General features: G+C 75.0%; 381 protein-coding genes, 12 tRNA genes, 3 rRNA genes, 1 other RNA gene, 34 pseudogenes and 1 riboswitch. Of the genes and pseudogenes, 180 read left to right on the forward strand and 251 right to left on the reverse strand.

The annotated features are described in order from the left end of the window. Positions 1-758: 758 nt before the first annotated feature. The 3 genes and pseudogenes from AC1VL8_RS15755 to pknB all read left to right on the forward strand — a co-directional run. A pseudogene (locus tag AC1VL8_RS15755) lies at positions 759-827 on the forward strand (hypothetical protein); the annotation flags it as partial. 139 nt (positions 828-966) lie between these two features. Further along, the gene (locus AC1VL8_RS15760) at positions 967-1,101 is read left to right on the forward strand and encodes a hypothetical protein (protein WP_483076268.1); all 135 of its coding nucleotides are present in this window, start codon (positions 967-969) and stop codon (positions 1,099-1,101) included. A 48-nt stretch (positions 1,102-1,149) separates the two neighbouring features. After that, the gene (gene pknB, locus AC1VL8_RS15765; protein WP_483075816.1) at positions 1,150-3,138 is read left to right on the forward strand and encodes a Stk1 family PASTA domain-containing Ser/Thr kinase; all 1,989 of its coding nucleotides are present in this window, start codon (positions 1,150-1,152) and stop codon (positions 3,136-3,138) included. A gap of 75 nt (positions 3,139-3,213) precedes the next feature. Here pknB and AC1VL8_RS15770 read toward each other — a convergent pair. From AC1VL8_RS15770 to AC1VL8_RS15780, 3 genes and pseudogenes are all read right to left on the reverse strand, one after another. After that, positions 3,214-4,565 (reverse strand): annotated as a pseudogene (locus AC1VL8_RS15770) (class II 3-deoxy-7-phosphoheptulonate synthase). After that, positions 4,565-5,785, reverse strand: a complete 1,221-nt coding sequence (locus AC1VL8_RS15775; RefSeq protein ID WP_389229791.1) for a pyrophosphate--fructose-6-phosphate 1-phosphotransferase — start codon at positions 5,783-5,785, stop codon at positions 4,565-4,567. The pseudogene AC1VL8_RS15770 and the gene AC1VL8_RS15775 overlap by 1 nt, the downstream one beginning before the upstream one ends. A gap of 137 nt (positions 5,786-5,922) precedes the next feature. Then, positions 5,923-6,714, reverse strand: coding sequence for a lysophospholipid acyltransferase family protein (locus AC1VL8_RS15780; protein WP_389229794.1), 792 nt, complete (start codon positions 6,712-6,714; stop codon positions 5,923-5,925). A 107-nt stretch (positions 6,715-6,821) separates the two neighbouring features. On the opposite strand from AC1VL8_RS15780, the gene AC1VL8_RS15785 reads away from it, so the two are divergent. Next, a complete protein-coding gene (locus tag AC1VL8_RS15785; protein WP_483075817.1) occupies positions 6,822-7,469 on the forward strand; it encodes a hypothetical protein in 648 nt (215 codons plus the stop codon). A gap of 68 nt (positions 7,470-7,537) precedes the next feature. On the opposite strand, the gene AC1VL8_RS15790 is transcribed toward AC1VL8_RS15785, so the two are convergent. Then, positions 7,538-8,482, reverse strand: a complete 945-nt coding sequence (locus tag AC1VL8_RS15790; protein WP_389229798.1) for an ROK family glucokinase — start codon at positions 8,480-8,482, stop codon at positions 7,538-7,540. Positions 8,483-8,749: 267 nt separating this feature from the next. Between AC1VL8_RS15790 and AC1VL8_RS15795 the strand changes: the two genes are divergently transcribed. After that, on the forward strand, positions 8,750-10,561 hold the full coding sequence (locus AC1VL8_RS15795) for an AMP-dependent synthetase/ligase (RefSeq protein WP_483075818.1): 1,812 nt from the start codon (positions 8,750-8,752) through the stop codon (positions 10,559-10,561). 33 nt (positions 10,562-10,594) lie between these two features. On the opposite strand, the gene AC1VL8_RS15800 is transcribed toward AC1VL8_RS15795, so the two are convergent. Continuing rightward, on the reverse strand, positions 10,595-11,926 hold the full coding sequence (locus tag AC1VL8_RS15800; protein WP_483075819.1) for an NYN domain-containing protein: 1,332 nt from the start codon (positions 11,924-11,926) through the stop codon (positions 10,595-10,597). Between the two features lie 88 nt (positions 11,927-12,014). Here AC1VL8_RS15800 and AC1VL8_RS15805 point away from each other — a divergent pair, with 88 nt between their 5' ends. Next, positions 12,015-13,925: a DEDD exonuclease domain-containing protein gene (locus tag AC1VL8_RS15805; protein WP_483075820.1), complete on the forward strand. Its 1,911-nt coding sequence runs from the start codon at positions 12,015-12,017 to the stop codon at positions 13,923-13,925. A gap of 7 nt (positions 13,926-13,932) precedes the next feature. After that, positions 13,933-14,214 (forward strand): Lrp/AsnC family transcriptional regulator, encoded by a 282-nt coding sequence (locus AC1VL8_RS15810; protein WP_389229809.1) that lies wholly within the window; start codon positions 13,933-13,935, stop codon positions 14,212-14,214. A 255-nt stretch (positions 14,215-14,469) separates the two neighbouring features. On the opposite strand, the gene trpD is transcribed toward AC1VL8_RS15810, so the two are convergent. Further along, complete coding sequence (gene trpD / locus AC1VL8_RS15815) at positions 14,470-15,522, reverse strand: anthranilate phosphoribosyltransferase (protein WP_483075821.1); 1,053 nt, start codon at positions 15,520-15,522, stop codon at positions 14,470-14,472. After that, positions 15,519-15,968, reverse strand: coding sequence for a response regulator (locus tag AC1VL8_RS15820; RefSeq protein ID WP_389229815.1), 450 nt, complete (start codon positions 15,966-15,968; stop codon positions 15,519-15,521). The genes trpD and AC1VL8_RS15820 overlap by 4 nt, the downstream gene beginning before the upstream one ends. A 229-nt stretch (positions 15,969-16,197) precedes the next feature. Here AC1VL8_RS15820 and ctaE point away from each other — a divergent pair. From ctaE to AC1VL8_RS15885, 13 genes and pseudogenes are all read left to right on the forward strand, one after another. Then, a pseudogene (ctaE, locus tag AC1VL8_RS15825) lies at positions 16,198-16,837 on the forward strand (aa3-type cytochrome oxidase subunit III). A 67-nt stretch (positions 16,838-16,904) separates the two neighbouring features. Next, positions 16,905-17,708, forward strand: a complete 804-nt coding sequence (qcrC, locus tag AC1VL8_RS15830; RefSeq protein WP_389229821.1) for a cytochrome bc1 complex diheme cytochrome c subunit — start codon at positions 16,905-16,907, stop codon at positions 17,706-17,708. Next, positions 17,705-18,730, forward strand: a complete 1,026-nt coding sequence (qcrA, locus tag AC1VL8_RS15835; protein WP_389229824.1) for a cytochrome bc1 complex Rieske iron-sulfur subunit — start codon at positions 17,705-17,707, stop codon at positions 18,728-18,730. Before qcrC ends, qcrA begins: the two co-directional genes overlap by 4 nt. Continuing rightward, positions 18,727-20,388: pseudogene (gene qcrB / locus AC1VL8_RS15840) on the forward strand (cytochrome bc1 complex cytochrome b subunit); the annotation flags it as partial. The gene qcrA and the pseudogene qcrB, both read left to right, overlap by 4 nt. A 393-nt stretch (positions 20,389-20,781) precedes the next feature. Continuing rightward, positions 20,782-21,412: pseudogene (locus tag AC1VL8_RS15845) on the forward strand (superoxide dismutase). Between the two features lie 264 nt (positions 21,413-21,676). Next, positions 21,677-21,982, forward strand: a complete 306-nt coding sequence (locus AC1VL8_RS15850) for a hypothetical protein (protein WP_483075822.1) — start codon at positions 21,677-21,679, stop codon at positions 21,980-21,982. Between the two features lie 53 nt (positions 21,983-22,035). After that, positions 22,036-22,614, forward strand: a complete 579-nt coding sequence (locus AC1VL8_RS15855; protein WP_483075823.1) for a hypothetical protein — start codon at positions 22,036-22,038, stop codon at positions 22,612-22,614. Beyond that, complete coding sequence (locus AC1VL8_RS15860) at positions 22,614-22,745, forward strand: hypothetical protein (RefSeq protein ID WP_483075824.1); 132 nt, start codon at positions 22,614-22,616, stop codon at positions 22,743-22,745. The genes AC1VL8_RS15855 and AC1VL8_RS15860 overlap by 1 nt, the downstream gene beginning before the upstream one ends. A gap of 263 nt (positions 22,746-23,008) precedes the next feature. After that, entirely contained in the window at positions 23,009-23,323 is a 315-nt protein-coding gene (locus AC1VL8_RS15865; RefSeq protein ID WP_483075825.1) for a lactococcin 972 family bacteriocin, read from the forward strand. 74 nt (positions 23,324-23,397) lie between these two features. After that, positions 23,398-23,982 carry a hypothetical protein gene (locus AC1VL8_RS15870; protein ID WP_483075826.1) on the forward strand — a complete coding sequence of 195 codons (585 nt, stop codon included), beginning with the start codon at positions 23,398-23,400 and terminating at the stop codon, positions 23,980-23,982. Further along, positions 23,982-25,028, forward strand: coding sequence for a hypothetical protein (locus tag AC1VL8_RS15875; RefSeq protein ID WP_483075827.1), 1,047 nt, complete (start codon positions 23,982-23,984; stop codon positions 25,026-25,028). Before AC1VL8_RS15870 ends, AC1VL8_RS15875 begins: the two co-directional genes overlap by 1 nt. Before the next feature lie 9 nt (positions 25,029-25,037). Further along, positions 25,038-25,652, forward strand: coding sequence for an ATP-binding cassette domain-containing protein (locus tag AC1VL8_RS15880; RefSeq protein ID WP_483075828.1), 615 nt, complete (start codon positions 25,038-25,040; stop codon positions 25,650-25,652). Further along, positions 25,649-26,716: a hypothetical protein gene (locus tag AC1VL8_RS15885; protein ID WP_483075829.1), complete on the forward strand. Its 1,068-nt coding sequence runs from the start codon at positions 25,649-25,651 to the stop codon at positions 26,714-26,716. The genes AC1VL8_RS15880 and AC1VL8_RS15885 overlap by 4 nt, the downstream gene beginning before the upstream one ends. A 79-nt stretch (positions 26,717-26,795) precedes the next feature. On the opposite strand, the gene AC1VL8_RS15890 is transcribed toward AC1VL8_RS15885, so the two are convergent. From AC1VL8_RS15890 to ctaC, 3 genes are all read right to left on the reverse strand, one after another. Next, on the reverse strand, positions 26,796-27,194 hold the full coding sequence (locus AC1VL8_RS15890) for a cytochrome c oxidase subunit 4 (protein ID WP_389230536.1): 399 nt from the start codon (positions 27,192-27,194) through the stop codon (positions 26,796-26,798). 71 nt (positions 27,195-27,265) lie between these two features. Further along, a complete protein-coding gene (ctaD, locus tag AC1VL8_RS15895; RefSeq protein ID WP_389229847.1) occupies positions 27,266-29,092 on the reverse strand; it encodes an aa3-type cytochrome oxidase subunit I in 1,827 nt (608 codons plus the stop codon). Beyond that, positions 29,092-29,949 (reverse strand): aa3-type cytochrome oxidase subunit II, encoded by an 858-nt coding sequence (ctaC, locus tag AC1VL8_RS15900; RefSeq protein WP_389229850.1) that lies wholly within the window; start codon positions 29,947-29,949, stop codon positions 29,092-29,094. The genes ctaD and ctaC overlap by 1 nt, the downstream gene beginning before the upstream one ends. A 281-nt stretch (positions 29,950-30,230) precedes the next feature. On the opposite strand from ctaC, the gene AC1VL8_RS15905 reads away from it, so the two are divergent. Beyond that, the gene (locus tag AC1VL8_RS15905) at positions 30,231-31,430 is read left to right on the forward strand and encodes a cysteine desulfurase family protein (RefSeq protein ID WP_483075830.1); all 1,200 of its coding nucleotides are present in this window, start codon (positions 30,231-30,233) and stop codon (positions 31,428-31,430) included. A 221-nt stretch (positions 31,431-31,651) separates the two neighbouring features. On the opposite strand, the gene erpA is transcribed toward AC1VL8_RS15905, so the two are convergent. Beyond that, positions 31,652-32,002: an iron-sulfur cluster insertion protein ErpA gene (erpA, locus tag AC1VL8_RS15910; RefSeq protein WP_389229856.1), complete on the reverse strand. Its 351-nt coding sequence runs from the start codon at positions 32,000-32,002 to the stop codon at positions 31,652-31,654. Between the two features lie 176 nt (positions 32,003-32,178). Next, positions 32,179-33,474, reverse strand: a complete 1,296-nt coding sequence (locus AC1VL8_RS15915; protein WP_483075831.1) for a glycerate kinase — start codon at positions 33,472-33,474, stop codon at positions 32,179-32,181. 74 nt (positions 33,475-33,548) lie between these two features. Between AC1VL8_RS15915 and nadA the strand changes: the two genes are divergently transcribed. Both nadA and AC1VL8_RS15925 read left to right on the forward strand, forming a co-directional pair. Continuing rightward, the gene (gene nadA, locus AC1VL8_RS15920; RefSeq protein WP_483075832.1) at positions 33,549-34,763 is read left to right on the forward strand and encodes a quinolinate synthase NadA; all 1,215 of its coding nucleotides are present in this window, start codon (positions 33,549-33,551) and stop codon (positions 34,761-34,763) included. A 34-nt stretch (positions 34,764-34,797) separates the two neighbouring features. Next, positions 34,798-35,379 (forward strand): DJ-1/PfpI family protein, encoded by a 582-nt coding sequence (locus AC1VL8_RS15925; RefSeq protein WP_389229864.1) that lies wholly within the window; start codon positions 34,798-34,800, stop codon positions 35,377-35,379. Positions 35,380-35,477: 98 nt separating this feature from the next. On the opposite strand, the gene AC1VL8_RS15930 is transcribed toward AC1VL8_RS15925, so the two are convergent. Continuing rightward, complete coding sequence (locus tag AC1VL8_RS15930; protein ID WP_483075833.1) at positions 35,478-36,884, reverse strand: M20/M25/M40 family metallo-hydrolase; 1,407 nt, start codon at positions 36,882-36,884, stop codon at positions 35,478-35,480. A gap of 32 nt (positions 36,885-36,916) precedes the next feature. Here AC1VL8_RS15930 and AC1VL8_RS15935 point away from each other — a divergent pair, with 32 nt between their 5' ends. Together AC1VL8_RS15935 and AC1VL8_RS15940 are read left to right on the forward strand one after the other, a co-directional pair. After that, positions 36,917-37,531, forward strand: a complete 615-nt coding sequence (locus AC1VL8_RS15935) for a DUF3043 domain-containing protein (RefSeq protein WP_389229869.1) — start codon at positions 36,917-36,919, stop codon at positions 37,529-37,531. Positions 37,532-37,562: 31 nt separating this feature from the next. Continuing rightward, complete coding sequence (locus tag AC1VL8_RS15940; RefSeq protein ID WP_483075834.1) at positions 37,563-38,573, forward strand: aldo/keto reductase family protein; 1,011 nt, start codon at positions 37,563-37,565, stop codon at positions 38,571-38,573. An 87-nt stretch (positions 38,574-38,660) separates the two neighbouring features. Here AC1VL8_RS15940 and AC1VL8_RS15945 read toward each other — a convergent pair whose 3' ends face one another. The 5 genes from AC1VL8_RS15945 to yczE form a co-directional block, all read right to left on the reverse strand. Further along, a complete protein-coding gene (locus tag AC1VL8_RS15945) occupies positions 38,661-39,164 on the reverse strand; it encodes an LppA family lipoprotein (RefSeq protein ID WP_483075835.1) in 504 nt (167 codons plus the stop codon). A gap of 59 nt (positions 39,165-39,223) precedes the next feature. Further along, complete coding sequence (locus AC1VL8_RS15950) at positions 39,224-39,790, reverse strand: LppA family lipoprotein (RefSeq protein WP_483075836.1); 567 nt, start codon at positions 39,788-39,790, stop codon at positions 39,224-39,226. Further along, a complete protein-coding gene (locus tag AC1VL8_RS15955; protein WP_483075837.1) occupies positions 39,787-40,701 on the reverse strand; it encodes an alpha/beta hydrolase in 915 nt (304 codons plus the stop codon). The genes AC1VL8_RS15950 and AC1VL8_RS15955 overlap by 4 nt, the downstream gene beginning before the upstream one ends. Before the next feature lie 145 nt (positions 40,702-40,846). Then, entirely contained in the window at positions 40,847-41,413 is a 567-nt protein-coding gene (locus tag AC1VL8_RS15960) for an LppA family lipoprotein (RefSeq protein ID WP_483075838.1), read from the reverse strand. A gap of 113 nt (positions 41,414-41,526) precedes the next feature. Next, entirely contained in the window at positions 41,527-42,204 is a 678-nt protein-coding gene (yczE, locus tag AC1VL8_RS15965; protein WP_483075839.1) for a membrane protein YczE, read from the reverse strand. A gap of 61 nt (positions 42,205-42,265) precedes the next feature. Here yczE and yczR point away from each other — a divergent pair, with 61 nt between their 5' ends. Beyond that, complete coding sequence (gene yczR / locus AC1VL8_RS15970) at positions 42,266-43,768, forward strand: MocR-like transcription factor YczR (protein ID WP_483075840.1); 1,503 nt, start codon at positions 42,266-42,268, stop codon at positions 43,766-43,768. A gap of 6 nt (positions 43,769-43,774) precedes the next feature. Here the strand turns inward: yczR and AC1VL8_RS15975 are convergent, their stop codons facing one another. Genes AC1VL8_RS15975 through AC1VL8_RS15990 form a run of 4 tightly spaced genes read right to left on the reverse strand, consistent with a single transcriptional unit; the run spans position 43,775 to position 45,876 of the window. After that, complete coding sequence (locus tag AC1VL8_RS15975) at positions 43,775-44,017, reverse strand: hypothetical protein (RefSeq protein ID WP_483075841.1); 243 nt, start codon at positions 44,015-44,017, stop codon at positions 43,775-43,777. Beyond that, positions 44,017-45,084 carry a quinone-dependent dihydroorotate dehydrogenase gene (locus AC1VL8_RS15980; protein ID WP_483075842.1) on the reverse strand — a complete coding sequence of 356 codons (1,068 nt, stop codon included), beginning with the start codon at positions 45,082-45,084 and terminating at the stop codon, positions 44,017-44,019. The genes AC1VL8_RS15975 and AC1VL8_RS15980 overlap by 1 nt, the downstream gene beginning before the upstream one ends. A 10-nt stretch (positions 45,085-45,094) precedes the next feature. Then, on the reverse strand, positions 45,095-45,520 hold the full coding sequence (locus tag AC1VL8_RS15985) for a hypothetical protein (protein ID WP_483075843.1): 426 nt from the start codon (positions 45,518-45,520) through the stop codon (positions 45,095-45,097). Beyond that, on the reverse strand, positions 45,520-45,876 hold the full coding sequence (locus AC1VL8_RS15990; protein ID WP_389229904.1) for a hypothetical protein: 357 nt from the start codon (positions 45,874-45,876) through the stop codon (positions 45,520-45,522). The genes AC1VL8_RS15985 and AC1VL8_RS15990 overlap by 1 nt, the downstream gene beginning before the upstream one ends. Before the next feature lie 40 nt (positions 45,877-45,916). Here AC1VL8_RS15990 and AC1VL8_RS15995 point away from each other — a divergent pair, with 40 nt between their 5' ends. Then, positions 45,917-47,410, forward strand: coding sequence for a leucyl aminopeptidase (locus AC1VL8_RS15995; protein ID WP_483075844.1), 1,494 nt, complete (start codon positions 45,917-45,919; stop codon positions 47,408-47,410). 126 nt (positions 47,411-47,536) lie between these two features. On the opposite strand, the gene AC1VL8_RS16000 is transcribed toward AC1VL8_RS15995, so the two are convergent. Further along, on the reverse strand, positions 47,537-47,923 hold the full coding sequence (locus tag AC1VL8_RS16000; protein WP_389229910.1) for an oxidoreductase: 387 nt from the start codon (positions 47,921-47,923) through the stop codon (positions 47,537-47,539). 216 nt (positions 47,924-48,139) lie between these two features. Between AC1VL8_RS16000 and lpdA the strand changes: the two genes are divergently transcribed. The 3 genes from lpdA (at position 48,140) to AC1VL8_RS16015 (ending at position 53,484) form a co-directional block, all read left to right on the forward strand. Continuing rightward, positions 48,140-49,525, forward strand: a complete 1,386-nt coding sequence (gene lpdA, locus AC1VL8_RS16005; RefSeq protein ID WP_483075845.1) for a dihydrolipoyl dehydrogenase — start codon at positions 48,140-48,142, stop codon at positions 49,523-49,525. A gap of 32 nt (positions 49,526-49,557) precedes the next feature. Next, positions 49,558-51,309 carry a 2-oxoglutarate dehydrogenase, E2 component, dihydrolipoamide succinyltransferase gene (sucB, locus tag AC1VL8_RS16010; protein ID WP_483075846.1) on the forward strand — a complete coding sequence of 584 codons (1,752 nt, stop codon included), beginning with the start codon at positions 49,558-49,560 and terminating at the stop codon, positions 51,307-51,309. A 201-nt stretch (positions 51,310-51,510) separates the two neighbouring features. Next, positions 51,511-53,484 carry a glucoamylase family protein gene (locus AC1VL8_RS16015; protein WP_483075847.1) on the forward strand — a complete coding sequence of 658 codons (1,974 nt, stop codon included), beginning with the start codon at positions 51,511-51,513 and terminating at the stop codon, positions 53,482-53,484. Between the two features lie 73 nt (positions 53,485-53,557). Here the strand turns inward: AC1VL8_RS16015 and AC1VL8_RS16020 are convergent, their stop codons facing one another. Beyond that, positions 53,558-54,619: a LacI family DNA-binding transcriptional regulator gene (locus AC1VL8_RS16020; RefSeq protein ID WP_483075848.1), complete on the reverse strand. Its 1,062-nt coding sequence runs from the start codon at positions 54,617-54,619 to the stop codon at positions 53,558-53,560. A gap of 97 nt (positions 54,620-54,716) precedes the next feature. Between AC1VL8_RS16020 and AC1VL8_RS16025 the strand changes: the two genes are divergently transcribed. Next, entirely contained in the window at positions 54,717-55,604 is an 888-nt protein-coding gene (locus tag AC1VL8_RS16025; RefSeq protein ID WP_483075849.1) for a TIGR01777 family oxidoreductase, read from the forward strand. Between the two features lie 198 nt (positions 55,605-55,802). Here the strand turns inward: AC1VL8_RS16025 and AC1VL8_RS16030 are convergent, their stop codons facing one another. Then, a complete protein-coding gene (locus tag AC1VL8_RS16030) occupies positions 55,803-56,837 on the reverse strand; it encodes a Gfo/Idh/MocA family protein (RefSeq protein WP_483075850.1) in 1,035 nt (344 codons plus the stop codon). Between the two features lie 27 nt (positions 56,838-56,864). Continuing rightward, complete coding sequence (locus tag AC1VL8_RS16035) at positions 56,865-59,231, reverse strand: MMPL family transporter (protein WP_483075851.1); 2,367 nt, start codon at positions 59,229-59,231, stop codon at positions 56,865-56,867. A gap of 100 nt (positions 59,232-59,331) precedes the next feature. Here AC1VL8_RS16035 and AC1VL8_RS16040 point away from each other — a divergent pair, with 100 nt between their 5' ends. Next, positions 59,332-59,826 (forward strand): MarR family winged helix-turn-helix transcriptional regulator, encoded by a 495-nt coding sequence (locus tag AC1VL8_RS16040; RefSeq protein ID WP_483075852.1) that lies wholly within the window; start codon positions 59,332-59,334, stop codon positions 59,824-59,826. A 43-nt stretch (positions 59,827-59,869) separates the two neighbouring features. Here the strand turns inward: AC1VL8_RS16040 and AC1VL8_RS16045 are convergent, their stop codons facing one another. Continuing rightward, positions 59,870-60,379: a flavodoxin domain-containing protein gene (locus AC1VL8_RS16045; RefSeq protein ID WP_483075853.1), complete on the reverse strand. Its 510-nt coding sequence runs from the start codon at positions 60,377-60,379 to the stop codon at positions 59,870-59,872. 171 nt (positions 60,380-60,550) lie between these two features. Between AC1VL8_RS16045 and AC1VL8_RS16050 the strand changes: the two genes are divergently transcribed. Continuing rightward, positions 60,551-61,270: a DUF4191 domain-containing protein gene (locus tag AC1VL8_RS16050; protein ID WP_389229940.1), complete on the forward strand. Its 720-nt coding sequence runs from the start codon at positions 60,551-60,553 to the stop codon at positions 61,268-61,270. Positions 61,271-61,356: 86 nt separating this feature from the next. Here AC1VL8_RS16050 and AC1VL8_RS16055 read toward each other — a convergent pair whose 3' ends face one another. Further along, the gene (locus AC1VL8_RS16055; RefSeq protein WP_483075854.1) at positions 61,357-61,848 is read right to left on the reverse strand and encodes an RDD family protein; all 492 of its coding nucleotides are present in this window, start codon (positions 61,846-61,848) and stop codon (positions 61,357-61,359) included. 172 nt (positions 61,849-62,020) lie between these two features. On the opposite strand from AC1VL8_RS16055, the gene glnA (AC1VL8_RS16060) reads away from it, so the two are divergent. Next, positions 62,021-63,445: a type I glutamate--ammonia ligase gene (glnA, locus tag AC1VL8_RS16060; protein ID WP_389229946.1), complete on the forward strand. Its 1,425-nt coding sequence runs from the start codon at positions 62,021-62,023 to the stop codon at positions 63,443-63,445. A 71-nt stretch (positions 63,446-63,516) separates the two neighbouring features. Here the strand turns inward: glnA (AC1VL8_RS16060) and AC1VL8_RS16065 are convergent, their stop codons facing one another. Then, positions 63,517-64,365, reverse strand: a complete 849-nt coding sequence (locus tag AC1VL8_RS16065; RefSeq protein WP_483075855.1) for a universal stress protein — start codon at positions 64,363-64,365, stop codon at positions 63,517-63,519. Positions 64,366-64,564: 199 nt separating this feature from the next. After that, positions 64,565-66,145 carry a GAF domain-containing protein gene (locus AC1VL8_RS16070; protein WP_483075856.1) on the reverse strand — a complete coding sequence of 527 codons (1,581 nt, stop codon included), beginning with the start codon at positions 66,143-66,145 and terminating at the stop codon, positions 64,565-64,567. A 71-nt stretch (positions 66,146-66,216) separates the two neighbouring features. Between AC1VL8_RS16070 and AC1VL8_RS16075 the strand changes: the two genes are divergently transcribed. The 4 genes from AC1VL8_RS16075 to AC1VL8_RS16090 all read left to right on the forward strand — a co-directional run bounded on the left by AC1VL8_RS16075 (position 66,217) and on the right by AC1VL8_RS16090 (position 69,427). Then, the gene (locus tag AC1VL8_RS16075; RefSeq protein ID WP_389229955.1) at positions 66,217-66,873 is read left to right on the forward strand and encodes a response regulator; all 657 of its coding nucleotides are present in this window, start codon (positions 66,217-66,219) and stop codon (positions 66,871-66,873) included. A 146-nt stretch (positions 66,874-67,019) separates the two neighbouring features. Then, positions 67,020-67,304 carry a dsRBD fold-containing protein gene (locus AC1VL8_RS16080; RefSeq protein ID WP_389229958.1) on the forward strand — a complete coding sequence of 95 codons (285 nt, stop codon included), beginning with the start codon at positions 67,020-67,022 and terminating at the stop codon, positions 67,302-67,304. 101 nt (positions 67,305-67,405) lie between these two features. Then, complete coding sequence (locus AC1VL8_RS16085; RefSeq protein WP_483075857.1) at positions 67,406-67,963, forward strand: flavodoxin family protein; 558 nt, start codon at positions 67,406-67,408, stop codon at positions 67,961-67,963. Between the two features lie 60 nt (positions 67,964-68,023). After that, positions 68,024-69,427 carry a DNA polymerase IV gene (locus AC1VL8_RS16090; protein ID WP_483075858.1) on the forward strand — a complete coding sequence of 468 codons (1,404 nt, stop codon included), beginning with the start codon at positions 68,024-68,026 and terminating at the stop codon, positions 69,425-69,427. Positions 69,428-69,500: 73 nt separating this feature from the next. Here AC1VL8_RS16090 and AC1VL8_RS16095 read toward each other — a convergent pair whose 3' ends face one another. Together AC1VL8_RS16095 and AC1VL8_RS16100 are read right to left on the reverse strand one after the other, a co-directional pair. Next, complete coding sequence (locus tag AC1VL8_RS16095) at positions 69,501-69,704, reverse strand: hypothetical protein (protein WP_483075859.1); 204 nt, start codon at positions 69,702-69,704, stop codon at positions 69,501-69,503. 133 nt (positions 69,705-69,837) lie between these two features. Beyond that, positions 69,838-70,965, reverse strand: a complete 1,128-nt coding sequence (locus tag AC1VL8_RS16100; protein WP_483075860.1) for a glycerate kinase — start codon at positions 70,963-70,965, stop codon at positions 69,838-69,840. Between the two features lie 131 nt (positions 70,966-71,096). Between AC1VL8_RS16100 and AC1VL8_RS16105 the strand changes: the two genes are divergently transcribed. Next, positions 71,097-72,086, forward strand: coding sequence for an NADP-dependent oxidoreductase (locus tag AC1VL8_RS16105; RefSeq protein WP_483075861.1), 990 nt, complete (start codon positions 71,097-71,099; stop codon positions 72,084-72,086). Positions 72,087-72,102: 16 nt separating this feature from the next. Here AC1VL8_RS16105 and AC1VL8_RS16110 read toward each other — a convergent pair whose 3' ends face one another. Next, on the reverse strand, positions 72,103-72,708 hold the full coding sequence (locus AC1VL8_RS16110) for a TetR/AcrR family transcriptional regulator (RefSeq protein WP_483075862.1): 606 nt from the start codon (positions 72,706-72,708) through the stop codon (positions 72,103-72,105). 115 nt (positions 72,709-72,823) lie between these two features. Between AC1VL8_RS16110 and AC1VL8_RS16115 the strand changes: the two genes are divergently transcribed. Together AC1VL8_RS16115 and AC1VL8_RS16120 are read left to right on the forward strand one after the other, a co-directional pair. Further along, positions 72,824-73,537, forward strand: coding sequence for an SDR family oxidoreductase (locus AC1VL8_RS16115; RefSeq protein ID WP_483075863.1), 714 nt, complete (start codon positions 72,824-72,826; stop codon positions 73,535-73,537). Between the two features lie 203 nt (positions 73,538-73,740). Continuing rightward, entirely contained in the window at positions 73,741-74,130 is a 390-nt protein-coding gene (locus AC1VL8_RS16120) for a hypothetical protein (protein ID WP_483075864.1), read from the forward strand. 3 nt (positions 74,131-74,133) lie between these two features. Here AC1VL8_RS16120 and AC1VL8_RS16125 read toward each other — a convergent pair whose 3' ends face one another. Continuing rightward, positions 74,134-74,541 carry a PPOX class F420-dependent oxidoreductase gene (locus tag AC1VL8_RS16125; protein WP_389229992.1) on the reverse strand — a complete coding sequence of 136 codons (408 nt, stop codon included), beginning with the start codon at positions 74,539-74,541 and terminating at the stop codon, positions 74,134-74,136. Positions 74,542-74,595: 54 nt separating this feature from the next. Next, on the reverse strand, positions 74,596-75,693 hold the full coding sequence (locus AC1VL8_RS16130) for a DNA glycosylase AlkZ-like family protein (RefSeq protein WP_483075865.1): 1,098 nt from the start codon (positions 75,691-75,693) through the stop codon (positions 74,596-74,598). A gap of 73 nt (positions 75,694-75,766) precedes the next feature. Here AC1VL8_RS16130 and AC1VL8_RS16135 point away from each other — a divergent pair, with 73 nt between their 5' ends. Together AC1VL8_RS16135 and AC1VL8_RS16140 are read left to right on the forward strand one after the other, a co-directional pair. Next, the gene (locus AC1VL8_RS16135; protein ID WP_483075866.1) at positions 75,767-76,876 is read left to right on the forward strand and encodes an alkene reductase; all 1,110 of its coding nucleotides are present in this window, start codon (positions 75,767-75,769) and stop codon (positions 76,874-76,876) included. A 103-nt stretch (positions 76,877-76,979) separates the two neighbouring features. Beyond that, the gene (locus AC1VL8_RS16140; protein ID WP_483075867.1) at positions 76,980-77,477 is read left to right on the forward strand and encodes a DUF1269 domain-containing protein; all 498 of its coding nucleotides are present in this window, start codon (positions 76,980-76,982) and stop codon (positions 77,475-77,477) included. A 22-nt stretch (positions 77,478-77,499) separates the two neighbouring features. On the opposite strand, the gene AC1VL8_RS16145 is transcribed toward AC1VL8_RS16140, so the two are convergent. Genes AC1VL8_RS16145 through AC1VL8_RS16155 form a run of 3 tightly spaced genes read right to left on the reverse strand, consistent with a single transcriptional unit; the run spans position 77,500 to position 80,384 of the window. Next, a complete protein-coding gene (locus AC1VL8_RS16145; protein WP_483075868.1) occupies positions 77,500-79,296 on the reverse strand; it encodes a LuxR C-terminal-related transcriptional regulator in 1,797 nt (598 codons plus the stop codon). Next, positions 79,293-80,123 carry a hypothetical protein gene (locus AC1VL8_RS16150; protein WP_483075869.1) on the reverse strand — a complete coding sequence of 277 codons (831 nt, stop codon included), beginning with the start codon at positions 80,121-80,123 and terminating at the stop codon, positions 79,293-79,295. The genes AC1VL8_RS16145 and AC1VL8_RS16150 overlap by 4 nt, the downstream gene beginning before the upstream one ends. Before the next feature lie 3 nt (positions 80,124-80,126). Then, positions 80,127-80,384: a hypothetical protein gene (locus AC1VL8_RS16155; RefSeq protein ID WP_483075870.1), complete on the reverse strand. Its 258-nt coding sequence runs from the start codon at positions 80,382-80,384 to the stop codon at positions 80,127-80,129. Between the two features lie 373 nt (positions 80,385-80,757). Between AC1VL8_RS16155 and AC1VL8_RS16160 the strand changes: the two genes are divergently transcribed. The 6 genes from AC1VL8_RS16160 (at position 80,758) to solA (ending at position 87,594) form a co-directional block, all read left to right on the forward strand. Further along, positions 80,758-82,071: a sensor histidine kinase gene (locus tag AC1VL8_RS16160; RefSeq protein WP_483075871.1), complete on the forward strand. Its 1,314-nt coding sequence runs from the start codon at positions 80,758-80,760 to the stop codon at positions 82,069-82,071. After that, positions 82,071-82,742: a response regulator gene (locus AC1VL8_RS16165; RefSeq protein WP_483075872.1), complete on the forward strand. Its 672-nt coding sequence runs from the start codon at positions 82,071-82,073 to the stop codon at positions 82,740-82,742. The genes AC1VL8_RS16160 and AC1VL8_RS16165 overlap by 1 nt, the downstream gene beginning before the upstream one ends. Positions 82,743-82,797: 55 nt before the next feature. After that, on the forward strand, positions 82,798-83,130 hold the full coding sequence (locus AC1VL8_RS16170; RefSeq protein ID WP_483075873.1) for a helix-turn-helix domain-containing protein: 333 nt from the start codon (positions 82,798-82,800) through the stop codon (positions 83,128-83,130). Continuing rightward, positions 83,120-84,451: a type II toxin-antitoxin system HipA family toxin gene (locus AC1VL8_RS16175; protein ID WP_483075874.1), complete on the forward strand. Its 1,332-nt coding sequence runs from the start codon at positions 83,120-83,122 to the stop codon at positions 84,449-84,451. Before AC1VL8_RS16170 ends, AC1VL8_RS16175 begins: the two co-directional genes overlap by 11 nt. Then, the gene (locus AC1VL8_RS16180; protein WP_483075875.1) at positions 84,448-86,256 is read left to right on the forward strand and encodes an alpha/beta hydrolase; all 1,809 of its coding nucleotides are present in this window, start codon (positions 84,448-84,450) and stop codon (positions 86,254-86,256) included. Before AC1VL8_RS16175 ends, AC1VL8_RS16180 begins: the two co-directional genes overlap by 4 nt. 159 nt (positions 86,257-86,415) lie before the next feature. Then, on the forward strand, positions 86,416-87,594 hold the full coding sequence (gene solA / locus AC1VL8_RS16185; RefSeq protein WP_483075876.1) for an N-methyl-L-tryptophan oxidase: 1,179 nt from the start codon (positions 86,416-86,418) through the stop codon (positions 87,592-87,594). 27 nt (positions 87,595-87,621) lie between these two features. On the opposite strand, the gene AC1VL8_RS16190 is transcribed toward solA, so the two are convergent. After that, a complete protein-coding gene (locus AC1VL8_RS16190; protein ID WP_483075877.1) occupies positions 87,622-88,188 on the reverse strand; it encodes a dihydrofolate reductase family protein in 567 nt (188 codons plus the stop codon). Between the two features lie 34 nt (positions 88,189-88,222). Then, complete coding sequence (locus AC1VL8_RS16195; RefSeq protein WP_483075878.1) at positions 88,223-89,578, reverse strand: NAD(P)/FAD-dependent oxidoreductase; 1,356 nt, start codon at positions 89,576-89,578, stop codon at positions 88,223-88,225. Positions 89,579-89,732: 154 nt separating this feature from the next. Here AC1VL8_RS16195 and AC1VL8_RS16200 point away from each other — a divergent pair, with 154 nt between their 5' ends. Further along, a complete protein-coding gene (locus AC1VL8_RS16200) occupies positions 89,733-92,075 on the forward strand; it encodes a putative bifunctional diguanylate cyclase/phosphodiesterase (RefSeq protein WP_483075879.1) in 2,343 nt (780 codons plus the stop codon). 31 nt (positions 92,076-92,106) lie between these two features. On the opposite strand, the gene AC1VL8_RS16205 is transcribed toward AC1VL8_RS16200, so the two are convergent. The 3 genes from AC1VL8_RS16205 to AC1VL8_RS16215 form a co-directional block, all read right to left on the reverse strand. Further along, positions 92,107-94,659 carry a SpoIIE family protein phosphatase gene (locus AC1VL8_RS16205; protein WP_483075880.1) on the reverse strand — a complete coding sequence of 851 codons (2,553 nt, stop codon included), beginning with the start codon at positions 94,657-94,659 and terminating at the stop codon, positions 92,107-92,109. A gap of 68 nt (positions 94,660-94,727) precedes the next feature. Beyond that, on the reverse strand, positions 94,728-96,059 hold the full coding sequence (locus AC1VL8_RS16210) for an oligosaccharide MFS transporter (RefSeq protein WP_483075881.1): 1,332 nt from the start codon (positions 96,057-96,059) through the stop codon (positions 94,728-94,730). After that, positions 96,056-97,075, reverse strand: a complete 1,020-nt coding sequence (locus AC1VL8_RS16215; RefSeq protein ID WP_483075882.1) for a glycoside hydrolase family 43 protein — start codon at positions 97,073-97,075, stop codon at positions 96,056-96,058. Before AC1VL8_RS16215 ends, AC1VL8_RS16210 begins: the two co-directional genes overlap by 4 nt. Positions 97,076-97,323: 248 nt before the next feature. On the opposite strand from AC1VL8_RS16215, the gene AC1VL8_RS16220 reads away from it, so the two are divergent. Next, positions 97,324-98,496 (forward strand): AI-2E family transporter, encoded by a 1,173-nt coding sequence (locus AC1VL8_RS16220; RefSeq protein WP_483075883.1) that lies wholly within the window; start codon positions 97,324-97,326, stop codon positions 98,494-98,496. Between the two features lie 195 nt (positions 98,497-98,691). Here the strand turns inward: AC1VL8_RS16220 and AC1VL8_RS16225 are convergent, their stop codons facing one another. Further along, positions 98,692-101,754, reverse strand: coding sequence for a bifunctional [glutamine synthetase] adenylyltransferase/[glutamine synthetase]-adenylyl-L-tyrosine phosphorylase (locus AC1VL8_RS16225; RefSeq protein WP_483075884.1), 3,063 nt, complete (start codon positions 101,752-101,754; stop codon positions 98,692-98,694). A 4-nt stretch (positions 101,755-101,758) separates the two neighbouring features. Beyond that, positions 101,759-103,096, reverse strand: a complete 1,338-nt coding sequence (gene glnA / locus AC1VL8_RS16230) for a type I glutamate--ammonia ligase (protein ID WP_389230053.1) — start codon at positions 103,094-103,096, stop codon at positions 101,759-101,761. Between the two features lie 95 nt (positions 103,097-103,191). Here glnA (AC1VL8_RS16230) and AC1VL8_RS16235 point away from each other — a divergent pair, with 95 nt between their 5' ends. The 4 genes from AC1VL8_RS16235 (at position 103,192) to AC1VL8_RS16250 (ending at position 107,780) form a co-directional block, all read left to right on the forward strand. Continuing rightward, entirely contained in the window at positions 103,192-104,931 is a 1,740-nt protein-coding gene (locus tag AC1VL8_RS16235) for an NAD+ synthase (protein WP_389230056.1), read from the forward strand. Further along, positions 104,931-105,770, forward strand: coding sequence for a 3-methyl-2-oxobutanoate hydroxymethyltransferase (gene panB, locus AC1VL8_RS16240; protein WP_483075885.1), 840 nt, complete (start codon positions 104,931-104,933; stop codon positions 105,768-105,770). Before AC1VL8_RS16235 ends, panB begins: the two co-directional genes overlap by 1 nt. A gap of 74 nt (positions 105,771-105,844) precedes the next feature. Continuing rightward, on the forward strand, positions 105,845-106,876 hold the full coding sequence (locus AC1VL8_RS16245; protein WP_483075886.1) for an endonuclease/exonuclease/phosphatase family protein: 1,032 nt from the start codon (positions 105,845-105,847) through the stop codon (positions 106,874-106,876). 124 nt (positions 106,877-107,000) lie between these two features. Next, a complete protein-coding gene (locus AC1VL8_RS16250; protein WP_389230065.1) occupies positions 107,001-107,780 on the forward strand; it encodes a M15 family metallopeptidase in 780 nt (259 codons plus the stop codon). Between the two features lie 12 nt (positions 107,781-107,792). Here AC1VL8_RS16250 and AC1VL8_RS16255 read toward each other — a convergent pair whose 3' ends face one another. Beyond that, positions 107,793-107,969 carry an SPOR domain-containing protein gene (locus AC1VL8_RS16255; RefSeq protein ID WP_389230068.1) on the reverse strand — a complete coding sequence of 59 codons (177 nt, stop codon included), beginning with the start codon at positions 107,967-107,969 and terminating at the stop codon, positions 107,793-107,795. Between the two features lie 71 nt (positions 107,970-108,040). Between AC1VL8_RS16255 and map the strand changes: the two genes are divergently transcribed. The 4 genes and pseudogenes from map to AC1VL8_RS16275 all read left to right on the forward strand — a co-directional run bounded on the left by map (position 108,041) and on the right by AC1VL8_RS16275 (position 110,401). Next, positions 108,041-108,913 (forward strand): type I methionyl aminopeptidase, encoded by an 873-nt coding sequence (gene map / locus AC1VL8_RS16260; protein WP_389230071.1) that lies wholly within the window; start codon positions 108,041-108,043, stop codon positions 108,911-108,913. Then, positions 108,910-109,707: a polyphosphate--glucose phosphotransferase gene (gene ppgK, locus AC1VL8_RS16265; protein WP_389230074.1), complete on the forward strand. Its 798-nt coding sequence runs from the start codon at positions 108,910-108,912 to the stop codon at positions 109,705-109,707. The genes map and ppgK overlap by 4 nt, the downstream gene beginning before the upstream one ends. 44 nt (positions 109,708-109,751) lie before the next feature. Further along, positions 109,752-110,147 carry a VOC family protein gene (locus AC1VL8_RS16270; protein WP_389230077.1) on the forward strand — a complete coding sequence of 132 codons (396 nt, stop codon included), beginning with the start codon at positions 109,752-109,754 and terminating at the stop codon, positions 110,145-110,147. Between the two features lie 79 nt (positions 110,148-110,226). Continuing rightward, a pseudogene (locus AC1VL8_RS16275) lies at positions 110,227-110,401 on the forward strand (CsbD family protein). 84 nt (positions 110,402-110,485) lie between these two features. On the opposite strand, the gene AC1VL8_RS16280 reads toward AC1VL8_RS16275, so the two are convergent. The 7 genes from AC1VL8_RS16280 to AC1VL8_RS16310 form a co-directional block, all read right to left on the reverse strand. Further along, positions 110,486-110,809, reverse strand: coding sequence for a hypothetical protein (locus AC1VL8_RS16280; protein ID WP_389230083.1), 324 nt, complete (start codon positions 110,807-110,809; stop codon positions 110,486-110,488). 105 nt (positions 110,810-110,914) lie between these two features. Continuing rightward, entirely contained in the window at positions 110,915-111,577 is a 663-nt protein-coding gene (locus AC1VL8_RS16285) for a cation efflux transmembrane domain-containing protein (RefSeq protein WP_483075887.1), read from the reverse strand. Continuing rightward, on the reverse strand, positions 111,574-111,903 hold the full coding sequence (locus AC1VL8_RS16290) for an ArsR/SmtB family transcription factor (protein WP_389230089.1): 330 nt from the start codon (positions 111,901-111,903) through the stop codon (positions 111,574-111,576). Before AC1VL8_RS16290 ends, AC1VL8_RS16285 begins: the two co-directional genes overlap by 4 nt. Before the next feature lie 44 nt (positions 111,904-111,947). After that, positions 111,948-112,430 (reverse strand): GNAT family N-acetyltransferase, encoded by a 483-nt coding sequence (locus tag AC1VL8_RS16295; RefSeq protein ID WP_483075888.1) that lies wholly within the window; start codon positions 112,428-112,430, stop codon positions 111,948-111,950. Positions 112,431-112,505: 75 nt separating this feature from the next. Next, positions 112,506-113,015, reverse strand: coding sequence for an ASCH domain-containing protein (locus tag AC1VL8_RS16300; RefSeq protein ID WP_483075889.1), 510 nt, complete (start codon positions 113,013-113,015; stop codon positions 112,506-112,508). Between the two features lie 92 nt (positions 113,016-113,107). Beyond that, an RNA gene (gene rnpB, locus AC1VL8_RS16305) (RNase P RNA component class A) lies at positions 113,108-113,493 on the reverse strand. Positions 113,494-113,554: 61 nt separating this feature from the next. Continuing rightward, entirely contained in the window at positions 113,555-114,403 is an 849-nt protein-coding gene (locus tag AC1VL8_RS16310) for a hypothetical protein (RefSeq protein WP_483075890.1), read from the reverse strand. A gap of 59 nt (positions 114,404-114,462) precedes the next feature. On the opposite strand from AC1VL8_RS16310, the gene AC1VL8_RS16315 reads away from it, so the two are divergent. Both AC1VL8_RS16315 and AC1VL8_RS16320 read left to right on the forward strand, forming a co-directional pair. Beyond that, positions 114,463-115,248: a YaaA family protein gene (locus tag AC1VL8_RS16315; protein WP_389230105.1), complete on the forward strand. Its 786-nt coding sequence runs from the start codon at positions 114,463-114,465 to the stop codon at positions 115,246-115,248. Between the two features lie 106 nt (positions 115,249-115,354). After that, positions 115,355-117,178 (forward strand): threonine/serine exporter family protein, encoded by a 1,824-nt coding sequence (locus tag AC1VL8_RS16320; protein WP_483075891.1) that lies wholly within the window; start codon positions 115,355-115,357, stop codon positions 117,176-117,178. Between the two features lie 54 nt (positions 117,179-117,232). Here AC1VL8_RS16320 and AC1VL8_RS16325 read toward each other — a convergent pair whose 3' ends face one another. Genes AC1VL8_RS16325 through AC1VL8_RS16340 form a run of 4 tightly spaced genes read right to left on the reverse strand, consistent with a single transcriptional unit; the run spans position 117,233 to position 121,005 of the window. Then, a complete protein-coding gene (locus AC1VL8_RS16325; protein WP_483075892.1) occupies positions 117,233-117,970 on the reverse strand; it encodes a histidine phosphatase family protein in 738 nt (245 codons plus the stop codon). Beyond that, the gene (locus tag AC1VL8_RS16330; protein WP_483075893.1) at positions 117,970-118,710 is read right to left on the reverse strand and encodes a zinc ribbon domain-containing protein; all 741 of its coding nucleotides are present in this window, start codon (positions 118,708-118,710) and stop codon (positions 117,970-117,972) included. The genes AC1VL8_RS16325 and AC1VL8_RS16330 overlap by 1 nt, the downstream gene beginning before the upstream one ends. Further along, positions 118,707-119,930: a Nif3-like dinuclear metal center hexameric protein gene (locus AC1VL8_RS16335; RefSeq protein ID WP_483075894.1), complete on the reverse strand. Its 1,224-nt coding sequence runs from the start codon at positions 119,928-119,930 to the stop codon at positions 118,707-118,709. The genes AC1VL8_RS16330 and AC1VL8_RS16335 overlap by 4 nt, the downstream gene beginning before the upstream one ends. 25 nt (positions 119,931-119,955) lie before the next feature. Further along, positions 119,956-121,005: a zinc-dependent alcohol dehydrogenase family protein gene (locus AC1VL8_RS16340; protein WP_483075895.1), complete on the reverse strand. Its 1,050-nt coding sequence runs from the start codon at positions 121,003-121,005 to the stop codon at positions 119,956-119,958. A gap of 55 nt (positions 121,006-121,060) precedes the next feature. Here AC1VL8_RS16340 and AC1VL8_RS16345 point away from each other — a divergent pair, with 55 nt between their 5' ends. Continuing rightward, entirely contained in the window at positions 121,061-121,756 is a 696-nt protein-coding gene (locus tag AC1VL8_RS16345; protein ID WP_483075896.1) for an SOS response-associated peptidase, read from the forward strand. A gap of 183 nt (positions 121,757-121,939) precedes the next feature. On the opposite strand, the gene AC1VL8_RS16350 is transcribed toward AC1VL8_RS16345, so the two are convergent. Together AC1VL8_RS16350 and AC1VL8_RS16355 are read right to left on the reverse strand one after the other, a co-directional pair. Then, complete coding sequence (locus AC1VL8_RS16350) at positions 121,940-122,779, reverse strand: siderophore-interacting protein (protein ID WP_483075897.1); 840 nt, start codon at positions 122,777-122,779, stop codon at positions 121,940-121,942. Positions 122,780-122,838: 59 nt separating this feature from the next. Next, entirely contained in the window at positions 122,839-123,942 is a 1,104-nt protein-coding gene (locus AC1VL8_RS16355; RefSeq protein WP_483075898.1) for a fatty acid desaturase family protein, read from the reverse strand. 237 nt (positions 123,943-124,179) lie between these two features. Between AC1VL8_RS16355 and AC1VL8_RS16360 the strand changes: the two genes are divergently transcribed. Then, the gene (locus tag AC1VL8_RS16360) at positions 124,180-124,383 is read left to right on the forward strand and encodes a cold-shock protein (protein ID WP_213283010.1); all 204 of its coding nucleotides are present in this window, start codon (positions 124,180-124,182) and stop codon (positions 124,381-124,383) included. Positions 124,384-124,470: 87 nt separating this feature from the next. Here AC1VL8_RS16360 and AC1VL8_RS16365 read toward each other — a convergent pair whose 3' ends face one another. Beyond that, entirely contained in the window at positions 124,471-125,484 is a 1,014-nt protein-coding gene (locus tag AC1VL8_RS16365) for a fatty acid desaturase family protein (RefSeq protein WP_483075899.1), read from the reverse strand. Positions 125,485-125,886: 402 nt separating this feature from the next. Here AC1VL8_RS16365 and AC1VL8_RS16370 point away from each other — a divergent pair, with 402 nt between their 5' ends. Continuing rightward, complete coding sequence (locus AC1VL8_RS16370; RefSeq protein WP_483075900.1) at positions 125,887-127,587, forward strand: putative PEP-binding protein; 1,701 nt, start codon at positions 125,887-125,889, stop codon at positions 127,585-127,587. 34 nt (positions 127,588-127,621) lie between these two features. Then, entirely contained in the window at positions 127,622-128,470 is an 849-nt protein-coding gene (locus tag AC1VL8_RS16375) for an HAD hydrolase family protein (protein WP_483075901.1), read from the forward strand. A 10-nt stretch (positions 128,471-128,480) separates the two neighbouring features. Here the strand turns inward: AC1VL8_RS16375 and AC1VL8_RS16380 are convergent, their stop codons facing one another. Beyond that, positions 128,481-129,749, reverse strand: coding sequence for a chloride channel protein (locus AC1VL8_RS16380; RefSeq protein WP_483075902.1), 1,269 nt, complete (start codon positions 129,747-129,749; stop codon positions 128,481-128,483). A 12-nt stretch (positions 129,750-129,761) separates the two neighbouring features. Continuing rightward, the gene (locus AC1VL8_RS16385) at positions 129,762-130,139 is read right to left on the reverse strand and encodes a PLDc N-terminal domain-containing protein (RefSeq protein ID WP_483075903.1); all 378 of its coding nucleotides are present in this window, start codon (positions 130,137-130,139) and stop codon (positions 129,762-129,764) included. A 162-nt stretch (positions 130,140-130,301) separates the two neighbouring features. Here AC1VL8_RS16385 and AC1VL8_RS16390 point away from each other — a divergent pair, with 162 nt between their 5' ends. The 3 genes from AC1VL8_RS16390 (at position 130,302) to AC1VL8_RS16400 (ending at position 132,932) form a co-directional block, all read left to right on the forward strand. Continuing rightward, positions 130,302-130,913, forward strand: coding sequence for a hypothetical protein (locus tag AC1VL8_RS16390; protein WP_483075904.1), 612 nt, complete (start codon positions 130,302-130,304; stop codon positions 130,911-130,913). Between the two features lie 82 nt (positions 130,914-130,995). Continuing rightward, positions 130,996-131,673 (forward strand): response regulator transcription factor, encoded by a 678-nt coding sequence (locus AC1VL8_RS16395; RefSeq protein ID WP_483075905.1) that lies wholly within the window; start codon positions 130,996-130,998, stop codon positions 131,671-131,673. Then, positions 131,670-132,932: a sensor histidine kinase gene (locus tag AC1VL8_RS16400; RefSeq protein WP_483075906.1), complete on the forward strand. Its 1,263-nt coding sequence runs from the start codon at positions 131,670-131,672 to the stop codon at positions 132,930-132,932. The genes AC1VL8_RS16395 and AC1VL8_RS16400 overlap by 4 nt, the downstream gene beginning before the upstream one ends. On the opposite strand, the gene AC1VL8_RS16405 is transcribed toward AC1VL8_RS16400, so the two are convergent. The 3 genes from AC1VL8_RS16405 to AC1VL8_RS16415 are packed head-to-tail and all read right to left on the reverse strand — an operon-like array spanning position 132,877 to position 135,575. Next, complete coding sequence (locus AC1VL8_RS16405) at positions 132,877-133,656, reverse strand: FAD:protein FMN transferase (protein WP_483075907.1); 780 nt, start codon at positions 133,654-133,656, stop codon at positions 132,877-132,879. The genes AC1VL8_RS16400 and AC1VL8_RS16405 overlap by 56 nt on opposite strands. A gap of 3 nt (positions 133,657-133,659) precedes the next feature. Further along, entirely contained in the window at positions 133,660-134,181 is a 522-nt protein-coding gene (locus AC1VL8_RS16410) for an FMN-binding protein (protein WP_483075908.1), read from the reverse strand. Next, positions 134,178-135,575 (reverse strand): ferredoxin reductase family protein, encoded by a 1,398-nt coding sequence (locus tag AC1VL8_RS16415; protein ID WP_483075909.1) that lies wholly within the window; start codon positions 135,573-135,575, stop codon positions 134,178-134,180. The genes AC1VL8_RS16410 and AC1VL8_RS16415 overlap by 4 nt, the downstream gene beginning before the upstream one ends. Before the next feature lie 188 nt (positions 135,576-135,763). On the opposite strand from AC1VL8_RS16415, the gene AC1VL8_RS16420 reads away from it, so the two are divergent. Further along, positions 135,764-136,306 (forward strand): hypothetical protein, encoded by a 543-nt coding sequence (locus tag AC1VL8_RS16420; RefSeq protein WP_483075910.1) that lies wholly within the window; start codon positions 135,764-135,766, stop codon positions 136,304-136,306. 23 nt (positions 136,307-136,329) lie between these two features. Here the strand turns inward: AC1VL8_RS16420 and AC1VL8_RS16425 are convergent. Continuing rightward, positions 136,330-136,406: transfer RNA gene (locus AC1VL8_RS16425), tRNA-Val, on the reverse strand. A 109-nt stretch (positions 136,407-136,515) separates the two neighbouring features. On the opposite strand from AC1VL8_RS16425, the gene AC1VL8_RS16430 reads away from it, so the two are divergent. Beyond that, complete coding sequence (locus tag AC1VL8_RS16430) at positions 136,516-137,802, forward strand: hypothetical protein (RefSeq protein ID WP_483075911.1); 1,287 nt, start codon at positions 136,516-136,518, stop codon at positions 137,800-137,802. Positions 137,803-137,815: 13 nt separating this feature from the next. Here AC1VL8_RS16430 and AC1VL8_RS16435 read toward each other — a convergent pair whose 3' ends face one another. Together AC1VL8_RS16435 and AC1VL8_RS16440 are read right to left on the reverse strand one after the other, a co-directional pair. Beyond that, entirely contained in the window at positions 137,816-138,328 is a 513-nt protein-coding gene (locus AC1VL8_RS16435; RefSeq protein ID WP_483075912.1) for a redoxin domain-containing protein, read from the reverse strand. A gap of 4 nt (positions 138,329-138,332) precedes the next feature. Beyond that, positions 138,333-138,752: a DUF3052 domain-containing protein gene (locus AC1VL8_RS16440; RefSeq protein WP_389230160.1), complete on the reverse strand. Its 420-nt coding sequence runs from the start codon at positions 138,750-138,752 to the stop codon at positions 138,333-138,335. A gap of 361 nt (positions 138,753-139,113) precedes the next feature. On the opposite strand from AC1VL8_RS16440, the pseudogene aceE reads away from it, so the two are divergent. Continuing rightward, positions 139,114-141,860, forward strand: a pseudogene (gene aceE / locus AC1VL8_RS16445) (pyruvate dehydrogenase (acetyl-transferring), homodimeric type). A gap of 214 nt (positions 141,861-142,074) precedes the next feature. Here aceE and AC1VL8_RS16450 read toward each other — a convergent pair. Continuing rightward, positions 142,075-142,755, reverse strand: coding sequence for a hypothetical protein (locus AC1VL8_RS16450; protein ID WP_389230165.1), 681 nt, complete (start codon positions 142,753-142,755; stop codon positions 142,075-142,077). A 113-nt stretch (positions 142,756-142,868) separates the two neighbouring features. On the opposite strand from AC1VL8_RS16450, the pseudogene AC1VL8_RS16455 reads away from it, so the two are divergent. The 5 genes and pseudogenes from AC1VL8_RS16455 (at position 142,869) to AC1VL8_RS16475 (ending at position 148,055) form a co-directional block, all read left to right on the forward strand. Then, positions 142,869-144,211, forward strand: a pseudogene (locus AC1VL8_RS16455) (PucR family transcriptional regulator). A 122-nt stretch (positions 144,212-144,333) separates the two neighbouring features. Further along, positions 144,334-145,318: pseudogene (locus AC1VL8_RS16460) on the forward strand (ACP S-malonyltransferase). Further along, on the forward strand, positions 145,315-146,319 hold the full coding sequence (locus AC1VL8_RS16465) for a beta-ketoacyl-ACP synthase III (protein WP_483075913.1): 1,005 nt from the start codon (positions 145,315-145,317) through the stop codon (positions 146,317-146,319). Before AC1VL8_RS16460 ends, AC1VL8_RS16465 begins: the two are co-directional and overlap by 4 nt. An 88-nt stretch (positions 146,320-146,407) precedes the next feature. Beyond that, positions 146,408-146,656 carry an acyl carrier protein gene (locus tag AC1VL8_RS16470; RefSeq protein ID WP_122148979.1) on the forward strand — a complete coding sequence of 83 codons (249 nt, stop codon included), beginning with the start codon at positions 146,408-146,410 and terminating at the stop codon, positions 146,654-146,656. Positions 146,657-146,816: 160 nt separating this feature from the next. Beyond that, complete coding sequence (locus tag AC1VL8_RS16475) at positions 146,817-148,055, forward strand: beta-ketoacyl-[acyl-carrier-protein] synthase family protein (protein WP_483075914.1); 1,239 nt, start codon at positions 146,817-146,819, stop codon at positions 148,053-148,055. Between the two features lie 57 nt (positions 148,056-148,112). Here AC1VL8_RS16475 and AC1VL8_RS16480 read toward each other — a convergent pair whose 3' ends face one another. The 4 genes from AC1VL8_RS16480 to AC1VL8_RS16495 all read right to left on the reverse strand — a co-directional run bounded on the left by AC1VL8_RS16480 (position 148,113) and on the right by AC1VL8_RS16495 (position 152,493). Then, positions 148,113-149,006 (reverse strand): carbohydrate ABC transporter permease, encoded by an 894-nt coding sequence (locus AC1VL8_RS16480; protein ID WP_483075915.1) that lies wholly within the window; start codon positions 149,004-149,006, stop codon positions 148,113-148,115. After that, positions 149,003-149,944, reverse strand: a complete 942-nt coding sequence (locus tag AC1VL8_RS16485) for a carbohydrate ABC transporter permease (protein WP_483075916.1) — start codon at positions 149,942-149,944, stop codon at positions 149,003-149,005. Before AC1VL8_RS16485 ends, AC1VL8_RS16480 begins: the two co-directional genes overlap by 4 nt. Then, positions 149,941-151,272, reverse strand: a complete 1,332-nt coding sequence (locus AC1VL8_RS16490; RefSeq protein WP_483075917.1) for an ABC transporter substrate-binding protein — start codon at positions 151,270-151,272, stop codon at positions 149,941-149,943. The genes AC1VL8_RS16485 and AC1VL8_RS16490 overlap by 4 nt, the downstream gene beginning before the upstream one ends. Before the next feature lie 93 nt (positions 151,273-151,365). Beyond that, complete coding sequence (locus AC1VL8_RS16495; RefSeq protein WP_483075918.1) at positions 151,366-152,493, reverse strand: glycoside hydrolase family 36 protein; 1,128 nt, start codon at positions 152,491-152,493, stop codon at positions 151,366-151,368. 433 nt (positions 152,494-152,926) lie between these two features. On the opposite strand from AC1VL8_RS16495, the gene AC1VL8_RS16500 reads away from it, so the two are divergent. Next, positions 152,927-153,607, forward strand: coding sequence for a hypothetical protein (locus AC1VL8_RS16500; RefSeq protein ID WP_483075919.1), 681 nt, complete (start codon positions 152,927-152,929; stop codon positions 153,605-153,607). Positions 153,608-153,643: 36 nt separating this feature from the next. Here AC1VL8_RS16500 and AC1VL8_RS16505 read toward each other — a convergent pair whose 3' ends face one another. The 8 genes and pseudogenes from AC1VL8_RS16505 to AC1VL8_RS16540 all read right to left on the reverse strand — a co-directional run. After that, the gene (locus AC1VL8_RS16505; RefSeq protein WP_483075920.1) at positions 153,644-154,672 is read right to left on the reverse strand and encodes a LacI family DNA-binding transcriptional regulator; all 1,029 of its coding nucleotides are present in this window, start codon (positions 154,670-154,672) and stop codon (positions 153,644-153,646) included. Positions 154,673-154,703: 31 nt separating this feature from the next. Beyond that, the gene (locus tag AC1VL8_RS16510) at positions 154,704-157,712 is read right to left on the reverse strand and encodes a carbohydrate-binding protein (protein WP_483075921.1); all 3,009 of its coding nucleotides are present in this window, start codon (positions 157,710-157,712) and stop codon (positions 154,704-154,706) included. A 202-nt stretch (positions 157,713-157,914) separates the two neighbouring features. Then, positions 157,915-159,423: an FAD-dependent oxidoreductase gene (locus AC1VL8_RS16515; RefSeq protein WP_483075922.1), complete on the reverse strand. Its 1,509-nt coding sequence runs from the start codon at positions 159,421-159,423 to the stop codon at positions 157,915-157,917. Next, positions 159,420-160,307 carry an FAD:protein FMN transferase gene (locus AC1VL8_RS16520; protein ID WP_483075923.1) on the reverse strand — a complete coding sequence of 296 codons (888 nt, stop codon included), beginning with the start codon at positions 160,305-160,307 and terminating at the stop codon, positions 159,420-159,422. Before AC1VL8_RS16520 ends, AC1VL8_RS16515 begins: the two co-directional genes overlap by 4 nt. Then, a complete protein-coding gene (locus tag AC1VL8_RS16525; protein WP_389230187.1) occupies positions 160,294-160,797 on the reverse strand; it encodes an FMN-binding protein in 504 nt (167 codons plus the stop codon). The genes AC1VL8_RS16520 and AC1VL8_RS16525 overlap by 14 nt, the downstream gene beginning before the upstream one ends. A 139-nt stretch (positions 160,798-160,936) precedes the next feature. After that, positions 160,937-161,434: a DUF3145 domain-containing protein gene (locus tag AC1VL8_RS16530; RefSeq protein ID WP_389230190.1), complete on the reverse strand. Its 498-nt coding sequence runs from the start codon at positions 161,432-161,434 to the stop codon at positions 160,937-160,939. Between the two features lie 176 nt (positions 161,435-161,610). Next, a complete protein-coding gene (gene def, locus AC1VL8_RS16535; RefSeq protein WP_389230193.1) occupies positions 161,611-162,096 on the reverse strand; it encodes a peptide deformylase in 486 nt (161 codons plus the stop codon). Positions 162,097-162,759: 663 nt separating this feature from the next. Further along, a pseudogene (locus AC1VL8_RS16540) lies at positions 162,760-163,977 on the reverse strand (bifunctional transcriptional activator/DNA repair enzyme AdaA); the annotation flags it as partial. 66 nt (positions 163,978-164,043) lie between these two features. Between AC1VL8_RS16540 and AC1VL8_RS16545 the strand changes: the two are divergent. The 3 genes from AC1VL8_RS16545 to AC1VL8_RS16555 are packed head-to-tail and all read left to right on the forward strand — an operon-like array spanning position 164,044 to position 167,699. Next, positions 164,044-164,832 carry an ATP-binding cassette domain-containing protein gene (locus AC1VL8_RS16545; RefSeq protein ID WP_483075924.1) on the forward strand — a complete coding sequence of 263 codons (789 nt, stop codon included), beginning with the start codon at positions 164,044-164,046 and terminating at the stop codon, positions 164,830-164,832. A 57-nt stretch (positions 164,833-164,889) separates the two neighbouring features. Continuing rightward, positions 164,890-167,052 carry a YhgE/Pip family protein gene (locus tag AC1VL8_RS16550; protein ID WP_483075925.1) on the forward strand — a complete coding sequence of 721 codons (2,163 nt, stop codon included), beginning with the start codon at positions 164,890-164,892 and terminating at the stop codon, positions 167,050-167,052. Between the two features lie 32 nt (positions 167,053-167,084). Further along, entirely contained in the window at positions 167,085-167,699 is a 615-nt protein-coding gene (locus AC1VL8_RS16555) for a TetR/AcrR family transcriptional regulator (protein WP_483075926.1), read from the forward strand. A 396-nt stretch (positions 167,700-168,095) separates the two neighbouring features. Here the strand turns inward: AC1VL8_RS16555 and AC1VL8_RS16560 are convergent, their stop codons facing one another. From AC1VL8_RS16560 to AC1VL8_RS16590, 7 genes and pseudogenes are all read right to left on the reverse strand, one after another. Further along, positions 168,096-168,320 carry a BldC family transcriptional regulator gene (locus AC1VL8_RS16560; protein ID WP_389230207.1) on the reverse strand — a complete coding sequence of 75 codons (225 nt, stop codon included), beginning with the start codon at positions 168,318-168,320 and terminating at the stop codon, positions 168,096-168,098. 13 nt (positions 168,321-168,333) lie between these two features. After that, positions 168,334-168,408, reverse strand: a riboswitch (cyclic di-GMP riboswitch). A gap of 83 nt (positions 168,409-168,491) precedes the next feature. Then, positions 168,492-169,224, reverse strand: a pseudogene (locus AC1VL8_RS16565) (response regulator). Next, entirely contained in the window at positions 169,221-171,782 is a 2,562-nt protein-coding gene (locus AC1VL8_RS16570; RefSeq protein WP_483076269.1) for an ATP-binding protein, read from the reverse strand. Before AC1VL8_RS16570 ends, AC1VL8_RS16565 begins: the two are co-directional and overlap by 4 nt. Before the next feature lie 1,658 nt (positions 171,783-173,440). Then, a complete protein-coding gene (locus AC1VL8_RS16575; protein WP_483075927.1) occupies positions 173,441-174,577 on the reverse strand; it encodes a hypothetical protein in 1,137 nt (378 codons plus the stop codon). Positions 174,578-174,709: 132 nt separating this feature from the next. After that, on the reverse strand, positions 174,710-175,798 hold the full coding sequence (locus AC1VL8_RS16580) for a hypothetical protein (protein WP_483075928.1): 1,089 nt from the start codon (positions 175,796-175,798) through the stop codon (positions 174,710-174,712). A gap of 112 nt (positions 175,799-175,910) precedes the next feature. Next, a complete protein-coding gene (locus AC1VL8_RS16585; RefSeq protein ID WP_483075929.1) occupies positions 175,911-176,567 on the reverse strand; it encodes a hypothetical protein in 657 nt (218 codons plus the stop codon). 65 nt (positions 176,568-176,632) lie between these two features. Continuing rightward, positions 176,633-177,664 (reverse strand): LacI family DNA-binding transcriptional regulator, encoded by a 1,032-nt coding sequence (locus AC1VL8_RS16590; RefSeq protein ID WP_483075930.1) that lies wholly within the window; start codon positions 177,662-177,664, stop codon positions 176,633-176,635. A 327-nt stretch (positions 177,665-177,991) separates the two neighbouring features. On the opposite strand from AC1VL8_RS16590, the pseudogene uxaC reads away from it, so the two are divergent. The 4 genes and pseudogenes from uxaC to AC1VL8_RS16610 all read left to right on the forward strand — a co-directional run bounded on the left by uxaC (position 177,992) and on the right by AC1VL8_RS16610 (position 183,973). Then, a pseudogene (gene uxaC / locus AC1VL8_RS16595) lies at positions 177,992-179,408 on the forward strand (glucuronate isomerase). Positions 179,409-179,442: 34 nt separating this feature from the next. Continuing rightward, on the forward strand, positions 179,443-180,888 hold the full coding sequence (locus AC1VL8_RS16600; RefSeq protein ID WP_483075931.1) for a glycoside-pentoside-hexuronide (GPH):cation symporter: 1,446 nt from the start codon (positions 179,443-179,445) through the stop codon (positions 180,886-180,888). Positions 180,889-180,902: 14 nt separating this feature from the next. Then, positions 180,903-182,471: a UxaA family hydrolase gene (locus AC1VL8_RS16605; RefSeq protein ID WP_483075932.1), complete on the forward strand. Its 1,569-nt coding sequence runs from the start codon at positions 180,903-180,905 to the stop codon at positions 182,469-182,471. A gap of 44 nt (positions 182,472-182,515) precedes the next feature. Continuing rightward, positions 182,516-183,973 (forward strand): tagaturonate reductase, encoded by a 1,458-nt coding sequence (locus AC1VL8_RS16610; protein WP_483075933.1) that lies wholly within the window; start codon positions 182,516-182,518, stop codon positions 183,971-183,973. A 66-nt stretch (positions 183,974-184,039) separates the two neighbouring features. Here the strand turns inward: AC1VL8_RS16610 and AC1VL8_RS16615 are convergent, their stop codons facing one another. From AC1VL8_RS16615 to AC1VL8_RS16625, 3 genes are all read right to left on the reverse strand, one after another. Next, positions 184,040-184,621, reverse strand: coding sequence for a hypothetical protein (locus AC1VL8_RS16615; RefSeq protein WP_483075934.1), 582 nt, complete (start codon positions 184,619-184,621; stop codon positions 184,040-184,042). A 312-nt stretch (positions 184,622-184,933) separates the two neighbouring features. Next, positions 184,934-185,006 (reverse strand) — tRNA-Asn (locus tag AC1VL8_RS16620). Positions 185,007-185,092: 86 nt separating this feature from the next. Continuing rightward, a complete protein-coding gene (locus tag AC1VL8_RS16625; RefSeq protein ID WP_483075935.1) occupies positions 185,093-185,602 on the reverse strand; it encodes a hypothetical protein in 510 nt (169 codons plus the stop codon). A 55-nt stretch (positions 185,603-185,657) separates the two neighbouring features. Here AC1VL8_RS16625 and AC1VL8_RS16630 point away from each other — a divergent pair. From AC1VL8_RS16630 to AC1VL8_RS16640, 3 genes are all read left to right on the forward strand, one after another. After that, positions 185,658-185,731: transfer RNA gene (locus AC1VL8_RS16630), tRNA-Ile, on the forward strand. A gap of 240 nt (positions 185,732-185,971) precedes the next feature. Continuing rightward, complete coding sequence (locus tag AC1VL8_RS16635) at positions 185,972-187,492, forward strand: peptide MFS transporter (RefSeq protein ID WP_389230252.1); 1,521 nt, start codon at positions 185,972-185,974, stop codon at positions 187,490-187,492. 110 nt (positions 187,493-187,602) lie between these two features. Beyond that, positions 187,603-188,400, forward strand: a complete 798-nt coding sequence (locus AC1VL8_RS16640) for a transglutaminase-like domain-containing protein (protein WP_483075936.1) — start codon at positions 187,603-187,605, stop codon at positions 188,398-188,400. Between the two features lie 99 nt (positions 188,401-188,499). Here the strand turns inward: AC1VL8_RS16640 and AC1VL8_RS16645 are convergent, their stop codons facing one another. The 10 genes from AC1VL8_RS16645 to AC1VL8_RS16690 all read right to left on the reverse strand — a co-directional run bounded on the left by AC1VL8_RS16645 (position 188,500) and on the right by AC1VL8_RS16690 (position 197,900). Next, positions 188,500-189,270 carry an SDR family oxidoreductase gene (locus AC1VL8_RS16645; protein WP_483075937.1) on the reverse strand — a complete coding sequence of 257 codons (771 nt, stop codon included), beginning with the start codon at positions 189,268-189,270 and terminating at the stop codon, positions 188,500-188,502. A gap of 107 nt (positions 189,271-189,377) precedes the next feature. Further along, positions 189,378-190,694, reverse strand: a complete 1,317-nt coding sequence (locus AC1VL8_RS16650; RefSeq protein WP_483075938.1) for an aminotransferase class III-fold pyridoxal phosphate-dependent enzyme — start codon at positions 190,692-190,694, stop codon at positions 189,378-189,380. 91 nt (positions 190,695-190,785) lie between these two features. After that, the gene (locus AC1VL8_RS16655) at positions 190,786-191,463 is read right to left on the reverse strand and encodes an ABC transporter substrate-binding protein (RefSeq protein ID WP_483075939.1); all 678 of its coding nucleotides are present in this window, start codon (positions 191,461-191,463) and stop codon (positions 190,786-190,788) included. After that, positions 191,442-191,942, reverse strand: coding sequence for an ABC transporter substrate-binding protein (locus tag AC1VL8_RS16660; protein ID WP_483075940.1), 501 nt, complete (start codon positions 191,940-191,942; stop codon positions 191,442-191,444). Before AC1VL8_RS16660 ends, AC1VL8_RS16655 begins: the two co-directional genes overlap by 22 nt. A gap of 122 nt (positions 191,943-192,064) precedes the next feature. After that, complete coding sequence (locus tag AC1VL8_RS16665) at positions 192,065-192,835, reverse strand: ABC transporter permease (protein WP_483075941.1); 771 nt, start codon at positions 192,833-192,835, stop codon at positions 192,065-192,067. Beyond that, a complete protein-coding gene (locus tag AC1VL8_RS16670) occupies positions 192,832-193,662 on the reverse strand; it encodes an ABC transporter ATP-binding protein (protein WP_483075942.1) in 831 nt (276 codons plus the stop codon). The genes AC1VL8_RS16665 and AC1VL8_RS16670 overlap by 4 nt, the downstream gene beginning before the upstream one ends. Then, a complete protein-coding gene (locus AC1VL8_RS16675) occupies positions 193,659-194,543 on the reverse strand; it encodes an ABC transporter permease (protein WP_483075943.1) in 885 nt (294 codons plus the stop codon). The genes AC1VL8_RS16670 and AC1VL8_RS16675 overlap by 4 nt, the downstream gene beginning before the upstream one ends. After that, the gene (locus AC1VL8_RS16680) at positions 194,540-195,571 is read right to left on the reverse strand and encodes a TIGR03842 family LLM class F420-dependent oxidoreductase (protein WP_483075944.1); all 1,032 of its coding nucleotides are present in this window, start codon (positions 195,569-195,571) and stop codon (positions 194,540-194,542) included. The genes AC1VL8_RS16675 and AC1VL8_RS16680 overlap by 4 nt, the downstream gene beginning before the upstream one ends. Positions 195,572-195,603: 32 nt before the next feature. Then, a complete protein-coding gene (gene hydA, locus AC1VL8_RS16685) occupies positions 195,604-197,055 on the reverse strand; it encodes a dihydropyrimidinase (RefSeq protein WP_483075945.1) in 1,452 nt (483 codons plus the stop codon). Beyond that, positions 197,052-197,900 carry a nitrilase-related carbon-nitrogen hydrolase gene (locus AC1VL8_RS16690; protein ID WP_147796250.1) on the reverse strand — a complete coding sequence of 283 codons (849 nt, stop codon included), beginning with the start codon at positions 197,898-197,900 and terminating at the stop codon, positions 197,052-197,054. The genes hydA and AC1VL8_RS16690 overlap by 4 nt, the downstream gene beginning before the upstream one ends. A gap of 198 nt (positions 197,901-198,098) precedes the next feature. On the opposite strand from AC1VL8_RS16690, the gene AC1VL8_RS16695 reads away from it, so the two are divergent. The 5 genes from AC1VL8_RS16695 to cofD all read left to right on the forward strand — a co-directional run bounded on the left by AC1VL8_RS16695 (position 198,099) and on the right by cofD (position 204,113). Continuing rightward, positions 198,099-199,502 (forward strand): aminotransferase-like domain-containing protein, encoded by a 1,404-nt coding sequence (locus AC1VL8_RS16695; protein WP_483075946.1) that lies wholly within the window; start codon positions 198,099-198,101, stop codon positions 199,500-199,502. A gap of 640 nt (positions 199,503-200,142) precedes the next feature. Then, a complete protein-coding gene (locus tag AC1VL8_RS16700; RefSeq protein WP_483075947.1) occupies positions 200,143-201,219 on the forward strand; it encodes a putative F420-0 ABC transporter substrate-binding protein in 1,077 nt (358 codons plus the stop codon). Between the two features lie 10 nt (positions 201,220-201,229). Further along, positions 201,230-202,312 carry a putative F420-0 ABC transporter permease subunit gene (locus AC1VL8_RS16705; RefSeq protein WP_483075948.1) on the forward strand — a complete coding sequence of 361 codons (1,083 nt, stop codon included), beginning with the start codon at positions 201,230-201,232 and terminating at the stop codon, positions 202,310-202,312. Beyond that, positions 202,303-203,103 carry a putative F420-0 ABC transporter ATP-binding protein gene (locus AC1VL8_RS16710; protein WP_483075949.1) on the forward strand — a complete coding sequence of 267 codons (801 nt, stop codon included), beginning with the start codon at positions 202,303-202,305 and terminating at the stop codon, positions 203,101-203,103. The genes AC1VL8_RS16705 and AC1VL8_RS16710 overlap by 10 nt, the downstream gene beginning before the upstream one ends. Beyond that, a complete protein-coding gene (gene cofD / locus AC1VL8_RS16715; protein ID WP_483075950.1) occupies positions 203,100-204,113 on the forward strand; it encodes a 2-phospho-L-lactate transferase in 1,014 nt (337 codons plus the stop codon). The genes AC1VL8_RS16710 and cofD overlap by 4 nt, the downstream gene beginning before the upstream one ends. A gap of 32 nt (positions 204,114-204,145) precedes the next feature. Here cofD and cofC read toward each other — a convergent pair whose 3' ends face one another. Beyond that, a complete protein-coding gene (gene cofC, locus AC1VL8_RS16720; RefSeq protein WP_483075951.1) occupies positions 204,146-204,820 on the reverse strand; it encodes a 2-phospho-L-lactate guanylyltransferase in 675 nt (224 codons plus the stop codon). Positions 204,821-204,863: 43 nt separating this feature from the next. After that, positions 204,864-205,247 carry an iron chaperone gene (locus AC1VL8_RS16725; protein WP_483075952.1) on the reverse strand — a complete coding sequence of 128 codons (384 nt, stop codon included), beginning with the start codon at positions 205,245-205,247 and terminating at the stop codon, positions 204,864-204,866. Positions 205,248-205,424: 177 nt separating this feature from the next. Between AC1VL8_RS16725 and AC1VL8_RS16730 the strand changes: the two genes are divergently transcribed. Continuing rightward, positions 205,425-205,613, forward strand: a complete 189-nt coding sequence (locus AC1VL8_RS16730; protein ID WP_483075953.1) for a hypothetical protein — start codon at positions 205,425-205,427, stop codon at positions 205,611-205,613. 67 nt (positions 205,614-205,680) lie between these two features. Here the strand turns inward: AC1VL8_RS16730 and AC1VL8_RS16735 are convergent, their stop codons facing one another. Beyond that, positions 205,681-206,064, reverse strand: coding sequence for a type II toxin-antitoxin system death-on-curing family toxin (locus AC1VL8_RS16735; protein WP_483075954.1), 384 nt, complete (start codon positions 206,062-206,064; stop codon positions 205,681-205,683). Beyond that, on the reverse strand, positions 206,061-206,267 hold the full coding sequence (locus AC1VL8_RS16740) for a FitA-like ribbon-helix-helix domain-containing protein (RefSeq protein WP_483075955.1): 207 nt from the start codon (positions 206,265-206,267) through the stop codon (positions 206,061-206,063). Before AC1VL8_RS16740 ends, AC1VL8_RS16735 begins: the two co-directional genes overlap by 4 nt. Before the next feature lie 142 nt (positions 206,268-206,409). On the opposite strand from AC1VL8_RS16740, the gene AC1VL8_RS16745 reads away from it, so the two are divergent. Then, positions 206,410-206,982, forward strand: coding sequence for an HhH-GPD-type base excision DNA repair protein (locus AC1VL8_RS16745; RefSeq protein ID WP_483075956.1), 573 nt, complete (start codon positions 206,410-206,412; stop codon positions 206,980-206,982). A 52-nt stretch (positions 206,983-207,034) separates the two neighbouring features. Further along, entirely contained in the window at positions 207,035-207,415 is a 381-nt protein-coding gene (locus AC1VL8_RS16750) for a YbjQ family protein (RefSeq protein ID WP_483075957.1), read from the forward strand. A 61-nt stretch (positions 207,416-207,476) separates the two neighbouring features. Here AC1VL8_RS16750 and AC1VL8_RS16755 read toward each other — a convergent pair whose 3' ends face one another. The 5 genes from AC1VL8_RS16755 to AC1VL8_RS16775 form a co-directional block, all read right to left on the reverse strand. After that, positions 207,477-207,869 (reverse strand): hypothetical protein, encoded by a 393-nt coding sequence (locus AC1VL8_RS16755; RefSeq protein ID WP_483075958.1) that lies wholly within the window; start codon positions 207,867-207,869, stop codon positions 207,477-207,479. 100 nt (positions 207,870-207,969) lie between these two features. Continuing rightward, positions 207,970-208,773, reverse strand: coding sequence for a coenzyme F420-0:L-glutamate ligase (locus AC1VL8_RS16760; RefSeq protein WP_389230317.1), 804 nt, complete (start codon positions 208,771-208,773; stop codon positions 207,970-207,972). Positions 208,774-208,775: 2 nt separating this feature from the next. After that, complete coding sequence (locus AC1VL8_RS16765) at positions 208,776-209,795, reverse strand: TIGR03557 family F420-dependent LLM class oxidoreductase (RefSeq protein ID WP_483075959.1); 1,020 nt, start codon at positions 209,793-209,795, stop codon at positions 208,776-208,778. A gap of 104 nt (positions 209,796-209,899) precedes the next feature. Continuing rightward, positions 209,900-210,277 (reverse strand): hypothetical protein, encoded by a 378-nt coding sequence (locus AC1VL8_RS16770; RefSeq protein WP_483075960.1) that lies wholly within the window; start codon positions 210,275-210,277, stop codon positions 209,900-209,902. Positions 210,278-210,331: 54 nt separating this feature from the next. Then, positions 210,332-211,177, reverse strand: coding sequence for a LysR family transcriptional regulator (locus AC1VL8_RS16775; RefSeq protein WP_389230326.1), 846 nt, complete (start codon positions 211,175-211,177; stop codon positions 210,332-210,334). Between the two features lie 191 nt (positions 211,178-211,368). On the opposite strand from AC1VL8_RS16775, the gene AC1VL8_RS16780 reads away from it, so the two are divergent. Both AC1VL8_RS16780 and AC1VL8_RS16785 read left to right on the forward strand, forming a co-directional pair. Next, entirely contained in the window at positions 211,369-212,826 is a 1,458-nt protein-coding gene (locus tag AC1VL8_RS16780; RefSeq protein ID WP_483075961.1) for an MFS transporter, read from the forward strand. Between the two features lie 101 nt (positions 212,827-212,927). Next, entirely contained in the window at positions 212,928-213,692 is a 765-nt protein-coding gene (locus AC1VL8_RS16785) for a 4'-phosphopantetheinyl transferase family protein (protein WP_483075962.1), read from the forward strand. A 63-nt stretch (positions 213,693-213,755) separates the two neighbouring features. Here AC1VL8_RS16785 and AC1VL8_RS16790 read toward each other — a convergent pair whose 3' ends face one another. Both AC1VL8_RS16790 and AC1VL8_RS16795 read right to left on the reverse strand, forming a co-directional pair. Then, entirely contained in the window at positions 213,756-215,063 is a 1,308-nt protein-coding gene (locus tag AC1VL8_RS16790; protein ID WP_483075963.1) for a M1 family metallopeptidase, read from the reverse strand. Beyond that, positions 215,060-218,921 (reverse strand): annotated as a pseudogene (locus AC1VL8_RS16795) (Pls/PosA family non-ribosomal peptide synthetase). Before AC1VL8_RS16795 ends, AC1VL8_RS16790 begins: the two are co-directional and overlap by 4 nt. A gap of 195 nt (positions 218,922-219,116) precedes the next feature. On the opposite strand from AC1VL8_RS16795, the gene valS reads away from it, so the two are divergent. The 9 genes and pseudogenes from valS to efeB all read left to right on the forward strand — a co-directional run bounded on the left by valS (position 219,117) and on the right by efeB (position 230,709). Beyond that, the gene (gene valS, locus AC1VL8_RS16800; RefSeq protein WP_483075964.1) at positions 219,117-221,825 is read left to right on the forward strand and encodes a valine--tRNA ligase; all 2,709 of its coding nucleotides are present in this window, start codon (positions 219,117-219,119) and stop codon (positions 221,823-221,825) included. Positions 221,826-222,111: 286 nt separating this feature from the next. After that, complete coding sequence (locus tag AC1VL8_RS16805; RefSeq protein ID WP_483075965.1) at positions 222,112-222,942, forward strand: transporter substrate-binding domain-containing protein; 831 nt, start codon at positions 222,112-222,114, stop codon at positions 222,940-222,942. A gap of 1 nt (position 222,943) precedes the next feature. After that, complete coding sequence (locus AC1VL8_RS16810) at positions 222,944-223,786, forward strand: amino acid ABC transporter permease (RefSeq protein ID WP_483075966.1); 843 nt, start codon at positions 222,944-222,946, stop codon at positions 223,784-223,786. Beyond that, the gene (locus AC1VL8_RS16815) at positions 223,783-224,574 is read left to right on the forward strand and encodes an amino acid ABC transporter ATP-binding protein (protein ID WP_483075967.1); all 792 of its coding nucleotides are present in this window, start codon (positions 223,783-223,785) and stop codon (positions 224,572-224,574) included. Before AC1VL8_RS16810 ends, AC1VL8_RS16815 begins: the two co-directional genes overlap by 4 nt. 96 nt (positions 224,575-224,670) lie before the next feature. Continuing rightward, positions 224,671-226,486 (forward strand): annotated as a pseudogene (locus AC1VL8_RS16820) (AMP-dependent synthetase/ligase). 126 nt (positions 226,487-226,612) lie between these two features. Continuing rightward, a complete protein-coding gene (locus AC1VL8_RS16825) occupies positions 226,613-226,969 on the forward strand; it encodes a TM2 domain-containing protein (RefSeq protein ID WP_483075968.1) in 357 nt (118 codons plus the stop codon). A gap of 192 nt (positions 226,970-227,161) precedes the next feature. Then, positions 227,162-228,034 (forward strand): iron uptake transporter permease EfeU, encoded by an 873-nt coding sequence (efeU, locus tag AC1VL8_RS16830; RefSeq protein WP_483075969.1) that lies wholly within the window; start codon positions 227,162-227,164, stop codon positions 228,032-228,034. A 118-nt stretch (positions 228,035-228,152) separates the two neighbouring features. Then, positions 228,153-229,364, forward strand: a complete 1,212-nt coding sequence (gene efeO / locus AC1VL8_RS16835) for an iron uptake system protein EfeO (protein ID WP_483075970.1) — start codon at positions 228,153-228,155, stop codon at positions 229,362-229,364. Continuing rightward, a complete protein-coding gene (gene efeB / locus AC1VL8_RS16840) occupies positions 229,354-230,709 on the forward strand; it encodes an iron uptake transporter deferrochelatase/peroxidase subunit (RefSeq protein ID WP_483075971.1) in 1,356 nt (451 codons plus the stop codon). Before efeO ends, efeB begins: the two co-directional genes overlap by 11 nt. A gap of 155 nt (positions 230,710-230,864) precedes the next feature. Here efeB and AC1VL8_RS16845 read toward each other — a convergent pair whose 3' ends face one another. From AC1VL8_RS16845 to AC1VL8_RS16880, 8 genes are all read right to left on the reverse strand, one after another. Continuing rightward, a complete protein-coding gene (locus AC1VL8_RS16845; protein WP_389230370.1) occupies positions 230,865-232,067 on the reverse strand; it encodes a baeRF2 domain-containing protein in 1,203 nt (400 codons plus the stop codon). Between the two features lie 155 nt (positions 232,068-232,222). Beyond that, a complete protein-coding gene (locus AC1VL8_RS16850; RefSeq protein WP_389230373.1) occupies positions 232,223-232,555 on the reverse strand; it encodes a chorismate mutase in 333 nt (110 codons plus the stop codon). Beyond that, complete coding sequence (gene clpX, locus AC1VL8_RS16855; protein WP_389230376.1) at positions 232,552-233,838, reverse strand: ATP-dependent Clp protease ATP-binding subunit ClpX; 1,287 nt, start codon at positions 233,836-233,838, stop codon at positions 232,552-232,554. The genes AC1VL8_RS16850 and clpX overlap by 4 nt, the downstream gene beginning before the upstream one ends. Positions 233,839-234,091: 253 nt before the next feature. Next, entirely contained in the window at positions 234,092-234,793 is a 702-nt protein-coding gene (locus AC1VL8_RS16860) for an ATP-dependent Clp protease proteolytic subunit (protein WP_389230378.1), read from the reverse strand. A 40-nt stretch (positions 234,794-234,833) separates the two neighbouring features. Next, complete coding sequence (locus tag AC1VL8_RS16865; protein ID WP_454051656.1) at positions 234,834-235,454, reverse strand: ATP-dependent Clp protease proteolytic subunit; 621 nt, start codon at positions 235,452-235,454, stop codon at positions 234,834-234,836. A 207-nt stretch (positions 235,455-235,661) separates the two neighbouring features. After that, complete coding sequence (gene tig / locus AC1VL8_RS16870) at positions 235,662-237,023, reverse strand: trigger factor (protein ID WP_483075972.1); 1,362 nt, start codon at positions 237,021-237,023, stop codon at positions 235,662-235,664. A 147-nt stretch (positions 237,024-237,170) separates the two neighbouring features. Further along, entirely contained in the window at positions 237,171-239,207 is a 2,037-nt protein-coding gene (locus AC1VL8_RS16875; RefSeq protein ID WP_483075973.1) for a DNA/RNA non-specific endonuclease, read from the reverse strand. A gap of 95 nt (positions 239,208-239,302) precedes the next feature. After that, the gene (locus tag AC1VL8_RS16880) at positions 239,303-239,743 is read right to left on the reverse strand and encodes a DoxX family protein (protein ID WP_483075974.1); all 441 of its coding nucleotides are present in this window, start codon (positions 239,741-239,743) and stop codon (positions 239,303-239,305) included. A gap of 95 nt (positions 239,744-239,838) precedes the next feature. On the opposite strand from AC1VL8_RS16880, the gene AC1VL8_RS16885 reads away from it, so the two are divergent. After that, entirely contained in the window at positions 239,839-240,591 is a 753-nt protein-coding gene (locus tag AC1VL8_RS16885; protein ID WP_483075975.1) for an ABC transporter permease, read from the forward strand. Between the two features lie 46 nt (positions 240,592-240,637). Here AC1VL8_RS16885 and AC1VL8_RS16890 read toward each other — a convergent pair. Next, a tRNA-Pro gene (locus AC1VL8_RS16890) sits at positions 240,638-240,711 on the reverse strand. 84 nt (positions 240,712-240,795) lie between these two features. Between AC1VL8_RS16890 and AC1VL8_RS16895 the strand changes: the two genes are divergently transcribed. After that, a tRNA-Gly gene (locus tag AC1VL8_RS16895) sits at positions 240,796-240,866 on the forward strand. Positions 240,867-240,912: 46 nt separating this feature from the next. On the opposite strand, the gene AC1VL8_RS16900 is transcribed toward AC1VL8_RS16895, so the two are convergent. Then, positions 240,913-242,061 (reverse strand): TIGR03862 family flavoprotein, encoded by a 1,149-nt coding sequence (locus AC1VL8_RS16900; RefSeq protein WP_483075976.1) that lies wholly within the window; start codon positions 242,059-242,061, stop codon positions 240,913-240,915. A gap of 1 nt (position 242,062) precedes the next feature. Further along, a pseudogene (locus AC1VL8_RS16905) lies at positions 242,063-242,149 on the reverse strand (hypothetical protein); the annotation flags it as partial. A 53-nt stretch (positions 242,150-242,202) separates the two neighbouring features. Here AC1VL8_RS16905 and AC1VL8_RS16910 point away from each other — a divergent pair. From AC1VL8_RS16910 to AC1VL8_RS16920, 3 genes and pseudogenes are all read left to right on the forward strand, one after another. Then, on the forward strand, positions 242,203-242,919 hold the full coding sequence (locus AC1VL8_RS16910; RefSeq protein ID WP_483075977.1) for an MSMEG_4193 family putative phosphomutase: 717 nt from the start codon (positions 242,203-242,205) through the stop codon (positions 242,917-242,919). A gap of 9 nt (positions 242,920-242,928) precedes the next feature. Continuing rightward, entirely contained in the window at positions 242,929-243,486 is a 558-nt protein-coding gene (locus AC1VL8_RS16915; protein WP_389230395.1) for a DUF3090 family protein, read from the forward strand. Continuing rightward, positions 243,483-244,249, forward strand: a pseudogene (locus AC1VL8_RS16920) (SCO1664 family protein). Before AC1VL8_RS16915 ends, AC1VL8_RS16920 begins: the two are co-directional and overlap by 4 nt. Here AC1VL8_RS16920 and AC1VL8_RS16925 read toward each other — a convergent pair. Then, positions 244,246-245,232 (reverse strand): alpha/beta hydrolase, encoded by a 987-nt coding sequence (locus AC1VL8_RS16925; RefSeq protein WP_389230401.1) that lies wholly within the window; start codon positions 245,230-245,232, stop codon positions 244,246-244,248. The pseudogene AC1VL8_RS16920 and the gene AC1VL8_RS16925 sit on opposite strands and share 4 nt — an antisense overlap. A 354-nt stretch (positions 245,233-245,586) precedes the next feature. On the opposite strand from AC1VL8_RS16925, the gene cysK reads away from it, so the two are divergent. Continuing rightward, positions 245,587-246,522 carry a cysteine synthase A gene (gene cysK / locus AC1VL8_RS16930; protein WP_483075978.1) on the forward strand — a complete coding sequence of 312 codons (936 nt, stop codon included), beginning with the start codon at positions 245,587-245,589 and terminating at the stop codon, positions 246,520-246,522. Between the two features lie 5 nt (positions 246,523-246,527). Then, a complete protein-coding gene (epsC, locus tag AC1VL8_RS16935) occupies positions 246,528-247,229 on the forward strand; it encodes a serine O-acetyltransferase EpsC (protein WP_483075979.1) in 702 nt (233 codons plus the stop codon). Here epsC and AC1VL8_RS16940 read toward each other — a convergent pair. Beyond that, a complete protein-coding gene (locus AC1VL8_RS16940; protein WP_389230410.1) occupies positions 247,226-247,678 on the reverse strand; it encodes a methylglyoxal synthase in 453 nt (150 codons plus the stop codon). The genes epsC and AC1VL8_RS16940 overlap by 4 nt on opposite strands. A gap of 155 nt (positions 247,679-247,833) precedes the next feature. Between AC1VL8_RS16940 and AC1VL8_RS16945 the strand changes: the two genes are divergently transcribed. The 8 genes from AC1VL8_RS16945 to AC1VL8_RS16980 all read left to right on the forward strand — a co-directional run bounded on the left by AC1VL8_RS16945 (position 247,834) and on the right by AC1VL8_RS16980 (position 257,827). Beyond that, positions 247,834-248,883, forward strand: coding sequence for an LLM class F420-dependent oxidoreductase (locus tag AC1VL8_RS16945; RefSeq protein ID WP_483075980.1), 1,050 nt, complete (start codon positions 247,834-247,836; stop codon positions 248,881-248,883). Positions 248,884-248,929: 46 nt separating this feature from the next. Further along, positions 248,930-250,120, forward strand: a complete 1,191-nt coding sequence (locus AC1VL8_RS16950; protein ID WP_483075981.1) for a benzoate/H(+) symporter BenE family transporter — start codon at positions 248,930-248,932, stop codon at positions 250,118-250,120. 875 nt (positions 250,121-250,995) lie between these two features. Continuing rightward, complete coding sequence (locus AC1VL8_RS16955; protein WP_483075982.1) at positions 250,996-251,823, forward strand: ABC transporter ATP-binding protein; 828 nt, start codon at positions 250,996-250,998, stop codon at positions 251,821-251,823. 45 nt (positions 251,824-251,868) lie between these two features. Beyond that, the gene (locus AC1VL8_RS16960) at positions 251,869-252,951 is read left to right on the forward strand and encodes an aliphatic sulfonate ABC transporter substrate-binding protein (RefSeq protein WP_483075983.1); all 1,083 of its coding nucleotides are present in this window, start codon (positions 251,869-251,871) and stop codon (positions 252,949-252,951) included. A 28-nt stretch (positions 252,952-252,979) separates the two neighbouring features. Beyond that, positions 252,980-253,864 (forward strand): ABC transporter permease, encoded by an 885-nt coding sequence (locus tag AC1VL8_RS16965; RefSeq protein ID WP_483075984.1) that lies wholly within the window; start codon positions 252,980-252,982, stop codon positions 253,862-253,864. Beyond that, a complete protein-coding gene (gene acs / locus AC1VL8_RS16970; protein ID WP_483075985.1) occupies positions 253,861-255,948 on the forward strand; it encodes an acetate--CoA ligase in 2,088 nt (695 codons plus the stop codon). The genes AC1VL8_RS16965 and acs overlap by 4 nt, the downstream gene beginning before the upstream one ends. Continuing rightward, the gene (locus AC1VL8_RS16975; protein ID WP_389230432.1) at positions 255,945-257,339 is read left to right on the forward strand and encodes an O-acetylhomoserine aminocarboxypropyltransferase/cysteine synthase family protein; all 1,395 of its coding nucleotides are present in this window, start codon (positions 255,945-255,947) and stop codon (positions 257,337-257,339) included. Before acs ends, AC1VL8_RS16975 begins: the two co-directional genes overlap by 4 nt. Continuing rightward, complete coding sequence (locus AC1VL8_RS16980) at positions 257,336-257,827, forward strand: CoA-binding protein (protein WP_483075986.1); 492 nt, start codon at positions 257,336-257,338, stop codon at positions 257,825-257,827. Before AC1VL8_RS16975 ends, AC1VL8_RS16980 begins: the two co-directional genes overlap by 4 nt. Here AC1VL8_RS16980 and AC1VL8_RS16985 read toward each other — a convergent pair. After that, the gene (locus tag AC1VL8_RS16985) at positions 257,802-258,440 is read right to left on the reverse strand and encodes a TetR/AcrR family transcriptional regulator (RefSeq protein ID WP_483075987.1); all 639 of its coding nucleotides are present in this window, start codon (positions 258,438-258,440) and stop codon (positions 257,802-257,804) included. The genes AC1VL8_RS16980 and AC1VL8_RS16985 overlap by 26 nt on opposite strands. 136 nt (positions 258,441-258,576) lie before the next feature. Between AC1VL8_RS16985 and AC1VL8_RS16990 the strand changes: the two genes are divergently transcribed. Next, on the forward strand, positions 258,577-260,076 hold the full coding sequence (locus tag AC1VL8_RS16990; RefSeq protein WP_483075988.1) for an MFS transporter: 1,500 nt from the start codon (positions 258,577-258,579) through the stop codon (positions 260,074-260,076). A 188-nt stretch (positions 260,077-260,264) separates the two neighbouring features. Here AC1VL8_RS16990 and AC1VL8_RS16995 read toward each other — a convergent pair whose 3' ends face one another. Then, positions 260,265-260,594 (reverse strand): MGMT family protein, encoded by a 330-nt coding sequence (locus AC1VL8_RS16995; RefSeq protein WP_483075989.1) that lies wholly within the window; start codon positions 260,592-260,594, stop codon positions 260,265-260,267. Positions 260,595-260,602: 8 nt separating this feature from the next. After that, positions 260,603-261,700, reverse strand: a complete 1,098-nt coding sequence (locus AC1VL8_RS17000) for a PP2C family protein-serine/threonine phosphatase (protein ID WP_483075990.1) — start codon at positions 261,698-261,700, stop codon at positions 260,603-260,605. 119 nt (positions 261,701-261,819) lie between these two features. On the opposite strand from AC1VL8_RS17000, the gene AC1VL8_RS17005 reads away from it, so the two are divergent. Continuing rightward, positions 261,820-263,091, forward strand: a complete 1,272-nt coding sequence (locus AC1VL8_RS17005; protein WP_483075991.1) for a GNAT family N-acetyltransferase — start codon at positions 261,820-261,822, stop codon at positions 263,089-263,091. A 28-nt stretch (positions 263,092-263,119) separates the two neighbouring features. On the opposite strand, the gene AC1VL8_RS17010 is transcribed toward AC1VL8_RS17005, so the two are convergent. Next, on the reverse strand, positions 263,120-263,572 hold the full coding sequence (locus tag AC1VL8_RS17010) for a ribose-5-phosphate isomerase (protein WP_389230453.1): 453 nt from the start codon (positions 263,570-263,572) through the stop codon (positions 263,120-263,122). Between the two features lie 106 nt (positions 263,573-263,678). On the opposite strand from AC1VL8_RS17010, the gene AC1VL8_RS17015 reads away from it, so the two are divergent. Then, complete coding sequence (locus AC1VL8_RS17015; RefSeq protein WP_483075992.1) at positions 263,679-265,670, forward strand: M13 family metallopeptidase; 1,992 nt, start codon at positions 263,679-263,681, stop codon at positions 265,668-265,670. Between the two features lie 742 nt (positions 265,671-266,412). On the opposite strand, the gene rrf is transcribed toward AC1VL8_RS17015, so the two are convergent. From rrf to AC1VL8_RS17040, 5 genes are all read right to left on the reverse strand, one after another. After that, positions 266,413-266,529: ribosomal RNA gene (gene rrf, locus AC1VL8_RS17020) — 5S ribosomal RNA — on the reverse strand. Between the two features lie 101 nt (positions 266,530-266,630). Beyond that, positions 266,631-269,741 (reverse strand): 23S ribosomal RNA (locus AC1VL8_RS17025). A 386-nt stretch (positions 269,742-270,127) separates the two neighbouring features. Continuing rightward, positions 270,128-271,648: ribosomal RNA gene (locus tag AC1VL8_RS17030) — 16S ribosomal RNA — on the reverse strand. Together the 16S, 23S and 5S rRNA genes form the textbook arrangement of a ribosomal RNA operon. A 683-nt stretch (positions 271,649-272,331) precedes the next feature. Then, a complete protein-coding gene (locus tag AC1VL8_RS17035) occupies positions 272,332-272,889 on the reverse strand; it encodes a hypothetical protein (protein WP_483075993.1) in 558 nt (185 codons plus the stop codon). Between the two features lie 77 nt (positions 272,890-272,966). Beyond that, positions 272,967-273,593 (reverse strand): mycothiol-dependent nitroreductase Rv2466c family protein, encoded by a 627-nt coding sequence (locus tag AC1VL8_RS17040; protein ID WP_389235497.1) that lies wholly within the window; start codon positions 273,591-273,593, stop codon positions 272,967-272,969. A 247-nt stretch (positions 273,594-273,840) separates the two neighbouring features. Here AC1VL8_RS17040 and pepN point away from each other — a divergent pair. Continuing rightward, positions 273,841-276,472: pseudogene (gene pepN / locus AC1VL8_RS17045) on the forward strand (aminopeptidase N). Positions 276,473-276,562: 90 nt separating this feature from the next. Here pepN and AC1VL8_RS17050 read toward each other — a convergent pair. Beyond that, on the reverse strand, positions 276,563-277,150 hold the full coding sequence (locus AC1VL8_RS17050; protein ID WP_483075994.1) for a P-loop NTPase family protein: 588 nt from the start codon (positions 277,148-277,150) through the stop codon (positions 276,563-276,565). Further along, positions 277,151-279,307 carry a 4-alpha-glucanotransferase gene (gene malQ / locus AC1VL8_RS17055; RefSeq protein ID WP_483075995.1) on the reverse strand — a complete coding sequence of 719 codons (2,157 nt, stop codon included), beginning with the start codon at positions 279,305-279,307 and terminating at the stop codon, positions 277,151-277,153. It lies immediately after the preceding gene. 191 nt (positions 279,308-279,498) lie between these two features. Here malQ and AC1VL8_RS17060 point away from each other — a divergent pair, with 191 nt between their 5' ends. Further along, positions 279,499-281,739: a prolyl oligopeptidase family serine peptidase gene (locus tag AC1VL8_RS17060; protein WP_483075996.1), complete on the forward strand. Its 2,241-nt coding sequence runs from the start codon at positions 279,499-279,501 to the stop codon at positions 281,737-281,739. A gap of 85 nt (positions 281,740-281,824) precedes the next feature. Continuing rightward, positions 281,825-282,835: a mechanosensitive ion channel family protein gene (locus AC1VL8_RS17065; protein WP_483075997.1), complete on the forward strand. Its 1,011-nt coding sequence runs from the start codon at positions 281,825-281,827 to the stop codon at positions 282,833-282,835. A 116-nt stretch (positions 282,836-282,951) separates the two neighbouring features. Here the strand turns inward: AC1VL8_RS17065 and AC1VL8_RS17070 are convergent, their stop codons facing one another. Next, positions 282,952-283,182 (reverse strand): PTS sugar transporter subunit IIB, encoded by a 231-nt coding sequence (locus AC1VL8_RS17070; protein ID WP_389235479.1) that lies wholly within the window; start codon positions 283,180-283,182, stop codon positions 282,952-282,954. A 137-nt stretch (positions 283,183-283,319) separates the two neighbouring features. Between AC1VL8_RS17070 and AC1VL8_RS17075 the strand changes: the two genes are divergently transcribed. The 3 genes from AC1VL8_RS17075 (at position 283,320) to AC1VL8_RS17085 (ending at position 285,847) form a co-directional block, all read left to right on the forward strand. After that, on the forward strand, positions 283,320-283,856 hold the full coding sequence (locus tag AC1VL8_RS17075; RefSeq protein WP_483075998.1) for a globin: 537 nt from the start codon (positions 283,320-283,322) through the stop codon (positions 283,854-283,856). 25 nt (positions 283,857-283,881) lie between these two features. Beyond that, positions 283,882-284,784, forward strand: coding sequence for an acyl-CoA thioesterase (locus tag AC1VL8_RS17080; protein WP_483075999.1), 903 nt, complete (start codon positions 283,882-283,884; stop codon positions 284,782-284,784). Positions 284,785-284,857: 73 nt separating this feature from the next. Beyond that, a complete protein-coding gene (locus AC1VL8_RS17085) occupies positions 284,858-285,847 on the forward strand; it encodes a DNA topoisomerase IB (protein WP_483076000.1) in 990 nt (329 codons plus the stop codon). Between the two features lie 10 nt (positions 285,848-285,857). Here AC1VL8_RS17085 and AC1VL8_RS17090 read toward each other — a convergent pair whose 3' ends face one another. Continuing rightward, positions 285,858-286,526, reverse strand: coding sequence for an O-methyltransferase (locus AC1VL8_RS17090; protein ID WP_483076001.1), 669 nt, complete (start codon positions 286,524-286,526; stop codon positions 285,858-285,860). Between the two features lie 10 nt (positions 286,527-286,536). On the opposite strand from AC1VL8_RS17090, the gene AC1VL8_RS17095 reads away from it, so the two are divergent. Beyond that, the gene (locus AC1VL8_RS17095; RefSeq protein ID WP_389235539.1) at positions 286,537-288,297 is read left to right on the forward strand and encodes an SDR family oxidoreductase; all 1,761 of its coding nucleotides are present in this window, start codon (positions 286,537-286,539) and stop codon (positions 288,295-288,297) included. Positions 288,298-288,304: 7 nt separating this feature from the next. On the opposite strand, the gene AC1VL8_RS17100 is transcribed toward AC1VL8_RS17095, so the two are convergent. The 7 genes and pseudogenes from AC1VL8_RS17100 to AC1VL8_RS17130 all read right to left on the reverse strand — a co-directional run bounded on the left by AC1VL8_RS17100 (position 288,305) and on the right by AC1VL8_RS17130 (position 298,432). Then, positions 288,305-288,841: an acyl-CoA thioesterase gene (locus AC1VL8_RS17100; protein WP_483076002.1), complete on the reverse strand. Its 537-nt coding sequence runs from the start codon at positions 288,839-288,841 to the stop codon at positions 288,305-288,307. Further along, positions 288,838-290,478 (reverse strand): GTPase, encoded by a 1,641-nt coding sequence (locus tag AC1VL8_RS17105; RefSeq protein WP_483076003.1) that lies wholly within the window; start codon positions 290,476-290,478, stop codon positions 288,838-288,840. The genes AC1VL8_RS17100 and AC1VL8_RS17105 overlap by 4 nt, the downstream gene beginning before the upstream one ends. After that, a pseudogene (locus AC1VL8_RS17110) lies at positions 290,475-292,441 on the reverse strand (dynamin family protein). The gene AC1VL8_RS17105 and the pseudogene AC1VL8_RS17110 overlap by 4 nt, the downstream one beginning before the upstream one ends. Positions 292,442-292,615: 174 nt before the next feature. Next, entirely contained in the window at positions 292,616-294,298 is a 1,683-nt protein-coding gene (ettA, locus tag AC1VL8_RS17115) for an energy-dependent translational throttle protein EttA (RefSeq protein WP_389235452.1), read from the reverse strand. Positions 294,299-294,517: 219 nt separating this feature from the next. Next, on the reverse strand, positions 294,518-295,036 hold the full coding sequence (locus AC1VL8_RS17120) for a single-stranded DNA-binding protein (RefSeq protein ID WP_483076004.1): 519 nt from the start codon (positions 295,034-295,036) through the stop codon (positions 294,518-294,520). Positions 295,037-295,190: 154 nt separating this feature from the next. Then, the gene (locus AC1VL8_RS17125) at positions 295,191-296,738 is read right to left on the reverse strand and encodes a GTPase (RefSeq protein ID WP_483076005.1); all 1,548 of its coding nucleotides are present in this window, start codon (positions 296,736-296,738) and stop codon (positions 295,191-295,193) included. Next, positions 296,735-298,432 (reverse strand): dynamin family protein, encoded by a 1,698-nt coding sequence (locus tag AC1VL8_RS17130; RefSeq protein WP_483076006.1) that lies wholly within the window; start codon positions 298,430-298,432, stop codon positions 296,735-296,737. The genes AC1VL8_RS17125 and AC1VL8_RS17130 overlap by 4 nt, the downstream gene beginning before the upstream one ends. 132 nt (positions 298,433-298,564) lie before the next feature. Between AC1VL8_RS17130 and AC1VL8_RS17135 the strand changes: the two genes are divergently transcribed. After that, positions 298,565-298,637: transfer RNA gene (locus AC1VL8_RS17135), tRNA-Arg, on the forward strand. A gap of 105 nt (positions 298,638-298,742) precedes the next feature. Here AC1VL8_RS17135 and AC1VL8_RS17140 read toward each other — a convergent pair. The 7 genes and pseudogenes from AC1VL8_RS17140 to AC1VL8_RS17170 all read right to left on the reverse strand — a co-directional run bounded on the left by AC1VL8_RS17140 (position 298,743) and on the right by AC1VL8_RS17170 (position 309,853). Beyond that, positions 298,743-301,910 carry a DEAD/DEAH box helicase gene (locus tag AC1VL8_RS17140; RefSeq protein ID WP_483076007.1) on the reverse strand — a complete coding sequence of 1,056 codons (3,168 nt, stop codon included), beginning with the start codon at positions 301,908-301,910 and terminating at the stop codon, positions 298,743-298,745. A 226-nt stretch (positions 301,911-302,136) separates the two neighbouring features. Continuing rightward, a pseudogene (locus tag AC1VL8_RS17145) lies at positions 302,137-304,459 on the reverse strand (exo-beta-d-1,3/1,6-glucosidase). Continuing rightward, on the reverse strand, positions 304,459-305,433 hold the full coding sequence (locus tag AC1VL8_RS17150; protein WP_483076008.1) for an ABC transporter permease: 975 nt from the start codon (positions 305,431-305,433) through the stop codon (positions 304,459-304,461). Before AC1VL8_RS17150 ends, AC1VL8_RS17145 begins: the two are co-directional and overlap by 1 nt. 3 nt (positions 305,434-305,436) lie before the next feature. Then, on the reverse strand, positions 305,437-306,504 hold the full coding sequence (locus AC1VL8_RS17155) for an ABC transporter permease (RefSeq protein WP_483076009.1): 1,068 nt from the start codon (positions 306,502-306,504) through the stop codon (positions 305,437-305,439). Further along, positions 306,501-307,301 carry an ABC transporter ATP-binding protein gene (locus AC1VL8_RS17160; RefSeq protein ID WP_483076010.1) on the reverse strand — a complete coding sequence of 267 codons (801 nt, stop codon included), beginning with the start codon at positions 307,299-307,301 and terminating at the stop codon, positions 306,501-306,503. Before AC1VL8_RS17160 ends, AC1VL8_RS17155 begins: the two co-directional genes overlap by 4 nt. Further along, positions 307,298-308,117, reverse strand: a pseudogene (locus AC1VL8_RS17165) (ABC transporter ATP-binding protein). The gene AC1VL8_RS17160 and the pseudogene AC1VL8_RS17165 overlap by 4 nt, the downstream one beginning before the upstream one ends. 59 nt (positions 308,118-308,176) lie before the next feature. Next, positions 308,177-309,853, reverse strand: coding sequence for an ABC transporter substrate-binding protein (locus AC1VL8_RS17170; protein WP_483076011.1), 1,677 nt, complete (start codon positions 309,851-309,853; stop codon positions 308,177-308,179). Positions 309,854-310,072: 219 nt separating this feature from the next. On the opposite strand from AC1VL8_RS17170, the gene AC1VL8_RS17175 reads away from it, so the two are divergent. Beyond that, positions 310,073-310,717, forward strand: a complete 645-nt coding sequence (locus tag AC1VL8_RS17175) for a TetR/AcrR family transcriptional regulator (RefSeq protein ID WP_389235422.1) — start codon at positions 310,073-310,075, stop codon at positions 310,715-310,717. A gap of 51 nt (positions 310,718-310,768) precedes the next feature. Beyond that, entirely contained in the window at positions 310,769-311,170 is a 402-nt protein-coding gene (locus AC1VL8_RS17180; protein ID WP_389235419.1) for a PGPGW domain-containing protein, read from the forward strand. 1 nt (position 311,171) lies between these two features. Here AC1VL8_RS17180 and AC1VL8_RS17185 read toward each other — a convergent pair whose 3' ends face one another. Then, positions 311,172-311,702, reverse strand: a complete 531-nt coding sequence (locus AC1VL8_RS17185; protein ID WP_389235416.1) for a MarR family winged helix-turn-helix transcriptional regulator — start codon at positions 311,700-311,702, stop codon at positions 311,172-311,174. Between the two features lie 98 nt (positions 311,703-311,800). Here AC1VL8_RS17185 and AC1VL8_RS17190 point away from each other — a divergent pair, with 98 nt between their 5' ends. The 5 genes from AC1VL8_RS17190 to AC1VL8_RS17210 all read left to right on the forward strand — a co-directional run bounded on the left by AC1VL8_RS17190 (position 311,801) and on the right by AC1VL8_RS17210 (position 314,369). Next, complete coding sequence (locus tag AC1VL8_RS17190) at positions 311,801-312,418, forward strand: NADPH-dependent F420 reductase (RefSeq protein WP_483076012.1); 618 nt, start codon at positions 311,801-311,803, stop codon at positions 312,416-312,418. A 2-nt stretch (positions 312,419-312,420) separates the two neighbouring features. Next, the gene (locus AC1VL8_RS17195; RefSeq protein ID WP_483076013.1) at positions 312,421-313,047 is read left to right on the forward strand and encodes an alpha/beta hydrolase; all 627 of its coding nucleotides are present in this window, start codon (positions 312,421-312,423) and stop codon (positions 313,045-313,047) included. 221 nt (positions 313,048-313,268) lie between these two features. Further along, on the forward strand, positions 313,269-313,472 hold the full coding sequence (locus tag AC1VL8_RS17200; RefSeq protein WP_483076014.1) for a hypothetical protein: 204 nt from the start codon (positions 313,269-313,271) through the stop codon (positions 313,470-313,472). A 103-nt stretch (positions 313,473-313,575) separates the two neighbouring features. Then, a complete protein-coding gene (orn, locus tag AC1VL8_RS17205) occupies positions 313,576-314,238 on the forward strand; it encodes an oligoribonuclease (protein WP_483076015.1) in 663 nt (220 codons plus the stop codon). 55 nt (positions 314,239-314,293) lie between these two features. Further along, positions 314,294-314,369: transfer RNA gene (locus AC1VL8_RS17210), tRNA-His, on the forward strand. A gap of 51 nt (positions 314,370-314,420) precedes the next feature. Here the strand turns inward: AC1VL8_RS17210 and AC1VL8_RS17215 are convergent. From AC1VL8_RS17215 to AC1VL8_RS17225, 3 genes are all read right to left on the reverse strand, one after another. Continuing rightward, positions 314,421-315,080: a hypothetical protein gene (locus tag AC1VL8_RS17215; protein ID WP_483076016.1), complete on the reverse strand. Its 660-nt coding sequence runs from the start codon at positions 315,078-315,080 to the stop codon at positions 314,421-314,423. A gap of 124 nt (positions 315,081-315,204) precedes the next feature. Then, entirely contained in the window at positions 315,205-316,122 is a 918-nt protein-coding gene (locus tag AC1VL8_RS17220; protein ID WP_483076017.1) for an ATP-grasp domain-containing protein, read from the reverse strand. Between the two features lie 10 nt (positions 316,123-316,132). Beyond that, positions 316,133-317,245 carry an ABC transporter ATP-binding protein gene (locus tag AC1VL8_RS17225; RefSeq protein ID WP_483076018.1) on the reverse strand — a complete coding sequence of 371 codons (1,113 nt, stop codon included), beginning with the start codon at positions 317,243-317,245 and terminating at the stop codon, positions 316,133-316,135. An 88-nt stretch (positions 317,246-317,333) separates the two neighbouring features. Between AC1VL8_RS17225 and AC1VL8_RS17230 the strand changes: the two genes are divergently transcribed. From AC1VL8_RS17230 to AC1VL8_RS17240, 3 genes are all read left to right on the forward strand, one after another. Next, complete coding sequence (locus AC1VL8_RS17230) at positions 317,334-318,020, forward strand: ABC transporter permease (protein ID WP_389235392.1); 687 nt, start codon at positions 317,334-317,336, stop codon at positions 318,018-318,020. Positions 318,021-318,212: 192 nt separating this feature from the next. Beyond that, complete coding sequence (locus tag AC1VL8_RS17235; protein WP_483076270.1) at positions 318,213-318,773, forward strand: ABC transporter permease subunit; 561 nt, start codon at positions 318,213-318,215, stop codon at positions 318,771-318,773. 208 nt (positions 318,774-318,981) lie between these two features. Further along, entirely contained in the window at positions 318,982-319,989 is a 1,008-nt protein-coding gene (locus AC1VL8_RS17240) for a glycine betaine ABC transporter substrate-binding protein (RefSeq protein ID WP_389235386.1), read from the forward strand. 60 nt (positions 319,990-320,049) lie between these two features. Here the strand turns inward: AC1VL8_RS17240 and AC1VL8_RS17245 are convergent, their stop codons facing one another. Then, entirely contained in the window at positions 320,050-321,543 is a 1,494-nt protein-coding gene (locus tag AC1VL8_RS17245; RefSeq protein ID WP_483076019.1) for a dihydrolipoyl dehydrogenase family protein, read from the reverse strand. Between the two features lie 229 nt (positions 321,544-321,772). Between AC1VL8_RS17245 and AC1VL8_RS17250 the strand changes: the two genes are divergently transcribed. Then, positions 321,773-321,988 (forward strand): hypothetical protein, encoded by a 216-nt coding sequence (locus tag AC1VL8_RS17250; protein ID WP_389235380.1) that lies wholly within the window; start codon positions 321,773-321,775, stop codon positions 321,986-321,988. Between the two features lie 138 nt (positions 321,989-322,126). On the opposite strand, the pseudogene AC1VL8_RS17255 reads toward AC1VL8_RS17250, so the two are convergent. Further along, positions 322,127-323,733: pseudogene (locus AC1VL8_RS17255) on the reverse strand (methyl-accepting chemotaxis protein). Positions 323,734-323,899: 166 nt separating this feature from the next. Here AC1VL8_RS17255 and AC1VL8_RS17260 point away from each other — a divergent pair. After that, the gene (locus AC1VL8_RS17260; protein WP_483076020.1) at positions 323,900-325,396 is read left to right on the forward strand and encodes an outer membrane protein assembly factor BamB family protein; all 1,497 of its coding nucleotides are present in this window, start codon (positions 323,900-323,902) and stop codon (positions 325,394-325,396) included. An 81-nt stretch (positions 325,397-325,477) separates the two neighbouring features. Here the strand turns inward: AC1VL8_RS17260 and AC1VL8_RS17265 are convergent. From AC1VL8_RS17265 to AC1VL8_RS17280, 4 genes are all read right to left on the reverse strand, one after another. Then, a tRNA-Lys gene (locus tag AC1VL8_RS17265) sits at positions 325,478-325,553 on the reverse strand. A 141-nt stretch (positions 325,554-325,694) separates the two neighbouring features. Further along, positions 325,695-325,770 (reverse strand) — tRNA-Lys (locus AC1VL8_RS17270). 100 nt (positions 325,771-325,870) lie between these two features. Next, a complete protein-coding gene (locus AC1VL8_RS17275; RefSeq protein WP_483076021.1) occupies positions 325,871-326,179 on the reverse strand; it encodes a hypothetical protein in 309 nt (102 codons plus the stop codon). A gap of 89 nt (positions 326,180-326,268) precedes the next feature. After that, positions 326,269-326,565, reverse strand: coding sequence for a GroES family chaperonin (locus AC1VL8_RS17280; RefSeq protein ID WP_389235536.1), 297 nt, complete (start codon positions 326,563-326,565; stop codon positions 326,269-326,271). A 166-nt stretch (positions 326,566-326,731) separates the two neighbouring features. On the opposite strand from AC1VL8_RS17280, the gene bcp reads away from it, so the two are divergent. The 3 genes from bcp (at position 326,732) to AC1VL8_RS17295 (ending at position 329,152) form a co-directional block, all read left to right on the forward strand. Beyond that, a complete protein-coding gene (gene bcp / locus AC1VL8_RS17285) occupies positions 326,732-327,199 on the forward strand; it encodes a thioredoxin-dependent thiol peroxidase (RefSeq protein ID WP_483076022.1) in 468 nt (155 codons plus the stop codon). Between the two features lie 43 nt (positions 327,200-327,242). Further along, positions 327,243-327,325 (forward strand) — tRNA-Leu (locus tag AC1VL8_RS17290). A gap of 177 nt (positions 327,326-327,502) precedes the next feature. Beyond that, complete coding sequence (locus AC1VL8_RS17295) at positions 327,503-329,152, forward strand: methyl-accepting chemotaxis protein (RefSeq protein WP_483076023.1); 1,650 nt, start codon at positions 327,503-327,505, stop codon at positions 329,150-329,152. A gap of 108 nt (positions 329,153-329,260) precedes the next feature. Here the strand turns inward: AC1VL8_RS17295 and trxA are convergent, their stop codons facing one another. After that, complete coding sequence (trxA, locus tag AC1VL8_RS17300) at positions 329,261-329,635, reverse strand: thioredoxin (protein WP_483076024.1); 375 nt, start codon at positions 329,633-329,635, stop codon at positions 329,261-329,263. A 125-nt stretch (positions 329,636-329,760) separates the two neighbouring features. Here trxA and AC1VL8_RS17305 point away from each other — a divergent pair, with 125 nt between their 5' ends. After that, on the forward strand, positions 329,761-330,315 hold the full coding sequence (locus AC1VL8_RS17305) for an NUDIX hydrolase family protein (protein WP_389235362.1): 555 nt from the start codon (positions 329,761-329,763) through the stop codon (positions 330,313-330,315). Between the two features lie 139 nt (positions 330,316-330,454). Continuing rightward, positions 330,455-330,994 (forward strand): Pr6Pr family membrane protein, encoded by a 540-nt coding sequence (locus tag AC1VL8_RS17310; protein WP_483076271.1) that lies wholly within the window; start codon positions 330,455-330,457, stop codon positions 330,992-330,994. Here AC1VL8_RS17310 and AC1VL8_RS17315 read toward each other — a convergent pair. The 7 genes and pseudogenes from AC1VL8_RS17315 to clpS form a co-directional block, all read right to left on the reverse strand. Beyond that, a pseudogene (locus AC1VL8_RS17315) lies at positions 330,991-332,599 on the reverse strand (ABC-F family ATP-binding cassette domain-containing protein). The gene AC1VL8_RS17310 and the pseudogene AC1VL8_RS17315 overlap by 4 nt on opposite strands. Before the next feature lie 25 nt (positions 332,600-332,624). Beyond that, positions 332,625-333,245: an RdgB/HAM1 family non-canonical purine NTP pyrophosphatase gene (rdgB, locus tag AC1VL8_RS17320; RefSeq protein ID WP_483076025.1), complete on the reverse strand. Its 621-nt coding sequence runs from the start codon at positions 333,243-333,245 to the stop codon at positions 332,625-332,627. Then, the gene (rph, locus tag AC1VL8_RS17325) at positions 333,242-334,066 is read right to left on the reverse strand and encodes a ribonuclease PH (protein WP_483076026.1); all 825 of its coding nucleotides are present in this window, start codon (positions 334,064-334,066) and stop codon (positions 333,242-333,244) included. The genes rdgB and rph overlap by 4 nt, the downstream gene beginning before the upstream one ends. 97 nt (positions 334,067-334,163) lie before the next feature. Further along, positions 334,164-334,967, reverse strand: a complete 804-nt coding sequence (locus AC1VL8_RS17330) for an MBL fold metallo-hydrolase (RefSeq protein ID WP_483076027.1) — start codon at positions 334,965-334,967, stop codon at positions 334,164-334,166. A 328-nt stretch (positions 334,968-335,295) separates the two neighbouring features. Continuing rightward, the gene (gene murI / locus AC1VL8_RS17335; RefSeq protein ID WP_389235347.1) at positions 335,296-336,111 is read right to left on the reverse strand and encodes a glutamate racemase; all 816 of its coding nucleotides are present in this window, start codon (positions 336,109-336,111) and stop codon (positions 335,296-335,298) included. A 10-nt stretch (positions 336,112-336,121) separates the two neighbouring features. Continuing rightward, positions 336,122-336,775, reverse strand: coding sequence for a DUF2017 family protein (locus AC1VL8_RS17340; protein ID WP_483076028.1), 654 nt, complete (start codon positions 336,773-336,775; stop codon positions 336,122-336,124). After that, the gene (gene clpS / locus AC1VL8_RS17345) at positions 336,776-337,063 is read right to left on the reverse strand and encodes an ATP-dependent Clp protease adapter ClpS (RefSeq protein ID WP_389235341.1); all 288 of its coding nucleotides are present in this window, start codon (positions 337,061-337,063) and stop codon (positions 336,776-336,778) included. Between the two features lie 57 nt (positions 337,064-337,120). Here clpS and AC1VL8_RS17350 point away from each other — a divergent pair, with 57 nt between their 5' ends. Further along, entirely contained in the window at positions 337,121-338,446 is a 1,326-nt protein-coding gene (locus AC1VL8_RS17350; RefSeq protein WP_483076029.1) for a nicotinate phosphoribosyltransferase, read from the forward strand. Between the two features lie 85 nt (positions 338,447-338,531). Here the strand turns inward: AC1VL8_RS17350 and AC1VL8_RS17355 are convergent, their stop codons facing one another. From AC1VL8_RS17355 to AC1VL8_RS17405, 11 genes are all read right to left on the reverse strand, one after another. After that, positions 338,532-338,753 (reverse strand): hypothetical protein, encoded by a 222-nt coding sequence (locus tag AC1VL8_RS17355; protein WP_483076286.1) that lies wholly within the window; start codon positions 338,751-338,753, stop codon positions 338,532-338,534. Between the two features lie 130 nt (positions 338,754-338,883). Continuing rightward, entirely contained in the window at positions 338,884-340,689 is a 1,806-nt protein-coding gene (locus AC1VL8_RS17360; RefSeq protein WP_483076030.1) for a DEAD/DEAH box helicase, read from the reverse strand. Then, complete coding sequence (locus AC1VL8_RS17365; protein WP_389235329.1) at positions 340,686-341,066, reverse strand: DUF3039 domain-containing protein; 381 nt, start codon at positions 341,064-341,066, stop codon at positions 340,686-340,688. Before AC1VL8_RS17365 ends, AC1VL8_RS17360 begins: the two co-directional genes overlap by 4 nt. A 119-nt stretch (positions 341,067-341,185) precedes the next feature. Continuing rightward, a complete protein-coding gene (locus AC1VL8_RS17370) occupies positions 341,186-342,067 on the reverse strand; it encodes a type IV toxin-antitoxin system AbiEi family antitoxin domain-containing protein (RefSeq protein WP_483076031.1) in 882 nt (293 codons plus the stop codon). Positions 342,068-342,279: 212 nt separating this feature from the next. Continuing rightward, positions 342,280-343,074 carry a glucosamine-6-phosphate deaminase gene (gene nagB / locus AC1VL8_RS17375; protein WP_483076032.1) on the reverse strand — a complete coding sequence of 265 codons (795 nt, stop codon included), beginning with the start codon at positions 343,072-343,074 and terminating at the stop codon, positions 342,280-342,282. Beyond that, positions 343,074-343,214 carry a hypothetical protein gene (locus tag AC1VL8_RS17380; RefSeq protein ID WP_483076033.1) on the reverse strand — a complete coding sequence of 47 codons (141 nt, stop codon included), beginning with the start codon at positions 343,212-343,214 and terminating at the stop codon, positions 343,074-343,076. Before AC1VL8_RS17380 ends, nagB begins: the two co-directional genes overlap by 1 nt. A 16-nt stretch (positions 343,215-343,230) precedes the next feature. After that, the gene (locus tag AC1VL8_RS17385) at positions 343,231-344,058 is read right to left on the reverse strand and encodes an ROK family protein (protein WP_483076034.1); all 828 of its coding nucleotides are present in this window, start codon (positions 344,056-344,058) and stop codon (positions 343,231-343,233) included. 1 nt (position 344,059) lies between these two features. After that, positions 344,060-344,932, reverse strand: a complete 873-nt coding sequence (locus AC1VL8_RS17390) for a carbohydrate ABC transporter permease (protein WP_389235527.1) — start codon at positions 344,930-344,932, stop codon at positions 344,060-344,062. A 68-nt stretch (positions 344,933-345,000) separates the two neighbouring features. After that, positions 345,001-345,945 (reverse strand): carbohydrate ABC transporter permease, encoded by a 945-nt coding sequence (locus AC1VL8_RS17395; protein WP_483076035.1) that lies wholly within the window; start codon positions 345,943-345,945, stop codon positions 345,001-345,003. A 72-nt stretch (positions 345,946-346,017) separates the two neighbouring features. Further along, the gene (locus tag AC1VL8_RS17400; RefSeq protein WP_389235314.1) at positions 346,018-347,313 is read right to left on the reverse strand and encodes an extracellular solute-binding protein; all 1,296 of its coding nucleotides are present in this window, start codon (positions 347,311-347,313) and stop codon (positions 346,018-346,020) included. A gap of 104 nt (positions 347,314-347,417) precedes the next feature. Further along, positions 347,418-348,599 carry an ROK family transcriptional regulator gene (locus AC1VL8_RS17405; protein WP_483076036.1) on the reverse strand — a complete coding sequence of 394 codons (1,182 nt, stop codon included), beginning with the start codon at positions 348,597-348,599 and terminating at the stop codon, positions 347,418-347,420. Positions 348,600-348,730: 131 nt separating this feature from the next. Here AC1VL8_RS17405 and AC1VL8_RS17410 point away from each other — a divergent pair, with 131 nt between their 5' ends. Next, complete coding sequence (locus tag AC1VL8_RS17410; RefSeq protein WP_483076038.1) at positions 348,731-349,765, forward strand: LLM class flavin-dependent oxidoreductase; 1,035 nt, start codon at positions 348,731-348,733, stop codon at positions 349,763-349,765. Between the two features lie 87 nt (positions 349,766-349,852). Here the strand turns inward: AC1VL8_RS17410 and AC1VL8_RS17415 are convergent, their stop codons facing one another. Next, on the reverse strand, positions 349,853-350,797 hold the full coding sequence (locus AC1VL8_RS17415; protein ID WP_483076039.1) for a PfkB family carbohydrate kinase: 945 nt from the start codon (positions 350,795-350,797) through the stop codon (positions 349,853-349,855). 122 nt (positions 350,798-350,919) lie between these two features. On the opposite strand from AC1VL8_RS17415, the gene pgi reads away from it, so the two are divergent. Next, positions 350,920-352,605 carry a glucose-6-phosphate isomerase gene (pgi, locus tag AC1VL8_RS17420; protein WP_483076040.1) on the forward strand — a complete coding sequence of 562 codons (1,686 nt, stop codon included), beginning with the start codon at positions 350,920-350,922 and terminating at the stop codon, positions 352,603-352,605. A 68-nt stretch (positions 352,606-352,673) separates the two neighbouring features. On the opposite strand, the gene AC1VL8_RS17425 is transcribed toward pgi, so the two are convergent. The 6 genes and pseudogenes from AC1VL8_RS17425 to AC1VL8_RS17450 form a co-directional block, all read right to left on the reverse strand. Beyond that, on the reverse strand, positions 352,674-354,611 hold the full coding sequence (locus AC1VL8_RS17425; protein WP_483076041.1) for a sodium-translocating pyrophosphatase: 1,938 nt from the start codon (positions 354,609-354,611) through the stop codon (positions 352,674-352,676). A gap of 61 nt (positions 354,612-354,672) precedes the next feature. Further along, a pseudogene (locus AC1VL8_RS17430) lies at positions 354,673-355,035 on the reverse strand (sodium/proton-translocating pyrophosphatase); the annotation flags it as partial. A gap of 436 nt (positions 355,036-355,471) precedes the next feature. Next, positions 355,472-356,239, reverse strand: coding sequence for a 16S rRNA (uracil(1498)-N(3))-methyltransferase (locus AC1VL8_RS17435; RefSeq protein WP_483076042.1), 768 nt, complete (start codon positions 356,237-356,239; stop codon positions 355,472-355,474). Positions 356,240-356,242: 3 nt separating this feature from the next. Beyond that, entirely contained in the window at positions 356,243-357,373 is a 1,131-nt protein-coding gene (dnaJ, locus tag AC1VL8_RS17440; RefSeq protein WP_389235291.1) for a molecular chaperone DnaJ, read from the reverse strand. An 89-nt stretch (positions 357,374-357,462) separates the two neighbouring features. Next, entirely contained in the window at positions 357,463-358,497 is a 1,035-nt protein-coding gene (gene hrcA, locus AC1VL8_RS17445; protein WP_389235524.1) for a heat-inducible transcriptional repressor HrcA, read from the reverse strand. Positions 358,498-358,579: 82 nt separating this feature from the next. Then, positions 358,580-360,082: an MFS transporter gene (locus tag AC1VL8_RS17450; protein WP_483076043.1), complete on the reverse strand. Its 1,503-nt coding sequence runs from the start codon at positions 360,080-360,082 to the stop codon at positions 358,580-358,582. Positions 360,083-360,131: 49 nt separating this feature from the next. On the opposite strand from AC1VL8_RS17450, the gene AC1VL8_RS17455 reads away from it, so the two are divergent. After that, the gene (locus tag AC1VL8_RS17455; protein WP_483076044.1) at positions 360,132-360,983 is read left to right on the forward strand and encodes a DUF3097 domain-containing protein; all 852 of its coding nucleotides are present in this window, start codon (positions 360,132-360,134) and stop codon (positions 360,981-360,983) included. A 22-nt stretch (positions 360,984-361,005) separates the two neighbouring features. Here the strand turns inward: AC1VL8_RS17455 and AC1VL8_RS17460 are convergent, their stop codons facing one another. Continuing rightward, a complete protein-coding gene (locus AC1VL8_RS17460; RefSeq protein ID WP_483076045.1) occupies positions 361,006-361,884 on the reverse strand; it encodes a hypothetical protein in 879 nt (292 codons plus the stop codon). Positions 361,885-362,046: 162 nt separating this feature from the next. Between AC1VL8_RS17460 and AC1VL8_RS17465 the strand changes: the two genes are divergently transcribed. After that, positions 362,047-362,418 (forward strand): DUF4870 domain-containing protein, encoded by a 372-nt coding sequence (locus tag AC1VL8_RS17465; protein WP_483076046.1) that lies wholly within the window; start codon positions 362,047-362,049, stop codon positions 362,416-362,418. Between the two features lie 81 nt (positions 362,419-362,499). On the opposite strand, the gene hemW is transcribed toward AC1VL8_RS17465, so the two are convergent. The 5 genes from hemW to AC1VL8_RS17490 all read right to left on the reverse strand — a co-directional run bounded on the left by hemW (position 362,500) and on the right by AC1VL8_RS17490 (position 369,045). After that, positions 362,500-363,738 carry a radical SAM family heme chaperone HemW gene (hemW, locus tag AC1VL8_RS17470; RefSeq protein WP_483076047.1) on the reverse strand — a complete coding sequence of 413 codons (1,239 nt, stop codon included), beginning with the start codon at positions 363,736-363,738 and terminating at the stop codon, positions 362,500-362,502. Then, entirely contained in the window at positions 363,735-365,618 is a 1,884-nt protein-coding gene (lepA, locus tag AC1VL8_RS17475; RefSeq protein WP_483076048.1) for a translation elongation factor 4, read from the reverse strand. The genes hemW and lepA overlap by 4 nt, the downstream gene beginning before the upstream one ends. Before the next feature lie 72 nt (positions 365,619-365,690). Continuing rightward, positions 365,691-366,536 carry a transglutaminase family protein gene (locus AC1VL8_RS17480; protein ID WP_483076049.1) on the reverse strand — a complete coding sequence of 282 codons (846 nt, stop codon included), beginning with the start codon at positions 366,534-366,536 and terminating at the stop codon, positions 365,691-365,693. Continuing rightward, entirely contained in the window at positions 366,536-367,462 is a 927-nt protein-coding gene (locus tag AC1VL8_RS17485; RefSeq protein WP_389235267.1) for an alpha-E domain-containing protein, read from the reverse strand. Before AC1VL8_RS17485 ends, AC1VL8_RS17480 begins: the two co-directional genes overlap by 1 nt. Further along, entirely contained in the window at positions 367,456-369,045 is a 1,590-nt protein-coding gene (locus tag AC1VL8_RS17490; RefSeq protein WP_483076050.1) for a circularly permuted type 2 ATP-grasp protein, read from the reverse strand. The genes AC1VL8_RS17485 and AC1VL8_RS17490 overlap by 7 nt, the downstream gene beginning before the upstream one ends. A gap of 346 nt (positions 369,046-369,391) precedes the next feature. Between AC1VL8_RS17490 and rpsT the strand changes: the two are divergent. Continuing rightward, positions 369,392-369,653, forward strand: a pseudogene (rpsT, locus tag AC1VL8_RS17495) (30S ribosomal protein S20). 282 nt (positions 369,654-369,935) lie between these two features. On the opposite strand, the gene AC1VL8_RS17500 reads toward rpsT, so the two are convergent. Further along, on the reverse strand, positions 369,936-371,267 hold the full coding sequence (locus AC1VL8_RS17500) for a helix-turn-helix domain-containing protein (protein WP_483076051.1): 1,332 nt from the start codon (positions 371,265-371,267) through the stop codon (positions 369,936-369,938). Positions 371,268-371,398: 131 nt separating this feature from the next. Then, entirely contained in the window at positions 371,399-371,536 is a 138-nt protein-coding gene (locus AC1VL8_RS17505) for a hypothetical protein (RefSeq protein WP_389235255.1), read from the reverse strand. Between the two features lie 288 nt (positions 371,537-371,824). Here AC1VL8_RS17505 and AC1VL8_RS17510 point away from each other — a divergent pair, with 288 nt between their 5' ends. Then, positions 371,825-372,499 carry an EAL domain-containing protein gene (locus AC1VL8_RS17510; RefSeq protein ID WP_483076052.1) on the forward strand — a complete coding sequence of 225 codons (675 nt, stop codon included), beginning with the start codon at positions 371,825-371,827 and terminating at the stop codon, positions 372,497-372,499. Between the two features lie 206 nt (positions 372,500-372,705). Here the strand turns inward: AC1VL8_RS17510 and holA are convergent. The 7 genes and pseudogenes from holA to AC1VL8_RS17545 form a co-directional block, all read right to left on the reverse strand. Beyond that, positions 372,706-373,672: pseudogene (gene holA / locus AC1VL8_RS17515) on the reverse strand (DNA polymerase III subunit delta). A gap of 73 nt (positions 373,673-373,745) precedes the next feature. Next, the gene (locus AC1VL8_RS17520) at positions 373,746-375,506 is read right to left on the reverse strand and encodes a ComEC/Rec2 family competence protein (protein WP_483076053.1); all 1,761 of its coding nucleotides are present in this window, start codon (positions 375,504-375,506) and stop codon (positions 373,746-373,748) included. A gap of 60 nt (positions 375,507-375,566) precedes the next feature. Next, on the reverse strand, positions 375,567-376,379 hold the full coding sequence (locus AC1VL8_RS17525) for a ComEA family DNA-binding protein (protein ID WP_483076054.1): 813 nt from the start codon (positions 376,377-376,379) through the stop codon (positions 375,567-375,569). 130 nt (positions 376,380-376,509) lie between these two features. Further along, entirely contained in the window at positions 376,510-377,634 is a 1,125-nt protein-coding gene (locus AC1VL8_RS17530; RefSeq protein WP_483076055.1) for a DegV family protein, read from the reverse strand. Positions 377,635-377,636: 2 nt separating this feature from the next. Continuing rightward, positions 377,637-380,531, reverse strand: a complete 2,895-nt coding sequence (leuS, locus tag AC1VL8_RS17535) for a leucine--tRNA ligase (RefSeq protein WP_483076272.1) — start codon at positions 380,529-380,531, stop codon at positions 377,637-377,639. 154 nt (positions 380,532-380,685) lie between these two features. Further along, entirely contained in the window at positions 380,686-381,924 is a 1,239-nt protein-coding gene (locus AC1VL8_RS17540; protein WP_483076056.1) for an MFS transporter, read from the reverse strand. Positions 381,925-382,057: 133 nt separating this feature from the next. Further along, entirely contained in the window at positions 382,058-382,816 is a 759-nt protein-coding gene (locus AC1VL8_RS17545; RefSeq protein WP_483076057.1) for a metal-dependent transcriptional regulator, read from the reverse strand. A gap of 313 nt (positions 382,817-383,129) precedes the next feature. Here AC1VL8_RS17545 and AC1VL8_RS17550 point away from each other — a divergent pair. After that, positions 383,130-384,732, forward strand: a pseudogene (locus AC1VL8_RS17550) (alpha/beta hydrolase). Positions 384,733-384,854: 122 nt separating this feature from the next. Here AC1VL8_RS17550 and AC1VL8_RS17555 read toward each other — a convergent pair. Continuing rightward, positions 384,855-385,625, reverse strand: a complete 771-nt coding sequence (locus tag AC1VL8_RS17555; protein ID WP_483076058.1) for an LLM class F420-dependent oxidoreductase — start codon at positions 385,623-385,625, stop codon at positions 384,855-384,857. 100 nt (positions 385,626-385,725) lie between these two features. On the opposite strand from AC1VL8_RS17555, the gene AC1VL8_RS17560 reads away from it, so the two are divergent. The 3 genes from AC1VL8_RS17560 to AC1VL8_RS17570 all read left to right on the forward strand — a co-directional run bounded on the left by AC1VL8_RS17560 (position 385,726) and on the right by AC1VL8_RS17570 (position 388,903). Then, a complete protein-coding gene (locus AC1VL8_RS17560; RefSeq protein WP_483076059.1) occupies positions 385,726-386,778 on the forward strand; it encodes a hydroxymethylglutaryl-CoA reductase in 1,053 nt (350 codons plus the stop codon). Between the two features lie 229 nt (positions 386,779-387,007). Next, positions 387,008-388,207, forward strand: a complete 1,200-nt coding sequence (locus AC1VL8_RS17565; RefSeq protein ID WP_483076060.1) for a hydroxymethylglutaryl-CoA synthase — start codon at positions 387,008-387,010, stop codon at positions 388,205-388,207. Between the two features lie 69 nt (positions 388,208-388,276). After that, positions 388,277-388,903 carry a hypothetical protein gene (locus tag AC1VL8_RS17570; RefSeq protein ID WP_483076061.1) on the forward strand — a complete coding sequence of 209 codons (627 nt, stop codon included), beginning with the start codon at positions 388,277-388,279 and terminating at the stop codon, positions 388,901-388,903. Here the strand turns inward: AC1VL8_RS17570 and AC1VL8_RS17575 are convergent. Continuing rightward, a complete protein-coding gene (locus AC1VL8_RS17575) occupies positions 388,890-390,656 on the reverse strand; it encodes a hypothetical protein (protein ID WP_483076062.1) in 1,767 nt (588 codons plus the stop codon). The two genes, AC1VL8_RS17570 and AC1VL8_RS17575, sit on opposite strands and share 14 nt — an antisense overlap. 124 nt (positions 390,657-390,780) lie before the next feature. Between AC1VL8_RS17575 and AC1VL8_RS17580 the strand changes: the two genes are divergently transcribed. Continuing rightward, a complete protein-coding gene (locus AC1VL8_RS17580) occupies positions 390,781-391,812 on the forward strand; it encodes a glutathione S-transferase family protein (protein WP_483076063.1) in 1,032 nt (343 codons plus the stop codon). A gap of 103 nt (positions 391,813-391,915) precedes the next feature. Here AC1VL8_RS17580 and AC1VL8_RS17585 read toward each other — a convergent pair whose 3' ends face one another. The 5 genes from AC1VL8_RS17585 to AC1VL8_RS17605 form a co-directional block, all read right to left on the reverse strand. Then, complete coding sequence (locus tag AC1VL8_RS17585; protein WP_389235215.1) at positions 391,916-392,824, reverse strand: VOC family protein; 909 nt, start codon at positions 392,822-392,824, stop codon at positions 391,916-391,918. A gap of 81 nt (positions 392,825-392,905) precedes the next feature. Further along, positions 392,906-393,544: a CYTH domain-containing protein gene (locus tag AC1VL8_RS17590; protein WP_483076064.1), complete on the reverse strand. Its 639-nt coding sequence runs from the start codon at positions 393,542-393,544 to the stop codon at positions 392,906-392,908. A 111-nt stretch (positions 393,545-393,655) separates the two neighbouring features. Continuing rightward, positions 393,656-394,264, reverse strand: a complete 609-nt coding sequence (locus tag AC1VL8_RS17595) for a GNAT family N-acetyltransferase (RefSeq protein ID WP_483076065.1) — start codon at positions 394,262-394,264, stop codon at positions 393,656-393,658. Between the two features lie 29 nt (positions 394,265-394,293). Next, positions 394,294-394,773 (reverse strand): NUDIX hydrolase, encoded by a 480-nt coding sequence (locus AC1VL8_RS17600; RefSeq protein WP_483076066.1) that lies wholly within the window; start codon positions 394,771-394,773, stop codon positions 394,294-394,296. A gap of 45 nt (positions 394,774-394,818) precedes the next feature. Beyond that, positions 394,819-395,664 carry an NAD-dependent epimerase/dehydratase family protein gene (locus tag AC1VL8_RS17605; RefSeq protein ID WP_483076067.1) on the reverse strand — a complete coding sequence of 282 codons (846 nt, stop codon included), beginning with the start codon at positions 395,662-395,664 and terminating at the stop codon, positions 394,819-394,821. Between the two features lie 113 nt (positions 395,665-395,777). Here AC1VL8_RS17605 and AC1VL8_RS17610 point away from each other — a divergent pair, with 113 nt between their 5' ends. Then, a complete protein-coding gene (locus AC1VL8_RS17610) occupies positions 395,778-396,407 on the forward strand; it encodes a transcriptional regulator (protein WP_483076068.1) in 630 nt (209 codons plus the stop codon). 13 nt (positions 396,408-396,420) lie between these two features. Here the strand turns inward: AC1VL8_RS17610 and AC1VL8_RS17615 are convergent, their stop codons facing one another. After that, a complete protein-coding gene (locus AC1VL8_RS17615) occupies positions 396,421-396,789 on the reverse strand; it encodes a hypothetical protein (protein WP_483076069.1) in 369 nt (122 codons plus the stop codon). Positions 396,790-397,387: 598 nt separating this feature from the next. On the opposite strand from AC1VL8_RS17615, the gene AC1VL8_RS17620 reads away from it, so the two are divergent. Further along, positions 397,388-398,326, forward strand: a complete 939-nt coding sequence (locus AC1VL8_RS17620) for a ribokinase (RefSeq protein WP_483076070.1) — start codon at positions 397,388-397,390, stop codon at positions 398,324-398,326. Between the two features lie 78 nt (positions 398,327-398,404). Here AC1VL8_RS17620 and AC1VL8_RS17625 read toward each other — a convergent pair. The 12 genes and pseudogenes from AC1VL8_RS17625 to AC1VL8_RS17680 all read right to left on the reverse strand — a co-directional run bounded on the left by AC1VL8_RS17625 (position 398,405) and on the right by AC1VL8_RS17680 (position 410,913). Then, positions 398,405-398,477: transfer RNA gene (locus AC1VL8_RS17625), tRNA-Ala, on the reverse strand. Positions 398,478-398,564: 87 nt separating this feature from the next. Further along, entirely contained in the window at positions 398,565-399,260 is a 696-nt protein-coding gene (locus tag AC1VL8_RS17630; RefSeq protein WP_483076071.1) for a histidine phosphatase family protein, read from the reverse strand. Continuing rightward, positions 399,257-399,646, reverse strand: a complete 390-nt coding sequence (rsfS, locus tag AC1VL8_RS17635) for a ribosome silencing factor (RefSeq protein ID WP_389235188.1) — start codon at positions 399,644-399,646, stop codon at positions 399,257-399,259. Before rsfS ends, AC1VL8_RS17630 begins: the two co-directional genes overlap by 4 nt. Before the next feature lie 37 nt (positions 399,647-399,683). After that, a complete protein-coding gene (locus AC1VL8_RS17640) occupies positions 399,684-401,150 on the reverse strand; it encodes a hypothetical protein (RefSeq protein ID WP_483076072.1) in 1,467 nt (488 codons plus the stop codon). Next, positions 401,147-401,749 (reverse strand): nicotinate-nucleotide adenylyltransferase, encoded by a 603-nt coding sequence (gene nadD / locus AC1VL8_RS17645; protein WP_389235179.1) that lies wholly within the window; start codon positions 401,747-401,749, stop codon positions 401,147-401,149. The genes AC1VL8_RS17640 and nadD overlap by 4 nt, the downstream gene beginning before the upstream one ends. A gap of 25 nt (positions 401,750-401,774) precedes the next feature. After that, complete coding sequence (locus AC1VL8_RS17650) at positions 401,775-401,930, reverse strand: hypothetical protein (RefSeq protein WP_389235176.1); 156 nt, start codon at positions 401,928-401,930, stop codon at positions 401,775-401,777. A gap of 69 nt (positions 401,931-401,999) precedes the next feature. Next, a complete protein-coding gene (locus AC1VL8_RS17655; protein ID WP_483076073.1) occupies positions 402,000-403,400 on the reverse strand; it encodes a glutamate-5-semialdehyde dehydrogenase in 1,401 nt (466 codons plus the stop codon). An 82-nt stretch (positions 403,401-403,482) separates the two neighbouring features. Beyond that, positions 403,483-404,623, reverse strand: a pseudogene (proB, locus tag AC1VL8_RS17660) (glutamate 5-kinase). Positions 404,624-404,739: 116 nt separating this feature from the next. After that, complete coding sequence (obgE, locus tag AC1VL8_RS17665) at positions 404,740-406,251, reverse strand: GTPase ObgE (protein WP_483076074.1); 1,512 nt, start codon at positions 406,249-406,251, stop codon at positions 404,740-404,742. 174 nt (positions 406,252-406,425) lie between these two features. Continuing rightward, positions 406,426-406,683 carry a 50S ribosomal protein L27 gene (rpmA, locus tag AC1VL8_RS17670; protein ID WP_389235164.1) on the reverse strand — a complete coding sequence of 86 codons (258 nt, stop codon included), beginning with the start codon at positions 406,681-406,683 and terminating at the stop codon, positions 406,426-406,428. 63 nt (positions 406,684-406,746) lie between these two features. Beyond that, entirely contained in the window at positions 406,747-407,055 is a 309-nt protein-coding gene (gene rplU / locus AC1VL8_RS17675) for a 50S ribosomal protein L21 (protein WP_389235515.1), read from the reverse strand. 276 nt (positions 407,056-407,331) lie between these two features. Continuing rightward, on the reverse strand, positions 407,332-410,913 hold the full coding sequence (locus AC1VL8_RS17680; protein WP_483076075.1) for an Rne/Rng family ribonuclease: 3,582 nt from the start codon (positions 410,911-410,913) through the stop codon (positions 407,332-407,334). Positions 410,914-411,360: 447 nt separating this feature from the next. On the opposite strand from AC1VL8_RS17680, the gene AC1VL8_RS17685 reads away from it, so the two are divergent. Genes AC1VL8_RS17685 through AC1VL8_RS17705 form a run of 5 tightly spaced genes read left to right on the forward strand, consistent with a single transcriptional unit; the run spans position 411,361 to position 419,394 of the window. Continuing rightward, positions 411,361-412,845: a cytochrome ubiquinol oxidase subunit I gene (locus AC1VL8_RS17685; RefSeq protein ID WP_483076076.1), complete on the forward strand. Its 1,485-nt coding sequence runs from the start codon at positions 411,361-411,363 to the stop codon at positions 412,843-412,845. A gap of 10 nt (positions 412,846-412,855) precedes the next feature. Further along, positions 412,856-413,902 (forward strand): cytochrome d ubiquinol oxidase subunit II, encoded by a 1,047-nt coding sequence (cydB, locus tag AC1VL8_RS17690; RefSeq protein ID WP_483076077.1) that lies wholly within the window; start codon positions 412,856-412,858, stop codon positions 413,900-413,902. A 16-nt stretch (positions 413,903-413,918) separates the two neighbouring features. After that, a complete protein-coding gene (cydD, locus tag AC1VL8_RS17695) occupies positions 413,919-415,628 on the forward strand; it encodes a thiol reductant ABC exporter subunit CydD (protein WP_483076078.1) in 1,710 nt (569 codons plus the stop codon). Continuing rightward, on the forward strand, positions 415,625-417,586 hold the full coding sequence (gene cydC, locus AC1VL8_RS17700) for a thiol reductant ABC exporter subunit CydC (protein WP_483076079.1): 1,962 nt from the start codon (positions 415,625-415,627) through the stop codon (positions 417,584-417,586). Before cydD ends, cydC begins: the two co-directional genes overlap by 4 nt. Further along, positions 417,571-419,394 (forward strand): GAF domain-containing sensor histidine kinase, encoded by a 1,824-nt coding sequence (locus AC1VL8_RS17705; protein WP_483076080.1) that lies wholly within the window; start codon positions 417,571-417,573, stop codon positions 419,392-419,394. The genes cydC and AC1VL8_RS17705 overlap by 16 nt, the downstream gene beginning before the upstream one ends. Before the next feature lie 195 nt (positions 419,395-419,589). On the opposite strand, the pseudogene AC1VL8_RS17710 reads toward AC1VL8_RS17705, so the two are convergent. After that, positions 419,590-420,220, reverse strand: a pseudogene (locus AC1VL8_RS17710) (response regulator). Positions 420,221-420,387: 167 nt separating this feature from the next. Between AC1VL8_RS17710 and AC1VL8_RS17715 the strand changes: the two are divergent. Next, positions 420,388-421,335, forward strand: a complete 948-nt coding sequence (locus AC1VL8_RS17715) for a phosphoglycerate dehydrogenase (RefSeq protein WP_483076081.1) — start codon at positions 420,388-420,390, stop codon at positions 421,333-421,335. Between the two features lie 28 nt (positions 421,336-421,363). Here the strand turns inward: AC1VL8_RS17715 and mutM are convergent, their stop codons facing one another. From mutM to AC1VL8_RS17775, 12 genes and pseudogenes are all read right to left on the reverse strand, one after another. Continuing rightward, positions 421,364-422,287 carry a bifunctional DNA-formamidopyrimidine glycosylase/DNA-(apurinic or apyrimidinic site) lyase gene (mutM, locus tag AC1VL8_RS17720; RefSeq protein ID WP_483076082.1) on the reverse strand — a complete coding sequence of 308 codons (924 nt, stop codon included), beginning with the start codon at positions 422,285-422,287 and terminating at the stop codon, positions 421,364-421,366. Between the two features lie 13 nt (positions 422,288-422,300). Further along, positions 422,301-422,957, reverse strand: a complete 657-nt coding sequence (rnc, locus tag AC1VL8_RS17725) for a ribonuclease III (RefSeq protein WP_483076083.1) — start codon at positions 422,955-422,957, stop codon at positions 422,301-422,303. 132 nt (positions 422,958-423,089) lie between these two features. Next, entirely contained in the window at positions 423,090-423,284 is a 195-nt protein-coding gene (gene rpmF / locus AC1VL8_RS17730; protein WP_389235135.1) for a 50S ribosomal protein L32, read from the reverse strand. Positions 423,285-423,288: 4 nt separating this feature from the next. Then, positions 423,289-423,786: pseudogene (locus AC1VL8_RS17735) on the reverse strand (YceD family protein); the annotation flags it as partial. A gap of 186 nt (positions 423,787-423,972) precedes the next feature. Continuing rightward, positions 423,973-424,458: a hypothetical protein gene (locus tag AC1VL8_RS17740; RefSeq protein ID WP_389235129.1), complete on the reverse strand. Its 486-nt coding sequence runs from the start codon at positions 424,456-424,458 to the stop codon at positions 423,973-423,975. Further along, positions 424,455-424,961, reverse strand: a complete 507-nt coding sequence (coaD, locus tag AC1VL8_RS17745) for a pantetheine-phosphate adenylyltransferase (RefSeq protein WP_483076084.1) — start codon at positions 424,959-424,961, stop codon at positions 424,455-424,457. The genes AC1VL8_RS17740 and coaD overlap by 4 nt, the downstream gene beginning before the upstream one ends. Before the next feature lie 10 nt (positions 424,962-424,971). Beyond that, positions 424,972-425,634, reverse strand: coding sequence for a 16S rRNA (guanine(966)-N(2))-methyltransferase RsmD (gene rsmD, locus AC1VL8_RS17750; protein WP_483076085.1), 663 nt, complete (start codon positions 425,632-425,634; stop codon positions 424,972-424,974). After that, on the reverse strand, positions 425,631-427,325 hold the full coding sequence (locus tag AC1VL8_RS17755) for a DUF6297 family protein (RefSeq protein WP_483076086.1): 1,695 nt from the start codon (positions 427,323-427,325) through the stop codon (positions 425,631-425,633). The genes rsmD and AC1VL8_RS17755 overlap by 4 nt, the downstream gene beginning before the upstream one ends. Beyond that, entirely contained in the window at positions 427,322-428,014 is a 693-nt protein-coding gene (locus AC1VL8_RS17760; RefSeq protein ID WP_483076087.1) for an ABC transporter ATP-binding protein, read from the reverse strand. Before AC1VL8_RS17760 ends, AC1VL8_RS17755 begins: the two co-directional genes overlap by 4 nt. Positions 428,015-428,102: 88 nt before the next feature. Next, positions 428,103-430,361, reverse strand: a complete 2,259-nt coding sequence (locus tag AC1VL8_RS17765) for an ATP-dependent DNA helicase RecG (protein WP_483076088.1) — start codon at positions 430,359-430,361, stop codon at positions 428,103-428,105. After that, entirely contained in the window at positions 430,358-431,731 is a 1,374-nt protein-coding gene (locus AC1VL8_RS17770; RefSeq protein WP_483076089.1) for a hypothetical protein, read from the reverse strand. The genes AC1VL8_RS17765 and AC1VL8_RS17770 overlap by 4 nt, the downstream gene beginning before the upstream one ends. Further along, on the reverse strand, positions 431,728-431,988 hold the full coding sequence (locus AC1VL8_RS17775) for a DAK2 domain-containing protein (protein WP_483076090.1): 261 nt from the start codon (positions 431,986-431,988) through the stop codon (positions 431,728-431,730). The genes AC1VL8_RS17770 and AC1VL8_RS17775 overlap by 4 nt, the downstream gene beginning before the upstream one ends. Before the next feature lie 389 nt (positions 431,989-432,377). On the opposite strand from AC1VL8_RS17775, the pseudogene rpmB reads away from it, so the two are divergent. The 4 genes and pseudogenes from rpmB to AC1VL8_RS17795 all read left to right on the forward strand — a co-directional run bounded on the left by rpmB (position 432,378) and on the right by AC1VL8_RS17795 (position 437,090). Then, positions 432,378-432,568, forward strand: a pseudogene (rpmB, locus tag AC1VL8_RS17780) (50S ribosomal protein L28). Between the two features lie 96 nt (positions 432,569-432,664). Continuing rightward, entirely contained in the window at positions 432,665-433,183 is a 519-nt protein-coding gene (locus AC1VL8_RS17785) for a GNAT family N-acetyltransferase (RefSeq protein ID WP_483076091.1), read from the forward strand. Positions 433,184-433,351: 168 nt separating this feature from the next. Then, entirely contained in the window at positions 433,352-435,802 is a 2,451-nt protein-coding gene (locus AC1VL8_RS17790) for a glycosyl hydrolase family 18 protein (protein ID WP_483076092.1), read from the forward strand. Then, positions 435,792-437,090 carry an Ig-like domain-containing protein gene (locus AC1VL8_RS17795; protein WP_483076273.1) on the forward strand — a complete coding sequence of 433 codons (1,299 nt, stop codon included), beginning with the start codon at positions 435,792-435,794 and terminating at the stop codon, positions 437,088-437,090. The genes AC1VL8_RS17790 and AC1VL8_RS17795 overlap by 11 nt, the downstream gene beginning before the upstream one ends. Before the next feature lie 65 nt (positions 437,091-437,155). On the opposite strand, the gene AC1VL8_RS17800 is transcribed toward AC1VL8_RS17795, so the two are convergent. Then, positions 437,156-438,151, reverse strand: a complete 996-nt coding sequence (locus AC1VL8_RS17800) for a thiamine-phosphate kinase (RefSeq protein WP_483076093.1) — start codon at positions 438,149-438,151, stop codon at positions 437,156-437,158. Positions 438,152-438,192: 41 nt separating this feature from the next. Here AC1VL8_RS17800 and AC1VL8_RS17805 point away from each other — a divergent pair, with 41 nt between their 5' ends. After that, positions 438,193-438,729: a DUF3515 family protein gene (locus AC1VL8_RS17805; protein WP_483076094.1), complete on the forward strand. Its 537-nt coding sequence runs from the start codon at positions 438,193-438,195 to the stop codon at positions 438,727-438,729. Between the two features lie 25 nt (positions 438,730-438,754). Here the strand turns inward: AC1VL8_RS17805 and AC1VL8_RS17810 are convergent, their stop codons facing one another. Continuing rightward, a complete protein-coding gene (locus tag AC1VL8_RS17810; RefSeq protein ID WP_483076095.1) occupies positions 438,755-439,900 on the reverse strand; it encodes a D-alanine--D-alanine ligase family protein in 1,146 nt (381 codons plus the stop codon). A 70-nt stretch (positions 439,901-439,970) separates the two neighbouring features. On the opposite strand from AC1VL8_RS17810, the pseudogene AC1VL8_RS17815 reads away from it, so the two are divergent. Continuing rightward, positions 439,971-441,144 (forward strand): annotated as a pseudogene (locus AC1VL8_RS17815) (trans-sulfuration enzyme family protein). A gap of 33 nt (positions 441,145-441,177) precedes the next feature. On the opposite strand, the pseudogene AC1VL8_RS17820 reads toward AC1VL8_RS17815, so the two are convergent. Together AC1VL8_RS17820 and AC1VL8_RS17825 are read right to left on the reverse strand one after the other, a co-directional pair. Then, a pseudogene (locus tag AC1VL8_RS17820) lies at positions 441,178-442,180 on the reverse strand (NAD(P)H-dependent glycerol-3-phosphate dehydrogenase). Further along, positions 442,177-442,950 carry a lysophospholipid acyltransferase family protein gene (locus AC1VL8_RS17825; RefSeq protein ID WP_483076096.1) on the reverse strand — a complete coding sequence of 258 codons (774 nt, stop codon included), beginning with the start codon at positions 442,948-442,950 and terminating at the stop codon, positions 442,177-442,179. Before AC1VL8_RS17825 ends, AC1VL8_RS17820 begins: the two are co-directional and overlap by 4 nt. Before the next feature lie 189 nt (positions 442,951-443,139). Here AC1VL8_RS17825 and AC1VL8_RS17830 point away from each other — a divergent pair, with 189 nt between their 5' ends. The 3 genes from AC1VL8_RS17830 to AC1VL8_RS17840 all read left to right on the forward strand — a co-directional run bounded on the left by AC1VL8_RS17830 (position 443,140) and on the right by AC1VL8_RS17840 (position 445,282). Next, positions 443,140-444,150 (forward strand): ANTAR domain-containing protein, encoded by a 1,011-nt coding sequence (locus AC1VL8_RS17830; protein ID WP_483076097.1) that lies wholly within the window; start codon positions 443,140-443,142, stop codon positions 444,148-444,150. 98 nt (positions 444,151-444,248) lie between these two features. After that, positions 444,249-444,419, forward strand: a complete 171-nt coding sequence (locus tag AC1VL8_RS17835) for a hypothetical protein (RefSeq protein ID WP_483076098.1) — start codon at positions 444,249-444,251, stop codon at positions 444,417-444,419. 2 nt (positions 444,420-444,421) lie between these two features. Continuing rightward, positions 444,422-445,282 (forward strand): ANTAR domain-containing protein, encoded by an 861-nt coding sequence (locus tag AC1VL8_RS17840; protein WP_483076099.1) that lies wholly within the window; start codon positions 444,422-444,424, stop codon positions 445,280-445,282. A 51-nt stretch (positions 445,283-445,333) separates the two neighbouring features. Here the strand turns inward: AC1VL8_RS17840 and AC1VL8_RS17845 are convergent, their stop codons facing one another. The 7 genes and pseudogenes from AC1VL8_RS17845 to AC1VL8_RS17875 form a co-directional block, all read right to left on the reverse strand. Continuing rightward, on the reverse strand, positions 445,334-446,320 hold the full coding sequence (locus AC1VL8_RS17845) for a LacI family DNA-binding transcriptional regulator (protein ID WP_483076100.1): 987 nt from the start codon (positions 446,318-446,320) through the stop codon (positions 445,334-445,336). Positions 446,321-446,330: 10 nt separating this feature from the next. Continuing rightward, positions 446,331-446,729 (reverse strand): family 43 glycosylhydrolase, encoded by a 399-nt coding sequence (locus AC1VL8_RS17850; RefSeq protein ID WP_483076101.1) that lies wholly within the window; start codon positions 446,727-446,729, stop codon positions 446,331-446,333. Between the two features lie 145 nt (positions 446,730-446,874). Further along, positions 446,875-447,357: pseudogene (locus AC1VL8_RS17855) on the reverse strand (family 43 glycosylhydrolase); the annotation flags it as partial. Continuing rightward, entirely contained in the window at positions 447,354-448,187 is an 834-nt protein-coding gene (locus AC1VL8_RS17860) for a carbohydrate ABC transporter permease (protein ID WP_389235071.1), read from the reverse strand. The gene AC1VL8_RS17860 and the pseudogene AC1VL8_RS17855, both read right to left, overlap by 4 nt. Next, positions 448,184-449,134, reverse strand: a complete 951-nt coding sequence (locus tag AC1VL8_RS17865) for a carbohydrate ABC transporter permease (protein WP_483076102.1) — start codon at positions 449,132-449,134, stop codon at positions 448,184-448,186. The genes AC1VL8_RS17860 and AC1VL8_RS17865 overlap by 4 nt, the downstream gene beginning before the upstream one ends. Then, positions 449,131-450,465 carry an extracellular solute-binding protein gene (locus tag AC1VL8_RS17870; protein ID WP_483076103.1) on the reverse strand — a complete coding sequence of 445 codons (1,335 nt, stop codon included), beginning with the start codon at positions 450,463-450,465 and terminating at the stop codon, positions 449,131-449,133. The genes AC1VL8_RS17865 and AC1VL8_RS17870 overlap by 4 nt, the downstream gene beginning before the upstream one ends. 174 nt (positions 450,466-450,639) lie before the next feature. Beyond that, positions 450,640-452,175, reverse strand: coding sequence for an MFS transporter (locus AC1VL8_RS17875; RefSeq protein ID WP_483076104.1), 1,536 nt, complete (start codon positions 452,173-452,175; stop codon positions 450,640-450,642). A 67-nt stretch (positions 452,176-452,242) separates the two neighbouring features. Between AC1VL8_RS17875 and AC1VL8_RS17880 the strand changes: the two genes are divergently transcribed. Continuing rightward, positions 452,243-452,701 carry a MarR family winged helix-turn-helix transcriptional regulator gene (locus AC1VL8_RS17880; protein ID WP_483076105.1) on the forward strand — a complete coding sequence of 153 codons (459 nt, stop codon included), beginning with the start codon at positions 452,243-452,245 and terminating at the stop codon, positions 452,699-452,701. A gap of 6 nt (positions 452,702-452,707) precedes the next feature. On the opposite strand, the gene murA is transcribed toward AC1VL8_RS17880, so the two are convergent. The 3 genes and pseudogenes from murA to leuC all read right to left on the reverse strand — a co-directional run bounded on the left by murA (position 452,708) and on the right by leuC (position 456,344). Beyond that, on the reverse strand, positions 452,708-454,024 hold the full coding sequence (gene murA, locus AC1VL8_RS17885; RefSeq protein ID WP_483076106.1) for a UDP-N-acetylglucosamine 1-carboxyvinyltransferase: 1,317 nt from the start codon (positions 454,022-454,024) through the stop codon (positions 452,708-452,710). 153 nt (positions 454,025-454,177) lie between these two features. After that, complete coding sequence (gene leuD, locus AC1VL8_RS17890) at positions 454,178-454,843, reverse strand: 3-isopropylmalate dehydratase small subunit (protein ID WP_483076107.1); 666 nt, start codon at positions 454,841-454,843, stop codon at positions 454,178-454,180. 48 nt (positions 454,844-454,891) lie between these two features. Next, a pseudogene (gene leuC / locus AC1VL8_RS17895) lies at positions 454,892-456,344 on the reverse strand (3-isopropylmalate dehydratase large subunit). 97 nt (positions 456,345-456,441) lie between these two features. On the opposite strand from leuC, the gene AC1VL8_RS17900 reads away from it, so the two are divergent. Beyond that, entirely contained in the window at positions 456,442-457,161 is a 720-nt protein-coding gene (locus tag AC1VL8_RS17900; protein ID WP_389235047.1) for an IclR family transcriptional regulator, read from the forward strand. Positions 457,162-457,302: 141 nt separating this feature from the next. Here AC1VL8_RS17900 and AC1VL8_RS17905 read toward each other — a convergent pair. Then, positions 457,303-457,375, reverse strand: a tRNA-Glu gene (locus AC1VL8_RS17905). Positions 457,376-457,462 lie beyond the last annotated feature (87 nt).

Genomic DNA, 457,462 nt, shown 5'->3' on the forward strand with positions numbered 1-457,462 from the left:
GCACCACCGCCCCGGCCGCAGCAACCCCGGCGGCGTCAGGTGGCAGCCACACCGTGGCCTCCGGCGAGACCGTGTCGGCCATCGCGAAGCGCTACGGCAGAACCGTCGCCGCCGTCACCGCCGCCAACGGGCTCGACGCCCGCGCGTTCATCCGCGTCGGCCAGACCCTGACCATCCCCGGCGCCGGCGCCGCGCCCGCCGCCGCCACGCCCGCCGCACCCGCCCCCGCGGCAGGCGGCAGCCACACCGTCGCCTCCGGCGAGACCGTCTCCGCCATCGCGAAGCGCTACGGCACCACCGTCGCCGCCGTCACCGCCGCCAACGGGCTCGACGCCCGCGCGTTCATCCGCGTCGGCCAGACCCTGACCATCCCCGGCGCCGGCGCCGCGCCCGCCGCCGCCACGCCCGCCGCACCCGCCCCCGCGGCAGGCGGCAGCCACACCGTCGCCTCCGGCGAGACCGTCTCCGCCATCGCGAAGCGCTACGGCACCACCGTCGCCGCCGTCACCGCCGCGAACGGGCTCGACGCCCGCGCGTTCATCCGCGTCGGCCAGACCCTGACCGTCCCCGGCGCCGCCGCACCCGCGACCGCCGCGCCGGCTCCCGCCGGCACGACCCTGGTCGGCAACACGTTCCTCGGCCGGACCTACGCGCCGAGCGTCGTCGCGTCGGCCAACGCCAACAAGGCGACGCTGCTGGCGATGGGCGTCCCGTCGAAGGCGGACATGCAGGCGAAGGTGGCCGCGACCGCCCGGGCGATGGGCGTCGACCCCGCGCTGGCCCAGGCGATCGCGTTCCAGGAGTCGGGGTTCAACCACACGTCGGTGTCCCCCGCCAACGCCATCGGCACCATGCAGGTCATCCCCTCGTCCGGCGAGTGGGCCTCGGCAGCTCGTGGGCCGCGACCTCAACCTGATCGACCCGGACGACAACGTCGTGGCGGGCGTCGCCATCCTGCGCCAGCTGGTGAAGTCCTCCCCCGACCTGCCGACGGCCATCGCGTCGTACTACCAGGGCTCGGGCTCCGTGAAGCGGAACGGCATGTTCAGCGACACGCGCCGCTACGTGGCCAACATCCAGACCCACATGGCGCGCTACTGACACGGCGCCTCCCCGGTCCGCGCACCCGGCGCCCGTAGACTGCGGCCCGTGGGAGCAACCGTCACCGATCCGCTCGTCGGCCAGCTGGTCGACGGGCGGTACGAGGTCGTGCAGCGCATCGCGCGCGGCGGCATGGCCACGGTGTACCTCGCCGTCGACCGACGGCTCGACCGCGAGGTCGCCATCAAGGTCATGCACCCGCACCTCGCGGAGGGCGCGGCCGGCGCCGACTTCATCGCCCGGTTCCGCCGCGAGGCGCGTGCCGCCGCACGCCTGACCCACCCCGGCCTCGTCGGCGTGTACGACCAGGGCGTCGACGGCGAGACCTCGTACCTCACGATGGAGTACGTCGACGGCGTGAACCTGCGCCGGCACCTCGCCGAGCGCGGGTCCCTCACGGTGGGCGAGACGCTGGCCGTCGCCGAGCAGGTGCTGGACGCGCTCGCCGCCGCTCACCGCGCGGGGCTCGTGCACCGCGACGTGAAGCCCGAGAACGTGCTGATGGCGTCGGACGGCCGGATCAAGGTCGCGGACTTCGGGCTCGCGCGCGCGGTCACCGAGGTCACCTCCACCACCACGGGCACGGTGTTCGGCACCGTCGCGTACCTGGCCCCCGAGCTGGTCGTCCGCGGCGAGAGCGACGCGCGCACCGACGTGTACGCCGCCGGCGTCCTGGTCTACGAGATGCTCACGGGCACGCAGCCGTTCACCGGCGAGACCCCGATCCAGATCGCGTTCCAGCACGTGAACTCGGACGTCCCCGCGCCGTCCGAGGCCGCGGGCTGGCTGCCGGTGGAGGTCGACGAGCTCGTCGGCGCGCTCGCCTCCCGCGAGCCCGACGACCGCCCGGCGGACGCCGCGGCCGCGCTCGCGCTGCTGCGGCGGACCCGGACCGCGCTGGACGACGAGACCCTGGCCCGTCGTGTCGACGTCCCCCCGTCGGTCGCGCTCCCCCAGGCGACCGACCCCGACGAGACCTCCGGGTCCGACGGCGTCGACGACTCCGGCGCGCTGGACGACGCCGGTGACGCCACGACCCGCATCGACGCACCGGGACGCACCGTCGCGCTGCAGATCGGCGCCGTCGCCACGAACGGCGCCGCCCCCGGCGGGACGGCCGCTCCACGGCGCCGCCGGCTCGCCTGGGTCGTGGCCGCCGTCGTGCTCGTCGCGCTGCTGGGCGGCGGCGCCTGGTGGTTCCAGACCGCCGGGCCCGGCGCCTACACGACCGTGCCCGCCGTGACGTCGCTCACCGAGGAGCAGGCGGTCGCGCGCCTCGACGACGCCGGGCTCGAGGCGGCCACCGTCGAGGAGTTCCACGACACCGTGCCCGCCGGCGACGTGTTCGCGGCCGACCCCGGGGACGGCGACCGGGTCCGCAAGGACGGCACGGTCACGCTGTCGGTCTCGCGGGGGCCGGACCTCGTGACGATGCCCGCGGACGTCGTCGGCCAGCTCCAGGCCGATGCCGAGGCGCTGCTCACCGCCGCGGACCTCGCGGTCGACTACGTGGAGGGCGACTTCTGGGACGACGCCGCCGCGGTCGGCCAGGTGCTCGCGACCACCGACGCGGACGGCAACCCGGTCGAGGCGGGCGCGAGCGTGCGCCGCGGGTCCACGATCTACCTCACGCTGTCCGACGGGCCCGCGCCCGTGACCGTCGTGTCCGTGGTCGGCGCGTCGCTGACCGAGGCGAAGGCGCAGCTCGAGGACCTGGGCCTGCGGGTCGACGCGCAGGAGGCGTTCAGCGACACCGTCCCGGCCGGCGACGTGATCGCGCAGGACCCGGCGTCCGGAACCGCCGGGCACCGGCTCGACACGGTGACGCTGCAGGTGTCGAAGGGGCCGGAGACGGTCCCGATGCCCAACCTCACCGGCAAGCAGTACGACGAGGCGAAGACGATCCTCGAGGGGCTCGGGCTCAAGGCCGAGCGCCGCAACGTGCTCGGCGGCATCTTCGGCACGGTGCGGGACCAGAGCGTCCCGGCCGACCAGGCGGTCCCCAAGGGCTCGACGGTCACCCTCACCGTGGTCTGACCGCCACCCCCGCACAGCACGACGCCCGCACCACCCCCGAGGGGGTCGTGCGGGCGTCGTCGTCAGCCGGGCGGGTCAGCTCTTGCGGAGCAGCTCCACGACCTGGAACGCGAGCTCCAGCGACTGCTGGTGGTTCAGCCGCGGGTCGACGAGGGTCTCGTACCGGCGGGCCAGGCCCGCGTCGTCGATCTCCTCCGCACCCCCGAGCACCTCGGTGACGTCGTCGCCGGTGAGCTCCATGTGCAGACCGCCGGGGACCGTGCCCAGGGCGCGGTGCACCTCGAAGAACCCGGCGACCTCGTCCATCACGTCGGAGAACCGGCGGGTCTTGTACCCGGACGCGGACGTGATGCCGTTGCCGTGCATCGGGTCGCAGACCCAGGTCACGGGACGCCCGTCGGCGGTGACCTTCTCGACCAGCGCGGGCAGGAGCTCACGGATCCTGCTCGCGCCCATGCGGGTGATGAAGGTGATCCGACCCGGCTCGGCGTCGGGGTTGAGCTTGTCGATCAGGCGCAGGGCGTCGTCGGCGGTCGACGTCGGCCGAGCTTGATGCCGAGCGGGTTGTGCACGCGGCTGAAGTAGTCGACGTGCGCCCCGTCGAGCTGCCGGGTGCGCTCCCCGATCCACAGGAAGTGCGCCGAGCAGTCGTAGGCGTGCCCGGTCCGCGAGTCGATCCGCGTGAGCGGGCGCTCGTAGTCGAGCAGCAGGCCCTCGTGGCTCGAGTAGAAGTCCACGGTGCGCAGGGCGTCGAAGTCGGCGCCGCACGCGGCCATGAACCGGATCGCGCGGTCGATCTCCGCGGCGATCTCCTCGTACCGGGCGTACGCCGGGTTGGCCATGAAGCCCCGGTTCCACTCGTGCACCCGCAGCAGGGACGCGAAGCCCCCCGTGGTGAACGCGCGGATGAGGTTCAGCGTCGAGGCGGACGTGTGGTACGCCTCGAGCAGCCGCTGCGGGTCCGGCGTCCGGGCCTCGGGCGTGAACTCGAAGCCGTTGATGATGTCGCCGCGGAACGCGGGCAGCGTCACGCCGTCGCGGGTCTCGGAGTCCGAGGACCGCGGCTTGGCGTACTGCCCGGCCATCCGGCCCATCTTGATGACGGGCAGGCTGGCGCCGTAGGTGAGCACGACCGCCATCTGCAGGACGGTCATGATCTTCCCGCGGATGTTGTCGGCCGTGGCCTCCGCGAACGTCTCGGCGCAGTCCCCGCCCTGGAGCAGGAACGCCTCCCCGCGACCGGCGGCCGCGAGCTGGGCGCGCAGCGCGTCGGCCTCCCCCGCGAACACCAGCGGCGGCAGCCCGGCGAGCCGGTCCGTCACCCGCCGCAGCGCGTCGGCGTCCGGCCAGGCGGGCTGCTGGGTGACCGGCAGGTCCCGCCAGGCCTCGAGCCCGGCGAGGACCGCCGGGTCGGCCTCGACGCTCATCAGTGCGCCGTCGCGGGCACCAGGGGCTGCCCGATGCCCTCCAGGAGCGCGCCGAACCACGGCTGCGCGACGTCGAACGCCTTGCCGCCGGCGATGCGCGGGAACGCGATGGCCTTGAGCCGGTCGCCGTCCTCCTCGTCGTGGCCGATGACGCCGGCCTCGCCGCGCAGGGCGCACTCGACGGCCAGGTCGGTCATCGACTTGATGAGGCGCAGGTCCTCGGCGTTCGCGGCCGCGGCGCGCGAGTAGTAGCCGGACTTCTGGACCATGACCTTCTCGGCACCGAGCTTCTCCGCGAACTGCTTCGCGAACCACTGGCCCGGGTTGATCGTGTCGAGCTTGACGTGGCCGAACGGGTCGCGGGGCACCTCGGCGCCGGACGCCTCGAGCTGCTCGACGATCTCGTGCATGCCCGCGCCCTCGGACAGGAAGATGTTGACGTTCCCCTGCTCGTCCATGATCGCCTTGAGGCGCGCGGCCTCGGCGTCGATGTCGAGGGCCAGCTCGGGCAGGAAGACGGCGTGGATGTCCCAGCGCTCGCGCGTCAGGCCCAGCGCCGGCGCCCACTCCTGGGCGTCGAGCCACGTGCGGTACGCGGCGGCGGACGCGGCCGTCAGCCAGCCGCAGTGCCGGCCCATGACCTCGTGCACGATCAGCATGCGCGGGCCCGAGCGGTGCTCGCCGATGACGTTCGCGGCGAAGCCGGCGGCCTCCTCGGCGGCGGTCCACGCGCCGAGCGACTGCTTGATCGGCACCACGTCGTTGTCGATGGTCTTCGGCAGGCCGACGACCGTCAGGCCGTAGTCGTTGTCCGCGAGGTACGCGGCGAGGTCGGCGGCGGTGGTGTTCGTGTCGTCGCCACCGATGGTGTGCAGCACGTCGACGCCGTCGGCCTTGAGCTGGTCGGCCGCGACCTGCAGCGGGTCCTGGCCCTCCTGGACGAGGCCGCGCTTGACGCAGTCGGCCGCGTTGGTGAGCTTCACGCGGGAGTTGCCGATCGGCGAGCCGCCGAACTTGTGCAGGATCCCGGCCTGCGCCCGCGCCTCGGGGCCGATGACGATCTTGTCCCCGCGGAGCAGCCCGTAGTAGCCGTGCTCGTACGCGATGATCTCGACCTCGGGGGCGATCTCGGTGTACCGCTCGATGAGCCCACCGACGGCCGAGGACAGGCACGGAGCGAAGCCACCCGCGGTCAGGAGCGCGACGCGACGAACCGACATGAGACACACCTCTCGTTGAACTGCACAGCTGGGCGTTCCCAGCCCGCACGTCACTCAAGGCGACGTGGACGGACCGGACCCGGGACCGAGGTCCGGGGTGCGTCCGCACCGGTGGCGCGGACGCGTCTGACGTCATCCTACTGAGACGGCGTCGGGTCCTCCGGCGGGACCGGAACCTGGACATCGGGCACGGCACGGCCGCCGGGGGCGGTCGGCTCGGGCGCGGCGGGGCCGGTGGCGGCGGGGTGGCCGGTGGCGATGCGGGCCTTCTGCGTCGCCGCGTAGATGTCGACGTACTCCTGGCCGGACAGGGCCATGAGCGCGTACATGATCTCGTCGGTGACCGAGCGCAGGATGAACCGGTCGTTCTCCATGCCCTGGTACCGGCTGAAGTCGAGCGGCTCGCCGATGACGACGCCGATCCGGCGCGGGCGCGGGAGGCGCTGGCCGAGCGGCTGGGCCTTGTCGGTGTCGATCATCGCGACGGGGATCACGGGGGCGCCCGACTCGAGCGCCATGCGCGCCACACCGGTCTTGCCGCGGTAGAGGCGGCCGTCGGGGCTGCGGGTGCCCTCGGGGTAGATGCCGAACAGCTTGCCCTCGGCGAGCCGGTTCAGGCCGGTGCGCAGAGCCGCCTCGGAGGCCTTGCCACCGCTGCGGTCCACCGGGATCGTGCCGACGCCGCGCATGAACCCCGCGGTCAGCCGGCCCTTGAGGCCGCGCCCGCTGAAGTACTCGCTCTTGCCGATGAAGACGATCTCGCGGTCCAGCACCAGCGGCAGGAAGAACGAGTCGACGACGGCCAGGTGGTTGCTGGCGAGGATCGCGGCGCCGCTGCTCGGCACGTGCTCCGCGCCGCGCACCCAGGGACGGAACAGCAGGTGCAGCAACGGGCCCACCAGGACCCGCTTCATCAACCAGTAGAACAACCTGCCACCTCTCGCCCTCGTCGCGGGCCGCTGTGCGTCGTCCCCGTGCGCTGTGCTCGTGCCGTGTGCTCGTGCCGTGTGCTCGGAGCCGACTCTAGAGTGCTGCCATGGCCTCGCGTCCCGACCACCCCGCCGACGACCCCGCCCCGGACGGGGACGAGGAGCGCGACGCGGTACCCGGCGGGGCCGGCGACGCACGCGTGTCCGACGAGCAGTGGGCCGCCATCGTGGCGGACCTGCGCGGAGACACGGGCACCGGGGCCCGTCCCGGGAGTGCTGACCCGGCGGATCCCGCGGCCGGGCCCGTGGGTCAGGACGACCCGCGGACCGCGTCCGGTCCCGCCGTAACCTACCCCGTCGCGCCCTGGGTCACCGACCGGCGCGTCGTGCGGCCGGCACGCCGGGACGACGACCCACCCACCACCGGCGCCGAGGGCGTCGGGGCGACCGGCCGCGACTGGGACGCCACGGACCGGATGGACGAGGCCGAGCGGGAGGTCGACGCGGCGGAGCACTTCTCCCCGCCCGAGCCGGGGCCGGTGCTCGGCGGCGACCCGCTGCTGACGATGGCGTGGCTGGCGGTCGCCGGCGTGCCGCTGCTCTGGCTCGTGGTCGTCGTGGCGTGGCGTGACGCGCCGTCGGCGGTCCTGCAGGCGTCCGGCGTGGTGCTGCTGCTGGGCCTGGGCGTGCTGCTGTGGCGGATGCCGCACCGGCGCGACGACGACCACGACGACGCCGACGGCGCGGTGGTCTGAGCGCGCCGACGGCGCGGTGGTCCGAGCGCGCCGACGGCGCGGTGGTGCGACCGCGCCGGCGGCGTCCGTCAGCGGCGGGCGAGGTCCGCGGCGCCGACGATGCCCGCGTCGTTGCCCATCGAGGCGAGGGCGAACGTGGCCTCCGGGCGGTGGCCCCGGGCGGAGAGCTGGTCGAGGAACCCCCGGCGAGCCGGGGCGAGCAGCAGGTCGCCCGCGGCGCTCACGCCGCCGCCGATGACGACGATCGCGGGGTCGAGCAGCGCGGCGACGGACGCAGAGCCCTCGCCGATCCACCGGCCGAGCTCGGCCAGCAGCTCGACGGCGAGCGGGTCGCCCTCCTGCGCGGCCTGCGTCACCTGCGGGCCGGTGAGGTCGTCGGCGTCGCCGCCGGCGAGCTCGCGCAGCCGCGCGCCGCGGTCGGGCTGGGTGATCAGCGCGGACTGGGCGTCGCGGACGAGCGCGGAGCCCGACGCGTACTGCTCCCAGCAGCCCTCGTGGCCGCAGCCGCAGTAGTGCCCGCCGGGGACCACGCGCATGTGGCCGACCTCGGCCGCCACGCCCCACGCGCCGCGGACCAGGTTGCCGGCGACGACGAGCGCGCCGCCCAGGCCGGTGCCGATGGTCAGCATGAGCATGTCCTGCACGTCCCGCGCGGCGCCGAACCGGAACTCGGCCCAGCCGGCGGCGTTCGCGTCGTTCTCGACGACGATCTTCACCTCGTCGCCGATCTCCTTCGCGACGATGTCGCGCAGGGGGTGCTCGCGCCACGGCAGGTTCGGGGTGAACAGGACCGTGGCCTGGTCGGCCGCGATGAACCCGGGGGCGGCGAGGCCGATCGCCCCGACCTCGTGCTGCTCGGCGAGCTCCTGGCACGCCTCGATCACGCCGCGGTCGACGCTGGCGGAGTCGCGCGGGTCGGTGTCACGACGCGTCTTCGCGATGATCCGGCCGTCCTCGTCGACCACACCGGCGGCGATCTTCGTCCCGCCGATGTCCACACCGATGGCGTGCATGCTGCCCTGCTTCCGCGTCAGAGTTCTGCGTCACGCACGCGCGCGGGCCGTCGGTCCCGGGGATGGACGCACCGGGCGCCGGCGGCAGCCCTGCGCGCGTGCGCCCCCACGCTAGCGTGCAAACCAGGCGTCCTTGCACACGCTCCCAGCGCGCCCTGCCGTCCGGTGCACGCACGTGCGGGTGACGTCGCGACCCGTTCCCTGCATCCGGGACCTTGGTCCCTTATGCTGCGCAGAACCTTCCGACCTCTGACAATGGAGCCAGACATGGAGGAGTTCAGCACCCCCCTGCTCGTCGACGCCGGTCCCCGCGAGAACCTGCTCGACCTGCTCGACGCCCGCGTCGACGCCACCGGCGACGGCCCGCTCATCGAGTACAAGACGCCCGGGACGGGCACCACCTGGCACACCGTGGGCGCACGCGACTTCGACCGCCGCGTCCGCGCGGTCGCCCGCGGGTTCGCGGCGCTCGGTGTGGCCCCCGGCGACCGCGTCGGCATCATGTCCCGCACCCGCTACGAGTGGACGCTGCTCGACTGGGCGCTCTGGCGCGCCGGCGCGGTCCCCGTCCCCGTCTACGAGACGTCGTCCGCGGAGCAGGTGCACTGGATCCTGACCGACGCCGAGGTCACCCTGCTCGTCGTCGAGGACGCCGCGCACGCCGCCACGGTCGCGGAGGTCCGCCCCGAGGCGCCGCTGCTGCGGGACGTGCTCGTCATCGAGGACGGCGCGGTCGCGCACCTCGAGGCCGCCGGGACGGGTGTCCCCGACGACGAGCTGGACCGGCGGGCCCGGTACGCCGGCCGCGACGACCTCGCGACCCTGATCTACACCTCGGGCACCACCGGCCGGCCCAAGGGCGTCGAGCTGACGCACGGCAACTTCGCGGTCCTCGCGCGCAACGCGGTCGAGGGCCTCGGGGAGGTCGTCGCGACGCCCGGCGCGCGGACGCTGCTGTTCATGCCGCTGGCGCACGTGTTCGCGCGGTTCGTCGAGGTGCTGTGCGTCCCGGCGGGCGCGGTGCTCGGGCACACGCCCGACACCAAGCAGCTCCTGACCGACCTCGCCGAGTTCCAGCCGACGTTCATCCTGTCGGTGCCCCGGGTCTTCGAGAAGGTCTACAACTCCGCGGAGCAGAAGGCGGCCGCCGCCGGGAAGCTGAAGATCTTCCACTGGGCCGCCCGCACCGCGATCGCGTACTCGCGGGCGCAGGACACCGGCGGCCCCGGCCTCGCCCTGCGCGCCCAGCACGCCCTCGCCGACCGGCTCGTGTTCCACAAGCTGCGCGCGGCGATGGGCGGCCGCATCGAGTGGGCGATCTCCGGGGGCGCGCCGCTGGGCGAGCGGCTCGGGCACTTCTTCCGCGGGATCGGCGTGCGCATCCTCGAGGGCTACGGGCTGACCGAGACGACCGCCCCCGCCACCGTCAACCTGCCCACGAAGACCCGGATCGGCACCGTCGGGCCGCCGCTGCCCGGCACGTCCGTGCGGATCGCGGCCGACGGCGAGGTGGAGGTCCGCGGCCCCCAGGTGTTCACGCGCTACCACCACAACCCCACGGCCACCGCGGAGGTGTTCGACGACGGCTGGTTCCGCACCGGCGACCTCGGGTCCCTCGACGAGGACGGTTTCCTGCGGATCACCGGCCGCAAGAAGGAGATCATCGTCACCGCGGGCGGCAAGAACGTCGCCCCGGCGGTGCTCGAGGACCGGCTGCGCGCCCACCCGCTGATCAGCCAGGTGGTCGTCGTGGGCGACGGCCGGCCGTACATCGGGGCGCTCGTCACGCTCGACGCCGAGGGGCTGCCCGGGTGGTGCGCCGCGCACGGGCGGCCCGCGCTGACGGTCGAGCAGGCCGCCCTGGACCCCGAGGTGATCGCGTCGATCGACGAGGGCGTCGAGCGGGCGAACCGCGCGGTCTCCCGGGCCGAGTCGATCCGCCGCTACCGGATCCTGGACCGCGACCTCACGATCGCCGGCGGGCACCTGACGCCGAAGCTCAGCGTCCGGCGCACGCACGTGCTCAAGGACTTCGCCACCGACGTCGAGGCGATCTACCGCGAGGAGCACGCGGGCTGACGCGACGCCGGCCGACGACCCTCCTGGCGCGCCTCAGACCCGCCCGAGCCGCGCCAGGAGGGTCGCGGACGGCAGCACGCGCGCGCCCGCGGCCTCCAGGTCCGCCCCGAGCGCGCGGTCGCTGGTGACGACCACGACCACCCGGCCGGTCGGCTCGGCGCGCACGAGGCGGCGGATCAGGTCGTCGGCGATCTCCCCCGACGAGAACAGCACCCGCACGCCCCGCGGCGTCGACGGCGCGCGCTCCGGCGGCGCGTCGTGGCCGTCGAAGCAGCAGGTCATCTCGGCGCCCGTGCGGCCCGCGAGGTTGGCCAGGCGCTCGACCAGGCGCCGCCGCTGCTCCGCGAGCGACTGGTCGGGCCAGGCGAGCTTCGTGACGTTGTAGCCGTCGACGACGAGGTGGGCCCGGGGCATCGCCAGCAGCTCGTCCAGCAGGGCCGGGTCGTCGGCACCGCGCCCGCGCGAGGTGGGGCGGGCCGCCGCCGGCACGTGCTCCGGGGCCACCAGGTCCGCGGGCATCCGGCCCGCCGGGGGCAGCGCGAGCTCGGTGCGCAGCGCCGCGCCGGCCTCGACCACGGTGTCGAGCAGCAGCCGCACCCGCACCTCGGCGAGCTCGCGGAGCACGGCGGCGTCCGCGCGCGCGGTCCGGGCCAGGTCGTCCGCGCGACGGCGGTCCTCGTCGGCCTGGGCACGCACGCGCGCGGACTCGGCGTGCACCCGCTCCGCCGCCGCCGCGACGTCGGCCGCGTGCTCGGCGGACCGCCGGGCCTCCGCGCGCGCCCGGTCCGCGTCGGAGCGCAGACGGCGCAGCTCCTTGCGCAGCGCGGCCAGCTCCGCCTCCGCGGCGTCGGCGCGCGTCGTCTCGGCGGCGACGCGGGCGGTGAGGCGGCGCAGCTCGGCGTCGGCGCGCTCGGCGCGGGCGGGGTGGTCCGTCGAGGGCGCGTCGGCGGGGTCGGACGCGGGCGGGACGAGGGCCGCGACGCGCTCCGTCCAGCCGTCCGGGCGGAGCAGCACGGCGCCGACGGCGAGGGTGAGCGGGTCGGGGGTGTCCGAGGGATCGGGGGCGTCGGCCGCGTCCGAGGCCTCGGGGGCGCCCGTGGAGTCGGGGACGTCCGGGGCGAGCAACGTCGCGGCGGCGGCCGGGTGCGCCTGCGACCACGCGCGGGCGACCTTCGCGCGGAAGCCGTCGTCCTGCTCGACCGCCGACCACAGCGGCCCCGCGCCCGCGTCCGCCCGCCGTCGCGGCGCGAACCGGCGCACGGCGCGCAGCGGCACCGGCACGGCCGCGACGTCGAGCGCGCCCAGCACGTCCGCGGCGAGCGCCAGCACGGTGGTGCGCACGGCGGCGGGGACGGGGGCGGGCATGTCCGCCACCCTAGGGGTCGCCCCCCGTGGCCGGCGCCGGGCCGGCGGGAGCGCGGGCGTGTCGGACCCCGCCGCTAGCGTGCCGGTCATGTCCCGCCGGTCCCCCGTCCCCCTGCGTCCCGAGCCCGCGCCGCCCCTCACCGGGCGCCCGGTCCAGGTGACGCTGGAGGACATCGGCACGCCCCTGTCGGACGTGACGTTCGTCGTCGTCGACCTCGAGACGACCGGTGCCGCGCCGGGGAGCTCGGCCATCACGGAGATCGGCGCGGTCAAGGTGCGCGGCGGCGAGGTGCTGGGCGAGCTGCAGACCCTCGTCGACCCCGGCGGGCCCGTGCCCGCGCAGATCCAGGTGCTCACCGGCATCACCACGTCGATGGTGATCGGCGCCCCGCGGATCGAGGCGGTCCTGCCGGCGTTCCTCGAGTTCGCGCAGGGGTCGGTGCTGGTCGCCCACAACGCGCCGTTCGACGTGGGGTTCCTCAAGGCCGCCGCCGCGGCGACGGGGCACGACTGGCCCGCGTTCCCGGTCGTCGACACCGTGCGGCTGGCCCGGCGGGTCGTCACCCGCGACGAGGCCCCCAACCACAAGCTCGGCACGCTCGCGGCCCTGTTCCACGCCACGACGACCCCCGAGCACCGCGCCCTCGCCGACGCGCGCGCCACGGTCGACGTCCTGCACGCCCTGCTCAGCCGGCTCGCGCCCCTCGGCATCACGCACCTCGAGGACCTCGCGACGGCGTCCGATCCGGTGCCCGCCGACGTCCGCCGCAAGCGCACCCTCGCGGACGGGCTGCCCGACGCCCCCGGCGTGTACCTGTTCCGCGGCCCGAAGGACGAGGTGCTGTACGTCGGCACGTCCACCTCCCTGCGCACCCGGGTGCGCTCGTACTTCACCGCGGCGGAGAAGCGCTCCCGGATGCGGGAGATGGTGCGGATCGCCCAGGCCGTGACGCCGGTGGTGTGCGCGACCCCGCTGGAGGCGCAGGTCCGCGAGCTCCGGCTGATCGCCGAGCACTCCCCCCGCTACAACCGCCGCTCCCGCTCCCCCGAGCGCATGCCGTGGATCCGGCTGACCGCCGAGCCGTTCCCCCGCCTGTCCGTGGTCCGCGACGTCCGCGCCGACGCCACCCACATCGGCCCGTTCGCCTCCCGGGGCGCCGCCCAGACCGCGCTGGAGGCCCTGCACGACGCGTTCGCGATCCGCCGCTGCACGACCCGGCTGCCGCTCGTCCCGGCGCCCGGCGCCACCGCCTGCCACCTCGCGGAGATCGGCCGGTGCAGCGCGCCGTGCGTCCGCCCCGAGGCCGCGGCCGAGTACGCCGCGACGGTCGAGCGGGTCCGCGGCGCGATGCTCACCGACCCGGCCGAGGTCGTCGACGCGCACGCGGGGCGGATCCGGGCGCTCGCCGGCCAGGAGCGCTTCGAGGAGGCCGCCGGGGTCCGCGACCGGCTCGCGGCGTTCCTGCGTGGCGCGGCCCGGTCCCAGCGGCTCGCCCCGCTGGCGTCCTGCGCGGAGCTCGTCGCCGCCCGGCGCACCGACGTCGGCGGCTGGGAGGTGGTGCTCGTCCGGCACGGCCGGCTCGCGGGCACCGCGCTCGTCCCGCCGCGCACCGACCCGCAGCCCGCGATCGACTCGCTGCGCGTCACCGGCGAGCACGTACCCGCACCCGTCCCGCCCGCGCCCGCGGGCCACCCGGAGGAGGCCGACCTGGTCCTCGCGTGGCTCGGCCGGCCCGGGGTGCGGATCGTCAGCGTCAGCGAGCCCTGGGCGTACCCGGTGCAGTCCGCCCAGGCGCGGACCGACCCCGCGGAGGCCGTCGCGGCGCACTCCCCAGTCGAGGCCGCGGTGGAGAGCGCGCTCGACGTGCTCGACGACCCGCTGGACGGCACCGGCCACCTCGACGGCAGCGCCGGCCGCGACATCCGGTTCACCGCCGAGGCAGCCCGTGGGACGCACCGGACCCAGGACCCGGCCACGGGAGCCGCCGGCGCGGCATGATGGCGTCATGCTGACCGCCATCGTGCACATCGACACCGACGCCGCCCGCATCCCCGAGGCCGCCGCCGCCATCGCCGAGATCCCCGGTGTGAGCGAGGTCTACTCCGTCACCGGCGGCGTCGACCTGATCGCGATGGTCCGGGTCCGCGAGCACGAGGAGCTCGCCGACATCATCGCCGACCGCGTCAGCAAGGTCCCCGGTGTCGAGCGCACCCAGACCTTCATCGCGTTCCGGACGTACTCCCAGCACGACCTCGACCAGGCGTTCGCCCTCGGCCTGGAGGACTGACCCCGGGCGGGTCAGCGCCGGGCTCGGCAGCCACCCCGCGACCAGCTCGCGCTGCGCAGCGCTCCACCCACCCCACGAGAGGTCACGACACGCCGTCCCGCAGTCCCGTCACCCAGCGTGTCGTGACCTCTCGTGGGGGTGAGCGGGGCGCCGAGGTGACAGGACGCGCCTCTGCGGAGGTGCGGGCGTGGACGCGCGGAGTGCCATCTCGGCGAGCGCTGGGCGGGGGCGCGGCGGGGGGGGTGCGGCGGGGGGTCAGGCGGAGGCGGCGCGCCAGCGGGCGAGGACGTCCGCGGCGGCGCCCTCGTCGACGGAGCGGCGCGCGTTCTCCAGCCCCGCCGCGAGGCGCGCGACGAGGTCGCCGCCGGACGCGCCGGTGCCGGGCAGGCTGCCGTCCGCGACGAGCGCCGCGGCGGCGTTGAGCAGCACGGTCTCCCGGGACGGGACGTGCTCCCCCGCGAGGACGGCACGCGCGACGCCGGCGTTGAACTCCGCGTCCGCGCCGCGCAGGTCCGCGACCGTCAGGCGCGTGAGCCCCAGGTCGGCGACCGGGTCGAGCGCGTGCTCCGTGACCTCGCCGCCCTCGACGTGCCAGATCCGTGCGGTCCCGGTCGGCGCGAGCTCGTCCAGGCCGTCGTCGCCACGGAACACCAGGGCGTCGGTGCCGCGGCGCGCGAGCACCCCGGCGACCAGCCCGGCCATCCGCTCGTCGGCCACGCCGATGGCGGCGGCCGCGGGCTGCGCGGGGTTGGTCAGCGGGCCGAGGAAGTTGAACACCGTGCGGATGCCGAGGTCGCGGCGGGCGACGGCGACGTGCCGCATCGCCGGGTGGAACGTCAGGGCGAAGCAGAACGTGATGCCGACCTCGGACGCCAGCTCGGCGACGCGCGCGGGCGTGTGGTCGAGCCGGATGCCGAGCGCCTCGAGGACGTCCGCCGACCCGGAGGACGACGACGCGGCACGGTTGCCGTGCTTGACGACCCGCACGCCGGTGCCCGCGATGACGACGGACGCCATCGTCGAGACGTTGACGGTGTGGGCGCGGTCGCCGCCGGTGCCGACGATGTCGACCGCCCGGCCGGGCACCTCGAACCGCAGCGCGTGCGCGAGCATCCGGTCGGCGAGGGCGGTGAGCTCGGTGACGGTCTCGCCCTTGGCCCGCAGCGCGGTGAGGAAGCCCGCGATCCGTGCCGGCGACGCCTCACCGGACATGATCTCGTCCATGGCCCAGCCGGTCTGGGCCTCGGTGAGGTCCCCGCGCTCGACGAGGGTCGTCAGCAGGTCGGCCCAGGTGACGCCGGTCGTCATGCGCCGGGCGTCGCGGGCAGCAGCCCGGCGACGGCGGCCTGCAGCTCGACGGGGTCGAGCGGCTGGGACACGACGGCGTCGGCGTCGGACCACGCGGCGAGCCACGCGTCCTGCGGGCGGCCGGTGAGCACGAGCACGGGCGGGCAGCCGAACACCTCGTCCTTGACCTGCCGCGCCAGGGCCATGCCGCCGACCTTGGCGGCCTCCCCGTCGAGCACGAGCAGGTCGTACGTCCCGGTCTCGGCCTGCGCGAGCGCGGCGGCGGCCGTCGCGACCTCGCTCCACCGGATGTCCGGGGCGCCGCGGCCGAGCCGCCGGCCGACGCCGAGGCGCACCTGCGCGCGCGTGTCGGCGTCGTCGCTGTAGAGCAGGATGCGGGGGCCCTGCGCCGCGACGGTTCCGTCGTGGCGGTCGGCGGCCAGGTCAGCGGCCAGTTCTGCAGACATCGCGGTCCTTCGTCGGGCGTCCGGGGCGCCTCGCGCGCGTCCCTGCCCTGCATCTTGGCACGCCGCGGACCCCCGGGACCCGGGACGACCGGCGCGCCGCGCCCGCCGCGCGATCACGCGGGATCGTGCCCGGGATGTGCGCGGATCGAGGTGACGGTGTGACAGAAACCTCGGCGACGCCCTGGGACTTGTGACCCATGTGGGCCGGATATCGGCCATACTGACGTGCGTGACGACCGCAACGGCTGCCCCCGCCTCCGCTCCCCACGTGAGCGTCAACCGACCGAACCCCGTGTCGGTCGGGACGATCGTGTGGCTGGCCTCGGGAGCTGATGTTCTTCGCCGGCCTGTTCGCGATGTACTTCACGCTCCGCTCGACGGTCCCCGAGGAGTGGGCCGTCCAGACCGAGAAGCTGAACATCACGTTCGCGGCGATCAACACGACGGTGCTGCTGCTGTCGTCGGTCACCTGCCAGATGGGCGTCTGGGCCGCCGAGCGGTTCCAGCCGGTCCGCTCCGGCAGCCTGCTGAACATCCGCGGCTGGGGCATGAACGAGTGGATGACCCTCACCTACGTGATGGGCGCCGTGTTCATCGGCGGCCAGGTCTTCGAGTACGCCGAGCTCGTGCACGAGGGCCTGACCATCTCCTCCAGCCCGTACGGCTCGGTGTTCTACCTGACGACCGGGTTCCACGGCCTGCACGTGGTCGGCGGCCTGATCGCCTTCCTGTTCCTGCTCGGCCGCTCGTTCACCGCCGGCCGGTTCGGCCACCACGAGGCGACGACCGCCATCGTCACCTCGTACTACTGGCACTTCGTCGACGTCGTGTGGATCGCGCTGTTCGCGACGATCTACCTGATCCGTTGACGCCACGCCCCCGCAGCACCCCCGCAGCTCCCGAAGCCCCCCGCACGCCCGAGACGAGGATCCATCCGTGAAGGCACTCGCCGCCCGCAGGCACCACCGGTCCGCACCGGTCGTGCTGCTCCTGCTGGCGCTGCTGCTGACCGGCGCCGTGTACGCGATCGCCCAGCCCGCCAGCGCCGACGCGGCGCAGGCAGCGGCGAGCGAGAGCGACGTCGCCGCCGGTCAGAAGCTGTTCCAGGCCAACTGCGCCACCTGCCACGGCGTGTCCGCCGAGGGCCGTGAGGCCGTCGAGGGCGGCGCCGGCGGCCCGTCCCTCATCGGCGTGGGCGCCGCCGCCGTCGACTTCCAGGTCGGCACCGGCCGCATGCCCGCGCAGATGAACGGCGCGCAGATCATGGCCAAGCCCGCGCAGTTCGACGACGAGCAGATCGCGCAGCTCGCGGCGTACGTCGCCTCCCTCGGCGCCGGCCCCGCGATCCCCACCGAGGAGCAGGTCGACCCGACGAAGGGCGACGTCGCCACCGGTGGCGCGCTGTTCCGCACCAACTGCGCGATGTGCCACGGCGTCACCGGCGCCGGCGGCGCGCTGTCCCAGGGCAAGTGGGCCCCGGCGCTCGACGAGACCACCCCCACGCACATCTACGAGGCGATGCAGACCGGCCCGCAGTCGATGCCGGTGTTCAACGACGCCAACATCACCCCGGACGAGAAGCGCGACATCATCGCCTACCTCGACGCGCAGCGGGAGGGGTCGCCCGGCGGCCTCACCCTCGGCTCGGTCGGCCCGGTCAGCGAGGGCCTGTGGGCCTGGGTGATCGGCATCGGCCTGCTGATCGGCGCCTCGGTCTGGATCGGAGCCAAGTCCTCGTGAGCACCCACCACGACCCCTCGACGGACCTCACCGCCCACGGCACGCACGCGCTGCCCGAGCGGTTCGAGGACCCGGGTCACCCCGAGCACCACCCCCGTCAGGCGGACCAGGACCCGAAGGCCGACAAGCGCGCGGAGCGCCAGGTCGTCGCCCTGTTCACGATCTCGATCATCGGCACGGTCGGCGCACTCGCCGCGTACTGGTTCTTTCCGCCGGGCGAGACCGTCGGGTCGATGCGGACGTCGAACCTGCTGCTGGGCCTGGGCCTGTTCTTCGGGCTCATCGGCATCGGTGCCGCGGCCGTCCACTGGGCGAAGTCCCTGATGAACGACCACGAGCGCTCCGAGGACCGCCACGCCATCCGCTCCGAGGACTCCGTCCGCGTCAAGGCCGTCGAGGCCCTGCGCGACGGTGCCAAGGACTCCGCGATCGGCCGCCGTGGTGTGCTCAAGGGCGCGATGGTGACCTCGCTCGCGCTGTTCCCGCTGTCCATCGCCGTGCCGCTCGTCGGCAACATCGGTGGCGGCTGGGACGTCTCGCGCTCGAAGCACACGATGTGGAAGAAGGGCACCAAGCTGGTGCTCGACCCGACGGGCCGCCCGATCAAGGCCGCGGACGTCACCATCGGGTCCGCGTTCCACGTCATCCCGGAGGGGCTCGAGGACACCGAGCACCCCCTCAACGAGAAGGCCAAGGCGGTCGTCCTCATGGTCCGCATGGACCCGGCCGACCTCCGTTCCGAGCAGGGCGAGGGCTGGTCGTACGACGGCATCGTCGCCTTCTCGAAGATCTGCACCCACGTCGGGTGCCCGGTCGCCCTCTACGAGCAGCAGACGCACCACATCCTGTGCCCCTGCCACCAGTCGACCTTCGACGCCGCCGACAGCGCCAAGGTCGTCTTCGGTCCGGCCAAGCGCCCGCTGCCCCAGCTGCCGATCACCGTGGACGACGAGGGCTACCTCGTCGCCCAGGACGGCTTCGACCAGCCGATCGGCCCGTCCTTCTGGGAGCGCCTCACATGAGCACCCTGACATCCCCCTCCACGCCGTCGGCCCCCCCGACGGCGGGAGCCCGCGCGGCCGCCGCGACCGCCGACTACCTGGACCAGCGCACCGGTATCGGCGGCGCGGTCAAGGAGTTCGCCCGCAAGATCTTCCCCGACCACTGGTCGTTCCTCCTGGGTGAGATCGCGCTCTACTCCTTCGTCGTGCTGCTGATCTCGGGCACGTTCCTCACGATGTTCTTCGTGCCCTCGATGACCGAGGTGCACTACCACGGCCCCTGGGCCGCGATGGACGGCGTGCAGATGTCCGAGGCGTTCGCCTCGACGCTGCGCCTGTCGTTCGAGGTCCGCGGCGGTCTGCTCATGCGGCAGATCCACCACTGGGCCGCGCTGATCTTCATGGCCTCGATCGTCACGCACATGATGCGCGTGTTCTTCACCGGGGCCTTCCGCAAGCCGCGCGAGCTCAACTGGCTCGTCGGCTTCACCCTGATGATCCTGGGCCTGCTGGCCGGCTTCTCCGGCTACTCGCTCCCCGACGACGTGCTGTCCGGCAACGGCCTGCGCATCGCCGACGGCGTCGCCCGCGCGATCCCGGTCCTGGGCTCGTACATCTCGTTCGGCCTGTTCGGCGGCGAGTTCCCCGGCACGGAGCTGATCCCCCGGCTGTTCACGGTGCACATCCTGCTGATCCCCGCGCTGATCCTGGCGCTGATCGGCCTGCACCTGCTCATGGTCGTGCTGCACAAGCACACCCAGTACCCGGGCTCGGGGCGGACCGACAAGAACGTCGTCGGCTACCCGCTGTTCCCGGTGTACGTCGCCAAGGCCGGTGGCTTCTTCTTCGTGGTGTTCGCCGTCATCGCCCTGATGGCCGCGACCATGACGATCAACCCCGTCTGGAACTACGGCCCCTTCGACCCCAGCATCGTCGGCGCCGGCGCCCAGCCGGACTGGTACATGCTGTTCCTCGAGGGCGGTCTGCGCCTGATGCCCGGCCAGGCCGAGTTCGTCATCGGCCAGTACACGGTGTCGGCGAACATCCTCGTGCCCGGCGTGGTCATCCCCGGCCTGCTGTTCACGGTGCTGGCCCTGTGGCCGTTCATCGAGGCGTTCGCGACCGGCGACAAGCGCGAGCACCACGTGCTCGACCGCCCGCGCAACGCGCCCTTCCGCACCGCGTTCGGCGTCGCGTTCCTCACCGCGTTCATGGTGCTGCTGCTCGCCGGGTCGAACGACCTCATCGCGACGCACTTCCACCTGTCGATCAACGACATCACCTGGGTGCTGCGGTTCGCGCTGTTCATCGCCCCGGCGATCGCGTTCTGGATCACGAAGCGGATCTGCCTGTCGCTGCAGCGCAAGGACCGCGAGCTGGTCCTGCACGGCCACGAGACCGGCCGCATCGTCCGGTTCGCGTCGGGCGAGTACATCGAGGTGCACAAGCCCCTCGACGCGCACGAGCGCTGGCTGCGCGTGCAGCACGAGCCCCGACGTCCGCTCGAGATCGAGCCGGCCGAGGACGCCCGTGGCGTGCGCCGCAAGGGCTACCGCACGGACGCGCTGCGGCAGCGCCTGTCCCGCGTGTTCTACGAGGACCGGGTCGAGCCGGTCACCCCCGCGGAGCTCGTCGCCGCGCAGTCGCACGGGGCGCACGACGCCCTGCCGGCCGCGCACGACGAGCAGCGCGAGGAGCGCCACGGCGGGGTCCGCCGGCACCCGGCACCTGGCGCCGGAGCCCGAGGACACCGAGGGCACCAACCGCTCCTGATCCGCCCCCTGACCAGGGGAATCATCCCGCCCGCCCGGTCGTTGGACCGGGTGGGCGAGGAACGGGACACCACGCCCGGGTCGCGCCGGCTCACGCCGGGGCGGCCCGGGCGTCGCCGTCCCGGGACCACCCCGTCGCACCGCGACCGCACACCCCGCACGCCGTCCTGGCGGGCTGGGACGTCCCGGACGTGGTACGACAGGAAGCAGGCACGCACGTCCCCGGCGGGGACACCTGCGTGCCTGCTGCCAAGACGCCGCCGCGGCGCAAGAGCCGCGGCACGAGCAGGAGAGGCACTGATGGCTGACTACACCCTTCCGGACCTGCCGTACGACTACGCGGCGCTCGAGCCGCACATCTCCGGTCGCATCATGGAGCTGCACCACGACAAGCACCACGCTGCGTACGTGACGGCCGCCAACGCGACGCTGGAGAAGCTGGCAGCCGCCCGGGAGTCCGGCGACTTCGGTGCCGTCGCCGGCCTGGAGAAGACCCTCGCGTTCAACCTCGGCGGGCACGTGAACCACTCCGTGTTCTGGCAGAACCTCTCCCCCGAGGGCGGCGACAAGCCCGTGGGCGAAGCTGGCCGCCGCGATCGACGAGTTCTTCGGCTCGTTCGACAAGTTCCAGGCGCACTTCACCGCCAACGCCACCACGATCATGGGCTCCGGCTGGTCGATCCTCGCGTGGGACTCGATCGGCGAGAAGCTCGTCATCGTGCAGCTCTACGACCAGCAGGGCAACATCCCGCTGGGCCTCGTGCCGATCGTCGTGCTCGACATGTGGGAGCACGCCTTCTACCTCGACTACGTCAACGTCAAGGCGGACTACGTCAAGGCGTGGTGGAACATCGTCAGCTGGGCCGACGCCGGCGCGCGCTTCGAGCGGGCCCGCAGCCAGACCTCGGGGCTGATCGTCCCCGCGCTCTGACGCACCCGGACGCACTGAGGGCCGGCGACCCGCCGCGGTCGCCGGCCTTCGGCGTGTCCGGAGGCTGAGACGGCACGCGGCCGACAACTCCGGACGAACGGGGACGACACGCCGACGCGTCACGGCCTCCGCGTCCCCCGATCGGTCGCACCGCTTGCCCACGCGCGCAGGCGTGCACCACCCTGGGTCGCGTCGGTCCCGACGTGACCGACCCGGTGTCTCAGCCGCACCGATACCGGCCTGCTTCCCGCCAAGGAGCACGCCATGAGCAGCACGTCCGTGCGCCGCCCCCACCTCCTCCGCGTGGCAGCAGTCGCACTCGCGCTGACCACGATCGGAGTGGTCGACGCGAGCGTCGCCGCTCCCGGCGCCGATGCCGCCGGGTGCAGCTTCAGCAACCTCACCTCGAAGAGCGTGAAGAACGTCAACGGCAAGCTCGGGGCCTACGGCTACAAGAGCAGCGCGGCGTCGACGACAGGTGTCCAGGTCGGCGCGTGGGCGTTCCCTGGTGGCTTGTCGACGAACCCGTCTTCCATCTGCTACGCCTTCCCGACGATGGTGCATGCGTGATCTCGGTCGATCCGGCAGCGGGTTCGGCGTGGAGGGACGCTGTCGCTCCGGGCTTGCTGGTCGCCGTGGGCCTGGTGGCCGGCTGCACGGCCTCCGGTGCCGCGCCCTCGGACCTGGTCGGTGGCCCGTGGGCGTCAGAGCTCGCGTACTACGACGCAGCCACGGACAGCGCGTTCCCCCACCAGGCCCTCGCCGACGGGGAGATCTCGGATGCCGAGGTGGAGGAAGGGCGCGCACTCGTCGACCAGTGCTACCGGGACCACGGCGCCGAGGTGACGTACGACCCGTACGGTCGGGCCACTGTCTCGGTCGTCACCGGCAGCGAGGACCCGATGCAGGTCATCGGGACGTGCGAGTTCGCCGACGGGGGCGTGGTCGTCCTGCACGGTCAGATCCGCCTCAACCCCGAGAACCTCGACCCGGCGACGATCCAGGCCGAGTGCCTCGTCGAGCGCGGGATCGTCGAGCCGGGCTTCACCGCCCGGGACCTCGAGGAGTTCGTGCAGGTCGACGGCGCGGCCGTCCCGTGGGCGCCCTCCCGGCAGGAGGCCGCGGCCGCCTGCATGATCGACCCGCTGGGTGTCGTCCCGGTCGTGGGCACCGGCGCGGTCGATCCGGAGCCCACACCCTGATGCGGCCGCCCCACATCCCGCCGGGCCTCGTGCCGATCGTCGTGCTCGACATGTGGGAGCACTCCTTGTGTGTCGACTACGTCAGTGTCGCCCGCAGCCAGACCTCGGGGCTGATCGTCCCCGCGCTCTGACGCACCCGGACGCACCGACGGCCGGCGACCCGCCGCGGTTGCCGGCCCTCGGCGTGTCCGGAGGCTGAGACGGCACGCTGCGGACAAGCCGGGACGAACGGGGACGACACGCCGGGGCGCGGCGAGCTCCACGTCCCCTGATCGGTCGCGCTGCTTGCCCCGGCGCCGAGCCGTCGACCACCCTGGTCCCATCGGTCTCCTCCCGACCGAACCGGTGTCTCAGCCGCACCGATACCGGCCTGCCTCCGGAGAAGGAGCACGCCATGAGCACCATGTCCGCACGTCGTCGCCTCGTCACCGTCCTCGCGGTCCCCGTCGTCACCTCCGGTCTCGTCATCGCTGCCGCCGGCGGCGCCCAGGCCGCGACTGAGTACGTCGGGGGCGGGACCTGGTACCACGGGATCACCGTGACCAACGTGTACTCGACCTACGACAACGACGTCAGGACCCACCGGGCGTCGGTGACGACATCCGCCCAGCTCATCGACAGCGGGTGGAAGAGCAAGGGCGTCCGGGCCGCGGCGTCGGCTCAGGCCTCGGTGAGCGGGAACAAGGCGAACTACGACTTCATCAGCTGACCCGGCCCGAGCCCAGGACCATGGATCTCCACCGTTGCGGCCCCGGCGCTCGCGTCGCGGCCGCGCTCCTGCTCGTGGCACTCGCCGGATGCACCGCTCCGCCCGACGCCGCCACCCCCGGTCCCGACTCCGCTACCGGCAGCGCGGGAGAGCCGACCTTCGACGGCCCGTACGCGGCCGAGCTCGCCGAGTTCCACCGCTCCGCCGCCAACGACTTCGTCCGCGACGTCCTGGCGGACGGCACCATCACCGACGCGGAGTACGCCGAGATGACCGAGCGGTTCCGGTCGTGCCTCGCCGACCGCGGCATCACCTTCAACGGGTTCCAGCCGGACGGCAGCTACTCCACGTCGCTCGCACCCGGTGGTGCGGACACGCACGGGGTCGTCTCCGAGTGCTCGCACACCTCAGGTCAGGACAGCGTCGGCGCGCTGCACGACATCATGACGGCGAACCCCGACAACACCGACGCCGCGGTGGCGATCGCCGACTGCCTGGTGCGCGCTCGCGCAGTCCCGGCCTCGTACACCGCCCAGGACTACCGTGCCGACCGGCAGGGCAGGTTCCGGGACACCGAGCAGCTGGAGCCGGGGCTGGCGGCGGTGCTGGACACCTGCATGTCCGACCCGTTCGACGACCCGACGGAGTCGACTCCCTGATGCGACCGGGTCCCGCCTCCGTCCTCTCCCTCGTCGTGGTCACCGCGCTCGCCGGCGGAGTCGGCGTCGGTGTCGCGCTGACCGCGCCGGGCACGCCCGCGTCGCTCGCCGCGGGCTCCCCGATCACCGAGGTGCCGGTCACGACACGCGCGTTCGCCGACGAGCGGCAGCTCGCGCTCCAGGTGTCGTCGGGCGAGGCACGCACCCTCAGCACGCGAGCGGAGGGTCTGGTGACGGCGACGACGTGCACGGACAGCGGCATGCTCACGAGCGGCACCTCGTCGTTCGCCGTCGACGGCGCCCCCTTGCTGAACCTGCACACCACCGAGCCGCTGTGGCGCACGCTCGCGGTGGGTGACCGGGGGTCGGACGTCGCCGCGCTCCACGGGGCGCTCCGTGCGCTCGGCCACGACGCCCCGACCGGGGACCGGGTCACCCGCGGGACCCTCCGGGCGCTCACCGAGGCACGGGCCGCGTCCGACGGCTCCGTCCCGCGGTCCTCGGTGACGGAGGTCGACCCCGCGCGCGTGGTCTGGCTCCCCGACCCGGCCGTCACGGTGAGCCGCTGCGTCGCCGGGGCAGGCGCGCAGGTCGCGGTCGGCGACACCCTGGTGGAGCTCCCGGCGACGGTGTCTCGTGCAGTGCTCGTCATGCCCCCTGCCGACGCGGCGCCGGGCGACCGGGTGCTCACCGTGCACGGCGCCGTCGTGCCGGTCGACGCGGACGGGGAGGTCCGCGACCCGGAGGCGCTCGCCGTGCTCTCGGCGTCGCGCAGCCGCCCCGACACCGAGAGCACCGACGTCGGCGCCGACCTCGTGATCACAGTCCCCTGGTCGTTGGCCGAACCGCTTGAGGTCGGGGTCGTCCCGCCCGGCGCGGTGGTGGGCGCCGGGACGGCCGTGACGTGCGTCAGAGACGGCGCGGATCGGGCGGTCCCGGTCGCCGTGGTCGGCTCGGAGCTCGGGCAGACGTATGTCGTGCCCTCAGCCGGATCGTCACTGCCGGCATCGGTCCGGACCGCCCCGTCCCCGGGATGCGGCGGCTGACGGGTGCAGGTGCTGCTCGACGGCGTCGGCCACCGTTTCCCGGGTCAGCCGTTCCTGTTCCGGGGCGTGTCCGCGGCGCTGCTCCCGAACCGGGTCTACGCCCTGGTCGGGCCCTCGGGCTCCGGCAAGAGCACCCTGCTGTCCGTGCTCGCCGGGTGGCTCGACCCGACCGAGGGCGCCGTCGTGCGCACCGGGGTGACCCGGGTGGGCTGGGTCTTCCAGAATCCGCACGGAGTGGCCCGGCGCACCGCCCTCGACCACGTGGCGCTCCCACTGCTCGCCCAGGGGGTGCCGCGGCGCACGGCCCAGGAACGGGCGCGCGAGCTGCTGAGCGAGTTCGGGCTGCGTGACGCGGCCGACCGGGAGTTCGCCGCACTGTCCGGGGGTGAGGCGCAGCGCCTCATGCTCGCGCGCGGCATCGCCGCCCGCCCCGACCTGTTCCTGGTCGACGAGCCGACCGCCCAGCTCGACGCCCTGACAGCCGCCCAGGTCAGCAGCACCCTCGCGGGCCTGGCGAGGGCCGGGACCGTCGTCGTGGTCGCCACCCACGACGCGCGGACCCGCGCGGCCTGCACGGACACGATCGACCTCACGTGCGCGGACCGCTCGCGGATCGTCGCATGAGGTGGGTGACGGGCGAGGCGTGGCGCGACGTCACGTCCGGGACCGCGCACGCCCTGCGGTGCGCACTGCTCCTGGCCGTCCTCGTCGGCGCCCCGGCCGCCGCGGACGTCTCCGCGGTCGACTCCCTGCTGACCCGGGGTGCGGAGTTCCGGGACGCTGGGGCCTCCGTGCTGACCATCGAGGCACCCGGTGCGATCGACGGAGCCGCGTGCGACGCCCTCGCCGACGCCCCGGGAGTCCGAGCCGCAGGCGCCCTGCGCCAGGAGCAGCACGCCCTGGTCCCGGCGGCCCTCCCCCGTGGGCCCGTCGCGCACTACGCCGTCTCCCCGGGCACCGCCGCCCTGCTGCGGGCCGAGGGTCGCGCGCCGGCGGGCGTCCTGCTGGCGGCGCCGGCGGCGACCGCACTCGGCGTCCGCCCAGGAGACGCGCTGGTCCTCGACGGCATCAGCACCGAGGTGCGGGCGACGTACGCGTGGCCGGACGATGGCCGCCGATCGGGCTACGGCTACGCGGCGCTGATCCCGGCCGACCGGATGCAGCCGTACGACTCCTGCTGGGTGGACGCCTGGCCGACCCCGGCAGGTCTCGCTGCTGCCGCCCGCCTCGCCGTCCTCCCGGGCACCGACGAGCGGGCGGGGCCTGCGCTGATCTCGCAGCTGAACACGACCCTGGGTGTGTCGTTCGACGGGGCACGCCTGCACGCCGACCGGGCCACCCGACACGCGCCGTGGGTCACGCTGGGCGCGGGGCTCGGCCTCGGGTTCGCGACGACCCGTGCCCGCCGGCTCGAGCTCGCGGCGGCGCGGCACGTCGGCGTGAGCACGGGAGCCCAGCACGTCCAGCTGCTCCTGGAGTCACTCGCGTGGGTGCTGCCCGCGGGCGTGCTGCTGGCCGCGGGCGCAGCCGCTCTGATCGCCCGGGGCAGCGGCGAGCACCCCGCGGCTCTGGTCGCCGTCGCGACGTCGGTCGTCGTGCCCGGGCTGCTGGGCACCGTGCTCGGGTGCCAGGCCGCTGTCGCCCGTACGCAGGAGGAGCACCTCTTCCGGTACTTCCGCCGGCGCTGACGAACCCCTCGGCTCCCCGGTACGCCACGAGGCCGGGCTCCCCGTGGGGTACCCGGCCTCGTGCGGTGTGCGGGTCGCGTCAGTGCGCGTGCTGCCCGCGGCTGAACTCGAAGATCCAGCCGACCAGGCCGATGATCCCGAGCGCCGCGCCGACGTACAGCAGCCACCAGCCGATCGCCATGCCGAGGAACGCCAGCGCGCCCGCGAACGCGATCGTGATGGGCCACCAGCTCCACGGGCTGAACACGCCCTGGTCGCCGGCACCCTCGGCGATCAGCGCCTCGGGGTCGTCCTCGGGTCGGGCGTCGATCCGGCGGGAGACCAGCAGCAGGTAGCCGCCGATCATGCCCACCAGTCCGCCGACCAGCGGGATGCCGACGGTGCCGACGGCCTCGCCGCCGCTCCACCAGGCGTAGACCAGCCCGATCGGGATGAAGAACAGCACGCCCCCGAGGAACAGGTACGGCTCGACCTTCATCGCGTGGCGCGGGCGGGCGCCGTCACCGGTCTCGGACGGCCGGCCACCGGCGTCGTGCGTCAGGGGCGCGTTCATCGGGTGCTCCCGTCCTGGTCGTCGGTGTCACGCTCGGTGCGCGGGCGGTCGTCCACGATGGTCGCCGAGGACTGCTCGGGCTCGCCGCCGCCGTGGGCCATGCGGTCCCGGGCGACGCCCTGCTCGCCGGAGCGCTCGGCCTCCCAGTCGAAGAACCCGGGGTCGGGCTCCACGTGGTCCATCGCCGCGACCTCGGGGTGGTGCAGGTCGAACGCGGGACGCTCGGAGCGGATGCGCGGCAGCGACGTGAAGTTGTGCCGCGGCGGCGGGCAGGAGGTCGCCCACTCGAGCGACTGGCCGTAGCCCCACGGGTCGTCGACGGTGACCTTCGGCGCCTTGCGCCAGGTGATGTAGACGTTCCAGAGGAACGGCAGCGTGGAGATCGCGAGGATCATCGAACCCACGGTCGACACCTGGTTCATCCAGGTGAAGCCGTCCTCCGGCGAGTAGTCCGCGTACCGGCGGGGCATGCCCTCGGCGCCGAGCCAGTGCTGGATGAGGAACGTCATGTGGAACCCGACGAACAGCATCCAGAAGTGGATCTTGCCGAGGCGCTCGTTGAGCATCCGGCCGGTGAACTTGGGCCACCAGTAGTACATGCCCGCGAACATCATGAACACGACGGTGCCGAACACGACGTAGTGGAAGTGCGCCACCACGAAGTAGGTGTCGGAGACGTGGAAGTCGAGCGCCGGGCTGGACAGGATGACGCCCGTCAGACCGCCGAAGAGGAACGTGGTGAGGAAGCCGATCGTCCAGAGCATCGGCGTCTCGAACGTGAGCTTGCCGCGCCACATCGTGCCGATCCAGTTGAAGAACTTCACACCGGTCGGCACCGCGATCAGCATCGTCATCAGCGCGAAGAACGGCAGCAGCACGGCACCGGTCACGTACATGTGGTGCGCCCACACGGTGACGGACAGCGCGGCGATGGCGACGGTCGCGTAGACCAGGCCCTTGTATCCGAACACGGGCTTGCGGCTGAACACCGGGAGGATCTCCGTCGCGATGCCGAAGAACGGCAGGGCGATGATGTAGACCTCGGGGTGCCCGAAGAACCAGAAGAGGTGCTGCCAGAGGATGGCGCCGCCGTTCTCGGGGTTGAAGACCTGCGCGCCGAGGCGGCGGTCGGCACCGAGCGCGAACAGCGCGGCGGCCAGCGGCGGGAACGCCATCAGCACGAGCAGGCTCGTGACCAGCGTGTTCCAGGTGAAGATCGGCATCCGGAACATCGTCATGCCGGGCGCGCGCATCGTCACGATCGTGGTGATGAAGTTGACCGCACCGAGGATCGTGCCGAAACCGGTCAGCGCGAGGCCGAACACCCACAGGTCACCACCGGCACCCGGTGAGTACACGGAGTTCGACAGCGGCGCGTACGCGAACCAGCCGAACGACGCCGCGCCCTGCGGGGTGAGGAAGCCGCCCGCGGCGATCAGGCCACCGAACAGGTACAGCCAGAACGAGAACGCGTTGAGCCGCGGGAACGCGACGTCGGGGGCGCCGATCTGCAGCGGCATGATGATGTTGGCGAACGCGGAGAACAGCGGCGTCGCGAACAGCAGCAGCATGATCGTGCCGTGCATCGTGAAGAGCTGGTTGTACTGCTCCTTGCTCTGCACGATCTGGATGCCGGGCTCGAACAGCTCGGCACGGATCAGCAGCGCCATCAGGCCGCCGATCGCGAACCAGGTGAAGGCCGCGATCAGGTACATGTAGCCGATCGTCTTGTGGTCGGTCGACGTGACCCACTTGACGACGGTGCGCCCGAGAGTCTGCCGGCGCGGGGCGAGCCCCGGGACGGTCTCGACGGTGGCAGCCATCAGTTGTCTCCCTCTTCGCCCGCGGCGGTCTCGGTGTCGCCCTCGCCGGTGACCCGGACGTCCTGCAGGCGGCTGTACTCGAGGCCCAGCTGACCGTCCTGGCCGGCGTCGCGGAGCTCCTCGACGTGCGCGTCGTACTCCTCGCGCGAGACGACCTTGACGTTGAACAGCATCGACGAGTGCTCCTCGCCGCAGAGCTCGGCGCACTTGCCGACGTACTCGCCCTCGACCTGCGGGACGACCTGGAACGTGTTGGTGCGCCCCGGGATCATGTCCTGCTTGTAGAGGAACGCGGGCACCCAGAACGAGTGGATGACGTCGCGGGAGTCGAGCACGAACTCGACGTTCTCCCCCACGGGCAGGTACAGCGTCGGCTGGTCGGCGAGCACGCCGGTCTCGCCGACGGCCTGCGCGTGCTGGCCGGTGTCGTACACGTCGTCGTCGACGTAGTTGAAGTCCCAGCTCCACTGCTTGCCGATCACCTGCACGGTGAGGTCGGGCTCGGCGCTGGTGTCCTGGATCTCGGTCATGTCGCGCGCCGTGTAGTAGAACAGCACGCCGACCATGATGATCGGCAGGATCACGTACATGATCTCGAGCGGCACGTGGTAGCGGAGCTGGACGGGCAGCTGGTCGTCGTCCTTGCGCTTCCGGTACACGGCGACGCACCAGATGATCAGGCCCCAGGTCAGGATGCCCACGAGCAGCGCGGCGACCCAGGAGCCGACCCAGAGGTTCATGATGCGGCCGGTCTGGTTCGTGATCTCGTTCTCGGAGTCACCGGGCAGCCAGCCGCGCTGGACCTCCGGCGAGCATCCGGCGAGCGCGAGCGCGGCGAGGCCGACGAGTCCCGCCACGGCCAGTCTGTTCCGCCTCGGGCGGGGGGTCTGCGAGCGCACCGGGGGCCTTCCACTTCGGTCCCCGCCGCGCGCGACGCCTGCGCTGCGCCGTCCGACAGGGAAGTCACCTAGGACCTATGTCCTCGATCCCGAGCAGCCTAGCGCGCTGACCGGCCCCTCGTGGCCCCAGACCCGCGTTTCGGGACCGTGAGATGACGCAGTGTCATCTGGATCACGTCCGCAGGTGCTCCACCGGCCGCGCACGGAACCGCCACCGGTCGGGCCGCTACCGTGCTCGGGTGACCGACGCCGCCCCGCCCCCGATCCCCGCCGCGGCCCGGGACGCCCGCGTCCTGCTGGACGCGGGCGGGCGCGCCCCGGTGCTGCCGGCCGCGCGGGAGGCGTTCCTCGCCGCGCTCGACGAAGGCTGGGCGGACCCCCGCCGGCTGCACACCGAGGGTCGACGCGCCCGGGCGCTGCTCGACGGCGCCCGGGAGGCGGTGGCCGCGCTCGTCGGGGCCCGCACGGAGGAGGTCGACCTCGCGCCGTCGCACACCGCGGCCCTGCACGGGGCGGTCCGCACCGTCGCCCGCGGGCGCCGCCGCACCGGGAGCGCGGTGGTCGTCTCCGCGGTCGAGCGGATGGCCGTCCTGGACGCGGCGGACGTCGCGGTCGGCGGCGACCGGCCGACCGGCGACCCGGGTGAGCGTCGCACCGTCGGGGTGGACGCCGCCGGCCGGGTCGACCCGGAGGCGTTCGCCGACGCGCTGCGGTCCCCCGGCGTCGCGCTCGCCGCGCTGCAGCACGCCAACGGCGAGGTCGGCACGCTCCAGCCGGTCGCGACCGTGCACGCCGCCGCGCGCGCCGCCGGGGTGCCGCTGCTGGTCGACGCCGGCTCCTCGTTCGGGCACGTGCCCGTCGGACCGGAGTGGGACGTGCTGACCCTCGACCCCGGCGACGTCGGCGCGCTGCCCGGCGTGGCGGTGCTCGTCACCCGGGCGGGCGTGCGCCGCTCCCCCGTCGGCCCGACCGACGAGGACCGCTGGTTCCCCGGCGGCGTGTCGGTGCCCGCCGCGCTCGCCGCCGCCGTCGCGCTCCAGGTCGCGGCCGCCCGCGCGCACGCCGGACCCGACCCGCGGGTCGCGCTCGTCGACCGGCTGCGGGCGCGGGTCGCCGCCGAGGTCCCCGAGGTCGACGTCGCCGGCCCCGCGACCGGACGACTCCCCCACGTGCTGACGTTCTCCTGCCTCTACGTCGACGGGGAGGCCGTCGTCACGGCACTGGACCGGGCCGGGTTCGCCGTCGCGTCCGGGTCCGCGTGCACGTCCGCCACCGAGGAGCCCAGCCACGTCCTCGCGGCGATGGGCGCCCTCACCCAGGGGAACGTGCGGCTGACGCTGCCGGTCGGCACGACGACCGCGGACGTCGACCGGTTCTGCGCCGTCCTCCCGGGCGTGGTCACCGAGCTCCGCCGCGCGGCGGGCCTCACCGACCTCTGACGCGCACCCGCGCCCTGCGGTGCGGGGTGGATCCACCCGGGCCTGGTGTGGACCGATCACGGCGACTCACCGCGGCGCGCCGCTCCGGATGGATCCACCCGGGGATGGAGCGGGGTCTGGAGCGGGGGCGGGGGCGGGGTCTGGAGCGGGGGCGGGAACTGGGGGGACGCGCGAGAGCCCCGGACCGGTGACGGTCCGGGGCTCTCGGAGGGCGGGAGCGGTCAGGCGAACGAGCCGCCGCACGCGCAGCTGCTGCCGGCGTTCGGGTTGTCGATCGTGAAGCCCTGCTTCTCGATGGTGTCCGCGAAGTCGATCGTCGCGCCGTCCAGGTACGGGACGCTCATCCGGTCCACGACGACCTCGACGCCGCCGAAGTCCACCAGCGCGTCGCCGTCGAGCACGCGCTCGTCGAAGTACAGCTGGTAGATCAGGCCCGAGCAGCCGCCGGGCTGGACCGCGATGCGCAGACGCAGGTCGTCGCGACCCTCCTGCTCGAGCAGGCTGCGGACCTTGTCGGCCGCGAAGTCGGTGAGCTGGACGCCGTGCGTCGCGGTCTCGGTGGTCTCGCTCATGGATGTCTCCCGTGTCTCGGCTCGGTCGCGGACGCACGCTCGCCGCGTGCGCGCCGCGGGACGGTCGCGTCCAGCACAACCGCACCCCCGCGTGATCTGTTCCCAATGTACGCCCGGAGTCGGGCGGCACCACGGGACCGGCGCGGCCGTGCGCGGGGCGCGTGGGCGGCGCCCGTTCAGCGCGACCAGGTCCGGGCGATCCGCGGGACCCGCGCCCGCAGCGCGGCGGTCGGGTCGGCCTGCCACCGCTCGACGTCGCCGGGGCCCTCGAGCACCGCGAACCCGCCGGCGACCCCCGCGGCGCCCCAGTCGCGGCGGCCGGTGCGCAGCTGGGCCGCGAGGGCGACGACGGGCACGCCGAGCGGCAGCGCCGCGGCGGCGACCGAGCCGACCACCCCGTCCTCGAGCGCGAGCCCGTCGAGCACGCCGGTGCCGGTCACGACCAGGTCGGCCTCGGCGACGCGCCCCGCGAGCCCGACGACGTCCGCGACCCACGCCGCGCCCGGCAGCAGGCGCGCGCCGAGCAGACCGAGCGCGTACCCGGCGCCGCCGCCCGCCCCGGATCCGGCGGCCAGCGCGGCCCTCGACCCCGGCGCGCGTCGCGCACCGCCGCCCGGGCCGGTCGTCGCACCCGCCGTGGCACCGGTCGTCACGCCGGACCCGAGCAGGTCCCGCCGGCCCGTCGACCCGGCCGCCGCGGCGGTGGCGTGCACGAACGCCGCGACCGCGCGCTCGACGTCCTGCGCCGCCGCGGCGTCCGCGCGCCCGCCCTCGACCAGGTCCGCGGACGCGCCGCCCATCCCGAGCAGCGGCAGGTCGTGCGCGTGCAGCGCCACGAGGTCCCGCCCGGCGAGCGCGGCCCGCAGCGCGGCCAGCTCCTGCAGGTCGGCCTCGCGGAGCCCTGCGGCGGCGTCGACCCCGCGTGCCGCGCCCGCAGGCACGGCACCGAGCGCGGCGAGCAGCCCGGCGCCGGCGTCGTGCGCGACCGTCCGCCGCCCGCCCAGCCCGACGACCACCCGGCCCGCCCCGGTGTCGAGGGCGGCGGCGAGCAGCGTCCCGAGGCCCGCGGAGGTCGTGGCCGTCACGGGCAGGGCCGCCGGGTCCGCCGCGCCCAGCGCGAGCGCGCCGTCGACGTACGCCGTCCGCGCGCCCGACGGCTCGGTCAGCACCAGCACCGCACCCGGGACCACCGCGCCGTGGGCGTCGGTCGTGGTGACCGACAGCAGCTCCCCGCCGCGGGCCGCGCGCACCGCGTCGAGCAGGCCCGGACCGCCGTCGGACAGCGGCAGCGGCTCCAGGACGTCGTGGGGCGCGACCGTGCGCCAGCCGTCGGTGACCGCCGCGACCGCCTCGGCTGCCGTGAGCGCGGGCCAGGGGTCCGGGGCGGGCGAGGTCGACGGGCTGCCGCCGAGCGCCGCCGGGACGTCGTCGGGGCGCGCGTCGAACCGGCCGGGGGCGACGAGGACGTGCACGCCGGCGATCCTCGCACGCCCCCGTCGGGCCGGCGGTGGTGCGGGTCCCGGCCGCCGCCCGGCGTCGCTGTGGGATGATCCTGCGCGTGACGCTGCTCGATCCCCCGGTGACCTTCGCGGAGCCCGCCGCCTCCGCCCTCCTGCTGCTCGGCCAGGGCACGGACCTGGCGTCCGAGCGCGGCGTCGAGTGCGTCGGCGGCCTGCCCGCCGCGAGCGACCCCGACCTCGTGGAGCGGGCCCGTGCCGCACGCGCGGACCTGGGCGACCGGGCGTTCGTGCTCGGCCACCACTACCAGCGCGACGAGGTCATCGACTTCGCCGACGTCACCGGCGACTCCTTCAAGCTCGCCCGCGAGGCGGCGGCGCGCCCCGACGCCGAGTTCATCCTGTTCTGCGGGGTGCACTTCATGGCCGAGTCGGCGGACATCCTCACGTCCGACACCCAGCAGGTGGTGCTGCCGGACCTGGCGGCGGGCTGCTCGATGGCCGACATGGCCGCCATCGACCAGGTCGAGGACGCCTGGGACGTGCTGGTCGAGGCCGGCATCGCGCAGGACACCGTGCCCGTGACCTACATGAACTCGACGGCCGCGATCAAGGCCTTCACCGGCCGGCACGGCGGCACCGTCTGCACGTCCTCCAACGCGCACGTCGCACTGCGCTGGGCGTTCGACCAGGTCGGCGGTGTCGACGGCACCGGCAAGGTGCTGTTCATGCCCGACCAGCACCTCGGCCGGAACACCGCCGTGCTGGCGCTCGGCATCCCGCTGGACGCGTGCGTCGTGTTCGACCCGCGCAAGCCGAACGGCGGCCTGACCACCCAGCAGCTCCGCGACGCGCGGATGATCCTGTGGCGCGGGCACTGCTCGGTGCACGGGCGGTTCTCGGAGCAGAACCTGCTCGACGTGCGCGCGGCGGTCCCGGACGTCACCGTGCTGGTGCACCCCGAGTGCAAGCACGAGGTCGTCACCGGCGCAGACATGGTCGGGTCGACGGAGTACATCATCCAGGCCCTGGACGCCGCGCCCGCGGGGTCGGCGTGGGCGATCGGCACGGAGCTCAACCTGGTCCGCCGCCTCGCCGCCGCGCACCCGGACAAGCAGATCTCGTACCTCGACTCGACGGTCTGCTTCTGCTCGACCATGAACCGCATCGACCTGCCGCACCTGGTCTGGGCGATGGAGTCGCTGCGGGACGGCCGGGTCGTCAACCGGATCGTCGTGGACGCCGACGACGCGCACTGGGCGCGCGTCGCGCTCGACCAGATGCTGGCGCTGCCGGGGTACTGACCTCGACCGCACCGCGCGTGAGGGGGGATCGCACGTGAGCACCGGGAACCCGCTGCGGGTGGGGGTCGTCGTGTTCGACGACGCCGAGGAGCTGGACGTCGTCGGCCCGTACGACGTGCTGGCCGCGTGGGCGGCGATGTCCCCGCTGCGCCCCGAGGTGGTGACGTTCTCCGCCGACGGGGCCGGCGTCCGGTGCGCGAAGGGGCTGCGGCTGGTGCCCGACACGTCGCGCGACGAGGTCGGTCCGCTGCACGTCGTCGTGCACCCGGGCGGGCGCGGGACCCGGCTGCTGGCGCAGGACGCCGACCACCTCGCCTGGGTCCGCACGGTCCGGGCGACGACGCCGCTGATGACGTCGGTGTGCACCGGGGCGCTCGTCTACGCGGCCGCGGGCCTGCTCGCGGGGCGACCCGCCACGACCCACTGGGCCGCGCTGGGCGAGCTCGCCGCGCTCGACCCGAGCGTCATGATCGACACGGAGGCCCGCTTCGTCGACGACGGCGACGTGGTGACGTCCGCGGGCGTCTCGGCCGGCATCGACATGGCGCTGCACCTCGTGTCCCGCCTGGAGTCGCCCGCGGCGTCCGCGGCCGTCCGCCGCCAGATCCAGTACTGACCCGGGGGCGTGCAGCCGACCGGCGCGAGGTGGAATGGCCCTGCGCGACACGCCGGGCGCGTCGGGCAGGACCACTCCACCCCTGCGGGAGGGACCCGTCAGGCCGGGCGGGCCAGGCCGGTCAGCAGGAGGGCCTCGGCGAGGACGACCTTCTCCAGCTCACCCAGGTGCACCGACTCGTTGGCGCCGTGCGCGCGGGAGTCCGGGTCCTCGACGCCGGTGACCAGGATCGCCGCGTCGGGGTAGACCTCGAGCAGGTCGGCGATGAACGGGATCGACCCGCCGATGCCGATGTCGACCGGCTCGGTGCCCCAGGCGTCCGCGAACGCCCGGCGCGCCGCCTGCATGGCCGACGAGTCGGCGGGGGCCTGGAACGGCTTGCCGAGCTCGCCGTCGCGCACGGTGACGCGGGCGCCGAACGGGGCGTGGCCCTCCAGGTGCGCGCGCAGCGCGGCGAGCGCGGCGACGGGGTCCTGCCCGGGAGCGATCCGCATCGACAGCTTCGCGGTGGCCTTCGGGGCGATGGTGTTCGACGCGGTCGCGACGCGCGGGGCGTCCAGGCCGATCACGGCGATCGTCGGGCGGGTCCAGAGCCGCGCGGTCAGCGGGCCGGTCCCGGCGAGGGCCACGCCGTCCAGCACGCTCGCGTCGGCGCGCAGCGCCGCCTCGTCGTAGTCGACGACCGGGTCGGCGGCGGACACCAGGCCCTGGACCGCCACGTCACCGGCGTCGTCGTGCAGCGTCGCGATCAGGCGGGACAGCAGCGTGACGGCGTCCAGCACCGGGCCGCCGAACATGCCCGAGTGCACCGCGTGGTCGAGCACCGCGACCTCGACCTCGAGGTCGACGAGCCCGCGCAGCGACGTGGTCAGCCCGGGGACGCCGACCTTCCAGTTCGACGAGTCGGCGACGACGATGACGTCGGCGGCCAGCAGGTCCCGGTACGTGTGCAGGAACCGGGTGAACGACGGCGACCCGATCTCCTCCTCGCCCTCGACGAAGACGGTGACGCCGACGCCGAGCTCGTCGCCGAGCACCCGCAGCGCGCCGAGGTGCGCGACCACGCCGGCCTTGTCGTCCGCCGCGCCGCGCCCGAACAGGCGGCCGTCGCGCTCGGTGGGCTCGAACGGGTCGGTGTCCCAGTCCTCGCGGGCGCCGGGCGGCTGCACGTCGTGGTGGGCGTAGAGCAGGACGGTCGGGGCGCCGGCGGGGGCGGGCCGGCGGGCGACGACCGCGGGCGCCCCCGGGGTGCCGTCGGGGCGCTCGACGGAGAGCACCTGGACCTCCGGCAGGCCGGCCTCGCCGAGCAGGCGGGCGACGTGCTCCGCGCTGGCGGCGACGTGCGCCTGGTCGAAGTCGCCGTTGGAGACGCTCGGGACCCGGACGAGGGCCTCGAGGTCCGCGCGGACGCCGGCGAACGCGTCGCGGACGCGGGCGCGCAGGTCGGCGACCACGGCGGGGTCGGTCACGGACGGGGACGCGGTGGTGGGCGTGGGCTCTGTCACGGATCGCCACGCTACTCGACTACTCTGGAGCGGTGTTCGGACGCAGCAAGGACAGCACCGCGCAGGCGGACTCCACGCCCCTGACCCCCGAGACCCCCGGCATGGTCGAGGTCCCCGGGTCCAAGAAGGGTCGCCCGACGCCCAAGCGCAGCGTGGCGGAGGCCGCGAACCGGCGCCCCCTGGTGCCCGCCGACCGCAAGGCCGCCGCGAAGGAGGCCCGTGCGACCCAGCGCGTCGAGCGGGACCGCCAGTACGCCGCCATGCAGACCGGCGACGAGCGCTACCTGCCGGCCAAGGACAAGGGCCCTGTCCGCCGGTACGTCCGGCAGTACGTGGACGCCCGCTGGAGCCTCGGCGAGCTGTTCCTGCCGGTCGCGATCGTCATGCTGCTGCTCAACATGCTGCTCACGGGCATCAGCGCGGAGCTCGCGTTCCTCGGCCTCGTGCTGCTGTACGTCTTCATCATCGCGATGGTCGTGGACGTCGTCATCATGTGGCGCCGGCTGCGCAAGAAGCTGACCGCGAAGTTCGGCGCCGACGCGGCGGGCCAGCGCGGCCTGATGATGTACGCGATCACCCGCGTGTTCCAGATCCGCCGCGCCCGCCTGCCGAAGCCGCAGGTCAAGCACGGCGACTACCCGGAGTAGCGCAGCCCGCCGACCGGCCTAGGGTGGTGTCATGGTCAACTACCGCCACCTGGGCCGCTCCGGCCTCAAGATCTCCGAGATCACCTACGGCAACTGGCTCACGCACGGCTCGCAGGTCGAGAACGACGCCGCGACCGCCTGCGTCCGGGCCGCCCTCGACAACGGCATCACGTCGTTCGACACCGCCGACGTGTACGCGAACACGGTCGCCGAGGAGGTGCTCGGCGAGGCCCTCAAGGGCGAGCGCCGGCAGTCCCTCGAGATCTTCACGAAGGTCTACTGGCCGACCGGCCCCAAGGGCCCGAACGACACCGGCCTGTCGCGCAAGCACATCATGGAGTCCATCGACGGCTCCCTGCAGCGCCTCCAGACCGACTACGTCGACCTCTACCAGGCGCACCGCTACGACCACGAGACGCCGCTCGAGGAGACGATGCAGGCGTTCGCCGACGTCGTCCGTTCCGGCAAGGCCCTCTACATCGGCGTCAGCGAGTGGACCGCGGACCAGATCCGCGCCGGCCACGCGCTGTCGAAGGAGCTCGGCTTCCAGCTCGTCTCCAACCAGCCGCAGTACTCCGCGCTGTGGCGGGTCATCGAGGAGCAGGTCGTCCCGGCGTCCGAGGAGCTCGGCCTCTCGCAGATCGTCTGGTCCCCCGTCGCGCAGGGCGTGCTCACCGGCAAGTACAAGCCCGGCCAGCCGCTGCCCGAGGGCTCCCGCGCCACGGACGAGAAGGGCGGGGCGCGGATGGTCAAGTCGTTCCTCGACCGCCCGAACGTGCTCCAGCGCGTCCAGGACCTGAAGCCGATCGCCGACGAGCTCGGGCTGTCGCTCGCGCAGCTCGCGGTGGCGTGGGTGCTCCAGAACCAGAACGTCGCCGCCGCCATCATCGGCGCGTCCCGTCCCGAGCAGGTCGTCGAGAACGTCAAGGCGTCCGGCGTCGAGATCCCGGCGGAGCTGCTGACGCGGATGGACGAGATCCTCGGCGACGCCGTGGTGACCGACCCCGAGGAGACGGCGAAGAACTCGCCCACCTCGCGCTGACACTGCGCGGGTACGACGTAGGGCCGGTCCCCTCGGGGGCCGGCCCTACGTCGTACTCGTCCCGGGGCCGGTCGGCCGCCTCGCCGGTCAGCCACCCAGCGGCGACGGGCGCTCGTACTCCTCGCCGGGGACGGCGCCCCCCTCGTGGCAACCGGTGGACACCGACAGGATCGTGTTCACGGCCATGCCGAACCTGTACTGACCGCCGTACGCGTCCTGCCCGACGAGCTCCAGGTCGTCGGGCCGGTCCACGAGCGTCGTCACGTCGTCGAACCCGTACCGCTCGCCGACGCCGCGCACCACCTCCGCGGACGCGCGCCAGGACGCGGGGTCGAGCGTGCCCGGGGCCCAGAGCCCGACGAGGTTGAGGCTCTCCGCACGGTCCGGCGTCACGTCCTCGACGCACCCCGACCGCGTCAGACCGACCCCGTCGCCCTCGACCTGCCACGCGAGCCCGGGCAGCTCGGCCTCCACGGCGGCGACCATGTCGCGCTCCATCGCCTCGTAGCGGTCGAGGACCTCCTCCATCGAGGGCCGTCCGTCCAGCGTCACCGGGTCCGCTCCCCCGGCGAACGCGGCGAGCACGGCCACGGCGGCGGCGACGAGAGACGCCCGAGCGCGTTGCCCACCGGCTCCAGCGCCGCGCGCCGTCATCCGACGATCGGCGACGGTCGCTCGTAGTCCCCCGACGGAACCGTCTCCCACTCGTGGCAGCCCGTGGTCACCGACAGGATCGTGTTCACCGCCATGCCGAACCGGTACCGACCACCGAACCCGTCCTCCCCGATGACGATCCGGTCCTCGTCCCGGTCGACGACGGGCGTCAGGTCGGTGAACCCGTAACCGCGGCCGACCTCCTCCACGATCTCGACCGCACGGTCCCAGTCCTGGCGTGCGGGAGTCCCGTCCGCAGCGTGCTTGAGCATGCTGACCTTCTCACCCGTCGGGCTCGCCCCGTCGTCCCCGCAGCCGGACCGGACCATGCCCATGCCGTCGTCGTTCGCACGCCACTCGAGACCCGGGAGCTCGGCGGCCAGCCCCGCGACCATGTCACGCTGCATCGCGTCGTAGCGGTCGAGGACGTCCTCCATCGGCGGTCGCGTGCTCACCGTCGTCACCTGCTCTCGTTCGTCGTCGTTCACGTCGCTCCGTCCGCAGCCGACAAGGACGAGTACCAGCAGGAGGCTGATACCCAGAATCCGATCCGGGCGCGTCATCGTGTCCACGGCACGGGCCAGGTCAGCACGTCACCGAGGCCGCGCCCGTCGTCGCGCACCATGCGCTCGGACGTGCCGGCGACGACGGCTGCGATGTTGTGCTGGCTCGTCGTGTCGGCTCGCAAGTACGCGGAATGCCCCGTGGACTCGGCGAGCGACCGACCATCGACAGCCGATTCCTCGGCTGAGAGGCCTTCGATGCCACCGACGTGACTGGGGTCGAGCCCGAAGCGCTGCAGGTCCGCGACGACGTCGTTGCGCGCCTCGATCCGGAAAACCTGGCCTTCCGGGACGTGGAGCTCGCCAATCTCTGATATCCCCATGCCCGGCGAGCCGAAGATCACCGCGGAGTCCACCCCCGTCTGCTCCCGCAACGCGTACCCGGTGGTCGTCGAACCGTAGGAATGTGCGACTGCTGTGAGGTGCGGATCGACCGATCTCGAGGCGTCGACACCGCGATAGAAGTCGGCGAGTCGGACGGCACCCTGTTCCGCGGCTGCAGGGCTGACTACCGATCCTCCGCCCAGGTCGTAGACCTTTGACATCTGCGGTGCCTCGTAACCCAGCCAGGACACAGTGGCGACCGACCCGCCGTCACCGTAGAGCTCGGACTCGTCCCTCGCCGTCTCCCAGAGCGCTCGCATGCTGTCGTCGTACCGGGAGAGATCCTTCTGCACCGTGGTGCCAAGACCGGGTGTGAAGACTGCAACGTGATCGGCGGAGTCGACATCCCCGACCGCGACGGCAGCCATCAGTTCTCGGGACCCGTCGATGTCCAGCACCAACAACTGGCGGTTATCTCGCCCGATCACGATCTCGATCTCATCAAGTCCCTGAATCTTGCTCAGGACGAGCGCCAGTCGCGCGTCGTCGTTGGTGAACGTCCCGCCGATCCTGGCCGCCCGGCGCATCCAGGTGCGCGCTCACCCTACCCAGCGGCAGCCCGTCGGATGCCGATATCCACAGGCCGGCCCCGGCAACGGTCGTCAGCCGCAGCCTGCGCGTGGCCCGACGGTCCCGTGCTCGTCCCGCTGAGGGAGTCGGCGTCCCGTCCCGTCATCCGACGATCGGCGACGGTCGCTCGCCGCCCTCGGCGGGGACGGCGTCCCACTCGTGGCAGCCCGTGGTCACCGACAGGATCGTGTTCACCGCCATGCCGAACCGGTACCGACCACCGAAACCGTCCTCCCCGATGATCTCGAGGTCGTCCGGCCGGTCCACGACCGTCGTCACGCTGCCGAACCCGTACCGCTCGCCGACCGACTGGACGACCTCCACCGACCGGTGCCAGTCCGCGGGGTCCAGCGTGCCGGGCGCCATGTGCTTGAGCAGGCTCACCTCCTCCGCCGTGTCGCTCGCGTCCTCGTCGGCGCAGCCCGCGCGGACGAGCCCGAGCCCCCCGGAGTTCACCTCCCAGGTCAGTCCCGGCAGCTGCTCGTCGAGCGCCGCGACCATGTCGCGCTCCATCGCCTCATAGCGGTCCAGCACCGACTCCATCGAGGGCCGGACCGCCTGCGAGCCGGACGGCGACGGCCCTGCCTGGTCTCGTCCGGGCCCCGCGCAGGAGGCGACGACCGTCGCGAGCAGCGCGAGCGCACCCCACCGGGCCGTCACCGTCCGCATGCGGTGCACCGTGTTCCCCCTGCTCAGCATGGTCGCCCGAGGAGTCCGGGCGGCGCCCACCCTACCGAGCCGACGCCGGTCGGACGCCGCTCCCGACCACCGGAGACCGCGCGTCAGCCCCGCGCCCGGACCGGCACGGTCAGCCGCGGCAGCAGCACGTGGACGAGCGGCCCGATGCCGAGGGCGTAGGCGATGGTGCCGACGCCGACGGTCCCGCCGAGCAGCCAGCCCGCGGCGACCACGACCACCTCGATGCCGATCCGCACCGGTCCGATCGGCCAGCCGGTCCGCCCGACCAGGCCGGTCATCAGGCCGTCGCGGGGTCCCGGGCCGAGGCGCGCGCCGATGTACAGGCCGCCGGCGACGCCGTTGAGCACGATGCCCGCGGCGGTCAGCGCGATCCGCGACCAGAGCGGCAGGACCTCCGGGAGCAGGTCCATCAGGGCGAGGAACGGGTCCACCAGCACGCCGATGACGAGCACGTTCGCGACGGTGCCGATGCCGGGGCGCTGCCGCAGGGGGATCCAGCACGCGAGGACGAGCACGCTGATGACCAGGGTGACGCTGCCGAACGACCAGCCGACCTGCTTCGAGATGCCCTGCGTGAGGACGTCCCAGGGCATGTTGCCCAGTGCGGCGTGCACGAGCATCGCCATCGACAGGGCGTAGAGCACCAGGCCGGCGAGCAGCTGGGTGCCGCGACGGACGGCGCGGGGGTCGGGCGAGTCGGCCGGGGCCGGCGTGGCGGTCACCGGGTCGGTCCCGGAGGTGGCATCGAGTTCAGCGGACATGGCCTCAGTCTCGACCCGAAGTGGCCTTCCATTCGATAGCCACTTGCGCAAGAGTGGCCTCATGTCCTCGCTCCTCGTCCCCGACCGCCGGATCGGCGGCACCGGCCTGGCCGCCGTCCTGGGGCAGTGGCGGCGCCCCGGCCCCGCCTACGCGGCGCTCGCCGACGCCGTCAGGCGGGCCGTGCTCGCCGGCGACCTCCCGCTCGCGACCCGCGTGCCCGGCGAGCGGGAGCTGGCCGCCGCGCTCGGCGTCTCCCGCACCACGACGACCGGAGCGTACGGGCTGCTGCGCGAGGAGGGGTACCTGCTCAGCCGCCAGGGCTCCGGCACGGTCACCGCCCTGCCCGGCGACTCCCCCGGCCGGCCGGCGCGGACGAGCCCGACCGCCCCGCGACCCGCCCCCGCACGGTCCGCCCACCAGCCGCTCGCCCCGGACGGCCTCGTGGACCTGACCATCGCCGCGTGCGCCGCCCCGGCCGCCCTGCACGACGCGGTGGCTCGCGCGGTCGAGGAGCTCCCCCGGCACTGCGGGCACGGCTACCTCCCGCTGGGCCTCGACGCGCTGCGGGCCGCGATCGCTGACCGGTACACCGCCCGCGGCACGCCCACCCGGCCCGAGCAGGTCCTCGTGACGACCGGCGCGCAGCACGCGATCGCGCTGCTGATGGGCACGCACGCCGGCCCGGGCGACCGCGTCGTCGTCGAGCAGCCGACCTACCCGCACGCCATCGCCGCCGTGCGGGCCGTCGGCGCCCGCCCCGTCCCGGTGCCCACCGGCCGCGGCGGCACGGACCTCGACCTGCTCGAGTCCACGGTCCGGCAGGTCGCCCCGCGGCTCGTCTACCTGATCCCGGACCACCACAACCCGACCGGCGCCAGCCTCGACGCCGAGGGCCGGGCCCGGGTCCGCGACCTGGCTCGCCGCACCGGGACGGTGGTCGCGGGCGACGAGGTGCTCACGGACCTGACCCTCGACGGCCCCGCGCCCGCGTCCTGGTCGGGCGACGGCACCTCGCCGCGCGTCGTCGCGATCGGGTCGATGTCGAAGAGCTGGTGGGGCGGCCTGCGGGTCGGCTGGCTGCGCGGCCCGGCCGAGCTGGTGACCCGGCTCGGCTACGCCCGCCGCAGCGCCGACCTCGGCACCGCCGTGATCGACCAGCTCGTGGCGACCGAGCTGCTCCGGCTCGGCGACGCGCCCCTGGTCGAGCGGCGCGACCAGCTGCGCGCGAGCCGCGACCTGCTCGCCGGGCTGCTGGCCGACCGGCTGCCGGGCTGGCGGTTCAGCGTGCCGCCCGGCGGTCACACGCTGTGGGTCGACCTCGGCGCCCCCGTGTCGTCGGCGCTCGCCTCGCTCGCGCTCGCGCACGGGGTCCGCGTCGCACCCGGCCCGGCGTTCGGGGTCGACGGCGGGCTGGAGGACCGGCTGCGGCTGCCGTTCACCGCCGAGCCGGACGAGCTGCGCCGCGCGGTCGACGGCCTCGCGCTGGCGTGGGCCGCGCTGGGGCAGCCGGGCGTCGCCGACACGGGGGCGTTCGGGGCCTCCGCCCCGGGTGCCCTGGTCTGACGCCGGTCAGGCGCGCGGCGCCCCGGACACCTGCTCCGGCACGACCGCGAGGTCGTGCACCGGCGCGACGGGCGCGCCGTCGTTGCGCAGCGCGGCGGTGCGCACCCCCTGGTCGCGCAGCGCGCGCCACTGCGCGCCGAGCCACTCCTCGGCGTCGTACCGGGTGGTGAACACCGGCGAGACCGGGCGGTCCAGGACCGTGCCGTTCGCGGCGACCAGCTCCCACGCCCAGTGGGGCTGCAGCACCATCAGGCGGTCCGCCGGGTCGCGCGGGTCACACGGGTCGCTGCGGCGTCGCGGGCCAGCGCCCGGCCGATCCGCGACGCCCAGAACGGCCCCTCGTAGATGAACCCCGTGTACCCCTGGACGAGGTCGGCACCGGCGGCCAGGTACGCCCGGGCGTCGGCCGGCGAGGTGACGCCGCCGACCCCCACGACCACGGCGTCCGCACCGAGGCGGTGCCGCAGCCGGGCGACCACGACCAGTCCCCGGTCCAGCAGCGGCGGGCCCGACAGGCCGCCCTCGCCGAGGTCGTGCGCGATCGTCGTGTTGACCGCGACCACGCCGTCCAGGCCGAGCTCGAGCACCAGGTCCGCGACGGCGTCCACGTCCGCGTCCGCGAGGTCCGGGGCGATCTTCACGAGCAGCGGCACCCGGGGGCGGCGTGCGGTGGCCGCCGACTCGTCCGCCGCGGCGCGGGCTGCCTGCAGGATCGGGCGCAGCGCGTCGACCGACTGCAGGTCCCGCAGCCCCGGCGTGTTCGGGGAGGACACGTTGACCACGAGGTAGTCGGCGTACGGCGCGAGGTGCCCGGCGCTGGTCGCGTAGTCGTCCGCGGCGTCCTCGGGCGGGGTCACCTTCGTCTTGCCGATGTTCACGCCCACGACGAGCGCGCGCCCCGCGGGCGTCGAGCGCAGCCGCTGCAGCCGCCGGGCGACCGCGACGGCGCCCTCGTTGTTGAAGCCCATCCGGTTGCGCAGCGCCCGGCGGTCGAGCACGCGCCACAGCCGCGGGGCCTCGTTGCCCGGCTGCGGCCACGCGGTGACCGTGCCGACCTCGACGAACCCGAAGCCCAGCATCGTCAGCCCCGGGACCCCGACGGCGTTCTTGTCGAACCCTGCCGCCACGCCGAACGCCGACGGGAACGTCCGGCCCAGGACCTGGACGGCACCCGTGGTCGGGGGCGCGAACGCGGAGCGCAGCACGCCGTTGACGACGGGCACGCGGGCGGCGACGCGGATCGCCCCGAACGCGAGGTGGTGCGCGCGCTCGGGGTCCATGCGGGCGAAGACCGTGCGGAAGAGGAGGTCGTACACGTCGACCAACCTACTGGCCGGCGGGGCGCGCGGGGCGGGACCCGGTGCGCCGGAGCCACGCGAGCCCGAGGAACGGCAGCACCAGCGGCACGTACCCGTAGCCCTGGCCGAACACCGACCACACGGTCTCGTCGGGGAAGTCCCCCGCGTCCAGCACCGAGAGCGTCCCGACGACCAGCACGCCCGCGAGCTCCACCAGGACCGCGGCCCACGCGACCCGCCGCCAGTCCTGCGCGAGGGCGACCGTCGCGACGACGTAGACGGCCCCCGCCAGCGCGGACAGCAGGTAGGCGAGCGGCGCCTCGTCGAACTTCTCGGCGATCTGGAACGCGGCACGGGCGGTCGCCGCGAGGGCGAACACGCCGTAGACGGCCACGAGCACGCGGCCCGGACCGGACGCGGTGCTGCGGCGGGCCGGCTGTGCGGGCGCGGTCATCAGGACCCCCAGGTCTGGTTCAGGCGGAGCTGCAGGAACGCGACGGCGACGGCCGCCACGACGAGCACGACGGAGGACCACCGGCTGCGCTCGGCGAACGCCCACAGCGCGGCGGCCGGCAGCAGGACGAGCTGCGTGACCACATAACCCCAGAACACGAGGGGCTCCGCGGGCTCGGCGCCGGTCGCCTGCCGGACGCCCGCGACGACCGCCTGCAGGAGCATCAGCCCCTCGACGACGGCCGCGCCCCACAGCTGGCGGAGCACCACGGCGCGGTCCCGGACCGCGAACCACCCGGACCAGCCGGCGAGCAGCAGGGCCGCCGCGGCGACGGCGTAGAGGAGGGGCGGAGTCACGGGGTCCCACGGTACCGGTCGCACCGATAGCATCGCCTGCGTGCCCCGAGTGACTCTGACCTCCGCGAACCCCACCCGCCAGACCGCCGACGCCCTCGTCGTCGCGGTCGCCAGCAGCCCGGACGGCCCCCGCGTCGTCGGTGCCGACTGGCTGCCGACCGAGATCGCGACCCAGGTGTCCGACCTGGCCGGCGTGCTCGGCATCACCGGCGCGACCGACGAGGTCCGCCGGCTGCCCGCCGCGGGCCGGCTCGCCGCGAAGGTCGTCGTGCTGACCGGCGTCGGCGCGCTCGAGGAGCGCACCACCCCCGACGCCGAGACCCTGCGCCGGGCCGCCGGCGCCGCGCTGCGCGAGCTGACCGGCACCGCCTCGGTCGCCGTGGCCCTGCCCGCCGAGGACCTCACGCAGCTGACCGCCGTCGCCGAGGGCGCCCTGCTCGGCGCCTACGCGTACACCCGCTACCGCACCGGCGACGCCGACGCGGCGGTCGCGGAGATCGCGGTGCTCACCCCGCGCGCCCGGGACAAGGCCGCCGCGAAGGCGCTCGCCCGCGCCGAGGTGCTGGCCGCCGCCGTGCACGGCGTGCGCGACCTGGTCAACGCCGCCCCGAACGACCTGTACCCCGCCGCGTTCGCCGACGCCGCGAAGACCGCGGTCAAGGACGCCGGCGCCAAGGGCGTGAAGATCACCGTCCTGGACGAGAAGGCCCTCGCGGCCGGCGGCTACGGCGGCATCCTCGGCGTCGGCCAGGGCTCGGCCCGCCCGCCGCGCCTGGTCAAGGTCTCCTACACGCCGTCGCGACCGGCCGCGAAGGTCGCGCTCGTCGGCAAGGGCATCACGTTCGACTCCGGCGGCATCTCCATCAAGCCCGCCGCGGGCATGGAGGCGATGAAGTCCGACATGGCCGGCGCCGCCGCCGTCCTGCACACCGTCGTCGCCGCCGCCCGGCTCGAGCTGCCCGTCGCCGTGACCGGCTGGCTGTGCCTCGCGGAGAACATGCCGTCCGGCACGGCCCAGCGCCCGTCCGACGTCATCACGATCCGCGGCGGCAAGACGGTCGAGGTGCTGAACACGGACGCCGAGGGCCGCCTGGTCATGGCGGACGGCCTGGTCGCCGCCGTCGAGGAGAAGCCCGACGTCGTGCTCGACATCGCGACCCTGACCGGCGCGCAGCTGGTCGCGCTCGGCCCGCGGGTGTCCGCGGTCATGGGTGCCGAGGGCCCGCGCACCGAGGTCGTCGACGCCGCCGAGGCCGCGGGCGAGCAGTTCTGGCCGATGCCGCTGCCCGCCGACCTGCGCGCCGGGCTGAAGTCGAAGGTCGCGGACATCGCGAACATCGGGGACCGGTTCGGCGGGATGCTCAGCGCCGGCCTGTTCCTGCAGGAGTTCGTCGGGACGACGCCGTGGGCGCACCTCGACATCGCCGGTCCCGCGTTCAACGAGAAGGCCGCGTTCGGGTACACCCCCGTCGGCGGCACCGGCGTGGGCGTCCGCACCCTGCTCGCGCTGCTCGAGGCCCGCGCGGAGCGCTGACCCGACCGCCGCAGCGCCGAAGTAGGTCCGCCGCGTCGAGACAGGACCCCCGGGTGCCCTGTCTCGGCGCGGCGGTCCTGTCTCGGCGTCGCGCCGTGCGGGTGGGCTCGCGCCGGGCGGGTGGCGTCAGCGGGGGTCGACGGCGCGGCGGGCCGCGCGCTCGCGCTGGGCACGCTGGCGCTCGATGCGCTGGCGGCTGTTCCAGTCCCGCATCCGCTGCGGGTAGCCGGTGCGCTGCACGTCGTAGACCGGGATCCCGAGGGTCCGGGCGATCTCGTACCCCGCCTTCGCGTCCGGGACGCGGCGCCGGGTCCACTCCCCGTCCGTGGCGATGAGCATGAGGGTCGTCTGCGTGACGTTGGTCTGCGGCTCGAGGTAGGCCTCGACCCCGACCCGCGTCGCGGTGAACTCGCGCAGGTGCGCCAGCGTCTCCTCGCGGGCGGCGCGGCCGGTCGGCGGCGCGTCGGCGGCCACGGGATCGGCGCTGCGGCGGCGGCGGGAGAACAGACCCATGCCGGGAGGGTAACGGCGCTCCCTGGACGCGCGCTGGGATTCACCCGGGAGGCCCAGCGTCGCTCGCGACGGCACCGGCCGGACAAGACATGGGATGACTGTTCCCAGAATCACACGTCGCGGCCCGTCATCTGGGTCGTCGGGCCCAGAGGGAGATGACAAGATGGGCCACGGACAACCGCGTCCCACCACTGCCTGCGCCGGAGGAGTCAACACGTGTCCGACACGACCGGGTCCGCTTTCGACATCGTCGTCCTGGGCGGAGGGAGCGGCGGCTACGCGGCCGCGCTCCGTGGCGCCCAGCTCGGCCTGAGCGTCGCCCTCATCGAGGCCGACAAGGTCGGCGGCACCTGCCTGCACAACGGGTGCATCCCGACCAAGGCCCTGCTGCACGCGGCGGAGCTGGCCGACAACGCCCGCGAGGGTGCGCACTTCGGCGTGCACACCGAGCTCACGGGCATCGACATGAACGGCGTCAACGAGTACAAGGACTCGGTGATCGCCCGCCTGTACAAGGGCCTGCAGGGCCTCATCAAGTCCCGCAAGATCACCGTGTTCGAGGGCTACGGCAAGCTCGTCGCCCAGGACACCGTCGAGGTGAACGGCGAGCGCGTCACCGGCCGCCACGTGATCCTCGGCACCGGCTCCTACGCCCGCTCGCTGCCCGGCCTCGAGATCGGCGGCCGCGTGCTCACCTCCGACCAGGCCCTGAAGATGGACTTCGTCCCGAAGTCCGCGATCATCCTCGGCGGCGGCGTCATCGGCTCGGAGTTCGCGAGCGTGTGGAAGTCGTTCGGCGCGGACGTCACGATCATCGAGGCGCTCCCCCACCTGGTCCCCAACGAGGACGAGGCGCTGTCCAAGGCGTTCGAGCGCGCGTTCCGCAAGCGCGGCATCAACTTCAACCTGGGCGTCCGGTTCTCCGGCGTCACCCAGGACGACTCCGGCGTGCACGTCTCGCTGGAGGACGGCAAGACGTTCGACGCCGACGTGCTGCTGGTCGCCGTCGGCCGCGGCCCGCGCACCGCGGACCTCGGCTACGAGCAGCAGGGCCTGACCCTGGACCGCGGCTTCGTCCTCACGAACGAGCGCCTGCACACCGGCGTCGGCAACATCTACGCCGTCGGCGACATCGTCCCGGGCCTGCAGCTCGCGCACCGCGGCTTCGCCCAGGGCATCTTCGTCGCCGAGGAGATCGCGGGCCTCAACCCGCAGCCGATCGTCGAGTCGGGCATCCCCCGCGTCACCTACTCCGACCCGGAGGTCGCCTCGGTCGGCCTCACGGAGGCCAAGGCCAAGGAGGTGCACGGGGCCGACGCGATCGAGACCCTGGAGTACAACCTGGGCGGCAACGGCAAGAGCCAGATCCTCGCGACGCAGGGCTTCGTCAAGCTCGTGCGCCAGAAGGACGGCCCCGTCGTCGGCGTCCACATGATCGGCGCCCGCGTCGGCGAGCTCATCGGGGAGGGCCAGCTCATCGTGAACTGGGAGGCCTACCCGGAGGACGTCGCGCAGCTCGTGCACGCCCACCCCACGCAGAACGAGGCTCTCGGGGAGGCGCACCTCGCGCTCGCCGGCAAGCCGCTGCACGCCCACAACTGACCACACGAACTTCGAAGGAGGCACGAGCGGTCATGTCCGACAACGTGCAGCTTCCCGCTCTCGGCGAGTCCGTCACCGAGGGCACCGTCACCCGCTGGCTCAAGAACGTGGGCGACCGCGTCGAGGTCGACGAGCCCCTGCTCGAGATCTCGACCGACAAGGTCGACACCGAGGTCCCGTCGCCGTTCGCCGGCGTGCTCGAGGAGATCCTCGTGGCCGAGGACGAGACCGCCGAGGTCGGCGCCGTCCTCGCCGTGATCGGCGACGGCTCCGGCTCGGGCTCCGCGCAGGAGACCCCGGCCCAGGAGACCCCGGCCGAGCAGGCCGAGGCCCCCGCCGACACGCAGGGCGAGAGCTACGCCGACCCGGCCCCCGAGGTCGAGGCCGCCCCCGCGCAGGAGCAGGCCGCCCCGGCCGCCGACTCCGGCTCCGGCTCCGGCGACGGCCAGCAGGTCGTCCTCCCGGCGCTCGGCGAGTCCGTCACCGAGGGCACCGTCACCCGCTGGCTCAAGGCCGTCGGCGACTCCGTCGAGGTCGACGAGCCCCTGCTCGAGATCTCGACCGACAAGGTCGACACCGAGGTCCCGTCGCCGTTCGCCGGCACGCTCCAGGAGATCCTGGTCGGCGAGGACGAGACCGCCGAGGTCGGCGCCCCGCTCGCGGTGATCGGCTCGGGCTCCGGCTCGGCCGCGCCGGCCGCGTCCGCCCCCGCCGAGGCCGCCCCGGCCGCGGCCCCGGCTCCGGCCCCGAAGGAGGAGGCGCCCGCCGCCACCCCCGCCCCGGTGCCCGCGCCGAAGCAGGACGCCCCCGCTGCGGCTCCGGCCGCTGCTGCTGCCCCCGCGCCGCAGGCCGGCGGGTCGTACCTGACCCCGCTGGTCCGCAAGCTGGCCGCCGAGAAGGGCGTCGACGTGGCGACCCTGACCGGCACCGGCGTCGGCGGCCGCATCCGCAAGGAGGACGTCCTCGAGGCGGCCGAGAAGGCGGCGCAGGCCGCGAAGGCCGCCGCCCCGGCGCCCGCCGCGACCCCGTCCGCGGCCCCGGCGTCGAAGGCCGTCGAGCCCTCGCCGCTGCGCGGCACCACGGAGAAGGCCAGCCGCCTGCGGCAGGTCATCGCCGAGCGCATGGTCGACGCCCTGCACAGCCAGGCGCAGCTGACCAGCGTGGTCGAGGTCGACGTCACCAAGGTGGCCCGGCTCCGCGCGAAGGCGAAGGACTCCTTCAAGGCCCGCGAGGGCGTCAACCTCACGTTCCTGCCGTTCTTCGTGCAGGCCGCGGTCGAGGCGCTCAAGGTGCACCCGAAGATCAACGCGGTGCTCGAGGGCAAGGAGATCACCTACCACGGCTCCGAGAACGTCGGCATCGCGGTGGACACCGAGCGCGGCCTGGTCGTGCCGGTCATCCGCGACGCGGGCGACCTCAACCTGGCGGGCATCGGCCGCAAGATCGCCGACCTGGCCGGGCGCACCCGCGCCAACAAGGTCACCCCGGACGAGCTGTCCGGCGCGACCTTCACGGTGACGAACACCGGCTCGGGCGGCGCGCTGTTCGACACGCCGATCGTCCCCGGCGGCACCTCCGCGATCCTCGGCACCGGCGCGATCGTCAAGCGCCCGGTCGTCATCAAGGACGCGGACGGCGAGGAGGTCATCGCGATCCGGTCGATGTGCTACCTGGCCCTGTCGTACGACCACCGCCTGGTCGACGGCGCCGACGCGTCGCGGTACCTCATGACCGTGAAGCAGCGGATCGAGGAGGGCGCGTTCGAGGCCGAGGTCGGCCTGTAGACCGTGCGCTGAGCGCTCGACCGACGCCCCGGTGACCCTCGCGGTCGCCGGGGCGTCGGCGTACCCGGTGTCGGGCGGGCGGCGTCGGGCGGGCGCGGGGTCGGGGCGTTGCCGGGAGCCGGATGCGCGGGTACGGTGCTGGCGCTCTTTCGACAACGGGTGTCGAAATTTCGGCGCCCCCGGATCACGAGGACGTGCCCGATGCGAGAAGCACCCGACGCCGCCGACCGGCGTCACCCCGACTCCCCCGCGCCCGCCGCGGACCGGCCCACCCCGGGTCCCGCACCCCGGCACCGCCGCGCCCGGTCGGTCGCCGCGCTCGGGCTCGCCGCCGTGCTGGCCGGCACCGGCGCCGCGCTGGTCCCCGCCGCGGCGGCGGTCCCCGCGGGCGGCGGTCCCGGCCACGGCGGGCCCGGTCACGGCGGCCCGGGTCACGGCGGGCCCGGTCACGGGCAGGTCGACGAGGGCCTGCTGCGCACCTGGCTGGCCGACACCTACACGTCGCTCGACGCGATGACCGACCCGGCGACCGGCCTGGTCGCGGACAACATCGAGGGTGCCCTCGACCCCGCGACCGCCAGCGCCTACACCTCCCCGACCAACATCGGCGGCTACCTCTGGTCGACGGTGGTGGCCCGCGACCTGGGGGTCATCGACGCGGACGACGCCCGCGCGCGGCTGACCACCACGATCGACACCCTGCAGACGATGGACCGGCACGACGCCAGCGGCATGTACTACAACTGGTACGACCCGGCCACGGGCGCCCGCGTGGACACCTGGCCGGACGACGGCGCACCCGTCGAGCACTTCCTCAGCTCCGTCGACAACGGCTGGCTGGCCGCGGCGCTGCGCGTGGTCGCCGAGGCCGAGCCGACCCTCGCCGACGAGGCCCGCGGGCTCTACGACGGCATGCACTTCGGCGTGTACTACAACCCCGAGGGACGGCCCGACCTCGGCGTCGGCCTGATCCGCGGCGGGTTCTGGGACGAGGAGCCGTCCGGCTGCTCGGTCCCCGGGAACTACACCGGCGGCGACACGGTCTTCTACACCTGCCACCACTACGACACCACGGTCTCCGAGACCCGGATCGCCCTGTACCTGGGCATCACCGACGGGGAGATCCCGCCCGAGGCGTACTGGGGCACCTACCGCACCTTCCCGTCGACGTGCGACTGGAGCTGGCAGGAGCAGCGGCCGAGCGGCGTCACGCGCACCTACGACGGCGTCCCGGTCTACGAGGGCGTCTACCACGACGGCGACACCGCGCTGGTGCCCGGGTGGGGCGGCTCGATGTTCGAGGCGCTGATGCCCGACATGCTGGTGCCGGAGTCCGAGTGGGCCCCGCGGTCCTGGGGCGTCAACCACCCGCTGGTCGTCCAGGCGCAGCAGCGCCACGGCCTCGAGGTCGCCGGCTACGGGTACTGGGGCTTCTCCCCCGCCAGCAACCCGTTCGGCGGGTACGCGGAGTACGGGGTCGACTCGCTCGGCATGCGCTCCGACGGTTACCTGTCCGACGGCGAGACCGACGTGGACGCCGGGTTCGCCGGCTGCCGCGAGGGCACGAACCCCGACCCCGAGTTCGGCGACGGCGTCGTCACGCCGCACGCCGCGTTCCTCGGGCTGGAGTACGACCCGCGGGGCGTCGTCCAGAACCTGACGAAGCTGCGCGACGAGCTCGGCGCCTACGGGCCCGGCGGGTTCTACGACGCCGTGGCCGTCCGGTCCGGCACGGTCGCCGAGCGGTACCTCTCGCTCGACCAGGCGATGGTCGTCGCGGCGATCGGCAACTACCTCGACGACGGCGCGCTGCGCGACTACGTGACCGACGACGAGATGGAGCAGCGCCTGCGCCCCGTGCTCGAGCAGGAGGTGTTCTCCTCCGCCGCCGAGCCCGTCGTGCCCGCGGTCACCGACCCGGCGCCGCGCCGACCGGTCCGCAGCATCGCGACGCTGTCCGGTACCGCCGAGCCCGGCGCGCACCTGACCGTCACCGGCGCCGACGGCGCCCCGTGGTGCACCGCGGAGGTGGACGCCGACGGCGCGTGGACCTGCACGCTCGCCACCCCCGTGACCCAGCGCGGCGCCCACCGCGTCACCGCCGCGACCACCAACGACGCCGGCATCACGACCACGTCCGACCGCATCACCCTGGTGGTGGCCGGCCGCCGCTGACTGCAGCCCCGGGTGGATCCACCCTGCCCGACACGCCGGGTGTGGCGGACAGGGTCCTTCCACGCCGCCCGGCTCACGCGCGGGGTGGATCCACCCGGGGAGGGAGGGCGGCCGGGGGCGTGGACGAGGCCCGCGGGACCAGCGTCGTGGCGAGCTCGACGTGGGCGGGGCCCGGGTCGGAGGTCCGGGCCCGGTGGACCAGGGTGACCGCGGCGTCGCCCATCTCCGTCAGCGGCTGCCGGACCGTGGTCAGGGCGGGGTCCAGCCACGCCGCGACCGGGACGTCGTCGAACCCCACCACCGACAGGTCCTCCGGCACGCGCACACCGTGCTCCCGGGCCGCGCGCAGCACGCCGATCGCCGTGTCGTCGCTCGCCGCGAACACGGCCGTCGGCGGGTCGTCGAGGCGCAGCAGCACCTCCGCCGCGCGGAACCCCGCGTCCACCCCGTACGCCCCGCCGCGCACCAGCTCCTCGTCGACCGCCAGACCCGCGCGGATCAGCGCCGTCCGGTAGCCCGCGAGCCGCGCCACCGCGTTGTCCTGGTCCTGCGGCCCGGTGATCGTGGCGATCCGCCGGTGGCCGAGCGCGATCAGGTGGTCCGTCGCGTCGAGGCCCCCGCGGAAGTTCGTCGCGCCGACCACCCGCAGCCCGTCGTCGCCGCGGACCTGCGGGTCGACGACGACCAGCGGCACCCCGGCCCGGTCGAGGTCCGCGCGGGAGCCCGCGTCCGGCACGCCCACCACGCTCACCAGGCCGTCGGTGCCCCGGGCGAGCGCGTGCCGCACCCACGTCCCGCAGGACGCCGGGTCGGCGTCGGGGTCGACGGTCACCACCAGGTCCGCGCCGAGCCGCCGGGCGGCCCGGGCCGCGCCCCGGACCACCGCCTCCGCCCAGGTCGAGTCGAGGTCGTGCATCCGCAGGTCCACGAACCCCGTCCGCCGGCTGCCGGACGGACGCACCGCGTAGCCGTGCCGGGCGAGCACGGTGGTCACCCGCTCCCGGGTCGGCGCGGCGACGTCCGGCCGGGAGTTCAGCACCTTCGAGACCGTGGGCACCGACACACCGGCGTCCGCCGCGACGACGGACAGCGGGGGCAGGGACCCGGCTCGGGCGCGGTCGGCCTCGTCGTCCATGACCAGCGATGGTAGGGCGCCGGGCGCCCCCTGGTCGGCCCGCACGCGGTCGCGCGTCACCGGGCGTTCCCCAGGTCCCGGCCGTAGGGTCGGGCCCATGATCGTGGTGCTGGCGGGATCGAGCGGGCTGATCGGGACGGCGCTCGCGGAGCGGCTGCGCGCGGAGGGGCACGCGGTACGCCGCCTGGTGCGCCGGCCGCCTCGCGGGCCCGAGGAGCGCACCTGGGACCCCGACGCGGGCGTGCTGGACCCGGTCGCGCTCGCCGGCGCGGACGCGGTCGTGAACCTCGCCGGCGCCGGCGTCGGCGACAAGCGGCTGACCCCGGCCCGCAAGCGCGTCGTGCTCGAGTCCCGCACCCGGACCACCGGGCTGCTCGCGCGGACGGTCGCCGGTCTCGACACGCCGCCGCGCGTGCTCCTCCAGGGCTCCGCGACCGGTGCGTACGGGTACCGCGGCGACGAGGTCGTCACCGAGCAGACCCCCTACGGCGACAGCTTCCTCGCCGGGGTGGTCGAGCAGTGGGAGGCGGCCGCCGCTCCGGCGGTCGCGCACCCGGACGTCCGGGTGGCGTTCCTGCGGACCGGCATCGTGCTGGCGCCCTCCGGCGGGGCGCTCGGGAAGCTGCTGCCGCTGATCCGGCTCGGGCTCGGCGGTCCGATCGGGTCGGGTCGGCAGTTCTGGAGCTGGATCACGCTCGAGGACGAGGTCCGCGCGATCCTGCACCTGCTGGACGCGCCCGTGAGCGGGCCGGTCAACCTGGTCGCCGAGCCCGCGACCCAGATCGACCTCGTGCGCGCCCTCGCCGAGCGTCTGCACCGGCCCGCGGTGCTGCCCGTGCCGGGGTTCGCGCTGCGGCTGGCGCTCGGGCAGTTCTCCGACGAGATCCTCGGCTCGCTGCGCGCGACGCCCGCGGCGCTGACCGCGAGCGGCTTCGCACACCGGCACCCGACCCCCCGCGACGCGGCGGCCGCGATCCTGCGCTGACCCGCGCGGCCCGCACGCACCCCGCGCCCGCCGCACCCCGCACCCCGCGCCGCCACCCCCCGGGCGCCGACGAGAGGTCACGACACGCTGACGCGAGGACGCACGCACTCGCGTGTCGTGACCTCTCGTTGCACGGCGGCGGGCGGGGGCGGGTGCACGCGGGTGGGTGCGGCGCGGCGTCGCGAGGCGCGGCGCGGATCAGTGCGGGAGGGTGACCGCGCGGTGCTCGCGGGCGGAGACCCGGGCGGCGTCGAGCACGCGGGCCGTGACCACCGCGTCGGCGGGGTCGACGGGCACGTCCCCGCCGGCGCGGACCCAGGCGTCGACCGCCCGGTAGAAGTCGGGGTGCCCGCCGGGGGCGCGCGGCACGGGGACCCGCTCGTCGCCGCGCACCAGCCAGCCCTCGTGCCCGTCGTCCGCCGCGTCGAGCACGGAGAACGGGCTGGCCTCGCCCTCGAAGCTCGTCACGAGGTACGCGCCCCGGTCGCCGAGCACCCGGGTCCGCGGTCCGGGCGCGCCGACGAGCGCGCCGGCCTGCAGGTGGCTGATGACGGCGGTGCCGTCGGGCTGCGCGACGTGGGTGAGCGCGAGGAACACGTCGTCCTCGGCGGGGGTGGTCAGTGCGCGGAGCTCGGCGTGCACGCGCTCGACGGGGCCGAACAGCTGGACCGCGGAGTCGACGAGGTGGGCGCCGAGGTCCAGCAGCAGACCGCCGGCCCGGGTGTCGTTCTCCTTCCAGCGGTCCTGCGGGACGGGGCGCCACCGCTCCCAGCGGCGCTCGAACCGGTGCACCCGGCCGAGCTCGCCGGCGGCGAGCAGGGCCCGCAGCGTGATCTGCTCCGGGTCCCACCGCCGGTTCTGGAACACCGTGAGCCGGCCACCGGCGTCGGCGCCGAGCCGCGCGAGGGCCGCGGCCTCGTCGGCGGAGGTGGCGAGCGGCTTGTCGACGACCACCGGCAGCCCGGCGGCCAGCGCCAGGGTGACGTGCTCGACGTGGTCGCCGGTCGGGCTGGCGACGACGACCACGTCGAGCTCGGCTGCGTGGGCCAGCAGGGCGGCGACGTCCGGGTCGACGGCCGCGCCGGACCAGTCGTCGCGGACGGTCGCCGCCCGCTCGGGGTTCCGGGTGACGACCCGCACCACCCGGGCGCCGACCTCCCGCAGCAGCCGGGCGTGGATCCCCCGCCCGGCGGATCCGTATCCGACCAGTCCCACCCGCAGCGCGTCCGTCATGCCTGCCACCCTAGGACCGCTGCACCCCTAGGACCGCGCGGCGACCTCCTGCGCGCTCCCGGGCCGGTCGGCGCCACGGCGCGACAGCCGGCTCGGCCACCACACCCGGTCGCCGATGTCGTGCACGAGCGCCGGCACGAGCAGGCTGCGCACCACCAGCGTGTCGAGCAGCACGCCGAGCGCGACGATGAACGCGAGCTGCGCGAGGAACAGCAGCGGGATCACGCCGAGCGCCGCGAACGTCACGGCCAGCACGACGCCCGCCGAGGTGATGACGCCGCCGGTCACGGCCAGCCCGCGCAGGACGCCGACCCGGGTCCCGGACCGCAGGCTCTCCTCGCGGACCCGGGTCATCAGGAAGATCGAGTAGTCCACGCCGAGCGCGACCAGGAACGTGAACGCGTAGAGCGGCACGGCCGGATCGGCCCCCGGGTAGTCGAGGACGTGGTTGAACACGATGGCCGCGATGCCGAGCGCCGCGCCGAACGACAGCACGTTCGCGATCATCAGCAGCGTCGCGGCGAGCACGGACCGCAGCAGCACCATGAGGATGAGCAGGATCACCAGCAGCACCACGGGGACGATCACCCGCAGGTCGCGGGTGCCGGCGTCCTGGGCGTCGAGCGTCTCGGCGGCCGCGCCACCCACGAGGGCGTCGGGGGCGACGGCGTGCACCGCCTCGCGCAGGGCCTCGACGGTGGCGACGCCCCCGGTCGTGTCGGCGGCGTCCTCGGTGGCGACGTCGACCCGGACGTTCCCGTCGACAACCTTCGGCTCGGGGGCGTCGGCCCCGCCGGCCGCACCGCTCGGCGGCCCACCCGTGGTCGACGCGCCGGTGTACGGCGCCGCGGACACCACGCCGTCGACGTCCAGCGCGGCCTCGACGACCGCGTCGGCCTCGTCCTGCGCCACGATCACGGTCGCCGGCTGGACCGTGCCCGCCGGGAAGTGCGCCGCGAGCACGTCCTCGCCGGCGACCGCGTCGACCTCGGTGAGGAACACGTCGGCCTGGCTGGTGCCGGACGCCTGGAACGTCGGCACGAAGGCGGCCAGGCCCAGCAGCACGACGGCGGTGCCGATCCACACGACCCGGTCGCGGCGGCCGACCGCGCCGGCCAGCCGGCCCCACAGCCCCGCGGGCAGCGGCTCGGCGGCGGGGACGGGCGCCTCGTGCGCGCCGTGGTGCGCGGGCACCGGGGTGTCCGTGGCGGCGGGGACGGGCTCGGCGGCGGGTCCGGCGGCGTGCGCCCCGACCTCGGCCCGCGGGATGCGGGGCCAGAACAGCGCGCGCGACCGGCGGCCCGCGACGAGCAGCAGCAGCGGCAGCAGCGTGAAGGCGGCGAGCACGGCCGCGGCGATGCCGATCGCGCCGACCGGGCCGAGGCTCCGGTTGGACGCGAGGTCCGACAGCAGGAGGCAGAGCAGACCGGCGACGACGGTGCCGGCGCTGGCGAGGATCGGCTCGAGGCTGCGACGCAGCGCCCGGCGCATCGCGGTGGCCGGCGCCTCGACGGCGCGCAGCTCCTCGCGGTACCGGGCGACGATCAGCAGCGCGTAGTCGACGGACGCGCCGACCACGAGGATCGCGAGGATGCCCTGGGCCTGGCCGTTCAGGGTGAGGACGCCGTTGTCGGCGAGGTGGTAGACGGCCAGGGCGGCGGCGCACAGCGCGAACACGGCCGTGAAGATCACCGCGAGCGGCAGGAACGGCGACCGGTAGACGAGCACGAGGATGACGAGCACCGCGCCGAGCGCGACCAGCAGCAGGACGCCGTCGATGCCGCCGAACGCGTTGGTCAGGTCGGCGACGAAACCGCCGGGTCCGGTGACCCAGGCCCGCAGACCCGCGTCACCGGAGGACGTCGCGGTCGCGCCGAGCTCGTCCGCCAGGGTGTCGCGGACGGCCTGCACGAGGGCGCCGACCACGCTCTCGTCGTCGGCCAGGGACAGGTCGGCGGACGCGGCGTCGACGGACAGCGGCACCAGCAGCGCCTCGCCGTCCTCGGAGGGCACGACCACAGGGTCGGCGGACAGCACGTCCCCGATCGTCGCGGGGTCGCCCGCGGCCGGGTCGGCACCGGGCAGCGCGACGCCGGGCAGGTCGTCGACCACCGGCTGCACGGCCGCGATCGCGTCGGCGCCGAGGGTCTCGCCGTCGTCGCCGGTCAGCACCACCAGGACGGGCAGCGCCTCGGCTGCGGTGAACTCCCCCGACAGCTCGGCGGCCCGCGTGGACTCGGCCGACGACGGCAGGAACGCCGCCGAGTCGTTGGTCTGGACCTGGGACAGCTGCCCCTGCGCCATCCCGCCGAACGCCCCGACCGCCAGCCACCCGGCCAGCACCACCAGCACGACCGCACCGCGGCCGATCCCCCGCACCCAGTTCCTCAGCATGCTGAGCACTATGCGGGACGGCGGCGATTCCGGCAACATGTGCCTCGGGCGATCGATGACCGAGCACGATCGAGCACGGGACCGACGGAGAGGACGCGACGTGGAGGGGCACGCGCAGCACGGCAACGCCGAGCCGCACCCCCGCTGGGAGCGCATGTCCGCCCGCGACCCCAGCGGCTGGCCGGTCGGGCGCCTGCTGTCGGCCGCCGCGCGCCGCGTCGAGCGCGACTGGAACGGCCACCTCGCCTCCTGGGACCTCAACCACGCCAGCCAGCCGGTGCTCGTGATCCTGCTGCGCGGACCGCACACCCAGGCCGAGCTCGCCGCGTTGTGCGAGGTCACCGAGCAGACGATGAGCCGGGTCGTGTCCCGCCTGGAGCGCTCGGGCTACCTCACCCGGACGGCCCACCCGACCGACCGGCGCAAGCAGGTGCTCACCGTCACCGACTCCGGGCGCGCTGCCGTCGTCGAGGCGTCCGACCCCGCCGCCGCCGAGGCGATGGTCACCGAGGGGCTGACCCCGGAGCAGGTCGACCAGCTGCGCGGGCTGCTGCTCCTGGTCGCCCGCCGCGGCGAGGAGCCCCCGGCCGCCTGACGCCCGACGACCCGCGCCTGACGACCCGCGCCCGACCGCTCCGTCAGCGCCGGGCGCGCGCGGCGGGCCGGGCGAGCTCGCGGGCGATCCCCGCCGCCCATTCCTCGACCTCCGTGAAGTCCCGGAAGTCACCGGGCTGCGCGTCGATCATCGCGACCAGCGCCCGCTCCGCGAGCCCGAGCTCCTCGCGCTGCAGCCGCCCGGAGAACACGTGCACGTCCCGGGCGCCCACGCGCCGCGCCACGGAGCGGACGTCGTCCGGCTCGGACGCCGGCAGCGGCGGGACCCCGACCGGCCCGGACCAGAACAGCCACACCGGCCGCGCCGCGAGCTGCTCCGTCTGCCGGTCGACCAGGTCGCGCATCGCGACGGCCAGCCGCCCGACGTACACCGCCGAGCCCAGGACCACCGCGTCGTAGCCGTCCAGCTCCTCCACGTCGTCCGGCTCGGCGTGCGTCACGTCGTGCCCGGCCTCCCGGAGCACCTCCGCGACCGCGTCGCCGATCTCCCGCGTCCCCCCGTGCCGGGACGCCGTCGTCACCAGGACCCGCATGTCCGCCTCCCCCGTGCCGGCTCGCGGCGCCGGTGCCGCCACCTCCTCCCAGGCTTACGCCTCCCGCGCCGGGCGCACGAGGGACGGAGGTCCCGGCGGCGCCGACAGGCCGTCGCAGGTCCGGCTCGTCCGGCGCCCGGGACGCCGCCGCCCGCCGGTAGACTCCCCCGCATGGCCCGTGAGAAGACCGCCCCCGGGGCGCCGAAGCCCCCGAAGGTGAAGAAGACCCGCTGGTACCACCAGGTCTGGCAGGCGTACCAGATGACCCGCCAGCAGGACCCGGCGGTCACCTGGCTGATCCTCGCGGTGTTCTTCGGGGTCATCGCGGTGGGCCTGCTGCTCGGCCTGGTGTTCTTCACCTGGTGGTACATGCTGCTGCTGAGCATCCCGTTCGCGGCGCTCGCCGCCATGTTCGTGCTCACCCGCCGCGCCGAGCGCGCCGCGTACTCCCGCATCGAGGGCCAGCCCGGCGCCGCGATGTCCGCCCTCGGCACGATCCGCCGCGGCTGGACGTTCGCCGAGGAGCCCGTCGCCGTCGGCCCGCGCACCCAGGACCTGGTGTTCCGCGGCGTCGGCCGCCCGGGCATCGTCCTGGTCGGCGAGGGCCCCGCGCACCGCATCGGCAAGCTGCTCGAGGCCGAGCGCAAGCGCACCGCCCGCGTGCTCAACGGCGTCCCGATCACGGTGATCGAGGTCGGCCGCGAGGAGGGTCAGGTCCCGCTGCCGCAGCTCGCCCGCAAGGTGCAGCGCCTCAAGCCGCAGCTCACCAAGCAGGAGACGGGCGAGGTCGTCAAGCGCCTCACCGCGCTCGGCGCCGTGAAGATGCCGATCCCGAAGGGCGTCGACCCGATGCGCGCGCGCCCCGACCGCAAGGGCATGCGCGGCCGCTGAGCCACCCCGGACACGCACGAACGCGCCCGGTCCCCGTGCGGGACCGGGCGCGTTCGTGCGTCCGGAGCGGGGGCAGCCCGGCGGGCTCAGCGGCGGACGATCGCCGTGCCCGCGGTGCGGTCGTGCAGGCCGCGACCGTCGGCGTCCCAGACGACCGCCGGGATGACCAGGCACAGCAGCACCGTCCGCACCAGCGCGAGGAACAGGTTCGGCGGCACGTCCGGACCGGGGTCGGCGGCCGGGGCACCGGGACGCTCCACGAGGCGCGCGGGCAGCACCCGGCGCACGCGGATCCCGAGCAGCCGGTGCCCGAGCGTGCCCCCGACGGTGCCGACGAGCAGCACGTTCTCCAGCGCGAAGATCGCCAGGGTGCCGATCGCCTGCGCGTCGACGGGCAGGAACGCGAACGCGATCAGCTGGCACGCGAACCAGTCGACGACCAGGGCGACGACCCGGCGCGACAGCGGCGCCAGCGACCCGCTGCCCTCGCCCGGCAGCCCCAGCCGGGTGCCGTTCGCGCGGCCCGGCCCCACGGGAGGGCCCTCGAGCCACGAACCGACGTCCTCGCGATCGACCATGCCCCCACGGTAACCGGCGCCCGCGGCCCCGCCGGCCCGGGCCGTCATCGCCCCGCAACACCGATCCGGGGTCACGTAACACGCCGGAAACACGACACACACCCCCGGGTAACTGCACCGGCCTAGCCTCGTCGGAGCCCGGTACGGGCGTGTCGACACCGAGGAGCAGCGGATGTTCAGCAAGCCGGAGGAAGTCCTGGCCTTCATCAAGAACGAGGACGTCAAGTTCGTCGACGTCCGGTTCTGCGACCTGCCGGGCGTGATGCAGCACTTCAACGTGCCCGCCGCGACCGTGGACGAGAACTTCTTCGTCGAGGGCCAGATGTTCGACGGGTCGTCGATCCGCGGCTTCCAGGCGATCAACGAGTCGGACATGAAGCTGCTGCCCGACGTGACGACGGCGTTCATCGACCCGTTCCGCGCCGAGAAGACGCTCTGCCTGAACTTCCACATCGTCGACCCGTACACCGACGAGCCCTACACGCGTGACCCCCGCCAGGTCGCCGCCAAGGCGGAGGCGTACCTGCGCTCGACCGGTATCGCGGACACGGCGTTCTTCGCCCCCGAGGCCGAGTTCTACATCTTCGACGACGTGCGCTTCGAGACGAAGCAGAACTCGTCGTTCTACTCGATCGACTCCATCGAGGCCGCCTGGAACACGGGCCGCGTCGAGGAGGGTGGCAACCTCGGCCACAAGACCCCGTACAAGGGCGGCTACTTCCCCGTCCCGCCGGTCGACCACTTCGCGGACCTGCGCGACAAGATCTCGCTGCAGCTCGACGAGCTCGGCTTCGAGGTCGAGCGCGCGCACCACGAGGTCGGCACCGCCGGCCAGGCGGAGATCAACTACCGCTTCGACACGCTCGCCAAGTCGGCCGACAAGGTGCAGCTGTTCAAGTACGTCGTGAAGAACGTGGCGCACGAGGACGGCCGCACGGCCACCTTCATGCCGAAGCCGCTGTTCGGCGACAACGGCTCGGGCATGCACGTGCACCAGTCCCTGTGGAAGGACGGCAAGCCGCTGTTCTTCGACGAGAAGGGCTACGGCGGCCTGTCCGACATGGCCCGCTGGTACATCGGCGGCCTGCTGAAGCACGCCCCGGCGCTGCTGGCGTTCACCAACCCGACGGTGAACTCCTACCACCGCCTGGTCCCCGGCTTCGAGGCCCCGGTCAACCTGGTCTACTCGGCCCGCAACCGCTCCGCGTGCATCCGCATCCCGGTGACCGGCTCGAACCCGAAGGCCAAGCGCATCGAGTTCCGCGTGCCGGACCCGTCGTCCAACCCGTACCTGTGCTTCGCGGCCATGCTGATGGCGGGCCTCGACGGCATCCAGAACCGCATCGAGCCGCCGGAGCCGGTCGACAAGGACCTCTACGAGCTGCCCCCGGAGGAGCACGCGCTCATCCAGCAGGTCCCGGGCTCGCTCGGCGAGGTGCTCGACAACCTCGAGGCCGACCACGACTGGCTGACCGCCGGCAACGTGTTCACCCCGGACCTGATCCAGACCTGGATCGACTTCAAGCGGTCCGCGGAGATCGACCCGATCCGGCTGCGCCCGCACCCGCACGAGTTCGAGCTCTACTACGACGTCTGATCGGCTGCTCCCGATCAGCACGCAGCGAGGGGCGTCTCCCACCGGGAGGCGCCCCTCGTGGCGTGCGGGGGTCAGGTGCCGCGGACGACCAGGACCGGGCAGGGGGCGTGCAGGACCAGCGCGTGGCTGACCGAGCCGAGCAGCATCCGCGCGACGCCGCCGCGGCCGTGGCTGCCGACGACGACCAGCCGGGCGCGGTCGGCCGCCGCGAGCATCGCCGAGGACGGGTCGGCCTGGACCAGGGTGCGCTCGACGTCGAGGTCGGGGTACCGGTCCGCGAGTCCGGCGGTGGCCTCGGCGAGCACCACGCGCTCCTCGTCCTTGACGGCGGACGGCAGCTCCGGCGGTACCCAGCCCACGGAGGCGAGCACGGCCGGCTCCCGCCACGCGTGCACGACCTGGAGCACGGCGCCGAGCCGGTCGGCCTCGCGGGCTCCGGCGCGGACGGCGACCACGCTCTCCGGGGACCCGTCGGCGCCGACCACGACGCGGTTCTCCGGCGCGGGGGTGTCCGGGGGGACGACGGCCACCGGGCAGTGCGCGCCCGCGACGACCTGGTAGGCCAGCGAGCCGGAGAACACACGGCGCGCGGGGGTGGTCCGGCGGGTGCCGACGACGACCAGGTGCGCGGTGGCGGACCGGCGGGTGAGCGCCCGGCCAGGGGTCTGCGCCTCGACCTCGGTGCGGATGTCCAGGCCGGGGTGGTCCACGCCGACGCGTGCCGCCTCGCGGGCCAGCAGCTCACCGGCGCCCGCGGCGATCGCGTCGTCCCAGGCGGCGTCGGTGCCGGTCTGGGAGGTGGCGACCGCGTGCACCAGCACCAGCGGGACTCCTCGGGCGACCGCCTGGTCGGCCGCCCAGCGGATCGCCGACCCGCTGGAGGCGGTGCCGGTCACGCCCACGACCACCTCGCCGCTCATGGCGTGCTCCCCTCGTCGGGCCACGCCCCGGGCGGTCGCGGCGCCACCTCCACGGTGCGCCGTCCGGCCGGTCCGGGCCCAGGGTCGAACGGCGCCGGTACCCGCGCCGATGTGCCCCGGGCCGGTGCCGGACGTCCCGGTGCCCGACTCCCCGGTGCCCGACTCCCCGGTGCCCGATGTCCCGGTGCCGTCGCGCCCGTCAGCCGCGCGGGCGCGACGCGGCCGACCCGAGGGGCACCGCCCACCGCAGCCGCGTCCCACCGCCCGGGCGCGCGGTCAGGGTCAGGGTGCCCCCGAGCTCCGCCGCCCGGGACCGCATGTTGCGCAGCCCGTTGCCGCGCGGCGGGGGGTCGGGCGGCGGGCCCGAGCCGTCGTCGTCGACGCGCAGCTCCACCCCGTCGGTCCGGGCGTGCACGCGGACGTCGACGCTGCCCGCCGCGGCGTGCCGGGCGACGTTCGTCAGCGCCTCCCCGAGCACCGACGCGAGGTGCCCGGCGACGTCGTCGGGGACGACGGTGTCGAGCGGTCCCTCCAGCCGCAGCCGGGGCTCGCGGCCGAGCGCGGGGGCGGCCGCGCGGCACGTGTCCACCAGCCGGCCGCGCAGTCCCACGGTCCCGGGGGTCCGCTGCAGGGCGAAGATCGCCGACCGGAGCTCGCGGATCGCCGCGTCGAGCTCGGCGACGACCTCGTCCCCGACGGCCCGCAGGTCCGCGTCGAGCCGCGGGCGCATGCTCCGCACCGTCAGCCCGGTGCCGTAGATCCGCTGGATCACCAGGTCGTGCAGGTCGCGGGCGATGCGCTCCCGGTCCCGGGCCACCGCGAGCCCGCGGCGCTGCTCCTGGAGGTCCGCGAGCTCGAGGGCGATCGCCGCCTGCCGGGCGAAGGCGTCCACCAGCGCGCCGTCCTCCGGGGTCAGCGGCGGGGCGCCCGGGCGCCGGCCGACCACCAGCACCCCGAGCACGTGCCCGCGGGCGGTCATCGGCACCACCCGTGCCGGGCCCAGCGGCGGGGCGCCGCGGATCGTCGCGACCCGGTGGTCGGTGGCGAAGTCGCGCACGCCCTCCGGCACGCCCGAGCGCACGACCGACCCGCTGACGGACCGGCCCACCGGGACCCGGGCGCCGGCCATCGCCCGGGCGGCCGGTCCGCTCGCGGCCCGCACCACCAGGTCGTCGCGGCCGTCGGGCAGCAGCACCGCCACCAGGTCGGCGCGGGCCAGCGCGTGCGCGCGGTCGCACACCAGCGCGAGCGCGGCGGACCGCGGCATCCCCGCGAGGAGCTGCTGCTCGACCTCCACCGACGCCTCGAGCCACCGCTGGCGGTGCCGTCCCGCCCGGTACAGGCGGGCGTTCTCGATCGCGGTGCCCGCCGCCGCGGCGAGCGACCCGACCAGCTCCGCGTCGTCGCCGGTGAAGTCGGCCCCGTCGCGCTTGCCCGCGAGCGAGAGCACCCCGAGCACCTCGTCGCGGACGCGCACCGGGACCGTGAGGACACCGCGACCGTCCCCTGGCGCACGCACGTGCGGCGGCGTCCCGTGGGTGACCGGCTCGCCGACCCGGCCGTCGGGGTCGAGCACGCCGAGCGCGCCCCAGCCCGCGTCGGACAGCACGCAGGCGGCGCGCACGACCCGACCGAGCAGGATGTGCAGGTCGTCCTCGTCGTCGACCGCGACCACCGCGGCCAGCAGGGCGCGGGCGTGGCGCCGCGCTGTCGCGAGCTCGTCGCGGGCCGCGCGGTCGGGCTGCTCCGCGGGCGGCGACGTCGGCCCCACGGAACCCATCGGGTGCGCTCCCCCTCGCCCCCGACCTCGCCACCGGTGCGGCGGCAGTCGGTCTGCGGTAGAACACCAGCATGGCCCAACGCAGCGCCGGTGCCCAGATCCGGGTGTACGTCCTGGACGACCACGAGGTCGTGCGCCGCGGCCTGCGGGACCTGTTCGGCGCGGAGCCCGACATCGAGGTGGTAGGCGAGAGCGGCTCGGCCGCCGAGGCGACGCGGCGCATCCCCGCGCTGCGCCCCGACGTCGCGGTGCTGGACGCGCGGCTGCCGGACGGCAGCGGCATCGAGGTGTGCCGGGCGGTCCGCTCCCAGGACCCGTCGGTCGCGGCACTGATCCTCACGTCCTACGACGACGACGAGGCGCTGTTCGCCGCGATCCTCGCGGGCGCCGCCGGCTACGTGCTCAAGGAGATCGGCGGCGGCGAGCTGGTCGGGGCGGTCCGGCACGTCGCGGCCGGGCAGTCGATGCTCGACCCGGCGGTGACCGGCCGGGTGCTGGAGCGGCTGCGCGCCGGACCGGCCGAGCCCGACGAGCTGCACGACCTCAGCGAGCAGGAGCGGCGCATCCTCGGCCACATCGCCGAGGGGCTGACCAACCGGCAGATCGGCGAGCGGATGTTCCTGGCCGAGAAGACCGTGAAGAACTACGTGTCGCACGTCCTGGCGAAGCTCGGCGTCGAGCGGCGCACCCAGGCCGCCGTGCTCGCGGCGCGGCTGCTGCGCGACTGACGCCCGCCGCCGCCCCGCGCAGGGTCCGACGTCCCGCGATCCGGGTCGACCGGCCCTGGTCCGCGCCGCATCGGCCGCGGGACGCTGTCCCCAGGCACCCGCCGCAGGGTCCACGGCCCCGCGGCACGACCCGGAGGGCGACGACGATGACACGGACCTGGGACGTGCGGATCGACCTGTTCGAGACGTCGGACGCGCCCGGGTCCGACCGCCGGACGACCACCGCGCACGCGATCCTCAGCAGCGGCGCCACGACCCGGATGAGCGGCACCGGCCGCGCACGCCGACGCCCCGGGGAGCCGGACGTCCCCGAGATCGGCGACGAGCTGGCCGCCGCCCGCGCCCTGCGTGAGCTCGCGGACCGGCTGCTGGACGCCTCGTCGACGGACATCTCCGAGATCGAGCACCGCGAGGTCCACCTCGCGCACTGAGCGGCGAGGTCCACCTCGCGCGCTGATGCGGCACGAAGGAGCAGGGACGTGGACGTGCACGGCAGGACCGCCCCGCGACGGGGCGTCGACCGGAGGGCGGGGTGACGGAGGTGTCCGCGCTGGTGGTCTACGAGTCGATGTTCGGCAGCACCCGGGACGTCGCGGTCGCGGTGGCCGAGGGGCTGCGCGCGACCCTGCCCGTGCGGCTCGTCGAGGTCGGCGCGCTGCTCGCGGAGCCGGGCGGCACGACGGTCCCCGAGGAGATCACGCTGCTCGTGGTGGGCGGTCCGACGCACGCCTTCGGGATGAGCCGCGAGCAGACGCGCGCGTCGGCGGCGCGCGAGGTGCCGCCCGGGAGCACGCACCCCGAGCCCGTCATCTCCCGGCACACCGGGATCCGCGAGTGGCTGGACGTGCTGCGGATGCCGAGCCACGGCCTGCTGGTCGCCACGTTCGACACCAAGGTCCGCCGGCCGAACCTGCCGGGCTCCGCCGCACGGTCCGCGGAGCGGCTGCTGCGCCACCGGGGTGCGATCCCCGTCGCGCCGCCGCGCTCGTTCGACGTGCTCGGCATGGCGGACGGGCTGGCGGAGGGCGAGCTGGACGCCGCCCGTGCGTGGGGCCGTGAGCTGGCCGCCGTGGTGGTCGCGCGCGGCTGACGCGGCCGCACCGTCCCGCTGCGGCAGCCGCACCGCCCCGCGTGCGGCACAGTGGTGGGCGTGAGCAGCGAGGTGACGGCCCCGCGCCTGCGGTCGGAGCCGAGCATCGCGCACCTCGACGCGGACGCGTTCTTCGCCTCCGTCGAGCAGGCGCAGCGCCCGTCCCTGCGTGGCCGGCCGGTGCTGGTGGGTGGGACCGGGCCGCGCGGCGTCGTCGCGGCGGCGTCCTACGAGGCGCGGGCGATGGGCGTCCGGTCCGCGATGTCGATGGAGAGCGCCCGGCGGGCGTGCCCCCGCGCGACCGTGGTCGTGCCGCGGTTCGACGCGTACAGCGCGTTCTCGGCGCGGATCATGGCCGCGCTGCGCGAGCGCACCGACGCGGTGGAGCCGCTGAGCATCGACGAGGCGTTCGCGGACCTCGGCGCCGTCCGGCCGGGCGACGACGGCTGGCGGGGCGTCGGCGAGGCGCTGCGGGCGCGCGCGGTCGAGCTCGCCGGGGTGCCGGTGTCGGTCGGGATGGGCCGGTCCAAGCTGGTCGCGAAGCTGGCGTCCGCGGCCGCGAAGCCGGCGGGCGTGCGGGTCGTCGCGCCGGACGAGGAGGACGCGTTCCTGCTCTCGATGCCGGTGCGGTCGCTGTGGGGCGTGGGCCCGGTGTCCGCGGAGCGCCTGGAGCGGATCGGGGTCCGGACGGTCGAGGACCTGCGGGGTCAGCCGCTCGACACGCTCACGATGGTGCTGGGCGACGCCGCCGGGACCAACCTGTTCCGGGTCGCGCGCGGCTGGGACGACCGACCGGTCGCGGAGAGCCGGGAGCGGAAGTCGGCGGGCGCGGAGCACACCTTCGAGCGCGACCTGCACGGGCGGGCCCAGGTGGCGGCGCAGCTGCCCGCGGTGACCGACCAGGCGATGCTGCGCCTCGAGCGGCACGGTGGCGCGGCTCGCACGGTCACCGTCAAGGTGCGGTTCTCGGGGTTCAGCACGGTGTCGCGGTCGGTGACGCTGCCGTCGCCGACGGCGGACCGCGGCGCGCTGCTGGAGGCGGCGGGGCGGGCGCTCGACCTGGTCGAGCTGACCGAGCCGGTCCGGCTGCTCGGGGTGTCGTTCCACGGGCTGTCGGAGCACGCGCAGCTGATGCTCGACCTCGCGGGGGGTGACGACGCGCCCGCGCGGGCGGCCGGGCCCGACGACGCGCCCGGGTCCGACGAGGTGGCGCTCCGGCCGGTCGCACGCCGCCGGCGCGGGCGGCTCCGGCACGACGACGCGGTGCCCGGCCTGGACGTCCTGCACCCGGAGCACGGTCGCGGCTGGGTGGTGCAGGCCCGCGACGACGGCCGGGTGGCGATCCGGTTCGAGACCGCGGCGACCGGCCCGGGGCGGCAGCGCGTGCTGGACCCGGCGACCGAGGACATCGAGCTCGTCGGCGCCCTCGGGCCGGACGGCGCGGAGCTGCCCGCCGACGACTGACCGGACGGGCCGGGCGGCGCGGGACCGGCCCGGCGCGGGACCGGCCCGGCCGCGACGCCTCGGCCGCGACGCCTCAGCCCGCGAGCCCGACCAGCGCGCCGAGCACCGCCGTCGCCGCGACCCCGAGCACCGTCCACGCCACCATGCTCCCGGCCACGTAGCCGGCGAGGCGGCCGCGGCTCCCGGGGGCCCACGCCGGGGCCGGGGTCTCGCGCACCCAGGTCAGCAGGTCGCGGGGCTGCGGGGCGGGGCGGGTCGTGGTCGTGACGGTGCTCATGGCGCTCTCCTCGTGGGGGCGGTGGTGGTGGTCGGCCGGGGTCACCGGCACCCACCAGGATGCCCCAGCCGCGCGGCCCGGCGCCTGGGGCCTCGGTCCCGGCCCCGCCGCGGCGCGTGCCGCCGGACGTGCGCTACGCGCCGGCAGCCCGGTCGCGCGCCAGGTCCCGCGCGATCTCCCGTCCGACCTCGCGCAGCAGCCGGGGCGCGTCGGCGAGGCACCGTGCGGGGTCCGGCTCGCGGTCGGTCAGCGCGTAGGCGCGGGTGAATCCGAGGGCGTGCAGCCGGTCCGGCGCGAGGTCGACGCGCCCGGCGACCGCGACCACCGGCACGCCCGCGGCGGCGGCGGCCCGCGCCACCCCGACCGGCGCCTTGCCGCCCGCGGACTGCTCGTCGAGCGCGCCCTCGCCGGTGACGACGAGCCGGGCCCCGGTGAGCAGCCCGGCGAAGCCGACCAGCTCGAGGACCACCTCGACGCCGGGCCGCACCGTCGCACCGAGCGCGGCCAGCGCGGCGTAGCCGGCACCGCCGGCCGCCCCGGCGCCGGGCAGGTCCGCGGCCGGGCGTCCGAGCAGCCCGGCCCACCGGTCGAGCGCCGCCTCCAGCACCGCGACCTGCGCCGGGCTCGCCCCCTTCTGGGGAGCGAACACCGCCGCCGCGCCGCGGGCGCCGAGCAGGGGGTTGTCCACGTCGGTCGCCACGACGACCTGCGCGCCGCGCGGCCGGGGGTCCAGGCCGGTCACGTCGATCGAGGCCACCACCAGGGGGTGCCCGGCGCCCGGCGGCAGCACCGCTCCCCCGGCGTCGCGGAGCGTCACGCCGAGCGCCTGCAGGAGACCGGCGCCGCCGTCGGTGGTGGCGCTGCCGCCGAGCCCGAGGACGATCCGGGTGCACCCGGCGTCGAGCGCCGCGGCGACGAGCTGGCCGGTGCCGAAGGTCGTCGCGGCGAGCGGGTCGCGGCGGTCGCCGACCAGCGCGAGCCCGGACGCCTGGGCCAGCTCGACCACCGCGGTGCCGTCGTGGACGGCGACGACGGCCTCGACGGGGTCGCCCAGCGGCCCGCGCACGGTCACGGGCACCGCCCGGAACCCCCGGCGGAGCGCGGCGTCGACGGTCCCCTCGCCGCCGTCCGCGACAGGCACCTCGACGACCGTCGCGCCGGGTTCGACGTCCTGGATCCCCGCGCGCAGGGCCCGGGCGACCGCCGCGGCATCGGCGGAGCCCTTGAACTTGTCGGGGGCGAGGACGATCGATCCGGTCACCGGCCCATCATGGCCGCCGCCGACCCGCCCCGGCCCGTGCGCGCCCGCCGGCGTCGCGTCCCGCTCTTGACAGCGTTACTGAGTGCACTCAAACTTGAGTCGACTCGTCTCTTCTGTCACCGGAGCACCCCGTGCACGCGTTCGGCATCACCCGCTACCAGCAGCCGCTGACCCGGATCGAGGTCCCGGAGCCCGTCGTCGGCCCGGACGACGTCCTCGTCGACGTCGAGGCCGCCGGACTCAACCACCTGGACGAGAAGATGCGCGCCGGGGATTTCAAAGCCCTCCTGCCCGCCACGATGCCCCTGGTGCTCGGGTACGACGTCGCGGGCACCGTGCTGCGCGTCGGGGCGCGGGTCCGGGAGTTCGCGCCCGGCGACCGCGTCTACGCGCGCGTCGGCGCGGGCCGGACGTTCGCCGAGCGGGTGGCCGTCCCGCAGGACGAGCTCGCCCCGGCGCCCCGCACGCTCAGCACCACGCAGGCCGCGGGCCTCCCCCTGGTCGCGCTCACCGCGTGGCAGGCCCTCGTGGAGCGCGGCCACCTCCAGGCCGGCCAGAAGGTCCTGGTGCAGGCCGGCGCGGGCGCGGTCGGGTCGATCGCGATCCAGCTCGCGCAGCACCTGGGCGCGCACGTCGCGACCACGGCGAGCGGGGCAGGCCTCGAGCGGGCGCGCGAGCTCGGCGCGGACGTGGTGGTCGACTACCGCTCGCAGGACGTCGAGGCCGAGCTGTCCGGCTACGACCTGGTCCTGGACAGCCTCGGCGGCGACACCCTGCTGTCGTCGCTCCGCGTCCTGCGACCGGGCGGCAGGGCCATCGGCATCGCCGGACCGCCGGAGCCGGCGTTCGCCCGGCAGGCCGGGCTGAACCCGGTGCTGCGCCTCGCGATCGGTGCCCTGAGCAGCAAGGTCCGGCGCCTGGCCCGGCAGCGGGGCGTGACCTACGAGTTCCTGTTCATGCACGCGTCCGGAGCGCAGCTGCGCGAGATCACCGCGCTGGTGGACGCCGGCACGCTGCGCCCGCTGCCGGTCGAGACCTTCCCGCTCGACGACGCCCCCGCCGCCCTGGAAGCTCTCGCCGCCGGTCGCGTCCGGGGCAAGGCCGTGCTCGTCCGGGACTGAGCCCGGACGGTCGCCCTCAGCGCCCGCGCAGGACCACCGCGAGCTGCGCGGCGACGTCCGCGACGACCTCCTCGACGGTGGCCGCGGCGGTCGCGCTCGCGGCCATCGCGAGGAACATCACCGCGGACACGACGTGGGCCAGGGCGGCGGCGTCCTCGTCCGACGTGCGGCCGTCCCGCCGGAGCACGTCGGCGAGGGCCGCCTCGGTCTGCGCGGCGATGGTCAGCGCCTCGCGGTGGTGCGGCTCGTCGGGGTCGCCGAACGCCATCTCCCGCAGGTAGGTGCGGCCGTTGTCGACCTGCTTGCGGTTGCACTCGACCACCGGGCGGACGATCGCCAGCACCGCCCCGAGCTCGTCGTCGACCCCCGCGGCCCCGGCGACGCCGCGGGCGAGCGCCTCGGCGTACGCGGCGTTCTGCACGAGCAGCAGCAGCTCGCCCTTGTTCCTCGCGTAGAGGAACAGCGTGCCCGCGCCGATGTCGGCCCGCTCGGCGATCTGCTGGGTCGTGACGTCGTCGACGCCGTGCTCGGCGAACAGCTCGCCCGCCGCGGCCATGATCCGCTCGAGCTTCTGCTGCTTGTTGCGCTCGCGCCGGCCGACCGGTCGAGGGGCGACGGACATCACGTGGGCTCCTCCGGGAACAGATCCTGACTGGTGTCAGTTATGAGTGTAGTCAGACGTTGGTGCACCCGCACCGGTCCGGCGCCCATCGTCCCACCACCCGAAGGAGCACCCCATGCCCACTCTCGACGGCGCAGTCGTCCTGGTCACCGGCGCGAACGGCGGCATCGGCACCCAGCTCGTGCACCAGGCCCTGGCACGCGGGGCCGCGAAGGTCTACGCCACCGCGCGCACCCCCCGCACCTGGGACGACGAGCGCGTCGTGCCGCTCGCTCTCGACGTCACCGACCCCGCCTCGATCCGCGCCGTGGTCGAGGCCGCGCCCGACGTCACCGTGCTGGTCAACAACGCGGGCGTCTCCGTGGCCGGCGCCGGCATCCTGCAGCACTCCGACGAGGAGATCCGCGCCAGCGTCGAGACGAACTTCGTCGGGCCGCTGCTGCTCACCCGCGCCTACGCGCCCCTGCTGGTCCGGGCGGAGAACGCGGCGGTCGTCGACATCCACTCCGCGATGAGCTGGTACGCGGTGGGCGGCATCTACAGCGCGACCAAGGCCGCGTTCTGGTCGGTGACCAACTCGCTGCGCCTCGAGCTCGTCCCGCAGGGCGTGCACGTCGTCGGGGTGCACGTCGGCTGGGTCGACACCGCGATGGCCGCCCACGCCGAGGGCCCGAAGACCGACCCCGCCGACCTGGTCGCCGCCGTGCTCGACGCCGTCGAGGCCGGCGAGTACGAGGTCCTCGCGGACGACGTCTCCGTCCAGGCCAAGGCCGGGCTGAGCGCCCCGCTGGAGGTCGTCTACCCGCAGCTCGCGCGACCGGTCGCCTGACGGAGCCCCGGACGCCGGCCCCGGGTCGACCCCGACCCGGGGCCGGCGTCCCGTCACCCCTGCGGATGACCCCGCCTCCCCCCGGTACCGCGCCGGGAGGAGACGAAGATGCGCACCCCGGCTGATCCGCCGCGGGCCGCTGACGACCAGGCTGGAGGGGTCGCCGCCACCCGGGCGGGACGTCGGCCCCGAGGAGCCCGCCCGTGCGCACACCCCAGCAGACCCCCACCCGCACCGAGCCCTGGTACGCCGCCGTCGACCTGCGCGCGGACGACAGCGCGCCCGTCGTGGCCCGCGCGTGGGTCGACGCGTGCGCCGCGAGCGCCGGCGTGGCCCCGGCCCACCGCGCGGAGGTCCGCCGCATGGGCACCGAGCTCGCCCGCGAGGCCGCGCTGCGCGCCGGGCAGGGCGGCACGATCCGGCTCGAGGTCGACGTGGTGGGACCCGTGCTGCGGGTGTCCGCGCGCGGCCCCGCGACCACGCAGCGGCTCGGCTCGCGGGCCGTCGAGGCGCTGCGCTCCGCGTTCGAGTGGGGCGTCGAGCGGGTGCGCGGCGACTCCCGGCTGGTGTGGTGCCACCTCCAGGTGGCCTGAGCCTCAGTCCTTCTGCGCGCCCCAGCCGTGCCAGCGGTCGACCTCGACGACGGCCGACCAGCGCGGGTTCACCCGGTCCGGGTACGGGTGGCCGGTGTAGTGGCGGGAGAGCGCGTCGATGTCGGCGCGGTCCGTGTCCTCGCGCAGCTCCACGACCCGGCCGATCAGCGTCACGTGCGTGTACCAGTCGTCGGCGTCGAGCGCGGTGAGCGTCACGCGGGGGTCCCGGCGCAGGTGCCGCAGGCGCACCCGGGTCGCGTCGAGGTTGAGCAGCACCCGGCCGTCCTCCTGCCAGAGGTACCAGGTGGCGGCGGACACCGGCGTGCCGTCGCTGCGCAGCGTGGCCATCACGGCGGGGTTGGGCCGGCGCAGCATCGCGATCGCGTCGGACGGCAGCGGGGACGTGCTCACGGGGACCTCCGGGGTCGGCGGGCGGGTGGTCCGCCCAGTCTGGCCGCGGTGCGGTCAGCGGTCGACCGCGAGCCCCAGCCAGCCGGCCATCGCGGCGATCTGCTCGTCCACCGCCGCGGTGGTCTCCTCGTCGAACGGCGCCTCCTGGTGCACGGTGTGCACGCGCAGCACCCCGGCGCGGCGGTCGGCCCGCGCGTCCAGCCGGCCCACGAACCGGTCGCCGTGCAGCACCGGGAGCGCGAAGTACCCGAACCGCCGCTGCGCCGCGGGCTTGAACATCTCCACCGCGTAGTCCAGGTCGAACAGGTCGAGCAGGCGCTGCCGGTCGTGCACCAGGCGGTCGAACGGGGACAGCAGCGCGGTGCGGCCCACGAACGGCTCGGCCCGGACCGCCGCCAGGACACCGGGGTCCACCCGCCACTCGCCGGCCACCCCGTCGACCTCCACGGGCTCCCCCGGCAGGTCCATCCGCCACGGCTCGCCGGTCGCACCGGTCAGGACCCGGGGCCGGGCGATCCCCAGCGCCCGCACCCGGCGCCGCACCCGCTCGGCGCGCGCCTCGGCGAGCGGCAGCGGCTCCACCGGCGGGTACACCCGCTCGGCGACGTCCCACAGGCGCTCGCGGCCCTCGCGCCCGGCGATCGCCACGAGGCCGCGCTCGCTCAGCAGCTCGAGCATCATCGTGACGTTCCGGTCGCCGGTCCACCCCGTCGAGCGCCACGGCACGGCGGCCGTGTCCGGCACCTCCCGCGCGCGCAGCGGCCCCTCGGCGCGCAGCCGCGCGAGCACGTCGCGGCGGAACGCGTCGTTCGCCGCCACCCAGTCCCGGCCGTGGCCGTGCTCGTCGGGCGGCCACGCGGCCATCTCCGCGACGTACAGGGGCAGGTCCGCCGTCGCCCGGACGGTGCCGACCAGCTGGTAGAGCAGCCGGTCGGCGAGCGCGTCGTCGACGGCTCCCGGCCACACGCGCGTCCCCAGGCGCGACCACACGACGTGGTCGACGGCGGGGGCGATCGCCGCGGTGGGGTCGACCTGCAGGAACGTGAGCCGCTGCACCACCCCGACCAGGTCGGTCGGGGCGTCTCCGCCCCCGTCGAGCAGCTGCGCGCGCACCGCGACGCGCCGGGCCTCGGTGCGGCTCAGCCGGATCATGGACCCACGGTAGTGACGCAGGCGACGCCGACCGGGCGGAAGGTTTCGCCCGGCGCGTGCGTTCCGGCTCGACGTGAACCTCTTCTCCCCCGTCGCCCTGGGCGACCTGCAGCTGGCCAACCGCGTGGCGATGGCCCCCCTGACGCGGACGCGCGCGGACGCGGACGGCGTCCCGAACGACCTGCTCGTCGAGCACTACGCGCAGCGGGCCAGCACGGGCCTGATGGTCACCGAGGGCACGTTCCCCGTCGCCGAGTCGCGCGCCTACCCGGGCCAGCCGGGCATCGCCACCGCCGAGCAGGCCGCGGGCTGGGCCCGGGTCGCCGACGCGGTGCACGCCCGCGGCGGCCGTCTGGTCATGCAGCTGATGCACGGCGGGCGCGTGTCCCACACCGGGATCACCGGGACCGACCGGATCGTCGCCCCCAGCGCGCTCGCGATCGACGGCGAGGCCCGCCTGCCCGACGGCTCGAAGACCGCGTACCCGGTGCCGCACGCGCTGACCGCCGACGAGATCCCCGGCATCGTCGCGACGTTCGTCGAGGCCGCGCGCCGCGCGGTCGACGCGGGCCTGGACGGCGTCGAGGTGCACGGGGCGAACGGCTACCTGCTGCACGAGTTCCTGTCCCCGGCGTCCAACGTGCGCGACGACCAGTACGGCGGCTCGCCGGAGAACCGCGCCCGCCTCGTGGTCGAGGTCGTCACCGCGGTCGCCGCCGAGGTCGGCGCCGGGCGCGTGGGCCTGCGCCTGTCCCCCGGGCACAACATCCAGGACGCGTACGAGACGGACGCCGCCGACGTCGCGGCCACCTACGGGCACGTGGTCGACGCGATCCGGCCGCTGGGCCTGGCGTACCTCAGCGTCCTGCACGCCGACCCCGCCGGGGAGCTCGTCCAGGACCTGCGCGCCCGGTTCGGCGGCCCGCTGATGGCCAACACCGGCTTCTCGGCGATGACCACCCGCGAGGAGGCGCTGCAGCTCGTCGCGGACGGCACCGCGGACGTCGTGGCCGTCGGCCGCGCGGCGATCGCCAACCCCGACCTCGTCGAGCGCTGGGCGGGTCAGCACCCGGAGAACGAGCCGAACCCGGCGACGTTCTACGGCGCCGGCGCCACGGGGTACACGGACTACCCGTTCCTCGCCGACACCGACGCTGCCGGCGCGTCCGCAGCCCGCGCCTGACGCACGCCCGCGGGCGCCTCACCCCCGCCGGGTGAGGTGCCCGTGCGGCCCGCGCGCGACGCTGGGCGGCGACGGACCGACCCAGCCGACCGAGGAGACCGCCGTGGCGACGCTCAGCGTGTGGAAGTTCGACACCCCCGAGGGGGCCGACCGGGCCGAGGGCGCCCTGCAGGCCCTGCAGAAGCAGCAGCTGATCCAGGTGCACGACGCCGCGACCGTGTCGTGGGAGCCCAGCCGGAAGAAGCCGAAGACGCGGCAGCTCAACAACCTCACCGTCGCGGGCGCGCTCGGCGGCACGTTCTGGGGTCTGCTGTTCGGGCTGCTGTTCTTCGTGCCGCTGCTCGGTGCCGCGATCGGCGCCGCGGCGGGCGCGCTCGGCGGGTCGCTCACGGACGTGGGGATCGACGACGGGTTCATCGCCTCGGTGCGCGACAAGGTCACGCCCGGCACCTCCGCGCTGTTCCTGCTGTCGTCCGGCGCCGTCGGCGACAAGGTGCTGCCCGCGCTCAAGGAGCAGGGCATCCACCCCGAGCTGATCCAGACCAACCTGTCCGCCGAGGAGGAGGCGCGGCTGCGGGCGGCGTTCGAGGAGAACGTCTGACCCCGCCCGCCGGCGGTGCGGCTCAGAGCAGCCCGCGCTGCACCGCCACCCGGACCGCCGCCCGCCGCCCGTCCGCGCCGAGCTTGCGGTAGATCGCCCGCATGTGGGTCTTCACCGTGTTGACCGACAGGTAGAGCGACGCCGCGATCTCCTCGGCGGTCAGCGACGAGCGCAGGCACGCCAGGACGTCGCGCTCGCGCGCGGTCAGGTCCCAGGCGGAGGTCCGCGCCGCGGGTGCGGCCTGCTCCGCGACGAGGAGCCGGGCGACCAGCTCCTCGTGCGCGCTGCCCCACTCCAGGTGCGCCGACAGCAGCGGGTGCAGGTCCGCGGCGCGGTCGCGCAGGGGGCGCACCACCCCGTGCGGCGCGGCCAGGACCAGGGCGTCCTCGAGCGCGTGGTGCGCGGCGTCCGCCTCGCCGTCGTGGTCGTGCAGCAGCGCGGCAGCCGCCGCGAGCGCCACCCGCGCCGGGGCGGGCGACCCGGGCACCGCGTCCGCCGCGGGTGCGCCGGCGTGCACCGCCCGCCACGCGCCCGCCGGGTCCCCGGTGCGCCGGAGCACGTCGGCGAGCCAGGCGAGCGACAGGGGGTCCCCGAACGCGGCCGTCCGCCGGTCGACGAGCGCGAGCGCGGCGCACCCCTGCCCGGCCGCCGCCAGGCGCACCGCGGTCACCAGGTCGCGGAACGCGGGCAGGTGCTCGGGCTCGCCCGCGTCCGTCCACGGCGCGTCCAGCACCTCGCGCGCCGCCGCCAGGCCCGGGGCGTCGCCCTGGGCCACCGCGACCAGCGCGAGGACGCCCGCGGCGTGCGCGGCGACCTCCCGACGCGACCTCCCCGCCGCCTCGACGGCGGCCGCCAGCTGATCGCGCGCGTGGTCGAGGTCGTCGCGCCAGTACGCCACCAGTCCGCAGGTCAGGTGCGCCGTCGCGACGACCCCGGAGCCCGACCACCCGTGGGCCGCCGCCGTGCGCAGCACCTCCACGGCCCGCGTCCGGCCGTCGGTCAGGTCACCGGCCTGCGCCCGGGCGAGCGCCGACTCCGCGCGGCAGCCGAGCGCGAGCGCCCCCCACCCGCGCTGCGCCGCCAGCCCCGCGGCCTGGTCGAGGCGCGGGCCGGCGTCCGGGTCCGCCGCGGCGCCGAGACGCTGCTGCTCGGCCCGGCCCAGCAGGTACAGGCCGAGCGCCCGGGTCGCGCCGTCCAGGTCCTCGCGGGCGAGCAGCACCCGACCCCGGCGGACCGCCTCGCCCAGCGGCGGGCGGCCGGGGGCCAGGAACGTGCGCACCAGGTCCCCGACGACCTCCGGACCGGCACCGGCACCGACCGCGCCCCCGGGGTCGAACGCCCGCGCCGCGGACAGCGCGAGCAGCACGTCGGGCGCGTGGGCGTGCGGGTCGGGCAGGGCCGACCGCAGCCGCTCGATCAGCCCGACCTCGCCTCGCACGACCAGGTCGGGCCACCGCTCGCCGAGGATCGAGGCGGCCGTGCCCGGCGCCTGGGCCGCGAGCGCGTGCCCGATCGCGGCGGCCGGGTCGGTCGCCGCCCGGTGCTCCGCGACGACGCGGTGCACGGCCCGCGCCGCGGCGGGGTCCCGCCGCGCGAGCACCGCGCGGGCGTGCGCGGCGACCAGCGCGTGCCACCGGTACGCGACCTGCCCGCCGTGGTCCCCGCCGACGGGCGTCAGGAAGAGTCCCCGGGTGACGCACTCGTCGAGCAGCGCGGCCCCGCCCGGGACGACCGCGTCCGCGAGGTCGGGGTCGATCGTTCCCGCCACGCTCGCGCGCAGCACGAAGTCCGCGAGCGCCGTCGGCAGCGCCCCGATCACCTCCTCGAGCAGGTAGTCGTCAGGGGCACGTCCCGGTCGCCGAGGCCACGCAGCGGCGCGCCGTCGCCGTCGAGCGCCCCCGCCGCCACCGCCAGCTGCACCGCGACGGGCCAGCCGCGGGTGACCTCCCAGAGGTCGCGGACGCGGTCGGGGTGCCGGCCGTGCGCGTCGACCAGGTCGGCGACCTCCTGCTCGGTGAACGCCAGCGACCGGCTGCGGATCTCACCGAGCTGCCCGCTGATCCGCAGCCGGTTGACGGGGACCCCGGCGTCGAACCGGCACGACAGCACCAGGCGCGCGCTCGAGTAGCGCAGCAGCGGGGTGAGCACCTGGCGCGCGGTGCGCAGGGAGAGCAGGTGCACGTCGTCGAGGACGACCACCGGTGCGGCCACGTCGGCCCCGGGATCGGCGGGCGCGCGGAGCCGGTCGAGGTCCGCCACGAGCGCGTCCACGCGGGCAGCGACGCCCGCGGGCGCCGGACCGGCCGACCCCTCGGTGCGCGGGTGCGGCCCGGCGTGTGCGACGGCGTCGGCGAGCACGCCCGCGAGGCGCCCGGGGTCGTCGTCGAGCGGGTCGAGCGACGCCCACACCAGCGGCGCGCGGACCGAGACGGCCCACTGGCTCAGCAGGGTCGACTTCCCGTAGCCGGCCGGCGCGCACACCAGGACCAGCCGGTGCCGGTCGACGGCCTCGTCCAGCTCGACGACGCACCGCGGCCGGGCGAGCAGCCCCGGGGCGGGCCGGGGCGCGCGGACCTTGCCCGGCGGCGCACCCGACCTCGTGCCGGGCGGTGCCCCCGGTACCGACCTGCCTGCTCGTGCCGCCATCGCTCACGCCCCCGCGTCGCGCCCACCGTAGCGCCGGGTGTCGTCGCCGTCCGGCGGACCGGGGTCCGCGACCACCTGGAGGTCGGCGATCGCGATGCCCAGGTCCCCGAGCAGGGCCACGACCCCGGTCAGCCCCGCACGGTCCGGCACCCGGCAGGACAGCACCGCGCCGTCCGCGGTGGGGGCCGCGACGACGTCCACGTAGTCGCGCAGCCCGGCGAGGTCGTGCTCGGGGCCGACGACCCGGATGTGCACGAGCATGTCCGCCCCTCCGCCGAGGTCCGCGCGTCGGGTCCACCGTGGCTCCCGCCCCGCGCGGTGTCGTCATGCGGCACGGGTGACTCCCGCGAGGGTGGAAGTCCCACGAGGGCGCATGCGACACCACGAGGGCGTAAGCCGCGGAGTACGCCCTCGCGGTGTCGCGTGCGCCCTCGCAGGGGGGCGGCGTGCTCGCGGGGGGCGGCGTGCTCGCGGGCGGTGCGGGTGGGTCACGGTGTACCGCGGGTGCGGTACACCGGGCACCGCCGGAGGGGGACGACGGGCGAGGCACCCGGGGCGATGCTGGGACGCGACGCGCGTCTGCCACCCTGGTCCGGCGCGACCCGATCGAGCCGGACAGGAGGAGCCCGCCCCCGTGACCACCCCGCAGCAGCTCGGCTCCCGGGCCGTCCAGGCCGTCCGCGCGGTCGACACCGTGACGCGCGGCACCCGCCCCACCTCCGGCCAGCTGGCCCTCACGGGGTTCTGGCTCGCCGCGATGCTGACCACCACCTCGGTGCGGACCGGCACGTTCGAGCGGCCCGGCGCGCCGCTGCTGCTCGCCGTGCTCGCGGCCTGGGCACCGCTGCTGCTGCGCACCTGGCGCCCGGCGCTCGCGCTGGCGGGCGCGCTCGTGGCCGAGTCGATGATCCTGATCTTCCTGGCCGTCCCGGACGCGGTCACCGCCCCGACCGGCGGCATGGGCGCGTACCAGCCGGTCCCGCTCGCGTCGATGCTCGCGGTGGCGACGCTCGCGGCCCGGGCACCGCGGGCGACGGGCTGGCTCGCCGGGGTCGGCGCCGGTGCCGTCCTGGCCGTGCTCGGCGTGACGATCAGGTCGACCGAGACCTACCTCACCGACCTGGTCGTGTTCTACCTGGTGGTGACCGCGGCGGCGCTCGGGGTGTGGCGGTCGGGGCTGCGGGAGCGTGCGGCCCGCGCGGCCCGCGAGCGCGACGAGCACGCCCGGCAGGCGGTCCTCGACGAGCGGCTGCGGATCGCCCGCGAGCTGCACGACGTGCTCGCGCACAACCTCACGCTGGTGAACGCGCAGGCCGGCGTCGCCCGGTACCTGCTGCGCACCGACCCCGGCGCCGCCGAGTCGGCCCTGCGTGACATCACGCAGCACACCGGGCGCGCGATCGACGAGCTGCGGGCGACCGTCGGTCTGCTGCGCCGCCGCGACGACGACACGGCGGCCGCGGGTGCGGACGCCGCGCTGCGCCCCGTCCCCGGGCTGGACGCCCTCGACGAGCTGCTCGACCGGGTCCGCTCGGCGGGCAACCACGTCGAGCTCGCGACGTCCGGCACCCCGGGCCGGCTCGACCAGCACGCCGACCTCGCGGCGTACCGGATCCTCCAGGAGTCGCTGACCAACGCGGCCAAGCACGCCCCCGGCGCGACCGTCGCGGTCGGACTCACCTGGACCGGGGCGGGCGTGCGGCTGCGGGTGGCGAACCCCGCGGGACCCGACACCGACCGCGCCCCCGCGCCCGGCACCGGCAACGGGCTGATCGGCATGCGGGAGCGCGCCACCGCCGCGGGCGGCACCCTGCGCGCGGGGCCGACGCCGGGCGGCGGGTTCGAGGTCGTCGCCACGCTCCCCGCCCTGCCCGCGCCCGACGACCCCGACCCCGGCGACACCGCCGACCCCGCACCGACCTCGACCTCGACCGGAGGACCCCGCTGATGACCGTGCGTGTGCTGCTCGCCGACGACCAGGCGCTGCTGCGCGCCACGTTCCGCCTGCTGCTGGACGCGACCGACGACATCGAGGTGGTCGGCGAGGCCGCCACCGGCGCCGAGGCCGTCGCGATGACCCGCAGCACCCGCGCGGACCTCGTCCTGATGGACATCCGGATGCCCGACGTGGACGGCATCGAGGCCACCCGCCGGATCACCGCCGACGACGACCTGGCCGGGGTCCGCGTGCTGGTGCTCACGACGTTCGAGGACGACGACCTGGTACTCGGGGCGCTGCGGGCCGGCGCGAGCGGGTTCCTCGGCAAGGGCGTGGAGCCCGAGGCGCTGATCGACGCGATCCGCACCGTCGCGGCCGGCGACCGGCTGCTGTCCCCCGCCGCGACCCGGGCCGTCGTGCAGCGGCTGCTCGAGCACCCCGAGCCCCGGACCGCCGCACCCGTCCCCGGGTTCGCCGACCTGACCGAGCGCGAGCGCGAGATCACCACGCTCGTCGCCGCCGGCCTGTCGAACACGGAGATCGCCGAGCGGCTGTACATCAGCCCGGCGACCGCGAAGACCCACGTCAACCGGGCGATGATGAAGACCGCCGCGCGCGACCGGGCGCAGCTCGTCTACCTGGCGTACCAGGCAGGGCTGGGCGGCGTCGGCTCGCCGTGACTCGATATAAACATCGACTACCGGGCGATACTCGATGTTTATGTACGATGGACTCATGAAGACCGCGCGCTCGTACCTGCCGGCGACCGAGGCGGCCCTCGTCGCGCTCGGCGCCCAGGTGGCCGCCGCGCGCCGCGAGCTGGGCTGGACCGCCGCCGAGCTGGGCGAGCGGGTGGGCGCCAGCGCCGCCCTGGTCTCCCGCATCGAGCGGGGCGCCCCCGGAACCGCGATCGGCACCGTGTTCGAGGCCGCCATCGTGTGCGGCGTTCCGCTGTTCGGGGTCGGGAGCCGCGACCTCGGCGACGTCGCCGCCCGCGAGCGCGACCGCCTCGCACTGCTCCCCCGCCATGTCCACCAGCGCTCCGTCGAGGTCGACGATGACTTCTGACGGCGCCACCGGCCCCGGTTCGTCGGTCTTCGTCTGGGTGTGGCTGCCCGGCGCGACCGACCCGGTCGTCGCCGGCGTCCTGCACCCGAGCGGCGACGACCTCCAGGGCGAGCCGGTCCTGCTGTTCCGCTACGCCGCCAGCTACCGCGCCCGCCCCGACGCGATCTCTCTGTTCACCCCCGAGCTGCCGCTCACCCCGGCGACGTTCGACCCCCGGCGCGCCGCCGGGCGCGACCCGCTGCCGATCGCCGGTGCGCTGCGGGACGCGGCACCGGACGCCTGGGGCCGGCGCGTCGTCGACGCCCGGCTCGGCGCACGGGTGGGCACGCGGGCCGGCACGCACGGGTGGGCGGACCTCGACGAGCGGACCTACCTCCTCGCGTCTGGCTCGGACCGCATCGGCGCCCTGGACTTCCAGGCCTCGCCCGACCACTACGTCGCCCGCGACGACGACGCCGACCTGCACCAGCTGCTCGAGCTCACCGACCTGGTCGAGCGCGGCGAGACCGTCCCCGACTCGCTCACCGCCGCGGCCGCGCACGGGACGTCGATCGGCGGCGCCCGACCCAAGGCCCTGCTGCGCGACGGCGACCGCCGGGTGGTGGCCAAGTTCTCGTCGAGCACGGACACGCGCCCGGTGGTGCAGTCCGAGGCGGTCGCGATGCTGCTCGCACGGCGTGCGGGGCTCCAGGTGCCCGACGTGCGGGTGGTGCGCGCGTCGGGCAGGTCGGTGCTGCTCGTCGACCGGTTCGACCGCGTGCCCGTGACGCGGGCGGACGGGACGACCGGCCACACCCGACGGCAGATGGTGTCGATGCTCACCGTCCTGGGGCTCTGGGAGATCAACTCCCGGTACGCCGGCTACGCGCAGATCGCCGACGCGATCCGCACCGGGCCGTGGACCGACGTCGGGGCGAGCCTGCGGGAGCTGTACGGGCGGCTCGTGCTGAGCGTCCTCGTCGGCAACAACGACGACCACCTGCGCAACCACTCGGCGTTCTGGGACGGCGCGCGGCTCACGCTGACCCCTGCCTACGACCTGGCGCCCCAGCCCCGCAGCAGCCGGACGTCGAGCCAGGCGATCGGCATCACCCGCGACGGCCGGCGGGCGTCCCAGCTCTGGCTGGTGCGGGAGGCGGCGGCGGACTTCCTGCTGCCCGCGACCGAGGCGGACGCGATCATCGACCGGGTGCGCGGCGCGGTCGAGGACGGCTGGGACGACGCCTGCGACCAGGCCCTGCTCACGTCGGCCCAGCGCTCGGCGCTCCGTGGCCGCGAGTTCGGCAACCCGTACGTCTTCGAGACCGAGGGGACCGCATGACCAGCACCGGACAGTCCCCGCCCGCCGCCGACCCCGCCCCGGAGCCGCCGTCCGAGCACCCCGCGTCCGCGCACCCCGCGTCCGCGCACCCCGACGCGCCGGACGCCCCCGACTCCCCCGCGACCGCGCGGCGGCGCCGACGCCCCCGACCCCCGCACCCCGGCGGCGTCGCGGTCGGCACCCTGTTCGCGGCGCTCGCCATGACGCCCTCGCTGCTGCCGCGCGACTGGCTGTTCCAGGGCCTGGTGTCCGGCATCTCCGGCGCGCTCGGCTACGCGGTGGGCGTGCTGCTCGCGTGGGTGCTGCGCCACGTCCCCGCGTGGCGCCGGTTCGTGGCCGGGGCGACGCACCGGGTGCCGCCGCGACTGCGCCGGTGGGTCCGACCCCTGCTGGGCACCCTGCTGGGCGCGGCGGTCGTCGCGACGCTGGTGCTGATGCTCGTGCACGGCGCGCGCTGGCAGCGCGAGATGACGACCGCCATCGGGATGCCGCCGCCGTCGACGGGCGACTGGCTGCGCGCCGGCCCGCTGCTCGTGGTGATCGCCGTGGCGCTGGTGATGGTCGCGCGCGGCGTGCGGTGGCTGGGCGTCCGCATCGAGCGGATGCTGCGGCGCCGGCTGCGGTTCCCGCGGCTGCTGGCGATCGCCGTCGCGACCGTCGTCGTCGGGGCGCTCGTGGTGGTGCTGGTGGACGACGTGCTGCTCGCGCGGTCGCTGTCCGCGGCGGACTCGGCGTTCGCGGCGCTGAACACCCGCGACCACCCCGGGGTCACCCAGCCCCAGGACCCGGAGCGGTCCGGGTCGCCGGAGTCGCTGGTCGGCTGGGACACCCTCGGCCGCGAGGGTCGCCGGTTCGTGGCGCAGGGCGCGTCGCCCGAGGCGCTCGCCGCGGCCTCCCCGGACGGCGACGTCCGCACCCCGGTCCGGGTGTACGTCGGGCTGGAGAGCGCCGCCACCGCGCAGGAGCGCGCGGACCTCGCGGTCGCCGAGCTCGACCGGACCGGCGCGTTCGACCGCGCGGTGCTGCTGATCGTCACGACCACCGGCAGCGGCTGGGTCAACGGGTCCGCGGTCGAGGCTTTGGAGCTGCTGCACGGGGGCGACACCGCCGCGGTCTCCACCCAGTACTCGTACCTGCCGAGCTGGCTGTCGTTCCTGGTCGACCGGTCCCGCGCGGCCGACGAGGCGCAGGCGCTCGCCAGGGCAGTCGAAGCACGGGTCGCCGCGATGCCCGAGGACGAGCGGCCGCAGCTGCTCGCGTACGGGGAGAGCCTGGGCTCGTACGGCTCGGAGACCGCGTACACGTCGCTCGCGGACATCCGCGCGCGCACCGACGGCGTGCTGTGGGTCGGCCCGCCGAACTCGAACCCGATCTGGCACGCGCTCGTCGACCGCCGCGACCCCGGCACGCCCGCGAACGCCCCGGTGTACGCGAGCGGGCTGCTGGTGCGGTTCGCCGGGGACACCGACCAGATGGCCGACCCGCCGACCGCGTGGGAGGACCCCCGGGTGCTCTACCTGCAGCACGCGTCGGACCCGATCGTCTGGTGGAGCCCCGACCTGCTGCTCAGCCGGCCCGCCTGGCTCTCCGAGAACCCCACCGGCGAGGCGGGGCTGACGATGACCTGGTACCCGCTGGTGACGTTCTGGCAGCTGACGTTCGACCTGGTCAACTCGAAGTCGGTGCCCGACGGCCACGGCCACAACTACGACGCCCTCACCCTGGACGGCTGGCTCGCCGTGGCCCCGCCGGCCGACTGGTCCGACGCGGACACCACCCGCGTCCGCGAGGCCATGACGCCCTGACCCCACCCCACTCCGGCCCACCCCGTCCCGCCCCGGCCGGGCACAGACGTCCAGCCTGCGACCGGGTCGGGGCCGGGCGGCACCGGACCGGCCACACTGGGCCGACCACCCGGGCCCGTCCCGGGCCCACCCCGCGCCCACCCCGAACCGGAGGCCCGCGTGACCCGCACGTACTCGCACGTCGTCATCGGGGCCGGCGCGATCGGTGCCGCCGCCGCGTACTGGCTCACGCAGCGGGGTGCGCGCCGCGTCCTGGTGCTCGAGCAGCATGACCTCGGGCACGCCCTGGGGTCGTCGGGCGACCACTCGCGGATCATCCGCCGGTCCTACCACCGGCCCGAGTACACCCGGCTGACGGACGCGATGTTCGCGGCGTGGGCGCACGTGGAGCGGGAGTCCGGTCTGCCGGTGTACCTGCGGACCGGCGGGCTGGACCTCGCCCCGCCGGAGCACGGCGGGGATGCGCGGCTCGACCCGGTCCGTGCGGCGCTGGCCGACGCGGGGCACGCCTACGAGGACCTGACGACCGACCGGCTGCGGGAGCGGTTCGACCAGTGGCGGGTTCCCGACGGGACCACCGGGGTGTACCAGGCGGACGCGGGGATCATCGACATCCGCCGCTCGGTGTCCGCGCACGCCGCCCTCGCGCTCGCCGCGGGCGCGGAGCTGCGCAGCCGCACCCGGGTCACCGGCGTCGACGTCCGGGACGACAGCGTGACGGTGCGCACCGACGACGGGGACGTCGAGGCCGGCGCCCTGGTCGTCGCGGCGGGCTCCTGGCTGGGCGACCTGATGCCGGACCTCGGGCTGACGTACACCCTGACGCTGTCCCAGGAGCAGGTCGACTACGTCGCCGCTCGACGTCCCGCGGCGTTCACCCCGGACCGGTTCCCGATCTGGGTCTACCACGGCGCCGACGTGCACTACGGGTTCCCGGTCTACGGGGAGGCCGCCGTCAAGATCGCCCGGGACATGCGCGGTGTCTTCATCACCGGCGACCAGCGCAGCCACGAGACCGACGCGACGGAGACCGCCCGGTCGCTGCGGTTCCTCGCGGAGCACCTGCCCGAGGCGGCCGGCGTCCCGCTGCTCGCCCGGACCTGCGTCTACGACATGCCCGCGGACCGGGAGTTCGTGCTCGACACCGTCCCGGGGCACCCGCACGTCGCGGTGTTCAACGGGGCGGGGCACGGCGGGAAGTTCGCCAGCCTGATCGGCTCCGTGCTGGCCGACCTGCTGACGACCGGCAGCACCGAGCACGACATCGACCTGTTCCGCGTCGACCGGCCCGAGCTCACCGACCCCGCGTACGTGCCGCAGTTCTCGCTGGGCGCCTGACTCCGACCGCGGCCCCGCGCGGGCCCGCTACGCCGCCGGCCCGCGCCGGTACCGCAGCCAGACGGTCCCGTTCGCGAACCGGTGCTGGTCCGCGAGCGCCAGGTCGAGCCGGAGCCCGTCGGGCCAGAACCGCAGGCCGCCGCCGACGGACACCGGCGCGACGAGCGGCTGGATCTCGTCGACGAGCCCGGCACGCAGCGCGTGCGCGGCGAGCGTCGGCCCGTCGATCGTGACGTCGTGGTCCCGGGCGGCGACGAGCGCGCGCACGGCGTCGGGATCGAACCCCCGCTCGACGCGGGTGCGCGGGGTGGTCGGCGCGTCGAGGGTCGTGGAGTAGACGACCTTGTCCGCCGCCTGCCACACCGCGGCGAACTCGCGGACGAAGTCGGGCGCGTCGGGCAGCTCGTGCGCGGTCTGCCAGAACGCCATCACCTCGTACATCCGCCGCCCGTACAGGTACGTCCCGACCGCGCGCATCTGCTCGGAGAGGAACGTGTGCACCTCCGCGTCGGCCCCGCCCCAGTCGCTGCTGCCGTCCGGGCCCGACGCGTAGCCGTCGAGCGAGGTGAACATCGAGTAGATCAGGCGCCCCATCGGGCGAGGGTAGCCGGGCTCCCTCGCAGCGCGGTCAACCCACCGGCTGCCGTCCCGGGGCGGGTGCCGGGTCCCGTCGCGCGGGTGCGCCGCCGGCGAGGAACGCCGCCCGCGGGTGCGCGACCGAGGCGAGCGACACGAGGTCCCGCCCGAACAGCCCGGCCGTCGCCCAGACCGCGAGCACCCGCACCTTCCGCTCCCAGGTCGGGATCGCGAGCACGTGGTAGCCGCGGTGCACCAGCCAGGCGAGCCGGCCGCGCAGCACGATCCGCCCCTGCTGGAAGATCCCGGTGCCGAGGCCGAGCGTCGCGATCGCGCCGAGGCTGCGGTGCACGTACGGCCGGGTGTCCCGTCCGGCGCGGACCGCCAGCAGGTTGCGCGCCAGCAGGCGGCCCTGCCGGACGGCGTGCTGCGCGTTCGGCACCGTGACGGCGCCCGGTCGGTCCGCGGCCAGGTCCGGGACCGCCGCCGCGTCGCCGGCCGCCCACGCGTCCTCGACCGGTTCGGCGTCCGTGCCCACCCGCAGGTCCGGGCGGACGACGACGTAGCCCCGGGCGTCGACCGGCAGGTCGGTGTGGGTCGCGACCACGGGGTTCGCGGCGTTGCCGGCCGTCCACACCAGCAGGTCCGTCGGGATCTGCTCGCCGGAGGACAGCTCGACGACCCCGTCGACGGCCGACACCACGCCGGTGCCGAGGTGCACGTGCGCGCCACGGCCCTCCAGGAGCCGCACCACCCAGCGCCCCTGCGCCTCGCCGACCTCGGGCAGCACCCGGTCGCTCAGCTCGACGAGGTGGAACCGCACCTCGGAGGGGTCGATCTCGGGGTACCGGTCGGCGAGGTCCAGCGCGAGCAGGTGCGCCTCCGCGAACCCCTCGACGCCCGAGAACCCGCCGCCGACGACCACCACGGTCAGCGCCCGCTCCCGCAGCGGGCCGGGCGGGAGCGCCGCCGCACGGTCGAACGCCGTGAGCACCCGGTCGCGGATCGCGACGGCCTCCTCGACGTGCTTCAGGCCGATCGCGTGCTCCGCGACCCCCGGGACCGGCACCCGCCGCGTCACCGCGCCCGCGGTCAGCACGAGCGTGTCGTAGCCGAGGTCCCGGGCGGGGCCGTCGGCAGGCTGGACGGTCAGGCGCCGCTGCGCGTGCACGATCCGGGTCACCGACGCCGCCAGCACCCGGGTGCGGCGCAGGTGCCGGCGGTGCGCGACCGCCGAGTGCCGGGCCTCGACCGAGCCGGCGACCACCTCGGGCAGGAACGGCTGGTAGGTCAGGTAGGGCCGCGGGTCGACGAGCACCAGCTCGTCGTCGGGTCCGAGCCGCCGCTCCAGCCGACGCGCCGCGGTGAACCCCGCGTACCCGCCTCCGACGACGACGATGCGTGCCATGTGGATCTGCCTCCCTCGGCCGCCGCGCACCGTGCGCGCCGGCTCCACCCCTGGGACGACGCAGCCCCCGCGGATGTGAGGTCGGGCGTCGCGCACCGGGTGAATCGACCCCGTGACCTTGCGTGCCGCGCCGCGGGGGCCGATGAGGAAGGGGATGCCTGCCACGCCCCCGCCGTCCCGCGACCGACCGCCCGCCCTGCTGCTCACCGCCGCCGCCGCGCTCGTCGCGGTGCTCGCGACCGCCGAGCTCGTGACCGGGGTGGCGGGGCTGACGGCGGCCGGCGGCGCCGTCGCGGCGGGGATCGGCGGCGCCGTGCTGCGCCGCCAGGTCCCGCTGCGGGCCGTCGAGGAGCGCGGGCTGTGGCGCTGGGTCGGGCACGCGGCCGTCGCGGTCGCCGTCGGGCTCGCCCTGGAGGCGCTGGTCGACCTGGTGCTCCGCGGCGACGCCGCGGTGTGGGCCCGGGGCGCCCCGCTCACGGTCGCGGCGGTCGTCGCCGTGCTGTGCGCGTACCAGGGGCTGCTCAGCTGGAACCGGTTCCGCACCTCCGCCTCGCACCCGGCCGACTGGGTCAACGCCGCGGGCTCCGTGCTGTGCACCCTGGCGCTCGGCGCGTACCTGCTCGACGCCAGCAGCCTCGTGACCGACGGCCCGGGCTGGGCGGTGGAGGGCCACGTCGTGCGGCTGGCGGCCCTGGTGGTGCTCGCGGTGACGACCGTGGTGGTGACGGTCGTCGGCGGCCTGCTCGACGACCCCCGGGCCTGGGTGCTCGCCGCGGGGCTGCTCGCGATGAGCGCGGTCGAGGTCGTCACCGCACCGCTCGCGACCGGGGCCGCGGTCGCCCCGGCGCCGGTGCTGCCCGTGGTGCTGAGCTGGACCGCGCTGACGCTGGTCGCCGCGGGCTCCGGCGCGGTCCGGCCGCCGATCCTGCGTGGGCACTTCGCGTCGTCCCAGGTGGTCACGGTGTGCGCGCTGCTCGCGATCCTCACGGGCGTCGGCGTCCTGGTCGCGTACGCGCTGCACCCGGGCGACTGGCTGCTGGTGCCCGTGCTGGCCGCGGTCGGCGTCCTCGGGGGCTGCGTGCGGATGTTCCGCACCATCCACGAGCTCGCGTTCGTCGCGTCCACCCGCAAGGAGGCGCGCACCGACCCGCTCACCGGGGTGCCCAACCGGCGCGCGATGCTCGAGACCGTCGACCGGTTCGCGACCTCCCGCACGGGGGCCGCGCTGCTGGTGATCGACCTCGACCGGTTCAAGGACGTCAACGACCGGTACGGCCACGCGGCCGGCGACGTCGTCATCACGACGATCAGCGGCCGCCTGCAGCACCGGCTGGCGGGCACCGGGCTGCTCGCGCGGTTCGGCGGCGACGAGTTCGCGGTGGTCCTCGACGACCCGGACGTCGCGCGCGCGTCCGCGGTGGCGGCGGCGCTGCGGGAGGCCGTGCGGGAGCCGATCGACATCACCGGGCGGGTGGTGCGGCTCGAGGCGAGCATCGGCGTGGCCAGCACCGCGTTCGGCGACCACCGCGACGGCGAGCTGCTCCGCTGGGCGGACACCGCGATGTACGCCGCGAAGCGCTCCGGCGGCGGCGTGCGCGTGTACGACGAGGACGCCGACGCCCGCGAGCGCGCGGAGCTCGCGCTCGCCGACGAGCTGCGCGTCATGCTCACCACCGACGACGAGCGGTTCGGCGGCCTCGAGCTGCACTACCAGCCGCAGCTCGACTGCACCGACGGCGCCGTGGTCGGCATGGAGGCGCTGGTCCGCTGGGCGCACCCGCAGCGGGGCCTGCTGCCGCCCGTGGCGTTCATCGACCTGGCGGAGCAGACCGGCTCGATGTTCGCCCTGACCGAGCGGGTGCTGGCGCAGGCGACCCGGCAGGCCGCCCGCTGGCAGGCCGAGGGCCGGGACCTCGCCGTGGCGGTGAACCTGTCCACGTCCTGCCTGGAGCACCCGCGGCTGCTCGCGACCCTGGACCAGGTGCTCGCCGACGCCGGCCTGCGCCCGGAGCACCTGGTCGTGGAGATCACCGAGACCACGCTCATGCACGACCCGCGGCACGCCGTCGCCGTCACCCGGGACATCGCCGACCGCGGCATCGGGCTCAGCATCGACGACTACGGCGCCGGCTACTCCTCGCTGACCTACCTCGACGAGCTGCCGGCCGGGGAGCTCAAGCTGGACCGCTCGTTCACCGCGCGCCTGACGTCCGACGACCGCACCCGCGCGATCGTGTCCGGCACGCTCGACCTCGCGCACCACCTCGGCCTGCGGCTGATCGCCGAGGGCGTCGAGGACACGGCGACGTCCGAGGAGCTGCGCCGGATGGGCTGCGACCGGGCCCAGGGGTTCCTGCACAGCCGCCCGATGCCCGCCGACGCCGCCGACGCGTGGCTGCGCGAGCGCGACGTGCTCACCGCCGCGGGCGCCCGGGTGCTGCCGGCCCCCGCGGTCGTCCGCGGGCCCGTGCTGCCCACGCAGGTCACCGCGCCCTGACCCCGCCCGACACCGGGCGGCCCGGTCCGCGTCAGCGGTCCTGCAGCCCCAGGTGCACGACCAGCAGCGCGACGTCGTCGTCCGGCTCGCCGGGCAGGCTCCGCGCCAGCACCTCGTCGGCGAGGTACGCCACGTCCACGCCGCCGGGGGTCGTCGCACGGGCGCGCGCCTCGGTCAGCGCCTCCCGGACCACCGGGATCAGCCGGTCCACGCCGGTCTGCAGGTGCTCGTCGCGGCGCTCCACCAGCCCGTCGGTGTACATCAGCACCGTCGACCCGCGCGGGACCGTCACCTCGGAGTCGGTCCGCGGCGCGTCGGGGGCGACCCCGAGGACGATCTCGGGCCGTTCCGTGCGCAGCTCGCGCACCGTGCCGTCGGGGTCCACCAGCAGCGGCGGCAGGTGCCCGGCGTTGGTCCACCGCAGCCGGGTCACCCCGTCGGCGTGCTCCTGCGGCGTCTGCTCCAGCCGCATCACCACGGCCGTGGCCATCGCGTCGACCCGCAGCGTCTCGAGCGCGCCGTCGAGCTGGCGGACGACGTCGGCCGGGGACCCGCCGGTGGTGGCGGCGATGCCGCGCAGCAGGGTGCGCACCTGGCTCATCGCCGCCGCCGCGTGCCGGTCGTGGCCCATCACGTCGCCGATGACGAGCACCGTGGCGCCGCCGGGCTGGACGAACGAGTCGTACCAGTCGCCGCCGACCTGCGCGACCTTCGCCGCGGGCACGTACCGCACCTCGACCTGGAGGTCGTCCGGCTCGGCCGGCGGGGACAGCAGGGCCCGCTGCAGCGTCTCGGCCATCCGGCGCTGGCTCTCGTAGAGCTGGGCGTTGTCGAGCGCGAGCCCGGCGCGGTCGGCGACCTGCACCAGCAGCGACAGGTCCTCGTCGGTCAGGTCGGCGTGCGTCGCGTCGAGGAACAGCGACACCGCCCCCACCACCCGCCCGCGGGCACGCATCGGCACGGCGTACCCGGTGCGCGGCGCGAGCTGCAGCAGCACCTCGCGCGCCTCGCCGGTCAGCACCCCCGCGACCGCCTCCGTGGCGTCCTGGATCACGACGACCTCGCCGGTCCGCAGCGCGCGGTGCAGGAACGACTCCGGCGACAGCCCGCCGAGGCGCAGCTGCGCGTACCGGGCGACCGTCGGGCGCAGCGCGGGGTTCACGTGCCAGCCCGCGATGTCCCGCAGGTGCCGCTGCTCGTCCCACAGCGTCACCAGGCACCAGGACCCGAAGTCGCGCACCAGGTGCCGGGCGAGGCGACCGACGGCGTACTCGGTGTCGAGCGTCGAGCTGAGGTCCTCGCTGACGGTGGTGATGAGCTCGAGCCGCTTGCGGGTGGTCTCGGCGACCGCGCTGACCTCGGCCTGCTGCCGCTCGGCCGACCGCCGGGCGGTGATGTCGTGGAAGTACACCGACAGGCCGTCCGGGCCCGGGGAGGCGCGCACCTCGAACCAGGCGTCCAGCGGCGGCGGGTAGTAGGACTCGAACGCGCGCGGCTCCCCCGTCGCGACGGCGCCGCGGTAGTGCTCCTCGAACGGCGAGCCCGGGGCGAACGGGAACAGGTCCCAGATGACGCCCCCCACGAGCTCCTCCCGGGTGCGGCCCAGCAGCCGCTCCGCGCGGGCGTTGACGTAGGCGAACCGCCACTGCGCGTCCAGCAGGAAGAACGCCGAGGACATCGTCTCCAGCACGCGCGCGATCCGGGCGTCGGCCTCGCGCTGGCCGGTCGTCTCGTACGCCGCGCCGAGCACCCGCACCGCGGCGCCGTCCGGTCCGGCGAGCGCGAGCCCGCGGGCCCGCACCCAGACCGTCGCGCCGTCGGGACGCACGACCCGGTACTCGGCGGAGTACTCCCCGCAGCTCGCGATCGCGGCGGCCAGGGCCTTGCCGACCCGACCGCGGTCGTCGGGGTGGACGCACGCGTCGAACGCGGCGATCGTGCCGCCGAACTCGCCGACCGGGACGCCGAACAGCGCGTGCAGCGCCTCGTCCCAGTCCAGCCGGCCGGTGGTCAGGTCCCAGTCGAAGCTGCCGACGCCGCCGGCGGTGACGGCGAGCCGCCACCGGACCCGGTCCTGCTCGTACTCGACGGACAGCGCGGACAGCTCGAGCTCGGCCACGGCCGACGCCGCGAGGTCGGTGAGCACCAGCACGTCGTCCGTGGACCAGGTCCGCACGTGCGCGTCGTACACGCACAGCGCGCCGACGACGTGCCCGTCCCTGCCGACGAGCGGGACGCCGAGGTAGGCGCGCACCCGCCCGTCGCTGACGGCCCCGATCTCGCACAGGCGCTGGTCCGCGGCCGCGTCGGCGACCACCAGCGGCTCACCGAGCCGCGCGGTCACCAGGCAGACGGAGTCCTGCAGCGCGGACCGCTCCCCCGTGACGCCGACCGCCGCACCGGCGGCGGCGCCCACGGTCTGCACGTCGCCGAGCAGCGACACCTGGGACGCCGGGGCGGCGAGCAGCCGGGACGCCAGCTGGGCGAGGCGCTCCAGCGCGGGGTTGCCCACGGAGCCGAGCAGGCGCTGCACCGCGGCGCCGCGGGCGTCGTCGGGTGCGGGTCGGGAGGTCTGGTCGGGCACGATCCGTCTCCTCCCGTCGCGGCCGGTGGTCGAAGCATAGGCGAGCCACCGGCCGCGACGAGGCGGGTTCAGACCCCCGCGGCGACCTGCCCCGTCCGCGGTGCGGGCGCGTCCCCGGCCCCCTCACCGGGGGCGACCCGCGTGCGGTCGTCGGCCATCAGCAGCCGGGCGATCACGGTGACCACGACGATCACGACCGCCATCACCACGTAGGCCGTGCTGAACCCGATGCCCTCGTACGCGAGACCGAACACCGAGGCGAAGATCGCGATGCCGATCTGCTTGGCGAAGTTGAAGCCCAGCATGTAGGCCGTCGCCGAGATCCGGACGTCGAACATCCGGGTGATGTACTTCATCACCGACACCAGCAGGAACGGCATCTCGATCGCCGCGAGCAGTCGCCAGGCGATCAGCAGCCACTCGTGCGTGAAGAACGCCGACCCGAGCACGCGCACCAGCAGCACCGCGGCGAACACCATGAGGCCCTTGCGGGCGCCGATCTTGTTGACGATGAACGGCGCGGCGACCATGAACGCGGCCTCGGCGAAGATCTGCACCGCGACGACGCGGGAGAACAGCACCTCGGCGTCGCCGCTGGTGACGAACGTGGCGAAGTAGTTCGGGAACTGCTGGTCGAACACGTCGTACAGCGCGGCCGTGCCGAACATGAGGATGACGAACCCGAGGAAGTTCCGGTCCCGCAGCAGGCCGACGATGGTCGCCTTGGTGATCCGCGTGCCGCCCTGCTCCTCGGTCGCGCCCCCCGCGGCCTCGGCCCCGGCGCGCTCGGCCTCGTGCGGGACCCGGGCCAGGAACAGCAGCGTGCCGAGCACGATCGCCGACACGGAGCCGGCCCACCAGATGCTGTCCGGGTTGGCGGCCCAGATGAACCCGCCGACCAGCGCCGCGGTGCCACCGGCCAGCGAGCCGAACAACCGGGCGTGGCCGTACTCGTAGCCGTTGGCCCGGCTGGCCCGCTCGCTGAACGCCTCGACCACACCGACGCCCGAGTTCAGGCACAGGCTGAGGAAGATGCCGCCGACGACCGCCGCCAGGTACTCGTTGACGCCGATCAGCGGCTGGAACACCAGCACGAAGAACGGGCCCATGAACGCCGCGCACAGCACGACGAACGCGAACAGGTACTTCTTGAAGCCGAGCCGGTCCTGCAGGTAGCCGTAGACGGGCTGGAGCAGCAGCGCCGTGATCGCGGAGACGGTGCTCACGACGCCGATGGCGCCGGTGCCCATGCCCTCGCGGGCGAGCCACAGCGGCAGGAACGTGAACGCGAGCTGCCAGATGGCGAAGTAGAAGAAGAACAGGCCGCCGTAGTTCCAGAACACGCCGCGCTTGAGCGACTCCAGCACGTTCGGGCGTCCGGTGGGGGTGGTGGTGCTCACTGCGGGTCTCCGGACGGGCTGAGGACCTCGGTGGAGGTCGGGGTGGGACGGGTGTCGGGCACGGGCGTGCCCCACACGGGGTTGCCGTCGGCGTCGAACGGCAGCACCTGCGCGCGGGCGTGCCGGTTGGGGTCCCAGAGCGGGTCGCCGACGATCTCGGTGTAGGTGCGGGCGTGGTACACCAGCACCGGCGTGCCGTCGGCCAGCTCCGTGAACGAGTTGTGGCCCGGCCCGTACTGGCCGACGGACGGGTCGGACACGAACACCGGGTCGGGGCTCTTGGTCCACGAGGCCGGGTCGAGGAGGTCGTCCCCGACGCGGGCGGTCAGCACGCCCATCGCGTAGTCGATGCCGGTCGCCGCGCCCGAGTAGGTGAGGAACACCCGGCCGTCGCGGACCAGGACCGAGGGGCCCTCGTTGACCCAGAAGCCCTTGACCTCCCAGTCGAACTCGGGGCGGGTCAGCTCGACCGCGGGCGTCGCCAGGGTCCACGGGTTCGTCATCCGGGCGATGTACAGGTTGGAGTGGCCGCGCACGTCGAACGCCTGCTGCGCCCAGATCAGGTACTGCACGCCGTCGACGACGGTGCTGGTCGCGTCCAGGGCGAAGGACTCCCAGCCGGTGTCGACCTGCCCGCGCTCGACCCACTGCCCGGTGAACGGGTCCTCGGCGGTGTTCTCCAGGACGTAGACGCGGTGGTTGAACGTCTCGGCGGTCCCGGGCACGTCGACCGTGCCGTGGTCGTCCGGGGCGGCGGCGTAGTACACGTACCAGGCGTCGCCGATCCGGTGGATCTCCGGCGCCCAGATCAGGTGCGACTGCGGTCCCTCGGCGTGGGCGTGCCAGATCGTGACCTCCTGCGCGCCCTGCAGGTCCTCCAGCCGCGCGGCCCGGCGCAGCACGATCCGGTCGTACGCCGGGTGGGACCCCGTGAAGTAGTACTGCCCGTCATGGCGCAGCACGCACGGGTCCGCACGCTGCAGCACGATCGGGTTGACGCCGACGCTGTCCGTCACTGTCGTCTCCTCGTCGAGACCCCGCGGCTGCCCCGGCTTGCTGCGCGGGACCGCGAGGAGGCTTCTCCATCGTTGTATGTTAACGCTAACAGAGCGTACGCCGGGCCCGGCGCGGGGTGAGGGACCGGGGTCCCGGGTCAGCCGCACGCCGTGTCGCACCGCCGCACCCCCGCCCGACGGCCGGGCGCCGGTAGCGTGACCGGCGCACCCCCGCACCCGCAACCCCGCGACCCCCGGAGCGCCCCGCCATGCCCGTCCCCGAGGACCCCACCGTCCCGGCCGCCGCACCCGCACCCCCGGCCGGCCGCTGGTCACCCGGCTCCCGGGACTCGCGCATCCCCCCGCGCTGGCTGCCGCGCGCGCTGACGATGGCGGTCGTCGCGGTGTTCGCCGGCATCCTCGTGTGGCGCGCCGCCTCCATGCTCGGCAACGTCATCACGATCATCGTCATCTCCTGGTTCATCGCCCTGGCGATGGAGCCGATGATCCTGTGGCTCGGCCGACGCGGCATCAAGCGGCCGCTCGCCACCGGCATCACGATGCTCGGCTCGCTGGTGCTCGGCATCGGCATCCTCGCGATGCTCGGCGGGCTGTTCGTCAACCAGCTCGTGGACCTCGTGCAGTCCATCCCGGGCTACTACGCCGACCTGCGCGGGTTCACCGCCGACCGGTTCGACGTCGCGCTGCCCCGCACCGACGAGCTGCTGAACAACGCCGGCGACTACGTCGGCGACATCGCCCCGGGCGTCATCGGCGTCGGCACCTCGATCGCCGGCGGGCTGTTCACCGCCACCGCCGTGCTGCTCGTCGTCTACTACATGGCCAGCGCCGGCCCGAAGTTCCGCGCCGCCGTCTGCCGCTACCTCGCCCCGCACCGCCAGCGCGAGGTCCTCAAGCTGTGGGAGGTCTCGCAGGAGAAGGTCGCCGGGTTCATCACCTCGCGGATCGTGCTCGCCGCGTTCTCCACCGCCGCGACCTGGCTGTTCCTGGTGATCGTCGGGATCCCCTACGCGCTGCCGCTGGCCGTGTTCACCGGGCTGGTGTCGCAGTTCATCCCGACCGTCGGCACGTACATCGGCGGCGCCCTGCCGGTGCTGGTCGCCCTCACGGTCTCCCCGCTGCGGGCCCTCGCGGTGCTGGCGTTCATCATCGCGTACCAGCAGGTCGAGAACCTGCTGCTCACCCCGAAGGTCTCCGAGCGGTCCCTCGCCCTCAACCCCGCGGTCGCGTTCCTGTCGGTCATCGCGTTCGGTGCGGTGTTCGGGGCCCTGGGGGCGTTCCTGTCGCTGCCGGTGGCCGCGACCATCCAGGCCGTGATGTCCACGTACCTGCGCCGCCACGAGCTCGTCGACCCGAGCCTCCTCGAGGAGGAGGCCACCGGCCGCCCCAAGCCCGACCCGGCCCCCGACCCCACCCCCTGACCGACCCGGCAGCCGCAGGGGCTGCTGCCGCACCTGCCGCACCTGCCGCACCTGCCACCACCCCGGGTGGATCCACCCCGGCCGTGGGTGGACGATCCGCGCTCCGACACGCCGGCGCGGCGCACCGGGTGGATCCACCCCGGGCTGGGGCGGGTGCGGGGGCGGGGCGGGAGGCGAGGGCCGGGCGGGGATGGGTCAGGTGTAGAAGAGGTGCTCGACGACCTGGCGGGAGCGGCGGGAGGCGCGGAGCCAGGTGTCCTCGAGGTCCTGGCCGGAGCCGCTCTCGTAGCCGAGGACCGCGGCCAGGCCGGTGAGCACCGGGCGGTCGTGGGGCAGCACGTCGGCGTGAGCACCGCCGGTGCGGCCGGTCCACAGCACCAGGGCGTCGCGCAGCCGGGACGCGAGGTCCCACGCCTCGACGAGCACCAGGGCGTCGTCGGGCGCGATCAGCCCGGCCTCCCGGGCGGCCGCGAGGGCGTCGAGCGTGGACGTGGTCCGCAGGCCGGGGACCTCGTGGGCGTGCTGGAGCTGGAGCAGCTGGGCGGTCCACTCGACGTCGGCGATCCCGCCGCGGCCGAGCTTGACGTGCCGGGTGGGGTCGACGCCGCGGGGCAGCCGCTCGGCCTCGACGCGCGCCTTGATCCGGCGGATCTCCCGGACCGACGCCGGGTCGAGCCCGCCCGCGGGGTAGCGCAGCGGGTCGACGAGCGCCACGAACCGCTCGCCGAGCGCGGTGTCCCCGGCCACCGGCCGGGCCCGGAGCAGGGCCTGGCTCTCCCAGACCAGCGACCACCGGGCGTAGTACTCGGCGTAGGCGTCGAACGAGCGGACCAGCGGGCCGTTGCGGCCCTCGGGCCGCAGGTCCGCGTCCACCTCGAGCACGGGCTCCGGGCCGACGGCGCCGAGCAGCTGCCGCAGCCGGGTGGCGACGCCGGTGGCGAAGTCCTGGGCGAGCACCGGCTCGGCGCCGGGCAGCGGGTCGTGCACGAACAGCACGTCGGCGTCCGAGGAGTAGCCCATCTCCCGCCCGCCGAGCCGGCCCATCGCCACGACGAGCATCGTCGTCGGGTCGGCGTCGAGGTGGCGGGCCACGCGCTCCTCCCAGGCCGCGACGCGCAGCGCGCCCGCGAGCAGCACGTCCGCGGTCGCGGTGAGGCTGCGAGACGCGCGGGTGCCGGTGACGACGCCCAGCACGTCGGCCGCGGCGGTGCGCGCGAGCTCGCGGCGCCGCAGCGCGCGCAGGGCGGTGACCGCGGGGACGGGCTCGGTGGCCCGGGTGAGCAGCGCGTCGGCCTCGGCGGCGAGCCGGGTCTGGCTGCGCGGTTCGAGCTCGGCGTCGCTGTCGAGCCACACCACGGACTCCGGGGACCGGGCGAGCGCGTCCGCGACGTACCGGGACGTCGACAGGGCGCGGGCCAGCCGCTCCGCCGCGGTGCCGGAGTCGCGCAGCAGCTTGAGGTACCAGTGGGTGCCGCCGAGCTCCTCGGACAGCCGCCGGAACGCGAGCAGCCCGCCGTCGGGGTCGGGCCCGTCGGCGAACCAGCCGAGCATCACCGGCAGCAGCTGCCGCTGGATCGCCGCGCGCCGGGACACGCCCTCGGTCAGCGCGGCGATGTGCCGCACGGCACCCGCGGGGTCGCGGTAGCCGATGGCCGCCAGCCGCTCGCGGGCCTCCTCCGGCGCGAGGCTGACCTCGGCGGCCGACAGCTGCGCGGTCGCGGGCAGCAGCGGCCGGTAGAACAGCTCCTCGTGCAGGTGCCGGACGTCGCGGCGCACCTGCCGCCAGCGGTCGAGCAGCCCGGTCGCGCCCTCGGTGCGCATCCCGACGGACCGCGCGAGCCGGCGCAGGTCGGGCTCGGCGGTGGGCATCAGGTGGGTGCGGCGCAGCCGGTGTAGCTGGACGCGGTGCTCGATGGCCCGCAGGAACCGGTAGCAGACGGCGAGCTGGGCGGCGTGCTCGCGCCCCACGTACCCGCCGGCGGACAGCGCGGCGAGCGCCGTCAGCGTGTTGCCGCTGCGGATCTCCGGGTCGGAGCGGCCGTGCACGAGCTGCAGCAGCTGGACGGTGAACTCGACGTCCCGCAGGCCGCCGACGCCGAGCTTGATCTGCCGGTCGGCCTCCGCGGCGGGCAGGTGCCGCTCGACGCGCCGGCGCATGGCCTGCGCGTCCTGGACGAAGTTCTCCCGGCGGACCGCCTGCCACACCATCGGGTTGGTCAGCTCCACGTACGCGCGGCCGAGCTCGACGTCCCCCGCGAGCGGCCGGGCCTTCAGCAGCGCCTGGAACTCCCACGTCTTGGCCCACCGCTCGTAGTAGCTGCGGTGCGACTCGAGCGTGCGGACCAGCGGGCCGTCCTTGCCCTCGGGCCGCAGCGCCGCGTCGACGGGCCACAGCTCGGGCTCCCCCGACGGCCCGCCGCACGCCCGGGCCAGGGCGGTCGCGAGCCGGGTGCCGGCCGCCAGCGCCTCGGCCTCGTCGACGCCGGGCGCGGGCTCGGCGACGTAGACCACGTCGACGTCGCTCACGTAGTTCAGCTCGCGCCCGCCGGTCTTGCCCATGCCGATCACGGCCAGCCGGACGCCGGCGCCGTGGTCGTCGAGCTCGGCGCGGGCCAGCGCGAGGGCCGCCTCGAGCGCGGCGGCGGCCAGGTCGGCGAGCGCCGCCGCCACCCCGGGCAGCCGGGTCAGCGGCTCCCCGCAGGTGAGGTCGGTCGCGGCGATCCGCTGCAGGCGCTGCCGGTACGCGCGGCGCATCGCGTCGACGCCCTCGGCGCCGGCCACGGTGGCGACCGGGGTGGGCGACTCCGGGTCGGCGCCGACGGCGGCCAGCAGCTCGGCGCGGACCTCGGCGACGGGCACGCCGGTGCCGGGGGCGTCGTCGAGCACCACGTCCAGGTGCTCGGGGTGCGCCGCCAGGTCGTCCCCGAGGGCGACCGACGCCCCGACGACGGCGAGCAGCCGCTCGCGCGCGGACCCGTCCTGCGCGAGGGCGGCCGCGAGCCGCGACCGCCGCTCCCCCGTGACGGCACCGGCGATCTTCGCGAGCGACAGCAGCGCCTGGTCGGGGTCGGCGGAGTCCGCGAGCGCGGGCAGCAGCGCCGCGGGGCCGGGGACGTCCTGCGTCCCCGCGACCAGGTCGGCCAGCGCCGCGTCGGCCAGCAGCCGCTCGGCGCGGGCGACGTCGGCGAACCCGGCGCGCGTCAGCCGGCCGGCGAGCGTCCCGCCCCGGCCGGTCGACGTCGAGCCCACGTCCGCCACCGCCTCAGAGCATCGGCAGGAACCGGCGCAGCTCGTACGGCGTGACCTGCGCCCGGTACTCCTCCCACTCCTGCTTCTTGTTCTTCAGCACGAAGTCGAAGACGTGCTCGCCCAGGGTCTCGGCGACGAGCTCGGACTTCTCCATCACCTCGATGGCCGCGCCCAGCGAGGTCGGCAGCGGCTCGATGCCCAGCGCGCGGCGCTCGGCCTCGGTGAGCTTCCAGACGTCGTCGTCGGCGCCCTCGGGCATCTCGTAGCCCTCCTCGACGCCCTTGAGGCCGGCGGCCAGCAGGACGGCGAACGCGAGGTACGGGTTGGTGGCCGAGTCGACCGCGCGGTACTCGATGCGCGCCGAGTTGGACTTGCCCGGCTTGTACATCGGGATCCGGACCAGCGCGGAGCGGTTGTTGTGGCCCCAGCAGACGTAGCTCGGCGCCTCGGCGCCGCCCCACAGCCGCTTGTACGAGTTCGTGAACTGGTTCGTGACCGCGGTGATCTCGGCGGCGTGCCGCAGCAGGCCCGCGATGAACGAGCGCGCGGTCTTCGACAGCTCGAGGTGGCCGCCCGGCTCGTGGAACGCGTTCCGGTCGCCCTCGAACAGCGACAGGTGCGTGTGCATGCCCGAGCCCGGCTGGTCGGCCAGCGGCTTCGGCATGAACGAGGCGAACACGCCCTGCTCGAGCGCGACCTCCTTGACCACGGTGCGGAACGTCATGATGTTGTCGGCGGTGGTCAGCGCGTCCGCGTACCGCAGGTCGATCTCGTTCTGGCCCGGGCCGGCCTCGTGGTGGGAGAACTCCACGGAGATGCCCATCGACTCGAGCATCGTGATCGCGGCGCGCCGGAAGTCGTGGGCGGTGCCGCGCGGCACGTGGTCGAAGTAGCCGCCCTGGTCGACCGGCACCAGCGGCTGCGACGGGTCGGCGGGGGCCTCGAACAGGTAGAACTCGACCTCGGGGTGCGTGTAGAAGGTGAACCCCTGCTCGCTCGCCCGGGACAGCGCGCGCTTGAGCACGTTGCGGGAGTCGGCCAGCGACGGCTCGCCCTCGGGGGTGAGGATGTCGCAGAACATCCGCGCGGTGCCGTGCCGCTCGCCGCGCCACGGCAGCACCTGGAACGTCGTCGGGTCGGGCTTGGCGATCATGTCCGCCTCGTACACCCGCGTGAGGCCCTCGATCGACGACCCGTCGAACCCGATGCCCTCCGAGAACGCGGACTCCAGCTCCGCCGGAGCGACCGCCACCGACTTGAGGGTCCCGAGCACGTCGGTGAACCAGAGCCGGATGAAACGGATGTCGCGCTCCTCCACCGTGCGGAGGACGAACTCCTGCTGCCTGTCCATGGGGGACATCCTGCCTGATCCTCCGGGCGGCGGGTGGCGCACGCGCCGACCTGCCGTCTCGCACCGCCCGCGTCACCCGCAATAGGCTCGTCGGCATGCCCGACCAGCCCGGCTCCCCCGCCCCCGCGCCCGCCCGACCCGGCGCCCTGCGCGTCGCCCTCGCCCAGATCGACACCTGCGTGGGCGACCTCGCCGGGAACACCGAGGCCGTCCTCGCGTGGGCCCGCCGCGCCGCCGACGCCGGCGCCGACCTCGTGGCGTTCCCCGAGATGACGGTCACCGGCTACCCGATCGAGGACCTGGCGCTGCGCGCGTCGTTCCGCCGGGGCGCCGAGCACGCGCTCACCGAGCTCGCCGCGGCCCTCGCGGACGCCGGCCTGGGCGCGCTGACGGTGGTGGTCGGGACGGTCGGCGAGTCCACGACCCGCGAGCACGACGGCGCCCCCGCGCGCCCGACCAACCAGGCCGTGGTGCTCCGCGACGGCCGGGTGCACGAGCGGTACGACAAGCACCACCTGCCGAACTACGGCGTGTTCGACGAGTTCCGGATCTTCGCCCCCGGCGGCGGCCCGACGGTCGTCGAGGTCGCCGGCCGCCGCGTCGGTCTGCTGATCTGCGAGGACATCTGGCAGGACGGGCCGGTCGCCGAGCTGGCCGACGACGACCTCGACCTGCTGCTCGTCGTCAACGGCTCCCCGTACGAGGAGGGCAAGGGGCACATCCGCACCGACCTCGCCGCCCGCCGCGCCGGGGAGGTCCGTGCGCCGGTCGCCTACGTCAACATGGTCGGCGGCCAGGACGACCTGGTGTTCGACGGCGGCTCGTTCGTCATCGCGCCCGACGGCACGCTGCTGGCGACCGCGCCGCAGTTCGTCGAGCACCTGCTGACCTGGGACGTCCCGGCCCGCGGCGAGGCGCTCGCGCCCGGCTCGCTGGTGCCGCCGCTCGGCGCGGACGAGGAGATCTACCGGGCGCTGGTCACCGGCCTGGCCGGGTACGTGCGCAAGAACGGCTTCCGGTCCGTCGTGCTGGGCATGTCCGGCGGCATCGACTCCGCGCTGGTCGCCGCGATCGCCGCGGACGCGATCGGCGGCAGCAACGTCGTCGGCGTGTCGATGCCGTCCCGCTGGTCCTCCGACCACAGCAAGGACGACGCGCTCGACCTCGCGCAGCGGGTCGGCGCCGACTACCGGGTGCAGGCGATCAAGCCGATGGTCGACGCGTTCGAGGGCGAGATGGCGCTCGACGGCGTCGCCGCGGAGAACCTGCAGGCGCGGGTGCGCGGCGTCATCCTCATGGCGCTGTCCAACGCCGAGGGGCACCTCGTGCTTGCGACCGGCAACAAGACCGAGCTCGCGGTCGGCTACTCGACGATCTACGGCGACGCCGTCGGCGGGTACGCCCCGCTGAAGGACGTCGACAAGTCCCGGGTGTGGGCGCTGGCCCGGTGGCGGAACACCCACGCCGTCGACGCGGGCCTCGTGCCGCCGATCCCCGAGAGCTCGATCACCAAGCCGCCGTCCGCCGAGCTGCGCCCCGGGCAGGTCGACCAGGACTCGCTGCCCCCGTACGACCTGCTGGACCAGGTGCTGGACGCCTACGTCGAGCACGCGGAGGGCCGCGCCGAGCTGCTGGCCCGCGGGTTCGACCCGGAGATCGTCGACCGCGTCCTGTCGCTGGTGGACCGGGCCGAGTGGAAGCGCCGGCAGTACCCCCTCGGCCCGAAGGTCACGGCCCTGGCGTTCGGCCGGGACCGTAGGCTGCCGATCACCACGCGCTGGCGCGAGCCGATCGCCACCGCCAGCACGACCACCGAGCCCGTGGAGCAGCACTGATGTCCGACCAGCCGGCCCCGTCCGCGTCCCCCGCCCCCGTCCGCCGGGTGCGCGTGCACCACCTCGCCGAGGCCAAGCAGCGCGGCGAGCGGCTGACGATGCTCACCGCCTACGACTTCGCGACGGCACGCATCTTCGACGAGGCGGGCATCGACCTGCTGCTCGTGGGCGACTCCATCGGCAACACGATGCTCGGGCACGAGTCCCCGATCCCGGTCACCGTCGACGAGATGCTGCCCCCGACGCGCGCCGTGGTGCGGGCCGCCCGGCGCGCGCTGGTCGTCGCCGACCTGCCGTTCGGCTCCTACGAGTCCGGCCCCGCGCAGGCGCTCGCCACGGCGGTGCGCTACCTCAAGGAGGCCGGCGCGCACGCGGTGAAGCTCGAGGGCGGTACCCGCTCGGCCGCGCAGATCCGCGCGCTCACCGACGCGGGCATCCCGGTCGTCGGGCACCTGGGGTTCACCCCGCAGTCCGAGCACACCCTCGGCGGCCACCGCGTGCAGGGCCGGGGCGACGAGGCGGCCGAGCGGCTCGCCGAGGACGCGCTCGCCGTGCAGGAGGCCGGCGCGGTCGCCGTGGTGCTGGAGATGGTCCCGGCGCCGGTCGCGGCCCGGGTCACCGAGATCCTGCACATCCCCACCATCGGCATCGGCGCGGGCGCGGAGTGCGACGGCCAGGTGCTGGTCTGGACCGACATGGCCGGGATGGGCGACTGGTCGCCGCGGTTCGCGAAGCAGTTCGCGGCCGTCGGCCGGCTGCTCGGCGACGCCGCGCGGGCCTACGCCGCCGAGGTGCGCGGCGGGCAGTTCCCCGACGCCGACCACTCGTTCCTCAGCTGAGCGGCGACCCGGCGGGCCTGCGCGCCCCCTCGGGCCGCCCCGGCGCCTCTCGACCCGGGCGGACCGCGCTGGTCGTGGCGGGCGCGGTCCTGCTGCTCGTCCTCGCGGCTGCCCTCGTCGTCCTGCAGGCACCGGACCGCTGGGGGCTGGCCGGCGGCGCACCCGTCGCCCAGGTCGTGGCCCTGCGCGGCCTGCTCGCCGTGGTGCTGGCGGTGGGCGCGCTCGCCGCCGTGGGCGTGGCCGCGGCGCTCGTCCGGGTCGGCGCCCGCGCCGGTGTCCCGACCCGCGCGGGCGCCCCGCTGGCGCTGGCCGTCGCCGGGCTGCTCGCGGTCGGCGCCGTCGGCCAGGGGGCGGTCGTCGCCGCGCGCGGTCTCGGCCCCGGGCCCGGCGGGGCTTCGGTCGGCGACCCCGCGGACGCCGACCTGGTGGTGCTGTCGTTCAACACCCTGGACACCGTCGACGGGGACGCCCTCGCGCGGCTGGCGCTCGAGCACCGCGCGGACCTGGTGGTGCTGCCCGAGACCAGCGGCCGCACCGCCCGCGCCGCCGCCGCGGCCCTCACCGCCGCCGGGCACCCGACCACCGCGCTGTCCGCCCCGAACACCGGGCACACCACCGAGGGCACCGCGGTGCTGTGGTCCGACGAGCTCGGGCCGCCGCAGCAGCACCGGACCGGCGTGCCCGCCCCCGAGCTGGGCTCGTTCGCCGTGACGCCCGCCGACGCGGGCTCCCGGGCGCCCGCCGTGCTCGCGGCCCTGCACCTGCGCGCGCCGTCCGACCTCGGGTCGATGGGCGGCTGGCGGGAGCACACCGCCGACACCGCGGCCCTCTGCCGGAACACCCCCGGCGCGGTCGTCGTCGGCGACCTCAACGCCACGCTCGACCACCCCGGCCTCGCCGACCTGGGCCCGTGCGTGGACGCCGCGACCGAGGTCGGCGCCGGCGGGCTCGGCACCTGGCCCGCCGACGCGCCCCGCGTGCTCGGCGCGCCCATCGACCACGTCCTCGCGGACGGCCGGGTGTGGCGGGTCACCGGCTACGCGGTGCTCGACGCCGTTGGCGGCAGCGACCACCGCCCGGTCCTCGCCCACCTCGCCCGCCGCTGAGACCCCGCCCGTCGCCCGCCGCCCGTCACCCGCCGCCGAGATGGCAGACCCCGCCTGACTCCGCCCGCAGGCCCCCAGGCGCGTTCTGCCATCTCGGCGGGGCGGGGGCCCTACGATTCCCGGCATGAGCGGCACGCGCGCGAGGGTGCGCCCAGCAGCAGGGGCGGCGCAGCCGGGGCAGCGGGCGCAGCCGGGGCAGCCGGGGCGGCGGGTGCCGGCCGGGTCCGCGCCCGTCCGGGGGGCGCCCGCGCGCGGCACCCAGCACGGGCGGCTGCGGCTGACCCGACGCGGCGCCGTGGTGCTCGGGACCGGAGCGCTCCTGGTCGTGGCGGTCCTGGTGTGGCTGGTCGTGCTGGCCGTGCGGCTGCTCGCCGGCCCCGGGGCGGAGGCGGTCACCCCCGTCGCCGTCCCCGACCCGGCCTGCGTGCCCACCGCGTCGACGTCGCAGAACTGCTGGCCGGTGTTCGCCGACGGCGCCGACCCGTTGCTGGAGATCTCCCCGTGGGTGACCGGCCGGCTCCGTGGCGGCGACGTCCGGACCGTGCTGGACCACGTCGCGGCCCGGTTCGACGCGGAGGTCGAACCCGTCGACGTGGACTCCTCGTGGGGCTGGGCGAACCGCTCGGTGCGCGGCGAGGGCGACGACGAGGGCGGCCTGTCCAACCACGCCTCCGGGACGTCGATCGACCTGAACGCCACCGAGCACCCGCTGGGGGCCCGCGAGACGTTCACCGACCGGCAGGTCGAGGCGATCCGGTCGATCCTCGTCGAGGTGGCGCCCGTGGTCGCCTGGGGCGGCGACTTCGGGGGCCGCGCGGATGAGATGCACTTCGAGATCGTCGGGAACCCGGCCGCGGTGGCCGAGGTCGCGGCCCGGCTGCGGGGCGAGACCCCGCCGGGCTGACGGGGCCGGAGGTCAGGCGTCCTCGCGCCGGTCCTCCTCGTCCCACGCCTCGCTGCGGGACCGCGCCTTCTCCAGCGCGTGCGCCGCGGCCTCGCGGGAGTCGTACGGGCCCATCAGGTGCGTCCAGGAGGACTGCTTGCCCTGCTCGATCTGCCCGGTCTCGGTGTTGTAGTAGAACTCGTCGGCCACGGTGCCCTCCTGGTGCGTCCGGCGGGCCGCCGGTTCCTCGGGGGCGGCCGCTGGTTCGTAGACTGCCAGGTATGACGTCCGTCCACGCGCCGAGGCCGGCGCTCGTCCCGGGCACGATCGGTCCCCGGCGACCCGTGCCCGCGTCCATCCCGCGACCCGAGTACGTCGACCGGCCCGCGCCGACCCCGTTCACCGGCAGCGACGTCGTCGAGCCCGAGGTCGTGGAGCGGATCCGCGTGGCCGCCCGGATCGCCGCGCAGGCGCTGGCGGAGGTCGGCCGGCACGTCGCCCCGGGGGTCACCACGGACGAGCTCGACCGGATCGGCCACGAGTTCCTGCTCGACCACCACGCGTACCCGTCGACGCTGGGCTACCGCGGGTTCCCGAAGTCGCTGTGCACCTCGGTGAACGAGGTCATCTGCCACGGCATCCCCGACTCCACCGTCCTGGCGGACGGCGACCTGGTGAACGTCGACATCACGGCGTTCGTCGGCGGGGTGCACGGGGACAACAACGCCACGTTCTTCGCCGGCGAGCCCGACGAGGAGTCCCGCCTGCTGGTCGAGCGCACCCGCGAGGCCCTCGACCGCGCGATCAGGGCCGTCCGCCCGGGCCGCGAGGTCAACGTGATCGGCCGGGTCATCGAGAAGTACGCGGCCCGGTTCGGCTACGGAGTCGTCCGCGACTACACCGGCCACGGCGTGGGCGAGGCGTTCCACTCCGGGCTGGTCATCCCCCACTACGACGCGGCCCCGATGTACGACCGCGTGATCGAGCCCGGCATGGTGTTCACCATCGAGCCCATGCTCAACCTCGGCACCCCCGACTGGACGACGTGGGACGACGGGTGGACCGTGGTCACCGCGGACCTGCGCCGCAGCGCCCAGTTCGAGCACACCCTGCTGGTCACCGACACCGGAGCGGAGATCCTCACACTCCCATGAGCACCCACACGCACCCCCACGCCTCGACGGCGTTCGGCATCGACATCGGCGGCTCCGGCATCAAGGGCGCCCCCGTGGACCTGACGACCGGCGAGTTCGCCGCCGACCGGATCCGCATCCCCACGCCCCAGCCCGCGACCCCGGCGGCCGTCGCCGCGACCGTCGTCGAGCTGATCGGCCGGTTCGACCTGCCGTCGGACACCCCGATCGGCGTCACGTTCCCCGCGGTCGTGCAGCACGGCGTCGCGCGGTCCGCCGCCAACGTCGACGGCTCGTGGATCGGCACCAACATCGAGCACGTCCTCGGCGACGCGCTCGGTCGCCCGGTGATCGCGGTGAACGACGCCGACGCCGCCGGCTACGCGGAGACGCTGTTCGGCGCCGCGCGCTCGACGTCGGGCGTGACGTTCGTCTGCACGCTGGGCACCGGGATCGGCACCGCGATCGTCGCCGACGGCGTGCTGGTGCCGAACCTCGAGCTCGGCCACCTGGAGATCGACGGCCACGACGCCGAGACCCGTGCATCGGACGCGGCGCGCGACCGCGACGACCTGGACTGGGCGCAGTGGGCGGAGCGGCTGCAGCGCTACTTCGGCGTCATCGAGGACCTGTTCTGGCCCGACCTGATCGTGGTCGGCGGCGGGGTCAGCAAGCACCACGAGAAGTTCCTCCCGCTGCTGCACCTGCGGGCCCCGATCGTCCCGGCGCAGCTGCGCAACGCCGCGGGCATCGTCGGGGCCGCGGCCCTGGCGGCGAAGGCCGGCACCCCCGTCGCGGGCGTCCGCGGCGACTGAGCCTCCCTCTGGCGGCTCCCGTGCCGCGGCCGTACGGTCGCGGCATGGGAGCCGTTGTGAGCGAGCTGTGCGTCGACGCCCGGGACCCCCGGGCCCAGGCGCGGTGGTGGGCCGAGGTGCTGGGGTGGCGCGTCGTGCTGGACCCGGACGACGACGAGGTCGTCGAGCTGGTCCCCCCGGACGGGGCCGCGACCCCGTGGCTGTTCGCCCGCGTCCCGGAGGCGAAGCAGGTGAAGAACCGGCTGCACGTCGACCTGCGACCCCGGGACGGCGAGGACCAGGCGGGCGAGCTCGCGCGGCTGCTGGCGCTGGGGGCGACCCGGGTGGACGTGGGTCAGGCCGAGGTCGCGTGGCACGTGCTCGCGGACCCCGAGGGCAACGAGTTCTGCCTCCTGCACCGCACGCCGGCCGAGGTGGCAGCGGACGAGCACCCGGCCTGACCTGCGCCAGCGGATGCGACCCCGGGCACCGGGGCCTACCGTCGAGGCATCAGGTCAGGAACGTCGAAGGAGGACCCTCATGGGACTGGACGACAAGATCGAGAACGCCGCCGAGAAGCTTCTCCGGCAAGGCGAAGGAGGCCACCGGCCGCGCGACGGACGACGAGCGCCTCGAGGCCGAGGGCCGGACCGACCAGTCGAAGGCGGACCTCAAGGACGCGGGCGAGAAGGTCAAGGACGCGTTCAAGCACTGAGCCGTTCGAGCACTCGGTCACCGCGCCGCCCGCCCCGTCCCCGGGTCCCCGGGGGCGGGGCGGTGTGCTGCGTGACCCCGGCGGTCAGCCGTCCGCGGGTGTCGCGACCCGCACCGGTGCGCGGAACCGGGCCTCGCCCCGCCGCACCGGCAGCGGCTCCCACTCCCCCGCCTGCTCCAGGCCGACGACGTCCAGGTGCACCTGGGCGATGTCCGCGAGCGGCACCGGGAAGTCGGGCGACGTGGTGCGGCTCTCGGCCAGCGGGACGTCGTCGTCCGCGACCAGGGTGAGCGTCCAGGTCAGCACGGCCGGACCCGCCCGCACCGGCGAGTGCACCAGCACGTGCCGGGCCTGGGCCGCCTGCACCCCGCTGAGCGCCGCTATCCGTGGCAGCCGTCGCTTCCTCATCGGTCGTCCCCCTGCACCTGCTCCGGCGGGCCGTCACCTCCAGCCCACTCCAGGGTGACGTGTCAGGGGCGTCCGGGGTGGGACTTCCGGCCCGGCGCGCGCCGGTCAGCGCCCGTGCCGACCGTCGCCGACCAGCTCCGCCAGGGGCGTCCCGCACGCGTCGCCCCGCCAGGCCTCCACGCCCTCGCGCACGGCGAACGCCGCGATCAGCAGCGCCGCGACCGGGTCCGCCCACCACCAGCCGACGGTGCCGTTCAGCAGCAGCCCGAGCAGCAGCACCGCGGACAGCACCGAGCAGAGCAGGGTCTGCCGGGAGTCGGCGACGGCGGAGGCGGACCCCAGCTCGGTCCCGGCGCGGCGCTCGACCCAGGACAGCGCCGGCATCACGAGCAGGCTCACGGCCGCGAGCACGACGCCGACCGTGGACCCGTCGGGCCGCGCGCCCGTCACCAGCGACCGCACCGCGTCCACCGTGACGAACGCGGCCAGCCCGAGGAACGACACCGCGATCAGCCGCATCGCGGTCCGCTCCCGGGACTCGGGGTCCGGCGCCGCGAACTGCCACGCGACGGCGGCCGCGGACAGCACCTCGACCACCGAGTCCAGCCCGAAGCCGATCAGCGCCGACGACGACGCCGCGCGCCCGGCGGAGATCGCCACGACCGCCTCGACGACGTTGTACGCGATCGTGCCGGCGACGACCCACCGGATCCGGCGCCGCAGGACGGCGCCCCGGTCCGCGGGCAGCGGGTGCGCGGCGGCGGTCATGCGCAGGTGCAGTCGTCGGCGCAGCAGGACGGGTCCACCGCCAGCGCGAGGCCGAGCAGGCCGCCGAGCGCGGGCGCGAGCTGCTCGTCGGCGAGCCGGTACCAGGTGCGTCGTCCCTCGGGGACCGCCGTGACGAGCCCGCAGCCGCGCAGGCACGCCAGCTGGTTCGACATCACCTGCCGGGACACGCCGAGCGCGTCCGCCAGGTCGGACGGGCAGGCCGGCGCCTCGCGGAGTGCGAGCAGGACGCGGGCGCGGGTCGGGTCCGACAGCGCGTGCCCGAGCCGGGCGAGCGCGGCGGTGTGCGTGAGGGTGACGGTCTCCACCCGACCGACAGTACATGGTCCGCTGTACTGTCTGGAGGTCGACCTCAGAGGTCGAGCAGCAGCGTGTCCGACCCGCCCTCGCGGCCGACGACCCGGAACCCGCGCGCCTCGTACATCCGCCGGGCGACGTCGTTCCCGTCCTCCACGCTCAGGCTGACCGCGTCGTACCCGGCACTCCGGAGCTGCGCCAGCAGCGCGTCGAGCACCGCGGCACCGATCCGTCGTCCCCGGTACGGCGCGAGCACACCGAGACCGAGCTCGGGGACGTCCTCGGCGACGAACCCGTACCCCGCCTGCTCGGCCGGCACGACCCGCGCCCACGCCGCACCCACCGGCTCTCCGCCCGCGGCCACCGCGACCGTCCCGACGTCCGAGGGCCGCCCCCACCCGGCGAGATGCCGCCGGTGGTCGGGATCCGACCGGACCTGCTCCAGCGTCACCCGCGTCTCCCCGGTCCAGTTGAACGCCGCCACCAGCAGCAGCTCGAGCAGCGGGAGGTCGGACGCGGTCGCCGGTCGCAGGTGCATCCCGGCATCGTGCCGGGCGGGGGCGGGCCGGGCGAGCGATTTCCCCACCGCGCGGCGACGCCCGGTGCGGACGGATCAGTCCGCGGCCTCCGGCGGCCACACCACCCGGAACCGCTCCAGCACGATCTCGTCCTGCTCGCTCCAGGTCGCACCCCGCGCGGCGCAGGTCCGCTCCCAGTAGATGCGGTGCTGGGTGCGCCAGCTCGCGAGGCTCCGGTCGTCCTCGGCCTCGTCGAACGCGAAGTCGGCGTCGACCTCCCGGAACGTCGCGATCCGCAGCTCGACCGTGCGGAGCACCAGCTGCGGGGCGCCGCGCCCGTCGCACGCCACCCAGTGCGCGCCGACCCGCGGCAGCTCCTCGCCGCGGTGCGCGAACTCGTCGACCAGCTCGGCCGTCGCCCGCTTCTGACCGTGCCGGACGACGCCGAGCAGCTGGTCGCTCAGCTCGACGGAGTCCCCGAACCGGTCGACCACGTACTCGTCGCCCGCGCGCACCGCCTCGGGGTGGGCGACGACGTAGTCCTGCCACATGGCGGTCGCGGCGTCGGTGTCGAGCGGGCCGGGCGGGGTGCGGTGCGTGCTCACGGCCGACAGTCTCCCAGGTGCGAACCCGCAGGTGCGACCGCCGCAGCACCCTGACGTCGACGCCCGCCGGGCGCCCGACGGCGTGACGAGTGCGGATGAGCTGGCCGGTACGCCGGGTTCTGTCCCCGCGCGTGGTTGCCCTCGCGCGGGTGGCGGCCATCCATCTACGACGTACGTTGCCGCACGCCTCCAGCGACCTACCCGGGAAGCTCGGGCGAGCAGCCCTCGAACGCTCCCTGTCTGGTCTTGCTCCGGGTGGGGTTTACCTAGCCGCACCGGTCGCCCGGCACGCTGGTGGTCTCTTACACCACCGTTTCACCCTGACCGACCTCGGCCCGAGGGTCGTGGTCGGCGGTCTGTTCTCTGTGGCACTGTCCCGCGGGTCACCCCGGGTGGGTGTTACCCACCACCCTGCTCTACGGAGCCCGGACGTTCCTCGGCGAGCCCGAGGGCTCGACGCGGCCGCCTGGCCAGCTCATCCGCGCCGGTCAGACTACACGCCCGCGCACGCCCCTCGGCGGGTCCGGGTCAGGTCCGGGTCAGGTCTCCGTCAGGCGGTAGTGCAGGCGCAGCACGGGGAGCGGGCCGAGGTCGAGCCGGTGGTCGGTCCGGAGCACCCCCTCGGCGTCGAGCAGCACGTGGAACTCCTCGTGCACCGGGATGCGCCGCGCCCGGACCCGCCGCCGGCCCTCCACCACCAGGTACGCGCCGGGCTCCCCCCAGGCACCGGGGCCCGAGGTCAGCAGGAGCGAGCCGTCGGGCCGCGCGACGGGCCGGAGCAGGACCACCAGCCGACCCGCGGGCAGCGGGAACGCGACCCGGACCGCGGGTTCACCGGAGCCGGGGAGGGTGACGACCCCGTACAGGCCGCTGAACACGATCCGGCCGGTGCGCCGCAGGCGGCGGAGCCACAGGGCCCCGACCTGCTCGCCGTCCCGGGTCAGCGGGGTCACCGCGCTGGACATGCCGTGCGCGAGGTCGAGCGAGCGCATCGGCAGCGCCAGCTGGTCGAGCCGGCGGGCGAACAGCGCCGCGACAGCCCAGCCGAACGGCCACGCCCACGGCGCCCACCCGACCCAGGCGTCGAGCCGCCACCGGCTGGTCCGCTCGTAGAACCGGCGGACCGGGTCCGCGAGCGCCTCGGCGGCGAACCCGGGCCGGTCGAGCGCCGCCATCGACGCGAGCAGCCCGCGGTCGGGACCCGAGCCGTCGGTGGCGGGAGCGACCGTCGCTCCGAGGCGCGCGCCCTCGGCGGCGAGCCAGTCGGCGCCGACGTGGGTGGCGTCGCCCACCGGGCCCTGGAGCCACGGTGTCCGGGCCAGGTCGACGGTGCGTCCCGTCACGCGGACCCAGAGCCGCGTGGTCGCATCGAGCAGGCTCGCGGTCACGGGTCCGATCCTCACACGTCCGGCGGGCGCCGCGGGCGGGTTCGCCTACAGTGCAGCCCGTGCTGATCCTGCTCCCCCCGTCCGAGGGCAAGACCGCGCCGGTGCGCGGCGACGCCCTCGACCTGGCGTCCCTGTCCTCCCCCGCGCTGGGTCCGACCCGCGAGGCGGTGCTCGACGCGCTGGTCGCGGCGAGCGCGCGGCCGGACGCGGTGGACGTGCTGGGGGTGGGCGCGGGGATCGCCGACGAGGTGGCCCGGAACCTGGACCTGCGCACCGCCCCGACGGCGCAGGCGCGACACGTGTACACCGGCGTGCTGTACGCGGCGGCGGGGCTGGACCGGCTGACGCCGACCGCGCGGCGTCGGGCCGCGGACGCGGTGCGGGTGGTCTCGGGGCTCTGGGGCCTGGTGGGCCCGGAGGACCGCATCCCGGCGTACCGGTTGTCGATGGGCGTGGACCTGCCGGGGGTCGGGCCGCTGGCGGCGGCGTGGCGCGAGCCGCTGCGCGAGGTGCTGGACGCGCGCGCCGCGTCGGGCGAGCTGGTCGTGGACTGCCGCTCGGCCACGTACCTGGCCGCGTGGCGGCCGGAGCGCGCGGCGCAGCGGTCGTGGGTGCAGGTGCGGGTGCTGCGGGAGGTCGCCGGGCGGCGCTCCGTCGTGTCGCACCACGCCAAGCACACCCGTGGCGTCCTGACCCGGCACCTGGTGTCCCGCCGCGGGAACGCCCCGACGACGCCGCGGGACCTGGCGCGGGTCGCCGGGGAGCTGGTCGGCACGGAGCTGCTCGCGGTCGAGCTCGACACCCCCGCCGCCGGCCCCGCGACGCTCTCGCTCGTCGTGGCCTGACCCCCGACCGGGCGGCCGCTCGACGTCTCGCCGGTTACGGTGGTCGGCAGACGCGCCGCACGACCGGTCGCGGACCCACCTCGAGCACCACGCAGGGAGCAGCGGCATGCGACGGAACGGCGCCGCACGGGGCGCGGCGGTGCTCCTGGTCCTGCTGCTCGCCCTCGCGGGGGTCCTGGGTGCCCTCGGTGCGGCCGGTGCCCGCGCGAGCGTCACCGACGACCAGCTCGTCGTCCCGGAGGCGCCCGCCGCGTCCCCGTCGCCGACGCCCAGCGCGGTCCCGTCCCCCGCCCCGAGCCGTACCCCGGCGCAGCCGGCGCCCTCGGCCACCGCGGTGCCGCAGCCGCAGCCGCAGCCGTCCGCGTCGGCCAGCAGCGCGCCGACCGCGACGCCCGAGCCGGCACCGTCACCGACGCCGAGCAGCACGACCACCCCGGCGCCGACCGACGACGCCTCCGGCGGCACCGGCACCGGCCCCCGCCGGTTCAGCACCCCGCCGGTCGTGACGACCACGTCCGTCCCCTGGGCCCAGGTGCTGGCGGCACTGGGTGTCGTCGTCGCGGCCGCCGTCGCGGTCGTCGTCGTGAGCGCCCGCCGGTCCCGCTCCGACGACCCGGCGCCGGCCACCACCGCCGGCACCGGCGACGACGCCACGCCCGCGGACGTGCTGCGCCTGCTGGTGGTCGCCGGCGAGGCGATGATCGACGCCGGCCACACCGTGTCCTCCGTCGCGGACACCCTCGAGGACGTCGCGACCGCGCACGGCGTCGTGGGCGTCGAGACGGTGGTGCTGCCCACGGCGCTGCTCGTGTCGGTGCCGGACGGCTCGTCGGTCGCGACCGCCGTGGTGTCGACCGGGCGTCGCCCGCTGCTGCTGCACCAGGTCGACGAGCTCGCCGACGTCCTGCACGACGCGACCACCGGCGACGCCACGCCCGCCGACACGACCGCGCGGATCGCGTTCCTGCGGGCCGGCGCGCCCCCGTTCGGCACCCTGGCGCGGCTCGGCGGCTACCTCATGCTGTCGGTCGGCCTGGCGGCCCTGCTCGGCGGCTCGTGGGTGGACCTGCTGGTCGCCGGGGCGCTCGGGCTCGCCGTCGGCGCGTCCCAGCTCGCGGTCGGGGCGATGCCGACGGGCGTCGAGGTCGTGATGACCGTCGCGTCCGCGTTCGCGGTGTCGGGCGCCGTGCTGCTGCTCGCCCGGGTGGTCCCCGACCTCGGCGTGCTGCCGGCGCTCGTCGCCCCGCTGGCGCTGTTCCTGCCCGGCGGGCTGCTCACCACCGGGGTGATCGAGCTGGCGACCGGGCAGATGCTCTCCGGCGCCGGCCGGGTCGCGGCGGGGACGATGCAGCTGGTCGTGCTGGCCGGGGGGATCATCGCCGCGGCCGCCCTCGTCGGCGTCCCGGCGGTGGACCTCGGCAGCGGGAGCCAGGCCCTCGGGCCGGTGGCCCCGTGGCTGGGGGTGGCGCTGTTCGGCGCGGGGACGGTCGTCTACCGGTGCGGCCGGCCCCGGACGATCGGCTGGGTGGTCCTGGTGCTGACGGTCGCGTACGGCGCGCAGGTGGTCGGCGGCGCGTTCCTCGGCGGGGTGCTGTCCGCGCTGGTCGGGGCGCTCGCGATGACGCCGGTCGCGCTGACGGTCGCGCGGTTCCCGTCCGGGCCGTCGCCGCTGGCGTCGTTCCTGCCGGCGTTCTGGATGCTGGTGCCCGGGACGCTCGGCCTCGTGGGTGTGACCAGCCTGCTGGAGGGCGACTCGAGCGGGCTGTCCACGCTGGTCACCACGGCGGCGACGATGGTCGCGATCGCCCTGGGCGTCGTCATCGGGCTGGCCGCCGCACGCGCCCTGCCCGGTCACGCCCGGCAGCGCTGGTCCGGCGGCGGGGTGCCCGGCGTGCGGGTGCCGGCGAGACCGGTCGACCCGCCGGTCTGACGGGCCCGGCCGGCGCCGGCGCCGGCGCCGCGCGGGCGCGGGCGCGGGCGCGGGTCAGCCTCGCGCGGCCCAGCCCTCGCTGGGGGCCCCGGCCACCGCGACCTCGTCGCGCTTGTCCTCGAACAGCCGGACGATGCTCACCGACGCGGGCGCGACCCGCAGCTGGCTCCACGACCCGGGCTGCGCGCCCATCGTGCGGCCCAGCGCGGCGCGGATCGCCACGGCGTGCGACACGACGACCACGGTGCGGTCGGTGCCGGCGGCGAGCAGCGCGTCGAGGCCGGCGCCGATGCGGACGCCGACGTCGGCGATCGACTCGCCCCCGCCGTCGGGTCGCACGTCGGCGCGGGTGTGCCACGGCTCGAGCTGCCCGGGCCACCGGGCCTCGATCTCCTCCGCGGTGAGCCCCTGCCAGGCGCCGAAGTCGGCCTCCTGGAACGCCGCGTCGACCCGCGGGGCGAGTCCGAGCCGCTCGCCGATGACGGCGGCGGTCTCCTGCGTACGGACCATCGGCGACGCGATCAGCTCGGTGGGGAACGGCACGTCGCCCCACAGGTCGTGCCCGACGCGGCGGACGAGCTCCGCGGCCGCGGCGGCCTGCGCGCGCCCGTGGTCGGTCAGCGACGGGCCCGGCTCGGACGAGCCCGAGTAGCCGCGGGACACGGTCATCTCGGTCTGGCCGTGGCGGACCAGGATGACGGTGACCGGCTGGGCGTCGTCGAACCGCGGTGCTGCGCCGGACGGGCGCTCCCGCCGCGGCGCGCGGGCGTCGGCCGGACCGTCGGCGGCCATCAGAACGCGTCCTCGCCGCGGACCAGGATCCGGCCCGAGTCCTCGCAGTACACGATCTCGTCCTCCGGGGTGGCCTTGATCTTCGCGAGCTCGGTGCCGGGGACCGGCATGCCGCTGCCCTCGGACCGGCCGCGGCGCAGGGCGGCGACGGCGACGCCGCCGAGGCGACCGCGCAGCCTGTCGTAGAGCGCGAGCAGCTTGTCGTCCAGCGGCTCGGCCATCGCCACGCGCTCGGCCCGGACCTGCTGCGCCTGCTGCGTCAGCACCCCGATCTCGGCGTCGCGCTCCGCCTCGACGGCCGCGCGGTCGTTGAGCAGCGCGGCGTGCGCGGTGGTCAGCTCGGCCAGCGTGCCCTCGTGGGCCTCCAGCCGCTCCATCACCTCGAGCTCGACCTCCTCGAGGTCGCCCTGCCGCTTGCCGAGGGACACGAGCTCGCTCTGCAGCGCCTGCAGGTCCTTGGCCGAGCCGGCGCCCGAGTCGAGCCGCGCCTGGTCGCGGGCGGCGCGGTCGCGGACCTGCTGCACGTCGGACTCGGCCTTCGCGAGCTCGCGGCGCAGGTCGCCGACGGCGGTCCGGGACGCGGCGATCGCGGTGTCGAGGTCCGCCATCCGGCCGCTGAGCTCGGTGATCCGGGCGTGCTGCGGCAGCGTCCGCGCCTTGTGGGTGAGCTGGTCGAGCTTGGTGTCCAGCGCCTGCAGGTCGAGCAGGCGCTTCTGGTCCTGCGGGGTGGCCTTGGTCACGAGGGGTGTCCTTCCGACGGGTCGAGGGGCGCTCGGCTCGGGACGCGGCCGGTCCACGGATCGGTGCGCAGGGTGCTGACGCGGGTCTCCACCGTAGTGCCGTGCGCGGCGAGGTCGGCGCGCAGGTGGTCCGCCGCCCCGGTCAGCCACGGCCACTCGGAGGCGAAGTGGGCGGCGTCCACCAGGTAGGGCGGGCTGGCGGCCGTGCCGCGGGCCTCGAACTCGGCCCGCTCACGCAGCTCGGAGGCGGGGTGGTGACGCAGGTCGGCGGTGAGGTAGGCGTCGGCGCCGGCCGACCGGACCGCGTCGAACAGGGAGTCGCCGGAGCCGCCGACGACCGCCACGGTCCGCACCGTCGCGTCCGGCGGCCCGGCGAACCGGATGCCCTGCTCGGTGGCGGGCAGCACGGCGGCCACCCGCTCGGCGAACGCACGCAGCGGCAGCGGCTCGGCGAGGTGCCCGACCCGCCCGGTGCCGGTCGGGCCGTCCCACCGGGCCAGCTCCAGGACGTCGAACGCCGGCTCCTCGTACGGGTGCGCGGCGCGCAGCGCGGCGACGACCGCGGCGCGCGACCGCCGCGGGGCGATCATCTCGACGCGGGCCTCGACGACGCGGGCGACCGCTCCGGGCGTGCCGATCGCGGGCCGCGCGTCCGGGCCGGGCGTGAACGTGCCCTCGCCCGTCGACGTCCACGCGCACCGGGCGTACTCCCCCAGCGCGCCCGCGCCGGCGGCGGCGAGCGCGTCGACCAGCCGCTCCGCGTCGCCGGCGGGGACGAACACGACGTGCTTGTCGAGCGCCTCGGCGGGCGCGGGCACCAGCGGCCACAGGCCCTCGAGCCCGACCAGCCGGGCCAGGGCGTCGGCCACGCCGCCGTCCGCGGCGTCGGCGTTGGTGTGCGCGGTGTACAGCGCGATCCCGGCGCGGACCAGCCGGTGCAGCAGCGCGCCCTTCGCGGACGTGGCCGCCACGGAGTGGACTCCGCGCAGCAGCAGCGGGTGGTGCACGACCACCAGGTCCGCGCCCCAGGCCACCGCCTCGTCCACGACCGACGCCAGCGGGTCGACCGCCAGCAGGACGCGGCGCACGGGCTGGTCCGGGTCGCCGGTGACGAGGCCGACACGGTCCCAGGACTCGGCCGTGCCCGGCGGGTAGCGGCGGTCGAGCAGCCGCACGACGTCGGCCAGCGTGGCGACGGGACCGCGGGTGTCAGGGCTCACGGGGCGAACCTACCGGGCGCGCCGCTCAGGGCAGCAGCATCGACTTGATCGCGCGGCGCTCGTCCATCGCGGCGTACGCCTCGGCGACGTCGTCCAGGCCGAGGACCAGGTCGAACACCTTGCCGGGCCGGATCGCGCCGGACCAGACCTCGTCGGCGAGCTCCTCGATGTACGCGCGCACCGGGGCCATCCCGCCGCGGACGCCGACGTTCGTGGCGAACAGCTGGCGCACCGGCAGCTCCGGCCCGCCCGCGGGGACGCCGACGAAGCCGACCTGCCCGCCGGGGCGTGCGGTGTCGAGCGCCTGCTGCATCGACTCCTTGGTGCCGACGCACTCCAGCACGTGGTCCGCGCCGACGCCGCCCAGCAGGTCCCGCACCGCCGCGGCGCCCTCGTCGCCGCGCTCCTCGACGACGTCGGTCGCGCCGAACTCGCGCGCCAGCGCCTGCCGGGACGCGTGCCGGGACAGCGCGATCACGCGCTCGGCGCCCAGCCGGTGGGCGGCGATCACCGCGCACAGGCCCACGGCACCGTCGCCGACGACCGCCACGGTCGACCCCGGCCGGACCCCCGCGGACACGGCCGCGTGGTGCCCGGTGCCCATCACGTCGGTCAGCGAGAGCACGCCCGGCAGCAGGTCGGCGTCCGGGTGCTCGCGCATCGCGACCAGCGTCCCGTCCGCCAGCGGCACCCGCACGTACTCGCCCTGGCCGGCATCGGTGAACACGCCCTCGGCGTCGTCCCCGCCCCAGCCGCTGCCGTGCTCGCAGGACGTCGGGAACCCGTTCCGGCAGTGCACGCAGGTGCCGTCGGACACCGTGAACGGCGCGACCACGAACTGCCCCGGGCGCAGGGTCCGCACGTCGGCGCCGACCTCCTCGACCACGCCGACGAACTCGTGCCCGATCCGGCGCGGCCGCTCGGTGGGCCGCACCCCCCGGTACGGCCACAGGTCGGACCCGCACACGCAGGACGCCACCACCCGCACGACGGCGTCGGTCGGCTGCTGGATCGTGGGGTCGGGGACCTCCTCGAGGCGGATGTCGCGGGGGCCGTGGATCAGAGTCGCTCGCACCCCGGCAGCCTACGACCGCTGGCCCGCCGGGCGCGCGGGGCCGACACTGTGCTGCATGTGTGGCCGCTACGCGCAGACCCGCGCCGCCGACGAGCTCGAGCGGGACCTCGTGGTCGACCGGATCCTCGGCGAGCACCGGGGTCCGTCCTGGAACGTCGCCCCCACCCAGGACGTGCCCGTCGTGCTGGAACGGGTGGAGGACGACGGGCCGCAGCGCCAGCTGCGCACCGTCCGCTGGGGGCTGGTGCCGTCCTGGGCGAAGGACGTGTCGATCGGGTCGCGGATGATCAACGCGCGCTCGGAGACCGTGCTCGACAAGCCGGCGTTCCGGAAGGCCGCCGCGCGGCGCCGGGCGCTGGTGCCGATGGACGGCTACTACGAGTGGCAGGCGAACGACCACGGCCCGAAGACGCCGTACTACCTGCACGGCGCGGAGCCGCTGGCCGCCGCGGGCCTGTACGAGCTGTGGCGGGACCACGCCAAGGCCGACGACGACCCGACCCGCTGGCTGTGGACCGTCACGATCATCACCCGCCCCGCGACGGACGCCCTCGGGCACATCCACGACCGCTGCCCGGTGCTGCTGCCCCGCGACCTCTGGGACGGCTGGCTGGACCCGACGGTGACGGCGCCCGACGAGGTCGGCGCGATGCTCGTGCACGTCCCCGAGCCGCACCTGACCCCGCGCGAGGTGGGCCGCGCCGTCGGCAACGTCGCGAACGACCGCCCGGACCTCATCGCCCCGGTCTGACCCGAGGCTCCGACCCGCTGCCCTGCCCCCTTCCGCGCCGAGGGCCCGACGAGTGGTCACGACATGCTGGTCCCGGGGCCGTCCGACCCGCGTGTCGTGACCTCTCGTCGAACCGCGCGGGGCGCGGCAGGGCGGCGCGGGGCGCGGCAGGGCAGCGCGGGGCGCGGGAGGGGCGGCGCGGCGTCAGGCGGCGGCGCGGGTGCGGGCGGCCTTCCAGTAGCCGCAGAACGCGATGTCCCCCTTCGGCACGCCCGCGGCGACCCAGTGCCGGCGCGCACCGGCGACGAGGGCCTGCTCCCCCACGACCCACGCGGTCACCGGGCCGGCCGGCACGGGCAGCGCCTCGACGACGGCCAGCGCGGCGGGGCCGGCGACGGCGTTCGGGTCGTCGCGGACCACCCAGCGCACGTCGACCCCGGGCGGGCCGGCGAGCTCCTGCCGGTCGTCGGCGTGCGGGACCTCGACGACGGCCGTCCCGCGAGTGCGCACGGGTAGGGACGCCAGCACCCCGGCGACCGCGGGCAGCCCGGTCTCGTCGGCGACCAGCAGCACGTCGTCGTGCGCCGCGGCGGGGTAGGTCGTGCCCTCGTCGAGGACCGCGACCGCGTCCCCGGGCGCGCAGGTCTGCGACCAGGTCGCCGCGGGGCCGGAGGTGCCGTCCGCCACCGAGCCGTGCACCACGAAGTCGACGTCGAGCTCGGGGCCCTGGGGCCCGTCGGGACGGTGGGCGCGCACCGTGTAGTTCCGCAGCACCGGGCGCCGGGTCCGGGCGATCGTCAGGTACCGGAGGTACGCGAGCGTGTCGAGGCGCTGAGGCAGCCGCGCCAGGTCGGCCTCGTCGGCGACGGGGATGAACAGCCGGAACCACTGGTCGAACCCCATCGGGCGGAACCGCGCGATGTCACCGCCGCCGAGGGTCACGCGCACGAACCCGGTGGACAGCCGCTGCGTCCGCAGCACGTGCAGCGTCAGCAGCTCCGACACCTCGGGCTTGCGGCGGGTGCTGTCGTCCTGGCGTGCCACGGGTCCTCCGGCGATCGGTGAGGTGAGCCTTACCTGACCGCCGGACCGTACCAGCCGGGTCACACCCGCCGGAAGCGCCCCACCATCGGGCAGTCGAACGGGTCGCGCGCGGAGAGCCCGACCTCGTTGAGGTACCGCACGACGATCCCGTAGGACCGCAGCAGCGTCGTCTCGGTGTACGGCACGCCGTGCGCCCGGCAGTGGTCGCGGACGATCTCGGCGGCCCGCGCGAGGTGCGGGCGCGGCATGCTCGGGAACAGGTGGTGCTCGACCTGGTAGTTCAGCCCGCCGAGCAGCGTGCTCATCCACGTGCCGCCGAGGATGTTGCGCGACGTCAGCACCTGCTTGGAGAAGAAGTCCAGCCTGCTGTCGGCCGGCACGATCGGCATGCCCTTGTGGTTCGGCGCGAACGACGCCCCCATGTAGACGCCGAACACGGCGAGCTGCACCCCGAGGAACGCGAGCCCGAGCCCCAGCGGCAGGAACCACAGCACCGCCGCGACGTACAGCGACAGGCGCAGCGCGAGCACCACGAGCTCGCGGACCTGCGCGCTGCGGCCGCCGTCGCGGGTCGGGTCGCTCGTCAGCGTCGACCGCACGGACGTGACGTGCAGGTTCAGGCCCTCGAGGAGCAGCAGCGGGAAGAACGCCCAGCCCTGCACCCGCGCGAACGCCGCGCGCAGGCCGGTGCGGGTCGCCGCGGCGTCGGGGTGGAACGCCAGCGCCTCCATGTCGATGTCCGGGTCCTTGCCGACGCGGTTCGGGTTGGCGTGGTGGCGGTTGTGCTTCGACACCCACCAGGAGTGCGACACGCCGACGACGCCGTTCGCGAGCACCCGGCCGAGCCGGTCGTTCGCGGGACCGGTGGCGAGCACCTGGCGGTGCGAGGCCTCGTGCGCGACGAAGGCGAACTGGGTCAGGACGACGCCGAGCCCCGCCGCGACGAGCAGCTGGTACCAGGAGTCCCCGATCGCCACGAACGCGACGACGAGACCGGCCAGCAGCCCCCCGAGGACGACCAGCAGACCGACGTAGAACCGGGGCGTGCGGTCCAGCAGACCCTCGGCGCGCACCTGCGCGGACAGCTCCTGGTACGAGGCGACGACGGCGTTGGGCCGGCGCTGCACGGGGACGTCGTCGGTCACGGCGGGCGTGGTGGTCACAGGCGCTCCGGCGTCAGTGGTGGCGGCCGAGCGGGGGCCCGCTGCGGATGCCGCCACAGTACGGGTCCGGCCGAGCCCCCCGACGGACCCTCTCGCATGTCGGGCCGAAACCGGGCTATCCTGTACGGGTAGTCGCAGTGCTTGAGTCTTCGATCGCCCGTTCGGGCGACGGACGAAACCCCACCGTGAATACCGGTCCTGGGTCGTCTGGGGTCGTACCTACCTGAAGGAGCTCACATGGCTACCGGAACTGTGAAGTGGTTCAACGCTGAGAAGGGCTTCGGCTTCATCGCCCCCGACGGCGACGGCCCGGACGTCTTCGCCCACTACTCGGCGATCACGACGAGCGGCTACCGCTCCCTCGACGAGGGCCAGAAGGTCCAGTTCGAGGTCACGCAGGGCCCCAAGGGCCCGCAGGCGTCGGAGATCACGCCGCTCTGATCTGAGCGCCGTCTTCACAAGAGCCCCCCACGACCGAGGTCGTGGGGGGCTCTTGCGTACCCGTGTGGCCCGGGGGCGGACGCCGGGTCAGACGTTGCGGAACTGCCGGACCATCGGGCAGTCGAACGGGTCGCGCGCCGCGAGGCCGACCTCGTTGAGGTACCGCACGACGATCCGGTACGAGTTCACCAGGGTCGTCTCCGTGTACGGCACGCCGTGCGTGCGGCAGTGGTCCCGGACGATCTCCCGGGCGCGGACCAGGTGCGGGCGCGGCATGCTCGGGAACAGGTGGTGCTCGATCTGGAAGTTCAGGCCGCCCATGAGCAGGCTCATCCACCGGCCGCCGAGGATGTTGCGCGACGTCAGCACCTGCTTGGACAGGAAGTCGATCTTGCTGTCGGCCGGGATGATCTTCATGCCCTTGTGGTTCGGCGCGAACGACGCGCCCATGTAGACGCCGAACACCGCGAGCTGCACCCCGAGGAACGCGAAGCCGAGCCCGAGCGGCAGGAACCACAGCACCACGAACACGTAGACGCTCAGGCGCACGGCCAGGACGGCCAGCTCCAGGACGCGCTCGCGCGTGCGGCCGTCCTTCGGCGCCTCGCGGCCGACGAGCGACCGGATCGACGTGAGGTGCAGGTTCACGCCCTCGAGCAGCAGCAGCGGGAAGAACGCCCAGCCCTGCACCCGGGTCAGCGCGGCCATGAGGCCGGTGCGGGTCGCCGCGGACTCCGGGAGGAACGAGACGGTGTCCATCTCGATGTCCGGGTCCTTGCCGATGCGGTTCGGGTTCGCGTGGTGCCGGCTGTGCTTGGACATCCACCACGAGTGGCTGATCCCGACGACGCCGTTGGCGAGCACCCGCCCGAGCCGGTCGTTCGCGCGCCCGGACCGCAGCACCTGCCGGTGCGACGCCTCGTGGGCGACGAACGCGAACTGCGTGAGCAGCAGACCCAGACCGCCCGCGACCAGCAGCTGGAACCACGAGTCGCCGAGCAGCACGAACCCGGCGACGGCACCGGCCAGCAGCAGGCCCAGCACGACCAGCAGCCCGACGTAGAACCCGTGGGTCCGGTCGAGGAGGCCCTCCTCGCGCACGCTCGCGGAGAAGCTGCTGGTAGCTGCCGGTGGCCGCCTCCTGGCGGGGACGACGGGGGGCGACGGTCGTGGCGCTGGGGGGCACTGGCACGCTCCTGCGGGGAGTCGGTTCGACTTCCCAGCCGGGGTGGTGAGCGGACGCTCGGCCGTGCGGATACCCCTACCCTACGGTGCCGTAGGTCCGGGCGTCGGGTGATCTCACGGACGCGCCCGGCGGCGGCGCCCGAGCCGGGGTTTGACGGGACCCTGCGCCCGCCCGTAGAACTGGTCCTCACCAGGGTTGTCACTGAGCGAGATCAGGCAAGACCTGAGGATCCGGCACGCGCCGGCGCCTCAGGTCTTTTTTGTTGCCCTGGCACGGTCCGCCCACCGTCGGGCGGTCGTCGACGAAGGGAACCTGAGATGTCTCGAGGCACCACGCTGCACGGGATCGGCGTCGGACGCGGCCTGGCGGTCGCCCCGGTCGCCGTCGTCACCCCGCCGCCGGTGGTCCCCGCCGACGAGCCCGCCGCCGCGGACCCCGCCGCGGCCGAGGCCGAGGTGCGCGCGGCGCTGGCGGCGGTCGGCGACGACCTGCGCGCCCGGTCCGCCGCGAGCGGCAACCCCGACCTCGCGCAGATGCTCGCCGCCGCGGCCACGATGGCCGGCGACCCCGCGCTCGCCGCCGAGGCCGTGCGCCTGGTGCACGCGGGCACCGGGCCCGCGACCGCCGTCGACCGGGCCGTCGAGGGGTTCGCCGCGGTGTTCACCGCCGCCGGCGGGGACCTCGCCGAGCGCGCCACCGACCTGCGCAGCGTCCGGCACCGCGTCGTGGCCCGGCTGCTCGGCGTGCCCGCCCCCGGCCTCACGCTGACCGAGCGGGCCGTCGTCGTCGCGGACGACCTGTCCCCCGCCGACACCGCCGCGCTCGACCTCGACCTGGTCGCCGCGATCGTCACGGAGCTCGGCGGCCCGACCAGCCACACCGCGATCGTCGCCGGCCAGCTCGGCCTGCCCTGCGTGGTCCGCGTCGCGGGCGCCGGCACGCTGACCGCCGGCACCCCGGTGCTGGTCGACGCCGCCGCGGGCACCGTCGTGCCGGACCCGTCGCCGGACGCCGTCGCGGAGGTCGACCGGCGCGCCGCGGGCGAGCGCACCATCGCCGCGCTCACGGGTTCGGGCGCCACCGCCGACGGGCACGCCGTCCCGTTGCTCGCGAACGTGGGCACCCCCGCCGACGCGCGCGCCGCCGCCGACGGGACCGAGGGCATCGGCCTGTTCCGCACCGAGGTGCTGTTCCTCGACGCGCGCACCGAGCCGTCCGTCGCCGACCAGACCACCGCCTACGCGGAGGTCGTCGCGGCCTACGCCGGCCGGAAGGTCGTCATCCGCACCCTGGACGCCGGGGCGGACAAGCCCCTGGCGTTCGCGCACCAGTCCGACGAGGAGAACCCCGCCCTCGGCGTGCGCGGCTACCGGCTCGTCCGGTCGCTGCCGGGCATCGTCGAGCGCCAGCTCGAGGCGCTCGGCGCCGCCGTCACCGCGCTGCCGCCCGGGCGTCGCGACGACGTGTGGGTGATGGCCCCGATGATCGCGACCCCCGCGGAGGCGCGCGCGTTCGCGACCGCGGCCCGGGCCGCCGGCATCACCAAGGTCGGCGTCATGGTCGAGGTCCCGGCGGCGGCCCTGCGCGCGGCGGCCGTGCTCGCCGAGGTCGACTTCGTGTCGCTCGGCACCAACGACCTGGCGCAGTACACGATGGCCGCCGACCGGCTGCGCGGCGAGCTCGCCGACCTGCTCGACCCGTGGCAGCCCGCGGTGCTCGACCTGGTCCGCGCCACGGCGTCCGCCGGGGTCGCGACCGGGAAGCCGGTCGGGGTGTGCGGCGAGTCCGCGAACGACCCGCTGATGGCCCTGGTGCTGGCCGGCCTGGGGATCACCAGCCTGTCGATGGCCGCCGTGCGCGTGCCCGCGGTGCGGTACGCACTGCGCGCCCACACCCTCGAGCAGTGCCGGGCGATGGCCGCGGCGGCGCTCGACGCCCCCGACGCCGTCGCCGGACGCGCGGCCGTGCGCGCGCTCGTCGAGCCCGACGTCGCGCAGACCCTGCTGGGCGGGCGGTGAGCACGGGCGCGGGCGGACGTGACAGGCTCGTGCCGTGACGTCCGCTCCCCCGACCACCGCCCGCAAGCTCGTCTTCCTCGACGTCGACGGCACGTTCGCCGACCACGGTGTCGTCCCCGCCGGGCACGTCGCCGCCGTCCGGGCGGCCCGGGCCGCGGGGCACCGGGTGCTGCTGTGCACCGGCCGGCCGACCGCGATGCTGCCCGCACGGATCCTCGAGGCAGGGTTCGACGGGGTGGTCGCCTCGGCGGGCGGGTTCGTCGAGCTCGGCGGCGAGGTGCTCGTGGACACCCGGTTCCCCGAGGAGCTCGCGGCGCGGACGGTCGCGGTGCTCGACGCCCACGACGCCGCGTACGTGCTGGAGGCCCCGGACGCGCTCTACGGCCGTCCGGGCGTCGACCGCCGGCTCACGGAGCTGCTCCGCGGGCACCTGCGCGCGCCGGGCACCCCGGCGGACCGGCCGCTGGACATCCTCGCGGACCTGCGGATGTCCGACGACCTCACCGGGTGCTCCTTCGCGAAGGTCACCTACTTCGCGGCGCGCTCGCCCCGCGAGGTGCTGCTCGCCGAGATCGGGGACGCGGTCGGGATCCTGCCGAGCTCGGTCGCGGCGCGCGGCGACACCGCCGGCGAGATCTACCTGCGCGACGTGCACAAGGCCCGCGGGATCGAGGCGGTCACCGCGCGCCTGGGCGTCGACCGCGCCGACGTGATCGCGTTCGGCGACGGGCTCAACGACCTGGAGATGCTCGCGCACGCGGGCGTCGGCGTGGCCATCGAGGGCGCCGACCCGCGGCTGCTGGCCGTGGCGGACCGCGTCGCCGCGGGCCCGGACCGCGAGGGCCTGGTCGCGGCGTTCGCGGACCTGGGCCTGACGGGCTGACCGCGCGCCGTCAGCGCGCCGCCCGGTCCAGCGCCCGCGCCGCCAGCCACGCCGCCGCCGTCGCGACCGCCGCGGCCGGCAGCGCCTCCAGCCCCGCCCGACCGACGAGCAGCGCCGCGAGCAGCAGCGCCGACAGCGGCAGCCGGGACATCGCCGCCATGCCCGCCGCGGTGCCGATCGCGAGCGCGGCGGTCGGCGGCGTGCCGACGGGCGCGCCGGCCAGCACCGCGAGCCCCACGCCCAGCAGCACCGCCGGGAAGATCGGCCCGCCCCGGAACCCGCCGCCGAGGCTGACGGCGTACGCGAGCGCCTTCGCGGCGAGCAGGACGAGCACGACGGCCACCGACGGCCCCGCCAGCAGCGCGGGCACCGACGCCTGGCCGGAGAACAGCACGTCCTGCGGGTCCGCCCCGAGCACGCCGGCGACCCACGCCAGCAGTCCCACGGCCAGCCCGGACCCGATCAGCAGCGGCGCTGGCCCGACCCGGTTCCGCGCGTCGTCCAGCCGGACGGCACCGCGGTGCACGACCCCGAGCAGCACCGCGGCGCCGGCCCCGACCACCACGGCCACCAGCAGGTCGGCGGGCCGCACGGCGCCGTAGACCGGCAGGTCGGGCACGGTGATCCCCGCGGTCGGGATGCCGGCCCAGTCCCCCACCCCCGTGACCAGCAGGAACGACACCGCCGCCGCCACGAGCGCGGGCAGCAGCACCGCCGGCACCATCGCCGCGCCACCCCCCTCCAGCAGCAGCACGCCCGCGACCAGCGGACCCCCGAACACCGTCGACATCGCCCCCGCGGCGCCCGCGACCCCGAGCCCCTGGCGCGCCGGACCCGCCAGCCGGACCCGGCGCGTCACCCACGTCGCCGTGAGCGAGCCGAGCGCGATCAGCGGCGCCTCCGGCCCGAGGACCGCACCCAACGCCAGGCTCCCACCGGCCGCGAGCGCCACCCCCGCCGCGTGCGACGGCGGCGACGGCGACAGGTCCAGCCCGTGCACGGGCCCGTGCCCGCCGTCACCCGGCAGCGTGCGGGCCGCAGCGACCAGCACCGCGCCGAGCACCGGCAGCCCGACCACCAGGTACCCGGGCGGTGCGTCGGACCCCAGCGCGTCGGGCAGCACGTCCCAGAGCAGGTGCTGCGCCTCGTGCACCGCGCCGAGGAACGCCAGCGCGACGAGGCCCGTCGGCAGCCCGACGAGCGCCGCGAGCAGGGTCAGGCGGGCGACGTCCCGGGTCGTCGCAGCGGCGGGGCCGGTGCCCGCGGGGCTCGTCGGCACGGTCGCCCGCCGTCAGGCGAGGGCCTTGGCCTTGAGGGCCGCGAACTCCCGGGCGTCGATCGCCCCCTGGTCCAGGAGTTCCTTGCCGCGGGCGATCTCGGCCGTCGGCGAGCTGCCCGCGACGTCCCGGATGTACGCGTCCGCCTGGGCGCGCGCCTTCTGGGCGCCCGCGATCTGCCGCTCGGCCATCCCCTTGCCGCGCGCGATCACGTAGACCAGCGCCGTCAGGTACGGCAGCGCGACGAGCGCGAGGACCCACAGGGCCTTCCACCAGCCGCTGAGCTCCCGGTCGCCGAAGAGGTCGCCGAGGATCCGGAACAGCAGGACCAGGTACATCACGAAGACGAACCACCAGAGCATCAACCAGAACCACTGCATGAAGCCGTCCACGGCACTGCCCCTCTCTCGGGCCGGGCGGGTGCACCGGCGAGGCTCTGACCAGCATGGGCGCCCGCGCCGCGCCCTGTCGTCATCCGGTCCGCATGAGCGGGGCCCCGCGCTCCCGGCCGCGCGCCGCCTCAGACCCCCGGTCCTGGCGCCGATCAGGAGGGCATGGAGACGACCGCGCCCCGCACCCCGAGCCCGACCGTCACGCAGCCCGCGACGGCGACGCTCCACCGGTACGCCGGTCTGCGTGCGGACGGCCCGCTGTTCCGCCCGATGGCCGTGCTCGCCGCCGAGCTGCGCGACCGGGGCGTGGTCGTGGTCGCCGAGACCGGCCTGCCGTCGGCCGCACCCCTGGCGGCCCGCTGCCGCGCGGCACTGCGGTCCGACGCCGCGAGCACCGTGCTGCACCTCGCGGCGGCCGGGCCCTGGGGCGCCCGCCCCGACGTGCGCCTCGCCGCCCTGCCGACCCAGCCGGGTCCGGACGACGCCCGCGCGACCGACCGGCTGGCCCCCGGGCTGCTGGTCCTCGGTGGCGCGTGGGCCGACGGCGTCCCCGCCGACCTGTTCGCGCCCGGGACCCTCGTCCTCGGCTCCGACGCCCCGGCGACGAAGCACGAGGTCGCGCGCGTCGTGCGGCCCGTGGTCCTCGCCGGCATCGGACTGCCCGCCGCCGACGCGCTCGAGGCGATGGCGGCCGCGCTCGCCGCGGTGCAGCACGACGACGCGGACGGCGGGTGGGCGCTGCGCACCGTCGCGGAGGCGGGCGCGCGGGGGTGACGGCGCTGGGGTGACGGCGCGGGGTGACAGCACCACGGGCCGGTCGACCGCGGACCTACGATGTCGCCCGGGAGGCGAGGAGATGGAGTCTGCGGACGTCCGTGTGCTGCTGGTCGAGGACGACCGTCAGCTCGCCGCGATGCTCGAGGAGGTCCTGACCGACGAGGGCTACGCCGTGGACGTCGCGCGGGACGGGCAGCGCGGGCTGCACCTCGGCCTGACCCGGACCTACGACCTCGTCGTGCTCGACCGCGGCCTGCCCGCGATCGAGGGCCTCGACCTGCTGGCCCGGCTGCGCGGGCGCGGCGTCACCACGCCGACGCTGGTGCTGTCGGCCCTGGGCAACCCCGCGGACCGGGTCGCGGGGCTCGACGCCGGCGCGGAGGACTACCTGTCCAAGCCGTTCGACCTCGACGAGCTCGCCGCCCGCCTGCGCGCCCTGCGGCGCCGGGCGGCCACCGCGGCACCCTTCGCCGACGCGCTCCGGTTCGGCGACCGGGAGCTCGACGTCCGGGGTCGCCGGGTGACGTCGGCCGGCGGGTCCGCGGTCGACCTGTCCGAGCGGGAGTGCTCGCTGCTCGCGCTGCTCGCCGGTCGACCGCGCCAGGTCTTCTCGCGCGGCGAGATCCTCGCGCGGGTGTTCGACGGCGTGGACGACGAGGGGGTCGTCGACACCTACGTGTACTACCTGCGTCGCAAGCTCGGGCGTGGCGTCGTGTCGACCGTGCGCGGTCTCGGGTACCGGCTCGGTGGCGCGTGAGCCGCACGACGCTGACCGAGGCCGAGCAGCGCCGGCTGCGGCGCACCGCCCGTCGCCTCGGCCTGCAGACGGCGCTGCTCGTCCTCGGGTGCCTGGTGGTCGTCGGCACGCTGGTCGTCCTGGTGGTCATGCAGAGCCAGCGCGAGGCGGGCGCGCACCTGCTCCAGAGCACGGCCCGCTCGGTGGACGACGTCCGGGACGTGCCCGCCGGCGTGTGGGTCGCGCTCGACGGGCCGCGCGGGCTCGAGGTGTCCCCGGGGATGCCCGACGGGCTGCCCGACACCGCCGTGCTGGCCGAGGTCGCCCGCACCGGCGCCGAGCGCTGGACGCGGGAGACGCGGGACGGCGACACGTTCACCGTGCTCACCGCCCGCTCCCGCGCGGGAGCCGTCCAAGTGGTGCTCGACCCGCACGAGTCGCGCGAGGAGGTGCAGCGGCTCGTGACGGCGCTGGTCGCGGGCGGGGGTGCCGGCGTGCTGCTCGCGGGCCTCGGCGGCGCGTGGCTGGGGCGCCGGGCCGTGCGGCCGACGATCGAGGCGCTCGCGCTGCAACGCCGGTTCGTCGCGGACGCGAGCCACGAGCTGCGCACCCCGCTGACCCTGCTGACCACCCGCGCGCAGCTGCTGCGGCGGCACGTGCGTGCCGAACCCGGGCTTCCCGAGGGGTCGCGCCTGCCGGCCGACGTGGACGGGCTGGTCGCGGACGCCGGGGCGCTGACCTCGGTGCTGGAGGACATGCTCGTCGCGGCCGACGCGCGCTCGGCCGACCGCGCGGAGGCGGACGTCGCACTCGTGGCGGCAGGAGTCGTCGAGGCGGCCTCGGCCACCGCGGACGCGCGCGGGCTCGCACTGGTCCTCGACGACGGGCCACCGGTGGTCGCGGACGTCGCGGCGGTGTCGGTGCGGCGGGCGGTCACCGCGCTGGTCGACAACGCGCTCGACCACGCCGCGCGGGAGGTCCGGGTCCAGGTCCGGCGCGACGGCGCGGACGTGCTGGTCGTCGTGGAGGACGACGGTCCCGGGCTCCCGGCCGGCGCCGACCTGTTCGAGCGGTTCGCGTCGCGGCGCGTCGCCCGCCCCGACGACGCGTCCCGGCGCCACTACGGCCTCGGCCTCGCCCTGGTCGCGGAGGTCGCCGCCCAGCACGGCGGGGCGGTCGACGCCGGACCCGCGACCGGGACCGCCACGGGCACGGGGACCGCGGTCAGGCTGCGGCTGCCGGCCCGGGGTCCGGGGCGCCGCCCGACGCCCCGCCGCTGAGCACGGTGCCGCTGACCGCCGTGCCGCGGACCACCCCGCCGTCGGGCCGCACGCCGAACGCCGCCGACGCGCCGTGCGCGAGCGCCCACGCGACGCCCTCCTCGCCCAGCGCCAGGACGCACGTCGCGAGGACGTCGGCCGTCGTCAGGTCGGCCGCGACGACCGTCGCCGCCGCCAGCCCGCGCGCGGGCCGGCCGGTGCGCCCGTCCCACACGTGGTCGCCGCGCTCGTAGGTGCCGGAGGTCGCGACGGCGCCGTCCCGGAGCTCCACGACGGCGACCACCCGCCGCGGGTCGGCAGGGTCGCGCACCCCCGTGCGCCACGGGCGTCCGGGCTCCGGCTCCCCCCGGGTGACGACGTCGCCGCCGGCGTTCAGGCAGAAGCTCGTGCAGCCGGCGGCGACGAGCACGTCCGCGGCGCGCTGCGCGGCCCAGCCCTTCACGACCCCGTTGGTGTCCAGCGACCCGTCCGGCGCGCGCACCGTGAACGCACCGCCGCTGATCCGCTCGGCCCGCTCGGCGATCCGCAGGACCTCCGCCAGGTCCGCGGAGACCGGGCCCGGCTCGCTGCCGTGCCGCCGCACCTCGCTGTCCGGCCGGCACGGGCTGAACCGCTCGTCGGCGCGGCGCAGCACGGCGAACGCCCGCTCGACGTCCGCGGCGTCCCCACCGGCCCGGAGGTCGACCGACACCGGGACCCCCATCACCACCTCGGTCCGGCGCACCGCTCAGCCCACCTGGTCGATCGCGGACTGCACCGACTCCCGGTACCCCGCTGAGGTGTACGTCGCGCCCGAGACGGTGTCGATCTGCGCCGACTGCGCCGCGACGACCTCGTCGGCCAGCACCGGCGTCGCCCGCGCAGAGATCTGCGCGCTCTCGCGGTGCGAGCTCGGCGACTGGAGCGTCTGGACGTCGATGATCTGCGCACCGGTGAACGTCACCTGGACCTGCACCGGCCCGTAGCGGGTCTGCGCGACCGAGCCGACCACGGTCACGCTGCTCGACGTGTCCGAGCCCGCCGCCGGGGTGGCGGTGTCGGTGGGGCTCGCGGCAGCGCCCGGGTCGGTCGCGGTACCGGTGCCGGCGGACGTGCCGGTGCCGGTGCCCGCGGCGGAGGCCGACGTCCCGGTCTCCGCGGCGGTCGGTGCGGCGGCGACGAGCGGCCCGAACCGGGCCAGCGCGACGGTGCCGATCGCGGCGACCGCCCCGGTGTAGACGAGTGTTCCGCGCCAGCGTGCGACGGTCATGACAGGCTCAGCTCCTCGTGGTGGATCGCGCTGCGGGGGACCCCGAGCGCACGGGCCGCCGTGATGACGGCGGACATCAAGCCCTCCGGGCCGCAGACGAAGACGTCCCGTCCGGCGACGTCGGGGACGAGCGCGGCGAGGTGCCGCGGGTCGAGCGGGTCGTGCCCGAGGTCGGCGCGCCGGCCCGGCAGCGGCACGTACCGCAGACCCGGGACGTCGGCGAACTCACGGGCCAGCGCCAGGCCCGCGGTGTCGTGGGCCCGGTGCAGCACGACGACGTCGTGCCCGCAGGCGACGAGCTCCTGCGCGAGCGCGCGTACCGGGCCGATCCCCGCGCCGCCCGCCACCAGCAGCGACCGGGTCGCGGTCGCCCGGTCGGCGGTGAACTGCCCGAACGGGCCCTCGACGACCGCCCGGGTGCCGGGCCGCAGGTGCGCCGCGGCCGCCGAGTGGTCGCCCAGCGCCGCGACCGTCAGCCGCAGGTGCTCGGTCGTCGGGACCATCGACAGGGAGTACGGGTGTGCGGTCCCCCAGTGCCCGCGGGTCAGGAACCGCACGAGCACGAACTGCCCGCCCCGGGCCCCGAGCTCGTCGACGCCCCGCCCGCGCAGCCACACGCTGACCGTGCCGGCGCCCTCGTCGACGACGTGCTCGACGGTGAGCAGCATCCGGCGGTGCGCGAGCAGGGGCAGCACCACCCGCCACGTCACCAGCGCCGCCGCCGTCGCCACGTACAGCCCGATCCAGGTCGCGCGCGCCAGGGGCGAGTCGACGAAGTGCGTCCCGGCGGCAACCTGGTGGCCGAACGTCAGGTAGATGCCGACGTAGACCGACAGGTGCAGGGCGAACCAGACCTCGTACGACAGCACCCGACGCGCGAGCCGGGCGCTCGACAGGCCGACCACCAGGAAGACCCCGGTCCCCACGACGGCGCTGAGCATCTCCGGCTGGGTTGCCACGAGCGACAGGGCCTCGGGCCACAGCGCCTGCCGGTCCAGCAGCGCGCCACCGACGACCATGAGCGCGACGTGGGTGAGCACGAGCAGCACCACCGTGGTCCCCAGCGACCGGTGCCAGCCCACGAGCCGGTCCATCCCGACCGCCCGCTCGAACCACGGCACCCGCCCGATCAGCAGCAGCTGGACGCAGACCAGGTAGGAGCCGAGCAGCCCCACCAGCTCGCCGGCCGCCGTCAGGGCCCCGCCCGGCGTCGCCCCCACGGCGGCCGGGGTGCCCGACCACCAGAACAGCAGCACCGCGAGCGCCCCGCCGACGACGGCGAGCCGGACGACGGCACCGCCACGCGGCCGACGGCGCGGGGCGCGCGCCGGCAGGACCCGGGCCGGGGCGGGGCTCGGCGTCGAGGGTCCGTGGGGCGCGACGAGGATGCTCATGGAGCAGATCGTCGTGGGCGGATCTCGGAGGAGTCTCAGAACGGGACCCCGATCGGACTCCCGCCGCCCCTTCCCGGCGCCACCCGTCCCCGGTGATGATGTCCGCGCACGTCACGGCCCCGCAGGGATCCACCCCCGCTGCGGTGCGCCGCAGGCCCGTCCCACCGCCCGTCAGGAGACCCCGCCCCATGCCGCACGTCACCACCCGGGCCGTCGCCACCGTCGCCCTGCTGAGCACCACCGTCGTCCTCGGCGGGTGCGCCCCCGGGAGCGAGACGGAGAAGCCCGCACCGCCGGCCGCGGGGTCGACGACGGTCGCGACGGCAGCGCCCACGCAGGAGGAGACCCAGGAGCCCGCCCCCGAGCCCGCGCAGCCCCAGGGAGCGGTCGAGGCGTACCTGGCCTGGCTGGCGGCGTCGCGCGTCCCCGACGTCGACGCGGCGTGCGCGGCGCTGTCCCCCGACCTGCAGGCCCGGATGATCGCCGAGCTCAACGCCGGCGGCGCGACGCAGGTCGGCACCTGCGCGGAGATGATCGCGGCGACGGCGGCGCTCTACCAGGCCCTCGGGCAGAGCGCGGACGTCGACGTCGACGTGCAGAGCGAGACCGCGACCGACGCCACGCTGCTCGTGACGTACGTGGACTCGGGCAGCTGCGGCACGGTCGTCATGACCCGCCCCACCACCGAGTGGATCCTCACGGAGCAGTCGCAGGAGTGCGCGGCGTCATGACGCCGGGTGCGCGGGGGTGGTCGTGGTGGGCCCGGCCGGTCTCGAACCGACGACCTCCGCGGTGTAAGCGCGGCGCTCTGACCAACTGAGCTACAGGCCCCACGCGCCGGGCACGTCAGCCGTGCGGCGCGGTGCATCAGCCTACCGGTGCGCGTCCGCCCGCTGGTCCGCGCTGGTCACGTGCGCCTCCCGTGCCGGAGGATCCCTGCGTGACCACCACCTCGTCCGCCAGCACCCCGCCCGCGCCGACGCACCCCGCCCTGGTCGCCGGCCTGCGCCCCGTCGACCGGCGCGCGGCCCACCCGGCCGACCCGGCCGACCTCCGCACGCTGCCGCACGACGAGGCCGTCGCCGCCCTGCGCGCCCGCGCGACGACGTGGACCCTGCGGGAGGCCGCCGACGCCTGGGTGGCGGGCCTGTGGTCCGCGCCGTTCGGCTGGCGCGGCGCCCTGACGGGCGTCGTCCTCGGGCAGGCGGTCCCGGTGCACGACGCGGACCGGTACACGGGCTCGGCGGACACCTGCCGGGTCTGCGGGCACCGGGAGGCGCACCCGGTGGACGTCGCGGACGCGCGGTGGTCCTGGCACACCCAGGGCGCGCCGATCGACGGGGACGTCACCGGGCACGCGCTGCTGCTGGAGCACCTGGCGGGCCACCCGCGCCCGGAGCCCACCGAGTACGACGCCTGGGCCCTGCGCGCGGTGCTGACCGTGCTGCGCACCCTGCCGGACCGGACCCGGCCGTCCAAGGCCCGCGACGCGCTGAAGGCCGCGAGGCTGCTGCCCGCGTCGACGGCGTGGCCCTCCCAGTCGGTGCTGGAGGAGCTGGCGCTGGTCGGGGTCGTCGCGACCGCGGAGCGACCCGGCATGGTCGAGCGCTGGACGACGTACGCCGAGCGGGACCAGCGGCCGAGCGTGCGCGTCGAGGTGCAGGCGCCGCTGGCGTGGTGGAGCTCGGACCGCGGCCTGCGCGAGGGCGTGGTCGAGCAGGTGTTCGGGCACCTCGGGACGCAGCCGGTGGACCTCGACGGCCCGCGGCCGACGCCGGTCCCGGCGCGCACGGCCACGGCGAGCGTGGCGATCCCGGCGCTGATCCGCGCCGGCACCACGCCCGGCCCGCGGCTGCCCGCGCACGTCGGCGACGGCCAGGCCGAGGCCGGTGACGTGTGGGCGGTCCGGATCGACGACGACCGCTGGGTCACCGTCTACGTCCACGGTGAGGCCATGACGGAGCCCCGCCGCTACGTGCTGGTCGAGTACCTGGCCGGCGTGCACCCGGGGCTCCCGGCGGCGGACGCGGTCGGCACCGCCGTGCAGCCGCGCCGCGACGGGCGCTCGACGTTCCGGGTGCACTCGCTGGAGAAGCTGGCCCGCGCCCGCCGGATCGCGCGCGGCGTGCCGGTGCCGTCGGCCACGGAGCCGCTGCCGGACCGCTCGCCCGTGGGCGGGGCGAAGGACCTGCGGACGATGGTCGACTGGTTCTTCCCGAGGCCCTGACGGCGACGCGGGCTCAGAGCGCGGCGACCGCGTCCCGGTACGCCGCGAACGGGCGCGCCCGCCCCGCCGGGTGGATCAACGACCACCGCACGGTGCCGTCGGTCCCGATCAGGAACGAGCCGCGCCGCGCGTACCCGTCCACCTCGTCGAGCACGCCGAACGCCCGCGCGGCCGCGCCGTGCGGCCAGAAGTCCGACAGCAGCCCGAAGGTGTAGCCGTCCTGCCCGGCCCAGGCGCGCAGCGCGGGCGCGGGGTCGCAGGACGCCGCGAGCACGCGGACGCCGCCGAGCTCATCCAGCCCGGCCTGCAGCGCGGTCAGCTCGGCCGTGCAGGTCCGCGAGAACGCGAACGGCACGAACACCAGCAGCGTCGGGCGCGCGGACGAGCCGCCGACCGTGACCGGCGTGCCGTGCGTGTCCGGCAGCGTCACCACCGGCGCGGCAGCGCCGACCCGGAGCGGCACGGCCGCGCCCACCCCGGGCGGCGCGCCGCCACCCACCCCGGGCGGCGCGCCCGGGTCCGTCATGGCGTCAGCGGCCGCGGCCGCGGCTGCCGAGGCGCGTCGCCGACCAGTCGCCCGCGATCGAGAACGTGCTCGTCGCGTGCAGGCCGGCGGTCGTCGCGGCCTCCTCGATGTCGTCGTGCCCGACGTGCCCGTCGCGGCCCGGCTTCGGGGTGAGGACCCAGATCTGCCCGCCGTCGTCCAGGACCGTCATCGCGTCCATGAGGGTGTCGGCGAGGTCGCCGTCCTCGTCACGGAACCAGATGACGACACCGTCCACGACGTCGTCGTAATCCTCGTCGACGAGCTCGGTGCCGGTGAGGGCCTCCACACCGGACCGGAGGTCCGCGTCGGTGTCGTCGTCGTACCCGAACTCCTGGACCACCTGCCCCGAGGTGAACCCGAGACGGCCCGCGCCCTGAGGTGCGTCGCCCGTGCTGGATGCCACGTCCCGACCTGTTCCTTCCGTCCGGGCCACCGCACCCTCGGCGGCGGCCTGTCGTCGATCACCGAACGGTAGCCCACCGCACCCCCGCCGCGCGTGGCAAGTGCCGCGTGGCGCGCGCCGGAGGTGCGCGGACCCCCCTGACGTGCCCGGACGTGACCGCGGACACCCCCGGAACAGGGTGATTGTCACGGACGTCACGCATCCCACGTCACGGACGGGGAGACTTTCGCCCTCCGGACGGCGGACAATGGTCCTACTACCCGCATGTGGCGAGCGCACCGGAACGTGGCGCGCCCACCCGGCGGGCCGAGACCGCACCGGGGCCGACCGGCCCCGCCGCGTGGAGAGGCGAGGAGCACTGGTGGCTTCGAAGGACGAGCGGGGACCGCTCATCAACGGTCTGCTGAGCCAGGTACCGGACGTCGACCCGGAGGAGACCTCCGAGTGGGTCGAGTCCATCGAGGGGCTCATCGACGACAAGGGCGGCCCGCGGGCCCGCTACGTGCTGCTGAGCATGCTCAAGCGCGCGCGGGAGCGGAACGTGGCCGTCCCGGCCGACCTGAACACGCCGTACGTGAACACCATCGGCGTGCACGACGAGCCGTACTTCCCCGGTGACGAGGTGCTGGAGCGTCGCTACCGGTCCTGGAACCGGTGGAACGCTGCGGTCATGGTGACCCGCGCGCAGCGCCCCGGCGTGGGCGTCGGCGGGCACATCTCGTCGTACGCGTCCGTGGCGACGCTGACCGAGGTCGGCCTCAACCACTTCTTCCGCGGCAAGGACCACCCCGGCGGCGGCGACCAGGTCTACTTCCAGGGCCACGCCTCCCCCGGCGTCTACGCCCGCGCCTACCTCGAGGGCCGCCTGACCGAGCACCAGCTCGACGGGTTCCGCCAGGAGGTCTCGCACCCGGGCGGCGGCCTGCCGTCGTACCCGCACCCGCGCCTCGCGCCCGACCTGTGGGAGTTCCCCACGGTGTCGATGGGCCTCGGCCCGGCGTCCGCGATCTACCAGGCGTGGACCAACAAGTACCTGCACCTGCGCGGCATCAAGGACACCAGCCAGCAGGACGTCTGGGCGTTCCTCGGCGACGGCGAGATGGACGAGCCCGAGTCGCGCGGCATGCTGCAGCACGCCGCCCAGCAGGGCCTCGACAACCTGACCTTCGTGGTGAACTGCAACCTGCAGCGCCTCGACGGCCCGGTCCGCGGCAACGGCAAGATCATCCAGGAGCCTCGAGGCGCAGTTCCGCGGCGCCGGCTGGAACGTCATCAAGGTCGTCTGGGGCCGCGAGTGGGACACCCTGCTCAACGCCGACAAGGACCGCGCCCTGGTGCACCTGATGAACACCACGCCCGACGGCGACTTCCAGACGTACCGCGCCGAGAACGGCGCGTTCATCCGGGAGAACTTCTTCGGTCGCGACCCGCGCACCAAGCAGCTCGTCGAGAAGATGACCGACGACGAGATCTGGGCGCTCAAGCGCGGCGGCCACGACTACCGCAAGATCTTCGCGGCGTACAAGGCGGCCCGGGAGCACACCGGCCAGCCGACCGTCATCCTCGCGCACACCATCAAGGGCTACGGCCTGGGCTCCGGCTTCGCCGGGCGCAACGCCACGCACCAGATGAAGAAGCTCAAGAGCGCCGAGCTCAAGACGCTGCGCGACTCGCTGCACATCCCGATCACGGACGAGCAGATCGACGAGAACCCGTATCTGCCGCCGTACTACCACCCCGGCCAGGACGACCCGGCGATCCAGTACCTGCAGGAGCGTCGTCGTGCGCTCGGCGGCTACGTGCCCGAGCGCCGGACCGTGCACACCCCGGTCACCCTGCCGGAGGACAAGGTCTACGACCTGCTGAAGAAGGGCTCCGGCACGCAGGAGGTCGCCACCACGATGGCGCTCGTGCGGCTGTTCAAGGACCTCGTCAAGGACAAGGAGATCGGCAAGCGCCTCGTCCCGATCATCCCCGACGAGGCCCGCACGTTCGGCCTGGACTCGATCTTCCCGAGCGCGAAGATCTTCAACACCAACGGCCAGAACTACCTCGCCGTCGACCGCGACCTCATGCTCTCCTACAAGGAGTCCGAGGCCGGCCAGATCATGCACACCGGCATCAACGAGGCCGGGTCGGCCGCCGCGTTCCAGGCGGTCGGCACGTCCTACGCCACGCACGGCGAGCCGCTGATCCCGTTCTACTTCTACTACTCGATGTTCGGGTTCCAGCGGACGGCCGACCAGTTCTGGGCGGCCGGCGACCAGATGACCCGCGGGTTCCTGATCGGTGCCACCGCGGGCCGCACCACGCTGACCGGCGAGGGCCTGCAGCACGCCGACGGCCACTCCCCGCTCATCGCCGGGATCATGCCGCACGTCGTGCACTACGACCCGGCCTACGGGTACGAGATCCGGCACATCGTCAAGGACGGCCTGACCCGGATGTACGGCGACGACGGGCGCGACCCCGACGTCATCTACTACCTCACCGTCTACAACGAGCCGATCGTCCAGCCGGCCGAGCCGGAGGACGTGGACGTCGAGGGCATCCTCAAGGGCATCTACTCGCTCAAGCCCGCCGGTGAGGGCGAGGGCCCGCAGGCCCAGATCCTCGCGTCCGGCGTGGCGGTGCCGTGGGCGCTCGAGGCCCAGCAGCTGCTGGCCGACGACTGGGGCGTCCGCGCGGGCGTCTGGTCGGTCACGAGCTGGAACGAGCTCCGTCGCGACGCGCTCGCGGCCGAGGAGCACGCGTTCCTGCACCCGGGCGAGGAGGAGCGGGTCCCGTACATCACGGCGAAGCTTCCAGGGCGCCGAGGGCCCGTTCGTCGCGACGACGGACTACGACCACCTCGTCACCGACCAGGTGCGCCAGTGGATCCCCGGCACGTACGCGACGCTCGGTGCCGACGGGTTCGGGTTCTCCGACACCCGCGCCGCCGCGCGCCGGCACTTCAAGATCGACGGCCCGTCGACCGTGGTCCGCGTCCTGCAGCAGCTCGCCCGCGAGGGCAAGATCGCGAAGGACGCCCCCGCGCAGGCCATCGAGCGGTACCGGCTGCACGACGTGACCGCCGGCACATCCGGCAACGCGGGCGGCGACAGCTGACCGGCTGAGGCCGCACGACGAACGGGCCCCGCACCTCCTCGAGAGGTGCGGGGCCCGTCGGCGTCCGGTCCTGTGCGGCCCCGCGACGGCGGACTCGACCCCGAGACAGGGCCGCCGCGCCGAGACAGGACCGTCTCGGGTCCTGTCTCGGCGCGCGGGTCCTACGTCGGCGGGGCTCGGCGCGCGGGAGCAGGCCGAGGGCGTGCGCGCGGAGTCAGGCGCCGGCGGTGCGCTCCGCCTGCTCGACCAGCCGGGCGAGCTCGCGGCGCATCTGCGCGATGGCGTCCTGCTTCGGGTACAGCTCCAGGCTCGCGAGGTGCTGCTTGGCGTCCATCGGGCGTCCGGCGTCGACCGCGGCGAGCACGAGCTCGCGCCCGACCTCGGGGTCGTGGTCGCGGGGGTGCCAGTGGCCGGTGCCGAGCCCGAGGGCCTCCACGGGCAGCCCGGCCTCGCGCAGCAGCCGCAGGCCGGCGACGAGCGCCTGGCCGGACGGGTCGCGCTCAGCGGCCGTGGTGAGCCGGCGGACGGTGCCCTCGAGGTCGTCGCGCACGGACAGCCGCGCGACCTCGACCAGGGGGTACCAGGCCCGCGGGTTGCCGGCGAGCTCCTCGCCCAGCGACCAGACGGCCAGGTCGGCGGCACGCTGCCGCTCGGCGTCGTCCGCGTCCGCGGTGAGCGGGTCGTCGTCGGAGCCGGTCGCCGCGTGGCGACGGACCAGCTCGGCGAGCGCCGCGAAGGCACGCTCGTCGTTGGGGTCGTCGCCGAGGCGGGACCGGAGGGCGTCCTCCTGGGGGACGTCGCCGTGCCGCGTCGCGGCGGACGGTCGGCGGGCGCCGACCTTCGACGACGGCACAGGTCTGCCCAGGAGGCGGCGCAGTCGGGGCAGCAGAGCCATGACGGCGACACTATCCGCTGCGCCCGTTCCGCACTGCTCGAACGGGCGCAGCGGCGCGATCCACCCCACGGGACCTTTGTCGGTTCCCCACAACGTCGCTCTATGCTCGCCCCATGCCGCAGACCCGTGCCGCCCTCGACGCCGCCGCGCCGGACCCCGAGGGCACCGCACCCGCCGCCCCGCACGAGGAGCCGGCCGCCCCGCCGGAGTCGCCCGCCGCTCCGCAGGAGGCGCCCGCCGCCCCGCACGAGGCCCTGTCCCCCGCGCGCACCCGCACCCGCGCCGGGCGGATCGCCACCGCCCCGGACGCGAGCAACGGCGAGACGCTGCGCCGTGTCCGCGAGGGGAGCGGGGTGCTGGCGGCGGCCGCGATGCGGCGGCTCGACGAGGACCTCGACTGGTACCGGGCCCTGCCGGCGGACGACCGGTCCTGGGTCGGGCTCGTCGCGCAGGCCGGCATCACCGCGTTCGTCACGTGGTTCGCGGACCCGTCGAAGCCGCCGCACGGCGTCGGGGAGATCTTCGCGACCGCTCCCCCCAGCTGACCCGGTCGATCTCGCTCCAGCACACCCTGCAGCTGGTCCGCGTCGTGGTGGACGTGGTCGAGGCGCACAGCGACCGGCTGGCGGCGCCCGGCGGCGAGCGCGACCTGCTGGAGGCGGTGCTGCGGTACTCCCGCGAGGTCGCGTTCTCGGCGGCAGAGGTGTACGCCCGGGCCGCCGAGGTCCGCGGCGCGTGGGACGCCCGGCTGGAGGCGCTGGTCGTGGACGCGCTGCTGCGCGGCGACGTGGACGACTCGCTGCGCTCCCGGGTCGCCGCGCTGGGGTGGAGCGGCCGGGGCAGCACCCTGGTCGTCGTGGGCACGACGGCCTCGCCGCTGGACGACGTCCGCACCTCGGACCTGCGCCGCGCGACCCGGCGCGCCGCGGACGACGCCCTGGTGGGCATCCAGGGCGACCGGCTCGTGGTGTTCCTCGGCGGCACCGGCGACCTGCGGGCGGCCGCGGCGACGCTGCTGCCCCGGTTCGGGCCCGGGCCGGTCGTCCTCGGCCCCACGGGGCAGGACCTCGCGGAGGCCGCGCAGTCGGCGAAGGCCGCGCTCGCCGGTCTGGTGGCGGTGTCCGCCTGGCCGCAGGCGCCCCGGCCGGTGCTGGCCGACGACCTGCTGCCCGAGCGGGTGCTGGTCGGCGACACCAGCGCCCGCGCGGTGCTGGTCGCCCAGGCGTACGTGCCGCTGCTGGCCAGCACGGGCAGCCTCCTCGAGACCCTGACCGCCTACCTGGCGGCGGGTCGGAGCCTCGAGGCCGCCGCACGCACGCTCTACGTGCACCCGAACACCGTGCGGTACCGCCTGCGCCGGGTCGCGGAGGTCACCGGCTGGGACCCGCTCGACCCCCGCGAGGCGTACGTGCTGCAGCAGGCGCTGGCGGTCGGCCGCCTGGACCACCCCGCCTGAGCGCGCCGCCCGACCCCGCCGCCGTGCCGGCCCGGGGGTTGTGGGAGCCCGACAAGACCGGACCGTCACGTTGGTGCGCGTCGTGGGCGGGCACCACGGGACGAATCGGGCAGAGTGAGCGGGTGCTCGCGATCGTCTGCCCCGGACAGGGCGCCCAGTCCCCCGGCATGCTCAGCCCCTGGCTCGAGCTGCCCGGCACCGCCGACCGCCTGGCGGCCTTCTCGGAGGCCGCGGGCACCGACCTGGCGGTGCACGGGACGACCTCCGACGCGGAGACCATCCGCGACACCGCGGTGGCGCAGCCGCTGATCGTCTCGACCTCGCTCCTCGCGCTGCGTGCGCTGGAGGACGAGGGCGGCGCCGTGCACGCGGACGCCACGGCCGGCCACTCCGTCGGCGAGCTCGCCGCCGCCGCCGTGGCCGGTGTCCTCGAGGACGCCTCCGCGGTCCGGCTGGTCGGGTACCGCGCCCGGTTCATGGCCGAGGCCGCCGCCGCGGAGCAGACCGGCATGGCCGCGGTCCTGGGCGGTGACCCGGACGAGGTCGCCGCGGCGCTCGAGGCGGCCGGCCTGTGGCCCGCGAACGTCAACGGCGGCGGCCAGACCGTCGCCGCCGGGTCGATGGCGGCGCTGGCCCGGTTCGCCGAGAACCCGCCCGCCCGCGCCCGCGTGGTGCCGCTGCAGGTGGCCGGCGCGTTCCACACCCCCTACATGCAGCCCGCCCTCGAGGCGTTCGGCGCGGTCGCGACCGGCTGGGAGGCCGCCGCCCCGCGCACGGTCCTGCTGTCGAACGCCGACGGCGCGGCCTACGGCGACGACGCCACCGGCGCGGACGTCGTGGCCCGGCTCGTCGCCCAGATCGCCGCGCCCGTCCGCTGGGACCTGTGCCAGGCGACCCTCGCCGACCTCGGCGTCACCGGCGTCCTGGAGCTTCGCCCCCGGTGGTGTGCTCAAGGGCCTCGCCCGGCGTAGCCTGCCCGGGGTGGAGACGGTCGCGATCACCTCGCCGGCCGACCTGCCCGCCGCCCGGGACCTGGTCGCGCGCCACGCCGCGACCCCGTCCGGCGCTGCGACCTCGACCGCCGACTCCCAGGAGACCGCGAAGTGACCCGCCCCACCCTGACCCAGGCCACCGGCCCCGCCCACACGCGGATCCTCGGCCTGGGCGCCGCCCGCGGTGAGAACGTCGTCCCGAACGACGACATCGTCGGCCCCATCGACTCCTCCGACGAGTGGATCCGGCAGCGCACCGGCATCGCGACCCGCGTCCGCGCGGGTGCCGGCACCGACGTGCTGGACCTCGCCGAGATCGCCGGCCGCCAGGCCATCGCGAACGCCGGGCTCCAGGGCACGGACATCGACGCGGTGATCCTCGCGACCGTCACGTACTTCCACCAGACGCCGTCGGGCGCCGCCGTCCTGGCCGACCGCCTGGGCGCGACCCCCGCCGCCGCGTTCGACGTCTCGGCCGCGTGCGCGGGGTACTGCTACGGCATCGCCCAGGCCGACGCCCTGGTCCGGGCCGGCTCCGCGCGGAACGTGCTCGTCATCGGCGCGGAGAAGATGAGCGACTTCATCGACCCCACCGACCGGAGCATCTCGTTCCTGCTCGGCGACGGCGCGGGCGCCGTGGTGATCGGCCCGTCCGACACCCCCGGCATCGGCCCGACCGTCTGGGGCTCGGACGGCAGCCAGTCCCAGGCGATCCGCCAGACCCACTCCTGGATCGACGTCCGCGACAACGGCGCCGGCTGGCCGACGCTGCGCCAGGAGGGCCCGAGCGTCTTCAAGTGGGCCGTCTGGCAGATGGCCCCGGTCGCGCAGAAGGCCCTGGACGCCGCGGGCGTGACCGCCGACCAGATCGACGCGTTCATCCCGCACCAGGCGAACATGCGGATCATCGACCAGATGATCAAGACCCTCAAGCTTCCCGAGACGGTGGCGGTCGCCCGCGACATCGCCGACACGGGCAACACCTCGGCGGCGTCGATCCCGCTCGCCACCGAGCGCCTGCTCCGCGAGGGCCAGGTGTCCAGCGGCGCGCTGGCGCTGCAGATCGGCTTCGGCGCGGGCCTGGTCTACGCCGCCCAGGTGGTCGTGCTGCCCTGACCCGGGCCGCGACCGCAGTACGGTTCATCGACCGCAGAACGTCGCCGCACCTCACGGTGCGGTGCACCACACAACCAAGGAGACACCGATGGCGCACAGCGAGCAGGAGATCCTGGCCGGCCTGGCCGAGATCGTCAGCGAGGAGACCGGCCTGCCGACCGACTCGGTCCTGCCCGAGAAGTCGTTCACGGACGACCTCGACATCGACTCGCTGTCGATGATGACGATCGTGACGCTGGCCGAGGAGAAGTTCGAGGTCCGCATCCCGGACGACGAGGTCAAGAACCTCGCGACCGTCGGCGACGCGGTCTCGTTCATCAACAACGCCCAGGCCTGAGCCGCACGACCAGGGGTCCGCGCCGCACGCCGGCCCAGCGCCGGCGCCCGGGAGCCTGACGGCTCCCCGCGGCGCGGACCCCTGGTCACGCCCGGGACCGCCCCCGCGGCCCCGCCGCCCCACCCCCCGCACGTCCGACACACCCCCGGAGGAGCACCAGATGAGCACGCGAGTCGTCGTCACCGGACTCGGCGCCACGACCCCCCTCGGCGGGGACGTGCCCACCACCTGGCAGGCCGCCCTGGCCGGCACCTCGGGCGCGCGCACCCTCGACAACGACTGGTCCGAGAAGTACGGCCTGCCGGTCGACTTCGCGGCGACCCTCGCGGTCCGACCGGAGGAGGTCCTCCCCCGGCCCGAGATGAAGAAGATGGACCCCTCGGCGCAGTACGCGATGATCGCGTCCCGCGAGGCCTGGGCCGACGCGGGCTCCCCCGAGGTCGACAAGGACCGCCTGGGCGTCGTGGTGTCCTCCGGCATCGGCGGCATCTGGACCACGCTCGACGCATGGGACACGCTGCGCGAGAAGGGCGCCCGCCGGGTCCTGCCGATGACCGTCCCCATGCTCATGCCGAACTCGCCGTCCGCGTACGTCGAGCTGGAGTTCGGCGCCCGCGCCGGGGCGCACGCCCTGGTGTCCGCGTGCGCGTCCGGCGCCGAGGCGATCGGCTACGCCGTCGACATGATCCGCTCCGGCCGCGCCGACATCGTGATCGCCGGCGGCACCGAGGCCACGATCCACCCGATGCCGATGGCCGCGTTCGCCGCGTCCCGCACGCTGTCGACCCGCACCGACGACCCGGCCCGCGCCTCCCGCCCCTACGACACGGGCCGCGACGGGTTCGTGATCGGCGAGGGCTCCGGCATCGTCGTCCTGGAGTCCGAGGCGCACGCCGCCGCCCGCGGCGCCCGCGTCTACGCCGAGATCGCCGGCGTCGGGCTGTCGTCGGACGGCTACCACATCACGTCTCCCGAGCCCTCGGGCCGCGGGCAGATCGCCGCGATGCGGATGGCCATGAAGGACGCCGGCATCACGACCTCCGACGTCCGGCACGTCAACGCGCACGCCACGTCGACCGTCGTCGGCGACCTCATCGAGGCCCGCGGCGTCCGCGAGACGCTCGGCTCCGACGCCGACGCCGTGGTGCTGTCCGCCACCAAGTCGATGACCGGGCACCTGCTCGGCGGCGCCGGCGCGCTCGAGACGGTGTTCTCGGTGCTCGCGGTCCGCGACCGGCAGGCGCCCCCGACGATCAACGTCGAGGACCCCGACCCGGAGCTCGTCCTCGACCTGGTCCGCGACACCCCGCGCGCCCTGCCCGACGGCGACCTCGCGGTCATCAACAACTCGTTCGGCTTCGGCGGGCACAACGTGGCCCTGGTCGTCACGAACGCCTGAGCCCCACGACGACGCCCCCCGCAGCGCGCTGCGGGGGGCGTCGTCGTGCGGGGGCGGCTACTTCACGGCGCCCGACGTGATGCCCGAGATGATCTTGCGCTGGGCGACGACGAACGTGATCAGCAGCGGCAGGCTCATCACCAGCACGTAGGCGAAGATCAGGTGCCAGTTGTTCAGGTACAGCCCCGCCGACGCCACCTCGAACAGGTTCAGCGGGAGCGTGTCGACCCGGCCGCCGACCACGAAGAACGCGTAGAACACGTCGTTCCAGATGTACAGGCAGATCAGGATGGTCGCGGTGCTCAGCACCGGGACCAGCAGGGGCAGGATCATCGTGCGGAACACCCGCATCGGCCCTGCGCCGTCGACCCGCGCGGCCTCCTCGAGCTCGTGCGGGATCGTCCGGATGAACCCGGTCACGAAGAAGATGACCGTCGACATGTACATCCCGACGTAGACGCCGATCATGCCGACCACCGTGCCCGCGAGCCCGAGCTGGCGCAGCAGCAGCACGATCGTGACGACCGCGGGCGGGAGCACGATGCCCGAGATCGCCAGCGCGTACAGCACGGAGGACAGCCGCGAGCGGCGCCGCGCCAGGACCCACGAGGCCAGCGACCCCAGGACCAGGACGAGGAGCACCGACGGCACCATGATGAGCAGCGACCCGCCGAAGGCCGCCGGCACGTCGCCGTCGCGCCAGATCTCGGCGAGGTTGGCGCCGAGCTGCCACCGGTCGGGCAGCGACAGGTCGGGCTGCAGCGCCTCCGCCTGGGACTTGCCCGCGGTGACCACGATGATCCACAGCGGCAGCGCGATCAGCAGGACGACCGCCAGGACGACGACGACCGGCTGGACCCGGCGCCAGGGACCGGTCCGCCCGCCGGGGCTCGGGCGCGACCGGGTCGTGGCGCGACGGGTACTGCCCGCGTGGGGCGCGACGATGCTCACAGGACGTCCTCTCGGCGGCGCAGCATCCCGATGACCGGGAACGCCAGGGCGACGACGACGAGGAACAGCACGAGGCTCATCGTCGTGGCCTGCGCGAACAGGCCCTGCCCGAAGGTGCGGAAGATGAAGATGTTCAGCAGCTCGGTCGACCGGGCCGGTCCGCCGGCCGTGGTGGCCTGCACGATGTCGAACCCGTTCATCGAGCCGAGCAGCGCGGTCGCGACGTTGAACGTGACGGCGGGCGCGAGCAGCGGGAACCGGATCCGCCGGAACTGGGTCCAGGCGCCCGCGCCGTCGAGGCGCGCGGCCTCCAGCACGTCCTCGCTGATCGTCTTGAGCCCGGCCATGTAGATCAGCATCGGCAGGCCCATCCACTTCCACGCGTGGATGACGGCGACGACCAGCAGGGTCCACGAGGTGCTGCCGAGCCAGGCGGTGGTCACCTCCGTCCCGGTGACCGCGCTGAGGATCGTGTTCAGCGCGCCGTCCGGCTTGAGGATCGCCTGGAACACGTACCCGACCGCCAGCGCGGACATGATCACCGGGATGAAGAAGAACACCCGCGCGATCCGGTTGACCCGGGTGTCCCGCTCCAGCAGGAGCGCGAGCAGCAGGCCGAAGAGGTTCTGCAGCACCGCCACGAGCACGGCGTAGCCGAGGGTGACCCGCAGGGCGCGCCCGAGGTCGCCGTTCTCGAACAACCGGGTGATGTTGTCCCACCCGACGAACCCGATCTCGGACTTGAAGCTCGACCAGTCCGTGAACGAGTAGACGAAGTTGAACAGCGTCGGCAGGAAGAAGAACACGGCGAGCAGCACGAACGCGGGAGCGGCGAACGCCCACGGGTGGTTGCGGGCCCGCCGCGCGCGGTTGGCGCGGGCGACCGTCTCCCCGGTCGGTGCGTCCCGCGTGGGCGCGGGGACGGTGGTGGTGGTCATCGGATCAGAACCCGTCGACGCCCTGGGCGGACGCGCTGGGCGAACTGGTCCTGCGTCTGCTGCGCGACCTGCTCCGGGGTGAGCGCGCCCTGGATCATGTCGCCGAGCCGGAGGTACAGGTCCGGGTTGGCGACGGCCTCGACCTGCATCGAGCCGGCGGCGCCGTCGAGCGCGTCCGCGACCTGCACGAGGGCGTCCGGGACGGTGGCGGGCGTGTCGACCCCGGGCTGCAGGGACACCGTGTCCTGGTCCGCCACGAAGCCGGCGTACCCGTCGCCGAGCCAGAAGCTGAGCAGCTGGCGGGCGGCGGCCTCGCGGGTCTCGTCACCGGTGCGGAACGCGACGAGCGCGTTCGCCTGGTCCGGGACGAACGTGCCGACGTTGCCGTCGGTCGAGATCGGGAAGAAGCCGATCTTCTCGTTCAGCTCGTCGGTGTCGGCGAGCGACTGCAGCTGGCCGAAGAACGAGTTGACCTGCATCACCATCGCGGCGTCCCCCGCGAGCAGGGCCGCGCCCTGGTCCTCGAACGTGGCCGTCCGGATGTCGTCGTTGAACAGGCCCTCGTCGATCAGGTCCTGGTAGCCGGTGATCGCGTCGATCACCGGGCTGTCGGCGAACGTGGTGGTCGCGTCGTTCACGTCCCGCCAGAGGCCGTCCTTCGACGCCTCGGCGAGCGGCGCCTGGACCCACCACTGCGTCGCCCAGGGCGAGCCGGCGTTGCCGCCCATCTCGAAGAACGGCGTCACCCCGCCCGCCTCGATCGTCCGGGCGTCCTCGACGAGCTCCGCCCAGCTGGTGGGGGTCGCGTCGACACCCGCGTCGGCGAGCACCTGCTTGTTGTAGTAGACGCCGATGACGGCGGGGGTGCTGATCAGCGCCGCGTACCGGGTGCCGTCGAACGAGCCGGTCAGGTCGACCAGCGCGGGGTCCATCGCGTCCAGCCAGGGCGCGTCGTCCAGCGGCTGCAGGTTCTGCTGCGCGTTGATCCCGGCGAGCATCGACGCGGTCGGCTGCCAGAACGCCAGGTCGGGCTTGTCGCCGGTGGCGATCTTGGTCTGGATGCTCTGCTCGTAGGGGTCGGTGATCGTGACGACGTCGACGCTCGCGCCGGTGGTCTCCTCGAACGCCGCCACGACGGCGTCGGGCACGGTGTTCGAGTTCTGCGCGGCCCAGATCGTGAGCTCGACGCCGGACAGGTCGGCGTCCTGCGCCGGCCACTCGGCGGGCGCCGCGCCGGAGCCGGAGCCGCCGGCCCCGGGGTCGGAGCAGGCCGTGAGCACCAGGCCCGTGGTCAGGAGGAGGGCGGCGAGTGCAGGGGTCTTCTTCATCGGTTCTCCCTAGGCAGGTGCCGGCGTCGTCGCCGGCGGGTGGAGGGGACGTGCGGTGGTGCTGTGGTGCGGAGCGGTCAGGGTGCGGAGCGGTCAGGGGTGCCGGACGCGCAGGACCCGTGCCTGCGGGCCGGCGTCGGCGTCCGGGACGCGGACGCGGACGCGGCCGTCGGGCAGGCGGTCGACCTGCCAGGGCGCGCCGGGCGGGGTGCGCGGGAACGCGACCTCGACGTCGCCGGCGGGCAGGTCCAGGACCACCTCGGCCGGGCCGCCGCGGCGCCACACGGTGGCGAGGGTCTGCGCCGGGTCGGTGAGCGCGGACGCGACCCACGGGTCGGACCAGCCGGGCAGGCCGAGCGGCCAGGCGGGGTGGGCCCGGTGCAGCCGGTCCTCGTCCGCCCGGGCGAACGCCACCGCCTCGGCGACGAGCCCGAGCCGGGCGTCGTCCATCCGGTCCAGGTGCCCGGAGAGGTAGAACCGGCCGGCGAGCCCGGTGCAGAGCGTGAACACGCACTCCTCGAGCGTCATCCCCGGCTGCGGGTAGGCCCAGTTCGCGGCCTGCTCCGGCAGGATCGAGACCAGTGCGCCGGCGGCGACCGGGGGGTACAGGAGCGGGTTCTGCTGGTCCGACGTCGACTGCAGGGTCGACCGCGACAGCATCGCCTCGTCGGCGCGCATCGCTCCGGACGCGCAGTTCTCCAGCATCAGGTCGGGGTGGCGGAGCAGCAGCCCGTCGAGCCAGGCGGTGTGGGCCCGGTTCTGCTCGAGCAGGCCCTGGCCGACGCTGTCGGCGTCGAGATCGGTGCCGGGGCCGGGCGTGACGTTGTAGTCCAGCTTGAGGTAGCCGACGCCGAGCTCGTCGACGAGCCGGTCCACCACGGTGTCGAGGTGCTTGACCGCGTCGGGGTGCCGCAGGTCCAGCAGGTACCGGTCGTGCTCGACGACGCGTCGGCCCCGGCGCTGCAGGAACGCCTCGGCGGGCAGCTGCTCGGCGAGCGGGCTGCGGACGCCCACCACCTCCGGCTCGAGCCAGAGCCCGGGCACCATGCCGCGGTCGCGGATCCGGTCGGTGACCTCGCGCAGGCCGCCGGGGAACCGGCCCACCGAGGGCGCCCACTCCCCGACGGAGTCCCACCAGTCGCCGCCGTCGTCGTACCAGCCGGCGTCGATGCAGAACACCTCGGCGCCCACGGCCGCGGCCGCGTCGACCAGCGGCAGCAAGCTTGTCCGTCGTGGGGTCGCCCATCAGGGTGTTCATGTAGTCGTTGAACACCACGTGGGGCGCGCGGCCGCGGCCGTCGGTGCGCGCGGGCCGGGCCTGCGCGACGGCCCGGTGCTGGTCGCGGCGCGCCGCGGTGAGCCCGGTGACCGCGGCCTGCCAGTCGCCCGCGACCGGCACGACCGTGACCGGCACGGTCCGGAACTCCTGGCCCGGCTCGAGGGTGCGGAGCCAGTGGTGGTCGACGTCCGTGGGCCCGAGCGCGACGAGCGCGAGCACGCGCCGGCCGTCGGCCGCGAGCCGCTCGCTGAGCTCGACGCGCCAGGCGCCGTTGTGCTCGACCTGCCAGCCGAGCGACGCGTCGCCCGTTGTGGTGGTGACGATGCCGCTCGGCACCCGCGTGCCGCTCGACCAGGTGCCGCTGCTGGCGACGACGTGCGCGCCGCGCCCGTCCTGGTGCTGGTGGCGCGGCAGGTCGAGGTCGACGAGGCCGCCCTGACCGGCGACGGGCACGTGCTCCCAGCGGTTCTCCCCCACCCAGTCGCTGGTCCCCTCGACCGAGACCAGCGCGTCCAGCGGGCGGTCGCCGACCGGGCCGGCCAGGGCGAGGGAGCTGACGGCCTGCAGGTGCACGGCGTCGGTCCCGCCGTTGCGCACGGTGGTGGTGGCGCGGACCGCGCCGCCGCGCAGCTCGAGCCGCGTCCGTGCGCGCAGGCCCGTGGCGGGGTCCTCCTGGGTGACCTCGACGACCCGGCCGGCGCCGTCGGCGTCGGGGGTGTCGGACACGTCGAGCACCCGCAGCCGCACGCCGATCGCCGTGGCCGTGTGCCGGAGGTTGCCGGCGGCGCGGCCGTGCCCGACGGCCAGCACCTCGACCAGCGGCTGGACGGCCCGCGCGGCCAGCTCGGCGGCGTCCTCGGCGGGCGCCCCGCCGACCACCGCGGCCGGGCGGTCGTCCGCCCAGACCAGGTGCAGGACGGCGGCGCCGTCCCCGAGGGCCTGCGTGCGCAGGCCCGTGCTCTCGCGAGTCATCGTCGACCCCATCTCCTCGTGCCCGCCCGGTGGATCAGGGCGACGAGTCGTATGAAAGCGCATATCAAGCACGAGGGCAAGTAGCCAACCACTCCCGTTACCTGTTGATGATGTGCGCTTTCAGCCGCGTGGGTGACGGCGGGGCCCGGACGACGCCCGGACCACCAGGTCGGGCACGAGGCGGGCCGAGACGACGCCGCTCTCGCCGGCCCGCAGCCGGGTCAGCAGGCGCACCGCGTCGCGGCCGAGCTGCACGAAGTCCTGCCGGACCGTCGTCAGCGCCGGGTCCCACAGCGACCCCAGCGGGTGGTCGTCGAACCCGACGACGGAGACGTCCTGCGGCACGCGGCGGCCGCTGTCGTTCAGGGCGCGGACGACTCCCATCGCGAGCTCGTCGTTGCCGCAGAGCACCGCCGTGACCTCCGGGTCGCGCGCGAGCCGCAGACCGGCGTCGTACCCCGACATCGGCGCCCAGTCCGCGTGCAGCGGCGGCGGCACCGGGGCGCCGGCCGCCTCGAGGGTCTCGCGCCACCCCACCAGCCGGGAGCTCTCCCGCCCCGCGGAGGGGATGGCGACGTGGTGCACCGTCTCGTGCCCGAGGTCCAGCAGGTACCGCGTGGCCGCGGCCGCCCCCACGCGGTCGTCCATCGACGCGTGCAGGATCTCGTCGTCCGACCGGTTGCCCGCGGCCAGCGCGACCAGGGGCACCCAGTCGGGCACCGCGGCGAGCGCGGCGGCGCCGGGCGGGTCGTACTCGAGCACGACCGCGCCGGCGATCGGCTGGCTCAGCGCCGTGTCGACCGCCGCCTCGACGACCTCCCGGTCGTCGGTCTCCACCACGCAGATCATGACGAGGTGGCCCGCGGCCCGGGCCGCCTCCTCGATGCCCTGGATCGAGGAGGCGTACCCGTACCGCGTCGTGTTGCTGGTGATGATCGCGATCATCGGCAGGCTGCCCGCCGCCAGCGCGCGGGCCGCGCCGTTGCGCCGGAACCCGAGCCGCTGGATCGCGGCGTGCACGAGCGCCTCGCGCTCGGGGCTCACCCGGGTGGACCCGGTGAGCACCCGGGACACCGTGGGCACGCTGACGCCGGCCTCACGCGCGACGTCGGCGATCGTGGGCTGCTTACCGGGAACGGGTCGGGCCACAGCGACAACCTAGGCGATCACGGGTCGGCGCTCAGCCACGCCGCACCCAGGGGCCGTCCGGGTCGCCCGGCTCCTGGCCCCGCGTCCACCACCGGGCCTCGTGCTCGACCCCCTCGTGCACGACGACGTCCCCGGCGGTGAACACCCGGGACGCCGTCCAGACGGGCGTACCGTCCGCCGCGGTGCGGATCTCCTGCCACGGGCCGACGGTGTCCCCCGGCTCCTGGCGCTGCGTCCACCACGAGGCCAGCCACGCGGCCCCGCCGTGCGTGACCCGGTCGCCCTCGACGTAGACGGTCGCGGCGTCCCACGCGGCGACCGGCGCACCGACCGGCACGGTCGTGGGGGTCCCGGTCGACAACGGCGCGATCTCGATGCGGTCCAGGTCGGCCGCCCAGCCGTCGGCGCGGCCCAGCTCCAGGGCCCCGCCGGTCTGCTCGAGCCGCACCAGGAACGTGCGCTCGAGGAACGACGTCCACGCGTAGGTGTAGCGCAGGTAGGCGTGCCCGGCGGAGCGCTCCGCGCCCTCCTCCCAGACGTCGAGCCGACGGTCGACCACCTGCGGGTTGTAGTCGTGGCTCCCCGACACCTCGGCGTTCGCGAACCGCACCGTGACGGCGTAGGTCCCCGGCTGGTCCACGCCGGGAGCGCGGTCGACGACGACGGCGTTCTCGCGGCCCTGGCCGATCCGGCCCGCGCCCGCGGAGCCGGACGCGTTCGACCCCGTGCCCGACGCGTAGGTCGTCGCCCGGACGTCCCCGCGGAGCCGGGCGTCCTCGGCCTCGACGACGAGCGTCGCGCCGGGGTCGCCGCTCGCGCGCGTCGCGAGGTCGCGGACGGCCGCACCGCCCGACGACCGGAGCTCGACCTCGTTGATGCCGTGCGCCAGGTGCAGGCGCGCGGTCGACGACCACGTCCCCCCGCCGGGCGCCGCGAGCGTCGCCACCGGCGCGCCGTTCACCGTGACGTCGACCGACGCGGCCGCGGTCGTCGCGTACGTCACCGTCACGTCGTGGTACCCGGTCGCCGCCGCGTGCACGTAGGCGTCCGCGCGCGCCTCCCCGTCCGGCAGCGACACCCACCCGCGGGTGCCCTCCTGCCAGGTCAGGCCGGCGCCGCCCGCGAGGCGCATCGTCGCGCCGGGGTACGTGACGGGCTCGCCGTCGGTGACGTCGGTCAGCGCGAAGGTGTCGAGCGTGATGTCCGCGTTCGGCAGCAGGGTGCTGCCGTCCTCGCTGGCCCGCAGGGACAGCACGTGCTCGCCGGCGGTCAGCCCGACCTCCAGCTCCGCCGAGCCGCGGTACTGCCAGCGCGACGTCGCGTTCAGCGCGAGGTCCGCCGCGTACTGCACCGTGCCGGCGTGCGCGTCGTCCACGAACAGGGCGTGCCGCCCCGGGACGCCGGGCGCCGCGCCGACCACCTCGAACCGGTACGTGCCGTCCCGCGGCACCGTCACCGTCCAGTCGGCCCGCGACGTGGGGCGGTTGAACGACCCCACGTCCCGGCCGTGCGAGGCGAGGAACTTCCAGCCACCGCCCTGCTGCGGGTCCTGCGCGTACACCTGGGCGTCCGTGAGCGCCGTGTCCTCCGCCTCGACCGACGCCCGGAAGACCGCGTCCACCGCGACCTCGCGGTCCTGCGCAGGCGTGACGACGACCTGGTAGCCGGCGTAGCGGTCGTAGGTCGGCACCGTCAGGCCCAGCGACCCGGCCCCCACCGGCACGTCCTGCGCCGCCTGGATGACGCGGGGCGTCGCCGCGACGCCCTCGGCGCCCGTCAGCCGCACCTCGCGCACCTCGATGTCCACCGCGTCGCCGAAGACCGCCGGGTCCAGCCCGGCGAGGTCGACGCGCACGTCCTTCGAGCCGCCGCCGAACAGCACGGTCGCCCGCCCGTTCGCGGCGTCGAGCGCCCCGATGCCCTGCAGCGTGTCCACGGCGTCCAGCGCCGGCGGCGTCAGGGCCACGGTCTGCGCACCCTCGAGGTCGCCGTACCACTTGAACATCCACCAGCCGCCGTTGGCCGCGTTCGCCCGGGCGCTGTTGTCCGACAGGTTGCCCGCGTAGTTCCAGTAGGCGACCTGACCGTCGATCTTCAGGTCCTCCATGATCGAGAACCACTGGATCAGCTGACCCGGGGTGCTCATGTCGCGGAGCATCCCCCACTCCGTCACGTTGACGTGCAGCGGGTCGAGCCCGAGCCGCTGCTCCAGCGCCCGGTAGTCGGCGTGGTGGCCCCGGAACGTCGCGAGGTTGTCGATGCCGAGCTCGTGCCAGATGAACACGTCGGGCACCGTGCCGGACGCGATCGTGTGCCGCAGGAACGCCTCGGACCGCTCGGGCTGCCAGCGGGTGTCGCCCGGGCCGCCGACGCGCGCGTGCCCGAGGCCGTGCGCGTCCCAGACCTCCTGGATCACGCCGTGCACCGCGTCCCAGTCGTCCAGGAACGTCGGGCCGAGCGCGTTCCAGTCCGCGTACCAGTTGCCGCCGTCCGGCTCGTTGAACGGGATGAACACGTAGTCGCCGGGGCGGTCGGACTCGGTCGCGACGGCCTCGGCGACGACCCGGGTCACCTCGAGGAAGTCCCAGACGCCGTTCGGGGTCTCGGTGAACTCACCGGTCGTCACGTCGTACGTGCGGTCGTCGCCCGGCCGCTGACCGCCGTGGTACGGCCAGTCCGGGTAGTAGTCCTGCACGTAGATGTACAGGTCCTGACCGTGCTTGTCGAAGAACCCGTCCTCGATCTGCAGCGCGTCCCCCGAGGGGTGCTGCGTGCCGAACGGCGCCTTCTGCGACACGTTGGTGAGGTGCGCGCCGTTGATCAGCGCCTGCGTCGGCGCCCCGTCGTCGCCCAGGCCGTAGAGCGCGCCGGACGCGCCGCCACGGAACGCGCCCGTCGTGCGGGCGAGGTCGACCTCGAGCACGTCGACGTCGGCGCTCTCGGCCGGCGCCGGTTCGGCGGCGGCGGGGACGGCGCCGAGCGCTCCGGCCCCCAGGCCCAGGGTCGCGGTCACGGCCAGCCAGCGTGGTGCTCTCGTCATCGAGATGGTCCTTCGCGGTAGGTGGCGAGCCCGTCGCGCGCGACCGAGCGGTCTCGGGCGCAGCGGCGGGCTCGCGGGACCGCACCATGAAAGCGCACATCAGGACGAGTCTCAAGACCCCTGCCGGACCGTCTTCGCCAGCCGTGGAAGCGCCGATCATGCCGCGCCGACCGCGGCGGGGGTCCGAGGAGCCCGACCCGGCTCAGTACCCGCTGAACGCGTCCGTCCGCACCCGCCGCGCCCCGGCCGACCGCAGCAGCGCCCGGGTGCCGTCCACCATCGCGGGCGGCCCGGAGACGTACGCGTCCCGCTCGGCGAGGTCCGGGACCGACTCCGCGAGGACCTCCGCGGTCAGCCGCCGCTCCCCGAGGTGGATCCACCCGGCGGGCAGGCTGCTGCCGGCGGCGTCGGGCGAGAGCACCAGCACCCGGGCCCCCGCCGCGGCGGCGGGGCCGGCGTACGCGAGGTCCGCGTGGTCGGCCACGGAGTAGACGAGCACGACGTCCCGCTGCTCCCCCGCCGCGGCCAGCGCGGCGAGCTGGCTCGCGAACGGCGTCACCCCGATGCCGCCGGCGACCAGCAGCAGCGGTCGGGCGGGGTCGGCCGGGAGCACGAAGTCGCCGCCGAGGCCCGTGGCGCGCACGCGGGTACCGACCGGGAGCGAGGCGAGCGCCCGCTTGAACGTGCTGGCCCGCTCGGGGACCGTCAGCGCCACGGTGATCTCGTCCGCCGCGGGGGCCGACGACACGCTGAACACGCGCCGGGTGCCGCGGGCGTCGGGGCGCGGGTGCGGCACGGTGAGCTCGACCCACTGGCCGGGCAGGAACCGGACGGGCCGGTCCGCGCGGAACGCGAGCTCCAGCGTGCGCGGGGTGAGCCGCGTCTGCCGGGTGAGCGTGAGCCGGACGGCCCCGCGCTGGCCGAACCCGAACGCCAGCAGGTTGCCGACGACGAGCGCCGCCTCGGGCGTGCTGTGCAGCGGGTCGAGGTCGTACGGCACCGCGAGGACCGCCGCGACGACGACGGCCTCCAGCAGCTGCTGCCACCGGCGCGGCGGCAGGGTCAGCGGCTCGGTGAGCATCACGCCGGCCAGGAACAGGATCGGGTACGACACGAGCGCGGTGCTCGCGGCGTCGACCACCGAGGTCTCGCCGCTGACCAGCCGCACCGTCACGAACGCCACCGACGCGAGCACGAACACGCCCACGAGGGCGAACCGCCGGGTCCGGAGGACGATCACGGCGGTCAGCAGCAGCACCGGGACCAGCAGCCACCGGTCCGCCACCCACCAGGTCGTCGAGTCGAGGCCGGTCAGCCCGATCACGAGCGCACCGGCGGCAGCGGGGTTGAGCACGTGCCGGCCGCGCCACGCGAGCAGGTACTTGGACAGGTTCGCGACCAGGGCGGCGAGCGCGAGCGCCCCGAGGTAGCGGGCCTGGAGCGTCGGCCAGAACAGGAACAGCAGGATCAGGCCGGTGATGACCGCCGACTCGGTGTGCGGCCGGGTGCGGAGCGCCAGCGCGACCAGCCACGCGCTCGCGACCGACGACGCCACCGCGACCGCGGCGCTGACCACGATGGCGAGGGGGTCGAGGAACAGGGCCCCGGTCGCCGCGAGCACCACGGCGACGACCGCGAGGGCGGACAGCCCCAGGGTCAGCAGGCGGTACATCGTCACGCGGCCCAGCCGCTCGTCCAGCGCACCGATCATCGGGCGAACACCTCTCCGTCCAGGTCGAGCGACCAGCGGGCACCGCCGTCGGCCCGCAGGACCACGTACCGGACGCCGAACCGCGCGGCCACGAGGTCGGGCTCGGCGAAGAACAGCGCGGTCGCGGCCAGGTCGGCGACCAGCGCGGACGGTCCGACCGCCCAGGTGGCGAGCACGTCCGACGTCGGGACGCCGGTGCGGGCGTCGACGACGTGGTGCACGCCGGGCGCCCAGGCCCGGCGGTTCGTCGCCGAGCCGCACAGCGCGCCCTCGGTGAGCCGCAGCACGCCCACGGCCCGGGTGGGGTCGCGGGGGTCCTCGAGCGCGACGGCGAGCGGCTCGGGCACGGCGGCCCGCAGGTCGCCCCCGGCGTCCACCACGTGCTCGGTGAGGCCGTGCGCGTCGAGCACCCCGGCGACCAGGTCCACCAGGTAGCCCTTGCCCCCGGCCCCGACGTCCAGCAGCGCGGGCTCGTCGAGAGTCAGCGTCCCGGCGTCGCGCCGGGCGGCGGTCCGCCAGCCCGGCGCGGCCCGGGTCAGCAGCGCCCCGTCGACGTCGCGGCGCGGGCGCAGCGTGTACGCCGCGTCGTAGCCGAGCTGCTCCAGGGCGTGCCCGACGAGCGGGTCGACGGCCCCGTCGGTGCAGGCCGCCGCGACGTCGTACGCGTCGAGCAGCGGTCCGGCGTCGGCCGGCAGCGGGTACGTGCCGGCGCCGGCGCGGGCGACCTCGGACACCCAGGAGTCGGCGCGGAACCGCGACCAGTCCTGGTCGAAGCGGGCGACGCGCTCGTGCACCGCGGCGAGCACCTCGACCGGCAGCGGGTCGGGGGTGTCGATGGTCCAGCGGGTGCCGATCGCGTCGAACCCGGTGCTACGCCTGCGCATCGGCGCGGATCTGGTCGAGCGCGGCGTTGAACCCGTCACCCGTCAACGAGGAGCCCGACACCTTGTCCACGGCGAGGTCGGCGAGCGGGCTGCCCACCACCTCGTCGGCGATGCCGGAGGCGAACTCGTCCTGGAACCGCGCCGCGTTGCCGCCGCTCGCCTCCGGGGTGACGGTGACCGCGGTGACGGTGTCGTCGGCGACGGTGAGCTCGACGGAGATGGACTCCTGGCCGCCCGGGGTGTCGTAGGAGCCCTCGGCGGTGTAGGTCCCGTCGGCGAAGCTGCCGGCGGCCGTGCCCGTGTCGGCGGTCCCGGCGTCCGCGGTGCCGGAGTCCGTGCTGCCGGCGTCGGCGCTGTCGGGCTGGGTGGTGCCGGACGACGCGCCGTCGTCCTCGGTGGCGGCGTCGGCGGTGCCGCACGCGGCGACGGCCACCAGGACGGACAGGCCGGACAGCAGGCCGAGCGTGCGGCGGCGGATCGAGTGCGTCATGGTCGTGCCCTCCCTCGACAGCCCCGGCGGCGGCTGCGCACCGGGCTGGTTGAATGCGATCGCATCCCTGACGAGGCACGACGCTAGGGAGGGTTCCTGCGAATCCCCTGGGAGCAGCCGAGGAGTCCCGCGTGAACCGTCAGCCGACCCGGTGCAACCACCGCACCGGGGCACCCGCGCCGGCGTACCGGAACGGCTCCAGCTCGTCGTCCCACGCCTGCCCGAGCGCGAGCGCGAGCTCCTCGCGCACGGACCCGGTCTCCGCCGCCTCGAGGGCCGCGCGGATCCGGTCCTCGGGGACGACGACGTTGCCGTGCACGTCCGTCTGGGCGTGGAAGATCCCGAGCTCCGGCGTGTGGCTCCAGCGCGCGCCGTCGCTGCCGTGGCTCGCGTCCTCGGTCACCTCGTAGCGCAGGTGGGTCCAGCCGCGCAGGGCCGAGGCCAGGCGCGCGCCCGTGCCCTGGGCGCCCTGCCAGGAGAACTCGGCCCGGAGCATGCCGGGGGCAGCCGGTTGCTCGGTCCACTCCATGGACACGCGTGCGCCCAGCACGTTGCCCGCCGCCCACTCCAGGTGCGGGCAGAGCGCGCGCGGCGCAGAGTGCACGAAAAGGACACCGCGGGTGATCGCACCTGCCATGTCATCCCTCCTGACGGCTCGAGGTTCGTCTTCCCCAACGACCTCGTCCCGCTCACGGAGCGACGCACGGTCTCGCGGCGTGCTGGGGACAGCATGCCCGATGGGGGCCGGTGCGCACCAGCGCTCCGACCCCCATCAGCGGAAACTGCCCGATCTGACCGGTTTCGACAGCCAGGTCAGAGGGTCTCGCGGATCGCCCGCATCGCCTTCTTGCGCACGGACCGGTCGAGCCGGTCGATGTACAGGTGCCCGTCCAGGTGGTCGACCTCGTGCTGCAGGCACCGGGCCATCAGCTCGACGCCCTCGACCACGACCTCCTTGCCGTCCAGGTCGTGGCCGACGACCCGCGCGTACCAGGCGCGCCGCGTCGGGAACCACAGGTCCGGCACGGACAGGCAGCCCTCGTCGCCGTCCTGGAAGTCCTCGGACAGCTCGACGATCGTCGGGTTCAGCACGTACCCGAGCTCGTCGTCGATGTTCCAGGAGAACGCCCGCAGGCCGACCCCGATCTGGTTCGCGGCCAGCCCCGCACGCCCGTCGTGGTCGACCGTCTCGAGCAGGTCCTCGACCAGGCCACGGACCCGGGCGTCGATGGTGGTCACCGGCTCGCACGGGGTGCGCAGCACCGGGTCTCCCACCACGCGGATCTCTCTCATCGCCATGCCGGCGATTCTCCCACGACCCGGGAGGGTTCCGCCGGACCTCAGCCGGCGGCGGCCTGCCACAGGTGCATCGCCGCGTAGGACCGCCACGGCGCCCACCCGGCGGCACGGGCCGCAAGCTTCCCGGTGCGCGGCGGGCCGGGTCAGGTCGGCGGGCAGCGCACCCGTGGCGACCGCCCCGGCGACGAGCGCCACGTCACCGGCCAGCCACGCGTCCGGGTCGCCGAGCACCCGCATCGCGACGTACGCGGCCGTCCACGGCCCGATCCCCGGCAGCGCCACCAGCCCCTCGCGCAGCTCCGCCGGGTCGGACCCGACGTGCACGGCCAGCGAGCCGTCCGCCAGGGCGCCGGCCGCCGCCAGCACCGCGGCCACCTGCCGGCCGGGCAGCCGCAGCGGCCGCGCCGGGTCGGGCGCTGCACCGGGCACCGGAGCCGGGACGTGCCGGACCACCTGCTCCGGGGTCGGGAACAGCCGGTCGAGGCCCGGGACCGTCGACACCGAGGGCGCGCCGGCGACCGCGACGAGCCGCGCCAGGTGGCCACGGGCGGCGGCGACGGAGATCTGCTGCCCGACGATCGCCCGCACGACGAGCTCGGCGGGGTCCACGGTGCCAGGCACCCGGACGCCGGGCGTCGCCGCCACCAGGGGGGCGAGCGCCGGGTCGGCGGCGAGCGCGGCGTCCACCGCGAGCGGGTCGGCGTCGAGGTCGAGCAGCCGCCGCACCCGGGCGACCGCGGTCCCGACGTCGGAGAGCGACGTCAGCTCGAGCAGCAGCCCGAGCCGCCACCCGCCGTCCCGCTGCCGCGTCGCGACGACCTCGACCGCGCCAGGGCCGTGCGGGAGCGCGAGCGTCCGGGCGTACCGCAGCCGGTCCGGGTCGTCGAGCGCGGCCACCTCGACGCCGGGGACGGCGCGCACCGCGAGGAACGCGAGGACGCCCGGGGCGTCGAACGGCTGCCGGACCGGCAGGGCGAGCTCCAGCCGGACGGGCGGGACCGAGCCGGCCGGCTCGGCGGGGGCGGCGGGGGCGGCGGGTCCGGCGGCGAGGGCGGGTCCGGCGGGAACGGGGACGGCGGTACCGGGCACGGCGGCGCGGGTGCGAGGCCCGGGGCGGTCGCGGTGGCGGGCGCGCGCCCGCAGCTCGGACGGCCGGGTCGCGAACACCTCGCGGACCGTGTCGTTGAACTGGCGGACCGACCCGAACCCGGCCGCGAACGCCACGTCCGCCAACGGCAGGTCCGTGCCGACCAGCAGCGAGCGCGCGGTCTGCGCCCGCCGGGCCCGGGCGAGGGCGACCGGCCCGGCGCCGAGCTCGGCGACCAGCATCCGGTGCACGTGCCGGGTGCTGTACCCGAGCCGCGCGCCGAGGGCGTCGACGCCCTCGCGGTCGAGCACGCCGTCCGCGATCAGCCGCATGGCGCGACCGACCGCGTCCCGGCGCAGGTCCCACTCGGGCGTGCCCGGTGTCGCCTCCGGCAGGCACCGCTTGCACGCCCGGTAGCCGGCCTCGTGCGCGGCGGCGGACGTTCGGTAGAACGTCACGTGCTCGCGCCGGGGCGTCCGGGCCGGGCAGGACGGCCGGCAGTAGATGCCCGTCGAGGACACGGCGGTGACGAACTGCCCGTCGAACCGGGTGTCGCGCGCGTCGATGGCGCGGTAGCGCTCGTCGAACAGCGGGTCGCCCGGCGCGGTGCGCGCGTGGTCGTGCGGCGCGGTGCGCGTCGGGTCGTGCGGGGTCACGGTCTCATCCTCGCGCCTGGGGTCGTCGTCACGACACCCATCCCACCGCGGCGCACGCGCTCGTTCTGGCGGTGATCGGACACGGCCGTGCGTCGCCGTGTGCGCCCGGGTGTGACGTGCGAGACGCCGGCCGCGCATGACAGCCCGCACGAGTCGTCCTATCTTTGTACTGACCAGTCAGTGCGAAGAACCAGTGAGGCGCAGGTGTCACCCACGCAGCCCACGCCCGGCCAGACGGACGAGCAGGCCGAGCAGACCGACCCCACCGCGGAGCCGACCCCCACCCCGCCGCCCCCGCCCGCCGTGCACGCGCGCGGCCTGCGGCTCACCGGGTCGCGCGGCCCGGTCTACGGCCCGGTCGACCTCGACCTGCCCGCCGGTGCGCTCACCGTCGTCCAGGGACCGCAGGGGGCCGGCCGGTCCAGCCTGCTGCTCACCCTCGCCGGCCGGATGGTCCCCGACCGCGGCAGCGCCCTCACCGTCCTCGGCGAGCCGCTCCCCCGCCGCCGGGGCGCCGTGCAGCGCCGGGCCGCCGTCGCCGGGTTCAGCGGCGTCGACGACCTCGACGAGGCCGTCACCGTCGGCGACGTCACCCGCGAGCGGCTGGCCTGGCTGGCCCCCTGGTACCGCCGCACCGGCCGGGTCCGGCAGGACGCGTTCGCCGAGCTCGCCGCGCCCGTGTTCGGCGAGCGGCCGCTCCCCCGGGTCGACACCGTGATCTGGGACCTCGACGAGGTCGACGTGATGCTGCTCCGCGTCACGCTCGCGCTCGCCCAGCAGCCCGACCTGCTCGTCGTCGACGACCTCGACCAGGTGCACGACTCCCGCCGCCGGCAGACGGTCTGGACCCGGCTCGAGGCGGTCGCCGCCACCGGCACCACCGTGATCGCCTCGGTCGCCTCGCTCGACGAGGTCGCCCGGATGGACTGGTGGGCGACCCCCGAGCACGTGGTCCTCGCCACCGGGCCGCACGCCGTGCCCGCCGCCGGCTGAGCGTCGACCCACCCGCACCCACCCCCGCGTCACGATCCACCCCGAGGTCTCCCGATGATGTCCTTCCTGTCCACCGGCACCGAGCTGCGCCGGTTCCGCCGCGGCGTGCTGCCCAAGCTCGCCGTCGTCGCGATGCTCGCGATCCCGCTGCTCTACGGCGCCCTGTACCTGTGGGCGTACTGGGACCCGACCGGCAACCTCGACCGGCTGCCCGTCGCCCTCGTGAACGCCGACCAGGGCGCCGAGTCCGACGGCGAGCCGCTGCACGCGGGCGACGACGTCGTGGACGAGCTGCTGGACGGGAACAAGCTCGACTGGCGCGAGGTCGACGCCGACGACGCGGCCGCGGGCGTCCGGGACGGCACCTACTACTTCGCGGTGACCATCCCCGCGACGTTCTCCGCCGACATCGCGTCGGCGGGCGGCGACGACCCCACGTCCGCCGAGCTCGACGTCACCTACAACGACGCGAACTCCTACCTCGCCTCGACGCTCGGGCGCAGCGCGATGAACCAGATCCGCGCGGCCGTGTCCGAGACCATCGGCGAGCAGGCCGTCGACCAGGTCCTGGTCGGCCTCGGCTCGGCGCGCGACGGGTTCGCGCAGGCGTCCGACGGCGCCCTGACGCTGACCGCCGCCAGCGGCGACCTGTCCGCGGGCGCGCACCAGGTCGCGGACGGCGCCACCTCCGCGGCCGACGGAGCGGCCCGGCTCGCGTCCGGCTCGACCGACCTCGCCCGGGGCGCCGACCGCCTCGGCTCCGGCTCCGCGCAGCTCGCGTCCGGCGCGAGCACGCTGTCCTCCGGCGCGGGCACCGCGGCCGCCGGCGCGAGCACCCTCGCCTCGGGCGCGACGCAGCTCGCCGCCGGCGCGCAGGACACCTCGACCAGCGCGGGCACCCTGGCCGCGGGCGCCACGAAGGTCAGCGACGGCGTCGACCAGGTCGCCGCGACGGTCACCGGCCTGAGCACGGCCGCGCAGACGCTCGGTGGCGACCTCACCTCGATCGGCACCGACCTCGCCGCCCTCGCCCGGGCGCAGGCGGCGGCGGGCGACCCCGCAGCAGCCGCGGAGCTCCAGCGCCTGATCGGGGCGATGCAGACCGCAACCGCGGGGATCGACCTGCCGACGCCCGCGGAGCAGCAGCAGTCCGCCGCGCAGCTCGCCGCCCTCGTCGACGGGGCGCACCAGGTCCGCGACGGCTCCGGCGCGCTCGCCACCGGGCTCGGCACGCTCGCCACGAAGTCCGGCGAGCTCGCCACCGGCGCCGGCACGCTCGCCGACGGCACCGCCCGCGTCGCCTCCGGCGCGGCGGACCTGGCGTCCGCCTCCGGCACGCTCGCGACCGGCGCCGCGACCCTCGACGACGGCGCGCACACCCTCGCCGACGGGGCCGAGGAGCTCGCCACCGGCACCTCCACGCTCGCGACCGGGGCCACCCAGGTCGCCGACGGCACGGACCAGCTCGGCGACGGCAGCCGGCAGCTCGCGGACTCCCTCGCCGACGGCGCAGCCCAGATCCCCGACGACGACGACAGCGCCCGCGCCCAGCGCGCCGACGCCCTGAGCAACCCCGTGCGGTCCACCAGCACCGACGTCGCCGAGGCCGGCAACTACGGCGAGGGGTTCGCGCCGTTCTTCATCCCGCTCGCGCTGTTCGTCGGCGGGCTCATCACCTGGCTGCTGCTGCGACCCCTGCCCCCGCGCGGGCTGGCCACCCCGGCCCGCGGCTGGCGGATCGCGTTCGCCGGGTACCTGCCGGCCCTCGCGATCGGCGTCGGTCAGGTCGTCGTCCTGCTCGCCGTGGTCCACTTCGGTCTCGGGCTCGGCATGTCGACGGCGCTCGGCACCGTGGCGTTCACCGTGCTCGTCGCGGCGGCGTTCCTCGCGGTCCAGCAGATGCTGGTCGCGGTCCTCGGCGCGGCCGCCGGCAAGGTCGCGATCATCGCGCTGCTGATGCTCCAGCTCACCGCCGCCAGCGGCACCTACCCGGTGGAGACCACACCCGCGTTCTTCCGGGCGCTGCACCCCGCACTGCCCATGACCTACGCGATCACCGGACTGCGCGAGCTCACCACCGGCGGCACCGACGGGCGCCTCTGGGCGTCGGTCCTGGCGCTCGTGGCGTTCACCGTCGGGTCGCTCGCGATCACGTCGTGGCGCGCGGCGCAGCAGCGGACCTGGACGCTGAGCCGCCTGCACCCCTCGCTGTCGATCTGACCCGCGGCAGCCGATCTGAGAGGCTAAGAGACATGCCCACCGTGCCCGTGACCCCCGCCGCCGACGTCGACGTCGAGGCCGAGCCCACCACCGGACCCGGACGCCGGGACACCCGCCGGGCGATCATCACGGCGACCGTCGCGCTGATCGCCGACCGGGGGTTCTCGGCGACGTCGGTCGACGACATCGCCGAGCGTGCCGGGGTCGCGAAGGGCAGCGTCTACTACAACTTCGGGTCCAAGGGCGCGCTGTTCGAGACCGTCCTCACCGAGGGCCAGCTCGCGCTCACCGCCGCACTGCGGGGCGCCGCGGACGGTCGCACCGGGAGCGACGCCGTCGGGGCGCTCGTGCACGAGCTGCTCGCGCAGATCCAGGGGCACCCCGACTTCGCCAAGGTGCTGGTCGCCGAGGTGTTCCGCACCGGCCGGGACTGGCAGGACTCGATCCGCCAGGTCCGCGACGAGGCGTTCGCGGTGTTCGCCGAGGTGGTCGCCGCGTCCTGGCCGCACCGCGACCCGTCGCTGACCGCCGCCGCGATGTTCGGGGCCACCCTGGTCGCGGGCCTGGAGTGGCTGGCGTTCCAGCCCGAGCGCCCGGTGGCGGACGTCCGCCGCGCGGTGCTGTCGACGCTGCTCGACCCCCTCTGACCCACCCCCTCTGACCCACCCGCCCCGGCCCGGACCCCCGCCCGCCGCCGAGCCCGCCCGCCTGCCGCGCCGCCGGGTGGATCCATCCGGGGAGACCCGCCGGGCGCGGCGCGCGCGAATCTTCCACGCCCGCGGGGTGGATCCACCCCGCGGGACCCACCGGCCCGCCGAGTGGATCCATCCGGGCCGACGCGCCGGGCGCGGCGGGCGCGGATCTTCCACGCGCACCGGGTGGATCCACCCCGGCAGGTGGAAGCAGGCGCGGGCGGACGCAGGCGCCGGTGGACGCAGGCGCAGGCGGACGCAGGCGCGGGTGGAAGCAGGCGCAGGCGGACGCAGATCGGCCCCCGCGAGCGGTGCTCGCGGGGGCCGATCAGGGTGTGCGTGCCGTGCGGCTCAGTAGCGCGTGGGCTGCGTGGGGACGCCGCCGAGCAGCTGCATGACCTCGGACTCGAGGAACCGGCGGTGGCCGCCGAGGGTGCGGACGGCGGACAGCTTGCCGGCCTGGGCCCAGCGGGTGACCGTCTTGGGGTCGACGCGGAACATGACCGCGACCTCACCGGGGGTGAGCAGCGACGAGGTGGCCTGCGTCGGGATCTGGGCCTCGAGGGGGTACGTCATGATCTCTCCTTGGTTCGGTAGCCCGGCTGGCCCTGTAGGCCCCGTGGCTTTGCGTCCCCGCCTTGCAGCGGGTTTGCCGTTATCGCTCAACGGGTAGAACTATACAGAAATCGGACAGATCGGCAAGTACCACCCGAGAGCGGACAGAACCGCAGGTCAGGGCGGCAGACCCTAGACGTCGCCGGCGGGCCCCGCCACCGCTGGCCCGTCCGGGTGACCGCCGGTCGGGTCGAACCGGTACCCCATGCCCGGCTCGGTGAGCAGGTACCGGGGCGTGACCGGGTCCGGCTCGAAGCTTCTTGCGCAGCTGCGACAGGTACAGCCGCAGGTACCCGGTGTCGGTCACGTGCTCCGAGCCCCAGATGTCGCGCAGCAGGGTCTGCCGGGTCACCAGCCGGCCGGCGTTGCGGACCAGGACCTCCAGCACGCGCCACTCCGTCGGCGTCAGGCGCACGGGCTCCGGCGGCGTCCCGTCGCGCGTCACGGTCGTCGCCGTCAGGTCCACCACCACGTCGCCGATCCGGGTCAGCGGCTCGGCGTCCTGCCCCGGCACCCGCCGCGTGAGGGCCCGGACGCGCGCCAGCAGCTCGTCGACCACGAACGGCTTGGTCACGTAGTCGTCGGCGCCGGCGTCCAGGGCCTCGACCTTGTCCGCCGACCCGGTGCGCCCGGACAGCACCAGGACCGGTGCGGTGGTCCAGCCCCGCAGGCCCTGGATCAGCTCCACCCCGTCGAGGTGCGGCATGCCGAGGTCGATCAGGTACAGGTCCGGCCGGTGCTCGACCGCCTGGTTCAGCGCGTCGGCTCCGTCGGTGGCGGTCAGCACCTCGTACCCGCGCGCGCGCAGCGTGATCCGCAGCGCGCGCAGGATCTGCGCGTCGTCGTCCGCGACGAGGATCTTCACGCGCGCGTCCCCTCTCCCGTCGCGCCGGACTGCCGGAGCGCGATCACCATCGTCAGACCGCCGCCGGGCGTGTCCTCGGGAGTCAGCGTGCCACCCATCCCCTCGGTGAACCCGCGCGACAGGGCGAGCCCCAGGCCGAGGCCGGTGGTGTTGTCGGTGTCGCCGAGCCGCTGGAACGGCACGAAGAGGTCCGGCCACCGCTCCGCCGGCACCCCGGGACCGTGGTCGACGACGCGGATCTCGACCCGGTCGGCGAACGCGCTGGTCCGGACCCGCGCGCGCGTCCCGGCGGGGCTGGCGCGCACGGCGTTCGCCAGCACGTTGACCAGGACCCGCCGCAGCAGCGCCGGGTCGGCCTCCACCGCGGGCAGGTCCGGGTCGAGGTCGAGGAGCACCTCGTCCGGGCCGAGACCGAGCTCGTCGAGCGCCGGCAGGACCACGTCGTCGACGTCGGTCGGCGTCGTGGACACCCCGGTCACGCCGGCCTGAAGACGGCTGACGTCCAGGAGGTCGGTGACCAGCGCGGTGAGGGTCCGCAGGCTCTCGTCGGCGGTGGCGAGCAGCTCCTCGCGGTCGGCGGTCGACCAGCTCACCTCCGCCGACCGGAGGCTGCCGACGGCGGTGGTCGCGGCGGTCAGCGGTCGGCGCAGGTCGTGGCTGACCGCCGACAGCAGGGCGCGCCGCACCTGGTCGGTCTCGCGCAGCGGCCCGACGGCGTCCGCGGTGCGGCTGAGGCGCTGGTGCTCGAGGGCGGCGGCGATCTGGGTCACCACCACGCCGAGCAGCCGGTTGCCGGCGCCGTCGAGGTCGGTCCCGCCGAGGCCGACGGTGCGGTCGCGGCTGCCGAACCGCGCCAGCCGACGGGTGACGGGGTGCTCGCCGGGGTCGACCTCGAGGACGCTCCGCTCGTCGACGGGCACGGCGGTCGCGTCCGCGCGCACGGTCCCGGACTGCGCCAGCACGTCCTCGCCGGACCGCAGCCGCACGCCCGCGAGGCCGAACGCCTCCCGAGCCCGGTCGACCAGCGCGGCGAGCGCATCCTGCCCGCGCAGCACCCCGCCGGCGACCGTGAGCATCAGCTCGGACTCGGCGCGAGCGCGCTGTGCTGCCCGGCTGCGGCGCGCGGCGAGGTCCACGACGGCGCTGACCAGCGCGCCGCTCACCACGTACAGCACGAGCGCGACGGCGTGCCGCGACTCGGCGATGGAGATCGTCCGCACCGGCTCGATGAAGAAGTAGTCCAGGCTCAGCCCGGACAGCACCGCGGTGAGCAGCGACGGCCACAGCCCGCCGACCAGCGCCACGACCACGACGAGCAGCTGGTAGGACAGCACGTCGCCGACCAGGGACGTCTCGGTGCGGGTCGACGTCAGCAACCAGGTGAGCAGCGGGCCGAGCACGAGCGACATCGCGAGTCCGAGGGCCCGCCGGCGCCAGGTCAGCGCCCCGCCGACCTGGGGCAGGGTGGTGCGCCGGCCGGCGGCGGCGTGCGTGACGATGTGCACGTCGATCGCACCCGCGTCGCGGATCACCGTGCCCCCGACCCCGGGCCCGCTGACCGCGGTGGCGAGGCGGCCGCGACGGCTGAGGCCGATGACCAGCTGGGTCGCGTCGGCCGACCGGGCGAACTCGACGAGCGCCCGCGGGACGTCCTCCGCGACGACCTGGTGGAAGGTCCCGCCGAGGTCGGTGACGAGCCGCTGCTGGGCCGCGAGCGCCGCGGGGTCCGACTGCCGCAGGCCGGTCGGGGCGGTGACGTGCACGGCGAGCAGCTCGCCGCCCGCGGACCGGGCGGCGATCCGGGCGCCGCGCCGCAGCAGGGTCTCCCCCTCGGGGCCGCCGGTCAGGGCGACGACCACCCGCTCGCGCGCCTCCCAGGGGGCGTCGATGGCGTGCTCGGCGCGGTAGGTCCGCAGCGCGGAGTCGACCTCGTCGGCGAGCCACAGCAGCGCGAGCTCGCGCAGGGCGGTGAGGTTGCCGAGCCGGAAGTAGTTCGACAGGGCCGCGTCGACCCGCTCGGCCGGGTACACCTCCCCCGCAGACAGCCGGTCGCGCAGCGACTGCGGCGCGAGGTCGACCAGCTCGACGTCGTCCGCGGCGCGCAGCACCGCGTCCGGCACGGTCTCGCGCTGCGGCACCCCGGTGATGGTGCGCACGACGTCGTTGAGCGACGCGATGTGCTGGATGTTGACCGTGGTCACCACGTGGATGCCGGCGTCCAGCAGCGCCGCGACGTCCTGCCACCGCTTCTCGTGCTCGGACCCCGGCGCGTTGGTGTGCGCGTACTCGTCGACGAGCGCGACCTGCGGGGCGCGCGCGAGCACGCCGGCGAGGTCCATCTCGGCGAGCTCGACGCCGCGGTGGGAGACGACCCGCCGCGGCACGACCTCGAGGCCCTCGACGAGGGCGGCGGTCGCGACGCGGCCGTGGGTCTCGACGACCGCGACGACGACGTCCTTGCCCGCGGCCACCAGGTCCCGGCCGCTCTCGAGCATCGCGAAGGTCTTGCCCACCCCGGGCGCCGCCCCGAGCAGGACCCGCAACCGACCGCGCGTCATCCGCTGGTCCTCCTGGTCGTCGTCGCGCCGTGACCGGGGTCGGTGCCCGACCTGGGCCGTCCGGGGTCCCGGGAGCGCGTCGGCGATCGTAGACCCGTGGTCGCGGTCCGGGTGGTGCGGTCGCGGATCGGGTGGCAGCACCGGGCGGGGACGGTCGCCGGTCGACCTCGTCCCCGCCCGGTGTCGCGCTACGCCAGCGGCTCGACCTCGTCGAGCGCGCGACGCAGCCGGACCCGGTGCAGCACGAGCACCACGCCCCCGACCAGGAGCGCGACAGCGACGGCGCCGGCGACCAGGAGGTCGGTACCGGTCACCGCGAGCGGACCGGCACCGGGGCCGGGCTCGGCGGCGTCGGGCTGCGCCGGTGCGGGCGTCGGTGCCGGCTCCTCCGGCGCCGCGACCGTGACCGTCTCGGCGGGGTCGCCGCACACGCCGGTCGAGACCGCCGCACCACCGGCCGTGGTCCGCTCGACGAACCCGTAAGTGCCCGGTCCGGTGGTCGCGTACCGCTCGGTCGGGTACTCGCCCGGCCCCCGATCGAGCGGGACCGGCGCGGACGTCCACACCGGGGTGGTGCAGACGAGCGGCTCGCCGGGCGGGGCGTGGAACAGGTCCACCTCCACGACCGCGTCCGACGGGACGGTTCCGGCCACGGTGACGACGTCCCAGAGCTCGACACCCACGACGGGGTCCCCGTCGGCGGCCATCGCGGTGGTCGCGACCGTGAGCCTCGTCGACCACGAGCGTGGTCTCGGAGGGCATCCCGCATGCGCCGCTGTCCCGGACGGTGCCGTCGGCGGCGACCAGGGTCGCGATCCAGTGCACGGCACCCGCCACGGCCGGAGCCGCCACCTCGCCGGAGCCGTAGAACCCCGGACCGGCGACCGGCACCGGGTCGGACGTCCACAGCCGCGTCGTGTCGTCGCACACCGCCTCGGTCGTGGGGTCCTGCGGACCGAACGCCTCGAACACGAGCTGGTCGCCGTCCTCGGTGGTCCCGGTGACCAGCGCGAGGTCGTGGATCGGCGCGCCCGGGACCGCCTGCGGCTGGGCCTGCGTCACGACCGCCGCCGGGACGACGACCTCGGGCTGCCCCGGGACGAAGAACGCCTCGCGCACGTCGTCGAACCGGCTGACGAACGGCGCCACCCGGGCGTCGCCGGCGAACGCGTAGACGAACACGAAGTAGTCGCCGCCGGGGTACCTCGCCCGGGTCGGTGCGACGACGGGGTGGTCGCGGTCGTGGCCGACCTCGTGGACCCCGTCGCGCGCCGGCACCGTGCCGGTCCACAGCACCGGGGTGCCGGGCGGCACCTCGGGCCCGTCGGGCAGCGTGGGCAGCGGCCCGTAGACGGTGACGTCGGCGTCCGGGAGGTCGGCCTGCCAGCCGCCGAGCCCGCCGAACTCGCCGTGGTCGGCCGGGTAGCCGGTGACCACGATGGTGTCGGCGGCGCGCCCGCCGGGCACGACGTTGAACTCCCGCGCCTGCGAGGTGTGCTTGAGGTCGAACCGGTTCACCGCCGTCTCGACCTCCTCGAACCACGGTGCGGCGAAGTCCTCCCGGACGTACGGGGCGAGGTCCCCCGCGTCGGCCCGGCGGATGGTGGCGACGGCGGTGTAGAAGCCGTTCCCGGTCGCCCGCACCGTCCCGGGGGTGGTCAGCGTCCCGGGTCCGTGCGCCACGACCCGCTCGACGCCCGCGACGGGAGCGCCGGGCGGCGGCAGCGGCTGCTGCGGCTGCGGTCGGTCGAACGGCCCGTACCAGGTGACGCCGACGGGAACCGGGACGGGGACGCCGTCCAGCACGGCCCACAGGTCGCCGGGGGCTGCGGTGACGTCCAGGCGGTCGACGAGCGGCTCGCCGTCGCCGACCCGCACGTCCTGCACGGTGGTCGTGGCCCGGGGCCGGAAGTCGTGCACGACCGGGAACTCGGGCCCCGGGACGACGACCTGCTCCGGGTCGTGCCCCGGTCGGTTGCCGTAGCCAGCTGGTCCTGCCGGTTGCCCGCGAGGTCGAACAGCGTGAGCGTGGTCCGCCACACGTCGTCGAAGGCCACCCGGTACTGCACCGCTCCGTGCCCGGTCGCGGTCCACGTCAGGCGCAGCGGCTCGGCGGTGGTGGTGCCCGAGTAGGTCGCGGTGCCGGAGGCGTCGAGCACCGCCGGGCCGGTGAGGGTGACGGTGAACGCCGCCCCCGCGAGGGGCTCCCCGGCGGCGGACCGCAGCGCGATTCCCTCGATCACGCCGGTGCGGCGACCCTGGCCGGTGACCAGGCCCGGGTCGCCCTGGTAGGGACCGGCGGCGCGCTCCCCCTCGGCGAGCAGCTCGGCGGCCCGGTCGCGCACCGCCGCGGGCGTCGCGGCGGCGAGCAGCTGCGTGACGGCCGCGACGTCGCCGCCGGCCATGCTGCCGGGCCGCTCGTGCCGCTGGTGGGCGGCGTAGCCGAGCGCAGCCTGGGTGAGGTCGTCCACGGCGAACCGGTGCCGGGCGAGTGCCGCGGCGAGCGCGGGGTCGTCGAGGGTGGTCACGGCGACGGGGACGTCCGCGGGGCCGGACGCGGTGACCCGCGCCTGGAGGCAGTACCCGTGCTCCTCGGAGCCGGTCGGGCCGTCGATCGGACCGAGCCGCACGGGCCCGTAGCCCGCCGGGGTGACGGTGATGCCGGCGGCGGGCGTGGCGTGGGCGGGCGGGGGCGCCGGCAGGACGGCCAGCACGGTGACCGCGGCGGCCACGAGGGCGCCGGTGATCGGGGCGGACGGGGTCCTGCGGGCGTGCCAGGATGGCGGTGCTTGCATGGTCAGGTCTCCTCGAGGGAACTGTCGTTCGGGCACGAGGGGTCCGGTGTGCCAGCACCGGGCCCCTCACTCGTGAGGTGCAGCGGGTCGGGGATCAGGGCACGGCGCCTCCCGTCCCGCGGCGCGCGCGCGTCAGCACTCCCACACCTCGCCGAGCGAGGTGCCGCACCACGCGCCGCCCTGGGTCTCGACCTCGACCCGGTGGCCCTCGGGCACCGGACCGCCTGAAGCCCAGCCCGCGGCCCCGGAACCGCCACCGGACGCACCGCCGGACCCCGCACCGGAGCCGCCTGTGCCGCCGGACCGCGTGGCTCCCCCGGTGCTCGGCTCCGGGGCCGCCGACGACGACCGTGAGCCGCCCGCGGACGCGCCGGTCGCCCCCCGGGTCCGCGCCTGCGCGTGCGCCGCGGCCTCGGCTGCCTGCCGGTCCTGCTCCGACTGCCAGGCGGCTTCCGCCTCGCCGACTGCACGCCGCGTGACGTCCAGCGCGAGCACGTGCTGACGGACGCGCTCGGTGGCGGAATCGAGCCCGGCCGTGTCGGTCGGAACGGGCTCGTCCCGGACGAGCACCGCCGCGTCGACGGCCGCCGCGAGTGCGAGACGGACGGTGTCGTCCTCGACCCGGCCCGCCGATGCCGCCAGCACGGCGCCGGCGTCGTCGACCGCGAGCCGGAGCTCGTCGCGTGCGGCGGCGTGCCCGGTCGCCGCGCGCTCGAGCTCCCAAGCCGCCCGTGCGGTGCGCACGGCCCCGGTCGCGACGGCCAGCCGGTCGGCGCGCCGGACCGCCTCGGCCGCGAGCCGACGGGCCTCGGCGGTGCGGTGGGCACGGGGTGCGTCGGGGTTCACGCCCAGCGCGGGGACACCCGTCAGCAGCTGCGCGAGCTCGCGCCGGACGGCGTCGTCGGCCACCCGCAGCGCGGACGACGCGAGCGCGTCCTGCGCGTCCGTCCGCGCCGAACGCCACCGGCGCGTCGCGTCGGCGAGGTCCGCCGTGGCGGTCGCCAGGTCCTGCTCGGCGCGGGCGTCCCAGCGGGCGTGGAGGACCGCCCCACCGCCGGTGAGCACGAGGACCGCGGCGGTGAGCGCGGCGACCACGACGCGTCGGCGACGTCTCGGGGGATCGGGGTCAGGGGCGGGGGCCGGGGCGTGGCCGGCTCCGGCGGCGGGGACTCCTCGGGGTTCGGGGGCAGGGGCGGGTGCAGCGGCGGCGGGTGCGCTCATCGGGAGTGCTCCGAGGTCGGGGACAGGTGAGCGCGGCTGAGCTCCCGACTGTACGGCTCGGTGCCTCGTCTGCCGAGCCCCGTCTCCACCCCTGTGGACGACCGCCGGCGTGTCAGCCCGCGGGGAGCACCCAGACGAGGTCGGTGGACCCGGCGGGCAGCGTGACCTGGCCGTTCGTGCCGATCGTCACGACCAGGTCGCTGGTCGGGTCCGTCCCGTCGGGCAGGGCGACCACCGTGGTCGTCGGGACGAGGTCGGCGGTGCACGGCCCGTCGCCCGGCTCCGGGAACGTCACGGTCACGGCGGCGGGCCCGTCGGCCTCGGCGGTGCCGTCGGGCACCGCCGGGCACGTGCTCGACCCGAACGTGACCACGTGGAGCAGCCCCTCGTCGGTCGCGCGCCCGGCGCCCGCGGCGGCGTCGGCCGGTGCGGGCCCGGCGCCGTCGGGCAGGCCGGGCGCGGTGGAGCCGGCGACCGGCTCGAGCCCGGTCGGGGTGGGCGTGGCGCCCGCGGCGTTCCCGGACGAGGTGCCGGCCGACGCGCCGGGCGACGCACCGTCATCACCCGCGCAGCCGGCGAGCAGCGCGACGACACCGAGGACGGCCGCGACGGCGGCGGCGCGGCCACACGCGTGGCCGGCGCCCGCGCGGCCGCGCGCTCGCGGACGCCAGGAGTGCGGGGAGTGCCAGGAGTGCCGGGGTGCGGGCAGGAGGGGGTCGTCGGTTCCACGAGGTGCTCCGATGTCCGGTGCTGCGTCGGCGAGGTCCACGTCCGGTACCGCTGGCCCCGGGGCACCGCCACCTGCGCGGCGGCACCGTGGCGCCGCCCCCGACGCTACTCCCGGGGGTCGCCGGGCACCGAGGCCGTGCTGGCCCGCACGACGAGCTCGGTCGGCAACGGCGCCGGGGGCCCCGGGTCCGCCGCGCGGGCGCCGTCGACCCCACCACCCGCGAGGTGACCGTGCAGCCGCTCGACCGCGACGACCCCCGCGCGGTCGAGCGGGATCCGCACCGTGGTGAGCGCCGGCGTCAGCAGGGCGGAGATGGCGATGTCGTCGAACCCGACGATGCTGAGCCGCTCGGGCAGCGCGAGCCCGAGCCGGGACAGCCGCGCCACGAGCCCCGCGGCCATGACGTCGTTGGCGACGACGACCGCGGTGACGTCGGCGAGCAGCACGTCGTCCCCGGCCGCGGCGCCGCCCTCCACCGTCGGCGGGTAGGGCCCGAGCACGATCCCGGCGAGTCCGTGCGCAGGGGTGCGGGTGCGGAACGCGTCGAGCCGCTGCGCGTGGGACCGGCTGGTCTGCGTGGCGGCGACGAACCCGACACGGTGGTGCCCGAGGGCCCGCAGGTGCCGCAGGGCCTGCTCGATCCCGCCGGCGTTGTCGATGAGGACGGGCGGCACCGTCGCCGCGGGCGACCCCGGAGCGGCGCGGTTGACCAGCACGACGGGGCGCAGGCGCGCGGCCTCGGCGAGCGCGGCGTCCGACATGCGCGGCGAGCAGAGCACGAGCCCGTCGACGTTCTGCGCGAGGGTGCGCACCAGCCCGAGCTCGGCGTCCGGGTCCTCGCCGCTGTCGGCCAGCAGGACGGGGTGGCCGAGCTCGCGCGCCCGGCGCTGGGCCCCGCGCACCAGCTCGGGGAAGAACGGGTTCGCGAGGTCGGGTACCAGGACGCCGATCGCGCCGGTCCGTCCGGTCCGCAGGGACCGCGCCGACGCGCTCGGCTGGTACCCGAGCCGGCCCGCGACGTCGAGCACGCGGTCGCGGGTCGCGGTGTCGACCATCTCCGGCCGGGTGAACGCGCGGGACACGGTCGACGGCGACACCCCGGCCCGGTCGGCGACCTCGCGGATCGTCGCTGCCACCTGTCCTCCTGCCCCGAGCCGGCCGACTCCCGGCACGGACCTCCCATGCTAGGGCGCCACCGGATCTGCATACGTGTGCAGACCCCTGACCTGCGCGTTCACGCATGAGAAGCGGCCGATTCGGACCTAGGTCCCGCGCGATGAGACCTGCGTCACGCCACGATGCAAACGTGTGCAGCGCGACGCACCCCGTCACCCCGCGCACCGACCGACAGCACGTCACCCCTGGATCGAGGACGCCCCGTGGCCATGACCGCTCCCCCGACGACCGCCCCCCGCGCGACCGCCCCCCGCACGACGGACCGGCGCACGACCGACCCGCGCCCGCTGGCCCTGCACCCCGACCGGGCCCTGCCGGCCGACCCCCGCCAGCGCGAGGTCGCCCGCGAGATCTACGCCGAGACCGCGCGGCTCCCCCTGATCTGCATGCACGGCCACGTCGAGGTCGAGGCGTTCGCCCGCGACGAGGCGTTCGCCGACCCCGCGCAGCTGCTGGTCGTGCCCGACCACTACGTGACCCGGATGATGGTGTCCCAGGGGGTCGCCCCGGCGGACCTCGGCATCCCCCGCGTCGACGGCGGCCCGGTCGAGCAGGACTCGCGCGCGATCTTCCGCCGGTTCTGCGCGAGCTGGCACCTGTACCGCGGCACGCCGTCCCGGTTCTGGCTGGAGCACGAGCTCGTCGAGGTGTTCGGCGTCGACGTCGAGCCGAGCGCCGCCACCGCGGACGCGGTGTTCGACACGATCGCGGCGCGGATCGCCGAGCCGGGCTTCCGGCCCCGCGCGCTGCTGGACACGTTCGGCATCGAGCTGCTCGCGACGACGGACGCCGCGACCAGCACCCTGGAGCACCACGCGCAGCTCGCCGCCGAGGGCCTCGGGGACCGCGTGGTCCCCACCTTCCGACCCGACGCCGTCGTGCACCTGGACCGCCCGACCTGGGCCGCGGACGTCGCCGAGCTCGCGCAGGTGTCGGGCATCGACACCGGTTCCTACGCGGGCTACCTCGCCGCGCTCCGGCAGCGCCGGCAGGCGTTCGTGGCGGCCGGCGCCCTCGCGAGCGACCACGGCCACCTCTCGGCGGACACCACGCCGCTGGACGACGCCGTCGCCGCGCGGATCTACGCCGAGGCGCTGGCCGACCCGGCCTCGGTGACGCCGGAGCGGGTGCACGCATTCGCCGCGCACATGCTGTTCCAGATGGCCGGCATGGCCTGCGAGGACGGCCTCGTCATGCAGATCCACCCCGGCGTGCTGCGCGACCACCACGACGCCGTGCTCGCCGCGCACGGGCAGGACAAGGGCTTCGACATCCCCGTCGCGACCGAGTACACCCGCGCCCTGCGCCCGCTGCTGCAGGCGTACGGCACGGACCCGCGGTTCCGGGCGGTGCTGTTCACCGTCGACGAGACCGTCTACTCCCGCGAGCTTCGCCCCGCTGGCCGGCGCGTACCCGTCGCTCCGACTCGGCGCGCCGTGGTGGTTCCTCGACTCCCCCGAGGGCATGCGCCGGTTCCGCGAGACCGCGACGGAGACGGCCGGCTTCGCGAACATGTCCGGCTTCGTCGACGACACCCGCGCCTACGCGTCGATCCCCGCGCGTCACGACCTGTCGCGCCGGGTCGACGCCGGGTTCCTGGCCCGCCTGGTGCTGGAGCACCGGCTGCGGGTCGACGAGGCCGTCGAGACCGCGGTCGACCTCGCCTACCACCTGCCCCGGCTCGCGTACGCGCGCCGCGGCTGATCCCCACCACCTGACACCCGAACCGAGGACGACGATGACCACGGCACCCGAGGCGACCACGCCCCGCGGCCTCCTGACGGCCCTGCACGACAAGCTCCCGCTCCGCGCGAAGGTCGCCTACGGCCTGGGCGACATGGGCAACGGCTTCATGTTCGACCTGGGGCAGGCGTACCTGCTGAAGTTCTACACCGACGTCGCCGGGCTGAACCCGGCCGCCGCTGCCGGGGTCTTCGTGTTCACGAAGATCTTCGACGCGTTCATGGACCCGGTCGCCGGGATCTTCGTCGACCGTCGTCCCGGCGGCGGACGGCACGGGCGGTTCAAGCCCGTGATGATGTACGCCTCGATCGCCCTCGGCATCCTGACCGTCGTCACGTTCCTCACCCCCGGCGGGACGCACGGCGTCAACCTCGTGTACGCGTACCTGTCGTACATGGCCTGGGGCGTCCTGTACTCGTTCACCAACGTGCCGTACGGCTCGCTGGCCTCGGTGATGACGCAGAACCCGGCGCAGCGCGCGCAGCTCGCGTCGTTCCGTCAGGCCGGCTCCGTCACGGCGCTGCTCATCACCGGCGTCGCGTTCATGCCGATCGTGCACGCGTTCGGCAGCGACCGGGTCGGGTTCGCCGCGGCGGCCGCAGCGATGTCCGTCGTCGGCGTCCTCGGGTTCTTCGCGACGTTCCGCGGCACGAAGGAGGTCGTGCCTGTCGCCCGCAGCACCGAGAAGATCACGCCGCGGACGTTCGCCACCACGATCGGCCGGAACCGCGCGCTGCTGGTGCTGGTCCTCATGACCGTGTTCTCGATCTCCGCGTACAACATCAAGCCCGCGATGATCGTGTACTTCACGGACTACAACCTGCACAACCAGGACCTGCTCGCGGTCGTGAACTTCTTCGGCATCGGGTCCTCGATCCTCGCGATCCTCACGATCCCGTTCCTGGTCGCGAAGTTCGGCAAGCGGAACGTCGCCATCGCCGGGTTCGCCCTGGCCGCGGTCGCCGACGGCCTGAACTTCCTGCTGCCGACGAACACCGTGACGTTCACGATCCTCTACAGCCTGTCGTTCGTGGGCGTCGCGCTGCCGAACGGCATCACCTGGGCGCTCGTGTCCGACGCGATCGACTACGGCCACTGGCGCACCGGCGTCCGCCGCGAGGGCATCACCTACTCGATGTTCAACTTCTCGCGGAAGATCGCCCAGGCGGTCGCGGGCGGCGCCGCGGGCTTCGGCCTGTCGCTGATCGGCTACGTGCCGAAGTTCACCGAGCGCCCCGAGCTCGCCGACCAGGCCGACGGGATCCTCCAGGGCATCAAGGGCCTGCAGACCCTCTACCCCTGCCTCGCCCTGACGATCGCGGGCGCCGTCCTGTTCTTCCTGTACCCGCTGACCGACGCCCGGATCACCGAGCTGGTCGCCGAGACCCGCGACCGCGAGGCCGGCCGCGCGGTCGCCGACGAGCCCGGGACGCCCCGATGAGCAAGGAGACCCCCATGACCAGCACGACCCCGCTGGACGGCACCCCCCTGGACGGCACCCCGCTGGACCGCGTCACGCTGCGGCTGGCCCCCGCGGACGAGGTCGTCGTCGCCACCCGCGACCTGCCCGCCGGGACGCGCCTGACCTCCCCCGACGGCGACCTCGAGATCCTCGACGACGTGCCGCGCGGCCACAAGCTCGCGGTGCGGGACGTGCCCGCAGGCGGCCAGGTGCACAAGTACGGCCAGTCGATCGGCCGCGCGACCGCCCCGATCGCCGCCGGCGCGCACGTGCACGTGCAGAACCTCGGCATGGACACCGGCGCCGACTCCCACGAGCTCGGCGGCGTGCACACCGAGCTCCCCGTCCCGTCCGGCCCGCCGCGCACCTTCCTCGGGTACCGGCGCGCCGACGGCCGGGTCGGGACCCGGAACTACGTCGCGGTCCTGACCTCGGTGAACTGCTCGGCGGCGACCGCCCGGATGATCGCCGCCGCCGTCGAGCCGCTGCTCGCGCAGTACCCGCACGTCGACGGCGTCGTCGCCCTCACGCACCAGAGCGGCTGCGGCATGATCCCCGCGTCCACCGGCGGCGGCGTGCTCCAGCGCACCCTGCACGGGTACGCCGCGCACCCGAACGTCGCCGGGCTGCTGGTGCTCGGGCTCGGCTGCGAGATGGTGCAGGTCCAGTCGATCCTCGACTCCCTGCCCGTGGCGTCGGACACGCTCGTGGAGTCGCTCACGATCCAGGAGCAGGGCGGCATCCGGGCGTCGGTCGCCGCGGGGGTCGCCGCCGTCGAGCGGATGCTGCCCGCGCTCGACGCCCGCCGCCGTGAACCCGCGCCGATCTCCGAGCTGGTGCTCGGCCTGAACTGCGGGGGCTCCGACGGCTACTCCGGCATCACCGCCAACCCGGCGCTCGGCCACGCCTCCGACCTGCTGGTCGCGGCGGGCGGCACCTCGGTGCTGGCGGAGACCCCGGAGATCTACGGCGCCGAGCACCTGCTCACCCGGCGCGCGGTGTCGCCGGACGTCGCGCGCGCCCTGCTCGAGCGGATCGACTGGTGGCAGCGGTACGCCGCCGACGGCGGGGGCAGCCTCGACAACAACCCGTCGCCCGGCAACAAGGCCGGCGGGCTGACGACGATCCTGGAGAAGTCGCTGGGCGCCGTGGCGAAGGCCGGGCAGGCGGACCTGTCGGCCGTGTACCAGTACGCCGACCCGATCACCACGCGCGGGATGGGCTTCATGGACACCCCCGGGTACGACCCGGTGTCGGTGACCGGTCTGGTCGCGGGCGGCGCGACCGTCGTGTGCTTCACCACCGGCCGCGGCTCGGTGCTCGGCAGCCGGCCCGCACCGACGATCAAGCTCGCGACGAACACCGAGATGTACACCCGGATGCGCGACGACATGGACCTCGACTGCGGCCGGATCGTCGACGGCCTCGCGAGCGTCACCGAGGTCGGCGAGGAGATCCTCGACCGGATCATCGCGGTGGCGTCCGGCGAGCGCACCGCCAGCGAGGAGCTGGGACTCGGCCAGGACGAGTTCGTGCCGTGGCAGCTCGGGACCGTCACGTGAGCCCGCAGCCGACCCCCGCCCCGGCCCGACCCCCCAGGAGCACCATGCGCCCGCTCGACAGCACCACCGTCCCCCGCACCGCCCGCCCCGTCACCGTCCTGCAGTTCGGCGGCGGCAACTTCCTGCGCGGGTTCGTCGACTGGATGATCCAGGTCGCGAACACCGCCGGCGTGACCGACACCGGGGTGGCCGTCGTGCACGCCACCGCGACGCCCGACGCCGCCCTCGACCTGCTGCGCGAGCAGGACGGGCTGTTCCACGTCCTGCTCGAGGGCGTGCGCGCCGGCGAGCCGGTCCGGGAGATCACCCGGGTCGACTGCGTGCAGGAGGTCGTCGCCGCCCACGGCGAGTTCGACCGCTACCGGGAGCTGTACCTGAGCCCGGACCTGCGGGTCGTCGTGTCCAACACCACCGAGGCCGGCATCGTCTGGGTGCCGGGCGACGACCTGGCCGCCACGCCCCCGGCGTCGTTCCCCGCGAAGGTCGCCGCGCTGCTGCACGACCGGTACCGGCACTTCGACGGCGACCCCGACCGGGGGCTCGCGTTCCTCGCGTGCGAGCTCATCGAGGACAACGGGTCCACCCTGCGCGAGCTGGTGCTGCGGCACGCGGCGGCCGCCGGGCTGGACGAGGGGTTCCGGACATGGGTGCGGGAGTCGTGCAGCTTCGCCGACACCCTGGTCGACCGGATCGTGCCCGGCTACCCGCGGGACGACATCGACGCCGTCCAGGCCGAGATCGGGTTCGCGGACCGGCTCGTCGTCAAGGGCGAGTACTTCCACGTCTGGGCGATCGGCGCGGACCCCCGCGTGCGCGACCTCCTGCCGCTGGACCGCGCCGGGCTGGACGTGCGGTTCATGCCCGACATCCGCGCGTTCCGGGAGCAGAAGGTGCGCGTCCTCAACGGCACGCACACCGCGCTCAGCGCCGTCGGACTGCTGCTCGGGCACACCAGCGTGCGCGAGGCGTTCGCCGACCCCGACGTCCGCCGCTACGTCGACCGGCTGGTGGCCGACGAGGTGCTGCCGACGATCCCGGGCGACCGGGCGGATCTCGACACGTTCGCGGCGGGCATCCTGGAGCGGTTCACGAACCCCTACCTGCACCACCGGCTCGCGGACATCGCCCTGAACGCCGTGGCGAAGTGGCGCACCCGGAACCTGCCCGTGCGCGTCGACCGCACCCGGGCCGGCGCGGCCGCACCGCTCACGGCGTTCTCGCTGGCCGCGGTGCTGGTCGTCCAGTCGGGCGCGGCAGCCGTCCCGGGGTTCACGCCCGCCGACGACGCCGCGACGCTCGACGCGCTGCGCGGCGGGCCCGCCCCGCGGGACGCCGGCGGCGCGGCCGCGTGGGTGCGCACCGCCGTCGAGCGCCTCGACCTCGCCCACGGGCTCGACACCAGGGCGGCGGACGACCTGGTCCACGACGTCGCGGCGCACGTCACGGAGCTGCTCGCCGACCCCCGGGCGGCGCTGCGAGTCGTGCTGGAGGCGCGCTCCTGACTCTCCCGGAGCTCACCGCCGCGACCCGTCGGCACCCCCGCGGGCAGCGGAGGTGCCGACGACGGCTCAGCGGTGGAAGCAGGTCGATCGCCGGTTCGTGATCGTCTCCGACGATCCGCCGATGCCCTTCACCGTGCCCACGGTCTCGATGCAGTAGTAGCCCTTGCCCGCGTCACCGAAGGGGACCCAGGCGTGCATCAGCGCCGCGCTGGTCCCGTTGGTGACCCGGAAGAGCCGGTACGACTTGGAGTACCCGTTCGGGCCCGTGAGCGTCGCGGTCGTCGACACCTCCGCCCGGTAGGTGTTGTCCCACCAGAACCAGCCGTACTTGTACTCGAACGAGTGCGGCTCGATCTTCACCTGGACCGCCTTCCGCTGCTCGGACCACGAGATGTCCCGCTTGAACCGGGTCCACTGGCGGCCGCTCGACGAGTACTTCTCGTCGTGCGACGAGTGCAGCTTCTTGAGGTCGAGGATGCGGCTGCCGTCCGGCATCAGTCCGTACTCCTCCCAGATGGTCAGGGGCGGCGGGGGCGTCGCGGTCGCCGTCCCGGCGAGCCCGGTCAGCATCGACACGGCGAGGCCGGCCGCGACGAGCGCACGACCCACTCCCCGCACGCGCTGGCGGCCGGTCGCAGATGTGGACATGACGTACTCCTCGTGTTCGCAGGTGAGCGCCACCCACCGCGTCGGGCCACCCGGACCTCGACGCCGGGACAGGGGGACGCCGGACCCGTCCACCGTCCCCGCCGGGACGGGACGTCACGAGGCACCTGGGTGCTCGGTGCGGCCCAGTTCCGTGGACTCGCGAGGCGAAGTAGGTGGCCGCCGCCGCACCTACGGTGTCTCTGCTGGTCAGGGCGCCGCGCTGGAGACGGCGCCGCGGAGATGGCGCTGCGGAGATCGCGCGCGGACGCAGAAGACCCCTCAGCGGCCGGTTGCCGCTGAGGGGTCTGGGTGCTCCCTCGACTGGACTCGAACCAGTAACCGTCCGATTAACAGTCGGATGCTCTGCCAATTGAGCTACGAGGGATCGTGCGGGGAAAACTCTAGCAGCCCGTCGGGGGTGCTCCGGCCACCTCCACCGCGGCCCGTCGCTGCGCGAGGGGACGCCCGCCGTCAGGGACGCAACCCGGCCGCGGACCGGACCCGCGCCTCGGCCTCGTCGAGCAGCGCGACCACCCCCGGGTCAGCGAGGTCGACGGTCGCGGGGCCGGTCACCTGCGTGAACAGGTCGCCGTCCTCGCCGCGGCGCAGCGCGACCCGGACCGTCGCCCCACCAGGCAGCGTGACGGTCTCGACGTGCACGACCGACGACTGCACCCGCTCGCGGAACGCCTGCGCGAAGGCGACCGGCACCGGGGCCTCGAGCGGCACCTCCTGGGTCTGCCCCGACACCCAGTGCACGGTGATCGCCGCGGGCTCGGGCGTGAACGACGCCCGGTCGACGTCGGTCCACGGGTGCCGGACCACGCGGTCCCCGTCGACGAGGTGCAGCGCCCGGCGCGACGCCGCCACCCACCGGCCCCCCGGGACGCGCGCGGCGGCCAGCACCCGGTCGTCGGGCGGGAGGTCCAGCGCGCGGCGGTCGGCGTCGGGCAGGGCGTGGCGGCGGGAGAAGAGCGGCACGAGGCCCCACGGTAGCCGCCGCGCACCGGCCCGGCCGGTACCCTGACCGCGACGAGGGCCAGTAGCTCAGCCGGTCAGAGCAGCGGACTCATAATCCGTCGGTCGTGGGTTCAAGCCCCACCTGGCCCACCCTCGCACGCCCACCGCCCTTGCCCACTCAGCGGGCCCGCGGGTGGGACGTTCGCCTTGCAGCGCTGCGAGCGGCGGCGACATGCTGGACGACGGGTCCCGCCGCTCTGCGCGAGCCCCCGGGACCGGACCGCGGTGCTGCGGGGCGGCGCGCTCGGCCTCTCGAGTGCAGGAGAACGACATGACCACCACCACCGCCAGCGCGGCGTCCGCCGCCCGCCCGCAGACCGGGCTCCCGCGATGAGCGCCCCCGACGCAGCGGCACGTCCCGCGGGCGAGCTCGCCGGCGACCGCGCGTTCTTCGGCCACCCCCGCGGGCTGATGACGCTGTTCACCACCGAGCTGTGGGAGCGGTTCAGCTACTACGGGATGCGCGCCATCCTCCTGTACTACCTGACGGACGCCGTCGCGGACGGCGGCCTCGGGATCGCCGACCGCACCGGCCTGGCGCTCGTGTCGATCTACGGCACCAGCGTGTACCTGCTGTCGGTCGTGGGCGGCTGGCTCGCCGACCGGGTGATCGGCTCGCGGCGCTCGACGCTGTACGGCGGCATCATCATCGCGGCGGGGCACGTGGCGCTGGCGCTGCCGTCGGCGCCGACCTCGTACCTGGGCATCGCGCTCGTGGCGCTCGGCACCGGCCTGCTGAAGCCGAACGTGTCGAGCATGGTCGGCGAGCTGTACGCCCGGGACGACTCCCGGCGCGACTCCGCGTTCTCGATCTTCTACATGGGCATCAACATCGGCTCGTTCACCGCGCCGTTCCTGGTCGGGGCGGCCCGGGCGTGGGGCGGGTACCACGCGGGCTTCCTGGTCGCGGCGGTCGGCATGGCGATCGCGCTGGTGTTCTTCGTCGCCGGCGGGAAGTACCTGGGGTCGGCCGGCGGGTCCGCACCGAACCCGATCCGCCCCGAGGAGCGCCCCGCCCTGCTGCGTGGGCTGGCGATCATCCTCGGCGCGGTCGTGGTCGTCGGCGGGATCGCGGCCGTGGTCTCCGGCGGGTTCAACCTCGACACGTTCATCGACACGATGTCGTACCTGGCGTTCCTCGCGCCGGTGGCGTACTTCGTCGCGATGTACCGCTCTCCGAAGGTCACCGACGCCGAGCGGCCGCGCGTGATCGCGTACATCCCGCTGTTCGTCGCGGCGATGCTGTTCTGGATGATCTTCGAGCAGGCCGCCACGACCCTCGCCGCGTTCGCCGCGAACCGCACGGAGCTCGACCTGTTCGGCGCGACGATCAGCCCGGAGTTCTTCCAGTCGGTCAACCCGCTGTCGATCATCATCCTGGCCCCGGTGTTCGCGTGGATCTGGGCGAGGACCCAGGACCGACCCGCGACGGCGTCGAAGTTCGCCCTGGGCCTCGGGCTCGCGGCCGTGTCGTTCCTGGTGATGTCGGCCGCCTCGGCGGCGATCGGCGACGGCAAGGCACCGGCGTGGGTGCTCGTGGTGGTCTACGTGATCCAGACGCTCGGCGAGCTGTGCCTGTCCCCCGTGGGCCTCGCGGCGACGACGCTGCTCGCGCCGCGGGCGTTCCGGACGCAGGCGATGGCGGTGTGGTTCCTCGCGCCCGCCGCCGGGCAGGCGATCACCGCCCAGCTCATCAAGGCCACCGAGGGCACCTCCGACACGCTGTACTTCGGCGGGATCGGCGGCGTCGCGCTGCTGTTCGCGCTGGCGCTCGCGGCGCTGTCCCCGTGGGTCGGCCGGCACATCCGCCGGGCGGACGAGCTGGAGGGGTCGGTCACCGCGGCGAGCTGACCGCGACCGGATCTGGCGCCCGCGCGCGCCGGGGAGGACACTGTGCTCGCCCGGCTCCGCGCGGGCGCCGCGGCGTCGCGGCCCTCCCCCGTCCGAGGAGCCCCACCTCCGTGCTGCGTACCGTCACCTCGCACCTGTCGATGCAGGTCCACGCCCGCGCCGACCTGGTCCTGGCCGTCACGGTCGCGCGGGGCGCGTACGACGTCACCGAGACGTTGTCGGTCACCCGCGACGGCGCACCGGTCGCGGTCCGGGAGATCGCGGGGCCGCACGGGACCCGGCTGCACCGGTTCGACTGCGACCCCGGCCAGGTCGAGGTCGGCTACCGCGCCGTGGTCACCGGCCGGGACTCCGCGCCCGTGGTCGAGGAGGTCGACGTCGTCGAGTACCTGCGGCCCAGCCGGTACGCGGACTCGGACAGGCTGCTGGCGTTCGCGGGCGACCAGTTCCGCGGGCTGCGGGACCGGGCGCTGGTCGACGCGGTCGTCGACTGGGTGCACGGCCACGTCGGCTACCTGTCGGGGTCGAGCCTGCCGACCGACGGCGCCACCGACACCCTGCTGAAGCGGCGCGGGGTGTGCCGCGACTTCGCGCACCTGGTGATCGCGCTGCTCCGGGCCCGCGACGTGCCCGCCCGGCTGGCCGCGGTGTACGCGCCGGGGCTGACGCCGATGGACTTCCACGCGGTGGTCGAGGCGCACGTCGAGGGCGGCTGGCACGTCGTGGACGCGACCCGGCTGGCCCCGCGGCCGTCGCTGCTGCGGATCGCGACCGGCCGGGACGCGACCGACACGGCGTTCCTGTCCACCTACCGCGGCGAGGTCACCCTGCGCACCCTCCAGGTGACTGCCACGGTCGACGGCCCCCTCCCCCAGGACGACGGCACCCCCCTGCTCGCGCTGGGCTGACCCCGCGAGGGCGTACGCGACACCGCGAGGGCGTACTCCACGGCGTACGCCCTCGCGGTGTCGAGTGCGCCCTCGGTGGGCTGCGGCAGCCCGCCGGGGTCAGGGGCGGCGGGCGATCTGGGTGTTGCTGACCTGCGCGCGGGGGCGGACCACCAGGGTGTCGATGTTGACGTGGTGCGGGCGGGTCAGGGCGAACGCGATGACGTCCGCGACGTCGTCGGCGACCAGCGGCTCGTAGCCCTCGTAGATCGTCGCCGCGCGGGCCGCGTCCCCGCCGAACCGGACCAGCGAGAACTCCTCGGTCGCGACGTTGCCGGGGGCGATGTCGATCACCCGGACGGGCTCGCCGATCAGCTCCAGGCGCAGGGTCGTGGTGAGCATCCGCTCGGCGTGCTTGACGCCGGTGTACCCGGCGCCGCCCTCGTAGGGGGCGATCGACGCGGTCGACGTGACGACCAGGACGTCCCCGCGGCCGCTGGCCTTCAGCGCCGGGAGCAGCGCCTTCGTGATCCGCAGCGTGCCGAGCACGTTGAGCTCGTACATCCGCCGCCAGCCGTCGACGTCGGCGTCCTCGACCCGGTCGAGCCCGAGCGCGCCGCCCGCGTTGTTGACCAGCGACGTCAGCCCGCCGGTGGCCTCGACGTGCGCGACCAGGCGGGCGACGTCGTCGTCGACGGTGAGGTCGGCGGCGAACGCCTCCGCACCGGTCTCGGCGGCCAGCGCCTCGAGGCGGTCCGCGCGGCGCGCGACGGCGACCACGTCCCAGCCCTCGGCGCGCAGCCGGCGGACCGTCGCGGCGCCGATCCCGCTGGACGCGCCGGTGACGACGGCGCGGGGCGTGGTGGGCGTGCTGGCGGGGGTCTCGGACATGCGGGGGTCCTTCCGGACGTCGGGTGGTGGCCTGGGTCGACCCTACGACCGGTCGGGGGCCGGGGGCGTCGGGGGCGCGGGTCGTCGGGGTGGTCGGGGACGCGGGGTCAGAGGGTGGCGTCGAGGTCCGTGAGCACCGCGTCGTACGCGGCGAGCGCCGTCGCGACCTGCGCGTCGGTGACGACGCACGGCGGCACGACGTGGATCCGGTTGTCCTGCACGAACGGCAGCAGCCCGCGGTCGAGCAGCCCGGACTTCACCGCGGCCATCCCGGCGGCGGGGACGGGGGTGCGGGCCTCCCGGTCGGTGACGAGCTCGAGCGCCCAGAACACGCCGGTCCCCCGCACCTCGCCGACCGACGGGTGGGCGTCCGCGAGCGCCGCGAGCCCGGGGCCGAGGACGTCGGCGCCGACGCGCGCGGCGTTCTCGACGATCTTCTCGTCCTCCATCGCCTCGATCGTGGCGACGACGGCGGCCATCGCGAGCGGGTGCCCGGAGTACGTGAGCCCGCCGGGGAACACCCGGTCGTCGAAGTGCGCGGCGACCGCGTCGGAGATCAGCACGCCGCCGGCGGGGACGTAGCCGGAGTTCACGCCCTTGGCGAAGGTGATGAGGTCGGGCACGACGTCGTGCTGGTCGAGCGCGAACCAGGAGCCGGTGCGGCCGAACCCGGCCATCACCTCGTCGAGGACCAGCAGGACGCCGTACCGGTCCGCGATGGCGCGCAGCCCGGCGAGGTACCCCGGGGGCGGCACCAGCACGCCGCCGGTGCCGACGACGGTCTCGACCAGGATCGCGGCGACCGAGGACGCGCCCTCGGCGACCAGCACCCGCTCGAGGTGGTGCAGCGCGCGCTCGCACTCCTGCTCGGGCGTCGTCGCCCAGAACTCGGAGCGGTACAGGTAGGGGCCGAACACGTGCACGTGACCGCGGGCGTACTCGTTGGGCACACGGCGCCAGTCGCCGGTCGCGACGACGGCCGCGCCGGTGTTGCCGTGGTACGAGCGGTAGAACGACAGCACCTTGTCCCGGCCCGTGACGAGGCGCGCCATCCGGATCGCGTTCTCGTTGGCGTCGGCGCCGCCGTTGGTGAAGAACACCTTCGAGAACCCGGCGGGCGCGTGCCGCAGGATCGCCTCGGCCGCGCGGCCGCGGGGCAGGACCGCGTGCTGGGGGGCCACCGTCGTCAGCGTCGAGGCCTGCGCGGCGATGGCCGCGGTGACCCGGGGGTGCTGGTGGCCGATGTTGGTGTTGACGAGCTGGCTGCTGAAGTCGAGCAGGGTCCGCCCGTCGCCGAGCGTCACCTCGCACCCCGCGGCGTCGCGCACGACGAGCGGCGCGAGCGCCCCCTGGGCGGACCAGGAGTGGAACACGTGGGCGCGGTCGAGCTCGAGGGCGAGCGCGCCGTCGGCGTCGAGGGTCATGGGCAGGCCTTCCGGTGGGCGAGGTGCGGGTGCGAGGTGCGGGCGGCCCGGGCCGGGGGTGGCGGCACCCCCGGCCCGGGCGGTCGGTGGGTCAGTTCCCGCCGGGCTGGAGCTCGACGGTGAGGGGCGCGAAGTCCGCACCCTCGACGTCGACGCCCTCGGCCGTGAGCTCGTCCAGCGCCTGCTGCACGTACTCGTTGGTGTAGGCCGTCTCCGGCGGGTCGGCCGTGATGATCGTCGCGCCGGTCTCGTTGGACGTGGCCTTGGCCATCTCGACGGTGGCGTCCCACGCGGCGTCGTCGATCGTCCCGATGCCGCCGCTGGTGGACGGCCAGATGAGCTTGTTGACCTCGTTCGTCATCCACAGCTGGTGGCTGGTGCCGAGCGTCGAGCCGGCGGCCGTGACGATGTCCGCGGCCTCCTGCGCGTTGTCCCGGGCGTAGATCCAGCCCTGCAGGGACGCCTTGATGAACGCGACGGTGGTCTCGGCGTACTCCGGGTCGTCGGCGAGCCGGCCGGCGTCCGCCCAGATGGCGTCCTGGAGCATGGCCGTGCCCTCGTCGTTCCAGTCGATGACCGAGAAGTCCTCGGGCTGGTAGAGCTCGCCGGTCTCGGGGTTCTCGGTCTCGAGCAGCTGGGCGTACTCGTTGTAGGTCATCGCCTGGGCGGCGTCGATGTCCCCCGCGAGGAACGCGTTCATGTCGAACGCCTGCTGGACGATGCTGAAGTCCTCGACGCCCGCCTTGTTCAGGCCCGCGAACAGCTCCACTCGTTGCCGTAGCCCCAGGAGCCGATCGACTTGCCCTCGAGGTCCGCGACGGAGTCGATGCCGGCGTCCGCGAACGACACCTGCAGCGTGGCGGACCGCTCGAAGATCTGCGCGACGTTCGTGATGTCGGCGCCCTGCTCGATGGAGCCGAGCACCTTGGGCACCCACGCGATCGCGTAGTCGACCTCGCCGTTCGCGAGCGCGTCCTGCGGGACGATGTCGCCGCCGGACGGGATGATCTCGACGTCCAGGCCCGCGTCCTCGTAGAACCCCTGGTCCAGGGCGGCGTAGTAGCCGGAGAACTGCGCCTGGGTGAGCCACTGCAGCTGCAGCTTGACGGGGGTGAGCCCGTCGGAGCCCGCCGCGCTGGTCTCGTCCCCCGCGGCCGTGTCGTCGGAGCCGCCGCAGCCCGCGAGCGCGAGCGCCGCGACGAGCCCGAGCGTGCCGATGCCGATCCGGGTGCGCCTGCTGTTCCTCATGTCGTCCCCTTCCGTCCTGCTTCCGGGTGGTGCGCTGCACGTGCGTGCCCGCCTGGCGCCGTCGGCAGGTGGGGTGGGTCGACCCGCGGGACCCCCGCCGCGGGACGTCTGGTGGGGCCGGCTCAGGTCGGCCGGGCCCCGCGGCTGCCGCGTCGCTCGAGGGCGAGGGTCGCGCCGTAGAACACGAGCCCGACGACCACGCCACCGAGGACGTACGCCCACGCGCGGGCGTAGTTGCTGCCCGCCGCGGCCGTGGTGATGAACGACCCGATGCCGGAGCGCGGCCCGCCGAAGTACTCGGCGACGATCGCGGAGATGACCGCGAGCGAGGACGCGAGCCGCAGACCGGTGAACACGAACGGCAGCGCGGTCGGGATCGTGACGGCCCGGACCGCCTGGCGGGGTGTCGCGGCGTACGCCCGCATCAGGTCGCGGTGCACGGGGCGGACCTGGCGCAGCCCCCGGAGGGTCGTGACGAAGACCGGCACGGCGACGGCGATCGCGACGACGATCTGCCGCCCCGTCTCCACCGACGCGCCGTACATCGTGTAGAGCACCGGGGCGAGCGCCACGATCGGCACCACCGCGAGCCCCGCGACCACCGGCGACAGCAGCGCGTCGACGACCCGCGCGGCCGAGGCCAGCACCGCCGCGGCGATGGCGACCACGGCCCCCACCACCAGACCGACCAGGGCGTTCGTCCCGGTGACCAGCGCGGCCGACGCGATGGTGGGCGCGAACGCGACGAGCTCGCGGACGATGTCGACCGGGCTCGGCAGCAGGAACGCCGGCACGTCGCCGAGCGTCACGACCGCCTGCCACGCCGCGAGGAGCGCGAGGAGCAGGACGACCGGCGCCGCCCGGTGCCCGACCCGGGCGAAGCGCCCGGTCACCGCGTCTCCACCCCGCGGGCCGGGACCGCGCCCGACCCGCCGTGCAGGGCCTCGCGGACGGCGGTCACCGCACCGAAGTACGCCTCGTCCTCGCGCAGCCCGTCGCCGCGCTCCCCCGACCGGCCGAGGCCGACGTCGACGATCCCCGCGATCCGCCCGGGCCGGGCGGACATCACCACGACGCGGTCGGACAGGAACACCGCCTCGGGGATGGAGTGCGTGACGAACACGACCGCCGCCTGCGTCTCCGCGCAGATCCGCACCAGCTCGGACTGCAGCCGCTCCCGGGTCATCTCGTCGAGCGCGCCGAACGGCTCGTCCATCAGCAGCAAGCTGGGCCGCTCCGCGAGCGCCCGGGCGATGGCGACGCGCTGCTGCATGCCCCCCGAGAGCTGGTCCGGGTAGTGGTCGGCGAAGTCGGTCAGGCCGACGAGGGCGAGCATCTCGTCGGCGCGCTGCCGACGGCCCGCGCGCCCGACGCCGTGCAGGGACAGCGGCAGCTCGATGTTGCCGCGGACGGTGCGCCAGGGCAGCAGCCCGGCCTGCTGGAACGCGATGCCGTAGTCGTGGCCGAGCCGCGCCTGCTCGGCGGACCGGCCGAAGACGTCGATCGTGCCGCTGGTGGGCCGGTCCAGGTCTGCGACCAGCCGCAGCAGCGTGGACTTGCCGCACCCGGAGGGGCCGATCAGCGAGACGAACTCGCCGGCGCCGACCGTGAGGTCCACGGACTCCAGCGCGGTGACGGCCCGCTCGCCGGCGCCGAACACCCGGCCGACGCCGGTGACCTGGACGGCCGCCGCCGTCGTCGAGGGCGCCGGGGTGCTCAAGCGGTCACCTCCGCGCGGCGGTACCGGCGCAGGCCGGTGCCCAGCAGGGCGACGGCCCCGGAGGCGACCAGGCCCAGCAGCACGGCACCGAAGATCGGCGCCCACGGCTTGGCGGGGTCGCTGCTGGCGAAGTTGGCGAACTCGAGGATCATGCGTCCGATACCTCCGGGCATCCCGGTCGAGACCTCCGCGACGACGACACCGAGCACGGCGCTCGTGGCCGCCAGGCGGAGGGCGGGCAGCAGGTGCGGCACGCTGGCCGGCAGCCGCAGGTGGATGAGGGTCTGGGTCCAGGACGCCGCGTAGCCGTCGAACAGCTCGCGGTGCAGGGTGTCGGGCGACTGCAGGCCGCGCAGCGCGCCCACGGCGACGGGGAAGAACGCCAGGTACGACGCGATCACCGCCACCGACATCCAGGGCTCCCAGGTGAAGCCGAGCTCCAGCTTGCTGCCCCAGCCCTTGACCAGCGGGGCGAGCGCGATCAGCGGGACGGTCTGGCTGAGGACGACGAGCGGCAGCACCGCGGACTCCGCGACCCGGAACCGGCTCATCAGCAGCGCCAGCACGAACCCGACCACCACCCCGATCACCCAGGACACGGCGGCGATCCGCAGGCTGGTGCCACCGGCCCGCAGCACGGCGAGCCACAGCGGGTCCGCGTTGGGCTGCGCGGTCAGCGGGTCGCCGAGCCGGGCGACCATCTCCCAGACGTGCGGCATCGCCAGGTCGGTCGTCCGCGGCAGCAGCCGCAGCTCCCCGACGCTCCAGCCGTCGTCGGGGACGACCGCCTTCACGAGCTCCCACAGGGCGGCGAGCAGGACGAGGGCCGCGAGGCCGAGGCCCGCCGGGCGCAGCACCCGCAGCACCCGGGCGGACGTCATGCGGTGGCCACGACGTGCTCGGCCATCGCCGGGATGATCCGCTCGCCGTACAGCCGCAGGGTCTCCTCCTTGTTGTCGTGCTGGAGGTACCCGGCGAACTGGGTGACGCCGAGGTCGCGCAGGGCCTCGAGCTTCTCGACGTGCTCGCGAGGGCTGCCGAGCAGGCAGAACCGCTCGACGATCTCGTCCGGGACGAACTGGGTGTGCGAGTTCCCCGCGCGGCCGTGCTCGTTGTAGTCGTAGCCCTGCCGGCCGGCGATGTAGTCGGTCAGCGCCTTGGGCACCTGCGACCCCTGGCCGTACTTGGCGACGATGTCGGCGACGTGGTTGCCGACCATGCCGCCGAACCAGCGGCACTGCTCGCGCATGTGCGCCCGCGCCGCCGGGGAGTCGCCGTCCCCGACGTACATCGGGGCGGCGACGCAGAACTTCACGGCGTCCGGGTCCCGTCCGGCGGCCTCGGCGGCGTCCCGCACGGTGCGGATCATCCAGGACGCGACGTCGGGGTCGGCGCACTGCAGGATGAACCCGTCGCCGACCTCGCCGGTCAGCTTCAGGGCCAGCGGGCCGTACGCGGCGACCCACATCTCCAGCTCCGAGCCCTTCGACCACGGGAACTGCACGGTGCGGCCGTTCAGCTCGACCGCCCGGGAGTTCGCCAGCTCGCGGATGACGTGGATCGACTCGCGCAGCGTCGCGAGGTTGGACGGCTTGCCGGCCAGGGTCCGCACCGCGGAGTCCCCGCGGCCGATGCCGCAGACCGTGCGGTTGCCGTACATCTCGTTGAGCGTCGCGAACGACGAGGCGAGCACGGTCCAGTCCCGGGTGGCCGGGTTGGTCACCATCGGGCCGACCTTGACCTTGCGGGTCGCGGCCAGGATCTGCGAGAACACGACGAACGGCTCCTGCCAGAGCAGGTGCGAGTCGAAGGTCCACACGTAGTCGAACCCGTGGGTCTCCGCCTGGCGGGCCAGGTCGACCACGCGCGACGCGGGCGGGTCGTTCTGCATGACGACGCCGAACTCCATGCCGGGTCTCCTCTCGGTCTCGGGGGCGGGTGTCAGATGAGGTACTGCGACAGGCCGCGCTTGACGTACTGCCCGTGGCCGGCGCGGCCGTGGAACGCGCCGCCGTCGACGACCACCGAGCCGCGGGACAGCACCGTGTCGACGTGGCCGTCGACCTCGAAGCCCTCCCAGGCGGAGTAGTCCATCCGCATGTGGTGGGTCTTCCCGACGCCGATCGACGTGTGCCCGTCCGGGTCGTAGATGACGACGTCCGCGTCGGCGCCGGGCGCGAGCACGCCCTTCTTGCCGTACATGCCGAACATCCGCGCGGGCGTGGTGCAGCAGATCTCCACCCAGCGCTCCAGGCTGATCTCGCCGGTGACGACGCCCTGGTACAGCAGGTCCATCCGGTGCTCGACGGAGCCGATGCCGTTGGGGATCTTCGAGAAGTCCCCGACGCCCATCTCCTTCTGGTCCTTCATGCAGAACGGGCAGTGGTCGGTCGACACCAGCTGCAGGTCGTTCGTGCGCAGGCTGTTCCACATCTGGTGCTGGTGGCCCTCGTGCTTGGACCGCAGCGGCGTCGAGCACACGTACTTCGCGCCCTCGAACTCGCCCCACTCCTGCCCGGTGGCCCCGAGGTGGTCCTCGAGCGACAGGTACAGGTACTGCGGGCAGGTCTCGCCGAACACGTTCTGGCCGCGGTCGCGCGCCTGGGCGATCTGCTCGGCCGCCTGCTTCGCGGACACGTGCACGATGTACAGCGGCGCACCCGTCAGGTCGGCGAGCATGATCGCGCGGTGGGTGGCCTCCTCCTCCGCCTGCCACGGGCGGGAGACGCCGTGGTAGTACGGGGAGGTCTCGCCGCGGGCGACGTGCTGCTGCACGAGGGTGTCGATGACCGACCCGTTCTCCGCGTGCATCATGATCATCGCGCCGTTGTCGGACGCCTTCTGCATGGCCCGCAGGATCTGCCCGTCGTCCGACAGGAACACGCCCTTGTAGGCCATGAACAGCTTGAAGCTGGTGACGCCCTCGGCGATCAGCTCGTCCATCGCGTGCAGCGACGAGTCCTGCACGTCCGACAGGATCTGGTGGAACGCGTAGTCGACGGCGCACTGCCCCGCGGCCTTCGCCTGCCACAGCGCGAACTGGTCGACCGGGTTCTCGTGCGGGTACTGCACCACGAAGTCGACGATCGTCGTCGTCCCGCCCCACGCCGCCGCGGTCGTCCCCGACTCGAACGTGTCCGAGGCGAACGTGCCGCCGAACGGCATCTCCATGTGGGTGTGCGCGTCGATGCCGCCCGGGATGACGTACTTCCCGGTCGCGTCGATCACGCGGTCGACCGTGGCGCTCAGGTCCACGCCCAGGGCCGTCGACCCGGGCTGGAGCAGGGCGACGATGGTCTCGCCGTCGATCAGCACGTCCGCCGCGCCGCGCCCGGTGGCGTTGACGACGGTGCCGCCGGTGATGAGGGTCTTCAACGGTCGCCCCCCGCTCACGGCGCCACGATGGGCCCGTAGGCGTCCGGGCGGCGGTCGCGGAAGAACTGCCAGCGCTCGCGGGTCGTGCGGATGACGTCCAGGTCGAGGTCGCGGATCAGCAGCTGGTTCTCGGACGTCGAGCCGACCTCGCCGACGTAGTTGCCGTCCGGTCCGACCGCGTAGGACGAGCCGTAGAAGTTCACCGCCTCGTCGCCGTACTCGTTGTCCTCGAGCCCGACGCGGTTGTTCGCGATGACGTAGTAGCCGTTCGCGATGGCCGCCGCCGGCTGCTCGACCTCCCACAGCTTGTTCGAGATGCCCGGGGCCGTGGCGTTCGGGTTGAACACGATCTCCGCGCCGTTCAGCGCGAGCACCCGCCAGCCCTCCGGGAAGTGCCGGTCGTAGCAGATGTTCACGCCGATCTTCCCGACCGCGGTCTCGAACACCGGGTACCCCTGGTTGCCGGGACGGAAGTAGAACTTCTCCCAGAACTTCGGCAGGTGCGGGATGTGGTGCTTGCGGTACGTGCCGAGCAGGGTGCCGTCCGCGTCGATGACCGCCGCGGTGTTGTAGAGCACGCCCGGCTGGTCCTCCTCGTAGATCGGCAGCACGATCACGATGCCGAGCTCCTTGGCCAGCGCCGAGAACCGGTCGGTGGTCGGGCCGGGCACGGTCTCGGCGTACTCGTAGTACTTCGTGTCCTGCGTGATGCCGAAGTACGGGCCGTAGAACAGCTCCTGGAACCCGATGACCTGCGCGCCCTCGGCGGCGGCCTTCCGGGTCCAGTCCTCGTGCAGCTGGATCATCGACTCCTTGTCGCCCGTCCAGGTGGCCTGGGTGAACGCGACACGCACGACTGACATGGAGGACCTCCGCGGTTCGAGGGGCTGACCACCGGGGCGCCGGACCCCGGTGAGGAATGTGACTCTGGGGGTTGAACATTTCTGCGGCGTTTCTGCCGGTTTCGGCGGCGAGAACGCGCGTGTCGGCGCTGTAAACACTTCGGCGCCGGCGGTCGCGGCGGTCGGTGCGGCCCTGCGGCGCCCGGCACGATGGCCGGCATGGACGTGGCCCAGCACGTGGAGGACCGCAGTCCTCGGGGGATCGCCGCCGCCGTGTCGCGCCTCGTGCGCAGCGGCGAGCTGCAGCCCGGCGACCGCCTGCCCACGGTCCGGCGGCTCGCCGCCGACCTCGGTGTCAGCCCCGCGACCGTCAGCGGCGCGTGGCAGGCTCTGGCCGCCGTCGGGCTCGTCACCTCGCGCGGGCGCGCCGGGACGGTGGTGCTGCCCGAGCCCGCGTCGTGGCTGCCGCCCCGGTACCGGGACATGGCCGCCGGCGGCCGCGTCGACGCCGTCCCCGAGCCCGCGGCCGCACCCCCGCGCCCCGCGTCCCGGCTGGACCTGTCGACCGGCACGCCCGACCCCGAGCTGCTGCCCCCGCTGCAGCGCGCCCTCGGCCGGATCGCCGCCCGCACCCCCGCCGCCGGGACCGGCACCTACCTCGGCGCACCGGTCATCGAGCCCCTGGAGCGGCTGCTGCGCGCGTCCTGGCCGTTCACGCCCCAACGCGTCACCGTCGTCGACGGCGCGGTCGACGCGATGAGCCGCACCCTGGAGCAGCTCGCCGGGTTCGGGGGGCGCGTCATCGTCGAGGACCCCTCGTTCCCGCCGATCTTCGACCTGTGCGACCAGCTCGGCCTCGAGCGGGTGCCCGTCCCGCTCGACCGGCACGGGATGCGCCCCGACGCCCTCGAGGCCGCGCTGCGGACCGGCGCCGAGGTGGTGGTGCTGCAACCCCGCGCGCACAACCCCACCGGCGTCAGCATGACCTCCACCCGCGCCCGCGAGATCGCCGCCGTCATCCGCCGGCACCTCGCGGCCGACCCCGCCGCCGACGTGCACGTCGTCGAGGACGACCACTCCGGGGAGATCGCGTCCTCCGCGGACGTCTCGCTCGGCAGCCACCTGCCCGACCGGGTGGTGCACGTGCGGTCCTACTCCAAGTCCCACGGCCCCGACCTGCGGATCGCGGCCGTCGGCGGGCCGGCCGCCGTGCTGGACCGGGTGATCGCGCGCCGGATGCTCGGCCCCGGCTGGACCAGCAGGCTGCTGCAGCACCTGCTCGCGGACCTGCTCGTCGACGGCGAGGCCCTGGCCGCGGTCGCCCAGGCCCGGCGGATCTACTACGCCCGGCAGCGCGCGCTCAGCACCGCCCTCGCCGAGCACGGCGTCGTGGTCCAGCCCGGCGACGGGATCAACGTGTGGGTCCCGGTCGCCGACGAGGCCACCGCCCTCGTCCGGCTGGAGGCCGCCGGGATCCGCGTCGCCCGCGGCCGCCCGTTCCGCGCCGTCCCGCCCCCGGACGCCGGCGCGGGCCACGTCCGCGTCACCGTCGGCGCCCTGTCCGGCGGCCCCGCCGAGGTCGCCCGCGTCGCCCACGCCCTCGCCCGCGCCGCGACCCCCTGACCCCGCACCCTGCACCCGCACCCGCGCACCCGCACCCGCCCTCCCGCACCCCCTGCCCGCGCCCACCCCGCGCGCACACCCCACCCCCCGCACCCCACCCCCGACGAGAGGTCACGACACGCTGGCCCGGGCCCTCCCGAACCCGCGTGTCGTGACCTCTCGTCGTCGGGGCGATGCGAGCAGACCTCCGCGACAGCCCCCGCCCGCCCCGCCCCACCCGCCTCGTCCCGACTACCGCGGACCCTCCGCCCGCACCCGACGAGAGGTCACGACACGCTGAACGGGAGCCCGCCGAACCCGCGTGTCGTGACCTCTCGTCGATTCGGGGAGTCAGGGGGGGCGGGGCCTGGATGGCAGGGCCGCAGCGGGGGCCGCGGGCGGGGCGCCACGGGGCGGGCGTAGGGTGAGCGGTGGACCAGGCCGGATGTGGCCTGGACGTCGCCGCCCGCGCATGGGCGGCGCAGCCACCGGGCGCGACGTGCACCCCCTCCCCTCCGGCCCGCCGCCGCGGACGTCCTCGTCCCGGGCGGGCACCCCAGCCGTCCACCGTCGGACCGCGGCGTCCGACGGGCGCGCGGCCGCACCGACCCGGGACACCGCCGCGCGGCGCCCCGGGTCGCACCCGTCAGGAGCCCCCACCGTGCGCAGCACCACCAGCACCCGCAGCACCAGCACCCGCAGCACCAGCACCCGCCCCCGTGCGTCCCGCGTCCGTCGCCTCGCCCTCGCCGTCCCCGCCGCGCTGACGGTCGCCGCGCTGGCGGCCTGCGGGGGCGCAGCCGCGGACCAGCCCACCGCGAGCACCCCCTCCGACGGCGCCCCGAGCACGACCGCGGCCGCCTTCACGCCGGTCACCGTCGACAACTGCGGCACCGAGGTCACCGTCGACAGCCCGCCGGAGCGGGTCGTCGCGATCAAGTCGACGTCGATCGAGATGCTGCTCGCCCTCGGGCTGGAGGACCGCCTGGTCGGCACGGCGTTCGCCGACGGCCCGGTGCCGGGCGCCTACGCCGAGGCGTACGACGCCGTCCCGGTGCTGTCGGACAAGGTCCCCGGCCAGGAGGCGCTGCTCGAGGCGCAGCCCGACTTCGTCTACGCGGGCTGGGAGTCGAACTTCTCCGACGACGGCGCCGGCGAGCGGTCCGCGCTGCAGGGCCTGGGCATCGGCACGTACGTGTCCCCCGCCGCGTGCAAGGAGGACGGGTACATGCCCGACCCCCTGACGTTCGACGGCCTGTTCGACGAGATCCGCGAGATCGGCTCGATCATGGGCGTCGAGGACCGTGCCGAGGCGGTCGTCGCCGAGCAGCAGGACCTCCTGGACGGCGTCGAGCCCCCGGCCGAGGAGACCACCGCGCTCTGGTACTCGTCCGGGACCGACACGCCGTACGTCGGGGCGGGCATCGGCGCGCCGCAGATGATGCTGGACGCCGCCGGGCTGACCAACATCTTCGCGGACGTGCACGACACCTGGACGTCGGCCGGCTGGGAGCAGGTCGTCGCCGCGGACCCCGACGTGATCGTCCTGGTCGACGCGACCTGGAACACCGCCGACAGCAAGATCGCGCTGCTCGAGGGCAACCCGGCGCCCGCGCAGCTGACCGCGGTCAAGGAGCACCGGTACCTGACCGTGCCGTTCCCGGCCGCGGAGGCCGGGGTCCGCAACGCCGAGGCGGTCGTCAGCCTGTCCGAGCAGCTCGCCGCGCTGGACGGCTGACCCACCGCCGATGACCAGCACCCCGCCCCGCACCGCGGCCGCTCCCGCGGCGACCCGCACGCCGTGGCGCCCGCCCCTGCTGCCGACCCTGGTCGTGGGCGTGCTGCTGCTGGTCGCCACGGTGCTGGTCACCGTGACGATCGGACCGGCGGACATCGCGGTCGCGGACGTCGCGCGGAGCATCGCGGGGCACCTGGGTCTGGGCCCGGTGGCCGGCGCGGACGGCGGGGTGCCGGTGCTGACGGACGCGATCGTGTGGGAGCTGCGGCTGCCGCGGGTGCTCACGGGGGCGGCCGTCGGCGCGGGGCTGGCCCTGGCCGGTGCGGTCATGCAGAGCCTCACCCGCAACCCGCTCGCCGACCCGTACCTGCTGGGGCTGTCGTCGGGGGCGTCCCTGGGGGCGGTCGCGGTGCTGGTCCTGGGCGTCGGGCTGCTGCTGCCGGTGGCGGCGTTCGCCGGGGCGCTGGCCGCCCTGGTCGCCACGCTGAGCCTCGCGCGGGTCGGCGGCGTGCTGACCCCGGGCCGCGCGGTGCTCGGGGGGCTCGCGGTGTCGCAGCTCGCGGCGGCGGGGACGTCGTTCGTCATCTTCTGGTCCGCGACCGGCGACTCCTACCGGGAGATCCTCAACTGGCTCCTGGGTTCGCTCGCCGGCTCGACGTGGCAGTCGGTGGCGATCGCCGGGGTCGCGCTGCTCGTGGTCGGCACAGTGCTGGTCGGGTCCGCGGTGCGGCTGGACGCGTTCGCGTTCGGGGACACCGCGGCCGCCGCGCTCGGCATCGACGTGGACCGGACGCGCTGGGTGCTGATGACCCTCGTCGCGCTGCTCACGGGGGCGATGGTCGCGGTCAGCGGGTCGATCGGGTTCGTCGGCCTGGTGCTGCCGCACGCGGTCTCGGCGCTCACCGGGCCCGCGCACCGGCGGCTGCTGCCCGTCGCGGCGGTGGTCGGGGCGATCTTCCTGGTGTGGGCCGACACCGGCGCGCGGACGGTCTTCGACCCGCGCGAGCTGCCCGTCGGCATCGTCACCGCGCTGATCGGCGTCCCGGTGTTCGCGGTGCTGCTACGTCGCGGGAGGGGCAGCGCGTGGACCTGACGATCTCCGGCGTCGGCACCCGGCTCGGCGGCCGGTGGGTGGTCGACGGCGTCGACGCGACTCCCCCGTCCGGGGCGCTGACCGGCCTGCTCGGCCCGAACGGCGCGGGCAAGACCACCCTGCTGCGGCTGGTCGCGGGTCTGCTCGACCCCGAGGCCGGTGCGGTGCTGGTCGACGACGTCCCCGTGCACACCGTGCCCCGCCGCGAGCGCGCGCGCCGGATCGCCCTGCTGGAGCAGGAGTCGACCTCCACCGTCCCGCTGACCGTGCGCGAGGTCGTCGCGCTGGGCCGCATCCCCTACCGGACCCTGTGGGGCACGGACACCGCCGAGGCCGCGGCCGTCGACCGCGCGCTGGCCTCCGCCGACGCGACGCACCTGGCCGACCGGCCGTGGGCCGCGCTGTCCGGCGGCGAGCGGCAGCGCGTCCACATCGCCCGTGCGCTCGCCCAGGAGCCGGACCTGCTGCTGCTGGACGAGCCGACCAACCACCTCGACGTCAGCGCCCAGCTGTCGCTGCTGGCGTTCGTCCGCGACCTCGGCCGCACGACCGTCGCCGCGCTGCACGACCTCAACCTCGCGGCGGCGTACTGCGCGCACGTGCTGGTGCTCGCCGAGGGCCGGCTGGTCGCGGCCGGCGACCCGCGCGAGGTCCTGACCGCCGACCTGGTGCGGGCCGTCTACGGCGTCGACGCCGAGGTCCTGACCCACCCGCGCACGGGCCGGCCGGTGATCGCGTTCGGCGACCCCGGTCCGGTGCCCGCGCTCGTCCCCGTCGAAGGAGCACCGTGAAGATCACCGTCCTGTCCGGCGGCGTCGGCGGCGCCCGGTTCACCCGCGGCCTGCTGGCCCTGCTGCGCGACCGGCTGCCCGACGGGCGCGGCGGCACGACCGCCGAGGTCACGGTCGTCGCGAACACCGGCGACGACATGTGGCTGCACGGCGTCCGCGTCTGCCCGGACCTCGACACGCTGATGTACACGCTCGGCGGCGCCGTCCACGAGGACCAGGGCTGGGGCCGCCGCGACGAGTCCAGCCGGGTCAGCGCGGACCTCGCCGCGTACGACGTCGGCTGGGAGTGGTTCACGCTCGGCGACCTGGACCTCGCCACCCACCTGGCCCGGACGCAGTGGCTGCACGAGGGGCTGACGCTGTCGGAGGCGACCGAGCGCCTGACGCGCCGCTGGGACCTCGCCGCGCAGGGCGTCCGGCTGCTGCCGATGTCCGACCAGCCCGTCGAGACCCACGTGGTCGTCGACGACCCCGAGCGCCTGATCCACTTCGAGGAGTGGTGGGTCCGGCACCGCGCGGCGCTGCCCGCGCGCCGGTTCGAGCAGGTCGGGCTGGCCACCGCGTCGGCGGCGCCCGGGGTGCTCGACGCGCTCACCGACGCCGACGTCGTGGTGCTCCCGCCGTCCAACCCGGTGGTGTCGGTCGGGACGGTCCTCGCAGTGCCCGGCGTCCGTGCGGCGCTGGCCTCGACCTCCGCGGCCGTCGTCGGGGTGTCCCCGATCGTGGGCGGCGCGCCCGTGCGCGGGATGGCCGCCGAGTGCCTGGCGACGATCGGCGTCGACGCCACCGCCGAGGCGGTCGCCCGGCACTACGGCCTGCGCGGCGACCGCACGCGCCCCGCCGACGCACCCGGGGTGCTCGACGCGTGGCTGGTGGACACGGTCGACGCCGACGCGGCGACGGCGCTGGCGGCGGACGGCTGGCGCGCGGCGGCGACGGGCACGCTGATGCACGACGTCCCCGAGACGGCCCGGATCGCGGCGGCGGCGCTGGCGCTCGTCGGGCGCTGACCCCGGCGGTCCGGCCCCTCGGGCCCGGCGGCTCAGCCCAGCGGTCCGAGCCGCCGCAGCAGCGTCCCGGTCCGGCCGCCGACTCCACGGGCCAGGAGCGCCGTCAGGTCCGCAGGCACGTCGACGTCGTGCCGCAGCGTCGCGTCCTCGGGCAGGTCGATCGTCGCGTGCCCCAGCGCCGCGTGGGCCGCGGCCGACCCACCGCCGAACGCCGGACGCAGCCGCTCCCCCGCCCGGGCGGTCAGCAGGGTCGTCCCGGTGCCGTCGGCGTCGGGGAGCACCGCCAGCGGGTGCGCCTCGGCGGCCGCGAGCGCACCGTCGAGCTCGCGCGGGTCGAGCCCGGGCAGGTCCCCGAGCAGCACGCCGACGTGCGCGGTCGGCGCCTCGGCGCGCGCGGCGGCGACCCCGGCGGCGACCGCCCGGTCCAGCGACGCCCACCCGCCGGGCGCGTCCCCCGTAGCGGCGGCGGGCTCCGGCAGCACCCGGACCCGGGGCAGCGCGGCGGCGTCGCGGGCCACGGGCGCGTCGGCGGTGACCACGACCACGCGGGCGACCCGCGGCACGGCGAGGACGGCCTCGACCGTGTCGAGCGCCATCGCCCGGACGAGGGCGGCGCGGGCGCCGGGCTCCAGCACGTCGGCGAGCCGCGTCTTGCCCCGGCTCGCGTCCTTCACCGGGACGACCAGGACCCACCGGGCGTGCAGCACCCCCGCACCCTACGCGGGCGCGCGGGTGCCGCGGACGTGCGGCTCAGCCGGCGGTCGGGGTCCGGCGTCGGGGTCGGGCGAGGGCGGCGTCGATCTCCGCCCGGCGCCCCTGCACGAGGGCGTCGAGCGCCGCGTCCGGCAGGGGGCGCTCGACCGTGAACCGGATGCCGCCCTTCGTCGCGTCGAACCCGTCGAGGGTGGCCAGCACCGCCGCGGTGACGTCCGCGCTGAACGGGTACGCGGTGCACCCCGACGCCGCCGCGACGACGCTCAGCAGCGGCCGCCCCCGGTACCGGTAGGCCGCCAGTCCGTACGACGTGCCCTCCTCGACGTCCGGCAGCAGCGCCCGCGCCCGGTCGAGCAGCCGCCCGACCAGCTCCCGCTGCGCCCCGTCCAGCGACGCGACGTACTCGGCGACCTCGACCACGGCCCGCTCCCGTCCTCGGTGGTCGCCCGATCGTGGCACCGCGCGACGCCGGGCGGTACCCCCGCCGACCGGGTGGTTCCGCCGCCGACCCCAGCGCCGGCGCCCCCGCCGGCCGATGGGACGGGTGGACGTCCGGTCGGCGGTCGCTCCGGGCGAGGGCGAGAGGCGGTGATCGGCGTGCGGCTGCGGCAGCGCATCGCGTCCGGCCTCGTGCTCGCCGGGTGCCTGGCCGGCCTGGTCGCGATCCCCCTCGGCTGGGGCGCGCACGAGCCGCTGCGGTTCTGCCGCACCGCGGCCGAGTGCCCGGACCTGCGGTGGCCGGCGACGACGGCGCACGGCGTGCCCGCGGACCCCGCACGGCCGTGACGTCCGTCCGGGTCGTCGCGTCGCGCTGCGGGGCGCAGACCGCCGCACGCCGGTCCGCGCCCGCGCCTCACCGCTGGACGGTGTGGTCCTCGAGCCAGGCGACGAGGGTCCGCATCTCCGGGTGCACGTCGCCGGCGACCTCGCGGATGAACACGTCCCCCTCGTCGGGGTCGATCACCAGGTCGAGCCCGTTGAGTCGGTAGAGCAGCAAGACGAGCAGGACCGACAGGCGCTTGTTCCCGTCGATCAGGGGATGGGACCGGTTGATCGCGTCGAGGAGGGCGGCGCCCTTCGCGTGGATGCCGATGTACGCCTCGTCGCCGTACACCACCTGCGTCGGACGATCGACGGCGGAGGCGAGCGCCCCGGCGTCGCGGATGTGCAGGTGGAGGCGGTCGCAGATGTCGAGCGCGTCAGCGAGCTCGGGACAGGCGAGCGGGCCCGCGCTCACCGGGACAGCTTCTCCAGGAGCTCGCGGTTGCCGTCGATCAGGTCCCCGATGACCGCCCTGCGCTCGGCGCGGCGCGTGACGGCCGCCGCGCGGTCCTGGATCGCGAGCACGGTCACCTCGTTCATGGACCGGTGCTCGATCTCGGCCTGCCGGCGCAGCGCCGCCAGGGTCTCGTCGTCGAGGCGCACGGTCAGGGTGGGCATGCAGGCTCCTGGGCGATCGGGGTTCGTCGTGCGCTGCGGCGCGCAGTGTCGGTGTGAAGCCACACTGAGCTTCACTCTGCGGCCATCGCCAGGGTGCGCCTGCTCGCGACCGCACGCCGCCGGGCGGTGCGAGAATCGCCGCATGACCCTCTGGCTGACCGGTGACGCCGACGCGGACCGCCTGCTCGACACCGACCCGTTCGCTCTCCTGGTCGGGATGCTGCTCGACCAGCAGGTGACGATGGAGTCCGCCTTCGCGGGCCCGGCGAAGATCGCGGACCGGATGGGCGGCTTCGACGTCGCCCGGATCGCGGACGCCGACCCCGACGCGTTCGCCGCCCTGTGCGCGACCCCGCCGGCGGTGCACCGGTTCCCGGGGTCGATGGCCGCCCGGGTGCAGGCGGTCGCGCGTGCCGTCGTCGACGAGTACGACGGCGACGTGACGCGGCTCTGGACCGAGGGCGCCCCGGACGGCGCCACCGTGCTGAAGCGGCTGAAGGCGCTGCCGGGCTTCGGCGACCAGAAGGCGCGGATCTTCCTGGCGCTGCTCGGCAAGCAGCGCGGCGTCGAGCCGACGGGCTGGCGCGAGGCGGCGGGCGCCTACGGGGACGACGTGCCGCGGTCGATCGCCGACGTGCGGGACCCGGAGTCGCTGGGCCGGGTGCGGGAGACGAAGAAGGCCGCGAAGGCCGCCGCGCGCGCCGCGAAGGGCTGAGTCACCCCCGCGGCGGGCGCGCCCACCTCGGAGGACGTGGCAGCATCGCCGCATGATCGTGGTCACCAGCAACGAGATCCCCGGCTACCGCGTGCAGGCGGTCCTCGGGGAGGTCATGGGCCTGACGGTCCGCTCGACGAACATCGGCTCGAACTTCACCGCGGGCTTCCGGTCCATCGGCGGCGGGGAGATCCCCGAGTACACCCGGATCGTCGACGAGTCCCGGCACGAGGCGATGCGCCGGATGACGGCCGAGGCCGCCCAGCGCGGCGCGAACGCGATCGTCGCGATGCGGTTCGACACCGGGGCGATCGGCCAGTTCAGCGAGGTCTGCGCCTACGGGACGGCGGTCATCGCGGAGCCGATCGCGGCGGGCGAGCCCGGCGCGACGGGCCAGTCGGCGCAGATCGCCGCCCAGACGCCCCCGGCCTGACCCGACCGGCCGGGCCCGGCACCCCTGGCCCGGCACCCCGGGCCCGGTCGGCTCGACCGCGTCAGGCGTGCAGGCCGTCCGGGAGCGGCAGGTTGACCAGGCGCAGCAGGCGCACCACGGTCTCCTCGACGAACGTGTCGTCCGGCTCGCCGCCCTCGAGGGCCATGAGCCGCCGCACCTCGTTCGGCTGCACGTCCTCGGCGCCGACCAGCTCGGCCCACGCGGCGAAGCACTCCGCCTCGGCGTCGATGTCGACCGGCGCGCTCTCGTCCGGGTCGTCGAAGAAGTCCCGGGGCTGGAACCCCAGGTAGAACCGGCCGGCGGCGGTCGGCGACGGCAGGTAGTCGATGACGGCGATGTCGCCGTGCTGGACCTCGATGGTCAGGCTCGGCGTCGCGGCCGGGTCGCCGCCCCAGGTGCCGCCGCCGTACGTGAACTTCTCGCCGTCAGCCACGACGGGCCTCCTCCTGGTCGTCCCCTGCAGTGCGTGTCCGGGCCGGCGTGCGGCCGTGCGTGGCGATGCTAGCCCGGCGCCGACCGCGGGCCCGCGAGGCTCACGCGTCGGAGCCGGCGGCGTCCTTCCAGCCGCGCGCGTACGCCTCGGCGGTGCCCTCGGCGAACATGTCGTCCGGGCCGACCCGGACCAGCGCCCGCGCCCCGGGGCCGTCCTCGGCGGTCACGGCGTGCGCCATGCCCCGCACGACGGCGACCGGCACCCCGGTGGCCTTGCCCTTGACGAGCTCGGCGGCGGCGGCGATCTCGTCCGCGAGCGCGGCGACGCTGACCTGCAGCGCGCGCCCGTGGGTGTCGGTCGTGCCGCGCAGGTCGTCGAGCACCCGCACGCCCGCGGCGCCGATGGCGATGTCCGTCTGCCCCTGCCGCCACGGCCGACCGGCGGTGTCCGAGACGAGCACGCCCACGCGGACGCCGAACCGCTCGGCCAGCGCGACCCGCAGCGCGCGGGCGGTCGCGTCGGGGTCCTCGGGCAGCAGCAGGACGGTGCCGTCGGGGGTGTTGGACGCGTCCACCCCGGCGGCGGCCATGACCAGCCCGAGCCGGTTCTCGACGATCCGGGTGACGCCCGCGGCGTGCTCGCGGGTCGCGACGACGCGCACGGTCTCGGCGGTGATCGCCGCCTCGCGGTCGGCGGCGCGCACGACGCGCCCCTCGGCCTTGGACACGATCTTGCTGGTCACGACGAGGACGTCGCCGTCCGCCAGCGTCGTGGCGGGGCGCGCCTCGGCGTCGGCCTCGAGGGCGTCACCGAGCAGCGCGGCCAGGTCGTCGCCCGGGCGGACCTCGCCGATGCCGGGGACGCCCCAGGCGGTGAGCAGGTCCGCCGCGGACGAGCCGTGCACGGTCAGCGCACCAGCTTCGGCAGCACGTCGCGGCCGAACACGTCGATCCACTCGCGCTGGTTGCGGCCGACGTTGTGCAGGTAGATGCGGTCGAAGCCCAGGTCGACGTACTTCTGGATCTCGGCACGGTGCACGTCGGGGTCCGCCGAGATGACCATGCGGCCCTCGAAGTCCTCGGGGCGCACGAGCTTGGCCATCTGCGCGAAGTCGAACGGCGAGCGGATGTCGCCCTTGGGGAACTTCATGCCGCCGTTCGGCCACTCGACCATCGCGTTGGTCATGGCCTCCTCGTCGGTACCCGCCCACGACAGGTGCAGCTGCAGGACCTTCGGCAGGTCCTGCGGGTCGCGCCCGGACTCGCGCACGCCCTCGTCGAACTTGCCGAACAGGCCGCTGATCTTCTCCAGCGGCGCCCCGACGGTGATGAGGCCGTCGGCGTGCCGACCGGCGCGCTTCGCGGTGACGGGGCCGGCCGTGGCGACCAGGATCTCCGGCGCGACCTCCGGCATCGTCCACAGCCGGGTCGACTCGAGCTTGTAGAACTGCCCGGCGTGCTTGACGTCCTTGCCCGCCAGGGAGGCCGTGAACAGCTTCTTGATGATCTCGATGGCCTCGAACATGCGGTTGATCCGCTCGGGGGCCTCGGGCCAGTAGGACGCGGTGATGTGCTCGTTCAGCGCCTCGCCGGAGCCCAGGCCCAGCCAGTGCCGGCCCGGGTACATCGCGGCGAGCGTCGCCGACGCCTGCGCGACCATCGCCGGGTGCCAGCGGAACGTCGGCGCGGTCACGCCCGGGCCCATGTCCCCCGTCGTGCGCTCACCGAGCGCGGACAGCACGTTCCACACGAACGCCGACTGCCCCTGCTGCGGGACCCACGGCTGGTAGTGGTCGGCCGCCATCGTGCCGAGGAACCCCTGGGACTCGGCGTAGGCGGACAGCTCCACGGCCTCCGTCGGATGGAACTGCTCCAGCATCGCCGCGTACCCGACCTGCAGGCCCTCGGCCACCACACCCTGTGCCACGTGAACGATCTCCCTCGCGTACGGCTGCCCGCTCGGTCACGGGCCTGCGTCGAGCGTAACCAGCGCGTGTGTCCGGCGGATTCCCGACGGGGGTCGCGCGGGTGTCAGGCGCCGCGGACCAGGTGCGCCAGGTGGCCCTGCCCGTGCAGGCGCGCGGCGACGGCCTCGCTGACCTCGCGGAACACGTCGTCGGACCGGCTGACGCCGATCGCGCCGCCCATGACCCCGGCGCCGGACTCCCGGAAGAACCGCGCGACGGGCGTGCCCTGGTGGTCGAGGTGCTGCACGGCGTACACCAGGCGCTGCTTCTTGCGGCCCGCGAGGGCGCCGAACAGCGCGGTCATCGCGACGCTGCCGCGGGACACCCCCCACGACCCGTCGGGGTTGGTGACGACCTCGAACCCGTGCTCCTCGATGGCGGCGACGAGCGCGGCGCGGGCCGCGTCGGGCGAGCCGGACAGGAAGTAGTCGACGCTGGGCACGGGGCGCTCCTCGGGGCTGGTCTGGTCGGCTCCGTGGTCGGGGCCGCGCAGAGGTTACCGCGGCGCGTTCCCGAGAATCGCGCTCGTCAGCGCCTCGATCGGCTCGCGCGGCGACTGCGGGTTCGCGACGAGGGTGATGTCGACGTCCCCGAGCTCCGGCAGCCGCAGCCCGGCGGGCAGCTGGACGAGGTCGTCGGGCAGCAGGCTCTGCGGCAGGACGGCGATCCCGATGCCCGCGCGCAGGGCGGCGAGCACGCCGTTCACCTCGACGGTCTTGCAGGTGATCCGCCAGGGCCGGCCGGCCTCGGTGAGGGCGGCGACGGCGGCCTGCCGGGTCAGCGACGTCCCCTGGTAGGTGATGAGCGGCACGGGGGCGTCGGGGTCGACGGGGGTGCCGGGGAGCGCGACCCAGACCAGCCGGTCGCGGCGGACGAGCTGCCCCTCCGCGTGGCCGGTGGCCTCCTTGATGTAGACGAGGTCGAGCTGGCCGGCCCGCAGCCGTCGGTGCAGCGCGCCGCTCTGCGCGACGGTCAGCTCGAGGTTGATCCGGGGGTGCAGCCGGCGGAAGTCGCGCAGCACCCGGGGCAGCTGCGCGAGCGCGAGGTCGTCGGCGGCGCCGAACCGCAGGCGGCCGTGCATGGCGGACCCGGTGAAGTACCGGGTGGCCTCGTCGTGGGCCGCGAGGATCGTCCGGGCGAACGTCGCCATCGCCTGGCCGTCGTCGGTGAGGGCGACGCCGCGGGTGTCGCGGTCGAGCAGCCGGCGTCCGGCGGTGTCCTCGAGCTTGCGCATGTGCTGGCTCACCGTGGGCTGCGACAGCCCCAGGCGGGCCCCGGCGCGCGTGAAGTTCAACGTCTCGGAAACGGCGAGGAAAGTGCGGAGCTGGTCGGGGTCAAACACGCCGTTCCTCCGGTTCGGACATACCGCCCACGACCTGCGTGGACACCGCTCGATCATTACGGATCATCATGGCACTGATAGCCGTCATGACGTCGAAAAATGAGGCGCCGAGCCGTAGCCTTAGGGGTACTGACTCGTCCCGGATCCGTTCCGCACCTCACCCTCTCGCGTACCACCAGCTAGGAACACCTGTGCCCTCGGCTCGTCGCCCGTCCCTGTCCCCGACCCGCACCCGTCGCCCCGCCCCCGCCGCCCGGCCCGCCGGCCCCGGCACGACCGGCACCGCCGCCACCCGGCACCGCCCCCGGCTCGCGCTGCACCGCCGCCCCGCCGTCGCCGTCGACACCCCGGCGGACGCCGCCGCGGCAGCCGCGACGACTCGCCCCCGGAACGCCACGCTCGCCGCGCTCGGCGTCCGCAACTTCCGGCTCTACGTGGCCTCCCAGGTGCTCACCAACACCGGCGGCTGGGCCGCGCGCGTCGCGCAGGACTGGCTGGTGCTGAGCCTGACCGGGTCCGCCGCCCTGGTCGGCCTGACCGTGACGCTGCAGTTCGTCCCGATGCTGCTGCTCGGCCTCGTGGGCGGCGTCGTCGCCGACCGCTACCCGCGCCGGCGCGTCCTCATGGTCACGCAGACGGTCTTCGGCCTGTCGACGCTCGCGATCGGCGTGCTCGCGCTGTCCGGGCACGTCCAGGCGTGGCACGTGCTGCTCGCCGCGTTCGTCAGCGGCCTCGCGACCGTGTTCGACAACCCGGCACGGCAGGCGTTCGTGCACGAGATCGCCGGCCCGCAGCACCTGCGCCAGGCGATCAGCGTGAACTCCGCGGTCTTCCAGCTCGGCGGACTGGTCGGCCCCGCGGTCGCCGGCGGCCTCATCGCCGCGGTCGGCGAGGGCTGGACGTTCCTGGTCAACGGCGCCGCGTGCTTCGCCGCCGTGTCGCTGCTCGCCGTGATGCGCGCGTCCGAGCTGACCGCCACCCCCGTCGTCGCCCGCGCCAAGGGCCAGCTCCGCGAGGGGCTCGCGTACGTCCGCCGCAGCCCGCGGATCCTGTGGTCGGTCGTGCTGGTCGGCTTCGTCGCGGTCACCGGCGTCAACATGGCGACCGTGCTCGCCGCCTACACCGACCAGGTGTTCCGCACCGACGCCGGCGGCTACGCGCTGCTGACGTCGATGCTGGCGGTCGGCGCCCTCGGCGGCGCGCTGCTCTCCACCCGGCGCCGCGGCAGCCGGATCACGCACCTCGTGCTGCTCGCCGCCGGCATCGGCGTGCTGCAGCTGCTGGCCGCCGCCGCCCCGAGCCGACCGCTGTTCATCGCGGTGCTCATCGGCACCGGCGTCGTCACGCTGCTCTACCTGACCGGCAGCAACACCCTCGTCCAGACGACCGTCGCCCCGCACCTGCGCGGCCGGGTGATGGCGCTCTACGTGCTGGTGCTGCTCGGCGCGCAGGCCGTGTCCGGCACCCTCATCGGGTGGATCTGCGAGCACCTCGGCGCCCGCACCGGCATGGTCGCGTGCGGCGTCGGCCCGCTGCTCGGCGCGCTGGTGGTCGGCCTCGCGCTCGCCCGGCGCAGCGACGTCGGCGTCCGCGGCACCGTGCGCCGGTTCACCGCCCGGGAGACGACGCGCGAGGCCGTCACTGTCTGACCGTCGCGCCGCACCGTGACGCCCGGCCCGCCACGCCCGGACCGTCACGCCCGGCCGCCGCCCCGCACGGGTGGCGGCCGGGCGTCGTCGATGATGGACGCGTGCCGTTCCCCCGCCCCGAGCCGCCGCCCGTGGTCCGCACCGCGCCGGTCCGGCCCGCGGCGGACCTGCTCCCGCGCCTCGACGCCGGTGAGCGCGCCCGGCTCGACCGCGCGACCGCACCCGAGCGCGACGCCGTCGCCTCCGTCCTGCTGCTCGCCCGGCTCGTCGTCGCGGAGGTCTGCGGCGTCGACCCCGCCGTCGTCCGCGTCGACCGCCGCTGCCCCCGCTGCGGCAGCACCGCCCACGGCGTCCCCCGCGTCACCCGGGCCGACGGCGCCGCCGCACCGCACCTGTCGCTGAGCCGGACGTCGGACCTGGTCGCGGTCGCCGTCGCGTCGGGCCCGGTCGGCATCGACCTCGAGCCGACGACCGCGGGCGCGGGCCTGCGCCCGGACGTCGTGCTGGCCGACGGCGAGCCTCCCGCGCCGGGACCCGGCGGGCTGCTGGTGACCTGGGTCCGCAAGGAGGCGGTCCTCAAGGCGGCAGGCACCGGCCTCGCGGTCGACCCGAGGTCGCTGCGGGTCACGGACGCCGCGGGCAGCATCACGGTCGAGCACGCCACCCCCGGCCCGCTCACCCCACCCCCCGGCACCCGCTGGCACCTCGAGGACCTCCCCCTCGACCCTCCCCGCACCCGCACGCACCGAGCCGCCCTCGCCCACCTGCACCTGCACCCCCACCCCCTCCCGCTCCCGCTCCCGCTCCCGCTCCCGAGGGCGCACGAGACACCACGAGGGCGTACTTCGTGGCATACGCCCTCGTGATGTCTCGTGCGCCCTCGGCGGGAGGGGGCGTGTGCGCCCTCGGCGGGAGGGGGCGCGTGCGGGTCAGCAGCGCGGGAGGGGCGGGAGTGCCGGGAGGCCGAGCCACGCGGTCAGGAGCGGCGCCGCGTCGTACCCCGTGACGTCGGTGATCGTCGCCGCCAGCGCGGGGGTGTCCACCGAGCCGTGCCGGTAGCGGGCCGTCCACGCGCGGAGCACGTCGAAGAACGCCGGGTCGCCGACCGCGTGCCGCAGGGCGTGCAGCGTGAGGGCCCCGCGCTTGTAGAGCCGGTCGTCGAACATGTCCTCGCGCCCGGGGTCCCCGATCACGAGGTCCTGCGGCAGGCCGCGCAGCCGGGAGTGCACGGCGCGGGCCTGGGCGTCGGCGGTCCGACCGCCGGCCTCCTCCTCCCACAGCCACTCGGCGTAGCAGGCGAAGCCCTCGTGCAGCCAGATGTCCCGCCAGGTCGACGCGGTCAGGCTGTTGCCGAACCACTGGTGCGCGAGCTCGTGCGCGACCAGCCGCTCGGACCCCCGGCGACCGTCGACGTGGTTGGCGCCGAACACCGACAGGCCGTGGGCCTCGAGCGGGATCTCCAGGGGGTCGTCCGTGACGACGACGTCGTACCGGGGGTAGGGGTAGGGCCCGAACCGGTCGGTGAACAGCGCCATCATCGCGGGCTGCCGGGCGAGGTCGTGCGTGTGGGCGGCCCGGAGCCGGGGCGGGGCGACGACGTCCTGCGGCACGGGCCCGGCGGCGAGCGGTGTGCGCTCGTACCGGCCGATCTGCACGGTCGCGAGGTACGGCGCGGTGGGTTCGGGCTGGTCGAACTCCCAGCGCACCCGGCTGGACCGGACCCGGTGCCCGACGAGGACGCCGTTGCAGACCACCTCGTACCCGGCGTCGGTGGTCACGGCGATGTGGAACGCGGCCTTGGCGCCGGGCCGGTCGTCGCAGGGGAACCAGGACGGCGCACCGTCGGGCTGCCCGGCGACGATCACCCCGTCGGTGAGCTCCTCCCAGCCGACCTCGCCCCACGGCCCGCGCCGGGGTCCGGGCTGACCGCCGTACTCCACCTCGACGACCACGCCGGCACCGGCGGCGACGGGGCGGGCGAGGCGGACCTCGAGCCGGCCGTCGCGCTGCGCGAACCGCCCGGGCCGTCGGCCGTCGACGAGCACCTTGGAGACCCGCAGCCCGACGAGGTCGAGCGACAGCCGCTCGAGGTCGTCCGTCGCGGTGGCGTGCACGCGGGCGCGGCCGTCGAGCCGGTTGCTCGCGACCCGGTAGTCGAGGTCGAGGTCGTACCGCGCGACGTGCAGGCCGCCGGGGACGTGGTCGGGCAGGTAGGGGTCGACCGGGGTGCCGGTCACGCCGGCGCCACCGGGTTGCCGGTCCAGCGGCTGCCCGCGGGGATGGACTCCCCGCGCAGCACCAGGGAGGCGGGGCCCACGCTCGCGGCGGCGCCGAGGCTCGCGGCGGGCAGGATCACCCCGTGCGGGCCGATGCCGGCGCCCGCGTCGAGGCGCACGCTGTCGATGCTCATCACCCGATCATGGAACAGGTGCGTCTGGAGCACACACCCGCGGTTCACGGTGGCGCCGTCGCCGAGGGTCACCAGGTCCGCCTCCGGCAGCCAGTAGGTCTCGCACCACACGCCCCGGCCGATCCGGGCGCCGAGCGTGCGCAGCCACAGGTTCATCGCGGGCGACCCGACGCTCGCGGGGCCGAGCCACGGCACGGCGACGACCTCCAGGAAGCTGTCCGCGAGCTCGTTGCGCCAGATGAACCCGCTCCACAGCGCGTGGTCGCCGGGCCGGATCCGGCCGACCAGCAGCCACTTCGCGACGACCGCCACCGCGCACGCGACGACGGCCGCGCCGACGACGACCACGGGCGACAGCAGCGCCGCCGCCCCGAGGCCGTGCCGCGCGGTGACGACCTGGAGCACGAGCAGCACGCCGACGCCGAGTCCGAACGCGACGACGACCGCCAGCAGCCGGCACGCCTCGACGAGCGCCCGCGCGACGCGCAGCCGGGTGGGCGGGTCGAACGTCCGGCTGGTGTCCGGCTCCCCCGGCGTGCGGCGCAGCGGGGCGGGCGGCGAGCCGAGCCAGGACGACCCGGCCTTGGCGCGTTCCGGCGTGGCGGACAGCACGGCGACGAGGCCGCGCTTCGGCACGGAGCGCCCGGGGGCGATCATCCCGGAGTTGCCGAGGAACGCGCGCTTGCCGACCTTCGCCCGCTCGACGCGCATCCAGCCGCGACCGAGCTCGTAGGAGCCGATCAGGGTGTCGTCCGCGAGGAACGCCCCGCCGCCGACGGTGGTCAGCGACGGCAGCATCAGCACGGTCGACGCCTCGACGTCCCGGCCGATCCGCGCGCCGAGCGCCCGCAGCCACACCGGAGTCAGGGTGCTCGCGTACAGCGGGTAGAGGGTCGTGCGGGCGTCGTCCATCAGCCGCTGGGTCGCCCAGATCTGCCAGCCGGTGCGGCTGCGGACCGCGTGGTGGCCGGCCTCGACGCCGCGCCCGAGCAGCCGGACGCCGACCAGCGTCGCCAGCGCGAGCACGACGAACGACGCGAGCGCACCGAGGGGCACGGCCCGCAACGCGTCGCCCACCGCTGCCGCCCAGGACCCGGAGTCGCGGATCCCGGCACCGACGACGAGCAGCCCGGTCGCGGACGCGAGCACCGGCAGGGCCGCGAGCGCCGCGGCGGTCGCGCCGTAGACGACCACCCAGCGCCGTCCCCGGGGGGCGCGCCCGGCGGGCCACGACTCGCTCGCCCGCCCGGCGAGCTCGGCGGGCGACCCGGTCCACAGCTCGCCGGGCGCGACGCTCTCCAGCACCGCCGACCCGGCCGCGACCTGCGCGCCCTGCCCGATCCGGACGCCGGGCGCGAGGGTGCTGCGGGTGCCGACCGTCGCGCGCTTGTCGATCCGCACCCGGCCGAGGTGCAGCACGTCGCCGTCCAGCCAGTGCCCGCGCAGGTCGACCTCGGGCTCGACGGCGCAGCGGTCGCCGAGCGTGAGCATCCCGGTGACCGGCGGCGGGGTGTGCAGGTCCACGTCCGCGCCGACCTGCGCGCCGAGCGCCCGGGCGTAGGCCGCGGTCCAGGGCGCGCAGGACAGGTTCTCGGCGCCGGCGGCCGCGGCCCAGCTTCTCCGCGAACCACAGCCGCAGGTGCACCGACCCGCCGCGCGGGTACCGGCCGGGGCGCAGGCCCCGCAGCACCGTGCGGGCGACCAAGACCGTGCTGCCCATCCGGCCCAGCGGGCTGATCAGCACGAGCCAGCCGGCGGCCAGCCACCACCACGCACCCGCCACCGGGGTCAGCCACGGGACGACGCCGGTGACGGCGAGCAGCTGCTCGGCGGCCAGGAGCCAGGTGAGCCACCGCAGGCCGACCAGCACCGCGAGCGGCACCCCGAGCAGCGTCTGGACCACCTGCGCGCGGCGCGGCGTCGGGCGGACCACGCGGTGCTCGACGGGCGCGGCGGGTTCGAGCTCGTCGAGCCGGCGCGCGAGGTCGCCCAGGCGCGGGTACTCGTAGACGTCCGCGACCGTGACGGTGCCGTACCGCTCGCGCAGCGCCGAGACGAGCTGCGCGGCGACCAGGCTGCCGCCGCCGCTGGCGAAGAAGTCCTCGTCGGGCCCGGCGACCTCCGCGCCGAGCGCGGCGGTCCAACGCTCCGCCACCCAGGCGGCGGTCGGGGTGAGCCCGGCCGGGCCGGCGGCCGGCGCGGCGACGCCCGGCAGCGGCCAGGGCAGCGCGTCGCGGTCGACCTTCCCGGAGCCGCGGGTCGGCAGCGCGTCGACGACGGCCAGCTGCGGCACCAGGGCGGCGGGCAGCACCGCGCGCAGCCGGGTCCGGGCGTCGGGCAGGTCGACGGTCGCGCCCTGGGCGGCCACCAGGTACCCGGCGAGGACGGCCGTCCCGGCGGGCGTCCGGCGCACCGCGGCGGCGGCACCGGCCACCCCGGGCAGCGCACCGAGCGCCGCGTCCACCTCGCCGAGCTCGATCCGCCGACCGCCGATCTTGACCTGGTCGTCCGCGCGGCCGACGAACAGCAGCCCCGCGCGGTCGAGGCGCACGACGTCGCCGCTGCGGTACGCGCGCTCCCAGCCGAGGCCCGGCGCGGGCGCGTACTTCTCGGCGTCCTTGGCGGGGTCGAGGTACCGGGCCAGCCCGACGCCGCCGATGATCAGCTCGCCGGTCTCGCCCTCGGCCACCGGCGTGCCGTCCTCCCCGACGACCGCGAGGTCCCAGCCGTCCAGCGCCAGGCCGATCCGGACCGGTCCCTCGCCGGTGAGCCGGGCCGCGCACGCGACGACGGTGGCCTCGGTGGGGCCGTAGGTGTTCCAGACCTCGCGGTCCGGGGTCACGAGCCGTGCGGCGAGCTCGGGCGGGCAGGCCTCGCCGCCGAAGATCAGCAGCCGCACGCCCGCGAGCTCCTCCGCGCGCCACAGCCCGGCCAGCGTCGGCACGGTCGAGATGACGGTGATGCCCTGAGCCACGAGCCACGGCCCGAGGTCCATGCCGGTGCGGACCAGTGCGCGCGGGGCGGGGACCAGGCACGCGCCGTGCGCCCACGCGAGCCACATCTCCTCGCAGCTCGCGTCGAACGCCACCGACAACCCGGCCAGCACCCGGTCGCCGGGGCCGAGGGGCGCGTCGGCGAGGAACAGCCGCGCCTCGGCGTCCACGAACGCCGCCGCGGACCGGTGCGTCACGGCCACGCCCTTGGGGGCGCCCGTGGACCCCGACGTGAAGATGATCCACGCGTCGTCGTCGAGGCCGGGTCCCGCCGGGGCCGGTCCGCCCGCGCGCCTGCCCGCGGCGACCAGCGCCCGCAGGTCGCCCTCGGCCAGCACCCGGTCGACCGCTGCCTCGGCGAACACGGTGCGCGCCCGCTCGTCCGGGTCGTCGACGTCCACGGGCACGTACGCCGCGCCCGCGACCAGCACGGCGAGGATCGCGGTGTACAGCTCGGCGGTGCCGGACGGGATCCGCACGCCGACCCGCGAGCCCGGGCCGATGCCGGCGACCTCGAGCGCCGTGGCGGCCGCGCGGACGACCTCGGCGAGCTCCGCGTAGGTGAGCACGGTGCTGCCGTCGTCGACCGCCGGCGCGTCGCCGTGCGCGAGGACCGTCGCCGCCAGCACGTCCGCCAGCGTGCGCGGGTCCGCCGCGAGCGTCGCCCGCAGCAGTCCGTCGGTCCCGACCACGTGCTCCTCCGCCCTGCGCCCGCCGCTCGGCGTGCGCGACCGGCACTGTCGCACACGCCTCCCAGCCTCTCCCCGCCCGGCCGGGCCTGTTCACCGACGCGCCGCCTGGTGTTCGTCCGGCGGCCACCGGACGGGCCGCGGACGGCGCCTGTGGACGACGTCGATCGGACCGTCGGCGTCTGGGAGGATGGGCACATGACCGAACTGCCCTCTGCCTCGACGTCCGCTGCCCCGACGACCGCCCCCGTGTCGGCCGTACGCGCGGTACGCGAGGTACCGGACAAGGTCTCGCTCGACGGCGTCGAGGGCCGCTGGGACGCGGACTGGACCGCCCGCGGCACGTACGCGTTCGACCGGACGAAGAGCCGCGAGCAGGTCTACTCGATCGACACGCCGCCGCCCACGGTCTCCGGCTCCCTGCACGTCGGCCACGTCTTCTCCTACACGCACACCGACGTCGTCGCCCGGTTCCGCCGGATGCGCGGGGCCGAGGTGTTCTACCCGATGGGCTGGGACGACAACGGCCTGCCCACCGAGCGTCGCGTGCAGAACTACTTCGGCGTGCGGTGCGACCCGTCGCTGCCCTACGACCCGGACTTCGAGCCGCCGCACGTCGGCGGCGAGGGCAAGAGCGTCAAGGCCGCGGACCAGGTGCCGATCAGCCGCCGCAACTTCGTCGAGCTGTGCGAGCGCCTGACCGTCGAGGACGAGCAGCAGTTCGAGGCGCTGTGGCGCCGGCTCGGCCTGTCCGTCGACTGGGCGATGACGTACCAGACCATCTCGGCCGAGGCGCGTGCCGTCGCCCAGCAGGCGTTCCTGCGCAACCTCGCGCGCGGCGAGGCGTACCAGGCCGAGGCCCCCGGCCTGTGGGACGTCACGTTCCAGACCGCCGTCGCCCAGGCCGAGCTCGAGGCGCGCGACTACCCGGGCGCGTTCCACCGGGTCGCGTTCCACGGCGCCGGCCGCGAGCCGGTCTACATCGAGACCACCCGCCCCGAGCTGCTGCCCGCGTGCGTGGCCCTCATCGCGCACCCGGACGACGAGCGCTACCAGCACCTGTTCGGCACCACGGTGACCAGCCCGCTGTTCGGCGTCGAGGTGCCCGTCCTGGCGCACCCGATGGCGGAGATGGACAAGGGCGCCGGCATCGCGATGTGCTGCACGTTCGGCGACCTGACCGACGTGCAGTGGTGGCGTGAGCTGCAGCTGCCGACCCGCTCGGTGATCGGCCGCGACGGCCGCCTGCTGCGCGAGGTCCCCGAGTGGATCACCGCCCCCGAGGGCCGCGCGACCTACGAGCAGCTGGCCGGCAAGACGACGTTCTCCGCCCGCGAGGTGGTCGTCGAGGGCCTGCGCGAGACCGGCGACCTGGACGGCGACCCGCAGCCGACGCAGCGCAAGGCCAACTTCTTCGAGAAGGGCGACAAGCCCCTCGAGATCGTGACCAGCCGGCAGTGGTACATCCGCAACGGCGGCCGGGACGCCGACCTGCGCGACGCGCTCATCGCGCGCGGCCGGGACCTCGGGTTCCACCCCGACTTCATGCGCGTCCGCTACGAGAACTGGGTCGGCGGCCTGAACGGCGACTGGCTCGTGTCGCGGCAGCGGTTCTTCGGCGTGCCGTTCCCGGTCTGGTACCCCGTGGACGCGGCCGGAGAGGTCGACCACGCGCACCCGATCGTCCCGACCGAGGACCAGCTCCCGGTCGACCCGTCGTCGGACGTGCCGGCCGGCTACACCGCCGACCAGCGCGGCGTCGCGGGCGGGTTCGTGGGCGACCCCGACATCATGGACACCTGGGCGACGTCGTCCCTGACCCCGCAGATCGCCGGCGGCTGGCGCAGCGACCCCGACCTGTTCGCGCGGGTGTTCCCGATGGACCTGCGCCCCCAGGGCCAGGACATCATCCGCACCTGGCTGTTCTCGACGGTCGTCCGCTCGCACCTGGAGCACGGCACGCTGCCCTGGAAGGACTCGGCCATCAGCGGCTGGATCCTCGACCCCGACCGCAAGAAGATGTCGAAGTCCAAGGGCAACGTCGTCACGCCGATGGGGCTCCTGGAGGAGCACGGCTCCGACGCGGTCCGCTACTGGGCGGCGTCCGCGCGGCTCGGCACCGACGCGGCGTTCGAGGTCGGCCAGATGAAGATCGGCCGCCGCCTGGCGATCAAGGTGCTGAACGCCTCGAAGTTCGCGCTGGGCTTCGGCTCCGCCGAGCAGGGCTCCGCGGCCCTCGACCCGGCGCTGGTCACCGACGCGCTGGACCGCGCGATGCTCGCCGGCCTGGCCGACGTGGTCGACCGCGCGACCGCGGCGCTCGAGGCGTACGACCACACCCGCGCGCTGGAGCTCACGGAGACGTTCTTCTGGACGTTCTGCGACGACTACCTCGAGCTGGTCAAGGACCGCGCGTACGGGGCGGGTGCCGCGGACGCGGACGTCACCGCCGCCACGGCCTCGGCCCGCGCGGCGCTGGGCATCGCGCTCGACGTGCTGCTGCGGCTGTTCGCCCCGGTGATCCCGTTCGCCACCGAGGAGGTCTGGTCCTGGTGGCGCGAGGGCTCGGTGCACCGCGCCCCGTGGCCCGAGGCCGCACCGCTGCGCGCCGCCGCGGGTGACGGCGACCCGACGGTGGTCGCGGCCGCCGGTGCCGCGCTCGCCGCGCTGCGCAAGGTGAAGTCCGAGGCCAAGGTGTCGATGCGCACCGAGATCCTCCGCGCCCGCCTCGAGGTCCCGGCGAGCCTGCTCCCGGGCGTGCGGGTCGCGCTGGACGACGTCCGCGCCGCGGGCCGCGCCACCGGCGAGCTCGACGTGGTCGAGGTCGCGGACGGCCCGGACGCGACGGTCGTCGCGCACGACGCCGAGCTGCTGCCCCCGGAGCCGAAGCAGAAGCCGACCGCCTGACGGTCCACGCCCCGCCGGGCGCACCGGCGGCAGCCGCAGGGCACGCACCCCACTCGGGGCGCGTGCCCTGCGTCGTCGGGGCGCGTGCCCTGCGTCGTCGGGGCGCGTGCCCTGCGTCGTCCTGCGCCGCCCCCGGGGTACCCGGCTGCGTGGGTGGTCGGGGCGGCGCGCGCGCCGGGGAGGGTGGTGCGACCCTGGGACCGACGTCCCGCCGACCCCGGTTATGCATACGTATCGTCGGGCACGTATACTTTTGCGGCCGGTTTCCCCCACGAGGAGTTCCCCCATGCGCACGCGTCACCTCGCCGTCCTCCCCGCCGCGATCGCGGCGTCCCTCCTGCTGGCCGCGTGCGGCGGCAGCGACGACGCCGCCTCCGGCGACGCGGGCGACGGCGGCGTCCAGCTGGTCTCCGACGGCTCGCTGACCGTCTGCACCAACCCGCCGTACGAGCCGTTCGAGTACGAGGAGGACGGCGAGATCGTCGGCCTCGACATCGCGATCGTCGGCGAGGTCGCCAAGGACCTCGGCGTGGACGTGGTCACCAAGGTGACGCCGTTCGAGGGCATCCAGTCCGGCGCCGACCTCAACACGAACAACTGCGACGTCGTGGCCTCCGGCATCACCATCACCGAGGAGCGGCTGGCGAAGATCGACTTCTCGGCCCCGTACTTCGACGCCGACCAGGGCCTGCTGGTCCCGGAGGGCTCGGACCTCGACTCGGTGGAGTCGCTCGAGGGCAAGCGGATCGGGGTCCAGCAGGCCACGACCGGCGAGACCTGGGCGCAGGAGAACGGCCTCGAGACCGTGCAGTTCGAGGAGCTCGGCCTGCAGATCCAGGCGCTGCGCACCGGCCAGGTCGACGCCGTGGTCAACGACATCGCCGTGCTCGGCCCGTACTCGTCCGAGGGCTTCGAGGTCGCCGCGAACTTCTCGACCGGCGAGCAGTACGGCATCGGCGTGAAGAAGGGCAACACCGCCCTGCTCGAGGCCGTCGACGCCACGCTGGACCGGATCCACGCGGACGGCACCTACGACGCGCTCTACACCCAGTACATCGGTACCGCCCCGATGTCCTCGGACGACGCGTCGGCCGAGCCGAGCCCGACGGACGGCTGACGTGACGGCCACCCCCGCCCCGGCGCCCGGGACGCTCCCCGCGTCCCGGCGCCGCTGGAGCCCCCGCCGGCGCGCACGGGCGTTCCGCCTCGCGCAGTACGCGGTGCTGCTGGCGGTCGTCGTCGCCGTCGCCCTCGCGGCGGACTGGTCGACGCTCGGCTCCGCCCTGTTCAACCCGGCCGCGGCACGGGACATCGCCGGGCTGCTGCCCCAGGCGTTCCTCAACACGGTCACCTACACGATCGCCGCGTTCGCGGTCGGCCTGGCGCTGGGCGTCGTGCTCGCGCTGATGAAGATGTCCGAGGTGCGGGCGTACCGGTGGATCGCCACCGTGTACATCGAGTTCTTCCGCGGGATCCCGGCCCTGCTGGTGGTGCTCTCGGTCGCGTACGCCGTGCCGTACGCGTTCGGGGTGTCGATCGGCTCGATCATCACCAAGGTCGCCCTGTCGCTGGGCCTGGTCTCGGCGGCCTACATCGCCGAGACGCTGCGCGCCGGCATCCAGGCGGTCCCGCGGGGCCAGGTCGAGGCCGCCCGGTCGCTCGGGATGTCGCACACCCGCACGCTCTGGACGGTCGTCGTCCCGCAGGCGCTGCGGATCGTGCTGCCGCCCATGACGAACGAGTTCATCCTGCTCACCAAGGACACGTCGCTCGTGTTCCTCGCGGGTCTGGCGACGTCCGAGTACGAGCTGACCAAGGTCGGCCGCGACGCCCTCAGCTCCGCCACCGGCGGCCTCACGCCGCTGTTCGTCGTCGGCGCGTGCTACCTGGTGATCACGCTGCCGCTGGGCCAGCTGTCCCGCTACCTGGAGAAGCGCACCGGCGCGAGGAGCCGCTCATGACCACCCCCGCCCCCGTGCCCGGCGAGCCGGCCGCGCCCCCCGTCGTCCGGCTCGAGGGCCTGCGCAAGTCCTTCGGCGAGCGCGAGGTCCTCACCGGCATCGACCTCGAGGTCCGCACCGGCGAGGTCGTCTGCGTGATCGGCCCGTCCGGGTCCGGCAAGTCGACGCTGCTGCGGTGCATCAACCTGCTCGAGCAGCCCACCGGCGGCCGCGTCGAGGTGCTCGGCGTGGACGTCACCGACCCGGACGTCGACATCGACCAGGTCCGCACCCACGTCGGCATGGTGTTCCAGCAGTTCAACCTGTTCGCGCACAAGTCCGTGCTCGACAACTGCACGATGGCCCAGCGCCAGGTGCTCCGGCGGCCGAAGGCGGAGGCCGAGCGGATCGCCCGCGCGAACCTCGAGCGGGTCGGCCTCGCGGACCGCGCGGACGCGCACCCGTCGCAGCTGTCCGGCGGTCAGCAGCAGCGCGTGGCGATCGCCCGGGCGCTGTCGATGGACCCCCGGCTCATGCTGTTCGACGAGCCGACGTCCGCGCTCGACCCCGAGCTCGTCGGCGACGTGCTGGCGGTCATGCGGGACCTCGCGGACGCGGGCATGACGATGGTCGTCGTCACGCACGAGATGGCGTTCGCGCGCGACGTCGGCGACCGGGTCGTGTTCATGGACGGCGGCGTGGTCGTCGAGGACGGCCCCGCCGCGCAGGTGGTGGGCGCCCCCCGCGAGGCGCGCACGCAGGAGTTCCTGCGCCGGGTCCTGGACCCGACGCACACCGGGACCGCCTGAACCGCCCCCACCGGGTAGGTGGCGCCGGGTCCCGGACCCGGGACCCGGCGCCGGATAGCATGGCGAACCCCCCGCCGTCACCGACCAGGAGCACCGATGCGCGAGTTCAGCGCCGAGACACCCGTCCCGCACGACCCCGCGCTCAACGTGCCCGGCCTCCTGCTGGAGCGGCTCCGCCGCGACCCGGCGAGCGTGCTCGTCGAGCGGTCCACCGGCCTCGGCGGCTCGTGGCAGCCCGTCACGGTCGCGGAGTTCGTCCGCGAGGTCACCGCGCTCGCCAAGGGCCTGGTCGCCCAGGGGCTCGAGCCCGGCGACCGGGTCGCCATCATGTCGCGCACCCGGTACGAGTGGACGCTGACCGACTTCGCAGTCTGGTTCGCGGGCGGCGTCGGGGTGCCGGTGTACGAGACGTCCTCGGCCGAGCAGGTCGAGTGGATCCTCGCGAGCTCGGGTACGTCCCTGGTCGTCGTCGAGACCGCGGCGCACGCCGCCGTCGTCGGCCAGGTCCGCGCGGCGGTCCCGGCGGTGCGGGACGTGTTCGTCATCGACGACGGCGGGCTGGCCCGGCTGGTCGCGGACGGCCTCGGCCGTGAGGACGCGGAGATCGAGCACCGCCGGTCGCTCGCGCAGGCCGCCGACCTCGCGACGATCATCTACACGTCGGGCACGACCGGCCGCCCCAAGGGCGTCGAGCTGAGCCACGGCAACTTCGTCGACAACGCCCGCAACGGCGTCGCCTCGCTGGCCGAGGTGTGCGCGGTGCCCGGCTCGCGGACCCTGCTGTTCATGCCGCTCGCGCACGTGTTCGCGCGGTTCGTGCAGATGGTCGCGATCGCGGCGGGCTCCCCCATCGGCCACACCCCCGACACGCGCAACCTGCTCGCGGACTTCGCGTCGTTCCGGCCGACGTACATCCTCGCGGTGCCGCGCGTGTTCGAGAAGGTCTACAACTCCGCCGAGCAGAAGGCCGGCCACGGCGCGAAGCTCGAGCCTGTTCCGCTGGGCCGCGAAGGTGTCGATCACCTACTCGCGCGCGCTCGACACCCCGCAGGGACCCTCGGCCGGGCTGAAGGCGACCCACGCGCTCGCCACGACGCTGGTGCTGCGCAAGCTCAAGGACGCGATGGGCGGCAACCTCCGCTACGCGATCTCCGGCGGCGCCCCGCTCGGCGAGCGGCTGGGCCACTACTACCGCGGCATCGGCGTGCGCGTCCTGGAGGGCTACGGCCTGACCGAGACGACCGCCCCGTCGGCCGTGAACCGGCCGGGCCTGATCAAGATCGGCACCGTCGGCCCCGCCTACCCCGGCACCTCGCTGCGGGTCGACGACGACGGCAACGTGTTCGCCCGCGGCCCGCACGTGTTCCGCGGCTACCACGGCGACCCCGAGGCGACCGCCGCGGTGCTGGACGCCGACGGGTGGTTCGCGACGGGCGACATCGGCACGCTCGACGAGGACGGCTACCTGCGCCTCACCGGCCGCGCGAAGGAGCTCATCGTCACCGCGGGCGGCAAGAACGTCGCCCCGGCGGTGCTCGAGGACCGGTTCCGCGGCCACCCGCTGGTCAGCCAGGTCGTCGTGGTCGGCGACGGGCGCCCGTTCATCGGCGCCCTCGTCACCCTCGACGCCGACATGCTGCCCGGTTGGCTGTCGATGCACGGGCTCCCGGCGATGGACGTGCGCGCCGCCGGTCGGCACCCGGAGGTGCTGGCGGCCCTGGACCGCGCCGCGGCCCGGGCCAACGAGGCCGTGTCCCGCGCCGAGTCGATCCGCAAGGTCCGCGTGCTGGACGGCGACTTCACCGAGGCGAACGGGTACCTCACCCCGTCGCTCAAGGTGAAGCGCGCGCTCGTGCTGAAGGACTTCGCGGCGGACGTCGAGGAGCTCTACGTCGACACCCGGGAGCACTGAGGGCCCGTCGCGGCATGTGACCTACGTCACCCCCTGAGGGCGGGACAGGGGCCACAGCGGACTCATAGGTTCAGCGGCGCGCGGGACACTTCGTGCCGCAGCCGTCTCGATCCCGGGAGCCCCTCCGTGTCCTACCCGCAGCCGTCCACCTCCGCCTACTCGTCCACCGCCGGCGAGTCCTCCAAGTCGTTCGTCGTGACCTGGCTCCTGTCCGCGTTCCTCGGCGGGCTCGGCGTCGACCGGTTCTACCTGGGCAAGATCGGCACCGGCGTCCTCAAGCTCGTCACCCTCGGTGGCCTGGGCGTCTGGGCGCTGATCGACCTGATCCTCGTGCTCGCCGGCGCGCAGAAGGACAAGGAGGGCCGGTCGCTGGCCGGCTACGACCAGAACAAGAAGATCGCCTGGATCGTCACCGCCGTCCTGTTCGTGCTCGGCATCGTGGGCAACCTCGCCTCCGGCACGCTGGCGGCCGTCGGCTCCTGAGCGACCGCACCACCGGCCGGGCGCGCACCACCGGCCGGGCGCGCACGAGCGCCCGGCCGGTGGTGCGTCCGGGGTGTCTCACCGCCGCGAGGAGGGTCCGGCGGACCCGACCCCATGCGCTACAGTCGCCCGCGGTGAGGTAAGGCATACCTCATCCCCACGGCGGGTCGCCGGACGTCCACGGAGGTACCGGTGGTCGCCAACGTCCTCATCGGGCTCCGCGAGGGCCTCGAGGCCTCGCTCGTCGTCGGCATCCTGCTGGCCTACCTCGTGCGCACCGGCCGTCGCGACCTCGTCCCCGCGCTCTGGTCCGGGGTCGCCACCGCCGTCGCCGTGTCGCTCGTCGCCGGCGCCGCCCTCACGTTCGGCCCGAAGGGGCTGACGTTCGAGGCGCAGGAGATCATCGGCGGCTCGCTCTCGCTGGTCGCCGCCGGGCTGCTGACCTGGATGACCCTCTGGATGGCCCGCACCGCGCGGCACATGAAGTCCGACCTCGAGGGCCGTCTCGGCGCCGCGCTCGGCGCAGGACCGCGCGCGGTCTACGTGGTCGCGCTGCTCGCCGTCGGCCGCGAGGGCCTCGAGACGGCGCTGTTCCTGTGGGCCGGCGCGCAGGCGTCGTCCTCCCTGACCGGACCCCTGGTCGGCGCGCTGCTCGGCATCGCCGTGGCCGTCGTCCTCGGCTGGGCCGTCTACCGTGGCGCCGTCCGGCTCGACCTGCGCCGGTTCTTCAGCTGGACCGGGATGCTGCTCGTCGTCGTGGCCGCCGGCGTCGTCGCCTACGGCGTCCACGACCTGCAGGAGGCCGGCGTGCTGCCCGGCCTCGGCGCCGTCGCCTACGACGTCTCCGCCCTGATCCCGCCGTCGAGCTGGGTCGGCACCGTCCTGGCCGGCATGTTCACGTTCAGCCCCGCCCCCACCTGGGCGCAGGTCGTCGCGTGGACCGGCTACCTCGCGGTGGTCGGCAGCCTGTACGTGCGCCAGGTCTGGGGTGGATCCACCCGACCGCGCTCCCCCGCGGCTGCCGGCACCGCCGGCGCGACGCCCGCCGCGCCCGCCCGCTCCTGACCTCGGCCGGGCGCCCAGCCCGTCGCCGCACCGCCTCCTCGCCGCAGGCACGCGCACCGCACGCCCCCCGGACGCGGCGCGCCCGTCACCCCGCACCTGCCACCACCTCGGAGACCCCATGTCCCGCTCCCTGCCCACCGCCCGGCTGACGTCCGCCGCGGCCCTCGCCGCGCTCGTGCTGCCGCTCGCCGCGTGCGTCGACAACGGCGCCGCCGGCGCCGACGCCACCGGACCCGGCGCGATCACCGTCGACTCCACCGCCGACGCCTGCGACGTCGGCTCCGCCGAGGCGCCGTCCGGCACCGTCACGTTCACCGTCACCAACAGCGGCGACGACGTGACCGAGTTCTACCTGCTCGCCGACGACCGCCTGCGCGTGGTCTCCGAGGTCGAGAACATCGGCCCCGGCATCACCCGCGACCTCGTCGTGCAGGTCCCGGCCGGCGACTACTACACCGCCTGCAAGCCCGGCATGGTCGGCGACGGCATCACCGCCGCGTTCACCGTGACCGACTCCGGCGCGGACGTCGGCCCGTCCGGTCCGGTCGCGCAGCAGCTCGCGACCGCGCAGGCCGACTACGTCGCGTACGTGAAGGACCAGGTCGGCTCGCTGGTCACCGGCACCCAGGAGTTCGCCGACGCGTACGCCGCGGGCGACGACGCGACCGCCCGGTCCCGGTACGCCGCCGTGCGCGTGCACTGGGAGCGCGTCGAGCCGGTGGCCGAGTCGTTCGGCGACCTGGACCCGCTGCTCGACGCCCGCGAGGCCGACCTCGCCGAGGGCGACGAGTGGAGCGGCTGGCACTACATCGAGAAGGACCTCTGGCAGCCCGCCCCCGACGCGAACGGCGGCGAGACGTACACCCCGCTGACCCCCGAGCAGCGCCAGGAGGCCGCCGACACCCTCGTCGAGCTGACCGGCGAGCTCGAGGCCCGCGTCACCGCCGACGACTTCACCTTCGAGGCGTTCCAGATCTCCAACGGCGCCAAGGAGCTGCTGGACGAGGTCGCGACCGGCAAGGTCACCGGCGAGGAGGAGATCTGGTCCCACACCGACCTGTGGGACTTCCGCGCGAACGTCGACGGGGCCGAGGTCGCCCTCGGGGTGCTGCGTGGCGTCGCCGAGCAGCAGGACCCGGAGCTGGTGACCGAGCTCGACGACCGGTTCGCGGACCTCGACGCCCTGCTCGCCCAGCACGGTTCCGTCGACGCCGGCTTCGCGTCGTACACCGACCTGACGCCCGCGCAGGTCGCCGAGCTCGCCGCCGCCGTCGACGCCGTGAGCGAGCCCCTGTCCCGCCTGACCGCGACGATCACCGATGCGGCCTGACGACCCCGCCGCACCCGCCGGCGACGACCGCCCGCGCGGTCTCAGCCGCCGTGCCGTCCTCCTCGGGGGCGGCGCGGCGGCCGGCGCCGCGGCGGTCGCCGGTGCCGCGTTCGCCGGCGGGCGCGCCACCGCCCCCGACCGCGCCGCTGCCGTCGAGGCACGCACCTACCCGTTCGCCGGCGCGCACCAGGCCGGGATCGCCACGCCCGCGCAGGACCGCCTGTACGTCGCCGCGTTCGACCTGACGACCACCGACCGCGCCGCGCTCGTCGACCTGCTGCGCACCTGGACCACGATGGCCGCCCGGCTCACCGCCGGGCTCGGCGCGGGGCCGCTCGGGTTCGACCGCGGCAGCTACGACGCCCCGCCCGACGACACCGGCGAGGCCGCGGACCTGCCGCCCGCCGGCCTCACCCTGACCTTCGGGTTCGGCCGGTCGCTGTTCGTGGGCGCCGACGGCGGGTCCGACCCGTTCGGGCTCGCCAGCCGGCTGCCGGGCGCGCTCGCGCCCCTGCCCCACTTCCCCGGGGACGCGCTCGACGCCGGCCGCAGCGACGGCGACCTGGTCGTCCAGGCGTGCTCCGACGACGCGCAGGTCGCGTTCCACGCCGTCCGGAACCTGTCCCGCGCCGCGTTCGGCACCGCCCGGATCCGCTGGGCGCAGCTCGGCTACGGGCGCACGTCGTCCACGTCGACCGCCCAGCAGACGCCGCGCAACCTGTTCGGCTTCAAGGACGGGACCGCGAACATCATGGCCGAGGAGGCCACCGCCCTCGAGGACCACGTGTGGGTGCAGGCCGCCGACGCGCGCGCCGACACCGGGACCGACTCCGCCTGGATGACCGGCGGCACGTACCTGACGGGCCGGCGCATCCGGATGACCGTCGAGACCTGGGACCGCTCCTCGCTGCGCGAGCAGGAGCGGGTCGTCGGCCGGACGAAGGGCTCCGGCTCCCCGCTGTCCGGCGGCGCGGAGCACACCGCGCCCGACTTCGAGCGTGCCGGGTCCGACGGGACGCCGCTGATCGACCCCGCGTCGCACGTGCGGCTCGCCCACCCGACGTCGAACGGCGGCACCCGGATGCTGCGCCGCGGGTACACCTTCACCGACGGGAACGACGCGCTCGGGCGGCTGGACGCCGGCCTGTACTTCATCGCGTTCACCCGCGACCCGCGGACCCACTACGTCCCGGTCCAGCAGGCGCTCGCCCAGCAGGACCTCATGTCCGAGTACCTGCAGCACACCGCGTCCGCCCAGTTCGCCGTGCCACCGGGCGTCCCCCGGATCGCCCCGGACGGCTCGCTGGTGGACGACGCCTACGTGGGCGCCGGCCTGTTCGCCTGACGCCCGCCCGGAGCCCGGAGCCGCGCGCCGCCCGACTCCGCCCAGCCGGCGCCGAGACAGGACGCGCGCGCCGAGACAGGGCCGTCCAGCGCCCTGTCTCGGCGGGGCGGCCCTGTCTCGGTGACCAGGAGGGCCGGCCCGACCCGCCGCCGGCGTCAGACCACGTCGCGCAGGCGGGACTGGTCGTCCGACTGGGTCGGGATCGACTCGCTCGGCGTCGAGTCGTCGCTCCACCGGAGCACCGCCCCGATGCCGTCGACGACCTCGACCTGCCCGTCCGAGGCGATGGTCAGCCCGGCGTCCTGGCCCAGCGCCGCCCGGATCAGCGCGACGTCCGCGGGCATCTGCCGGGCCCCGGAGGTGACCCCGATGCCCGCCAGGTCGGACTCGCTGCTCGCGATCTGCAGCGGCTCCGGCCCGACCCACAGCCGGCGCTCGGACAGCGACGACCCGGGCAGCGTGGCGTCCTCGTGCAGCACGACCTCCGCGACCTGCCCCCGCTGGAGCACGGTCACCACGTCGTCCACCGAGGTCACCGCCGCCTCCCCGCGACCGAGGGCCTCCCGGTAGCGGTCGAGCACGCTGGTCCGCCGGGTCCGCCGGAACGTCTCCAGCGCCTCCGACACGCGCTGGTGGAACGCCTGCTGGTTGACGCCGTCGGCGCGGGAGCCGCCCTGCACCTCGACCACGAGCTCGCGCGTGCGCGGCGCCACCGCGTGGCAGAGCAGCGACACGGCACGGACGTCGCCGGTGACGAGCACGATCTCCGGCTTCTTCTCGACCACCTGCTTGTCGAGGTCGGCCGCGACGGTCTCGGCGTTGCGCTCCCAGGAGTCCTCGGCGCGGACCTGCACGCGCTTGTGCGCCCAGGCGCCGCCGCCCTCCTTCACCTTGTGCAGCACGTCGTGGTCGCCCTCGACCGTCTCCTTCGACGACCCGCGCACGCCCGAGCCGTCCGACCAGGTGAGGTCCGCGCCCTGCCGGTCGATCTCGACCAGGAGGAACCGGGTCGCCTCGTCCGCGGCCCGGACCGCGGGCAGCAGCACCGGCACGTCGTCGAGCACGGCCGTCGACTGGGCGGGCGGGGACTTCAGCACGCGGTCGACGACCACCCCGCGGGAGTCCGCGATGACGACCCGCCCGTGCGGCGTGGTGACACCCGTGGGCCGGGTGACGACCTGCTCGATCTCGTCCAGCACGCCGGCGGCGGCACCCGCGCGCTCGAGGTCCCGCCGCAAGGACCGCCAGCGGCCCGCCACCTCCTCGTCACCGGACGCGTCGGCGCGGGTGGCGTCGAGGTGGACCGTCACGAACGGGGCGGGACGGCCGAGCAGGGGCTTGAGCCAGTGCAGTTCCACGGGGCGACCTCCGAGGGTTCTTCGGATGCGTCGGTCGAGCCGATGAGGCGCCTGCCGGGCCCCTGCGGCCGACCTGTCCTGACCCCTCCCACCCTGGGCCAGGTCGGCGCCGAGCGCCACCCCTGACCGGGTCCCGGTCGCGGTGGCGCGCCAGGTCAGGCCGGGGGCACCGCGCCCGGGGCGTCGCCGCCCGCCGCGATCGCCTCGTGGTGCCGGATGACCTCCTCGACGATGAACGCGAGGAACTTCTCCGCGAACACCGGGTCGAGGTCGGCGTCGTGCGCGAGCGACCGGAGCCGGGCCACCTGCCGGGCCTCGCGCCCGGGGTCCGACGCGGGCAGGCCGAGGCGCGCCTTGAGCACGCCGACCTGCTGGGTGGCCTTGAACCGCTCCGCGAGGAGGTGGATCAGCGCGGCGTCGATGTTGTCGATGCTGCCGCGCAGGCGCGCCAGCTCCGGCGGCGGACCGCCGGCGTCTGCGAGGCTCACGCGCTCTTCTCGCGCGGCGTGCGCTTCGCGGGCGCCTGGCGGGGCACCAGCGTCGGGTTCACGTTCTCCAGGACGACCTCGCGGGTCACGACCACGCGCTCGACGTCGTCACGGCTCGGCACCTCGAACATCACCTGCTGGAGGACCTCCTCCATGATGGCCCGCAGCCCGCGCGCACCGGTGCCGCGCAGCAGCGCCTGGTCGGCGATGGCCTCGACCGCGTCGGCGGTGAACTCCAGCTCGACGCCGTCGATCTCGAACATCCGCTGGTACTGCTTCACGAGCGCGTTGCGGGGCTCGGTGAGGATCCGCACCAGGGCCGACTGGTCGAGCGGCGACACCGTCGTGATGACCGGGACGCGGCCGATGAACTCGGGGATCAGGCCGAACTTCAGCAGGTCCTCCGGCATGACGTCGCCGTAGACGTCGCGGTCGTCCGCGGAGTGCAGCGGGGCGCCGAAGCCGATGCCGCGCCGGCCCGCGCGCGAGGTGATGATCTCGTCCAGCCCGGCGAACGCACCGGCCACGATGAACAGCACGTTCGTCGTGTCGATCTGGATGAACTCCTGGTGCGGGTGCTTGCGGCCGCCCTGCGGCGGCACCGAGGCGGTCGTGCCCTCGATGATCTTGAGCAGCGCCTGCTGCACGCCCTCGCCGGAGACGTCGCGGGTGATCGACGGGTTCTCGCTCTTGCGGGCGATCTTGTCGATCTCGTCGATGTAGATGATCCCGGTCTCGGCCTTCTTCACGTCGAAGTCGGCGGCCTGGATCAGCTTGAGCAGGATGTTCTCGACATCCTCGCCGACGTAGCCCGCCTCGGTGAGGGCCGTGGCGTCCGCGAGGGCGAACGGGACGTTGAGCATCTTCGCGAGCGTCTGCGCGAGGTACGTCTTGCCGCAGCCCGTCGGGCCGATCAGCAGGATGTTCGACTTCGCGATCTCGACGGCCTCGTCGGACTGCGCGGTGCCGACGGCGGGGGTGGCCTCACCCGCCTGGATGCGCTTGTAGTGGTTGTAGACCGCGACGGCGAGCGACCGCTTGGCGGGCTCCTGACCGACGATGTACTGCTCGAGGAACGCGAAGATCTCCTTCGGCTTGGGCAGCTCCACCATGCCGATCTCGGTGGCCTCCGCGCGCTCCTCCTCCATGATCTCGTTGCACAGCTCGATGCACTCGTCGCAGATGTAGACGCCCGGCCCCGCGATGAGCTTCTTGACCTGCTTCTGCGACTTCCCGCAGAACGAGCACTTGAGAAGGTCGGCGCCGTCCCCGATGCGAGCCACGTGCGTCCCCTTCCCTCGGTGCGACCGTCGCGGTCGCGTCGGTGCTGCGCGCGCGTCCCCGTCGCGGGGACCCGCCCATCGGTCCATTGCACACCACGTTCAGCCCGGTGTCAGCCTGCACACGCCCCGGAGCCGGGCGTGTCGCCCGGGTGAGACCCGTCCGGCCCAGCCCGGCGGCCCCCGGCACCCGCCGACGCCCCGGCGGCCGCTGCTCGCGGCCCGCCGGGGCGTCGTCGGTGGTGCGTGCCGTGCGTCAGGGCTCGACGGTCGTCGCGACGACGCCCTTGCGGCTCTCGAGCACCTGGTCGACGATCCCGTACTCGTGCGCCTGCGCGGCGGTGAGGATCTTGTCGCGCTCGATGTCCTGCCGGACCTGCTCGAGCGGCCGGCCCGTGTGGTGCGCGAGGGTCGCCTCGAGCCACTCGCGCATCCGGATCAGCTCGTTGGCGTGGATCTCGATGTCGGACGCCTGGGCGTAGCCGCCGCCCTCCATCGCGGGCTGGTGGATCAGCACGCGGGCGTTCGGCAGCGCCAGGCGCTTGCCCGGGGTGCCGGCGGCCAGCAGGACCGCCGCGGCGGACGCCGCCTGGCCGAGGCACACCGTCTGGATCTGCGGCTTGATGTACTGCATCGTGTCGTAGATCGCGGTCAGCGCGGTGAACGAGCCACCGGGCGAGTTGATGTACAGCGTGATGATGCCGTCGGGGTCGGTCGACTCCAGGACCAGCAGCTGGGCCATGACGTCGTCCGCGGAGGCGTCGTCCACCTGCACGCCGAGGAAGATGATGCGGTCCTCGAACAGCTTGGTGTACGGGTCCTGCCGCTTGAAGCCGTACGCGGTGCGCTCCTCGAACTGGGGCAGCACGTAGCGGGACGACGGCGACTGGGCGGGCGCGCCGCCCCAGCCGCCGGCGAGGCGCCCGGCACGGGCGATGAACTGCGACTCGGTGCTCACGGGTTCTCCTTCTGCGTGGTCTGGTGTGGTCGGCGCGGCGTCAGGACTGCGTGCCGCCGCCGCCGGTGACCGCGCCGGCGTGCGTGACGACCTTGTCGATGAACCCGTACTCCAGCGCCTCGGGCGCCGTGAACCAGCGGTCGCGGTCCGAGTCGGCCGTGATCTGCTCGTGCGTCTTGCCGGTCTGCTCGGCGATCAGCTCCGCGAGCACCGTCTTCATGTGCAGGATCAGCTGGGCGTTGATCCGCACGTCGGTGGCGGTGCCGCCGATGCCACCGGACGGCTGGTGCATCATGACGCGGGCGTGCGGGGTCGCGTAGCGCTTGCCCTTCGCGCCCGAGGAGAGCAGGAACTGCCCCATCGAGGCGGCCATGCCCATCGCGACGGTGGCGACGTCGGGCTGGATGTACTGCATGGTGTCGTAGATCGCCATGCCCGCGGTGATCGAGCCACCGGGCGAGTTGATGTACAGGAAGATGTCCTTGTCGGGGTCCTCCGCCGCGAGCAGCATCATCTGCGCGCAGATGGCGTTCGCGTTGTCGTCTCGGACCTCCGAACCCAGCCAGATGATCCGCTCCTTGAGGAGCCGGTTGTAGATGGAGTCGTTGAGGCCGAGTCCCCCGGACTCGGCCCGGGCGATCGCCGGCGTCTGGTCGTTCACGAAGGCTCCCTCGTCAGGCTTGGTTGCTTGTCAGCGACCCTAACGCCCGCACCCGGCCGGTTCCGTCCCGCCCACCCCCCGTTTCGCTGACGGCGCACGCTCCCGCGGCGCAGAGCCCGGCCGATGGTGCGCGCGGGGTGGGTCGGGGGCGGATGCGCGAGGGCCCCGCGCCGCCGGAGCGGTGCGGGGCCCTCGTGGTGCGGGGGGTCAGGCCTTGGTGTCGGCCTCGGTGCCCTCGGCGGCGGCCTCGGTGACGGCCTCCTCCAGCGCGTTCTGCGCGGCGTCGTCCTCGTCCGAGCCGATGAACTCGCTCAGGTCGACGGGCGCACCGGCGGCGTCCACGACGGCCACGCGGCGCAGCGCGACGGCGAGCGCCTTCGAGCGCGCGACCTCGGCCACCATCGCCGGGATCTGGCCCTGCTGGTCGACGGTCTGGATGAACGTGTTCGGGTCCATGCCGTACTGGCGCGACGCGCTCACCAGGTAGTCGACGAGCTCGCCCTGGTTGACCTTGACCTCGAGGTTCTCGGCCAGGGTGTCCAGGAGGATCTGGTTCGTCAGCGCGGTGGTCGCCTGCTCGGTGACCTCGGCGCGGTGCGTGTCGTCCTCCAGGCGACCCTCGGACTCGAGGTGGCGGTGCACCTCGGCCTCGACGGCGCCGGACGGGACCGGGATCTCGACCTGGGCGAGCAGCTGCTCGAGCAGCAGGTCGCGGGCGGTCACGGCCTGGTTCTGCGCGCGGACCTTGTCGGCCTGCTCGCGGAGGTCGGCCAGGAGCTCCTCGACGGTGTCGAACTCCGACGCCATCTGGGCGAAGTCGTCGTCGGCCTCGGGCAGCTCGCGCTCCTTGACGGAGGTCGCGGTGACGGTGACCTGGGCGGTCTCGCCCGCGTGGTCGCCGCCGACCAGGACGGTCTCGAACGTGGTGGTCTCGCCGGCCGACAGGCCGGTGAGCGCCTCGTCCAGGCCCTCGAGCATGTTGCCCGAGCCGATCTGGTAGGAGACGCCGGAGACCGTGTCGACCTCCTCGCCGTCGATCTTCGCGACGAGGTCGATCACGGCGAAGTCCTTCTCGGCCGCCGGGCGGTCGACGCCGACCAGGGTGCCGAAGCGCTCGCGCAGCGCGTCGAGGCGGCCCTGGACGTCCTCGTCGGTGACCTCGAGGCCCTCGACCGTGACGGACAGGCCGTCGAGCGCGGGCACCTCGATCTCGGGGCGGACCTCGACCTCGGCGGTGAAGACCAGGTCGCCCTGGTCGCCGGCGACCAGGCCGGGGACCTTGGTGACGTCGACCTCGGGCTGACCCAGCGGGCGCAGCTTGTGCTCGCGCACGGCCTCGGCGTAGAAGCCGGACAGGCCCTCGTTGACGGCGTGCTCCATGACGGCGGGGCGGCCCACGCGCTGGTCGATGATGCGCGGCGGGATCTTGCCCTTGCGGAAGCCGGGGACGGTCACCTGCTCGGCGATGTGCTCGTAGGCGTGATCGATGCTCGGCTTGAGCTCGTCGAACGGCACCTCGACGGTCAGCTTGACCTTGGTGGGCTCCAGGGTCTCGACGGCGCTCTTCACTTCAGTGATCTCCAACTGCTCGGACGGTCTGCGCCGGGGGTCCGGCGTGCGGCGCTCGGCGCGCCGACGGGGCGGGACACGCCCCGCTTCGGGCGGCACGCTCCGGCGCGTGCGGGCATGACTGGACGCGCGCACCGGCCCCCGATCCTACGGCACCTGCTCGTTCCGCCGCCAAAGCACCGCGTCCGCGTAGGTCCGCAGCCGGCGCGCGACCCCGGCCGCCTCCTGCCCGGCGAGCGGGTCGGCCGCGGCGTGCACGTCCAGGTCGAGCCCCGTGAGGCGCGCGACCGTCGCCACCGGCACCTGGAACGTCTCGTACGGCCCGAACGCGCTCTCCTGCGCGAGCACCCCCGGCAGCCGGTCGGCCTGGCTCAGCAGGTAGGCGGTGACGGCGAGCCGCCCGTCGTCGTCGACGGCCGCGACGAGCTTGTAGAACTGCCGCGGCAGCAGCACCCCGCGGTAGGGCGGGTCGTCGTCGGCGAGCACGGGGCCGCTGACCACGCTGATCCGGAGCCGATCGCGCGTCGCGATGCCGAGCACGTGGTCCTCCAGCCCGAGCCACAGCCGCGAGCCCTGGTTGACGGCGCTGTGCTGCGGGGCGGAGTTCGGGTAGTGGAAGGTGTCGTCGTTCGCCGCGAGCGCCAGCGGCCCCCACGCCGGGTCGACGCGCCGGACCAGGTGGCCGCGGTCGAGGGCGTTGTCCCGGTACACCTCGGCCCCGGTCTGCTCCTCGCGGGGCACCCGCGGGTCGAGGATCCACCGGTCGCCGGACCGCACGGGCGGGTCGAGCGCCGCGCCGTCGACGTTCACCGCGGCCAGCAGCGCGAGCCGCCGGGTCCGGTGCAGGACGACGGTGAAGTGGTGGTAGAGCAGCGGGTCGCCCGCGGCGGCGGCGTGCCGGCCGGGCCCGGGCAGCGGCAGGGGCACGCCGAGGAAGTCCGGGTCGTAGCCGCGGCGGTCGGCGTAGTCCTGGTCGACCGCGCGGGCCTCGGCGTCCGGGGCCGGGCCGGTGCCGCGCGGCTCGGCGGTCGCGGGCGCCGCGCCGGACGACGTGCCCGTCGACGCACCCGCCCGCACGGTGACGGTGACCTGGAGCGGGACGTCGACGGTCACCGACGCGAGGGCGTCGCCCGACGCCGGGCCGAGCGTGGCGCCCTCTCCCCCGCGCACCGGCGGCTCCGGCACCGTCGGCGAGGTCCCGAGCCCGTCCAGCAGCGCCCGCTGCGCGCCGCCCACCGTCACCCGGGCCAGGTGCGCCAGGACCCGGCTGATCCGGATCCCCTCGTTCACGACCGTGTAGGCGTCGTCCGCGTCCGGGCTCGGGACGCTCGCGTGGTGCAGCGCCACGACCTCCCACTGGTCGTTGAACACGGGCGACCCGGACGACCCGGGCTCGGTGTCCGCGACGTAGTGCAGCACCTGCTCGGCGATGTCCACGAGCTCGTTCTCGCGGAGGACGACCTCCTTCGGCCGCGCACCGGGGTGCTGCACGATCGTCACCGCCTCGCCGATCACCACCGTGCCCTGCGCGGCGGTGAGCGGCAGCCAGCCGAACGGCACCGTCCGCGCCGGTTCCGCCACCGCGACCAGGGCGAAGTCGAGCTCCGGGTCGGCGACGAACAGCGCGGCGGGGTCGAGCCCGACCGTCGTCACCGGGCGCGGGCGCCCGTCCCCGCCCTGCTGGAACTCGAGCTGCAGGACGCTCGACCCGGCGGTCGCGGCGTCGGGGAGCACGTGGTGGTTGGTCAGCAGCAGGCGGGGCGACACCAGGAACCCGGTGCCGTGCCCGAGCACGTCGCCCGTGGCGTCGCGGATCTCGACCCGACCGACGGCCCGCTGCGCGACGGCGCCGTCCTCCAGGTAGCGCGCGGGCAGGAAGTCGGGGGTGTTCACCACCGCCTCGAGCAGCACCGCGGGCGCCGTGCCCGGGTCGGCGTCCAGGCGCTCCGCGGCGGCGCGCAGCAGGTCCTCGGCCGTGCCCGGGGCGGCCGCTCGGACCCCGTCGGTCCCGGTCCGGTACCGGCTGACCCGGTCGACGCGCAGCGCCGCGCGACCCGGGTCGTTCACCGCGAGCAACGGCCCCTCCCGCAGCGCGGCGCACGCGGCCACCCGTTCCGGTGTGCGTTCGGCGACGCGCGCCCGGGCCCGCTCCTGCTGCTGCACGTCCAGACCGGTCCCGGACATCGCCCCGCCCCCTCGGATCGTCCTGCTCTCGGACCACGATCCGCGCACCGGGCGTCCCGGCGCTACCCCCCTGCGGGTGTCCGCTACCAGGACCGTCAGCGGGCCGCGCGGGACCGGCGCCACGCGCGCCACGCCCCGGTCCCCCACAGCGCCCACGCGACCAGGCCCGCCTGGAACGGCAGCCGGGCGAGGCGCTTGGCGTCGGTGTCGAGCCCGAACGCGTCGGTGTGCGTCACGTACTGCGAGATGTTGCCGGGGAAGATCGCCACGAAGAACGCCGCCGCGAGCCAGCCGACCTTCGCCCGGTGCTGCTTCGGCGCGAGCACCAGGGCGGTGCCGAGCGCGATCTCCACCACCCCGGACCCGAGCACCACCGCGTCGTCGCCGACCGGGAACCACTCGGGGACCTGCGCCTGGAACTCCTCGCGCGCGAACGTCAGGTGGCTGGTGCCCGCGAACGCCAGCAGCGCCCCGAGGCCCACCCGCCCGGCGTTCCGCCCGATCTCGCGCCCGTGCCCTGCCTGCTGCTCCGCCATGACGACCCCTTGGTAGACGAACTCGTCTACTCATCGTGGCACACCGCGGCGCCCGGCGACACCGGTCGGATCCCGCGGTTGGGTACGGTGCGGGCGTGACCACGGCGACCGCCCTGCGTACCGCCCTCGCGCTGGCGGTGCTGCTCGGCGTGTTACTCGCCGTCACGACCGCCGCCCGCATCCCGGTCCGCCGGGACACCGCCGTCGCCGTCGCCCGCGCGGGCGTGCAGCTGGTCGCGGTCGCGGTCGTGATCGCCTGGGTGTTCCGGCACCCCGAGGCCGCGGCGCTCTACCTGGTCGTGATGGTGGCCGTGGCGGGGTGGACGGCGTCCCGTCGGATCGGCCTCGGCTCCCCCGCGGTCGCGCCGGTCGTCCTGGCCGTCGCCGCGGGTGGCGCGACCGCCGTCCTCCCGGTCGCCGCCGCCGGAGCGCTGCACCCGGGCTCGGCGACGCTCGTCCCGTTCGCCGCCCAGATGATCGGCGGGGCCATGTCCGCGGCGGCCGTGACCGGCCTGCGGATGCGCGACGACCTGCGCACCGGCTGGGACGTGGTCGAGGGCTGGCTGGCCCTGGGCGCGACACCCCGGCAGGCCGTCGCCGAGGACGCGCGCCGCGCCGTCGCCCGGGCGCTGGTCCCGGGGATGGACCAGACGCGCAGTGCCGGCCTGGTGACGCTCCCCGGGGCGTTCGTCGGGCTGCTGCTCGGCGGCGCGAGCCCCGCGCAGGCCGCGCAGGTCCAGCTGCTGGTGCTGGTCGGGCTGCTCGCGGCGCAGGCCGTCACGGGCGTGCTCACCGCGCGGCTGCTCGCCGGGCGACTCGGTCGGCTGCGACCCGCCGTCCGGGCGTGACGGCGCGGGTCCGAGCGCAGCCCCGCGGGCCAGCCGGGAGCACGAGTCGGGATGGGGAGATTCGAACTCCCGACCTTCCGCTCCCAAAGCGGACGCGCTACCAACCTGCGCCACATCCCGTACGGCCCAGAGTGTAGTGACGGACGGACGGCCCTCGCGGACCCGGTACCCTGGTCCGGCAGCCCGGGTACGTCACGGGCCTGCGCGGATGTAGCTCAATGGTAGAGCCCCAGTCTTCCAAACTGGCTACGCGGGTTCGATTCCCGTCATCCGCTCCCTGGTTCCTCCCCCGGCCCGTCCGGCGAGGCGGCCCCGCGGCGCTCAGCCCGCGAGCCGCCGCAGCATCGCCCGCGCGCCCCACACCCCGGTGCTGTACGACGCCTGCAGCAGGTACCCCCCCGTGGGCGCCTCCCAGTCGAGCATCTCCCCCGCCACGAACGTCCCCGGGACCGCCCGGAGCATGAGGTCGTCGTCGACCTCGGACCAGCGGATGCCGCCGGCGCTGGAGATGGCCTTGTCGATCGGCATGGTCGCGGTGATCTCGACCGGGACCGCCTTGACCAGCGCGGCCACGGCGGCGGGGTCGTCGGGGACGGCGTTGCCGGTCGCCTCCCGGAGCAGCCCGACCGCGACGGGGTCGAGCCCGACCGACCGCTGCAACCAGGTGGACCGGGAGTCCTTCGGCCGTCGCCGACCGAGCCGCTGCGCGAGCCGGTCCAGCGGGACGTCGGGCCGCAGGTCGACCTCCAGGACGCAGCGCCCGTCGGCGTCGAGCGCGTCGCGCACCGCCGCACCGCTCGCGTAGACGGGACCGCCCTCGATGCCGGTGCGGGTCACCATCGCGTCGCCGCGCACCGCGGGCCGGTCCTGGCCGCGGACGGTCAGCGCGACGCTCTTGAGCGGCACGCCCTGGAACCGCTCCGCGAACGGCGCGGACCAGGCGGCGCGCATCCCGACGTTCGCGGCCCGCAACGGCGCGACCGCCACGCCCCGCGCCTCGAACGCCGGGATCCAGCCACCGTCCGCGCCGAGCCGGGGCCAGGAGGCACCCCCGAGCGCGAACAGGGTCACGTCGTGCGCGACTTCGCGCTCGACGTCGTCCACCACGCCGGTGAACCGCAGCGCGTCGCCGGACCAGCCGGTCCACCGCTGCCGCTTCTCGATCGTCACGCCGAGGCCGTCGAGGCGCGTCAGCCACGCCCGGACGAGCGGCGTCGCCCGGAACGACCGCGGGAACACCCGGCCGCTCGACCCGACGAACGTCTCCTCGCCGAGGCCCGCGCACCAGTCGCGCAGGTCCGCGGGGGTGAACGCGTCGACCATCGGCGCCAGCAGGTCCGCGGCGCGCCCGTACCGCGGCAGCATCCGGTCGCGGTCCTCGGAGTGCGTGATGTTGAGCCCGCCGTGCCCGGCGAGCAGGAAGCTTGCGGCTGACCGACGGCATCCGGTCGTAGACGGTGACCGCCACACCGGCCGTCGCCAGCACCTCCGCGGCGATCAGCCCCGCCGGGCCGCCGCCGACCACTCCCGCCGTCCGCACCGGGCGACGGTAGCCCACGCGGAGGCCGCCGCGGTGCGCGCACCCGGCGGGCGGGTGCCTAGGCTCGCCGCATGGCCACCGTCCTGCTCGTCCGTCACGGGCGCACCACCGCGAACACCGAGGGCGTCCTCGCCGGGCGCGCGCCCGGGGTCCACCTCGACGACGTCGGCCGCGACCAGGCCGCGCGTACCGGCGCCCGGCTCGCGGACGTGCCGCTGGTCGCGGTCGTCACCAGCCCGCTGGAGCGGTGCCGCGAGACCGCGCAGGCGGTCCTCGACCGGCAGCCGCCGGGGACGCCGCTGCGCGTCGAGAACCGCGTCGTGGAGTGCGACTACGGCACCTGGCAGGGCCGGCACCTGCGCGACCTCGCGTCGGAGCCCCTGTGGGCGACCGTGCAGGGGCAGCCGAGCGCGGTGACGTTCCCGGGCGGCGAGTCGCTCGCCGCGATGCAGGCCCGGGCGGTGGCGGCCGTCCGGGAGCAGGACGCCGCCGTGGAGGCCGAGCACGGGCCCGGGGCGGTGTGGGCGGTCGTCACGCACGGCGACCTGGTCAAGGCGCTGCTCGCGGACGCCCTCGGGATGCACCTCGACCTGTTCCAGCGGCTCAGCGCCGGACCCGCGTCGGTCTCCGTCGTCCGGTACGGCCGCAGCCGGCCCGACGTCGTCGCCACGAACACCGACGCAGGCGACCTGTCGTGGCTGCGCGCCGCCGCCCCGGTGGGGGACGCGCCGGTCGGCGGCGGCGCCGGTCCGGGCGACCCCCGCGCCGGTGCGGGCGAGCGCTCCTAGCATGGGGTCATGAGCACGATCGTCCACGAGCACGACTGGCCCGACCGCGTCGTCATCGGCACCGTCGGACGCCCCGGAGCGCGCACCTTCTACCTGCAGGCCCGCACCGGCCGCCGGCTCACCTCCGTCGCGCTGGAGAAGCAGTGGGCCGCGTCGCTCGCGGAGAAGATCGACGAGATCCTCGACGGCCTGATGACCGAGGACGACAACCGGTTCAGCGTGCCGCCGCGCGCGCTGCCCGAGCTGCTGGACGACGACCCGGTGGAGCAGCCCGTCGAGGAGGACTTCCGCCTCGGCCAGATGCGGCTGAGCTTCGACCGGTCCACCGCGCAGGTCGTCGTCGAGGCCTACCCCCTGGTCGAGGTCGAGTCCGAGGAGGAGGCCGAGCGCCTGGAGCGCGAGGGCACCCTCGTGCCCGAGGAGGAGCTGATCCTGCGGATGCCCGTGGGCACGGCCCGTGCGTTCGCCGAGCGCGCCCGCCGGGTGGTGCTCGCGGGTCGCCCGGAGTGCCCGCTGTGCGGTCGGCCGATGGACCCCGACGGCCACGTCTGCCCGCCGCTGCAGTGACCGCGCCGGACCTGGACGCCGACCCGGTCGAGGTCGTCGGACGCATCACCGTCGCGTCCAACGCGACCTTCCTCGCGCAGATCGGCGACGTCCGGGTCGTCTACAAGCCGGTCGCGGGCGAGAAGCCGCTGTGGGACTTCCCGGACGGCACGCTCGCGCGCCGGGAGGTCGCCGCGCACCGCGTGTCCGAGGCCACCGGCTGGGGTGTCGTGCCCCGCACCTGGCTGCGCGAGGGGCCGCTGGGCCCCGGGATGGTGCAGCTGTGGCAGGAGCCCGACCGCGACCAGGACCCGGTCGACGTCGTGCCCTCCGCCGCCGTGCCCGCGGCCGGGTGGCGCACCGTGCTCGAGGGCGGCGACGAGCAGGGCGACCCGGTGACGCTGGTGCACGAGGACTCCCCCGCGCTGCGCCGGATGTGCGTGCTCGACGTGCTGCTGAACAACGCCGACCGCAAGGGCGGCCACGTCCTGCCCCAGGCCGACGGGCGCCGGCTCGGCGTCGACCACGGGGTGACCTTCCACGTCGAGCCCCGGCTCCGCACGGTCCTGTGGGGTTGGCTCGGCGACCCGCTGGACGCCGAGGAGCGCGCCGGGGTCGAGCGGGTCCGCGCCGCGCTGGACGCCGACCTCGGGCGGAGCTCGCCGGGCTGCTCGCCGCGGACGAGGTCGCCGCGCTCGTCGCGCGCTGCGACCGGCTGCTCGCCCAGGGCGTCTTCCCGGCGCCCGAGGGCGAGATGCCCGCAGTGCCCTGGCCGCTGTTCTAGCGGTCCGACCCCGGGCCGCCCGACCGACCCAGCGTCACGTCGAGCCACGCCGTCACCGCGTCCAGGTACCGGGTCCGCGCGGGCAGCGGCGACAGCGCGAGGTCGTGCGCCCCGCCCGCGACCTCCTCGTACGTGACGTCCGGCCCGAGCCGCGGCGCGAGCCGCCGCATGTCCGCGACGTCCAGCACGGAGTCGGTGGTGAGCAGGCCGTCGTGCCACCGGTCGTCGGGGCCGGACGCGTCGGAGGCGAGCACCAGCACCGGGACGTCGACGTCCAGGCCGCGCGCGACCGCCACCTGGCCCCGGCGGATCGCGCGCACGAACCCGGCCCGCACCGGGAAGCCCTCGTGCGGCTTCCACGCCAGGTCGTACGCCCACTCCCCGCCGGTGCCGGCGTGCAGCGCCTCCCCGTAGTCGGCACCGACGTGCGCGACGACCAGCCGCGGGGCGACCCGGCCGACGACGTGCAGCAGCAGCCACGACAGGACGGTGCGCTCCAGCCACGTCCCGCGCACGTCCAGCCACGGCGAGTTGAGCACCACGGCGTCGACCAGGCCGCGCGCCCGGCGGTGGTGCGCCCACAGCGACGCGACGAGACCCCCGGTCGAGTGGCCGAGCAGCACCACCTGGTCGTGCTCGGCGCGCACGAGGCGGACGGCGGCGTCGAGCTCCTCCGCGTAGATCGCGAGCTCGGTGGTGTGGTTCGGCTCCCGCCCCGGGCGGATCGACCGGCCGTAGTCGCGCAGGTCCAGGGCGTACAGGTCGTACCCGCGGTCCGCGAGCGCCTCGGCCACGTGGGTCTGGAAGAAGTAGTCCACGAACCCGTGCACGTAGAGCACCGCGGGCCGCGCCCGGTCGGCGCCCGCGTCGCGCCGGTGCACCAGCGTCGCCACCGCGTCGCCCTGCGCGTCGGGGCGCAGGTGCAGGGTGCGCTGCACCCAGTCGCCGCCGAGCACGTCCGGGATGGCGTCGTCGACCGTCATCCCGGCATCGTGCCACCCGATCGGGTGGCCCCGGGCATCTTTGTCGCCCTCCGCGCGTTACCGCTACTGTCGGGCCGGTCGGCTCCGACGCCGACCTGACGGGAGAGGAGCCGGGCATGCGCCACGCCGCGCCGCGCGCCGTGCTCGTCGGGCTGCGCCACGCCGCCCGCCCCGTCCCGCGCGCCTGTCGCTGTCTGTAGAGCGCTGGCCGCCCCGCCGCACGTCGGCGCCCGCGGCGACCACGGGCACCCGGTGCCCCGCCAGCGCTCGCCCCGACGCCCCCGGCGGGCCCCGCACCGCCGCGCGCACCCCAGCACCCACCCGTAGGAACCCACAGGACGGACGGACCCGGACATGGCACGGATCTACGACGACGCGACGCAGCTCATCGGCAACACCCCGCTGGTGCGGATCGACAAGCTCACCGAGGGCGTCGGCGCGACCATCGTCGGCAAGCTCGAGTTCTACAACCCCGCCAGCTCCGTCAAGGACCGCATCGGCGTCGCGATCGTCGACGCGGCCGAGGCGTCGGGCGAGCTCAAGCCGGGCGGCACCATCGTCGAGGCGACCAGCGGCAACACCGGCATCGCACTGGCGTTCGTCGGTGCGGCGCGCGGCTACGACGTCGTGCTGACCATGCCGGAGACCATGTCGAAGGAGCGCCGCGCGCTGCTGCGGGCCTACGGCGCCGAGCTGATCCTCACGCCCGGGTCCGAGGGCATGAAGGGCGCGGTCAACCGCGCGAACGAGATCGTCGCGGAGCGCCCCGGCGCCGTCCTGGCCCGGCAGTTCGCCAACGAGGCCAACCCCGCGATCCACCGCCGCACCACGGCGGAGGAGATCTGGGCCGACACCGACGGCGAGGTCGACATCCTCGTCGCGGGCATCGGCACCGGTGGCACGATCACCGGCGTCGGCCAGGTGCTCAAGGAGCGCAAGCCCGGCGTGCAGGTCGTGGGCGTCGAGCCCGCGGAGTCGCCGATCCTCAACGGCGGCGCGCCCGGCCCGCACAAGATCCAGGGCATCGGCGCGAACTTCGTGCCCGAGATCCTCGACACCGGCGTCTACGACGAGATCATCGACGTGGACGCCGAGACCGCCGTCGCCGTCGCCCGCCGGGCCGCCCGCGAGGAGGGCCTGCTCGTGGGCATCTCCTCGGGCGCCGCGCTGCACGCCGCCGTCGAGCTGGGCAAGCGCCCCGAGAACGCCGGGAAGCTGATCGTCGTCATCATCCCGTCGTTCGGCGAGCGCTACCTGTCGTCCATCCTCTACGCCGACCTCCTGGACTGATCGCGATGACCTCGACCACCCGCCTGCCGCGACCGGGCGGCGCCACCGGACCCGGGACGCCCGGGCCGGGGGTGCCGGCCCCGGCGGGCGCCGCCACCCGCGCCGACGACCTCGGCGCGCACTGGCGACGCCTGCGGCGGTTCGGGCGCACGCTGCGGGAGGACCTGGACGCCGCGCAGCGGCGCGACCCGGCCGCCCGCTCGCGGGTCGAGGTCGCCCTCGCCTACCCGGGGCTGCACGCCGTGTGGGTGCACCGGGTGGCGCACCGCATGTGGCGGGAGCCGGGCCTGCGCCTGCCGGCCCGGCTCCTGTCGCAGGTGTCCCGCGCGGTCACCGGGGTGGAGATCCACCCCGGTGCGACCGTCGGGCGCCGGCTGTTCATCGACCACGGCATGGGCGTCGTCGTCGGCGAGACCGCCGTGATCGGCGACGACGTGGTGCTGTTCCACGGCGCGACGCTCGGCGGCAAGACGATGAAGCGCGGCAAGCGGCACCCCACCGTCGGCGACCGCGTGGTCGTCGGCGCCGGCGCGAAGGTGCTCGGCGCCGTGTGGATCGGCGACGACGCGCAGATCGGTGCGAACGCCGTCGTGCTCAAGGACGTCCCCGCGGGCGCGCTGGCGGTCGGCGTCCCCGCGACGGTCCGGCGCCGCCCGGACCAGTCGCCGCCGGAGCCCGACGTCGACGACCCGGCGATCTACATCTAGCCCGCGACGACCGGAGTGCCGCCGTCCCAGTCCCGCGGGGCGAACTCGGGTCGGCCCGTCCACTTCTCGGACATCATCGGCGACGAGATCAGCATGTCCGCGGTCGCCGCGTTCGCGGCCATCGGGACGTTCCAGACCGCGGCGATCCGCAGCAGCGCCTTGACGTCGGGGTCGTGCGGCTGCGGCTCCAGCGGGTCCCAGAAGAACACGAGCATGTCGATGACGCCCTCGGCGATCTTCGCGCCGATCTGCTGGTCGCCCCCGACCGGGCCGGACAGCAGCCGGGTCACCGGCAGGCCGAGCTCGTACTCGAGCATGGTGCCCGTGGTGCCTGTCGCGTAGAGGTGGTGCCGCGACAGCGTGCCCCGGTTGAACTCCGCCCAGCGGAGCAGGTCGACCTTCTTGTTGTCGTGGGCCACGAGGGCGATGTGGTGCACGGCGCCGGGCATGGCGGGGTCCTTCCGTGGTGCCTGCGGCGCGCGCAGGGGTGCGCGCCTGGGCACACCCTAGAGCGCGTCGGCGCGCACCCTCGCGTCCGGCCGTCGCGCACGGCAGCATGGCCGACGGGCGCGCTCACCGGCGAGCGCGCGACGAGGGAGGCAGCATGCGGCTCGGCTACCACACCGGCTACTGGTCGGCGGGCCCCCCGCCGGGGGCGGCGGAGGCGGTGCAGGCCGCGGACCGGCTCGGGCTGGACTCCGTGTGGACCGCGGAGGCGTACGGGTCCGACGCGTTCACCCCGCTGGCCTGGTGGGGCGCGACGACCACCCGGGTGCGGCTCGGCACCGCGGTCGCGCAGATCGCCGCGCGCACGCCGACCGCGACCGCGATGGCGGCGCTCACGCTCGACCACCTGTCGGGTGGCCGGTTCACCCTCGGGCTGGGCGTGTCGGGGCCGCAGGTCGTCGAGGGCTGGTACGGCCAGCCGTACCCGCGGCCGCTGGCCCGGACGCGGGAGTTCGTCGCGATCGTCCGGGACGTGCTGCGCCGCGAGGGCCCGGTGCGCGCCGGCGGTCCGTTCTACCGGCTGCCGCTGCCCGAGGACGAGGGCTCCGGGCTCGGCAAGGCGCTGCGGTCGACGGTGCACCCGCTGCGCGCGGACCTGCCGATCCACCTCGCCGCGGAGGGCCCGAAGAACATCGCCCTGACCGCCGAGGTCGCCGACGGGTGGCTGCCGCTGTTCTACACGCCCCGGCTCGACGACGAGTTCCGCGGGCTGCTCGCCGACGGGTTCGACCGCCGGCTCGCGGGCACCCGCCCGGTGGAGGAGTTCGAGGTCACCGCGACCGTGCCGGTGGTGCTCGGGCCGGACGTCGAGACCGCCGCCGAGGCGGTCCGGCCGTTCGTGGCGCTGTACGCCGGCGGGATGGGCGCCAAGGGGGCCAACTTCCACGCGAACGCCCTCGCCCGGCTCGGGTACGCGGACGCCTGCGCGGAGATCCAGGCGCACTACGCCGCCGGGGACCGGGCGCGCGCCGCCGCGGCCGTGCCGACCGAGCTGGTCCGCGACGTCGCGCTCGTCGGCACCCCCGAGGACGTGCGGGACCAGGCGCGGGCGTGGCGCTCGACGGCGGTGACGACGCTGCTGGTTCAGGCCGCGCCGGAGCAGCTGCCGGTGATCGCGGGGCTGCTCGGGGACGCCGGGGCTGCCTGACGGACGCGCAACCGCGGCGACACACGCGTCCGCTACGGTCCGGCGCGTGACCACGCCCGCCAGCGCCGCCCCCGCCGGACCGCGCGACACCTCGACCCACGTCGCCGCCGGCCTGGTCACCGCGCTGGTCGGGTTCACCAGCGCGTTCGCGGTCGTGCTCGGCGGGTTGCGGGCGGTGGGGGCCTCCCCGGCCCAGGCCGCGTCGGGGCTGCTCGCCGTGACGCTCGCGATGGGCGCGGCCACCGTCCTGCTGGCCTGGCGCACCCGGCTGCCGATCACGGTCGCGTGGTCGACACCCGGCGCGGCGCTGCTCGCGACCACCGGCACCGCGGCCGGCGGCTGGCCCGAGGCCGTCGGCGGGTTCGTGCTCTGCGGGGTGCTGCTCGCGGCCGTCGGGCTGTGGCGGCGCCTCGAGCGGTGGGTGCGGCTCATCCCCGTGCCGCTGGCGAACGCGATGCTCGCCGGCGTGCTCGTCGACCTGTGCCTCCAGCCGGTGCTGGCCGTCGCCGACCGGCCGCTGCTCGTCGGCCCGGTGGTGCTGGTCTGGCTGGTGCTGCTGCGGTTCTCCCCGCGGTGGGCGACACCCGCGGCAATGGGGCTCGCGGTCGCGCTGGCGGTCGCGTCGCCCGGGGTCCGCGCCCTCGACCCGGGCGCGCTGCTGCCGTCGCCGACCTGGACGACCCCGGCGCTCAGCTGGTCGGCGGTGGTGTCGGTGGCGGTGCCCCTGTTCGTCGTGACGATGGCGTCGCAGAACATCCCGGGCGTCGCCGTGCTGGCCGGGTTCGGCTACACCGCGCCGCTGCGCCCGGTGATGCTGGTGACCGGCGCCGGCACCGTGCTCGCCGCCGGGTTCGGCGGGCACGCGATCAACCTCGCCGCGATCAGCGCGGCGCTCGCCGCCGGCCCCGAGGGCGGCCCCGACCCCCGCCGCCGGTGGCGCGCCGCCGTGGTGGCGGGGCTCGGGTACCTCGTGCTGGGCGCCGCGTCCGCGGCCGTCGCGGCGGTGGCGCTCGCCGCCCCCGCGGGCCTGATCGCGGCGGCGGCGGGCCTCGCGCTCGTGGGGACGCTCGCGTCGTCGCTCGCCGGGGCGTTCTCCCCCACGACGCACCGCGAGGCGGCGGCGGTGACGTTCCTGGTCACGGTGTCGGGGATCGCGGTCGGCGGGATCTCGGCGGCGTTCTGGGGGCTGCTCGCGGGGACCGCGACGCACCTCGCGCTCCGCGCACGCCGCCCCTGACCCTCCCGCCGCGCGCGCACCCGCCCCCCGCACCCGCACCCGCACCCGCGAGAGGTCACGACACGCGGGTCCCGGGCCCCGCGCGGTCGCGTGTCGTGACCTCTCGTCCCCCACGCGGGGGGCGGGGCGGGGCGGCATGGGCGGGGGCGGGGCTCGGCGCGCTCCCCGACCCGCCCGAGGCGCGCCTGACCAGCCCCGGCGCGACCGACCCACTCCCTGCGCGCCCGACCCCGCCCCCCGCGCCCGCGAGAGGTCACGACACGCGGGCGACGGGCGCCGCGCGCTCGCGTGTCGTGACCTCTCGTCCCGGCGGGGGGGGCGGGGGGCGGGGGGCGGGTGTCGGTGGTGGACAGCGGGTTGTCCCCGGACCCCGGGCGCGCTACTGTCGGGCGCATCCCGAGGCGTGACCGTTTGCGTCTCATCAGGCGAGACAGCGTGAGGAGGCAGCCCGTGACCCCGTCGACGCACCCGCGCACGACCCCGCGTCCGGGCCTGCCGATGCCCACCGCCGGCCGATGCTGTCGGCGCTCGGCGAGCTGTCCGCGCGCCCACCGCGCCGCCTGACCGCGTCCACCTGACGCGCTCGGCGCCGCCCGCGCCGCAGCACCCCGGCCGACCGGCGCCCGACCCCGCGCGCCCCGGCCCACCCGCGCCCAGCCGGACCCCGGTCCACGCAGCCCCGGCCCGGCGCGACCCGCGCCACGCACGGCCCGCACCCCGGCCCCGTCGCGGCCCGCGCCCCGCACGGCCCGCACCCCGGCGCCGTCGCGGCCCGCGCCCCGCACGACCCGCCCCACGCACGCCCGCGACCCGGACCACACGACGCCCACCGCCCTCCCCGCGCCCCACCAGGCCCGACGCCCAGGGACCCACCCATGACCGCGCTGAGCACCGCCCCCGCCGCGACCGCCACCGCACGCCCCGTGGAGCTGCGCGGCGTCGCGCGCACGTTCGCGACCCCGACGGGCCCGCGCGCCGTGCTGGCCGACGTCGACCTGCGGATCGCCGCGGGCGAGGTCGTCGCGGTCATCGGCCCGTCGGGCTGCGGCAAGTCGACGCTGCTGCGCCAGGTCGGCGGCCTCGACGCCCCCGACGCGGGCGCCGTCGTGCTGGGCGACACCCCGGTCGCCCCCTACGACGCGCGGACCGCCGTCGCGTTCCAGGAGCCGCGGCTGCTGCCGTGGCGGACGCTGGCGCACAACGTCGCGCTCGGCCTGCCGCGCGGCACGCCCCGGGCGCAGGCCCGCGAGGAGGTCGCGCGGCTGCTCGACCTGGTCGGGCTGTCCGGGTCCGCGGACCTGCGGCCGCGGCAGGTGTCCGGCGGGATGGCGCAGCGCGCGTCGCTCGCCCGGGCGCTGGCCCGCCGGCCGGGGGTGCTGCTCCTGGACGAGCCGTTCGGCGCCCTCGACGCCCTCACCCGGCTGCGGATGCAGGACCTGCTGCTCGACGTGCACGCCCGGCAGCCCACGACGGTGCTGCTGGTGACGCACGACGTCGAGGAGGCGCTGTACCTGGCCGACCGCGTCGTCCTGCTCGGCTCCCCCGAGGAGACGGGCACCTCCGTGCGGTCCGTCATCACGGTGCCCGGCGCCCGGCCCCGGGACCGCGCGGACGCCCGGCTGGCGGAGCTGCGGGCCGAGCTGCTCGACGGGCTCGGCGTCGCGACCCACCACCCGGTGCACGGCCCGCACCACCAGATCTGACCCACCCCACCCCCACCCGAGCTCCACCCCCGACAGGAGACGACCATGACCCGCCGCCCCACCACCGCCGCCGCCCGCGCGCGCCGCCCGATCGCGTTCGGCGCGGCAGCCGTCGCCGCGACCCTGCTGCTCGCCGGCTGCGTCTCCGGCGAGGGCGAGGCGCAGGCGCAGGCCGACACCCCGGAGACCGCAGCCGCCGGCGACGCCGAGGGCTGGAGCGCCGACACCCTGACGCTCGACTTCGCCACGTACAACCCGCTGAGCCTGGTGATCAAGGACCAGGGCTGGCTCGAGGAGACCCTGGGCGACGACGTCACCGTCGAGTGGATCCAGTCGGCGGGGTCGAACAAGGCGAACGAGGCGCTGCGGGCCGGCGCGGTCGACGTCGGCTCCACCGCGGGCTCCGCGGCGCTGCTGGCCCGCTCCAACGGCTCGCCGATCCGCACGATCGACATCTACTCCCAGCCGGAGTGGGCGGCGCTCGTCGTGCCGGCGGGCTCGGAGATCACCGACGTCGCCGACCTGGCCGGGAAGTCGGTCGCCGCGACCAAGGGCACCGACCCGTACTTCTTCCTGCTGCAGGCGCTCGACGAGGCGGGTGTCGACCCGGCGGACGTCGAGGTGCAGAACCTGCAGCACGCGGACGGCAAGGCCGCGCTGGAGAACGGCTCCGTCGACGCCTGGTCGGGCCTGGACCCGCTGATGGCCGCGAGCGAGGCCGACGCCGGCTCGACGCTGCTGTACCGGAACGTCGACTTCAACACCTACGGGTTCCTCAACGCGACCGAGGACTTCCTCGCCGCGAGCCCCGACCTGGCGCAGGTGGTCGTCGACGCGTACGAGAAGGCCCGCGCGTGGGCGATCGAGAACCCCGAGGAGGTCGTCAGCATCCTCGCCGAGGTGGCGGGCATCGACCCGGCGGTCGCCGAGACCGTCATCACCGAGCGCACCGCGCTGGACATCGACCCGGTGCCGGGTGACGCGCAGCGCGACGTGCTCGAGGTGGTCGGCCCGATCTTCGTGGAGTCCGGTGACGTCGCGAGCCAGGACCTGATCGACGCCGCGCTGGACGAGCTGCTCGACCCGACGTTCGCCGAGGCCGCCGACCCGTCGACCATCGCCGGCTGACCCACCCCCACCCCGGACGGAGACCGACATGACCGACGCGCCCGCGACGACCCTCGCCGGCACCGTCGTGCCCGTGACCGACCGTCAGGGCCGGCTCGTCCCCGGGCTGAACCCGTTCAGCCCGGGGGCGGTCGCCCCGCGCCTGCGCCGTGGCGTCCTCGCGCGCCGGTCCGTGCGGACCGGCCTGGGGCTGCTGCTCCCGGTGCTGCTGCTGGGGACGTGGCAGGGGGTCACGTCCGCGGGGCTGGTGGCGCCGTACCAGCTGCCGAGCCCCGCCTCGGTGTGGACGGCCGCGGTCGACCTCGCGGAGCGCGGGCTGCTCGGGCAGTACGTCGCGATCTCGACCCAGCGCGTGGTCCTCGGGTTCCTGATCGGCGCCGCGCTGGGCCTGGCGGCCGGCTCGCTGGTCGGGCTCTCCCGGCTGGCGGGTGCGCTGCTGGAGCCGACGCTCGGCGCGGTCCGCGCGGTGCCGTCGCTGGCCTGGGTCCCGCTGCTGATCCTCTGGATGAAGATCGGCGAGGACTCCAAGCTGACCCTCATCGCGATCGGCGCGTTCTTCCCCGTGTACACGACCGTCGTCGCCGCGCTCCGGCACGTCGACGCGCACCTGGTCGAGGCGGGCCGGGCCTACGGCCTGCGGGGCCCGCGCCTGCTGGGCGTCGTGCAGCTGCCGGCGGCGGTGCCGTCGGTGGTCGCGGGCCTGCGGCTCGCGCTCGCGCAGTCCTGGCTGTTCCTGGTGGCGGCCGAGCTGATCGCCTCCTCGATGGGCCTGGGGTTCCTGCTGATGGACTCCGGCAACAACGGCCGCGTCGACCGGATGATCCTGGCGATCGTCCTGCTCGCGCTGCTGGGCAAGCTGACCGACGCGCTGATCGGCCTGGCCGAGAAGTCGCTCCTGAGAAGGTGGGCATGACGACCACGACGAACCGGACCTTCGACGCGCTGCAGACCGAGACCCGGGCGTTCGACGCCCCGGCCGGCAGCTGGAACATCGGCCCCGCGGACCACGAGCGCCTGCTCGCCCGCGCCGCCGCGGACCCGGTCGGGTTCTGGGAGGACGCCGCACGCCGGCTGGAGTGGGCCGAGCCGTGGCACACCGCGCACACCTGGTCCCCGGCGGTCGAGGGCCCGGACGGCGGGCTGACCGTCCCCGAGGCGCAGTGGTTCGTCGGCGGCCGGCTCAACGCCGCGGTGAACTGCGTCGACCGGCACGTCGCCGCCGGGCGCGGGGACAAGGTCGCGATCCACGCCGAGGGCGAGCGCGGCGACCGCCGGTCGTACACCTACGCCGACCTCCAGCGCGAGGTGTCCCGCGCCGCGAACGCCCTGACCGACCTGGGCGTCGGGCCGGGCGACCGCGTGGTGGTCTACCTGCCGGTGATCGTCGAGACGATCGTCGTGACGCTGGCGATCGCGCGGATCGGCGCGGTGCACTCGCTGGTGTTCGGCGGGTTCTCGGCGGAGGCCGTGCGGTTCCGGGTGCAGGACACCGGCGCGAAGCTCCTGGTGACGAGCGACGGTCAGTACCGCCGTGGCCGGGCGGTCGAGGTGAAGTCCGCCGCGGACGAGGCGGTCGCGGGCCTGGACCACGTGGAGCACGTCCTCGTGGTGCGCCGCACCGGCCAGGACGTCGCCTGGACCGCGGGTCGCGACGTCTGGTGGCACGACGTCGTGGACCCGGCGAGCCCGGTGCACGAGGCGCAGGCGTTCGACGCCGAGCACCCGCTGTTCATCATCTACACCTCCGGCACCACCGGGAAGCCCAAGGGCCTGGTGCACACCACCGGCGGCTACCTGACGCAGGCGTCCTGGACGCACTGGGCGGTGTTCGACGCCCGCGAGGACGACGTGCACTGGTGCACCGCGGACCTGGCGTGGGTCACCGCGCACACCTACGAGATCTACGGGCCGCTGAGCAACGGCCTGACCCAGGTGATCTACGAGGGCACCCCCGACACCCCGCACCGCGAGCGCCACCTCGAGGTCATCGAGCGGTACGGCGTCACGGTCTACTACACGGCGCCGACGCTGATCCGGACGTTCATGACCTGGTTCCCCGACGGCCTGCCCGCCGGGCACGACCTGTCGAGCATCCGGCTGCTCGGCACCGTCGGCGAGGCGATCAACCCCGAGGCGTGGGTCTGGTTCCGGTCGCAGTTCGGCGCCGACGCCGCCCCCGTGGTCGACACCTGGTGGCAGTCCGAGACGGGTGCCGCCGTGATCGCCCCGCTGCCCGGTGTGACGACCCTGAAGCCGGGCTCGGCGACGCGGCCCCTGCCCGGCTTCGGCGCGCGGGTCGTCGACGACGCCGGTACCGAGGTGCCGCGGGGCTCCGGCGGCTACCTGGTCCTCGACCGCCCGTGGCCCGGTATGGCCCGGACCGTGTGGGGCGACCCGCAGCGCTACCTCGACTCGTACTGGCGACCGTTCGCCGCGCAGGGCTGGTTCCTGGCCGGCGACGGCGCGTCCTGGGACGCCGACGGCGACATCTGGCTGCTCGGCCGGGTGGACGACGTCGTGAACGTCGCGGGTCACCGGCTGTCGACCATCGAGATCGAGTCCGCGCTCGTCGCGCACCCGGCGGTCGGCGAGGCCGGCGTCGCGGGCGTGGCCGACGCGGTCGGCGGCCAGGCCGTCGCGGCGTTCGTCGTGCCCGCGGTCCCGCCGGGCCCGGTCGAGGACGTCGCCGCCTGGCGGGCCGCCGGTGCCGCGCTGCGGGCGGACCTGCGCGCGCAGGTGGCCCGCGAGATCGGCCCGGTCGCCAAGCCCCGGCACGTCGTCCTGGTGCCGGAGGTGCCCAAGACCCGGTCCGGCAAGATCCTGCGCCGGCTGCTCGCCGACCTGCACGACGGCCGACCGCTCGGCGACATCACGTCGCTGCAGAACCCGTGGGCCGTGGACCAGGTCGCCGCGCTGCTCGCCGCCGGCGCTACGGTGACCCCAGCCACGACCCCGCCGACCGACCGCACCGCCGCCGAGGAGGCCTCCCGCGCATGACCGAGCACCGCTTCGGGTTCCGCACCCGCGCCCTGCACGCCGGGGCCGTCCCCGACGCCGCGACCGGCGCCCGCGCGGTGCCGATCTACCAGACGACGTCGTTCGTGTTCTCCGACACCACCGACGCCGCGAACCTGTTCGCGCTGCAGAAGTACGGGAACATCTACTCCCGGCTCGGCAACCCCACGGTCGCCGCGCTCGAGGAGCGGATCGCCTCGCTCGAGGGCGGCATCGGCGCGGTCGCGACCGCGTCGGGGATGGCCGCGGAGTTCATCACGTTCGCCGCGCTGGTCGGCGCCGGGGACCACGTGGTCGCGTCGGCCCAGCTCTACGGCGGCACCGTGACCCAGCTCGACGTGACCCTGCGCCGGTTCGGCGTCGAGACGACGTTCGTCGCGGGCACCGACCCGGCCGACTACGCCGCGGCGATCCGCCCCGAGACCAAGGTCGTCTACACCGAGGTCGTCGCGAACCCGTCCGGCGAGGTCGCCGACCTGGCGGGGCTCGCCGAGGTCGCGCACGCGGCGGGCGTGCCCCTGGTCGTCGACGCCACGCTGTCGACGCCCTACCTGGTGCGGCCGATCGAGCACGGCGCGGACATCGTGATCCACTCCGCGACGAAGTTCCTCGGCGGGCACGGCACCACGCTCGGCGGCGTCGTCGTGGAGTCGGGCCGGTTCGACTGGGGCAACGGCAAGTTCCCGCAGATGACCGAGCCGGTCCCGTCGTACAACGGCGTGAAGTGGTGGGAGAACTTCGGGGAGTACGGGTTCCTCACCAAGCTGCGCTCCGAGCAGCTGCGGGACATCGGCCCGTCGCTGTCGGCGCAGTCCGCGTTCCAGCTGCTGCAGGGCGTCGAGACGCTCCCCCAGCGGCTCGACGCGCACCTCGCGAACGCCCGCACCGTCGCGGAGTGGCTGGAGGCCGACCCCCGGGTCACCGCCGTCCAGTGGGCCGGGCTGCCGTCGCACCCGCACCACGAGCGCGCGCGCCGCTACCTGCCGCTGGGCCCCGGCTCGGTGTTCGCGTTCCGGCTCGCCGCCACCGCCGACCGCGACGGCCGCGAGGTCGGGCGCCGGTTCATCGAGCACCTGCAGCTCGCGAGCCACCTCGCCAACGTCGGCGACGCGCGGACGCTGGTCATCCACCCCGCGTCGACGACCCACCAGCAGCTGTCCGCCGAGCAGCTGGCCGTCGCCGGCGTGCCCGAGGACCTGGTGCGGATCAGCGTCGGGCTCGAGGACCCGGAGGACATCCTCTGGGACCTCGACCAGGCGCTCACGGCCGCCACCGCTCCCGCCGCACCGGCGCCCGCCGCACCGGCGTCCGCGCCGGGCTTCCCCGCGCCGGTCGCCGCCGACGCCTGCGCCCTCCCGGAGGCCACCCGATGAGCACCACCCCCCGCACCTGGCAGGGACCGACCGCCCCCGGGCGCCTGGCCCTGCTGCGGCGCACCCGGTCGGTCGCCGTCGTCGGCGCGTCCAACAACCCGGCCCGGGCGTCGTACTTCGTCACGACGTACCTGCTGTCCAGCACGCCGTACGACGTCTACCTGGTGAACCCGCGCGAGACCGAGATCCTCGGGCAGCCCGTGTACCCGTCGCTCGCCGCGCTGCCGGTCGTCCCGGACCTGGTCGACGTGTTCCGCCGGCACGACGACCTGCCGACCGTGCTGGACGAGACCCTGGCCGTCGGGGCGAAGGCCCTGTGGCTGCAGCTCGGGTCCTGGCACGAGGAGGTCGCGGCGCGCGCCGAGGCCGCGGGGCTGGACGTCGTGATGGACCGGTGCGTGAAGATCGAGCACGCCCGGTTCCACGGCGGGCTGCACCTCGCCGGATTCGACACCGGGGTGATCAGCTCCCGGCGCGCGCTGGGCTGAGCGCGAGCGGCAGGATCACCGAGTCCAGCAGCCGCTCGACGAACGCGGTGTCCAGCGGCAGGTGGGCGACCGACTTCCGGTAGTGGATCATCGCCGGCGCCACGGCGGCGACCATGTCGAGGTCGACGCCGGCCGGGACCTCGCCGCGCAGCCGCGCGCGCTCGAGCACCGCGCGCATCAGCCCGACCCGGCCGGACACGAACTGCTCGTGGAACACCGCCGCGACCTCGGCCTCCTCGCGGATCGCGGACAGCAGGCCGGACATGAGCTCGTCGTTCTTGAACCGGCTGGCCATCGTCGCGATGCTCAGCAGGTCCTCGCGCAGGGAGCCCGTGTCCGGGACCTCGTCGATCGTCAGCTGCTTGCTGCACAGCACGCTGTCGACGGTGAGCTGCACCTTCGACGGCCAGCGCCGGTAGACGGTCGCCTTGCCCGCGCCGGCGCGCTCGGCGACGGCGTCCATCGTCATGCCGTCGTACCCGCGCTCGATGAGCAGCGCCCGGGCGGCGTCGAGGATCACGTCGTCCTTGCCGGCGTCCCGGCGACGCCCCGGCCGCCGGGCGGGCACGGGCACGGGCGGGTCTGCGGTCACGGCGTCCTCGCGCGCGGGCATGCCTGCTCCTCTCGACCCCGCCATCATGCCTGCCGCGTCAGCGAGAACCAAATCGAGACCGGGGGGTTCCGGAACTGCCCGGTCTTGGTTTACGGTCGTCGCATCCCCCCACCGTCGGAACCACCGGAGCACCCCCATGTCCACACCCGCAGCCCCCGCCGCGGTCGCCACCCCCGAGGCAGGAAGCCGCCGCTGGCTCGTCCTCGCGACCGTGGCCCTCGCCCAGCTGATGGTCGTGCTCGACGCCACCATCGTGAACATCGCCCTGCCGTCCGCGCAGGCCGAGCTCGGCTTCTCCGACAACGACCGGCAGTGGATCGTCACCGCCTACGCCCTCGCGTTCGGCAGCCTGCTGCTGCTCGGCGGTCGGCTGTCCGACATGTTCGGCCGTCGCCGGATGTTCCTCGTCGGCCTGATCGGCTTCGCCGCCGCGTCGGCCCTCGGCGGCGCGGCGCCCTCGTTCGAGCTGCTCGTCGCCGCGCGTGCGCTCCAGGGCGTGTTCGGCGCCGTCCTCGCCCCCGCCGCGCTGTCCGTGCTCACCACGACGTTCACCATCCCGAAGGAGCGTGCCCGGGCGTTCGGGGTCTTCGGCGCGATCGCCGGCATGGGCGGCGCCATCGGCCTCCTGCTCGGCGGCTACCTCACCGAGAACCTCGACTGGCGCTGGAACCTCTACGTCAACGTCGTGATCGCCGCCGTCGCGCTCGTCGCCGGCACGGTGCTGCTGCCCCGCGCGGGCGGCGCCGCCGGCCACCGCCTCGACGTCCCCGGCGTGCTGCTCGGGTCGGTCGGCCTGTTCGCGCTCGTCTTCGGGTTCTCCCAGGCCGAGCCGCAGGGCTGGGACTCCGCCCTCACCTGGGGCCCGCTGGTCGCCAGCGTGCTGCTGCTCGTCGGGTTCGTCGTCCGGCAGCGCACCGCCGCGAACGCCGTCCTGCCGCTCGACGTGATCCTGGACCGCGACCGCGGGGCGTCGTTCCTGGCGATCCTCGTCGCCGGGTCCGGGATGTTCGGCGTGTTCCTGTTCCTCACCTACTACCTGCAGTCGACCCTCGGGTACACGCCCATGCGCACCGGGCTCGCGTTCCTGCCGATGGTCGTCTCGATCATCGTCACCGCGCAGGTCCAGTCCAACGTGCTCATCCCCCGGTTCGGGCCCAAGGTGCTGGTGCCGATCGGCATGCTGCTCGCCGCCGGCGCGATGCTGACGTTCCAGGCGCTCGAGGTCGACAGCACCTACGTGCACGTCCTGCCCGGCCTGGTGCTGATGGGCGTCGGGATGGCGTCGATCATGCCCGCGTCGTTCCAGCTCGCCACGCTCGGCGTCCCGCCCCGGCTCGCCGGCGCCGCGTCCGCGCTCGTGTCGACCAGCCAGCAGGTCGGCGGGGCGATCGGCACCGCGCTGCTCAACACCCTGGCCGCGACCGCCGCGACGGCGTACGTCACCACGCACGCACCCGCGACGCCCGAGGTCCTCGCCGCCGCGGCGCTGCACTCGTTCGACACGGCCTACGGCTGGTCCGCGGTCATCTTCACGGGCGGCGCGGTGCTCGCCGCCGTGCTGTTCCGCACCCGCGGCGACCGCGAGGCCCGCACCGCCGGCACCGCAACGCCCGAGGCGGCCCTCGCCGCCCACTGACCGGGGCTCGCACCGCCCGCACCTGCCCCGCCCGGACCTGCCCCGCCCGCAGGCCCGCCGAGACAGGACCGTCCCGCCGAGACAGGACCCACCGACGCCCTGTCTCGGCGCGGAGGTCCTGTCTCGGCGGGGGCGGCACCGGTGTCAGCGCACCGCCGTGGCACCTCGCGACGTCGGCCGAGCGACGCTCAGTCGTCCGGGAACCAGATCGCCCGCCGCAGCGCCACCCGCGTCCCGTCCGCGCTCAGCGGCGTGCCCTCGGCCCGCAGCTGCTCCAGCGCGGCGCGGACGTGGTGGGGCGGCGGCGCGCCGGACGCGTTCACCACCCGCCACCACGGCACCCCCGACCCGCCGCGCGCCATGATCTGCCCGACCTGCCGGGGCCCGCCCCGCGCGGGCAGCCCCTGCGCCACGAACCGGTCCGCGACGACCTCGGCGATCGTCCCGTACGTCATCGCCCGCCCCGGCGGGATCGCGTCGACGAGGTCGAGCACCGCCTCCAGGTACGTCTCGTCCACGGCGCCGCTCAGTCCTTCCGCACCAGCACGAGCGCGCGGTCGTCGCCCTCGCTCGCGCCGATGCGCGCGATCACGTCGTCCGCGCCGCCGCGGTGGGTCGCCAGCACGGCCTCGACGGCGCCGCGCAGCCGGTCGATGCCGAGGTCCAGGTCCCGTCCCGGCGTCTCGACCAGGCCGTCGGTGTACAGGATCAGCACGTCACCCGGCTCGATCCGGCCGCGCGCGGTCCCGAACGTCGCGCCCGGCAGCACGCCGAGCGCCAGGCTCGGCGGCACGGGCACCAGCTCCACCAGCCCCGACCCGCCGTGCAGGTGCACCGGCGGCAGGTGCCCGGCGGACGCGACCGTGTACGCGCCCGTCGCGAGCTCGACGGTGACGTGCACCGCCGTCGCGAACCCCTCGTCCCAGTCCTGGCGCAGCAGGTACGCGTTCGCGGCGGGCAGGAAGTCCGCGCTGTCCAGCTCCCCGAGCAGGCCCGCGAGCGCCCCGGACAGCTGGAGCGACCGCACGCCCGCGTCCTGGCCCTTGCCGGACACGTCGACGAGCGCGACCTCGAGCAGCGCGCCCTCCTGCCGGGTCGCCGTCAGCACGAAGTCGCCGGAGAACGCCTCGCGGTGCGCCGCGTGCAGCGCCGTCTGCACGTGCCAGCCGCCTGGCAGCGTCGGCACGGTGGCGTGCGCGGCGAACCGGTCCCGCAGGTCGACGATCATCAGGTCGCCCGGCGCGCCCTGCAGGCCGAGCCGGTCCCGGTAGGCCGCGAACGCGAGCACCGCCGCGATCGTGACGCCGTGCAGCAGGTAGGTGCCGGGCGTGAACTCCCCCAGCCCGGTCAGCGCGATCACCAGCACCTGCGCGACGACCGCCGCGCACAGCACGGCCATCCCCCGCACCCGCAGCAGGAACACGCCCAGGATCTCGATCAGCAGGTACGTCGACGGCGGCACCCAGGGGCGGATCGTCACCACGCCGACCGACACGACCAGGGTGAGCGCCACGAGCAGCGCGGTCAGCGCCGGCTGCGAGCCCGCGTGCCACCGGTGCAGGCGGGCCCGGACCCGGTCGAGGGCGCGCGCGGACCGCCCGCGCCCGGTGCGCGCCGCCGTCACCTGAGCTTCCCCACCGGCCGAGCGTACCCAGCCGCCGACGGCACCCGACATCCCCCGGACGTGCACCACCAGGGAAATCGACGTGCCGGTCCGCCGCCGCGGGAGCCAGGATGGGGCGCATGCACACCGCCCCCGCCGGGTACCGGCTGACCGAGATCACCGAGGACCGCGTCGAGGAGTACCGCAGCATCGACGCCCTCGCGTTCGCCGAGGGTGCGCGGGACGCCGCGCTCGACGCCGCCGTGCCGTTCGCCGTCCCGCTCGACCGCGCCGTCGGGGTCGAGACCGACGCGGGCGAGCTCGTCGCCGTGCACGGCTCCTACGCGTTCCGGTTGCCCACCCCCGGCGGCGAGGTCCCGTGCGCGGGCCTGACCTGGGTCGGCGTGCGCCCCGACCACCGCCGCCGCGGGCTGCTGTCGACGATGATGCGCGCGCACCTCGACCGCTCGCTGTCCCGTGGGGAGCCGGTGTCCGCGCTGTTCGCCGCCGAGCCGGGGATCTACGGCCGGTACGGCTACGGCTCCGCGGCGGACCACGTCCGGCTGACCCTGCCCCGCGGCGCCGCGCTGCGCGACGTCCCGGGCTCCGCGGAGCTGCGGGTCCGGTTCGAGAGCCTCGACCCGCAGGCGCACCGCGACCTCGTCGACGGTCTGCACGCCGCCGCGGGCGCCGGGCGTCCCGGCTGGGTGCTGCGCGGCTCGGACGCCCTGCGGACGATCGCCGTCGCCGACCCGCCCGCGTGGCGCGCCGGCGGGGAGCCGGCCCGCCTGGTGACCGTCCGCGACGCCGCCGACGACGTCCGCGGCTACGCCCTGCTGCGGCGCGTGCAGACCTGGGCGGACGGCGGCGCGGAGTACCCGGTGCGGGTCCGCGCGGCCGCGGCGGTCGACGCCGCCGCGACCCACCGGCTCTGGTCGTTCCTGCTCGACCTGGACCTGACGAGCACCGTGAGCACCGGGATGCTCGCCGTCGACGACCCGCTGCTCGCGCTGCTCGTGGACACCCGCCGACCGGTCCCGAAGCTCAGCGACAACCTCTGGGTCCGGCTGCTCGACGTCCCCGCCGCGCTGACCGGCCGGCGGTACGCGACTCCGCTCGACGTCGTCCTGCACGTGCGCGACGCGCTGCTGCCCGGGAACGACGGCGTCTGGCGCGTGGTGACCGGGGAGGCCGGCACCGACGGCACGTACGGCGCGCACGTCGAGCGGGCGCAGGCGCCCGCCGACCTGGAGCTGGACGTGCGCGAGCTCGGCGCCGCCTACCTCGGGGGGCGGTCGCTCGCGGCGCTGGCCGCGGTCGGTCAGGTCACGGCGCACCGGCCCGACACCCTGCACCGGACCGCGACCGCGTTCGGCTGGCCGGTCGCGCCGGTCTGCCCCTGGGTGTTCTGAGCCTCGCCCTGGGACGGGGTCGCGCGCGTCAGGCGCGCGCGGCCTCGTACGCGGCGAGCTGGTCGATGCGGCGCTGGTGGCGCGGGTCCTGGCTGAACGGCTCCGCCACGAACGCGTCGACCAGCTCGATCGCCGCGTCCACCGAGTGCTGCCGGGCGCCGATCGCCACGACGTTCGCGTCGTTGTGCTGACGGCCGAGGCGCGCGGTGTCCTCGTTCCAGGCCAGCGCGGCGCGCACGCCGGTGACCTTGTTGGCGGCGATCTGCTCGCCGTTGCCCGACCCGCCGATCACCACGCCGAGGCTCCCCGGGTCCGCGACGACGGCCTCGCCCGCGGCGAAGCACACCGCCGGGTAGTCGTCCTGCGGGTCGTACTCGGCGGCCCCGTGGTCGACGACGTCGTGACCCGCGGCGCGCAGGTGCTCGACGATCGCGACCTTCAGCTCGAACCCGGCGTGGTCAGCGGCGACATGGATACGCATAGGGACATCCTGCCGCACGCCCGGGCGTTCGCCCTCCCGGAGTCCTAGGCTGGCCGGTGGTGCGTGCCCGCGCCCCGACCCCGGCAGAACGGAACACCCGGCGACCATGACCCGCAGCGGCATCGACTCCTCCGCCCTCGACCCCGCCGTCCGCCCGCAGGACGACCTGTACGCGCACGTCAACGGCCGCTGGGCGGCGGAGCACGTCATCCCCGCCGACCGCGCGATGGACGGCTCCTTCCGGGCCCTGCACGACCAGGCCGAGGAGCAGGTCCGGGACATCATCACCGAGGCAGCGGAGCAGGCGGCCGGCGGCGGCGTCCAGGCGCAGATCGGCGCCCTGTACGCGAGCTTCATGGACACCGACGCCGTCGAGGCCGCCGGCACCGACCCGCTGCGCCCCGACCTGGACGCCATCGCCGGCGCCACCACCCGCGAGGAGCTGACCGACGTCCTCGGCGCCCTGCAGCGCACCGGGGCGGCCGGCGCCGCGGGCTTCTGGGTCGACAACGACGCCAAGGACCCCGAGCGGTACGTCGTCTACCTCTACCAGTCCGGGCTCGGCCTGCCCGACGAGTCGTACTACCGCGACGAGCAGTACGCCCCGATCCTCGCCGCCTACCGCCCGCACGTCGCGCGCATGCTGCGGCTCGGCGGCTGGGCGGCGGACGACGCCGCCGCGGACGAGGGCGCCGGACGGGTGCTGGCCCTCGAGTCCGAGCTCGCCGCCGGGCACTGGGACGTCGTGAAGGACCGCGACGCCGACCTCACCTACAACCCCACCACGCTCGCCGCGCTGGCGTCCGACGCCCCCGGCTTCGACTGGGCGGCGTGGGCGCGCGCGCTCGGCGCGCCGGCGGGCTCGCTCGACGAGCTCGTGGTCCGGGAGCCGTCGTTCGCCACCGCGTTCGCCGCCCTGTGGGCCGCGCAGGACGTCGACAGCTGGAAGGCCTGGCTGGCGTACCACGCGATCAGCGCGCGGGCCCCGTACCTGTCCTCGGAGCTGGTCGAGGCGAACTTCGACTTCCACGGCCGGACGCTCACCGGTGCCCAGGAGCTGCGTGACCGCTGGAAGCGCGGCGTCTCCCTCGTCCAGGGCGTCCTCGGCGAGGCCGTCGGCGAGGTCTACGTCGCCCGGCACTTCCCGCCGGCGCACAAGGAGCGGATGGAGCAGCTCGTCGGCTACCTCGTCGAGGCGTACCGCGAGTCGATCACCGCCCTGGACTGGATGGGCGCGGAGACCCGGGAGAAGGCGCTCGCGAAGCTCGACGCGTTCACCCCGAAGATCGGCTACCCGGTGAAGTGGCGCGACTACTCCGCCCTGGAGCTGAGCGCCGACGACCTGCTCGGCAACGTCCGCCGCGCGTCGGCGTTCGAGCAGGACCACGAGCTGAACAAGATCGGCAAGCCGATCGACCGCGACGAGTGGTTCATGACCCCGCAGACCGTCAACGCCTACTACAACCCGGGCATGAACGAGATCGTCTTCCCCGCGGCGATCCTCCAGCCGCCGTTCTTCGACGCGGACGCCGACGACGCCGTGAACTACGGCGGCATCGGTGCGGTCATCGGCCACGAGATCGGCCACGGCTTCGACGACCAGGGCTCCAAGTACGACGGCCAGGGGCGCCTCGAGGACTGGTGGACCGAGTCCGACCGCGCCGAGTTCGAGAAGCGGACGTCCGCGCTCATCGAGCAGTACAACGCGTTCTCCCCCGCGCAGCTGAACGGCTCGCACCACGTCAACGGGGCGCTCACCATCGGCGAGAACATCGGCGACCTCGGCGGCCTGTCGATCGCGCTCAAGGCCTACCGGATCGCGCTGAGCGCCGACGGCACCCGCCGCGAGCTCGACGACGCACCGGTGGTCGACGGGATGACCGGCGTGCAGCGCGTCCTGCTCGGCTGGGCGCAGGTGTGGCGCGCGAAGGGCCGCGACGAGGAGGTCATCCGCCGGCTCGCCGTCGACCCGCACTCCCCCGACGAGGTCCGCTGCAACGCGGTCGTCCGCAACGTCGACGAGTTCTACGCCGCGTTCGACGTCCAGCCCGGCGACGGCCTGTACCTGGCCCCGGAGGAGCGCGTCCGCATCTGGTGACGGTCTGCTCCAGAAGGGCCCGGGACGCCGCAGCGTCCCGGGCCCTTGCTGCGCCCCCTTGCGGGCCCCGCCGCCGCCTCGCACTGGCGAGTGGTCACGACACGCGGGTGCGCGGCGTCGCGCGCCAGCGTGTCGTGACCTCTCGTCGGGCCCGCGCGTCGCGGCCCGCGCGTCAGGGCCCGCGCGCCGAGGCGCCGGGGTGGCAGTCTCCGCTTGTCGTCGGGTGTCGGCGTGCAGGCGGGCCCTGTCGTCTCGGCGAGGGCGGGCGTGCGTGGGGCGGAAGCGGCACCGCGCAGGCTCTGCCGGCCATGTGCACGCGCCGGTGATCGCGTGGCGAGTGGTCACGACACGCGGGTGCGCGGCGTCGCGGGCCAGCGTGTCGTGACCGCTCGTCGAAGCCCGACGACCCTGGGGCGCCGAGATGGCATCCTGCGCGTCTGCCCGGGTGTCGGCGCGCAGGCGAGCCCTGCCATCTCGGCGAGGACTGACGCCCGGGTGTACCGGTGAGGCGAACGCATGGGTGCGTGAGCGCGGCAGGTCTCGTCCGACCCTGACGTGCGCACCCCCGCGGCCGTGTGATCGCGTGGCGAGTGGTCACGACACGCGGGCGCGCGGCGTCGCCGGCCGGCGTGTCGTGACCTCTCGTCGGTGTCTCGGCGGTCGTGCAGGGCCGGTGCGCGGGCTATATGGCTGGGGAAACACGAAGAGCCACCCCTTGCGGGGTGGCTCTTCGCGAAATGGTGTCCGGCGGCGTCCTACTCTCCCACACCCTGGCGAGTGCAGTACCATCGGCGCTGAAGGGCTTAGCTTCCGGGTTCGGAATGGGACCGGGCGTTTCCCCTTCGCTATGACCGCCGTAACTCGGTCGAACTAGCTGAGCAACAGGCGTCACCACACGGATGTGGTGACGGTGCTCGCGGTTCGGGAACCGCACAGTGGACGCGTAGCAACAATGATGTTGTGGTGAAGTTATCGGCTTATTAGTACCGGTCAGCTGCGAGGGTCGTTAGTCCCCTCTTCCACATCCGGCCTATCTACCCGGTGGTCTAGCCGGGAGCCTCTCACCCCTCAAGGGGGCATGGAAACCTCATCTTGAAGCAGGCTTCCCGCTTAGATGCTTTCAGCGGTTATCCCTTCCGAACGTAGCCAACCAGCCGTGCTCCTGGCGGAACAACTGGCACACCAGAGGTTCGTCCGTCCCGGTCCTCTCGTACTAGGGACAGCCCTTCTCAAGTTTCCTGCGCGCGCAGCGGATAGGGACCGAACTGTCTCACGACGTTCTAAACCCAGCTCGCGTACCGCTTTAATGGGCGAACAGCCCAACCCTTGGGACCTACTCCAGCCCCAGGATGCGACGAGCCGACATCGAGGTGCCAAACCATGCCGTCGATATGGACTCTTGGGCAAGATCAGCCTGTTATCCCCGGGGTACCTTTTATCCGTTGAGCGACGGCGCTTCCACAAGCCACCGCCGGATCACTAGTTCCGACTTTCGTCCCTGCTCGACCTGTCAGTCTCACAGTCAAGCTCCCTTGTGCACTTGCACTCGCCACCTGATTGCCAACCAGGCTGAGGGAACCTTTGAGCGCCTCCGTTACATTTTAGGAGGCAACCGCCCCAGTTAAACTACCCACCAGGCACTGTCCCTGATCCGGATTACGGACCGAGGTTAGATATCCAGAGCGACCAGAGTGGTATTTCAACGTTGACTCCACCGACACTGGCGTGCCGGCTTCACAGTCTCCCACCTATCCTACACAAGCCGCACCGAACACCAATACCAAGCTATAGTAAAGGTCCCGGGGTCTTTCCGTCCTGCTGCGCGTAACGAGCATCTTTACTCGTAGTGCAATTTCGCCGAGTTCGCGGTTGAGACAGCGGGGAAGTCGTTACGCCATTCGTGCAGGTCGGAACTTACCCGACAAGGAATTTCGCTACCTTAGGATGGTTATAGTTACCACCGCCGTTTACTGGGGCTTAAATTCTAGCTTCGCCTTGCGGCTGACCCGTCCTCTTAACCTTCCAGCACCGGGCAGGCGTCAGTCCGTATACATCGTCTTGCGACTTCGCACGGACCTGTGTTTTTAGTAAACAGTCGCTTCCCCCTGGTCTCTGCGGCCCTCCACGCTTCCCGGGCGAACCGGTACACGCTTCAGGCCCCCCTTCTCCCGAAGTTACGGGGGCATTTTGCCGAGTTCCTTAACCACGATTCTCTCGATCGCCTTAGTATTCTCTACCTGAACACCTGAGTCGGTTTGGGGTACGGGCGGCTAGAACCTCGCGTCGAAGCTTTTCTCGGCAGCATAGGATCACCCAATCATCCAGCATACGCTGTCACCATCGGTTCTCAGGCTTGATGAGTGGCGGATTTGCCTACCACTCGCCCTACGGCCTTGGACGTGGACAACCATCGCCACGCTGGGCTACCTTCCTGCGTCACTCCTGTTAATACGCTTACCTACTACCGGATCGGGTCGCGCGCTCCTCGTAGCGGTGACTCCCGAAGGAATCGGTGCTACGACTCGGGCGCTGAGCATCACCGGGCTCGGTATGGGCGGTTCTTCGCCGGTACGGGAATATCAACCCGTTGTCCATCGACTACGCCTGTCGGCCTCGCCTTAGGTCCCGACTTACCCAGGGCGGATTAGCCTGGCCCTGGAACCCTTGTTCATTCGGCGGACGGGTTTCTCACCCGTCTTTCGCTACTCATGCCTGCATTCTCACTCGTGTAGCGTCCACCACTGGGTTACCCCGCAGCTTCACCCGCCACACGACGCTCCCCTACCCATCCACACGCCTGGACCACGAAGGCCTAGCGCAAGTGTGAATGCCACAGCTTCGGCGGTATACTTGAGCCCCGCTACATTGTCGGCGCGGAATCACTTGACCAGTGAGCTATTACGCACTCTTTCAAGGGTGGCTGCTTCTAAGCCAACCTCCTGGTTGTCTGTGCAACTCCACATCCTTTCCCACTTAGCATACGCTTAGGGGCCTTAGCTGGTGGTCTGGGCTGTTTCCCTCTCGACTACGGAGCTTATCCCCCGCAGTCTCACTGCCACGCTCTCACTTACCGGCATTCGGAGTTTGGCTAACGTCAGTAACCTGGTGGGGCCCATCGGCTATCCAGTAGCTCTACCTCCGGCAAGAAACACGTGACGCTGCACCTAAATGCATTTCGGGGAGAACCAGCTATCACGAAGTTTGATTGGCCTTTCACCCCTAACCACAGGTCATCCCCCCGGTTTTCAACCCAGGTGGGTTCGGTCCTCCACGCGGTCTTACCCGCGCTTCAACCTGCCCATGGCTAGATCACTTCGCTTCGGGTCTAGAGCACGCGACTGTGTCGCCCTATTCGGACTCGCTTTCGCTACGGCTTCCCCACACGGGTTAACCTCGCCACGTACCACTAACTCGCAGGCTCATTCTTCAAAAGGCACGCCGTCACCCCTGCTAGGGAGGCTCCGACGGATTGTAGGCACACGGTTTCAGGTACTATTTCACTCCCCTCCCGGGGTACTTTTCACCTTTCCCTCACGGTACTTGTCCGCTATCGGTCACTAGGTAGTATTTAGGCTTAGCAAGTGGTCTTGCCAGATTCACACGGGATTTCTCGGGCCCCGTGCTACTTGGGATCCCCTTCGGGAGGCCACATGATTTCGTCTACGGGGGTACCACCCTCTGTGCCGGGCCTTTCAATGCCCTTCGACTATCACGCGACTTTCTGACTCCCTGACGACTCGGCAGAATCATCTGAAAGGTCCCACAACCCCGTACACGCAACGCCTGCCGGCTTGACACGCATACGGTTTGGCCTGATCCGCTTTCGCTCGCCACTACTCACGGAATATCTCTTCCTGCCGGTACTGAGATGTTTCACTTCCCGGCGTTCCCTCCACACACCCTATATATTCAGGTGCGGGTCACACGACATGACTCGTGCGGGGTTTCCCCATTCGGACATCCTCGGATCACGGTTCGTTTGCCAACTCCCCGAGGCTTATCGCAGGCTACAACGTCCTTCTTCGGCTCCTAGTGCCAAGGCATCCACCCTGTGCCCTTAAAAACTTGACCACAAAGACATACAATAAAAGATGCTCGCGTCCACTGTGCAGTTCTCAAACAACGAACGATCCCCGACCTCACGTCAGCGCCTACCACCCCCAGCGCCCCGAAAGACACCAGCAAGCGGCGGTTCGACCGACCGACCGGACCCGTCATGAAGCAACACCCCCAAAGCGGGCTGTTCCCTCAGGACCCAACAGCGTGCCTCAGCGACCCACACCCTGCCGGCACACGAGGTTCCACCCGCTCCCGAAGGAGACGAGGTACTGACGCGCACCAGCTGCATGAGCCGCCGTAGTTGATGTTCCACCCTTGAGCACCACCCCGGACGCGTTCGGTCCAGGCATGGCCTCTGCACCCACCACGCTAAGCGGTGAGCATCAGATGCTCCTTAGAAAGGAGGTGATCCAGCCGCACCTTCCGGTACGGCTACCTTGTTACGACTTAGTCCCAATCGCCAGTCCCACCTTCGACGGCTCCCCCCACAAGGGTTGGGCCACCGGCTTCGGGTGTTACCGACTTTCGTGACTTGACGGGCGGTGTGTACAAGGCCCGGGAACGTATTCACCGCAGCGTTGCTGATCTGCGATTACTAGCGACTCCGACTTCATGGGGTCGAGTTGCAGACCCCAATCCGAACTGAGACCGGCTTTTTGGGATTCGCTCCACCTCGCGGTATCGCAGCCCTTTGTACCGGCCATTGTAGCATGCGTGAAGCCCAAGACATAAGGGGCATGATGATTTGACGTCATCCCCACCTTCCTCCGAGTTGACCCCGGCAGTCTCCTATGAGTCCCCGGCATGACCCGCTGGCAACATAGGACGAGGGTTGCGCTCGTTGCGGGACTTAACCCAACATCTCACGACACGAGCTGACGACAACCATGCACCACCTGTACACCGACCTTGCGGGGCAACCATCTCTGGAAGTTTCCGGTGTATGTCAAGCCTTGGTAAGGTTCTTCGCGTTGCATCGAATTAATCCGCATGCTCCGCCGCTTGTGCGGGCCCCCGTCAATTTCTTTGAGTTTTAGCCTTGCGGCCGTACTCCCCAGGCGGGGCACTTAATGCGTTTGCTGCGGCACGGAACTCGTGGAATGAGCCCCACACCTAGTGCCCAACGTTTACGGCATGGACTACCAGGGTATCTAATCCTGTTCGCTCCCCATGCTTTCGCTCCTCAGCGTCAGTTGCGGCCCAGAGACCTGCCTTCGCCATCGGTGTTCCTCCTGATATCTGCGCATTCCACCGCTACACCAGGAATTCCAGTCTCCCCTACCGCACTCTAGTCTGCCCGTACCCACTGCAAGCCCGAGGTTGAGCCTCGAGTTTTCACAGCAGACGCGACAAACCGCCTACGAGCTCTTTACGCCCAATAATTCCGGACAACGCTTGCGCCCTACGTATTACCGCGGCTGCTGGCACGTAGTTAGCCGGCGCTTCTTCTGCAGGTACCGTCACTTGCGCTTCTTCCCTGCTGAAAGAGGTTTACAACCCGAAGGCCTTCATCCCTCACGCGGCGTCGCTGCATCAGGCTTGCGCCCATTGTGCAATATTCCCCACTGCTGCCTCCCGTAGGAGTCTGGGCCGTGTCTCAGTCCCAGTGTGGCCGGTCGCCCTCTCAGGCCGGCTACCCGTCGTCGCCTTGGTGGGCCACTACCCCTCCAACAAGCTGATAGGCCGCGAGTCCATCCCTGACCGATAAATCTTTCCAGACACTTCGGATGCCCGAGCGTCTCGTATCCGGTATTAGACCTCGTTTCCAAGGCTTATCCCAGAGTCAGGGGCAGGTTACTCACGTGTTACTCACCCGTTCGCCACTGATCCACCCAGCAAGCTGGGCTTCACCGTTCGACTTGCATGTGTTAAGCACGCCGCCAGCGTTCGTCCTGAGCCAGAATCAAACTCTCCGTAGATGTCTACATGGCAACCACCACCCGAAAGCAGCAGTCCACCGACACACGAACGACACCCCACTCGCTGGCGAGCAAGGCATCAGTTAAATTTGGCTTTGTGGTCCGACCCAGACGGAGCAGGGCCGATCCCACGTCAACCAAGACTCACCGATCTCACGCAACCACCCCGAACGAGGCGACCACCCGAGCCGATGAACCATCTTGGCATCAACTACTAGGCACACTGTTGAGTTCTCAAAGAACAGACGCGCATCCCTCACTCACCCTTGCGGGCTCCGCGACCGGAGGCTTCTCTTCCAATCTACCAGAGTTCCTGGCTCGCTTTGCCGCCGTTTCCCGCGACTCGCTCGCCTCAAACCCTACCAGAGTTTTCAGACCGTCTTTCCGGGCTGTTATTTCCCGTTCCGACCTCCGAAACCCTACCAGGCTTTCCGGGCCGCTTTGTCGGCGAGCATTCTCGCCGGCGAACCTTCCCGCCTGGTCCAGCACGAGCGGAGGCGCGCCGAGGCGGCGACCGATCCTGCTGGGGTGTGCTGCTCGCGGGACCAGCCACCGGGTTCGATCCGCGGTGTCCGTTCCTCCCTCTCGGGCAACTCGGAGGACACTACGCGTCCACCTGCCCGTCGTCAAACCGGCCTCGCGGGGTCACGCGGGGCCGGTCTGCGCGGCTCACGGCAGAGTCGTCAGCGCGGCCGTCGCCACGCGGAACCCGGTGCCGGTCTCGGCGACCACGCACGACATGCCGTCGGTCCCGCTGGTGCACGTGTAGGGGCCGAGTCCTGCGAGCGGCCGTAGTCGAGCACCGGGGTGTCGGCCGAGGCGACGGTCGGGGGCGCCCCGTCCACGCACGGGGTGGTGACGCCGTCCGACTCGTTGAGCACGATCACGTGCCCGGTCGTGCCGGTGCACCCCTCGGCTGCGGGGACGTCGAACTGCTTGTTCGCGATCGTGCAGGTGACGCCGTCGGCCGACATCGTGCACGCGATGTTCCCGCTCGGCGACGCGAAGGAGCGCGCATCCCCCGCCGCGGTCGCGTCGTCGCCCGGCGTCGACCCCCCACCGGGGGTGCTCGCCCCGGACGCGACCGGCGCGGGTCCGGCACCGGCGTCGTCGGCGGTCCGGTCGTCGTCGCCGCCGCCGCCGAGCACCACGATCGCGGCGACGACGAGCGCGAGCACGAGGACGACGTCCACGGCCAGGAAGATCTTCACGCCACGGCTGAGGCCGGCGAACGCTGCCATCTGGTTCCTCCGGGTGTGCGGACCGGGCGGGGCGGCGGTGCCCCGGGTCCCGGTCGCGGGTCGACGGGTCGGACCGGTCAGTCGAAGACGGGGCCCTTGGTCCGGGTGCGCTTCAGCTCGTAGAACCCGGGGACGCCGGTGACGAGCACGAAGCCGTCCCACAGTCGGCCGGCGTCCTCGCCCTTCGGCGCCGGCGTCATCACGGGGCCGAAGAACGCGGAGCCGTTGACGGCGACGACCGGGGTCCCGACCTCGTCGCCGACCAGGGCGATCGCCTCGGCGTGCGACGCGCGCAGCTGCTCGTCGAACTCGTCGGTGTCCCCGTACGCCCGCAGCGACTGCGGCAGCCCGACCTCGTCGAGCGACTCACGGATGATCGCCCACGTGTCCGTGCGGCCGCCCGGGTGCCGGCGGCTGCCCAGCGCGTCGTACAGCGGCTTGAGGTGCTCCGCGCCGTACAGCTCCTTCGTGGCGGTGAGCACGCGGACCGCCGCCCACGAGTCGTCCATCAGCGCGCGGTACTCCTCGGGGAGGTCCCGGCCCTCGTTGAGCACGGACAGGCTCATCACGTGCCAGCGGACCTCGACGTCCCGGACCCGCTGCACCTCGTCCATCCAGCGCGACGTCATCCACGCCCACGGGCAGGCGGGGTCGAACCAGAAGTCGGCGGTGTCGCGGGACGTGGGCGGCTGCGTGTCGGTCACGTCAGGTGGCTCCTCACGGGGCGGTCGGTGCGGTGGCGGACGGGCGGCTGCGACCGCCGGGACCGACCGCCGCGCCCGCCATCATGCCCCGGCACCCCCGCCCGTTGTCACCCCGAACGGCCACCGACCCGCCACCAACCAGCCCCGGAGCGGCCCCGGAGCGCCCCGACCGGGTGCGGAACCGACGCCGGTTGGTGGAATGATGCGGCGACCGGCCGCTGAACCGACCTCACGAGGAGACACCCGCGTGCCTGCTGAGAACCTCACCCGCGAGGAGGCCCGCACCCGGGCCGCCCTGGTGGACGTGCAGTCGTACGACGTCGCGCTCAACCTGACGACGGGTCCCACGACCTTCGCGTCGACCACGACGGTCCGCTTCACGAGCCGCGAGGCGGGGGCGAGCACGTTCCTCGACCTGATCGCCCCGGTCGTGCACCGCGTCACCCTGAACGGCGCCGACCTCGACCCGGCGGCGGTGTTCGCGGACTCCCGCATCGCCCTGGACGGGCTCGCCGAGGACAACGAGGTGGTCGTCGTCGCCGACGCCGCCTACATGAACACCGGCGAGGGCCTGCACCGGTTCGTCGACCCGGTCGACGACGAGGTCTACCTGTACTCGCAGTTCGAGGTCGCCGACTCCCGGCGCGTGTTCGCGGTCTTCGAGCAGCCCGACCTGAAGTCGACGTTCCGCTTCACCGTCACGGCCCCGGCGCACTGGGTGGTCGTGTCCAACTCCCCGGCCGTCGGCGACCCGGTCGCGGTCGACGGCGGCAGCAACCGCAACGGCGGCGCCGACGAGGGCACCGCCACGTGGACGTTCGAGCCCACGCCCCGGATCTCGTCGTACATCACGGCCGTCGTCGCCGGGCCGTACCACCACGAGCACGGCGAGCTGACCAGCAGCGACGGCCGGACGATCCCGCTCGGGGTGTACTGCCGCGGCTCGCTCGCGCAGCACCTCGACACCGAGAACATCCTCGACATCACCCGTGCCGGGTTCGCGTTCTACGAGGAGCAGTTCGACTTCGCGTACCCGTTCGCGAAGTACGACCAGCTGTTCGTGCCCGAGTTCAACGCCGGCGCGATGGAGAACGCCGGCGCGGTGACGTTCCTCGAGTCGTACGTGTTCCGGTCCAAGGTGCCGGAGGCCACGGTCGAGCGCCGTGCGGTGACGATCCTGCACGAGCTCGCGCACATGTGGTTCGGCGACCTGGTGACGATGCGCTGGTGGGACGACCTGTGGCTGAACGAGTCGTTCGCCGAGTACGCGTCCACGCTGGCGACGGCCGAGGCGACCCGGTGGACCTCCGCCTGGACGACGTTCTCCTCGCTCGAGAAGGGCTGGGCGTACCGCCAGGACCAGCTCCCGTCGACGCACCCGATCGCGGCGGACATCCGGGACCTCGAGGACGTCGAGGTCAACTTCGACGGCATCACCTACGCCAAGGGCGCGAGCGTGCTCAAGCAAGCTCGTCGCGTGGGTCGGCCAGGAGCAGTTCTTCGCCGGCGTCCGGGCGTACTTCGCGAAGCACGCGTGGGGCAACACGGAGCTGCGCGACCTGCTGACCGAGCTCGAGGCCACCAGCGGCCGCGACCTGTCCGCGTGGTCCGGCCTGTGGCTGGAGCAGTCGGGCGTCACGCTGCTGCGCCCGGAGATCACCTCCGAGGTCGGCGCCGACGGCGTCGAGCGGATCACGGCGCTCGCCGTCCGGCAGGAGGTCCCCGAGACCCACCCGGTGCAGCGCCCGCACCGCCTGGTCGTCGGCGGCTACGACGTCGTCGCCGACGAGTCCGGCGAGACCCGCCTCGAGCGGACCCTGCGCGTCGAGCTCGATGTCGACGGCGAGCGCACCGAGGTCCCCGAGCTGGTGGGGCGTCCGCGCCCCGACCTGCTGCTGCTGAACGACGAGGACCTCGCGTACGCGAAGGTCCGGCTCGACGAGCGCTCGCTCGCCACGGCGGTCGCGCACCTCGGCCACTTCAGCGAGTCGCTGCCCCGCACCCTGGTGTGGGCGGCGGTCTGGGACGCCACCCGCGACGGCGAGACCCCGGCGCGCGACTTCGTCGACCTGCTGCTCGGCAACATCGCGCACGAGACCGACTCGTCGGTGGTCCTGGTGCTGCTGCGCCAGCTGCACACCGCGCTCGACCTGTACGTGGCCGCCGAGCACCGGTCGGCCACGGAGGTCGCCGCCGCCGACACGCTCTGGACGCTGGCCACCGACGCCCCCGCCGGGAGCGACACCCAGCTGCAGCTGGTCAAGGCGTTCGCGGCCCGGGCGAGCACGCCGGAGCAGCTGGACGCGGTCGCCGCCCTCGTGGACGGCGGCACCCGGCTCGAGGGTCTGTCGATCGACACCGACCTGCGCTGGGAGCTGCTGACCTCGCTGGTCACCGGCGACCGGGCCGGGGCCGCGGAGATCGACGCGCAGCTCGAGGCGGACCCGACCGCGACCGGCCAGCGGGCCGCCGCTGCCGCCCGCGCCGCGATCCCGACGCCGGAGGCCAAGGCCGCCGCGTGGGCCGCGGTCGTCGAGTCGGACGCGCTGCCGAACGCCCTGCAGGCGGCGACGATCACCGGGTTCGGCCGGGTGCACGACCGCGCGCTGCTGCGGCCGTGGGTCGCGCCGTACTTCGAGGTGCTCGACCGCGTGTGGGCCGAGAAGACCAGCGAGATGGCGCAGAACCTCATCGTCGGCCTGTACCCGACGGAGCTCGCCGACGACGCCGAGGCCGACGTGGCCGGGGCGACCGACGCCTGGCTCGCCGCGCACCCCGACGCCGCGCCCGCGCTGCGCCGCCTGGTCGTCGAAGCGCGCGACGGCGTCCGCCGAACCCTGGCCGCGCAGGCCGCGGACCGGCACTACCACGAGGTCTGAGCCGCCCGGCCCCGCCCGGCGGATCCTCGCCGAGACAGGGCCTCCGCGCCGAGACAGCGCCCTCCACGGGCCTGTCTCGGCGCGGACGGCCTATCTCGGCGACCCGGCGGACGACGCTGGGCGCACCGGGGGCAGCGCCGCCAGCCAGCGGCGGGCCTCGCGCGGGTGCCGCAGCCGGACCACCGGGATCTCGCCCGAGGCGGCCTCCCGGCGGTACTGCTCGCGGTAGGCGTCGTGCTGGGTCCACGCCCAGAGCACGATGTTGTCCTCCGGGTCGCGGCGGGCCAGCGAGCGCAGGTCCTCCCGGTTGCCGTGCCAGAGCTCGCGCCGCAGCAGACCGCGCGTGAGCGTCCGGCGGACCACCCGGGGCATGACGACCCACCGCGGGTAGTCGAGCCACACCAGCACGTCGACGTCCTCGGCGAGCCCGGCGCGCATCTGCGTCCAGTTGCCGTCGACCACCCAGCCGCCCGGTGACCCGTCGAGGAACTCCCGCAGGATCGCGCGGGCGACCTCGCCGTCCTTCTTCACCCAGCCCGAGTCCCAGAACACCTCGTCGAGCTCGCGGTGCGGCAGCCCGAGGCGGTGCGCGAGCGCCCGCGCGAACGTGGTCTTCCCGGCGCCGCTGTTGCCGACGACGCGCACGCGCCGCGGCGGCCAGGTGGGTGCGTCGGCCACTCAGCGCTCCGCGAGGACCGCGGCGAGCGACCGGAACCGCGTGTTCCGGAACAGGTCGTCGAGGAGCACGAGCCGACCGCCGCCGTCCGCCAGCGGGACCCGCCAGTTCGGGTACTCCTGGTCGGTGCCGGGCTGGTTCTGCGCGCGCCGCTCCCCCACCGCGTCGGCCAGCGACACCCCGACGAGCACGCTCGGGGTGCGCAGCACGTACCGGTGCAGGGCCTCGACGACCTCCCGCTCGGAGGGGTCGTCGCCCAGCATCCCGAGGTCGCGCAGGGCGGCGAGCATCGCGGCCCGCTCCGCGCGCGCGGCGCGGCGCACCTCGGCGACCGGCTCCGTCAGCAGGCCCAGCCGCTCCCGGAGCGCGACGTGCTCCTCGGCGAGGTACCCGGCCGTCGGGGGCAGGTCGTGCGTGGTGACCGAGGCCAGCGCGAGCCGGCGGTAGCCCTCGGGCGGCAGGGGGCGGCCGTCGGCGTCCTTCTCGAACCAGAGGATCGACGTGCCGAGCACGCCGCGCTCGGACAGGTAGTCCCGCACCCACGGCTCGACGTTGCCGAGGTCCTCGCCGATGACGACGGCCCCCGCGCGGTGCGCCTCGAGCGCGAGGATGCCGATCATCGCCTCGTGGTCGTACCGGACGTAGGTGGCGTCGGCCGGGGAGCTCCCCGTCGGGATCCACCACAGCCGGAACAGGCCGATGATGTGGTCGATCCGCACGGCGCCGGCGTGCCGCAGGACGGTGCGCAGCAGGTCCCGGTACGGGCGGTACGCGACCCGCTCGAGCTCGGCCGGGTGCCACGGGGGCTGCGACCAGTCCTGCCCCTGCTGGTTGTACATGTCCGGCGGTGCGCCCACCGAGGCGCCGCGGGCCAGCACGCCGCCGAGCGCCCACGCGTCGGCGCCCGAGGGGTGCACCCCGACGGCGAGGTCGTGCATCACGCCCAGCGCCATCCCCGCCTCGTGGGCGGTGCGCTGGGCGGTCGCGAGCTGCTCGTCCGCCAGCCACTGCAGCCAGCAGAAGAACTGCACCCGGTCGGCGAGCTCGGTCCGGGCGCGCAGGGCCCCGGGGGCCGCGGGGTCGCGCAGGTCGGCGGACCACGGCGGCGGCCCGTCGCGCTCGACCAGCGCGCACCACAGCGCGAAGTCCTCGAGCCCGCGACCCTCCCGGCGGCGGAAGTCGTCGAACGCCGACTGGCGGGCCGCGCTGCGGGGTGCGGCGAACACGACCTCCAGCGCCGCCTTCTTCGCGGCCCACACCACGTCGCGGTCGATCGGGCCGTCGTCGGTGTCGAGCGCGACCGCCTGCTCCGCGGACCACTCGACCAGCGCGCGGTCGGCGGACGTCAGGTAGGCGGTCTCGTGCACGTCCTCGACGCGCAGGTAGAGCGGGTTCACGAACCGGCGGGTCGTCGGCAGGTACGGCGACGGGGTCAGCGGAGGCACCGGCTCCGCGGCGTGCAGCGGGTTGACCAGCACGAACTGCGCGCCGGCCTCGCGGCCGGTGAGCCAGGCGAGGTCGGCGAGGTCGCGCAGGTCGCCCGCGCCCCAGGACGCCCGCGAGCGCACCGAGTACAGCTGGACCATGAGCCCCCACGCGCTGCGGTCCTCGAGGGCCGCGGGCAGCTCGAGGCGGTCGGGGGTCACGGCCAGCGGGCTCGCCGCCTCGCCGGACGGGCCGGCGGTCCGCAGGAGGTGCCAGCCGAGCGGCAGGCCCGCGGGGACGACGAACGTGGCCCGGCCGACCTGGCGCCCGTCGACGGTCCGGGGCTCGACGTACACGTCGGCCTGCTCCAGCTCGACCCGCTCCGGCGACGCGTCCGCGGCCCGGCGGCCCCGGCCCTCCGCGCCGTCGACCTCGACCCACGCGCGGACCTCGTCCCCGTGGGTGACGTGCACGGGGACCTGCACCTCCTGGGACTGCCGTACGACGACGACGGGCGGAAGCACCCGGCGCCACGGGGCGTCCTGCGCGTGCCGCAGGGCGACCTCGACCCGCTCGGGGGACGAGGCGTCGACGCCGAGGGCGGCGAGCACGGCGACGAGCGTCCCGGCGGTGACCTGCTGGGTCCCGCCGGAGAACGCCTCGAACTCGGGGGCGACCCCGTGCGCCCGCGCGAGGCGCACGAGGGACTCGGACGGCGGTGTGAGGTCGGCCACGGTCGCGATCCTGCCAGAGCGCGCGGGACCTCGCCGGGCAGCGCGCCGGGGCGTCGCGGGCCGGACGTCGGCGGGGCGGCGGGCGCGTGCCGGTGTGGGCGTCGGTGCTGGCGGGAGCCGGGGTGGACCGGGGTGGACCGGGCCTGGGGACGACGGCCGGACGGTGCCCGGCGCGCCGTAGGGTGGCGCGCATGACCGACCCCGCCACGCCCCTCGACCCCGCGTCCGCGTACCCCGCCGCGCACCGCCTCGACCTGGTCGAGGACCTGCACGGCCGGGCCGTGGCCGACCCGTACCGCTGGCTCGAGGACGCCGCCGACCCGGTCACCGAGGCCTGGTCGACCGCACAGGACGACCTGTACGCGCGCTACCGGTCCGGCGTCGTCGCGGGTCCCCTGGCGGACGGCCCGCTCGCCACCGCTCCGCTGACCGCGCGCCTGTCCGCGCTGCTCGGCGCGGGGTTCGTCGGCACGCCCGCGTGGCGCGGCGACCGACGGTTCTTCGCCCGGCGCACCGGCGAGCAGGAGCACGCGGTCGTCGTGGTCGCCGAGCCCGACCCGGACGTCCCGGGGGCGGAGCGCGAGCGCGTGCTGGTCGACCCGGTCGCGCTGGACCCGGCGGGCACGACGACGCTCGACGCGTGGCAGCCGAGCAAGGAGGGCGACCTGCTCGCCTACCAGGTGTCCCACGGCGGCACCGAGGAGAGCGTGCTGCACGTCCTCGACGTGGCGACGGGCGCGCTGGTCGACGGCCCGGTCGACCGCGCGCGCTACTCCCCCGTGGCCTGGGAGCCGGGCGGCGGCGCGTACTTCTACGTGCGCCGGCTCGCCCCGGAGCTGCTGCCCGCCGACGAGCAGCAGTACCACCGGCGGGTGTGGCGCCACGTCGTGGGCACCGACCCGGCCCAGGACCTCGAGGTGTTCGGCGACGGCCTCGACCTGACGAACTACTACGGCGTCTCGGTGTCGCGCGACGGGCGCTGGCTGCTGGTGTCCGCCTCGGCCGGCACGGCGCCGCGGACCGACGTGTGGATCGCGGACCTGGCCGCCGCGGAGCCCGGCACCGTGCCCGTGTTCCGCGAGGTGGCGGTCGGCTACGACGCGGAGGTGGGGGCCTGGGTGGGGCGCGACGGCCGCCTCTACGTGCACACCACGCTCGACGCCGACCGCGGCCGGCTCGCCGTGGCGGACCCGGCGGACCCGGGCGTCCCGCACTGGCGCACGCTGCTCGCCGAGGACCCGGAGGCCGTGCTGGAGGACGTCGCGGTCGTCGACGGCGGCGGGGACGACACCGCGCCCCTCCAGCTGCTCGCGTCCTGGCGCCGGCACGCCGTCAGCGAGGTCACCGTGCACGACCCCGCCACGGGCGCACGGCTCGCCGGGGACGCGGGCACCGTCGCGCTGCCGGGCCTGGGCTCCACGGGCGGGCTCGCGACCCGGCCCGACGGCGGCCCGGACGTGTGGTTCACGTACACCGACCACACGACCGTCACCGAGGTGCACCGGTACGACGCCCGCACCGGGCGCACCAGCCTGTGGGCGGCGCCCCCCGGGGCGGTCGCGGACGTGCCCGACGTCCGCGTCCAGCACGTGGTCGCGACCAGCACCGACGGGACTCCCGTGCGTGCGTTCGTCGTGGCCCGCGCCGACGCGCTCGACGCCGACGGCCGCCCCCTGCGCGCGGCGCCGACGATCCTCTACGGGTACGGCGGCTTCCAGATCTCCCTCGACCCGGCGTACTCGACGGCCACGCTCGCGTGGGTCGAGGCCGGCGGGGTCTACGTCGTGGCGAACCTGCGCGGCGGCGGCGAGGAGGGCGAGGCCTGGCACCGCGCCGGACGCCGCGAGCACAAGCAGCACGTGTTCGACGACTTCCACGCGGTCGCGGACCACCTGGTCGCGCACGGCTGGACCACCCCGGACCGGCTCGCCTGCTGGGGCGGCTCCAACGGCGGGCTGCTCGTGGGCGCCGCGCTGACCCAGCGCCCGGGCACGTTCGCGGCGGTGGTCTGCTCGGCGCCGCTGCTCGACATGGTCCGTTACCAGCGGTTCGGGCTGGGCACCACGTGGACCGACGAGTACGGGGACGCCGGCGACCCCCGCGAGCTCGACTGGCTGCTGTCGTACTCGCCGTACCACCGGGTCGTCGACGGCACCGCGTACCCCGCGACGCTGTTCACGATCTTCGACGGCGACACCCGGGTCGACCCGCTGCACGCGCGCAAGCTCGCGGCCGCGGTGCAGGCCGCGACCTCGGCCACCCCGGCCGAGGCGCCGGTGCTGGTGCGGCGCGAGAAGGGCGTCGGGCACGGCGGCCGGGCGCTGTCCCGGACGATCGCCCTGACCGTCGAGCAGCTGCAGTTCGTCGCGGACCGGACCGGGCTCGCGACCGGGCTCGCAACCGGGTCCGTGGAGGCGTCCCCGCAGGCGTGACGACGCCGTGCAGGCGGCGTGCGGGTCGCGTCGGGGACGCCCACGGCGGCGACGTGACCCGCGCGCCGTTGGCTAGCGTGTCCGGGTGATCCTCTCGACCCTGCGCCCCGCGCTGCCCGCCGCCGACGCCGACCCCGGGGCCGTCGTCACCGACGGCGCCGGCGCGCTCATGACCTGGTTGCTCGGCCCCGGCCTCCGCATCGGCCTCATCATCGTGATCGGTGCGGTCTCGCTGCTCGTCGTCCGGCGGCTCATCAAGGCCGTCACCGAGCACATCGCCGACGGCACGTCGCTGCTCCAGCGCGGGATCGGCAAGCCCCTGGCCGGCACCGAGGTCGCCGCGGCGCTGCGCAAGGTCAGCCCCGTCGCGAACGTCCGGCGCACGCAGCGCGCCCGCACCATCGGGTCCGTGCTGCGGTCGACCGCCGGGATCGTGATCGGCTCGATCGTCGTGCTGCTGGTGCTGGACCAGGTCGGCGTGAACATCGCGCCGTTCATCGCGTCGGCGGGGATCGTCGGCGTCGCGTTCGGGTTCGGCGCGCAGAGCCTGGTCAAGGACTTCCTGTCCGGGCTGTTCATGCTGCTCGAGGACCAGTACGGCGTGGGCGACGTCGTGGACGTCGGCGCCGCCCAGGGCACCGTCGAGTCGGTCGGCCTGCGGGTGACGAAGATCCGCGACGCCGACGGCACGCTCTGGTACGTCCCGAACGGCACGATGCTGCGCGTCGGCAACAAGACGCAGGGCTGGGCGAACGCGGTCGTCGAGGTCAAGGTCGACTACTTCGCGGACCTCCAGCAGGTGCACGACCTCCTCGTCGAGGCGGCGGCCCGCGTGGCCGCCGACCCCGAGGTCGGGTCCGCGGTCGAGGGCGTCGCGACCGTCACGTCCGCGGAGGACCTCACGTTCGACGCGGTGACGCTCAAGGTCACCCAGCGCACCGCGCCGTCGCGGCAGTGGGCCGTCGCGCGGGCGCTGCGCGCCGCCGTCCGCGACGCGCTCGAGGCCGCGGACGTCCCGCTCGCCGGCCAGCGGGACGCCCTCGTCGCGCACCGCGAGCGCCGGGCCGCGACCGAGGGCACCCCGGACGCGGGCTGACGGCCGGAGGCCGGGGCGGATCCCCCGGAGACGACAGAGTGGAAGGTCCTGCCCGACACGCTCGGCGTGGGGGAAGGACCTTCCACTCGATGGGCCGGGGCCGTGGACCCGTGGGGTCAGCGGAGGCCGTCGAGCTCCGCGGCCAGGCTGTCGGCCTCGGGGCCGACGATGACCTGCACGATGCGGCCGGACCGCACGACGCCGAACGCGCCGGTCGCCTTGAGGCCCGCGTCGTCGACCCGCTGGGGGTCGGTGACCTCGACCCGCAGCCGGGTGATGCACGGCTCCAGGTCGACGACGTTGCCGCCGCCGCCCAGCGCCGCCAGGATCTGCTCTGCCTTGCTCATGGAACCCCCGTGGTGCCGTCTTGTGCCGGATCTGCCCCCGCGGCCGCAGGGAGCGGCCTTCTGCACCCCAGCCTAGTCGGCGTCCGCGACCGGGGCGCCCGGCGGGGCACCGGGGCCGCGGTGGGAGACTGGCCGGCATGACCGTCCCGCAGCCGCAGCACCGCGACACCGTGCCGTCCCGCACCGCCCTGCCGCTCTCCGCCGCGACCCCGGCGGCCGCCGCGACCCCCGCCGACCCCGCGACCCCCGCAGCGACCCCGGCCCCGGCGTCCGGCACCGACGAGGCCCGCCGCCGCGAGTCGTTCTACGAGGCGGTCGGCGGCCACGAGGCGTTCGTCCGCCTGGTCGACGTGTTCTACGAGGGCGTCGCCACCGACCCGGTGCTCAAGCCGATGTACCCGGAGGAGGACCTGGGCCCGGCGCGCCGCCGGCTGACGATGTTCCTCGAGCAGTACTGGGGCGGTCCGACGACGTACTCCGAGGAGCGCGGCCACCCGCGCCTGCGGATGCGGCACATGCCGTTCGTCGTGGACCCCGACGCCCGGGACCGCTGGCTGGCGCACATGCGGACCGCCGTCGACGCGCTGGCGCTGCCGCCGCTGCACGAGGCCACGCTGTGGGACTACCTGGAGCGGGCCGCGCACTCGCTCGTGAACGCCGCGGGTCCGCGCTGACGGGTCCCGTGAGACGCTGGCCCGCGTGACCGACGCTGCCACCCCGGGCGCCCCGACCGCCCCCGCCTCCCCCACGCCCGACCCGATCGCGGCGCTGCTCGCCGTCCTGGACGTCGCCCCCGGCGCCGGACCGGACGCGTTCACCGCGCACAACCTGCCGAAGCCCGGGGGGCGGGTGTTCGGCGGGCAGGTCGTCGCCCAGGCGCTCGTGGCCGCGGGTCGCACCGTCCCCGGCGGACGGCTGCCGCACTCGCTGCACGGGTACTTCCTGCGGGCGGGCGACGTCGCGACGCCCGTCGAGCTCGGCGTGGAGCGGCTGCGGGACGGCCGGTCGTTCTCGGCCCGGCGGGTGCACGCGGCGCAGGACGGGGAGCCGATCCTGTCGATGATCGCCTCGTTCCAGGAGGACCAGGAGGGGGTCGACCTCACCGAGCCGGCGCCCGAGGTCCCGGAGCCCGAGGACGTCGAGTCCGCGATGGACCGCATGGGGCACCTCGACCACCCGGTGGCGCGGTTCTGGACGCACGAGAGCGCGTTCGACGTGCGGCACGTGGGCGGGTCGATCTACCTCGGACCGGCGCCCGCGCCCGAGGGCCGGCAGCGCGTGTGGATGCGGGCGAAGGGCGCCCTGCCCGACGACCAGCTGCTGCACCGCGCGGTGCTCGCGTTCGCGTGCGACCAGATCATGCTGGAGCCGGTGCTGCGCCGCGCGGGGCTGTCGTGGCTGACGCCGGGCCTGTCGGTCGCGAGCCTCGACCACGCGATGTGGTGGCACCGGGACGTGCGCGTCGACGACTGGCTCCTGTTCGACCAGACCAGCCCGTCTGCGCAGGGCGGGCGCGGGCTGGGCGCCACCCGCGTGTTCGACCGGGCCGGCACGCTGGTCGCGTCGATCGCGCAGGAGGGCATGGTCCGCATCCCGGCCTGAGCGGACCCGCGGCGCGCCCGCCCGGCGCGGGCTTCCGCTGGCGGAACGTCCGGCGCCGGGGCACGGTGTGCCGGTGGTGAGACTGCGACGCGTCCGGATCGACTCCCCCGGGTGGACCCGGCGCCGTGCCGGGAGCGGGTTCACGTACCTGGACCACGACCGGGTGCGGATCACGGACGTGGCGCACCTGGACCGGATCGGCGCGCTCGCGATCCCGCCGGCCTGGCACGACGTGTGGATCAGCCCGTGGCCGAACGGGCACATCCAGGCGGCCGGGCTCGATGACGCGGCCCGCCGCCAGTACCTGTACCACGAGCAGTGGCGGCGTCGGCGCGACCGGCTCAAGCACGACCACGTGCTCGAGGTCGCCCGCCGGCTGCCCGCCGCGCGCCGCTCGGTGCGCCGGGACCTCGCGCTCGACGGGTTCCCGCGCGCGAAGGCGCTGGCGCTGGCGTTCCGGCTGCTCGACCTCGCGTACTTCCGGGCGGGCGGCGAGGGCTACGCCCAGCGGAACGGCTCCTACGGCCTGGCGACGTTGCGGCGCGAGCACGTCCAGGTGCTCGAGGACGACGGCACGGGCGCCGCGGTGCGGTTCCACTACCCCGCGAAGTCGGGGCAGGTCCGGGACGTGGTCGTGGCGGACGCGCAGGTCGCCGAGCTGGTGGGCACGCTGGTGCGCCGGCGCGGGGGCGGGCCGGAGCTCCTGGCGTGGCGGGACGACGACGGCTGGCACGACATCACCAGCGCCGAGGTGGGCGCCGACGTGAAGGCCCGCCTCGGCGACGACGCGTCCCCGAAGGACTTCCGGACGTGGCACGCCACCGTGCTCGCCGCGCGCGGGCTCGCGGCCGAAGGCGCCCCACCGGCGTCGGACCGGGCGCGCCGGCGGGTCGTCGCCCAGGTGGTCAAGGACGTCTCCGAGGAGCTGGGGAACACCCCCGCGGTGTGCCGGGCGTCCTACATCGACCCGCGGGTGGTCGACCTGTGGGCGCAGGGCACGACGATCCGCCCCACCCGGTCGCAGGCGGTCGCGGAGAAGGAGACGCTGGCGCTGCTCGGCTGACGGCGGGCGGTCAGTCGCGCACGACCGCGAGCGCGAACCCGTCCCAGCCCTTCGACCCCACGGTCTGCAGGGCGGTGGCGTCGAGCCGCGGGTGGTGCCCCAGGTCGTAGAGCACCGCGCGGGACCCGATGACGGCGGGGTCCCGGGCGCCGGGGTCGGCGACGGCGCCCCCGCGCACGACGTTGTCCACCACGATCACCGTGCCGGGGTGGGCGAGCTCGACGGCGAGCTCGAGGTACAGCGGGTTGCCGGGCTTGTCGGCGTCGATGAACACGAGGTCGAACGGCTGTTCGCCGTCGTCGACCAGCCGCTGCGCGGACTCCGCCGCCGGCCCCTCGATCAGGCGCACGCGGTCGGCGAGCCCCGCGCGGGCGAAGTTCTCGCGCGCGACGGCCGCGTGCGTCGGGTCGAGCTCCAGGGTCGTGACCTGCCCGTCGGCGCCGACCGCGTCCGCGAACCACAGCGTGCTGTACCCGGCGAGCGTGCCGAACTCGAGGACCCGGCGGGCGCCCGCGACGCGGCACAGCAGCGCGAGCAGCCGGCCCTGGTTGGGCGCGACCTCGATGGCCGGCAGGCCCGCCGCCCGGCCCGCGTCGCGCGCGGCCGCCAGGTGCGGGTGCTCCGTGACCACCTCGCGCACGAGGTAGTCGTCGACCGCTGCCCACTGCGCCTCGCTCATGGCCCCGATCATGCCCCGCCGGTGCGGGTGCGGGCACCCCGTCCCGGATGCGGGCGGGCGGGCCGCGCCGCAGACTGCGGACGTGCCCGCCGATCCCGCCATCACCCAGCCGACCGACGACGCGCCGCTGGGCGCCGACCTGCTGCCGGAGCCCGTCGCCCGGACCCTCCCGCACGTCCCCGGCGTCGGCGCGGACGGCCGCCCCCGGCCCGACGCCCCGCTCGTCGCGGTCACCGGGGTCACCGGCTACGTCGGCGGCCGCCTGGTGCCGGAGCTGCTCGCCGCGGGGTACCGGGTCCGCGCCATCGCGCGCCGGCCCGAGCGGCTGCGCGGCCGGCCGTGGTACGACGCGGTGGAGGTCGCCCAGGCGGACGCCGCCGACCCCGCGGAGATCCGCGCGGCGCTCGACGGCGTCGACATCGCGTACTACCTGATCCACTCCCTGGGCACGGGCCGGCGGTTCGAGCAGCGCGACCGGTCGACGGCACTGACCTTCGGCCGGGCGGCGCGCGAGGCCGGGGTCGGGCGGATCGTCTACCTGGGCGGGCTCTCGCCGGACGTCGAGGACCTGTCCCCGCACCTGGCGTCCCGCAAGGAGGTCGGCGAGATCCTGCTGGCGTCCGGCGTGCCGACCACGGTGCTGCGCGCGGCAGTCATCCTCGGGTCGGGGTCGGCGTCGTTCGAGATGATGCGGTACCTCACCGAGCGGCTGCCCGCGATGACCGTGCCGCGCTGGGTGGAGAACCGGATCCAGCCGATCGCCGTGCGCGACGTGCTGCGCTACCTCGTCGGGTCCGCCGCGATGCCACCGGAGGTGAGCCGGGAGTTCGACATCGGCGGGCCGGAGGTCCTCACCTACCGCGAGATGATGCAGGGCTACGCCAAGGCCGCGGGGCTGCCCCGCCGCCTGATCGTGCCGGTGCCGGTGCTGACCCCGAAGCTGTCGAGCCTGTGGGTCGGCCTGGTCACGCCCGTGCCGTCCGGCCTGGCGCGGCCGCTGGTCGAGTCTCTGGTGCACGAGGTGGTCTGCGAGGAGCACGACATCGCCGAGCACGTCCCGGACCCGCCCGAGGGCCTGATCGGGTTCGACCGCGCGATGCGGCTCGCGCTGGCCCGGATCCGCGAGGCCGACGTCACGACGCGCTGGTCGTCGGCCGGTGTGCCGGGCGTGCCGAGCGAGCCCCTGCCGTCGGACCCCGACTGGGCGGGCGGGTCGCTGTACGTCGACGAGCGGCGGATCACCGTGGACGCCTCCCCCGCGTCGCTGTGGCGCGTGCTCGAGGCCGTCGGCGGCGAGCGCGGCTGGTACTCCTGGTCGCTCGCCTGGCGGATCCGCGGGCTGGCCGACCGCGTCGTCGGCGGTCCGGGTCTGCGTCGCGGCCGCCGCGACCCCGACCGGCTGGTCGTGGACGACGCGGTGGACTTCTGGCGGGTCGAGGAGGTCGACCCCGGCCGGCTTCTGCGCCTGCGCGCCGAGATGCGCGTGCCCGGGCTGGCGTGGCTGGAGCTGCGCGTGGAGCCCGACGGCGAGCAGCCCGAGGCCGCCGGCGGCGGTCCCGGCCGGGCCGCGCCGGTCGACCCGGACCGGTGGGCGACCCCGCCGACGACGTTCGCGCAGCGCGCGGTGTTCCACCCGCACGGCCTGCTGGGACAGCTCTACTGGTGGTCGGTCTACCCGTTCCACGGGATCGTGTTCGGCGGGATGCAGCGGAACATCGCGCGGGCGGCGCAGACGGCGGAGCGGGCACGGCGGGACCGCGCGCGGGGCTGAGCGGCGGTCAGCGCCCGCGGCGCCGGAACGTCGGCGCGTCCTCGACGTACGGCAGCCACGCCGCACGCTCGGCCTCGCCGATCCGGCGCGGCGACCCCGAGGCGGCGTCGACGAGCACCAGCGTCGTGACCGCCCGGGCGTAGGGGTCGCCGGTCGCGGCGCCCTCGTCGCGCACCTCGTAGCAGACGTCGATGCTGGCGCCCCCGAGGTGGCCGATCCACATGTCGACCGCCACGGGGGTCCGCCGGTAGCCGAGCGGGCGCAGGTACTCGATCTCCTGCCGGGCGACGAGGGTGGCGGTCCGGGCTCCGGGACCGGCGTCGAGCACGGCCGTGGGACAGGTCTCCGGGGCGGGCGACGGGGCCGGCGACGGGGTCTGCGAGGTCGCCGCGGCCTCGCCGAGCGGCTCCGCGGGGGCGGGGTGCGCCCAGAACGCCTGGATCCGGGCCTCCTCCAGCAGGCGCAGCATCTCGACGTTGTTCACGTGCCCGTACGCGTCCATGTCGGACCACCGCAGCTGGACCGGCACCCGCAGCCTCGTCATGCACCCACTCCGTCCCGTCGGGCCCGGCCGGTCGACCGGGACCCCGCCATCCTGCCTCCTGCGCGGCGGGCCTGGTCGCGGCAGGTCGCGAGGTCGGCGAGCACTCCCGCCACGGGGTCGACGACCCGGGAGCGCGCGACCGCGGCCACGGCGGCGTGCAGCCGGGTCCGGGCGGCGCGGGCGCGGCGGTGCCCCCCGACCCGGGCGAGCAGCGACGCCAGCAGCGCGAGCAGCACCCCGGCGAGCACGCCCCCGGCCAGCAGCGCCGTCGGCGCGGGCAGCGGCCCCCACTGCGGGGTGCGGGGCTCGGGGAGCCGGAGGTACGCGAGCCCGGCGAGCACGCCCAGCCACACCGCACCGGCGACGGCCGCCGCCAGCAGCACCCACTGGAGCGCCCCGACCGCGCGGGCCCAGGCCGCCGGGCGGGTCGGCAGCAGGGGTGTGGCGGCGACGGCCCGGTCGAGGTCGTCGGCCAGGGCGTCGCCGAGGTCCGCGGCGCCGGCGCGCGCTCGGGCGTCGAGCGCCCACGCGTCGGGGACGCCCTCGGTGGCCGCGTCCACGTACCGGCGGACCGCGGAGCCGGCGGCGGCGCGGGCGGCGGGCCCCGGGGCGGGCAGCGACGTGCGCGCGGTGCCGTCCGCCGGGACCTCGCCGGCCGCGAGGTGCAGCCGCCGCAGCGGGTCGGGCCGCAGCCGCGCCAGCCACCGGACCGGCGGCCACCCGGTGCGTGCCGTGACCCGGCGGACCGCGGCGCCGCGCACCGCGGCCACGACGACGGGCACCCCGGCGGCGTCCGCGAGCGCCTCGACCAGGGCGTCGGGTGCCGGCGTGCGCGTCCGGCCGCGTCCTGCCTCGCCGACGGCCGTCAGCACCTGGTGGGCGGCCACCTCGACGTCGGCCTCCCACCGGCGGGTCGCGGCCTGCCGGCGGGCCGCGGCGTCGTCGAGCAGGTCCCGCAGCGCGTCCATCCCGGCGCCCGTGCGGGCGGAGACCGCCACCGCGCGGACGTCCCCCAGGCCGTCCTGGGCGGCGAGCCGGCGCAGGTCGGTGAGCACCGCCGCGGACTCGGCGGGCGCGAGCCGGTCCGCCTGGTTCAGCACGAGCACGACGACGTCGGCGTGCCGGGCCAGCGGGCGCAGGTAGCGCTCGTGCAGGGCGGCGTCCGCGTACTTCTGCGGGTCGACGACCCAGACCAGCAGGTCCACGCGCTCCAGCAGGTGCTCGGACCGCAGCCGGTGCTCGGTGACGACCGAGTCGTGGTCGGGCAGGTCCAGCAGCACGAGACCGCCCGCACCGGCGGGCCCGTCGACCTCGTGCCGGCGGCGGACGCCCAGCCAGTCGAGCAGGGGCGCCGCACCGGGCCCGCGGACCGCGGCGAAAGCCTCGGAGGTCGTCGGCCGCTGGACGCCCGTACCGGCGAGCTCCTGGCCCACCAGGGCGTTGAACAGCGACGACTTGCCCGAGCCCGTGGACCCGGCGAGCGCCACCACGGTGTGCTCCGCGGACAGCGCGGCGCGCTCGGCGGCGCGGGCGACGACCGTCCGCCCGGCGTCGAGGACGGCCGGGGGCAGGCGCGGCCCGCCCGCGTCGAGCGCGGCGGCCAGGGCGGTGGCGCGCTCGTGCAGCGTCGGGCTCATCGGGCGTCCCCCCGGCCGAGCAGCCGGCGCCAGAACCCCGGGCGGGCCGGGGGCTCGGTGGTGGGCGCGCCGGGGGTGCCGGTCCGGTGCGTCCCGGCCCGGTGCGTCCCGGTCCCGCGCAGCCGGGTCGTGGGCGCGGCGGACCCGGCGTCCTGCGGGATCCCGGTCGACGCCGTCCGACCGGCCCGCTCGGCGGCCGCCGCATGCTGCACAGCGAGGGCCGCGGACCGCAGTCCCGTGCCGCCGACGACGGTCAGCGCGTCGAGCTGCGCGGTGTACCGGGCGGCCTCGCCGGACAGCACCTGCCGGACCCGGGCGTCGAGGCGCTCCCGGGCGGTCGCGGTGAGGCGGCGCACGGCGTCGTCGCCGAACACCGCCTCCAGCAGCTTCTGCGCGACGACCGCGGTGCCGCCGGCGATCCCGACCTCGATGCCCGTCAACCCGCCCGTCGACGCGAACGCCAGCACCATCAGGCTGACGCCGAGCGCGTTGACGCCGAACGACAGCGCCCGCGCCGTGCCCCGCCGCTGGGACCCCTGCTCGCGGACCAGGTCCAGCACGTCGGACTGCCAGTCGCGGACCTGCTGCTCGACGTGCGCCCGCAGCGACGCGGACGACCGGGACAGGTCGAGGTCCGGCAGCAGCGCCGCACCGGCGGCGTCCCCGCGCCACGCGGCGTGGGTGCGCTCGGCGGCGGCGTCGGCGGCGTCCAGCACGACCGCCGCCAGCCCGTGCGCGATGGCCTGCTCCACCGGCGGGGCCGCGGCGGGCCGCCCCCGGACGAACCCGACGACCACGTCCCGGACCCGCCCGACCCGCTGCTCCACGGACCGCAGCAGCTCCCCCGTGCCGACCAGCCCTGCCAGCGGGCGAGCACCTCGCCGCGCAGCATCGCCCCGTCCGACGTCGCGGCGGTGACCTGCGCGGCCGCCTCCGCGTACGACCGGGCCACGGCGTCCCGCAGCCGGGCGTCGGCGACGACCTGCGCGTCCGCCGCGGCCGCGAGCCCCCGCGCGCGCCGGGCGAGGTCGTCGACGACGCCGTCCCGGGTGAGCAGCGCGACGGCCGCCCGGGCGTCCGCGTCGCCGAGCGCGGACAGCCAGCCGGCCAGCTCCGCGACCGCCCGCTCGGGCAGCAGCCCGTCCGCGTCCAGCCCCTCCTCGACGGCGAACAGGGGCGCGGCGGTCAGCCCCGCCTCGTCCATCATCCGCCGCAGGTCCGTCACCGCCGCCCCGGCGCCCGGGTCGACGCGGTCGGCGACGAGGGCGACCTGCGCGTGCCGCTCGGCGGCGCCCTGGAGGAGGTCCCACGGCACGGCGTCGGCGTACCGGGCGGCGGTGGTGACGAACACCCACAGGTCCGCGGCGGCCAGCAGCTGGGCGGCGAGCGCGCGGTTCGCGACCTCGACGGAGTCGACGTCCGGGGCGTCGAGCAGGGCCAGTCCGCGGGGCAGGGCCTCGCTGGCGACCAGGCGCACCGCCGCCGTGCCGCCGCCCGCGGGGTCCGGGGAGTCCGTCGGGCGGGGCCCGGCGCCCGACGCCTGAGGGCCGCCGGGCCCACCGGTCACGCGCGCGAGTCCCGGCAGCACCCGGTCGCTCGCGAACCAGCGCCCGTCGAGCGGGTGGTGCACGAGCACCGGCGAGCGTGTGGTCGGCCGCAGCACGCCCGGGTCGGTCACCCGGGCGCCGAGCAGGGAGTTGACCAGCGTGGACTTGCCCGCGCCCGTGGAGCCGCCGACGACCACCAGCAGGGGGGCGCTCCCGGCCCGCAGCCGCGGCAGCAGGTAGTCGTCGAGCTGGTCGAGCGCGGCCCGCCGGTCGCCGCGCGCCGCCGGGGCGTCCGGGGTCTCGAGCGGCAGGGCGAGCTCGCGGAGGCGGGCGTGCAGGCGCTCGAGGGCGTCGACGAGGGCGGCGTCCGCGCCGGACGCCGGTGCGGGTGCCGGGCTGTCCGTCGCGTCGACCATGCGCCCATCCTGCCGGGCGGGGGCCGACGCGGCCACGGCGGTGTCGGCGAGGGCCGCCGGGCGGGGCGGCGGGGCGGCCCCGCGGGGCGGCTGGGCGGGGCGGCCCTGGACGCGGACCGGCCGCCGACCCCCGGGTTCAGGGGGCGGCGGCCGGTCCGGGCGTGCGCGGGTCGGTCAGTCGCGCGTGAGCTTGCGGTAGGTCACCCGGTGCGGGCGGGCCGCGTCGGCGCCGAGGCGCGCGATCTTGTTCTCCTCGTAGGAGGCGAAGTTGCCCTCGAACCAGTACCAGCTCGACGGGTTCTCCTCGGTGCCCTCGTACGCCAGGATGTGCGTCGCCACCCGGTCGAGGAACCACCGGTCGTGGGAGACCACGACGGCGCAGCCCGGGAACTCCAGCAGGGCGTTCTCCAGCGAGCCGAGGGTCTCGACGTCGAGGTCGTTGGTGGGCTCGTCGAGGAGCAGCAGGTTGCCGCCCTGCTTGAGCGTGAGCGCGAGGTTGAGGCGGTTGCGCTCACCACCGGACAGCACGCCGGCGGGCTTCTGCTGGTCCGGGCCCTTGAAGCCGAACGACGCGACGTAGGCGCGGGACGGCATCTCGACGTTGCCGACCTTGATGAAGTCGAGCCCGTCGGACACGACCTCCCAGAGGGTCTTCTTCGGGTCGATGCCGCCGCGGGACTGGTCGACGTACGACACGGAGACCGTCTCGCCGACCTTGAGGGTGCCGCCGTCGAGCGGCTCCAGGCCGACGATCGTCTTGAACAGGGTCGTCTTGCCGACGCCGTTCGGGCCGATGACGCCGACGATGCCGTTGCGGGGCAGCGTGAACGACAGGCCGTCGATCAGCTTGCGGCCGTCGAAGCCCTTCTCGAGGTCGCTCGCCTCGAGGACCACGGAGCCCAGGCGCGGGCCCGGCGGGATCTGGATCTCCTCGAAGTCCAGCTTCCGGGTGCGGTCCGCCTCGGCGGCCATCTCCTCGTAGCGGGCCAGACGTGCCTTGGACTTGGCCTGGCGGCCCTTGGCGCTGGACCGGACCCACTCGAGCTCGTCCTTGAGGCGCTTGGCGAGCTTCACGTCCTTCTTGCCCTGCACCTCCAGACGGGCCTGCTTCTTCTCCAGGTAGGTGGAGTAGTTGCCCTCGTACGGGTACAGGCGGCCGCGGTCGACCTCGCAGATCCACTCCGCGACGTGGTCGAGGAAGTACCGGTCGTGGGTGACGGCGAGCACGGCGCCGGGGTACGACGCGAGGTGCTGCTCGAGCCACAGCACGCTCTCGGCGTCCAGGTGGTTGGTGGGCTCGTCGAGGAGCAGCAGGTCGGGCTTCTCGAGCAGGAGCTTGCACAGGGCGACGCGGCGGCGCTCACCACCGGAGAGCACCGTCACGTCGGCGTCCGGCGGCGGGCAGCGCAGCGCGTCCATCGCCTGCTCGAGCTGGGCGTCGAGGTCCCACGCGTCCGCGGCGTCGATGGCCTCCTGCAGCACGCCCATCTCGGCGAGCAGGGCGTCGAAGTCGGCGTCCGGCTCGGCCATGAGCGCCGAGATCTCGTTGAACCGGTCGATCTTGCCCTTGATCTCGGCGACGCCCTCCTGGACGTTGCCGAGGACGGTCTTCTCCTCGTTCAGCGGCGGCTCCTGCTGGAGGATGCCGACCGTGAAGCCGGGGCTGAGGCGCGCCTCGCCGTTGGAGGGCTGGTCGAGCCCGGCCATGATCTTGAGGATGGTCGACTTGCCCGCGCCGTTCGGCCCGACGACGCCGATCTTGGCGCCGGGCAGGAAGTTCAGCGAGACGTCGTCGAGGATGACCTTGTCGCCGTGCGCCTTGCGCGCCTTGTACATGCTGTAGATGAACTCAGCCACTGGCTCTTCGTCCGCCTCGGTGCTCGTCGGTGCTTCGGGTCGCGCGCGTCGGGTGCGGCGCTCGGGTCGTGCCCGAGACGTCGCGGGCGGCCGGGGGCGTCCCCGTGGGGGACGGTCGGCGGCGCCGGGCGACGTCGCGATCCCCCAGCCTAGGCGATCACGCCCGCCGGGACACGGCCCCCGGGCCCGCCGTCCGCCGCCGCGGCCGCCCGCGACGGCTCAGGCCGCGGCCCGGACGTCCCCGGCCGGGTCGTCCTCCAGCACGACCACGCCGGTCAGGTCGACCGGCGCCGGCGCCGGACCGCCCTCGCCGCCGACGCCGCCGACGCCGGCGCCCGGGCCCTCGCCGTCCTCCGGCCGCCCCTCCCGCACCGTCCGCTTGAACCGCGTGGACCCGCGCGCGAGGTCGTGCCCGACCGAGTCGGCGGTGATCTCCGCGGTGGTCCGGGTGCTGCCGTCGGGCGCGGTCCACTCCACCATCGCGAGCCGCCCGTGCACGAGCACCGGGTCCCCGCGCCGCAGCGACTCGGCGACGTGCACGGCCAGGTGCCGGAACGTCTTGACCGTGAACCAGCTGGTGACCCCGTCCACGTACGCGTCCCGCGCCCGGTCGTACACCCGCGGGGTGCTCGCGAGCCGGAACCGCGTGAACGCCACCTGCCCGCCCTCGCCCTGGTGGTACAGGGGCACGTTGCCCACCCAGCCGACCACCGTGACGTCGAGCTCGTTGACCGCCATGCGTCCTCCTCGTCCGTGCCGGCACCCGGTCGGGCCGGCCGTTGGGACGAGGTTCGCCGCCCGGGTGGCACCGGCGCACGGCACCGGGCCTCGATCTGGGGACGACGCGCAGCCCGCGTGCCTGTGGAGGGGTCGGTGCCCGCTCGTGGAGCGGTCAGGCCTGCCGGGCGCCGTGCGCGAGCTCGCGGACCCGGCGGTGCTCCGCGAGCACCGCGGCCGTCGGCTCAGCGAGGCAGGTCCGGGCCACGCCCTCCAGCGCCTCGCGACCGTCACGGCGCACCCCCTCGGCCCGCCGGACCGCGGCCGACCGTCGGGCGCGCACCGCGAGCACCGCGGCGACCACCGCGAGGACGGCCGCCCCCACGGCGACCGGCCAGGCCAGGCGCAGCGCCTCGCCCAGACCGCCGGTGCCGAGCGCCAGCCCGCCGCCGACCCCCGCCGCCACGAGGGCCGCGGCCCCGAGCACGAACGCCAGGACGGACAGCGTGGCCGCGAGGCCGGACCGGCGGGCGACCACGGCGACCCGGGACAGGGCGTCGTCGGCCGCGGAGCGGATCTGCTCGGTGCCGGCCAGCCGGGCGCGGACGGACTCGGCCCAGCGGCGCGGGAGCCGCGCGGTCACGGCGTCGGCCCACTGCCCGCGGGCGAGCGCGACGGCGCCCTCCTGCACGGAGACGAACGACGGCAGCGGGTCCTCGCTGCCCCGGACGACGGCGGCCACGGCGTCGGCGATCGCCGGCAGCCCGGCGGCCTGGGCGAGCGTGACGGCCACGGGCGTGACGTCCAGCACGTCGGCGGGCGGCTCGGCGTCGGCGACCTCCGCCTCGACCAGCCGAGCCGCGTCGGAGATCTCCGCCGACGCGCGCCGGGCCGCGAGGCTCTGCCGGCCGACGACCTCGGCCAGGGTGTCGCGCATCTCCGCGACGCCCTCGCCCGTCCGGGCCGACGTGGCACGCACCTCGACACCGGTCAGCCCGTCCTGGACGAGCAGCCGGGAGACGTCCTCGACCAGCGCGTCGCGCTGCCCCTCGGGGACGGTGTCGACCTGGTTGAGCACGACGAGCATCGCGCCCTCGTGCCCGACGAGGCCGCGCAGGTAGCCGGAGTGCAGGGCGTCGTCCGCGTACTTCTGCGGGTCGACGACCCACACCAGCAGGTCCGCCATCGGCAGCAGCCGGTCGACCGCCGCCCGGTGGGCGTCCTCGATGGAGTCGTGGTCGGGCAGGTCGAGCAGCACCAGCCCGCGCAGCGGCGCCTCGGTGTCACCGTCGAGCGCGCTCTCCCGCTCGATCCGGTGGTCGGGGTCGACCTCGAGCCAGTCGAGCAGCGCGTCGCCGCCCGCGCCCCACACGCACGCGGTGGCCTCCGACGTGGTCGGGCGCTTGACGCCGACCTCCGCGAAGTCGAGGCCGCAGATCTCGTTGAACAGGCTGGACTTGCCCGAGCCCGTGCCGCCGAGCAGTGCGACGACGGTGTGGTCGACGCCGAGCGCGAGGCGGGCCCGCACGTGGTCGCCGTTCTCCCGGACGCGCGCCGCGGTCGCCGGGTCGATGCGGTCCCCGCCGACGACCAGCGCCTCCTGCAGCTGCGCGAGCCGGCGGGTCAGCGACGCGGTGTCGCTCCCCGGGTTGGCCTCGGGCGAGGCGGGCGCCGGCGCGGGCGGGTCGGCGGGCACGGCCACGGGGGTCGTCGGCTCGGTCATGTCAGCCCCTTGATCACGGCGAGCCGCAGCCGCAGGGTCGACGCGGCGTCGGGTGCGAGCTCGGGCCGGTCCAGCACCGCGAGCGCGGCGTCGCGCTCCCGCTCGGCCTGCGCGGCGGCGTGGCCGGCGAGCCGGTCGCGCAGCTCGGCGACGACCGCCGCACCGCGCGCGCCCAGCAGGTCGCCCAGCATCCGGTCGGCCGGCTCCAGCCCGGCGGCGGCCGCGAGCGCGAGCGCCGCCAGCCCCTCGTCGCCGAGCGCGCGCTGGGCGGCCTCGGCGCGCCGGGTGGCCCGGGCGGCGGCGCGCCGGGTCGCGCGGTCGGCGCCGTCGGGCACCGGTACCGGCCCGGAGACGATCCCCGTGAGCACGTCGACCGCGCCGCCGACCCACTCGCGTGCGGCGCGCTCGACCTCGCGGGGCCGGTCGGCCGCACGGTCGGTCGCGGGCCACGCCTCGGCGGCGGAGCGCGCGCCGGCCGGGCCCGTCGCCAGCGCGTCGCGCAGCGCCCGCTCGGTGGCGGCGCCCACGGCCGCGAGCGTCGACGCGGCGGACGACACCAGGTCCTGGACCAGCGGCAGCACCGCAGCGGCGCGCTCCCGGCCGGTGCGGCGCGAGCGGTCGACCTTGCCGGAGCCGCGGACCACGCCCGCGAGCGGCGCACCGGGTGCCGTCAGCTCGGCCCAGCGGGCCTGCGCGGACCCCTGCGCGACGGTGCCGCGGGTGACGGTGCGGCGCGCGTCGTCGGCGGGGGCGCGCACGGCCTCGTCGAGCGCCTCGCGGACGGTCGTCGCGGCGGCGGCCTGGGCCTCGACGGCGTCGGCGAGCTCGTCGACCCACGGCCGCAGCGCGGCGAGCGAGCCGCGCAGGGTGCGGGCGACGACGGTGCGGGCCCGGTCGGGGCCGGCGAGCATCGACAGCCAGCGGTTGATCGGGGCGACCACGCCGGGCTCGAGCATCCCGGCGTGCGGGCCGACGTCCGGCACCACGAACAGGGGCGAGCCCTGCATCCCGTGCGACCGGAGCCGCTCGAGCAGGTCGCCGCGGACCGTCGGCAGCGACGTCGGGTCGACGCGGTTGAGCACCATCGCCACGGACGCGCCGCGCTCGGTCGCGCCGCCGAGCACCCGCCACGGCAGGGCGTCGCCGTACCGGGCGGCGGTCGTGACGAACAGCCACAGGTCGGCGGCCTCGAGCAGCCGGTGCGCGGAGCGGCGGTTGCCGGCCTCCACGGAGTCCAGGTCGGGGGCGTCCATCAGGGCGATGCCGCGCGGCACCTGCTCGGACGCGACGACCTCGACCGCGTCGGTCACGGGGTGCTCGCGCACCAGCTCGGCGTCCTCCGGGTGGTGCACCAGGACGGGCCGCCGCGTGGTCGGCCGGAGCACGCCCGCCGTGGTGACCTCGGTCCCGACCAGCGAGTTGACCAGCGTGGACTTGCCCGCACCCGTCGACCCGGCGACGACGACGATCGCCGGCGCGGACAGCTGCCGCAGGCGCGGCACCAGGTGGTCGGCGAGCTGGTCGACCAGCCTGGTCCGGGACGCGCGGCTGGCGTCGACCCCGGGGACCTCCAGCGGGAAGTCCGTGGCACGGACGTCGCGCAGCAGGTCGGTGATCGCATCGAGCAGGGACGTGGCGGCGAGCGGCCGGTCCAGGATGTCCCTCGCGGCCGAATCCGCCGCCTGCACGTTCACTCCCCCATCCTCACCCGTCCGGGGGTACCGCACCAAACGTCCGCGCCGCGTGACCTGCGACGGTGTCGATCCGCGGGACGTGCGCGGCGCCGCGTAGTCTGGTGCGCCGGGCCGGCCCGCGGCCGACCCGACGCCTCCATAGCTCAATGGATAGAGCAACGGCCTTCTAATCCGTAGGTTGCAGGTTCGAGTCCTGCTGGGGGCACGCCGAGGCAGCTGCGGCCACCTGTCCGCAGCGAAGTCGCAGTGCGCCGGCGTCCGGCCCGTCCGGCACAGCCGCGGTCGCTCGGTCTGTCCGCACTCGGCGTGCTCAGTCTTCCGCTCCGGGAGCCAGGCATGCCGCGAGCTGGTGGAAGAAGTTGTGCCGCGCCCAGGCCTTGCGGTCGCCGATGACATACAGCCGTCGCTTGGCCCGGCTGGCGGCCACGTTGACGAGGTTGACGGTGGAGGCCGCCCAAGCCTTCGCACCAGGCGAGCCGGGATCGCCCCCGAGGACGAGGAAGACGACCGAGGCCTCTCGTCCTTGGGCGGTGTGGATCGTTCCACCGCGGAGACCGGGGTACGACCGCGAGACGGACTCGAGCCGGTCGGCGACCACCCGGAACGGAGAGATCGCGATCACCTCACTCATCGGGACGCCGTGGGTCTCGAGGTACGCGAGCGCTCGCTCCAGCCGGGCGATCTGGTTCTCCTGCAGGTGAGTGCCCTGGGTCGGCGCTGGCTCGTCCACCCAGTGGCTCGCGACGACGATCGGCCCGTCCACGCCGTCGAAGAGATCGGGCTCGCGGGGATCGTCCAACCGACGTGTTACCCCGTTCACCATGATCCCGTCGTAGGCGATGCCGTTGCAGAGCGTGAACATCGGGTCGTCGCAACGACGGTGCACCGTCAGCGGTGCACTGATCCACACCTGCTGGTCACCCTGCCGCAGGGTCGTGCCGTGGTGCGCGACCCGGTCCGCGAGGGTCTGGACCGACGATCGCGGAGGAATCCAGGTATCCGAGACGCCATATGCGACAGCGATGTCCCGCTGCGCCTTCTGAGGGATCGTCACGACCGGCTGGAGCTGGAGCGGGTCTCCGACGGCCACGACGCGCTGGGCGCGCCAGACCGCACCGGCTGCGTACTGCGGAGACGCCTGTCCGGCCTCGTCTACGAGCAGCCAACCGATGGCCTCCGGTCCGATGTTCCCGAACATGCGGCCGAATGACGCGAACGTCGTCGAGACCAAGGGCACGACGAGGAAGAACAGCTGCCACGCTGCCCGCCGCTTCTCTGGTTCAAGTCCGCGAGGCCCACCGTTGACGACGACCTCGAGCGCAGCGCGTAGTCCGTGCGACATGTCGGCGGCCGTGTTGGCGAGGAAGTCCTGGTGAAGCTGAAGTGCGGCGAGGAACAGGTCGGAGCGCGCAGCGTCGAGATCGCCGTCCAGCCAGGGTGCGTGAAGCTCACGAGTCTCGCCCGACCAGCGTGCCCCCGGATACGCCGTCCCGAGGTCCTTCTCGTCATCGGCGACCCGCAGCCGGAGCCCGCACAGCTCCTCAGACGCGCGTGCGTGCGAGCGCTCGGCGGCGGCGAGCTCGTGTCGGAGCTCGGCGACGCGGTCCTCCAGCTCGCGGGCGCGAGTCTCCGCCTGGTCTCGCGCCACCTCCGCCGCGTGCAGGTGACCGTTAAGGCGGGTGAGCACCGTTCGCCACTCTCTCAGTGCGCGACCGAAGGTCACGATCGTCTCGACCATGCCCGGCTTCACACCGACGTGCCTCTCACGCACCTCCGTCGCCCTGGCGACGTCGTGAGCTTCTCGCTCAGCTGCGTTCCGGCTCGCTTGGTGACGCGCTCGCGCCTCGTGGGACTCGACGCCGACCCGAGCGACCTCCTCACGCCGGAGGCGCTCGTCCTCGACCGCGGGCGACAGGCGCTGCAACCGCTCGTGTGCCTGCCGTCGCTGTGCGACGAGCGCGTCGACGCGAACCTCGGCCCGACGGAACGCGTCCCGTGCCTCGCCCCAGCTCGAGTGCGGATCCAGGCCGTCACGCCACCGGGCGAGGCGGGTCTGCATCCGCGGGACGCTGCCTGGCACCGGCTCTCTCGTCCTCGGGTCCGTCTTGTCGAACCAGAACGCCGAGTGGAACTCGCTTCGGTTGCGCTTGTTGCCGAGGCGAGCGGCCACCAAGCCCCACGCGAGTGTCTCCGGTGACTCCTCGTCGGACGAGGACTGGGACTCGACGAGGACGGCGGTGGCGATACCGGCGAAGTAGTCGGACGTGCCGTGCCACTGCGAGTGGATCGCTTCGTGCGAGGGGATCTCGGTCGTCACGTTCTCGACCGCAGCGTTGTTCGCCGAGGCGACGACCATCTCGAACCCCGTCAGCTCCGGTCGCAGCTGCCGCACCGCCCGTCGGTGCCCCTCTCCGCCCGTCCACCGGTGAGTCGTCGACGTGTACGCGTCGTCGGGAGACTCGAGGTCGGCAAGACGTCGGGCTCGTTCGACGACGTTTCCCGCGAGGATGTCCCGCAGCATGGTGGTCTTCCCGGTACCGGGGGGCCCGTTCACCCCCATCACGCCCCGTGTTCGCGCAAAGTCGTTCAGAGCCTGATTCACCGCGAACTGCTGTCGCAGGGCGAGACCGTGACGTGGGTGGGAAGGCCAACGTCCCTTCGGGAGACGGTCGATCCCGACGCCTGCGTCTGTTGCCTCACGCGTCCGGACGACGTCGATCCGGGCATGGTCGTCGAGGGCGCTGTCACTCGTCAGATAGGCGGAGAGCGCGTCGCCGCAACGGTCCGCACCAGCGATGCTCCAGCGGACACTCTCGAGGTCGTCGAGATAGAAGCTGTTGAGGAAATCCATGTCGCCCACGTCGTCTGCCCGCTGAGCTGACACGGCCGTGGACTGAACGACGATCGCCTCGGTGGCGAGACCCGGTGTTCCGACGATCCCAGCGACTTCCTGCGCGGCGCGCAGCATGCCCTGGAGCGACGCCCAGTCGTGGGCCGGCGGGGAGTCGCCGCCACCGAACTCTCGGCGCTCACCCTCGTGCTCGTCGACAGCCTCGAGCAACGCCCGAGCCGCATCAGGGAAGCCATCAGCCCACGTGCGGTCGTGTGCGCCGAGTCTGTCGATCCGCGCCACCGCCCACAACGCCGAGGACAGCACCGGCGAGCCGGCCACCAGCTTTCCGCTGCTGTCGATCAGGACCCCGGCGCACGCACTTCGCCCGGCTGGCCGCTCGTCGTAGGCTTCGTCGTCCTCGCCAAAGGCGCGATGCAGGTACTCGTAGGTCGTGTCGAGCTCGTAGACACCGAGATAGACGGTGTGCTGCCAGACCCGCCGCGTCTTGCCGAGCGGCGCGGGTGGCTGCAGCACGTCCCACGGGAGTCGATCGTTCGGCTTCAGCTCGACGACCTGCCGGTCGGCGGTGCGAGTCGCCGCTGGTGTGAGCTTCGGCAGCTTCTGGGGGCTGAAGAGCTCGGTCATCCACCAGTACCGAAGGATCCGTTGCTGCTCGTCCGCGTTGTGGGGCACTCGCTCAGCCTGCCCCACGCCTCGGCAGCGGCGCGCCTACTCAGCCCTCGCGTGAAGCCTGGTGAGTGGTGATTGGCGCGGCGATGGCAGCTGGCCCTGACACTCTCCTGCCGTAGCGGAGGACGCGCGACCTCGAAGGCGGTGACGAGCCCCCTCGACGGACCGACGGAGCCGCACGTCACACCGCCTCGAACCCCGCGACCAGCAGGTCCTCCCGGCGCGACGACCGCCCGACGCGCACCTCGAACGCCCCGGGCTCCACGACCCGCACCCCGGCGGCGTCCACGATCGTGCAGTCCGCGACGGCCAGGTCGACGGTCACGTCGACGGACTCCCCCGGCGCGACGTCGACCTGCCGGTAGGCCTTGAGCTCCTGGTCGGCCCAGGACACGGACGTGATCGTGTCGGACACGTAGAGCTGCACGGTCTCCCGCGCCGGCCGCGTACCGGTGTTGGTCAGCGTCACGGTCGCGCGGACCGTGTCCCCGACGGCGGCCGTGGCCCGGTCGAGCCGCAGGTCCGCGTAGTCGACGATCGTGTACGACAGGCCCTGGCCGAACGCGAACGCCGGGCGCTGCGTGAGGTCGGCGTACCGGTCGCCGTGCTGGCCGCGGATCTGGTTGTAGTAGGTCGGCTGCTGGCCGGCGTGCCGCGCGAACGAGATCGGCAGCCGGCCCGCGGGCTCGACGAGACCGAGCAGCAGCTCCGCGAGCGCCTGCCCGCCCTGCATCCCGGGGCTCGCGGCCCAGACCACCGCGGCGGCGTCCAGCGCGGAGTCGGGCAGCACCAGCGGCTTGGACGCGAGCAGCACCACGACGAGCGGCGTCCCGGTCGCGGCGAGGGCGTCGAGCAGCGCGACCTGCCCGCCGACCAGCTCGAGGGTGGCCGTGGAGCGCCCCTCCCCGACGAGCTCGATGCAGTCGCCGACGACGGCGACCACGTAGTCGGCGTCGCGGCCGGCGGCGACGGCCTCGGCGATCCGGTCGGCGTCGGGCGGGACGGGCACGCCGATCGGCGGGCGCGGCTGGCCGTCGGGGTAGAACGGCCCGGCGGGGTCCGGCTCGAGCGACACGATGTCGGCGCCGCGGGCGTGGGTGACGGTCCAGCCGTCGGGCACCGCGGTCCGCAGGCCGTCGAGGACCGTGACGATCATGTCGCGCGGGTGGCCGTCGGGCAGCCAGTCGGCCTGGCCGGAGCTGCCGGCCCAGTCGCCGAGCTGGACCTGGGCGTCGTCGGCGAGCGGGCCGACGACCGCGACGCGGCGCGGGGTCGGGTCGCCGGCGCCCGCGCGGACGGCGGCGGGCGCGGGGACGCCGCCGTCGACCGGGATCGCGGCCGGTCCGCCGGGCGCGAAGCCGCCGGCCAGCGGGAGGACGCCGTCGTTGCGGAGCAGCACCAGCGAGCGCCGCGCGACCTCGAGGTTGAGGTCGGCGTGCGCCGGGGAGCCGACGACCGCGGCCTGCGCGGCGAGGTCGGGGCGGCGCGGGTCCTCGAAGAGCCCGAGCCGGAACTTCAGCGTGAGGATGCGGCTGACCGCGGCGTCGAGGTCGTGCTCGGCGAGCAGCCCCTGGGCGATGGCGTCGAGGGCGCCCTGGTAGAAGCCGGGGGTGGTCATCACCATGTCGTTGCCGGCCTTGACCGCCGCGGCGGCGGCGTGGGCGTAGTCGGGCTGGACCTGCTGCTCCCAGACCATCCGGCCGACGTTGTCCCAGTCGGTGATGAGCATGCCCGGGTAGTCCCACTCGCCGCGGAGCACGTCGTTCAGCAGCCAGTCGTTGACCGTGATCGGCACGCCGTCCATCGACTGGTAGCCGAGCATGAACGTCGCGCACCCCTCGCGGGCGACCCGCTCGAACGGTGGCAGGAACCACGACCGGAAGCTTGCGCCGCGAGATGTCGGCCTCGGACGCGTCCCGCCCGCCCTGGGTCTCGGAGTACCCGGCGAAGTGCTTGGCCGTCGCGAGGATCGCGGTCGGGTCAGCCAGGCCGTCGCCCTGGTAGCCGCGGACCATCGCGGACGCGAGCTCGCCGATCAGGTACGGGTCCTCCCCGAAGGTCTCGTCCACCCGACCCCAGCGCAGGTCGCGGGCGATGCAGAGGACCGGGCTGAACGTCCAGTGCACGCCGGTGGCGGCCACCTCGAGCGCCGTCGCCCGCGCCACCTGCTCGACCAGCGCGGGGTCCCAGGTCGCGGCCATGCCGAGCTGGGTGGGGTAGATCGTCGCGCCGACGAAGAACGAGTGCCCGTGGATGCAGTCCTCGCCGACCAGCAGCGGGATGCGCAGCCGGGTGCGGTCGGTGAGCTCGTGGGCAGTCACCAGGCGGTCCGGCGAGGTGTGCAGGATCGACCCGACCCCGGTGCGCAGCACGTGGTCCTCCAGGTCGCCGCGGGCGTCGAGCTGGAGCATCTGCCCGACCTTCTCCTCGACGGTCATCCGGGCGAGCAGGTCCTGGACGCGGTCGGCGACGGGGAGGCCGGCATCGAGATAGCGGGGGTTCATCAGGTGGTCGGTCCTTGCGTGGTGGTCGAGGTGACGGCGGTGACGCCGGCGGTGGTGTCGAGGCCCCTGCGGCGCATGGCACGGGCGAGCTCGCCCGCCGAACGCAGCCGGGGGTTGATGTACTCGTCGATGCCGAAGTTCAACAGTGCCAGGGCGACGCCGATCGCGGCGATGCACAGCCCGGGCGGCAGGAACCACCACCACTGGTTCTGGGTGAAGGCGCCCTGGGCCGAGGCCCAGTTCAGGATGGTGCCCCAGTTGTAGGCGTTGACGGGGATGACGCCGATGTAGGACAGCGTCGTCAGGCCGAGGATCGCCGCGGTGACCGAGCCGACGAACGACGACGCGATCAGCGCGGTGAGGTTGGGCAGCATCTCGACGCCGATGATGCGGCGCAGCGGTTCGCCGTTGAGCTTCGCGGCCTGGACGAAGTCGCGGTTGCGCAGCGACATCGTCTGCGCCCGCAGCACCCGGGCACCCCACCCCCAGCCGAGGATCCCGAGGATCGCGGCGACCACCCACAGCGGCGGGTTGGTGAACCGCGACGCGATGATGATGAGGATCGGGATGCCGGGGATGACGAGGAAGACGTTCGCCAGGGCCGACAGGGCCTCGGACCGCCATCCCGGCAGGTAGCCCGCCAGGACGCCGACGACGATGGCGATCGCCATCGAGATCAGCGAGGTGAGCGCGCCGACGACGACCACGCCGCGGGTGCCGTAGATGACCTGGCTGAGGACGTCCTCGCCGAGGTGGGTCGTGCCGAACCAGTGCGCGGCGCTGGGCGGCTGGAGCCGGGCGGTCGCGTCGATCTGCGTCGGGGAGAACGGGGCGAGCTGCTCGGCGAACACCGCGACGACCACGAACACCGCGAGGATCGACAGGCCGGCGACCGACTTGCCGTTGCGGAACATCGCGAAGGCCGCGCCGAGCCGGGCGCCACGCCCCAGGGGGGTCGGCTGTGTGGTGGTCATCGCTCATGCCTCCGACTGGCGGGTACGGGGATCGAGGACCGCGTAGGCGACGTCCGCCAGGATGTTGGCGATCAGGACGGCCAGCACGATCACCAGGAACCCGCCCTGCATCAGCGCGTAGTCCTTGGCGTTCGTGGCGTCGAGGAGCATCTTCCCGACGCCGGGGTAGGAGAAGACCTGCTCGACGATGATCGCGCCGCCGACGATGAAGCCGATGGACAGGGCGAACGACTGGATCTGCGGCAGGACGGCGTTGCGTGCGGCGTAGCGCCACAGCACGCGCCGGTTCGGCAGGCCCTTGGCCTGCGCCACGGTGACGTAGTCCTCGTCGAGGACGGTGAGCATCATGTTGCGCATCCCGAGCATCCAGCCGCCCAGCGAGGCGACGACGATCGTGGCGAGCGGCAGCGCCCCGTGCCGGACCACCTCCCCGAGGAACTCCGCCGTCAGGCCGGGCGTGGTGCCGATCCCGTAGGCCTTGCCGATCGGGAACCAGCCGAGCGTGACGGCGAACACCGAGATCGCCATCAGACCGATCCAGAAGTACGGGACGGTCGACAGGAACGTCGTGATCGGGATGAGGGCGTCGAGCCGGGACCCGCGCCGCCAGCCGACGACCGCGCCCCCGACGGTGCCGATCAGGAACGAGCACACGGTCGCCATCCCGATCAGGCCGACGGTCCACGGCAGCGCGTTCGCGATGACCTGGCCGACCGGCTGCAGGCCGTGCGTGATCGCGACACCGAGGTCGCCGCGGGCCAGCATCGCCAGGTAGTCCACGTACTGCTGCCACAGCGTCCGGTCGGAGTCCAGGCCGAGCAGGGCACGCAGCGCGTCGGCCGCCTCCGGGGACATCCCGCGGTTGCGGGCGAGGTAGCTGTCGACGGCGTCGCCCTTCATCAGGCGGGGCACGAAGAAGTTGAGGGTGATCGCGGCCCACAGCGTGAACAGGTAGAACGCGACGCGTCGGCCGATGAACCGCCACGGGGCTCGCGCGCGGGCCGGCGTGGTCCGGGTCGCGGTGGTCCCGTCGGCGACCACGTCGGCCGGGGGGCTGCTGGTCGTGGTCATCGCGCACCTCCGGCGCTCTCGGCGAAGAAGCGCTCGGGGTCCGGGGACGCCTCGCGGAGCTCGCGGGTGTACGGGTGCCGCGGGCGCAGGATGACGTCGTCGGCGGAGCCGTGCTCGACGATCCGTCCCTGGTTGAGCACGATGATCTCGTCCGAGAAGTACCGGGCGGTGGCGAGGTCGTGGGTGATGTAGAGCACCCCGAGCCCGTCCTGCGCCTGGATGTCGGACAGCAGGGCGAGCACGCCCATCCGCAGCGACACGTCGAGCATCGAGACCGGCTCGTCCGCGACGAGCAGGGCCGGGCGCGGGGCCAGGGCCCGGGCGATGGCGACCCGCTGGCGCTGGCCGCCGGACAGCTCGTGGGGCCGGCGGTCGACGACGGCGTCGGCGTCGAGCTGCACCCTGGCCAGCAGGCGGTGCACCTCGGCGTCGACCTGCTCGGGCGGCACGACCCCGGAGAGCGCGAGCGGGCGCTCGATGTGGTGGCGGATCGAGTGGTACGGGTTCAGCGACGCGAACGGGTCCTGGAAGACCATGCGCAGCTGCTGGCGGTAGCCGCGCAGCGCCGCGCCCCGGGTCGGGACCGGACGGCCGTCGAGGAGCACCTGCCCGCTGGTGGGCCGCTCCATCTGCGTGAGGATCTTGGCGACCGTCGACTTGCCGGAGCCGGACTGGCCCACCATGCCGATGGTCTGGCCGCTCGTGAGCGCGAACGACACGTCCGCCAGGGCGTCGACCGACCCGGCGCCGCGGACGCGGTAGGTCTTGGAGACGCCGCGGAGCTCGATCGCGGTCACGAGGCCGCCCCCCGCTCGGCCGTCAGGCGGGGGAAGGACGACAGCAGGGTCCGGGTGTACTCGTGCTGCGGCCGGAACCAGATGTGCTCCGCGGTGTCGATCTCGACGATCCTCCCGGCGCGCATGACCGCGATGCGGTCGGAGATCTCGAGCAGCAGCGGCAGGTCGTGGGTGATGAACACGACCGAGAACCCGAACGCCTCCCGCAGGCCGGTGATCTCCCGCAGGATCTCGCGCTGCACCAGGACGTCCAGCGCCGTCGTCGGCTCGTCCATGACCACGAGCTGCGGGCGCAGGGCGAGCGCCATCGCGATCATGATGCGCTGGCGCATCCCGCCGGACAGCTCGTGGGGGTAGCTTGATGCGCGCCGCCCCGACCTTGACGATCTCGAGCAGCTCGACCACCGCGGCGGTGCGTGCGGCCCGGGACATCGCGGGCCGGTGCACCTCGAAGACGTCGGCGAGCTGGGCGCCGACCGTCGCCACCGGGTTCAGGGCGCTCATCGCCCCCTGGAACACCATCGAGATCTTGTCCCACCGGAACGCACGCATCGCGTCGGCGTCCAGGGCGAGGAGGTCGAGGTCGCTGCCGTCGGCGTCGTGCCAGGTGACGGACCCGCCGGGGATGACGGCCGGGGGCTTGAGCAGGCGCTGGACGCCGTAGGCGAGGGTGGTCTTGCCGCAGCCGGACTCGCCGGCGAGCCCGAGGACCTCGCCCCGGTGGACGGTGAGGGACACGTCCCTGACCGCGTCCACGGGTGCGGCGGTCTCGTACCGGACCGAGAAGTCCCTCACCGACAGGAGGGGGTCGCTCATCTGGGGATCTCCTTGCACGAGGGGTGCCGGGGGCGGCGGGTGCCGCCCCCGGCACGGGGTCACTCGACGGGCTCGAGGGTGCTCAGGACGAGGGCGACCTCGGCCTGGGTCGGGTCGGCCGAGGCGTAGGCGTCCTGCTCGGTGGGCCAGCCGGTGTAGCTGCGCTCGTTGAACAGGCCCAGCAGCGGGTGCGAGCCGAGCGGGATCGCCGGGACGTCCCGGACGAACGCCTCCTGCAGGGTCGTCATCGCGGCGGCACGGTCGGCGTCGTTGTCGGTGCTCGCGTACGTGTTCAGCGCGGCGTCGACCTCCGGGTTGCTGTACCGCCCGAAGTTGAAGTCGGCCCGCTCCTCGCCGGTCTCGGGGTCCGGCGTGATCCAGCGGGTGCCCATGATGGAGTCGTAGACGCCCCAGGCGCCCTCGCCGTCGAGCCAGTGGATGATCGCGTCGAAGTCCCCGGTCTTGCGGGCCTCGTCCCAGCCGCCCCAGTCGGGCTGCTCGATCGTGACCTCGATGCCGAGCTCCTTCATCTGCTCCGAGAGCAGCGCCTGCTCGGTGTTCCAGTCGGTCCACCCGGCGGGGACCGAGATCGCGAAGGTGACCGGCTCTCCGTCCGGGTCCACGAGCGCGTCGCCGACACCCGTGTAGCCGGCGTCCGTGAGGATGGCCGTCGCCTTGTCGAGGTCGACCTCGTAGGTCTGCCCCGCGAGCTCGTCGACGACGTCCTGCTCCAGCGACGGGCCGAGGCCGGTCACCGAGTCCACGACGGCCGAGGCGCCCTCCCGCGCGATCTCGACGTAGGCGTCGCGGTCGACGGTCCAGGCGAGGGCCTCGCGCAGCGCGACGTCGTCGAACGGCTTGCGGTTGAGGTTGAGGAACAGCGTCCCGGCACCGGCGGTCGGGGTGACCAGGTAGCGGTTGGCCGGGTCCTTGTCGAGGAAGGTCTCCTGGACCTGCGGCAGGAACGCCTGCGCCCAGTCCGCCTCGCCGGTCGCCAGCGCGGTCGCCAGGGCGGAGTTGTCGCCGTAGGAGACGTAGTGCAGCTCCGGGACCGCGAGCTCGCCGTCCCAGTAGTCCGGGTTGGCGGTGAGCGTCACCGACTCCGTCGACCAGCTGGACAGGACGTACGGGCCGGTGCCGATCGCCTCGCCCTCGCCGGTGAGCGCGGCGGTCGAGGGGTCGTCGAGGCCGTCCCAGATGTGCATCGGGACGATCGGGACGTGCAGCACCGTGCTGCGCTTGACGAACTTGGAGTTGCCGAACTTCAGCGTCGCGGAGTCGCCGTCGACGTCGGCGCCCAGGTAGTCGAGCGCGGCGGTGTCGGTGAGCCGGCCGTCGAGGTACATGTCGAACGTGCCGACGATGTCGTCGATGGTGAACGGCTCGCCGTCCTGCCAGGTCACCCCGTCCCGGGCGGTGACCGTGAGCTCGGTGTAGTCCGCGTTCCACTCCACGCTCGACGCCAGACGGGGCGTGACCACGGTCGGATCGGCGGTGTTGACCAGCGCCATCGTCTCGAACATCGCGTAGCGGTAGCCGTACATGCTGGCCGAGCTGTCGCCCAGGAACGGGTTGTTCGACTCGGTGGTGATCGCACCGTCCGGCTTGGCGATGGTCAGGGCGGCACCGCCCCCGCCGGACGAGGTGCTCCCTCCCCCGCCCGAGGCTCCGGAGCATGCCGTCAGCGCCAGCGCGGCGGCCACGCCGAGCGCGATCGCCGGGAACTTCACCCTCATGGTTTCTCCTTTGAAACGAGGCGCCCGCACGGTCACCTCTGAGGTCGCGCCGCATCGTCGCGATCGCGCTGGCGTGAGGTTACTACACTGTCAGTAAGTGAAATCCAGCCCCCGGGCGAAGCCGTGATGAAGTCGTGACCCCGACGGCCTCGGCCGCCGTCGGCGCCGCTAGGGTGGCCGCACGCCGAGGGGCGCGCGGAACGAGGATGCGAGGAACGGATGAGCACGGAGAGGCGCGTGCCACGGGCCCGGCCGGAGACCCTGGCCAAGCGCACCGAGATCCTGCGCGCCGCCACCGCCACCTTCGGCGCGAAGGGGTACAACCGGGGCCCGCTCACCGAGATCGCCGACCAGGTCGGCATGACGCACGCCGGGATCCTGCACCACTTCGGGTCCAAGGACCAGCTGCTGCTGGAGGTGCTGCGCTACCGCGACGAGACCGACGTCGCCGGGCTCGCGAACCAGCGGATCCCGGACGGCATCGAGCTGTTCCGGCACCTGGTGCGGACCGCGTTCGCGAACGAGCACCGCTCCGGGATCGTCCAGGCCTACGCCGTGCTGTCCGCCGAGTCCGTGACCGACGACCACCCCGGCCGCCCCTACTTCGAGGACCGGTACCGCACCCTGCGCCGCGAGATCCGCGACGCCTTCACCCGGGTCTGCGCCGAGCGGGGCATGACGGTCCCGGAGACGGTCGACCGCGCGGCGGCCGGCATCCTCGCCGTGATGGACGGCCTGCAGGTCCAGTGGCTGCTGGCACCCGACGACGTCGAGCTCGCCGAGGCGAGCGCGTTCGCCATCGACGCCCTGGTCAGAGCCGTGATCGACCCCGCGCCCTCCGCGCTCGGCGACGCCACCGGCTGACGTCGCCCGCCGGGTCGGGAACAACGCGGCCCTCCCGGACGTCGTTGAGGCATGACCGCACCGACGCCCTCCGACGGCACCGGCCCCGCGCCGGCCGACGCCGGCACCGACGACCTCGCTGCCGAGATCGCCGCGGGCGAGCGCACCGACACCGGCGCGCACCGGTTCCTCGCCCGTCTGCGGGAGCGGCTGGACAGCCGGCCCTGGCTGCGGCTGACCTACAAGGTCGTGGTGACGGTCGTCGGCTCGACCGTGGTGCTCGCGGGCATCGCGATGCTGGTGCTGCCCGGGCCCGGGTGGCTCGCGATCTTCCTCGGGCTCGGCATCCTCGGGACCGAGTTCGCGGTGATCCAGCGCTTCAACCACCGGCTCAAGGCGATGGTGCTGCGGTACTGGCACGCGTTCCGCGAGCGCCGCGCCGCGCGGGCCCGTCGCCGCGACGCCGCCGCCTGACTCAGGCGGCGCCGGCCTCGTTGCCGCAGGCCTCGGCGGGGTCGACGACCGGGTTCTGCGCCTCGAGCCGGTTCTCCGGGTCGAGCGCGCCCAGGACCGCGAGCGCGATGGCGTCCAGCTGCTCGACCTGCTCCGGCGTCAGCCGGTCGACCACCAGGCGGCGGACCTCGGCCACGTGGGTCGGGGCCGTCGCGACCACCTTCGCCCAGCCCGCGTCGGTCAGCTGCGCGAGCGTCGCGCGCCGGTCGTCGGTCGAGCGGGTGCGGGTGAGCAGGCCGCGGGCCTCGAGGCGCGCGGCGACGTGCGACAGCCGCGGCAGGGTGGCGTTGGTGCTGGACGCGAGCCCGCTCATCCGCAGGGTGCGGTCCGGGGCCTCGGACAGCTTGGCGAGCACGAGGTACTCGTAGTGCGAGAGGTCCGCGTCGCGCTGCAGCTGCTGGTCGAGCGCGGCGGGCAGCAGCTCGGCCACGGCCTCCAGGCGCATCCAGGCCTGGAGCTCGCGCGCGGACAGCCAGCGGGGGTCGTCGGTCATGGGGACCATCGTAGCGTTGGTTGACGCTTCAACCTAGACCGGCTATGTTCAGTTGTAGCGACAACTTCTGCCGCGTCATCCCAGTCGAGGAGCAGGACATGACCAGCATCACGATCATCGGAGCGGGCAACATCGGCGGCGCGGTCGCGCGCCTCGCCCTCAAGGCCGGCGCCGCCGTGCAGGTGCTCACCCGCGACGCCGCGAAGGCCGCCGCGGTCGACCCCGCCGTCACCGCCGGCACCATCGGCGACGCCGTCACCGGCGACGTCGTGGTGCTCGCCCTCCCCTACCCCGCGGTGAGCGAGGTCCTCGCGCAGTACCCCGACGGGCTCGCCGGGCGCGTCGTCGTCGACGTGACCAACCCGCTCGACTTCGCCACCTTCGACTCCCTCGTCGTCCCGGCCGGCTCGTCCGCCGCCGCCGAGATCGCCGCCGCGCTCCCGCAGGCCCGCGTCCTCAAGGCGTTCAACACGAACTTCGCCGCGACCCTCGCCACCGGCACCGTCGGCAGCACCCCGACCACCGTGCTGATCGCGGGCGACGACGCCGACGCCAAGGCCGCGCTGGCCGGCGTCGTCGAGGGCGGCGGCCTGCGCGCGGTCGACGCCGGCTCGCTGAAGCGGGCGCACGAGCTCGAGGCCCTCGGGTTCCTCCAGCTCACGCTCGCCGCCGGGGAGAAGACGTCCTGGACCACCGGGTTCGCGCTGGAGCGGTGACGATGACGCTGACGATCGACCCCGCGGTGGTCCGGCACGCCGGCAGCACCACCGCGGGGTCGCCCGTGCTCGTGCTGCTGCACGGGTACGGCTCCCACGAGGGCGACCTGCTCGGGATCGCCCCGCACCTGCCCGCCGGCCTGCGGCTGGTCGCGCCGCGCGGGCCGCTCACCGGCGGACCCGGGTTCGCCTGGGCGCCGGTCACCGTGCCCGGCCGACCCGACCCCGCCGCCGTGCGGGACGCCGCGGACGCGCTGCTCACGTGGCTCGACGCGACCCTCCCCGCGGACACGCCCGTCGGGCTCCTCGGGTTCTCCCAGGGCGGGCTGATGGTGACGCAGCTGCTCCGGACCCGGCCCGAGCGGTTCGCCGCCGGCGTGGTGCTGTCCGGGTTCGCCCTCGACACCGACGAGCCCGGCGACGCCGACCTGGCCGCCCGCGCGGTCCCCGTCCTGCTGGGCCACGGCGACGCCGACCCCGTGATCCCCGCCGACGCCACCGCCCGCACGGCCACGTGGCTCGCCGCGCACACCACCCTGGAGCACCACGTCTACCCGGCCGTGGGCCACGCGATCACCCCGCCGGAGCTGGCGCACGTCGCGACCTTCCTCACCCGCACCCTGCGCTGACCCGCGTCGGTCGCGCTCTCGAGGTCGAGGGTTTCAGCCGAGGTCGAGGGTTTCGGCCCCCGCCCCGGACCGAAACCCTCGACCTCGGCTGCCGCCATCCCCCGGGGAGGGGAGTATTCGCGTGACCGGGGGGTATGGGGGGTGGGAGATTCGGATCCACCGCGGTGAGTCCCGGGGCCCGGCCAGGTCCCTCCCCAGCAGCACGGAACGGACCACCCACCATGCACCCCACGCTCACGTTCGACCTGATCCAGGCCGACCACCGCGACCGCATCGAGACCGCTCGCCTGCTGTCCCGGCACGCCGCCCGGCGCGCCGTGGCCAGACCGGCGCCCGAGACCCGTGGTCGACCCCCGGAACGCGTCCCGCGGCCCCGCCCCCGGCTCCTGCTGGTGGCAGCCTCCGCGGTCGGCGCCATCCGGTGACCCGCCGCGACGAGCGGCACCGCACGACCCCCGCCGGCGGCACGACCGCCGGCCCTGCGCCCGCCGGACCCGCGTCCGGCGGGCGCAGCCGTACCCTGGGCCGGTGAGCACTGTGAACCCCGGGACCCCCGGCAGCGACCGCATCGTCTGGATCGACTGCGAGATGACCGGCCTCGACCGCGAGGCCGACGCCCTCGTGGAGGTCGCCGCCGTCGTCACCGACTCCGAGCTGAACGTGCTCGGCGAGGGCGTCGACGTCATCATCGCGCCCCCCGCCGAGGCGCTGGAGCAGATGGGCGACTTCGTCCGGACGATGCACACCACCTCGGGCCTGCTCGACGAGCTCGCCGCGGGCACCACCCTCGAGGACGCGCAGGCCCAGGTGCTCGCATACATCCGCGCGTGGGTGCCGGACGCGGGCAAGGCGCCGCTCGCCGGCAACTCGGTGGGCACCGACAAGGTGTTCCTCGACCGCGACATGCCTGAGCTGGTCGAGCACCTGCACTACCGGATCATCGACGTGTCCTCCATCAAGGAGCTCGCCCGTCGCTGGTACCCGCGGGTGTACTTCGCGTCGCCGAAGAAGGACGGCGGGCACCGTGCGCTCGCCGACATCCTCGAGAGCATCGACGAGCTCCGGTACTACCGGGCGGCCCTGCTGGTCCCCCAGCCCGGCCCCGACAGCAAGGCCGCGAAGGCCGTCGCGGCGCAGGTCGTCGCGACCTCCGTGGCCGCCGCGCACCGGTCCGGGACGCCCGCGTCCTGAGGACCCCCGCGGAGCCGGTATGCTTGTCGACGGCCCCGGAGGTTTCAGGGTCGTGGTGGCTATAGCTCAGGTGGTAGAGCGCCTGGTTGTGGTCCAGGAGGTCGCGGGTTCAAGTCCCGTTAGCCACCCCAGCAGAGCAGGCGCCGTACCCGTCGGGTACGGCGCCTGCTCTCGTCGTGGGGTCAGGCGCCCGTGAAGTAGATGCTCTCGTTCGCCGTGTTGGACGCGATCCACAGACCGCCGGGCACCTGGTCGGCCGGCACGGACAGGCAGGTCGCCGCCGTCACGGAGCCGCCGTCCTCGAACACCGGGCCGGACATCCACATCTCGTTCTCGGACACGCAGCCCGTCCCCGACGCCGCGGTGTAGACCACCCCGTCCGCGCCGAGGTACTCGAGGATCACGGACAGCCCCGGGTCCGCGCCGTCCGTCGCGATGTCGATGCCCTGCGCCGCGAGCCGCTCGCCGCTGACCGTGATGGTGAACGTCCCGACGATGAACGCCTCCCCCGGCTGCGGCCCGGGGAGCCCCGGCTTGGCCGCCGTGATCGCCGCGGCGGCGTCCGGGTCCGTGCCGTCGAGCCGCACGATGAACGCCGACTGCGTCGAGATCGGTGCGGACTCACCCACGCCGAGCGGGTCCTGCTGGGTGCCCGCCGCCGCGACCTCGGGCTCCGGGGCCGGCGTCGTGTGCGTGGCCGAGGGCCGGGTGCTCGCCGCGGACGTCGGGCGGGGCTTCTCGACGGTGCTCCCGGCGGACGAGGAGCCGGCGCCGCACGCGGAGAGCGCGAGGACCACCGCCCCGGTCGCGATCGTCGTGCCGAGCCGTCGTGGCGTTCTCACTGCTGGTCTCCTCCTGGTGCCCGGGCACGGCTGCGCCCCCGGCTGTCGGTGCGGTGGGTGCGACCGCGCGGGCCGCCCCCGGGGCATCGGCAGATCGCCCCGGGGACTGAACAGGACCGTGGGGTCAGAGGCGGCGGGTGATCGCGTCCGCGAACCGGTCGACGGCCTCGGGTGCCTGCGCGAAGAAGAACGACGGCTCGATGAGCTCGAGCTCGAGGACCACCGGGTTGCCCGCGTCGTCGGGGATCAGGTCGACCCGGGTGTAGGCCAGCGGCTGCTCGACGCCCTGGATGAGCTCCGGCAGCGCGTCGACGACCCGCTGCCCGACGGCGAGCTCGGCCTCGGAGGCCTCGCGCGACGTCATGACCTCCTCCTTGTAGAGCACGCCCTCGGAGTCGCCCTCGCGGTAGGGGCCCTCGAGCAGCGGGGCCTTGCGCACGGTGTGGCTGAGCTGCCCGTCGAAGTAGACCAGCGCGGTCTCCCCCACCGTGTCGACCTGCTTGAGGTACCGCTGCACCATGACGTGGCGGTTCTCCTCGAGCAGGTGCTTCACGTGCGTGATCGCGAGCGCGCGCGACGGGGTCTGGCCCGCGTCGTACCGGCCGGTGTCGCGGGAGCCGGCGCTGACCGTCGGCTTGATGACGAAGTCGCCGAACGCGGGGAAGCGGGTGTGGATCGCGCGGGCGTTGAAGTTGCGGGCGGGGTCCATCCAGATCGTCGGGACGATCGGCAGGCCCGCGGCCTCCATCGCGCGCTGGTACGTCTTGTCGATGTTCCAGGTCAGGACCTGCGCGGGGTTGATGAGCCGCGAGGACTGGCTGACCCGCTGCGCCCACCAGCGGAAGTCGCGGGGCCGCTCGGTGTAGTCCCAGGTGGAGCGGACGACGACGGCGTCGTACGACGACCAGTCGACGTCGGGGGCGTTCCACACCGGGGTCTCGACCTCGATCCCGCGGGCCCGGAGCGCCGCGACGAGCGGGGCGTCGTCGGGGTCGAGGTCCGGCAGGGCGGCGCAGGTGGCGAGGGCGAGGCGAGTGGTCACCCTCGGCAGACTACCCACGCACCTCGGCGGCGGGCTCGGGAGCGCGGTCCGCGGGGGGCGCGTCGGCCTCGGGCCCGGTCTGCTGCGCGGCGTCCACGAGCCGGTGCAGCGCCGCGAGCAGTCCCGCGGAGTCGAGCTCGCCGACGACCTGGCCGTCCGCGTGCACCGGCACGCGCCCCGACGGCTCGGCGGCGAGGGCGGCGAACGCGGCGTCGAGCGGGTCGCCGATCTGCAACGGTGCGCCGGGCTGCACCGGCTCGCCCGCCTGCGCCCGCTCGCCCGCCTGCGCCCGCTCGCCCGCCTGCGCCCGCTCGCCCGCCGGGGCTGCCGCGCCCGGGGCCCGCAGGTCCCGCCGGTCCACGGTGCCGAGCGCGAGCAGCCGCACGGCCGCGCCGTGCCCGACCAGGTCCGCCACGGCCGGGCTCGCGGGGTCCGCGAGCAGCCGCACCGGGTCGGACAGCTGCTCGAGCCGCCCGCCGCGGCTGAACACCGCCACCCGGTCCCCGAGCCGGACGGCCTCGTCGACGTCGTGGGTGACGAGCATCACGGTGGTGCCGAGCTCGCGCTGGATCCGGGCGAACTCGGTCTGCAGGCGGCGCCGGCCCACCGGGTCGACCGCGCCGAACGGCTCGTCCATGAGCAGCACGGGCGGGTTGGTCGCCAGCGCACGGGCGACGCCCACGCGCTGGCGCTCGCCGCCGGACAGCTCGTGCGGGTAGCGGCGGGCGTACCGCCCGGGCTCGAGCCCGACGAGCTCCAGCAGCTCGCCGACCCGCGACCGGGTGCGGGCGCGGTCCCAGCCGAGCAGCCGCGGCACGGTGGCGACGTTCTGCTCGACCGTGCGGTGCGGGAACAGGCCCACGTTCTGGATGACGTAGCCGATCCGCCGGCGCAGGCCCACCGCGTCGACGTCGGTCACGTCGTCGCCGTCGAGGAAGATGCGGCCCGACGTGGGCTCGACCAGCCGGTTCGCCATCCGCAGCGTCGTGGACTTGCCGCACCCCGAGGGGCCGACGAGCGCCAGCAGCTCGTGCTCCCGCACGTCGAGCGACAGGTCGCCGACGGCCACCGTCCCGTCGGCGTACGCCTTGCGCACGTGGTCGAACCTGATCGCCGTCGCCATCCGACGACCGTACCCAAGCGGTCCGACACCCGCCCGCGCACCGGACGGCCTGCGGGTGTCGGAGGTCGGCGGTAGCGTCCGTGCGGTGATGAGCCCCGCGAGCGTCGGCGACCCGGCCGCCAACCCCTGGCTGTCCTGGGACTACGTCCAGCGCAACTGGGCCGACATCTCCCGCGCGCTCGAGCAGCACGCGACGCTGACGGTGCAGGCGGTGCTGATCGCCTGCCTGATCGCGATCCCGCTGGGGATGCTCGCGCACCTGCGACCCCGGCTCGCCGCGCCGATCGTCGGCACCACGGGGGTGCTCTACACGGTGCCCTCGCTGGCGCTGTTCACCGTGCTCGTGCCGTGGACGGGCATCGGCCGCACGCCGGTGCTCGTCGGCCTGGTGGTCTACGCCCTGCTGGTGCTGGTGCGGAACGTCCTGGTCGGCCTCGGCGGCGTGGACGAGAGCGTGCGGGACGCGGCACGGGGGCTCGGGTACGGCCGGCTGCGGCTGCTCCTGACGGTCGAGCTGCCGAACGCCGTCCCCGCGATCGTCGCCGGGATCCGCCTGGCCACCGTGACGACCGTGGCCCTCGTCACGGTCGGCGTCGTCGTCGGCTACGGCGGGCTCGGGAACCTGATGTTCCGCGGGTTCCGGAACAACAAGTACCACGCGGAGATCCTCACGGCGACGCTGCTGTGCCTGGCGCTCGCGCTGGTGCTCGACCTGCTGCTGTGGCTCGTCGGGCGCGCGGTCACGCCGTGGGCCCGCCGCGGACGGGAGGCCTGAGACGTGGACGTCCTGACCGAGGCCCTCACCTGGCTGAACGACCCGCTGAACTGGACCGGGCGGCGCGGGGTGATCGCCCTCAGCGTCGAGCACCTGCGGCTGAGCGCGCTGGCCGTGCTGCTCGCGGCCGCGGTCGCCCTGCCCCTGGGCACCTGGCTGGGCCACCGGCGGCGCGGCGGCGTCGTCACGGTCGTGCTCGCGAACACCTCGCGCGCGCTGCCGACGTTCGCGGTGCTGACGATCTTCGCCTCGACGGGCCTGTTCGGGGCGACGGCCACCGTGCTCGCCGTCGCCGTGTTCGCGGTGCCGCCGATCCTCACCAACACGTTCACGGGGCTGATGGAGGTCGACGCCGATGTCCGCGACGCCGCCCGCGGGGTCGGCATGTCCGGCGGCCGGTCGCTCGCGCTGGTCGAGCTTCCCGCTCGCGCTGCCGCTGATCGGCGCGGGCCTGCGCACCGCCACGACCCAGGTGCTGGCGACCGTGCCGCTGGCCGCGCTCGTGGGCGGGACCAGCCTCGGCTCGGTGATCGTGCAGGGCATGGCGCTGCAGCGCTACGGGCAGGTGGTCGCGGGGGCGGTGCTGGTCGCCGCGCTCTGCCTCGTCGTCGAGGGCGTGCTGGCCGGCGTGCAGCACCTGCTCACCCCGGCCCCGATGCGCGCGCACGCGGACCGTCGGCGCGCCCGCGCGGCCCGCCGCGCGTCCGACGAGCCGGTCACCGCGCCCTCATGACCCGTCGTGAGCCCTCATGACCCGTCGTGACCCGATCGTGACCCACGCACGGGCCCGTACCGGTTGCCGACCGGGGGCGACGCCGGTCGAATGTTCCGCGCGACCGCTCGACCCGACGGCGCGCCGCGCCCGCCCGCGCACGCGCTCGCACCGCACCGCAGTGGCCCCACCCCCGACCCGCACCCGACCCCGACCCGGCCCCGCCGTCGACCCGAAGGACCTGAACCCATGCGCAGCACCCGCCGTCTGACCGTCCCCGCCGCCGCGGCGGGGCTCCTGCTCGTGCTGGCCGCGTGCGGCGACCCGGGATCCGGCGGAGGCAGCGCCGACCCGACCGCCGCCGACGCCGGCGGGGGCACCGTCTGCGAGCCCGTCGCCGGCGACCAGCTGGTCGTCCTCGACGACGACCAGGGCCTGCAGAACGCCGACAACATCATCCCCGCCGTGAACGCCGCCGCCGCGGCCGCCGACCCGGCCCTGGTGCCGCTGCTCGACGGCGTGTCCGCCGCGCTCGACACCGACAAGCTCATCCAGCTGAACAAGGCGGTCGACATCGACCGGCAGACGTCCACCGAGGCCGCCGAGCAGTTCGTCGCCGACGAGTCGCTCGCCGCCGACGACGCCTCCGTCGGCGCCGGCAAGAGCGTCGTGATCGGCGCCGCGAACTTCTCCGAGAGCGCCACGCTCAGCGAGATCTACGCGGCCGTGCTGCGCTCCGCCGGCTACACCGCCGAGGTCCAGACCATCGGCAACCGCGAGACCTACCTGCCGGCCCTCCAGTCCGGCCAGATCACGCTGACCCCGGAGTACGCGGCCACGCTGGCCGAGTTCCTCAACACCCAGGCGAACGGCCCGGACGCCGAGCCGGTCGCCAGCGGTGACCCCGACGCCACCGTCGCGGCGCTCACCACGCTCGGCGCCGACGCCGACCTGACCTTCGGCGCGGTCTCCGCGGCGCAGGACCAGAACGCCTTCGCGGTCACCTCGGCGTTCGCCGAGGAGCACGACGTCAGCACCCTGTCCGACCTCGCGACCGCCTGCGACGGCGGCGTCGTCCTGGCCGGCCCGGCCGAGTGCCCCGAGCGCCCGTTCTGCCAGATCGGCCTCGAGGAGACCTACGGCATCACGGTCTCGGAGTTCGCGTCCTACGACTTCGGCCTGATCGGTGACGCGGTCCGCTCGGGCGAGGCGTCCATCGGCCTCGTCCTGTCGAGCGACGGCTCGCTCGCCAGCTGACACCCGGGACGACGAAGGGGGCCGGTCCGCGCGCACCGGCCCCCTTCGTCGTCCCCACGGCTAGAGGCCCGCGGTCTCCAGGAGGCGCAGCCAGACCTCGCTCACCGTCGGGTAGGCCGGCACCGCGTGCCACAGCCGGTCCAGCGGGACCTCCCCGACGACCGCGAACGTCGCGGCCTGCAGCAGCTCGGCGGCGTCCGGGCCGGTGAACGTCGCGCCCACGACGACGCCGCGGTCCTCGTCCAGCACGACCTGCGCGGTGCCCGCGTACCCGTCGGCGGCCACGGACGCGCCCGCGACGTCGCCGATCGCGTACGACACCGTGCGCACCGGCAGCCCGGCGTCGCGCGCCTCCTGCTCGGTCCGGCCGACCCAGGCCACCTCGGGGCGGGAGAACACCACCTGCGGGACCGCGGCGTGGTCGGCGGTGGCCCGGTAGCGGGTCCAGTCGCCGGCGTCCCGCTCGGCCGCCGCTGCCCCGGCGGCGCCCTCGGCCTCCGGGTCGGAGAACCGCGCGGCCACGACGTCGCCCACCACGCGGGCGTCGTACTTGCCCTGGTGGGTCGTCGCCGTGCGTCCGGTGACGTCCCCGACGGCGAACAGCCAGTCCCCGTCGGCGCCGGTGACCTGCAGCGCGTCGTCGACCTCCAGCGGCGCGCCGGCCTCGAGCCCGAGCACGTCCAGCCCGAGGTCCGCCGTCCGGGGCCGGCGGCCCGTCGCGACCAGCACCTCGTCGGCGTGCACCTCGCCCGGACCCTGCGGCCCGTCGACCGTCAGGTGCACCCCGTCGGCGTCCCGCACCACCCGCGTCGCGGAGGTCCCGAACCGCACGTCCACGCCGAGCCCCCGCAGCGCCGCGGCGACCTCCTCCGCGGCGAACGGCTCCGCCTGGGTCAGCAGCCGGTCCCCGCGCACCAGCAGCGTCACCTCGGCGCCGAGGTCCCGGTACGCGACCGCCATCTCCACCCCGACGACCCCGCCGCCGAGGACCGCCAGCCGGGCCGGCACCTCCTCGACCGCGGTGGCCTCGCGCGACGTCCACGGCTGAGCCTCGGCGAGGCCGTCGACGGGCGGGACCACCGGCTCGCTGCCGGTCGCCACGACCACGGCGTGCCGGGCGATCACCCGCGTCGCGCCGGCGTCCGAGGTGACCAGCAGCTCCTTCGGCCCGGTGAACCGCGCCGAGCCGCGGACCAGGGCGATGCCCGCGGAGTCGAGCCACGCGACCTGGCCGTGGTCGTCCCAGTGCGAGGTGAACACGTCGCGCCGGGCGAGCACCGCAGCGGGGTCCAGGGTGCCCTGGACGAGCTCGGCCGCACCCGGCACCGCCCGCGCCGCCGCGAGCACGGCCCCGGGGCGCAGGAGCGCCTTGGACGGCATGCAGGCCCAGTAGGAGCACTCGCCGCCGACGAGCTCGTGCTCGACGACCGCGACCGACAGCCCGAGGCGGCCCGCGCGGTCCGCGGCGTTCTCCCCCACGGCCCCCGCGCCGATCACGACGACGTCGTACGTCACCGTCTCCTCGCCGCCGCTGTGCTGGGTGCGCTCGGTCATGTCCTCGCTCCGTTCGTCGGTGGGCCGCGGTGGGCGGTGGCACCATCGTGACCCCCCGCGGCGCACGCGGCAGGTCGACGCGAGGACCGGCGCCGTCACTCCACCGGGACTTGAAGGCTGCGTCGTCGGCAGGCTTTCAGGTGAATTGAGGCGTTCTACGGCCCTCGACCCGGGTGAAAACGGACGTTCCGGGTGCTGAGGGCCGGAAACGGGTGGGACCTTGGGTCCTATGAACACCGACCTCTGGCGCGTCGACGTCACGGACGCCGACATCCGCCTCGCGAAGCGCGCGTGGACCGCCGCCCGCGACGGCGACGCCACCGACGCCGAGGTCGACCGCCGGTACGAGGACCTGCGCCGGCTCGTCAGCGCGCAGGCGCAGCAGATCGCCGACGAGGTCCGCGCCCGCGCGGCGGCGTCCCGGCGCACCCTCGACGCGGACTGACCGGCTCCGGCGTCCGGCGTCCGGCGTCCGACTTCGGCCACGAGACAGGGCCTCCGCGCCGAGACAGGTCGTCAGACGGTCCTGTCTCGGCACGGAGGCCCTATCTCGGCGTGAGCGGCTCGGCGTGCCGTGGGCGGCTCAGTAGCGGAACCGCGTCACCTGGCCCCGCAGGTCCTCGGACATCCGGGCGAGCTCCGCGACGGCGCTGCCCATCTGGTTGAGCGTCTGGGACGACTCCGCGGCAGCCGACGCCACCCCGGTGATGTTGGTGGCGATCTCCCCGGACCCGGTCGCGGCCTCGGCCACGGACCGCGACATCTCGGTGGTGGTCGCCGTCTGCTCCTCGACCGCCGAGGCGATGGTGAGCTGGTAGTCGTTGATCGACGCGATGATGTGGCTGATCTCGCCGATCGCGACGACCGCGGCCCCGGTGTCGGCCTGGATCGCCTCGACGCGGCGGACGATGTCCTCCGTGGCCTTGGCGGTCTCCTGCGCGAGCTCCTTGACCTCACCGGCGACGACGGCGAAGCCCTTGCCCGCCTCACCGGCGCGGGCGGCCTCGATCGTGGCGTTCAGCGCCAGCAGGTTGGTCTGCTCCGCGATCGAGGTGATCGCCTTCACCACGTTGCCGATCTCCTGCGACGACTCGCCCAGGCGGGTCACCTGGTCGTTGGTCGCGGCGGCGACGTCGGTGGCCTGCCCGGCGACCTTCGCGGCCTGGGAGGCGTTCTGCGCGATCTCCCGGATCGACGCGCCCATCTCCTCCGCGCCGGCCGCGACGGTCTGCACGTTGCGAGACACCTGCTCCGCCGCCGCAGCCACGACACCGGCCTGGGCGGAGGTCTCGTCCGAGCCCGCGACCACCTGGTGGGAGGCGGCCGACAGCTCCTCAGCCGCTGCGGCGACGGTCTGCGAGGTCTCGACGACCCCGCTCATCAGCGCCCGCAGCGAGGACTGGGCCTCGTTGAGCGAGCCGGCCATCCGGCCCAGTCGTCGCGCGACTGCAGGTCCACCGCGACCGTCAGGTCGCCGTCCCCCATCGCCTCGACCGTCTGCTGGACCCGACCGAGGTCGCGGACGATCCGGCGGACCAGGACGATCCCGAGCACGGCGGCCAGCACGGCGCCGACCACGCCGATCCCGATCATCTGCATGCTGGCGGCCGACGCGCCGGCGGAGGCGTCCGCCACCCCGTCCTGCGCGTTGGCGGACACCGAGTCGGTGAGCGCCTGCATGGCGTCGCCGATCTCCGTGGTGATGCCGCGCACCTCGTCGGCGTAGGCCGTGTGGTACGCCGTCGCGCCCTGGTCGGCGAGCGGCTGGATGTCGGACGCCGCCGCCTGGTAGCGGCCGTACGCGTCCTGGAGCGCCGCGTAGGCGTCGTCGTCGAGCACGTAGGGGCCGTAGGCGGTGATGTTCTCCAGCGCGTCCGCGTCGAACCCGGAGCGCTGCTCGTCGATCTCCGCGCGGTCGGCGGCGTCGACCATCCCGTACTCGAGCACCCGCGCGCGGCTCGCCTGGAACCAGCGCTGCGTGTTCACCAGGTAGGTCTGCGGCTCGATGGCCTCGCGGCCGAGCGTGTCGATGGACGTCTGCAGCCCGCTCAGCCGGGCGATCCCGAGGGACGCGACGGCGACGACGACCAGGACCAGGACGCCGAGCACCGCGCCGATGCGTGCGCCGATGGGCAGGTCCGAGATGATCCGGCGGCCACGGGGCGCCGGGCTGGCACCGGGTGCGGGCATGGGGGAACTCCGTCCGTGTGGGGTGGGGTGCGGGCGCGTCCGTGCCGCCCACCGTGGAATCGGCCGCGCGCCCGCGCCGGTGAGAACCCGACCGGGTGAAAGGTATGACCTCAACGGACGCGCTCGACGGGCCGCGGGGCGGGTCGCGCGCGCCTAGGTTGCCGGTATGGCGCGCGACATGACGGACGTCGAGCTCGACGACGCCCCGGCGGACGGCCCCGGCGGCGGCGGTGCCGACCGGGCCGGCCGCACCGCTGGGCCCGGGGACGCGACCGCCGTCCGCCGGGCCGTCGTCGGGCGCGTCCTGCGCCGCTGGGGGCCCGGCGTGGCCGTCGTGCTGGTCGGTCTGATCGGCTGGCAGCTCGTGGCGGGGGCCCGCGAGCGCGCGGTCGCCGAGCGGCACCGCACGGTCCCGGGCGTGGTCGGCACCACCGTGACCCCGCCGCTCGACGCGACCGCGTGGGGCGGCCCGGGTGTCTCGCTGCTGCTCCGCGGGGGCGTCCCCGTGGGCGAGGACCGCGTCGTCGGCGTCACCGCCGACGCGGGCGGCGCCCTGCGGACCGTCGTCCTCCTCGACGTGGTGACCGGGTCCGAGCACTGGCGCACCACCCTGCCGACCACGTCCGGGAGCGGCGGCGAGGCCGTCTCGTGCGAGGTGGACGCCGAGCCGGCGCGGCGCGTCTGGTGCACCACCACGGACGGCGATGCGCCAGCGCCGCCGACCACGACCCTGGTCGGGCTGGACGTCGGCACCGGGGCGGTCGTCGGCCGGCGCACGGTGCCCTCGGGCGCGGTGGCGACGGTGGCCGGCGACCTGCTCGTCACGGCCGTCTCCGTCCCGGGGGTCGTGGACCTCGTCGCGACACCGTTGGCCCCGTCCGACGCGGAGCGGACCTCGGACGACCCCGCGACGACCGCGGACGGCCCGGCCTGGACCCGGCGCCTCACGCCCTCCGACCCCACGGCCGCGACGGCCGGCCGGTCGCTGTTCCGGGCGGGCGACCGCCTGCTGCTGCGGGACCTGGGGCGGGAGTGGGTGCTGGACGCCGAGGACGGCCGGGTCGAGGCCGAGGGCCAGGCCCTGGAGCAGGGTCGGGGCGGTCGGCTCCTGGACGTGCGGGGCAGCAGCGGCACCGGGCTGCTGGGCACCGACGGGCGCGGTACCGCGCAGGCGGAGGGCACGCCGCTGGTCGTGCACCCGGACGACGGCAGCGCCCCCGACGTCGAGCTCCTGATCCACCGGGACGGGACGCCCCGGGGTCTGCTCCGCGGGGTGGACGCCACGACCGGCGCGGTGCTGTGGGAGCACCCGGGCCCGCACCCGTCCGCGCTGTTCCTCGTCCTGCTGGACGGGGTGCTCTACGGCGACGACGGCGACGCGGTCTGGGCCCGCGACGCGCGCACCGGAGCCGAGCGCTGGCGCACACCCACGGGGTCGGCGCCAGTGTCCACGCTGATGACCGACGGCGTCCGCCTGCTGCGGTCGGAGCTGGACCCGGACGGCGAGGGGGTGCGGCTCGTCGGCTACGACCTGGCGGACGGCACCCGGGCGTGGGCGACACCGCTGCCCGGTGGCGTCCGCGACCTGTGGGTCGCGCCCTGGGTGCCGGGCGGGCCGCTGCTCGGCCGCACCGAGGACGGCGTGCTGTCGTCGCTGCGGTGACAGTCACGGCGGTGCCTCGGACGACGCAGGCCCGGACGACGCAGGCCCCCGCCGGGCGGAACCGGTCGGGGGCCTGCGTGCTGGTGCGCCATCAGGGACTCGAACCCCGAACCCGCTGATTAAGAGTCAGCTGCTCTGCCAATTGAGCTAATGGCGCGCGACGCAGAACGTTAGCACCGTCCGAGGGGTGCTCGCGACGTCGGTCGGCCCGGCGGCGTGCGGCGGCCCCCGAGGACGACGCGGGGCCCGGGGACGACGCAGGCCCCCGCCGGCGTGAACCGGTCGAGGGCCTGCGTGCTGGTGCGCCATCAGGGACTCGAACCCCGAACCCGCTGATTAAGAGTCAGCTGCTCTGCCAATTGAGCTAATGGCGCGCGGTTGAGAACGCTAGCACCGCCGGGCCGCCGGAGGCGAATCCGCGGCGACGTGGGCGTCCTCACACCGGGCGGGCGGTGGTGCAGCTCACACCGCGCGTCAGGCGCCGTGCGGGTCGTCCGACGCGTCCGGGTCGGCGGGCGCGTCGTCCTCGGCCACGACGTCCCCGCCGGCGGCGTCGCGTCGCGCGCCCTGCTCCCCCGGGGCCGCCGCGTCGTCACCCTCCCACCAGGCGTCGTCGGGCAGCCCCTCGGCCTGCAGGATCGCCTCCGAGCGCGGCTCCGCCACGGCCAGGTCGGCCAGCAGCGTGAGCGGCACGTGCTCGGCCAGCAGCCCCATCACGGCCGCGGCGTCCTCGCGCCCCGGCACCCGGCCCTCGTCGTCGGCCGTCGTCTTCTCGTCGCCCATCACGGCCTCCCCGGATCGTTCCTGCCGACCAGCAGACCACCCGTCCGGAGCGGGCGCAACAGAGCACGCCGAGGGCGAACGCGGCGCCCTCAGAGGTACAGCCCGGTCCCCTGGCTGCCCTCACGCGGAGCCGCGACCGCGTGCACGTCCTTCTCCCGGAGCAGCAGGTAGGTGCGGGCCTCGAGCTCGACCTCCGCGCGCTCGTCGGGGTCGAACAGCACCCGGTCGCCGAGCGCCACCTGCCGCACGTGCTGCCCCGCCGCGACGACGGTGCCCCAGGTCAGGCGCTTGCCGACGGCCGCGGTCGCCGGGATGACGATGCCCGCGCTCGACCGGCGCTCGGCGGCGTCCCCGTCGAGCTCGACGAGGAGGCGGTCGTTGAGCATCCGGATCGGGAGCTCGGGGCGGTCGGCGCGGTCGGCGCGGCTGGGGTTCTCGGGGCTGCTCACACCACCGGACGCTACCGGCAGCGGGCGGACACGCACCGGCCGCGCGTCGTACGCTGACCGCGCTCGTCCGCCCGCCTCCGTCCCGCACCCGCAGGAGACCCGCATGCCCCGCCTCGCCGTCGGCGACACCGCTCCCGACTTCACGCTCCCGACCGCCGACGGCGGCTCGGTGACGCTCTCGGACCTGCGCGGCGAGCACGTGGTCGTGTACTTCTACCCCGCGGCCGGCACGCCGGGCTGCACCAAGCAGGCCTGCGACTTCCGCGACTCCCTCGCCTCGCTGCAGGGCCACGGCTACCGGGTCGTCGGGGTGTCCCCGGACGGCGTCGACAAGCTCGCGGCGTTCGCGCACGCGGAGGAACTGACGTTCCCGCTCGCCTCCGACACCGACAAGGGCGTGCTGGAGGCGTGGGGCGCCTGGGGCGAGAAGTCGAGCGACGGCCGCACGGTCACCGGCGTGATCCGCTCCACGGTGGTCGTCGCGCCCGACGGCACCGTCGAGCTCGCCCAGTACAACGTCAAGGCCACCGGGCACGTCGCCAAGCTGCGCCGCGACCTCGGCATCGACTGACGACCCGACGTCGCCGACCGTCCAGCACGGTCGGCGAGGTCGAGCGGGAGTGGTGTAACGGCAGCCACGCCAGGTTTAGGTCCTGGTGCCCGAGAGGGCGTGCGGGTTCGACTCCCGTCTCCCGCACCGCCTCACCCCCACGGGCCCGCCCGTCACCCGGTTGCCCGCCGGCACGTGACGCATCCGGGTGACACCGCGGCGGTTCGCTCAGGCAACGCCCCACCCGCTCGACGGGGACCGTGGGACGTGACGCGTCCCGCGCGGGCGACGGCGGCTGCGGCAGCACTCCGAGAGGTCCAGGCGATGACCGCCCCCACCGACGCGATCCGTCAGCCCGTCCGCACGCAGCTCCTGCCGACGGTGCCCCGGCCCCGGTCCGCGCCCGAGGAGGCGCCGGTGCCGTCCACCTCGACGCGCCGCGGTCTCGGGTTCACCGGGAAGATCCTGCTGACCGTCTCGACCGGCCTGGTGATGACCGTGGTGCTCGGCGTCGTGGCCGTGCTCGCGCTGCGGTCGGCCACCGCCACCACGCAGGAGATGTACGACGAGCACGTCACCGGCATGACGATCGCCAGCGCGGTGCGCACCGAGCTGGCGAACGCGCAGGACCTCGGCGACCAGATGCGGGCCGCGGAGGAGAACCAGGACCCGTTCAAGGCCGAGGGCCTGGGCGAGGACCGGGACGAGGCCGTCCAGGTCGCGCTGGCGAAGCACGCCGAGTTCCTGGCCCTGCCCGACCTGACCGCCGAGCAGCAGGAGCTCGCCGCGGCGATCCAGCAGTCCCTGACCACCTACCAGGGCCTGGTCGGCTCGGCCGCGAACGCCAGCACCGCCGCCAGCGCCACCTCCGAGCGCCTGGACGACCTCATCGCCATCCAGGCGGGCCTGGCCCGCGACGCCGAGCGCGCGGCCGTGACGTCGGGCGGCCGCAGCGTCCTGGTGGTGCTCGTGGCCCTCGCAGTCGCGGCGGTCCTGCCGACCGCGGTCGGCGTCGTCGTCGCCCGGCGCCTGAGCAGCCGCCTGGACCGGGTCGAGCGCGCGGCGCAGGCCCTGGCGGGCGGCGACCTGACCGTGCGCAGCGAGGTGACCGGCTCGGACGAGATCGGCCGGACCGCGGCGGCGCTCGACACCGCGACCGCCGCCCTCCGGGAGACCGTCACCGGCATCGTCGGCACCGCGCGCACGGTGGCGGACGCTGCGGCGCGCCTCGACGAGTCCGCGCAGCAGGTCGTCCAGGGCGCGGACCGCACGTCCGCGCAGGCCGACGTCGTCGCGGGCGCGGCGGAGCAGGTCAACCGGGACGTGCACACGGTCGCGGCCGGGGCCGAGCAGATGGGCGCCTCGATCCGGGAGATCGCCCGCAACGCCGCCGAGGCCGCGCAGGTCGCGGGCCGGGCGACCGCCGCCGCGGCGGTGACCAACGACCAGGTGGCCCGCCTCGGCGCGTCCTCCGCGGAGATCGGCAACGTGGTCAAGGTCATCACGTCGATCGCCGAGCAGACGAACCTGCTGGCCCTCAACGCGACCATCGAGGCCGCCCGCGCGGGCGAGGCCGGCAAGGGCTTCGCCGTCGTCGCCGGCGAGGTCAAGGAGCTCGCGCAGGAGACCGCGAAGGCCACCGACGACATCGCCCGCCGCGTCGAGGCCATCCAGGCCGACACCGAGGGCGCGGTCGCGGCGATCGCCGAGATCGGCCACGTCATCGCGCAGATCGACGACTACCAGACGACGATCGCCTCGGCCGTGGAGGAGCAGACCGCGACCACGAGCGAGATGTCCCGGTCCGTCGCCGACGCCGCGAGCGGGTCCGGGGAGATCGCCGGGACGATCACCGGGGTCGCGGCCGCGGCGGCGGGGAGCACCGAGGTGCTCGGGCAGATGGGCACGGCGATCGCCGACCTGGCCCGGGAGGCCGAGGGGCTGCGCGCGCGGGTGGCGCACCTGCGGCACTGACCGGCGGTCGTCGGGTCCGGTCGACCCACCGGGACACGACGACCCCCGCCGGACACCACGAGGCCCCGCACGCGCTGCGTGCGGGGCCTCGTCGGTGCGTCGGGTGCGTCAGCCCTGGTTCGTCGCGCCGGCCGCGGCGATCTGGGCACGGACGTCGTCCATGTCCAGCGCCTTCACGGCGTCGACGACCTGCTCGAGCGCCGGCGCCGGCAGGGCGCCCGCCTGGTTGAACACGAGCACGCCCTCGCGGAACGCCATCAGCGTCGGGATCGAGGTGATCTGGAGCTCGGCGGCGAGCTGCTGCTCCGCCTCCGTGTCCACCTTCGCGTGCACGATGTCGGGGTGCTGCTCCGAGGAGTCCTCGAAGATCGGGCCGAAGCGCTTGCACGGACCGCACCAGTCAGCCCAGAAGTCCACCAGGACGATGTCGTTCTCGGTGATCGTCTTCTGGATGGTGCTGGCCGTCAGCTCGGTCGTGGCCATCAGTCGCCTCCTGTTGTCGTCGGACGCCAGTTCAAGCACCCGGGCACCCCGAGTATTCCGGAGACCGGGGCGCAGCGCCGCGCGTCGGGATGTGCGCCGGGGCCGGTGCGGGGTACAACTGCGAGGTGACCGACACGGCTGACCTGCCCCGCGAGCCCGAGCGCCCCTCCGGGTGGCTGAGTCCCGAGGGCATCGCGGCGGCCCGGCGCTCGCTCCCCCTGCTCTACGTGGACGCGGTCCCGGTGCGGGTGGACGACTCGGGCGACGTGGTCGCGGTGGGTCTGCTGCTGCGGGTCACCCCCGAGGGCGTGATGTCCCGCGCGCTGGTCTCCGGCCGTGTCATGTACCACGAGCGGGTGCGCGACGCCCTGCTGCGGCACATCGAGAAGGACCTCGGCCCGGTCGCGCTGCCGCAGGTCCCGCCGACGCCGCAGCCGTTCACGGTCGCCGAGTACTTCCCGACGCCCGGCGTCACGCCGTACCACGACCCCCGGCAGCACGCCGTGTCGCTCGCCTACGTCGTGCCGGTGAACGGCGACTGCCGTCCGCAGCAGGACGCCCTGGACCTCGCGTGGCTCACGCCCGAGGAGGCGTGCAGCGAGCAGGTGCAGGTGGAGATGAACGGCGGCCAGGGGCTGCTGCTGCGCCAGGCGATGGCGCACGTCGGCCGGATGCCCTGAGCCGGTGACCGCCGCCGAGCGCCCGCCCGCGCTGGTCGCGACGCGGGTCCTGCACGCCCTGCTGGCGCTGGCCTCGCTCGCGGGCGTCGCGCTCGAGCTGACCCGGGCCCTGCAGGACGGTCCCGGCGACGCGGGCACGATGACCGAGCGGCTGGTCCGGCTGTTCTCGTACTTCACGATCCAGTCGAACCTGCTGGTGGCGGCCGCGTCGGGGCTGATCGCCGCCCAGCCGCTGCGCACCGGGCGGGTGCGCTCCGTGCTGCACCTCGACGCGCTGCTCTGCATCGGCGTGACCGGGGTGGTCTACCACGCCGTGCTCGCCGAGGACGGCGCGGCGCTCACGCCCAGCGGGGACCTCGCGAACTTCCTGCTGCACACCGTCGCACCCGTCGGGGCGTGGGTCGTGTGGCTGCTGGTCGGCCCGCGGCCGCGGTTCGCGGGCGCGACCGTGCTGTGGTCCGTGGGCTACCCGCTGGTGTGGATCGCGTACACGTTCGTGCGCGGGGCCGTCACGGGCTGGTACCCGTACCCGTTCCTCGACGCGGGCGCGCTGGGGCTCGCGACCGCCGCCCGGAACACCGCGCTCGTGGCGGTCGCGTTCCTCGTGCTCGCGGCGCTGGTCCGGCTGCTCGAGCGGGTGCTGCCGGCGACGCCCGCGGAGCCGCGCCCACGCACCTAGAGCTCGATCGACGGCCAGTCCGCGAGGTCGGCGCGCATCGCCCGGTCGTGCGTCGCGACGACGACCGCGGCCGACGTCATCCGCAGCGCCTCCGTGCAGCTCGTCCACCAGCGCGATCGACAGGTGGTTGGTGGGCTCGTCCAGCACCAGCACGTGCGGCGCCGCGACCAGGGCCGCGGCGAGCTCGAACCGGCGCCGCTGCCCCGTGGACAGCTCGCCGAGCGGCCGGTCCAGGTCCTCCTCCTCGACCAGCCCGAGGGCCGCCACCGGCAGCACGTGCGCGGGGTCGAGCGCGCCGGCCTCGAGCAGGTCCAGGGCGCGGCGGGCCGCAGCCTCGAACCCCGTCATCCGCAGCCGCGTGGGGTCGTCGTCGTCCTGGGTCAGCACCCCGAGGCGCACCCCGTGGGCCACCGCGAGGTGCCCGCGGTCCAGGTCGACCCGCCCGGTCAGCGCGGCCAGCAGCGTCGACTTGCCCGATCCGTTCGGCCCGGTCACCAGCAGCCGGCCGGCGGGCGGCAGCTCCACCCGGACGCCCGCGAGGTCCAGCCGCCCGGCGACGCGCGGCGCCCGCACGTCCAGCAGCGGACCGCCGGAGTACCCGGTGGGGATGCTCGGCAGGTCGGGGAACGCCAGCGACGGCGGCGGCACCGGGACCTCCACGGCCTCGGCCTCGAGCCGCTGCACCAGCCGGTCGGCGGCCTTCACGTGGATGCGCGCCCGGGTCGCCCGGCGGTGCTTCTGCGACCCCTTCGCGGGCCGCCACTCGTCGGACAGCCCCTCGTAGGACTCGTCGAGGCGCTGGGCCAGCTTCTCCGCGCGCTTGCGCTCCTGGGCGTACCGGGCCCGCCAGCGGCGCAGCGCCTGGTCCTTGGCGAACCGGTAGGTCGCGTACCGGGTCGCGCCGTACAGCACCGGCCGGCCGTCCATCGACGGGTCCAGGTCGAGGATCGCGGTCATCACGTCGTCCAGCAGCCGCCGGTCGTGCGTGACGATGACGACGACGCCCGCCCACTGCTGCAGCTGCGCGGTCAGGTAGTCGATGCCCCCGGCGTCGAGGTGGTTGGTCGGCTCGTCCAGCAGCAGCAGGTCCGCGCGCTCGGCGACGTGGCACGCCAGGCGCGCGCGGTACCCCTCGCCGACGCTGAGCGTGTCGAGGCGCCGGTCGTGGTCGCGGGGCGCGCCGAACCGGGTCAGCGCCTCGTCGACGCGCCGGTCCACGTCCCAGGCGGCCAGGCGCTCGACGGCGGCGATCGCCTCGGTCAGCGCGGCCAGGTCCCCCCGCTCGTGGTCGAACCCGTCGACGACCTCGTCGAGGCGCGCCGCCGCCGCGCGCACGTGCCCCGCGGTGCGGCGCACCAGGTCGCCCACCGTCGCACCGGGCGGCACGTCGAGCTGCTGGTGCACGACCGACACCGTCCCGGACCGGCGGACCTCCCCCGCGGTCGGCACCAGGTCCCCCGCGAGCAGCCGCAGCAGCGTCGTCTTGCCGGCGCCGTTCTCCCCCACGACGCCGACCCGGTCGCCCGCGGACGCGGACACGCCGACGGCGTTCAGCACCGGGCGTCCCGGGTAGCCGAACGTCAGGCCGTCGGCGACGAGGTGCACGTCCGCCACGGGTGACCCGCGCGCCTCAGCCGCGCAGCGCGGCGACGACGACCGGCACGAGCGCCCGGAACGCCTGCCCGCGGTGCGAGATGCGGTTCTTCTCCTCCGGGGCGAGCTCCGCGCACGTCCGGGTGCCGCCCTCGGGGACGAGCACCGGGTCGTACCCGAAGCCGTGCTCCCCGCGCGGCTCCCGGGCGAGCGTCCCGACCAGGTGGCCCAGCTCGACGTGCTCCTGCCCGTCCGGGGTGACCAGCGCGGCGGCGCAGGTGAACCGCGCCGCCCGGTGCTCCGGGGCGATGTCGGCCAGCTGCGCGAGCAGCAGGTCGAGGTTCGCGCGGTCGTCGCCGTGCCGCCCGGCCCAGCGGGCCGAGAAGATGCCGGGGGCGCCGCCGAGCACGTCGACCGACAGCCCGGAGTCGTCCGCGACCGCGGGCAGCCCGGTGTGCCGGGCGAGCGCCCGGGCCTTGATGAGCGCGTTCTCCGCGAACGTGACGCCGTCCTCGACCGGCTCGGGCGCGCCGACGTCCCGGGCACCGACGACGGACGCCGGGTCGAGACCAGGCAGGGCGGGGACGAGGATCGCCCGCAGCTCGCCGAGCTTGTGCGCGTTGTGGGTCGCGAGGACCAGCCGGGCGGGGCCCGTCACGCGCGCACCGCCGCGGCCGAGCCGCCGCGCACCGTCACGGGGGCGTCGCCGAGCGGGAGCGCGAGCACCTCGGCCTGCACGCGGGCGAGCTCGGCGGTGCCGACCAGCGCCAGGTCGAGCAGGGAGTCGAGCCCCCGGCGGTTGAACGGCGCGTGCTCGGCGGTGCCCTGCACCTCGACGAAGTCGCCGCCGCCGGTGACGACGACGTTCATGTCGGTCTCGGCGCGGACGTCCTCGACGTACGGCAGGTCCAGCACGGGCAGGCCGTCGACGATGCCGACGCTCACCGCGGACACCGAGTCCGTCAGGACCGGCTTGCGACCGTCCACCGAGCCCTGCGCGATGCCCCACGCCACGGCGTCCGCGAGCGCCACGTACGCGCCGGTCACCGAGGCCGTGCGGGTGCCGCCGTCGGCCTGCAGCACGTCGCAGTCGAGGACGATCGTGTTCTCGCCGAGCGCCGCCACGTCGATGACCGCGCGCAGCGAGCGACCGATCAGGCGGGAGATCTCGTGCGTGCGGCCGCCGATCTTGCCGCGCACCGACTCGCGGTCCGACCGGGTGGTGGTGGAGCGCGGCAGCATCGCGTACTCGGCGGTGACCCAGCCCTGGCCCGAGCCCTTGCGCCAGCGCGGGACGCCCGCGGTGAACGAGGCGACGCACAGCACCTTCGTGCCCCCGAACTCGACCAGCACGCTGCCCTCGCCCGCGTCCAGGTAGTTGCGGGTGACGGCGATCGGGCGCAGCGCGTCGGCGGTCCGGCCGTCGGCGCGGGTGCCGGTCGCGGGCGCGGCGGGGCTGGTGGAGGCGTCGGAGGTCATGCCCCCGAGGGTAGCCCGCCACCCTGACGCGACGGCACCGCGGCCGGCCCGCGGTGGGCCCGCGAAGGGCCCGCGGTGGGCCCGCGCCGGACCCGCCTCAGAGGTCGACGACCATCCCCGGGCGGGCGAGGTCCAGCGGCCCGTCGAACTCCGCCGCAGCCTCCGCGAGGCTCGCCGACGGGTCGTTCCACGCCACGAGGTGGGTCAGCAGCAACCGGCGCGACCGGCCCCGCCGCGCGGCCCGCCCGGCACGCAGCCCGGTCAGGTGCACGCCCCGCGGGGCACCCGGCGTCGTCTCCAGGTAGGCGGCCTCCGCCAGCAGCAGGTCGGCGTCGCGCGCGAGCTCGTCGAGCCCCACGCACTCGTCCGTGTCCCCGGTGTACGACAGCGTGACGCTGCGCCCGGGGTCGACCGAGGACGGCCCGGTGACCCGGAAGCCGAACGCGGGCACCGGGTGCTCCACCGGCACGGGCTCGATCGTGAACGGGCCGACGCGCACCGGCCGGCCCGCCTGCCAGGTGCCCAGGGCCAGGTGGTCGGTCGTCGCGGTCGCGGGGTCGTGGCCCGACAGCTGCGCGAGGCGCTCGGCGACGCCCTCGGGGCCGTGCAGCGGCAGGGGCTCGGCGCGCAGCCCGCGCGGGTCGTACCGGAGCATCACCCCGAGCACCACGACGTCGGCGACGTGGTCCGCGTGCAGGTGGCTGACGGCGACCGCGTCGAGCGACGCCGGGGCGACGTGGCGCTGCAGCGGGCCGAGCGCGCCGTTGCCGAGGTCGAGCAGCAGGTTCCAGGTGCGGGTGCCGCCCACGCCGTCCGGACCGTCCGCCTGGAGCAGGTAGCAGGACGCCGCCGAGTCCGGGCCCGGGAACGACCCGGCACTGCCCACGACCACCAGCCTCATCGGCACCACTCCCCAGTGACGGGCCGTGACCCGTCGTCCGCCGGCGGCCCGTCGCCCATGATGCCGTGCGCGGGGCGGCGGCGGGCGGTCGATCCGGCCCGGGTGACGTGGCGCTCGTCACGGGCCCGGTGTGGATCCACCCCGTCGACACGCCGGGGCGTGGCGCCCCGGGTGGATCCACCCCGGGCGGGTGCGGGGCGGCGTGGCGGCTCGGGTGGATCCACCCCGGCGACACGCCGCGGCGTGGCGGCCCGGGTGGATCCACCCCGGGGGGCGGTGCGGGGGGCGGTGCGGGGGGCGGGGGGTGCGGGTGCGGGGCGGCGGGGGGTCAGCGCAGGGCGCCGCGCTCCTCGACGTGGCGGACCTCGGGGCCCAGGAAGCGGCGGGCGAGGGCCGCGAACGGCTCGGGGTCGCCGGTCGCGAGGAACCGGTGCTGCGGCGGCCCGGCGGCGGGGTCGCGCTCCAGGTCGTGCGCGACCAGCGTCCGGTAGACGTCCTTGGCGGTCTCCTCCGCGCTGGACACCAGGGTCACGTCCTCGCCCATCACGTACGAGATGACCCCGGTCAGCAGCGGGTAGTGCGTGCAGCCCAGCACCAGGGTGTCGACGCCCGCCTCCTTGACGGGGCGCAGGTACGCGTCGGCGACGCTCAGCAGCTCCGGGCCGGACGTGACGCCCGCCTCGACGAACTCCACGAACCGCGGGCACGCCTGCGTCGTCAGGTGCACGCCCGGCGCGACGGCGAACGCGTCGTCGTAGGCCCGGGACTCGACGGTCGCCTTGGTGCCGATCACGCCGATGTGCCCGGTGCGGGTCGCGGCGACCGCCCGGCGTGCGGCGGGCAGGATCACCTCGACCACCGGGATGCCCTTGCGCAGGGTGTACCGCTCACGGGCGTCGCGGAGCACCGCGGACGACGCCGTGTTGCAGGCGATGACCAGCACCTTCACCCCGGCGTCGACGAGGTCGTCCATCACCTCGAGGGCGTGGGCGCGCACCGCCGCGAGCGGCTTGGGGCCGTACGGGGTGTTCAGGGTGTCGCCGATGTAGAGCACCTGCTCGTGCGGCAGCTGGTCGATGATCGACCGCGCGTTGGTGAGCCCACCCACGCCGGAGTCGAAGATCCCGATGGGAGCGTCGTTCACGGCACCGAGCCTAGTCCGTCGCCGGACGGGACCGACCGCCGCCCTCCCGCAGGCCGGCCACCAGCCCGGCGACCAGCGTCTCCTGCCACCAGCCCAGCGCGAGGTACACCGACCCCAGGTACTGCCGCGCCTGGCCCGCGTGGTCGTCCGGGGCGGGGTCGTCGGCGAGCTCGTGCTCCAGCCGCTCGGCTGCCTCCTCGTCCGTGATCCCGAGCCGGTCGCCCAGGACCAGCCGGATGTCGGTGAGCGTCGCCGCGAGCGCGCCGCCGCGGGCCGCCGGGACCCGGAGCGTCACCGCGCCCGGAGCCGAGTCGTCCGCGGTGTCGGCGACCAGCAGCGCGAACAGCTCCGCCAGCCGGTCGGTCTTCTGCCGGCGCAGGTCGTCCTCCGTCAGCCGGCGGAACTCCGCGGACACCGCCGGGTCGTCCCGGGAGGCGTCCGGCAGCAGCCGGTGCACCGCGGGGTCGTCGGGCGTCGGCAGCGCCTCCAGCCGCAGCCGCAGCGCGGGCCCGCGGTCCGCGTCGGGCTCGGGAGCCGCGCGGTCCTCGAGGCGACCGCCGCCCAGCAGCTCCGCGACGTCCGCGACCACCGTCGCCAGCACCTCGCGCTCCCCCGCGTCGACCTCCGCGACCAGCTCGTCGCCCTCGCGCCGGAACGCGCGCACCTACGCGTCGCTCCGCTGCAGCGTGGCCCACAGCCCGAACGAGTGCATGGCCTGCACGTCGACCTCCATCTGCTCCCGGTTGCCCGTCGACACCGCCGACCGGCCCTGCTCGTGCACCTCGCGCATCAGCTTCTCGGCCTTCGCCTGCGGGTAGCCGAAGTACGACCGGAACACGTAGGTCACGTAGGACATGAGGTTCACGGGGTCGTTCCAGACGAGGGTGACCCACGCGTCGGCGAGCGCCCCGTCCGTGCGGGTCGTCTCGTCGGTCGCGGTCTGCACGGGCACCCGACCACTGTAGGTGCGGCGCCGCGCGCGGGGCACGCCGCCGCTTACGGTGAGCGCATGACGTCGAGCACCGCCCTGCTGACCGACCGCTACGAGCTCACGATGCTCCAGGCCGCCCTGGCCGACGGCACCGCCGACCGGCACTGCGTGTTCGAGGTGTTCACGCGCCGGCTCCCGCACGGCCGCCGGTACGGGGTGCTCGCGGGCACCGGCCGGGTGCTGGAGGCCCTGGCGGACTTCCGGTTCGGCGAGGCCGAGCTCGACTGGCTGGGCCGCGAGGGCGTCGTGGACGACCGGACGCTCGCCTACCTCGCGGACTACCGGTTCACCGGGTCCGTGCACGGGTACGCGGAGGGCGAGATGTTCTTCCCGCACTCCCCGGTGCTCACCGTCGAGGGCACGTTCGCCGAGGCGGTGCTGCTCGAGACCCTCGTGCTGTCGGTGCTGAACTACGACTCGGCGATCGCCTCGGCGGCGTCCCGGATGACCAGCGCCGCCATCGGCCGGCCCTGCCTGGAGATGGGCGCACGGCGCGCGCACGAGCAGGCCGCCGTCGCCGCCGCGCGGGCCGCCGCGGTCGCCGGGTTCGCCGGCACGTCGAACCTCGAGGCGGGCCGGCGCTACGGGCTCGCCACCATCGGCACCGCCGCGCACGCGTTCACGCTGCTGCACGACGACGAGGAGACCGCGTTCGCCGCGCAGGTCGCCTCCGCCGGGCCCGGGACGACGCTGCTGGTCGACACCTACGACGTGCGGCGCGGGGTCGAGCGGGCGGTCGCGGCCGCCGGCACGGGGCTCGGCGCGGTGCGGCTCGACTCCGGCGACCTCGGCGTGCTCGCCCAGGAGGTCCGCGCCCAGCTCGACGGCCTCGGCGCACAGGGCACGAAGATCGTCGTCACCTCCGACCTGGACGAGTACGCCATCGCGGCGCTCGCCGTGGCCCCCGTCGACTCCTACGGGGTCGGCACGTCGCTCGTCACGGGCTCCGGCGCCCCGACCTGCGGCATGGTCTACAAGCTGGTCGCCCGCGAGGGGTCCGACGGGGCGCTCGCGCCGGTCGCGAAGGCGTCGACCCACAAGCAGTCGACCGGCGGCCGCAAGACCGCCGCCCGCCGCCTCGCCGCCGACGGGCGCGCCGTCGCGGAGGTCGTCGTCTCCGGCACCGACGAGGCCGTGCGCACCTGGGCCCCGGCCGGCGCCGGGCTGCGCGCGCTGACCGTCCCGCTCGTCGTCGACGGCACGGTGCAGCCGGGCTGGACCGGCGCCGAGGGCGTGGCCCGCGCCACCGCCCGGCACGCCGCCTCCCGCGACGAGCTGCCCCGCGGGGCCCGACGGCTGTCCGCCGACGAGGCCGCGCTGCCCACCGAGCACGTGACGGTCTGACGCCGCCCCGCACGCCCTCCACGCACGACGGCGCCCGCGCTCCCCGAGGGGTGCGCGGGCGCCGTCGTCATGTCGCGGTGCGTGGTTACACGCTGTTCTTCCCGCGGCGCAGCAGGCCCAGGATCAGGCTCACGACCAGAACGGCGATGCCGATCCAGAGGAGGAACTTCGCTGCTTCCACGGCCACACCGAGGACCAGCAGCACGACACCGATGATGATGAGGATCAGCCACGTGGGCATCTGACGGCTCCCTTCGTCCCCCTGCACGTCGGAGCGCACCGGGATTCCGGTGAACTCCCTGTTCACGGGGATGACACTGACAGCGAATCACCCGGTCCGCACGTCGAACGCTCCGGTTGCGCGAACGCGACCACCTGCTATCGCAGGGCGCTGACCAGCGCAGACGCCCGGTCCGTCGCGCCGGGCCGGAGGCGGGTCAGCGCTTGCCGACGAACCAGCCGCGGAGCATCGCCACCCGCGCCTCGAGCTGCCCCGGGTCCGCGAGCGCGACCTCCGGGCCCCCGCAGCGGCGCCGCAGCTCGGTGTGCACGGCGCCGTGCGGCTGCCCGCTCTTGCGGGCCCACGCCCCGACCAGCTGGGCGAGCTCCTTGCGCAGCTCGGCCTGCTTGCGGTGGTCCATCTCGGCGCGGTCCTCGGCGGGCTGCGACCGGGTGCGCTTCGCGGTCTGCTGGCTCGCCTGGCGCTGCCGGAGCAGGGTCGTCACCTGGTCCGGGTCGAGCAGGCCGGGCAGCCCGAGGAAGTCGAGCTCCTCGTCCGAACCCACGTCCGCGCCGGTGCCGAACTCGCCGCCGTCGAACAGGACGCGGTCGAACGACGCCTGCGCCTCCAGCGCCTCGAACGTGCCCTGGAGCGCGTCGGAGCCCTTCTCGGCGCGGTTGGCCTGCGCGACCAGGGCGTCCTCGGGGTTGTAGCCCTCGCCCTGCTCCTCCGCGGTCAGCGGCCGGTCCAGCGCGTGGTCCCGCTCGACCTCCATCGTGTTCGCGAGCGCGAGCAGCGGCGCGACGCTCGGCAGGAACACCGAGGCGGTCTCCCCACGGCGGCGGGCGCGGACGAACCGGCCGACGGCCTGCGCGAAGAACAGCGGGGTCGACGTGCTCGTGGCGTACACGCCGACCGCGAGCCGCGGCACGTCGACGCCCTCGGACACCATGCGGACCGCGACCAGCCAGCGGAAGTCGGAGTCGGAGAACTCATCGATCCGGGCGCTCGCGCCGTCATCGTCGGACAGCACGACCGTCGGCGACTGCCCGGTCAGGCGCGCCAGGTGCCCCGCGTACGCGCGGGCGTCGGTCTGGTCGGTGGCGATCACCATCGCGCCGGCGTCCGGCACGGTGCGACGGACCTCGGTGAGCCGGCGGTCGGCCGCGGCCAGCACCGAGGGGATCCACTCGCCGTCCGGGTTCAGCGCCGTCCGCCACGCCTGGGCCGTCATGTCCTTGGTCAGCGGCTCGCCGAGGCGGGCGCTGACCTCGTCGCCGGCCTTCGTGCGCCAGCGCATCGCACCGGAGTACGTGAGGAACAGCACCGGGCGCACGACGTGGTCCCGCAGCGCCTCGGAGTAGCCGTAGGTGTAGTCGGCCTTGCTGCGGCGGATGCCGTCCGGGCCGCGCTCGTACTGCACGAACGGGATCTGCGCGGTGTCCGACCGGAACGGCGTGCCGGTCAGGGACAGCCGGCGGGTCGCGCCCTCGAACGCCTCGTGCACCGCGTCGCCCCACGACAGCGCGTCACCGCCGTGGTGCACCTCGTCGAGGATCACCAGCGTCGGCGCGGCCGTCGTCCGGGCGGCGTGCAGCGCGGGCTTGGACGCCACGCCCGCGTAGGTCAGGGCGACGCCGTCGAACCCGTGGCCGTGCCGGCCCTGGGCGTTCTTGAAGTTCGGGTCGAGCTTGATGCCGACGCGCGCGGCCGCGTCGGCCCACTGGTGCTTGAGGTGCTCGGTCGGCGCGACCACCGTGACCCGGCGCACGATCCCGGCCTGCAGCATCTCGGTCGCGATCCGCAGCGCGAACGTCGTCTTGCCGGCGCCCGGCGTCGCCACCGCGAGGAAGTCCCGCGGCGAGGTCGCCAGGTACTGCTCCAGCGCCGCCGCCTGCCAGGCGCGCAGCTTCCCCGCCGTGCCCCACGGCGCGCGCCCCGGGAACGCCGGAGGCAGCTGCGACGCGGCCGACGTGGACGCGTGCGTGGCGGGAGTGGACGAGGGGCGCTCCGCGGCGCTCACTGGCCGCCGGAGGAGTCGCCGGACCCCTTGCCGCGGCCGAAGCCCCAGCGACGACCGCCGGAGCCCTTCCCCGAGTCGCCGTCGCCGCCGTCCTGCGGCTCGCGCAGCCCCTCGAAGATCTCCTTGCACACCGGGCAGACCGGGAACTTGTTCGGGTCGCGGCCCGGCACCCAGACCTTCCCGCAGAGCGCGACCACGGGCTTGCCGGACATCGCCGACTCCATGATCTTCTCCTTGCGCACGTAGTGCGCGAAGCGCTCGTGGTCGCCCGGCTCGGCGAGCTGCTCCTCCGGCCGCTCCAGCAGCCCGGTCGACCCGGCGGTCCCGGGGTCCGACAAGCGGTCCGGCTCGGGACTCGGCGACAGGGGCTCACTCATGCCCCCATCGTACGACGCCCCCCTGACGCCCCCACCTCCCCGACGTCACCCGGCGAGGTCGAGGGTTCATGACCGGACGGGGGGGCTGAAACCCTCGACCTCGCGCGAAACCCTCGACCTCACGGGCGGAATCGCGGGCCGCGCGCGAGGGCGCGGGCGACGCGGGCGGCCAGCGCGCGCGGGGCGCGGAGGTCGTCCCAGGTGACGCGGAGCACACGCCAGCCCTCGTCCTCGACGGCGTCCTGGCGGCGCTTCTCCGCGAACACCGCCTCCGGCGCCGTGCTGCCGAGCTCCCCGGAGTACTTCACGAACCCGTCGAACTCGAGGCCGACCCGGTGCGCCACCCAGCCGAGGTCGAGGAACGCGCGGCCGAGCCGGGTGCGGACCTCGACCTGGAGGTCGGGCTCCGGCAGGCCCTGGTCGTGCAGGTGGTACCGCACGAGCGTCTCGCCGGGCGACTCGGACCGACCGTCAGCCCGCGCGAGGACGGCACGGGCTGCGACGACACCCCGGCCCCCGGCGCGACCGCGCACCAGGTCGGCGACCGCCAGCCGGTCCGCCCCGAGCCGCAGCGCCGAGTCCGCGACGACCAGCGCGCGGTCCGCGCTCAGCGTCGCCGCGCAGTCGACGACCGTGCGCTCCAGCGCGGTCACCGGGAAGCCGCGCACCTGCGCCCGCTGGGCCGCCGGGAGCTCGCCGTGGTGCCGCACCAGCGCCTGCCGCGCGCCGGTCGGCCGGGTGGGCTGCGTGATGTGGACCTGCTCGGACAGACCGACGGTCGCGCAGCCCCACAGCAGCGCCGCCGACTCGTGGCTGAACCAGTGCGGCACGGACAGCTGCGCGTGGACCGCCTCGATGCGGGCCAGCGCACGCCGCCGGGTGTCCCGCGCCCGCCCCTGGGACGGGACGGTCGGCAGGTAGGCGCCCCACCGCACCCGCTCGAGCTGGCCCCGGGCCCGGCCCCGCGCGACGACCGCCGCTCCCGCGCGCCGCGCGAGCACGACCGCCGCCCCCTCTGCGACGTCCCCTGCCGCTGCGTCGACTCTCCCGGGCTCCACCACCATCCGGGCACTCTCCCCCACCACCCCCGCCCAGCCCACCCCCGCGCCCGCACCTGTGGACAGACGTCGGCCGAGGTCGAGGGTTTCGCACGGATCCGGGGGCTGAAACCCTCGACCTCGCGTGAAACCCTCGACCTCGGCCGGCGACCTGGCTAGATGGTCTGCCAGGTGGGCTTGAGGGCGTAGGTCTCGCGGTAGTACGCGGCCAGCTGGAGGCGGCTGGCGGCGGCCTCGTCGACCAGGATCGTCGCGTGCGGGTGGTGCTGGAGGATCGTGCCGGGCCACATCGCCGTGACCGGGCCCTCGACGAGGTGGTGGATCGCCTCCGCCTTCTGCTTGCCGGACGCGAGCAGCACGACGTGCCGCGCCGACATGACCGTCGCCAGGCCCTGGGTCAGGCAGTGGGTCGGGACGCGGCTCACGTCGCCGTCGAAGAACCGGGCGTTGTCCTCGCGGGTCTGGCGGGTGAGCGTCTTGATCCGGGTGCGGGACGCGAGCGACGAGCCGGGCTCGTTGAACGCGATGTGGCCGTCGGTGCCGACCCCGAGCAGCTGCACGTCCACGCCGCCGGCGTCGGCGATGGCCGTCTCGTAGGCCGCGCAGGCCGCGGGCAGGTCCTCGGCGAGGCCGTCGGGGCCGTGCACGTCGGCCGCCGCGATGTCGACGCGGGACGCGAACTCCTTCTCGATGACGTTGCGGTACCGCTCGGGGTGCTCGAGCGGCAGCCCGACGTACTCGTCGAGCATGAACGCGCGCACCCCGGCGAACGACAGCCCCTCCTGCGCGTGCCGGCGCGCCAGCTCGTCGTAGACGGCGAGCGGGCTGGACCCCGTCGCGATCCCGAGGACCGCGTGCCGTCCCTCGGCGGCGCGGGCCCGCAGCGCGCGCTCCACGGCGTCGGCGGCGAGGCGCGCGAGCTCCGGCCCGGGTGCGATGACGACCTCCATCAGGACTCCTTCCGTCCGGCCAGCGCGGCGCCCACGGCACCCACCGGCACTCCCTCCGGCGCGAGCGTGACCCGCTGCGCCATGTGCATCGCGGCCAGGAACGCCGAGTCCCGGGCCGAGCGGTCCAACGACGCGCGCACGACCGCCAGCAGCGGCTCACCGAGCTTCCCGGACCCCGCCGCCGATCACCACGTGGGCGACGTCGGTGGTCAGGAGCAGCACGCGCACGGCGGAGGCCACGGCGTCGGCGAACCGGTCGCGCACCCCCACCGCCTCAGCATCCCCGGCCTCGGCCGCCGCGAACAGGGCCACCGGCGCGGGCCGGTCGCCCGGTCCGGGCCACGCGGCGGACAGGGCGCCGCCGGAGGCGTACTGCTCGAGGCACCCGCGCTGCCCGCAGGGGCAGGGCAGCCCGCCGGGCACGTGCACGAGGTGGCCGATCTCCCCCGCCGCTCCCCCGGCCCCGCGGCGCAGCCGGCCGTCGAGCACCAGCCCCGCGGCCAGCCCCGTGCCGAGGGCGAGGAACGCGAGGTCTGGGGTGCCGGGCAGCAGGTGCGCGACACCGAGGGCGGCGGCGTTGAGGTCGTTCTCGAGGACGACGGGCACGCCGCCGACGGCGCGGGACACCACGTCCGCGAGCGGCACGCCGGCGTCGATGCCGAGGTTGACGGCGTGCTCGACGCAGCCCGCGACGGGGTCGACGATGCCCGGCAGCCCGAGCCCGACGCCGACCAGGTCGTCCGGCACCAGGCCCGCGTCGGCGACCAGCCGGCGCACCGCCTCGGCGGCGACGGCGGCGACCCCCTCGGCGCCCCGCGGCGTCGGCAGCCGCAGCCCCGGTCCAGCGGTGCCGTCCGGCGCGACCAGCACGCCGAGCGTCTTGGTCCCGCCGACGTCCAGCCCGACGGACCAGCCCGCGGACGGCCGCACGTCGTCGGTCCCCGGGTGCGCGCCGGAGCGCGGCCAGGTCATCAGCTCGTCCACGTCAGCCCTTCACCGCTCCGGACACCAGTCCCGACGTCATCCTGCCCTGCACGAGCAGGAAGAACACGATCACGGGGACGGCGATCAGCGTGGACGCGGCCATCACCTCGCCCCAGTCGACGCCGCGGTTCGCGGACGACGCGAGGAACGAGCGCAGCCACAGCGGCAGGGTGCGCGAGGACTCGGACTGCAGGGCGATGAGCGCGACGGTGAACTCGTTCCACGCCTGCAGGAACGCGTACACGCCGGACGCGACCAGACCGGGGGCGAGCAGCGGGAACGTGATCCGCAGGAACGCCTTCGTCCGGCTGAGCCCGTCGACCATCGCGGCCTCCTCGAGCTCGATCGGCACGCCGGCGACGAAGCCCCGCAGCATCCAGATCGTGAAGGGCACCACGGCCGCGGTGTAGAGGATCGAGACCCCGACGACGCTGTTGAGCAGGTTGACCGAGGACAGCATCTTGTACTGGGCGATGAACAGGCCCTCGGCGGGCAGCATCTGCACGAACAGCACCGCGACGACGAACGTCAGCCGCCCGCGGAACCGGAACCGGCTGATCGCGAGCGCCCCGAGGAACGCGAACGCCAGCACGGCGACGACCGTCACCGCGGTGATCGCGAGGCTCATCTGCAGCGCCCCGGTGAACCCCGACCCGTCGAGCACCGACCGGTAGTTGCCGAGCGTCGCACCGGTGGGCAGGAACGTGGGCGTCGCCGACCGGAGCCGTGCGGCGGGCAGCAGCGAGGACAGCACCATCCAGTAGACGGGGAACGCCCAGACGACCGCGACGCCGACCGCGAGCACGCCGAGCAGCACGCGCCGGACCCGGCGGGCGGTGCGGCCACCGGCGGCGCCGCGCGGGGCGGGCGCCACGGGGCCGGCGGGGGTGCCGGCGCGGGCCGGCTGCGCGGCGAGCGGCCCGCGCGACGAGGTGGTGGCGCTCACGCGTCCTCCTTCAGCAGGTTCCGGACGTAGGGCCAGCTCAGCAGCACGGTCAGCGCGAGGACGAAGATCGACACCGCGGCGGCGCCGGCGAAGTCCTGCCGGCCGATGCCGAGCTCGAAGATGAAGTTGCCCAGCAGGTTGGTCTCGCTGACGGGCGCGCCGCTGTCCTGCAGCAGCCGGATCTGGGCGAACACCCGCAGGTCCCAGATGATCTGCAGCAGCAGCACGATGGACAGCACGGGGCGGATCAGCGGCAGCGTGATGTTCCACAGGATCCGGGCCGGGCCGGCGCCGTCGATACGGGCGGCCTCCAGCACCTCGTCGGACACCTGGGTGAGCGCGGCGTAGACGGACAGCGCCACGAACGGCACCGACATCCACACGATGATGACGGTCGCGACGAAGAAGAACGACAGCGGCTGGGCGAGCCACGCGTGCCCGGCGTACTGGTCGAACCCGAGCTGGACGAGCAGCCAGTTCACGACGCCGGTGCGCCAGTCGAACAGCCACTTCCACACCGTGACGGCCGCGACCATCGGCATCGCCCAGGCCAGCAGCAGCGCCACCTGCAGCACGATGCGGACCGCGGGGTGCACGGCCTTCATCAGCAGCGCGAGCAGCACCCCGATGCCGACCGTGACGAACGCGTTGACCAGGCAGAACAGGATGGACCGGGCGACGACGGCCCAGAGGCGGTCGTCGGTGAAGATCCGCGCGTAGTTGTCGAGGCCGACGAAGGTCGGCGGCTGGCCGAACTGCTGGGCGAGCCCGAACTCCTGCAGCGACGTCACGACCTGCCAGAACACGGGGTAGCCGAGGCCGGCGACGAGCACCGCGACGGCGGGCAGCAGCAGCAGGTACGGGGTGAGGCGGGGGCCCCGGCGGCGGGCGGCCGGGGCGGCCGACGGCGGCGCGGTGCGCTCCGCGGTGGGCGCGGTCATGCGGTTCTCCTCACGGACGACGGGCGGACGGTCCCGGCCGCGGGGCGGGGGGTGCCCCGCGGCCGGGTCGCGTCACTGGCCGTTGAGCATCGGCGTGATGCGCTCGTCGTACTCGGCGGCCAGCGCGGTCACGTCACCGCCCTCGGCGATCGCCTGGAACAGCTCCTCGTAGACGAACGCGGCCTCGACCGCCGCCCAGCCGGGCGCGGCCGGGGTGAGCTTGGACGCCTTCGCGGTCTCGATCATCGTGGTGGCGAACTCGTCGTCGCCGAGCGAGTCGACGTACTGGGAGTTGGCCGGGCCGAGCCCGTTCTCGCCGAGCATCTGCTGGTACTCGGGCGAGAAGATGATCCGCAGCAGGTTCTCGGACAGCTCGGGGTGCTCGGACTTCGCCGAGATCGCGATGTTCGAGCCGCCGGCGAACACCGGGGCGATGCCGCCGTCGACGCCCGGGAGGGCGAAGATGCCGAACTTCGCGGTGTCCGCCATGCCGTCGCGGACCTCCTCGCCGTCGTCGTTCGTCGTGAGGTCGCCGATGGACCAGCGGGCCCAGCCCGGCGCCATGATCGTGGCGGCGGCCGGTGCGGCGCCGTCGGTGCCGTCGTTCAGGAAGTCCCAGTAGGCGACGTCCCGCTCGGTGGCCGGCACCTTCGACGAGCCCTGGTAGACGGCCTGCCACTGCTCGAGCCCGGTGATGGTCTTCGGGTCGGACAGGGTGGACGTCCACTCGCCGCCGTCCTCGGTGGCGAGCTCGCCGCCGTTGGCGAACACCCAGGAGATGCCGTTGCGCCAGTCCTGGCCGCCGATGGCGAAGCCCGACTGGGTGCCGGAGGTGAGCGCGGTGGCCGCGTCCTGGAACTCGGCGAGGGTCGTCGGCTTCTCCAGCCCGGCCGCGGACCAGAGGTCGGCGCGGTAGAACATGTAGCGCGAGCCGAAGTAGTACGGCAGCGCGTAGTTCTTGCCGTCCGCCTGGCCGACCTCGACGAACGAGGGCAGCAGGTCGTCGCCGCCGAGCTCGTCGTACAGGGGCGTGAGGTCGCGGAACGCGCCGATGGTCGTGAACGTCGGCGACTGGGTGTTGCCGATCTCGACGACGTCCGGGGTGTTCGCCGCGTCGGGCAGGGCCGTCGTGAGCTTGGTGACGACGTCCGCCCAGTCCTGCTCCTCGATGACGAGGGTCGAGCCGGGGTTCTCCTCGGCGAACGTGGTCGTGAGGTACTCGCGCAGCTCGTCCGGCGTGTCCGCGCCGTTGAGCCAGAGCGTGATCTCGGCGCCCTCGGGGGTGCCGTCCGAGCCGGTCGCGGGGTCGTCGCCGCCTGCCGAGCAGGCGGTCAGCGCGAGCGCCGCCGCCACACCGGCGGCTGCCATCCGTACGATCTTCACGTTGGTGTTCCTCCCTGATGCGAGGCGAGGCCGGTCGGCGTCGCCGGGGGTGGTGAGTACCAGCACTGCAGGCGGTCGGCTCGGGGTCGTCACGTGACCCCGAGCTGACCGGACAGCACGAGGGCCGCGGCGCCCGAGAGCGCCCCGTCCTCGTCGAGCGCACCCATCCGCAGCACCAGGTCCTCCCCCAGCAGGGGCATGATCCGGGCGTGGACGGTGGCGAGCGCGGCGTCCCGCAGGGGTCCGTCGAGCAGCTCCGGGGGGCCGGAGAGCAGGACCTCGGCGAGGTTGAGCGCACTGACGACGGGCGCGAGCGCGAGGCCCAGCTTCCGTCCGACCGACGCGAGGACCGCGTCGGACTCCTCGGGGGTGCGGCCGGCGGTGGCGCGGCGCAGGGCGGGCAGCGACAGCAGGGTCTCCAGGCAGCCGGTGCGCCCGCACGCGCAGTCGCGCGGCAGCGGGTCGCCGGCCCGGACGTCGCGGTCGTCGACCACGGTGACGTGGCCGATCTCGCCGGCGGCGTGCGCGCGACCCCGGACGAGCGCGCCGTCCAGGACGATGCCCGCGCCGACGCCCTGGCCGACGGTGATGACCATGAGCCCGGAGCCGGTCGCGCCGCCGTAGGTGTACTCGCCGAGCGCGTGGGTGTTGGCGTCGTTGGCGACGTGCACGGGCACGCCGAGCCGCTCGGTGAGCCGGGCGGCGAGCGGGAGGTCGTACCAGCCGCGGTTGGGGGCGGCGACGACGACGCCGGCGGAGTCGATGACGCCGGGCGAGCCGATGCCGACGCCGACCACGGGCCGGTCGGCGGCGGCGAGCAGCTCGCGGCACAGGTCCTCGAGCACGGCGACGGCGTCCTCCCCCGTGCGGCCGTCGAGCGACACGGTGCGCCGCGCGGCGACGGTCCCCGTGAGCGTCATGACCGCGCCGCGCAGGCTCGCGTCGTCGGCGAGGTCGACGGCGACGACGTGGAACTCCTCGGTGCGCATCCCGACGAGGGTCGCGGGCTTGCCGACCCGTCCCTCGGACCGGACGCCCAGCTCCTCCGCCAGGCCCTCGGCGATGAGGACGGACACCAGGTCGGAGACGGTGACGCGGGTGAGGCCGGTGCTGCGGGCGAGGTCCGCCCGCGACGACGGGCCCTGGTGGAACAGGTGCTGGAGGACCATCGCGCGGTTGTGGGCCCGGGCGTGCTCGGGGAGCACCTTGGTGGTGGGGCGCAGCGTGCGTCCCGCACCCCGGAGGGGGCCGGACCGCGTCGTCGTGGTCATGTTTGTTAGTAGACCTTCCTTACTAATGCCGGTCAAGGGGTTCGTGTGACCGTGACCACATCGTGACCGCGCGTTCACCGCGGCGACACGGGACCGGGAATGCCCGTCCGACCAGCGACGCTTGCACCGGCATGGAGCTCGGTCTGTACACGTTCGGCGACATCCACCCCGACCCGGTCAGCGGCGCACGCACCTCCCCCGCGCAGCGGCTGCGCGACGTCCTGGAGCGGGTGCGCCTCGCCGAGGAGGTCGGCCTCGACCACGTCGGCATCGGCGAGCACCACCGGCCCGACTACGCGATCTCCTCCCCCGCGACGGTCATCGCCGCCGCGCTCGCGCAGACCGAGCGGATCAGCGTCGGCTCCGCGGTGACCGTGCTGTCCACCGAGGACCCGGTCCGCGTCTACCAGCAGTTCGCGACGATGGACCTGCTGTCCGGGGGCCGCGTCGAGCTGCTGGCCGGGCGGGGCTCGTTCATCGAGTCGTACCCGCTGTTCGGCGCCTCCCTGGACGACTACGACGCGCTGTTCGAGGAGAAGATCGCGCTGCTGCTCCGGATCGACCGCGGCAACCCCGTCACCTGGTCCGGCCGGTTCCGCAGCCCGCTGCACGCCGCCGAGATCCTGCCCCGCCCCACCGGCGACCACCTGCGGATCGCCGTCGCGACCGGCGGCAACCCGGCGTCCTCCGAGCGCGCCGGCCGCCTCGGGCTGCCCGTGTCGTACGCGATCATCGGCGGCCGGCCCGCCGACTTCGCCGGGCTGGTGCGGCTCTACCGACGCACGCACGCCGAGGCGGGCCACGACCCCGCGACCGCCCGCGTCGAGGTCGCCGGCATGGGGTTCGTCGCCGACGACGCCAAGGGCGCCCGCGACTTCTTCTTCCCCTACTGGCTCGACTCGATGCGCCGGATCGCCGCCGAGCGCGGGTTCGCGATCCCGAACCGCATCGCCTTCGAGTCCCAGGCCGCGCGCGGCGGGGCGTACTTCGTGGGCCACCCCGAGGAGGTCGCGGAGCGCATCGTGGCCCTGCACGAGGTGCTCGGCCACGACCGGCAGATCTTCCAGATGGACCTCAGCGGCGTCCCCCAGCGCGAGAGCCTGCGGGCGATCGAGCTCCTGGGCACCCGCGTCGCCCCGCTGGTCCGCGCGGCGCTGGCGGGTTGACGGCGGCGGCCGAGGCCGAGGTCGAGGTCGAGGGTTTCAGGCGAGGTCGAGGGTTTCAGCGGGGGTCCGGGTCACGAACCCTCGACCTCACCGGGGCGGGACGGGGCGGGACCGGCTCGCGGCCCAGCCGAGGGCGCCGGGGTGGCGGACGGAGAGCGTGGCGACGCGCGTCGCCTCGGTCAGGGCCGCCGGGAGGGGCTCGCCGCGGGCCAGCGCGGCCGCGAGGGCGCCGTGCAGGACGTCGCCGGCGCCGAGGGTGTCGACCACCTCCCGCGCGGGGACCGGGGCGACGTCCACGTCCGCCGGGGCCCCGCCGCGCTCGACGTACCGCAGCGGCCCACCGCCGGCGGAGCGGGCCGCCGACGCCACCGGCCACTGGGCCAACACGTCCGCGAGCACGTCCGCGCCGCCGCCGAGCCCGCTGGCCGGCCCCCCGCCGTCCCCGCCGTCCGGCAGCCGGAAGTCGGCGGACAGCACCGCGTGGTCCACGTGGGCCAGCAGGTCACCGAGCCCGGGCTTCCACGAGCCGCCGTCCAGCGCGACGGGGACGCCCGCAGCCCGCGCGGCGGCCGCGACCGGGACCGCCGCGCCCCGGTGGTGCCCGTCGACGAGCAGCGCCGTCGCGCCGTCGAGGACCCCGTCCGCGAGCGCCGCCCGGGCCGCCGCGCCGAGGTCGGGCGTCCCGGTGCCGTTCACCGACGCCACGGCCCGCTCCCCCGTCGCGCGGGTCACCAGCACCGTGGACACCGGCGGCGTCGCGCCGGTCCCGCGGGCCAGGTCGACCACCTCGACGCCGGCGTCCCGCAGCCCGGCGCGCACGAGGTCCGCGACCGGCCCCGAGCCGACGGCCGTCACCAGCCGGGCCGGGACGCCGAGGGCGACCGCCGTGGCAGCGGCGTTCGCCGCCGGTCCGCCGAACCGCACGTCCAGGCCGTCGGCGACCACCTTCTGGTCCGGGCCCGGCACGGCGTCGACCGTCTGGACCACGTCGAGGGTCACGAGTCCGCAGCAGACCAGCATCGGGGGGCGCACCCGACCATCCTGCCGCCACCGGGTCCGGGTACGGGCCCGCCGGGCCCGACGTCCTGCCCGCGACCGCACCGGACGCGGATACGGTGTGCGGTGGAAGACCTGAGATCTCGAGAGGGACACCCGTGAGCACTCCCGTGGACGCCACCACCACATCCGCCTGGACCGCGCTGACCGCGCACCGCGCCGACCTGACCCCGGACCTGCGGGGCTGGTTCGCCGCCGACCCGGAGCGCGCCGAGCGCCTGACCCGGCAGGTGGGCGACCTGACCGTCGACCTGTCGAAGAACCTCGTCACCGACGAGACGCTGGCGCTGCTGACCCGGCTCGCGGACGAGGTGGACCTGTCGGGCCGCCTGGCCGCGATGTTCGCGGGCGAGCACATCAACGTCACCGAGGACCGCGCCGTGCTGCACACCGCGCTGCGCCGCCCCGCGGACGCCGAGCCGCCGCTGGTCGTGGACGGCCAGGACGTCGACGCGGACGTGCAGGAGGTGCTGGCGAAGGTCGGCGCCTTCGCGGAGAAGGTGCGCTCCGGCGAGTGGACCGGCGTGACCGGCGAGCGCGTCGACACCGTCGTGAACATCGGCATCGGCGGCTCGGACCTGGGCCCGGTGATGGCGTACGAGGCGCTGAAGCCGTACGTGCAGGACGGACTCGAGGTCCGGTTCGTGTCGAACATCGACCCGACCGACCTGGCGGAGAAGGTCAAGGACCTCGACCCGGCGACGACGCTGTTCATCGTCGCGTCGAAGACGTTCGGCACGCTGGAGACCCTGACCAACGCGCGGCTCGCCCGCGACTGGCTGTGGCAGGGCCTGATCGCGTCGCGCGCGATCGAGGACACCGACGAGGCCCGCACCGGCGCCGTCGCGCAGCACTTCGTCGCCGTGTCGACCGCGCTGGACAAGGTCGCGGCGTTCGGCATCGACCCGCAGAACGCGTTCGGGTTCTGGGACTGGGTCGGCGGCCGCTACTCGGTGGACTCCGCGATCGGCACGTCGCTGGCCATCGCGATCGGCCCGGACGCGTTCGGCGAGCTGCTCGAGGGCTTCCACACGGTCGACGAGCACGTCCGCACCACGCCGTTCGAGCAGAACGTGCCCGTGCTCATGGGCCTGCTGAACGTCTGGTACGTCAACTTCATGGACGCGCACACGCACGCCGTCCTGCCGTACGCGCAGTACCTGCACCGGTTCCCGGCGTACCTCCAGCAGCTGACGATGGAGTCGAACGGCAAGTCGGTCCGCTGGGACGGCACCCCCGTCACCACGCAGACCGGCGAGGTGTTCTGGGGCGAGCCCGGCACCAACGGCCAGCACGCGTTCTACCAGCTGATCCACCAGGGCACCCGGCTGATCCCGGCGGACTTCATCGCGGTCGCCAACCCGGCGCACCCGCTCAAGGACGGCGGCACCGACGTGCACGCGCTGTTCCTCGCGAACTTCTTCGCGCAGACCAAGGCGCTGGCGTTCGGCAAGACCGCCGACGAGGTCCGCGCCGAGGGCACCGCGGAGGAGATCGTCCCGGCCCGCGTGTTCTCCGGGAACCGGCCGACGACGTCCGTCCTCGCGCCGTCCCTGACCCCGGCGGTGCTCGGCCAGCTCATCGCGCTGTACGAGCACATCACGTTCGTGCAGGGCGTCGTGTGGGGCATCGACTCGTTCGACCAGTGGGGCGTGGAGCTCGGCAAGAAGCTCGCGCTCGAGATCGCCCCGGCGGTCGAGGGCGACACCGACGCGCTCGCCGGGCAGGACCCGTCGACGCGGTCGCTGATCGCCCGGTACCTGGAGCTGCGCACCGAGGCCTGAGCGCCCCGGCACCGACGACGGGCCCCGGACGACCACGCGTCGTCCGGGGCCCGTCGTCGGCGGCGGCGTCAGCTCCCGGCACCCACCGGGACCTCGTCGTCGAGCGCGTCGTGGTCGCCGCTCGCCGGGTGCGGGACGGCCGAGTCGTCCGGGCCGTCCGGGTCGCTCGGCGCCGCGACGGGCACCCCCGACCCGATCCGCATGCCGGCGAACGACCGGTGCACGAACGCCGCGGAGGCCACGAAGAACACCGCCGCGAGCACGTGCACCAGCGTCCCGTGCCCCTGCGCGGTGAGGCTGACGGCCAGCTCGACGGCCAGCAGCCCGAACAGCGTCGTGAACTTGATGACCGGGTTCAGCGCGACCGACGAGGTGTCCTTGTACGGGTCGCCCACGGTGTCGCCGACGATCGTGGCGTCGTGCAGCGGCGTGCCCTTCGCGGCGAGGTCGACCTCGACGATCTTCTTGGCGTTGTCCCAGGCCCCGCCGGCGTTCGCCATGAAGATCGCCTGGTACAGCCCGACCACGGCGATCGAGACCAGGTAGCCGATGAAGAAGAACGGCTCCACGAACGCGAACGCCAGCGTCGCGAAGAAGATCGCCAGGAAGATCGTCAGCATCCCGCGCTGGGCGTACTGCGTGCAGATCTCCACGACCCGCCGGGAGTCGGCCTCGCTCGCGCGCGTGCTCCCGTCCAGGCGGATCGTGCCCCGGATGAACTCCACCGCGCGGTACGCGCCCGTGGTGACCGCCTGGATCGACGCGCCGGTGAACCAGTAGACGACCGCACCGCCGGTGACCAGGCCGAGCAGGAACGGCGGGTGCAGCAGGGACAGGTTCGCCAGCCCGGTCGTCAGGCCGTCGGTGAGGCTCATGATGATCGAGAAGATCATCGTGGTGGCCCCGACGACCGCGGTGCCGATCAGCACCGGCTTGGCGGTGGCCTTGAACGTGTTGCCCGCGCCGTCGTTCTCCTCGAGCATCCGCTTGGCGGGCTCCCACTGCGGGTCGACGCCGTGCTCGCGACGGAGCTCGTCCGCGGCGCCGGGCTCCTGCTCGAGCAGCGACAGCTCGTACACGCTCTGGGCGTTGTCCGTGACGGGCCCGTAGGAGTCGACCGCGATCGTCACCGGTCCCATGCCGAGGAACCCGAACGCCACCAGCCCGAACGCGAACACCGCGGGCGCGAGCATCACCTGGTCGAGCCCCTGCTCGGAGATGAGGTACGCGCCGCCCATCAGGCCGACGACGGTCATCCCGAGCCAGTACGCGGAGAAGTTCCCCGCGACGAGCCCGGACAGGATGTTCAGCGAGGCGCCGCCCTCGCGCGAGGACGCGACGACCTCCCGGACGTGCCGGCTGCTCGTCGAGGTGAACACCTTGACCACCTCGGGGATCACCGCGCCCGCCAGGGTGCCGCAGCTGACGATCGACGCGACCTTCCACCACAGCCCGCCGGCCGGGTCCAGCCGGCCGAGGACAGCCCAGGTCGTGAGGTAGGTGAACCCGATGCTGACCAGCGACGTCAGCCACACCAGCGTCGTGAGCGGCCGCTCGAAGTCCATCCGGTCGGCGGCGGCGTACCGGGCGCGGGTCCACGCGTCGTTCGCGACGTACGACACCCCGGACGCGATGACCATGACCGCCCGCAGCACGAACAGCCAGACCAGCAGCGTGGCCTGGGTCAGGGGGTCGTCGACGGCCAGCAGCACGAACGTGACCAGCGCGACCCCGGTGACCCCGTAGGTCTCGAACCCGTCGGCGCTCGGCCCCACGGAGTCGCCGGCGTTGTCGCCCGTGCAGTCCGCGATGACGCCGGGGTTGCGGGCGTCGTCCTCCTTGATCTTGAACACGATCTTCATCAGGTCCGACCCGATGTCCGCGATCTTGGTGAAGATGCCGCCGGCGATCCGCAGCGCCGACGCGCCCAGGGACTCCCCCACCGCGAACCCGATGAAGCACGCACCCGCCACGTCGGCGGGCAGCAGCAGGAGGATGACGAGCATGAGCAGCGAGCTCGAGGCTGATGAGGACCATGCCGATCGACATCCCGGACTGCAGCGGGATCCGGTGCACGGGCAGCGGCCGGCCGCGCAGCGACGCGAACGCCGTGCGGGAGTTCGCGAACGTGTTGACCCGGATGCCGAACCACGCGACGGCGTACGAGCCGGCCATGCCGAGCAGGCTGAACCCGATGATGGTCGCGACCCGGCCCCAGCCGAACCCGACGAGCACCCGGTAGTACACGACGATCACCGCGGCGATGAACACCCAGAGCAGCAGCAGGAACCGGCCCTGCTGGACGAGGTAGGTCCGGCACGTGGCGTAGATCAGCTCGGAGACCTCGCGCATCGACCGGTGCACGGGCAGGCGCCGGAGCCGCGCGGCGGTCACGACCCCGAAGCCCAGGCCGAGCACGCACACGAGCATCCCGATGCCGAGCAGCAGCCGGCCCGGCACGCCGCCGAGCACGGTCACGGCGCCGAGGTCGGGCAGCACCAGCGCGGCCTCGCCGCCGTGCGCACCCGCGTCGCCGGCGGAGGCCGAGGCGCAGCCCGCGAGGACGGGGAGGAGCGCCGCGGCGGCGACGGCCGGGCGGACCCGCCGTCGGCGACCGACGTCCCCCGGCGGACGCACCGCGCCGCGGGTCGAGGAGGAGGTGGTTCCGGTCCGGACGTCGTCGTTCACGGTGGGTTCCCTGGTGAGAGCGCCTTCGCTGCCACTCTCGACGCTAGGACCGCACCCGCCGGGCCGGGGGTGACCTACGGCCCGGGACGTCGGTCCCGGCCACGGCCCGCCCGGGCGCGCGGCGGCACCGATCCCCGGGGGTCGGGGCGAGGCGCCGGGACGAACGGCCCGGCGGCGGTCAGGACCAGCGCCCGAGCCGCTGCGCGAGCAGCGCGACCGCGACCGGCCCCGCCGTCGACGTCCGCAGCACGTGCGGGCCGAGCCGCACCGTGACGGCGCCGGCCTCGACCAGCGCGTCGACCTCCTTCGCGGAGATGCCGCCCTCGGGTCCGACGACCACCAGCACCTCGGCGGCGGTCCCCTCGGTGGGGACGGCCGCCTCCGCGAGCGGCACCGTCGCCTCCTCGTGCAGCACCAGCACCGCGCCCCCGGCCGCGACGACCTCGCGGGTGCGGCGCGCGAGCGCGGTGGTGTCGACGGACAGCTCGACCTCGGGCACGTGCGCCCGACGGGCCTGCTTCGCGGCGGTGCGCACGGTCGCGAGCCAGCGGGCGCGGCTCTTCGCGGCCCGGTCGCCGCGCCACACGACGATCGACCGCTCCGCCTGCCAGGGCACGACGCCGTCCGCGCCGACCTCGGTGCCGGCCTCGATCGCCATCTCGTCCCGGTCGCCCTTGGCGAGCGCCTGGACCAGCAGCAGCCGCGGGGTGCTCGCGGGCTCGACGACGACCTCGCGCACCCGCAGGTGCACGCCCTCGGGCGCCACGTGCTCGACCTCGCCGACCAGCCGGGTGCCGGCGCAGTCCACGACGTCGACCCGCTCCCCCGGGGCGCGCCGCTGGACGACGCCCGCGTGCCGGCCCTCGGTGCCGTCCAGCAGGTAGGTCCCGCCGGCCGCGACCCCGTCGAGGGCGCCCGGCTCGGCCAGGAACACCGGTGCCGTCACGCGTCAGCGCCCGGCGAGCTTGTCGCGCAGCTTCGCGAAGACGCCGCCGCCCGATGCCGACAGGCGCGCGTCGGGGCGCTCCTCGTCGCGCAGCACGGCCAGCTGGCGCAGCAGGTCGACCTGCTGCTCGTCCAGCCCCGTGGGCACCTGGACGTCGACGTGCACGTGCAGGTCGCCGCGGCCGCCCGCGTGCAGGTGCCCGACGCCGAGGCCCCGCAGCGTGACGACCTGGGCCGGCTGGGTGCCGGGGCGCAGGTCGACCTCCTGCGGGCCGTCGAGGGTGTCCAGCGTCAGCACCGTGCCGAGCGCGGCGGCCGTCATCGGGACGTGCAGCGTGCAGTGCAGGTCGTCGCCCTCACGCAGGAACGTGTCGTGCTTGCGCTCCCGGACCTCGAGGTAGATGTCGCCCGCGGGGCCGCCGGCGGGGCCGACCTCGCCCTGCGCGGTGAGCTTGATCCGGGTGCCGGTGTCCACGCCCGCGGGGACGTCGACCTCGAGCACGCGGCGCGAGCGGACGCGGCCCTCGCCGGCGCACTCGGTGCAGGGCTCGGGGATGACGGTGCCGAACCCGTGGCACGCCGCGCAGGGCTGGGACGTCATGACCTGGCCGAGGAACGACCGGGCGACGCGCTGCACGGAGCCGCGCCCGCCGCAGACGTCGCAGGTGCGGGGCGACGTGCCGGGGCGGCAGCAGGAGCCGTCGCAGGTCGGGCAGACCACGGCGGTCTCGACGGGGACCTCGCGGTGCGTGCCGAAGGTCGCCTCCGCCAGGTCGATGTCGAGCCGGACCAGGGCGTCCTGGCCGCGCCGGGCGCGCGGGATCGGGCCGCGCTGGGCGCCCGCGCCGGCCGCGGCGCCGAAGAACGTCTCGAAGATGTCCTGGAAGCCGAAGCCACCGCCCATCCCGCCGCCGTTCGGCGACGACGGGTCGGCGCCCATGTCGTACATCCGGCGCTTCTCGGGGTTGGACAGCACCTCGTACGCGCGGGACACGTCCTTGAACCTGTCCTCCGAGCCCGCCTCGGCGCCCGCGACGTCCGGGTGCAGCTCGCGGGCCAGCCGGCGGTACGCCTTCTTGATCTGCTCGGGCGTGGCCTCGCGGTCCACGCCGAGGACCTCGTAGTAGTCGCTCACTCGTCACACTTCCTGTACGGGTCGGTCGCGCGCGTCGACGCGGGTCATCGGGGGTGCCGGCGCCACGGGCGCGGCGAGGGGCCGGGCGCTCACCCGGCGAGGATCCGGGACAGGTACCGGGCGACGGCGCGGACCGTCGCGATCGTCCCGGGGTAGTCCATCCGCAGCGGGCCGACGGACCCGATCCGGGCGACCGCCGTGCCCGCGCCGCCCTCGTCCCCGCCGTAGCCGGTGGTGACGAAGCTCGTCTCCACCAGGCCCTCGTGCTGGGTCTCGCGCCCGATGCGGACCGAGACCGTCGCCTCGTCCTCCGCCATCTCGGTCAGCAGCCGGAGCAGGACGACCTGCTCCTCCAGCGCCTCGAGCACGGGGCTGACGTGCCGCGCGAACTCGGGACCGCCGCCGCGCACCAGGTTCGCGGTGCCCGCGAGCACGACGCGCTCCTCGCTCTCCCGGGCCAGCGTGTCCTCGACGACGCCGACGACGGCGTGCACCAGCGCGCCCTCGGCGGGCGGGAAGTCGTCCGCGAGGTCGCGCAGCGCGGTGCCGAGCTCGGCGAGCCGCCGGCCGGCCGCCGCGACGTTCAGGCGCGTCCGCAGCCGGGCGACCACCTCGAGGTCCAGCGGGGTCGCGAGCTCGAGGGTGCGCTGCTCGACGCGCCCGTGGTCGGTGATGATGACCACCAGCAGGTGCTGCGCACCGACGGGCACGAGCTCCACGTGCCGCAGCGCGGTGCGGCGCAGCGACGGGTACTGCACGACGGCGACCTGGTGGGTGAGCTGCGCGATGAGCCGCACGGAGCGGTCGACCACGTCGTCCAGGTCGACCGCGTCCTCCATGAACGTCTCGATGGCGCGGCGCTCGGGGGCGGACAGCGGCTTGACGGTCGCGAGCCGGTCGACGAACAGCCGGTAGCCCTTGTCCGTCGGCACCCGGCCCGCGGAGGTGTGCGGCTGCACGATGTAGCCGGACTCCTCGAGCGCGGCCATGTCGTTGCGGATGGTCGCGGGCGACACCCCGAGGGAGTGCCGCTCCACCAGCGCCCGGGAGCCCACGGGCTCCCGCGTGGCGACGTAGTCCTCGACGATGGCGCGCAGCACGTCCAGCCTGCGGTCCTCGCTCACGGTCACCTCCCCAGCCTCGCACGACACCGGTAGCACTCGCCCGGCACGAGTGCCAATTCTACGCGTCCGCGCGGGCGGGTGCTCAGCCCCGCCCGGCCGCGGGCACGGCGTCGTGCGTCACGTCCCGGTGCCGCTCCCGGAGGTCCACGACGCCCACAACGAGCGCGACCGCCACCAGCGCGACCGTCAGCAGCAGGGCGCGCCCGGCGGCCACCCCGCCCTCGACGCCCGCGGCCAGCGCGGCGTAGTAGGTGGACAGCGCGACCGCGACACCGAGCGCCGACCCGACCCGCTGCCCGACCTGGAGCATGCTCCCGGCGACACCGGCCCGGTCGACCGGCACCCGGGCGAGCGTGAGCGTCTGGTTCGGCGCGATGACGAGCCCGCTGCCGGCCCCGGCGACCATCTGGGTCGCCGCGAGCGCGAACGCCACCGCGGGCGGGTCGACCAGCCGGATCACCAGGTCCGAGCCGATCAGGCCGAGCAGCACCAGGACCAGGCCGACGACCACGACGCCCCGCCCGCGCTCGGCGACCAGCCGGCCGGACTGCTGCGCCGCGACGGCCGACGCGATGGCGAACGGCATCCCGACCAGCCCGGCCTGCAACGGCGTGTACCCGGCGATCTGCTGCAGGTACAGCGTCACCACGAGGAACACCGCCGTGAACCCCGCGAAGTACGCCATGCCCAGCAGGGCGCCGTTGCGGAACGCGGGCTCGCGCAGCACCCGCGGGTCGAGCACCGCCGCGCCCGTGCGCCGCTGGTACGCCCGCTCCCACAGCACCGTCGCGACGGCGAGCACGGCGGCCACCGCGAGCCACCACCACCGGGTCGGGTCGTCGCCGCCCGCCCCGGTCGTGGTGACGAACGGCACCATCACGGCGGCCGTGGTCAGCGCGACGAGCACCAGCCCCGGCACGTCGAGCCGCGGCCGACCGCTCGGCCCGACGATCCCCGACATCGCCCCGGCGGCCCGGCGCGGCAGGAACCTCACCGCGAGCGGCAGCACCACGGCGATCACCGGCACGTTCACGAAGAACACCCACCGCCAGCCGTGCTCCGCGCCGGCCACCTGGATGATGAGACCGCCCAGCGCCGGGCCGATCGCCGTCGACACCCCGATGGTCGCCCCGAAGTAGCCGAACGCCTTGCCGCGCTCGTACCCGGTGAACAGCTGCTGGATCGTCCCGACCACCTGCGGGTTCAGCAGGCCGGCGCTGACGCCCTGGAGCAGCCGCATCACCGCCAGCACCTCGTCGGTCTGCGCGAGGCCCGCGCCGAGGCTGGTCAGGGCGAACCCGGAGAGGCCGGCCAGGAAGATCCCGCGCCGGCCCCGGGCGTCGCCGAGCCGGCCCGCGGGCACCAGCACCAGGCCGAACGCGAGCGTGTACCCCGCGACGATCAGCTGGAGCTGGCTGGCGCCGGCGTCGAGGCTGCGCTCGATGGACGGCAGCGCGACGTTCACGATGGAGACGTCGAGCATCGTGATGAAGCCGATCGCCAGGCAGACCCCGAGGGCGCGCCAGCGGTGCGGGTCGGGAGCGGGCTGGTCGGTGGCCGGCTGCCCGGCGGGGGTGGATGTCACCGACGTGTCGTACCACGCCCGCGCCGCACCGGCACCTAGGCTGCCGCGGGTGACCGACCGCTACGGACCCGACGTCCTGTCCGCCGCCTCCGCCCGGACGCACCGCCGCCCCACCTCCCAGCCGGTGGCCGCGGACCGCGGGCTCGTCGTCGAGGAGGTCACCACCGGCTGGGTCGGGGCCGTCGTGCGCGTCGAGAAGTCCGGCGGCGAGCACGTCGTCGTCCTCGAGGACCGGCGCGGGAAGACCCGCACGTTCCGGCTCGGGCCGGGGTTCTGGGTCGACGGCAAGCCCGTCGAGCTCACCGCCCCGAAGGCCGCCGCGCCCACCGGCCCGAAGCGGACCGCGTCCGGGTCGCTCGCCGCCCCCGACCAGCGCGCCCGCGTCGCCCGCGGCAGTCGCATCTGGGTCGAGGGCAAGCACGACGCCGAGCTGGTCGAGAAGGTCTGGGGCGACGACCTGCGCGCCGAGGGGGTCGTCGTCGAGCTGCTGGACGGCGTCGACAACCTGGTCGACGCCCTGCACGAGTTCCGGCCCGAGCGGGGCCGGCGGGTCGGCGTGCTGGTCGACCACCTGGTGCCCGGGTCCAAGGAGCAGCGGATCGCCGACGAGGCGCTGCGCGGCGTCCCCCGCGACACCGTGCTGGTGCTCGGCCACCCCTACGTCGACGTGTGGCAGGCCGTGCGGCCCGAGCGGATCGGGCTGACGTCCTGGCCGACCATCGAGCGCGGCACCGAGTGGAAGCGCGGCATCCTGCGCGAGCTCGGCTGGCCCGCGGACGAGCAGGCCGACGTGGCGCGCGCCTGGCAGCGGATCCTGCGCAGCGTCCGGAGCTACGCCGACCTGGAGCCGTCGCTGCTCGGCCGGGTCGAGGAGCTGATCGACTTCGTCACCGCCCCCTGACCGCGGGGGCGGTGACGACGCGTCACGGCGCGACCGGCTCCTGCTGGAGGCGGCGGTACACGTAGGTGGTCGCGAGCAGGCCGACCGGCGCGGACACCAGGTACCCGATGCCGCACAGGGCGTTGCCGACGAGGTTCGCCGCGTAGACCCCGAGGAACAGCAGGAGCACCACCTGGAAGTGCTGGGTCACCAGCCGGAAGCTCGCCTTGATCGAGTCGACCGGGGACAGCTCGCGGTCCAGGACGAAGAACAGGGCGAACTGCGCGAGGAACGCGAACACCAGGCCCGGGACGACGAACAGCAGCGAGCCGATCCCGGTGCCCACGCCGACGAGCAGCACCGTCAGCACCACGGGGCCGAGCCGCTCGAACCGGAAGAACGTCCCGACGGTGATCCGCTGCCCGTCCGCGACCGCGAGCGACGCCCGGATGACGCCGGCCTGCAGGAACGTCGTCAGCAGCACGAGGATCGCGAGCGTGAGCAGGTACCCGAACGTCAGCGCGGCCCCCGCCCCGTTGCTGATGTTGCCGTACTCGTCGGTGCTCGCGACCGCACCGCCGACCAGCACCGAGAACGCGATGACGGTGACCACGACGACGACCGCGGCGTACGCCAGCACGCCGAGCACGATCGCCACGGCGTTCTGCGTGAACTTCGCCCAGGCCCAGGTGAACGCGTCGCCGACGCCGGTGGAGGCGCCGCCGGGCTGGGCGGACCCCGGGGCGCCGGGCGGCGGGCCGTAGCCGGACGGGGGCGGGTAGGCGCCGGGCGGGGGGTACGCGCCGGCGGGGGGCGGGTAGGCACCGGAGGGCGGCGGCGTGGCGCCGACGGGCGGCGGCGTGGCGCCCGCGGGCGGGACCGGCTCCTCGTCGCGCGGCGGGTTGCCGGGGTTCTCGGTCATCGCGGGGCCTCCTGGGTGCGGACGACCATCGCCCGTCCGGCCAGCGAACCGGGACGGCCGTCCGCGTGTCAAGGACCGCTCGTCCGGTGGAAAAGGGGACAAAAGACCCGGTCGTGCCGCTACGCTTCGTCCGCCGTAGTCACGACACGCCCGAGGAGACCCATGTCCTACCCCCCGCAGCCTCCCGTCGCCGGTCAGCCCCCGCTGCGACCCGACGAGGAGCGCACCTGGGCGCTGCTGTCCCACCTGGGCGGCATCCTGTTCGGGTTCATCCCCAGCCTGGTCGTCTGGCTCGTGTTCAAGGGTCGCGGCCAGTTCCTGGAGGACCAGGCCAAGGAGGCCCTGAACTTCCAGATCGCCCTGACCATCGCCTACGTCGCGGCGTCGATCCTCACCGCGGTCACGTTCGGCATCGCGTCGCCGCTGCTGTTCGTCGTGTGGGGCGCCGGCATCGTGTTCGCGATCCTCGCCGCCGTCGCCGTGAACAAGGGCGAGTGGTACCGGTACCCGGTCACCCTGCGTCTGGTGAAGTGACCCGGGCCTGACCCCGGACGAGGGGGACGTGCTGCCCGGTGCGCCGGGCGGCACGTCCCCCTGCTCGTGGCGTCGCCGGGGTCAGGCCGTGAGCGTGCGGACGACCGTGTCGGCCAGCAGCCGGCCGCGGCGGGTGAGCCGGACCCGCGCGGGGGCGTCCGAGCCGAGCGCCGCGCGGGGGTCGACGAGGCCGTCGGCCACCAGGCCCGCGACCGCCGTCCGTGCGGCCGGGTCCAGCGCGGCCAGCGGCAGGCCCTCGTCGAGCCGGACCCCGAGCATCACCTGCTCGAGCCGCGCCGCGTCGCCCGCGACGGTCTCCCGCCCGGCGGCCGGGCTCAGCCCCTCGGCGAGCCGCGCCGCATAGGTGCGCGGGTGCTTGACGTTCCACCACCGCACGCCGCCGACGTGGCTGTGCGCGCCGGGGCCCACGCCCCACCAGTCGTCGCCGCGCCAGTAGGCGAGGTTGTGCCGGCACGCCTGCTCCGGCGTGCGCGCCCAGTTGCTCACCTCGTACCAGTGCAGGCCGGCCTCGGTCAGCAGGTCGTCGGCGAGCTCGTACTTCGCGGCCTGGTCGTCCTCGTCGGGGAGGGTCAGCAGGCCGCGCTTGACCTGCACGGCCATCCGCGTGCCCTGCTCGACCACCAGGGCGTACGCCGACACGTGGTCGACGCCGGTCGCGAGCGCGGTCTCCAGCGACGCGCGCCAGTCGTCGAGCGACTCCCCCGGCGTGCCGTAGATCAGGTCGAGCGACACCGCGAGCCCCGCGTCGCGGGCCCACCGGACCACGTCCGGGATGCGGCGCGGGTCGTGGGTGCGGTCGAGGGTCGCCAGCACGTGCGGGACCGCGGACTGCATGCCGAACGACACCCGCGTGAACCCGCCGCGCGCCAGCTCGGCCAGCGACTGCGGGGTCACCGAGTCGGGGTTGGCCTCGGTGGTGACCTCGGCGTCCGCGGTGAGGCCCCAGGCGTCCCGGACCCCGCCGAGCATCCGCACCAGGTCCGACGGGGGCAGGACGGTGGGGGTGCCGCCGCCGACGAACACCGTCGACGCGGGGCGCGCCGGCAGACCGGCGTCGCGCAGCACCCGGCCGCCCAGCGCGATCTCCGCGAGGGCGGTGTCCGCGTAGGCGACCTGGCTGGCACCACCGCCGAGCTCGGTCGCGGTGTACGTGTTGAAGTCGCAGTACCCGCAGCGCACCGTGCAGAACGGCACGTGCAGGTACACGCCGAACCCGCGGTCGACGGCCCCTGCGCGGACCGAGTCCGGCAGCGCGCCGTCGTCCGGGGCGGCGTCGCCGTCCGGCAGCGCCGGGCTCACTTCTTCTTCGCGTCCTTGGCGTCCTTGGAGCTGCCCGCGGCCTCGGAGGTGAGCGCGGCGATGAAGGCCTCCTGCGGCACGTCGACCCGGCCGATGGTCTTCATGCGCTTCTTGCCCTCCTTCTGCTTCTCCAGGAGCTTGCGCTTGCGGGAGATGTCGCCGCCGTAGCACTTGGCGAGGACGTCCTTGCGGATCGCGCGGATGGTCTCGCGGGCGATGACGCGCGAGCCGACCGCGGCCTGGATCGGCACCTCGAACTGCTGGCGCGGGATCAGGTCCTTGAGCTTGGACGCCATCATGACGCCGTACGCGTAGGCCTTGTCCTTGTGCACGATCGAGCTGAACGCGTCGACCTGCTCGCCCTGCAGCAGGATGTCGACCTTGACGAGGTCCGCGACCTGGTCGCCGATGGGCTCGTAGTCGAGGCTGGCGTACCCGCGGGTGCGGGACTTCAGCTGGTCGAAGAAGTCGAATACGATCTCCGCGAGCGGCAGCGTGTAGCGCATCTCGACGCGGTCCTCGGACAGGTAGTCCATGCCCTGGAGGTCGCCGCGCTTGCCCTGGCAGAGCTCCATGATCGCGCCGATGAACTCGCTGGGCGCGAGGACCGTGGCCTTGACGACCGGCTCGCGCACCTCGCGGATCTTGCCGCCCGGGAACTCGCTCGGGTTGGTGACGGTGACGACCTGACGGTCCTCCATCGTCACCTCGTAGACCACGTTCGGGGCGGTCGAGATGAGGTCGAGGTCGAATTCCCGCTCGAGCCGCTCGCGGATGATCTCGAGGTGCAGCAGCCCGAGGAACCCGACGCGGAACCCGAAGCCGAGGGCGACCGAGGTCTCCGGCTCGTAGTTCAGCGCGGCGTCGTTGAGCTCGAGCTTGTCGAGCGCGTCGCGCAGCACCGGGTAGTCGGAGCCGTCGATCGGGTACAGGCCCGAGAACACCATCGGCTTCGGGTCGGAGTAGCCGCCGAGCGCCTCGGACGCGGGCTTCGACATGTTGGTGACGGTGTCGCCGACCTTGGACTGGCGCACGTCCTTCACGCCCGTGATGAGGTAGCCGACCTCGCCGACGCCCAGGCCCTTGGTGGGCACGGGCTCCGGGGAGATCACGCCGATCTCGAGCAGCTCGTGCGTGGCCTTGGTCGACATCATCGCGATCCGCTCGCGCGGGTTCAGGCTGCCGTCCTTGACCCGGACGTACGTGACGACGCCGCGGTACGTGTCGTAGACGGAGTCGAAGATCATGGCGCGCGCCGGGGCGTCCGGGTCGCCGGACGGCGCCGGGACCAGCTGCACGATCCGGTCGAGCAGCTCCTCGACGCCCGCGCCCGTCTTGCCCGACACCCGCAGGCAGTCGTCCGGGTCGCCACCGATGAGGCCCGCGAGCTCCTCGGCGTACTTCTCGGGCTGCGCGGCGGGCAGGTCGATCTTGTTCAGCACCGGGATGATCTGGAGGTCGTTCTCCATCGCCAGGTACAGGTTCGCGAGCGTCTGCGCCTCGATGCCCTGCGCCGCGTCGACCAGCAGCACCGCGCCCTCGCACGCCGCCAGCGACCGGGACACCTCGTACGTGAAGTCCACGTGGCCCGGGGTGTCGATCATGTTGAGCGCGTACGGCGTGTCCCCGAGCGCCCACGGCATGCGCACCGCCTGGGACTTGATGGTGATCCCGCGCTCGCGCTCGATGTCCATCCGGTCGAGGTACTGGGCGCGCATCGCCCGCGAGTCGACGACGCCGGTGAGCTGCAGCATCCGGTCGGCGAGCGTCGACTTGCCGTGGTCGATGTGCGCGATGATGCAGAAGTTGCGCAGGAGCTCCGGCGGGGTCGCCGCAGGGGCGATGCGCTGGGACTGGGCGGCGCTCGGGATCGGGGACACGTGCTCCCTCGGTTTCGCTGGGTCGGGATCAACCCCCATCGTCCCATGCCCGGGCCCGAACCCCGAGCCGCGTCACGCCTCGCGGGTGATCCGCACCTCGACGTCGAGCGACTGCGTGCCCGCACCGGCGAAGATCCCGCGCAGCGGCGGCACGTCGTCGTAGCACCGGCCCCGGCCCAGGACGACGTGGTTCTCCCCCACCGGCGCGCGGTTCGTCGGGTCGTACGCGGTCCACTCGCCCGCCCACCACTCGACCCACGCGTGGGACTCGCCCGTGACGGTGCGCCCCACCTCGCCGTCGCGCAGCGGGTGCAGGTAGCCGGACACGTACCGCGCCGGGATGCCGACGCTGCGCAGCGCGCCGGCCGCGAGGTGCGCCATGTCCTGGCACACGCCCTTGCCCGCCGCCCACGCGTCCGTCGCGGGCGTGTGCACCGCGGTGACGCCGGGGACGTAGTCCATCCGGTCCCGCACGGCGAGGCAGACCGCGAGCGCCGCGTCCGCCGGGTCGGCGCCGGCGGCGGCCTCGGCGGCCAGCGCCGCCACCTCGTCGGGCGCCGCCGTGGTCGGGGTGTCCGACAGGAACTCGGCGAGCGAGTCCCGCAGCGCGGGGCTGCGCAGGGTCTCCCAGTCGCCGGCCGTGCGCGGGCCGGGCCGGGCGGTGACCTCGACGCGGCTCTCCGCGGTGAGCACCAGCTGCTCGTGCGGCGCCAGCACCTCGAACGCGGTGACGGCCGTGCCCCAGTAGTCGCGGTACTCGTGCGACCAGGTGTGCGGCTGCACGTCCAGGCGCGCGTCCAGCACCACCTGACCGGGCTGCGCGAGCGGCGTCATCCGCGCCTCGTTGTAGGACACCGTGACCGGGCGGGTGTAGCGGAACGCGGTGGTGTGCACCACGTGCAGGCGGCTGGTGCCCATCAGACGGCCTCCCCGACCCAGGTGGTGACGCTGCCGGACGGGAAGTACCGGCGGCGGATCGCGTCGCTCGCGGCCGCGCACGCGCGCTGCACCCGCTCCATCTCCGCGGGCAGGGCGTCCAGGACCTCCGGCAGCGGGCGGTACTCCAGGCTGGTGCGGGCGTGCCCGAGGTGGCGGATCGCCTCGTCGACGCCGCTCATCCGGGCGGGCTCCAGCGCCGTCAGGCACTCCTCCGCCTGCCCGAGGGCGTACACGATCGACCGCGGGAACGACCGGTCCAGCAGCAGGAACCCCGCCGCGCGCTCGTCCGAGGCCATGCCCCGGTAGGTCCGCAGGTACGCCTCGTGGGCGCCGCAGGACCGCAGCAGCGTCGCCCACCCCGGCCCGCCGGCGCCCGCGAGCGCCCGGGTGGTGATGAGGCGGGCGGTCATGTCGGCCCGCTCGATGGACCGGCCCAGCACCATGAACCGCCAGGTGTCGTCCCGCGACGTCGCGGAGTCCGTGAGCCCGGCGACGATGGCCGCGCGCTCGCGCACCCACGTGAAGTAGTCGTGCGGCCGGGTCGGGCGCATCTGCGCGGGCAGCTGGTTCCACGCCGTGTTCAGGCACTCCCACAGCTCGGTCGACACGATCTCCCGCGCCCGGCGGGCGTTCTCCCGCGCCGCGATCAGCGAGCCGGCGATCGACGACGGGGACACCCGGTCGTACGCGAGCAGCTCCAGCACCTGCTGCCGGCCGATCTGCGCCTCGGGCGGCGGCGCGGGACGGTCCATCACCGACAGCAGCGACCGGCACGCCAGGTCCTCGGCCGCCCACGGGTCCTCGAGCAGGCCCTGCACGTGCACGTCGAGCAGCCGCGCGGTGTCGTCCGCGCGCTCGACGTAGCGGCCGATCCAGAACAGCGACTCCGCGATCCGGCTCAGCACCGTGCACCTCCGTCGTCCGTGGCGGCCATCTGCTGCTGCTGCTCCGCCTGGGGTGCGGCGTCGTCCGGGTTCGCGTCGATCGGCACCGCCTGGTCCACCGGGACGGCGCGCGGGCCCACCGGCGCGTCGGACCGGGTCGCCCGGTGCGGCGTGCTGGCGCCGAGCACCCAGGTGTCCTTCGAGCCGCCGCCCTGCGAGGAGTTCACGACCAGCTGGCCCTCCGGCAGCGCCACCCGGGTCAGCCCGCCGGGGAGCACCCACACCTGGTCGCCGTCGTTCACCGCGAACGGCCGCAGGTCCACGTGCCGCGGCCGCAGCCCGTCCTCGACCAGCGTCGGCACCGTCGACAGCTGCACCACCGGCTGCGCGATCCAGCCGCGCGGGTCGGCGCGCAGCCGGTCGCGCAGCTCCGCGAGCTCCGCCCGGGACGCCGCCGGGCCGACCACCAGGCCCTTGCCGCCCGACCCGTCGACCGGCTTCACCACCAGCTCGTCCAGCCGGTCCAGCACCTCCGCCAGCGCGTCGGGCTCCTCCAGGCGCCAGGTGTCGACGTTCGGGATCACCGGCTCCTCGCCGAGGTAGTACCGGATCAGGTCCGGCACGTACGTGTAGACGAGCTTGTCGTCCGCGACGCCGTTGCCCACCGCGTTCGCGATCGTCACGTTCCCCGCCCGCGCGCACGTCATGATCCCGGGGCTGCCCAGCGCCGAGTCCGACCGGAACGCCACCGGGTCCAGGTAGTCGTCGTCGACCCGCCGGTAGATCACGTCGACCCGGCGCCGGCCCTGGGTGGTCCGCATCCACACCCGGCCCCCGGAGCAGAACAGGTCCCGGCCCTCGACGAGCTCCACGCCCATCGTCCGGGCCAGCAGCGCGTGCTCGAAGTAGGCGGAGTTGTAGACGCCCGGGGTCAGCACCACCACGGTCGGGTCGTCGACGCCCGCCGGGGCCGCCGCGGTCAGCGCGGCCAGCAGCCGGCGCGGGTAGTCCTGCACCGGCCGGATCCGCAGCGTCGCGAACAGCTCCGGGAACGTCTGCGCCATCGCCCGCCGGTTGGACAGCACGTACGACACCCCGCTGGGCACCCGCACGTTGTCCTCCAGCACCCGGAACTCCCCGGCCGCGTCCCGCACCAGGTCGATGCCGGACACGTGCACCCGGACGCCGTTCGGCGGCTGGATCCCGCGGGCCGCCCGGTGGAAGTGGGTGGACGACACGATCAGCCCCCGCGGCACCACGCCGTCGGCGACCGCCTTCTGCGGCCCGTACACGTCCGCGAGGAACGCCTCCAGGGCCCGCACCCGCTGCGCGACGCCCGGCGCGACGTGGTCCCACTCGTGCCCCGCGATCACCCGCGGCACCACGTCCAGGGGGAACGGCCGCTCCTCGCCCGCGAAGTCGAACGTCACGCCCTGCGCCAGGTACGAGCGCGCGAGCGCGTCCGCGCGGGTGCGCAGGTCGGCCGTGGTCTGCTGCGCGAGCGCGGCGTGCACGTGCCGGTAGCTCGGCCGCGGGCCGTCGACCGCGTCGATCATCTCGTCCCAGGCCGCGCCGCTGGGGTACGCGTCGAACAGGTCCGCCATCCGGTGATCCTCGCCCTCCCGTGTCACGGCCGTGTGTCCGGCCGGGAACGGCGGGGTCACACGCCGCTGCCGCCGATCCTGCCCGAGGGCGGGTGTCCCCGCCGGTCGGGGGCTGGTCGGGGGCGGGTCGGGGGCTGGTCGGGGGCCGGGCGACGTGCCCGTGCGGACGGTCTCCGGGGGGCACCGGCGCCTGGTAGTCTTGTCAGTCGCGTGTCCGCCCGGGTCGGCGGGCACTAGTCCGGTTCCTCTCCGCGGGTGTCCCCACGCCCCAGTCCCGGCGCCGGACGCGCCCTCTACGACCTTGTTCCTATCGCCCCTGGGCGAGCACACGAAGAGAGTCCACACCGTGGCCAACATCAAGTCCCAGATCAAGCGGATCCGCACCAACGAGATCGCGCGCCTGCGCAACAAGGCCGTGAAGTCGGAAGCTGAAGACGTTCGTGCGCCGCGTGCGCGAGGCCGTCGCCGGCGGCGACAAGGACGCGGCCGCTGCCGCGCTCACCGTCGCGTCGAAGAAGCTCGACAAGGCCGTCTCGAAGGGCGTCATCCACGCCAACCAGGCTGCCAACAAGAAGTCGGCCCTGGCCAAGGCGGTCAACGCGCTCTGACGCGTTCGCTGGTCCTCACGGAGGGCGCCACCCGCTGCGGGTGGCGCCCTCCGTCGTCTCCGCCCGCGCCCGGCCCCGGGCTCCTGGACTCCCGGACTCCCGCCTCCGCCGAGGTCGACACCTCGCGGCCGCGGTCGCCCCGTACGACGAGCGACCTCGGCCGGGCCGGGCGACCTCGGCGTGGGGCGACCGGGGACGACGAAGGGCGTCACCCCCCCTGCGGGGTGACGCCCTCGACGCGGTGACGGCCGCTGACGGGCCGTCCCGGGGAACGTCGGCGACTCAGTCCTGGGCCACCGCGCTCCACGCCTCCCACAGCACCGCGGGGACCGCGGGCCGGAAGCCCGCCTCCCGCAGCGCGCGGTCGAATGCCTGCGCCGCCCCGGTGACGTCCCCGTGACCGAGGAACCGGTCGCCGAGCTCGCGCCACACCGCGGCGGACTGCCGCGAGGCCGACATCATGCCGAGCATGTCCGCGGCCCACCGGTACGCGCGGGAGGCCTGCTCGACCTCGCCGCGGGCGTGCAGCGCGTCGCCGATCGCGAGCTGCGCGGCGGCGCCGTCCAGCCGCGGGGCGTCACCCAGCCGCTCCAGCGCGCCACGGGCGTACGCCTCGGACGCGACGGGGTCGCCCAGCATGAGGTGCGCGCGCGAGCGCTCGACGTCGAGGCGCGCCATCTCCACCTCGGAGCCGGACACCGCGAGCTCGGGCGCCGCGCGGTCGAGCTGCTCCAGCGCGGTCACCGGCTCGGCCGGGTCGCTGCGCAGCAGGAGCCACGCGTAGTTCAGCCGCAGGCGCGGGATGTCACGGCTGACCTCGCCCTCGCCCAGCAGGGCGAGCGCGCGCTCCGTGTACCGCTTGGCCAGCCCGTAGTCGTGCCGCTGCTCCGCGACGAGCGCCGCGTTCCAGTACACCGACCCGCGACCGCGCGGGGTGCCGAGCGACTCCGCCTGGCGGATCAGCTCCGCGGCACGGTGCGTCGCGTACAGCAGGTCACCGCGCTCGACGTAGGCCCACAGCGTCGTCGACCCCAGCCGCAGGTGCTCGTCGGTACCGGTGAGGCCCGACTCCTCGAGCTCCGCGAGCTGGCGGTCGCCGAGCTCGATCGCACGGCCCAGGTCGCCGGCCTCCACGTACGAGGCGACGAGGGCGGTCGCTGCCGCCGCCGCGTCGAGGTGGTGCGACTCGGCGCGGGCGTGCGCGAGCAGCGGCTCGAGCACGCCGACGGCGGACTCGAGGTCACCGAGCATCTCGTGCGCCTGCGCGAGCGCGAGCTGGGAGTCGACCCGGACCTGCCGGGTCACCGAGTCGAGCTCGAGCGCGAGGATGCGGTCGCGGGCGGACGCCGGCTCGCCGGACACGAGGTCCAGGCGGGCGTAGTCCAGCGCGAGCCGGGCGCGGGCCTCGGCGGGGCCCTCGTCGCCGTGCTTGAGGTACTCGACCGTCGACCCGAGGCGCTCGGCGAGCACCGCGAGGGCGGCATCGGTCGGCTCACGCCGACCGGACTCGATCAGCGAGATGTAGCTGGGCGACAGGGCGTCGCCGGCGAGGGCCGTCTGGGAGAGCCCAGCGACCAACCGCGCCTCGCGGACGCGGTCAGCAATGGTCGTCATGGGTGTCACTGTACCTATGACGTCCCCTGACTGCGAGCACGTCACCCGTCCGCCGATCCACGGTCCGGAGTACCCGGGCTCGCCCTGACCACCGAGAGCCATCAGAGCGAGCCCGGAGGCACCGAGGGGGTTCAGACCGCGGTCCGGCAGCAGCCGGTGGCACCGCTCTGGATCGTGACGAGGCCGGCGGCAGAGGCGGCACCGGAGGCGCCGAGCGTGAGGGTGAGGGCGAGGGCGGCGGTCGCGAGGGCCTTGAACGAGGTGCGCATGGTCGTCTCCTGTCACAAACTGTTGACTCTCTGTCATGAAGAGCATGACTCACGCGGAGCGCTTCGCACCAGTGAATCCGCATTCCCGCAGGATGTCCCTCCGAACGGGTGAAAACCTGGCCGCTGAACCGCGCGATCACGCGGCGTCGTCGCCGGTCACCCTGACGCGGTCGTGTCATCGCCGGAATGCTGTGGTGTCATGGTGCGCATGACCAGGGGACAGGGCGATGTCGAGCAGCAGCTCGCGACCGCGATCGACTCCGCGATCCCGCACGACCTCCGTCGCGAGTGGGACCGCCACCTCGCCCGCGAGCAGGTCGTCGTCGGGCGGCAGGGGATCTTCTCCCCCGCCTGCACCCGTTCGGCTACGAGCTCGCGTTCCGCGCGCCCGGCGCCACCCGCGCGGACGCCACCGCGTGGAGCGACCTCCAGCACGAGCGCGCCACGGCCGCGGTCCTGCGCGCCACGTTCGGGCGAGCGGAGGTCGACGAGGTCGGCCACGGCCGGTGGCTGTTCGTCCGCTGCCCCCGCACCTACCTGACCGGCGAGCTGCAGCTCCCCGCCCGCCCCGACCGCCTCGTCGTCGAGATCGCCGGCACCACCCGCATCGACGGCGACGTCCTGCGTGGCGTCCGCCGGCTGCGCGAGCAGGGCTTCCGTGTCGCGATGGCCGGGTTCGTGTCCCGGTCCGACCAGCGGATGCTGCTCCCCCAGGCCGACTTCGTGAAGATCGACGCGCGCGACCTCGACCTCGAGGGCGAGCCGGTCGTCGACCTCGCCCGGTCGCACGGTGCGCTGCTCGTCGCGGAGTTCGTCGAGACCAGCACGGAGCTCAAGGCCGGGCGCCGGCTCGGGTTCGACCTCTACCAGGGCAACCTGCTCGAGCGCAGCCTGCTGCTCGACCGCACGTCCGCCCCGCTGCTCCCCCCGGTCCAGGACCCCTCGGGCCAGCACCACCTCTGACCCGCCTGGCCCACCCGCGGCGCCCACCCACCGCACGCCGAGGCGCGCCCACCCACCGGCACGCCGAGACAGGACCGCAGCGTCGAGTCAGGCCGCCCGGAGGCCCTGTCTCGACGCAGCGGTCCGATCTCGGCGTGGGGGCAGGGCGCTCGGCGTGGGGCGCAGGGCGCTCGGCGTGGGGGCAGCCGGCGTGGGCTGCTCCGGGGTCAGCGGCGGACGCTGCCGGCGATGCGGAGCACGGCCCGCTCGACCGCGAACTTCGGGTCGCGGCTCGCGCCCTTCACCTCGGCGTCCGCCTGCGCGACCGCGGTGATCGCGTGCGCCAGGCCCTCGGGCGTCCACCGGGCGAGCTCCTTGCGGGAGCGGTCGACCTGCCACGGGGCGAGGCCGAGGTCACGCTCGGCACCCGGCCCGCGACCCCGTGCCGCCGACACCTTGGCCAGGACCCGCAGCCGCGCCGCGAGCGCCGCGACGAGCGGTACCGGGTCGACCCCGGTGGCGAACGCGTGCCGCAGCAGCGCGACCGCCTCGCCCGCGGACCCCTCGACGGCGGCGTCGGCGACCCGGAACCCGGTCGCCTCGATCCGGCCGCCGTAGTAGCGCTCGACCACCTCGACGCCGATCACCCCGGTCGTGTCGGCCACCAGCTGGCTGCACGCCGCGGCGAGCTCGCGCAGGTCGCTGCCGACCGCGTCGACGAGCGACCGGACCGCACGGGCCTCCATCCGGCGACCGGCCCGCCGCACCTCCTGGGTGACGAACGCGGCCTTGTCGGCGTCGCGCTTGATCGTCTCGCAGACCGCGACCGGGTGACCGGCCGAGCGCACCGCGTCCAGCAGGCGCTTGCCGCGCTGCCCGCCGCCGTGCCGCAGCACGAGCACCACGTCGTCCAGCGGCGCGGCGACGTAGGCGAGGGCGTCCAGGACGAGGTCGTCCGTGGCCTTCTCGACGGACTCGACGACCACCACCTTGTCCTCGCCGAACAGCGACGGGCTGGTGGCGAGCATGAGCTCGCCGGTGCTGTACGCGGCGGCGTCGACGCGGGAGAAGCTCGATCTGCGGGTCGCGCTCGCGCGCGAGGCCCACCAGGCGCTCGACCGCCCGCTCCGCCAGCAGCTCCTCGGGGCCCGTGACCAGGACCACCGGGGCCAGCCCGACCTCGTCCCAGGCCAGTCCCGCGGGGGCCGACGAGCGACCACCACCGCGCGCGGAACGACGGGAGGCGGGGGCGGAGGGCGGCACGACCCTAGGGTGCCACGTCCCGCCCACAGCGCAGGACCAGCACGACCGCGGCGGTGCACGCGACCGCCAGCAGCACGATGCCGACCGCGCCGCCGGCCCACGCGACGCGCGCGCCCGGCAGGTCGGTGACGATCCGCGCGACGGCGGCGATCCACCAGCACGCCGCGCCGGCGAGCTGGGCGCACGCAGTCGCGCCGCCCGACCACCACGGCCCGAGCAGCGCCGCGAGCAACCCGCCGACCGTCGCCGGCGCCACCGCCGGGGCGGCCGCGACGTTCGCGAGCACGGCGTACGTCGGGACGTCCGGGGAGAGCAGCAGCACGACCGGCGCGCACACCGCCTGCGCCGCGACCGGCACGGCGAGCGCGGTCGCCAGCGGCGACGGCCCCGCGCGAACCCCGTCCGGGGGCCCGTCGGACCGCCGCCCGCGCCGGCGGGGTCGGTCCCAGCGGCGCGCCATCGGACCCGCGAGCAGCGCGATGCCGGCCGTCGTGACGACGGACAGCACGAACCCGATGTCCCGGGCGAGCCACGGGTCCACCACGAGCAGCACGAGGACCGCGCCCGCGAGCGCCGGCACCGAGCGTGCGGGCCGCCCGGCGACGAGGCCGAGCACGCCCACGGCGCCCATCACGGCCGCCCGCACCACGCTCGCCCCCGGCTGCACCAGCGCGACGAAGCCGACCATCACGAGCCCGACGGGCAGCCACCGCGCACGCCGCGGCACCCGGCAGCGCGCGGCGAGCGCGAGCACCACCCCGCCGAGCAGCGAGAAGTGCGCGCCGGACACCGCCGTCAGGTGCGCGAGCCCGGACGCCCGCATCGCCTCGTCCAGGTCGCCCACGCCCCGGGTGTCGCCGACGGCGATCGCCGGGAGCAGCGCACCCGCGTCGCCCGGCACCGCGCGCGCCGTGCCCACCAGGCCGACGCGCAGACGGTCCGCCCACCGCAGCGCCCCACCGGGCGGAGCGCGCACGACCACCTCGGCGGTCGTCCGCGCCCGCGCGACCGGCCTGCCCGCGGGGTCGCGCGCGGGCGACAGCCGGGCCTCGACCTCGACCACGGTGCCGTAGGCGAGCGACGCCGCGACGGCGGTCGTCAGGACCTCGACGGCGGCGCCCGTGGGCGAGGCCCGCGCGGGGTCGGCGCCGACCGCCCCGACCCAGCGGACCGCGAGCAGGAACCGGACCGTCCCGGGACCCCGAGCCGGGTCGGACCTCGCGCCGACGCTCGCGGACCCCGGCGCGCCCGCTCCCGCACCCGCACCATCGCCCTCGCCCGTTCGCGTCGTCGTCCGCAGCGGCTGCGGGGTCGACCGCACGACCCCCACGAGACGTACCCGCGCCCCGTCCGCCGCCAGGTCCCGCAGCCGCCCGGCGTCGCGTGCGCCGAGCTGGACGGAGAGCGCGAGCAGCAGCACCGCGACCGAGCCGAGCACGAGCACGACCTCGCCACCGTGGGCGGGACGACGGACATGGCGTGGGCGACGTGGACGGACGGCGGCGACCGGCCGCGCCGGAGCGGGAGCAGCCGGACCCGTGGCCGCTGCCGGTGCCGCTGCCGGGAGCAGCGGCCACGGGAGCCCGGCGGCGCGCCGTCGCTCACGGAGCTCGACGACGACGGCGCACGCCACCGCCCCCACCCCGACGCCCGCGCCCGCGCCCGCGGCGACCCGCTCCGTGGTGCCGACGCCCACCGCGGCAGCGGCCCACACGGCGAGCGCCGCGGGCACCAGCCGCAGGTCCAGCGGCTCGTCACCGGCCACCGCCGCCCTCCCCCGGTCGGCCGGGCTGGGCCTGCGGAGCCCGCGGGGCCCGGCGGGCGCTCACACGCGCACCCGGTCCGCGACCCGTGCCAGCAGCGCCGGCCCGATGCCGGGGACGTCCAGGAGGTCCTCGGGCGTCGCGAACGCGCCGTGCTCGGACCGCCACGCCAGGATCCGCTCGGCGAGCACCGGCCCGATGCCGGGCAGCGTCTGGAGCCCGGCGGCATCGGCACGGTTCACGTCCACCGCGCCGTCCGCCGCACCGGCAGCGGCACCGCCCGCGCCCGCCGTGCCCGCTGCACCGGGGTCTGCGACCTCCCCTGGTGCGGGGACCCGGACCTGCGCGCCGTCGACCACCTCGGCGGCGAGGTTCACCGCGGACAGGTCCGCGCCCGGCAGCGCCCCGCCGGCCGCCGCGACCGCCTCGGCGACGCGTGACCCGGCGGGCAGCGCGACGACCCCCGGCGCCGCGACCTCACCGACGACGTGCACCCAGACGTCGGGCCGGGACGACGGCGAGGGGGCCGGCCCGCCGGCCGTGCTCGCGGAGGCCAGCGGCTCGGGCACGTCGACGGCCGGTCCGGTCGCACCGGGCGCGGCCCGCAGCGCCACCGCGCCGCCGACGAGGGCGAGCGCGGTCACGGCGACGGCCGCGGTCCGGACGGGGACCTGCCAGCGCAGCCCGGACCCGACGCGCGCCCTGCGGCGTGCACGGTCCTGCACCTCGGCGTCCGTGCCGTCCCACGGTGCGCCCTGGCGCGCGACGGCGGCGCGAAGGTTCGCGCGGGTCGTACGTGCCACCGGCGCGTCGGCACCGGCGGTGTCCCGTCTCCGCGCGGGGTCGGGTGGCGGGTCGCCGTCGTACCAGGTCATGCCCCGACGCTAGGAGCGCGGCGCCGCTCGCGGGCTCCCGCGCACCGGCCCCTGGGGACGACGCGCGGGCACCGTGCCTGGGGAGGGCTCGGCACCCGCGCCCCGACCGGGGTCCGTCACCGAGCCCGCGTCAGCGGTCGGTCACCGTCACCGCGAGGACGCCGACCCCGAGGTGGCCCCCGAGCACCGCACCCACCTCGCGGACCAGCACGTCGTCCACGCCCGAGGTCGCCCGGATGCGGTCGGCCAGCTCCGAGGCGGCCTCCGCGCGTCCGAGGTGCTGGACGGCGACCCGCACCCCGGGACCGCGCCGGCGGACCTCCTCGACGGCGAGCTGGTGCAGCCGGTCGCGGGCGGCGCGTCGGGTCCGGACGCGCTCCGCGACGTCGATCCGGCCGTCGTGCAGGGTGAGGACCGGGCGCAGCCCGAGCACGGTGCCGAACGCCGCGGCCGCCCCGGAGAGCCGCCCGCCGCGGCGCAGGTGGTCGAGGGAGTCGACGACGAACCACGCGGCCGTCGACCGTCCGACCTGCTCGGCGGTCGCGGCGACGTCGGTGCCCGTGGGCGCGGAGCCCCAGGCCGCGCCGTCGGCGACCTCGGCCGCGGCGAGGGCGGCGTAGCCGAGGCCCGCTCCGGCGCTGCGCGAGTCGACGACGTGCACCGGGAGCGGAGCGATCTGGGCGGCGAGCGCGGCGGCGCGGACGGTGCCGGACAGCTCGCCGGACAGGTGCACCGAGACGACCTCGCGGGCGCCCCGCGCGGCGGCGGCCTCGTAGGCGGCGGCGAACGCCCCGGGCGGGGGCTGCGAGGTCGTGACCCGACGGCCGGACGCGAGGAGCGCCCCCAGGGCGTCGGGGGTCAGGTCGACGCCGTCCTGGTACCGGGTGTCGTCGACCGCGACGTCGAGCGGGACGACGGTGATGCCCCACGCCGCGGCGTCGGCCGGGGTCAGGCAGGACGTCGAGTCGGTGACGACGGCGACCGAGGGCGGGGTGTCGGCGGTCGGCTGCTCCTGCGGGGAGGCACCCGGGTCACCGCGGCGTGCCCCGTCGCCCAGGAGCCGGCCCACGACCCGGCCCACGACCCCGTCCGGGCCCGGGCGCCACGCCCGACCGAGCGCGCCCGGCCACGCCGCTGCCCGACCGAGCGCGCCCGGCCACGCCGCCGCCCGGCCACGCCACCCGCGCGCGGCGGGGTGCGGGGCGCCCGGAGACGCTCCCGCACCCGCGCCGCCGGTCTCGCCCTGCGCGGGCACCGTCAGGCCGGCACCACGTTGACGAGCTTCGGTGCGCGCACGATCACGGTCCGCACGTCGCGTCCGGCCATCGCGCGCTGCACGCCGGGGTCGGCCAGCGCGAGATCCCGCAGGGTGGCGTCGTCGGCGTCGGCGGGGACGTCGGCGCGCCCGCGGACCTTGCCCTGCACCTGGAACACGCAGGTCACGGTGTCCTCGACCAGGTACTGCGGGTCCAGGACGGGGAACGGCTCGTGCCCGAGCGAGCGCTCGTGGCCCAGGCGGGACCACAGCTCCTCCGCGAGGTGCGGGGCGACGGGCGCGGTCATGAGCACGAGCTGCTCCGCGACGGTGCGCGGCACCTCGGGCAGCGACGTCAGGTGGTTGTTCAGGACGATGAGCTTGGCGATGGCGGTGTTGATCCGCATCCCCTGCATGTCCTCGGCGACCTCGGCGATGGTGCGGTGCAGCACGCGCAGCGTCTCGACCGTCGGCTCGGTGTCGACGACGGTGACCTCGCCGGTCTCCTCCGACACGACGTTGCGCCACACGCGCTGCAGGAACCGCTGCGCCCCGACGACGGCCCGGGTCTCCCACGGGCGGGACAGGTCGAGCGGGCCCATCGACATCTCGTAGACGCGCAGGGTGTCCGCGCCGTACTCGGCGTACATCTCGTCCGGGGAGACGGCGTTCTTCAGGGACTTGCCGATCTTCCCGTACTCGCGGTTGACGGGCTCGCCGTTCCAGCTGAACCCGGTCGACGCGGTGTCGTCCTCGACGACCTCGGCCGACGGCACGTACACGCCGCGCTCGTCGGTGTACGCGTACGCCTGGATGTAGCCCTGGTTGAACAGCTTGTAGAACGGCTCGCGGCTCGCCACGTGGCCCAGGTCGTAGAGCACCTTGTGCCAGAACCGGGCGTACAGCAGGTGCAGCACGGCGTGCTCGACGCCACCGACGTACAGGTCGACGCCGCCGACGCCGTGGGTGTCGGTCGCGTTGTGGCCCGGGCCCATCCAGTACTGCTCGAGCGCGGGGTCGACGACCTGGCCGGACGCGTGGGTCGGGTCCAGGTAGTGCAGGTAGTACCAGCACGACCCGGCCCAGTTCGGCATGGTGTTGGTGTCGCGGCGGTAGACCTTCGGGCCGTCACCGAGGTCGAGCGTGACGTTCACCCAGCCGGTGTCGCGGCCCAGCGGTGCCTCGGGCGAGGACTCGGCGTCGTCGGGGTCGAAGGTCCGCGGCGCGTAGTCCGGCACGTCGGGCAGGTCGACGGGCAGCGCCGACTCGGGGACCGCGATCGGCAGGTCGTGCTCGTCGTAGACGATCGGGAACGGCTCGCCCCAGTACCGCTGGCGGCTGAACAGCCAGTCGCGCAGGCGGTAGGTCACGGTGCGCTCGCCGGCGCCGCGCTCGGCCAGCCAGTCGATGATGCGGGTCTTGGCGTCGGCGACGGACAGCCCGTCGAGGCTGACCTCCTCGTTGGACGAGTTGATGATCGCGCCGTCACCGGTCCAGGCGCCCTCGTGGCCCTCGGGCGCCTCGACGGTGCGCACGACCGGCAGGCCGAACGCCTCGGCGAACGCGAAGTCGCGGCTGTCCCCGCCGGGCACGGCCATGATCGCGCCGGTGCCGTAGCCCATCAGCACGTAGTCGGCGATGAACACCGGCAGCGACTCGCCGTTCACCGGGTTGAGCGCGTAGCCGCCGGTGAACACGCCCGTCTTGCGTCCGGCGTCGGCCTGGCGCTCCACGGCCGTCTTGGCCGCAGCCTCGCGCCGGTAGGCCGCGACCGCCTCGGCCGGGGTGGCCGCGCCGCCGCGCCACGCCTCGGGGACGTCCTCGCCCCAGGCCTCCTCGCCGCCGCCGACCAGCTGGTCGACGAGCGGGTGCTCGGGCGCGAGCACGACGTAGGTGGCGCCGAACAGCGTGTCGGGGCGGGTGGTGAACACGGTCAGCGGCTCGTCGGCGTCGGTGACCTCGAAGTGCACGTGCGCGCCCTCGGACCGGCCGATCCAGTTGCGCTGCATCGCGGTGACCTTCTCGGGCCAGTCGATGTGCGCGAGGTCGTCCGCGAGGCGGTCGGCGTACGCCGTGATCCGCATGTTCCACTGCCGCAGCGTCCGCTGGAACACCGGGAAGTTGCCGCGCTCGGACCGCCCCTCGGAGGTGACCTCCTCGTTGGCGAGGACCGTGCCCAGGCCCGGGCACCAGTTGACCGGGGTCTCGGAGACGTAGGCGAGGCGCTGGGCGTCGACCACGCGGCGGCGCTGCACCTCGTCCAGGTCGGCCCACGCGGCGCCCTCGGGCACCCCGTCGATCCCGTCCGGCACCGCGCGCGTCCCCGACTCGTAGGCCTCGACCAGCGTCGACACCGGCCGGGCCGCGCCCGTGCCGCCGTCGGGCCGCACGGCGTCCTCGTCGTACCAGGACTCGAAGATCTGCAGGAAGATCCACTGCGTCCAGCGCACGTAGTCCGGGTCGATCGTCGCGAACGACCGGCGCGGGTCGTGCGCGACGCCCAGGCGGCGCAGCTGGCGCGCCATGATCTCGATGTTCGCCTCGGTGGTCCCGCGGGGGTGGGCGCCGGTCTGGACGGCGAACTGCTCGGCCGGCAGGCCGAACGCGTCGTAGCCGAGCGCGTGCAGCACGTTGTCGCCCTGCATCCGGCGGTACCGGGCCACGACGTCCGTGGCGATGTAGCCCAGGGGGTGCCCGACGTGCAGGCCCGCGCCCGAGGGGTACGGGAACATGTCCATCACGAAGAACGGCCGGGCGCCCTCGCGCGCGGTCGCCCCGTCGCCGTCGGTGAGCGCGCCCGTCGGGTTCGCGGCGAAGAACGTGCCGCGCTCGACCCACTCGTCCTGCCACCGGAGCTCGATCTGCTGCGCGAGCTCGGCGGTGTAGCGGAACGGCACGTCCTGGCCGCCGGGCGCCGCGGACGTGCCGGGCGCTGCGGGGGTGGACTCGGGCTGGGTGGCGGCGGGCGATGTCACCCCGCGAGTCTATCGAGGTGCGGCACCCCGTCCGGACTGCCTGGGGACGACGACCGGGGCCGTCGGCGCGTCGCGGTCAGGCGGCGCCCGCGACCCGCTGCCGCGAGCGCGCGACGCCGAGGGTGACGGCGGCGATGACGAGGCCGACGGCGGTCAGGCCCGCGCCGACCCAGGCCGGCGCGAGGTAACCGAGCCCGGCCGCGATGACGAGGCCCCCGGCCCACGCGCCCGCGGCGTTGCCGGCGTTCAGCGCGGAGTGGCACAGCGCCGCCCCGAGCGACGGCGCGGCGGGCGACAGGTCCATCAGCCACGCCTGCAGCGCCAGACCGAGCACCTGGGACGCGACGCCCAGCCCGACGATCGCGAGCACGCCCGGGACGAGCCACTGCCCGAGCACCGCGATCAGCACCAGCACGACGATCGTCGACGCGAACCCCAGCAGCAGCGTGCGCGGCACCGACCGGTCCGCGAGCCGGCCGCCGAGCAGCGTCCCCGCCGTCATCCCGACGCCGAACAGCGCGAGCACGATCGGCACGCTCGCCTCCGCGATGCCCGTGACGTCGGTGAGCAGCGGCGCGACGTAGGAGTAGACGGCGAACATGCCGCCGAACCCGATCGACCCCGCCGCGCACGCGACCCACAGCCGGCCGTTGCGCAGGGCGCCGACCTCGGACCGCACGCTCGCGCCGTCACGGACCGGCAGGCCCGGGATCCAGCGGAGCAGCGCGGCCAGCGTCAGCAGCCCCAGCACGCCGACCGCGACGAACGCCCAGCGCCAGCCGAACACCTGGCCGAGCACCGTGGACAACGGCACGCCGACGATGTTCGCGATCGTCAGGCCCGCCATCATCGTGGCGACGGCCTGACCGCGGCGGCCGGGGCCGGCGACGTGCGCGCCCATGACCGCGCCGACCCCGAAGAACGCGCCGTGCGGCAGCCCGGCGACGAACCGCGCCGCCACCAGCCAGCCGGCGGACGGCGCGAGCGCCGACAGCACGTTGCCGACCGTGAACGCCAGCATCAGCACGAGCAGCAGCCGGCGACGGTCCATCCGGGCGGCCGCCGCGATGAGCAGGGGCGCGCCGACGACCACGCCGAGCGCGTACGCGGTGATCACGTGGCCCGCCGACGGGATCGACACGTCCAGGTCGCTCGCGATCAGCGGCAGCAGCCCCATCGTCGCGAACTCGGTGGTGCCGATGCTGAACCCGCCGAGCGCGAGCGCGAGCAGCGGCAGCCGCGCGCGGCGTCGGACCAGGTGCGGGTCCAGGACGTCGGCGTCCGCGGGGCTGCTGCCCCGGGGGGTGGTGTCCATGTGCGCTCCCGCGTCGTCGGCTCGTCGGGCGCGCACGGCGGGGACGCGGACGCGCGTCGACGACCCCGGTGCGGCGCCGGTGTCCCGGTGGCGGCGACGGCGCGGCTCCGGTCCGGCCAACCCTACCGGCCGGTCAGCGCGCGTCGAGCAGCACCCAGATCGCCCGGGCCGCGACCTCGCCGAGCTCCACGGGGCGCGCGTCGTCGACCGGGACGTCGTCGTCGGCCCGGTCGTCGGCTCCGTCGTCGGCCCGGGCGCCGGCCCCGTCGTCCGCGCGCGGCGGTGCGACCCGCACGGCCGTCATCCCGGCGAAGTCCCGCCGCTCGACGACCTCCACCCGGGCGTCGAGCACCACGCCCACGGACGCGAGGTACCGCAGCAGCCCGGGGTCGGCGTCGGAGATCCGCGCGATCCGCCCCGTGCCGGACGCCAGCTCCCACAGCATGTCGGCGGCGGGCGCGGGCACGCTGCCGTCGGGCGCGGGGATCGGGTCGCCGTGCGGGTCGCGGGTCGGGTGCCCGAGGCGGGTGTCGATCCGCTCGACCATGAGGTCGGAGACGGCGTGCTCGAGCACCTCGGCCTCGTCGTGCACCTCGTCCCACGCGTAGCCCAGCTCGCTGACCAGGAACGTCTCGATGAGCCGGTGCCGGCGCACGACCTGCACGGCGTGCCGGACGCCCTCCGCGGTGAGCGTGATCGCCGCGTACGGCGCATGCTCCACGAGGCCCTGGTCGGCGAGGCGCCGGACGGTCTCGGAGACCGTGGAGGCGCCGACGCCCAGCCGCTCGGCGAGCATCTTCGTGGTCACCGGGGCGGTCGACCACTCCCGGGCGGTCCAGATCACCTTCAGGTAGTCCTGGGCGACGGCCGTCAGGTCGCTCGTCTCGCTCACGCGTCCAGGGTAGGGCCCGTGACCGGCCGGGTCCGGACGCGCCCGGCCTGCGCGGGGGTGTGGTACGAATCGCGGGAGCCGTCCGCGCAGGTCCGGCGGTCGGCACCCACCGGACGACAGGACGCCCGTGACCGCCGCCCGCACCGCCGACCCGCACCCGACCCGCCCGCACCCGACCCGCCCGCACCCGTCCGGCGCGCGCCCCGCCCTCGACGCCGTCCGCCGCGCCGGCGCCCCGGTCGCGCGCTGGTTCGCCCGCCGGGAGCTGTCCTGGTCCGGGATGCTCGGCGCGCTCGTCGGCCTCGCCGCGGCGATGACCCCCTCGCTGCTCCCCCGACCGACGCTCTACCTCGGCGTGCTCGCCGGCGTCGGGACCGTGCTCGGGTACGGGGGTGGGGTGCTCGTCGCCTGGGTCGTGCGCCGGACCGGCGTGCCGCTGCCGCGGGCCGCGTGGCGCCGGGTCGCCTGGCGCGTGCTGTCCTGGGCGGGTCCGGTGCTGGCGGTCGTGGTCGTGGCGGTCGGCGCGCGGTGGCAGGACGACGTGCGGGTGCTCGTCGGGGAGCCGCGGCGGACCTCGTCGGCGGTCGTGGTCGGGGTGATCGCCCTGGCCGTCGGCCTCGGGCTGCTCGCGCTCGCGCGGGCGCTGCGGCGGCTGTCCCAGCGGGTGGCCCGGGTGCTCGCCCGGTGGATCCCCGCGCCGGCCGCGTCGCTGGCCGGCGTCGTCCTGGTGACGCTGCTGGTCTACTGGCTGGCCGCGGGTGTGCTGTTCCGCGTCGTCGTGACGGTCGCCGACTCCGTGTACGCGGGTACGAACGCCGGCACGGACGCGGGCGTCGAGGAGGTCACGTCGCCGCTGCGGTCGGGGTCGCCCGACTCGGTGGTCACCTGGGACTCGCTGGGTCGCCAGGGCCGCACGTTCGTGGCCGGCGGGCCGTCCGCGGCGGCGATCGCCGACGTCACCCGGTCCGACGCGGTCGAGCCGATCCGGATCTACGCGGGCCTGGACTCCGCGGACGACGCCTCGGCGCGCGCGGCGCTGGTCGTCGAGGAGCTGGAGCGGACCGGGGCGTTCGACCGGTCGGTGCTCGTGGTCGCGGGCGCCACCGGGACGGGCTGGACCGAGCCGCAGCAGATGGCCGCCGTCGAGTACCTGTGGGGCGGCGACACCGCGATCGCGACGATGCAGTACTCGTTCCTGCCGAGCTGGATCTCGTTCCTGGTCGACGCCGACCGCGCGACCGAGGCCGGCCGGGCTGTTCGACGCCGTGCACGCCCGCTGGGCCGAGCTGCCCGAGGACGACCGGCCGCAGCTGATCTCGTACGGGCTCAGCCTCGGGTCGTTCGCGGCGCAGGCGCCGTTCGGCTCGGTCGGCGACCTGACCGCGCGCGTCGACGGGGCGCTGTACGTCGGCACGCCGAGCTTCACGCCGCTGTGGCGGACGGTGACCGCCGGCCGGGACGACGGCAGCCCGCAGTGGCAGCCGGTCGTCGACGGCGGGGAGACGGTGCGGTTCGGCTCCGACGCGCAGGACCTCGCGGCACCGGGCGGACAGGCCGGCGGCGACTGGGACGTGCCCCGGGTCGTCTACCTGCAGCACGCGTCCGACCCCGTGGTCTGGTGGTCGTGGGACCTGCTGACCCGGCAGCCCGACTGGCTGTCCGAGCCGCGCGGGCCGGACGTCTCGGGGCGCGTGCGGTGGTTCCCGGTGCTGACGTGGGCGCAGGTCACGGTCGACCAGTTCTTCGGCGTCAGCGTCCCCGACGGCCACGGCCACAACTACGCGAGCCAGATCGTCGGCGCGTGGTCCGACGTGACCGAGCCGCCGGGCTGGACCCCGGTGGAGCTGACGTCCCTCCAGCACCTCCTGGACGACACCCTCGAGCTCCCGACCCTCCCGGGCGCCTCGGTCGGCTGACGCGCGGCGCCGCCGCGCGCGAGGTCGAGGGTTTCACGCGAGGTCGAGGGTTTCAGCGCCCTCGTCCGTCACGAACCCTCGACCTCGGCGGCCGAGCGGGCGGCCGGGCCAGCGGGTCAGTGCTAGGCGTCGCGCCAGGTGGTCCAGCGCTCGACCAGGGAGAGGTCGTAGTCGGGGCCGCTGACGCCGACCGTGAAGAGGGTGACGCCCGCCTGGACCAGCGGGGCCGCGACCTCCTCCGGCGGGGCGCTCACGGCGACGCTGCGCTCGACCAGCGCCGCTGTGTCGCGGCCGACCGCGGCGCCGTGCTCGTCGAGGATCGCGCTCTTGCGGGTCAGCGTGTCCAGGTCGCCGAACGAGTGCCACGCGTCCGCGTGCTCCGCCACGACGCGCAGGGTCTTCTTCTCGCCGCCACCGCCGATCAGCACGGGGATCTCCCGGGTCGGCGCGGGGTTGCCCGCGGCGAGCCGGGCCTTGATCCGGGGCAGGGCGGCAGCGAGGTCCGCGATCCGCGAGCCGGCGGTGCCGAACTCGTAGCCGAACCGGTCGTAGTCCTTCTCGAACCAACCGGCGCCGATGCCGAGGATCAGCCGGCCGCCGCTGATGTGGTCGACCGTGCGGGCCATGTCGGCGAGCAGCTCGGGGTTGCGGTACGAGTTGCACGTCACGAGCGCGCCGATCTCGACCCGGCTGGTCTGCTCCGCCCACGCGCCGAGCATGGTCCAGCACTCGAAGTGCTTGCCGTCCGGGTCGCCGGACAGCGGGAAGAAGTGGTCCCAGTTGAAGACCACGTCCACGCCGAGGTCCTCGGCGCGGCGGACCGCGTCCCGGATCTGCGCGTAGTCGGCGTGCTGGGGCTGGATCTGGACTCCGATGCGGAGGGGTCGCGTCATGGCAGCACGGTACGACTCCGACCGGCCCGGCGCCGCGTGCCGTCTACGCTGGCGGTCGCGCCGGCCCGGCGCGCGCCTGCTCACGACCCCGGAGGTCCCCATGCCCGCCGCAGACACCACCGCGCCCGTCCCCCTGCGCTGGGTCGGCCCGGTCCGGGTGAGCGGCAACGTCATGGAGGGCGAGACCGAGGTGCCGCTCGCGACGTACGAGTCGCCGCTGTGGCCGTCGGTGCGCCGCGGCGCGCGGATCTCGACGATGGTCGAGGGCGGCATCCGGGCGACGCTGGTCGACGAGCGGATGTCGCGGTCGGTGCTGTTCGAGGCCGACGACGCGGGGGTCGCGCTGGCGGCGGTGCAGCACCTCACCGCGCACCGGGCGGACCTCGAGGCGGTGGTCGCGGGCAGCAGCCGGTTCGCGCGGCTGATCGACGTGCACCACCAGATCGCCGGGAACCTGCTGTTCGTGCGGTTCGAGCTGACCACCGGCGACGCCTCGGGCCACAACATGGTGACGAACGCGTCCGAGAAGCTGATGGACCACGTGCTCGCGGCCGTGCCCGGGCTGCGGTACGGCTCGATCTCCGGCAACTACTGCTCGGACAAGAAGGCCACCGCGGTCAACGGCATCCTCGGCCGCGGCAAGAACGTCGTGACCGAGATCGTGATCCCCCGCCGCCTCGTGGAGCGGTTCCTGCACACCACCCCCGAGGCGGTCGTGCAGCTGAACATCCGCAAGAACCTGATCGGCACGATGCTCGCGGGCGGGCTCCGGTCGGCGAACGCGCACTACGCGAACATGCTCCTGGCGTTCTACCTGGCCACCGGCCAGGACGCGGCGAACATCGTCGAGGGCTCGCAGGGCCTCACCCACGCCGAGGTCCGCGACGGCGACCTGTACTTCTCCTGCACCCTGCCGAACCTCATCGTCGGGACGGTCGGCAACGGCAAGGGCCTGGACTTCGTCGAGGAGAACCTCACGCGGCTGGGCTGCCGCGAGGACCGCGAGCCCGGCGCGAACTCCCGCCGCCTGGCGGTGCTGTGCGCGGCGACGGTGCTCTGCGGCGAGCTGTCGCTGATGGCCGCGCAGACCAACCCCGGCGAGCTGATGGCCGCGCACCTCACCCTGGAGCGGGGCCGGCCCGCGCAGGGCTGACGCACCCGATGTGACCGCGTTCACGAACGGGATGAAACCGGGCGTGGCGCGCGTTCCGTGAGAGGCGCGTGAAGAGCCCCGACCCTCGCTGGTCGCGGCCCGCGCGCGGGGCTACAGTCGTCCGGGCCTCGCGTGGGCGCCGGCTCGCGCCGCAGCGTCCCCCTCCCCGGGGCCCGTCGGCCGGGTCACCACCCAGGACGGCGCCCCGCCCGAGAGGATCCACCCCGACATGCAGCTCGGCATCGACGACCTGGCCTTCGCGACCGCGGACCGGTACCTCGACCTGGCGAACCTGGCCCCCGTGCACGGCGTCGAGGCCGCCAAGTACACCGTCGGCCTGGGTCAGGACCGGATGAGCGTGTGCGCCCCCGACGAGGACGTCGTGACGCTGGCCGCCGCCGCCGCGCTGCCGCTGGTCGAGCACCTCTCCGACGACGACCGTGCCGCGATCCGCACGGTGCTGCTCGCCACCGAGTCCGGCATCGACCAGTCGAAGTCCGCGGGCGTCTACGTCCACCGCCTGCTCGGCCTGTCGTCCGCCGCCCGCGTCGTCGAGCTGAAGCAGGCCTGCTACGCCGGGACGTCCGCGCTGCAGATGGCGCTCGCGCTCGTGGCGCGCAACCCCGAGCAGAAGGTCCTCGTGATCTGCTCCGACGTCGCCCGCTACGACGTCGGCTCCTCCGGCGAGCCGACCCAGGGCTGCGGCGCCGTCGCGATGCTCGTCACCGCGAACCCGCGCCTCGTCGCCGTCGAGCCGACGTCCGGGCTGCACACCACCGACGTCATGGACTTCTGGCGACCCAACTACCGCACCACCGCCGTCGTCGACGGCCGGCTGTCCCTGCGGGCGTACACGGACTCCCTCAGCGGCGCGTGGGCGGACCACCAGGCGCAGGGCGGCCCCGCCTTCGGCGACATCGACGCGTTCGTCTACCACCAGCCGTTCACCAAGATGGCGGTCAAGGCGCACGCGCACCTGACCCGCCTGGTCGGGGCGCCGCGCGACGCCGAGGTGATGGACGCCCAGATCGCCGACTCGCTGCGCTACAACCGCGAGATCGGGAACTCCTACACCGCGTCGATGTACATCGGCCTGGTGTCGCTGCTCGAGCACGCCGCGGACGACCTGTCCGGCTCGCGGATCGGGTTCTTCAGCTACGGCTCGGGTGCGGTCGGTGAGTTCTTCACGGGCGTCGTCCAGCCCGGCTACCGCGACCACCTGCGCACCGCGGCGCACCGGCGTCTGCTCGACGACCGCCTCGAGGTCTCGCACGCCGAGTACCTGGACATCGTCGCGCCGGTGAACCCCGTCGACGGCGGCGACCACCACGTCGACCAGGTGACCCGGGGCCCGTTCCGGCTCGCGGCGATCACCGGGCACCAGCGGCTGTACGAGCGCAGCGCCGTCGCGGACGCCGCCGTCGCCTGACCCGCGGGACCCTGACCCGCGGGACCTTGTGCCCTCGTCCGGGGCGTCGCCCGGTGCTGCCATGACGGGATGGTCCCCGCGTCGCACGTCGACCTCGCCTGGATCCCGCTCGGGGCCGACGGGTCACCGCTGGTCCGCCTGAGCGGCCGCGCCTACGAGCACCTGCACGCCCGGCGGGAGCACCGTCCGGCGGCGCCGCTGGTGCACGCGGCCCTGGTCGGGTCGCTCGACGGCGAGCGGTTCGCCGTCGAGATGACGCCCGTCTGGGGCAACGGCCCGGGCGACCCCGCGGACCGGGGTGTCGTGCGCCAGGGTCCCGTCGGGCTGCGGCCGCTGGGCCGGTCGCGGTTCTTCCGCTACGAGGTGCGGCGCTGGTACGACGGCACCGTCCCCGACCTGCCGCACGCGGTCGCGGTCCGGCGGGTCGCGACCGGGCGGGCGCGCACGGCGACGCTGCTGGCCGCCGTCGCGGACGTCCCGGACCTGGTGTGGGGCCGCGACGAGCTGCGCTGCGGCGACATGTGGACGTCGAACTCGCTGGTGTCGTTCCTGCTGCTCCGGGCCGGGCTGGACGTCGTCGAGCTCCGCCCGCCGGCGGGTGGCCGGGCACCGGGCTGGCGCGCGGGGGTGGCGGCGGCGCTGCGCCGCCCGGAGGCCGACGACCCCCGGCACTCCCCCCGTGCTACTGGTAGGTGACCAGGTCCGGGACCGGCTGCACCTGCCACGTCTGCGCCGGGTCGAGCATCGGCGTGTCCTCGTCGTAGAAGTTCTTCCAGCCCCAGTGCACCGGCGGCGCGCCCTGGCGCAGCGCCGCCCAGGTGCCGGCCTTCGCGGGCTGCGAGCCCTGGCCGTCGGCGTGGATGATCACCGCCAGCTCGTCGTGGCTCGTGTCGAGACGCTCCCGCTCGGCGATCATCCGCAGCGAGAACTGGTGCAGCAGGAACATCTTCTGGGGCAGCTGCCGCTCCCGGGTGAACTGGGCGAGCCACGCCGCGGTCGCGTTGACCTCGTCCACCCCCACCGAGCCGATCTGGCGCAGGTGCACCTGGTCGGGCTGCAACCGCCACTCCGGGTCCAGCGCCAGGCCCACGTGCGGGTACGCCAGCAGGTCCGCGTACCGCTGCGCCTGGGTGAGGAAGTCCGTCCGCCCGGGCTGGAGGTCGATGACGACCGCCTGGCCCGCCTCCGCCGCGGCCTCGACCAGCGGGCGCAGCTCGTCCACCGACCGCCCCCGCGAGTACGAGCCGTCGGGCTCGGGCGCCGCGGACGCGACCGTCGCGATGATCTCCAGGGTCGGGACCACGGTGTCGTCGGTCATCGCGTCGTAGGGCGCCGCGGTCTGCTGCGCCCGGGCGATCGTCGCGGGGACGTCCTGCTCCCCCAGCACCCCGAGCGCCGGCGTGCCCGGCGTCCCGTACAGGGCGATGTACCGCTTCGCGTGCAGCCCCGGCGCGGACCCGGCGACCGGGAAGACCAGCTGGCCGCCGCCCGGCAGCTCCACGCCCGTCGCGGCCGACGCCACCCGGGGGCCGAGCAGCTCGGCGGCCCCGAACGTGCTGCCGACCGCGAGGACGGTCGACACGCCCGTCAGCGCCTGCACCGTGGCGGGCGTCGCGCGCGGGTCGCCGCCCGGGACGTCCACGACCGGCACCCCGGCGGCCCGCGCCGTCGCGGCGGCGACGGTGGCCGCGGCGGACCCTGTGACCGAGTCGACCAGCAGGGCCGCGTGCTCGACCTCGGCGGGCGGCTCGACCGTGGTGCCCTCGGCGCCGAGCCCGCCGGTGGTGCTCGGAGCGGTGGACGGGCCGTCGGTCACGGGCGCGGACGCCTCGGGGGCGGGTGCCTCCGAGTCGTCGGACACCAGCAGCGGGGTCGCGGGCCGGGTGAGCGCCGCGACGGCCGCGGTGAGCGCCGTCGGCGCCACGTCCTGCCGGTCGCCGACGTCCACGCCGAGGTCCGCGAGCGCGTCGGCGTCGTCGACCGCGTGGGTCCGCAGGTCCGCGGGCAGGCCGTCGAGGTCCGCGTCGCCGACCACCACGGCCTCGGTGCTGCCGAGACGCGCGACCTCCTCCGCGGTGCCCGGTGCGCCGGCGACGAGCAGCGGCGCGCCCAGCCCCACCGCGGCCGTCGCCGCCGGACCCAGCAGCGTCGCGTCCTCCCCGGCGACCAGCACCGCCACCGGGGCCTCGTCGAACAGCGCACCGCTCACCACCACGGCGGTCTCGCCCGCGCTCGCGTCCGGGACGACCGTCACGGGCGCCTCGGGGAGCGTCACCGTGGCCCGCAGCACCGCGGGGGTCGGGCTCGGCGACGGGCTCGCGTCGTCGGTCGCGCCGCCGGTGCACGCGACCAGCAGGCCGAGCACGGCGACCACGGCGGCCAGGCCCCGCGCGCGGCGGCGTGCGGGTGCGGGGCGGGACGTGGACGAGGGGGCGGGTGCGTCGGGCACGGGTCTCCAGGGCCGGGAGCAGGGGGTCGGCGTCCACTCTAGGCACCGGCGCCGACACGCCGCTCGGCCGGCCACGGCCGGCCCGCGGGAGCGCGACGTCGGCGCACGCGGGATGATCGTCCCCATGACCTCGGAGCACAGCACCGCCGGCGCGTACGTGACGTCCGGCGAGGAGTTCGTCCGCGACCAGAGCTACATCACCACCCGGATCACCGCGGACAGTCGCGACGGCTACCCCGTCGAGGCGGGCCGCTACCGCCTCGTGGTCTCGCGCGCGTGCCCGTGGGCGAACCGCGCGATCATCGTGCGGCGCCTGCTCGGGCTCGAGGACGCGATCTCGCTCGGCGTGTGCGGGCCGACCCACGACGCGCGCTCGTGGACGTTCGACCTGGACCCCGGCGGCGTCGACCCGGTGCTCGGCATCCCGCGCATCCAGGACGCCTACCTCCGGCGGTTCCCGGACTACCCGAAGGGCATCACCGTCCCCGCGATCGTCGACGTGCCGACCGGCGCGGTCGTCACCAACGACTACGCGCAGCTGACGCTGGACCTGTCGACCGAGTGGACCGCGCACCACCGCGCGGGCGCGCCGGACCTCTACCCCGAGCACCTGCGGGACGAGATCGACCAGGTCGCCCGGGCGGTGTTCACCGACGTGAACAACGGCGTCTACCGGTGCGGGTTCGCCGGGTCGCAGGAGGCGTACGAGAAGGCGTACCGGCGGCTGTTCTCCCGCCTGGACCGGCTCGAGGAGAGGCTGTCCGGCCAGCGGTACCTGGTCGGGGACACGATCACCGAGGCCGACGTGCGGCTGTTCACGACGCTGGTGCGGTTCGACGCGGTCTACCACGGCCACTTCAAGTGCAACCGGAACAAGCTGACCGAGATGCCGGTCCTGTGGGCCTACGCCCGGGACCTGTTCCAGACCCCGGGCTTCGGCGACACGGTCGACTTCGACCACATCAAGCGGCACTACTACGTGGTGCACGAGGACATCAACCCGACGCAGATCGTCCCCGCGGGGCCCGACCTGCGCGGCTGGCTGACCCCGCACGGCCGCGAGGCGCTGGGGGGCCGCCCGTTCGGCGACGGCACCCCGCCGCCCCCGCCCCGCGAGCCCGAGCGCGTCGACCCGACCCACACCCCGGAGGGCTGACGAGCTCGAGGTCGAGGGTTTCGCGCACGAGGGTGCCCTGAAACCCTCGACCTCGAGGCAAACCCTCGACCTCGGCTGGCGAGTCGAGCGGGGTGGGGGTGGGTCAGGCCGCGGGGCGGACGCGGACGACGTTGCGCCACGGGTCGTCGAACGTGACCGTCGCGCCGTCGTCGCGCACCGCGACGCCGTGCGACGTGAGCCGCTCGCGCAGGGCGCCGACGTCGTCGGTCCCGGGGACCACCAGGGTGACCTCGCCGAGGCCCAGGCTGGAGGCGCGCGGGCCCGCGCCGGCCGAGTTCCAGGTGTTCATCGCCATGTGGTGGTGGTAGCCGCCGGCGGACACGAACAGCGCGCCGTGCCACTCGGCCATCACGTCGAACCCGAGCGCGTCGACGTAGAACGCGCGCGCCCCGGCGACGTCGCCGACCTGCAGGTGCACGTGCCCGACGACGGGCCGGCCCGCGGGGGCGGCGAGCGCGGCGTCGGTGACGTGGCCGCGGATGAACTCGTTCGGGTCGAGCCGCAGCGAGTCCATCTGCACGCGCCCCTCGGCGTCGTAGCCCCACAGCTCGCGGGCGCGGTCCCAGTACAGCTCGACGCCGTTGCCCTCGGGGTCGGTGAGGTAGAACGCCTCGGACACCAGGTGGTCGGCGCTGCCGACGAACGTCTGCGGGGCGCGCGAGGCGACGGACGCGAGGGTGGCCGCGAGCGCCTCCTGGGTGTCGAACAGGATCGCGGTGTGGAACAGCCCGGCCTGGCCGCGGCTGGTGGGCGGCAGGTCGGGCGTGTGGCGCAGCACCATCAGGGGCAGGGTGCCGCGGCCGAGCACGACGACGTCGGGGCGGCCGACGCCCTCGATCCGCTCGTCGGGCCGCTCGACGACCTCGAGGCCGATCACGTCGCGGTAGTACCGGACCTGGAGGTCGAGGTCCGCGACCAGGAGGGTCACCGGACCCATCGCGGTGTCGGCGGCGAGGCGGTCCTGGGCGTGGGCGGGGGTCACGAGGCTCATGATCGCTACAATAGTTGATCCTTCAATCTTTGACCAGGCGTGCGTCGACCACCGCGGGCCTGCGGGTGGGAACGGGTGCGGTCAGCCCCGGTGCTGCACGTCGTTGCGGCCGAAGTCGGTGAGGAACCGCGGGCCCCGGGCGTCGAGCTCGCGCGCGAACTCCGCCGCCCAGCCGGTGTACGGCGCGCGGGCCAGCCCGTCGTTCGCGAACCGGGCGTCGTCGGTGACCTCGGTCTCGCAGAACGCCGGGATCTGCAGGTCCGTGACCGGGCCGGAGCGCTCGCACTCGGCGATCACCAGCGGGGCGTTCGCGCCGCCGAACACGTCGACCACCCAGCCGTCGGCGCCCAGCCACACCGAGTACCGGTTCTTCACGATCCGCAGCCCGCCGCGGCGGATCATCTCGATCCCCACCGTGACGTCGATCTCCCGCTCGGCCTCGTACCGGGTGCCGACGTTCATCGGGCCCTTCAGCGTCACCGCGCAGAACTCGAACGCGTCGCCGACCTCGTCGAGCACCGCCAGCGGGTCGGCGTCCGGCCCGAGCGCGACCCGCAGGCCCGACGCCTGGACGCGCAGCCGCATCGCGTACCCGTCCTGGGCGAGGAAGTACGACTGCACGATCAGCACCGGGTCGGGCTCGGACAGCAGCTCCGCGGGCGGCGTGCGCACGAAGAACCGGCGCTCGAACTCGAAGTCGCCGTACCCGGTGTCGCTCACCGTGGGCCCTTCCTCGCGCTGGTCACGGCGGCGCCGAGGACGCGCCGCACACCGTCACGGTACGCGACGCGGCCCGCACCCCGCGGGACCCCGGCCCGCGACCTCGCCGGCTCAGGGCGCCCGCAGGTCCATCCCCAGGGTGAGCCCCCAGTCGTGCGTCGCCACCGGCCGGAACCCGACCCGGTCGTAGAAGGCGATCGCCCCGGTGTTCGCCGCCGACACCCCGAGGTGCAGCCCCGGGACGCCGCGCTCGCGCAGGGCCGCCGCGAGCGTCGCGATCAGCGTCCGGCCCAGCCCCCTGCCCTGCGCGTGCGGGAGCAGGTCGATGTGCAGGTGCGCCGGGTACGCGTCGGTGACCGCGGGGTCGTAGGTCGCCCCGTCGTGCACCACCCGCAGCAGCTCGTGGTCGCGGCGGGAGTCGTCGACGACGTCCGGACGCGGCAGCCGCTCCCGCAGCGCCGGCCACCAGGAGCCCTCCTGCCAGCGGGCGAACGCCTGCGAGTCGGCCGTCCCGACGACGTACCCGGCGACGGCACCCGCGTCGTCGGTGACCACCCAGGTCAGCCCGGGGTCGGCGACCGGGTACGGCCCGGCGTACACGTGCCCGAGCAGGTCCGGGTCGCGGTAGACCCCCGTGGCGTCGGACCCGGCGTCGCCCGTCAGCAGGCACACCCGGTACATCCCCGGCAGGTCGCAGGTGGCGAACGCTCTCAGCCGCATGCCCCGACCCTACGCACCGCGGACCCCGGTCAGGCCTCGAACCGGGCGGGGCCGTCCAGCGCGAGGCCCGCGGCGACGCGGGCGCGCATCTCGGCGGACATCTCCGGGAGGGCGCCCACGGGGTACCAGCGGGCCTCGGTGTTCTCGCCGTCGCCCGGGCCGGGCTCGCCGGAGACCCAGCGGAACCGGAACGTCAGGTCGAGGTACTGCGACCGGTCGCCGTTCGCGTAGGTCATCGGCGGCAGCGTGTGCACCCACGCCAGGCGCTCCGCCACGGCCACGACCTCGGTCTCCTCCAGCACCTCGCGGGCGCCGGCGACGGCGGGCTCCTCGCCCGGGTCGATGATCCCGGTCACCGGGGTCCACGCCCCGTTGTCCGCGCGGCGGACCAGCAGCACCTCGTCGCCGTCGACCCCGGGGCGGACGACGACCGCGCTCACCCCCGACAGCCAGAGCAGCTCGTGGCCGATCTTCTCGCGCAGGTCCAGGACGAAGTCAGGGGTGGGCACGCGCCCGATCGTACGGGTGCCCGGCCGACCGGTCCGACGTCGGGGTCAGACCTCGTCGCGCCAGCTGTGCTGCGGCTCGAAGCCCAGGAGCTCGCGCGCCGCGTCGATCGCCAGCAACGTCTCGTAGGTCCCGAGCTCGCGACGGACCTCGACGCCCGGGAACTCGGCCGCCAGCAGCTCGGCCGACGGCGTGTCCATGATCGTGTCCGCCGCCGCGATGATGACGTTCTGCGACCCGGTGGTCTCGGCCTCGAGCGCCAGCCGGAACGCCGTCGCCGCGTCGCGCGCGTCGATGTAGCCCCACAGGTTCCACCGGCGCAGCGCGGGGTCGCCGTGGAACGACCGCACCCGCGCGTAGGCCTCGACCGGGAACACGTTGGACAGCCGCAGCCCGACGAACGGGATGCCCGACCACGCCGACACCTGCGCGGCGACGTCCTCGCTGAGCACCTTGGACAGCGCGTACGTGGTCGTCGGGTACGGGTAGTGCGCCTCGTCGACCGGCGCGTACCGGGGCGGGACGTCGAACGGCAGCCCCAGGGTGGTCTCGCTCGACGCCCAGGCGACCTTGCGCAGCCCGAGGCGCTGCGCGGCGAGGAACACGTTGTCGTTCGCCGCGAGGTTGCGGTTCAGCGTGTCCGCGGGGTTCTCCATCCCGGGCTGCGGGATGTTGGCGAGGTGCACCACCGCGGTGCAGCCCGCGAGCGCCTCGACGGCCTGCCCGTAGTCGGTCAGGTCGGCGCGCATCACGTCGACGCCGATCCCCGCCCGCTCCCCGAACGGGCCCTGCGCGTCGGTCGCGTGCACCCCGTACCCGTGCGCGACGAGGTCCTCCACCACCGCGCGGCCCACCTTGCCCAGCGCGCCGGTCACGGCGACGGTCTCGGTCATGCGGGCCATCCTCGCCCGCCCGGCGGTCGGCGTCCACAGGGGCGGCGCGCTGCACCGCGCGCGGCGCACGCACGCGTTGACGCGTCCCGGGCGATGCTGCATCGTGGGCCGGGATGAGCCCGGACCCCGCCGCCGAGCTGCGGACGCTGCACACCGTGCGGCTGCTGGGGTTCGCCGAGACGGCCGAGGTCGCGGCCCGGACCGGCCTCGACGCCGCGGGGGTGCGCGAGCAGCTGCTGGACCACGAGGCGCTCGGCCGGGTCACCCGCCCGGCCGGCGCGGGGACGGACGGCTGGGCGGTCACCGACGCCGGCCGCGTGCACGACGACCGCCTGCTGGCCGCCGAGCTCGCCGCGACCCCGGGCGCCGCCGACGCCCTGCGGGCCGCGTACGCCGAGCTCCGGCCGCTGGACGCCCGTCTGCGACACGCCTGCACCGACTGGCAGCTCCGCCCGACCGACGCCGACCCGTTCGCGGCGAACGACCACACCGACACGACGTGGGACGCGACGCTGCTCGTCGAGCTCGTGTCGATCCGCCGGTCGCTGCGCCCGCTGGCCGCGTGGCTGACGGCGACGCTCCCCCGGTTCGACGGCTACGCCGACCGGTTCGCCCACGCCCTCGACCGGGCGCTCGGCGGGGACCCGGCCTGGGTGACCGGCGCGGGGGTGGACTCCTGCCACGCGGTGTGGTCCGAGCTGCACGACGACCTGGTGACGACGCTCGGCCTCGCCGACGCCTGACCCGGGCGCGACCTCAGGACGCGCCAGGCGGGCCCTCGGTGCGCCGCGGGGGCCGCCCGAGCAGCCGGAGCCGCCCGGCCTCCCCCGCCAGCTCCGCCCGCGCGCGCGGCACCGACCGGTAGTGCTCGAGCGCGAGCAGCACCGCCCGGGCGTCGACCGGGAACGCCGGCCCCGGCACCTCCACGCACAGGTCGGGCCCGCGGCGCGGGGTCAGCAGCCGCCGGCGACCCCGGTGCCGCCACGACGCGGCGCGCTCGGAGCCGCGCGCCCGGACCACCGCCCACTGCTCGACGTGGTCGATCTCCAGCTGGTCGACGTCCGCCCAGTCGAGCCAGTCGTCGCCCGCGAGCCCGCTGACCCCGATCCCCCGGGGCGACAGCACCAGGCGCAGCGGCCGTCGGAAGCTCGAGCACCTTGTCCGGCACCGCCGGCACGAACGGCGCGACCACCACCAGCGGCACCCACCAGAACGACTCGCCGTTGACCGCGAACACCACCGTGAGCTGCACCGCCAGGAACGCGACGACCGCGGCCACGAGCAGCGGCTGCCGGTGGAACGTCGTCCGCCACGCCAGGACGACGGCCCGCTCGCCGTCGACCGTCTCCACGGTCACCCGCTCGTCGTCGCTCCACGGGACCCGCAGGTAGTTGCGGTAGAAGGTCACCGTCACCACGGCCCACAGCACGCCCGCGACGCCGGCGCCGACCCGTCCCGCGTCGCTGAGCGTCGACCCCGCGCCCGGCGGGGGCACCAGGCCCGTGGGCAGCGCGAGCAGCCACCCGGACACGAGCGTGCTCAGCACGAGCACGCACCAGTACACGCCGCGGGGCGACCCGCCGACGGCCCTGAGGTCGCGCTCGTGCTCCTGATGCATCAGGACAACGATGCACGATGCCGACCGACCGGTGGGAATCGCCCACCCGATCGGCGCAGGCCCACCAGCGCCCGCGTCGGGCCCGCAGGTGGTGGGATGGGGCGCGTGACCAGCACAGCAGCGGTCGGGCACCGCGTCGTCGTCGTCGGGTCCGTCAACGCCGACCTCGTGACGCGCGTCGACCGGCACCCCACCCCCGGGGAGACCGTCCTCGGCGACGACCTGACCGTCCTGCCGGGCGGCAAGGGCGCGAACCAGGCGGTCGCAGCGGCCCGGCTCGGCGCGCCCACCGCCCTGGTCGGCGCCGTGGGCACCGACGCGTTCGCGGAGCCCGCGCTCGCCGGGCTGCGCGCGGCCGGCGTCGACCTCGGGACGCTGACCGTCGTCGACGGACCGACGGGCCTGGCGCTGGTCACCGTCGACGCGGCCGGCGAGAACAGCATCGTCGTCGTCCCGGGAGCCAACGCGCGCGTGGACGGTCCGCACGTCGACGCGCACCGGGAGGTGGTCGCGGCGGCGGCGGTCGTCGTCGTCCAGGGCGAGATCCCCCGGTCGGGCACCGAGCGGGCCGCCGCCGCGACCCGTGGCCGCCTGGTGGTGAACCTCGCACCGGTGGTCGACGTCGACCCCGCTGTGCTGCGCCGCGCCGACCCGCTGGTGGTGAACGAGCACGAGGCGGCCGCGGTGCTCGCCGCGCTCGACGGGGGTCCGGGCACCGTGGCCCCGGCGTCCGGGGCGGACGAGGCCGCCGTCGTCGCCCGGCTGCTCGCGCACGGCGTCCCGTCGGTCGTGGTCACGCTCGGCGCACGCGGCGCGCTGGTCGGGTCCGCGGACGGGATGGTGCCTGAGCCGGCGCCCCGGGTCGAGGCGGTCGACACGACCGGGGCGGGCGACGCGTTCGTCGGCGCGCTCGCCGCGCGGCTGGCCGCCGGGGACGCCCTGCTCGCGGCGGTCCGGCTGGCGGTGCGGGTGGGCGCCGCAGCGGTGCGGGGCCGCGGGGCGCAGCCGTCGTTCCCCGCCGCCGGGGACGCGCTGCCCGGCTGAGCCGGCGAGCCCGCTGGTCGTGCCACCCCGGGGAACGACGAAGCGGGCGAGAGCTCTCGCTCTCGCCCGCTTCCGATGTGGAGCTGAGGGGACTCGAACCCCTGACCCCCTGCATGCCATGCAGGTGCGCTACCAGCTGCGCCACAGCCCCGTGATCAGGCCCGCAGGCCGTCTCACCACCCGCTGAGCGGGCGTCCTGAACATTAGTCGATCCTCGGCGAGAGTGCGAATCGGCTGGTCAGGCCGGGTCCCGCACCTCGTCGTCCATCGACGCAGCCGGGCGGTCCGGGCCCGCGTTCCAGTCGGACGACGCATGCACCGGGCCGACGTTCAGCGCCTCCAGACGCCACGCCAGACCCGAGCCGGGACGACCGGGCTGGAGCTCCGCCCAGTGCGCGTTGGACATGCCGGAGATGCCCTTCCAGTCCGCGGGCAGGCCCAGCAGGCCGGTGAGCCCGAGGCTGATCGCCGCGCCGTGCGAGACGACGACGAGCGTGTCGTCCGCGCCCAGTGCGCCCGCGAGCTCCGAGACCGCGTGCGTCATCCGCTCCCGCACCTCCGCGCGGGTCTCGGCGCCGACGCGCTCGGGCTCGCGCCCTGCCACCCACGCCGCGTGCTGGTCGGGCCAGCGCTCGGCGATCTCCGCCGACGTCATGCCCTCCCAGTCGCCGAACGAGCGCTCGCGCACCCGCGCGTCCGTCTCCAGCGGCAGACCGGTGCGCTCGGCGAGGGCCTCGGCCGTCGACCGGGCCCGACCGAGGTCGGAGGCCACGATGCGCGTCGGCCGGTACCGGCTCGCCAGCGCCGCGGCGGCCGTCTCGGCCTGCCAGACGCCCACCTCGTCCAGCGGGATGTCCGACTGGCCCTGCAGGCGCGCGCTCGCGTTGTGCGCGGTGCGTCCGTGCCGCCAGAGGACGACGCGACCCGCCGTCACTCCCCCGCCTCGTCGGGCGTGCCGTGGACGTCCGCCGGCAGCTCGATGACCGGGCAGTCCTTCCACAGCCGCTCGAGGGCGTAGTACACGCGGTCCTCGGCGTGCTGCACGTGCACGACGATCTCGCCGAAGTCGATGAGGACCCAGCGGCCCTCGGACTTGCCCTCGCGGCGCAGCGGCTTGGCGCCGAGCTTGTGCAGCGACTCCTCGACGGCGTCGACGATCGCGCCGACCTGCCGCTCGTTGGTGCCGGAGGCGATAACGAAGGCGTCGGTGAGCACGAGCTGCTCGCTGACGTCCAGGGCGATGATCTCCTGGGCCTTGAGGTCGGCGGCGGCGCGTGCGGCCGCCACGGTGAGCTCGACGGCGCGGTCGGATGCCGACACGGGTCTCCTCGGGGTTCGGGGGGTGGGTGGAGCAGGATCAGGGTGCGGGAGCGGCGTCGGACGCCGCGCTCGCCACGGCGGGCACGTCGGGCCCCGCGGCGCCGGTCGCCGTGTTGGCGACGAAGATGATGAGGAAGCCGAGCACGAACGCCACGACGGCCAGGACGATCCACTGCAGCCAGGTGAACGGCAGCGGTCGCCGCAGCCGCTCGGGCTGCTCGAGGGTGTCGATCTCCTCGTCCGCCTCCACGCCGTGCATGAGCGTGCCGGTCGGGTCGGTCTGCTCGGCCGGGGTCTCGGGCAGCGGAGCGGGGGCCATCGCCTTGAGCAGCGACTGCCACTGCGGGACCGGCACCTCCTCGTCGTCCGCGGCGGCGGGACCCGGGACCGGCGCTCCGGGCGTCGTCGCGGGAGCGCCCGCGGGTGCCGGGGCGGGGGTGCGGGTGGTCGCCGGGGGTGCTGCGGCCGCCGGCTGCTGCGCGGCGGTGACCGGCGCGCTCGGCGCCCACGACCCCGCGGACCCCCACGCACCGGTCTCGGCACCGGCGGGCCGCCCGGGGCCGGGACCGGCCTGCGCGGGGGCGGACGACGCCCACGACGCGGCGGCGCCGGTCGACGTGCGCGCCGTGTCGTCTGCCGGCGACCAGGCCGGGCGGGCGTCGGGCGCGGCCGGGCGGCGTGGCGCCGTCCGCGCGGGACCGGCGGCGGTGGGCGCAGCGGCCCCGGCTGCGAGGGCCGAGGAGGTGGGCGACGGTGCCGCGGAGCCGGTCCGGGCGCCTGGCGCGGGACCGCCGGCGGGCGTCGCGGGGCGTTCGGTGGTGCCACCGCCGGGAGCCGGGGGACCGGACCGCCGCCCCGTCGAGTGGGTGTCCCGCTCGTCGGGGACGATGCCGGGCACCGCGGCGGGCCGTCCCACCGGCGTCGCCGGGCGCGCCGCCGGAGCGGTGGCGGACGACGGCGCAGGGGCCGGGGCCGGCGACGGCCGGGGAGCCGTGGCGGGCGACGGCGCGGGCCGTCCGGAGCCCGGGACCGGCGCGGGTCCGCCGGGCGACGGCGACGCCGCGCCGCCGGTGGCCGGCTCGGGGGCGGTCGTCCGGATCGAGCGACGCGTCCGCACCGGGGCGTCGGGCTGCATGCCGGGCGCCTGGTACGGGGCCGACGACGACCCGTCCGCCCCGACCGCGGAGACCGGCCGGTTGCGCAGCGCGCGCCGCGACGACGCCGCGCCGGCCGTCGGAGCAGGGTGGGGCGCGGGAGCAGCGGCGGGGACCGCGGGCGCAGGTGCCCGGGTCGCGGACGTCGCCGACGCCGACGCCGAGCCGGCCGGGGAGGTCGAGCGGGCCGCGGGGGTCGTCGGAGCCGGTCCGGGCGTCGCTGCCCGGTCCGTGGGCGCGCCGGAGGCGGGCGCGGCGGGCTGCTGGGCCGCCGCCTCCTGCGCGGCGAGCCGAGCGGCCTCGCGCTCCCGCAGCTCCCGTCGGGTCAGCGGGGTCCCGGGTGTGCTCATGACTGACTTCCTCGGTACAGACCGTGCTTGGCGATGTACTGGACGACGCCGTCCGGCACGAGGTACCAGACGGGCTTGCCGGCCTGCGCGCGGACGCGCACGTCGGTGGACGAGATGGCGAGCGCGGGGATCTCCCACTGGCTGACCCGGTCGGCGGGCAGGCCGTCGACGACCAGCTGGTGACCCGGCCTCGTGACCGCGACGAACTGCGCGAGCTCGAACAGCTCGGGCGAGTCCTTCCAGCTGAGGATCTGGGCGATCGCGTCGGCGCCGGTGATGAAGTACAGGTCGGCGTCCGGCCGTTCCCGCGCGAGGTCCCGCAGGGTGTCGACCGTGTAGGTCAGGCCGGGCCGGTCGATGTCGACGCGGCTGACCGTGAACCGGGGGTTCGACGCCGTCGCGATCACGGTCATCAGGTAGCGGTGCTCCGCGGGTGTGACCACCACGTCCTGCTTGAACGACGGGGAGCCCGTGGGGACGAACACGACCTCGTCGAGCTCGAACCGCGCCGCGACCTCGCTGGCGGCGACGAGGTGGCCGTGGTGCACGGGGTCGAACGTGCCGCCCATCACACCGAGCCGGGCTCGTCGCTGCGTCATCGGATGCGGGTCCCTGGCTGCCGGGTCAGCGGTGGCGCGTGCCGACGCTCCGGAAGGCGAAGGTCACGAGCAGCAGGGCGAGCAGGACGCCGAACGCGACCAGCCCGAAGACGACGGGGCTGAACGGCAGCTCGGTCGTGTGCTCGGCAGCGGCCTCGGCGGCGCGCAGCACAACGTTCACGTGGTCCTCCCGGGACTGGTCGACGTAAGTGTCCAGTGTCGCACGTCGGGCGCGGCACGGTCGGCGGGGTCAGGGGCGGACGTGCCCGTCCCCGTGCACGACCCACTTGGTCGTGGTGAGCTCCCCGAGGCCCATCGGCCCGCGGGCGTGCAGCTTCTGGGTGGAGATGCCGATCTCGGCACCGAGTCCCATCTGCCCGCCGTCGGTGAACCGCGTCGAGGCGTTCACCATCACCGCGGCCGAGTCGACCTCGGCGACGAACCGCTCCGAGGAGGCCAGGTCGCGGGTGATGATCGCCTCGGTGTGCCCGGAGCTCCAGGTGCGGATGTGCGTGAGCGCCGCGTCGAGGTCGTCGACCACCCGCACGGCGAGGTCCAGGGACAGGTACTCCGTCGCCCAGTCCTCGTCGGTCGCGGGCACGACGGCGACCCCGTCGGGGGCGAGCGCGGCGGTCGCGGCGTCGCCGTGCACCGTCACGCCGGCCTCGTCCAGGGCGACCAGCGCGGACGGCAGGAACCCCGCCGCCGCGTCGCGGTGCACGAGCAGCGTCTCCGCGGCGTTGCACACCCCGACCCGCTGGGTCTTGGCGTTGAGCAGGATCGGCAGCGCCACCGCGGGGTCCGCCGTCGCGTCCACGTAGACGTGCACGTTCCCGACGCCGGTCTCGATCACGGGGACGGTGGCCTCGCGCACGACGGTCCGGATCAGGTCCGCGCCGCCGCGGGGCACCAGGACGTCCACCAGCCCGCGCGCGTGCATGAGCGCCACCCCGCCGGCGCGGCCGTGCTCGTCGACGGACTGCACGAGGTCGGCCGGCAGGCCCTGCTCCTCGAGCGCGCGCCGGAGCACCGCGACGATCACCGCGTTGCTGCTCGCCGCGGCGGACCCGCCCCGCAGGACCACCGCGTTGCCGCTCTTCAGCGTGAGGCCCACGGCGTCGACGGTGACGTTCGGCCGCGCCTCGTAGATCATCCCGACGACGCCCATCGGCACCCGGACCTGGCGCATCCGCAAGCCGTTCGGCAGCGTCGAGCCGCGCACGACCTCGCCGACCGGGTCGGGCAGCGCCGCGACCTCGCGCAGGGCACCGGCGATCGCGGCGATCCGCTCGGGGGTCAGCGCGAGCCGGTCGAGCAGGCCCGCCGAGGTGCCGTTCGCACGCCCGCGCTCGAGGTCGTCGGCGTTGGCCGCGACGATCACGTCGGCCTGCGCGACCAGCGCGTCCGCGAGGGCGTGCAGCGCGGCGTCCTTGGTCGCCCGGGTCGCGACGGCGAGGGCGCGCGAGGCGTCCTTGGCGCGGCGGGCGACGGCGAGCACGGCTGCCGTCACGTCGCCGGACGGCACGCCTTCTGAGGTCGCGCCGTCGGCGGCCGGGGCGACCGGGGGCTGCGCCTCCACCGGCGCGGAGGGCACGGGAAGCCGGGCGGCGGACGCCCCGCCCGTGGCCGGGGCGTCGAAGGAGGTGGTCATCGGACCAGCGTAGTCCGGGTCCCCCGGACGTGGGGCGGCCGACCGGGGGACGGACACCCCCGTCCGGGTGAGCCGACCCGGGTCAGCGGCGGCGGCGCACCAGCACGAGGTCGTCGCGGTGGACGAGCTCCCGGTCGTAGCCCTCGCCGAGGTCCTCGCGGAGCTTCCGCGGTCCCGCGGCCGAGCAGCGTCGGCGCCTCCTGCGCGGAGTACGCGACGAGGCCGCGCGCGACCACGGTGCCGTCGGGTCCGGCGATCTCGACCGGGTCGCCGGCCTCGAACTCGCCCTCGACGGCGGTGACCCCGGCGGGCAGCAGCGACTTCCCGCGCTCGACGACGGCCCGCACCGCGCCCTCGTCGAGCACCAGCCGACCCCGGGTGCGCGCGGCGTACGCGAGCCACAGCAGCCGGGTCGACGCGCGCCGGCCCGTCGCGGCGAACCAGGTGCCGACGTCCTCGCCGTCGAGGGCGGGTGCCACCTGCGCGGTCGAGGTCAGCACGACCGGGACGCCGGAGGCCGTCGCGATCGCCACGGACTCGAGCTTGGTGACCATGCCGCCGGTGCCCACGCCGCTGCCCCGGGCCGTGACGTCGATGCCCTCGAGGTCCTTCGGGCCGCGGACCTCCGGGATCCGCCGGGAGCCGGGCCGGTTCGGCGGGCCGGTGTACAGGCCGTCCACGTCGGTGAGCAGCGCCATCGCGTCCGCGTGCACCAGGTGCGACACGAGCGCGGCGAGCCGGTCGTTGTCGCCGAACCGGATCTCGTCGGTCGCGACCGTGTCGTTCTCGTTGACGATCGGCACGATGCCGAGGTCCAGCAGCCGGTCGAGGGCGCGCTGCGCGTTGCGGTACTGGGTGCGCCGCATCGTGTCGTCCGCGGTGAGCAGCACCTGCCCGACCCGCAGGCCGTGGTCGGCGAACGCGCGCGTGTAGTGCGCGACCAGCAGCCCCTGCCCCACGGACGCGGCGGCCTGCTGGGTCGCGAGGTCCCGGGGCCGACGCGCGAGCCCGAGGGGGTCCATGCCCGTCGCGATGGCGCCCGAGGACACCAGCACCACCTGGTGCCCGCCGTTCACGCGCGCGGCGAGCACGTCGACGAGCGCCCGCAGCCGGGCGGGGTCGAGCTTGCCGGACTCGTCGGTCAGCGAGGACGAGCCGACCTTGACCACCACGCGGCGGACCTCGGGCAGCAGACGACGGTCGGACAGGGCGGCAGCACTCACCCCCCCATCCTCCCCTGTGGATCCACCTTGCGGTGCCGTGGACGCGAAGGCCCGACACGCCGGGTGCGTGTCGGGCCCTTCGCTCCACTCGACCGGGTGGATCCACCCGGCTGGGGTCAGTCCTCGCGCCAGAGACCGGCCTCGCGCTCGGTCCACAGCTCCGCGCGGGCCTCGGCCTTCGCGTCCATGCGGTCCTTGTACTCCTCGCGCTTCTGGCCGCGGGTGGGGCGGGTGCGCTCCTCGATGCGCTGGTCGCTGCCGCGCGGGCCGCCGAGCAGCTCCGAGCCGGTCAGCAACGTGGGCTCCCAGTCGAACACCACCGCGCTCGGCCCGTCGCCGATGACGACCTCGGCGCCCGCGACCGCCCCGGCGGCGAGCAGCTTCTCCTCGACGCCGAGCCGCGCGAGCCGGTCGGCCAGGTAGCCGACGGCCTCGTCGTTGGTGAAGTCGGTCTGCCGGACCCAGCGCTCGGGCTTGGTGCCGCGGACCTGGAAGTACTCGTGGTCGGCGTCGGTGCGGCGGGTGACGGTGAACCCGGCGTCGTCGACGGCCCTGGGCCGCAGCACGACGCGGGTCGCCTCGGGCTGCGGCGCCTCGCGGCGGGCCTGGTCGACCAGGCCGGCGAGCGCGAACGTCAGCGGGCGCAGGCCCTCGTGGCTGGCGGTCGACACCTCGAACACCCGCAGGCCGCGGGCCTCCAGGTCGGGACGGACCAGCTCGGCGAGCTCGCGGGCCTCGGGGACGTCGATCTTGTTCAGCACCACGAGCTGGGGGCGCTCGGTCAGCGGGACGCGGCCCCCCTCGATGCCGAGGTCGCCGGCGTAGGCCTGGAGCTCGGCCTCGATCACGTCGAGGTCGGTCAGCGGGTCGCGGCCGGGCTCCAGCGTGGCGCAGTCCAGAACGTGCACCAGGACGGCGCAGCGCTCGACGTGCCGCAGGAACTCCAGCCCGAGGCCCTTGCCCTCGCTCGCGCCGGGGATCAGCCCGGGCACGTCGGCGACCGTGTAGCGGGCGTCACCGGCCTGCACGACGCCGAGGTTCGGGATCAGGGTCGTGAAGGGGTAGTCGGCGATCTTGGGCCGGGCGGCCGAGATCGCGGCGACGAGGCTGGACTTGCCGGCGCTCGGGAACCCGACCAGCGCGACGTCGGCGATGGTCTTGAGCTCGAGGACCACGTCGGCCGCGTCGCCGGGCTCGCCGAGCAGCGCGAAGCCGGGGGCCTTGCGGCGCGGGGACGACAGCGCCGCGTTGCCGAGGCCGCCGTGGCCGCCCTGGGCGACGACGTACTCCGCGCCGGCGCCCACGAGGTCCGCGAGCACCTCCCCGTCGGTGGACTTCACGACGGTGCCGTCCGGGACCGGCAGGACGAGGTCCTGCCCCGTGGAGCCCTGGCGGTGGTCGCCCATGCCCTGCGTGCCCGACGGCGCGTGCCGGTGCGGCGCGTGGTGGTAGTCGAGCAGGGTGGTCACCTGCGGGTCGACGACCAGGCGCACGCTGCCGCCGTTGCCGCCGTTGCCCCCGTCGGGGCCGGCGAGCGGCTTGAACTTCTCGCGGTGGATGGACGCACAGCCGTGCCCACCGTCTCCCCCGCTGGCGTGCAGCACGACTCGGTCGACGAACGCGGCCATCAGTCTTTCCTCCTCCGCACCGTCCGTGGGGACGGTCCTGCGCTCACCGGACGGTGGCGCGTGCGACGCTCCGGGGCGTCGCGGTGGGCCACCCGGACGGATGGACCCACGATGACACGGCGAAGGGGCGCACCGCGCGTGCGGTACGCCCCTTCGGCCGACGTGTGCGTGCGGTCAGACCGCGGCCGCCACGATGTCGATGACCTTGCGGCCGCGACGGGTGCCGAACTGCACCGCACCGGCGGTGAGGGCGAACAGGGTGTCGTCGCCGCCACGGCCGACGTTGACGCCGGGGTGGAAGTGGGTGCCACGCTGGCGGACGATGATCTCGCCGGCGTTGACGACCTGGCCACCGAAGCGCTTCACGCCGAGGCGCTGGGCGTTCGAGTCACGACCGTTGCGCGAGGAGCTCGCGCCCTTCTTGTGTGCCATCTCAGGCTCGCTTTCCTGCGGTGCTGTCTACGGGGACGGGTGCTCGGGCCGAGGCCCGCGCGGTCACGCGATGCCGGTGACCTTGAGGCGGGTCAGGCGCGAGCGGTGACCCTGGCGACGGCGGTAGCCCGTCTTGTTCTTGTACCGCAGGATGTCGATCTTCGGGCCCTTCTCGGCCTGGACGACCTCGGCGGTGACCTTGACCTTGGCCAGGGCGGCCGCGTCCGACGTCACGGCGGTGCCGTCGACGAGCAGGAGCGCGGGCAGCTCGACCGTCGCGCCCGCCTCCGCCGCGATGCGGTCAACGACGACGACGTCGCCGACGGCGACCTTCTCCTGACGGCCGCCGGCCTTCACGATCGCGTACACCACGTTGATGCTCATCTCTGCTCGTCGAACTACAGGTTCAGGGGGGCGCCCCGACTGCGGCCGGGCCCCGGCGCGCCACCGCGGTGGCAGCAGCTTCGGGACGTCGGCGCTGACAGTGCGTTGCGCGCGAACGGTGCTTCCCGATGATGTCCGATCGCGTGCCACGCTTCGTGCCACACGGTCATCGTCAGAACGCACCGACGTTCAAGGATACGCAAGACCCGCGTCGGGGGTCAAACCGCGGTCGGCGCCCTGGTGGGACGCCGACCGCGGCCCGCCTCACGACTCGTCGTCGCCCTCGCGGGCGCCGGCCTCGGGGAGCTCGAACAGGCCCGGGTCCACCGGGGTCAGCTCGAGCTGCGGGTCCACCGGTGCGCCGGAGCGCTCCGGTGCGCGCGCCGTGCGGGTGCCGAACGCCGCCAGCACGTCCAGGACGGGCTGCTCGTGCGTCCGCGCCGCGCCGGCGACCGCCTCGGCGGCGATCCCCGTCTCGGCGACGACCTCGACCGTGGAGACCTCCACGGTCTCCGTGGCGGTCTTCCCGGAGACCGGCACCGCGTCGTCCGTCGCCGGGGCGGTCGCCTCGGCGGGCGCGTCGTGCGGCTGCTCGTGCGCCTCGTCGTCGTGCACGTGGGCGTGCGCCGCCGCGGCCGCGATGGTCGCCAGCGTCGCCTTGACCGCCTCGCGGGCCTCCGGCAGCACCGGGACCGTGGTGGTGGCCGCCGGGGCGCCCTGCTCCTTGGTCGCCGCTCCCCCGCGCTTGCGCCGCGCCTTCTTCGCGTCGGCGACCTCGGGCGCGGGCTGCGCCGGGGCGGGGTCCTGCCGACCGCCCTTCTCCACCGGCTCGGTGTGCACGACGAACCCGCGGCCGTGGCAGTGCTCGCACGTCTCGGAGAACGCCTCGACGAGGCCCTGGCCGACCCGCTTGCGGGTCATCTGCACCAGGCCGAGCGAGGTGACCTCGGCCACCTGGTGCTTCGTCCGGTCGCGGCCCAGGCACTCCACCAGACGGCGGAGCACGAGGTCGCGGTTGGACTCGAGCACCATGTCGATGAAGTCGATGACGATGATGCCGCCGATGTCCCGGAGCCGGAGCTGGCGGACGATCTCCTCCGCCGCCTCCAGGTTGTTCCGGGTGACGGTCTCCTCGAGCGTGCCGCCCGCACCGGTGAACTTGCCGGTGTTGACGTCGACGACGGTCATCGCCTCGGTGCGGTCGATGACCAGCGAGCCGCCGGACGGCAGCCAGACCTTGCGGTCCATGCCCTTGGCGAGCTGCTCGTCGACCCGGTGCGCCGCGAACACGTCGCCGGTGCCGGTCCACCTCGAGACCTTCTCGGCCAGGTCGGGCGCCAGCTCCCCGATGTAGCCGGAGATGGTCGACCACGCCTCGTCGCCCTGGACGACCAGCGAGGAGAAGTCGTCGTTGAAGATGTCGCGGACCACGCGGATCGCGAGGTCCGGCTCGCCCTGGAGCAGCGCGGGCGCCGAGGCGGTCTTCGACTTCTTCTCGATGGCCTCCCACTGCGCCTGCAGGCGGGCGATGTCGGCGCGCAGCTCGTCCTCGCTGGCCCCCTCCGCGGCGGTGCGCACGATGACGCCCGCCGAGTCCGGGACGACCTCGCGCAGGATCTTCTTCAGGCGCGCGCGCTCCGGCTCGGGCAGCTTGCGGCTGATGCCGGTCATGCCGCCGCCGGGCACGTACACCAGGTAGCGGCCGGCCAGGGTGATCTGCGACGTCAGGCGGGCGCCCTTGTGGCCGATCGGGTCCTTCGTGACCTGCACCAGCACCGGGTCGCCGGACTTCAGCGCCTGCTCGATGCGGCGCGGCTGACCGCCGTCGAGGCCCGCGGCGTCCCAGTTGACCTCACCGGCGTAGAGCACCGCGTTGCGGCCCTTGCCCACGTCGACGAACGCCGCCTCCATGCTCGGCAGCACGTTCTGCACGCGACCGAGGTAGACGTTGCCGGCCATCGAGACCTGCGCCTGCCGGGACACGTAGTGCTCGACGAGCACCCCGTCCTCGAGCACGGCGATCTGCGTCCGGCCGCCCGACTCGCGGACGACCATCGAGCGCTCGACCGCCTCGCGGCGGGCCAGGAACTCGGCCTCGGTGATGATCTGGCGGCGGCGGCCCGCGTCGCGGCCCTCGCGGCGGCGCTGGCGCTTGGCCTCCAGCCGGGTCGACCCGCGCAGGGCCGTCACCTCGTCGCCGCCGCGCGAGCCGGACCGGCTCCCGCGCGACGAGGCAGGAGCCTCGGCCGCCGCGTCGTCGCCTCCACGGCCCGAGCGGCGACGACGACGGCGCCGACGGCTGCTGCCGCCCTGCTCCTCGCCGTCGCCCTGCTCGTCGGCGTCCTCGTCCTGGTCGTCCTCGGTCGCGTCGGCGTCCTCGTCGGACGCGCGGTCGCCGGCGGGGCGGTCGCCCTCGTCGGCGGCGTCGTCCCCGTCGGCGTCCGCGCCACCGCGCGAGCGGCGACCACGACCACCCCGACGACGACGCCGGCGCGGAGCGGAGTCGTCGCCCTCGGCCTCGTCACGGTCGGCCTCGTCACGCTCGTCGGCGTCGGCGTCGGCCTCGGCCTGCTCGGCGGCCTGGGCCACGTCGGCCTGCTCGGCCTCGACCAGGTCCTCGTCGACCGACGTCGGCTCGTCCTCGACGACCTCGGCGGGCTCCACGACCTCGGCGGCGCGGGACCGCCCGCGACGGCCGCGGCGGCGCGCGGGCACCTGCTCCTCGGCAGCCGGGGCCTGCGCCTCGGGGGTCGGGGCCGTGGCCTCGGACACGGCGGCGGGCACCTCCTCGACGACGGTGCTGGCGGAGACGACCTCCGGCGTTCCGGTCGGCGCCTGCGCGCGCCGACGGCGGCGGGGCGCCTCGGGGGCCTGGAACAGCAGGGCGGTGGTCGCGAGCCGCGTGGAGGCGGGACGCTCCTGCTCGCCCGCCGGGGCGGCGGACCGCTGCGGGGCGCGCTCGGGCCGGGCCGCCGCGGCCGCCGGGGCGGCCTCGGGGGCGCGCGCGGCGTCGGTCGACGCCGGCTGCTCGGTCTGCTCCGTCTGCGCGGCCTTGGACCGGCCACGGCCGCCACGGGTGCGCGGCGCCTTCGCCGGGGCGTCGGTGGTGCTGCGCCCGAGCTCGGCGAGCACGTCGAGGCGGCTGTCCGGCGCGGCGGCGGAGGTCTGCTCGGCCTGCTCGACCGCCTCGGCGACCTGCTCGTCCTCCGGCTCCTCGATGACGGGCTCGGCAGTCGGGGCCGCGGGGGCCGGCTCGGGCTGCGCCGCGGCGGGCTGGGCGGCGGCGGGCTGGGCGGCGGTGGGCTGGGCGGCCACGCCGGCACCCGCGGGGCGCGTCACGCGACGCGACCGGCGGACGGGGGTGGTGCTCGCCGGGGCGGGCGCGACCTCGGGCTCCGCGGCAGCGGGCGCGGCGACCGGCGCCTCGGCGGCCGGGGTCGTGGCGGCCGGGTTCGCGGCGGGCTCGGCGGGGGCGGCGGCCTGCTCGGCGGCGGCCGTGGCGGCGGCGGTCGAGCGGGTCGCGCGGCGACGGCGCGGGGCGGCGGGAGCCTCGTCCGCGGGAGCGGCGGCCACCGGGTCCGCGGCGACGGCGTCCGCAGCGGGCACCTCTGCGGCGGTCGCGGCCTTGCGGGTCGCGCGGCGCCGCACCGGCTTGGTCGGCGCCTCGTCGGCGGCCAGGGCGGGCGTCGTGGCGGGGGCCTCGGCGGCGGGGGCCTCCGTGGGTGCCGGGTCGCCGGCGGCCTTGGTCACCCGGGCGCGGGTGCGGGGGGCGCGCTTGCGGGGTGCCGGCTCGCCACCCTCCTGCGTCGCGGGGGTGGTGCTGTCGGGGGTGCTGTCGAGCGTCACGCGGGTGCTCCTGCAAGCCCGGGTACGCCGGCCACACGCTCGGCGCCCCTCGGGCGGTCGGTCGTCGCTCGCGTCCCCGCGGCGACGGAAGTCGTCGGTGTCGTTCGCAGCACGGGCGTTCGGCGCCATCGCCTGCCTGGCGGCGGGGCGTCCCGGGTAGGGACCCTTGCGGCCGGCGGCGCCTGGCGAGCGCGATGCGCTGGTGCGGCGACACGGTGGCGGCCCGGGGTGTGTGGGTCCCGGGATGCCGGAGCAAGTATCACACAGGGACGCGCACGACGTGCCCCAGGTCACGCTCGTGAACCGGATCACAATGAGACGACACCGTGTCAGATCGCGGGACCTTTGTCCTACGCTTGTGAACCGGGGCGCAATACCGTCGGACGACGGCCCCCACCTGGGCCGTACGGCCCCCCACCACGCCCCAGCACCTGGACGGACCCCCCTGTGGAAGCCCTCGACCTGGCACGGTGGCAGTTCGGTGTCACCACCGTCTACCACTTCATCTTCGTCCCGCTGACGATCGGGCTGGCCCCGCTCGTCGCGCTCATGCAGACCTTCTGGGTCCGCACCGGCAACGAGAACTGGCTCCGCCTGACCAAGTTCTTCGGCAAGCTCATGCTGATCAACTTCGCGATCGGCGTGGCCACCGGCATCGTCCAGGAGTTCCAGTTCGGCATGAACTGGTCCGAGTACTCCCGGTTCGTGGGCGACGTGTTCGGCGCCCCGCTCGCGATGGAGGGCCTCGTCGCCTTCTTCGTCGAGTCGACGTTCCTCGGCCTGTGGATCTTCGGCTGGGACAGGCTGCCCAAGAAGATCCACCTCGCGTGCATCTGGGCGGTCGCGTTCGCGGTGAACGCCTCGGCCTTCTTCATCCTGGCCGCCAACTCCTGGATGCAGCACCCGGTCGGCACGGTCTTCAACACGGAGACCGGCCGCGCCGAGATGACCGACATCGTCGCGGTCCTCACCAACAACACCCTGTGGGCCGCGTTCCCGCACACCGTGACCGCCGCGTTCCTCACCGCCGGGACGTTCGTCGCCGGCATCGCCGCGTGGTGGATGGTCCGCCTGGTCCGCCAGGGCGACGAGCACAAGGCCCGCACGGTCTACCGCCCCGCGGTGCTGCTCGGCGTGTTCACCATGCTGGTCTCCGGCATCGGCCTGGGCATCACCGGCCACGCGCAGGGCCAGCTCATGTTCGAGCAGCAGCCCACCAAGATGGCCGCGGCCGAGGCGCTCTGCGAGAGCACCGACGGCGCGTCCTTCTCGCTGCTGGCGATCGGCGACCTGACGAACAACTGCGAGGGCGTGCAGCACTACCTCGAGATCCCGGGCCTGCTGTCGTTCCTCGCGCTCAACGACTTCGACGCGCCGCTGCAGGGCGTGAACGACCTCCAGCAGGAGTTCTCGCAGAAGTACGGCGAGGGCCCGAACTACATCCCCGACCTCACGGTCACCTACTGGGCGTTCCGCCTGATGATCGGCCTCGCCGCCGGCTCCGCGCTGCTCGCCCTGATGGCGCTGTGGTTCACGCGCAAGGGCCGGGTCTCGGGCAACAAGTGGCTCGCCCGGGTGGGCATCTGGGCGATCCCGACGCCGTTCCTCGCGTCCGCGTTCGGCTGGATCTTCACCGAGATGGGGCGCCAGCCCTGGGTGGTCTACCCCAACCCGACCGGCGTCGACGGGGTCCGGCTGCTGACCGAGCGCGGCGTCTCCGAGGTGGTCAGCCCGACCACGGTCATCATCTCGATGGTCGCGTTCACGCTCGTCTACGGCGTGCTGGCGGTGTTCTGGTTCAAGCTCATGAAGCGCTACGCCGTGGAGGGCGTCGCCGACCACGAGAAGGACTACAGCACCGACAACCCCGACAACCGGCCCGACCCCGACGACACCGACGCGGCCGACCGCCCGCTGTCGTTCGCCTACTGAGAGGCCGGTCATGGACCTCCCCGTCATCTGGTTCCTGCTGATCGCCGTCCTGTGGGCCGGCTACCTCGTGCTCGAGGGCTTCGACTTCGGCGTCGGGATGCTGCTGCCGATCCTCGGCCGCGAGGACAAGGACCGCCGGGTCATGATCAACACCATCGGCCCCGTCTGGGACGGCAACGAGGTGTGGCTCATCACCGCCGGCGCGGCGATCTTCGCGGCGTTCCCCGAGTGGTACGCGACCCTGTTCTCCGGCTTCTACCTGCCGCTGCTGCTGATCCTGGTCGGCCTGATCTTCCGCGTGGTCTCCATCGAGTGGCGCGGCAAGATCAACACCGACCGCTGGCGGCGCTGGACCGACCGCGGCATCATGGCCGGCTCCTACCTGCCGGCGGTGCTCTGGGGCGTGGCGTTCGCCAACCTGGTGCGCGGCGTCGAGCTCGACGCGGACCACCAGTACGTCGGCGGGTTCTTCGCGCTGCTCAACCCGTTCGCGCTGCTCGGCGGCGCCGTCACCTTCGGGCTGTTCCTGCTGCACGGCGCGATCTTCCTGTCCCTCAAGACCGGCGGCGAGATGCGCGAGCGGTCCGGCGCCCTCGCGGAGCGGCTCGCCCCCGTGGTCCTGGTCGTCACCGCGGCCTGGGCGATCTGGGCCCAGATCGCCTACTCGGTCGCGTGGACCTGGGCCGTCGTCGCGGTCGCCGCGGTGGCGCTCGTGCTCGTGGTGCTGACCACCCGGGCGCGGCGCGAGGGCTGGGCGTTCGTCTGGTCCGCCGTCGTCATCGTCGCGGCCGTCGTGCTGATCTTCGGCTCGATGTTCCCCGACGTCATGCCCGCGTTCGACCCGGCGAACTCGCTCGACATCCGCAACGCGTCGTCCACGGACTACACGCTGACGATCATGACCTGGGTCGCCGGGATCCTCGTGCCGGTCGTCCTGCTCTACCAGGGCTGGACGTACTGGGTGTTCCGCAAGCGGATCTCCGCGGAGCACATCCCGGAGCACGCCGGTCTGACTTTCTCGGACGTCCTGCCGTCGAACGCCGGCACGCAGCGCTGAGGGACCTGACCACCGCGTGAAGCCCCTCGACCCCCGCCTCCTGCGGTACGCCCGTGCCGCCCGGGGCTACCTGGCCCTGACGGTGTCGCTCGGCATCGTCACGGCCGGGCTGGTCGTCGCCCAGGCGATCCTGCTCGCCCGCGTCCTCGCGGCCGCCGCCCACGACGGCGCCGACCTGACCGACCTGCTCCCGCAGATCGGCTGGCTGGCCGCCGTCGTGGCGGTGCGTGCGCTCGCGACCGGCGTGCAGGAGCGGTACGCCCACCGGGCCGCGACCCGGGCGGTCGCGGAGCTGCGCGAGCAGGTCGTCGCGCGGGCCGCCGAGCTCGGGCCGCGCTGGCTCGCCGAGGGCGAGGGCACCCGCGTCGTCACCCTCGCGACCCGGGGCCTCGACGCGCTCGAGCCCTACTTCGTGAAGTACCTCCCCCAGCTGGTCCTGTCCGCGACCGTCACCCCCGCGGTGCTCGTCGTGATCCTCGACCTCGACTGGATCTCCGCCGCCCTCGCCGCGGGCACGCTGCCGCTGGTGCCGATCTTCATGGTCCTGATCGGGCAGCTCACCCAGGGCCGGTCCGACCGCAGCCTGCGCGTGATGCAGCGGCTCGGCTCGCAGGTGCTCGACCTGGTGGCCGGGCTGCCGACGCTGCAGGCGTTCGGTCGCGAGCGCGGACCCGCCGCCCGGGTGCAGGCGCTCGGCGACGCGCACCGCAAGGCCACGATGGGCACGCTGCGGATCGCGTTCCTGTCCGGCATGGTGCTCGAGCTGCTGACCACGCTGGCCGTGGCGCTCGTCGCCGTCGGCATCGGCCTGCGCCTCGTGTACGGGCAGGTCGACCTCGTCACCGCCCTCACCGTGCTCGTGCTGGCCCCCGAGGTGTACCTCCCGCTGCGCCAGGTCGGCATGCAGTTCCACGCCTCCACGGACGGCGTCGCGGCGGCGGACCAGGTGTTCCGCGTCCTCGAGACGCCCGGGCCCGCGACCGGCAGCACGCCCGCCCCCGACCTGCGCACCGCGACGGTCCGGCTGCGCGGCGTGACCGTCCGCGCGCCGGGCCGCGACGTGCTGGCGCCCCACGACCTCGACCTCACGGTCGCACCCGGCCGGACCGTCGCGGTCACCGGCCCGAGCGGCGCGGGCAAGTCCACGACCGTCGACCTGCTGCTCGGGCTGCTGCGCCCGGACTCCGGTGCCGTCGAGGTCGTCGCCGGGGACGGCACGGTCGTCCCGCTCGCCGACGTCGAGCCCCGGTCGTACTGGCGGCAGGTCGCCTGGCTCCCCCAGCGGCCCGTGCTCGATCCCGCCACCGTCTCCCGGCTGGTCTCCGGCGCCGAGGACGACGAGCTCGACGCCGACGGCCGCGCCCGCCGCGACGCCGCCGCCGGGCTCACCGGCCTGGACGCGGTCGTGGCCGCGCTGCCCGCCGGCTGGGGCACCGACCTCGGGCGCGGCGGCGCCGGCCTGAGCGTCGGCCAGCGCCAGCGGGTCGCGCTCACCCGGGCGCTGCTGTCCGACGCCCCGCTGGTCGTGCTGGACGAGCCCACCGCGCACCTCGACGCCGCCGGCGAGCAGGTCGTGCTCGCGACCGTCCGGGCCCTGGCGGCGGCCGGCCGCACGGTCGTCGTCGTCGCGCACCGCCCGTCGCTGATCGCGCTGGCCGACGACGTCGTGACCGTCCACGCCGCCGCGACCGACCCCGCTCCCCTCGCCGCGGCGGTGGACCGGTGAGCGCCACGACCCGCCCGACGCCGACGGCCCGCGCGTCCGGCGCCCCGGCACCCCGCACGCGCCTCGGGCGACACCTCGCCGCCGACCCGCTGTGGCGCGCCGTCCGGCTGCTCGAGGTGGACACGCGCCGGGTGGCGCTGGCCGTGCTGCTCGGGGTCCTGGCGCTCGGGTGCGCGGTCGCCCTGGCCGCGGTCTCGGCGTGGCTGATCGTGCGCGCGTCCGAGATGCCACCCGTGCTCAAGCTGTCCGTCGCGACCGTCGCGGTGCGGGCCTTCGGCATCGGCCGTGGGCTGTTCCGGTACCTCGAGCGGCTGGTCTCCCACGACGTCGCCCTGCGCGGCATGAGCACGCTGCGCACCACCCTGTACACGCGGCTCGCGGAGGGCCGCCCCGGCGCGACGCTCGGGTTGCGGCGCGGCGACCTGCTGGCGCGGGTCGGCGCGGACGTCGACGCCGTCGGCGACGTCGTCGTGCGCGGCCTGCTGCCCGCCGCCGTCGCCGCGGTGCTGGGGCTGGGGTCCGCCGTCGCGATGGGGCTGTTCCTGCCCGCCGCCGGGCTCACCCTCGCCGCCTGCCTGCTGGTCGCGGGCGTCCTCGCCCCGTGGCTCGCCCAGCGCGCGGCCCGCACCACCGAGCACCGCGCGGCCGGCGCCCGGGCCGAGATGGCGGCGACAGCGCTCGGCCTGCTGGAGGACGCCGGCCCGCTGGCGGTCCAGGGCCGCACCGACGCCGAGCTCGCGCGTCTGCGGGCCGCCGACGCCGACCTGGCGCGCGCCACCGACGCCGGCGCCGGGCCCGCCGCGCTCGCCGCCGCGCTCGGCAACCTGGCCGTCGGCGTCGCGGTGCTCGCGGCGCTGCTCGTCGGCGTCCCCGCCGCCGTCGCGGGGACCCTCGCGCCCGTCGAGCTGGCGGTGGTCGTGCTGACACCGCTCGCGGCGTTCGAGGCGACGAGCGTGCTGCCCGCCGCCGCGATCCAGCTGCACCGGTCCCGGGTCGCGGCGGCGCGGCTGGTCGCCGTGCTGGACGCCGCCGCCACACCGGAGGAGGCCGTGCCGGGCACGGGCGCCTCGACGGGCGTCTCCGGAGCGACCCCCGACCCCGTCCCCACCACGGCCTCGGCCGTGCGTCACCGCGACGCCACCGCACCCGACGCCCCGGCTCCCGAGTCCCCCGGCGCCCTGCTCGAGGCGCGCGGCCTGGCCGTGGGCTGGCCCGGTCGCGAGCCCGTGGTCCGGGACCTCGACCTCGTCGTGGCGCCGGGCCGCAGCCTCGCGGTCGTCGGCCCGTCGGGCGTCGGCAAGACGACGCTGCTGCTGACGCTGGCGGGCCTGCTGCCGCCGCGCGCCGGGGAGGTGCTGCTCGACGGCGTGCCGCTGCGCGCGGTCGACCCGACCGTCCGGGTCGCGCGGCTCGCCCTCACCACCGAGGACGCCCACGTCTTCGAGACGACCGTGCTGGAGAACCTGCGGGTCGCCCGCGGCGACGCGACCGAGGACGAGGCGGTCGACGCGCTGGTCCGCGCCGGGCTCGGCGACTGGCTCGCCGGCCTGCCCGACGGTGTCGGCACGGCCCTCGGTCCGGACGCCCGCAGCGTGTCGGGCGGCGAGCGCCGCCGGCTGCTGCTCGCGCGGTCGCTGCTGTCCACCGCCCCGCTGCTGCTGGTCGACGAGCCGGCCGAGCACCTGGACCCGGCCACCGCGGACCGCCTGGTCACCGACCTGCTCACCACCCCGCACGCGGGCGCGGACCGGCCCGCGGCCCGCGGCGTCCTCGTGGTCACGCACCGCCTCGCGCCGCTCGCCGCCGCGGACGAGGTCGTCGTGCTGCGCGACGGCCGGGTCGACGCGCGGGGCACGCACGCGCACCTGCTGGCCACCGACGCCCGCTACGGTGAGGCGCACGCCAGCGAGCAGCACGACGGTGAGACGGGGACGACGAGGACATGGCCGACGACCTGACCGGACCGCGCCGCCGCGGGTACGGACCCGACGGCGGGCACGGGTCCGCCGCCGACCTCCCGGAGCCGTCCTACGGGCCCGGCGTGACCACCACGATCCACGTGCGCGCGCCGGGCGGCCGGTCGCACCTGGAGCTCGGCACCGCCTCCGAGACCGGCGACGAGCTGGCCGACCTGCTGGACGCCGTCCTGTCCGTCGCCTCCGGGCTCGAGCTGCCCGGGGTGCTCGAGCGGTTCGTGCGGGTGTCCGTGGAGCTCACCGGTGCGCGGTACGGCGCGATCAACGTGCTGGACTCCCGCGGCGAGTCGACGACCTTCGTGCAGACCGGCGTCCCCGCGGCCGCCGCGGCGATGATGGGGCACCCGCCGCACGCCCAGGGCGTGCTGAGCCACATCCCGACCCACGGTGTGCTCAAGCTCGACGACCTGACGCAGCACCCGGCGTTCCGGGGCTGGCCCGCCGAGCACCCCCCGATGGGGTCGTTCCTCGGCGCGTCCGTCCGGGTCCGCGACGACGTCTACGGCTACCTGTACCTCTCCGAGAAGGAGGGCGGGTTCACCGAGCGGGACGCGACGACCGTGATCGCGCTGGCCGCGACCGCCGGGGTCGCCGTGGCGAACGCGCAGCTGTACGCCGACGCCGCACGCCGCGAGCACTGGCTGCGCGCGGGCCAGGACATCACGACGATGCTGCTGTCCGGCGCCGACGAGGAGGACGCGCTCGCCCACATCGCCGCGACCGCCCGCGAGGTCGCCGACGCCGACACCGCCGCGCTCGCGCTGCCGGGCGTCGGCGGCGACCTGCTGATCGAGCTGGCCGACGGCCACAACGCCGACACCCTCGTCGGCGCGCACCTCACCCCCGGCGGGCCCACGTGGTCCGTGATGGAGGAGGGCACCGGCCTGCTGATGGACTCGCTGTCGACCTCGCGCCGGATCACCGTGCCCGCGATGCGCGCGTTCGGGTCCGCGCTGTTCGCCCCGCTGCAGACCTCGGGCCGCGGGGTGGGCGTGCTCATCCTGCTGCGGCGCGTCGGGACCCTGGGCTTCGAGGCGCACGACCTCGCGACGGCCGAGTCGTTCGCCGCGCAGGCCGCGCTGGCGTTCGTGCTCGCCGAGGCCCGGCACGCGCAGGACGTCGCGGCGCTCCTGGACGAGCGCGAGCGCATCGCCCGCGACCTGCACGACCTGGCGATCCAGCAGCTGTTCGCGACGGGCATGCAGCTCGAGACGGTGCGCCGCCGGTCCGCGCGCGGCGTCGACCCCTCCGAGCTCACCGGGATCGTGGAGGAGGCGCTCGACAACGTCGACGCCTCGGTCCGGCAGATCCGCCAGATCGTCTACGCGCTGCGCGACCCGGACGCCGCGACCGGCATCGTCGAGCGGCTCCGACGGGAGGCGTCGCTGGCCCGGACCGGGCTCGGTTTCGCCCCGTCCCTGGTGGTCACGCTGGACGACGAGGCCGTCGCGGACGGCGACTACATCGTCGCGGACCTCATCGACGAGCGGATCGGCCCGGACCGGACGGACGACGTCGTGGCGGTGGTCCGCGAGGGGCTCGCCAACGCGGCCCGGCACGCGCACGCGTCCTCGGTCGGGGTCCGGATCGCGGTGCACGGGGTCGGGCCCACGGGGTCCGTCCGGGTCGAGGTCGAGGACGACGGCGTCGGCCTGCCGAAGGTGCGCGACCGGCGCTCCGGCACCGGCAACCTGGCGGCCCGGTCCCGGCAGCACGGCGGCACGTTCACGCTCGGGGTCGCCCCCGGGGGGACCGGGACGCTGCTGTCGTGGGAGGTCCCGCTCGGCTGAGCGCCGACCGCGCCCCTGAGCGTCGCCGGCTCGCCGGGACGCCCCGGCGCACCCGAGCGTCCGGCCACGCCGAAACGGGTCCGTCGCGCCGAGTCAGGCCCGCCGAGCGCCCTGTCTCGGCGCGGAGGTCCTGTCTCGGCGCGGAGGTCCTGTCTCGGCGCAGCGGCCGCCCGCGGCGGGACGAGGGCGCCGCGGTCAGCTGTGGCCGGTCTCCGCGCGCCAGCCGCTGTGCCGACGGGCGGCGACCCACGCGGCCACCTGCGTCCGGCGCTGCAGGCCCATCTTCGCCAGCAGCGACGTGATGTGGTTCTTCACGGTCTTCTCGGCGACGCCCAGCCGCTCGGCGATCTCCCGGTTGGACAGCCCGTCGCCGATCAGGTCGAGCACCTTCATCTCGCTGGGCGTGAGGTTCTCGGTCGGGTCCTCGTGACCGGCGCGGCGGCGCGTGACCGTGCGCTCGTCCAGCAGGGTCCGCCCCGCGGCCACCGCGCGGATCACGTCGGTGATCTCCGCGCCGCGCACGCTCTTCAGCAGGTAGGCCGCGGCGCCCGCGTCCAGCGCGGCGGCCAGCGCGTCGTCGTCGTCGAACGAGGTCAGGACGATCGCCCGCGCGGTCGGCAGCGTGGTCCGCACCTGCGTCATCAGGTCGATCCCGGTGCCGTCGGGGAAGCTGCAGGTCCACCAGCAGCACGTCGGGGTGGACGAGGCCGGCACGGCGCACGCCGTCGGCCACCGACCCCGCCTCGGCGACGACCTTCATGCCGTCGGCGCGCTCGACGACCTCGGCGATCCCCCGCCGCACGACCTCGTGGTCGTCGACGATCATCACCGAGATCGGTCCCGTGCGGGCCGGCTGGACTGCGCTGTTCGTGGCGGACACGTGGAGCATCGTATCGACAGCGTCCAGCCTGGTCGCGCACCGCCGCACCGGCCGACGGCCCGGACTGCGGAGTTCACCTGGCGGCGCGCCCGCCGGTAGGGAACTCTCTGCCCATGACCACCGTCCTGCTGCCGTCGTCCATCGCCCTGTCCCCCGCGCTCCCGGACGGGGTGCGCGCCGTGACCTACGACGTCGAGCAGCCGCTCCCCGACGACCTCGTGGACGCCGAGGCGCTGGTGGCGTGGGGCAACCCGCCCGCGCTGCTCGCCGACGCCGCGCGCCGGATGGGGTCGCTGCGCTGGGTCCAGACGCTGGCCGCGGGCCCGGATGCCGTGCTGGCCGCCGGGTTCGCCCCGCACGTGCAGGTCACCTCGGGACGCGGCCTGCACGACGGCCCGGTCGCGGAGCACACGCTCGCGCTCGTGCTGGCCGCCGCCCGCCGGCTCCCGGAGCTGGTCCGCGCCCAGGACGCGCACCGGTGGGCGTCGGAGCTCGGCGGGATGCAGCGCTCCCCGCACGAGGGCGGCGACTTCCGCTCGCTGTCGGGCGCCCGGGTGCTCATCTGGGGCTTCGGGTCGATCGCGGCGCGCCTCGCGCCGCTGCTGACCGTGCTGGGGGCGCAGGTCATCGGCGTGGCTACCCGGTCGGGCGAGCGCGCCGGCTACCCGGTGATCGCCGCGGACGAGCTGCCGCAGGCCCTGCCGGGCACGGACGTCCTGATCGGCATCCTGCCGTCCACCCCCTCGACCCGGAACCTGCTGGGCGCGAAGGTGTTCGCGCAGCTGCCGTCGCACGCGTGGGTGGTCAACGTGGGCCGCGGCAGCACGCTGGACGAGGCCGCGCTGCTCGCCGCGGTCCGCGAGGGACGGCTCGCGGGGGCGGCGCTCGACGTGTTCGCCACCGAGCCGCTGCCCGCGGACTCGCCGTTCTGGGACGAGCCGCGCGTGCTCGTCACCCCGCACGCGGCCGGCGGTCGGCCGATCGGCGCCGACACGCTGCTGGCCGACAACATCCGGGCGTTCGTCCGCGGCGAGCCGCTGCGCAACGTCGTGCGCCGCTGACCCCACGGCGCGGCGCGGCGACTGCGTGTCAGGCCGAGGGCGCCGGCTGGCACCGCGGGCAGAAGTGCGAGGACCGGTTCATGAACGGCTCCCGCACGACCGGCGTCCCGCACCGCGGGCACGGCTCCCCCGCCTGCCCGTACACGGCGAGCGACCGGTCGAAGTAGCCGGACGCCCCGTTCACGTTGACGTACAGCGCGTCGAAGCTCGTCCCGCCCTGCTCGAGGGCGTCGCGCATCACGCCGGTGACGCCGTCCAGCACCCGCAGCGCCGTCGCCTGGTCCAGCTCGGCGGTCGGCGTCGCGGGGTGCACACGGGCGCGCCACAGGCCCTCGTCGGCGTAGATGTTCCCGACGCCGGACATCACGGTCTGGTCGAGCACGGCCCGCTTGACCTGCGTGCGACGCCGGCGGATCGCCCGTGCCACGGCGTCGGCGTCGGCGGCCGGGTCGAGCAGGTCCCGGCCGATGTGCGCGGCCGGCGCGGGCACGAGCGGCAGGTCGGTCCCGGCGCCGCCCGCGCGGCCGTCCGGGGTGGGCACGAGGTCGACCACCGACAGGTGCCCGAAGGTCCGCTGGTCGACGAAGTCCAGCGACCCGCCGTCGTCGAGCAGCAGCCGGACCCGCAGGTGCGGGTGCGTACCACCGGCCTCGACGTCGGTCGGGGTGGCGCGGACGAGCAGCTGGCCGCTCATGCCGAGGTGCGCGAGCAGCGCGTCGTCGGGCTCGGCCCCGGCGGCACCCGGGTGGTCGAGCGGCAGCCAGAGGAACTTGCCCCGTCGCGCGGCCGCCGTGAGGGTGCGCCCGGTCAGGCGGCCCGCGAGGTCCAGGGGCCCCGCGAGGTGCCGGCGCACGCTGTACGGGCGACGGACGTCCACCGACCGGACCGTGCGGCCGACGACGTGACGCGCCAGGCCGTCGCGGACGGTCTCGACCTCGGGCAGCTCGGGCACGGGCCGGGCGGGGTCAGTCGGCCGCGGGCGCGGTGGCCGCGGCGGACTCGCCGGCGGCCTCGAGGGCGGTGTACGCCAGCGCGGCGGCGCGCTGCTCGGCGAGCTTCTTCGCGGTGCCGGTGCCCGTGCCGTGCACCTCACCCGCGACCACCGCCTCGGCGGTGAAGGTGCGGGCGTGGTCCGGGCCGTCGCTGGACACGTGGTACGTCGGGGCGCCGAGCCCGAGGGCCGAGGTGAGCTCCTGCAGGCTGGTCTTCCAGTCGAGGCCGGCGCCGAGGTCCGCCGCGGCGGTCAGCGTCGGGCCGACGAGCCGCATGACGACCTCGCGGGACGCCTCGAGCCCGTGGGACAGGTAGACGGCGCCGAACAGGGCCTCGAGGGTGTCGGACAGGATCGAGTCCTTGTCCCGACCGCCCGTGGCGAGCTTCCCCTTGCCGAGCAGCACGTACGACCCGAGGTCGAGCGTGCGGGCGACCTCGGCCAGCGCGCGCTGCGACACCGTCGCGGCCCGCATCTTCGCGAGCTCGCCCTCGGACTGCGCGGGGTGGACCCGGTACAGCTCCTCGGTGACGACGAGACCCAGGACGGTGTCGCCCAGGAACTCCAGGCGCTCGTTCGTGGGGATGCCGCCCGCCTCGTGGGCGAACGACCGGTGCGTGAGGGCGAGCACCAGCAGCCGGGTCCAGACGGACCCCGCTGCTGGGCGAGCTGTGCTGCTGCGGTGCTCATGCGTGCTGCCGCGCTGGTGCTGCCCCCTGCACGTCCGGTCGAGGACCGGCGGCGAGGACGGATCAGCGGGTCGTCAGCCGGCGTGCTCGGTGCGCATGGCCTCGGCGTAGCGGCGACCGGCGTAGGCGCCGCAGGTCGGGCACGCCTGGTGCGGGCGCATGTTCGACTTGCACTGCGGGCAGGTCGTGAGCGTCGTGGCAGTGGTCTTCCACTGCGACCGACGCGCACGGGTGTTGCTGCGCGACATCTTGCGCTTCGGAACAGCCACGGCTAGTCTCTCTCTTCTCGTCAAGCGTGCTCTGCAGTCCGCCGAGGGCGGCCCACCGAGGATCAAGGGTCTCATGCGAATGGTCCGGGTCGTCCGCCAGGTGCGCTCCGCAGATGGAGCACAGCCCGGGGCAGTCGACACGGCACAACGGCTGGAAGGGTAGCGCAGTCACGACCGCGTCCCGGACCACGGGCTCGACGTCGACCAGGTCGCCGTCCAGCTCGCGGAGCTCCTCCTCGTCGTCCCCGTCCTCCCGAGCGACCTCGGCGCGACCGGGGTGGACGAACAGCTCCTGGATCGAGACGTCGACGTGGTCGACCACCTCGTCCAGGCACCGCACGCACTCCCCGACCGCCCGTGCCCGCGCGGAGCCGGAGACCAGGACCCCCTCCATGACCGCCTCGAGCCGGAGATCCAGCTCGACGTCGTCACCGGTGGGGACGCCGATCACGTCGGTGCCGAGGTCCTCGGGGGCAGGGGCCGTGAGCTGCACACGACGCATCGATCCCGGGCGTCGCCCGAGCTCGTGGGTGTCGAGCACGAAGGGCGAGCGGGGATCGAGGTGAGTCGTCGCGCGCTCCACGTCCACGTTCCTGTCCTGAGGGGTTCGGCACCTGCGCAACCGGCAGGACCAACGGTCAAGCGTACGGCACCGCGACGGCTCCACCCAATCGGGCGCCCGTCACAGTCAGCCGGTCGGGTCGTCGAGGCGCCCGGCGAGCTTGGCCCGCCCCGCCTGCACCTGGCTCAGGACCTTGCCGAGGTCGATCTCGAAGTCGGCGAGCCGGCGGTCGCAGTAGTCGTCGGCGTCGCGGCGCAGCCCGCGCGCGGTCTCCTCGGCCTCGCGGACGATCTCCGCGGCGCGCTGCTCGGCCAGGGCGACGACGGACTCCTGCTCGACCAGCTCGGCGGCGCGGCGGCGCGCGGCGGCCTCGATCCGCTCGGCGTCGGCCTGGGCGGCCGCGCGCTCGGCGTCGGCGGCGGCGAGCACGTCGTCCGCGCGCCGCAGCTGGGTCGGCAGCGCGGTGCGGGCCTGCTCGACGAGGTCCAGGAGCTCGGCACGGCTGACCAGCACCGAGGAGGACATCGGCATCGCGCGTGCGGCCTGCACGGCGTCCTCCAGGGCGTCCAGGACGGACGTCAGGGTGGCGGCGTCGGCGGTGGGCTCGGTCATGCGGGGCTCCCCTCTCCGGGTGCTGCGGCGGCGGCGAGCGCGCTGCGGACGGCGGCGGCGACCGCGGGGGTCACGAGGTCCTCGATCGGGCCGCCGTGCCGCGCCACGTCCTTCACGAGGGACGACGCGACGTGCGACAGCGCGGGGTCGCCGACGACGAACGCCGTCTCGACCCCCGACAGGTGGCGGTTCATCAGGGCCATCGGCAGCTCGGCGTCGAAGTCGGCACCGCCGCGCAGGCCCTTGACGACGAGGTCGGCGCCCAGGGCGCGCAGCTCGTCCGCGAGCAGGCCCGCCGACGAGGCGACCCGGACGCCCGGCAGGTCGGCCACCGCGTCCTCGATCAGCGCCACCCGGGTGGCGACGTCGAGCAGCGGCCGCTTGGCGGCGTTGTGCGCGACGAGCACGACCACCTCGTCCGCGAGGCGCCGCGCACGGCGCACCACGTCCAGGTGGCCGAGCGTGACGGGGTCGTACGAGCCGGGGCACACCGCGAGGACCACGGGCCCGAATCTACCTCCGGGGCGCGTCCGGGTCCTGACCGGGCGCGCTGTCGGGCGCGTCGTCCACCGAGCCGTCGGGCGCGTCGTCCACCGAGCCGTCGGACGCGTCGCCCTCCGGGTCGGGGCTGCGCGCCCCGAGGTGGACGGCCGTCTCGCCGTACCTGCGGGTGTCGAACCCGTGCATCCCGTCGGGCCACGGCGGTGCGGCGCTGCGCGTGGACCGCTCCACGACGACGACGGACTCGACCGTCAGCGCGGGCACCAGCGCCTCGAGCACCTGCGCCAGCGTCGCGTCGGGGACGTCGTACGGCGGGTCCAGCAGCACCAGGTCCCACGGGCCCGGCACGGGCCGCGCGACGTACGCCTCCACCCGGTCCTTGACCACCGCGACGCGGTCCCCCAGGCCGAGGGCGGCGACGTTCTTCCGGCAGACGTCCGCCGCGACCCGCCCCCACTCCACGAGCACCACGTGCGCGGCACCCCGGCTCGCGGCCTCCAGGCCGAGCGCGCCGGACCCCGCGTACCCGTCGAGCACCCGGGCCCCGTCGAGCGCGTCGAGGTGCTCGAGCCGGGAGAACAGCGCCTCGCGCACCCGCTCGCTCGTGGGGCGGGTGCCCTGGGGCGGGACGGCCAGCGTCCGGCCCCCCGCCGATCCGGCCACGATCCGGGTCACGCGCGCCTCCGCTTGTCCGCCTCCGCGCTCTCGGAGGCCTCCGAGAGCCGGTCCATCATCGTCTTCGTGCTGGTGCTCGCGCCCACCGCGAGCGCGATGGCGGCGACCGCCACCTGCACCACCAGCACCGTCGGCACCACCGACCCGAGCACCACGCTGATGATGACCGGCACCATCCCGAGCACCGCGACGTCCGGGCCACGGGACAGCACCGCCGCGACACCGCCGGGCAGCGCGCCCGCGGGGGTCGCGATCAGCGGGCCCTCCCAGTTCGGGGCCGGGCGGTAGGCGGCGCGCACCGCGGCGGCCGCCCACACGGGCGACGCGGCCACGCCGAGCAGCAGCCACGGCAGCACGTCGCCCTCCCAGCGGCCGATCGCCGCGAACGCGACCACGGACCAGAGCAGCATCGCCGCCGCGGGGACGATCAGGCGGGTGCGACGGACCTGCTGCGCGGACAGCGGCAGCAGCCGGTCGACGACGGGCGACATCTCCGCCCGGCGCGCGCCCTCGGACGTCGCGAGCATCGCCACGTAGCCGCTGATCAGCACGGCCAGGACGACACCGAGCACGCCGGCCAGCTGCGGGGTGATGACGACGACCACCGGGACCAGCGCCGAGACCACGAGCTGGACGAGGTGCCGCGGGGAGCGCACCAGCGCCGTGAGGTCGGCGACGACGACCGCCGTGACCGGACCGCGGACCAGCCGCATCCGGCGGACCCGGCGCCGGCGCGGGCGCGCGGCGGAGTCGGTGAGCGCGCGACCGAGCTCGCGGGAGTCCAGCGACGCGACCGCGCCGGCCGCCTGCGTGGCGACCGAGCCGCTCTCGCGCAGGTCGCGGCCCCGGATCCGTCCGAGCCGGGTGTCGAGCCACCAGCCCAGCGCCCCGACGACGACCGCCAGCGCCGCGAGCGCCCACACCGGCACGTCCGGGAGGGCGGACAGCCGCCAGCCCGCGAACGCCGCGCCGAGCGCGAGCACCGGGGCGACGGCGATCACCGCGTCCCCCGCGCCCGCGGTGGTGCGCCGGGCCACGCCGCGGGTCTGCAGGTGGCCGGCGAGCAGCACCAGCGCGGCGCACACGAGTCCCGCCGTGGCACCGAGGCGCAGCACGTGCCCGATGCCGTGGTCCGCGAGCAGGCCGCCGTCGAGCAGCGCCACGACGAGTCCGCCGACGACGCCCGCGACGACCGGCAGGCGCAGCGACGCGGGCCGCAGCAGGCCGCGCCGGTCGACGGGCGTGCCGAGCCACCACGTCGCCTCCGCGCCGCCCGCGCCCACCGGGCCGAGACGCGCGCCGACGGACAGCACCGTGCCGGCGATGACGACCGCGAACACCGCGACGACCGTCGGCAGGCTGATGCCCGTGGGCAGCGCCTGGTCGGGCACGTGCGGCAGCGCGGCGCGCATCTGGCCGGCGACGCCGAGCGCGACGCCGACGCCCACGGCGGTGACCAGCACCGCGTAGTACACGTCGCCGAGGACCTCCCCGAGGCCGGCGCCGGAGCGGCTGCGGGCGACAGCGGCCGTGAACCGCCGGATCGACCGCGCGGCCGGGACGGGGGTCGTGCCGCCGGACGCCTGGACGGCCGGCTCGGGGGCGTCGTCCCAGGACGCGGCGGGGTCGGCCGCGAGGTCGGCGGACGTCGCCGCGAACTCGTCGACCTCGGCGCCGGGCCGCTCGGTCACAGCACGCCCGGCCGCAGCGCCTCGACGGCGTCCGCGACCTTCAGCAGCCGGGACGCGTCGTCGGCGACCAGCACCGCGCGGTCCGCGACCGCGAGCAGCAGCTCCGGGTCGTGGGTCGCGAGCAGCACGGACCCGCCGGACTGCTTCTCCTCGATCAGCCGCTGCGCCAGGTGGTCGCGCATCGCCACGTCGAGCCGCTGCTCGGGCTCGTCGAGCACCAGCAGCGACCGGGGCCGCACCAGGCCCGCGGCGAGCAGCAGGCGACGGCGCTGGCCCGAGGACAGCGCCACGGGCAGCGCGGCGGCGTGCTCGGTCAGCCCGAACTCCTCGAGCACCTCGTCGACCACCGCGTCCGCGCCCTGCACCCCGTGGCCGCGGGCGGTCAGGTACAGGTGCTCCGCGACGGTCAGCGCGGGGAAGTACGCGTCGTCGTCGAGCACGCTCGACACCCGGGTCCGGAAGCCGACCTCGCGCTCGTCGACCGGCCGGCCCAGCACCTCGACCCGGCCGCCGACGGGCTCCAGCAGGCCGAGGACCGCGCGCAGCACGGTCGACTTCCCGGACCCGTTGGCGCCCACGAGCGCCAGGGCCTTCCCGGGCGGGAGGGTGAACGAGACGGGAGCGCACACGGGCTCCCCGCCGTAGCCGACGAGCAGGTCGACGGCACGGATCACGGGCTGCTTCGACACGGGGTGCAGCCTACGCACCGGGCGGGGGTGCCCCGCCGGGACCACCGGCCCCGGCGGAGCCGGCCGCGCCCGCGGGACCGGTCCGGGCTCAGGCGCGCTCGAGGTACTCCTCGCGCTCCCCCGCCAGCATCGTGCGGATCGCCGCCGCGAGCGCCGGGTGGGTCGCCAGCTCCGGGTCGACCTCGACCACCGCGCGCGCGTCCCGGCGCGCGACCTCGATCACGTCGGCGTCGCGGGTGACCCGCAGCAGCCGCAGCGACGTCGCCCCGCCCGACTGCGCCGCGCCGAGCACGTCGCCCTCGCGCCGCAGCTCCAGGTCGACCGCCGCGAGCTCGAACCCGTCGCGCGTGCCCGCCAGGGTCCCGAGCCGGATCGCCGCGGGCGTGCCCTCCGGGGCGTCCGCGACCAGCAGGCAGACCCCGGGCCGGGACCCGCGCCCGATCCGCCCGCGCAGCTGGTGCAGCTGGGAGATGCCGAACCGGTCGGCGTCCAGCACGACCATCACGGTGGCCTCCGGGACGTCCACCCCGACCTCGACCACGGTCGTGGACACCAGCACCGGGACCGCGCCGGACGAGAAGTCGGCGAGCGCGCGGTCCTTCTCCTCCGCCGTCATCCGGCCGTGCAGCACCCCCACGGGCACACCCGCGAGGGCGGCGCCCGACCGCAGCTCCTCGGCGACCTCCAGCACGGCGCGCAACGGCCGCTTCGGGCGCTCGTCGCCCTCGGGCGGGTCGTCCGTCACCAGGTCGGCGCCGTCCCCGTCGTCCCGCGCCCGTCCCGTCGCCGGGTCGGCGTCGATCCGCGGGCACACCACGTACGCCCGGCCGCCGCCGTCGACCTCCTCGCGCACCCGCTGCCAGGTGCGCTCGAGCCAGCCCGGTCGCTGCGCGGGGACGACGTGCGTGGCGACGTCCGCGCGGCCCGCGGGCACCTCGCGCAGCACCGACGTCTCCAGGTCGCCGAACACCGTCATCGCGACGGTGCGCGGGATCGGCGTGGCGGTCATCACCAGCAGGTGCGGGACACCGCCGGCCTTGGCGCGCAGCGCGTCCCGCTGCTCGACGCCGAACCGGTGCTGCTCGTCGACGACCACCAGCCCGAGGTCCGCGAACTGCACGTGCTCGGACAGCAGGGCGTGCGTGCCGACGACGATCCCGGCCGCGCCGCCCGCGGCCTCGGCGAGCGCCGCCCGCCGCGCCGCGGACCCCTGCGAGCCGGTCAGCAGCGTCACCCGGGTCGCGTCCTGCGCGCCGCCGAGCATCCCGCCCTCGGCGAGGTCGCCGAGCAGCCTCCGCAGCGTCCGCACGTGCTGGGCGGCCAGCACCTCGGTCGGCGCGAGCAGGGCCGCCTGCCCGCCCGCGTCCACGACCTGCAGCATCGCGCGGACCGAGACCACCGTCTTGCCCGAGCCGACCTCGCCCTGCAGCAGCCGCTGCATCGGCCGGTCCCCGGCGAGCTCGGCCGCGATCTCGGCACCGACCTCCCGCTGGCCCGCGGTGAGCTCGAACGGCAGCCGGGCGTCGAACGCGTCGAGCAGCCCGCCGGTCCGGGGCGGGCGCGCGACGGCCGCCTGGGCGGCGACCCGCGCGCGACGACGGGCCATCTCGACCTGGAGGACGAAGGCCTCCTCGTACCGCAGGCGCTGCTTCGCCTGCTCCAGCTCGACCTGGTCGTGCGGCCGGTGCAGCGCGTTCAGCGCACCGAACAGCCGGGGCAGGTCGCGGCGCACGGCCAGAGGCAGCGGGTCGGGCACGTCCTCCTCGGTCATCATGTCGAGCACGGACGCCACGAGCGTCGTCATCTGCTTGTTCACCAGGCCGGCGGTCAGCGGGTACACGGGCCGCGGGCGCTCCGCCTCGAGGATCCGCATCGCCTCGTCCACGACGTCGCCCAGGTCCTGCACCTCGTACTCGGGGTGCGTCAGCTGGAGCTGGCCCCGGTACTCCTTGACCACCCCGGAGAACATCCCCGGCGTCCCCGGCGCGAGCTCGCGCTCGATGGTCCGCAGCGCACCCGCGTGCTTGGCGAACCAGGTGAGGTGCACCCGGTGCGGGCCGTTGCGCACGACGACCTCGAGGATGACGCCACCCCGGGACCGCATGGTCCGGGTCGTCGCCTGCTCCACCACCGCGTCGACCGTGACGTGCTCCCCGACGACCAGGTGGTCGATCGGGGTCATCTCGCCCCAGCGCCGCCAGCGCCGCGGGTAGTGCCGGACCAGGTCCCCGAACGTGTGCAGGCCGAGCTTGGCGAGCAGCTTGGTGCCGCGGGTGCCGGCGATCGACGCGACGTCGCGCTCGAGGAACGGCAGGGGGCGGACGACGGCGTCGTCGGGGACGGTCACGGGCGTGCCTCTGCGGGGAAGCTCGACGGGGTGGGCGGGGTGGACGGGTCTGCGGTGGGGGCCGGGTGCGCGGCGCCGGCGGTCAGCGCCAGCCGGAACGCGGGCCCGGCGGGGACGGGCCCGGCCACCTCGACCCGGACACCCGGGTGCGTCGGCGCGAACCGGTCCACGAGGTCGAGGCCGTCGTCGGTGGCCGCACCCGGGCCCAGCAGCACGGTCAGCCGCGCACCCGGGGCGGAGCCCGCGGCCAGGCGGACCGCCGCAGCGAGGGCGGCGTCCGGCCCCGGGGCGGAGGTGGTCGTGGTCGTCCCGGGCTGGGCGTCCGGGTCCGCGTCGCCGACGGCGGCGAGCACCCGGAGGTCGTCGTCCGCGCCCGGGACCGGCGTCCAGCCCTCCCCCGGGTCGACGCCGTCCAGGCGGTCGCCCGGGAGCACGAGCACGGCGGCGGGCCCGTGGGCGCGCGCGGCGCCGGGCGTGGGCGTGGGGGCGTGCGCGGGCACCCCGGCGTCCTGCACCGCGCGCCGGACCGCGGCCCGGACCTCGGCGACCGGCACCCCGTCGGGCACGACGAGGGCCGTCGCGCCGGTGCGGGCCAGTGCCCGGGCGAGGACCGGGTGCGCCGTGCACGCGACCACGGCGCGGGCCTCACCGGCGAGCCTGCCCACGGCGCCCGTCCACCGGCCCCCGCAGCCGGCGACCGCCGCGAGCGCGGCAGCCGGGTCGGCCGTGTGCACGTGCGCGGTGAGCACACCGACGCCGTCGACCACCGCGACGGCGTCGCCGACGGCCGCGAGGGCCGCGCGCAGGTCCGGGCCGCAGGCCGCGTCCGCCCCGTGCAGCACCGCCATCACCTCGAACGCGTCGGGCGCGGGCGGGGCGTCCGACTCCGCCGAGGTCGCCGGCGTCCCCGGGGGCGCGGCCGGGTCCTGCGCCGGGGCGGCGAGCCGGTCGAGCCACGCCACGTCGACCCGCGCGTCCATGCCACCGAGCGCCGCGGCGAGCGCGTCGAGCAGCACCAGCAGCGCGCACGCCCCGGCATCGACCACGCCCGCCCGGTGCAGCACGGGGTGCGCCGCGCTGATCGCGACCAGGTCGGCCCGGCCCGCAGCCGCTCCTGCGCGCAGCAGCCCGGCGTCATCGGGCAGCGCGTCAGCGGCTCGGGCCGGCACCCGGGCGCCGTCGCCCCGCACCCCGACGGCGCCGGCCGCGTCCGCCGCACCGCGCGCCACCCGGGCCGCGACGGTGAGCACCGTGCCGTCCTCGGGCTCGTGCACCGCCGTGCGCGCCGCTGTTGCGGCGCGCACGAGCGAGTCCGGCAGCGCGCCGTGCGGGCCCTCGGCGAGCCCGGCGAGGTAGCGGCTGACGATCACGCCGGAGTTCCCCGGGCCGCGAGCAGCGCCCCGCGGGCGAGCACCCGCAGCACCTCCTCGCCGGGCGCGTCCGGGTCCAGCGCGCGGACCGCCTCGGCCGCGCCGCGCACCGTCAGCAGCACGTTGGTCCCGGTGTCGCCGTCCGCGACCGGGAACACGTTGACCGCGTCGATCCGACCGCGCGCGTCCTCGAGGGCGAGCTCCGCACCGCCCAGCCAGGCGCGCAGCACGTCGGCGTCCACCAGTCGTCCAGGCACGTCCGCGCGCAGTCCTCTCCTCGATCCGGTCGGGCGGCTCCCCCACCGCCCTACTCTGCCGCACCAGCACGACGCACCCCGTCGAGGTCCCCGTCGAGGTCGAGGGGTTCGCACCGCGAGGCGGCCTGGAACGCTCGACCTCGCGCGAAACCCTCGACCTCGACGAGCGCGGAGCGGAGCGGGGAGAGCGAGGAGCCCGGTGTGACGGAGGTCGTTTTGAGGGTCGGCCCCGTCGTGGGCTAGTCTTGTCCGGTTGCCTGGCCACTGCCGGGCACGGGTGGTGTCCTTCGGCCGGTCCTCGGACCACCGGGACGGACGCCCCGAAACCACCAGGACTTGCCGCGCGGGACCCTTCCGAGCGGCGTGCAATGACCGATCAGGAGAAGACCGTGGCTGCCAACTGCGACGTCTGCGCCAAGGGCCGAGCTTCGGGCACAGCATCTCGCACTCGCACGTGCGCACGAAGCGGCGCTGGAACCCGAACATCCAGCGCGTGCGCGTCGTCGTCGCGGGCACCCGGAAGCGGATGAACGTCTGCACCTCGTGCCTCAAGGCCGGCAAGGTGCAGCGCGCCGTCTGACGTCAGACCGACCGAAGGCCCGTGCGGTTCGCCGCGCGGGCCTTCGTGCTGCCCGGGGGCCTGCGGCGCGCCGATCCGGTGTGGCACCCTGAGCGCATGAGCGAGCAGCGGCGCGAGCACACGGTCCGGCCTGCGGAGGCGGGGGACGCGGCGGGGATCGCCCGCGTGCACGTGCTGAGCCTCCAGCAGGCCTACGTCGGGATCGTCCCGGGCGACTACCTCGACGCCCTCGACGTCGAGAAGCGCGCCGAGGAGTGGCGGCGGGACCTGTCCCCCGGGCACCGGGTGCGCGCGTGGGTCGCGGTCGCGGACGACGACGTCCTCGGCTTCGTCTCGACGGGTCCGTCCCTGGACGAGGACGCCGACCCCGGGACGCTCCAGGTCTACGCCACCTACCTCGACCCCGAGGTCTGGGGCTCGGGCGCGGCCCGCGAGCTGCTGCGCACCGCCCTCGAGGGCATCGGGCCGCGGACCGCCGTCACCCTGTGGGTGTTCGCGGAGAACGAGCGCGCCCGGCACTTCTACCGTCGGCACGGGTTCCAGCCGGACGGGGTCGAGCGCACCGAGGACGTCGGCGGCACCGAGCTGCTGCCGCTGCGGTACCGGCGGCGCTGACTCGGCTCACCTACGCACCCTCAACGAGACCCGACCCCGCACCCACCCTGCTGCGCACGGCACTCACCGCGCCCGGAGAGCGCCTCTGGGTGGTCGTGCCGTTGCTAGACACGGGTCCGCCGTCGAACGTCGACGACCGCGGCAGCGCGGACCCGAAAGAAGCACCCCATGACAACGCACATCCAGAACGACCGTGGCAGGGGAGGTCGTGGCCGGTTCGGTGTCGGCCTCGTCGTGGCCTCGGCACTGGCTCTGACCGCCACTGTCCCCCTCGGCGCCGTCGCGGCGGGAGCCGCGACGCCCTCGCTCTCCCAGGACGACTTCAAGAACACGATCACCGGGCTGACCGCGGACCTCATGTGGAGCGCGGGCTACGAGGGACCGCACGGCGAGAACGTCTGGCACCGCGGCGCCCCTGGGCAGACCTTCCCCGGCACGCAGCGGGTGGCCGTCGCGCCGCTGAACGAGGCAGCGATCACCACCCCGGTGTGGAACGCCGACACCGCTTACCCCAAGGGCAGCGTCGTCCAGATGAACGGCAAGCTCTACACCGCGAAGTGGTGGGTCGAGAAGACACCCCCCGGGGCGATGAGCGCGCCTCGCGAGTTCCCGTGGGCCCACGGACCGGCTCTGGTCGGCGACCTGCTCGCGGACTACCAGTTCACGCCGTGGACCGGCACGAAGGCGACGAACCACCAGCGGCAGGAGCGGAGCGCCGAGCGGCTGTCGACGCGCGTCGTCGGGTACTTCCCCGAGTGGGGGATCTATGACGCCCACGACAACTACGGCGTCGAGGACGTTCCCTTCGAGGAGATCACCCACCTCAACTACGGCTTCGCCGCTCTCAAGGAGTCCACCCCCGGCGCCGGGGACTGGACGCTGCAGGCGTTCGACGAGGGCGCCGCGCTCGGCCCAGACGGCCTCTACCGCCAGGTCGCCGAGGCGACGGCCCGTCACGGCGTCCGCAACGTGCTGTCCGTGGGCGGCTGGAACAACAGCGTCGACGCGCAGTGGCAGGACGCCACCCGGACCGTGGAGCAGCGTGAGCAGCTCTCGCGCGGCATCGTCGACTTCATGCTCGCCCACGGCTTCAGCGCCCTGGACGTCGACTGGGAGTACCCGGCCAGCAGCACCGACGCCGACCAGTTCGAGGACCTCATCGTCCGACTGCGCGCCCTGCTCACGGAGCGAGGGCTGCAGGACGACGCGTACTACCCGCTGTCGGTCGCCGTCACCCCCAACCACACGAAGATGGAGTTCATCAAGCCGAAGGCCGTCGTCGACCTCGTCGACTCGATCAACGTGATGTCGTACGACTTCCACGGGGCGTTCGACCCGGTGACGGGGCACAACTCGCCGCTGTACGCCGGGTCGCTCGTCGAGGACCAGAAGCTCGACGTCGAGAGCGCGATGGACGAGTTCCACACGACGTGGGGCGTGCCGAAGCACCGCCTGCTCGCCGGGATCGGCTTCTACGGCCGCGGGTGGGGCGAGGTCGAGCCGACCGAGCTGATCCCCGGCCTGCCGGGTCTCGGCGCGCCGGGCTCCGCCACGGTGAAGGGGCAGTGGGACGACGAGGGCGAGGCCACCGGCACGAACCCCTGGTACCGCCTCCGCGAGCTGGAGAGCGACCCGGCGTTCACGAAGTTCTGGGACGACGAGGCGAAGGTCCCCTACCTCTACAGCAGCACGACCAAGGAGTTCTTCACGTACGACGACCCTGCGTCGATCCAGCACAAGGTCGACTTCATCCGCGAGAACGAGTACGGCGGCGCGATCATCTGGGAGCTCTCCGGCGACTCGCGCGAGCACGAGCTCTCCTCGATCGTCGGCTCGCTGCTCGACGACACGTCCGTGGCCACCCCGGAGCTGATCACGCAGAAGAACAACTCCTCGTTCCAGGTCACGCTCCGGATGCCGACCGCCGACTTCGCCGAGATGCCGCGGCACGTCGTGCGTGTCGGCGGCACCGACCTGTTCGAGATCCACCGGGGCCAGGCCCGCTACGCGACGGTCACGCAGTCGGGGTCGAACACGATCGTCACCGCGCATGTCTGGGGCGAGGGGAAGAAGGACCTGATCGTCTACCGCGTGCCCGGTGAGCTCGGTGAGGACACGGGCGTCGGCGAGGAGGTCGCCTGGGGCGAAGCTGAACTTCATGTACTCGACGACGCTCGGCGAGAGCCGGGCCGTGAAGCAGCTCGTCTGGGCCGACGGCGAGTTGACCGTCTCGCTCGACAAGGCCCAGTTCGACCGCAAGAGCCGCTTCGTGGTGGCCGTGAACGGCGCCTACGTGGCCGAGACGTACGCGGGCCAGGCGTACGAGGCCACCGCCACCGCCGACGGCGACCTCGTGCACGTGACCAAGCAGCTGGACCTCGCCCCCGGCGACGTCCTCGAGGTCCGGATCACCGACCTGACCCCCGGCGAGACGACCGAGTTCTACCAGACCCTGGCGAGCTTCACCGTGCCGGGGGCGGAGCCGGAGCCCACGCCGGAGCCGGAGCCGGAGCCGGAGCCGGAGCCCACGCCGGAGCCGGAGCCGACCGTCCCCGCCGCGGGCGTGCCCTACGCCACGGCGTCCACCACGCGGATCCCCTCGGGGGTCGTGCTCGGTGACGGCACCGCGACCCACACCCTGTCGGTCACCTTGAAGGACGCCAACGGAGACGCCGTGACGGGCCTGGCCGGCGCGCAGTTCCCCGCCGAGGTGAAGGTCGCCGGCATCGACGCGAAGATCGGCGCGTTCAGGGAGAGCGGATCGGGCATGTACTACGCGTACGTCACCTCGACGCAGGCCGGCACCGCGACCATCACCGCCTCCCTGGACGGAACCGCGATCGGTGCGCCCGTCTTCGCCGAGTTCAGCCAGTACGTGCCGGGCAAGGCCGACAAGAGCAAGTCCAGCATCCGCGTCACGTCCGACTCCCAGCTCCCGGACGGCAAGCAGGCCCACACCGTCACCGTCATCCTCAAGGACGCCTCGGGCAAGGCCGTCACCGGCCAGTCCGCGCAGCTCCCGATCGACGTCACCTTCAAGGAGAAGGTCGGCACCACCTACGTCGCCACCGACAAGCTGACGACGTCCACCTGGAAGGAGACCTCGACCCCGGGCACCTACGAGATGCCCGTCACCTCGACCACCCAGGGAACCTTCGTCGTCTACGGCCACCTCAACGGGTCGCAGATCGCGACCGGGACCTCCGTGTTCACCTACGGGCCCGCCCCGACGGGCATCGTCGACACCACCCGGTCGACCAGCCGGATCGCCAGCGGGACCGTGCTCGGTGACGGCACCGCCACCCACACCGTCACGGTCACCCTCAAGGACGCAGCGGGCAACCCCGTCACCGGCCTCGCCGGCGCGAAGTTCCCCGCCACGACCACCCTCAACGCGTCCGGTGCCAAGGTCGGCTCGTTCATCGAGAGCGCCGCGAAGGGCACCTACTACGCCTACCTCACCTCGACCGAGCCCGGCGTGGTGTCGGTCGACATCACCCTCGACGGCAAGGCCATCGGCGCCACCAACAAGGCCGAGTTCAGCGAGTACGTCCCCGGCCAGGCCGACCGGTCCACGTCGAGCACCAAGGTCCTGGCCGGCTCCAAGCTGGCCGACGGCCGCGACGCGCACACCATCGTCGTGAACCTCAAGGACGCCGCCGGCAAGATCATCACCGGCAAGGCCGGGGCGGCCATGCCCGTGACGATCACGCTCTCCGGTGCTCAGGGAGCGGCCACCACCGGCCTGTCGGTGTCCCCGTTCGTCGAGACCCCGGTCAAGGGCACCTACGAGGCCAAGGTCACCTCCACGACGGCCGGCACCTTCCACGCCACCGGCCGCCTCGACACCGGCCAGCTCGCGGTGAGCGGCACGGCCATGTCCTTCCTGGACAACAAGGTCGGCTGACCCCACCCGCAGGACCACGGCGGGCGCCCCGCCGGTGCGACGAGCACCGGCGGGACGCCCGGCGGTCACCGCCCGAAGTGGTCCCACCCGGGGCTCGTGTCCGTGGGGGCGCCGGCCACCACTACCGTCCCCGCGGGCGCGTCGGGCCCCGGCTCGCGCACGGTCCCGATCGCCCGGAAGCCCACGGGCAGCACGCCCGGCGGGAACGTGGCGAGCAGCCCGTGGTCCTCGCCGCCGCCGAGCACCCAGGCGCGCGCGTCCCCGCCGACCGCTCGCGCCGCGCGGTCCACCGCCACGAGGTCCGCCGCCAGCACGTCCGCCGGGTCCGCGAGATCGAGCACGACCCCGCTGGCGGCCGCGACCCGGCCCGCGTCGCGCAGCAGCCCGTCGGACACGTCGAGCATCGCCGTCGCGCCCGCCCGGGCCGCGGCCGGGCCGGCGGTGAGCGGCGGCTCCGGGCGGCGGTGCACCCGGACCACGTGCGGGTCGACGTCCGCGCGCCCGGCCTCCAGGAGCGCCAGGCCCGCGGCGGACCGTCCGACGGTCCCCGCGAGCGCCAGCACGTCCCCGGGGCGCGCACCGGACCGCAGCACCGGGTCGAGTCCCCCGAGGTCGCCGTGCACGGTGACGGCGACCACGACCGCGTCGCCGCCGGACAGGTCGCCGCCGACGACACCGGCCCCCACGGTCGCGCAGGCGGCCGCGAGGCCCCGGGCCAGGCCCTCGACCCACGCCACGGTCAGGTCGCCGGGCACCACGAGCGCGACCACGAGCGCCGTCGGCCGCGCGCCCATCGCCGCGACGTCCGCGAGGTTCTGCATCGCGGCACGCCAGCCGACGTCCTCCCCCGACGACCAGCCGAGCCGGAAGTGCCGGTCCTGGACCAGCACGTCCGTCGAGACGACGAACCGGCCGTCCGGGGCGGCGAGCAGCGCGGCGTCGTCGCCCGGGCCGACCAGGGTGTCACCGCCGGCGGGCAGCAGGGGGAAGATCCGCCCGAGCAGCTGGGTCTCGGTGAGGTCCGCCACGTGGGGTCCGGGAGAGGCTGCGGGGTCGGTCACGCCGGACACGGTAGTGCCGCGGGCCGGGTTAGGTTGGCGCGGTGACCCTCGTTCCCCGCCCCGCCGTGACGTCCGCGGCGCTGCTGCTCCTGGCGGTCCCGCTCCTGGCGGGCTGCGCGCAGTCCGTCGGCGTCGCGGTCGCCCCGTACGCGACGGACCCGGACTGCGCCCGGGTCGTCCTGACCGTGCCCGAGTCGCTGGGCGACGGGCTCGCCGAGCACCGGACGACCAGCCAGGCGACCGCCGCGTGGGGCGACCCCGCGGACCCGGTGACGCTGCGGTGCGGCGTCGAGGTGCCCGGTCCGACCACGGAGCAGTGCGTGACCGTCGAGACGGCGAGCGGGACGACCATCGACTGGCTGGTGCGCGCGGACGCGGAGCCCGCGGACGGCGCCGGCGACGACCCGGACCTGGCGCTCGACCCGGGCTCGTCCGACTGGACGTTCGTGACCTACGGCCGCGACCCGGCGGTCGAGGTCCACGTGCCGGCGTCGGTGGTGGCCGAGCGGTCGACGTCGTTCCTCGACGCCCTCAGCCCCGCGATCGCCCAGGTGGAGGCGACGCGCTCCTGCCTGTGAGCCGTGCGACCCGGGGCGCGGGGGCTCAGCGCAGCCCGGTCGGCCGCTCGAGCGCGAGCTGCAGCAGCTCGTCCAGCAGGTCGGCGTAGGCGAGCCCGCTCTGCTGCCACATCCGCGGGTACATCGAGAACGGCGTGAACCCGGGCATCGTGTTGATCTCGTTGACCACGACCTGGCCGTCGGGGGTGACGAACACGTCGACCCGCGCGAGGCCCTCGCAGTCGACGGCCTCGAACGTCCGGACCGCGACGTCCTGCACGCGGGCGATGACGTCGTCCGGCAGGTCCGCCGGGCAGGACAGCCGGACGGCGGCCTCGTCGAGGTACTTGGCCTCGAAGTCGTAGAACCCGTGCGACCCGTCGGTGACGACGATCTCCCCCGGCAGCGACGCCCGGGGGCGAGCGCCTCCCCGGCCGCCGAGCACCGCGCACTCGATCTCGCGCCCGACGATCCCGGCCTCGACGACCACCTTCGGGTCGTGCTCCTGCGCGGTGGCGACGGCGGCGTCGAGGGCGGCCGGGTCCACCACGCGGGTGATGCCGATGCTGGAACCGCCGCGGGCGGGCTTGACGAACAGCGGCAGGCCGAGCGCGGCGATCCGGGCGCGCACCCCGTCGCGGTCCTGGGCCAGGTCGTCGCCGCGCAGCGTGACGAACGGCCCCACGGGCAGCCCGGCGCCGGCGAGCGCGACCTTCATGAAGTGCTTGTCCATGCCGACCGCGGAGGCGAGCACGCCCGCGCCGACGTACCGGACATCGGCGAGCTCGAGCATGCCCTGGAGCGTGCCGTCCTCCCCGAACGGGCCGTGCAGCAGGGGCAGCACCACGTCGACCTCGCCGATCGCGGTCGCGGGCGAGCCGGCCTCGAGGACGCGCAGCTCGCGGGAGCCGGCCTCCTGGGGCAGCAGCACCTGCTCGGGCGTGGCCTCGACCTCGGGGAGCCGGCCGTCGACGATCGCCCAGCGGTCCGGGTCGTCGGCGACGCGCACCCAGCGGCCCTGCGGGGTGATGCCGATGGGCAGCACGTCGTACCGCTCGCGGTCGACCGCCCGCAGCACGGCGCCGGCGGTGGCGCAGGAGATCGCGTGCTCGCTGGACCGCCCCCCGAACAGGACGAGCACCCGCGGGCGCGTCGGCGTGGACGGGGTCTGGGGCAGTTCGGTGCTGGACATCGCCCGCGAGCCTATCCGCTGGGTGGGACGGTCCGGGCCCGGGCCGCCGACCGGGGGCTACCCTGCGCGCGTGACCGACGCGCACCCGACCCACCCGTCCGCCCTGGCCCCCGAGACCGTCGCGGTGACCACCGGCCGCCCGGCGCGCACGCAGGGCGCCCCGGTGAACCCGCCGGTCGTGCTGTCCTCGACGTACGTCTCGCAGGGCGTCCCGCAGCCGGGCGAGCTGATGTACGCCCGCGCGGACACCGAGACCTGGGGGCCGTTCGAGCTGACCCTCGGCGCCCTGGAGCGGTCGGCGAACCCCGCGCTGGTCCTCGGCTCGGGCATGGCGGCGATCGCCGCGGCCCTGTCGCTGGTGCCTCGCGGCGGCCGGCTGGTCCTGCCCCGGCACGCGTACCAGGTGACCCTCGGGTACGCCCTCGACCTCGCCGAGCGGTCCGACGTCGAGCTGCAGCAGGTCGACATCGCCGACACGGACGCGGTGGTCGCCGCGCTGGACCCGGCCGCCTCGCCGACGGGCCGCACGACGTCGCTGCTGTGGGTCGAGTCGCCCACCAACCCGATGCTCGAGGTCGCCGACCTGCCCGCGCTGATCGCCGCCGGGCACGCGGTCGGCGCGCTGGTCGGCGTCGACAACACCTTCGCGACGCCGCTGGTGCAGCGGCCGCTGACGCTGGGCGCCGACGTCGTCATCCACTCGGTGACGAAGTACCTCGCCGGGCACAGCGACGTCGTCCTCGGCGCGGCGCTGGCCGACGACCCCGAGCTGCACGAGCGGCTGCACACCTACCGGACGGTGCACGGCGCCATCGCCGGGCCGTTCGAGGTCTACCTCGCGCTGCGCGGCGTGCGCACCCTGGCGCTGCGGGTCGAGCGGTCGCAGGCCAACGCGCTGGAAGCTCGCGCGTCGCCTCGCGGAGCACCCGGGTGTCGTCGAGGTGCGTCACCCCGGGCTGCCGGGCGACCCGGGCCACGCCCGCGCGGCGGCGCAGATGGACGGCTTCGGCTCGATCATCGGGCTGCGTCCCGCCGGCGGGGCCGCGGGGGCGGACGCGCTCGTCGCGGCGCTGCGGCTGTGGGTGCCCGCGACGAGCCTCGGCGGCGTGGAGTCGAGCATCGAGCGCCGGCGCCGGTTCGCCACCGAGTCCCCGACGGTGCCCGAGGACCTGCTGCGGATGTCGGTCGGCATCGAGGACGTCGAGGACCTCTGGGCGGACCTGGACGCCGCGCTCCGCGCCTGAGAGCCGGCGTCGGGGACGCCCGCCCCGGGTCGTTCAGGCCAGCTCGGGCTTGCGGGGGCGGCCCAGGAGCAGCGGGGCCAGGGCGTCGACGGGCAGGCCCTCGTGCAGGACCTGCACCACGGCGTGCGTGATCGGCATCTCGACGCCGGCGCGCTCGGCCAGGTCCAGGACCGACCGGGAGGACTTGACCCCCTCGGCGGTGCCACCGGTCGCGGTGATCGCCTCGTCCAGGCCGAGCCCGCGCCCGACGTGCAGCCCGAGCCGGTGGTTCCGGGAGTCCGGCGACGCGCACGTGGCCATCAGGTCGCCCATGCCGGCGAGCCCGGGGAACGTCTCCGCGCGCGCGCCGAGCGCCTGCCCGAGCCGCGTGATCTCCACCAGCCCGCGGGTGATGACGGTCGCCATCGTGTTGTAGCCGAGCCCGCGCCCCTGCGAGATGCCGACGGCCAGGGCGATGACGTTCTTGACGGCACCGCAGAAGCTCGACGCCGACGACGTCGTCGTTCGTGTACGGCCGGAAGTACCCGGTCGCGCACGCGGCGGCGACCCGCTCGGCGGTGCGCGGGTCGGTGGCGGCCACGACGGTGGCGGTCGGCTGCCGGGCGGCGATCTCCGCGGCGAGGTTCGGGCCCGACAGCACGGCGACCCGGTCCGCGGGGATCGCGAGGGACTCCGCGATGACCTCGCTCATCCGGCGGTCCGTGGCGAGCTCGACGCCCTTCATCAGCGACACCACGACCGCGTCGGGCGCGAGCGCGTCGGCCAGCGGCGCGAGCACCGCCCGGGCGGACTGCGAGGGGACGGCGACCGCCACCACGTCGGCGCCCTCGACGGCAGCCCGCGGGTCGGCGTCGGCCGTGACCCGCGCCGGCAGGTCCACGCCGGGGAGGTAGCGCTCGTTGCGGTGCTGCCCGGCGATGTCCGCGACCACCGTGGCGTCGCGGCCCCAGACGGTCACGTCGCAGCCCGCGTCGGCGAGCACCGCGGCGAACGTCGTGCCCCACGCACCGGCTCCGAGGACGGCCGCGCGCGTCACGGGCGGTCCGCCGCAGTGCCGTCCGCCGCAGGGCCGTCCGCCGCGGTGCCGTCCACCGCCGCGCCGCCCGGGCGCCGCATGTCGAACGGCCGCGCGGGCGGCGCCCCCTCCCGGATGTCGGCCAGCAGCGCGGTGATCGCCGCCATCACGCGGGCGGTCGCCTCGCGCAGCGTCGCGGCGTCGTGCGGGCGGTCGTACAGGTCGCTGAGGTCGACGGGTGGGCCCGCGACGATCGTGACCCGCTTGGGCGGGAACGGCTTGAACACCTTGGCGTACCGGCCGAGCAGGTCCTGCGCGCCCCACTGCGCGACGGGGACCACCGGCACCCGGGAGCTGAGCGCGAGCCGGGCGACGCCGGTCTTGGCGACCATCGGCCACAGGTCGGGGTCGCGGGTCAGCGTGCCCTCGGGGAACACCGCCACGCACTCCCCCTCGCCGAGGGCGGCCTCCGCCGCGCGCAGCGAGTCACCGGCCTGGGAGGTGTTCCGGTAGACGGGGATCTGCCCCGACGCGCGCAGCACCCAGCCGACGACCGGGACGGTGAACAGCGACGACTTCGCGAGGATCTTCGGTGCGACGCCGTTGTCGTACAGGTAGTGCGCGAACGTGATCGGGTCGACGTTGGTCATGTGGTTGCTCGCCGCGATGAACCCCGTGCCGGTGGGCAGGTGCTCGGTGCCGCGCCAGTCGCGCCGCGTGATCCCGTAGAGCACGGGACGCAGGATGCGGGCGATGTTCCGGTAGGCGCGGTTGGCGCGGGGCGGGTGCACGGGAGCCGATGCTACCCGGGCGGGTCCGCGGGGCCGGTGTGCGTCCGGCGCCCGGATTTGGCACTATCGGACCTGGTCCGGTGGGGATGATCCCGCCGGGACCGACCGCGCATCGTTGGGACGAAGCGAGCCGCGCGAGCAGAACCGCGCGACGCCTGTGCTGCGTCGCGCGCCGGCTCCGGAGCACGCATGTCCCTGTCGACCCGTCCCCCCACCTCCCCGTCCGACCGCCGGTCCCTCCCGGCGCCGGGCACCTTCCACCTCCTCGCCGACGGCTCCCTGACCTGGACGCCGGACGTCTTCCGGCTGCACGGGTTCGAGCCGGGCGACGTGGTCCCCTCGGCGGACCTGATGCTGGCCCACTGCCACCGCGACGACCGGCCCGCGCTGGCCGCGGTGCTCCGCGGGGCGCCCTCCGCCGCCGACACCGGCCGCTCGGTCCGCTACCGCCTGCTGGACGCGACGGGCGGCGAGCACGCGGTGCTCGCCGTGCTCACGGCACCTGCGCCGGCCGTCCCGGGCGACGACCCGGCAGCCGGCGCGGCGGGCGCGCTGGGCGTGCTGGTGGACCTGGGCGCGGAGATCGGCGCCACCGCCGCGCGCCGCGCCGACGACATGCTGTCCGCGGCGATCGCGTCGCGGGAGGTCATCGACCAGGCGAAGGGCGCGGCCATGCTCGCCTACGGGCTGGACGGCGACGCGGCGTTCGACCTGCTGCGCTGGCACTCCGAGCACCTCAACGTGAAGGTCCGGACGCTGGCGGAGCGCCTGCTGGCCGCGCTGCCCGGGCGCCCCGACGGGTCCGACCCGCGCGAGCTGCTGGACGCGGCCCTCGCGAGCCTCGCCGGCGGATCGGTCGACCCGGCGACGTCCGCGGCCGGCGCCGGCGTCCAGGGTGCGGCAAGCACCGCCGCTCCCCGCCCGTCGCGGCTCGTCGTGCACCACGCCCCCGAGGGCCGCACGGTGCACGTGCGCCTGGTGGGGGTCGTGGACGGCGCCACCGCCCCGGAGCTCGTCGCCGGCCTCGCCGAGGCGCTGCGCGCGGTGCCGGCCCGGGGTCGGCTGGTCCTCGACGCCTCGGCGCTGCACCGGATCGGCCCGGTCGCCGCCCTGCACCTGACCCGGCTGCGCCGCCGCGCCGAGCACGCGGGCGTGCAGGTCCAGGTGGTCACGCCGGACGGGGCGACGCCGGGGAGGTGACCACGGCACACGCCCCGCAGGGCCCGACGCCCCTGCCGGGATGCGGACCCGGGCCGGGAGCAGCAGCATGTGACCCGAACCGACCGAGGAGGACGTCCATGACGCAGGACCCCACGGACCGACCGACGGGTGTGCTGCCCGACGGCGACCCCGACGACGCGGCCGAGCAGAGCACCCCCGGCTCCGAGGGCGACGGACCCGAGTCCGGCTACGTGGCGCCCACCGACGAGGAGACGTCGCCGGGGACGACCCACCCGGACGGACGGTGACCGTGGACGCGCGCACGCCCGGGGAGCAGGGCGCGCACCCCCGGCCGGACGCGCCCGACGCGCCGCGCTCCGCGAGCGCCGACGAGGTGCCGGACCTGGCCGGTGCGCTGCGCGAGCAGGTGGACTCCTGGCGGGTCGAGGCCCTGGGCGAGCTGCACGGCATGCTCGCCACGACGGTCCGGCTCGACGCCCTGCTCGAGGTCATCGTGCGCCGCGCCGCCGAGCGGGCCGGGGACCGGGTCTCGGCCGCGATCACGGTGCGCCTGGGCGGCCGCTCGGCCGTCGCGGCGACGACCGACGAGGCCGCCTCGGCCTGCGACCACGCGGAGCAGGCGGCGGGCGACGGCCCGTGCCTGGAGGCCGCGCGCGTCGAGCGGCTGATCACCGTGCCCGACGTGTCCGCGGACGCGCGCTGGCCGCAGTGGCGGGACACGACGCTCGCGAACGGCTTCGCGTCGGCCGCCGCGGTACCCGCCTCCTCGCGCGCGGGGGCCGACCTCGACCTGGCGATCAACCTCTACAGCCCGACGCCCGGCGACTGGGACCCCGAGGCGCTGGCCGCGGTGGGCCGGTTCGCCGACGACGCCGCGGGGGCGGTCGCGGTCGCCGCCCGGGTCGAGGAGCAGACCCAGGTGAACACCGACCTCAAGCAGGCGATGGCCTCGCGCGCGGTGATCGACCAGGCGCTCGGCGTCATCATGGCGCAGAACCGGTGCGGTCCCGAGGAGGCGTTCGGCATCCTGCGCCGGGCCTCCCAGCACCGCAACGCCAAGCTGCGGGACGTCGCGGCCCTGGTGGTCGCGCAGGTGTCCGGCGCCGAGCCGCACAGCGCGCACGAGTTCCGGGACCGTCCGACCGGCTGAGCCGCGCCCGCTCGTGCGGGTCCCGGCGCCCGCCTGCGCGCCGGGGCCCGCTCACCCGACCGTCGACGCCCGCACCACCACCCGGAACGGCACGTCGACGCGCTCGGTCGCCCGGCCCGGGTCCTCGATGCGCCGCACCAGCAGCCGCACGGCCTCCCGGGCGAGGAGCCCGAGATCCGGCGCGACGGTGGTGAGCCCGGCGTAGCGGGACTCCTCGATGTCGTCGAACCCCGCGACCGCGACGTCCCCGGGCACCGTCAGGCCGGCGCCCCGCAGCGCGTGCACCGCGCCGAGGGCGAGCAGGTCGTTGAAGCACAGCACCGCGTCGGGCCGGTCCCCGCCGCCGAGCAGCGCGCGGACCGCCCGGACGCCGTCCTCGCGCCGGTAGGCCGGCACGCGCAGGTCGAGCCGCCAGTCGGGGCGCAGCCCGGCGTCCGCGAGCGCCGCGACGTGCCCGCGCCAGCGTTCGGCCCCGGTGCCGGGCGCGTCCTGCCGCCCGACGACGGCGATCCGCCGACGACCCGCGGCGAGCAGGTGCGCGGTCAGCTCCCGGGCCGCCCGCTCCGAGTCCATCGCGACGTGGTCCGCCCCGGCGCCGTACCGGTGCTCGCCGAGCATGACGAGCGGCGTGGCGCCGATCCGCTCGGCCACGACGCGCTCAGGGGTCACGAGCGGCGACAGGATCACCCCGTCCACGAGCCGCGACGCCAGGTCGACGAGCGCGACCCGCTCCCCCTCGAGCTCGCCGCGGGTCTCCTCGATCACCAGCACCCGGCCGTGCTCCTTGGCGGCCCGGCCCGCGGCCGACGCCAGCGCGGCGAAGTACGGCGAGGTGAGCTCGGGGACCGCGAGCGCGAGGATGCCGGACCGGCCGTGCCGCAGGCTGCGCGCGCTGGCGTTGGGCCGGTAGCCGAGCGCCTCGACCGCGGCGAGCACCCGCGCCCGGGTGGCGTCGGTGACGTGCGGGCGGTCGTTGACCACGTTGGACACGGTCTTGAACGAGACGCCGGCCCGGGCGGCCACGTCCCGCAGCGTCACACCCACGTCGTCACCCGCACGGGGTCACCGCGACGGCCGCCGTCGGCCCGTCGAGCACCGGCGCCCCGTCGGCGCCGAACCGCAGCGGCGTCAGCCACGTCTGCCGACCGGGGTACCCGGTGCCGACCGCGTCGGGCCGCCAGGCGTGGTGCACGTACCAGGTCGCCCCGCAGGCGGTGGTGACGACGCTGCCGTGCCCGGGTCCCGCGGCGTCCGCGGTGCTGCGCATCACCGGACGGTCCAGCGGCTTGGTCCAGGGCCCGGTGAGCGCGTCCGCGACGGCCCAGCCGACCCCGTAGTCCGCGGAGCCGTAGTCGTTCGCCGAGTAGAGCAGGTGGTAGCGGCCGTCGTGCACGTGCACGGTCGGCCCCTCGACCAGCGCACCCTCCCAGTCCTGGTCGTGGGTCACCAGGTCGACGGGACCGTCGCCGACCAGCGTCCGGCCGTCGGGGGCGAAGCTGCCGCGCCCGGATCCACGACCGGACCCCGATGTGGTTGCCGTCGTTCTTCCACAGCAGCCAGGGCGTGCCGTCGACGTCGACGTACGGGGACGCGTCGATCGACCCGCCCTCCTCGTGCTCGCAGACCAGCGGGGCGTCGGCGTCGTCCACGAACGGCCCCGCCGGGTGGTCCGCGACGGCGACGCCGATGCACTGCTGCTGCGTCGCCCGCTCGGTGGCGGTGTAGTACGCGAGGTAGCGGCCGTCCAGGGCGACGACCTCGGGCGCCCAGTGCCGCCCGGGCGCCGTCCACGACGCGAGCACCGGCATCCCGTCGCCGACCGGCGCCCAGGTGACGAGGTCGTCGGACCGCAGCACCGGCATCGTGCCGAGCCTGCCCTGGGTGCCGTAGAGGTACCAGGACCCCTCGGTGCGCAGCACGAACGGGTCGGGCAGGTCCCCGTCGTGGACCGGGTTGGTGAAGCCGGTGGCCGTCGCCTCGTCGCGGAGCACCGGGTCGGGCCCCGGCGCGGCGCACCCCGCGAGCGCGATCGCGGCCAGGAGCGTGGCCCCGCGGGACCGCGTCGCGGCGCTCATCCCTTCAGCCCGCTCCGGGCGACGCCCTCGATGATGAACCGCTGGGTGAGCAGGAACAGGACGATCACCGGGACCGACGCCACCACGGCGCCGGCCATCACCGTCGGGTGGTCGGTGGCGTACGCGCCCTGGAGCAGCTTCAGCCCGGCGGGCAGGGTGAGCCGCTCCGGGCTGAACAGCACGTACACGGGCCAGATGTAGTCGTTCCAGTTCCCGAGGAACGCCAGCACCGCGAGCGTCGCGAGCGCGGGGCGGGTGTTGGGCAGCACCATCCGCGTGAACACGTGCCACTGGTTCGCCCCGTCGAGCGCCGCGGCCTCCTCCAGCTCCGCGGGCAGCCCCACGAAGAACTGCCGCAGGAAGAACACGCCGAAGGCGCCGGCCGCGCCGGGGACCACCAGCGCCCACAGGGAGTCGGTCCAGCCGAGCGCGTCGATGGTGAGGTAGTTCGGCATGAGGAACACGAACGCCGGCAGGAACAGGGTCGAGACGATGACGCCGAACACGAGCCCGCGCCCCCGGAACCGCATCCGCGCCAGCGCGAACGCCGCGGTCGAGGCGACCACGAGCACCAGCGCCGTGTGCAGCACCCCGGCGACCAGCGAGTTGAGGAACCAGCGCAGCACCGGGTACGGGCCGTCCAGGCCGAGCAGCCGGTCGTACGCGGACAGGTCCACGTCCTGCGGCCACAGGGTCGGCGGCGACGCCGTGGCCTCCCCGTAGGACTTGACCGAGGTGAGCAGCATCCAGACCAGCGGGCCGAGGAACGTGAGCACCACGACGAGCACCAGCGCCGCGACGACGGCGCCGCCGAGACCGCGGCGCCTCACGACCGCTCCCGCAGGGCCACGAAGCTGACGATCGACACGACGCCGAGCCCGACGGACAGGGCGTAGCCCATCGCCGCGGCGGCGCCCATCCGGTACTGCCCCATGCCGGTGTCGAGGATGACCATCAGCGCGGTCCGGGTGGACGTCCCGGGACCGCCGCCGGTCATCAGGTCGGACTGGCCGAACATGTTCGCCGAGGCCAGCACGGTCATCGTCAGGACGAACGCCAGCACCGGCCGCAGCCCCGGCAGCGTCACGTGCCGGAACCGCTGGCGCGCGGACGCGCCGTCCACCCGCGCCGCGTCGTAGAGCTCCGCGGGGACGTCCTGCAGGCCGGCGAGGTAGATGATCGTGTTGAACCCGATCGTCCACCAGAGCGTGACGCCGACCAGCGACACCCACGCCCACGGCTGGGCGGTCAGCCACGGCACCGGGTCGCCGGCGCCGAGCGCGTGCAGCACCCGGTCGAGCCGGGTCGTGGCGAGCAGGTGGTTGAGCACGCCGAGGTTGGGGTCGAGCACGAACCGGAACAGCACGGCGACCACCGCGACGCCGAGCACGTACGGCAGGAACACCACGGCCCGCAGGAACGTCCGCCCGGGGAACCGCCGGTTCAGCGCCATCGCCAGCAGCAGGGGCGCGGTGAGCAGCAGCGGCACCGACGCGACGACGAAGATCCCGGTCGCCGCCATGCCGTCCCAGAACCGCTGGTACAGCACGCTCGCGGGGTCGAGCAGGTCCGTGTAGTTGGCGAGCCCGACGAACGGGCGGGTCGGCATCAGGTGGTCCCAGTCGTGCAGGGACATCCAGAGCCCGCGCAGCGCGGGGAAGGCCACGAACGTCCCGAAGACCGTGAGGAACGGGGCCAGGAACAGGTACGGCGTCCACACCGCACCGCGCCGCAGGGGGCGTCGGCGGGCGGGCGCCCCGGACGGGGCCGCGGTCATCGGGCGTAGCGGTCGCGGTTGTCGGCCAGGACCTGGTCGGCGCGCCGCGCGGCGTCCGCGAGCGCCTCCGCCGGGGCCTTCGTGAGCAGCACCGCCTCGTTCAGCGCGGTGTAGAGCTCGCCCACCGCGTCGCCGATCCCCGGGACCGACGGGATGAACCGGAGGTCGTCGACCTGCTCCGCGACGGCGGCCTGCGGCGCGAGGGCGGCGAACTCCGCGGACTCGCGGGCGGACCGCCGCGCGGGCACCTGGCCGCCGACCGCCCACGCGGCCGACTGCTCGGACACCCAGCTGATGAACGTGCGCGCCGCCTCGAGCTGGGCGTCCGTCGTGCCGCGCTGCCGGGTGAGCACGAAGTTGTGCGACCCGGCCCAGGCGGCGTCGACGCTGCCGATCCGCGGCAGCCGGCTCACGTCCCACGTCAGCGACGGGATGGAGTCGAGGGTGTTGATGGACCAGATGCCGTTCCAGTTGTACGCGGCCTGGCCGTTCTGGAGCGCGATGATGTCGGCGTCCTGCCCGACGTCGCGGGCGCTCCACCCGCGGTGGACGGCGTCGACCATCCAGGACAGCGCCTCGACGCCCTCGTCCCGGTGCCACGCGACCGTGGCGCCCTCGCCGTCGAACAGGTCGCCGCCGAACTGCCAGATCAGCGACTGGAGGGTCTGACCGCCGGTGAAGGTGTGCGGGCTCATCCAGTGGCCGGCGACCCCGCGCGCGAGCAGCGTGTCGAGCGCCCCCTCGTAGGACGCCCGGTCCAGCGGGTGTGCTGCGGGGTCGAGCCCCGCGTCGGCGACCACGCCGGTGTTGACGAACAGCGCGAGCGGGTGGACGTCGAGCGGGATGCCGTACCGCGCGCCGGCGTAGATGCCCGCGTCCCACACCGTCGGGATGAAGTCGTCGGCGGTCAGCGCGAGGTCGGCGGCGACGTCGTCGACCGGCTCCAGCAGCCCGCGCGCGGCGGAGGTCGGCAGCGAGTCGAGGTGCTGGATCGCCACGTGCGGACCCTGGCCCGAGGTCAGGGCCGCGGGCAGCTTGGCGTGGTAGTCGGCCCACTCCATCGTCGTCATCGTCACGGCGATGCCCGCGTGCTCGGCGTTGAACCGGTCCACGAGGTCCTGCATCACGGGGCCGTCACCGCCGGTGAAGCCGGTCCAGAACGCGAGCGGGGTCTTCCCGCCGGCGCTCGCGGCGCCGGCCGAGGTCGGGCCGCCGCCGGCGCAGGCGGCCACGGCGGCGCCGAGGCCGAGCGCGCCGACGCCGGCGAGGAAGCCCCGCCGGCTCACCGGTGGGAGCTGCGGGCGTGCGGGGGTGGACGAGGTCTGGCTCACGGGGTGGCTCCTTCGCCATCGGTGCCAGGTGGGCGGCGGCTGTTCGCCTCCCCGGCGGTGCTGCGGGTCGCGTGCAGACCTATGAGTATCGGGGAGTTCCCCCGTTGTAAACCCCCAGATCAGTAGCGCGCGACCCCGCGGCACCCCCGCACCGGCCCCCGCACCACCTGCGCGTCAGCGCAGCGCGGGCCCGCCCGCGAGCGCGCTCTCGGCCTCCACCAGCACCTCGGCGGCGTCGTGGTGCGCCCGCGGCGTGCGGACGAGCAGCGCCGCCGCGACCGCCGCGAGCAGGGCGACCGCCGCCGCGACGACGAACGCGGTGTGCAGCCCGCCGAGGAACGCGTCCTGGGCCAGCGCCGTGGTGGCGGGGTCCAGCCCGTCGGGGACCAGACCCTGCCGGACGCCCTCGTCACCGGCGAACGTGACGCCGCCCAGCCGCGCGGACGTCCCGGCGGTCACGACGGCCGCGAGCACCGCGGTGCCGAGCGCGCCGCCGAGCTGGAGCGAGGTCGCCTGCAGCCCGCCCGCGACGCCCGCCAGCCGCACCGGGGCGCTGCCGACCACCGCGTCGGCACCGGCGGTCATCACCATGCCGACCCCGAGGGCCAGCACCACGAACGGCACCGCCATGCCGAGGTACGGCGAGTCCACGTCGACGCCGGTCAGCGCCAGCAGCGCGACCGCGATCAGCCCGAGGCCCGCGGCCATCGGCACCCGGATGCCGAACCGGCCGACCAGCGCCGCGCCGATCGGGGACGCGACGACCGAGACCCCGCTGAGCGGGAGGAGCATCACGCCGGCGGTGAGCCCGTCGACCCCGCGCAGGTTGAGCAGGAGCAGCGACAGGAAGAACGTCACGCCGAACAGCGCGAAGAAGTTCGCGGCGACCGCGACGGCTCCGACGGTCAGGGTCGGGTCGCGGAACAGCGTCAGCGGCAGCAGCGGCTCGGCGACCCGGGTCTCGACCACGCCGAACACCCCGAGCAGCAGCAGGCCCGCGGCCAGCACGCCGAGCGTCAGCGGGCTGGTCCAGCCCCAGGACTCCGACTGCACGACGGCCAGGACGACCGCGCACAGCCCGAGCGCCAGCAGCACGACGCCCGGCACGTCGATGCGGGCCCGGCCGGGCGCGGTGCTCTCCTCGAGGACCCGGCCGCCCAGCAGCAGCCCGACCAGCGCGATGGGGGCGTTGACGAAGAACACCCACTCCCAGCCGAGCGTGTCGACGAGCAGCCCGCCGACGATCGGCCCCGCGGCGATCGCGACCGACGACACCCCGCCCCAGACGCCGACGGCGGCGCCGAACTTCTCCTTCGGGAACGTGGCCCGCAGCAGCGCGAGGGTCTGCGGCATCAGCAGGGCGGCACTCAGGCCCTGGAGCGCGCGGAACGCGATCACCCCGCCGGTGCTGCCGACCAGGCCGATCGCCACGGACGTGACGGCGAACGCGGCGACCCCGGTCAGGTACATCCGGCGCCGACCGAACCGGTCGCCGAGCGTGCCGCCGAGGATGAGGAACACGGCGAGGCCGAGCAGGTAGGCGTTGGTGATCCACTGCAGCTGGGCGAACGAGGTGCCGAGGGACGCGGAGATGGCGGGGTTGGCGACCGAGACGACGGTGCCGTCGAGACCGACCATGAACAGGCCGAAGCAGACGGCGGCGAGCGTGGGCCCGGGGGCGCCGCGGGCGGGACGGGTGGACGAGGGCATGCGGGCGCTCCAGGACGATCGGGATGAGTTATGGAACTATAACTATCGATCCATCACCATCGCTACGATGGCCCGTGTGACCTCGCTCATGGGACCGACCCCGACGGACGCCGACCTCGCCGAGCTCGCCGACCTGGTGCTCACCGTCGCCCGCGACCTCCAGGGCCGGCGCACCACCGACGTCGCCCCGCTCACCCCCACCGAGACGACCGTCATCCGGCACCTGCACCGGCACCCCGGCGCGTCCCCCAGCAGCGTCGCCGAGGGCACCGGCCTGCACCGCAGCAACCTCAGCACCACCCTGCGCCAGCTGGAGGCCAAGGGCCTGGTCGAGCGCACCCACGACGAGCACGACCGCCGGACCGTGGTGCTGCGCCCGACCGCGCGCGCCGTCCAGGACATCGCCCGGCTCCGGGCGCACTGGGCGCAGCGCCTGCACGCCGCCCTCGACGGCGACACCACGGGCCTGGGGACGGCGAAGGCCCTGCTCGAGCGCGTCGAGCAGGGCCTGGCACCGCGCGGCTGAGGGAGGTCAGTCGCGGTCGAACTTCGCGCCCAGCGCCTCCAGCTTCGCGGTGAAGTTCTCGTACCCGCGGTCGATCAGGCTGATCCCGCGCACCGCCGAGGTGCCCTGCGCCGCCAGCGCCGCAATGAGGTGGCTGAACCCGCCCCGCAGGTCCGGGACCTCGATGTCGGCCGCGGTCAGCGGGGTCGGGCCCGAGACGACCGCCGAGTGGTAGAAGTTCCGCTGGCCGAACCGGCAGGGCCGCCCGCCCAGGCACTCCTTGTAGACCTGGATCGTCGCGCCCATGCCGCGCAGCGCGTCCGTGAAGCCGAACCGGTTCTCGTACACCGTCTCGTGCACGATCGACAGCCCCTTGGCCTGGGTCAGCGCCACGACCAGCGGCTGCTGCCAGTCGGTCATGAACCCGGGGTGCACGTCGGTCTCCAGCACGATCGACGACAGGTCGCCGCCCGGGTGGAAGAACCGGATGCCCGCGTCGTCGATCGTGAACTCGCCGCCGACCTTGCGGAACGTGTTGAGGAACGTGGTCATCTCCGGCTGCGAGGCGCCGCGCACGTAGATGTCGCCGCCGGTCGCCAGCGCGGCCGACGCCCACGAAGCGGCCTCGATCCGGTCGGCCAGCGCGGTGTGCTGGAAGCCCACCAGGCGGTCGACGCCCTCGATGCGGATGACCCGGTCGGTGTCGACCGAGATGATCGCGCCCATCTTCTGCAGGACGTGGATCAGGTCCATGATCTCGGGCTCGATGGCCGCGTTGGTCAGCTCCGTGATGCCCTCGGCGCGCACGGCGGTGAGCAGCAGCTGCTCGGTGGCCCCGACGCTCGGGTACGGCAGCGTGATCTTGGTGCCCTGGAGCCGGCGCGGCGCGCGGATGTGGATGCCGTTCTCGCGCTTGTCCACCACGGCGCCGAACTGCCGGAGGATGTCGAGGTGGTAGTTGATCGGCCGGTCACCGATCCGGCAGCCGCCCAGGTCGGGGATGAACGCCTCGCCGAGCCGGTGCAGCAGCGGGCCGCAGAACAGGATCGGGATCCGGCTGGACCCGGCGTGGGCGTCGATGTCGGCGACGTGCGCGGACTCCACGTCCGTCGGGTCGAGCCGCAGCGTGCCGGCGACGGGGTCCGCGTCCACGCGCACGCCGTGCAGCTCCAGCAGGCCGGTCACGACGCCGACGTCGCGGATCTGCGGGACGTTGCGCAGCTCGCTCGGCGTCTCGCCCAGCAGCGCGGCGACCATCGCCTTCGAGACGAAGTTCTTGGCACCACGGACGGTGATCTCCCCGGAGAGCGGGGTGCCGCCGTGGACGTTGAGCAGATCGGTCATCCGCCTATGGTCGCTCACCGGCGGGCGTGCCCGCGCACCGCCCGCGCCGCGGCGCGCAGGTGACGCCAAACCTCCACAAACCCGGCGGCGACGACCGACGCGACGAGCCCGGCCCCGCGGTGCGCGGGACCGGGCTCGTCGGCGGTGCGGGCGTCAGGCGCCGGGGCGGCGACCGAGGCTCAGCTCGACCGGGCGGGCGGCCGTGATCTCCACCGGCGGCAGGTGCTTGGCGGGCAGCGTCTTCGGCCGCCACGCGTCGCGGGTCGCCTCGAACGCCGTGATCTCGGCCTCGTGCTGGAGGGTCAGGCCGATGTCGTCGAGCCCCTCCATCAGGCGCCAGCGGGTGTAGTCGTCGACCTGGAACGGCACCACGACGTCGTCGCAGGTCACCGTGCGGCTCACGAGGTCGACCGTCACCTCGGTGCCCGGGGTGGTCTCGAGGACCTTCCAGATCAGCTCGATGTCCTCCTGCGCGAGCTGCGCGGCGACCAGGCCCTGCTTGCCGGAGTTGCCGCGGAAGATGTCGGCGAACCGGGACGCGAGAACGGCCTTGAAGCCGTAGTCCTTGAGCGCCCACACGGCGTGCTCGCGGGACGAGCCGGTGCCGAAGTCCGGGCCCGCGACGAGCACGGAGCCCGCCTTGTAGGCGTCCTGGTTCAGCAGGAAGTCCGGGTCGCCGCGCCAGGCGGCGAACAGCGCGTCCTCGAACCCGGTGCGGGTGACCCGCTTGAGGTAGACGGCCGGGATGATCTGGTCGGTGTCGACGTTGCTGCGGCGCAGCGGGACGCCGACGCCGGTGTGCTGGGTGAACTTCTCCATGACGGTGCTCGTTCCTGGGTCGAAGGGGGCGTCGGGGGCGTCGGCGGCTCAGGCCGGCTGGAGGTCCAGCGGGGAGCCGTCGGGCACGGCGACGTCCGGGCCCAGGTCGGACACCGAGGACAGCGTGCCGCGGATGGCCGTGGCGGCCGCGACGAGCGGGGACACGAGGTGCGTGCGGCCGCCCTTGCCCTGCCGGCCCTCGAAGTTGCGGTTCGACGTGGACGCCGACCGCTCCCCCGGGGCGAGCTGGTCGGGGTTCATGCCCAGGCACATCGAGCACCCGGCGTTGCGCCACTCGGCGCCGAAGTCCAGGAAGATCCGGTCCAGGCCCTCGGCCTCGGCCTGGAGCCGCACGCGCGCCGACGACGGCACCACCAGGACGCGCAGCGAGTCGGCCTTGCGGCGGCCCTGCACCAGCTTCGCGGCGGCGCGCAGGTCCTCGATGCGGCCGTTGGTGCACGAGCCGATGAACACCGTGTCGACCGCGATCTCGCGCAGCGGCTGGCCCGGGGTGAGGCCCATGTACTCGATGGCACGCTCGGCGGCGACGCGCTCGTTGGCGTCCGCGATCTCCTCGGGCACCGGGACGCTGCCCGACAGCGGCAGGCCCTGCCCGGGGTTGGTGCCCCAGGTGACGAACGGCTCCAGGTCGGCGGCGTGCAGCACGACCTCGGCGTCGAACGTGGCGTCGTCGTCGGTGCGCAGCGTGGACCAGTACTCCACCGCGGCGTCCCAGTCGGCGCCCTCGGGGGCGTGCGGGCGGCCCTTGAGGTAGTCGAAGGTGGTCTGGTCGGGGGCGATCATGCCCGCGCGGGCGCCGGCCTCGATCGACATGTTGCAGATCGTCATCCGGCCCTCCATCGACAAGGACCGGATCGCCTCGCCGCGGTACTCCAGGACGTAGCCCTGCCCGCCGCCGGTGCCGATCTTCGCGATGACCGCCAGGATGATGTCCTTCGCGGTCGCGCCGAGCGGGAAGCTGCCCGTCGACGGTGATCGCCATCGTCTTGAACGGCGCGAGCGGCAGCGTCTGGGTGGCGAGCACGTGCTCGACCTCGGAGGTGCCGATGCCGAACGCCAGCGCGCCGAACGCGCCGTGCGTGGACGTGTGGGAGTCGCCGCAGACGACGGTCAGGCCCGGCATCGTCAGGCCGAGCTGCGGCCCGACCTGGTGCACGATCCCCTGGTCGGCGTCGCCGAGCGAGTGCAGCCGGACGCCGAACTCCGCGGCGTTGTTGCGCAGCGTCTGGATCTGCGTGCGCGACGTCTCGTCGGCGATGGGCAGGTCGATGTCCAGCGTCGGGGTGTTGTGGTCCTCGGTCGCCAGGGTGAGGTCCGGCCGGCGCACCGGGCGGCCCGCGAGCCGCAGGCCCTCGAACGCCTGCGGGCTGGTGACCTCGTGCACGAGGTGCAGGTCGATGTAGAGCAGGTCGGGCGCGCCGTCCGTGCCGCGCCGCACGATGTGGTTCTCCCACACCTTCTCCGCCAGTGTCCCGGCCATGTCGGGTGTCCTCTCCGCTGGTCCGACGGTGGGGGCCGTCGGTGCCTCTCTGGGTGTCGCACTTGCGTCTCAGCCTTCGAGACGCCAATATCGACCTATGGACAACTCTAGCGGAGTCGGCGTGCTGGACAAGGCCGCCTCGGTCCTCAACGCCCTGGAGGCCGGACCCGCCACCCTCGCGCAGCTGGTCAACGCCACCCATCTTGCCCGCCCGACGGCCCACCGGCTGGCCGTCGCGCTCGAGCACCACCGCCTGGTGGGGCGCGACATGCAGGGCAGGTTCGTCCTGGGGCCGCGACTGACCGAGCTGGCGAGCGCGGCCGGCGAGGACCGGCTGCTCGCCGCGGCGGGCCCCGTGCTCGCCGCGCTGCGGGACCACACCGGCGAGAGCGCCCAGCTCTACCGCCGCCAGGGCGACCAGCGCATCTGCGTCGCCGCCGCCGAGCGGCCCATCGGCCTGCGCGACTCGATCCCCGTCGGCGCGACGCTGACGATGACCGCCGGGTCCGCCGCGCAGATCCTGCTCGCGTGGGAGGAGCCCGACCGGCTGCACCGCGGGCTGCAGGGCGCCAAGTTCACCGCGACGATCCTGTCCGGTGTCCGCCGCCGCGGCTGGGCGCAGTCGGTGTCCGAGCGCGAGGTCGGCGTCGCGAGCGTCAGCGCCCCCGTCCGCGGCCAGTCCGGCCGGGTCGTGGCGGCCGTGTCCATCTCCGGCCCGGTCGAGCGCCTGAGCCGCCAGCCCGGCCGCCTGCACGCCGCCGCGGTGGCCTCCGCCGCCAACCGCCTGACGGAGGTCCTCCGCCGCACCGCCGAGTGATCGGCCGGTCGAGGTCGAGGGTTTCACGCGAGGTCGAGGGTTTCACCCCCGGCTTTGGCGCGAAACCCTCGACCTCAACCGTCACGGTCACGGTCACGCAGAAAGGGCCGGTCACCTTGCGGTGACCGACCCTTCGCGCTGTACCCCCAAGGGGATTCGAACCCCTGTTACCGCCGTGAGAGGGCGGCGTCCTAGGCCTCTAGACGATGGGGGCCTGGACGATCTCACCACCGGAGCGGTGTGACCGGGAACTACTGTACTGCATCCTGCCCGGCTCTTTCAAATCGCTCTTCCGAGCCAT

This window comes from Cellulomonas sp. KU4C (genome assembly GCF_056868065.1).

What these genes read in the sequence shown, in the direction of transcription:
- AC1VL8_RS15775 (WP_389229791.1), bottom strand. Translation starts at nt 5,785, where the DNA reads ATGTCGGTTCGTCGCGTCGCGCTCCTGACCGCGGGTGGCTTCGCTCCG.
- AC1VL8_RS15785 (WP_483075817.1), top strand. Translation starts at nt 6,822, where the DNA reads ATGGCCTCGCGTCCCGACCACCCCGCCGACGACCCCGCCCCGGACGGG.
- AC1VL8_RS15790 (WP_389229798.1), bottom strand. Translation starts at nt 8,482, where the DNA reads ATGCACGCCATCGGTGTGGACATCGGCGGGACGAAGATCGCCGCCGGT.
- AC1VL8_RS15795 (WP_483075818.1), top strand. Translation starts at nt 8,750, where the DNA reads ATGGAGGAGTTCAGCACCCCCCTGCTCGTCGACGCCGGTCCCCGCGAG.
- AC1VL8_RS15800 (WP_483075819.1), bottom strand. Translation starts at nt 11,926, where the DNA reads ATGCCCGCCCCCGTCCCCGCCGCCGTGCGCACCACCGTGCTGGCGCTC.
- AC1VL8_RS15805 (WP_483075820.1), top strand. Translation starts at nt 12,015, where the DNA reads ATGTCCCGCCGGTCCCCCGTCCCCCTGCGTCCCGAGCCCGCGCCGCCC.
- AC1VL8_RS15810 (WP_389229809.1), top strand. Translation starts at nt 13,933, where the DNA reads ATGCTGACCGCCATCGTGCACATCGACACCGACGCCGCCCGCATCCCC.
- trpD (WP_483075821.1), bottom strand. Translation starts at nt 15,522, where the DNA reads ATGACGACCGGCGTCACCTGGGCCGACCTGCTGACGACCCTCGTCGAG.
- AC1VL8_RS15820 (WP_389229815.1), bottom strand. Translation starts at nt 15,968, where the DNA reads ATGTCTGCAGAACTGGCCGCTGACCTGGCCGCCGACCGCCACGACGGA.
- AC1VL8_RS15850 (WP_483075822.1), top strand. Translation starts at nt 21,677, where the DNA reads ATGAGCAGCACGTCCGTGCGCCGCCCCCACCTCCTCCGCGTGGCAGCA.
- AC1VL8_RS15860 (WP_483075824.1), top strand. Translation starts at nt 22,614, where the DNA reads ATGCGGCCGCCCCACATCCCGCCGGGCCTCGTGCCGATCGTCGTGCTC.
- AC1VL8_RS15865 (WP_483075825.1), top strand. Translation starts at nt 23,009, where the DNA reads ATGAGCACCATGTCCGCACGTCGTCGCCTCGTCACCGTCCTCGCGGTC.
- AC1VL8_RS15875 (WP_483075827.1), top strand. Translation starts at nt 23,982, where the DNA reads ATGCGACCGGGTCCCGCCTCCGTCCTCTCCCTCGTCGTGGTCACCGCG.
- AC1VL8_RS15885 (WP_483075829.1), top strand. Translation starts at nt 25,649, where the DNA reads ATGAGGTGGGTGACGGGCGAGGCGTGGCGCGACGTCACGTCCGGGACC.
- AC1VL8_RS15890 (WP_389230536.1), bottom strand. Translation starts at nt 27,194, where the DNA reads ATGAAGGTCGAGCCGTACCTGTTCCTCGGGGGCGTGCTGTTCTTCATC.
- ctaD (WP_389229847.1), bottom strand. Translation starts at nt 29,092, where the DNA reads ATGGCTGCCACCGTCGAGACCGTCCCGGGGCTCGCCCCGCGCCGGCAG.
- erpA (WP_389229856.1), bottom strand. Translation starts at nt 32,002, where the DNA reads ATGAGCGAGACCACCGAGACCGCGACGCACGGCGTCCAGCTCACCGAC.
- nadA (WP_483075832.1), top strand. Translation starts at nt 33,549, where the DNA reads ATGATCCTGCGCGTGACGCTGCTCGATCCCCCGGTGACCTTCGCGGAG.
- AC1VL8_RS15940 (WP_483075834.1), top strand. Translation starts at nt 37,563, where the DNA reads ATGGTCAACTACCGCCACCTGGGCCGCTCCGGCCTCAAGATCTCCGAG.
- AC1VL8_RS15950 (WP_483075836.1), bottom strand. Translation starts at nt 39,790, where the DNA reads ATGACGCGCCCGGATCGGATTCTGGGTATCAGCCTCCTGCTGGTACTC.
- AC1VL8_RS15955 (WP_483075837.1), bottom strand. Translation starts at nt 40,701, where the DNA reads ATGCGCCGGGCGGCCAGGATCGGCGGGACGTTCACCAACGACGACGCG.
- AC1VL8_RS15960 (WP_483075838.1), bottom strand. Translation starts at nt 41,413, where the DNA reads ATGCGGACGGTGACGGCCCGGTGGGGTGCGCTCGCGCTGCTCGCGACG.
- yczE (WP_483075839.1), bottom strand. Translation starts at nt 42,204, where the DNA reads ATGTCCGCTGAACTCGATGCCACCTCCGGGACCGACCCGGTGACCGCC.
- yczR (WP_483075840.1), top strand. Translation starts at nt 42,266, where the DNA reads ATGTCCTCGCTCCTCGTCCCCGACCGCCGGATCGGCGGCACCGGCCTG.
- AC1VL8_RS15975 (WP_483075841.1), bottom strand. Translation starts at nt 44,017, where the DNA reads ATGGTGCTGCAGCCCCACTGGGCGTGGGAGCTGGTCGCCGCGAACGGC.
- AC1VL8_RS15985 (WP_483075843.1), bottom strand. Translation starts at nt 45,520, where the DNA reads ATGACCGCGCCCGCACAGCCGGCCCGCCGCAGCACCGCGTCCGGTCCG.
- AC1VL8_RS16000 (WP_389229910.1), bottom strand. Translation starts at nt 47,923, where the DNA reads ATGGGTCTGTTCTCCCGCCGCCGCCGCAGCGCCGATCCCGTGGCCGCC.
- sucB (WP_483075846.1), top strand. Translation starts at nt 49,558, where the DNA reads ATGTCCGACAACGTGCAGCTTCCCGCTCTCGGCGAGTCCGTCACCGAG.
- AC1VL8_RS16015 (WP_483075847.1), top strand. Translation starts at nt 51,511, where the DNA reads ATGCGAGAAGCACCCGACGCCGCCGACCGGCGTCACCCCGACTCCCCC.
- AC1VL8_RS16020 (WP_483075848.1), bottom strand. Translation starts at nt 54,619, where the DNA reads ATGGACGACGAGGCCGACCGCGCCCGAGCCGGGTCCCTGCCCCCGCTG.
- AC1VL8_RS16025 (WP_483075849.1), top strand. Translation starts at nt 54,717, where the DNA reads ATGATCGTGGTGCTGGCGGGATCGAGCGGGCTGATCGGGACGGCGCTC.
- AC1VL8_RS16030 (WP_483075850.1), bottom strand. Translation starts at nt 56,837, where the DNA reads ATGACGGACGCGCTGCGGGTGGGACTGGTCGGATACGGATCCGCCGGG.
- AC1VL8_RS16035 (WP_483075851.1), bottom strand. Translation starts at nt 59,231, where the DNA reads ATGCTGAGGAACTGGGTGCGGGGGATCGGCCGCGGTGCGGTCGTGCTG.
- AC1VL8_RS16045 (WP_483075853.1), bottom strand. Translation starts at nt 60,379, where the DNA reads ATGCGGGTCCTGGTGACGACGGCGTCCCGGCACGGGGGGACGCGGGAG.
- AC1VL8_RS16050 (WP_389229940.1), top strand. Translation starts at nt 60,551, where the DNA reads ATGGCCCGTGAGAAGACCGCCCCCGGGGCGCCGAAGCCCCCGAAGGTG.
- AC1VL8_RS16055 (WP_483075854.1), bottom strand. Translation starts at nt 61,848, where the DNA reads ATGGTCGATCGCGAGGACGTCGGTTCGTGGCTCGAGGGCCCTCCCGTG.
- glnA (WP_389229946.1), top strand. Translation starts at nt 62,021, where the DNA reads ATGTTCAGCAAGCCGGAGGAAGTCCTGGCCTTCATCAAGAACGAGGAC.
- AC1VL8_RS16065 (WP_483075855.1), bottom strand. Translation starts at nt 64,365, where the DNA reads ATGAGCGGCGAGGTGGTCGTGGGCGTGACCGGCACCGCCTCCAGCGGG.
- AC1VL8_RS16070 (WP_483075856.1), bottom strand. Translation starts at nt 66,145, where the DNA reads ATGGGTTCCGTGGGGCCGACGTCGCCGCCCGCGGAGCAGCCCGACCGC.
- AC1VL8_RS16075 (WP_389229955.1), top strand. Translation starts at nt 66,217, where the DNA reads ATGGCCCAACGCAGCGCCGGTGCCCAGATCCGGGTGTACGTCCTGGAC.
- AC1VL8_RS16080 (WP_389229958.1), top strand. Translation starts at nt 67,020, where the DNA reads ATGACACGGACCTGGGACGTGCGGATCGACCTGTTCGAGACGTCGGAC.
- AC1VL8_RS16095 (WP_483075859.1), bottom strand. Translation starts at nt 69,704, where the DNA reads ATGAGCACCGTCACGACCACGACCCGCCCCGCCCCGCAGCCCCGCGAC.
- AC1VL8_RS16110 (WP_483075862.1), bottom strand. Translation starts at nt 72,708, where the DNA reads ATGTCCGTCGCCCCTCGACCGGTCGGCCGGCGCGAGCGCAACAAGCAG.
- AC1VL8_RS16115 (WP_483075863.1), top strand. Translation starts at nt 72,824, where the DNA reads ATGCCCACTCTCGACGGCGCAGTCGTCCTGGTCACCGGCGCGAACGGC.
- AC1VL8_RS16130 (WP_483075865.1), bottom strand. Translation starts at nt 75,693, where the DNA reads ATGATCCGGCTGAGCCGCACCGAGGCCCGGCGCGTCGCGGTGCGCGCG.
- AC1VL8_RS16150 (WP_483075869.1), bottom strand. Translation starts at nt 80,123, where the DNA reads ATGGCGGCACGAGCAGGCAGGTCGGTACCGGGGGCACCGCCCGGCACG.
- AC1VL8_RS16155 (WP_483075870.1), bottom strand. Translation starts at nt 80,384, where the DNA reads ATGCTCGTGCACATCCGGGTCGTCGGCCCCGAGCACGACCTCGCCGGG.
- AC1VL8_RS16165 (WP_483075872.1), top strand. Translation starts at nt 82,071, where the DNA reads ATGACCGTGCGTGTGCTGCTCGCCGACGACCAGGCGCTGCTGCGCGCC.
- AC1VL8_RS16170 (WP_483075873.1), top strand. Translation starts at nt 82,798, where the DNA reads ATGAAGACCGCGCGCTCGTACCTGCCGGCGACCGAGGCGGCCCTCGTC.
- AC1VL8_RS16175 (WP_483075874.1), top strand. Translation starts at nt 83,120, where the DNA reads ATGACTTCTGACGGCGCCACCGGCCCCGGTTCGTCGGTCTTCGTCTGG.
- AC1VL8_RS16180 (WP_483075875.1), top strand. Translation starts at nt 84,448, where the DNA reads ATGACCAGCACCGGACAGTCCCCGCCCGCCGCCGACCCCGCCCCGGAG.
- AC1VL8_RS16190 (WP_483075877.1), bottom strand. Translation starts at nt 88,188, where the DNA reads ATGGGGCGCCTGATCTACTCGATGTTCACCTCGCTCGACGGCTACGCG.
- AC1VL8_RS16195 (WP_483075878.1), bottom strand. Translation starts at nt 89,578, where the DNA reads ATGGCACGCATCGTCGTCGTCGGAGGCGGGTACGCGGGGTTCACCGCG.
- AC1VL8_RS16200 (WP_483075879.1), top strand. Translation starts at nt 89,733, where the DNA reads ATGCCTGCCACGCCCCCGCCGTCCCGCGACCGACCGCCCGCCCTGCTG.
- AC1VL8_RS16220 (WP_483075883.1), top strand. Translation starts at nt 97,324, where the DNA reads ATGCCCGTCCCCGAGGACCCCACCGTCCCGGCCGCCGCACCCGCACCC.
- glnA (WP_389230053.1), bottom strand. Translation starts at nt 103,096, where the DNA reads ATGGACAGGCAGCAGGAGTTCGTCCTCCGCACGGTGGAGGAGCGCGAC.
- AC1VL8_RS16235 (WP_389230056.1), top strand. Translation starts at nt 103,192, where the DNA reads ATGCCCGACCAGCCCGGCTCCCCCGCCCCCGCGCCCGCCCGACCCGGC.
- panB (WP_483075885.1), top strand. Translation starts at nt 104,931, where the DNA reads ATGTCCGACCAGCCGGCCCCGTCCGCGTCCCCCGCCCCCGTCCGCCGG.
- AC1VL8_RS16250 (WP_389230065.1), top strand. Translation starts at nt 107,001, where the DNA reads ATGAGCGGCACGCGCGCGAGGGTGCGCCCAGCAGCAGGGGCGGCGCAG.
- map (WP_389230071.1), top strand. Translation starts at nt 108,041, where the DNA reads ATGACGTCCGTCCACGCGCCGAGGCCGGCGCTCGTCCCGGGCACGATC.
- ppgK (WP_389230074.1), top strand. Translation starts at nt 108,910, where the DNA reads ATGAGCACCCACACGCACCCCCACGCCTCGACGGCGTTCGGCATCGAC.
- AC1VL8_RS16270 (WP_389230077.1), top strand. Translation starts at nt 109,752, where the DNA reads ATGGGAGCCGTTGTGAGCGAGCTGTGCGTCGACGCCCGGGACCCCCGG.
- AC1VL8_RS16280 (WP_389230083.1), bottom strand. Translation starts at nt 110,809, where the DNA reads ATGAGGAAGCGACGGCTGCCACGGATAGCGGCGCTCAGCGGGGTGCAG.
- AC1VL8_RS16285 (WP_483075887.1), bottom strand. Translation starts at nt 111,577, where the DNA reads ATGACCGCCGCCGCGCACCCGCTGCCCGCGGACCGGGGCGCCGTCCTG.
- AC1VL8_RS16295 (WP_483075888.1), bottom strand. Translation starts at nt 112,430, where the DNA reads ATGCACCTGCGACCGGCGACCGCGTCCGACCTCCCGCTGCTCGAGCTG.
- AC1VL8_RS16320 (WP_483075891.1), top strand. Translation starts at nt 115,355, where the DNA reads ATGCGACGGAACGGCGCCGCACGGGGCGCGGCGGTGCTCCTGGTCCTG.
- AC1VL8_RS16325 (WP_483075892.1), bottom strand. Translation starts at nt 117,970, where the DNA reads ATGGCCGCCGACGGTCCGGCCGACGCCCGCGCGCCGCGGCGGGAGCGC.
- AC1VL8_RS16345 (WP_483075896.1), top strand. Translation starts at nt 121,061, where the DNA reads ATGTGTGGCCGCTACGCGCAGACCCGCGCCGCCGACGAGCTCGAGCGG.
- AC1VL8_RS16360 (WP_213283010.1), top strand. Translation starts at nt 124,180, where the DNA reads ATGGCTACCGGAACTGTGAAGTGGTTCAACGCTGAGAAGGGCTTCGGC.
- AC1VL8_RS16370 (WP_483075900.1), top strand. Translation starts at nt 125,887, where the DNA reads ATGTCTCGAGGCACCACGCTGCACGGGATCGGCGTCGGACGCGGCCTG.
- AC1VL8_RS16390 (WP_483075904.1), top strand. Translation starts at nt 130,302, where the DNA reads ATGGAGACGACCGCGCCCCGCACCCCGAGCCCGACCGTCACGCAGCCC.
- AC1VL8_RS16395 (WP_483075905.1), top strand. Translation starts at nt 130,996, where the DNA reads ATGGAGTCTGCGGACGTCCGTGTGCTGCTGGTCGAGGACGACCGTCAG.
- AC1VL8_RS16410 (WP_483075908.1), bottom strand. Translation starts at nt 134,181, where the DNA reads ATGACCGTCGCACGCTGGCGCGGAACACTCGTCTACACCGGGGCGGTC.
- AC1VL8_RS16415 (WP_483075909.1), bottom strand. Translation starts at nt 135,575, where the DNA reads ATGAGCATCCTCGTCGCGCCCCACGGACCCTCGACGCCGAGCCCCGCC.
- AC1VL8_RS16420 (WP_483075910.1), top strand. Translation starts at nt 135,764, where the DNA reads ATGCCGCACGTCACCACCCGGGCCGTCGCCACCGTCGCCCTGCTGAGC.
- AC1VL8_RS16435 (WP_483075912.1), bottom strand. Translation starts at nt 138,328, where the DNA reads ATGACGGACCCGGGCGCGCCGCCCGGGGTGGGTGGCGGCGCGCCGCCC.
- AC1VL8_RS16450 (WP_389230165.1), bottom strand. Translation starts at nt 142,755, where the DNA reads ATGGCTCTGCTGCCCCGACTGCGCCGCCTCCTGGGCAGACCTGTGCCG.
- AC1VL8_RS16470 (WP_122148979.1), top strand. Translation starts at nt 146,408, where the DNA reads ATGGCGCACAGCGAGCAGGAGATCCTGGCCGGCCTGGCCGAGATCGTC.
- AC1VL8_RS16475 (WP_483075914.1), top strand. Translation starts at nt 146,817, where the DNA reads ATGAGCACGCGAGTCGTCGTCACCGGACTCGGCGCCACGACCCCCCTC.
- AC1VL8_RS16485 (WP_483075916.1), bottom strand. Translation starts at nt 149,944, where the DNA reads ATGACCACCACCACCGTCCCCGCGCCCACGCGGGACGCACCGACCGGG.
- AC1VL8_RS16490 (WP_483075917.1), bottom strand. Translation starts at nt 151,272, where the DNA reads ATGAAGAAGACCCCTGCACTCGCCGCCCTCCTCCTGACCACGGGCCTG.
- AC1VL8_RS16510 (WP_483075921.1), bottom strand. Translation starts at nt 157,712, where the DNA reads ATGACGAGAGCACCACGCTGGCTGGCCGTGACCGCGACCCTGGGCCTG.
- AC1VL8_RS16515 (WP_483075922.1), bottom strand. Translation starts at nt 159,423, where the DNA reads ATGATCGGTGCGCTGGACGAGCGGCTGGGCCGCGTGACGATGTACCGC.
- AC1VL8_RS16520 (WP_483075923.1), bottom strand. Translation starts at nt 160,307, where the DNA reads ATGCGCAGGCGTAGCACCGGGTTCGACGCGATCGGCACCCGCTGGACC.
- AC1VL8_RS16525 (WP_389230187.1), bottom strand. Translation starts at nt 160,797, where the DNA reads ATGACGCACTCGATCCGCCGCCGCACGCTCGGCCTGCTGTCCGGCCTG.
- AC1VL8_RS16530 (WP_389230190.1), bottom strand. Translation starts at nt 161,434, where the DNA reads ATGGCAGGTGCGATCACCCGCGGTGTCCTTTTCGTGCACTCTGCGCCG.
- def (WP_389230193.1), bottom strand. Translation starts at nt 162,096, where the DNA reads ATGGCGATGAGAGAGATCCGCGTGGTGGGAGACCCGGTGCTGCGCACC.
- AC1VL8_RS16550 (WP_483075925.1), top strand. Translation starts at nt 164,890, where the DNA reads ATGTCCTTCCTGTCCACCGGCACCGAGCTGCGCCGGTTCCGCCGCGGC.
- AC1VL8_RS16555 (WP_483075926.1), top strand. Translation starts at nt 167,085, where the DNA reads ATGCCCACCGTGCCCGTGACCCCCGCCGCCGACGTCGACGTCGAGGCC.
- AC1VL8_RS16560 (WP_389230207.1), bottom strand. Translation starts at nt 168,320, where the DNA reads ATGACGTACCCCCTCGAGGCCCAGATCCCGACGCAGGCCACCTCGTCG.
- AC1VL8_RS16570 (WP_483076269.1), bottom strand. Translation starts at nt 171,782, where the DNA reads ATGACGCGCGGTCGGTTGCGGGTCCTGCTCGGGGCGGCGCCCGGGGTG.
- AC1VL8_RS16575 (WP_483075927.1), bottom strand. Translation starts at nt 174,577, where the DNA reads ATGCAAGCACCGCCATCCTGGCACGCCCGCAGGACCCCGTCCGCCCCG.
- AC1VL8_RS16580 (WP_483075928.1), bottom strand. Translation starts at nt 175,798, where the DNA reads ATGAGCGCACCCGCCGCCGCTGCACCCGCCCCTGCCCCCGAACCCCGA.
- AC1VL8_RS16600 (WP_483075931.1), top strand. Translation starts at nt 179,443, where the DNA reads ATGACCACGGCACCCGAGGCGACCACGCCCCGCGGCCTCCTGACGGCC.
- AC1VL8_RS16605 (WP_483075932.1), top strand. Translation starts at nt 180,903, where the DNA reads ATGACCAGCACGACCCCGCTGGACGGCACCCCCCTGGACGGCACCCCG.
- AC1VL8_RS16610 (WP_483075933.1), top strand. Translation starts at nt 182,516, where the DNA reads ATGCGCCCGCTCGACAGCACCACCGTCCCCCGCACCGCCCGCCCCGTC.
- AC1VL8_RS16615 (WP_483075934.1), bottom strand. Translation starts at nt 184,621, where the DNA reads ATGTCCACATCTGCGACCGGCCGCCAGCGCGTGCGGGGAGTGGGTCGT.
- AC1VL8_RS16635 (WP_389230252.1), top strand. Translation starts at nt 185,972, where the DNA reads ATGAGCGCCCCCGACGCAGCGGCACGTCCCGCGGGCGAGCTCGCCGGC.
- AC1VL8_RS16645 (WP_483075937.1), bottom strand. Translation starts at nt 189,270, where the DNA reads ATGTCCGAGACCCCCGCCAGCACGCCCACCACGCCCCGCGCCGTCGTC.
- AC1VL8_RS16650 (WP_483075938.1), bottom strand. Translation starts at nt 190,694, where the DNA reads ATGACCCTCGACGCCGACGGCGCGCTCGCCCTCGAGCTCGACCGCGCC.
- AC1VL8_RS16660 (WP_483075940.1), bottom strand. Translation starts at nt 191,942, where the DNA reads ATGAGGAACAGCAGGCGCACCCGGATCGGCATCGGCACGCTCGGGCTC.
- AC1VL8_RS16675 (WP_483075943.1), bottom strand. Translation starts at nt 194,543, where the DNA reads ATGACGTCCGCCCGGGTGCTGCGGGTGCTGCGCCCGGCGGGCCTCGGC.
- AC1VL8_RS16680 (WP_483075944.1), bottom strand. Translation starts at nt 195,571, where the DNA reads ATGGAGTTCGGCGTCGTCATGCAGAACGACCCGCCCGCGTCGCGCGTG.
- AC1VL8_RS16690 (WP_147796250.1), bottom strand. Translation starts at nt 197,900, where the DNA reads ATGTCAGTCGTGCGTGTCGCGTTCACCCAGGCCACCTGGACGGGCGAC.
- AC1VL8_RS16695 (WP_483075946.1), top strand. Translation starts at nt 198,099, where the DNA reads ATGGACGTGGCCCAGCACGTGGAGGACCGCAGTCCTCGGGGGATCGCC.
- AC1VL8_RS16705 (WP_483075948.1), top strand. Translation starts at nt 201,230, where the DNA reads ATGACCAGCACCCCGCCCCGCACCGCGGCCGCTCCCGCGGCGACCCGC.
- AC1VL8_RS16740 (WP_483075955.1), bottom strand. Translation starts at nt 206,267, where the DNA reads ATGCCCACCCTGACCGTGCGCCTCGACGACGAGACCCTGGCGGCGCTG.
- AC1VL8_RS16745 (WP_483075956.1), top strand. Translation starts at nt 206,410, where the DNA reads ATGACCCTCTGGCTGACCGGTGACGCCGACGCGGACCGCCTGCTCGAC.
- AC1VL8_RS16750 (WP_483075957.1), top strand. Translation starts at nt 207,035, where the DNA reads ATGATCGTGGTCACCAGCAACGAGATCCCCGGCTACCGCGTGCAGGCG.
- valS (WP_483075964.1), top strand. Translation starts at nt 219,117, where the DNA reads ATGACCGAACTGCCCTCTGCCTCGACGTCCGCTGCCCCGACGACCGCC.
- AC1VL8_RS16805 (WP_483075965.1), top strand. Translation starts at nt 222,112, where the DNA reads ATGCGCACGCGTCACCTCGCCGTCCTCCCCGCCGCGATCGCGGCGTCC.
- AC1VL8_RS16815 (WP_483075967.1), top strand. Translation starts at nt 223,783, where the DNA reads ATGACCACCCCCGCCCCCGTGCCCGGCGAGCCGGCCGCGCCCCCCGTC.
- efeO (WP_483075970.1), top strand. Translation starts at nt 228,153, where the DNA reads ATGTCCCGCTCCCTGCCCACCGCCCGGCTGACGTCCGCCGCGGCCCTC.
- efeB (WP_483075971.1), top strand. Translation starts at nt 229,354, where the DNA reads ATGCGGCCTGACGACCCCGCCGCACCCGCCGGCGACGACCGCCCGCGC.
- AC1VL8_RS16875 (WP_483075973.1), bottom strand. Translation starts at nt 239,207, where the DNA reads ATGTCCGGGACCGGTCTGGACGTGCAGCAGCAGGAGCGGGCCCGGGCG.
- AC1VL8_RS16880 (WP_483075974.1), bottom strand. Translation starts at nt 239,743, where the DNA reads ATGGCGGAGCAGCAGGCAGGGCACGGGCGCGAGATCGGGCGGAACGCC.
- AC1VL8_RS16910 (WP_483075977.1), top strand. Translation starts at nt 242,203, where the DNA reads ATGGCCACCGTCCTGCTCGTCCGTCACGGGCGCACCACCGCGAACACC.
- AC1VL8_RS16915 (WP_389230395.1), top strand. Translation starts at nt 242,929, where the DNA reads ATGAGCACGATCGTCCACGAGCACGACTGGCCCGACCGCGTCGTCATC.
- AC1VL8_RS16925 (WP_389230401.1), bottom strand. Translation starts at nt 245,232, where the DNA reads ATGACGGTCGACGACGCCATCCCGGACGTGCTCGGCGGCGACTGGGTG.
- cysK (WP_483075978.1), top strand. Translation starts at nt 245,587, where the DNA reads ATGGCACGGATCTACGACGACGCGACGCAGCTCATCGGCAACACCCCG.
- epsC (WP_483075979.1), top strand. Translation starts at nt 246,528, where the DNA reads ATGACCTCGACCACCCGCCTGCCGCGACCGGGCGGCGCCACCGGACCC.
- AC1VL8_RS16940 (WP_389230410.1), bottom strand. Translation starts at nt 247,678, where the DNA reads ATGCCCGGCGCCGTGCACCACATCGCCCTCGTGGCCCACGACAACAAG.
- AC1VL8_RS16945 (WP_483075980.1), top strand. Translation starts at nt 247,834, where the DNA reads ATGCGGCTCGGCTACCACACCGGCTACTGGTCGGCGGGCCCCCCGCCG.
- AC1VL8_RS16955 (WP_483075982.1), top strand. Translation starts at nt 250,996, where the DNA reads ATGACCGCGCTGAGCACCGCCCCCGCCGCGACCGCCACCGCACGCCCC.
- AC1VL8_RS16960 (WP_483075983.1), top strand. Translation starts at nt 251,869, where the DNA reads ATGACCCGCCGCCCCACCACCGCCGCCGCCCGCGCGCGCCGCCCGATC.
- AC1VL8_RS16965 (WP_483075984.1), top strand. Translation starts at nt 252,980, where the DNA reads ATGACCGACGCGCCCGCGACGACCCTCGCCGGCACCGTCGTGCCCGTG.
- acs (WP_483075985.1), top strand. Translation starts at nt 253,861, where the DNA reads ATGACGACCACGACGAACCGGACCTTCGACGCGCTGCAGACCGAGACC.
- AC1VL8_RS16975 (WP_389230432.1), top strand. Translation starts at nt 255,945, where the DNA reads ATGACCGAGCACCGCTTCGGGTTCCGCACCCGCGCCCTGCACGCCGGG.
- AC1VL8_RS16980 (WP_483075986.1), top strand. Translation starts at nt 257,336, where the DNA reads ATGAGCACCACCCCCCGCACCTGGCAGGGACCGACCGCCCCCGGGCGC.
- AC1VL8_RS16985 (WP_483075987.1), bottom strand. Translation starts at nt 258,440, where the DNA reads ATGCCCGCGCGCGAGGACGCCGTGACCGCAGACCCGCCCGTGCCCGTG.
- AC1VL8_RS16990 (WP_483075988.1), top strand. Translation starts at nt 258,577, where the DNA reads ATGTCCACACCCGCAGCCCCCGCCGCGGTCGCCACCCCCGAGGCAGGA.
- AC1VL8_RS17005 (WP_483075991.1), top strand. Translation starts at nt 261,820, where the DNA reads ATGCACACCGCCCCCGCCGGGTACCGGCTGACCGAGATCACCGAGGAC.
- AC1VL8_RS17010 (WP_389230453.1), bottom strand. Translation starts at nt 263,572, where the DNA reads ATGCGTATCCATGTCGCCGCTGACCACGCCGGGTTCGAGCTGAAGGTC.
- AC1VL8_RS17015 (WP_483075992.1), top strand. Translation starts at nt 263,679, where the DNA reads ATGACCCGCAGCGGCATCGACTCCTCCGCCCTCGACCCCGCCGTCCGC.
- AC1VL8_RS17035 (WP_483075993.1), bottom strand. Translation starts at nt 272,889, where the DNA reads ATGGCAGCGTTCGCCGGCCTCAGCCGTGGCGTGAAGATCTTCCTGGCC.
- AC1VL8_RS17060 (WP_483075996.1), top strand. Translation starts at nt 279,499, where the DNA reads ATGACCGACCCCGCCACGCCCCTCGACCCCGCGTCCGCGTACCCCGCC.
- AC1VL8_RS17070 (WP_389235479.1), bottom strand. Translation starts at nt 283,182, where the DNA reads ATGAGCAAGGCAGAGCAGATCCTGGCGGCGCTGGGCGGCGGCGGCAAC.
- AC1VL8_RS17075 (WP_483075998.1), top strand. Translation starts at nt 283,320, where the DNA reads ATGACCGTCCCGCAGCCGCAGCACCGCGACACCGTGCCGTCCCGCACC.
- AC1VL8_RS17090 (WP_483076001.1), bottom strand. Translation starts at nt 286,526, where the DNA reads ATGAGCGAGGCGCAGTGGGCAGCGGTCGACGACTACCTCGTGCGCGAG.
- AC1VL8_RS17095 (WP_389235539.1), top strand. Translation starts at nt 286,537, where the DNA reads ATGCCCCGCCGGTGCGGGTGCGGGCACCCCGTCCCGGATGCGGGCGGG.
- AC1VL8_RS17100 (WP_483076002.1), bottom strand. Translation starts at nt 288,841, where the DNA reads ATGACGAGGCTGCGGGTGCCGGTCCAGCTGCGGTGGTCCGACATGGAC.
- AC1VL8_RS17105 (WP_483076003.1), bottom strand. Translation starts at nt 290,478, where the DNA reads ATGAGCCCGACGCTGCACGAGCGCGCCACCGCCCTGGCCGCCGCGCTC.
- AC1VL8_RS17120 (WP_483076004.1), bottom strand. Translation starts at nt 295,036, where the DNA reads ATGGCGGTCAACGAGCTCGACGTCACGGTGGTCGGCTGGGTGGGCAAC.
- AC1VL8_RS17125 (WP_483076005.1), bottom strand. Translation starts at nt 296,738, where the DNA reads ATGACCGAGCCGACGACCCCCGTGGCCGTGCCCGCCGACCCGCCCGCG.
- AC1VL8_RS17140 (WP_483076007.1), bottom strand. Translation starts at nt 301,910, where the DNA reads ATGACCGAGCTCTTCAGCCCCCAGAAGCTGCCGAAGCTCACACCAGCG.
- AC1VL8_RS17150 (WP_483076008.1), bottom strand. Translation starts at nt 305,433, where the DNA reads ATGACCACCACACAGCCGACCCCCCTGGGGCGTGGCGCCCGGCTCGGC.
- AC1VL8_RS17155 (WP_483076009.1), bottom strand. Translation starts at nt 306,504, where the DNA reads ATGACCACGACCAGCAGCCCCCCGGCCGACGTGGTCGCCGACGGGACC.
- AC1VL8_RS17170 (WP_483076011.1), bottom strand. Translation starts at nt 309,853, where the DNA reads ATGAGGGTGAAGTTCCCGGCGATCGCGCTCGGCGTGGCCGCCGCGCTG.
- AC1VL8_RS17175 (WP_389235422.1), top strand. Translation starts at nt 310,073, where the DNA reads ATGAGCACGGAGAGGCGCGTGCCACGGGCCCGGCCGGAGACCCTGGCC.
- AC1VL8_RS17180 (WP_389235419.1), top strand. Translation starts at nt 310,769, where the DNA reads ATGACCGCACCGACGCCCTCCGACGGCACCGGCCCCGCGCCGGCCGAC.
- AC1VL8_RS17185 (WP_389235416.1), bottom strand. Translation starts at nt 311,702, where the DNA reads ATGACCGACGACCCCCGCTGGCTGTCCGCGCGCGAGCTCCAGGCCTGG.
- AC1VL8_RS17190 (WP_483076012.1), top strand. Translation starts at nt 311,801, where the DNA reads ATGACCAGCATCACGATCATCGGAGCGGGCAACATCGGCGGCGCGGTC.
- AC1VL8_RS17195 (WP_483076013.1), top strand. Translation starts at nt 312,421, where the DNA reads ATGACGCTGACGATCGACCCCGCGGTGGTCCGGCACGCCGGCAGCACC.
- AC1VL8_RS17200 (WP_483076014.1), top strand. Translation starts at nt 313,269, where the DNA reads ATGCACCCCACGCTCACGTTCGACCTGATCCAGGCCGACCACCGCGAC.
- AC1VL8_RS17225 (WP_483076018.1), bottom strand. Translation starts at nt 317,245, where the DNA reads ATGGCGACGGCGATCAGGTTCGACCACGTGCGCAAGGCGTACGCCGAC.
- AC1VL8_RS17230 (WP_389235392.1), top strand. Translation starts at nt 317,334, where the DNA reads ATGAGCCCCGCGAGCGTCGGCGACCCGGCCGCCAACCCCTGGCTGTCC.
- AC1VL8_RS17240 (WP_389235386.1), top strand. Translation starts at nt 318,982, where the DNA reads ATGCGCAGCACCCGCCGTCTGACCGTCCCCGCCGCCGCGGCGGGGCTC.
- AC1VL8_RS17245 (WP_483076019.1), bottom strand. Translation starts at nt 321,543, where the DNA reads ATGACCGAGCGCACCCAGCACAGCGGCGGCGAGGAGACGGTGACGTAC.
- AC1VL8_RS17250 (WP_389235380.1), top strand. Translation starts at nt 321,773, where the DNA reads ATGAACACCGACCTCTGGCGCGTCGACGTCACGGACGCCGACATCCGC.
- AC1VL8_RS17260 (WP_483076020.1), top strand. Translation starts at nt 323,900, where the DNA reads ATGGCGCGCGACATGACGGACGTCGAGCTCGACGACGCCCCGGCGGAC.
- AC1VL8_RS17275 (WP_483076021.1), bottom strand. Translation starts at nt 326,179, where the DNA reads ATGGGCGACGAGAAGACGACGGCCGACGACGAGGGCCGGGTGCCGGGG.
- AC1VL8_RS17280 (WP_389235536.1), bottom strand. Translation starts at nt 326,565, where the DNA reads ATGCTCAACGACCGCCTCCTCGTCGAGCTCGACGGGGACGCCGCCGAG.
- bcp (WP_483076022.1), top strand. Translation starts at nt 326,732, where the DNA reads ATGCCCCGCCTCGCCGTCGGCGACACCGCTCCCGACTTCACGCTCCCG.
- AC1VL8_RS17295 (WP_483076023.1), top strand. Translation starts at nt 327,503, where the DNA reads ATGACCGCCCCCACCGACGCGATCCGTCAGCCCGTCCGCACGCAGCTC.
- trxA (WP_483076024.1), bottom strand. Translation starts at nt 329,635, where the DNA reads ATGGCCACGACCGAGCTGACGGCCAGCACCATCCAGAAGACGATCACC.
- AC1VL8_RS17310 (WP_483076271.1), top strand. Translation starts at nt 330,455, where the DNA reads ATGACCGAGCGGCTGGTCCGGCTGTTCTCGTACTTCACGATCCAGTCG.
- rph (WP_483076026.1), bottom strand. Translation starts at nt 334,066, where the DNA reads ATGACCTCCGACGCCTCCACCAGCCCCGCCGCGCCCGCGACCGGCACC.
- AC1VL8_RS17330 (WP_483076027.1), bottom strand. Translation starts at nt 334,967, where the DNA reads ATGAGGCTGGTGGTCGTGGGCAGTGCCGGGTCGTTCCCGGGCCCGGAC.
- AC1VL8_RS17350 (WP_483076029.1), top strand. Translation starts at nt 337,121, where the DNA reads ATGACGTCGAGCACCGCCCTGCTGACCGACCGCTACGAGCTCACGATG.
- AC1VL8_RS17365 (WP_389235329.1), bottom strand. Translation starts at nt 341,066, where the DNA reads ATGAGTGAGCCCCTGTCGCCGAGTCCCGAGCCGGACCGCTTGTCGGAC.
- nagB (WP_483076032.1), bottom strand. Translation starts at nt 343,074, where the DNA reads ATGGAGGTCGTCATCGCACCCGGGCCGGAGCTCGCGCGCCTCGCCGCC.
- AC1VL8_RS17395 (WP_483076035.1), bottom strand. Translation starts at nt 345,945, where the DNA reads ATGACCGCGCCCACCGCGGAGCGCACCGCGCCGCCGTCGGCCGCCCCG.
- AC1VL8_RS17400 (WP_389235314.1), bottom strand. Translation starts at nt 347,313, where the DNA reads ATGGCAGCCGCCGGTGTGGCGGCGGCGCTCGCGCTGACCGCCTGCTCG.
- AC1VL8_RS17405 (WP_483076036.1), bottom strand. Translation starts at nt 348,599, where the DNA reads ATGACCACGACGACGCGGTCCGGCCCCCTCCGGGGTGCGGGACGCACG.
- AC1VL8_RS17410 (WP_483076038.1), top strand. Translation starts at nt 348,731, where the DNA reads ATGGAGCTCGGTCTGTACACGTTCGGCGACATCCACCCCGACCCGGTC.
- AC1VL8_RS17425 (WP_483076041.1), bottom strand. Translation starts at nt 354,611, where the DNA reads ATGCTCGTCATCCTCCTGCTGCTGCCCGCCGACGTGGCGGGTGCGTGC.
- AC1VL8_RS17460 (WP_483076045.1), bottom strand. Translation starts at nt 361,884, where the DNA reads ATGACCGAGAACCCCGGCAACCCGCCGCGCGACGAGGAGCCGGTCCCG.
- AC1VL8_RS17465 (WP_483076046.1), top strand. Translation starts at nt 362,047, where the DNA reads ATGTCCTACCCCCCGCAGCCTCCCGTCGCCGGTCAGCCCCCGCTGCGA.
- AC1VL8_RS17480 (WP_483076049.1), bottom strand. Translation starts at nt 366,536, where the DNA reads ATGGGCACCAGCCGCCTGCACGTGGTGCACACCACCGCGTTCCGCTAC.
- AC1VL8_RS17490 (WP_483076050.1), bottom strand. Translation starts at nt 369,045, where the DNA reads ATGGCGGACCTGTTCGACGCGTACCCCAGCGGCGCGGCCTGGGACGAG.
- AC1VL8_RS17500 (WP_483076051.1), bottom strand. Translation starts at nt 371,267, where the DNA reads ATGACGACCATTGCTGACCGCGTCCGCGAGGCGCGGTTGGTCGCTGGG.
- AC1VL8_RS17505 (WP_389235255.1), bottom strand. Translation starts at nt 371,536, where the DNA reads ATGCGCACCTCGTTCAAGGCCCTCGCGACCGCCGCCCTCGCCCTCACC.
- AC1VL8_RS17525 (WP_483076054.1), bottom strand. Translation starts at nt 376,379, where the DNA reads ATGACCTGGTACGACGGCGACCCGCCACCCGACCCCGCGCGGAGACGG.
- AC1VL8_RS17540 (WP_483076056.1), bottom strand. Translation starts at nt 381,924, where the DNA reads ATGGACACCACCCCCCGGGGCAGCAGCCCCGCGGACGCCGACGTCCTG.
- AC1VL8_RS17555 (WP_483076058.1), bottom strand. Translation starts at nt 385,625, where the DNA reads ATGACGCGACCCCTCCGCATCGGAGTCCAGATCCAGCCCCAGCACGCC.
- AC1VL8_RS17560 (WP_483076059.1), top strand. Translation starts at nt 385,726, where the DNA reads ATGCCCGCCGCAGACACCACCGCGCCCGTCCCCCTGCGCTGGGTCGGC.
- AC1VL8_RS17565 (WP_483076060.1), top strand. Translation starts at nt 387,008, where the DNA reads ATGCAGCTCGGCATCGACGACCTGGCCTTCGCGACCGCGGACCGGTAC.
- AC1VL8_RS17570 (WP_483076061.1), top strand. Translation starts at nt 388,277, where the DNA reads ATGGTCCCCGCGTCGCACGTCGACCTCGCCTGGATCCCGCTCGGGGCC.
- AC1VL8_RS17580 (WP_483076063.1), top strand. Translation starts at nt 390,781, where the DNA reads ATGACCTCGGAGCACAGCACCGCCGGCGCGTACGTGACGTCCGGCGAG.
- AC1VL8_RS17585 (WP_389235215.1), bottom strand. Translation starts at nt 392,824, where the DNA reads ATGAGCCTCGTGACCCCCGCCCACGCCCAGGACCGCCTCGCCGCCGAC.
- AC1VL8_RS17595 (WP_483076065.1), bottom strand. Translation starts at nt 394,264, where the DNA reads ATGCGGCTGAGAGCGTTCGCCACCTGCGACCTGCCGGGGATGTACCGG.
- AC1VL8_RS17605 (WP_483076067.1), bottom strand. Translation starts at nt 395,664, where the DNA reads ATGACCGAGACCGTCGCCGTGACCGGCGCGCTGGGCAAGGTGGGCCGC.
- AC1VL8_RS17610 (WP_483076068.1), top strand. Translation starts at nt 395,778, where the DNA reads ATGAGCCCGGACCCCGCCGCCGAGCTGCGGACGCTGCACACCGTGCGG.
- AC1VL8_RS17640 (WP_483076072.1), bottom strand. Translation starts at nt 401,150, where the DNA reads ATGAGCACACCCGGGACCCCGCTGACCCGACGGGAGCTGCGGGAGCGC.
- nadD (WP_389235179.1), bottom strand. Translation starts at nt 401,749, where the DNA reads ATGACGCAGCGACGAGCCCGGCTCGGTGTGATGGGCGGCACGTTCGAC.
- AC1VL8_RS17655 (WP_483076073.1), bottom strand. Translation starts at nt 403,400, where the DNA reads ATGACCACCTCCTTCGACGCCCCGGCCACGGGCGGGGCGTCCGCCGCC.
- obgE (WP_483076074.1), bottom strand. Translation starts at nt 406,251, where the DNA reads ATGGCCGCGTTCGTCGACCGAGTCGTGCTGCACGCCAGCGGGGGAGAC.
- rpmA (WP_389235164.1), bottom strand. Translation starts at nt 406,683, where the DNA reads ATGGCACACAAGAAGGGCGCGAGCTCCTCGCGCAACGGTCGTGACTCG.
- cydB (WP_483076077.1), top strand. Translation starts at nt 412,856, where the DNA reads ATGGACCTCCCCGTCATCTGGTTCCTGCTGATCGCCGTCCTGTGGGCC.
- AC1VL8_RS17705 (WP_483076080.1), top strand. Translation starts at nt 417,571, where the DNA reads ATGGCCGACGACCTGACCGGACCGCGCCGCCGCGGGTACGGACCCGAC.
- AC1VL8_RS17715 (WP_483076081.1), top strand. Translation starts at nt 420,388, where the DNA reads ATGACCACCGTCCTGCTGCCGTCGTCCATCGCCCTGTCCCCCGCGCTC.
- AC1VL8_RS17740 (WP_389235129.1), bottom strand. Translation starts at nt 424,458, where the DNA reads ATGACCGAGCCCACCGCCGACGCCGCCACCCTGACGTCCGTCCTGGAC.
- AC1VL8_RS17785 (WP_483076091.1), top strand. Translation starts at nt 432,665, where the DNA reads ATGAGCGAGCAGCGGCGCGAGCACACGGTCCGGCCTGCGGAGGCGGGG.
- AC1VL8_RS17790 (WP_483076092.1), top strand. Translation starts at nt 433,352, where the DNA reads ATGACAACGCACATCCAGAACGACCGTGGCAGGGGAGGTCGTGGCCGG.
- AC1VL8_RS17810 (WP_483076095.1), bottom strand. Translation starts at nt 439,900, where the DNA reads ATGTCCAGCACCGAACTGCCCCAGACCCCGTCCACGCCGACGCGCCCG.
- AC1VL8_RS17830 (WP_483076097.1), top strand. Translation starts at nt 443,140, where the DNA reads ATGTCCCTGTCGACCCGTCCCCCCACCTCCCCGTCCGACCGCCGGTCC.
- AC1VL8_RS17835 (WP_483076098.1), top strand. Translation starts at nt 444,249, where the DNA reads ATGACGCAGGACCCCACGGACCGACCGACGGGTGTGCTGCCCGACGGC.
- AC1VL8_RS17865 (WP_483076102.1), bottom strand. Translation starts at nt 449,134, where the DNA reads ATGACCGCGGCCCCGTCCGGGGCGCCCGCCCGCCGACGCCCCCTGCGG.
- AC1VL8_RS17875 (WP_483076104.1), bottom strand. Translation starts at nt 452,175, where the DNA reads ATGCCCTCGTCCACCCGTCCCGCCCGCGGCGCCCCCGGGCCCACGCTC.
- AC1VL8_RS17880 (WP_483076105.1), top strand. Translation starts at nt 452,243, where the DNA reads ATGGCCCGTGTGACCTCGCTCATGGGACCGACCCCGACGGACGCCGAC.
- murA (WP_483076106.1), bottom strand. Translation starts at nt 454,024, where the DNA reads ATGACCGATCTGCTCAACGTCCACGGCGGCACCCCGCTCTCCGGGGAG.
- leuD (WP_483076107.1), bottom strand. Translation starts at nt 454,843, where the DNA reads ATGGAGAAGTTCACCCAGCACACCGGCGTCGGCGTCCCGCTGCGCCGC.
- AC1VL8_RS17900 (WP_389235047.1), top strand. Translation starts at nt 456,442, where the DNA reads ATGGACAACTCTAGCGGAGTCGGCGTGCTGGACAAGGCCGCCTCGGTC.